Here is a 461,373-nt window from a genome sequence, read left to right as displayed (position 1 = left end):
ATTAGATTAGATATAATGAGCGGGCGAAGATATCAACTTAAACGAAGAGAATCAATATCACAAGGATATAGTGGATTAGAAATCGATGTATTTGATTTATATTCTAATAAGTCAAGACATATTAGTTCATTATCAGGAGGAGAAACGTTTCAAGCATCACTGGCTCTAGCATTGGGATTAAGTGAAGTCGTACAACAAGAATCTGGAGGGATAACGTTAGAATCAATGTTTATCGATGAAGGATTTGGCACACTTGATCAAGAAACTTTAGAAACATCTCTTGATACATTATTAAATTTAAAAACATCTGGACGGATGGTAGGAATTATCTCTCATGTGAGTGAGTTAAAACAACGAATCCCATTAATACTTGAAGTAAATACAAATCAGTATCAAAGTTACACAAAATTTAAATGGAAGTAACAAAAAACATTGGAATATTAATATTCCAATGTTTTTTGATTTATTTATTTGTTTTTAAAAGATCTCGAATTTCTGTAAGTAATACCGTATTTGTATCAATTTCTTCTTCTGGTTCTTCTTTTCTTATAATTGTATTGGCAATCTTAACAAAGATAAATAATGCAAAAGCAACGATAATAAAATCAATAATTGACTGAATGAAAAGACCATACTTAATGCCCCAAATCTGCCAATCTTTAGCAAAATCGACCGAACCGAACAGTTTACCAATCAATGGCATGATAATATAAGTTACTAAGGATGATACAATTTTATTAAAAGCTGCTCCCATAACTACAGCAATTGCTAAATCTAAAACATTTCCTTTAAATGCAAACTCTTTAAATTCTTTTAGCATAGTGATCTCCTATTTATTTAATTTTTATATAATATATTATACAAAACATAAATAAATTAGTAAATATTGAAATTAATGAAATTTGATTAAGATTAAAACGTTTGTTATTATATTAAAGTGGTTTACCGAAAAATTAATTAATTATTTTTATAATTAATTGTGTATTTTTCATTTTGAAAAATTTAATATTAAGATGAAGGGAGTTATATTAGTTATGAATTCTTCTTCTGAATCAAGTAAGAAAGGAAAGAAATTTTCGCCGGTATTTATTTATAGTGCGATTATCGTAGCGATTATTGTACTAATTGGGGCAATTGTACCGGAACAATTCGATTCAATTACTAGTTCAATAAGTGGATGGATTACTGATAAACTTGGTTGGTATTATTTAATACTTACAACTATTATTGTTTTCTTCTGTGTCTTTTTAATTTTCAGTCCAATTGGGAAATTAAAACTTGGCAAACCTGATGATAAACCAGAGTTTAATACGATTTCATGGTTTGCCATGCTATTTAGTGCAGGTATGGGTATTGGTTTAGTATTCTATGGTGCAGCAGAACCTATGTCACACTTCGCAGCACCACCAACTGCTAGTCCAAAAACGACAGAAGCCTTTACTGAATCACTTCGTTCTACTTTCTTCCACTGGGGATTTCATGCTTGGGCAGTTTATGGTGTCGTAGCTCTTGCCTTAGCATACGCTCAATTTAGAAAAGATGAACCAGGACTTGTTTCTAGAACATTACGCCCATTGCTTGGAGATAAAGTAGAAGGACCTATTGGTACGATTATTGATGTACTTTCAGTATTCGCTACAGTAGTAGGGGTAGCTGTATCATTAGGTATGGGTGCATTACAAATTAACGGTGGTTTAAATTACTTATTTGGTGTCCCAAATAATGTATGGGTTCAATCACTTATTATTGTTGTTGTTACAATTTTATTTATTATTAGTGCTTGGTCTGGTCTAAGTAAAGGAATTCAATATTTAAGTAATGCTAATATTGGTTTAGGTACAATATTAATGATTGTTGCTTTAATTGTTGGACCGACTGTATTAATTTTGAACATGTTTACAAGTTCAATTGGTAGTTTGTTCAATACATTCTTATTCAACAGTTTTGATACAGCAGCATTAAATTCTCAAAAAAGAGAATGGATGTCTTCTTGGACACTATATTATTGGGGCTGGTGGTTAAGCTGGAGCCCATTCGTAGGTGTATTTATTGCACGTGTGTCTAAAGGACGTTCAATTCGTGAATTTATTTCAGGTGTATTACTTGTTCCGGCTCTAGTAAGTTTCTTATGGTTCAGTGTGTTTGGCGTATTAGGTATTGAAATGGGTAAAAAACATTCTGAGCTATTCAAGATGTCAGCAGAAACGCAACTCTTTGGCGTATTTAATCATTTACCTTTAGGAATGATTTTATCACTTGTTGCACTTATATTAATCGGTTCATTCTTTATTACATCAGCCGATTCAGCAACATTTGTATTAGGTATGCAAACAACATATGGCTCATTAGAACCATCTAACGTGGTAAAAGTAACATGGGGTATTGCACAATCTCTTATTGCCTTCATCTTACTCTTAGCAGGTGGTGGAGATGGCGCAGAAGCATTAGGCGCACTACAAAGTGCTGCAATTATTAGTGCATTACCATTCTCCTTTGTGGTCATACTAATGATGATTAGTTTCTATAAAGATGCTAACCAAGAACGCAAATTCTTAGGATTAACATTACAGCCTAATAAACATAGACTAAAAGAATATATTGAATATCAACAAAAAGACTATGAATCTGATATATTAGAAAAACGTCAAAATCGACGTAATGCAGAGAAAGTAGAACAATAATTAAAAAAACGCCTAAGACAACTTATTTGTCTTAGGCGTTTTTTAATATGGTTAGATCGAAATATAAAGACTTTCAAAAGAAAATCCACATCCAATATATATTGATATTGGAGCCAAAAATTCAAAATGAATTTCTATTCTACTTTCCTTTTTATTCCATTTAGCTTATTGAAAAAAATTCTCATTTAATAAAAAATACTTATAGTTTAAATGTATGATGATAAGTATTTATTATATTAACTGATTATAAAACCAAAATTCAAATTACTCAAATTCTAGTGATATATAGTTGTTTTAAAAAACATATAATTATACAATTTAATTAAAGGAATATAATTATGAATGTTTAATATTCAAGGGGGATAATCAAATGGCTTCTAACATTAAAGAACAAGCAAAAAAATCATTTGAAGTTCGAGGTAAATCATATACATATTATGATTTAAAAAGTCTTGAAGAACAAGGTTTAACTAAAATTAGTAAGTTACCTTATTCTATTCGTGTTCTACTAGAATCAGTATTAAGACAAGAAGATGACTTTGTTATTACAGATGATCATATTAAAGCATTAGCCCATTTTGGTAAAGAAGGTAATGAAGGAGAAGTACCTTTCAAACCTTCTCGCGTAATCTTACAAGATTTTACAGGGGTGCCTGCGGTTGTCGACTTAGCTTCATTACGTAAAGCTATGAATGATGTAGGTGGAGATATTAATAAAATCAATCCAGAAGTACCAGTTGATTTAGTCATCGATCACTCTGTACAAGTAGATAGCTATGCAAACCCACGTGCGTTAGAACGCAATATGAAATTAGAATTTGAAAGAAACTATGAACGTTATCAATTTTTAAACTGGGCTACAAAAGCATTTAATAATTATAATGCTGTACCGCCTGCAACAGGTATCGTACACCAAGTTAACTTAGAATATTTAGCTAAGGTAGTTCATGTAAGAGACGTGGACGGTGAACAAACTGCTTTCCCAGATACACTTGTTGGTACAGATTCACATACTACTATGATAAATGGTATTGGTGTATTAGGCTGGGGTGTTGGTGGTATTGAAGCTGAAGCAGGTATGCTTGGTCAACCATCATATTTCCCAATTCCTGAAGTGATTGGAGTACGCTTAACTAATTCATTACCTCAAGGATCAACTGCCACTGACTTAGCATTACGAGTAACTCAAGAGCTACGTAAAAAAGGTGTAGTTGGTAAATTTATAGAATTCTTCGGTCCTGGTGTTACCGATTTACCATTAGCTGATCGAGCGACTATTGCTAACATGGCGCCTGAATATGGTGCAACATGTGGTTTCTTCCCCGTTGATGAAGAGTCACTTAAATATATGAAATTAACTGGCCGCTCTGAAGAGCATATTGAGTTAGTTAAAGCTTATTTACAACAAAACAATATGTTCTTTACATCAGATAAAGAAGATCCACAATATACAGATGTAATTCATTTAGATTTATCGACAGTTGAAGCTTCACTATCTGGTCCTAAACGTCCTCAAGATTTAATTTTCTTAAGTGATATGAAAAAAGAATTCGAAAAATCTGTAACAGCTCCTGCTGGAAACCAAGGTCATGGTTTGGATCAAAGCGAATTTGATAAATCAGCTAATATTCAATTTAACGATGGTTCTGAAACAACTATGAAAACAGGAGACATTGCAATTGCAGCGATTACTTCATGTACAAACACATCGAATCCTTACGTTATGTTAGGTGCTGGTTTAGTTGCGAAAAAAGCAGTTGAAAAAGGATTAAAAGTGCCTGAATATGTTAAAACATCATTAGCACCAGGTTCAAAAGTAGTGACAGGTTACTTACGTGATTCTGGATTACAAAAATATCTTGATGATTTAGGATTTAATCTAGTAGGTTATGGATGTACAACTTGTATTGGTAACTCTGGACCGCTATTGCCAGAAATTGAAAAAGCTATTGCTAAAGAAGATTTACTAGTTACTTCTGTATTATCTGGTAACCGTAACTTTGAAGGTCGAATCCATCCATTAGTAAAAGCGAACTATCTTGCTTCACCTCAATTAGTCGTTGCGTATGCTTTAGCTGGTACAGTTGATATTGATTTACAAAATGAACCACTTGGTAAAGGTAAAGATGGTCAAGATGTATACTTAAATGATATTTGGCCTTCAATTAAAGAAGTTGCTGATACAGTAGATAGTGTTGTAACACCTGAATTATTTAAAGAAGAATATAAAAATGTATACAACAACAATGAAATGTGGAATGAGATTGATGTTACTGACTCTCCATTATATGACTTCGATCCTAATTCAACATATATTCAAAATCCAACATTCTTCCAAGGTTTATCAAAAAAACCAGGTACCATTGAACCATTAAAAGATTTACGTGTAATGGGTAAATTTGGTGACTCAGTTACAACTGACCACATTTCTCCAGCAGGTGCTATTGGTAAAGATACACCAGCAGGTAAATACTTATTAAATCATGACGTAGCTATTCGTGATTTTAACTCATATGGTTCTCGTCGTGGTAACCATGAAGTTATGGTGCGTGGTACATTTGCGAATATTAGAATTAAAAACCAATTAGCACCAGGTACAGAAGGTGGCTTTACAACATATTGGCCAACTGATGAAATTATGCCAATTTATGATGCTGCAATGAAATATAAAGAAGATGGCACTGGCTTAGCAGTATTAGCAGGCAATGATTATGGTATGGGATCTTCACGTGACTGGGCTGCTAAAGGTACTAATTTATTAGGCGTTAAAACTGTAATAGCACAAAGTTATGAACGTATTCATCGTTCTAACTTAGTTATGATGGGTGTATTACCATTACAATTTAAAGATGGAGAATCAGCTGATTCACTTGGTCTAAATGGTAGAGAAGAAATCTCTGTAGATATTAACGAAGATGTACAACCACATGATATTATTAAAGTTCATGCAAAAAAAGAAAATGGAGAAGTGGTTGATTTTGATGTCATTGTTCGTTTTGATTCACAAGTTGAAATCGACTATTATCGTCACGGTGGCATTCTACAAATGGTATTAAGAAATAAACTTGCTCAATAATACAATTATTCGAAAAAGTATTTAAAAATTTGAATGTATTTTGAATCCTTAGATGGCAATCTCATCTAAGGATTTTTTCTTCATTCGTGTCATTGAGCTATTTCAGTAATAAAAGTAGTAAATGGGAATTCTATAGCAATCATCCTTTTTATGTTAATATTGAAAGTGAACTTAATTGGAAAGAGGTACATAAATATGATTTATAGTATGACTGAAATTGAAGCGAGATACCAAGAAACAGATAAAATGGGAGTAATTTATCATGGGAATTATGCTACATGGTTTGAAGTTGCTCGTACTGATTATATTCGTAAATTAGGTTTTAGTTATGCAGATATGGAAAAAGAAGGTATCATCTCACCCGTCGTGGATTTACAAGTTCAATATAAGAAATCCATTTTTTATCCTGAAAAAGTTAAAGTGAAAACATGGGTAGAACATTATTCAAGATTGCGTTCAACGTACTGTTATGAAGTATATAATGAAAAAGGGGAATTAGCTACCACAGGTTCCACTCAGCTATTATGTATTAAAGCAAGTGATTTCAGACCAATTCGTTTAGATCGTTATTTTCCAGAATGGCATCAAGTATATAGTGAAGTCGAAGCATTGAATAACGAAGGTAAGGAATTAGAAGTCACACAACGTAGCGATTTGAATATATAAATATAAGACCATAAATATCTGTAAATATTAGATATTTATGGTCTTTTTTTAATTAGTTGTAGAATAAACAATTTCGTCTTCATGGTCTACTTTTTCAACTAGAACTTCATGATCTTCAAAATACCATAAGTCATCTTCTGAAACTACAACAATTAAATCATTATAATTTTCGTGATAACCTATCTCAACATCATTGCTCAATTCCACACGAAATGCTGGGCTAAAACCTTGTTTAAGTTGAAATTCTCCACCATACCTCACATAAAATTGTAAGACTTTATTCTCTTCAGGTAAATCTAATTCATTTTTAAACCATTCAACTGCTTCATCAGTCAAGTTGATTTTCATTGTATGACCCATCCTTTATATTAATTATTATGATATTTATAATGTAAAAATTGTTTGAACTAAAACATATTGTTCTCATGATTAAACATGAACTGTTTATCATATTTAATTAATAGAACTAATAGTGCAAGAAACACCCATTTTACATCCATTTGATTTTTGGTTCTTCACCTTTAAAAATTCTAATAATATTAGAACGGTGTCTAAAAATTAAAATGATTGATACAAAAGCACTCATTCCAAATAATATGTAATCATGAATAATTAATGAACCTATCACACAGCTGATTGCCGCAATAATACTGGATAATGACACATACTTTGTTAAATATAAAATTCCAAAGAATATGACTGCTAAAATCAAAAGTAAGATTGGATTAACTCCTAACACAACTCCGGCACTTGTGGCTACAGCTTTACCTCCTTTAAATTTAAGATAAATAGGATAAACGTGACCAATTATTGCAAAAATACCGACAATTAATCCATGTGTGAAGAATGTACTAATTGGTCCCTGCGCATGCACTGAAAACCATAATGGGAAAAATACAGTAATGAATCCTTTAAATATATCTAAAAAAGTAACGATAAATCCAGCTGGTTTTCCTAAAACTCTAAAACTATTTGTGGCACCAGTATTACCGCTTCCAAATTCTCTAATATCTTTTTTAAAAAAAACTTTTCCTATAACATAACCATTTGGAATAGCTCCAATGAGATAGCTTAAAATCAACATGAGAACTATCATCATAATTTGTTTACACATCCCTTATATAATGTAGGTATATTTTATCACAAAGTATTCCTGACAACGATTAAAAATTGAAAAAACGTCTTATATATTAAGTTAAATGTTTATCTTATAAAACTCATACTTGCATTTTAATGCGTTTTATATAAGAATAACTATTGTAAAGTTAAAAAAACGAACGTACGTTTGTAGGAGGCGAACGCATTGGCAACAAAAATGACAAATCATTATTCAGATGATTCGATTCAAGTATTAGAAGGACTTGAGGCAGTTAGAAAACGTCCTGGGATGTATATTGGGTCGACTGATAAACGTGGATTACACCATTTAGTATATGAAATTGTCGATAACTCCGTCGATGAAGTTTTAAATGGTTATGGTAATGAAATTGATGTAACAATCAATAAAGATAATAGTATTTCAGTGGAAGATAATGGGAGAGGTATGCCAACTGGTATGCATGCGTCTGGTAAACCTACTGTAGAAGTTATTTTTACTGTATTACATGCTGGAGGTAAATTTGGACAAGGTGGATATAAAACTTCTGGAGGACTTCATGGTGTTGGTGCTTCCGTAGTTAATGCTTTAAGTGAATGGTTAGAAGTTGAAATTCATCGAGATGGACAAATTTATAAGCAATCTTTTAAGGATGGTGGTATTCCAACTTCTGGTTTAGTGAAAGCGGGAAAAACTAAGAAAACAGGTACAAAAGTCACATTTAAACCAGATTCAAGTATTTTTAAAGCAACAACGGCATTTAATTTTGATATATTAAGTGAGCGCTTACAAGAATCTGCATTCTTATTAAAAAACTTAAAAATTACATTGAAAGATCTACGTGATGGAAAAGAACGTGAAGATGTTTATCATTACGAAGAAGGTATTAAAGAATTTGTAAGTTATATCAATGAAGGTAAAGAAGTATTGCATGATGTTACGACGTTTACAGGTGCTGCAAATGGAATCGAAGTAGATGTTGCTTTTCAATATAATGATCAATATTCTGAAAGTATATTAAGTTTTGTTAATAATGTACGTACAAAAGACGGCGGAACTCATGAAGTAGGATTTAAAACAGCAATGACACGCGTATTTAATGACTATGCACGCCGTATCAATGAACTTAAAGATAAAGATAAAAACTTAGATGGTAATGATATTAGAGAAGGATTAACAGCAGTGATTTCTGTACGTATTCCAGAAGAATTACTGCAATTTGAGGGACAAACTAAATCTAAGCTTGGTACATCAGAAGCGCGTAGTGCAGTAGATTCTGTTGTTTCTGAAAAATTACCTTATTATTTAGAGGAAAAAGGACAATTATCTAAATCACTTGTGAAGAAAGCTATTAAAGCGCAACAGGCAAGAGAAGCGGCTCGTAAGGCACGGGAGGATGCACGTTCTGGTAAGAAAAACAAACGTAAAGATACATTATTATCAGGAAAGTTAACGCCTGCTCAAAGTAAGAATACTGAGAAAAATGAATTATATCTTGTCGAAGGTGATTCAGCAGGGGGATCAGCTAAACTTGGAAGAGATAGAAAATTCCAGGCTATTTTACCTTTACGAGGTAAAGTGATTAATACTGAAAAAGCAAAACTTGAAGATATTTTCAAAAATGAAGAAATTAATACAATTATTCATACAATTGGTGCTGGTGTTGGTAATGATTTTAAATTAGAAGATAGTAATTATAATAGAGTTATTATTATGACTGATGCTGATACAGATGGCGCCCATATTCAAGTGTTATTATTAACATTTTTCTTCAAATATATGAGACCTCTTGTTCAAGCAGGTCGTGTTTTTATTGCATTACCTCCGTTATACAAATTAGAAAAAGGTAAAGGGAAATCTAAAAAAGTAGAATATGCTTGGACAGATGATGAATTGGACAAACTTCAAAAACAATTAGGTAAAGGCTTTATTTTACAGCGCTATAAAGGTTTAGGTGAAATGAATCCTGAGCAATTGTGGGAAACTACAATGAATCCTGAGACAAGAACGTTGATTAGAGTCCAAATCGATGATGAAGTACGTTCTTCTAAACGTGTAACAACATTAATGGGAGATAAAGTTGCACCAAGACGTGAATGGATTGAAAATCATGTTGAATTTGGCATGCAAGAAGATCAAAGTATTTTAGATAATACAGAAGTTCAAATACTTGATACTGAAGAATATGATGAGGAGGAAGTCAATTGAGTGAGATAATTCAAGACCTATCACTTGAAGATGTTATTGGTGATCGCTTTGGAAGATATAGTAAATATATTATTCAAGAACGTGCGTTACCGGATGTGCGTGATGGTTTAAAACCTGTACAACGTAGAATTTTATTTGCTATGTATAGTAGTGGCAATACGTATGATAAAAATTTCCGTAAAAGTGCGAAAACAGTTGGGGATGTTATTGGTCAATATCATCCACATGGTGATTCTTCAGTTTATGATGCAATGGTACGTTTAAGCCAAGATTGGAAGTTGCGTCATGTATTAATCGAAATGCACGGTAATAATGGTAGTATTGATAATGATCCACCTGCTGCGATGCGTTATACAGAAGCGAAGTTAAGTCAACTTTCTGAGGAGTTGGTTCGTGACATTAATAAGGAAACAGTGTCCTTTATACCAAACTATGATGACACAACACTTGAACCTATGGTGTTACCGGCAAGATTTCCAAATTTACTAGTAAACGGTTCGACTGGTATTTCGGCAGGATATGCTACTGATATTCCTCCACATAATTTAGGTGAAGTAATTCAAGCAACATTAAAATATATTGATAATCCTAATATTTCAGTAAATCAATTAATGAAATATATCAAAGGTCCTGATTTTCCGACAGGCGGTATTATTCAAGGTATTGATGGTATTAAGAAAGCCTATGAAACAGGAAAAGGAAAAATTGTTGTTCGTTCAAAAGTAGATGAAGAAGCGTTAAGAAATGGACGTAAACAATTAATTGTGACAGAAATTCCTTATGAAGTGAATAAAAGTTCGCTTGTGAAACGTATTGATGAGCTTCGTGCTGATAAAAAAGTAGATGGTATTATTGAAGTACGTGATGAAACAGATCGTACAGGTTTAAGAATTGCTATTGAATTAAAAAAAGATGTTAATTCAGAGTCTATTAAAAACTATTTATATAAAAATTCTGATTTACAAATTACTTATAATTTCAATATGGTCGCTATTAGTGATGGACGTCCAAAATTAATGGGTCTACGTGAAATTATTGACAGCTATTTAAATCATCAAATTGAAGTTGTAGCTAATCGTACAAAATACGACTTAAATCATGCTGAAAAGCGCATGCATATTGTAGAAGGTCTTATGAAAGCTTTATCTATATTAGATGAAGTGATTGCGCTGATTCGTCATTCTAAAAATAAAAAAGATGCAAAAGATAATTTAGTAAAAGAATTTGACTTTACTGAAGCACAAGCAGAAGCCATTGTGATGCTTCAATTATATCGTTTAACTAATACTGATATTGTTGCACTTGAAGAAGAACATGAAGAATTACAAAAATTAATAGAAGCGTACCGAAATATTCTTGATAACCATGACGCATTATTAAATGTTATTAAAAAAGAACTTACAGAGATTCGAAAACGTTTTAAAACATCACGTTTATCTTCAATTGAAGCGGAAATATCAGAAATTAAAATTGATAAAGAAGTTATTGTACCAAGTGAAGAAGTGGTTTTAAGTGTGACTAGACATGGATATATAAAACGTACGTCTACACGTAGCTTTAATGCAAGTGGTGTGACAGAAGTAGGTTTAAAAGAGGGAGATAGTCTACTCAAATACCAAACTGTAAATACTCAAGATACAGCTTTAGTATTTACAAATAAAGGAAGATATCTCTTTATTCCAATTCATAAAATTGCAGATGTGCGATGGAAAGAGTTAGGTCAGCATGTATCGCAAATTGTGCCTTTAGAAGAAAACGAGAGAATTATAGATGTATTTAACGAAAAAACATTTGATGGTAAAGCATTTTATATTATTGCAACTCGTAATGGCATGATTAAAAAGAGTAATCAATCATTATTTAAAACCACGCGATTTAATAAGCCACTCATTGCAACAAAATTAAAAAATGAAGACGAAGTGGTAAATGTACTTCGCATAACTCAAGAACAAATGATTACTGTTATTACACATAAAGGCATGTCATTAACGTATTCTACAGAAGAACTTTCAGATACAGGATTAAGAGCGGCTGGTGTGAAATCTATCAATTTAAAAGATGAAGATTATGTTATTATGACTGATACTGTTGATCAGAATAATTCAATAATTATGGCTACCCAAAGAGGAGCAATAAAACGTATTGCTAAAGATATATTACAAGATGCCAAACGCGCACAAAGAGGTATTACACTTTTAAAAGAATTGAAAAAAAATCCTCATCGTATTGTAGCTGCATATGTTGTCAGAGATGAAACATACTATACACTTTATTCAGATAAACATGCTGAAACAGGTGAAATTTCTAATATTCATCTTTCTGAACAATATACAAATGGTTCATTTGTAGTTGATACAAATGAATTTGGAAATGTAAAATCAATGATAATAAATTAATATGATTTTAAAATTTTTGTTTTCAAGTAATTCATAAGATGATAAAATTAATTTAATATTTAACTATTTATAACTCACAAGAGATTTATATTGTTGATAAGTATATCAAAGTGATGACATGAAAAACATGTACATTTTGACCTTTAATACTACAATATAAATCTCTTGTAATGTATATCATAACAATAATTTTGATGAGAGGGATTTAATTGAGAGATTTTGATAGTTTAATACCTGATTGGTTTAAATCTGTTGTTCAAGTTGGAAATGATTTAATCTGGTCACAGTATTTAATAGGTTTACTATTGACAGTAGGTATCTTCTTTACTATTAGTTCTAAATTTGTTCAATTACGAATGTTACCTGAAATGTTTAGAGCATTAGTTGAAAAACCAGAAACTTTGAAAAATGGAGAGAAAGGTATTTCACCTTTTCAAGCATTTGCTATTAGTGCAGGTTCCCGTGTTGGAACAGGAAATATTGCTGGTGTAGCAACAGCAATTGTGTTAGGGGGTCCTGGGGCAGTTTTTTGGATGTGGATTATCGCATTTATCGGAGCTGCGAGTGCATTTATAGAAGCAACACTTGCACAAGTTTACAAAGTTCATGATAAAGAAGGTGGCTTCCGAGGAGGTCCAGCTTATTACATAACCAAAGGTTTAAATCAAAAATGGCTTGGTATCACATTTGCTGTGTTAATTACTGTTACATTTGCATTTGTATTTAACACTGTTCAATCGAATACTATTGCTGAATCTTTAAGAACACAATATCATATTAGTCCAGTCATTACTGGTATTATTTTGGCTGTCATTACAGCAATCATTATCTTCGGTGGTGTACGTAGTATTGCAACGTTGTCATCTTTAATTGTTCCAATAATGGCTATCGTTTATGTTGGTATAGTTTTATTTATCTTACTAATGAATTTTGATCAAATCATTCCAATGATTGGTACAATTATTAAAAGTGCGTTCGGAATGGAACAAGTCGCTGGTGGCGCGGTAGGTACAGCGATTTTACAAGGTATAAAACGTGGCTTATTCTCTAACGAAGCAGGTATGGGTTCAGCACCCAATGCGGCTGCTACTGCTGCTGTACCACATCCAGTAAAACAAGGATTACTTCAATCTTTAGGTGTCTTCTTCGATACAATGCTTGTTTGTACAGCAACAGCTATTATGATTTTACTTTACTCAGGCTTAAAATTTGGTGAAAAAGCGCCACAAGGTGTAGAAGTTACACAATCTGCATTGAATGAACATCTTGGTTCTCCAGGTGGTATCTTCTTAACTGTCGCGATTACGCTATTTGCATTTTCTTCTGTAGTTGGTAATTACTATTACGGACAATCTAATATAGAATTTCTATCTAAAAATAAAGCAATTTTATTTATTTTTAGATGCTTAGTTGTTGTATTAGTATTTATAGGCGCAGTTGTTAAAACTGAAACCGTATGGAGTACAGCGGACTTATTTATGGGATTAATGGCCATTGTAAACCTTGTTTCCATTATAGGTCTTTCAAATATTGCATTTGCTGTTATGAAAGATTATATTCAACAAAAACGTGCCGGTTTAAAACCGGTATTTAAACCAGAAAACCTTGAGATTAATTTATTTGGTATTGAATCTTGGGGACGCGAAGATAAAATATCTAAAAAACATTAATAATTTAAATCAACACTTCTTTTCTCCATCTCTTAGAGTAATGCGAGAAAGAAGTGTTTTTTAAAAGAATGACTTTTCAAATATAATGTTTAACTATATAATTTTAATAGTAAAAAAGGATGATAATGATGAGCAAATATCATATTTCAAAAATTTTAAATAATAACGTCATCATATGCATCAATAGTAATCAAGAAGTTATTTTAATCGGTAAAGGCATTGGTTTTAATAAAAAGCCTGGAATGGTCGTAGATGATAATGCTTCTATTGAGAAAGTGTATAAATTAGATCAAAAACAACAACAAGAATATTATAAATCTCTAGTTGAAATAGCTGATGAAGAGGTCTTACAGGCAATTATTGAATCAGTTAACTATATTACAAGTACAACTTATATGAAAGATGATAAACAACTAGTCATTGCCTTAACCGATCATATTACTTTTGCATATAAACGCTTAAAACAAAATCAAATAATTAGTAATCCCTTTGCAATGGAAACTAAACATTTATATAGTGAGGCATATGATATCGCCACACAAGTTATACAGCGATTAAATGAGAAATTAGACGTCACATTTCCTGATGATGAAATAGGTTTTATAGCATTGCATATTGCTTCAAATAAAGAAGATTTACCTATGAGTGAAATATCTTTAATTAATAAAATGATAAGTAAATGTGTATTAATTATCGAAAATGACATAGGGTATCCTGTAAATCCTCGAACTGTTCAATATCAACGATTTATTAGACATATTCAATTCCTAATTCGTCGTTTAAATAAAAAGGAATACGTTCATGCACAAGATGAGTTTATCAATATGGTCAAAACATATTACCCTAATTGTTATAGTACAGCATATAAGATTTCTAAAGTTATTCAAAAAGATCTAGATATTGATATAGATGATTCAGAAATTGTTTATTTAGCTTTGCATATTTATCATTTTCAATCTCAAAATAACACACAAAATTAATAAGCTACATGGTATGATATAATATAGATTATTTTATTTTAGATTAAAGGGTACGGTGAAAATGATATGTCAATGGACCACAAAAAGGTTGAAGGAAAGAAAGCTAATAAGCTAAGCTTTTCTGAAACACGCTTTATGAAGTTTTTGGGTGGTAAAGATTTATTATTTGCGCTAGTTTCATTAGTATTACTTGGTATTACTATATTCATCTTTGACAAAATTTCTTATGTTTTTCAGCCTTTTGTCATTATCTTTAATACTATTGCAGCGCCAATTATTTTATCGCTTATTTTGTATTATTTGTTAAATCCAGTAATTAATTTGATGGAACGTTATAATATTCCAAGATTATTAGCAATTATAATAGTCTTTTTAGTGATTATTGGAGGCGCAACATTAATTATCGATTTATTAATTCCTGTGATTGGTGATCAAATTAAACAACTTGCAAGTAACTTCCCAAAATATATTGAAAAATTTAATAGAGCTATTGATAAAGTGACACATATGTCTATTTTATCTTCATTTTATAATCAAATTCAGGAATGGCTTGATTCTACTTCTAAAAAGATTCCATCGTTAACGTCAGATTATTTTAGTGGATTTGGAACTAAAATTAGAACATTTGCAGAAGCTATTGTGAATGTCGGTGTTGTGATTGCAACTACACCATTTGTATTATTCTTTATGTTGAAAGATGGAACTAAATTTAGAGACTATACAACTAAAATTATGCCACCTAAATTTAGAAAAGACTATCATGATTTATTAGAAAAAATGAGTGTACAGGTCGGATCATATATTCAAGGCCAAATTATTGTATCATTTTGTATTGGTATTTTATTGTTTATTGGTTATTCGATTATTGGTTTGGATTATGGGTTAGTTCTAGCTTCAATTGCTGCAGTAACGAGTGTAGTCCCATACTTAGGACCAACAATTGCAATTTCTCCGGCAATTATTATTGCGATTATTACTTCACCGTTTATGCTATTAAAATTGATTATTGTGTGGACGTTAGTTCAATTTATTGAAGGTCATTTTATTTCTCCTAATATTATGGGGAAAACATTAAAAATTCATCCTCTAACAATTATCTTTATTTTATTAAGTGCGGGTAATTTGTTAGGTATTGTAGGAGTTATTTTAGGTATTCCTGGCTATGCTATTTTAAAAGTATTAGCTTCTCACATTTTCTTATTATTTAAACGTCGTTACAATGAATATTATGGTGACGATGCAGGTCAATATGAAATTAAAAAAGAAGAACATAAAAATTACACAGAAGCAGAATAAAGCACTATATTAAAAAGCCTGAGACATAATGAGTTGTCTTAGGCTTTTTAATATAGTACTAATCATCTTGCAAAAGTGGGACGATGAATTCTCTTCCACTCTCTTTTATCTAACAATTATGTTAGTTCAATAGTCTAAAGATATATAACTAGAATATGATATGATATATTTTATATTAATATAATGTAAAGGATAATAATGAATAATGACTGAAGAACATAAAAATAGATTAATATCTATATTAAAAGTGGTATTTGCTATCACACTTTTTATTGTAGTAGTTGCTACTTTATATCATGAATTGTCACATATTAACTTCAAACAAACATTAGAAGCATTTAGTAAAATCAATCGATGGTTTTTAATTGGTTTATTTATATGTGGTGGCGCATCAATGCTACTTTTAAGTTTATATGATGTCATTCTTGTTAAAACTTTAAAGTTGAGTATACCACTGAACAAAGTATTTCGTTTGAGTTATATTATTAATGCATTTAATGCTATTGTTGGATTTGGTGGATTTATAGGCGCAGGATTTAGAACATTTATTTATAAAAATTATACTTCTGATAGAAAAAGATTACTTCACGCTATTTCAATCATATTAGTTTCAATGTTAACTGGTTTAAGCTTCTTATCTATTTTAGTCGTACTTCATATTTTCGATGCTTCTCATATTCTTGATAAAGTACGTTTTGTAAAATGGGTATTGTACGTAGTCGCTTTATTTTTACCTATTTTTATAGTGTATACAGTCGTTAAACCGGTTACTGAACATAATAAATTGGTAGGGATATATTGCACGCTTGTTTCAAGTATTGAATGGATAGCTGCTGCTGTTGTACTTTACTTGTCGGCATGGATTATTGATATTCATGTAGCTTTTACAACATTACTTGGTATTTTTATTATTGCTGCACTCTCTGGACTGATTAGTTTTATTCCAGGTGGATTCGGGGCATTTGATTTAGTTGTTTTATTAGGACTAAAATCTTTAGATATTCCTGAAGAAAAAATATTGATTGCCTTACTGCTATATCGTTTTGCTTATTATTTTGTACCTATTATCATTGCTTTAATTCTATCTACGTTTGAATTTGGCAATTCTGCGCGTAAGTACTTTGAAGAATCTAAATATTTTGTACCCGCTAAAGATGTTACCTCATTCATACTGTCTTATCAAAAAGATATTATTTCAAAAATCCCAGCATTTGCTTTATCTATTCTTGCACTATTAACAAGTTTTATTTTCTTTATTAATAATGTGACGATTGTTTATGATGGATTATATGATGCTGATCATTTTATTTACTATCTCATGTTGTCTATTCATACAAGTGCATGTTTAATATTACTTGTTAATGTAAGGGGTATATATAAGCAAAGTAAGAGAGCAATTATTTATTCAATGATTTCACTTGTGTTAATATTTCTTGCAACGTTATATACGTATGCTTCTATCATGTTACTTACATGGCTCATCATTATTTTTATCTTACTTATTTTAGCTTATCGACGTGCGAAAGTATTTAAACGTCCATTTAGATTAAAAAACTTAATATTTACCTTAGTCATTAGTGTGATTGTTTTATATATTAATCATTTCATTATTTCTGAAACTTTATATGCTTTAGATTTATATCACTTGGAAATGGATACGTCATTATTAAAATACTATTTCTGGTTAACTGTGATAGTTGTTATATTATTAATTGTTGGTATTGCATGGTTATTTGGTCGTCGCTTTGAACGCCCACATCAATTACAAGAATATTCTCAATGTAAATCAATCATAGAAACATATGGAGGGAATTATTTAAGTCATTTGATATATAGCGGTGATAAAGATGTATTTATGTATGACAGTGAACAAGCTTTTCTTATGTATAGATATAAATCAAATGCGCTGGTCGTATTGGGAGATCCAATTGGAAATACGGCATCATTCCAATCATTGTTGGCTGATTTCTATAGTTATGCTGAAAAGTTAGGTTATGATGTCATTTTCTATCAAGTATCTGATCGTTTTATGCCGTTGTATCATAATTTTGGAAATCAATTTTTTAAATTAGGCGAAGAGGCTATTATTGATTTAACACAATTTACTACTTCTGGAAAAAAAAGACGTGGTTTTAGAGCAACACTGAATAAATTTAATGATTTAAATATTAAATTTGACATTATAGAACCACCATTTTCTAAAGCGTTTATAGAAGAGCTTAGAAAAGTAAGTGATAAGTGGCTCGATGGACGTACTGAAATGCATTTTTCTGTTGGGCAATTTACAGAACAGTATTTAGATAAAGCCCCAATTGGAATTATGAAAAATGAAGAAGGTAAGATTATTGCTTTTTGTACATTAATGCCGACATACTATAACGAAGCAATTTCAGTAGATTTAATTCGTTGGTTACCTGAATTAGATTTACCTCTAATGGATGGATTATATCTACATATGTTATTATGGGGTAAAGAAAAAGGGTATAAAGCTTTTAACATGGGTATGGCTACCTTATCAAATGTAGGTCAACTCGATTATTCTTATTTACGAGAACGTATTGCGGGACGTGTGTTTGAACATTTTAATGGTTTATATCGTTTTCAGGGGTTACGAAGATATAAAGAAAAATATAGTCCCCAGTGGGAACCGCGATTTTTGGTGTATAGAAAAGATAGTTCTCTCTGGTACAGTATGTTAAAAGTAATGCGAGTGATTAGACATAAATAAAAAAGATATCCGAAAACAATTTCGGATATCTTTTTTATTATGAGTTAGAACGAGGATCATAATTTGCGCGATTTCGCTGTTCTTGTGCGTAACGTTCAGGATTTTTTTTATAGAAATTTTGATGATATTCTTCTGCTTTATAAAAATTTGAAGCGGGAAGAACCTTAGTAGCAATGGCTTTATCAGAATGCATCGTTTGTTCTAAATCTTTGATATAGTTAATCGCAACTTTTCTTTGATCATCATTTGTATAAAAAATAGCTGTTTGATACTGTGACCCTCTATCTTGGAATTGACCCCCAGCATCTAATGGATCAATGACTGAAAAAAATATTTCTAATAATTTATGATAAGAAAATAAAGCAACATCATACTCTATTTTAACAGTTTCATAGTGTCCAGTAGTTCCGCTCTTTACTTGTTCATAGGTTGGATTTTTAACTGATCCTCCCATAAAACCTGATGTTACTGATTCAATACCTTCAAATTGATCAAACGGTTTTGTCATACACCAGAAACAGCCTCCTGCGAAGTATGCTGTATTAATATTCATTTACGCCATCCTTTCATAACACCTTTGTAATATTTATTGAAAACACTTGATTTTTTAAGATATTTTATATAACTTATTTATATATTATAGTATATCCGAATATTATTTTGAAGATTTTAGAGAGTGTAAGGTAGGTAAATATGACAGAAGAGAAGGATAATACAATATTAAGACGACAAACGGGGACAACGATACCTTCTAAACGACGCAAGAAGAAAAAACTTCGAAAATTACCTTTTGTAATACTGATTATTGTAGTTTTACTTATTGCAATGATTACGTATGTCGTTCATGGATATCAAAGTGGTATGAAATATGCACAAGAACATGCAAAAGATATTAAAATTCATAAATTTAATGGAGCCGTTAAAAATGACGGGAAAATCACAGTATTAATGCTCGGTGCTGACCAAGCTAATGGTGGAAAATCAAGAACTGACTCTATTATGGTTGTACAGTATGACTATATTAAGAAAAAAATGAAAATGATGTCAATTATGCGTGATATTTATGCGGAAATTCCTGGTTATGACAAATATAAAATTAATGCTGCATACTCACTTGGGGGACCAGAGTTGTTGAGACAAACACTAAATAAAAATTTAGGTATTAATCCTGAATACTATGCAGTCATTGATTTCACTGGCTTTGAAAAAATGATTGATGAATTAGAACCTAATGGTGTGCCAATTGATGTTGAAAAAGATATGTCAGAAAATATAGGGGTTTCATTAAAAAAAGGACACCATCGATTAAACGGTAAAGAATTATTAGGTTATGCGAGATTTAGACATGATCCAGAGGGAGACTTTGGACGTGTGAGACGTCAACAACAAGTTATGCAAACACTTAAGAAAGAATTGATTACCCCAAGTACAATCGTGAAATTACCTAAAGTAGCTGGTATATTGAGAGGATATATTAATACAGATATGCCAAACTCAGCTATTTTCCAAACAGGACTAAGTTTTGGAATACGAGGCGATAAAAATGTGGAAACACTAACTGTACCGTTAAAAAATTCTTATCAAAATATCAATACTAATAACGATGGTAGTGCATTAGATATTGATAAAGAGAAAAATAAAAAAGCAATAGAATCATTTTTAGACGAATAATAAATAAGCAGGCCAAAGTGGCCTGCTTATTTATTATCTATTTAACTACAATAATATTATTATGTAAACTTTGAAGATTATAATATTATTGATCTGATTTTCTTACGCCAGCTACACCGTAGTGATTTTTCTTCATTTCATCAATGACTACATGGATTGCTTCTCTATTTGCGCCTGTTGTTTTCTCTACTGCATTTGTAACCTCAGTGACTAAGTTTTTTAATTGCTCATCTGAGCGTCCTTCTAATAATTTTACATTTACAATCGGCATGATGTTTTCCTCCTTACATAATTATGTGCTTAGTATATCATTTTTAAAAAATGAACTTCAAGATATTTAAATAGAACATTTGTTCTTTTTAATGTTGTAAGAGAACAAGTATTCTTATATAATTGAATTATCTAAGGAGGGGGTTGATATGTATGATTATAATTTACTTGAAGATAGAGACATACTATGTGTAGATCAGAAAAGTTTTTATGCTAGTGTGTCTTGTATAGAAAAAGGATTAGATCCTTTAATGACAAAATTAGCAGTGGTAGCTGACACTAAGCGACAAGGATCTGTTGTTTTGGCAGCAACACCTAAATTAAAAGAACTTGGTATTAAAACGGGATCTAGATTATTTGAAATTCCACAACGTAATGATATTTATATTATTAATCCAAGTATGAGAAGATATCTAGAAGTATCATTAGAAATTTCTAAAATTGCTCTTAAATATGTTCCAGGGGAAGATTTACATCAGTATAGTATTGATGAATTTTTTATGGATGTAACAAATAGCTACCATCTTTTTAATACTACAGTATATTCTTTTGCTAAGTGTTTTCAAAAAGAAATTTTGGATAAGACGGGAATATACTGCACAATAGGTATTGGATCTAACTTGTTACTTAGTAAAGTAGCTATGGATATCGAAGCTAAACACACCAAAGAAGGTATTACTGAGTGGCGGTATCATGACATTCCCGATAAATTATGGTGTATTTCACCATTAAAATCATTTTGGGGAATCAATAAAAAAACAGAAATAAAGTTAAATAAAAAAGGAATTATTACAATAGGTGATTTAGCCCATTATCCTCATAGATATTTGAAGAAAGACTTTGGTATATTAGGCACTGATATGCATTTACATGCTAACGGTATAGATCAAAGTAAAATAAGAGAAAAAAGTAAAATTAATAATCCAACTATATGTAAAAGCCAAATTTTGATGAGAGACTATCAATTTAATGAAACAAAAATTGTGATGCAAGAGTTGATTGAAGATGTTGCTTGTAGATTAAGAGAAAGAAAGCAATTAGCACGTACTATACATTTTTCATTTGGATATACTCAAGGTGGAGGAATACATAAACAACACACTTTAACTGATGCTACAAATCTAGAACAAGATATATTTAAAGTCGTTAATGATTATGCGAATCAGTTGTGTGATAAACAGGCTTTGTATCGTACGTTAAGTGTTTCACTAACACAGTTCATTAATGAAGAAAATCGACAATTAAATTTATTTGTAGATGAATATAAAAGACAAAGAGATGAAAATTTAGCTAAAACGATTGATACGTTACAAAAGAAATATGGTAAAGGCATCGTTTCAAAAGCAATTTCTTATACTGAATCTGGAACAAAACATAATAGATTAGGATTAATGGCAGGTCATAAAATGTAAATAAACGGAAGTAGGTCAAAACTCATTTTGAATTTTGGCCCACTTCTATTTTTATGGAATATAAGTATCAAATTCATTTAAAGCAACAATACCTAATTCACGATCTTTTGGAGTTTTAAAGGTAACTTGTAAAGCACCTAAAATATCCTCACGAACTTCTAAAATTTTTAAGTTTCTTATAGAAATATTATGTAAACTAAGTATAGAAGTAACTTTATTAATCATACCCGCTTTATCTGGAATATCAATATATAAATCATACCCAACATTGACTACACCATGTTGCTTAAGAGGTAATTGATCTCTAAAAATTTTTGCATCTTCAAAGACATGTTCTTTCGCATTAGTAATAATAAATTTAGCTAGTGTAGGGGAGAGCAAATATTGTAATGTTTTAGCCGCTTGTGTATTACGTTCATCATCGTAAACTAAAATATAGTATGCATTTTCAAATAAGTGTTTTTTAGAATTAAGGACACCAGATTTATGGCTACCAGCCATTGGATGCCCACTAACAAGATGAATATTTGATTCTAATAAACGTTTTTCAAAATTTTGAATGATAAGTTTTGTACTGCCAGTATCCGTTACAATCAAATGTGATTTGGTTTCATAATTAGGTAATGAATTTAGATATATTGCTGTTTGATGAACTGGAGTAGCAAAGATAATAATATCCGCTTCCTTAACACCAAGAGCATAATCATTAATCTTTTTGTCAATTATACCAATAGACATTGCTTTATCTAATTGAGTTACATCAGTATCATAGGCAGAAATTATAAGATCAGATTGATAAAATTTTAAATTACTAGCTAAGCTTCCACCAATTAATCCTAAACCAACAAATAAAATATTTTTCATATGAGCCCTCCTTATTTCTAAATATTCAGAATATCTATATTTTAAATTAGTCATTCATTTTAAACAATACTATTCATTAGAGTTCACTATTTATCTAGGTTAAAATATATTTAAAGTATTAAAGGGGGAAGTTGAATGGAATCAAAGATATTAGAATTAATTCAAAACTTAACTAACATTAATAGTCCTTCGGGAAATGCTTATAATGCAATAAGTTATGTAAAACAAAAAGTAGAACATTTAGGATATTCAACTCAATTAACAAATAAAGGTGCATTAATTATCACAGTTGAGGGTGAAGATAATGAACGTCAACGTTGTATTACTGCTCATGTAGATACTTTAGGTGCAATGGTAAAAGAAATTAAAGAAGATGGTCGTTTAACAATCGATCTAATTGGTGGATTTAAATATAATGCGATTGAAGGAGAATATTGTCAGATTGAAACAGACTCTGGCGAAACGTACACAGGGACAATATGTTTACATGAAACAAGTGTTCATGTATATCGCGAAAATGAAAAAATACCAAGAGATATTGAACATATGGAAGTCCGTATAGACGAAAAAACGTCTTCTAAGAAAGAGACAGAAGATTTAGGAATAGAAGTAGGTAATTTTATTAGCTTTGATCCAAGAACAGAAATAACATCATCTGGATTTATTAAATCCCGACACTTAGACGATAAAGCAAGTGTAGCAATGATATTAGATTTATTAGAAAGAATAAAAAATGAACAAATTAAATTACCACATACTATTCAATTTTATATTTCTAATAATGAGGAAATAGGATATGGAGCGAATGCATCTATTTCTAATAAAACTGTAGAATTTATTGCTTTTGATATGGGAGCACTTGGAGAGGGACAATCTTCTGACGAATATACAGTATCTATTTGTGCTAAAGATGCGTCTGGACCTTATCATAAAGAATTAAAAACACATCTAGTAAACTTATGTAAATTTAATCATATTCCGTATAAAATAGATATTTATCCTTATTATACGTCAGATGCGTCTGCAGCATTAAAAGCAGGAGCAGATATTAAACATGGATTATTTGGAGCTGGTATTGAGTCCTCTCATGCACTGGAACGAACACATATTGATTCTATACATGCCGCTCAAAACTTATTATATGCCTATTGCTTGTCATCAATAAATTGAAATAAATATTGACAAGGAAGATTTATTTATGTATTATACTGAATTATAATAATATTTTAATAATTCTGAGAATTGAGTAGAAGATATGTGATGTAGCAAATAGAAAGCTAATGGATGATGTAAATTAGCACAGCATATGTTTGAATTGGACTTAGAAGATTAAATTTAATAACAGTAAAGTGAACATGTAATGTTAATTAAGGTGGCACCACGGTAACGCGTCCTTATCTATGGAACGTAATCGTGGTGTCTTTTTGGTATAAATATAGTAATTATTAGCTAGATAATCATAGAAAGTTAGTGGTTGATGAAAACTAACATCACTAATAATGAAATTGGGTTTATACTTATAAAAAATCAAATAAAAAATAAGTGAACTTTAAATATTTTGACAATTCTAAATATTTAGTTAATTAAGGTGGTACCGCGCGTCAGCGTCCTTTTAAATAAGGATGCTGATATTTTTTTGAGAAAGGATTAAAGCTTAATGAAACTATATTATGAAATACTTAGAGCAAATATTACACCCGAAGTTTTAGGAAAGTTAAAGAAAAATAAGATTATTTTAGAAAGTACCAGTCAAAAGCAGATTAAAGGTAGATATTCTATTGTAGCATTCGAAAGCTATGGTTCTGTTGTGTTAAATAATGACTTACTAAAGATAAAAACAAAAAAACAAAATGTTGAAATTACTGAAAAGTCTTATGAATATTTAAAAGATTATATCAATCAATTTAATATTCAGATTACAGATGAAAAATTAAAACATTTACCATTTGTATCTGGCTTTATTGGTACGTGTAGTTTTGACTTAGTAAGACATGAATTTCCAATTTTAAAACAGCAATCTATACAAGAAATTAAGGATAGCAATGATATTGAATTTCACATGATAGAAGATGTATATGTATTTGATCATTATAAAGATGAATTATATGTTATTGCTACAAATCAATTTTCAGAAGTAGAACAGAAAGATTTAGAAAAAAGAGTAAAAGATAGAATAAAGGAACTATCTCAAATTAAAGCTTATACAGATGATTATATTCGTCCTCCTACGCCTTCAAATATCATACCAAATGTATCAGATGATGAATTTATAAATACTATAAAGCAATTGAAAAAGCTTATAAAAGAAGGCGATATGTTTCAAGTTGTACCATCTAGAATATATAGCTACAATCATCATTTTAAAAATAATACATTGCAATTAAGTTATCAATTATACCAAAACTTAAAAAGACGTAATCCAAGTCCATATATGTACTATATTAATATGAATACACAAATTATTATAGGCAGTTCTCCAGAGAGTTTTGTAGCTGTACAAGATGGAACGGTTATTACGAATCCAATCGCTGGAACAATTAAAAGAGGTAAAACCATAAAAGAAGATAAACAAAATGCAGAGCAATTATTGAGTGATGAAAAGGAATTAAGCGAACATCGAATGCTTGTTGATTTAGGCAGAAATGATCTACATAGAGTCAGTAGAACCGGTAGTTCAAAAATTACAAAATTAATGGAAATTGAAAAATATGAGCATGTCATGCATATTGTAAGCGAAGTAAAAGGTGAGATTAAGCAAAAATTATCTCCTATGACAGTAATTGCTAATTTATTACCTACAGGAACTGTTTCAGGAGCTCCAAAACTTAGAGCAATTAGGCGTATATATGAGACATATCCATATAAACGTGGACTATATAGTGGGGGTGTAGGCTACATTAATTGTAATCAGAATTTAGATTTTGCTTTAGCAATAAGAACAATGTTAATTGATGATACTACCGTGAAAGTCGAAGCAGGGTGTGGGGTGGTTTATGATTCAGTACCAGAAAAAGAATTAGAAGAAACATTATTAAAAGCAAAAAGTTTATTGGAGGTAACACCATGATTTTAATCATTGATAATTATGATTCATTTACATATAACTTAGTTGATATAGTAAGTCAATTAGATGATGTCATTGTTAAATATCCGGACGATAAAGATGTGCTTAACTACGTTAACCAAAGTGATGGTCTCATCATATCTCCAGGACCTGGTCATCCTTTAGATAGTAACCATCTATTGAATATTATTGAAAGGTATAAATCTTTACCGATATTAGGCGTATGTTTAGGTGCACAAGCAATAACATGCTATTACGGTGGCCGTGTTATTCAAGGCGAAAAAGTCATGCACGGTAAAGTCGATATATTAACAGTTATTCAACATACTAAATTATATAACAACTTAGCAAATCAATTTAATATAATGCGTTACCATTCATTAATAAGTGATGAAATCTCTTTTCCATCACAATTAATAATTACTGGAAGGACAAAAGATTGCATTCAATCTTATGAGACAAAAAATGGATTACATTTTGGTATTCAATATCATCCCGAGTCGTTTGCAACAGACCAAGGACAACAAATAATTAAAAATTTTATCGATATCGTAAAGGAAAGAGGTAAATATGATGACCTTAACATTACTCAACCAAATTCAAAGTCATGCAACACTCTCACAACATGAAACTACTGAATTTATTCAATATCTCATCAATCCAGAATGTCATACTCAAGATAAAGTAAAGTTATTACAAGCTTTCACAAATAAGTCGATACAACAAAAAGAATTAACTTATATAGTGAAAAGTCTTATTCATACGATGTATTCAACTCAACCTGAATACAAAGGAAGTATATGCGTTTGTGGAACAGGAGGAGATAAATCAAATAGTTTCAATATTTCAACGACAGTATCATTTGTAGTAGCAAGCGCAGATGTTCCAGTCATTAAACATGGAAATAAAAGCATTACATCTAATTCTGGAAGTACCGATTTATTACAACAATTACACATTCCTACTACGAAAGTAGCAAATGTAGCCAAACAAGTATCTAAAACACATTTAGCATTTATCAGCGCTATGGAATCTTATCCAATTATGAAATACATTCAACCTATTAGAAAACGTATTCATGAACCAACTATTTTCAATATTGTCGGACCATTAATCAATCCTTTTAAATTAGATTATCAAGTAATGGGGGTCTACGATGCTTCCCAATTACCCATGATTATTAAAACTATGAAAGATTTAGGACGACGAAGAGGCATCGTACTTCATGGCGCGAATAGAATGGATGAAGCAACGTTATCTGGGGATAACGAAATATATGAATTACATGAAGATGGGGCTATTTCACATTATGTTTTAAATGCACGAGATTATGGCATAGCTCATGCAAATAATATAGAACTTCAAGGTGGCACACCTGAAGAAAATAAAAACATTACCATTGACATATTAAGTGGAAAAGATCATTCCCCTAAAAGAAATGTCGTAGTGCTGAATGCAGCATTAGCCTTATATATATCAAATAGAGTGGATAGTATTAAAAAGGGCGTTGATTTAGCAAAATATTTAATTGATAGTGGCAAAGCTTTAAAACAATGTCAGTTGATGAAAGGGGAATAAAATTGACAATATTAGATGAGATTGTACAGTATAAAAAACAGTTACTAAACGATGGGTATTATACAGATAAAATAAAACATATTAAAAAAGTTGATGTATCTTATAAGTCAGCTCTAGAAACCACTTTGAAAAGGGAATCAACATTGAGTATTATTGCAGAAATAAAATCTAAAAGTCCTTCTGTAAAAGCATTCAAGGACATTAACTTAGAGCATCAAATTGCTAAATATGAAAATCATGGAGCAAGTGCTATTTCAATTTTAACCGATGAAAAATATTTTGGAGGAAGTTTTGAACGTCTACAAACGTTAACACAACTCACACATTTACCAGTATTATGTAAGGATTTTATCATTGATCCGCTTCAAATTGATCTTGCTAAGAGAGCCGGAGCTTCTATTATTTTATTAATAGTAAATATTTTAACCAATGATACACTTCAGTCTTTATATCATTATGCAATATCTCAAAACTTAGAAGTCTTAGTTGAAGTTCATAACAAAGAAGAGTTAGAACGCGCTTATCAAATTAAACCTAAAATCATTGGTATAAATAATAGAGATTTAAAAACATTTATTACTAAAGTAGAACATACTAATGACATTTTGGAAATGAAAAAAGAAGGTTATTACTATATTTCTGAAAGTGGTATTACAACTTTAAATGATGTAAAAAAAATTGTAAGTAGTGGCATAGACGGATTACTTGTGGGAGGAGCTTTAATGAATAGTAATAATATATCATCGTTATTACCTTCATTAAAACTAAATAAAGAGAAATGAATATACTAAAATTTTGTGGTTTTAAAACAAAAAGTGATATTTTAAAAGCCAATTCCTTAGACATAGATATGATAGGTTTTATTCATTATCCAAAAAGTAAACGTCATTTAAATATAGAACAAATTAACTATTTAAATCAATTTGTAGCAAAGCACATTCATCGAGTTATAGTTGTTGTGAATCCTACATATAAAGAATTAAATACATTGTTGCAACAAACCAATGTGAACGGCATTCAATTTCATGGTAATGAAACAATTGAATTAATCCAAAAAGTTAAATTAAATTTTAAGAATATTAAGATAATTAAAGCGTTGCCGGCTACAGAAAACTTGAATAGAGATATGAATCAATATAAGCCATGGGTAGATTTATTTATTATTGATACCCCTTCAATTCAATTTGGTGGTACTGGTCAAACGTTTAATTGGAAAATATTAGAATCAGTAAGCCAAGACATTCCTTATCTTATTGCAGGAGGAATAAATATAAGTGCTATTCAACAGATTGAAAAGCTGGATTTATCACATAAAGGCTATGATATATCCAGTGGTATAGAGACAAATGAATGCAAGGATAAATTGAAAATGGAAACAATTATAAATTACGTTAAAGGGAGCTTAGAATATGAAACAGATACAAACGGAAGCAAATGAACTAGGTTTTTTTGGTGAGTATGGAGGACAATATGTACCGGAAACATTAATGCCAGCTATCATTGAATTAAAGAGAGCGTATAAAAAAGCAAAAAATGATCCTAAATTCCAACAAAAGATAGCATATTATTTAAAGGATTATGTTGGGAGAGAAACACCCTTAACTTATGCGAAATCATATACAGAAACATTAGGTGGGGCTAAAATTTATTTAAAAAGAGAAGATTTAAATCATACTGGTGCCCACAAAATCAATAATGCCATAGGTCAAGCATTGCTCGCTAAACGAATGGGCAAAAATAAACTTGTTGCAGAAACGGGAGCTGGACAACATGGAGTTGCAAGTGCCACAGTGGCTGCATTATTTGATATGGAACTGATTGTTTTTATGGGAAGAGAAGACATCAAAAGACAACAACTTAATGTATTTAGAATGGAATTATTAGGAGCTAAAGTTGAAGCTGTGGATGAAGGTCAAGGAACTTTATCTGACGCAGTTAATAAAGCGCTACAGTATTGGGTAAGTCACGTGGAAGATACACATTATTTATTAGGATCAGCTTTAGGGCCGGATCCTTTTCCAACGATGGTTAGAGATTTTCAGAGTGTAATTGGTCAAGAAATAAAATCACAAATATTAGAGAAAGAACATCGTTTGCCAGATGCAGTAGTTGCTTGTGTAGGAGGAGGTTCTAATGCAATAGGAACATTTTATCCTTTTATCGAAGATGATGTGAAATTATACGGTGTGGAGGCAGCTGGCAGAGGTAAGGATACTAATCAACATGCACTTGCGATAGGGAAAGGAAAGGCTGGTGTGCTTCATGGATCAAAAATGTATTTAATCCAAGATGAACATGGACAAATTGAATTGGCACATTCTATCTCAGCAGGATTAGATTATCCAGGTATTGGACCTGAACATTCATATTATCATGATATTGGAAGAGTAACCTATGAATGTGCTAGCGATGAAGAAGCAATGGAAGCACTTGTCCGCTTCACCAAAATAGAAGGTATTATCCCCGCTATAGAAAGTGCACATGCATTAAGTTATGTAGAAAAATTAGCACCTAAAATGAAACAAAACGATATATTAGTAGTGACAATATCTGGACGCGGAGATAAAGATATGGAAACGATTCAACAATATATACAACAGAGAAAAGAGGATAAAAATGAGTAAATTATTTATTCCTTACATCATGGGTAATAGACAATTTTTAGAAAATGTAAAATTACTTGATAAAAGTGGAGCAGATATTATAGAAATTGGTGTTCCATTTTCAGATCCTGTAGCTGATGGACCCATCATTATGAAAGCTGGTCATGAAGCACTTAAAGATCATATAACAATCGACTATATATTTGATGAGTTAGATAAACATCAAAATGAAATTAATTGTAAATGTGTTCTAATGACATACTATAATGTTATTTTAAGTTATGGAGAAAAAGCCTTTTTTAAAAAATGCGATGATATTGGTGTTTATGGAGTAATTATTCCAGATTTACCATTTGAATTAATAGAACAATTAAAACAACAATTAAATCATAATAGAGTAGTAAAAATAATTTCATTAATAGCAATGACGACAGATATAAATCGTATACAAAATATAGCAAAACATGCCGAAGGATTTATCTATACTGTAACGATGAATGCTACTACTGGAGAAGATGGAACGTTTCATCCAAAGCTTAAAGACCAGATAAAAATGATTAAATCTTTTACATCTCTCCCAGTTGTAGCAGGATTTGGAATAAGAACTACAGACCATATAAAAGATTTGGTAAAAGATGTAGATGGTGTTGTTATTGGAAGTGAAATCGTTCGAAGATTTCAAAATGATGACTTAAGTCAAACAGGAGAATACTTAAGGGAGATTAGACAAACTTTAGATAATGGTTAGCATAGTATAAAATAAAAATTATTTAGAGTATTCATAGCATGAAATACTTAAGAATTAGTAGCAATGTAGTATTAATTGATTTAAAATGAAATTAGATATGAATTTAAGAGCTGAAAAAGAATGATTTTCAGCTCTTATTATTTGGAGAAGATAGAAGAAGCCAAGAATTTAAGAGCATTTAGGTTAATTGGAAGTATATACAGGTTTATATTTTAGTTTTAACCTTATCTAGTGTATACTTATTGAGATTAGACCGATGCGTATTCACAACATATACATAAGCTAAAATTTTAAAATTAGTCAACTCAAATTAAATAAAGATTCTAAATTAGGAGTTATAGAGATAATGAAGTTTACAAATTTAACAGCTACAGAATTTGGCGATTTTACTGAAAAAATGCCATATAGCCATTTTACACAAATGACTGAAAATTATGAGTTAAAAGTTGCCGAGAAAACTGAAACTCATTTAGTAGGAATTAAAAATAAAGATAATGAAGTCATTGCTGCTTGTATGCTAACTGCTGTACCCGTTATGAAAATTTTTAAATATTTTTATTCAAATCGTGGTCCAGTCATTGATTATGAAAACAAAGAGCTCGTTCACTTTTTCTTTAACGAATTAAGTAAATATTTAAAACAGCAACGTTGTTTATACGTACGTATAGACCCTTATTTGCCTTATCAATATCGTAATCATGATGGTGATATTACAGGGAATGCTGGGAATGATTGGTTCTTTGATAAAATGAAGCAATTAGGATATCAACACGAAGGGTTTACAACAGGATTTGATCCAATATTACAAATTCGGTTCCATTCAGTTTTAAATTTAAAGGATAAAACTGCTAAAGATGTATTAAATGGAATGGATAGTTTACGAAAAAGAAATACTAAAAAAGTCAAAAAAAATGGTGTTAAAGTAAGATTTCTTACTAAAGAAGAATTACCTATTTTCAGATCATTTATGGAAGATACATCAGAGACTAAAGAATTTTCTGATAGAGAGGATAGTTTCTACTATAATCGATTTGATCATTTTAAAGATAGAGTATTAGTACCTCTCGCATATATAAAATTTGATGAATATCTTGAAGAACTTCATGCAGAACGTCAGACATTAAATAAAGACTTAAACAAAGCTCTAAAAGATATTGAAAAACGACCAGATAACAAAAAAGCACAAAATAAAAAAATAAATTTAGAACAGCAATTAAAAGCAAATGAGCAAAAAATTGATGAAGCAACACAACTTCAATTAGAACACGGTAACGAATTACCAATATCTGCTGGATTCTTCTTTATTAATCCATTTGAAGTTGTATATTATGCAGGTGGAACGTCAAATAAATATAGACACTTCGCTGGAAGTTATGCAGTTCAATGGACTATGATTAATTATGCAATTGATCATGACATTGACCGTTATAATTTTTATGGGATTAGTGGTCATTTTACAGATGATGCTGAAGATGCAGGTGTTGTGAAATTTAAAAAGGGATTTAATGCAGATGTAATTGAATATGTTGGTGATTTCGTTAAACCTATAAATAAACCAATGTATTCACTATATACAATACTTAAAAAAATTAAAAAAAGATTGAATTAAGAGGGGAATAGTGCGAATATGAAATTTACAGAGTTAACAGTTAAAGAATATGAAACCTTCGTACAAAATCCATCATTAGAGAGTCATTACTTCCAAGTTACTGAAAATATAAAAACTAGAGAAAATGACGGATTTGAAGTTGTGTTATTAGGTGTAAAAGATGAAAGTAATAAAGTGATTGCTGCAAGTCTTTTCTCAAAAATTCCAACTATGGGAAGTTATGTATACTATTCAAATCGTGGACCAGTGATGGATTATTCCGATTTAGGTCTTGTTGATTTTTACCTACGAGAATTAGAAAAATACCTACACCAACATCAATGTTTATATGTAAAACTTGATCCATATTGGATTTATCAAATTTATGATAAAGATATCAATTCGGTAGAAGGTCACGAAAAAAATGATGCTTTAGTTAATTTATTTAAATCACATGGTTACGAACATCATGGTTTCACTACGAAATATGATCGCTCTAGTCAAGTGAGATGGATGGGCGTAAATTATCTAAAAGGTGAAACACCTGCATCATTGAAAAAGCAGTTTGATAGTCAACGTAAAAGAAATATAAATAAAGCGATAAACTATGGAGTAAAAGTAAGATTTCTTAAAAGAGATGAACTAAATATTTTCTTAGACTTGTATCGTGAAACAGAAGCACGTACTGGTTTTGTATCAAAAACAGATGAATATTTTTATAATTTTATAGATACATACGGCGATAAAGCATTAGTGCCATTAGCATATATTGATTTAGATGACTATATTAAATCATTGCAAACCTCTTTAAATGATAAAGAAACGCGTCGTGATCAAATGATGTCTAAAGAAAATAAAAGTGACAAACAGCTGAAAAAAATTGCTGAATTAGATAAACAAATAGAACACGACCAAAAAGAACTCTTACATGCAAGTGAATTACGTCAAACTGATGGACAAATTTTAAACTTAGCTTCTGGAGTATACTTTGCAAATGCTTATGAAGTAAACTATTTCTCAGGTGGCTCATCAGAAAAATACAATAATTATATGGGACCATATATGATGCATTGGTTCATGATGAATTATTGCTTTGATCATGGATATGATCGATATAATTTTTATGGTTTATCTGGTGATTTTACTGAAAATAGTGAAGATTATGGTGTTTATCGCTTTAAAAGAGGGTTTAATGTGTATATCGAGGAGTTAATTGGGGATTTCTATAAACCAATTAATAAACCTAAATATTGGCTATTTAAAACATTGAATCGTATACGTAAGAAGATTAAAAAATAACAATTAGAATAAAAAGCATATTGGCAATCTTGCCAGTATGCTTTTTTATAATTAGTGATAGAGACTAATTATAAATAGTGTAGGTAAATTCTAAGTTGTAAATACAAGTTGCATCCTACAAATTAATAATAGCATATCAATTATTTTTATCAATGATACACCAAAAGAAATTTATTTTTAATATTTTATAATAAATGAAATTTATAGTGTTTTATAATTTGAATAATAAATACATAGTTATGATATCATTAAATAACTAATCTAATTGGAATCATTCCGCTTTAGATTGTTTTGAGAAATAATTAAGAATGATTGTATGAATCGTAATGCCAATATCCATGATTCAATACTTTAGATAATGATTACCGAACTGTAGAAAAAATAACTTTAAATAAATACTACTAAAATTAGAATGCATGAGCATATGTAAACGAGTTAAGGTATATATTAAAACTTTAAATATGTTAAAAAGCTTAAATTGAAGATATTCATATAAAAATACAGATTTCGACAATTTAGTTTACATAATATATATTATAGGAAGTTGTATATATAACGATCAGGGGACCTATTCTATTTTAATGACACTTCAATGATATATTTTAGTTATCATTCTTTGGTTAACATTGATCTATCTAAAATGATTGACTTAGTTATAATTTGTTATGATAAAAATCAACTACATTATATGTATTATATATAATGTAGAAAATACTAATATGAATTTAGTGTTCGATATTTGTGACATAATTTATTTTGATAATTAATATAGTAATGAATCAATTATTGAATGCTTAGCTAGTTTACATAATGCAAGATACTATATGAATTTGCAGATAAATAATTTATATCTTTTGTTCTACCTTATCAATTTAAAGATTATCGGTGATATTGGAACCATTATTTCTAATAACAATTATTTCAAAGAAAGACTTTAATATCATAAAAAGTGATCCATTCTTATAAGTTTGACTATCGTCTCGTCTATTAACACGATTTTACTAAATATACCTTTCCAGTATTATGAGCAACATACCCCTTTTAAAATCATCAAATAAGTCAATAAGGCTACTTATTTTAAGTCTAATATACATGTTAAAGAAATCACCAACAATATAAAAGGAATATGTAATATTTTAGGTAAAATAAGATAATAAAATGTAAATATTTAATTGATAATGATTATCATTTTCTATTATAATACTTTCTAGGAGGTTAGAAAATGCAAAAATCATTTAAATATATTCTATTAATTTTATCAGTTATTTTAATCTTATCAGCATGTGATAAGCAATCGGATTCAAATTCTTCATCTAGTAAAGATACCATTACAGTAAAAAATACATATGAATTTAAGGATAAGAATCATACACATAGTAGAGGCAAAAATAAAACAGAAACAGTTAAAGTACCAGTTAATCCGAAACGTGTAGCAGTACTAGATTATGGCGCGTTAGATATTATGCAGCAAATGGGACTTCAAGACAAAATAGTTTCTATTGCTAAAGGACAAGGTGCTTCATTTTTGCCTTCTTCCCTTTCGGAATTTAAAAACAGTAAATATACAAATCTAGGCAATCCAGGAAGACCTAATTATGATGAATTAGCTAAATCAAAACCTAATGTTATCTTTGCTTCATTTAGACAAGCACATACGAAAACAATAGATGAAATGAAAAAAGCGGCGCCTAATGCTAAGATTTTATTTGTTAGTCCCGATAATGATAATTATATTTCATCAATTAAAGAACATACGACATTGTTTGGTAAAATTTTCAAAAAAGAAGAAAAAGCAAAAGCACTTAATCATAAATTAAGTGAAGAAGTGAAAGAGGCTAAAAAAGTAATTAATAAAGATACCGTATTACTTTTAAATGTTGATGATAAAGGCATTAGTGCCTTCGGACCAACTGGTAGATTTGGAGGCTTCTTAAATAAAGATTTAGGAATTAACCACGCTGATCCTAAAATGAAAGCAAATTCAGCTGGTAATATAGTTACTAATGAGTATTTAAATAAAATTAATCCTGATAAATTGTTTGTAATTAATCGAACTAAAAATGCGGATGACAAAACGTTACCTTCTGCTTTGAATAATCAAGTGATAAAAGATATGAAAGCAATAAAAAATCACCAAGTCTATCAATTTGAAGCTAATGCTTGGTATTTTAGTGAAGGAGGCATTGAAACAACTATTCATCAATTAAACAAAATTGAAAAAGCCTTTAAAAAATAATCCTTTTATACACTATTAAAAATATAAATGGGAGTGGGATAACGAATTCAAAATGAATTCTATCCTACTCCCTTATATTTATCTTCTATCACGACGACGATACATGTACTCGTCGTTATCATATTTTTTCATCTCTTTTTCCAATTGCTTTTCTTTACGTTCTCGGCGCCATCCTCTTGTAAAATACCATAAAAGGAAACTAATCATTAAACTGATAATGGCAAGAAAAGCGGCATAGCCTAATAAAGGCTGGAACGTTATATTATAAAAATTAGGAATAAAGAAAGCTAATACTGCTAAAACAACGAAGGTAATTACTGCTGCTGAAAACCATTTTTTCAGTACCAATGTACAAAAGACAGTTAATACCATCATTGCTAGGATTGTGATCCAAAGATAATTTGGCATATCAAATATCGTCATAAAAAACGCCTCAACTTTTATATTTTATAATATGTAATATACAATACTTTTATAAATAATTATACCTTCTTAATTATTAAAATGACTCAGACTAAAGGCTTAAAACTGAGTTTACAAATAATATTATGTATAATATATATGAGAATAACTATTTAGGAGTGAATAAAATGAACACAGGCTTACCACTCAGAAAACATGTTCCAGATAATGAAAAATGGAATTTAGAAGATTTATTTACGAATGATGAAGCATTTTATAATACTTTAAATGATGTATTAGAGAAATCCGCTCAATTTAATCAAAAATATAAAAATAATTTATCAGAAACTAAAATTATTCTAGATGCACTTAAAGAATATGAAGACTTACTTATACAATTTGATCGATTAGGTAATTATGCTGAACTTAGATTAAGTGTTGATACTACAAATGAATTAGCGCAAACATTAAATGCCAAACTATCAACATCTTATGGTAAGATATCTAGTTTATTATCATTTGTTGAATCTGAAATAATGATACTCTCTGATGATAAATTAAAAGAGCTAAAAGAGCAGTTCAATAGTCCTCATTATCTAGAAAAATTAATAAAACGTAAACCTTATCAATTATCTTCAGAAGTTGAAGAAGTGCTTGCCAGTTTGTCGCCTACTTTTCAAAGTGCTTATGAACTCTATGGAACAACTAAAATGCTTGATATTGCGTTTGAATCGTTTGAACATAATCATGAAATGTATCCTTTAGATTATGCAACTTTTGAAAATGAGTATGAAGACAGTTCAGATCCAGAGTTTAGACGTAAAAGTTTCGAAGCTTTTAGTAATGCATTGCGTAAATATCAACACACAACAGCTGCAACATATAATCAACATGTACAACAAGAAAAAATTGAGGCTAATTTAAGAGGCTATGATTCTGTTATAGATTATTTACTACAAGAACAAGAAGTTACACGTGAAATGTATGATAGACAAATTGATGTCATCATGAGTGATTTAGCACCTGTGATGCAAAAATATGCTAAAATACTGCAAAGAATTCATAACTTAGATAAAATGCGATTTGAAGATTTAAAAATATCAGTTGATCCTAGTTATGAACCAGATATTTCAATAGAAGACTCAAAACAATATATTCACGGTGCTTTAGGTGTTTTAGGCGATGACTATATTAAAATGGTTGATAATGCTTATAATCATCAATGGATTGATTTTGCTCAAAATAAAGGTAAAGATACTGGTGCGTATTGTGCTAGCCCTTATTTTACGCATTCATATGTATTTATTTCATGGACAGGTAAAATGGCAGAAACTTTCGTATTAGCGCATGAATTGGGTCACGCTGGTCATTTTACATTGTCACAAAAACATCAACATTTATTAGATTCAGAAGCATCTATGTATTTTGTAGAAGCACCTTCTACAATGAATGAAATGCTGATGGCAAACTACTTATTTAGTAATAGTAATGATGCACGGTTTAAACGATGGGTGATTGGCTCAATTATATCTCGCACATATTATCATAATATGGTCACGCATTTACTGGAAGCAGCATATCAAAGAGAAGTATACAAAAAAGTTGATAACGGTGAATCTTTAACAGCACCCGTTCTTAATAAGTTAATGAGAAACGTTTATGAACAATTCTTTGGTGATGCGGTTGAACTTACTGATGGAATGGAATTAACGTGGATGAGACAACCACATTATTATATGGGATTATATTCATATACGTATTCAGCTGGATTAACTATTGGCACAGTGGTCTCTCAAAAAATTAAAAAAGAAGGACAAAAAGCAGTCGATGCATGGTTAGAAACGTTAAAAGCTGGAGGAAGTAAAAATCCAGTTGAACTTGCAAAAGTAGCAGGCGTTGATATAACAACAAATGCCCCACTTAAATCTACTATTGCGTATATTTCAGAATTAGTAGATGAAGTAGAAACACTTACAAATGAAATTGAACATAATTAATATATTATAAAGGAGTGAGACACGATTCAAAATGAATCGTGTCTCACTCCTTTACTTTGATTTTTTTAGTTTGAATAAAACTATCAACGATAAAGTAGTTTAACGATCATATTTATCAAAATGTTCACCAGTAAAGTAATAATAAATACTTTCTGCTATATTTCTTACATGATCCCCTACTCTTTCTAAGTTACGTGCAGCTAAATGCGCTTGACCAGCTACAAATGGATCATTATCAATTAGATAAGTTGTGTTAACAATATTCACGTATAAATCATCAATATCTTTATCACGTTCGATAATTTCTTTAATCAATGTTAAATCTTCACTTTTAACAGCAGTATTTAAGTCTTCTAACATTAATAATGCAAGTTTACCCATTGTTTTTAAACGTGTTAAGACATAATGATCTGTAATTTTTACTCTTAGTCGAATATGAGCGATATTTGCAGCATTATCCCCCATTCTTTCAAAATCAGTAGAAATTTTTAAAGCTGCCATCATCATTCTTAAATCAGTAGCAATTGGTTGTTGTTTCGTAATTAACATGATTACTTGTTCGTTAATGTCATAATCAAATTTGTTAATTTCTTTATCTTTTTCAATGACGTGTCTAGCAAAGTTTCTATCATCTTCACTTAATGATTCAATAGCATTGTTAACATTTGAATAAACACGAAGACCAAGACGACGAAGTTCTTTAATTAAATCGTCCAATTGGCCTTCATATTTTTGTCTAATAATTTTCATTAAGCATTAACCAAAACGACCAGAAATATAATCTTCTGTTTGTTTGTCTGAAGGATTAGAGAAGATTTTATCAGTATCGTCATATTCATTTACATAACCATTAAGGAAGAATGCTGTTTTATCAGAAACACGTGCAGCTTGTTGCATGTTGTGTGTAACCATAATGATAGAATAATTTTCTTTTAATTCTTGAACCAGTTCTTCAACTCTTAAAGTAGAGATAGGATCTAATGCTGATGTAGGTTCATCCATTAAAATAACATCTGGTTCAATTGCTAAACATCTAGCAATACAAACACGTTGTTGTTGTCCCCCAGATAATCCATACGCATTTGTATGTAATCTGTCTTTTAATTCATCCCAAATTGCAGCACCACGTAATGACTTTTCAACAATTTCATCAAGTAATTTTTTATCTTTAATACCATGGATTTTTGGACCATAAGTAATATTATCATAAATTGATTTAGGAAATGGATTTGGTTGTTGGAATACCATTCCTACATTCGTTCTTAATTTTTCTTTTGAATAGTTGTTATCAAAAATATTTTGTTCTCTGTATAAAATTTTACCAGCAGTTTTAACTGATGGTACTAATTCAACCATACGATTTAATGTTTTAATATACGTTGATTTACCACAACCAGAAGGACCGATAATAGCAGTGACATTATTTTCTAAGATATCTAAATTGATGTTTTGTAAAGCATGATTTTCACCATACCATAAATCTAAATTTTGAGTTGAATAAACTACTTTTCTTTCACTGTCAGGTTTAATATTTTTTTTATTTTCGCTATTAGTTGTTACAATTGTTGTCTTTTGAGACTGATTGTCGTTTGTTGGATGAGTGTGATTTGAGTGTTGATCAACAACATCATTTGTATGTTGTTCAATGTTCTTTTTCTTTTCATCTACGTTGATTTTTGCCATATATAAAACTCCTTTTATTTTAAGAGAGAAAGCAGAAATCTTTCTCTCTATCCCAAATAACTTTAATAATAAAATGCTTAATATTTTCTAGAAAATTTATTACGTAAGAAAATTGCTAAACCGTTCATTAATAATAAGATAACAAGTAATACGATAATACCTGCTGAAGCCACGTTTTGGAATTCAGCTTGTGGCATTTTAGCCCAAGTATAAATTTGAGTTGGTAAAGCAGTAAACATTGAGAATAAACCAGATGGTACTGCTAAGAAAATAGTTGGAATACCGATTAAGATTAATGGTGCTGTTTCACCTAATGCACGTGAAAGTGATAAAATAAATCCCGTTAAAATACCAGGTAAAGCAGCGGGTAAAACCACTTTTCTAATTGTTTGCCATTTATTTCCACCTAGACCATAAGATGCTTCTCTTACAGAATTAGGTACGGCACGAATCGCTTCCTGGCTTGAAACGATAATAATCGGTAAGATAAGTAATGACATTGTTAAAGCAGCAGCGATAACAGTATTTCCTAAAGATAATGATTCAATACCAGCGCCACGTACAAATAATGTTAATCCTAATAAACCAAATACAATTGAAGGCACACCAGCTAAGTTAGAAATACAAATTTTAACGAAACTTGTAAACATATTATCGCGTGCGTATTCTTCAAGATAAATTGCTGTACCAACACCTAAGATAATAGAGATTGGGATGATAGTAATCATTAACCATAATGTACCAGCTAATGCGCCTTTAATCCCAGCTTGTGATGGTGTTGAAGATGAGAAACTTGTAAAGAATTCAGGTGTTAAATGTCCTACACCTTTTACAAGTGTTTGAATCAGTAATGCGGCAAGAACGATTAAAGCAAATACAATACATGCAAAGAATAGCCATTTATTAAGACTATTTTTTTTATCGCGACTAGATAGGTTTTTTTCGACTTTACTTTTGTCAACTAAACCTTTAGTTCTTGGATCAGTCGTTGCTGTCATATTAATACTCCTCTCTATAACGCTTAGAAATCCAGTATGAAATTAAGTTCATAATTAATGTGAAAATGAATAATGTGAAGCCAACTGCATAAATACTATAGTAAATATCTGAACCGAATGTCGCATCACCTGTAGCAATTTCAACAATATAACCTGTCATTGTTTGAATAGAACTTGTTAATGTTAAAGATGATGTCGGTGAACTACCTGCAGCTAATGATACGATCATTGTTTCACCAATAGCACGAGAAATACCAAGTACAATTGAAGCAATTACACCAGAAGCGGCAGCTGGTAATACGACTTTAGTTGCAACTTCAAATTTAGTTGAACCTAAACCAAAAGCACCTTCACGCATTTTATTAGGTACAGAAGCCATTGCATCTTCACTCATACTTGTAATAATTGGAACAATCATTATTCCAACCACGATACCAGGACTGATAGAGTTAAAACTATCGAGTTGAGGTATAAATGTTCTTAATAAAGGTGTTACAAAAGTTAAAGCAAAGAAACCGAATACGATAGTTGGAATGCCAGCTAAGATTTCAAGAATAGGTTTAATAATACGTCTTGCTTTATCGCTTGCATATTCACTTAAGTAGATTGCAGCGCCTAATCCGATAGGAACAGCTACTAAAGTACCAATGAAAGTAATTTTTAAAGTACCAAGAATTAATGCCCAAATACCATATTTAGGGTCAGAACTTGTAGGATTCCAATCTTTAGTAAAAAGAAACTCAGTAATTGAAACACGTGTAAAGAATGTGATTGTTTCAGTGATTAATGTAAATAATATACCGATAGTTGTTAAAATAGAGATGGCAGCAATAATTCCTAAAATAATTGGCACGATTTTATCAGAAAATCCACCTTTTTTAGCGTTATTTTTAGCTATCATCTCTCTAACATTAGTGTTAGAAGCCATATATAACCCTCTCTTTTTATTTCTCCCAATAGATTTTAAAAAAAGAGCAGGAAATTATCAGGTAACGAATGAGTTCAAATTAATTTAAAACACTTTAACAATCACCCATGTATATATCCTGAACAACTCATGTAAATGAATGTTACATGAGTTGTTAATTCCCAGCCCTTTATATTAATAATGATTATTATTTGTCAGAATCTTTTTTGTATTTATCTAATTCTTTAATTTCATCTTTATAAACTTTGCTTGGTGAAGCAACGTATCCAGCATCTTCAGCTGATTTACCTTTGTCATCTAAAGTGAATTTCAAGAATTCTCTCATAACATCATTATCTTCTAATGATTTTTCTTTAACATATAAGAATAATGGTCTACTTAAAGGATAAGAACCATCTTGGATAGTCTTTTTAGTAGGTTCTACAGATTTACCATCGTCACCTTTAATTTTAACTTCTTTTAATTTATCTTTATTTTGTTTATAGAAGTTATAACCGAAGTAACCAATACTTTCTTTGTTTTTCTCAACTGATTGAACGATAACGTTAGTATCTCCATTTTTTTGAGCTTTGATATCTTGTTTATCCATAACTTCTTCTTCCCAGAAGTCATAAGTACCATGACTTGAGTTTGGAGAGAAAGCTTTGATTTCTTTGTTAGGCCAGCTAGAATCTACATCTTTCCAAGTTTTAGCTTCGCCACTGTAGATTTTTTTCAATTGATCTTTAGATAATTCTTTTACAAAGTCATTATCTTTATTAACAGCAACAGTTACACCATCTTGTGCAATTTTAAATTCTTTATATTTAATGTTTTTGTCTTCTAATTTTTGTTTTTCTTCATCTTTGATAGGTCTAGAAGCTTGTGAGAAGTCAGTTTCACCAGCGATGAATTTTTCAAAACCAGCACCAGTACCTGCTTGACCAGATGAAATAGTTGCGCTTGGATGATCTTTAGACCATTTTTCATTTAATTTTTCAACGATTGGAGCAACAGTAGATGAACCTTCACCTTTTGCAGAACCTTTAAGGTCTTTTCCATCTCCTGAACCACTGCCGCCACTATTTCCACCGCCACATGCGCCTAAAAGAACAGTAGCACCTAAAACAGTTGTACCAACTAATTGCCATTTCTTCATTAAAACATCCTCCTAATTATAGATAACCCAAAATGTTATATGTATTTCTTACAATGCTTATATTACATACCTTTTGTTAATATAAAATAGAGTAATTGTAAATATTTTGTTAATTTATAAAAAACTTATGTTTTATATAAATAAAATCCATAAAAAAACCACTGAAAGTGTGACCTTTCAATGGTTTTAAACTATCTATATAATATGGAAGAAACTCGATTTTCATGAACTCATTATTCTTGAATAAGACTTTTACCTTTTTTAGTTAATGTGATTTTTCCAGTTTCAATATTTATAATTTTTCTTTTATATAAATGACCAATTGCACGTTTAAATGAACCTTTACTCATGTTAAATACTTCTTTAATTGCTTCCGGACTTGATTTATCCCAAAATGGAAGTTCTCCATCATACTCTACTAACAAATCAAAGATAACTTGACCATCCTCATCTAAACGTTCATGTGCGAGGGGTAAGAATGAACCGTTCAATTCACCTTTTTCATTATGTCCGATAATACGTACTTCTACAGCTTCGCCTAATCTTGGCTCATGTTTACGTTCAGACTCATGTACAAACACTTTGTAACCATCCTCAGTTAATAAAAAAGTCCCGATACGTAATAAACGATATGGTCTTGCTTTTAATACTTGATTTTGCATATCATCATTAGATACAGGTGTAAACATTTTTTCCACAATTGTTTCACTAGCTAAACGTGCGAACATTTGATGATTTCTATCGATTCTTAATGTGACTAATACATAATCTCCTGATTGAGGCCATAACGATTTAACTTTAGGTAAATCTTCCCATGGAATAAGCACCTCTCTTGGTAAACCAACATCTACTCTTGCACCATCTCTATCTGTTTTTAATACTTTTGCAAAATCATATTTATCTTTTGTAATGTCAGGCATATTTTGAGTAGCAAATAATTCACCTGAACGGTTTGGATAAATGAAGAAACTGTATTCTTCTCCAATTTCGAATTCATCTTCCTCATTGATTTCTGACTGATTTAACTTCACTTGTTCACCATTTGGACCTTTTAATAAATAAGTAGAGCCTTCCAATCCAAGAACTTCTAGAAATTCAATTGAACCAACGATATCTTTGTCTAATGCCATAGTTGTCTCCTTTAAGCAGTTTATTTCTAAGTATTATAACATGAGTTTTATAAAGTATCATTGGCATAAATGATATAAGGTCGAATATAGGAACATTATATGATATAATTTTTTGCGTTAGATAAACGATGAATAAAGGAGTAAATGAATGTTACAAGTTACGGATGTAAGTTTACGTTTTGGTGATCGTAAACTATTTGAAGATGTAAATATTAAATTTACTGAAGGTAATTGTTATGGACTTATCGGTGCGAATGGTGCAGGTAAATCTACTTTCTTAAAAATCTTATCTGGAGAAATTGATTCACAAACGGGTCATGTTTCTCTTGGAAAAGATGAACGTTTAGCAGTATTAAAACAAGATCACTTTGCTTATGAAGATGAACGTGTATTAGATGTAGTTATAAAAGGACATGAACGTCTATTTGAAGTGATGAAAGAAAAAGACGAAATTTATATGAAACCTGACTTCAGTGATGAAGATGGCATTCGTGCAGCTGAATTAGAAGGTGAATTTGCTGAAATGAATGGATGGAATGCCGAAGCAGATGCAGCTTCCCTACTATCAGGACTTGGTATTACCCCAGATTTACATGATAAGCAAATGTCAGAGTTAGAAAATAATCAAAAAGTAAAAGTATTATTGGCACAAAGTTTATTTGGAGATCCAGATGTTTTATTACTCGATGAGCCTACCAATGGTCTTGATATTCCTGCCATTAGTTGGTTAGAAGATTTCTTAATTAACTTTGAAAATACTGTCATTGTAGTATCTCATGATCGTCATTTCTTAAATAATGTATGTACACATATTGCAGATTTAGATTTTGGTAAAATCAAAGTCTATGTTGGTAACTATGATTTTTGGTATCAATCAAGTCAACTTGCTCAAAAAATGGCTCAAGAACAAAACAAGAAAAAAGAAGAAAAAATCAAAGAATTACAAGACTTCATTGCTCGTTTCTCTGCGAATGCGTCAAAATCAAAACAAGCAACAAGTCGTAAGAAGCAATTAGAAAAAATTGAACTTGATGATATTCAACCATCTTCAAGACGTTATCCTTATGTGAAATTCACCCCAGAAAGAGAAATTGGTAATGATTTATTAGTAGTTGATGGTATCTCAAAAACAATTGAGGGTGAAAAAGTTTTAGATAATATTTCATTCACTATGAATCCAAATGATAAAGCTATTTTAATTGGCGATAGTGAAATTGCTAAAACTACCCTATTAAAAATACTTGCTGGTGAAATGGAACCAGATGAAGGTTCATTTAAATGGGGAGTGACAACTTCATTAAGCTATTTCCCTAAAGATAATTCTGATTTCTTCGAAGGCGTAGATATGAATTTAGTTGAATGGTTACGTCAATATGCTCCTGAAGATGAACAAACTGAAACATTTTTACGCGGTTTCTTAGGACGTATGCTATTTAGCGGTGAAGAAGTTAAGAAAAAAGCAAGTGTATTATCAGGTGGAGAGAAAGTACGTTGTATGTTAAGTAAAATGATGCTTTCAAGTGCCAATGTTTTACTACTTGATGAGCCAACGAACCATCTTGATTTAGAAAGCATTACAGCTGTTAACGATGGATTAGCTTCATTCAAAGGATCAATTATCTTTACTTCATATGACTTTGAATTTATTAACACAATCGCTAATCGCGTGATTGATTTAAACCAACCAGGTAGTTTATCTAAAGAATTGCCATATGAAGAATATCTAAAAGAAATTGGTGTGTTACAAAATTAAAATAATAGGATTTTAATAAAGCATCTTCTATTTTTAAAATTTAGAATATGCATAACACTGTCGCTAAATAACGAACTTTAGCGACAGTTTTTTTATAAAATACTATTATTTTCGAATTATTGTTATTATTTATACAAATTACTTATTATTACTATCTCTTTTCTTTAACAGTAATATTACTTCAATAATTTTCAGTTTATTTCAAAAAATCACAATAATCGGTTTACAGTTAAAAGGTGCTTATGTATAATTAAAAACATAGTAATTGAATAAGAAATTGATGAGGCGCATCAATCATTAGTATATATTAGAACACTGTCTGCCACGGCTAATATAGAAAGGGTGCGATGCCGAAACGAATTGCAACCGCAGTAAGCGTTCGTTGGACTTTGTGGTTAAGAGCTGAGAGTTTGTCATTATTATTTAATAATGGAGTGCATCACTTGTATATAAATTACGAGCAAGTTCGCACATTCCGAACTTGCTCTTTTTTATGACGTGTGCCCCTAAATTCTAGGAGGTAAAATCTTGAAACGACGTGTTTTGAAGTTCGGTGGTTCATCTGTCGCCGATTTTACAAAGATAAAAAATATTGCAGAAATGCTTAAACGCCGTGTAGATGACGGTGAACAACTTATTGTTGTCGTAAGTGCTATGGGCAAAACAACAGATCAATTAATGGAAAATGTTTCTCATCTTACAACAACTCCAAAAGATGAAGAACTTGCTCTATTATTAACAACTGGTGAACAACAAACAGTTTCTTATTTGTCGATGGTATTAAATGATATTGGCGTAAGTGCTAGAGCTATGACTGGATATCAAGCAGGTATCAAAACAGTAGGTCATCATTTAAAAAGTCGAATTGCAGAAATTAATCCTGAAACATTTAATAAGGAATTTAAAGACAAGGATGTTTTAGTTGTAGCAGGTTTCCAAGGAGTGAACGACGAATTAGAGTTAACTACACTTGGTCGTGGTGGTTCAGATACGACTGCTGTTGCATTAGCAGCTAGTAATCAAATCCCTTGTGAAATTTACACTGATGTTGATGGCGTTTATGCTACTGATCCAAGAATTTTGAGTGAGGCAAAACGTTTAGATTATGTGTCTTATGAAGAAATGATGGAAATGAGTGCTTTAGGTGCTGGTGTGTTAGAAACAAGAAGTGTAGAACTTGCTAAAAATTATGATATCCCCTTGTATTTAGGTAGAACGTTATCAAATGTGAAAGGAACATGGATTATGCCAAGAACAGAAATATTAGAAAAAAAAGCCGTAACTGGAGTTGCATTAGATACACATATGATGCATGTAACAATTAGTTACCCTCTTCCAGATAATCGCCTTCTAACTCAATTATTTACTGCTTTAGATGAAGGTTCAGTTAATGTGGATATGATTTCTCAAATCGTAAATGTTGAAGGTTTACAACTATCTTTTTCTATTAAAGATAGTGATGTACAACAAATTTCAAGTATCTTAGAGGAACTTTCTACAACATTTGATGCTTTAGATTATAAAATTAATGAAGCTTACGTCAAAATTTCGTTAATTGGTTCAGGAATGCGTGATATGTCTGGTGTAGCTTCAAAAGCATTTATTACGTTAATTAATTCTAATATTCCATTTTATCAAACAACAACTTCTGAAATTAGTATTTCTTATGTTATTGATGCAGAAAATGGAAATAAAGCGGTTGAAGTTCTATACGATGCTTTTGATATTTAAACTTAAGTTAAAATAAGTAATTCAAAATTCAATTAATATTTAAATGGAGTGATTCTTTTATGACAAGATTAGCAGTAGTTGGAGCAACAGGATTAGTCGGAACAAAAATGTTAGAAACAATTGATCGTAAACATATCCAATTTGATGAGTTGGTATTATTCTCATCAGCAAGATCAGCAGGTAAAGAAATTGAGTTTCAAGGGAAAACATATACAGTTCAAGAACTTACAGAAGAAGCAGCAAGTGAAAAATTTGATTACGTGCTAATGAGTGCAGGTGGCGGAACAAGTAAACAATTTGCCCCTATTTTCGAAAAAGCTGGAGCAATTGTTATTGATAATTCAAGTCAATGGCGTATGACAAACGATGTGGATTTAATTGTACCAGAAGTTAACCAACCAGAATTTAAACGTGGTATCATTGCTAATCCTAACTGCTCAACAATTCAGTCGGTCGTGCCACTTAAAGTTTTATACGATGCTTTTGGATTAAAACGTGTAGCTTATACAACATATCAAGCAGTTTCAGGTTCAGGGGTTAAAGGTAAGAGAGACTTAGCTGAAGGTGCGAATGGTAAAGCTCCAGAAGCTTATCCACATCCTATTTATAATAATGTTTTACCACATATTGATGTTTTCTTAGAAGATGGATATACAAAAGAAGAGCAAAAAATGATTGATGAAACACGAAAAATTTTAGGACAACCTGACTTACGTGTGACTGCAACATGTGCACGTGTACCTGTCCAAGATAGTCATAGCGTAGAAATTGATGTTACTCTTGATAAAGAAGCAACAGTTCAAGAAATTAAAGATTTATTTGAAAACGATAATCGTGTTGTTTTAGTAGATAATCCTGAAAATAATGAATATCCTTTAGCTATTAATTCAACAGGTAAAGATGAAGTATTTGTAGGTAGAATTCGTCGTGATGACTCACTTGATAATACTTTCCATGTTTGGTGTACTTCAGATAACCTACTTAAAGGTGCAGCTTTAAATGCAGTTCAAGTGTTAGAACAAGTCATTAAATTAAAAGGAGCTAGATAATATGGCACATATTTTTGAAGGTGTAGGTGTAGCGCTTGCTACTCCATTTACTAATAATGAAGTTGACTATAAAGCATTAGAACAACATGTTCAATTTTTACTTGATAATAATGTTAAAGCAATTATTGTAAACGGTACTACAGCAGAGAGCCCTACTTTAACAGAAGAAGAGAAAGAAACAGTACTTCAAGCAGTGATTAAACAAGTTAATCATCAAGTGGCTATTATCGCTGGAACTGGTACAAATAATACAGCTAAATCTATTCAAGCTTCATTACGTGCTAAAGAATTAGGTGTAGATGGTATTATGTTAATCACACCTTACTATAATAAAACAAATCAACGTGGCTTAATTAAACATTTTGAAACCATCGCGAATGAAGTTAAGTTACCTGTTGTTTTATATAATGTACCTTCAAGAACGAATATGACAATTGATCCTGAAACAGTCGAAACATTAAGTCATAATGATTACATTGTAGCTATTAAAGATGCTACCAATGACTTTAACTATTACGAAGAAGTGAAAAAACGTATTCATCAAGATGAATTTGCTCTTTACAGTGGTAATGATGATAATGTCGTAGAATTCTATAATCGCGGAGGTAATGGCGTAATTTCTGTCATTGCTAACGTTATTCCGAAAGAATTTCAAGCACTTTATGATGCTAAACAAAATGGGAAAGAAATTGAGAAAGACTTTGAACCGATAGGTCAATTGTTAGATGCACTTTCAGTTGATGTCAACCCTATTCCAATTAAAGCTCTAACAAGTCATTTAGGATTTGGAAATTATGAATTAAGATTACCTTTATTACCATTAGAGAAAGAAAAAGCAAATGTATTAGTGAATGCTTATAAAGCATTTAAAGCGGAGGAATAAAAATGAAAATTTTACTCATTGGATATGGCACAATGAATCAACGCGTTGCCAGATTAGCAGAAGAAAAAGGTCATGAGATTGTTGGTACAATTGAGCGAGAAGAACATCAACATTCACCATATAAAACTTATCATCATATTGCAGACGCACAAAATGAAGCCGATGTAGCGATCGACTTCTCTAATCCTAATCTATTATTACCTTTATTAGATGAAGAGTTTGAATTACCTTTAGTGATTGCTACTACTGGTGAAAAAGAAAAACTGATTCAAAAATTAGAACAATTAAGCGAACGTATGCCTGTTTTCTTCAGTGCAAATATGAGTTATGGCGTCCATGCATTAACTAAAATTCTAGAAGCAGCTGTTCCCCTTTTACAAGATTATGATATTGAGTTAACTGAAGCTCATCATAATAAAAAAGTGGATGCGCCAAGTGGCACACTCGTCAAACTTTATGATGTTATTAAAGAATTACGTGAAAATGTAACGCCTGTTTACGATCGACATGAGCGAACTGAAAAACGTGAAAAAGATGAAGTCGGTATTCATTCAGTTCGTGGCGGTACAATTGTAGGCGAACATGATGTTTTATTTGCTGGCACAGATGAAACAATTACCATTTCTCATAAAGCGCAATCTAAGGACATTTTTGCAAATGGCGCAATTACAGCTGCTGAAAAATTAAACACAAAATCAAATGGTTTCTATACATTTGACAACTTATAAAATAACTTAAGGAGACTCTAAACTATGGTACAACACTTATCTGCACAAGAAATTATTCAATATATTAGTGATGCTAAAAAATCAACACCATTAAAAGTATACGTAAATGGACAATTCAATGGCGTCACTTTTCCTAATACATTTAAAGTATTCGGATCTGATGATTCAAAAGTAATATTTTGTGAAGCGGATGATTGGAAAACATTTTATGAAACCAATCAATCACATATTACTGACTTAGAAATTGAAATGGACCGTCGTAATTCTGCTATTCCTTTAAAAGACTTAACTAATACAAATGCACGTATTGAACCAGGTTCATTCATTCGTGAACAAGCTATTATCGAAGACGGTGCCGTTGTGATGATGGGAGCAACAATCAATATTGGCGCTGTTGTAGGTGAAGGTACTATGATTGATATGAATGCAACATTAGGTGGTCGTGCGACAACAGGTAAAAATGTTCATGTAGGTGCCGGTGCAGTATTAGCGGGCGTTATTGAGCCACCTAGTGCTTCTCCAGTAGTAATCGAAGATAATGTATTAATTGGCGCAAACGCAGTTATTCTAGAAGGTGTAAGAGTTGGCGAAGGCGCTATTGTAGCTGCTGGTGCTATCGTGACTCAAGATGTTCCTGCTGGTGCGGTTGTAGCTGGTACACCTGCTAAAGTCATTAAACAAACATCTGAAGTTCAAGACTCTAAACGAGAAATCGTTGCAGCGTTAAGAAAATTAAATGATTAATGACAAACTTGAATAATTGAATGCTAAAGGCTGGGACAACATGTTCTCAGCCTTTACGATTAAATGAATACATAAGTTGAATAATAAATGAATAAAGGATTGATTAAGATGAGCGAATTAGAATTTGTCACACAACATAGAAGACATTTACATCAACATCCAGAATTAAGTCTTCATGAATTTGAGACAACTCAATATATTACTCGATTTTTAGATGAATTAAATGTATCTTACGAGCAACCTCTTGAAACGGGTGCTATTGCATATTTAGAAGGTAATAGTGACCATACAATTGCATTTCGGGCAGACATTGATGCCCTACCCATTTTTGAAGAAAATAATGTCGATTATCGTAGTCAAACAGATAATGTGATGCATGCTTGTGGTCACGATGGTCATACAACAGCATTGATGTTATTTGTTAAACGATGTAAGGCGATGGCTGATCAACATCAATTACCTCATAATGTCGTGTTTATCTTCCAACCAGCTGAAGAAACAGGCGGTGGCGCAAATCGCTTAATTAAAGCCGGTGCTTTTAATCAATATCCTATTGAAGCAGTATTTGGCATTCATGTAAATCCTTTCGCTGACGAAGGACAAGTCGTGATACGCGATGAAGAAATTACAGCAAGTGCCACTGAATATCGTTTTTTCTTAAAAGGATTATCTAGTCATGTAGCTGATAAAGAGCAAGGTCATTCATGTGGCGAAGCACTGATTCATGTTTTAAATCAAGTTGGTCAAATACAGCAATATCATTTAAATGGACTAAAACGTAATATTGTTCATATGGGCCACTTTAATGCAGGTGAAGCAATTAATACGGTTCCTAGTAATGGTTATTTAGAAGGAACTATTCGTACTTATGATGCCAGTGATTTAAATATCGTGAAAAATCAAATGAATAAAATTGCAAAAAGTGTGAAATTATTATTCAATGTTGATTGTGAAGTCAAATTTGAAGAAGGATATCCTGCTACAATGAATAGTCCTAAACTACGTCATATCGTTGAACAATCTATTCTATCTGCTAATTTAGAAGTTATTGAAAAGCCTCTGCCATTTTTATTCGGCGAAGACTTTAGTTTTTATGGCCAACAATTAGCACCGTCTTACTTTGCTTTTGTAGGAACTCGAAATGAAGATAAAGGCTTTATCACAGGCTTACATACATCGCATTTAAATTTTGACGAAAAAGTGCTTATTGATGTTGCCAATTACTATGAACAAATATTGAACCATTATGGAAAGGAGTAAATTAAATTGACAGCAGTTTGGTCAGTTGATTCAAAAATCTTTTTAAGAAATGCAACTAAAGTAAAGAATAATCAATCAATAATGGCAGTTGTAAAAAATAATGCTTATCATTATGGATTAGAGTTTGCAGTAAGAACATTTTTAGAAGCAGGTATCCATACATTTAGTACGACTTCCTTAAAAGAAGCAGTGAGAGTTCGTAAACTTGCACCTCATGCTACAATCTTTTTAATGAATGCAGTTTATGACTTTGATACAGTTCGAAATAATAATATTCAAATGACGCTTCCCTCTTTAGAATATTATTATCAGTACAAAAGTGAATTAAAAGATATTAATGTTCATTTAGAATTTGAAAATTTACTCCATCGTTCAGGTTTCAAAAATCTTGATGAAATTAAAGAAGTACTTCATCATCATGAAAATGATAATGGAAGTGAAATGAATATCGTTGGCCTATGGACGCATTTTGGATATGCAGATGAATTTGATGTTCCAGAATATGGGATTGAACGTGAAGCTTGGTTAAACGTCGTTAATACATTATTAAATGAAGGATACCAATTTGAACTTATCCATGCGCAAAATAGTGCGAGTTATTATCGTGAAGGACAACAACTTCTTCCCTATCATACACATGCACGTGTAGGTATCGCTTTATATGGTTCAAGACCATATAGCAAATTAGATGAACATGAGATTGAACAAGCCTTAACCGTAAAAGGAAATGTAATTCAAGTTCGTGAAGTAAATAAAGGTGATTATTGTGGTTATAGTTTTGCATTTGAAGCAACGCATGATCATACACATCTTGCAGTTGTTGATATTGGCTATGGTGATGGTATTTTAAAAAAACGTGCAACACACGAAGCATTAATTAATGGTAAACGTTACCCTATTCGAGCATTAATGATGAGTCATATGTTTGTTGAAGTCGATGATGATGTTCATGCACAAGATGAAGTGATACTATATAATAATGATATACGCATTGATGAATACACATTCAAAGGTGTTGGCGCTAATTCAGAACAACTTAGTGCGATGAATCACGATTCTCTTATAAAGGAGTTTAGATAAAATGTCAGTTAAATATAATGATTACGGTGAATTAACAATGGCGGGTACAAGTTTGAAAACACTAGCTCAAAGTTTTGGTACGCCTACCATTGTTTATGATGAAGATGAAATTCGCAATCAAATGCGTCGATTTCATAATGCTTTTCAAAAAAGTGGATTAAAATACAATATTTCATATGCTTCTAAAGCCTTTATTTGCATTCAAATGGTAAAGTTAGTTCAAGAAGAAAACTTACAATTAGATGTCGTATCTGAAGGCGAACTTTATACAGCATTAGAGGCTAAATTTGACCCTAGTCGCATCCACTTCCATGGCAATAATAAAACGAAACGTGAAATACAATATGCTTTAGAAAGTGGCGTTGGCTACTTTGTTATTGATTCTTTAGAAGAAATTGAATTAATCGATCGCTATGCAAGTGATAGAGTTAATGTTGTCATTCGTGTGAATCCTGGCGTAGAGGCGCATACCCATGAATTTATTCAAACTGGTCAAGAAGATAGTAAATTTGGTCTTTCAATTCGCCATGGTCTTGCAATTCAAGCAGTTGAAAAAGTCGAAGCATCAAAACATCTTCATTTAAAAGGAATACATTTCCATGTAGGATCACAAATTGAGGGTACTGAAGCTATGATTGAAACAGCTAAAATTGTTTTAAATTGGCTTAACGAGCATCATATCCAAGTTGAATTACTTAACTTAGGTGGCGGTTTTGGTATTAAATATGTCGAAGGTGATGTAAGCTTCCCTATTGAAGAAGGTATTGCTGAAATTACAGATGCGATTAAATCTGAATCAGAAAAATTAAACTATGACGTTCCTGAAATTGGTATTGAACCAGGACGTTCAATTGTTGGCGAAGCGGGTATTACGTTATATGAAGTTGGAACAATTAAAGACATTCCTGAAGTAAATAAATATGTTTCTATTGATGGTGGTATGAGTGATCATATTAGAACTGCTTTATATGGAGCCAAATATCAAGCATTACTTGTAAATCGTCATGAGAAGGCAGACGAAACGGTAACTATTGCCGGAAAATTATGTGAATCTGGAGATATTATTATCCGAGATGCTATGTTACCTTCTTCTGTAAAACGTGGAGATTATTTAGCCATTTTATCTACTGGCGCATACCATTACTCTATGGCATCTAATTATAATCAAATGCAAAAACCACCTGTTTTCTTCTTAAAAGATGGAAAAGCACGTGAAGTTATCAAACGTCAATCATTACGTCAATTAATAATTAATGATACAAAATAAAATAACGAGAAAGTTTATACTTACCCGTTCAAGTTGCACCATAATAAAGAAGCCAGTAAAAGAGTTTTTAAAAACTCTTTTACTGGCTATTTTTTCTGAGATTTATGTCCCAGCCTCATTTATATATAAAAAACACCCTACATCTTGGTAAGGTGTTACTAAAGTCAATTTTTGCAATCTATAAATTATAGTTTAACAACGTTTGCAGCTTGAGGACCGCGATCGCCTTCAACTACTTCAAACTCAACTGATTGACCTTCTTCTAATGATTTATAACCTTCTTGGTTAATTGCTGAGAAGTGTACGAATACGTCGTTTTCTCCTTCAACTTCGATGAAGCCAAAACCTTTTTCAGCGTTAAACCATTTAACTGTACCTTGTTTCATAATTGTGAAACCTCCAAGACTAAAATTCATTCAATATGCATTATTCGCATATTACAAAAAATACGTGTTATAAATATGTATAAATAACAAAATGCTATCAATCAATATTACAGATATTCTTTGCAATATGGAATAAAACTATTGCTTGATAACTATTATATGTTAGTTTGAACTAAATTGCAATACAATTATAGAAAATTCTCTTTTAATTAATTTTTGGTAGATTATAATAAACTTCTTTATTATTTAAAACAATAAAACTATAAAATATTTGTAAATCTTCATCACAATCTTCACAAAAATTTAAATCACAATTATTATAAAATGCATAAATATTATATTTCCCAATAACATAATTATTATAATATTTTTTACTTTTTTTAATAATTGATTGATAATCTTCTAACATTTCTTCATAGTTACTATAATGATGTTGTTCTACGATTTTTTCTGTCCAGTCGCTAAATAACCACCATCCCTCGTAGTCAGCACGAATCTTTGCAACTGTCCACATGACTAAGTCCCCTCTCAAATTAAAACTCTAATAAATATTGTAACTTTTTTTTAGACGAATTCAAGCTTAAAGACTTCGTTCTTTTAATTGAGATAAAGATGATATGTATATTAATTATTAGTTTTTTGTAGGAAAAATACGTATAATATAATGTAGAGGTGATAATGATGCAACATAAACATATACAAGTATTTGGAACTGTCCAAGGTGTAGGGTTCCGTCATCATACTGAATTAATTGCAAAAAAACTTGATATATTTGGTACTGTTCAAAATGTTGAGGATTATGTAGATATATATGCTCAAGGTGACGAGGAACAAATAAAATCATTTATTAATAAAGTGATTGCTGGTGCTTCTCCTGCATCTTCAGTTTCTGATTATAGTATTGAAGATTTAGACGTAACAAATAGATACTCAGAATTTAAAACGATTTATTAAATAAAGGAAGATGAATATTGAGATATAACCTTTCTCGGCTTCTGGGTGTTTTAGTAGGAATTCCAATAGCTATTATCTCATGGGTGACAAGTGTATTTGGATTTGATTTATCCTTTATACTTGATGCCCTAATAGGTATTGGAATGTTTTTTGTATCTTATTTTCCTACTCAAAGATTGACATCCAAAAAATATTTAAATGAAATTGGATTATCACGTAGAGACTATCGTTTTGTTAATCAACAACTCAATCAATCACATAATAAAATTCGTAATATTTTAAAATCATATATTAATATCAGATCTATTAAAGATTTTCGTCAAATTAATGATATATATAAAATTTCTAAGTCTATTCATTTTGCTGTTAAACAGAGACCTTCATCATTTTTTAAAGTAGAAAGTTTCTTTTATTCGCATATAGATAATGCACTAAATTTAATTGATGCATATACCCGTTTATCTAAAATGCCAAAAAAATCTGCTGAAGAAAAGCAAAAATTAGAGCAAACACGTATTACTTTAGATGAGGTAAAACGTACACTTATTGCAGATTTAAAAAGACTTAATGAAGATGATTATGAGCGTTTAGATATTGAAATGGAACTTAATCGGTTACAACACAAGCGATATAAAAAATAATAATTTAAATTTAAGATAAGAATGGAGAGAATTTTTAAATGAATCAAAAAGACCAATTTATTAACTCACATCCATTAGATGATTATATAGATCATCAAACGTATGATGTTTCAACTCAAAATGTTAAGCAAGACTTTGAACAACAATTTAACGAACAAGATTTAAAAAAAATTGATTCAATTAGTCAACAAATCAAACCACTAGATAGTGAAGGCTTATTATCTTTTGGGACACATCTACAGCAAAACATGTCTCAATTTTCACATCAAATGTTAGATGAAGTTCAATCGAAAGATGTGGGTCCTATTGGTGATACTTTAAATCAATTAATGTCTAAGTTAAGAGAAGTTAATCCTGATGACTTGAATCAAGACAATCAATCTAAACTTAAACGTTTATTTAGACGAACAAAAGCTTCAATAAATGAAGTATTCTCTAGAATGCAATCTGTAAGTTCACAAGTTGATAGAATCACCATTCAATTGGATAAGCATAAAGGAAATTTGACTAAAGACATTCAATTACTCGATCATCTTTATGAACAAAATAAAGTATATTTTGATGATGTTTCTCTATATATTGCTGCTGCACAGCGTAAAAAACAAGAAATAAATGCTAATGAATTACCTAAATTGCGTCAACATGCAGAACAATCTGGTAATCAAATGGATATTCAAAGTGTCGCTGATATGGAGCAATTTGTTGATCGATTAGATAAAAAAATTTATGACTTACAATTATCACGTCAAATTGCAATTCAAACAGCGCCGCAAATTCGTATGATTCAAAATGTGAATCAAGCATTAGCTGAAAAAATTCAAAGTTCTATTCTCACAAGTATTCCTTTATGGAAAAATCAGATGGCTATTGCCCTCACTTTAATGAGACAAAAAAATGCTGTAACAGCTCAGCGTGCAGTTACTGATACCACAAATGATTTACTTACACGAAATGCAGCCATGTTAAAGCAAAATGCAATTGAAACGGCTACTGAAAATGAACGTGGTATCGTAGATATTGAAACGCTTAAAGCGACTCAAAATGATATCATTGAAACGATTGAACAAACACTGCAAATTCAATATAATGGACGTCAAAAACGTCAACAAGCTGAAAGAGAATTATCACAACTCGAGAATGAATTAAAAGAACATTTACTTACTATGAAAAAAGAATAGATAAAATTAAAACACCGATTGCTCTCATTTAAAGAAGTAACCGGTGTTTAGTATATCTATTCCTTTTGATAAACAATATACGATTGATTTATAAACTTAGATACGATATACCCTATTATGATTGAAATGATAGCTATAGGTAACCATTCTAAAGAATATTGCTTAAGGGGTAAATGATTTATAACATTTAATTTTATTAAACCTAATGTATTTATTGTACTTACAATTGAAACAAGACTAACAATAATAATAGGTATTTGTTGCGCAATAGGTTTAGTTGGAATAAAACGCGCAAGTAAAATTAAAATAATCATAGTAATGGCTACAGGATAAATAATACTTAACACAGGAACAGACATGTTTATAACAGAATTTAATCCTAAATTAGCCAATATAAAACTGATAATTGTAAAACCTATAACATATACCTTATAACTAATTTTTGAAAATATACTATAAAAGTATTGACTCACAGATACAATAAGTCCACAAGCTGTAGTTAAACAAGCTAAAGCAACAATGATACCTAGTAAGTATTTTCCTAGAATACCAAAGCCGTTTGTAGCCATGGTAGTAAGTAAATAAGTTCCTATATTTTGATTTTTAGCCATTAGAGATGTAATCGTATTTTGACTTATTCCCATATGATTACCAATATAGCCTAAAGAAACATATATAAAAATTAATGCTAAAGCGGCAATAAATCCAGCTATAACTGTTTGTTTAAATATTTGATTGGTGTGTTTAACTCCTGTTGCTTTAATGGCATTAACCACAATCATTGAAAATGCAATTGCTGCAATTGCATCCATTGTTAAATACCCTTCAATAAAGCCGTGTGAAAAACTTTCTATATTTGAAGAATATATCTCTGGATTTCCATGAGATGAACTGTGTCCCTTATAATCTACAAATCCTTTAATAATCATGGCCAAAATTGTAATTAATAATAAAGGAGTTAATAAAGATCCAATTCGATCTACTATTTTACCAGGATTAATACATAAATATAAAACAACAATAAAATAAATAAGTGTAAAAATGAATAAAGACATATTACTATTTGAATGCGTAATGGGTGTAATAGTCATTTCAAAAGACGTAGATGCAGTACGTGGTATAGCAAATAGAGGTCCAATGGTTAAATAAATAATAATGAGAAAGATAACTGAAAATCTCGGTGACAGTTTATTAAAGGCACCAATATATCCTTGTTTATCAAGTGCCCCAACGACTACTCCAAGTAATGGTAAGCCTATTCCAGTCAAACAAAAAGCTAAAATTGCTGGCCAGAAATAGGCACCACTTTCTTGTCCTAAATTAGGAGGAAAAATTAGATTACCTGCGCCAAAAAACATAGCAAATAGCGTAAAGCCGATAATCCAAGTATGTTTATTCATAGAATTGCTCCTTTTTATGTATATGTTTGCAATATTTAACATTCTAGCACAAAAAGAATTGACAAGTCTATGTATGTCACAAAAATTTGAATATTATAAATCAATATACAGTTTAATTATTAGAAAGATTTTAATAATAATTTTTTTAGCAATGGTGATAAGTGACTCGGTAAATTTTCAACACCTTCTACAAATAATGCAAATTGTCCATAAATATTATGAATGGTTTCTTCAATATCTTCAGTAATAGGATCTTGGCTTAAAAAGACATTAAATACTTCGATTCCAAATTTACGCGCCATTTCCACAGCTTCATACGTATCTAAAATACCGTCTTGAGCATAGTTATACGCTGAAGGTTCCCCATCTGAAAAGATAATTAAGAAACGTTGTTGATGACTTCTTCTTAATAAACGTTCACTTGCAATTCGTATAGCTACGCCATCTCTATTATCATCTTGAGGATGTAATGACATAATGCGTGGTCCGCTTTTTTCCATGATTGAACGATCGTAATGAACGATTTCATCAATGATATTGGGTTGTTTTCGATCATCAGAGTCAAAAGCATCTTCATTAAAAGCAAGTATCTCATGTTTAACGTTGAGTGCTTTTAATGTTTCATGAAATAATACGACGCCTTTAATCGTTTCTTCCATTTTATCAAACATACTAGCAGATACATCAATCAGTAATGTAAAAGTCGCATCGAATGTTTTACTAAGGTCTTGTTTTTTATAAAACAATTTATATTGATCATCAATAAACCAATTGGTTAAATCACGTTGAAGACGACCTTTAGTCAAATTATGACGTTCGTCAACATGTTCTCTATCGATGGTTTTCTTTATAATCTGAATTAAATCTTTAGTTTCAAATTGTACTTCATTTTTAACTTGCTGGTAGCTTGAAATATACTCTGGCTCTATATCAGGTACTTTCCATTCTATTTCGACATTTTCATTAATACCACGTAAAGCAAATGATGGATTAGAACCTATAGAACCGCCTTCATCACGATCAAGTGAATGATTAGAGCCACGTCCTTTTTTTGTCATCATATCTGTCATATCATCAGTTGAATCACCTTCACGTGCAGTGTCGTTATCACTCATAACATCACTATTTTCACCTTCATGTAATTCCATTTCAAGATAAGCGCCACCTTCAGATTTACTATCTTGAGCGTTTGTTTCAGCTTCGGCTGATGTAGTGTCAGTTTCTTCGTTTGTATTATCTTGGCCATCAACATTACTTGCATCCATACGTTTAATATCCTCGTAAGACATTTCATGAATAGCTTCATATACTTTTCTAGGAAGATGATAATATTCATTTAACATGTCATGTGATAACATTTCATCGATTTGGAACATGACACGTTGTGCAAGATACATATTATCTTCAGATGATTCATTTTGGAAAAAATCAGGTAAATATTGAAACATGTGATTTAATATGTCATCTAATTGTGGATGTATCGTGGGTATATCAAAGAAGTTTTGACTTAAAAATGCGCGCTCTAAATATAAGAAAAGTAAATCTGTATATACCGTTTTTGTTTTATAGAATTTAATTTGTGATTCCGTATAAGATAATCGAGTTTTCACTCTTAAATCAATTTGTTTAGCAGTGCTAGGTCGCTCCTCTTTAATAAAATTAAAAACGCGCATATCTTCTAGCAATCTAAAGAGTTGATGATAAAATTTAGAATGGCTAAATTCATTATCATGAAGAACTTCATTTACGATAGCTTCGTCCATCATTTTATAACCATATGCAGCGAGCATGACATCTGTTTTTAACCCTGCACTTTCAATATCTTTTGGACGATGAGACCAAAACCAACTTGTAATTAAAGTATTATTAATAGGATCATAATAAGGGAACTTTTGAATTTTTACTTTAGTTTGTTCGTTTTTCAGTAGTAAGCGCGCTAAATCTTGTAACATCATGACTTGCTTAGCATCTAGCTGCTCATCATTAAATTTTATAAAACGATCACTCATAATAATCCCTCTCTAAAAGTTTAGTTCGATTGCATTTCTGATGGCTTGCTGTTCGCGTTCATCTTCAAGTTTATCGATAATTGTACGCTGAATTGCTCTCTCTATTGGCATAACTGTAATTAAGTCACTTAAGTCAATTAACGCACGAATACTAGCTGCTTCTTCTGAAATTTGTCCTTGTTTTGACATTGTACGTAAGTCTTCATTAAATTTAATGATTTTTTTAATTATATCATCATCTTGAAGCTGGCTTTGTTGTTTAATGACATCTTTAAGAATGTCTCCTCCAATGTAATCAACTTGTATAACAATAAAGCGGTTTTTTAATGCTTCATTCATTGGTAATGTACCAACATAGCCTTCATTTATCGCAGCAATTACATTGAAACCAGGGGCTGCTTTAATTACTTCTCCAGTAAATGGATTGGTTAACTGACGTCTATAGTCTAATACGCCATTTAAAATAGGTAATGTTTCAGGTTTAGCCATATTGATTTCATCAATATATAAGATATGACCTTCTCGCATGGCTTTTATAACTGGGCCGTCAATAAAAATAATTTCTTGTTGACCTTGTTCATTTGTTTTTATTGTTTTAAAACCTAATAAGCTCTCTGCGTCTAAATCAACAGAACAGTTAACTTGATGCATCGGCGTTTGGACTACTTCACTTAAAGTTTCAGCTAATCGTGTTTTACCAGAGCCTGTAGGGCCTTTTAATAAAATATTTTTATTTAAATTAAACAATGCTTGTGCATCATTGAATACAGATTGATCTGAATTGATATAATGATTATTTGGCATTTTAATATTCTCCTTTATAAGATGAAAAAATAGACCGAGAGCGTGTATAAATGTATAGATATTGGTACATCACTCTGAGTCTTAATTTAATCGTTATCTTTTAGAAATTGAATGTATTTAAACTTCTTTAAAATAATCTTTGTAATAACCACCTACTAGACCAGAGTTATCAATGATTTGATAATATTCTTCAGTTTCATTGATGACATCATATTGCTTTCCAATAGTAAGCATATCTGATACTGTGAATTTTTTTGCATCAGTATTAACTACCATCACTTGTTTAATTGGTGTGCGTGATTTCCAATCTTCATGTAACATTGCCATTTTAAATCCTCCAATAAAATGAATTATATTATTTTTTTTCTAAAGTATATATGAAAGAGATGCCGCTACCTTCAGTAATGCGTAACGATTGAGCATCGCCTTGATTTAATATTTGATAAGGAATACCAATTTCATCCAGTTCTTTTCGTGCATGTTCAAAGTCTTCAGTTGAATTTGTACTGAATTCAATTTGTTCCACAATTCCTTCTTCTTTTAATTCAACTTGTTCATTAGATTGATATAAATGAATTTCTCCACCAAGTCCACCATCTCCGATTTTAAATACCTGGACAGTTTGATCAGGAAATTCAGTAGATTCATATTCAGCATAATGCGTTAAATTAAATACATTTTTAAAGATAGAAGTTGTAACCAATAATTCGTTTACTTTAATAATTACTGGTCCCAACCCTTGAATTTGGTGAAGAGGATTAACAGCACTTTCAAAAGTAGGTGTGCCTAATCCAATACCAACATTCAGTTCATTAGAATAGATATCAAAAATTTGATGATTATCATCTTTAAAATTAAAGTGCTGATTACCGTTTAATTCAGTGATTGAACTAAATTGAATATTATTTTTTTCTAATATTTGTTGGTATTCTTCTAAACCAGCATTCGATGGTGTTCTTAATCCCACGCTTGATATATGTACATTTCTATAATTAGGATTAGGAACTTCTACAAAGTGAAGTCTTGTACCAGGATTTAATTCAGCATCACCAAAACGTAATGCCTGTCTTTTTGTTGCAACATTAAGACCTAAAATATTATGAAATAAATTCTGTGTTTTTGAGAGATCACTTGTTCCAATCGTAACACTTCTTAGTCCACTCATTCATCGACACTCCCATTTATATATCTTTTCTTAAACATTATAACGTATTTTATATATGAATAATATGTTGAACGCTTAAATAAGAGTATTGTTTTTTATTATAAAATATACGTAAATAAAAATATTATAAATGATTAAAGTTTGTATAATAAATAACATATATATAAGATAATATATATGTTATACCCCTCCCCTGCCTTGTTTTATAAAGATAGGGGGGTATATCATAGGTTATTTAATTGTCTAAAAACAAACTTGATAAATTATATAAAGTTCGTTTTTAACTTATTGTAGTTTTAATAATTATTATTTTTTAATAGATTCTTTTGTAATACTCTTAAGAATATTTGTTGTTTTTTGTCCAAATATAATACTTAATTTATCATTTTTATACATGTTAGCATCTGCTTTGGAAAAGTCATAAATGGATAATGAGGGATGCGCTTCTCTGCTATTTTTTATATTCTCATTATTAGGATACATTTACGTTATCTTCTTTTATTTCTATATTACATATTTATTTTTAACTAATGATAATATCGAAATATTCTAGCGTAATTTTTTTAATGCTAATATAACTAAAACTTAAAAAGAGTAGAATAAATTCATTATGAACTTATTCTACTCTTTATCAATTTATGATTAAGATTTCAATATATTTAGCGCTTTAATAAATGAAATTAAGATTCTAATAATAAGTCTTCTGGGCTCTCGATCAGCTCTTTAATTGTTTTTAAGAATCCAACTGCTTCTTTGCCATCAATAATTCTATGGTCATAGCTTAATGCAATGTACATCATTGGTCTGTTCTCGATTGTATCTTTATCAATAGCAATTGGACGAGTGATAATTGAATGCATACCTAAGATAGCAGCTTGATTACCATTAATAATTGGTGTACTCATCATAGAACCAAATACACCACCATTAGTGATTGTAAATGAACCATTTACCATATCATCTAATCCAAGTTTTTTATCACGTGCTTTTACTGCTAAATCTGCAATTGATTTTTCTAGTTCAGCAAAGTTTTTCTTATCACAATCTCTAACGAATGGTACTAATAATCCATCATCTGTTGAAACAGCAATACCAATATCATAGTATTGTTTAGTAATCATATCGTCTCCATCAATTTCAGCATTAACTTCTGGATATTTTTTGAGTGCTGCTACTGCTGCCTTAGTAAAGAATGACATAAATCCTAATTTAGTGCCGTCATGATCTTTAATAAATTGTTCTTTTTTACGTTTTCTTAATTCCATTACATTTGTCATATCAACTTCATTAAATGTTGTGAGCATTGCGGTATTATTAGATACTTCTAATAATTTTTTTGCAGCTGTTTTCTTTCTTCTAGACATTTTTTCACGAATCACTGGTTTATTAGGCGTATTAGCAGTTGATTTTTTAGATGTTTCTTGTTGTGAATTAGGTTGAGTATTTTGATTAGATTGACTTGTTTTTTGACGATTATCAACATCTTCTTTTCTTATCACATCGCTACCTTTTCCAGCTACTTCATTTAAATCAATACCATTTTTACGAGCATGACGACGTGCTGATGGCGTTGCATTCACTCTTTTATTATTGATTGATTCTGAGTCGTCATTTGAACTTGTATCGCTACCTTGTGCTTCAGTAGAAGTGCGTGGTGTTGAATGATTAGTTTCTGCAGAATCTGTTTTTATGTTTTCATTTTCAGAAGTTGAATCGTTATTTTGTGATTTGCTTGAACTACTTGTACTACCTTTACCTTCACCGACAATTGCAATAGCTTGGCCCACTTCTACAGTGTCGCCTTCAGATGCAAGTTGTTCTTGAAGTATACCATCTTCTTCAGATACAATTTCAACATTCACTTTGTCAGTTTCTAATTCAAGAATAGCGTCTCCTTTTTCAACATTATCCCCTATGTTTTTTAGCCACTCTGCAACTGTACCTTCTGTAATTGATTCTGCTAATTCTGGAACTTTTACCTCTGCCATTATATTTCCCCCTAGTTATTTTTGACACTATTTTCAATAATTTTATGTTGAACAAGTTTGTGAATTTCTCCATCACCTTCGGCAGGTGCTGCACGTTGTATTCTACCCTGATAACTTAAATTATATTGATGTCCAACAATAGATTTAAGATATGGGTAAACAAATAACCATGCGCCTTGGTTTTTAGGTTCTTCTTGAACCCAAGCAACAGATTCTAAATTTGGTAATTCTTCTAAAGCTTTTTTAATGTCTTCCTCTGGGAAAGGATATAATCTTTCCACAGCAATAAGTTGTATATTTTCATTAGGTTCTTTTGCTAATGTTTCTTTTAAATCAATAAACATTTTTCCAGAAGCTAAAATGACTTTTGTTACTTTAGCTTTTTGAGCATCTTCAACAATAATTGGTTTGAAACTGCCAGTTGTAAATTCACTAATTGGCTTAGCCACTGTTTTATTTCTTAACAAACTCTTAGGTGACATCACAATTAATGGTCTCATCGCTTCAGTATTTAAACTTTTAGCTTGTGCACGTAATAAATGGAAGTAGTTACTAGAACTTGATAGATTGACCACTGTACTATTATTTTCAGCCGCCAGTTGTAAGAATCTTTCTAAACGTGCTGATGAATGTTCAGGACCTTGACCTTCAAAAGCGTGTGGTAAGAATAAAGTTAGACCACTACGCTCGCCCCATTTGGCTCTGGCAGATGACATAAAATTATCAAAAATCATTTGTGCCATATTTGAAAAATCTCCATATTGGGCTTCCCAAATATTCATACTATTTTTATTTTCAACATTATATCCATATTCAAAGCCTACGACTGCAGCTTCTGATAATGGACTGTTATGCACTTCAAATGTTGCTTTTTGATTTGGTACATGGTGAAGCGGTGTATACGTATTGCCATTGTCTTCATCATGTAGTACAGCATGTCTGTGACTGAATGTGCCACGTTCACTATCTTGACCTGTCAAACGAATTGATATGCCATCTTGAACAATTGTTGCAAAAGCTAATTGTTCTGCTTGAGCCCAATCAACTAGGCCATTTTCATTTTCAAAAGGTTCTCTACGTTTTTCTAATACTTTATTTAATTTTCTAAATACCTGGAAATCTTCAGGATAGTTCAACATTGCATCATTAATTTCTTTCAAATGTTCAAAGCTAAACTCTTTTTTATCACTTTGTAAAGGTAACTGAAGCGATTCAGGTTTATTCATTACAGTACTATTCATTTTATCTGATTTATCAATTTTATCTTGAGCAGTACGCATTTCTTTTTGTACAGAATCAATGATTTCAGACATTTGTTCTTTCGTTAAAATACCTTCATCTACAAGTTTATTTCCATAAATCACTTCAACTGAATCATGCTGTCTAATATTGTGATATAACGTTGGATTTGTAATAGATGGTTCATCCATCTCGTTATGTCCATATCGACGATAACCTACTAAATCAATGACAAAGTCTTTATGGAATTCTTTTCTAAATTCCATAGCAATATCAATTGCTTCAATTGTCGCTTCTACATCATCTGCATTCACATGAAGAATAGGTACATCGTACCCCTTAGCGATATCTGATGAATACGTTGTAGAACGACCATCAATAGGTTCAGTTGTAAAACCAATTCGGTTATTTGTAATTATATGTAGTGCTCCGCCAGTTGAATAACCATTTAAATTACTTAAATTCATTGTTTCAAAATTGATACCTTGACCAGGATATGCAGCATCTCCATGAATAATAATTGGCATACCGTGATGGAAATCTGTAGTTGGTCCACCCGCATGATGTGTATCATCTTGAGCAGCACGTGTTTTTCCTATAACTACAGGTGCTACAATTTCTAGGTGACTTGGATTGTTTGCTAAAGAAATACATTGTTCAATACCATATGAAGAAGTAGTTTTAACGCCACCTAAGTGATATTTAACGTCTCCTGTCCAACCAGCAGTAAGTTTTAAACTGCCATCTTCAGGTAAGAATTTCATTGGATCCGTGTGCATAAATTCTGAGATCATCATTTCATAAGGTTTTTCTAATACATGTGTTAAAACATTGAGACGTCCCCTATGTGCCATTCCAATTTGAATATTCTGAATGTCCTCTTGAGCAGCACGCTTCAATGTATGTTGTAACATTGGCACTAATGTATCTACACCTTCAATTGAGAAACGTTTTGCTCCAACAAAATTCTTATGTAGATATTTTTCAAAACCTTCAACATGAGCAAGTGTTTTAAATAAGTTAATTTTTTCATCACTATTAATGGTAGCTTTATAAGGTGTTTCAATACGACGTTTTAACCAAGTACGTTCTTTATTATTGTTAATATGATTGTACTCAAACGCAATAGAGCCTTTATAACGCTTTTCCATACGCTTTAACGCTTCATAAGCATTATCGTATATATCACTAAAGTGATCTGATACGATACCAGATGAAATATTTTTTAATGTCTCTTTATTTAAATTAAAATCTTCAATTTCTAATTTTGGGATATGCGTTCTTTTAGGCGCATTTACAGGATAAATATCAGCCTTTAGATGACCATATTGTCTAATATTATCAATTAATCGCATGACACGTTTGATTGTGCTATCATCTGCTGAAGTACCACTCCCATCTGTGGTAAACTTAGCTTTAACTTGTGCTTCGCCATTTTTTATTGTACTAAAAAGCACTTGTAAATCATCTGAGACAGAAGTTGGGTCTTGAAGATAATCATCATATAAATCGAGCATAAGACCCAAATTTGCCCCAAAATTTACTGGAGCTTCTGTAACATCCCTTTTATCCTTTGCCATATTATACCCTCCACAAAATAGTTAAACCGCTTACAAAACCATCATAGCACTATTTTAACTATTGATAAAGACTATTGACTGAATATTATGTAAAAAGAAAAAATTCAATAAAGATAAACTTTTTTAATTTTATATTAATAAAAAAACACAGATGATAATCATCTGTGTTTTTATTTAAAATTGATTTTGAATGTTGTGAATTTATTAAGTTCACTATCTACAGAAATGTAACCTCCATATTGACTCACAATCTTTTCGGCAATTGAAAGCCCTAAGCCATTACCACCTTGGCTTCTTGCTCTAGATTTATCTACTCTATAGAAACGATCGAAAATAAATTCTTGATCTTCTTTTGGTATGCCTAAGCCATGATCGGTAATTTCAATACTTATTTGTTTATTACGCAATTGTGTTTTAATACATATATGCTTTCTCTCTTTATCATATTTCATAGCATTGTCTATAAAAATTAAGATTAATTGTTCAAATTGATGACGATTAATTTGTAAAACTAAAGGTTTTTGTTCTAATTCAATCTCAAATAGATAATCTGGATGCAATTGTTGAAGTGCCTTAATTCGTGATTGAATTTCTTCATTGATATCAACGTCCTCTTTTTCTAAGGATTGCATATTTACTTTATCTTTGGTTAATAATAATAATTCTTCTACTAGCTTTGTAATTCGATTCATTTCTTCTAGTGAAATATTTAAAGACTCTTCTAAAATAGCAGGATCTTTCTTACCCCAGCGTTTAATTAAATTTAAATGGCCTTGAATGATTTGAAGTGGTGTTCTTAACTCATGAGAAGCATCTTCAACAAATTGTCTTTGTTGATTAAAAGAGGCTTCAATTTGATACATCATTTCGTTGAAAGTTTCTATTAAATTGTCTGTTTCTTCATAACTTGTATCAAGTTCTAATTGATTTTGAAAACCATCGCGTCGTATTTGATTCATTTTATTAGACATTGTTACTAGCGGTTTTGTAATATTTTTAGAAATGAAATAGCTAATACATGCAGTAATCACTGTAGCAAGTAGACCAAAAACAACAGCAATAATATAAAGTGATTTTACTAAGTTGTTATAATGCTCAAGAGAATGAATGAGTACGCTATAACCTTTAAAGTTTGGACTATGAAGTGGTTCAGTAATAACTAAATACTCTTTTCCATTATTTCGCATTACTTGAATTCGATCGGTCTTTTGTAAATTATTATTAGGTATAAACTGAATCGTACTTTCATTAGATGATTTCATTATTCTTTGACCTGTATGATTGTAAATAATGACTTCTTCATAATTTTCTAATGAAGCACTTAAATCTAATATCGATATATTATTAATCGGACGCGTTTGAATTAAATTGACAATATCACTTAAACTATGTTCTGCTTCATCCACTTCTCCTTCTCTTAAAGTATCTTTTAAGAAGAATATAATAATAAGACAAAATAAAATAATTGTCGTAAACATAATCAATGTAGTGATAGTCATCCATTTATATTGTAATGTATGATTTTTCATTATCGAATCACGTATCCTACACCACGAACAGTTTCAATGACTTTTTCTTTATTGAAAGGTTTCAATTTATTTCTTAAATATCTGATGTATACATCAACCACATTCGTTTCTACTTCACTATTATATCCCCATACATGATTTAAAATTTGTTCACGTTGTAGTACGTGATTGCGATTCGTTGCTAATAGATACAATAAATCATATTCAGTTTTAGTAAAATCTAATTGCTTACCATCAACAGTTACTTTAAATGCATCAATATCTATTCTGATACCATTAATATCGATAATATCCTTATGAGGCTGACGACGTAATACAGCACGAATTCTTGCAAAAAGCTCCTCAATTTCAAAGGGCTTTACTATATAGTCATCTGCACCATAATCTAATCCAGTCACTTTATCGTAAGTATCACTTTTAGCAGTGATGATAATAATTGGTGTTGATTGCACTTGGCGTACACGTCTACAAATTTCTAGGCCATTTATATTTGGTAACATTAAATCTAAAATAATCAAATCAAAATCGTTATTTAATGCTTTTTCTAAACCAGGTTCCCCATCATATTCGATGTCCACCTTATAACCCTCATGTGTTAATTCTAATTCAAGAAATCTGGCTAAATTTTGTTCATCTTCGACGATTAAAATATTAGTCATTTTTTCAGACACCTCTTTTTTAATAAACGTATGACTTCTCATAACATAACCAATATTCTATCACAAAAATTATTTGTTAATAGAATGAATAAAATAAAAGTAAGATTTTAATTGACAATCGTTATCAATAAGTTATAATATTAATTGAAAATGATTATCAATTAAATCTAAGTTTCCCCCATAATTTAAAATACTTAGAATTATAATCATTTTCAAGCCATTCCCCCCTTAATTTATATGTCCGTAAATACTAATAAACGTTCGTTTTAAAACGAGACGTAAATAATAAATAAGTGCGCCAAATAAGGCGCACTTATTTATTATTTATAAGGTTGTAGGCTCATGTAATCCTTTTAATACTAAAGTTGAAAGAACGATACAGAAAGCACCTCCAATGATTCCTGCAATAATATCAGTTGGATAATGCACGCCTAAATAAACTCTTGAAATAGAAATGAGTAAAATAAGTGCCGCACATAGTCCAATAATGACGCCTTTTGTACTTCCTGATGCTCTACGCTGAGCAATATACATTGCACTTCCAAAAAATGAAGTCGAACCCATTGCATGTCCACTAGGAAAACTAAATCCAGAAATATCAATTAAACGTAGTAATGTTGGACGTTCACGATCAAAAATATTTTTTAGTAAGGGATTTAATATACTTGATAGTGACATTGTGATAACAAAAAATAAAGCTTCAATTTTGTAACGTTTAAGCATTAAATAAGCAACAAGCATTAATGACAAACAAACCATTGTCCATACTTCTCCAATTTTTGTTGCACCTAATAAAATAGATGTAGTAATAAAACTCTCCGATGCATAAATAAATTCATATACTTCATTATCAATCCATTTGCCTAAACGTGATTCATGGAAAAATGCAATGATGCCAAAAATTAATGTAAAAACAATGAGCAATGTAATGCGTTTCGTTCTATTCATCAATTGGTCCTCCTATATTAAAGCGCGTCGTTCAAGATTTTATTAAATAAGTCTTCTTTAGTATAACTTTCTTTATAAGATTCCATTTGATGAGTAATATCAGTACGGTGAGATTCAATTTGTTTTAATTGTTCGAGTAATTTGAATTGTGTAAGTTGATCTTCTGGAATCATTTTTCCATATCCTTTGGATTCAAAATATTTAGCATTGTCAATTTGATCCCCTCTAGATTGATCAAGCCCTAGTGGTATGAGCAACATTGGGATTCTTAAAGTCAAGAATTCATAGATAGCATTAGAACCTGCACGACTTACGACTGTGTCTGTAATAGATAATAAATGCGTTAATTCTTCTTTAACAAATTCATATTGAATATATCCTTTTTGTTTATAAGACTCATCTACTAATCCATGCCCTGTTAAATGAATGATTTGATAATCATGTAGTAAAGCTTCAAGATTTTCTCTAATAATATCATTTAATTTTTTACTACCTAGGCTACCACCCATAACAAGTAATACTTTTTTATCTGAATCAAACCCTGTTATTTCATAACCTTTTTGTTGATTACCTTCTTTTAAATCTTCTCTAATGGTTGCCCCTACAAAATCAGCTTTATCTTTAGGTAGATATTTAAGTGTATCTTCAAATGTTGTATATATTTTTTTTGAAAATTTTAAAGATATTTTGTTTGCTAAACCAGGAGTTAAATCTGATTCATGAATAATAGTAGGAATATTCAATGAACGTGCTGCTATAACAACAGGAACAGAAACAAATCCCCCCTTAGAAAATAATAAATCAGGCTTTTCTTTTTTTAGAACGCGACGGGCATCTAAGATACCTTTTAATACTTTAAAAACATCTTTTGCATTTTCAAATGATAAATAACGACGTAATTTACCACTTGAAATTGGGTAATATTTAATATTCGAAAGTTGTGATTCAATCATTTCTCGTTCAATTCCGTTTTTAGAACCAATATAAAAAACTTGATGTCCTTTTTCTAATGCAGTTGGAATTAAACTTAAGTTCACAGACACATGGCCTACTGTGCCGCCTCCGGTAAACGCAATTTTAGACATGATTATTAACCTCTATTCTTATATGTTTTTATAATATGCATAGAATGGTGCGCCTCTATCGAATGGATGATAGTCAATTTCTGTTTCTCCTACTTTTTGGAAACCAAATTTCTCGAATAAACCTTGAGCGGGTTTATTTAATGCAAAAGTATCTGTCAGAATCACATGGATATGATGTTCTTCTGCTAATTTAACTGCAAAATCAAATAATTGAGTTGCTGCACCTTTATAATCTTTAGAACCAGCTAATCTATGAATAACATAAGCGTTATTTCTATCAACTGGCCATTCTAAATCATCATACCACTCTGATTGTTGTTGGTCGACAACAATAAATCCATAAATAGTGTTATTTTCTTCTAAAACATATAACGTCTCTGTATCAATATCTTCCTTAAAATGTTCAGTAGCTGGGTATTTATCGTCCCACTGATTATTCCCAAATGATTTCATTAAATCTTTTGCTTCTGACACTAATGTTTCGATTTGATTAATATCTTCATGTTTACCTAGTCTAATCATATAATAGTTATTCCTTTCTATTTTATTAATTTTAATAATTTGTCTAAGACTGTGTCTTCTTTATTTGATTTTTCAACTAATAATTGAGTGAATTTTTCATTTGTTTTGGTGTCAAATTTTCCCGTTTCAGATAGTTGATTATCTGATTGGAATAGTTTAATAGCATTAGCTAATTGATTATCAAATTGGTTTGATTCATCTCCGTTATAATAACCTAAAGCATCTAAACCAATTTTTATCGATTTAACGTTTTTATTATTATCGCCAACAGAATATGTTTTATCAGACGGAATAACACTTAATGATTGATACTTAGGAGAATCAATTGTAACATCTGGTCTAATACCTTTTCCATGAATATAATGATCATCAGGTGTTAACCATTTCATTTGTGTATATTTTAATAATGACCCATCTTTAAGTTCTCGTGTGGTTTGAACGATTCCTTTACCAAATGTTTTTGAACCATACACTTTAGCTTTATGGTGATCTTTCATTGCCCCTGTAAAGACCTCTGACGCACTTGCGGAACCTTCATTTACTAAAATACTCACTTTCATATCTTTAACATCTTTTAAAGCATCATTTGAAGTTTTAATTGCTTCTTTATCATTGCCTTTTTCAAGTTGAACAACAGTTTGACCTTTATCAATAAAAATATTAGCCATTTTAACTGCTTCATCTAATAATCCCCCTGGATTATTACGCAAGTCTAAGATGATATTTCGAACACCAGCATCATGAGCTTTTATAATTGCAGATTTTAATTCACCCGCAGTATTTTGTTGGAATTTAGTAATCGTAAATACAGCTATGTTACCTTTTTTCTTATACTCCACACTTTTGACATGAATTTTACCACGTTTAATATTAATATCTTTTTCTTCAGAACCGCGTTTAATAGTTAACCTAACATTTGTGCCTTCTTTACCTCTTACCGCTTTAACAACTTGATCTAAAGGTTTACCTACTACAGACTTACCATTAACTTTTGTGACAACATCTTTAGGTTGAAGGCCAGCTTTTTCAGCAGGAGAATCTTTCATAGGACTTGTAATCATAATATCTTTATTTTTCTTTTGCATTTCTGCACCAATACCTACAAAATCTCCAGATACATCTTCATTAAAGCTCTTTGTTTCAGACTTTGTCATGTATTCAGAATATGGGTCTTTTAATTCTTTTACCATACCATTAATTGCAGCTTCAGAAAGTTTACTTGAGTTTTGTTTTTTGTAATAGTCTGTATCTAACGTTTTATATGCAAATTCTATTTTTTTCATTTCTTGACGCTCTTCTTTAGTTAAACCACTTAACTTATGACTGATTCCTATCGTTGCAAATACAGCTATAATTGTTGTAATGATAATAACACTTAATAAAATTAAGATAAACTGCCATATTTTCAAATGCATCTTTTTTTTAGGAGATGCATGTCTTTTTTTATCTGATTGTCCGTCATGGTGCTCCTCAGAATGATTATTCATAAAATCACTTCCTCTAATTACATCTTGTCTCTTATCATTTTATATAAAGACATACCTAGTATGTCTTTATTTTTAAGCAAACGCAAATTATAAGAAATTGTATTCTTAATTAGATAAAAATAAAAAGAGTGGCATATAAATCTAAAATTAAGATTTTATAACACCACTCCATATCATATTTAGACATAAAATGAATTTAAATTAGAATTTTAACCATTCTGTATATTCTTCATATAAATCATCAAATACGGACATAGGTAACGTAATGTCACTTTGCATTTCGATATAGTCTGATAATACGTTGAAGTCACTTTCATGTTTTGGAAACGATAAGTCATTGAAAATGTCTTCGGCTAATTCACCTTTATCATCTTTACGTCCTCTAGCCGTTAAGGCAAATTGATAAAATGAATGATCTTTCATTAGCTCATTGTCACATCGACAACTTTAGTTTCGCCTTTAATAACAGCTTTAACATCATCGAGTGAAATAGATTCTGTTTGATCAGAATTTGTAATAATAATAGGTGAAATAACTGATTTGGCATTATTTCTAATAAATTCTAAATCGAATTTGAGTAAAGGGTCGCCTACTTGTACTGTGTCACCACTGCTAACCAGTACATTAAATCCTTCTCCGTCTAACTGAACAGTATCTAATCCAATGTGTACTAAAATTTCAAGACCATTTTTAGTTTTTAAACCAATTGCATGTTTTGTTGGAAAAACATTATCAACTTTTCCAGCAACTGGGGAAACTACCTCACCTTCAGTAGGATTAATACCGAAACCTTCACCCATCATTTTTTGGGCAAATACAGGATCTGGTATATCTTCAATTTTGACATATTCACCTGTTAATGGTGCATATAGTTGAGTTTCCTTATTGACTTCTTTATCTTTACCAAATAATTTTTTAAACATTATTCATCGCTCCTATTTATTAAAATGTTGTATCAAATCGCCATATCCTAATTCTTCTAATTTTTCGTATGGAATAAATTGAATAGCTGCAGAATTAATACAATAACGCAATCCGCCACTTTCTTTTGGGCCATCATTGAATACGTGACCTAAATGACTGTTAGCATCTTCTGATCTAACTTCAGTTCGAATCATACCAAATGATTTATCTACGAGTTCAACAATTTCATCATCGTCTAATGCTTTTGAGAAACTTGGCCAACCACAATCAGATTCAAATTTCTCTTCAGAAGTAAATAAAGGCTTACCAGAAATTTTATCTACGTATATTCCTTTGTCAAAATGATTCCAATATTCATTTTGAAAAGGAGGTTCTGTACCATTTTCTTGAGTAACGAGATACTCCATATCATTTAATTCGCTTTTATCTTTTTTAATCATTTTGAGACCCCCAATGTGATTCTATAAATGCTTTTCTACCAGAACCGCGTTGATATTGCTCATAATGCATAGGATTTTTTTTATAATAGTCTTGATGGTAATCTTCCGCTGGATAAAAGTTTTTGTAAGGAAGAACTGGTGTGATGATTGGTTTTTTAAAAATACCTTCTTCATTTAGTTGTTGGATTTTTAATTCAGCAGCTTTTTTTTGTTGTTCATCGTGATAAAATATTGCTGGTTCATAGCTTTCGCCTCTATCAAAAAATTGCCCTTTATTATCTGTCGGGTCAAATAGTTTAAAGTAAACATCCAAAATATTTTCAAATGACGTAATATCTGGATTATAAGTAATTTGAACTGCTTCTCTATGACCAGTTTGATTTGAACATACTTGTTCATACGTTGGATTTTCTATATTTCCGCCACTATAACCTGATACGACATCTTCAATACCTGGGTAAGATGTAAAGGGTTTAACCATACACCAGAAACATCCTCCTGCTAAAGTTGCATATGCCATTATATTACCTCCTCTATCTTTCTTTAAATTTACGATATAATGATATGAAATTAAAGTAATTAACTCAGAGGTCAATAACTTAAGTCACCTATTATTATCTATTATCCTCTAACTACGACAAGACCGATAGCGCCTTGACCAGTGTGTGTAGAAATGACTGGTGTCGTTACATTAACATCATAATTTTGTTGTCTAAATGCTTCATTAAATTGATGTTTTACTTTTTCAACGAATTCAATCGTATTTGCATGTGCAATACCAATCGATTGAATAGTATGATTTTCAATGAATTTAGCAATTTCTTTTTTTAGATATTGAATACTAGAGTTTTGTGTACGAGAATTATGTACGATTTCTAAATATCCCTCTCTAAGTGTTCCTATCGGTTTTATTTTCATAATATTTCCGATTAAACCTTTTGTTTTACTGATGCGTCCACCTTTAATTAATTGATTGAGTTGGCCAATAACAACAAATAGTTTAATATTTTTCTGCAATTCTGAAATATGTTTAATAATTTCTGCACTTGAAAGATTAGTGTTTACAAGTTCTACTAAACGTTGAATTTGGTATGCTAATCCAAAAGAAATTGATTTTGAATCAATCACATTTACTTTTGCTTCAATCATATTGCTCGCTTGTAAAGCAGTCTGATATGTTCCACTTAATCCTGAAGACATATGAATGCTAAAGATTTCTACATCGTCATTGTCTTTATCAAGTTGTTCATATAATTCAATAAATTTACCAATTGATGGCTGACTCGTTTTAACGTCAGCGTCTTCTTCAATACGTTTAATGTACTCCTCGGATGAGATATCTACTTGATCTACAAATGATTCTTTATCAATGGTTAAATTTAATGGAACAACATGGATGTTATGTTGATTTAAATATTCAGCTGATAAATCTGAGGTAGAGTCTGTAACGATTACTTGTTTAGTCATAATTTCTCCTGTTAATTTATTTTATTTTCGTACTAAATGTAAAAAGGTATGTGGAATAGTATTTTTTCCATCAAGTTGACCCTCTTCAGAAGATACAACCGTCCAATCTTCAAATGTATAGGGAGGGAAAAATGTATCACCTTGATGTTTTCCATCTACTACAGTGATATACATATCGTCAACTTTATCAATCATTACTTCAAATAATGTTTGGCCACCGAAAATAAATACATGACCCTCTAAGTTGTAGATATCATCAATTGTGTGAATCACTTCAACGCCATCAGGTTTAAAATTGTTATCACGAGTTAAAACTACATTTTTTCTATTTGGTAATGGTTTGCCAATGGACTCAAATGTTTTTCTACCCATTACAAGTGTATGGCCAGTTGAGAGTTGTTTTACATGTTTTAAATCATTTGGAATATGCCATGGTAGAGCATTTTTATAACCAATGACACGTTGTTGATCATGTGCCACTAAAATTGATAAGGTCATTTATCATATCCCCTTTTAGTTTATTTTTAATTAAAGATAGATTATACAGCAATGGGCGCTTTAATTGCTGGATGAGATTGATAGTCTACCAGTTCTAAATCTTCATAATTAATATCAAAGATTGAGTGTTCAGAATTTATTTTTAATGTAGGAGGTGCAAAACCTTCTCTAGAAAGTTGAGTCTTAATTGCCTCTATGTGATTAGAATAAATATGTGCATCTCCAAAAGTATGAATGAATTCTCCAACTTCTAAGTTACATTCTTTAGCAATTAAATGCGTAAGTAATGCATAACTTGCAATATTAAAAGGCACACCTAGGAAAATATCTGCACTACGTTGATAAAGTTGACAACTTAATTTGCCATCTTGTACGTAGAACTGAAACATTGTATGACATGGTGGTAATGCCATAGTATCAATTTCAGTGGGATTCCATGCTGAAACTATGTGTCTTCTCGAATTAGGGTTTGTCTTAATTTGCTGAATAACTGTTTTAAGCTGATCGAAATGATTACCATATTGATCTACCCAATCACGCCATTGCTTTCCATAGACATTTCCTAAATCACCATATTTTTTAGCAAAAGTATCATCATTCAACACTTTCTCTTTAAATTTTTTCATTTCCTGTTGATACATTTTATTGAAATTTTCATCTTCTTGAGAACGATGTCCAAAATTTGTCATATCTGGCCCATGATAATCTTCAGATTGAATATATTTTTCAAAAGCCCATTCATTCCAAATATTGTTATTATATTTTAATAAATACTGAATATTAGTATCTCCTTTTATAAACCACAATAACTCAGTAGCAATAAGTTTGAAAGATATCTTTTTTGTAGTGAGTAAAGGGAATCCCTTCGTTAAATCGAAGCGGATTTGATGTCCAAATTTAGAAATGGTACCTGTATGTGTTCTATCATCACGTTGATTACCAATTTCTAAAATGTCATTACATAAATCGTGATACGCCGAATCAAAAGGATTGAGCATATGTACATCTCTCCTAAATTTTATATTAATTATCATTATACTAGAAAATAGAAAGATATTGAATGAATTATATTATTGAGTATATATTATTTCAAAACATTTTTATATTTAAAAATCTCCAACAATAAATTATCAAACTGAGATAATTTATTATTGGAGATGCATATTAAGATAGATTAAATTAATCTAATCATATTAACAATTTTCGTCGAAAGCATCTTTAATATCCATACAAATATCTTGAATATCTCTACCTTCAATATGTTCACGCGGAATAAAATGCTTTAATTCTGTACCTTTAAATAAAGCATACGAAGGGCTTGAAGGTACTTGTTGGATATAATCGCGCATTGTTTGCGTTGCTTCTTTATCTTGTCCAGCGAATACTGTGACTTTATGTGTTGGCTTTTTATCATTTTGATCAGCAACTGCTACAGCAGCAGGTCTCGCTAAACCAGCAGCACAACCACATGTAGAATTAATAACAACAAATGTTGTTTCGTCATCTTTAACATTGTTCATATAGTTTGATACATCTTCACTTGATTCTAAACTTGTAAAACCATTATCAGTTAATTCAGAACGCATTTGTTGTGCTAGTTCATGCATATATTGTTCATACGGATTCATATAAAAAACTCCTTTAATGTTTATTACGATTAGCAATTTGTTTCCATACGGAACCTAATGCTTCATCGCCATTTTCAATTCTAGAAATTGCCATTTTCACTTGAAGTTTTACTTCGTAAGCATTGTCGTTTGCATGCGCTCTTAGAGATGCTAGTTGCGCTTCGCCACCTTCTTCAAATAAAAACATTGCAGCTCTCCAACGAACAATTTTTTGTGGATCATCAAGTGCTTTTTCCATTTCTGGCAAAGCTTCTTTATAACCTAAATCACTGATACAGTCTCCAGCTGTACGTCGAATAGCTGGATGCTGATCATTTAATCCTTTATACAAATATGGCAATATTTCTTTACTTTCAATCATACCAAATAAAACAATCGCTTGACGTCTTAATGGTAACTTATTTTCATTTAGGGCTTGCTCTAAGAGTGGAATATCCTCAAGTGTTGGTGTTGGAAATTCTGTTAACATTCTGAGGCGTACTTTCCAGTCTGATTCATTCAAGTACTCCTCGTATGAAACATGTTGATAAAAATGAGATGTACTTTTCGTTTGTGTAGATAAAGCTTGAACGACTAATTGTTCCAATCGACTTTTTGGATATAATGCAATGATTTCTTCATAAACTTCTCCCATAACTAGAGAAAGTTCTCCATAACGTAAACCAAGCTCTTTCCATTTTCTAAGAAAAATAACATTATCATCATCTTCTTGTGCTTTAAGCATACTATTAACAAAGATATCAGGTAGTTGTTTACGTACTTCTTCATGAGCATTTGTTAATTTAATTTGATATGGGATATTTTTAAAAGTGAGTATCTCTGCTTTCACTTCTCCATAGTGTTCATCAAACTGAGATGATTGACTGATAGTTTCCTCTTTTTGAAGTGACGCAGTAATTTGAGGTAATACCTCTTCCCAATGTGCTTTCGGATACTTATCAATAGCTAAAAAGTCAATTACATGAAATATAGATTTAACATCTTTAATTTGTAATAAGTCATTAATAAAATCAGGTTGAGATGTTTTGACTTCTGTATATGTGTTCGACTGATTATCAGCACGCTTTTCACTTAAAACGATTTTCATTGTATTTGGGCTTGGTGTTGGTTCAATTTTTAATATTTCCACTACTGTTCCTCCTAAAATTAAAATGTGTCTTCAATTTTAGGTACAAGATCATCCCAATTGGCATATTCCTCTTTATCTACTGAAATAAAATCCATGACATAAAAAACTGACTTTACTCCTTCGATATCAAATAATCGATTAATAAAATCAGGTTGACCATCTTGAGCAGATGTATACGTATTTGATTGATTATCTTTACGTTTTTCACTTAAATTAATTTTAATCGTATTATAATTTGGTGTGTCTTCAATTGACTTTATATGCATAAAATCCCCTCCTATTGAAGTTCATTGCCTAATTGCTTAATTTGCTTACCTATTGAACATTCAGAAATACAAAAATGATGTGCTTGTGTTTTTCCTTCTGTTTTTCTAATGTGTGTTTTCAGTAAACATTTATCACAATAAGTATTCATTAATTCATCAATTTTTTCTATTGCATTTTGTTCGGAATGTGTAAGTATAACTTTCACTCCTTATACTTAATTTTATAAATATGGAGTTATTATAACTTATATGATGATCATTTTAAAATAATCGATTTTATTTTTTATTATTTATAATATGAATTGATTAATGAGTATTGAATTTGAATTACTTTTACTATAAAATATTAAAGTTGCTTAGCGGTTTCTAAACACCCGCATTATCAAAATTTAGGAGGATAAATGATGTATAATGAATTTTTTGGCATTGCTACTTTTTTTGTAACATTTATTGTAATGGTTTTAATGTATCATTGTTTTGGTAAACAAGGTCTTATCGCTTGGGTAGCTATCGGTACAATTATTGCTAATATCCAAGTCATCAAAACGGTTGATATTTTTGGTATCTCAGCAACTTTAGGTAATGTAATGTTTGCCTCTATCTACCTAGCTACAGATATTTTAAATGATATTTATGGACGAAAAGTTGCTAAACGTGCTGTATGGTTAGGCTTCTCATCAACTCTTGTTATGATAATTGTAATGCAAATGTCATTACATTTTATACCCGCACCAGAAGATATATCTCAAAAAGCATTATCTACGATTTTTGATTTAGTGCCGAGAATTGCTTTAGGTTCAATTATTGCTTATATTATAGGGCAACATGTAGATGTGTTCATCTTTTCAATGATAAAAAAAGTTTTCCAATCAGATAAAACATTTATTATTAGAGCTTATGGAAGTACGGTATTAAGTTCAATTATTGATACTGCATTATTTGTAACTATCGCATTTATCGGTACATTGCCTGCAAGTGTTGTATTTGAAATCTTTATTACTACGTATGTTTTAAAATTAGTCTCAACGATTTTCAATGTTCCATTTGGTTATATTGCGAAGTCTTTCTATCGAAAAGGAAAAATTCAAAAATTAGACGAAGGTTATTAAAACAATCATACATGCATATTGTTTAGGTTTACTAAGCAATATGCTATTTTTAAATAGACAAATAGTGTTTAATTAATGCTTAAACTAGAGGTGTTTTTAATGGCTAAAATATTTTTTGATGCTGCGACGAGTGGCAATCCGGGACGTAGTACGTGTGGGATAGTAATTAAAGAAAATGATATTAAATATACGTATACACATGATTTAGGAGAATTGGACAACCATAGTGCTGAATGGTCTGCATTCATTCATGCATTAGAACATGCTCGTGAATTAAATGTTTCAAATGCTTTATTGCATACAGATTCTAAATTGATAGAAGATAGCGTGAATCAAGGTTATGTAAAAAATGCGCGTTTCAAACCATTTTTTGAAAATATGGAGATTTTAGAAGCAAGTTTTGATTTGCTATTTGTAAAATGGGTTCCAAGAGATAAAAATAAAGAAGCAAATCAATTAGCACAACAAGCTCTATACAAATTAATTAAGAATAAATAATAAGGTGACATGAAAAAACTCTTCAAGTGTTTTAATCATTGAAGAGTTTTTTATTAATTTATGTGTGCTTTTCCCTTTTACTTTTAATTAATAATGAGAATCCAAACAAAGGGTGATTAACACATGTATTGAGTAAGACTTTTTTAAGTACAATGTCAGCAGTCGAATTTTTAATGTGTGTATAACTTTGATTAATATTTAAAGTTTGGTTATGGTCTTTTTCATATTTTAATATTGTTAAATTTGCTTTCTTAGATGATGGTAATGAACTATTTGGAGTTAGTAAAGCGTCATCAGAAATTTTTGCAATTAAAGTTCCTTCTATTAAAGGGTTATTTGAACTAATTGTAATATGTTCATTATTATCACTCATATCAAAACCTAAAAGAGTGTTATTTTTATCAAACAATTCTACCTTAGTGTTAGGAGTTATTGTAATTTCTATTGGCATAAGCGTGTCCACTTTATCAATTAAATCGGTTTAGTTAGTGGTGTCGTATCCGTTGCTCTTCTAGGATCAGAGACTGATGAGTTACCACTATCATTGTAACATTTCCTTCTGATATGAGTCTCATTGATACTATATATATAATACTTTTATCATTTGTTCTTGCACGATCTAAAGGTAAGTTATCTTTATCTCTTAATTCAACATTCGTAAGTAGATCAATTATATTTGATGAAGTTACAATTTCAATGGATTGTTTAGTATTTGCTAATCTAGAAATTTTACTTATAAATCAAAGTAGGTTTGATTAGTGATTCATTTGAAATAGAAGCGATATTATCTATATATTTAAAGACAGTAGTAATTGGAATAAACTTACCATTGTATTTGTTATGAACACCTTAATTTTGTCTTGTGTCAATATTAGATTAATCCATTACGAGTTTGTTCTGTTTGATGAATTAAAATATGTTGGTTCTCTAAGAAAACTTGTATTTCACTAATTTTTATATTATTAGGTTCGATTTGTTTCGTACTCTTCAATAATTCTGATATTTCATTAAGTATATTTTTATGTTGAGCGATTAAAGTAGATTTGTGATTTCGAGTAGTAATATTACTAGAAGTTTAATTAAACATTACATTAGATATTGGTTTATTATTGCTATCAACATGACTAGAGCTAGTATTAAAATTTTTATTCTTTTGTCACGAGAAATAGTATGTTTATTAGCATAAGTTGTATGAGTGCTTACTAATCAAAAGGTACAAATAGAAACGAGTGAGGGAAGAATTCTTAATTTATATTTACGAATGTTAAAACGTTGTGAATTTTAAGTTGATTCATTGGAGTAATGTCTTTCCCATTTCAATCTAATTTTCAAGACATAAATAAAAAAGAAAGCCATTCAAACATTACAAAAATCAATGTTTGAGTGGCTTTCAAGGTTTTAAAGCATAATTATCCTATTTATCATTTTCATCTTCTTTTTTTCTTCTAAATAATAATGATAGTCCGCCTAATAAAATAATCATTGAAGTTGGTAAAGAAATGTTATTATAAGATATTTTTCCTGTTTCAGGTAATGAATGTATTTTATGTGTAGCCATTGGTGTATCAGAACTGTGTTTTATTTTGCTATAGCTATTCGTATTTTTATTAATAACTATAGTATCAGAATAGTTATTTTTATCGTTTTTGAATAATGAAGTATTGTTATAATCTATATCTTTATCAATTTGTTTCGCTGGTGGCGTCGTATCAGTTGCTTTTACAGGTATTGATGTTGAACTATTAGGATGTTCGGCATCGTCCGTCGCTTTAGCTGTGACATTTCCTTCCGGAATAGGTTTGTTTGGTGTAATAGTGACATGACCAGAATCATCCGTTGTACCCGAGCCAATGATATTACCATCTTTATCTAATAGATCAACATGAGTATGTGGATCCGTTGTGACTTCAATTGGCGTTAAAGTATGAGCTTTGCCAGTTAAATCTGTATTCACTGTAGGCTTCGCCGGTGGCGTTGTATCTGTCGCTTTTTTAGGTTGAGACACCGAGCTATTAGGATGTTCGGCATCGTCCGTCGCTTTAGCTGTGACATTTCCTTCCGGAATAGGTTTGTTTGGTGTAATAGTGACATGACCAGAATCATCTGTTATACCCGAGCCAATAATATTACCATCTTTATCTAATAAATCAACATGAGTATGTGGATCCGTTGTGACTTCAATTGGCGTTAAAGTATGAGCCTTGCCAGTTAAATCAGTATTCACCGTAGGTGTTGTCGGCGAAGTGATGTCCGTCGCTCTTATAGGTGTTGATGTTGAACTATTAGGATGTTCAGCATCGTCCGTCGCTTTAGCTGTGATATTTCCTTCCGGAATAGGTTTGTTTGGTGTAATAGTGACATGACCAGAATCATCTGTTATACCCGAGCCAATAATATTACCATCTTTATCTAATAAATCAACATGAGTATGTGGATCCGTTGTAACTTCAATTGGCGTTAAAGTATGAGCCTTGCCAGTTAAATCAGTATTCACCGTAGGCTTCGCCGGTGGCGTTGTATCTGTCGCTTTTTTAGGTTGAGACACCGAGCTATTAGGATGTTCAGCATCGTCCGTCGCTTTAGCTGTGACATTTCCTTCCGGAATAGGCTTGTTTGGTGTAATAGTGACATGACCAGAATCATCTGTTGTACCTGAGCCAATGATATTACCATCTTTATCTAATAGATCAACATGAGTATGAGGATCCGTTGTGACTTCAATTGGCGTTAAAGTATGGGCTTTACCTGTTAAGTCAGTATTCACCGTAGGTGTTGTCGGCGAAGTGATGTCCGTCGCTCTTACAGGTGTTGATGTTGAACTATTAGGATGTTCAGCATCGTCCGTCGCTTTAGCTGTGACATTTCCTTCCGGAATAGGTTTGTTTGGTGTAATAGTGACATGACCAGAATCATCCGTTGTACCCGAGCCAATGATATTACCATCTTTATCTAATAGATCAACATGAGTATGAGGATCCGTTGTGACTTCAATTGGCGTTAAAGTATGGGCTTTACCTGTTAAGTCAGTTGTCACCGTTGGTGCCATAGGTGGCGTCGTATCAGTTGCTTTTACAGGATCCGATGTTGAACTGTTTGGATGTTCGGCGTTGTCTGTTGCTTTAGCTGTCACATTCCCTTCCGGAATATCTTGTGTCGGCGTAATAATAACGTGACCATTTGAAGCAGTAGTACCCGAACCAATGACACGTCCATTCTTATCTAATAAATCGACATGTGTATTCGGATCGGTAGAAACATCTACAGACGTTTTTGTAGTTGCTTTGCCAGTTAAATTTGTATTAATTCTTGGTTTCGCCGGTGGCGTTGTATCTGTCGCTTTTTTAGGTTGAGACACCGAGCTATTAGGATGTTCGGCATCGTCCGTTGCTTTAGCTGTGACATTTCCTTCTGGAATATCTTGCGTTGGTGTAATAGTGACATGCCCAGAATCATCCGTTGTCCCCGAGCCAATGACACGATTATCTTTATCTAAGATTTCAATACGTGTATGAGGCTCTGCCGTTACAGAGATAGGCGTTCTCGTTGTTGCTTTACCTGTTAAGTCAGTTGTCACCGTTGGTGCCATAGGTGGCGTCGTATCAGTTGCTTTTACAGGATCCGATGTTGAACTGTTTGGATGTTCGGCGTTGTCTGTTGCTTTAGCTGTCACATTCCCTTCCGGAATATCTTGTGTCGGCGTAATAATAACGTGACCATTTGAAGCAGTAGTACCTGAACCAATGATACGTCCATTCTTATCTAATAAATCGACATGTGTATTCGGATCAGTAGAAACATCTACAGACGTTTTTGTAGTTGCTTTGCCAGTTAAATTTGTATTAATTCTTGGTTTCGCCGGTAGCGTTGTATCTGTCGCTTTTTTAGGTTGAGACACCGAGCTATTAGGATGTTCAGCATCGTCCGTTGCTTTAGCTGTGACATTTCCTTCCGGAATAGGTTTGTTTGGTGTAATAGTGACATGACCAGAATCATCCGTTGTACCCGAGCCAATGATATTACCATCTTTATCTAATAGATCAACATGAGTATGTGGATCCGTTGTTACTTCAATTGGCGTTAAAGTATGGGCTTTACCTGTTAAGTCAGTTGTCACCGTTGGTGCCATAGGTGGCGTCGTATCAGTTGCTTTTACAGGATCCGATGTTGAACTGTTTGGATGTTCGGCGTTGTCTGTTGCTTTAGCTGTCACATTCCCTTCCGGAATATCTTGTGTCGGCGTAATAATAACGTGACCATTTGAAGCAGTAGTACCTGAACCAATGATACGTCCATTCTTATCTAATAAATCGACATGTGTATTCGGATCAGTAGAAACATCTACAGACGTTTTTGTAGTTGCTTTGCCAGTTAAGTTTGTATTAATTCTTGGTTTCGCCGGTGGCGTTGTATCTGTCGCTTTTTCAGGAGCAGATGTAGACACATTATTAGATGGATCGTATGCTTTAGCAATGATATTTCCTTCTAAAAGTGGTAGTGTCGGCGTAATAGTGACATGACCACTTGAATCTGTTGTTCCTCTACCAATCATTTTTCCTGTTTTATCAACTAATTCTACACGTGTATCCGGATCTGTTATAACTGTTATAGACGTTATTGTTGTCGCTTTACCAATTAAACTTGTATTAATAATTGGTACTGTTGGCGGAATAGTATCTGTTATAGGAACATGATCTGAATCAATTGAGTTAGGTATTTCAGCTCCATCTGTAGCTCTTGCAAATATTTTACCTAATGGTAATGGATATTTAGGGGTGATTATTGCATGACCTGTCATATCAGTAATTAATAAACCATAACTTTTACCATTTTCATCAATAATTTCAACTCGTGTCATAACGTCAGTTGAAACATCGATTGGTGTCTTTGTACCTGCTTTATTCACTAAGTTAGTATGAATCACCGGTTTAGAAGGTGGCGTTAAATCAGTAACATGTCTTGGATCAGAGGTTGCAGTATTATTCGGTTCGTTTGGATCAGAGGCTTTAGCAGTTATATTACCTTCAAATAAGATATTATCCGGTATGATATAAGCATGACCGTTAGAACCCGTTGTTCCTCGACCAATCACACTACCATGTTTATCGATTAATTCTACCACTGTGTTTGATGTGGATGTGATATCAATTCTTGGACGTGAAAATGCTTTGCCCGCAACATCAGTATTAATAATTGGTTTAATGACATGAATGAAGTTTGTTGCTTGTACTGGATTAGAAACTGAACTATTTGGGTGTTCAGCGTTATCAGTAGCTTTAGCCGTGACATTCCCTTCTGGAATTGGACGTGTTGGTGTAATTCGTACATGTCCCGTATTGTCTGTTGTTCCAGAACCAATCGTGTTATTGTTTTTATCAAGTAAGTCAACATGTGTATTCGGGTCAGTAGATACATCAATAACTGTTTGAGTACCACCTTTATGTGTCAATACAGTATTAATAACTGGTTTTGTTGGTGGTGTTGTATCTGTTGCTTTTTTAGGATCAGATGTTGATACTTTATCTTCCTCTTGAGGGTTATACGCTTTAGCCGTGACATTCCCCTCTGGGATTGGACGTGTTGGAGTGATATTAGCATGACCGTTAGAACTTGTTGTACCTTCACCAATTTTTTGATTGTTTTTATCAAAAATAGCTACTTTTGTATTTGGATCTGTGGATACATCGATAGCTGACGTTGTCGTCGCTTTACCTATTAAATTTGAATTGATTACTGGTTTAGACGGTGGACGGTTAACAATAGGTGTTAATGTAGCATCTTCAGGTAATTCCCTACCTGCAAGTACAGTGTAAGCTTCTTTAGATTGTGGTCCCTTAGTTCCAGTATTTGCATATGCCCAAGCATTTTCAATTTCTGAGTTTGTTACGCCATCGCGTAATTTAATTTCTAAATGCATATGATAGGCACGTCTGACAGCATTATAACGATTAGGTGCAATTTCAATTCCGATACCATAGTTTAGCCCAGCAAACTTTCCGCGTTGATCATTAATTGGGCGTAATAAGTCAGGATTATTTCTATTTGCATGGAAATATTCGTTGGCATCTGATGCCATACTGTTACCTGGACGAATACCAAAGCTTAAAAAGAAAGTTGTTTGACCAAAATCACGTTGATTACTATTTAACATATTAAATGGTTGAGCACTATTATCTGGATCAGCAATAAAACTACCTGGTGATTCACTTAATATACCAGGCATACCTTTTCGTTTTTCATAAGCAGTATAATAAATATTTCTGACTGTATCTGAAGCAAATAAACCATTATCTTGTAATTTCATAATTTGATATGGAAGACCTAGTACCAAACCAAGTCGTTGTTGCGACCCATCTGGAACCATATTTACGCCATCGTTGTTGAAGAATACATCATAGTACAAATATTTTGTATTTCCTTCTTGTACGATATGTCCTCTAAGAACAGTCTTTTTAGAGGTGATATCTTCTACCCCATTCACTTGTTGTCCTGTTCCAAGTGCTCTTCCATCTTTTAAGGAAGCATAGTTACGTTGATACACAATTGCGTTTGTTCCGCTATTCCATTGACTATTAATTACTGAAAAACGGAATTGTGATCCTGTTGCAATGTGTTCGCCATTACGTCGATCTCTTCGTCCTGAATGAGCTCTTGTAATAATATTAGCTAAACCATTTCGATTTTGTTCAATACGCTTGATTAGTTCTGCAAGTTGTTGCTGTGTAATGGTTGTAGATTGTGATACTGCATGACTTTCAACAACTAAATGATGTGCTTCTTCAATACGATAGTTTTTAGGCTCAAGTTGTTCAGCTTGAGGTAATAAGGTTTGAACTTCAGTTGTTAAACGATTTAGTTTTTCTAATGATTGTGCTTGTTCTGATGGTATGGCTTTTTCAAGTTTATTTGAAGAAGCTTGTGATGTAACAACGTCAGATAATGTATGCGGTTTCTTATCTGAAACGCTAGAATGATTAAGCTCATTGTTTAAAATTGTAACATCGACGTTTTTCTCAGTTTCTATTTTTTTGGGATGACCTGTAGTATTTTCATTTGCATCTGTATGATTATCTTGAGAGGATGCTCTTTTCTCAGTTTCTTTTTTATCATTAGTGTTTAGAGATGCGTCCTTTAAGACGGTCTCTTTATCTTTATTAATAATGTCAATTTCAATATTTTGTCTTTCTTCATTATTAGATTTAAGTTCTACATCGCTTTTTGATGTTGTATTAACGTTATTTTCAATTTTATAATCTGGCTGAGTATCTTCGGAATGGTTCGCATGGTTGATTGTAGCATTTGAAGATTGACTTGCATGTGCTTCATCTGTATGCGTGCCAAGAAATACTAGTGTAGCGATTAAAGTTGAAAATGTTCCGACTGCATATTTTCTAATACTGAACTTTTGCAATTTATCTCGATGGTTCATCGATATGCTTCTCTCCTCTTCTTAGTTGTATATTCTTAATGTTGATGCTGTGAGTAAGTAGTTAAATTGATGTTCAATATATCGCTCAATATCAATAAATTTGATAATTAAATTTACCATTCTTTATAAGTAATCTATTTGGATGATTTAAGCACAAAAAAATTACTCGATAAAAGTTCTATAACTCCTCTCGGGTAGTAATTTTTAATTATCGATATGAACATGAACAATCCCACACTTGTTCTGTTTAATTGTACCACGCTTTTAATTTTATGTGAATCAATTTTAAATTGAATATGATAATATTTTTATATAAATATAATTAAAATACGACTGGAACTTGTATTAAGTTACAGTCGTAAAAAGTCATCTTGGGTATATTAAAATTTTGAAGCAAGATATTTACCAGAGACATAAAGTTCGTGTTCATTACAAATTGAAAGAATATGATTCAATGAATGTGTATATTCCATTTCTTTATATAATGCAGTTGTATCGATAGGCACATCCGTATAGATTTCCGCTAATTGTTTGGATAAAATCAAATTTTCTTTATCAGTTGCAATTTTTTTCTGTTGACCAGGTGTAAGTGATTCGATATGGTCTAGTACGTTTTCAACGCTACCATAAGATTGTATTAATTTAATGGCGGTTTTTTCCCCAATACCTTTAACACCAGGATACCCATCTGCTGAATCTCCCATAAATGCTTTAATATCAATAAGTTGAAGTGGATGTAATGCATACTCTTCATTAAAACGATTAAGAGTATAATGATGATAAATATTAAAACCTTTTCTGATTAACCAGACTTCTACTTGTTCATTGATACATTGTAAAATATCTCTATCTCCAGTTACAATATGTACTTCATTATCTTTTGAATATATTTTAGCGAGTGTTCCTATGACATCGTCTGCCTCATAATTTGCAACACCGATATTCACAAAACCAAATTGTTCTGAAATGTCTTTTACGTAATCGAATTGAGGTATCAATTCTTCTGGTGGCGCAGGTCTATTTTGTTTATAAGAAGTATACATAGCATTTCTAAAGGTCGCTTGCCCCATATCCCAACATATCGCAACATGGCTTGGCTTAATATCCTTAATTGCCGTAAAGATATGTCTAACAAAACCTTGAATCCCATTGGTTGGCATACCTTTAGAATTATACATAAATTGATTGTGTAGACTTGTAGCATAAAAATGTCTAAATAAGAGTGCCATTCCATCTACAAGTAAGACACGTTGAGTCATATATTAATCCTTCTTTCTAATTTAAAAGTGGTTCCAATTGTTGATTTACTGTTTCTAATTGTTCAATGAGTGAATTATCGATACGTTTAGATAATAAGTCATTGATTTGCTCTAAAACATTATTATTTAACTGATTAAGTTCGATGTTCGCGTCGTGAGTTAAGTTAGATACATAATAATTTAATTGTTGTTTTAATACGTTTAGTGATGGTTGTAGCAGTTCTAGTGTATTTGTACAAATCATTTCTTGCAGTTCTCTTTGCGCATTTGCATTTAAAATTTTACGTTTAGACAACTGTTTAGGTAAAACTGAAAGCATCTCTTCTAAACTAATACGTAATAGTGCATCATCAGTAAACGGCGCTGTTATTTTAAAATGAGGTTGGATAAGTACATGAACTGAGTTTAATTTTTGAATTGTTGGTGCTATTTGTTGATCTAATTGAGAAGTAAAGTATGTTTTTATTCTTTCGACTAATAAAGTTTGTTCTAAATATAATCGTTGATGAACTTGATCTAAGTACATTTTCGTAGCACGTTTCTTTTCATCATTAAAATCATTATTTTGTGTCATTTGACTATTATATACTTTTTTAACCTCATCTAATAATTGAAGCTGTAATCGTTTATTTAAATGATAGATTTGTTCTTCAACCTCATTTTTAGTATGCTGCTCACTTGTATGAATAATTTGGTTAGTTAATGGTGTTTTATTTTTATAAGTTTCAAGTTGTTGTTGTCGTTCTAACATACGTGTTTGATTTGTTTTAAATTCATAGATGATTTGATTAAAGTTATCGCGCATTTGCTCGATTTGATGAATCATTTGCTTCTCTAAAATCGTTTTCGATTCAGTTTCGACAAAATGATTAATACTTTCTTTTAATTTAAGAATGCCTTCATCTTTAGTCTCCAATGCACGTTTACTTGATACACCGAATAATTCAGATGGCAGATTCACTTGAGATAGAGCATCTTTTACATACTGCTCCACTGCTATTAAATCTTCATTAGTTTCAGCTAAATCTATCGCATTAATAATCATTTTAAATATCTGTGCTTCATTTAATTGGTTAATATCTTTCATATGTTCAATAAATGCTTTGTCATTATCAGTAAATGAGTGATTAAAATAGCTCACATATAAAATTAGGTCTGAAGAAGTTAAGATGCGTTCAGTTTCATTTGTATGTCGTTGATTATTAGAATGTAACCCTAATGAATCAACGATAATTTTGTCTTTTAACCAATCCAGTGGAAGTTGTATATGAACAGTTTTAACAAATGTAGCGTATTCGTCTTCAGCACTCCATTGCTTAATTTCATTTTGTGAAATAGTATGTGTTATACCTTCTGTTAGCATATCTTGGTACATTGAAAAGTGCTTCTCTACTGATGTTATAAAAGCCAATTGATTTTTTTCTAATTGTTGTTTTAAAGACTCAATATTACTATTCATAAATTTTTCTAACGAGTTAAAAGAAACGTTTTGATATTCAAGTAATTGGTTTAATTCATTTAACAATTGCGTATTTGTTTTCAAAGTAATTTGACTATCATGACCATATGAGATTTCAGTCGTAGCTGCTGTTGTTGGATTAGGTGAGCTTACAAGATAATGATCTCCAAGTAAAGCATTAATCAAGCTACTTTTTCCTGCACTAAATGTACCAAAGACGCCTATTTTTACAATTTTATTATCTATGCGTTGCAATGTTGCTTTGATGTCTTGCTTAGTTTTATTGAATAAAGGAACAGGCTCAATGATAGCCAGAGCTTTCTGAATATCAAAGTGATGAGTTGTCGTATCCTTAGTTGATGTAATATCTTCGTCTAAATCATTTGTTGAAGATATGGTTGATTGATTAAGTTTATAATGTGTTTCTGTTCGATCAATTAATTTATCGAGTGAGTCATTTATATGAATATAATAATGTTTATAATTTTCAGTTGTTAATGACTGTTTTAAATTCTTGAACTCAAGATACTGTTCATATAAATGTGCATCATTATCTTCTATGTTAGATAATTCCGTTGCTTCAGTATGTTCAATAATGTCTTTAAATAATGAATCTGATTGTTTTTCGACAGCACGTGCAATTGCTTTTAAAACGTCATCACTAAATGTGAGCACATAGGTATTATTAATGCTTGTTTGTACTTGATATAAATTAGAAATTAAAGTAGGTTCAATTTCATAATGTTGATTTAAAATTCGTTGATTTACTTCAGAATGATGAATAAAGCGAGTTACAAAAGATAAATCTTCACGCATTGGTTGACGAATGTGTCGATTCACTTTTTCTTGTAAACGGTCTACAACAATTTGTAAACGTTTTGCTCTCTCTTCTTCCGTTTTCTTTTTTTTATTTAGAAGACCACTCACTTTGAAGTCTAAAGCCATGCTTTCAAGATAATAACGAATATCTTCTCGCATATCATGAGTCATAATATAAGCATTATCTAATATATTTTTCCGTTTTTCTTTTAAGTACGTTAATAATTGAGAAGAATGATTTAATAATTGTGCTTCTTCACTTATAGCTTGATTCTGTTGAAATTGTTTATAGGATTCTTCAAATTCGGATTCATTGATATTTAAAGCGTCAAGTATATTTTGCATATGCTCTTGAATATATGAAAGCTGAGTATGATGTATAAATTCAATGATACGTGTTACAAAATCTTCAATAGGTTCACGTAGTTTATCTTGTTCTACTAAAAACTCTGAGAATAAATGAAGTTGATTGTTTGGATGATCAAATTTACTAACATAAAATAGTTGAGCGACTTTAATATCCCAATCTTGTATAGATTGTTCTACTTTTTGTTTAAATGTATCAAAAGAAATTTCATTCTCATTATGCTTATCAATTTGATTGATAACAAAAATAATAGGTATGCCTACTTGATTCATGCGTTTCATAAATTGGAAATTGAGCGCAGACTGAACATGATTATAATCAACTATATATACAATCATATTGCTTGTATATAAAAATTGTTCAGTAGTGGATTGGTGTGTAGAAACATTTGAATCTACTCCTGGAGTGTCTTGTAATGTAAAACCAAGATTAAACTTATTTGAAGGAAACTTTATTTCAATAGATTCCACATCAATATTTAATCGGTTCATTATTTTTACATCATCATACGTTTTTAACTTAGCATATTTTTGATATTCTAAATTAGCAATAATTTCTTCTTCTTTTGAAACAGAAACTATAGCCGTATTACTCGTTGTTGGTACAGGTGAGCTAGGCAATATATCTTGTTCTAATAATAAATTGATTAATGTTGACTTACCAGCTGAAAAATGTCCAACAAATGATAAAGTATATTGATTTAAATATACTTTTTTAATCACTTGATTTATTGTATGTACTAATGCTTCGTTATTCGATTTTTCTATTTCTTTTTTTAATTTGTATAATACATCTAATTGTTCATTATTTTGCATAATGCTATCCCCTTTATTTCACTCACTCTAAAATATAAAAAAATTAAGGTTATAAAACTAAAAAGAATTATAACCTCACTTTTAGGGTGATAAAACTAAAATATCTTTAGCTATGTTTATTAAATTTTATCATAAGAAATAATAAAAACCTATATAGAATGAATTAGTTAAACCAAGCTGGTTTATCGCCATCAGTATTTGGTTTATTTACTCCAATATTTTGTCTAGAATAAAGTTCAGGTTGTTTCGCTATACGCACTGCTAAATTGGCTACACTTCTTCTAGAAACTTCTGTTCCTTTAAAGGTATCACCTTTTTGAGTAATTTCATAATCTGATTCATTTTTAAATGTTAACCAAGCAGGACGAATAATTGTATAATCTAAATCAGACGCTTCAATTAAATCAGCTGCTTTACGATATTTAGTTAATTTTTCACCAAATTGTTCTTTGTTAAATGTATTGAATTTATCTGGTAATTCGTCATAAATACCAGGAGCTGCCACAAATATTAAACGTTTAACATTCTTTTTGTTCATAGCATCTATAATGGCTTGTGCTTCTCTATCTAGTGATCCTGATAAACTTGCAAAAACAATATCTACTTGATCTAATGCTTTTTCTAAATCTTCAACATTTTTAGCATCACCTTCAAAGACAGTGATACGATTAGATGCGTAATCAGGAATACGGTGGGCATTTCTTAAAAATAAATCAACGTTAAAACTAGAATTCTCTAAGAAAATTTTAGTTGCTTCAATTGATACTTTTCCGTTAGCCCCTACAATTAAAACTGTTTGCATAACTTATTCTCCTTACTATACTGTTTAAATGTGCTGTGTTTTTAACACGCTTACTAATAACTTTACAATAGTCACTATTATAGTGCTAATAAATACATAAATTTTAAATAAATATTATCCAATTTATTAAGAAAAATTTACAAAATTAATTATTTTCAAATAAATCTTCAAGTCAAATTTATTTATCAATATTAGGCTTTTTTCCCCAGTATTGATAATACGTACATTCGATATAACCGTTAAAAAGTTTTCGACGTTTAGTTGCTTTACGATCTACTAAATACTCAAATTCTTTATTACTTGTAAGGATATATGTTGATAAATAAGGATGTTGTTTCATTAGTTTACCTACATATCGATACATTTCTTCAACTTCAGCTCTACCTCCAATACGCTCGCCGTAGGGCGGGTTACCAACTAACGCTACAGGTCCTTCTTGGTCGATAGTTAATGTATTAACATCCTTAACACTAAATTGAATAATATCACCTAGGCCTACTTCTTCAGCATTACGTTTAGCAATTTCAACCATTTCTGGATCGATATCAGACGCATACACTTGAATGTCTTTATCATAGTCAGCTTGTTGATCAGCTTCGTCACGCATGACGTCATAAATATTAGGAGGCATAATATTCCATTCCTCTGATACAAATTCTCTATTAAAACCTGGCGCAATATTTTGAGCAATTAAACATGCTTCAATAGCAATGGTTCCAGAACCACAAAATGGATCAATAAAGGGTGTATCACCCTTCCAATTTGCTAAACGTACTAAGCTAGCTGCTAATGTTTCTTTAATAGGTGCTTCACCTTGTGCAATACGATACCCTCTACGATTTAGTCCTGAACCTGACGTATCAATGGTAAGTAGGACATTATCTTTAAGAATAGCTACTTCAACAGGATATTTCGCACCACTTTCGTTTAACCATCCTTTTTCATTATAAGCTTTTTTAAGACGTTCAACGATAGCTTTTTTAGTAATGGCTTGACAGTCAGGAACGCTATGAAGTGTAGATTTTACACTACGACCTTGGACAGGAAATTGTCCTTCTTTATCGATAATTGTTTCCCAAGGTAATGCTTTTGTCTTTTCAAAAAGTTCATCGAATGTTTTAGCATTGAAGCGTCCTACTACTATTTTTAATCGGTCAGCTGTACGTAGCCATAAATTACATTTTACAATGGCATTAGCATCACCTTCAAAGAAAATGCGTCCATTTTCAACTTGAGTATTATAACCAAGTTCTTGTATTTCTTTAGCAACTACGGCTTCAAGACCCATTGGACACACGGCTAATAATTGATACATTATTTCATCTCCTTTGTCTCATATCATATTAGTATATTAACAAATATTAAAATAATTATGTATACAAAATAAAAAAAGCTCTCCATAAAAAGGGAGAGCTAAACTAGTCTGTGATATCTCTATAAGCCATGTTCTGTACCATTGTACTCATAACGTACACTAGTTGTACTGGTACTTTGGTGGTAATCATCTGTCTACAGATCTTTACTATGCGAGTAAAGATGTCTCGTTTATACGTTGAATTCCGCTAAACAAGTGCTCCTACCAAATTTGGATTGCTCACTCGAGGGGTTTACCGCGTTCCACCTTTTATATTTCTATAAAAGCTACGTCACTGTGGCACTTTCAAACTATTTTAACCATATCAATGAATGACTTAGGTTATTTCATTGCCGTCAAATTAATGCCTTGACTTATTGTTTCATCAAGCACGAACACTACAATCATCTCAGATTGTGTGAGCATGGACTTTCCTCTATATTTCTATAGCGATTACCCAAAATATCACTTTTGTGAGTATAACATAATTTTAAAATATTTAATAGAATTTTAAATAGATAAATAATTAGCTATCAAAATCAAACATAATAGCAATCAAACATGCTTCGTAACAAGCTTATATCTTTAAGATATCAATGTATTATTTGCCAAAAACAGCTTTTTCAAGATTAGAAATTCTTTTTAAAATGTCTACGTTGTTATTCGCTGATTTCGAATTGCTTGAAGCAAATGACTTATTATCAGAAGGACGTGAAGTTGCAACTCTGATTCTCAATTCTTCAACTTCTTTTTTAAGTTTATTATTTTCTTCAGATAGTCTGACTACTTCATTATTCATATCAGCCATTTTCTGATAATCAGTAATGATATCATCTAAAAAAGCATCAACTTCTTCACGACGATAACCGCGAGCCATCGTTTTTTCAAAGTCTTTTTCATAGATATCTTTTGCTGAAAGCTTTAAAGAAACATCTGCCATTAATTTCCACCTCATTCAAAACTTTGGTCTTGTTGCCATTGTAAATCGTTAATAAAGTCAGTAAGTTCATCAAATGTCACAATATCACAATTATAAGTCGTTTTTTCCATAAAATCAACTAACATCCTCTTAAAATATTTTGGACTTCCCTCTTGTTCATCATCATAAATTAATAACGTCATATCTGTATGATCTAATATAAATTGGTCTGTTTGTTTAAATTGAAAAGGTCCTTGATATTCAGAATGAAATACACTCTCTAGAAATTGTGCATTACTAGCAATAGATTCATACTTTGCTATATTGTGTTCATTCCATTTGGAGGTATGACCATAAAATGGTGTGATAATACCTAATTTTAACTCAGGATATGTGTCTTGTAATTTTAATACTACTTCAGCTGCCCATAATTCAATACCAATTTGTCCTTGAATGAGTACCCATTCTAGCCCTTCGTCAATATACTGTAATAATTTATGTTCTATAAATTGTTTAAGATAATCCACTTCTTTCATATCATCTTTAAATATATTTAACTCAAATGATTTATATCCAGTCACATATACTGTTTTCAATGTATTGATTCCTCTTTATCTTTTATATGTTTAAGCAAATTGGTAAGATCATAATTAGCAGATTTCAATTTTTCATTAAATAACTTCTTACTTGTTTTATTGTAGTGACACTCTACAGATAATTCCTTAATATGTTTAACTAAAATTTCTAATTTTTCCTTATTCATATAAGGAAATTGAATTAGTTCATCATGATAATGAGATAATTCTTCAGTTAAACCATCAATTTTTTTTACATAAGGAACAACATCTCGATGAAATTGCTTCTCTGACTGTGTCAATTTTATTTCATTATAGCTTGACGCCATGTACTGTAGTTCTTTAAGTATTTCATTAATTAATGTGTACATAACGAGGCCTCCTATATTCTTACAATTTATTACAATTATTTTATAGTATTGTTTAGATATAAATTTTACATTATTACAAATTTTTAAACATATTGTTTTCACTGTTAAAGCACGTTAAAATAGAATAGATAATTAATGAATATATTTAATTATGTGTAGTATAATATAAATATTATGCTCATTTCATTATTATCGTATTATAGTTTAATATTATTCTCTGAGAAATTGAAAGTGTAATATTAAATTTGTGTGGTGAGTATGATAAATTATCCAAATGGAAAACCATTCAAACTAAATCCTACTAAGGTTGGAAGTAATCAAAGTGATGCTTCTAGTAACATTAAATATGGTGGACGAGGTATGACTCTCGAAAAAGATATTGAACAATCTAACAATTACTATTTTAAGCATGGTGTGGCTGTTATACATAAGAAACCTACTCCTATTCAAATTGTAAATGTTCATTATCCTAAAAGAAGTAAAGCTGTAATTAATGAAGCATACTTTCGAACACCTTCTACAACTGATTATAATGGCGTTTATCGAGGCTATTACATTGATTTTGAAGCGAAAGAAACGAAAAATAAAACGTCTTTCCCTTTAAATAATATCCATGATCATCAAGTAGAACATATGAAAAGTTGTTTTCTACAAAAGGGACTCGTCTTTTTACTGATTAGATTTAAAATGCTTGATGAGGTATATCTATTACCTTTTTCGAAGTTTGAACCTTTTTGGGAAAGATATAAAAAGGAAATAAAAAAATCAATAACAGTTGAAGAAATCAAAAAAAATAGTTACTATATTCCTTATCAGTATCAACCTAGATTGAACTATCTCAAGGCTGTTGATAAGTTGATATTAGATGAAAGTGAGGACCGCGTATGACGGAAAATAAAGGATCTTCCCAACCAAATAAAGGTAAAAATGGGAAATCCAAATCAAAAAAGAATAAGAATGTAAAAAGAACGATTATTAAGATTATAGGCTTTTTATTCATTGCCTTTATCGTGTTACTTCTACTCGGTATACTTCTATTTGCATATTATGCTTGGAAAGCTCCAGCATTTAATGAGTCTAAATTACAAGATCCAAAGCCTGCTGAAATTTATGATAAGAACGGTGACTTGGTTAAGAAATTAGACAATGGTGCACGTAGAGAACATGTTGATTTGAAAGATGTTCCTAAAAATATGAAAAATGCCGTGTTAGCAACTGAGGATAATCGCTTCTATGAACATGGTGCTTTAGACTATAAACGTTTATTTGGTGCTATTGGTAAGAACGTAACTGGTGGTTTTGGTTCTCAAGGGGCATCTACTTTAACACAACAAGTGGTTAAGCGTTCATTCCTTTCAGAAAAGAAATCTATTGGACGTAAAGCGCAAGAAGCTTATCTATCTTACCGTTTAGAGCAAGAGTACAGTAAAGATGATATTTTCCAAATGTACTTAAATAAAATTTATTACTCAGACGGTGTATATGGCGTTAGGGCTGCAGCTAAATATTACTTTAATAAGAATTTAAATGAACTTAATTTAGCTGAAGAAGCCTATCTAGCTGGTTTACCACAAGTTCCTAACCTTTATAACATTTATGATAACCCAAAAGAAGCTGAAAACCGTAAAGAAACTGTTTTATACTTAATGCACTACCATCATAGAATCTCTGATAAACAGTGGAAAGAAGCTAAAGCTACTTCATTAGAAGATAATTTAGTAAAACGTACAACAAAAGAACGTCAAATATCTAATGATGATTCTAATAGTGAGTATGATTCTTACGTTAATTTTGTTAAAGCTGAATTAATAGGCAATAAACACTTTAAAAATAAAAACTATAGTGATTTAATGCAAAGTGGTATTAAGATTTATACAAATATGGATAAAAACGTTCAAAAAACGCTTCAAGATCGCATTGATAATGGTGATTACTATAAAAATGATGATCAACAAGTGGGTTCAACCATTCTTGATAGTAAAACAGGAGGCATTGTAGCCATTTCTGGTGGACGAAATTATAGAGATGTCGTTGATCGTAACGCTGCTACAGATACACACTTGACTGGTTCATCACTGAAACCATTCTTATCATACGGTCCAGCAATTGAAAATATGCAATGGGCTACAAACCACGCAATGCAAGATGAATCAAGTTATTCCATTGATGGTGGTACATTCCGTAACTATGATGGGCAAGGTCATGGTACAGTATCTGCATACGATGCATTAAGACAAAGTTTTAATATTCCTGCTTTAAAAGCTTGGCAACAAGTATCATCAAATGCAGGTAAAGATGCTCCAAAAGATTTTGCGTCTAAAGTTGGTTTAGATTATGACATTGATTTAGGGCCATCTGAAATTTTAGGTGGCGGTGCTTCTGAATTCTCACCTACTCAATTAGCATCAGCATTCGCATCAATAGCTAATGGTGGTACTTACAATAATGCACATTCAATTCGCAAAGTTGTAACATCTGATGATGAAACTATCGAATTTGATCATACAAGTCATAAAGCGATGGAAGATTATACTGCTTACATGCTTGCAGAAATGTTAACTGGTACATTTAAACCATATGGTTCTGCTTACGGTCATGGTGTTGCTGGCGTTAATATGGGTGCTAAAACAGGTACAAGTACTTATGGCACAGAAGTTAATAATCAATATAACTTACCTGACAATGCAGCTAAAGATATTTGGATGAATGGTTTCACACCTAAATATACAATGTCAATTTGGATGGGCTTCAGCCAAATTAAACCAGGCGGTGAAGATTCATTCTTAGGACATTCTGAACAAGAATATGCACAATATCTATATAAAGATGTGATGTCAGATATTACTTCAAGTAATGATGGTGACTTCAAAAAACCTGATTCAGTTACTGGTTCAAGTGCAAGTACACTATCTGTTAAAGATCATCCAGATAATAATACAACATCAGGAAGTAAATATGATAACAAGTCTACTAGTAGTTCAGATAGTAGCTCATCAAACGATTCAAGTAATTCTAGTAGTACAGAAAGTAGTTCAAGCAATTCTACTTCTACCAGTGATAACAACTCAAATACTACATCAACAACGAACGGTAATACTACAACGAATACTGGTAATACAACTGATAACTCAGCAAATAATTCAACTACGAACAACAGTGCTAACAATAGTACCACATCAACTCAACAAAATAATAATAATGATAATACAAATAACAATAGTAGTTTATCTAACATATTTAAAGCAAACACGATTTTTAATTTTAGAAAAGCGTCGTAATAGCTTTAAAAACGACATAGTCTTTTATAAGGCTATGTCGTTTTTTTAACTAAAAAAAGTCTAGAACAACTTTGCTCTAGACTATCTTTCATATTAATTATTATTTTGATTTTTTCTTCTAATTTGATATGAAGCGTTCATTTTAATAAGTTCATTTTTCAAAGTTTTCATTTGACTATACCCTATAAAGTGGTATTTTCTTTTTAACATATATTGATATCGTTCTAAAAAATTCATAGGAACAACTGGATATTGGTCTAACTGATTTAAATCAATAGACTCTTTTTCATTAATTTGTCTAAAAAACAAAAGAAGTAGTTCAAAATAATCATCGATATATTGTTTTGCTAAATCAGAATTTAGTTGTCTTTTCTTAGCATAGACATCAAGTTCATTTTCTAGCGATTCAAATTGTGATTTATTAATCATTTGATTAGACTTCCTTTTTCATTGCTTTCATGCGTTTTTGCCCTTCTCTACAATCCTCAAGTAATGGACAAATATCACATTTTGGTTTTCGAGCAATACAATGATAACGTCCAAAAAAGATAAGTTGATGATGACTTTTACTCCATCTTTCTTTTGGAATAATATCACACAAACGTTCTTCTACTTGTTTAACATTATCTTTCCACTTATTAATACCTAGACGCTTTGAAACACGTTCAACATGTGTGTCTACTGCTAAAGAAGGCTCATCAAAAGCTACACTCATGACAACGTTCGCTGTTTTTCGTCCGACTCCAGCTAAACTTTCTAAATCTTTATGTGTATGAGGAACTTGTCCATCGTACTGGTCGAGTAAAGATTGGCATAATTTTTTAATATTTTTTGCTTTATTACGATATAAACCTATGGATTTTATATCATTATGCAATTCTTCTATATCTACTTTTAAATAATCTTCAGGTGTTTTATATTTTTTAAAAAGTGAACGTGTTACTTTATTAACTAAATTATCTGTACATTGCGCAGATAATAATACAGCTATTGTTAATTCAAACGGATTATCATGTTTTAATTCACATTCTGCATCGGGAAACATATCTGCAATAACGTCAATCATTTCTAATGCTTTTTTCTTACTTACCATCTAGATTCTCTCCATTTAACCAGTCAAATTTAGGTATATGTTTTACAGTATGAGTTAATTTAGGTTTATTGAATTTTTCTCTCACTTTGTTAGATTCTTCTAAAGTTGTTACATTGTTTTTCTTCCAATTTAATAAAATACGATCAACATATTTAAAGCTTAATTTATCATGACTATATGCTTCATCTAATGCAGCACGTATTAAAGTGTAATCATGTTGGTCTATATCAATCCATTGGTTGAGCGTTTCGATTTCATATGGTGATAAGGGTCTCGAAAACAACTGTTCAATATATTGAAATAAATCCTTAAAGTTTTGTTGCGTTTGATGATGTGTAGTTTCATTTTTTTCTTGAGTTAAAATATCACTTAACTTTTCGTAAAAACGATTTAAATTCATATATTCAGTAAATTTTCCTTCCTCATCTTTACTTACATGCAGTGCAAGTAAATCACGCTGAATTAAATTTTGAATAATTGATGTTATTTCTCTCGGCACCATATTTGAACCTTTTTGCAAAAATTCTATTGAGGGTTGTTTATTAGAAACTTCAGCGGCATAAATCAACTTAATCAAAATGACTAAATCTTTTTCATTTAAACCTAATTCATTGTAATGATCGAAAAGTTCCCTTCTAACTACAACAGGACGAGTTTTAAGTTGATGTGTGTCCATGATACCCCTCTCTTTCTTATTGTAAAAAGTGGGAGTGAGACATGAATAACATCATTTAGTCTCACTCCCCAAGTATGATTTATAAAACGTGATATTTTTATGGATATAAACGATTTAATAAACGTGGGAATGGTGATGTTTCTCTCACGTGTTCAACGCCTGAAATCCATGCAACTGTACGTTCTAAACCTAAACCGAAACCACTGTGTGGCACACTACCATAACGACGTAAGTCTAAATAGTAGTTATAACTTTCTGTATCAAGTTGATGTTCATCGATACGTTGTTCTAATAATTCTAGATCATTGATACGTTCAGAACCACCAATAATTTCACCATAACCTTCTGGTGCAATTAAATCTGCACATAAAACTGTGTCTTCGTTGTCAGGGTTAGGCTGCATATAGAATGGTTTAATTTTAGTTGGATAGTTTGTAATAAATACTGGTAAATCATAATGATTAGCTATAGCTGTTTCATGAGGCGCACCAAAGTCTTCACCCCATTCAATGTCATCAAATCCTTCTTCTTTTAAGAATTTGATAGCATCATCATAAGAGATGCGTGGGAATGGCGCAGATACTTTTTCTAATTTGCTCGTATCTCTATCTAGCGCTTTTAATTCTAATTTACAATGTTCTAATACAGATTTTACGATATGTGATACATATTGTTCTTGAACTTGTAAACTTTCTTCGTGATTGGTAAATGCCATTTCAGGTTCAATCATCCAGAATTCAATTAAATGACGTCTTGTTTTAGATTTTTCCGCTCTAAATGTCGGTCCAAATGAGAAAACACGTCCGTGTGCCATAGCTGCAGCTTCCATATATAATTGACCACTTTGAGATAAAAATGCATCTTGATCAAAGTATTTAGTATGGAATAATTCACTAGTACCTTCTGGTGCACTTGCAGTTAAGATAGGCGGATCAATTTTAGTAAAGCCATTTTCATTAAAGAATTCATATGTTGCTCTAATAATTTCATTTCTAATTTTCATTACTGCATGTTGCTTTTTAGATCTTAACCATAAATGACGATGATCCATTAAGAATTCTGTACCATGATTTTTAGGTGTGATTGGATAATCATGAGCTTCATGAATAACTTCAATTGATTTTACTTGCATTTCATAGCCTAAATCAGATCGATTATCTTCTGTAATTGTACCTGTGACATATAATGATGATTCTTGTGTAATGTCTTTAGCAAGTTTAAATGTTTCTTCGTCAACTTCTGATTTAACGACAACACCTTGCATAAATCCACTACCATCACGTAATTGTAAAAATGCAATTTTACCGCTTGAACGTTTATTTGTTAACCAAGCGCCAATTGTGACTTCTTGATTAATGTATTGTTTTGCTTGTTTAATTGTTGTTTTCATAATCAAACTCCTACTTTATTTTCTTTTTATACAATACTTATTTATTTTATCAAAATAGAAAGTGAACTTCTAGCACCTGAATAGTGTTCTCATCATTTAAAATAATCTATTTTTTTCTATTTTTCAGTTTACTCGCCTGCATGCGGTGAAGTAATTTACTAAATTGTTGAATATTCCCTTTTTTTTGGGAATAAGATTCTAACGATTGTTCAAAAAAACGCTTATAGTTACTATTTGTTAAACGATCGTCAAAGGAAACAATGAGCCCCTTGTCATCTTCGTTACGAATCAATCTACCTAGACCTTGTCTAAAACGCGTTACAGCATCAGGTAAGACATAATCTTTAAATGTAGATTCAAATTCTGAATCCATTAACCAATGCTTTGTATTATATTTATTCATGAATGGTAATTTAGCAATCATCACACATTTAATACCATTAGATTGATAGTCAAATCCTTCAAAGAATGTTGATGTACCTAACAAAATAGCTTTATCAAAATGATTAAATTGTTGAACAATTTTATAGTTTTGATTTTGTTGTTGGGTCAAAATAACATAATCGTCAAATATCGGTAATTCATTTAATAGCTCTTGTACCATATGCATCATTCGATAACTTGTGAAAAGTACGAGACATTTAGATTGTGTTACAGTGACGTACTCTTGAATATAGTCTACAATAGATGCTACATAATCTTCTGTATTTTTAAAATCATAAGAAACAACATCGCTTGGAATGTAAATATTTGTTGATTTATGATTTTGAAGTGATGACTGTACTTCATAAGTATTAAATTCTACATCTTCTTTAAACCAGTTTTTAAATGCCTCAAACGAATGGTTGAATGTAAGTGTGCCTGAAATAAATGTTAATGATTTAAATTTATCGAGCACTTGCTTTGTTAAAATATCACGGACTTCATAATCTTTTACAATTAGACGTATGGTCGATTTTTGATTCAAATTTTTGATAGATATGAAGGCAGTATGATTTTGTTTTAAACTTAGTTCTATATGTCTGTAATTATCGTTAATGTAAAGTAATTGCTTACGTATAGATTTGATTGTTTTATGGTTAATACCATTAAAAAATTCTAAAGTTTTGTTGATTTTGTCTACAATTGCATGCAAATCTTTTAGAATACGTGTAGCATCAAAGTCGAATACATAATGATATCGATGTACATCATCATCATGTACGTCTGAGTGTTGAACAATATCAAAAATATGATTAAATAGGGTTTCATTTAGTTCGTGTAAATCAGAAATATTAGATTTTAGACCAAACACGTCAATAGGTGGAATATCTAATCGTTCTAAAATACGTTGTTGCTCTAAATGATCTACTAATTTAAGAAGCTTTTCATTTTCATTTTTCCCTATTAAACCTAACTGATATTTGATATCAGAATAGTTTAATTCATTGGTCACTTGATTAAGAGCATAATCAGGTAAACGATGTGCTTCATCAATGATACAATCATCAAATAACTGATAGATTGAATTCTCTTGATCTGAATGAATAAGATGCGCATGATTAGTAATACCAATTTGAATATTTTGAGCATTACGTTTTATATAATTATAGTAATGAATATCGTGCCTTACTGGAACATAAGTTTCTAATTTTTGGTCAAAATACATTTTCTGACCACCTTTTAAATTTAACTCTTGTATGTCTCCAGTATTTGTTTCTAATATCCATATAAGTAATTGCATTTTTAAAATATTCACTTCATAGTTAGCTGTATCATCTTTTAAAATTTGACTTATCAATCCTAGTGAAATATAGTCTGTTTTACTTTTGATAAGTGCAGCATTAATTTTGAAATCTAGCGCGCGATTAATACTAGGAATATCTTTTTGAAGTAATTGATGTTGAAGTAATTTCGTGTTTGTTGAAATCATTACATGTTTGCCTGTTTCAATGTTATACATCAATGCAGCTAATAAGTATGCTAGTGATTTACCACTTCCTAAAGGTGCTTCAATAAGTGCCTTATCATTATGCATTAACTGCTCTAAAATAATTTCTGACAAATAGAGTTGTTGTGGGCGATAAGTAAGTTCAAGTGCTGTTGTAACTTCTAGATATAAATCTTTTAATGAACCTTTAAATTCAATTTGTGGTACTTTTAAGTCTTGTTGTTTTTTATAGATAATCTGTTCAAATTGAGCATACTGATAATCTATATCATGATTATGATGTTGTCTGACCATTTCAAATAAAATGTTAAATAAATCATATTTTAAATGCTTACTTAAATAATATAATTGCTTTAAGGTATCTATAGGTAATGACTCAAACTTTTTAAAAGCTTTAATCATTAAATAGGCCGTTGTTGTTGCATCCTCATCTGCTCGATGTGCATTTGTCAGAGGTATATTATGAGCATTTGCTAATTCACTTAATTGGTAACTTTTTTCAGTAGGAAATGCAATTTTAAATAATTCCAGGGTATCAAGCACCTTTTTAGGTTTAAAATGAATATTACTTTTTTCAAATGCCTTTTTAATGAAATTTAAATCAAAGTCAACATTGTGGGCTACAAATATACAATCTTTGAGTTGTTCGTATATGTCATCAGCAATTTCATAAAAATACGGTGCTTGTTCTAGCATAGTTTCTTCGATAGAAGTCAAAGCTTGGATAAATGGTGGGATTTCCAAATCAGTACGAATCATTGAATGATAAGTTCCTGATATTTTATTATCACGTACAAATGTAATACCAATTTGTATAATTTCATCATGTTCAAGTTGGTTTCCGGTTGTTTCTAAATCTACTACCGCAAAACTTGTATATGCCATAACTATCTCTCCTAATTCTATCCGTATGCTTATATATCTATATCTGCGCTTATCAGTCGTCTCATCTGATTATCTTCATCTTTGACAATTAAAAAGCCATCATTATCAATATCAATAGCTTCACCTATAAATTGTTCTCCACTTTCAGTAAATGTTAACTTACGATGCCAAATATTAGATGTACGAATGTATTCATCTCTAATCGTTTCAAATGAAGAATTAAGAAATTGATGGTAACGCTTTTCAATTTCCTCAATTAAACGTTTTAAAAATTGATATCGATTGATTTCTTCTGAATTGTGCAAGCGAATGCTTGTAGCACGATGACGTATAATATCAGAAAAATCTTCTTCTTGATGGTTTAAATTAATACCAATACCACATATTATAGCCTCAACTGCATCAGCATTTGCTACCATTTCTGTTAAAAATCCACATACTTTTTTATCATTAATATAAATATCATTTGGCCATTTAATCTCTACTTTGTCTTTAGAAAATGCTTGGATAGCATCTCTAATTCCTAAAGCTATAAAAAGATTAAATTTTGGAATCATTGCAAATGAGACATTAGGTCTTAAAACAACAGACATCCATAACCCTTTTCCTTTTGAAGAAGACCAATTACGATTGAAACGACCACGACCTTTTGTTTGCTCATCACTTAAAATTAACATGGTGTATTGATTATCAACAAGGCTTTGTTTAGCAATAGTTTGAGTAGATTCAACACTATCATATACTTCAATTTTGGATACTAAATGATTAGACTCTAGTACTTTATTGATAATGCCTCTATACCAACGATTTGGCGATGCATTAAGCTTATGTCCTTTATGATTAATTGAGTCAATATCACATCCATCTGCTTTTAATTGATCAATTACTTTTTTTACAGCAGCTCTCGATATATTAAGCTGATTCGCAATGTATTGACCAGAAATATATTCTGATTGATGCTCATATAACATTTTAACGACATCTTGACTATATTTTGACATTTTCATTCACCCATTTCAAAATTTCTTCTTTGTTATTTTTGATTTTATCAGTAACTATCGCACATTCTATTTCTCTCAATACATTTTTTAACCAAGGGCCACCATTTTTATTAAAATGATCAAGTAAATCTTTTCCATTCACATCCATTTCTTTACGTTCATGTAATTGGAGGTGTTGAACGACTTGTTTAATAGAAAGAGAATTGATAATAAGTTCTGAAGCGGTAGGAATTTGATTATTTTGAAGTACAGAATAAATATTTAAAACCTTTAAGATATAATAGTCACTATAATCATAAACAAATAATTTTAAAGCATCTTTAGAAGTAATTTGAGGTAATGTTTCAATAATATCAATATATGTATGTATATCTGATTTTTCTTTATTACTAATTTTTAATTGCTTTAAAGAAGGAAGCGTATCATTTTTTATAAGTAAAATGGCTAACCATTGTTCAAATTCAAGAGGTTCATTGATGTAAACACATGTCATATCTAATTCATTAAAAAATGGAATATGATTAAAAAGTTTTAAAGATAATAAATTATGATAACTCTGTTTAACATTACTTCCTAAGATTAATTTTTTAAATTCTACAACAATTCGTTCGATTGATAAATATTCAATGTTCGAACAAGTTAATTGCATTGCTTCAAAGGTTTCAGTATGAATATCAAATGTAAGTTGTGACTGAAATCTAAGTCCACGAATAATTCTTAATGCATCTTCTTTAAATCGTTCACTTGGATTCCCTACTGTACGTATTAATTTTGATTGTATATCCTTTTGACCACCAAAGTAATCAAATATTTTATAATTTTTATCCATAGCAATAGCATTGATAGTGAAATCTCTACGTTGTACATCTTCATAGAGATTTCTCACAAAATGAACTTCACTTGGACGACGGTGATCTAAATAATCACCTTCTGATCTAAATGTCGTCACTTCGTAATTTTCATTGTTGAAAACAACATTGATTGTTCCATGCTCTTTTCCAATTGGAATAGTGTGTTCAAATATATCTTCAATTTCATCTGGCATCGCACTTGTAGTGATATCAATATCATGAATTGTACGATGCATAATGTAATCTCTGACTGCCCCGCCTACAAAATAAGCTTCGAAATGATGTGTTTCTATTTGATTAAGAATTGGCAGAGCTTTTTCAAATAATTCATTACCCATATTAATCCTCTTTTTTTAATTCAACATTTTTTTATAGTAATATTCATATTGATCGACGATAAGTTCAGAACTAAATCGTTGTTTAATATCTTTAAGCATATTACTTTGTAATCTTTGATAGAGTTCCTCATCTGTTAATAATTTTAGTGCATAATCACTTGCTTGTTCACTATCTCCTACATCTACAATATAACCTGTTTCACCATGTTTGATGACTTCTTTAATACCTCCAGCATTTGAACCTATAGGTACTACTCCCGTAGTCATTGCCTCTAATAGTGTAAGACCAAAACTTTCTTTTTCACTTAACAGTAAAACTAAATCAGCCATTTGATAAAATTTACTAACTTGATCTTGTTTACCTAAAAATAATACATCATCTTCGATATGTAATGATCTTGCTATTTTACGCATATCTAAAAGTTCTGGGCCATCACCTAATAAGATCAACTTACTTGGTATATGTTTATGGACTTTAGCGAAAGTTTCTAAAATAGTGTCAATACGTTTGACTTTTCTAAAGTTTGATACATGTATAAGAACTTTTTCCTCAGGCTTTATATCGTAAAGCTCTTTATATTGATTTTCATGTTGTGTAGGAAACTCTTTTTCTCGAACAAAATTATAAATAGGAATAATCTCTTTATCTGTTTCAATAATTGATTGTGTTTGTTTAGCTAATGACTGACTGACACTAGTCACGAGGTCACTTTGTTCAATGCCAAATTTAATAGCACCTTTAAGTGAATGGTCGTAGCCTAACACTGTGATATCAGTACCATGTAATGTTGTCATAATTTTTATATCTTTTCCAGCCATTTGACGTGCTAAAATACCACATACAGCATGTGGTACAGCATAATGCATATGCAAGATATCCAAATCATACTCTTTAATGACTTCAGATATTTTTGTGCTCAATGTAATATCATACGGTGGATATTGAAATACTGCATATTGATTTACTTCGACTTGATGGATAGTAATGTTAGGCAACGGCTTACGAATTCTAAAAGGAATATTTGACGTAATAAAGTGAACTTCATGTCCCCTTTCTGCCATTTTAATACCTAATTCAGTTGCTATGATACCTGAGCCACCCATTGACGGATAACATGTAATACCTATTTTCATAAAATAACCACCTTTCTATCCATTATTTACGTTCAAATCGGTTTTTATCTCTAGTATTAAATTTCTCCATTGTATCATTAAAACTTTCTGTCATATCAATACCAAGGGAATTAGCAATGCAAAGTAAAACAAATAAATTATCTCCTAATTCAGCTTTAACAGAGTTTTCTTCTTCCGTTGGTTTCTTTTGCTTTTCACCGTAATAATGATTGATTTCTCTTGCAAGTTCGCCCACTTCTTCTGTTAGACGGGCTAAATTAGCTAATGGAGAAAAATAACCCGCTTTAAATTGACTAATATAGTCATCTACTTCTTTTTGCATTTGATTTAAAGATTTCATCATCATTCTCCTTTTTTCCGTTTCTTACTAAGTATATCTCAAATTACTTGTTAATGCATTTTATCAATTTTATTCTATGGGGTATAAAAAAGAGCGAAACAGAATTCATTTTTGAATTCATATTTCGCTCGGTATAACTATTTGAAAATCTTAAATGTTATTATACAAGATTTAAACTTAAGTTAGTTTATAAAGGTATTTTAGTTATCATTTGCACGTGCCAGTAAAATAATTCTAACAAGTTCGGCTACAGCTGTAGCTGTTGCTGCTACATAAGTCATAGCTGCTGCTGATAATACCTTTCTCGCATGTTTATATTCTTTTTCATTCACAATATTAAGTGCAGTAATTTGTTTCATAGCTCTTGAGCTTGCATCAAATTCAACTGGTAATGTCACGATTGAGAATAAAACTGCTAATGACATTAACCCAGCACCAATCCATAATGCAGTTGAGCCAAAAGCGCTACCTAATGCTGTTAAAAAGATACCAGCCATAATAACGATGTAGCTTAATGAACTACCAATATTTGCTAACGGTACTAAAGCAGTTCTAAAACGTAAAAATGCATAACCTTGTTGGTGTTGAATAGCGTGTCCAACTTCGTGTGCCGCAATAGCTGTACCAGCTACTGAAGGACGGTCAAAGTTTGCAGGAGATAAACAAACTACTTTCTTATTTGGATCATAGTGGTCTGTTAAAAAGCCTTCGCCCTTAACTACATCTACATCATAAATTCCATTAGCATGAAGAATTTCTTCTGCTACTTCACGACCAGTTTTACCACTTGTTGATCTTACCTGTGAATATTTTTCATAATTTGATTTTACTTTGTGTTGAGCCCACATTGGAATGAGCATAATAATGACGATATATATAATATAAGACACTATAGACAATCAATTTCACTCTCCTTTAATCATATTCTACTGACTATCGATTTTTTTATCAAATAATTTAACCTTTATTAATTTATTAAAATTATAATAAAGCATAAGTGATATAATACTTAGCCATAGCGCGATAAAAGCAACTAAATTAACGTGTTGCTGTATAAAATCATAATAAGGATATTTCTTTAATATATAATCTACATAATCATTGTTAAATACCCATATCATAGAGATAAACAAACTGAGCATAGAGATGTTGAATCGTGGATAAAAATAGATACTTTCAAGTACCATAATTCCATGACTAATAATTAAAAATACATTCATAATAGTTATATCATCATTATTAATTATCATTATAAAATTCATAATGACAGCCCATAAACCATATTTAAATAAAGTTACAAATGCTAGTCCTTCAATAATACTATTTTGTTTATTTAAAATTATTAAACAAATTGATATACATAAAAATAGCGATGCAATAGGACTATCTGGTACAAAAATTAGATAATGCCATTGTGTCTTAAGTAATTGATCACCATACCATATAAAACCATAAATGGTACCTAAAACATTACATATAAGCAATATTACGAGTATGGAACGTTGATATAATGATAATTCCCATAGTTGTCTTAAAGTAGGCATAAGTTATAATTCCTTTAATTTTGATCTATGAGTGATGAGTTAATACACTCAAAATTTGTGATAATTGATAAAAGCGTTGTTGATCTTTCATTTGTAAACTTACATCGATATGATGTTCTAATTGTTCGATTAATGAATACTTTTTATTTAGATCAAGATTTAAGTGATATATATTATTAAGATATGCAAGATATTGATCAGAATATATTAATTGTTGAATTATGAGCTCATTTAATCGCCAATCTTGCTCATCGTTGTATTCAAAGTGAATGAATATATCAATACAAATATCTTTAGAAGCTATATAATTGAATATTTCATTTGTATTAATTAATGTTTGATCGTCTTTTGTTAATTTAATTGCAGAGAAATTGGAGTGTTTTAGGCCAATTTCAAGGGTTATATGACTTTTAATTTTCTTATTTACAAAATGACTACAATTTAATTTTAGCGGTGAAGCTTTTAAATAATTTAATAGCCACACACTAATTCTGGACTTAAAATGATAATGAAACAAAGCATATTCAATATAGCTTTGTTTCATTTTAACTAATGTGTCATTCAATTTTAACACCCACTCTAGTCATTCAATCTACTCAATTCTTCATTCCAAGTTTCATTAGTTGGATCAATGATTAATAACTCGTTAAGCAATACTTTAGCTTTATCTTTTTGGCCAATTTCAATTAAATAAAAATAATAATCGCTTAAGAATAAACTCTGAGATTTCAATGTCGGATAAGCCAATTCATAGAAATGTTGGGCTTCAGTATCTCTTTCTTCTTCCCCATATGCATGTGCTAAGTGCCACATAAAGACAGGGTCAAGATCTTCTTCATCTACATAAGATAGGAGTGAAATGATGGCTTCATAATCTTCTTCTTGGCGGAATAAATCACTTAAGATAAGTAAAGGTTCATGGTAAGCATTATCTACTTCAAGTGCTTTTTTAAGAAGTTCTACCCCCTCATTCGCATCTCCATGTTCAATTTCTAAACTACCGGTAGAAACCATGAGCTCTTTATAAAATTGATTAAGACGTAACCCTTCTTTACCTGTTTCAATCGCATCTGGATAATTTTTTTCATTTTCATATAAAGATTGTAAATAAAAGTAACCTTGAATAAAGTCTGGATCTTTAGAAAGAAGTGTAGTCATAATTTTTATAGCTTCTTGAGTTAGATCATTTTTTTCATATGCGATAGCTTTTTTGAAAAAGTCATCAGAGATCATTTCATCTTCACTAATCTCATCAAATAACTGTATAGCATCACTATAATTTCCACTTTGTAACGCACAATCAGCCATTCTTGAAAATAAATTAATTCCATTTATTTCATATTCGCCTGTATCTAAAACAACTTCATATTCTCGTGTAGCACGAAGGTATTGTCCATCAAAATAAAGTAATTCTGCTAAAGCAAAATGAATAATTGGGTCATTAGGTTCTAATTCACGCGCTTCAGTTAATTTATCAATAGCAACTTCAGTCATATTGATTTGTTGATATAAGTCGGCTTCTAACATTAATTTTTCAGGTGACAATTCAACTTGATTTAAATATTCTAATGCTTCGTCTGTCTGATTTTCAGACATAAGCCCTTCGATAAAATAAATTAATAGTTCACTTTCATCTGGATACTTATGATATAACGTTCTAAACACTTCAAGACCTTGAGGTGTTAATCCAAAGTGATATAATGTTTCTCCTAAAATAAATAAAGCATCATCATTATTGGAAGTTAATGCTTCATTTACACGTGTATCTAAATGATCTAATTTTTGAAGATTGATATCGTCTATTAATTTATAGATATCTTCCATAATATTTTATCCCTCATTTTCTAAAAGCTTTAATTTCGGCAAGAAACCAGGGAATGATACATTTACTGCATCAAACTGACGTATCGTTAATGGTGAATCACTTAAAATAGATGCGACTGCAAGCATCATGCCAATTCTGTGGTCAGTTAAGCTATCTACTATAGCATTTCTAGTTAATTTAGAGGGATGAATAATTAATCCATCCTCAGTAGCTTGTAATTTAAAACCTAGTAAATTAAGCATATCTGCAGTTGTATCAATACGATTAGTTTCTTTTACCTTTAATTCCTCTGCGTCCTTAATCATACTTGTACCAGAAGCTTGAGTGCATAACAAAGCAATAATTGGCAATTCATCAATTGCTTTAGGAATTAAATCTCCTTCAATTGTGATGGGTTTCAAGTTGTTCGTATACTGAACTCTAATCGACGCAGTTGGTTCTGAAGATTCTGTAACATTAAATAACTCAATGTTACCATTCATTTGTTCAACGATATCTATAATACCTGAACGTGTAGGATTGATGCCAACATTATGAATTGTAATATCACTTCCAGGAGAAATCAAAGCAGCTACAATAAAGAAAGCGGCCGAAGAAATATCTCCTGGTACTACAAAGTCTTTAGGTTGAATATTGCTTATAGCATAAGGAGATGTTGTAATCACTTTTTGATTTACTTGTATTGGAATTTGATAATGTTTAAACATCGTTTCAGTATGATTTCTACTTATGTCTAATTCTGTAATTTGTGATGCTTCTTTTGAAAATAGACTTGCAAACAAAATTGCACTTTTAACTTGAGCACTTGCGACTTCCATTTGATAATTGATGCCATTAATGGCTGAAGGCTTAATAATAAGTGGTGTATAGTTATTTTCAATACCGTTAATATTTGCATTCATTAATTTTAAAGGTCTTAAAACACGATTCATAGGTCGTTTTCCTATCGATGCATCTCCAGATAAAACACACTCTATGCCCAATCCACTTAAAAGACCAGCAAGTAAGCGCGTTGTTGTACCAGAATTTCCAGTATATAACGTTTGATGTGGTATATTGAAATGTTGATATCCTGGAGAATTAACAATAAGACGATGTTCTTCAATTTCAATCTCCACACCTAAGAGTTTAAAAATTTCAATCGTACGTAAACAATCTTCACCTAGAAGCGGTTGTTCAATAATTGATTTACCTTTAGCGAGTGACGATAGCATAATTGCTCTATGCGTCATAGATTTATCTCCGGGTACTTCTATCTCACCCTTTAATGGACCATGAATATCTATTATTTGACTTGTTGTCACAGTATTTCACCTACTCTACTAATAATTGTAGTTGTTTAAATGATTGCTTCAATATATTTTTTTCTACATGATATACATTAGGTTTGCCTAATTTCTCGAGTAGAACCATTTGAATACCTTCACCATTATTCTTTTTATCTGATAACATATATTGATACATTTCTTCAAAATCAATCTGCTGGATTAAATCCAGCGGATAATTTAATTGATTCATATAATTAATATAATGTTGAATATCAAATTGTGTGCCAAGAAGATGATTTGCCACAATAAATTGATAAATCATCCCAATCATAATGGCATGACCATGAGGTATTTTATACTTATATTCTACTGCATGTCCAAAGGTATGACCTAAATTTAAATATTTTCTAACATTACTTTCTTTTTCATCTTTTATAATAATGTTTAGTTTTGTTTTTATGCCCTTAAAAATAAATTGATCCATATCTTTAAGTGATTCAAGTGTTTTTCTATCTGAAAAGTGTTTTTCAATATCTTCTGTAGCAACTGTTCCAGTCAATAAAGCATGCTTATACACCTCAGCGTATCCACTTAAAATTTCATGATAAGGTAAAGTTTTTAAAAAATCCAAATCATATATGACTGCTTTAGGTCTATAAAATGCGCCTATAAGATTTTTACCATGGGAAGAATTTATTCCAACCTTACCTCCTACACTTGAGTCATGCGCTAATATTGTTGTAGGTACTTGTATAAAATCAACACCTCGTAATAAAGTAGAAGCTAAGAATCCTGTAAAATCTCCTGTGGCTCCACCACCTATAGCAACTAAACAAGTATTACGAGTAAGATTCATTCCTAGTAGTTGTTCCATGATAGCTTGATAATGATTAAACGTTTTCATTTTTTCGCCGGCAGGAACGATAACTTTTTGAATGTTTGAATTGTGACATATTGTTTCAAATTTATCTCTAAAATTAAAATCAACAAATTCATCTATAATTAAGAATACTTTATCGTAATCTTGAATATATTCGGATAAATATTTAAATGCATGATGTTCTACAATAATTGGATAATTATTACTGTGATATGTGGTTTGTAATTGCATGATATACCTCATTTCTAAAGGTTAATTAAAAAAGATGTTTAAAATTCTATATTTAACTTTCTACGTTCTTCAATTTGTTCTTTAAGTTGATCGATATGATTAGATTGGAATTCTTCTAAAAGAGCTTTAGCAACTTCAAAAGCAACGACATGCTCGCAAACAACACTTGCTGCTGGAACTGCACAACTATCTGAACGTTCTATAGTTGCTTTAAAATCTTCTTTAGTATTAATATCTACAGAATTTAAAGGTTTATATAAAGTTGGAATAGGTTTCATAACGCCATTTACAATGATAGGCATACCATTAGTCATTCCACCTTCAAAGCCACCTAAATGATTAGATCCTCTATAATAACCTCTTTCAGAATGATATAAAATTTCATCTTGAATTTCGCTTCCAGGTTTTTCAGCAGCTTTAAACCCTTCACCAAAGCTGACACCTTTGAAGGCATTAATACTTACAACACCTTGCGCAATACGTCCATCGAGTTTACGATCATAATGCACGTAGCTACCTACTGCAACTGGCATATTTTCAACCATAACTTGAACTACGCCACCTATAGAGTCGCCTTCCTTTTTAGCTTCATCAATTTTATCTCTCATTTTTTGAGCAATCGATTCATCAATCACACGTACATCATTTTTATCGATATTTTGTTTAAATGTTTCTGTATCGTATAACCCTTCATCTTTAATTCCACCAATTTCTACAACACGACTATACATATGAATGTCTAGTTGAGAAAGTAAAATTTTGGACACTGCTCCTACAGCTACGCGTGCAGCTGTTTCTCTTGCAGAAGAACGTTCAAGTACATTTCTCAAATCACGATGATTATATTTCATACCGCCAATTAAGTCTGCATGACCAGGTCTTGGCTTTGTAATTGTACGTTTCATATTTTCTCGTGCTTCGTCACTAATTGGTTCAATACCCATAATATTTCTCCAATGAGTAAAATCATCATTTTTAACTACAATTGTAATTGGACTACCTAAAGTAAAGCCATTTCTTACACCAGAAACAATTTCTACTGCATCTTTTTCAATTTGCATTCGACGTCCTCTACCGTAGCCACCTTGACGCTTAAACATTTCTTTATTTATCTCCTCAGCTCTCATTTCTAAGTTAGCTGGAACACCTTCAATAATTACTGTTAGTTGTGGACCATGGGATTCTCCTGAAGTTAAATATCTCATGAATAATAGCTCCTTTCCTTTACCACTTTAAATAGTATTATGTATTATTTGTTATCATATCATATTCAACGAAATTACATAACTAGTGTAGAATAATTGGTGTTTGAAAATTCAAATAATTTCATATAAAAAAGTACCTAAGACAACTGTTGTCTTAGGTACTTTCTAACATGTTGGCAGTCAATGGTTGAATGGAAAATAAATTCCAGTTTATTCCACTTTTAAAAAATTATTCTTCATAAAGACAATTTTCCCTAATAGCTTCGTAGCTATATATTTCATCATCATTAAACCATAAATTGATTTCTCTTTCAGCAGATTCTACAGAGTCTGATCCGTGAATAATATTTCTCCCTACTGTTAAACCATAATCGCCTCTTATAGTACCGGGATCGGCTTCAGTGGGATTTGTTTTTCCGATAATATGTCTAGATACCGCAACTGCGTCTTCTCCTTCAACAACCATGGCAAACACAGGTCCAGAAGTTAAAAATGAAACAAGTTTATGAAAAAACGGCTTCTCTGTATGTTCAGCATAATGTACGTTAACAGTATCTTTAGTTGGAATTATAAATTTACCGCCAACTATTTTTAAACCTTTTCTTTCAATTCTAGAAATAATTTCTCCTATTAAATTACGTTGTACTGCATCTGGCTTAATCATTAAAAAAGTGCGTTCCATTATACAAATCCCCCTAATTAAAAAAATTGATTTAATATGTATAAATACATTTAATAGAAAACAACCTACTACTACTAAATACTAACAGGTTGTTAAAGCGCTTTCAACTTTTTTCTATTTTTAAGTATTTCTAGATCGCATTCTTTTAATAAGCTTTCTAAATAAATTTTGAGCATTTGGTTCCTCTAATTGATCAATTAAGTCGAGTGCTTTATTTAAATAGTGATCGCTCACTTCTTGAGATTGTGTGATACTATTTGAATTCTTGATTTGATCAATAAGTGGGCCAAATTGATTTTTATTTGTCAGGTGTGATAACTCAGCAATTTGTTTTTTGAAAACTGGGTCTTTTTTCATCTCTAATAAAACTGGTAATGTAATATGGCCATTCATTAGATCACTACCCACAGGTTTACCTAATTTTTTCTCAGTACTTGTAAAATCTAAAATATCATCTACAATTTGAAAACTCATTCCAATATAATGACCAATCATTTTTAATTTTCGAATCGTCTCATTATCAGCTTGTGATGTTATTGCACCAACTTCCGTTGAAAGTTGAATAAGCAACGCCGTTTTTCTATTAATACGTCTCAAATAGTTCGTAATATTTTGATGACTATTAAATTGGTCTTGGAATTGGAAGAGCTCGCCTCTACAAACATCAACAATTGCGTTAGAAATAATAGTATGAACACGATGATCTTCAATTTTAGAAAGTTGTTTTAAACCTAAAGCTAGTAAGAAATTGCCAGTTAGGATAGCGGTAGTAACATCCCATTTTTTTTCAATCGTCAATTTACCACGACGTTTGTCACTTTTATCAATCACATCATCGTGCACAAGTGTTGCCATATGAATTAATTCTAAAGCTACTGCAACATGATACGTATCTTCAGTAATTTTTTTTGGTCCAAACTGACTACTAAGAAGAACAAATGCTGGACGCACTCGTTTGCCACCCGAAGATAATAAATGAAATGCTGCTTCTTGTAATACAGAATCATTACTTTTAATAGCATTTTTTAAACGCTTTTCAACATTTTTAATTTCACTATTCATACTTAACTTTGCCACATTAATCACCTTTTATTTAGTAGAACTTTCTATTTATAGCCAAGGTGCATTGCAGCAACGCCACCTGTAAAGCTACGAACTTTTACATGACTGAAACCAGCCTGTTCAAATAAACGCTTTAATTTAGTTTTATCTGGAAAATTGAATGTAGATTGTTGTAACCATTCATATTCTTCCTTAGATTTAGCAAACAACTTCCCGAAAATAGGCATCACAAATTTAAAGTAAAGTTTATAAATTTGTTTAAATACGGGTAATGTTGGTTGACTTGTTTCTAAACATACAATCATACCGCCTGGTTTCAATACGCGATTTAATTCTTTTAATGTTGCTAAATAATCAGGCACATTTCTTAAACCGAAACCAATGGTTACATAATCGAATGTGTTATCTTCAAATGGTAAATTCATAGCATCGCCGTGCACTAAGTGAATATTAGGCATTGATTTAGTTTTTTCTTTACCAACTTCAAGCATATTTTCACTGAAATCTAAACCTGTAACTTCTCCATTAGGTCCTACTGCTCTACTTAAAGCAATGGTCCAATCTGCTGTACCACAACATACATCAAGTGCTTTACTTCCAGGTAACACATTCATATCTTTCATTACATGTTTACGCCATATTTTATGTTGTTCGAAGCTTATTATATTGTTCAATCGATCATATTTTTTAGAAATATTTTGAAAAACCGTATGAACTTGTTCTTTTTTTGCATTATTTTCAGTCATTAATTATTACCTCTACTTTTCTCTTTATCGCTTTGCTTTATATGTTTAATAATTTGGTTGATTTCATCTTCATCATATTCACTTAAATAAGAGGGATAATATTGATGTACCCCATTAAATAATTTTTCAAATATTTCATATTGAGAGATCTCAATATCTGTAAAATGAGAAATAGTTATAAAAGGGAAAAGTGTTTCTATATCTAACACAGCCTTATATATATCATGACGCTCGAGTGAATGATGATGCAATGAAGTTTTAAGCTCATTAGATTTGATAATCGCTTCACTCATTAGTCTTTGATATGATACATCACCAATTTCAGATATTAAAGTATAAAAATGAGCACTTAATAAGTCACCAATTAGAATTGATTTCTTAGATAATTTATTTTTAGAAATATCATCTAGATGCTTCATTGAAGTATCAATAGTGAGGCAGGCAAGTTTAGCATTTTCTGGAATATTAAAATGATCTAAAACATCACTTAATCCTTTATTAATGTGAATTGCTTCATATTCATTAATTCCTTTAAGCCTTTGAGTAATTTGTCTATTTAATTTGCTTAATGTTCTTTCCATGTTCACACCTCACGTTAGTATCAATATACATATTAACATTATATTCATAAAAATAAAATATAGTGCTTATGACGAAAATAACTTCATAGTCGCTTCACAGTGAATTGTACAATTATAAATAAAATATATGTATTTAGAATTAAACAATATATAAAATAAAAAGCCCTTATAGGGCTTTTTTAAGTAAATTATTTTACAGCATCTTTTAATGCTTTACCAGCTTTGAATGCTGGAACTTTACTTGCAGGAATTTCGATTTCTTTACCTGTTTGAGGGTTACGTCCTTTACGTGCAGCACGTTCACGTACCTCGAAGTTTCCGAAACCAATTAATTGAACTTTTTCACCTTTAGAAAGTGAGTTTTGAATTGATTCGAAAACAGCATCTACTGCTGAACCAGCTTCTTTTTTAGTTAAATCAGCTTGTTCTGCAACCGCATTGATTAAGTCAGTTTTATTCATTATGAGTTCACCTCCGGATGAATGATAATGATAAATTTATATCATTATGGTATGACTTTAACACAATAATTCCCTTTACCGCAACGATTTATATACTTAAAACGTTGAATTGTCAGTATTTCGTGAATAATTTTATAAAATATTTGTGTTAAATAGCAAAATTACACTTTATTCAGCTTTTTTATCTCGCCCCATTAAATCTTTCACGCTATCTTTCACTGGTTTATCTTCAAATAATACTTTGTATAAAGCATTGGTTATTGGCATATCAACATTTTGAGACTTCGCTAAATGATATACTGAATTTGTTGTGTAAATTCCCTCAACAACCATATTCATTTCGTTAAGTGCTTCTTCAGTCGTTTTACCTTTTCCTAATTTATATCCCAAAGTATAATTTCTTGAATGAGTAGACGTACACGTTACAATTAAATCACCAATGCCACCAAGACCTAGAAAAGTCATAGGATCAGCCCCTAGCTTTTCACCTAGTCGACTAATCTCAGCTAAACCTCTTGTCATTAAAGCCGCTTTAGCATTATCACCATAACCCATTCCAGCAACAATACCACTTGCTACAGCAATAATGTTTTTAAGTGCACCACCTAGTTCTACTCCTATCAAATCATTATTAGTATATACTCTTAAGTAATCATTCATGAATAAATCTTGAATAAGTTTACTTATGTGTTCATCTTTTGACGAAGCTGCAACAGTTGTGGGTTGTTTAATTACAACTTCTTCAGCATGACTTGGTCCAGATAGTACCCCTACGCCATTTTTATGGTTCTTAGGTACTGAATCTTCAATCATTTCTGATACACGTTTAAATGTTTCATTTTCAATACCTTTTGCAACGTGAATAAACGTTTTTTTAGTTTTAATATGTTGATCAATTTCAGTCACAACATTCCTAATTGCTTTTGTAGGTAAAGCAATTAAAAATATATCTGAAAAATTAACTGCTTGTTCTAATTGACTTGTTGCTTTAATCGTTTCATTTAATGTTACGTCTTTCAAGTACCGTTTATTTTGATGAGATTGATTGATTTCATCTACAGTATTTTCATTTTTCCCCCACATTAAAACTGAATGGCCATTCTCTGCTAAAACATTTGCTAATGCAGTACCAAAACTTCCTGTACCAAAAACCGTAATCTTAGTCATCTTAATCTCTCCTCTTAGTTTCTTCTTCTAGGGATGATATGAATAGGTGTTCCTTCAAAACCAAATGCATCTCTAATTTGATTTTCGAGATAGCGTTTATAAGAAAAATGCATTAACTCAACATCATTTACAAATACAACAAATGTTGGTGGTTCAATAGCCACTTGAGTAGTATAGAAGACATTTAAACGTCTACCTTTATCTGTAGGTGTAGGATTCATTGAAATAGCATCTGTTACTACTTCGTTAAGTGTTGAGCTTTGAACACGTTTTTTGTGATTTTCACTTGCTTCTCTAATATAAGGGAAAAGTGTTTTTAATCGTAGTCGCTCTTTTGCCGATACGAAAGCGATAGGTGCATAATCTAAAAATTGAAATTGATTACGTACATCGTCAGCAAATTTTTTCATGGTATTAGTATCTTTTTCTACAGCATCCCATTTATTTACGACAATCACCATTGCTTTTCCTTCTTCATGAGCATATCCAGCAACACGCTTATCTTGTTCAATAATTCCTTCTTCGGCATCAATAACTAATAACACCACATTTGAACGCTCAATTGCTTTTAAAGCTCTTAATACAGAGTATTTCTCAGTTGATTCATATACTTTACCTTTTTTTCTCATACCTGCTGTATCTATTAACACATAATCTTGTCCATCATAGCTATACTCAGTATCTACAGCATCTCGAGTTGTACCTGCTACATTTGATACAATAACACGTTCTTCACCTAAAATGGCATTTACTAAACTAGATTTGCCCACATTTGGACGACCAATAATAGATAAACGAATAGTGTCATCATCATATGGATCACTATCTTCTTCTTTAAAATGTTTAACGACTTCATCTAATAAATCACCTAGACCTAAACCATGTGAACCAGAAATTGGATAAGGATCGCCAAAACCTAAAGAGTAAAAATCAAAAATATCACTTCTCATTTCAGGATTATCTACTTTGTTTACTGCTAAAACAACAGGTTTTTTTGATTTATAAAGTAATTGAGCTACCATTTCATCACTTTGAGTGAGACCTTCCCTTACATTTACCATAAAGATAATTATGTCTGCTTCATCAATAGCGATTTCTGCTTGAGCTCTTATTTGTGTTTGGAAAGGTGCATTTCCGATTTCGATGCCTCCAGTATCAATGATATTAAATTCATGTGTTAACCATTCGCCTGAAGAATAAATACGATCACGCGTAACACCTGGAGTATCTTCAACAATTGATACACGTTCACCTACTACTCTATTAAAAATTGTAGACTTACCCACATTAGGTCTACCTACAATTGCTACAATAGGTTTAGTCATAAGCTAACTTCCTCTCTTTCTAAAATCTCTATAATTTTATCATATGCAATGATGATTTAAAAACAAGTATATATTGTCATACGATAGATAGTGAGTAAAGATAAATAAAAAAGAGCAAGAAAGAATTCTATTTGAATATCTTTTCTTGCTCTCATCATTAAATTAAATAATAAAATATTTAATATTAGAATTTTAAGTTTTTAAATTTATCACCAAAAACGTCACCTAATGTTGGATTGTCTTCATCTGTTTCATTAGATAAATATGATTGAGTTGTAGCTTCGTCACTTTCAATCACATCTTCATTTGGTAATGTAGCTTTAATAGATAAAGAAATACGCTCATTTTCTTCATCAATACCTAAAATTTTAACGCTCACTTGTTGTCCTGGTTCTAACACTTCACTTGGTGTACCAATATGTTTATGAGCAATTTCTGAAATGTGTACAAGTCCTTGAACACCAGGAGCAATTTCCACAAAAGCACCAAAGTTAGCCAAGCGAATTACTTTACCTTCGATAACGTCGTTTTCGTGGAATTTACCTTTAATATTTTCGAATGGAGTTGGTAAAGTATCTTTAATAGATAAAGAAATACGCTCAGAATCTTTTTCAACAGATTTAACTTTAACGTCCACTTCTTGTCCAACGCTTACCACGTCTTCAGGAGATTGAACATGCTCATGTGATAATTCTGATACGTGAACTAATCCATCAACGCCACCAATATCTACAAAAGCACCAAAGTTAGTAAGACGAGCAACTTTCCCTTTGATAACGTCCCCTTCATTAAGTGAATCTAATAACGATGCTTTTTTAACGTCATTTTCAGCTTGTTCAACTGCTTTACGGCTTAAAATGACTCTATTATTTTCAGGATCTAATTCTTCTACTTTAAGACGAATTGTTTGTCCTTCAAATACAGAGAAATCTTCAATGAAATCAGTTGAAATGAGTGACGCAGGAACGAATCCTCTTTGGCCCACATCCACAACTAAGCCACCTTTAACTACTTCAGTAACTTTAGCTTCGATTACTTCGTCATTATCAAGCTTTTCTTGTAAATATTCATATGATTTTTCGGTTTCAAGTTGACGTTTTGATAAAATGTAAGCGCCTGATTCATTTTCTTCGTCAATTTCAATTTTGGTTACATATGCTTCAATTTCATCACCTTCTGAAATAATCTCACTTGGATTTTCAATGTGATGAGTTGAAAGTTGGCTAATTGGAATAATTCCATTATATTTAGCCCCATCAATATGAACTACTACTTGTTTATCTTCAACTTGTTGAACTTTTGCAGTGACTTTGTCACCTTCTTTAATATCATTAATCATTGATTCATTGAATTCTTCAGTCATCATGTTTGCCTCCTTATACACTACATAACTATAACATCTTATAAACACAAGGAATTGTCAAGAAATACCCCTTTAGTTTCATAAGTTTTTAAAAAATATATCATTTTTTAAAATTATTTAATATTGAGCAATAGAAAAATATATTTATTAATATCAATAAAAATCGAAACTTATGATTGAATATAAGATTAAGAAAATTTATTGTTTATATTTCCATAATTAATTATATATAACTAAAATAGCTATTTAAAATAATTCGCTTATATTTTAGTCATTTGACGAATTAAATTAAATAGCTATGTACAAAAATTACAGATTCTCTACTAATTTTAATATTTCTTCAGTTACTTCTTCTATAGTTTTACTCGTTGTATCCACTGTTATAGCATCTTCCGCTTTTCTTAAAGGTGAAATATCACGATTCATATCGTAATGATCTCTTTCTTCAATTTCTTTTTTTAATTGATTTAAAGTGGAAGAAATGCCACGTAATTCATTCTCTTTTTGTCTTCTTTCAGCTCTTTCATCTACAGAGGCAATCATATATACTTTTAACTCAGCATCTGGAAGAACGACGGTACCAATATCTCTACCGTCCATAACAATTCCTTTTTTTATTGCTAATTCTTTTTGTTTTTGTACGGCGTATGTGCGTACAGGTTCTTTTGATGCAACATATGAAACATGTTGCGTGACATCATTTTCTCTTAGATAGTCTGTCACATCCTCGTTATCTAAAATAATTCGTTGTCCTTTTGATGGATTGTAAGTTAATTCTAAAGAAGTATGATTAATTAAATTTTGAAAATCTTCAGGAGCATCTTGCTTTAAATATTTATACGTTATTGCACGATACATTGCACCAGTATCGACATAAATCATTGATAATTTACTAGCCACTTGTCTTGCAATTGTACTTTTTCCAGCAGCAGCAGGACCATCTAATGCAATATTAATTGGATTCATAACATTTTTCCTTTCTTGTTGTTTTATCTGTATTATTTTATCATAAATATATATTTTAAAAATAGGAGGAGTTTAATGAAAAAAATACTTGTTATTCATACAGGTGGAACAATTAGTATGTCTCAAAATCAACTCAATCAGGTCGTTACAAATGACATCAATCCTATTTCATTACATAAAAACATCATAGGTCAATATGCAAATGTATATGAAATAAGTCCCTTTAATGTCCCATCACCACATATCACACTTTCTCATGTAATAAAGTTAAAAGACATCATTATTAAGGAATTTTCTAAGAATCATTATGATGGATGTGTGATTACACATGGCACAGATACGTTAGAAGAAACAGCTTATTTGCTCGATTTAACAATCGATATAAGTCAACCTATTGTTATAACAGGTGCGATGCGTTCATCAAACGAGATTGGTTCAGATGGGCTATATAATTTTATTTCAGCAATTAGAGTTGCAACTTCATTAGAAGCTTCTGATAAAGGCGTGATGGTCGTATTTAATGACGAAATACATACTGCGAGAAATGTTACTAAAACACATACTTCGAATATCAATACCTTTCAGAGTCCTAATCAAGGCCCTTTAGGTATCTTAACTAAAGATCGTGTTCAATTCTATAATCGTCCATATCGACAAACAGTATTTCCAAGAATAGATGAGAGTTTAAATGTGCCATTAATAAAAGCGTATATGGGGATGACTAAGGATGTTTTAGAATTTTATGCTCAACAAAATGTTCAAGGTATAATTATTGAAGCGTTAGGCCAAGGTAACTTACCCCCAAGTTGTTTAAAAGGTATTGAATCGTGTGTCAAAAAAGATATTCCTATCGTACTTGTGTCTCGCTCATTTAATGGCATTGTAAGTCCAGTATATGATTATGAAGGTGGAGGTTTTCGATTAGCTGAAGAGGGACTTATTTTTTCTAACGGATTAAATGGCCCTAAAGCAAGATTAAAACTTTTAATTGGTTTAAGTAATCATATGAATCACAAGGAATTGAAAGAATACTTTGAAACTTAAAAAAGAGAGAAACAATGATGATGCACTCATTGTTTCTCTCTTTTAATTAAAATAAATGAAATTTAACTTTCTAGTGGAGTTTGTTTTTTTCTTAAAATACTTTGAGCGATAATGCCACCATGGTATTTACCGTTTTCAATGAAAATTGAATTATTATCATTACCAGCTGCTATAACACCAGCAATATAACAGTTTTCCACATTTGTTTCATACGTTTCTTTGTTATAAATTGGAGCTGTTCCAAATTCATTAGTATGAATATCTATACCAATAGATTGTAAAAACTCATAGTCTGGATGATAACCAATCATTGCAAAAACAAAGTCATTTGGTATTGTTACTGTTTCACCATTTTTTTCATAAGTTACTGAATGTTGAGTGATTTCAGTAACATTTGCATCAAATTCCATATCGATTTTTTCATGGTTAACTAAAGATTCAAAATTTGGTAAAATCCAAGGTTTAATTGCTGCTGAATATCGATCTCCACGATATAATACAGTCACATTTGCCCCAGCCTTTTCCAATTCCAAAGCTGCATCTACTGCAGAATTCTTACCTCCAATAACCACAACATCTTGATTGAAGTATGGATGTGCTTCTTTAAAGTAATGTTTAACCTTAGATAAATCCGCACCTTTAACATCTAAAGTATTATGTTGACCGTAATAACCAGTCGCAACTGTTAAAAATTTACATTCATACACGTCTTTAGTTGTTGTAATTGTAAATTTATTTCCAATTTTTTTAACTGTTAATACTTCCTCAAAAGGATGTACATTCAACTGATGAAATTTTACTACTTCTCTATAATAGACAAGTGCTTGGTTACGACGAGGTTTACTTTCCTCTACAATAAATGGCACATCGCCAATACTTAATTTATCGCTAGAAGAGAAAAAAGTTTGATGCGTAGGATAATGATAAATGGCATCTACAATATTACCTTTTTCAATTACTAGTGTTTCTATGCCTTTTTTCTTTTGCTCAATGGCTGCACTTAAACCACATGGGCCTCCACCAATAATAATACTTTCAATTGTTTGCATGTTTAATGGCCTCCTTTAATCACTAACATATTATATCAGTTTACTGATATATTTCTAAATAAAAATATTTACATTATTATTTACTTATCTTCAAATGAACATAAAAAAGATACACCATTTTAGGTGTATCTTTTTTAATACATTCAGATATTATTGAGGAATAACTAATTTTTGACCATTTACAATATTATTACTAGTTAAGCCATTAGCTCGTTTTAATTTATTTACATTTTCAACTGTACCTTCACCATAGTATTGAATTGCAATACGATATAAATTATCATTACCAGATACTACGTGAGTTTGTTGGCCAACACTATTACTTGATTGTGTGTTATTTTGAGTTGATTGAGAATTTGAGTTATTATCTGAACTTGATGAATTATTATATACATTTGATTTATTGTTATCATTTTCAGATGTTGCATTTTCAGTAGAATTTTTATCATTATTATCATTTGATGTACTGTTTTCTGTTGTAGCTACTTCATTTGACTCATCACTATCTTTTTTAGTGCTATTATCTGATTCACTTGATTTATCTTCTTTTGTTGCTGCTGTTTCATTTGATTGGTCTTTTTCATTTGTAGCATTGTCTTTGTCTTTATCTTTATCTTTGTTCTCAGTTTGTTCTGTTTTATTATCTGCAGTGTTATTATTCTTATCTTTATGGTCATTGTTAAGATACATGCCAATAAAAATAGCTAGAGCAGCTAAAATAAGTAATAAAGCTATGAGTGGAAGTAAAATTCCCATTAAACCACGTTTTTTCTTACCGTTATGTGCTTGGAAACCATCATTATCTTCGTATTCACGATGTTTATCATCATCATGATGATTTAGATTGTTATGTTCATTATGATGTTTATGTTTAGAAGCAGCAGCACCAGCAGCACCTGCTCCAGCTGCGCCAGCACCGACTGCAGCAGCTTTTTTGCCTTTATTTCCTTTTTTTCTGTGATGTTTATTATCTAGTTCATTATTATCTTCGTTGTCATGTTGAACACTTCTATTTTCATTATCTCTATAATTTTCCTCATCATGACGATTATTTTTACGTTTTTTATTACGTGATGCTTTTGCTCCAACAGCTCCAGTAGCAGCAGCTCCTCCAGCAATGGTTGCATCTTTTCCGATTTTGGAATGATGATCTTCATGTCTATCATTATCTTGATCAAAATCACGATGACGACGATGATCACTATTCATTCTATCATCACTATTATCATCATTTTCATAACTATCGTCCTCAAAACGATGATTAGAATTATTACGACGATCATCATCATTATGACGATCATTTAAATTAGAATGACGGTTGCGTTCATCATAATGCTCATCTATATTGGAACGTTGATTATTCTCATCATTCTCGTGATTATGATGAGAGTTACTTTCGTTATGTACTTTGTCAAATGTTTCCTCATCATAACGGTCATCTAATGAACCTTCTTCATAATCATTAACCTGATCGTTAAATTTTTTGTTACGACTAGAAGATTGGTTTCTTCTTCTTTGTCGTCTTTGTGCATTTCTTGGTGGAAACTGTTGATCAGTTTCATTGTTAAAATTGTCTATTTCATCGTTAGTTTCATTATTTACACGATCGAATTGATCGTTTGAATCTATCGATTGTCGATTTTTTTCAAAATCATCCTTAAAATTATCTCTAGACATAGTCAACATCCTTTCTTTTTCTTATTTTAATTGTCACATTATTTATACCCAAGTAATGCATAAATATGTATCATTTTTTAAATTTCTTATAAATCATTTTGTAATTTAATTATATCCTGTATAAAATATTTTAGTAAAGTAAAGTCACTAAACTCTAAATAAGTTTTTAATTTTTTCATTGAAAGTAAATTGTCTTTTAACTTTTTTTCTGTTGTAACACTCAATTTTACTTAAATCTGAATCATTGTCACAACATTCATTAGATTGATTAGGAGATTCTCCAAAAAATTCCAGTAAAAATTTTCTTCTACATTGATCTATACGAGTATAACCTATGATTCTTTGATAACCAGCTTGTTTACGTATATATGAGGTTTTAAAAATGTGTTTCAATTCTTTAAATGTATAATTTTGGTGTAATACTGTTAAAATTTCTTCTTTATTAGGTGGAAGGAATGCGCCTAACTCAAAAGTTTCGACATCTTCTGATACGATAGCATCATTAAAGAGTAACGTCTCTAGAATATAAGCATCGTCTGGTTGATATAGACTAATCGCTTGACTTTGTTTTCCATCTCTCCCAGCTCGTCCAATTTCTTGTAAATAATTTGAAGGACTAGATGATAAATGAAAATGAATAACAGTCCGAATGTCTTTTTTATTAACCCCCATTCCAAAAGCACTAGTAGCTACAATAACTGGAATAAAATTATTAATAAATTGATTTTGAACAGTTTGACGTTCTTGATAAGTTAAATCCCCATGATAAATACCAGTTAAATATCCATGTTGATAAATGAGTTTTGCGAGTTGTAAGCATATTTTCTTAGATGATACATAAATAATTGTGGGACCTGAAGATTCAATAAATTTCAATAACCATTCTATTTTTTCGTCGTCATCCTTGAAATTAAAATGTGATAACGAAATATTTTTACGATTCATAGTAGTTTGTATAGTGTTTAATTTAACTTTTAAAATATGTTCTAAATCACTTGTTAAATGTGGCGGTGCAGTAGCAGTTAATGCTAAAATAGTCGCTAATTTAAAATGATGAGTGATTTGACCAATAAGTGCGTAATGCGGTCTAAAATCATATCCCCATTCTGATAAGCAATGTGCTTCATCTAATACTACTAAACCAAATGGAATGTTTTTAATTAAATTGAAATGATGAGATTGAAGAATAAATTCAGGACTTAGAAATATAAAACGACTTTGATTTAATACATTGATATTTTCTTTTTTTTCTTGTTCATCCATACCTGAATGAATACACACAACCCTTCGTTCACCTTGAGATTTAAGTTGCATCACTTGGTCATCCATTAAAGAAATTAGCGGTGAAATAATAAGAGTAGGTTTTTGTTGCATATAAGTTGGAAATTGATAACACAGACTTTTCCCACTACCTGTTGGCAAAACACCAAGTGTATGATTGCCTTGTAATACACTTTCTATGACCTCTTTCTGACCTGGGTGAAAACTTTCATGTCCAAACCATTGTTTAAGATTGTTCTCTAACATTCATTTCACCTCTTTCTATCCCAACAATCATGAGTTTAATTTCAAAGTATGATAAATGATCAAACTCTTGTTTATATCGTTTTAATCTTTCTCCTTTATGCTCTGTATAGTATTGAGTAAATTGAAAAATATCTTTTTTTCCCACATAATTTTCGTAATTTTTCTCATAACCTTTAATAAATAATTCTAAAATATGATCTTCTATTGTATTAAGTTTAACATTCTGTGCAATTGCGATTTCATTTAAACTCAAACCTTGATGAAGATATTGTTGAGTAATAGATGTTTTATTTAATAATGATGAAAGAATAATACATTCAGACAATATAGGATAACGTTGTTTATTTTCAATTTCACTTCCTAAGGTGACTAAATTATTCAATTCTAATGTATATAATTTTGAAATAGAAATATTCTCAATCAAACTTACCTGTTGTCTTGTATACATAGGCTCATCATAACCATGCAAATAATAATGAAGGTAACACTTATTATTATTTAAACTGATTGCTTGAAATAAATCAGTCACTTCATTTTCAAAGTCTTTTATTAAATCATTTTCAATAATAGTTCCATAAACCTTTTTAACTTTATTTTGAATAATAACCTGTTGGTTCATTGGTACGAATTTAAGTTGATGATGGAGATATTGAGATATCGTCTGAATTAATAATTGAATACATTTAAAAGTATTATTAAGACTATCATAAGTGAATCGAGGATGCACCTTGATATTTAATTCTTTTATATCATTTTTATTTAAAAGTCGTTCAAATGTCTGATATTTTAATTTAGGTAAACTATGATATAATGATAAAAGTTGTTGAGAGCTCGCATCAAAAAACGTTTGATGTGACTTTTTTCCACTTAAAATATTATATATACTTTTATTAGTTTTATAATTGAATGAGTGATGTTTAACATAACTAATCATTTCTTGCATGAGTGAACTCCTCTTTTATAGAACTTTTATATCTAGAATATAATAAAATTATTTATTATGACTAGTGTAGCATTTTTATCAAAGGAGGCGAATAAAATGGCAAAGTACACAATCGTTGATATGGATACATGTATTGCTTGTGGTGCTTGTGGCGCTGCTGCACCAGATATTTACGATTATGATGACGAAGGTATTGCTTTCGTAATCCTTGACGATAATCAAGGTACTGCAGAAGTACCAGAAGAATTATATGAAGATATGGAAGATGCTCTTGAAGGCTGTCCAACTGATTCAATTAAAATTGAAGAAGAGCCTTTTGATGGAGATGCCTTAAAATTTGAATAAATCCGTAAATAAAATTGCATTACCATAATTATAATATAAAACCTCCGATGATTCCTACTAAGAAGTCATCGGAGGTTTTGATTTTATTTCAATACTTTTTTTAAACGGCGATATAGCAAGATAAAAATAATCGATATTACACATCCTTTAATAATATTAAAAGGAATAATACCAGATAAAATAATTACTTTTAAATTAGTAAATACATCACCAAGATTAAATATCATGCCATATAAAGGTAGTAAGACAAAATAATTTAAAATACTTAAAACGATAGTCATTGCAATAGTGCCGGCAACTAATCCTATAATTAGTGAACGACGAGATGAATATTGTTTACGATGACTAATAAAATAAGCTGTTAGTAAAAAACTAGCCCCTGCTAAAAAATTTGCCACAGGCCCAACAGGATCGCCAATATTAAATAAGAAATTTAATATATTTTTAATTAATGCTACAAGAAGACCAGATAAAGGACCAAAAATAAAAGTAGCTAATAAAGTCGGTACATCACTAAAATCTAATGTTAAGTATGGAGGCAAAAATGGTAATGGAAATTTCAAAAATGTTAATATGAATGCAATTGCACTCAACATACTTATGGTAATTAAACGTTTATTTTGTTGCATATTCAGTTTTCTCCTTCCATTCATCTTACTAAGAATTGGAGGATACTTTTACACAACAAAAAACCTCCACCTTCTCCCATCCAGACTATACTGTCGGCTTCAGATTTACACTGAATCAGCCACTTCCATTGAAGCGGGTCGCAGGCTCAAATTACTGCCGGTTGGGAATTACACCCTACCCCGAAGATGAATTATTGAATTTATCATTTAAAATTTATATTACATGAATAACTCCTTCATTGCAATATCTCTGTTTATTTATAAAAATGAGAGATATGGTTCATCAATTTCGTCGACTGATTTTAAATTAATATGAAATGAAATATGATATTAAAAAAACTATAGATATAAAAACGCTCTTCAAAGTTTTATCTTTAACTTTGAAGAGCGTAATCTCAAATAATTTGGATATTTAATCTTATTTTGTCGAAAGTTAATTATTTAGAATCTATAGAAGGTTTAGGTAATTTAATAATAAAGGTTGTGCCTTTATTCACTGTACTTTCTACAGAAATAATTCCGCCATGCTCTTGAATAATCATCTTACTAATAAATAATCCTAAACCAGTTCCTTGTTTACCTCTAGTTCTAGAAGCTTCTACTTTATAAAAACGATCAAATACATGATCAAGATGTTCGGGAGCAATGCCGCTACCTGTGTCTTTTATATTTAAAATTTGATACTGACTATCTTTATTAGCAGTAATCGTAATTGAATCTCCAGGATGTGTATAGCGTGTTGCATTATCAATTAAGTTTGTGAGTACTTGATCAATTCGATCAGCATCGTAATTCCATAAATCATCTTCATTAATATTTGGTAACAAGTCTATGTTTAGTTCTAAATCTTGTGCTTGTTGACGATATTTAAGTTGTATTTTACGTAATAATGGCATTATAGGCTGTATTTCTTTATTAATGGCTAATCCTTCCGCATCCATTCTTGCAACATTTAAAAGCTCGTTGACAAGGCGATTAAGTCGTTTTGTTTCATCTAATACAATTGATAGTGATTCTTTGATTTCGTTAGGTTCTGTTACAATGCCATCGACTATCGATTCAGTATAACCCTGTAATAACGAAATCGGTGTACGGAGTTCATGGGATACGTTTGCGATAAAATCTTTTTTCATTTGATCAAGATTATGTTCATTTGTCATATCTCTTATGATGATTACAATCCCGCTACGACCATCTTGTTGAATACGATCAATATAGCTCATTATAAACACATAATACTTAGAGTTTATTGTATATTCATTAAACTCTGTACCTTTTGAATGAAATGTGGCATTAATTTGATTTTTAATTTCTGAATAAATAGATTTATCAATTGTCGGTAGTATTTGGTCTGCCATTTTGTTAGATAAAATAATTTCACTTTTATCATTTAAACCCACTACACCTTCAATCATAGAATTAAATAAACGATCACGAATATTTTTTTGAGTAGATAAAGCTTCAATGTGTTCTTGAATTTTATAACTCATATTATTAAACGTATAAGAAAGTTCACCAATTTCATCTTTCGTATTTACTGTTGTTTTTTGAGAGTAATCTCCATTCGATACATTGATTGCCTGTGTACTTAATTTTCTAAGTGGCTTAGTGATACGATTAGATAAAAAGAACGCAAAAATCGTTGAAACAATTAAAAATACAATGGCAGTAATTAAAATAATAATGGTAATTGCATTATTAGTATCTTCAATTGTTTTTAAATCTTGATATATAAATACGCCACTAAACTTAGCATGTTTACGATTTTGAGATTGCATCGGATATCCTAAAAGAATATAAGAATGGGATGCTCCTTTTTCACTTATTGTGACGTTTTGTGTGGCAGATTTCCCTGTATCAAATACTTTATTAAAGTTGTCATTGTTTTGTATTTCTTTTAACATTCTTTTTTTAATCAGATTATATGATTTTTCTGCTGACATATTTTTATTAGACATAATAATAACGCCACCTGTACCATCAATCAATTCCTGACTATGTTGTATGGCAAGTGACTTGTTATCAGCTTTTTCAACAAGATGACTAATCCTTGAAGCATCTTCTCTTATAGCATTTTCTGTTTGTTGGGTGTAATAATATTGAATAAATGTAATTAATGCTGCACTTAATAAAATTAAAACTGTCGTTACTATAAATATTATAGTTAACCACAGTTTTATAACAACACTATTTAGTCGATTCATCATTTGTATTGACCTCAAATTTGTAACCGACACCCCAAACGGTCTGAATCATATGTGCTGCTTCTTCAGAAACTCGATTTAATTTTTCTCTTAATCGTTTAACATGTGTGTCTACAGTTCTTAGATCACCATAAAATTCATAATGCCAAACTTCTTTTAATAGTTGTTCACGATCAAATACTTTATTAGGTGTTTTTGCTAAGTATATTAATAGCTCATATTCTTTTGGAGTTAAATTCACTTGTTGTTGATCCGCTAATACACGATGTGCATCATTATCGATAATAAGATGATTAAACTCAATGACATCTCTTGCATGTGGTTCGCTTTGTTCTGGTTTAGATGTTTGAGTTCTACGTAGTAATGCTTTCACTCTTAATACGACTTCTCGGGGAGAGAAAGGCTTCACTATATAATCATCTGCACCTGATTCGAATCCTTCCACACGATTAGTTTCTTCGCCTTTAGCTGTAAGCATAATAATAGGCGTATCTTTATGCTCACGTAATTTTGATGACATTTCAATACCATCCATTTCAGGCAACATTAAATCTAAAAGAATGCACGCATAGTCATTTTCCATAGCAAGTTCATATGCTTCTCTACCATCACTTGCTTCATGGATAGTAAACGATTCTCTTTCTAAGTAAAGCTTTAATAATCTTCTGATTCTATCTTCATCGTCTACAATTAATATTTCATTCATCATTACAATATACCTCCTACACATGCTCTATACCATTTTAATTATAGCATATTCACTATATTAAAGCTTTCTATTCAATTGACTTTGTGAAAAAAATAGCAAAATATCTTTTTTGATGTAGAACCTATGATTTATTATTACAGTGAATAAATAAAAAAAGATACACATTGTAATTGTGAAAATACTTTGTATTGTTAAGTTATTTCGAATTAATTGCCATTTTCAGCCATATGTCTTAATATTTTCACCTCATGAGGTGTTAATACTCTACCTTCACCTGCATTTAAACCTTTTAAATTAAGATTTCCAAATTCGATTCGTATTAATTTATCGACTGTGTGATTAAAATGTTCGAACATACGTCTAACTTGTCTATTTCTACCTTCGCTAATAGTTATTTCAACCAGTGTCGTATTTTTTTCTTTATTTTGATTTTTTATTTTAACTTGAGCAGGTTGTGTAAAACCATCTTCTAATTCAATTCCTTGTTCTAATGCTTTAACTTCTTCTCTCATTAAATACCCTTTTAATTTTGCAACATATTTTTTCTGAATATGATATCTAGGATGAGTCATCAGGTTAGTAAATTCACCATCATTTGTAAGTAATAATAACCCTGAAGTATCATAGTCTAATCGTCCAACTGGATAAATTCTTGCTTCTAAATCTTTAAAATAATCTGTTACAACCGTTCTACCTCTATCATCTGAAACACTAGTAATCACTTGCGTTGGTTTATAGAACAGAATATAAATTTTATCTTCTTGCTCAATTTTAATTCCTTCAACTTCAACAGTGTCTGAAGATTTAACTTTCGTTCCAAGTTCCGTAACTACTTGACCATTGACTTTTACTTTACCTTCAGTGATTAAAGTTTCTGCCTTTCTTCGAGATGTATATCCACTGTTAGCAATTCGTTTTTGAAGTCTTTCTAAATCTTTATTCATTTTATTTCTCCTTTTGCTCTGTAAGTGTACTAAAGAAATTTTCAATCTCTTCGTTATCTTCTTCAGTAGATGGTAGTTCTTCTATTGATTTCATTCCAAAAACATTTAAAAATAAATCAGTAGTCATGAGTAAATGACTACGCGAATTCTCCATGTCTTTTGCTTCAATAAGTCCTCTAGCAATTAATGTTCTCACTGCACCATCAGAATTAATACCTCTTGTTACTTCGATATCACTTCTAGTTAATGGTTGATTATAAGCAATAATCGATAGTGTCTCCATAGCAGCTTGAGATAATTTCATGTTTGCTTTTTGATTCACTAATACTTCGATAAAAGGAGCACTCTCTTTTTTGGAGGTTAACATATAAATGGAACCATATCTTTGTATTTCAAGACCTTTTGAATGATACGTCGAAATTAATTGATCAAGTTCATCTAAATCCATTTTTAAAATATCTGCAAGCTGACGTGCTTCGAGTCCTTCATCGCCTACAGTAAATAATAATGACTCTATAATGCCAATGTTATCCAATAGAATAGTTCACTCCTCTAATGATATTGATGTCTTCAAAGTTATTTGACTGTTCTATATTAATAAGACCTGCTTTAGACATTTCTAATATTGCTAAGAAATGTGTAACAACTTTACTCACAGGTTCATTAAAGTTAAATAAACTAAAGAAGTTAAATGATGTTTGTTTCTCTAAATGTTTAGCAACCACTTCAGTAGCTTGTTGAATTGTAAAAATATCTTTTGAAATTTCAACTGCTTTTGGCGTATTTAATGCTACTCTATTTTTTACTCTTTGGTATGCAACAATCAGTTGAGTCAAATCAATCGTTTGATTTTTGTCCCAATGCGTTTCTTTTTCTAAGTGAGATAAATCAGCTGGTGATTTAGTATAATATAATTCTCGTTCTTTCTTTAATTCTGTTAATAGTAAAGAATATTCTTTATAATTTTGATATTCGATTAAACGACCTACAAGTTCCTCACGAGGATCTTCTTCTAAGTCATTTTCAGTTTCTTGTTGTGGCAATAATAATCTACTTTTTATCATTAATAACTCTGAAGCCATCACTAAATATTCACTTGCAATATTAATTTCAACTTCTTTCATTGCATGAACATATTGCATATATTGTTCAGTTAAAGCTTTCATTGGTATATCATAAATATCTATTTCATATTTATGAATTAAATGAAGAAGTAAATCTAATGGGCCATTAAAAGCATCTAATTTAACTTCGTACATAATTAACTTCCTTGTATTATAAAATCTAAATTGTGCATAATTCACTTAAATATTATAGCATGAATATATATTAGAATTAAATTAAGGATGAGTATTCATGAATAAAGCATTAAGTCACTTCTACTATCAATTTCATACACACCAACATTATTTTTTATGTCATGATATTTTAGAAGAATTATGGAAGTCAAAACCTAATTTTTCTAAGAAAGATGCTGTAGTTAGTTTAATACTATTTTCAACTGCAATGTATCACTATAGACGATGTAATAAGTTAGGTGCATTAAAAAGCTTTAAAAAAGCGTTATATACATTTAAGCATGCAAAAGATAAAGAGACACTTGGTTTAAAGGTCAATGAATTTACTTTATTGATTCAAAATCAAATAGAAAAAGTGAAACATGATCAGACATTTCAACCAATACAGTTGCCAATTAAATCTGCGGTAGAAAGGGAAATTATCAATTTATATCCTAATTATGAATATAAGACACAAATTAACAATGATGACATGATTGTTCATTGTCATCGTCTAAGAGATAGAAGCGATATCATTGCAGCTAGAAAAAAAGCACTTAAAAATAAAAGAAAGAAAAGTTAAATCATTCACTTTTCTTTCTTTTATTTTAAGCTCTAGGATGGAATTGATTATACATTTGTCGTATTTGAGATTTAGACACATGTGTATAAAGTTGCGTTGTTGAAATATCTGAATGACCAAGCATTTCTTGAACTGCTCTTAAATCTGCCCCATTTTCTAAAAGATGTGTAGCAAATGAATGTCTCAACGTATGAGGAGTTAAAGTTTTATTAATATTGGCCTTTGAACCATATTGTTTAATCATCTTCCATATCCCTTGTCTAGTTAAAGGTCTACCGTGCATATTTAAAAACAATACATTCGTAATAGTCTTTTTCAAAAGTTGAGGACGTATCTTTTCTAAATACGTATCTAGAAATTCAATCACAGTGTCTCCTAATGGTATAATTCGTTCTTTATTACCTTTACCAAATACTCTAACAAATCCCATAATAAGATTTATATCCTCAATATTAATTTGTATCAGTTCAGAAACACGCATGCCAGTCGCATATAATAATTCTAATATTGTACGATCACGATACCCATTTTTCTTATTTAAGTCCGGTGTTTCCAAAAGTTGAATGACTTCCTCAACTTCTAAAACATCGGGTAACTTCTTCTCATATTTCGGAGTCTCAATTAAGACAGTTGGATCTTTAGCGGCATATTTTTCTCTAAGTGCAAATTGATGAAAATTGCGAATTGTAGAGATAAAACGCGCCATTGATTTAGCAGAAGCACCTTGGTCTATTAAATATCCTAAGCATTCTTGTATAACTTGGCGATCAATAAAATCGATATGAGCAATTTTATGTTCTTTCATGTATTCTTCATATTTAGCTAAATCACGTCGATATGCGCCGATAGTATTTTCACTCAATCCCTTTTCAATTTGAATAAATTTTAAAAATTCTTCAATAATCGTATTCATATTACACCTCTGTTTATATAAAAAAGGTATGAAATAGAATTCAAAGTTGATTCTTAATTTCACACCTTCTATCGATTAATTATTACATATTACTTTTTTATCTTGAAAAGTTCTTCAAGCATTTGTATATAGAGTTGATACAACACTTTATTAAGTTTAACTTATTATTTACCTTTAGCTTGGCATTCTGAACATATACCGTGAAATGTTAAGCGGTGATCCAAAATTTTAAATTGATATTCTGATTCAACACGTTCTTCTACTTTTGGTAGTAAGTCTTCATGAATTTCATCTACCCTACCACATTCCATACAAACTAAGTGATGATGAAAATGTTTAGCACCTTCTTTTCTCAAATCAAATCGCGCTACGCCATCACCAAAATTAATTTTATCTACTACTTTTAATTCAGCAAGTAGTTCTAAAGTTCGATAAACAGTAGCTAAACCTATTTCAGGTGCTTTATCTTTTACTTTTAAATATACATCTTCAGCACTGAGATGATCTTTTTCATTCTCAATTAACACACGAACTGTTGCTTCGCGTTGAGGTGTTAATTTATAAGAAGATTGCTGTAATTGTTGTTTTACTCTATTTAGACGTTCTTCCACGGGAGCATCACTCCTCAATTAATTATAATCATTTTAAACTAAATTATTTCAATTAATAAATTACCAATAAATTTAGTAAAAATCAAGTAGTTATCACGTCTTATTTAGAATGATTATAATTTGATAATACATATTGTAAAGCAATTATTGTTTTCGCATCTTCAATTTCATGGTTTTCTAAAAGTGCATGGATATCGTCTAAGTGTATTTTATGCAATTCTACAAATTCGTCATCATCCAGATTTAATTCTCCTACACTTAAATGATCAGTAAAATAAATGGTTAGTTTCTCATTTGAAAATCCTGGAGAACCATACATATGAGTGATGAACGTTAGATGATTAGCTTTGTAGCCAGTTTCTTCTTCTAATTCGCGTTTCGCTGCTTCTTCTCTATCTTCATCTTCTTCTAGTTTACCTGCTGGAATTTCTAACAAGGGTTTTTCAATAGGTTTACGATATTGTTTAACCAATAATACTTCTTTTTCTGGAGTAATAGCGCAAATTGCCACAGCACCATTATGCTTGATAATTTCTCTCTTAGAAGTTTTTCCGTCTGGTAATTCCACATCGTGTAATTCTAGATCGATAATTTTACCATTATAAATGACTGTTCTATCAAAAGTTTTTTCATTAAAGTCCATTATATCCACGTCCCTTTTCATTAAGTTAATAAATTGATAAGATAAATGCGTTAACTAAAGTGTATCGGAAGGAGATTGTTCATGCAAAAAAATATATTAAAAAGTGGCATTGAAATTTCGGAACTAGGTTTAGGCTGTATGAGTTTAGGCACAGAATATCATCATGCAGAAGAAATTATTGAGTGTGCAATTGAAAATGGTATCACATATTTTGATACCGCAGATATTTATGATAGAGGGGTCAATGAAGACATTGTTGGAAAGTCTTTAAAGAAATATCAAAATAGAGATGATATTGTTATAGGAACAAAAGTAGGAAATAGACCACTTAATGATGGTAGTACTACTTGGGATCCTTCAAAAAAATATATTAAAGAAAGTGTTAAAAGTTCTTTAAAACGATTAGGCTTAGAACAGTTAGATCTTTATCAACTTCACGGAGGTACAATTGATGATCCCCTAGATGAGACGATTAGTGCATTCGATGAACTGAAAAAAGAAGGTGTAATCAAAGCTTATGGAATCTCTTCTATTAGACCTAACGTGATTGAGTATTATTTAAAACACAGTCAAATAGAAACGATTATGTCTCAATTTAATCTTATTGATAATCGTCCAGAACGTCTTTTAAATCATATTCATTCTCATGGCGTAAAAGTTTTAGCACGTGGTCCCGTGTTTAAAGGGTTACTTACTTCAAATAGTGTTAATGTACTTGATCAGAAATTCTCTGATGGTATTTTTGACTATAATTATCATGAATTAGGAGAAACGATTGCTTCTGTTAAGGAAGTTGAAAGTAATTTAAGTGCTTTATCATTCGAATATTTAAAATCCCATGATGCATTAGGTTCTATTATTGTTGGTGCAAGTTCTGTTTCACAATTAAAAGATAATATTGCTAATTTTAATAAAACAATAAGTTTGGATCAAATTAAATCTGCACGTCACCGTGTGAAAGATTTGGAATATACTCAGCATCTTGAGTAAGGAATCATTATTATAAATTTTTATAAACAATCGTTGATGTAAAGTACAAGTGATGAAGTATCTATGATGAATGCTTCATCACTTTTTTAGGTTAAATTATATTTTATTTTTAAACAATGAAGTAAAATATTTTTCAATTTTTCTAGGAGCTAATTGGTAAAGTTTTAATAGTGGATTCATCCATAGCGGCTTGTTAATTTCTACTTTACGAGTGATGATACCTTTAACGATGTCTTCTGCGAGTATTTTGGGATCTATCATTAGTGATGCATATTTATTAGCATACTTCAATGATGGATCTGCTTTTTTATGAAATGGTGTATTAATGGGACCTGGATTAACAGTCATTACATGAAAGTCTTGTTCCTCAATTCTTAGAGCATTTAATACGCCATTTAAAGCAGCTTTAGATGAGCCATAAAATGCAGCATTCGCTTGCGTTACAAATGCTGCCTGACTAGAAATAGCCACTATAGAAGCGTTCATTGTTAAATAGGGTTTAACAGTTTTAAATAATGTAATAAAACCAAGCACATTCACATGATAAGTTTCCATGATTTCTTCTAACGAATGAGATTGTATTGATTTAAAAAAGCCTAAACCTGCACTATAAATGATTCCGTCAATCGGATAACAAAGGGATTTAGAAATATTATCTATTTGTGAAGTATCTTGTAAATTACATTTAATCATTGAAACACGATGTTTGTACGGATTAAAATTAATATTTTCGAATTTCTCCGTACTACGAACAATGAGGGTAATATATGCGCCTTTTTTTAATAATTCTTTCGTTATTTCTAAACCTAAGCCACTAGTTCCTCCAGTTACGATGAAATGTTTACCTACAATCACGGATGACTCTCTCCTATCTAACAAGTATAGTTAATTTTTGATAATAATTATATTGAATATGTTACTATAGTTTTATCAATTAAGGGTAAGGATGGTGCTGTTTTATGAAGTTAGTATTTTATGGCGCTGGTAACATGGCACAAGCCATTTTTAAAGGAATTATTGATTCTAAAATATTAAATCATAACGATATTTATTTAACAAATAAATCAAATGAAAATACTTTAAAATCATTTGCGAAAGAATTAGGAGTAAAATATAGTTACGATGATGCATTTTTATTAAAAGATGCAGATTATGTTTTTCTAGGTACTAAGCCTCATGATTTTGAAACGGTCGCATCACGTATTAAATCACATATACAATCAGACCATCGTTTTATATCTATTATGGCTGGTTTATCGATAAATTATATCCGAGAAAAGTTAGAAACGAATAATCCCGTTGCTAGAATTATGCCCAATACAAATGCACAGGTAGGTCATTCAGTAACAGGTATTAGTTTTTCTGGTAATTTCGATCCTCATTCTAAAGATGAAGTAACAGAATTAATTAGTGCTTTTGGCTCAGTTATTGAAGTTGACGAAGAATATTTACATCAAGTGACGGCTATTACAGGAAGCGGACCAGCTTTTTTATATCATGTATTTGAACAATATGTTAAAGCAGGAACATCATTAGGTCTTGAAAAAAAACAAGTTGAAGAATCCATTAAGAATCTCATTATTGGAACAAGTAAGATGATTGAACGATCGGATTTAAGTATGGAACAACTTAGAAAAAATATTACCTCTAAAGGTGGCACAACACAAGCTGGATTAAATGAACTTGATCGACATGATATTGAGAGTATTTTTAAAGCCTGTCTAGATGCTGCAGTTCATAGAAGTATCGCCCTTTCTAAAAGTGAAGATGAGTAATAAATATTAAAAATAACTATAACGAAAATTAAGTCATACATATCGTTATAGCTATTTTTTAGTTTTTACGTAGCATTTAAAACGCTATTATTATTTAAAATTTGAATGTATCAAAGTCTTTAACAAACTCAAAATTTGGTGTATCTTTCATTTCTTTTAATGCACGGTTTATCTCTTCTATATCTTCTAAATTATATCGATTACTTAGATGGGTAATAAAACTTTTCTTCACATTAGACTGATGAATTAACCTAAATACATCGTCAATGTGACTATGATGATAGTTATTTGCTAAAATTTTGTCACCGTCAATATATGTTGCTTCATGAATCATAATATCCGCATTTTCTGCAAGTATATATTCGTTATCACATGGTTTCGTATCTCCAAAAATAGTAACAATAGGTCCTGGTTTGGCTGGACCTTTAAAGTCTTTAGAAAGATAAATTTGATTATTATATTCAAAAGTATCAAACATTTTTACTTCTTGATATTTAGGACCCGGTTCTAGTCCAATTGCCTTTAATGCAGTTACATCAATTGTACCTGGTGTTGTAGGAGCCTCAATTCGATAACCATATGAAGGTATACCATGATTTAATAACCTTGATGAAACTGTAAAGCCATTATGATGATATGTAAAATTATTATCAATTTCAATATATGTAATAGGATAGTTTAAATGAGATTCAGATAATTTCAAAGCGGTTTCAATAAATTGTTGCAAACCTGTTGGCCCTATTAACGTCAATGGCTTATCTTCTCCACCTTGGAATGAACGACTTGTTAATAATCCAGGTAATCCAAAAATGTGGTCGCCATGCATATGCGTGATAAAAATATGATCAACTTTGCCTAATTTTATCGAGTGATGCAAAATTTGATGTTGAGTCCCCTCTCCTACATCGAATAACCATATTGAATTTGAATAAGGTTCTAGGTTTAAAGCAATCGCTTGAGTATTACGATCTTTAGTAGGTAAACCCGCACTCGTTCCAAAAAATGTAACTTCCATGCATTTGCCTCCTCTTTCTTCAATATATTTTATCATACGTCTATAAGTTTGTTATCATATGAAATAAAATAAATGAATTTATCAGAATTTAGGGTATAATGTAACTTATAAAAAATAAATTGTATGTTATTTAGTTTAATGTTGTAAATATTATCAACAATTTTAGGCAAAAACATATCAAGAAAAACAGTTTTAATTTATAATGAATTAATCATAGCAATTAAAGAATTGAGGTTTTGAATTTGAACACACACACTAAACATATCCCTTGTTTAATTACTATATTTGGCGCAACTGGAGATTTGAGTCATAGAAAATTATTCCCTTCTTTATTCCACTTATATCAACAAGATAATTTAGATGAACATATTGCCATTATTGGCGTTGGTCGAAGAGATTATACTAACGACTTTTTCCGTGAACAAGTTAAACAATCTATTCAAACGCACGTCAAAGATACTGATCGACTCGACGAATTCATAGAACATGTTTTTTATTTTAAAAATGATGTCAATGAAGAAGAAAGTTATCATGAATTATTAGCATTCTCTAATGAACTTGATGATACATTTAAATTAGAAGGTAATCGCCTATTCTATTTAGCAATGGCACCTCAATTCTTTGGACCAATTTCTGATTATTTAAAAGCTTCTGGCTTAACTGAAACTAAAGGATTTAAACGCCTTGTAATTGAAAAACCATTTGGTAGTGATTTTAAATCTGCTGAAAAATTAAATAATCAATTACGACAATCATTTAAAGAAGAAGAAATATACAGAATTGATCACTATCTTGGTAAAGATATGGTGCAAAATATCGAAGTTCTACGATTCGCTAATGCGATGTTTGAACCTCTTTGGAATAATAAGTATATCTCTAATATACAAATCACTTCTTCAGAAATACTAGGTGTTGAAGATCGTGGAGGTTATTATGAATCGAGCGGTGCATTAAAAGATATGGTACAAAACCATATGTTACAAATGGTTGCATTACTAGCAATGGAAGCACCTATTAGTCTTAAAAGTGAAGATATTCGAGCTGAAAAGGTGAAAGTATTAAAATCTTTAAGACAATTAAAACCTGAAGAAGTCAATCAAAACTTTGTGCGTGGACAATATGGAGAAGGAACTATTAATGACCAACGTGTTATCGCTTATAGAGATGAAGATCGTGTTGCATCTGATTCCAATACACCAACCTTTGTTTCTGGAAGATTAACTATCGATAACTTCCGTTGGGCTGGTGTACCATTCTACATTCGTACTGGTAAGCGTATGAAGTCTAAATGTATACAAGTTGTTGTAGAATTTAAAGAAGTTCCTATGAATTTATATTATCAAACGGATCGATTACTAGATTCTAATTTATTAGTTATTAATATTCAACCTAATGAAGGTATTTCATTACACTTAAATGCTAAGAAAAGTATTCAAGGTATCGAAACAAAGCCTGTTCAACTGTCTTATGCTATGAGTGCACAAGATAAAATGAACACAGTAGATGCATATGAAAACTTATTATTCGATTGTCTTAAAGGTGATGCAACGAACTTTACACATTGGGAAGAACTTAAATCTACATGGAAATTTGTAGACGCTATTCAAGAACATTGGACTATGATTGATCCAAACTTCCCTAACTATAAATCAGGGACAAATGGCCCTATCGAAAGTGATTTATTATTAAGCAGAGACGGAAATCATTGGTGGGACGATATTCAATAAACAGATATACTAGACGTTTCATGTGATAAATGTATAAAGGATAAGACACATTATATTATTTTCACTCATTGAAAATAAGGTCTTGTCCTTTTTAAATTGAATATTGAAAGAGTCATTTAAAAATTTAATTTAATTTTATATTATTGATGTATATTTTTATAAAATAATGTAAAATATTAGTATTGATTGTAAATTTATTGGAGTGAAAGTTTTGGACGTTATCAAGCAGATACAACAGGCAATTGTATATATAGAAGATCATTTATTAGAGCCTTTTAATTTGCAAGATTTAAGTGATTACGTTGGTCTCTCTCCTTACCATCTTGATCAATCGTTTAAAATGATTGTTGGACAACCTCCTGAAAGTTATGCTCACTCTCGAAAAATGACTGAAGCTGCTAAAGAAATGATACAAAGTTCTTCGAGATTAGTTGATGTAGCAAAACGCTATAATTATTTAAGTTCAAATGACTTTGCAAATGATTTTAGTGATTTTCATGGAATATCTCCTATTCAAGCTTCTACTAAAAAAGAAGAACTAAAAATGAATGAACGCTTGTATATTAAATTAACAACTACAGAAAGAGCACCATACCCTTACAGACTAGAAACGACTAAAGACACACCTTTAGTTGGGTATGTAAAATATATTGAGGCTAATCAACTATCTAACCCTTACAAAGTTCCTGACTTTTTAGAAGATTTATATTTAGATGGTAAAATAAAAGAATTAAAACGATATAATAATATAAGTCCATATGAGTTATTTGTTATTACATGTCCTTTAGATGAAGGTGTAGAATTATTTGTGGGCGTACCTAGTGAACGTTATCCAGCTCACTTAGAAAGCCGATTGTTACCAGGGCGACACTATGCAAAATTTAATTTGCAAGGTCAAGTGGATTATACTGTTAATGAAGCTTGGTATTATATTGAATCCAGCTTACAACTTACTCTACCCTATGAAAAAAATAGCTTATATGTTGAAATTTATCCTTTTGATCTCTCATTCGAGGACCCGTTCACTAAAATACAATTATGGCTACCTATTAAACAAGAAACTTATGATATAGAATAAAAGAAGCGTTAGATGACTAAGTTATTAAACTTATGTCATCTAACGCTTTACTATTAAAGTTCGGCTACGAATGCTTCAAAAGGTTTCATATTAGTGATATCTAAATCATTTTTATAATTGTGTAGCTTAATTTGAGATGCTTCAACTTCAAATGGTAAATTTAATGATGCAACATGATCTGTTAAATTTCCTGCAACTAGAACTGTCTTATTATTAAGTTTACGTGTGTAAACAAAAATATTCTCATTCGCATCATCGATTAAATTAAATTCACCATAAGTATATATATCATCGGATTTTTTTAATTTAATTAGACGTTTATAAAAATTAAGAACGGAATCTGAATCTTCGGATTGTTGTGCTACATTTATTGTTTTATAGTTAGGGTTGACTGGGAACCATGGCGTACCTTCAGTAAAACCTCCATTTACTTCATTAGTCCACTGCATAGGTGTTCTAGAATTATCACGATTCTCCATTTTATATTTATCTAATAACTGATTAACATCTCCACCTTGAGATTTAACAATTTGATATTCTGTTTTTACAGCAACATCGTTAAATGTTTCAATACTTTCAAATGGATAGTTTGTCATACCAATTTCTTGACCTTGATAAATAAAAGGTGTGCCTTGTTGTAAGAAATATACCACTGCATGGCTAGTAGCAGATTCAAACCAATACTTTGTATCATCTCCCCAAGTAGAAACACGTCTAGGTTGATCATGATTTTCAATAAATAGTGCATTCCATCCTATACCCTCTAGTTGTTTTTGCCAACGGTTTAATACATTTTTATAAGATAAAACATCAAATTTAGAGTCTCCAGTACTCCATAAACCTAAATGTTCAAATTGGAAAATCATATTGAATTTACCTTCTTTTTCTCCAACCCACTCTTTTGCATTATCTGGATTTACGCCATTTGCTTCGCCAACAGTCATAATGTCATAATGGCTAAGTGATTTGTCCTTCATTTCTTGAAGCCAATCTTGAATGCCTGGTTGATTCATATCAACATCAAATGCTGGAGCGTATTGTTTTCCTTTTGGAACAGGTAAATCACCAGCTTCAAATGTTTTTTTGATATGTGTGATCGCATCGACTCTAAAGCCATCAATTCCTTTTTCGAACCACCAATTCATCATTTTAAAAACAGCTTCTCTAACGTCAGGATTACTCCAATTTAAATCAGGTTGCTTTTTACTAAATAAGTGGAAATAATACTGTTTTGTTGTGTCATCATATTCCCATGTTGAACCATTGAAAATACTTTCCCAATTATTAGGTTCAGAACCGTCAGATTTAGGATCTGCCCAAATATACCAATCTCGTTTAGGATTATCTTTACTAGAACGAGATTCTATAAACCATGGGTGTTCATCAGATGTATGGTTAACAACAAGGTCTAAAATTAATTTCATTCCACGCTTATGAGTCTCAGATAATAAATGATTAAAGTCTTCCATTGTTCCAAATTCTTCCATAATATCTTGATAATCACTAATATCATAACCATTATCATCGTTTGGAGATTTATACATTGGACTAAGCCAAATGACATCAATACCTAAATCTTTCAGATAGTCCAATTTTTCTACCATCCCTGGTAAATCACCAATACCATCATTATTGCTATCATTAAAACTTCTCGGATACACTTGATATGCTACGGCTTCTTTCCACCAATTTTTTTCCATTTATATCGCTCCTTTGAAAGTATTATGTAAATCAATTAACTTTGAAATAATTAATCATAATATTCGAGTTAAATATTTAATAGTCAATGTTAGTCTTCAATATATAATCTAAATTTTTCTGGATTTATATAAATATAAAATAATATGTAATAGCATTATATAGCGATAATCCAGTTATTTAGAAAACGTTTACACCTATATTTATCGTACTAATCGAGTCTCTAAATGTCAACTTGGGATATATCGATTAAATGTAAATTAAATAGCAAGGCTATATGTATTAAGACATCTATACAAAACTGTCATAATAAAAAAATCTGAGACACTTAATGATGTCCCAGATTTTTAATCCTACAATGATTATTCTTCAGTCCATTGAGTATGGAAAATACCATCTTTATCTTTACGTTCATACGTATGTGCACCAAAATAATCACGTTGAGCTTGAATTAAATTAGCAGGTAGATCTTCTGAACGGTAGCTATCATAATAGCTGATACTTGCTGAGAAACCAGGTGTTGGTACGCCATTTTTAACACCAGTAGCAACTACTTCTCTAAGTGCATCTTGATATTCAGTAACAATACCTTTGAAATAAGGGTCTAATAATAAGTTTTGAAGACCTGAATTATTGTCATATGCGTCTTTAATTTTTTGTAAGAATTGAGCACGAATAATACAACCTTCACGCCAAATCATTGCTAAATCACCTAATTTAAGGTTCCATTCATTTTCATTGCTCGCTTTACGCATTTGGGCGAAACCTTGAGCGTATGAACAAATTTTACTCATATATAACGCTTTACGGATTTTTTCTAAGAAGTCTTCTCTATTGCCATCAAAGTTTGATTTAGGGCCACTTAATACTTTCGATGCATTTACGCGTTCTTCTTTAATTGAAGAAATGAAACGTGCAAATACAGATTCAGTAATGATTGTTAATGGTATACCTAATTCTAATGCATTAATTGATGTCCATTTACCAGTTCCTTTTTGACCCGCAGTATCAAGAATTTTTTCTACAAGAGGTTCATTATTTTCATCTAATTTAGTGAAAATATCGCCTGTTATTTCAATTAAATAACTTTCTAATTCTCCAGCATTCCATTCTTTAAACGTTTTAGAAATTTCTTCATGAGACATACCTAATAATTCTTTCATCATTGCATAACTTTCAGCAATTAATTGCATATCAGCATATTCGATACCATTATGAACCATTTTTACATAATGTCCTGCACCATTTGGTCCAATATATTCTACACATGCAGCACCATCTTTTGCTTTAGCAGCAATGGCATCTAAAATATCACTTACTTTGTTGTAAGCTTCTTGTTGACCACCAGGCATTAAAGATGGACCAGTTAACGCTCCGATTTCACCACCAGAAACACCCATTCCAATAAAGTTGATACCACTTTCAGCAAGTGCTTTGTTACGACGAATTGTATCTTGATAGTTTGTATTACCGCCATCAATTAAAATGTCATCGTCATCTAATAAAGGCAATAAGCTATCAATTGTTGCATCTGTAGCAGGACCAGCTTTAACCATTAATAATATTTTACGTGGTTTTTCTAAAGAGTTTACAAAATCTTCTAAAGAATACGTTGGATGAATTTGTTTACCTTCTGATTCCTTAATCATTAAATCTGTTTTATCACTAGAACGGTTATAAACAGATACGCTATAACCACGTGATTCGATATTCCATGCTAGGTTTTTACCCATAACAGCTAAACCTACTACACCTATTTGTTGAGTCATATTACTTACCTCTCTTATTCAATAATTTCATTAGTATTGTATCACAAAAATATAAATGACTTCACTAAAGTAAAATATTATTTCGCTACTAATTCAACAATTTTAATCAATTGATTCGTAAGTTGATTTAAAGCAGCTACAGGAATACGTTCAGAAGTAGTATGAATATGTTCATATCCTACACCTAATATAACAGTTGGAATATGATACGTATTAATAATACTTCCATCTGAACCTCCGCCAGCAATAACAGTTTTACCTGAAAGGCCTAAAATTTTCGCACTTTTTATAGCATATTGAGTTACAGTCTCAGAATCGTTTCTTCTAAAACCAGGATAACTCTTAGAAATTTCAACGTTTGCTTTACCCCCTAATTCTTTTGCTGTCGTTTCGAAAGTCTCTTTCATATGGTTGACTTGATATTCTAAACTTTTATCATTATGCGAACGAGCTTCTCCCTCTAAAATGACTTTATCTGCAACAATATTTGTAGCAGAACCACCATAAAATTTACCAATATTCGCTGTGGTATCTTGATCAATCTGACCTAAATGCATTTTATTAATCGCCTTAGCTGCAATATGAATTGCACTTATACCTTGGTTGGGTTTACTAGCATGTGCTGTTTTCCCATAAATAGTTGTATTGATAATCATTTGAGTTGGAGCACCCACCACTGTTGTTCCAACCGCTTGGCTGGCATCGACAGCATAGCCGAACTCCGCATCTATCAAGTTTTGATCTAATTCTTTAGCACCTTTTAAACCTGCTTCTTCTCCTACAGTGATAATAAATTGAATTTGTCCATGAGGTAATTGTTGTTCGTTTATAGTTTGAATCATTTCTAACAAAGCAGCTATACCTGCTTTATCATCTGCTCCTAATACAGTTGTGCCATTTGAATATACATAGCCATCTTCTTTAAGGATCGGTTTAACGTTAATACCTGGAACAACCGTATCCATATGGCTAGTAAAATAGATTTTAGAAACATGTTCTTTTCCTTTACTACTTGGTAAGGTACAAATTAAATTATTTGCACCTAACCATTCTCTTTTAGACGCATTATCTTCTACAACTTTTAATCCTAAATCTATAAATTTCTTTTTTAGAATGGGTTGTATCGTTTCTTCATTCCCAGTTTCAGAATTAATTTGCACTAACTCTAAAAAAGTATTAAGTAAACGGCGACTATTAATCATTATGAAAACCCCTTTCTTATATAGATAATATTTTAACTGACTTTGACAATTAGAGTAAATAAATTGATTGCCATTTTTATCGAAATCATTTAAGGTTATTTTATATACTATAAGTTATTAATATAACGAATAATCAAATTATTTTAAAGGTTTCAAGGAGCGTTTACATTGAATAATAAAGTGCTAAAGATTATTATCATTATCATGTTAATTGCAGTTGTAGCTGCATTGTTACTTACAAGTCTTGTTCCTCTCATGCATTAAAAATTAATTAGATTAAAAACTATCGACAAAAATTCAAATTTGACGATAGTTTTTATTATTATTTCTTAAATTTATGTAAATAAAAAAGACAAACTTTTTGTATTTAAAGAAAGTTTGTCTTTTTACTTTGATTAGAAGTTAATCTTAGATGTTATATTTCACTATGTAATTTTAAAGAGCCGAATTGAGATTTAATATTTAAATATTCTTCTAATTCATTTAAAATTTGCATCATACTTGCTCTTGATTTTAAAGATTGATGTGATTCTGGCAATGGCAATTCGTCTAATTTTAAACGTATCTCATATAATGAATGTAGTCTTAATACAGTATAATCATTACTATTAACATTATCTCCAATTTCAGCCATTAAATGGGCAACAGTCTCTAACAAAGGATCATTAGCTGAAGTATTATGAATTAATGTTTGGATTCTACGTAGTATTTCTAGTTGTTCTTCTCTCATATCAAAATAGTGATAATATGAGTTTTCATTTCGCACAAAGTGATTTTTAACGTCTCTAAAAGCAATAGATTTAGCCTTACGAATATTGTTTTCTAATGTATCAAAAGAAATTGACAATTGTTTATTAATATTTAAACATGCTTCACTATATTGTGTAAATATTGTTTTAATTTCATTTTCAATTTCTTTCTTAAAATTACCTAATGTATTATCTAGACTAGGCATAATTAAATTCATTAAAAATGCTATTCCTAAGCCAATGATAAGAAGTAAAATTTCATTAATAATTAAATGAAGCCCAATAACTTTGGCATTAAATACGTGAAGTAAAATGACACAACTTGTCACTACACCTTCTTGAACATTCAACATCACTGTAAGTGGAATAAATAATAAAACAATTAATCCTAAAACGATTGCATTTTGACCAAGTAAATTAAAAATAAATGAACCAAAAAATAACATTAATAAACACGAAACGAATCGAGAACCAATTGCTTGTAGTGAGTGAACCTTAGTATGTTTAATACATAGAACAATGAGGATAGCACTTGAAGCATAGTTATCAAGCCCTATCCATTTAGCTAAAATAACACCTAAAGTAATTCCTACAGCTGTTTTAAGTGTTCTAAATCCAATTCTATAAGGATTTAAAGTTAGCATGTATTGTTCCTCTTATCTTTCTTCACAATACTTATCAAATAACTTTTGAAGTTGATTGATAACATCCATTACGTCATGACCTTCTATTTGATGGCGTTCTATCATTTCAGTAATCTTACCATCTTTCATCAGTGCAAATGAAGGACTTGAAGGTGCGTATCCTTCAAAATAGTCTCTTGCTTGCTGAGTTGCTTCTTTATCTTGACCAGCAAATACAGTAACCAATCTATTAGGTAACTTATCATAGTGAAGTGCGTGACTTGCTGCTGGACGCGCTATACCTCCTGCACATCCACAAACAGAATTTATCATTACGAGTGTAGTGCCATCTTGTTTAAATACTTTATCAACTTCATCTGAAGTAGTTAATTGTTCATAACCAGCAGATTCAATTTCATTTCTAGCTTGTTCTACAACACCATTCATATATAAATCAAAATTTAAATCCATTTAGAATCACCTTTCAGTCAATTATTATTTATTGTCATTTTACTAATTTACAACATATAGTTCAAATAGGTTGGTTGTAATATAACAAACTTTTAATAAATATTTGTTGTTTCAATTGAATAGCTTTCAATTCGATTTTTTACTTGCGACATAAATCGTCCAGTTTGAACACCATCTAAAATACGATGATCAATTGAAATACATAAATTAACCATATTTCTTATAGCTATCATATCGTCGATGACAACAGGTTTTTTAACAATTGATTCTACTTGTAAAATTGCTGCTTGAGGATGATTAATAATACCCATTGAAGATACAGAACCAAATGTACCAGTATTATTAACTGTAAAAGTACCACCAGTCATGTCTTCTTGAGCCAGTTGTTGATTTCGAGCTTTTTGTGCTAGTTGATTGATTTCTCTAGCAATACCTTTAATTGATTTTTCATCAGCATTTTTAATTACAGGAACATATAATTTGTCTTCATCAGCTACAGCTATTGAAATATTGATGTCTTTATGAATTATAATTTCATTACCATCCCAACTGCTGTTAAGTAATGGATTAGATTTCAAAGCTTCTGCTACAGCTTTTACAAAGAAAGCAAAGAAAGTTAAATTATATCCTTCTTGTTTTTTAAACACAGTCTTATAATGATTTCTAGTTTTCACAAGATTTGTAGCATCGACTTCTATCATCATCCAGCCATGTGGAATTTCAGTGGCACTGGTAACCATATTTTGGGCAATTGCTTTTCGCACGCCTTTAACTGATATTGTATAATCGTCTAATGGTTCATTTGATGAAGCGTTATTATTTCTTGAAGTTGTTTCGGAATGATTCGTTATCTGAGTGGTATATGTTTCTTTTGAATTTTGTTGGTTATTTTCTTGAATATAAGTTTCAATATCTTTTTTGGTTACTCTACCTTCAAATCCTGTGCCTGGGACTTGTGATAAATCAATATCGTTTTCTGAAGCTATCTTAAATACGACTGGAGAAAATCTTCCATTATTGATCGAATGCTTAGATGATTGATTTGTGTTAGAAGGCTTAGACTGGCTCTTTACAGAATTACTTTGTGTTTGACTGGGTGTTTCATTAGTTTCGTTAGTATCGTCTTGATTAGAATTTAAAGATGTATCATCGGGTTGAATTTTACAAATGGTTTGATTGATTTCAATCGTTTCACCTTCAGTAGCAATTAACTCTGTAATTGTACCAGAAATAGTTGAAGGAACTTCTGCTGTTACTTTATCTGTAACTACTTCACATAGTGGTTCATATTCATCCACATGATCCCCTTCAGAAACTAACCATTGTTCGATTGTACCTTCATGGACACTTTCTCCTAATTTTGGCATTTTAACATCCATTATGTTACCTCCCTAAAATTGTGCTAACTCACGCATTTTTTTTAATATCTTATCAGGATTCATCATTACTTCATTTTCTAAGTTAGGAGAAAATGGCATTGATGGAACATCAGGACCAGCTAACCGCATAATTGGTGCATCTAATTCAAATAAACAATGTTCGGCTATGATTGCTGAAACTTCAGACATAACACTACCTTCAAGGTTGTCTTCAGTTACAAGCAAAATCTTACCATTTCGTTTAGCGCGTTCAATAATCGTTGTTTTATCTAATGGATAAACTGTTCTTAAGTCAACTACTTCAACATTAATGCCATCTGCCTCTAAAATATCGGCTGCTTGAATACAATAGTTAACACATAAACCATAAGTGAAAACTGTAATATCATCACCTTCACGTTTAACATCAGCTTTACCCAAAGGGATAGTATAGTAAGAATCGGGTACTTCGTCTTTTAAAAATCGGTATGCTTTTTTATGTTCAAAAAATAATACTGGATCATTTGATTCAATTGAAGATAATAATAAACCTTTCGCATCATATGGAGTTGAAGGAATTACAATTGTTAATCCAGGTGTAGACGCAAAGATACTCTCAATACTTTGAGAATGATATAAACCACCATGTACGCCACCACCAAATGGTGCACGAACAGTTAAAGGACATTGCCAATCGTTATTAGAACGATATCGCATTTTAGCAGCTTCACTAATAATTTGATTAACTGCTGGTAAAATAAAATCTGCGAATTGAATTTCAGCTATAGGGCGTTTGCCAAGCATTGCTGCACCAATTGCAGTACCGATAATATTTGATTCTGCTAAAGGCGTATCAATTACACGCAGTTCTCCATATTTTTCTTGCAAACCACGTGTCGCACCGAATACACCACCTTTTCGTCCTACATCTTCTCCTAATATAAAAATATTATTATCTTTTTCCATAGCCAAGTCTTGTGCATTTTGAATGGCTTCTATATAACTCATTTTAGTCATTGAAAATATCTCCTTCCGGATCATACACATATTGATATGTTTCTTCTACATCTGGATATTGAGCATTTTCAGCATCTTTTGTAGCTTTATCTATAATAGATTTATGTGCATTATCTAATTCGTTTAACCAATCTTCATCAATAATGCCTAAATCGAGTAATTCATTTTTGAATTTAAGATTACAGTCAGATGTCTTGAAAGCATCTCTTTCTTCTTTAGAACGATATGTATCATCATCATCAGAAGAATGAGGAGTCATTCGAGTAGTAATAGCTTCAATCAACGTTGCTCCTTCGCCATTAAGTGCCCTTTCTCTTGCTTCTTTCATTGCTTTGTACATCGCAATTGGATCATTTCCATCTACAGTTTCTCCATGAATACCATAACCTATTGCTCTATCAGATAGATGCGTTGCTGCATATTGTAATGAATCAGGGACTGAAATTGCGTATTTATTATTAATAATTACACATACAAACGGTAATTTATGGACTCCAGCAAAATTCAATCCTTCATGAAAATCTCCTTGATTAGAACTACCTTCTCCTACAGTAGCAGTTGCTATATTAGATTGTTGATTCATTTTTAATGCTAATGCTGCGCCTACTGAGTGAGGGATTTGTGTTGCTACCGGAGAACTTTGAGATAAAATACCTTTTTCTCTATGACTAAAATGAGAAGGCATTTGTTTTCCTCCAGAATTAATGTCATCCTTTTTACCGAAAGAAGCTAACATTGTATCATAAGGTGAAATCCCCATATATGTAACGAAAGCTAAATCTCTATAATACGGAGATGAAATATCTCCTTCTTTCATTGCATACGCCATACCAATTTGAGTGGCTTCTTGTCCTTGACCACTTACTACAAAGGGTATTTTTCCAGCACGGTTAAGTAACCATAGGCGTTCATCTAGTTTTCGTCCTAGGTCCATCCATTTATATATTTCTCTCAAATCTTCATCTGTAAGTCCCACAGATTTGTAGTCAATCATTTTACTTCCTCCTTTAAACGTGGATCGCTCTGTTTTCAGCCTTTAGCCCAAGTTCCATCAATATTTCAGACAATGACGGATGTGCATGAGTCGTTAATCCTAATTCTAATGTTGATCCATTCATAAATTGTAATAAAGCAACTTCATTTATTAACTCTGTGACGTGTGGGCCTACCATACTTATTCCAATAATATCTCCATTATCTTTATTTAATATAATTTCACAAAAACCACGTTTATTTTTAGTTTCTTCAATAACTGCTTTTCCAATAGCATTAAAAGGAACTTTATAACTTGTTGCCTTAATATTTTGAGATTTAGCAGTTTCTATATTTAAACCGATAGATGCGACTTCTGGATAAGTATAAACACATTTGGGCATTAAATGATAATTCACTGGAAGCGGATGATCATTAAACATATGTTCAACTGCAGTGATTCCTTCTTTAGAAGCTACGTGAGCTAATTGTAATGTTCCGATACAATCACCTGCCGCATAAAGATGCTTATCACTCGTTTGTTGAAATTCATTTACTTTGATATACCCATGAGTATCTAATTGAATTTTAGTATTCTGAATACCAATATCACTTGTATTAGGTACACGACCTACTGCAACTAATATTTTATCAACTGTAATAGTAGTTTTTTCATTTATATTTATTTGAATGACATCATTTTTATGTATGATATTCTCTTCACTTAGTTGGCAATCCTCAAAAAATTCTACACCTCGTTCAATTAAACTATCTCTTAAAAATGTAGAAATGGATTTACTGTCAGAAGGTAATATACGTTTACCTGCTTCAATCACTTTAACATTTACATTTAAATCAGTTAGTAAGGAAGCAAATTCAAGGCCAATCACACCGCCCCCGACAATAGCAATACTGTCTGGAAGTGTATCAATTTGTAATATATCATCGCTCGATAAAATATTCTGATGATTAATTTCTAAAAATGGTAATGTTTGAGGACGTGACCCTGTAGCGATAAGTACAAATTGATTTGGAAGTAACTCTGAGCTGCCATCTTCGTATTCAACAGAAATTGTTCCGCTTTGTGGAGAAAATATAGAAGTTCCCATAATACGTCCTATACCATTATAAATATCAATATGATTTTTTTGCATTAAACTTTGAACGCCATTATGCATTTGATTAACAATATCCGTTTTTCGATTCATCATTTTTTCAAAATTAATATGTAAATCGTTTGTGTCTATACCAAATTCTGAAGATTGTCTAACAGTACGAGTCACTTCAGCAGATTTAAGTAGCGCTTTAGTAGGAATACACCCTTTATGTAAACATGTGCCACCTAATAAAGATTTCTCTACAATTGCTACCTTTTTTCCTAATTGAGAAGCACGAATCGCTGCTACGTATCCTGCTGTCCCACCACCTAAAACAACTAAGTCATATTGTTTTTCAGACATTTTGCTACTCCTTATTAATCAGATTTAAAGGTTAGAATTGAAAAGTGTGAATAAACAATTTGAATATAAAAAATAACATTATACTCAGTATGTTCTATTTCTTTTCGACATCCAACCTTAATTTAAATTATTCAATTATAAACTATTTATGATTTTGAGCAATCATTTCTCTAGCATTTTCTCTTGTTAATTCAGTTACACTTGCTCCAGAAATCATACGAGCAATTTCGTCAATTTTATCTTCTTTTTTTAACTCTTTCACTTGAGTTGTTGTACGATCATTCTTAGTCATTTTACTAATTAATAAGTGATGATCACTCATAGAAGCTACTTGCGGTAAGTGAGATATACAGATAACTTGAATATATTTTGCAATATCTCTCATTTTTTCAGCCATTTTTTGAGCTGCTTGACCAGAAACCCCCGAATCAACTTCATCAAACAAAATAGCAGTTTGACCTCTTGATTCAACGAATATACTTTTTAACGCTAGCATAATACGAGAAAGTTCTCCGCCAGAAGCTATTTTATTTAAACTTTTAAGTGGTTCTCCCTTATTAGGACTAATTAGAAACTCTACAAACTCAATTCCTTCTATTGTAGGAGTTTCTAAGGGCTGAAATGAAATTTCGAGGTTAGCATCTTTCATTTGTAAATTTTGAATTTCAGCCACGATATGATCCCGTAACGTTCGAGCTACAATTCGTCTTTCCTTCGATAATGACTGTCCATATTTTATTACTTTTTCATAAAGCAAGTCAATTTCTTCTTTTAATTGAGAAGTACTTTCTTCATAATTTTCAATCTTAGAAATTTCACTTTCTAATTTAGATTGATAAGTAATAAGTTCATCAATAGTTTTACCGTACTTACGTTTAAGATTATTCAGTAAGTTCATTCTAGATTCTAATTCATTAAGTAATTGTTCATCAAATTCAGTATTTGACATTTCATCGTATAGTTCGTGTTTAGCATCCTCTAAGGTATAGTAGAACTGATCAATATCTGCTTTAAGTTTTTTAAATCTACCTGGAATAATGTCATCAATAGTTTGTAAATGATTACTTAATTCATATAAACGGTCGGTGATAGCATGTTCATCTGTAAGTGTGACATGCGCATTGTTTAATGCTAAACTTAATTTTTCAGAATTTTGGATTCGTTTTATATCAGATTCTAATTGAGTAATTTCACCTTCTTTTAGAGAAGCTTCTTGCAATTCCTCAAATTGAAACTTCATTAAATCAAGACGTTGCAATAATGCTTGATCAGCAGACTGTAATTCTTCAAGTTCTTTTTTCTTTTCTTTATATTCATTAAATGTCGTTTCATATTGTTCTTTAACACGGCTATATTGATTTTCAGCATAATCATCTAATAATTTTAAATGATATTTTTGTTTTAATAACGTTTGCGTTTCATGTTGGCCGTGTATGTCTAAAAGTTCTTGCATCACTTTTCTTAGATCTTGAAGCGTAACAATTTGATTATTAATACGACAAATACTTTTTCCCGAACTAAAAATCTCTCTTTTTACTAATAGAAAGTCTTCATCAATATCAATATCTAACTCATTTAAAACTGAAATGGCCTCTTTACTATTATCAATATCAAAAATCCCTTCGATAATTGCTTTTTTCTCTCCATGTCTTACAAAATCAGAAGAGGCACGCATACCAATAAGTTGGCCTATTGCATCTATAATAATTGATTTACCAGATCCAGTTTCACCACTAAGCACAGTTAAACCATCAGAAAAATGAATTTCGAGTTCATCTATAATTGCAAATTGCTTTATTGATAAGGTTTGTAACATAGATTAATCGCATCCTTATAATAAATTGAAAATTCTTGTTTTAATTGTATGACTTGCTTCTTCATCTCTGCATATTAATAGACAGGTATCATCACCACAAATAGTTCCTAATACTTCATCCCAATCAATTTGATCTAAGATTGCTCCGATAGATTGAGCATTACCAGGAAGCGTTTTTAGTACGAGTAGGTTTCCTGTTCCTTCAATATTTACAAATGAATCCATTAAGTATCTACCTAATTTTTCTAAAGGATGGTACTTTCTATCGTTGGGGAGGCTGTATACATATTGTCCTGATGAAGCAGGTACTTTAATTAATTGCAATTCTTTAATGTCACGAGAGACAGTCGCTTGAGTAACATTTAGGTCGTATTCATTTAGACGTTTTACAAGTTCATCTTGTGTTTCAATTTGTTCACTTGAAATAATCTCTCTTATTTTTATATGTCTTACAGATTTTTTTGCCATTATGAACACTCCTAGTTTCGAATATTTATACAATGATTTTAACACAACGTTATTTTAACTACTACTAAAGTTATCCTTTAGAAAGGTTGATTTGAAGAAAGATATTATTATTTATGATACGTATTATCATATTTTCTATTTAAATTAAATTTAAATTTATATACATTTATGCATTATAAATCATTAAAAGTAGATTACTAAAACAAAAAACTCTTTAAAGATTATTGTTTTAGTAATCTTTAAAGAGAAAAACTCTAACTATTAATGGTCACGTGAATAAAATAAATCTACAATTTCTAGAAGCGGTTCAACATCATATTGTGATTTCAATTGATTAATTGCATCTATTGCAGCATCTTTATGATATTTTAGTTTTTCTTCAGCGCCTGATTTACCAAGTAAAGAAACATAAGTACTTTTATGGTTTTCTACATCGCTTCCCACTTTTTTACCCAATTTTTTCTCGTCACCATAAACATCTAATAAATCATCTTTTATTTGAAACATTAGGCCTAAGTGTTCACTGAAACAATCTAATGTATTTAAAGTTTCATCATTTACATTGGCAATATCCGCAGCACTTAAAATAGAAAATTTTAAAAGAGCTCCAGTTTTTGCCTTATGAATTTGCTCTAGAGTATGTAATTCTATTGGAGTATTCTCACTATCCATATCTAAGGTTTGGCCACCGACCATGCCGAGATTGCCACTATCATGTGCTAGTCTTGAAATAACTTTTACTTTTGTTTCAGCTTCTAAGTTTTTATCATTTGCAATTAGTTCAAATGCTTTTGTTAGTAAGGCATCTCCCGCTAAAATCGCTTTCCATTCTCCGTACACTTTATGATTTGTTAATTTTCCTCTTCTAAAATCATCATTGTCCATTGCAGGCAAATCATCATGTATAAGTGAATAAGTATGAATCATTTCTAATGCCAGTGCGGTTTGTAACCCTTTTTTATAATTTTCATTTAACACTTCTAAAGTGAGTAATACAAGCACTGGACGAATTCTTTTACCACCAGCATCAAGTGAATATTGCATACTTTCCTCTAGTTTAGTATTTAATGGAGACGATTTTATAATACCGTCAAGATTATTATTTATAATTTCAATCAATTCATTCATTGATTTCTTCAACATCATCTTCATCCTTTGTTTCTTCTTTGATTAATTGATTTACTTTATTTTCAGCATCTTTCAAAGTTTTGTCACAAGCAGATGATAATTTCATACCACGTTGATATAAATCAAGAGATTCTTCTAATGAAACAGTTTCATTATCTAACTTTTGAACTATACTTTCTAATTCTTTCATCATTTCTTCAAAACTTTGTTGTTCTTTACTCATCTTCACACCTTACTTTCTTAACTATAGCATCTATATTACCGTCTTTCATTGATAATGTGATTTCATCTTGTTCATTTAAATCGTGTGTGCTTGTAATGACTTTATTATCCTTATTAACAATTGAATATCCTCTTAACATTGTATTAGTTGGACTAAGTTGATTTAATTGCTCAATTTTATTTTTTAAATTAGCTTTATTATGATTAATTAAGTTATATGTTAAATTTATTAATCTATTTTCATTATTACGGCTCATTTTTTGATATTGTACAATTAAATCATTTAATCTTCTTAGATTAAAATGTTGACGCAATACAGTGATATTGTTTCTATTTTTTTCAATATTTAACGTTAAACGTTGTGTTAGTTTTTTCTCTAAATCGTCTCTTCGTTGAATCTGTTGATCATATAATAATGTAGGTTGCTTAAATTTATAATATGATGACAAATAATCTAATTGTTTATGTTGTTTTTCTACTAGTTGTTTAATACTTTTAGTAAGAGAAAATCGATACTGATGTATTTGTTGAATGAGTTCGTACTGATCTGGTGTAGCGATAACAGCAGCTTGAGTAGGTGTTGCTGCTCTCATATCTGCTACAAAATCACTAAGAGTAAAATCAGTTTCATGTCCTACAGCTGAGATAATTGGTGTATGACACTCATATATAGCTCGAACAACTTCTTCTTCATTGAAATTCCATAAATCTTCAATAGAGCCGCCTCCACGGCCTAAAATGATGGTATCTACTCCTAAAGTATCTGCATACTTAATTTTTTCAATAATGTCATTTTTAGCATTAATACCTTGCACTAATGTACTAATTGATATTTTTTCTACTAGAGGGTATCTACTATCTATGGTAGTGTGAATATCTCTGATTGCTGCTCCAGTATCAGCTGTAAGAATAGCAATTTTTTTAGGAAATCTAGGGATTGCTTTTTTATGATTTTGATTAAAAATTCCCTGCTTATTTAGTTTTTCTTTTAATTGCTCTAGCTTTTGGTATAAATTTCCTATACCATCAATTTCCATTTTATTAACATAAATTTGATAATTTCCTCTACGTTCATAAACTGAAACTCGAGCTTCTAATAAAACTTCGTCTCCTTCTTTAGGATCAAATGTTAGTTTAGAAGCATTTCCCTTAAACATCATAGCACTTATCACACTATTTTTATCTTTCACATTAAAATAAAGATGACCACTAGAATGTTTTTTAAAGTTTGAGAGTTCACCTTTTAAGAGGATAGATTGTAAGTGGGGATCTTGATCAAATTTATATTTAATATATTTAGTTAAAGTAGAGACACTTAAATATTCTGACATGATTCATCACTCAAATATGTTTATTTTATATTACTTAAGACACCGTTTATAAATTTATAATGACCTTCATCACTAAATTGTTTTGTTAGCTCTACTGCTTCATTAATGATGACTTTAGGGGGCGTATCACTATGAAGCAATTCAAAGGTAGCCATTCTTAAAATAATACGATCCGTTTTTAATAATCGTTGTATAGACCAGTCTTTTAATTTTGGTTCAATTGTTTGATCTAAAACTTGTTCATGATCTTTCACTCCTGTAACAAGCCAATGAATGAACTCAAAATCTAAGTCTGGATAATCGTCTTTTATAAAATTTATAGCTTCATTGATTGTTAAATCTGTATTTTTCATTTCTAGTTGAAACAATGTCTGAAATGCTTGTTTTCTTGATTCTTTACGACTCATAAGAAACTCCTTTGTATTATGGTAACTTTGATTTATTCAGCTGTAATGTGCATGATATGAATGTTAATTTCTTTGGGTTCGATAGCAGTCATTGTTTTAATGGAATTAAAAATAGAAGTCTGAATTTTACTTGCAACTTTAGCTATTTTTATTCCATGTTTAATAGAGCAATAAACATCAATATGAATACCATCATCTTTAGTATTAACTTTTAAATTTTTATTTAAATTTTTACGACTTATTTTTTCAATATTACTCTTTCTTAGTTCATAAAAATGCCCAGTCACTCCTTCAACTTCAGAAACAGCAATACTTGCTATTACTGAAATAACTTCTGGTACAATTTCTACTTTACCTAAATTAGCATGTGAATAATCTGCTACATTTACCATTGTTTTATCCTCCTATTCACTCTCAGCCATAATATTATACTTTTCTAAAAAGTTTGTATTATAATCTCCAGATTTAAAAATATCATTATTCATTAATTTAAGATGGAATGGAATTGTTGTATCTATTCCTAGAATTAAATATTCACTTAGTGCTCGAATCCCAGTCATTATTGCTTCATCTCTGGTAGGTTCATGCACAATCAATTTTGCTACCATTGAGTCATAATAAGGTGGAATCGTATAGTTTGTATAACATGCTGATTCGATTCTTACTCCGTATCCTCCTGGCGCAAGGTATTGTGTAATTTTACCTGGTGAAGGCATAAAATTTTTATAAGGATTTTCAGCATTAATTCTATATTCAATGGCATGGCCATTTATTGTAATATCATCTTGCTTATAAGGTAGCGGTTCTCCCATAGCAACTTTTAATTGCAATTTCACTAAGTCTACACCGGTTACCATTTCAGTAACTGGATGTTCTACTTGAATTCGTGTATTCATTTCCATAAAATAGAATTTATTTTCATTTAAATCATATATGAATTCTATAGTACCAGCATTTTCATAATTCACTGCTTTAGCTGCGCGAATAGCGGCTTTACCCATCTCTTTACGTTTTTCATCTGTAAGTATTGGCGAAGGTGACTCTTCTACTAATTTTTGCATACGTCTTTGAATTGTGCAGTCACGTTCGCCTAAATGAATTACATTACCGAATTGATCACCAATCACTTGAATTTCAATATGACGGAAATTTTCAATGAATTTTTCTAAGTATAATCCACCATTACCGAAAGCTGTTTGCGCTTCTTGTTGTGTCATACGGTAACCATTTTCTAAATCGTTCTCATTTCGTGCAACGCGAATTCCTTTACCTCCGCCACCAGCAGTAGCTTTAATAATAACTGGATATCCTATCTGTTTAGCCACTTTTTTAGCATCTTCAATCGAATCAATTAATCCATCACTTCCTGGTACTACAGGCACGTTAGCTGCTATCATTTCAGCTTTAGCTACATCTTTAATACCCATTTTTTGAATGGATTGATAACTTGGTCCAATAAATTTTAATTGGCAAGCTTCACAAAGTTCAGCGAAATCACCATTTTCGGCTAAAAAGCCATAACCTGGATGAATTGCATCACATCCTGTTGAAGTCGCTATAGATAGGATGTTTGGAATATTTAAATATGAATCTTTAGACTGAGTTGGACCGACACAATATGCTTCATCAGCGATTTGAGTATGTAATGCATCTTTATCTCCCTCAGAATATATAGCAACAGTTTGAATACCTAAATCATGACAAGCTCTAATAATTCTAACTGCAATCTCACCACGATTTGCGATTAATACTTTTTTCATTATTTCACCTTAAATAACGGCTGGCCATACTCTACCATTTGTCCGTCTTCCACTAAAATTTCAACGATTTCTCCTGTGACTTCTGCTTGAATTTCATTAAATAATTTCATGGCTTCTAAGATACATACAGTTGAATCATTAGTGACTTTATCCCCAACTTGTACATAAGCTTCCTCTTCAGGTGATGGAGATTTATAAAAAGTCCCTACCATCGGGGCATTAATTGTTTCGTAGTTTGACATTTCATTTTCTTGGTTTACTTCACTAGTTTGAGACATTTCATTTGCCATTGGTGTTTGTACAGATGGTTGAGATGCCATCACTGTTGGTTGTTGTGAATATTGAGGCGTAATAATTTCAGTTTCTTTTTGTTTTTTTAAATTAACTACGCTACCTTTATTATCTTCTATATTAATTTCAGTTAAACTTGATTCATCAAGAATTTGAATTAATTCTTTAATTTCTTTAAAGTTCATAATTTAATGACTCCTCGACTTAGTTTTCATCTACCCATCTATTTTACTTGAGTGTGAAAATCAATTCAAGCGTGTTCATTTAACTGAGATCTAACTTATGATTAAAAAAGTATATAAGTAATTATAATATAGTAAATTTATATTAAAACTTAGATACTAAAATATTGATTATTCTTTTTCATTATTTATATAAAAACAGGTTAATCCATAATTAAATATGCATTAACCTGTTTTAATTTAAATTTTTAAAATTATTAATTATGCTCTTGAAATGTAACTACCATCGCTTGTATTAATAACTAACACATCGCCTTCGTTAACGAATAATGGTACATTTAAAGTATAACCGGTTTCAACTGTAGCAGATTTTGTAGCACCAGTTGCAGTATCACCTTTAATACCTGGCTCTGTTTCAGTAACTTCAAGTTCAACAGTTTTTGGTAATTCAATACCAATCGTTTCACCTTCATATGACTGAATTTGAACTTCCATATTCGCTTTTAAATATTTTAATTCATCTTTTAAGTAATCGCCAGATAATTCTGTTTGATCAAATGTTTCATTATCCATGAAGACATGAGTATCTCCATCAGCATATAAATATTGCATACGACGATTTTCAATCATCGCTTGTTCTACTTTTTCACCAGCTCGGAAAGTTTTTTCTTGAATAGCGCCTGTTCTTAAATTACGTAATTTAGAACGAACAAAAGCAGAACCTTTACCTGGTTTTACGTGTTGGAAATCAATTACTTTCCAAATTCCATTATCTACTGAAATAGTTAAACCTGTTTTAAAATCATTAACCGAAATCATTCAGTTTCCTCCTCAATTATACGCTTACTATAAAATAATAAGGTCTTTTGTGCATTTAGTAAAGACTTCACACCCATTTTCAGTAATTAAAATGTCATCTTCTATACGCACTCCACCAAGACCATCTACATAAATACCTGGTTCAATAGTAACACAATTATTAACTTGAACTGTATCATTAGTATTTTTAGATAATACTGGACCTTCATGAATATCCAAACCAATACCATGACCTAAAGAATGACCAAATTCATTACCATAACCATGTGCTTTAATATAATCTCTAGATAATGCATCAACTTCCTTAGTTGTCATACCTGGCTTGATTTCTTCAATTGCCTTTATTTGAGATTGAAGCACGATATTATAGATTTCTTTCAATTTTTTATCAGGTTCACCAATCGCAAATGTTCTAGTAATATCTGAACAGTATCCTCTATAATATGCACCAAAGTCAAGAGTAATCATGTCACCTTTTTCGATTACTTTATCACTAGCAACTCCATGAGGCAAAGCCCCTCTATAACCAGAAGCAACGATTGTATCAAATGATGGACCATCAGCGCCTAGTTCTAACATTTTACTTTCAAGCAATGCTTTTAACTCTCTTTCAGTCATTCCAACTTTTGCAATATTTAAAATGTAGTTATAAGTATCATCCACGATCTTAGCCGCATATTTTATTTTAGCGATTTCTTCAGGTGATTTAATTTCTCTAATTTTTTCAATGGCATTGCCTATACTTACGTACTTCGTATCAATTTGGCTTAATTCTTGAAACGTATCATAGCTAACTAAATGACCTTCAAAACCTACTGTTTTATACTGCTTGTTTTTTATAATTTCTTTTATCTCATCAATAATCCCACTACGTCGATTTACAATTTCAAAGTGAGTGGCTTGATTTGTGGCTTGTTCAATATAACGGAAATCTGTAATCAACTTATTTTCATTATTAGAAATGATTAAAGCGCCACTTGTTCCAGTGAAATCAGAAATATAACGTCTATTATAGTCAGATAATATAACAAGAGCATCAAGATTTTCACTTTTTAATATATGACGAACTTTAGCTAATTTATCCATTTAACCCACTCCTTGTATAACGTTTGTACATTTTTATTATATACATTAAAATAATAACATACTTAAAATATTAAAGATATTTTGATTTAGGGAGATTTACATGAAAAGATTATTAACGATTTTAGGAGCTTCTTTGTTTTTGGTTGGCTGTGGCTCTCAAAATTTAGGACCTTTAGAAGATAAAACAACCAATTTAAGAGATGAGAATCATAATTTAAAATTAAAAATTCAACAACTAAATCAAGATATAAATAATCAAAAATCTCAGTTAGAAGCATTAAATAAAGATAAAAAGAATGTATCTAAAACTGTTGATAATAATAATGAAGCTAATTTTTTACAAGCTTCTTCAAATTATTATCAAGATATTGCTAAGATTATCGATAAATTTAATCAACTTGATTTAAATAAAACTAAAAAAGATGATAAAAATCAAAATCTTGAAAAGCTAAATTCATTATCAAATGATATAGATGATGCCTACAGCAAATATAAAAGTGATACAGATAAAAGTAATATATCAAATGATAATACTAACGAAGATAAAACTATTAAACAAATAAACAAAAATCTTCAATCTGCTTTTAAAGATATTAAAAATGGCTATGAATCTAACAATAAAAAGAAAATAAATCAAGGTAAGATGAAGTTATCACAAATTAATGTTTCTAGTAGTTCATAAAATAGGAGTTTTTTAGTTGAAAAATATTATATTTTATTTCGTTTTAATTATAGCAGCTATAGGTTTACTGCTAAATCTAAATATTTTTGTAATGTCGTTCATGAAAACAATTTTCACACTTATAATGATTGCTCTTATTATTTACTTTATCTATTATTTCTTCTTCCTTACAGAAGATCAGAGAAAATATCGAAGAGCAGTCCGAAAATATAAAAAAAGACAAAGAAAATAAAAACAAGGAGGTTCAAGAGTATTAGTACTCTTAAGCCTCCTTGTTTTATATCTATTTTTTATATAACCACTCTTCTGAACGATATTTTTCTTCAAGAACTTTTACTTCGGCTAATTGATTTTCAGTTAGAGATAGTGGTTTAAATTCGATATTTAAACCTTTTTTAAATCCTTCTTCAAATGCTTTTTCCATTTCTTCAATAGAGATGTGTCTATCTGATATATCATTTATTGCTACAGCTTTATCTACAAAAGCTTTTTTCATTTTTTCTTTCAAGCGATCATTCTTAAAAATAAACATATCAAATAATTCGTCTACATCTACATCTTGAAGTAGTGACCCATGTTGAAGAATAACACCCTTTTGACGTGTTTGTGCACTACCTGCAATTTTACGTCCTTCAACGACCAATTCATACCAACTTGGGGCATCAAAGCAAACGGCACTTCTTGGTTGTTTTAATTTTTCTCTCTCTTCTTTAGAACGTGGAATAGCAAAATAAGCATCAAATCCTAATAATTTAAAGCCTTCTAAAAGTCCTTCTGAAATGACACGGTAGGCTTCAGTAATTGTAGAAGGCATATTTGGATGAGATTCAAGTACGATAACACTATATGTTAATTCTTTGTCATGTAGAACGCCTCTACCACCAGTTTGACGGCGAACTAAACCAAATCCTTTTTCTTTCACTTTATCGATATCAATTTCTTTTTTTAATCTTTGAAAATAACCTACAGATAAGGTAGCAGGTTTCCAAGTATAAAATCTAACTACAGGATCAATTTCCCCTCTTGAAACAAAATTTAATAAGGCTTCATCCATTGCCATATTATAATAAGGATCATGGCTCCCAGTATTGATAAAATTCCATGTTTCAGTCATATAAAAACTCCAATCACAACTTAATTTATATAAATTCAACGTTAATGTTACTTTAGAATGTATTAGAAATATGAAACAATAAAAAATTTTTGATAAATTGAGCTAACACCTTTATAATTAATAATAACGGTTAATTAGGGAGGATGCAATATGAATGTATCTTTGATTATAGCATTAATAATTATAGTTTTAATAATCCTTTACATGGTTGGAAATTTCTTTCTTAATCGACGAGCTGTAACTGAACTAGATCAAAACGAATTTCATAAAGGTTTAAGAAAAGCTCAAGTCATTGATGTACGTGAAAAAGTTGATTATGATTATGGTCATATTAATGGTGCTCGCAATATTCCAATATCTATGTTTAGACAAAGATTTCAAGGTTTACGTAAAGATCAACCTGTATATCTTTGTGATGCAAATGGTATTGCCAGTTATCGTGCTGCTCGCATTTTGAAAAAAAATGGATATAAAGATTTATACATGCTTAAAGGCGGCTATAAAAAATGGACTGGTAAAATTAAAACTAAAAAATAATTATCAGAAATAAAACTCTCAAGAAATTTCTTGAGAGTTTTATTATTTCTGATAATTAAATCATTCATTAAATTATTTATAATATTAAAGTTTTTCTTGATGTAAATCTTCAAATTTAAGAATTGGTTTACGAGCTGCAGTTGTTTCATCCAATCTATCAATGATAGTTGTATGAGGTGCTTCTAATACTTTATCAGGATCACTTTCAACTTCATCTGCAATTTGAAGCATTGCATCAATGAAGTAGTCTAAAGTTTCTTTAGATTCAGTTTCGGTTGGTTCAATCATCATACCTTCTTCCACATTTAGCGGGAAGTAAATTGTTGGTGGATGTACGCCAAAGTCTAGTAAACGTTTTGCCATATCTAGAGTACGGACACCATATTCTTTTTGTTTAGATCCACTTAAGACAAATTCATGTTTACAATATTGTTCATAAGGGATTTCATAACGATCTTTTAATCGAGCTTTAATGTAGTTCGCATTTAAGACAGCTGCTTCAGACACTTCTTTTAATCCTTGTGCACCCATCGTTCTAATATACGTATAAGCTCTTAAATAAATACCAAAGTTACCATAAAATGGTTTTACTCGACCGATTGAATTTTCAATATCATTATCATATTTAAATGTATCACCGTCTTTAATCACCATTGGTTTTGGTAAATAACTTGCTAATTCTTTTTTTACGCCGACTGGACCTGAACCAGGGCCACCACCGCCATGAGGACCTGTGAATGTTTTATGCAAGTTTAGGTGCACAGCATCAAATCCCATATCTCCAGGACGAACTTTATCCATAATAGCATTTAAGTTTGCTCCATCGTAATAGAGTAACCCGCCTGCTTCATGAACAATTTCACGAATGTCCATAATATTTTTCTCAAAGATACCTAAAGTATTTGGGTTAGTTAACATAATAGCAGCGGTATTTTCATTAACGACACGCTTTAAGTCTTCGATATCAACTTCACCGCGTTCATTAGATTTAACAGTTACTGATTTAAATCCGGCAAATGAAGCTGATGCAGGGTTTGTACCATGTGCAGAGTCTGGAACAATAACTTCATTACGATGGCCCTCACCATTTTTTATATGATATGCTTTAAAAATCATTAAAGCTGTCCACTCACCATGAGCACCTGCTGCTGGTTGTAGAGTTACTTCATCCATACCTGTAATTTCTTTTAGTTCTTCTTGTAAACTATAAATAATTTCTAATGAACCTTGAATTTGTTCTTCCTCTTGTAGTGGATGAGATTCTGCAAATCCAGAAATACGAGCAACTTTTTCGTTGATTTTTGGATTATATTTCATAGTACAAGAACCTAAGGGATAAAATCCAGAATCTACCCCAAAGTTTTTATTCGAAAGTTCCGTGTAATGACGTACTAAATCTAATTCTGCCACCTCAGGAAACTCTGCTTTATTTTTACGAATAAATTTATCATCTAAAATACTCTCAACAGAGTCTGTTTTAATATCACTTTGTGGTAAAGAATATGCATATCTACCTTCTCTAGATCTTTCAAAAATTAATGGACTAGATTTACTTACTACCATTTAGCTCACCAGCTTTCTCAACAAATGTATCAATCTCTTCTTTCGTTCTTAATTCAGTAACGGCAATTAACATATGATTGTCAAAGTCTGATGAAGCTTCACCTAAGTCAAAGCCTCCGATGAAACCATGTTCTGCTAATTTTTTATTTACATCTTTGATAGGTTGATTAAACTTAACAACAAATTCATTAAAAGATGTACCATCTAGGACTTCAAAACCGTTGTTTTTAAATTGATTTTTAGCATAATTAGCATGTTCTAAGTTTTGAACCGCAATATCATAAATACCTTGTTTACCAAGAGCTGACATAGCAATTGAGGATGCTAAAGCATTCAATGCTTGATTTGAACAAATATTTGATGTGGCTTTATCACGACGAATATGTTGTTCACGAGCTTGTAAAGTAAGAACAAACCCTCTATTACCTTCATCATCTTGCGTTTGTCCTACTAATCTGCCAGGAACTTTACGCATTAACTTTTTAGTAGTAGCAAAGTAACCACAATGAGGACCGCCAAATTGAGTAGGAATACCAAATGGTTGTGTATCACCAACAACAATATCTGCTCCAAATTGGCCTGGAGGTGTTAAAACGCCTAATGCTAATGGGTTAGAATAAACAATGAATAACGCTTTTTTATTTTCAATATAAGAATGAATTTTTTCTAAATCTTCAATTGATCCATAGAAGTTAGGATATTGTACAGCAACTGCTGCAGTATCATCATCAATTGCTTGTTCTAATTTTTCTAGGTCAGTAATCGTTCCATTTAAATCAACTTCAACAATTTCAAATTCTTTTCTTACTTTAATATACGTTTTTAATACTTGTAGAGCCTGATAATGGAGACCTTTAGATACTACAATTTTGTTCTTTTTAGTATGATTAAAAGCTAATATACAAGCTTCGGCAAAGCTAGTTATGCCATCATACATAGACGAATTTGCGACATCCATTTGAGTAAGTTCACAAATTAATGTTTGGAATTCAAAAATTGCTTGTAGTTCACCTTGAGAAATTTCAGGTTGATAAGGTGTATAAGCAGTATAAAATTCAGAACGAGAAATCATAGCGTCTACTACTGCAGGTGTGTAATGATCATATACTCCTGCACCTAAAAAACTCACATGTGTTTCTTTAGTAATATTTTTATTTGCAATAGTATTCAATCTTCTTAAAAGTGAAGTTTCAGCTTCTGCACTATCTATATTCAAATCTCTATTAAGTAAAATATCTTTTGGAATATCTCCAAAGAGCTCGGTAATTGAATTTGCTCCAATTGTTTCTAACATTTCTTTTTTATCTTTATCAGTTAATGGTATATAACGATGACTCACATTGCACACCCCTTAGTTATTTTTCGATTTGATTTTTCTTAACAATTTTAGCTTTTAATTGTCTTTTACGAACTTGAACTAGTAATTCTTTACCTAACTCAAATTCATCACGATCAATAATAGCCATAGCAATTGATTTTCCTGAAGAAGGTGATTGAGTTCCTGAAGTAATTTCACCTATTTCTTTTCCGTCAAGATTCATTACTGTATAACCCGTTCTTGCAATGCCTTTATCTATAAGTTCTAAACCTACAGTACGTCGTTTTGACCCATTCTCTTTTTGATCTTTTAAAACAGATTTACCAATAAATTCATCTTCAATTAAAGGTTTAGCAGCAAAAGCAATTCCACCTTCATAAGGCGTAATTGATTCAGTGAGATCTTGTCCATGAAGAGGTAAACCAGCTTCTAATCTAAGTGTATCTCTTGCACCTAAACCACAAGGTACAACGCCTTTATCAATAAAACCATTCCAAATGTCAACTGTATCATTTGAATTACAATAAATTTCAAAACCATCTTCACCTGTATATCCAGATTGAGATAAGATAACATTTTTTCCAAAAATAGTTACATTTTGTTTGAATTCAAAAGGCTTCATTTCACTTACATCAATATCAACAAGTTCACTTACTAAAGTTCTTGCTTGAGGGCCTTGAACCGCTAATTGACCATACTGTTCAGACACATTTGTTACAGTAGCATTAAATTTAGATTGATGTTTTTGAATCCATTCGAAATCCTTATCAGTATTGGCTGCATTAACAATTAATAAGTATTTGTTATCAGCAATTTTATATGTTACTAAATCATCAATGATACCACCCTCATCATTACATAAAGCTGTATATTGAGCTTTAGTTTCAGATAATTTAGTAGTATCATTTGAAAGTAAATATTGAACAAATTTACTAGCATTTTCACCTTCTATTAAAATTTCTCCCATATGACTTACATCGAACATACCTACTTTGTATCTAACTGCGTTATGTTCTTCTTTAATACTAGTAAATTGAACAGGCATAGCCCACCCACCGAATTCAACTATTTTAGCACCACTATTTACATAAGTTTCATATAATGGTGTCTTTTTTAATTCGTTTGTCATTTAAAAACCCCCTATTTTTTTATAAAAAAAGCAGAGTAGCAGAAGCTACCCTGTCTAAATAACAAATCCAGGACTGCGTAACAGTATTATCCTTTTGCCTGAGAGTTTCGTAGTTTACTTGCACCTTCGGCGATAACATGACATAATTTCAAAACAACTATAGAATCAGTTCAAGTTATTCTCTCTAATACTGATCATTCGCATGGTATATGATTTAAAATTGTTTTATATACACATTCAATTGTTTTACTACTATCTACTTTTGTGGATGCGATTTCATTATATCTTGAAACTCTCGATAAATACAAGTCTTTTAATTGTTTTTCACTTTTGTTTTTCGCATTTGGTCTGTGTGGATCATTAGCAATTCTATTATAGATAATATCTATATCACAATCTAACCAAATAACTGTTTTATTTTTTAAAAGTGAGATAGAATTATCGTTTTCTATAATTCCTCCCCCGGTTGATATAATATCATATTTACCAATACAATCATTTAAATATTTATACTCTAACTTACGAAATCCTTTTTCACCAATTTCATTAAAAATATCTGGTATTGTTTTAAATTCTTTCATTTCTATATATGTATCTAAATCAATATATGAATAGTGTAATTTTGAAGCCAAATATTTGCCAATAGTACTTTTACCAGTACCCATAAAGCCTGTTAATATAAGTGGTAAATAAGAGTGAGTCATCCTAATCACCTCTCTTAAGTTTATCACTTATTATACTATCATAATATATTTGAATATTATGTATTGTTTTTAATTTTATACTATATTGAGCAGAATAAGTAGATATAATTATCAAATATATACTAAGAATAAATAATGTATAGCTACTTATATATCCTTTCATTTTATAAAAATAAGTTTTTTTCATAGTAGTCGTTTTTATCACCTATTTTTAGTTTTAATTTTATGATGTTAGAAGGTAAAATTTGAAATTCTGCATTGATGACGTTATTTAGTAAAACGATATTGCCATTCCCATTAATTTTGTAAAATAGTTTGTTGTTTTTAAATTCTATATAATCTTTAGACGATTCATTATCAATGATAATTGTATGTTTATCCTTAATTATAAGGGCATGATGCTTTTTCGAAATAATTTGAGTTATATTTGTCTGAAAAAAAGCATATTCTGTTTGATAACTATTATATGACTCGTATAAATAGGAATGAGTCAATTTAATTAATTGAGGAAAAAATGTTAACATCATTGTTGTTAAAAATAATGAAACTAACATTTCTATTAAAGTGAATGATTTTAATTTAATATTTAACGCATGATTCGATTTCAGTTTCTTTGTGAAGTCCACATATTTTGTTGGAATAAAGTTTAATATGATAATCACCTAAATTTATACCTTTTGAAAGGGTTTTTTTATCATAATGGTTGATACTACTCATTATGGTTTGCTTGATTTCAATAATTTGGTATTCTCTTTTTAATGTATGATTTAAACTGATTAGTAGTGGAATTAAAGTAAAAACTATAGTAGTGAATATATACAAGCTAAATAAACTATCGATGAGTAACACTGCTTTAAATTTTAAAATATCTAATTCTTCCTTTTTCAATATTAATAATCAACTTATATTGATGTTGATTGATTTTCAATATTAAAGAGCCAAACTGATTTATTCTTCCTTCTTTATTAAAAGTAATTTTCTCTAAATTTCTAACTTCAACTATTTTTCCATCTTCAATATTGTAGTTGTACCGCCCACCATGTGCTTCTATTACTTTTATAATTGAGGAATGTTTTGAAATTAACAATGTAATAGATTGATGATCACGCATCGCTTTAGATTTAAAATATTCTAATTGATTAACAAATTGTGTTGCTTTTAAATCGTCTGACAAAGAAATATTGTTAAATACATTTACCCTTAAAGTTGCATTAAGTAAGATTGTTAAAATCAAAATGATTAACAAGCTCTCTATAAAAGTGAATGCTTTAATATTCTTACTCTGCAACTGCTTCTCCATTTTTAATACTGATAGTTTCTCCAGACTTACAAGATGATTGCCCTTGTTTTATAAACCCTTCAGTTACTAAGTCCTCAATAGAATTAGGAACTCTATTATGTTTTAAAGTATAAGCTTCAATTTGACTATTGACCATTTTCACTTGTGCTTCACATCCTGTTGATTGAATATGTGACATTTGTTTAGCTATATTCGGAATAATAAGAATGAGTAAAACACTAATTATTAATAGTACAAGTAACATCTCAATTAAAGTAAAAGCTTTTAATTTATTTTTGAATTTTTTCATAAAAAACCTCCATTTTACTTTACTTAATATTTTGCATAAGTTGGAACATGGGTAACATAATCACTAGATACAAGCTGACTATAAAGGCTCCTAAGAATATAAATACGATAGGTTGGATAATTTTTGACTGTTTTAAAGCTGTTTGTTGGAGCCTTTGAATTAATATTTGACAATACATTTTCAACTCAATATCTAATTTATTATTTTTCTCACCTTGCTTAATAAACTGTATTAAATCATATTGATAACATGGTATTTTAATCAAAATATTGGGTAAATTAATGCCTCTATTTAGTTCATTTTGAATAACGATACCAATATAATTCAAAAATGAGTTGTTTTGTAGATGAATGTACATATCTACGACTTGTTGAATACTAATACCATTTTTATAAAATAAAGCTAAATCATTAGCAAGTTGATATGTTTTTATAGTCGAATAATAAAAACGTACAATTGGTATGTAAGAAATGAATGTAAGTTTTTTGGATATATCTAATTTATTAAGAAAGATAAATATAATGATGGATAAAGTTAGTAAAGTAAAAAAAACAAAAAGAAAAATTTGCGGTAAATGACTAATTAAATATGTAATAATAGTTTGTGATAAATTGAGTTTAACATCCATCATTGAATACAGATGTTCAAATTGAGGTAAAACTGTATAATTTAATATACTTAACATAGTTATAAATATTGCAATTAAAATGATGGGATATTGAATAGCTTTTAATATTCGTTGTTTAGCTTGAAGATTTGTTTTTAAATAATTCATTGCTTCCTCTAGTGCTTCATTTATATTCCCATATTTCTGCGCAAATTGAATTTGAGTGATAATAGATTTAGGATAGCCTATTAATTCTAATATTTGATCGCATTCTCCTCCTGTTTTTATTATTTTAACTATCTTATTTGCTATATCTTTATTTTTATAATTAAAATACAAATTTATAAAATTAAAACTTTCTAATAATGTAAATCCACTTTTAAGTAAGTTATTCAAATTATTTAGAAGTATAATTTGTTGGTTTTCATTAAGAACTTTAGAATGTTTGTTAAATATATTTTTCAACCACATCTTCACATATAAGACCTTCTTTCGATAGCGATAACAATTTTTCTTTTAAATTATTAAATGTCTTAGGAAGCGTATGGTTATGTTCAAAAAAATATTGAATTTGATTATTTGTAATAGACTCACAAACAAGCTTTCTTTGATTTGAAGTAGTTGTAACTAATCTTTGATTTGAAATAACATTTATTGCTTGTGAAATTTCTTGAACACTAATCCCCATCTCTAACAATCTGAGTATTGCGCCCTTACAATTGCTTGAATGCATAGTAGTTAACACTAAATGACCACTTAAACTTGCTTGAATAACACATTTTGCCACTTCAGCATCTCTAATTTCACCAATTAAAATAACATCTGGATCACATCTTAATATTGCTTTAAATGAACTAACATAATCTATACCGGCTTTATGATTTACTGACACTTGTGTTATGCCTTTTAATAATTGTTCAACAGGATTTTCAATTGTAATAACATTTAAATTTAATTCTTGAAAAGCATAGAGTACTAATTGATACATCAAAGTACTTTTACCTGAACCTGTTGGACCAGTAAGTAAAATGAGACCTTGCTTTTTATTCATTAGAGATTTAAAGTCATTAAAGTCCTTATACTCTCTTTTAGAAGTGAAATATTGAGGGATAAGTCTAATAACACAACTTTCTATTCCTAATGACAAAGGTAAAGTAGAAATTCTTAAATAAAATATTGATTTAGCATGATAAGTATATCTACCACTTTGAGCTATTTGATGTGTTGATACATCTAAATTTGCTTTAAATTTCATATAAATTAATAATTTTTCATAAATGTCATTACTAAACATTTCATATGTCTCTAATATATCATTCACTCTGAATTTAATATGTACTTTATCCTCTGAAGGAATAAAGTGTACGTCACTTGCATTTTTTGAAATTGCTTTATTAATTATTTCTTGAAATAATAATTTCAAAAAAACACCTCCTACATATATAAACGTAAGAGGTGTTTAAATTACTTTTTTATTGTCCATCTAAATATGGATTGAGTTGTTCGTCATCTACCGTAGTGTATTGACCATGACCTGGGAATAAAGGCAAATCTCCGTCTAATTCAAATAATTTATCCTTAATTGAGTCTACTAATGTTTCATAGTCTCCTCTATATAAGTCTGTTCTTCCAATACCGTTATTAAATAATGTATCTCCTACTACTGCAAAATCGTCAAAAACGTAAGTTAAACTTCCTGGCGAATGACCTGGTGTATGAAGAACATTGAATTTAAATTCATCGATTGTAAAATTACCTTCATCTAAAGCAATTGGTTGAGCTTTACTAGTAGTGAGTGGCATACCATATTGTTTAAATTTTGAAGAACCATTTTTTTCAGGATCAGTTAAGAAAGAAAATTCTTCTTTATGCATATAAACAGGTACATCATATTTGGATAATACATCGTCTAAAGCACCAATATGATCAAAATGAGCGTGTGTAAGTAGTATTGCTTTTAAAGGTTTATTGATTTGATTTAATTTCTTAAATATTTTATCAGATTCTCCAGCAGGATCAACTAATAATACACTGTTATCGCTTTCTACAAAATACGCGTTTGTATCAACTAATCCTAAAGATAAATTAGAAATTCTCATATTATTCACCTTGTTTATCTAAATGTTTTTGAACAGATTTTAATTTATCATTCATTTTACGAGACTTATCTCTTCTATCATCAATACGGATATTTGTACATACTCTATCTAATCCTTTATCAAATGGTAATTCGTGAATTGCTTGAACTACTTCAAATAAATCTTTAAGATCACCTTCGATAAGCGTATTCATAGGGGTTAATTGATAGTCAATTTTACCTTGCTTTTTAAATGCTTCTAGTTTCGTTTGGATTTCTGCAATATATTTACTAACACTAGGACCTTCTGTTCCGACTGGTATAACAACTACATCAATAATAGCCATTATTTAACACCATCCTTTTCAATTATATATGTTTTTATTAGTCCAGCAGCACCAGTGATACCAGCATCATTTCCAAGTTTTGCTTGGACAATTTCAGTATCTTTTTGAGCAGGAGTAAATGTTAAATTATGATATTCTGTTTTAATATTTTCAATTAATATTAATCCAGCTGTAGACATTCCTCCACCTAAAACAATATATTTAGGATTGCTTGTAGCACTAATTATACTACATAAATAAGCGATATGATTTGCGACCTTCTCTGTTATAAATATACAGAATTGATCTCCTGCTTTTGCTGCATCAAATACAGCTTTAGCAGTTACTTTATTCTCTTTTATAAGTGATAAAATAGATGATTTAAAAGTTAGTTTAGGATAATAAAAATTGACTAAATTAACCACTCCAGTAGCTGAAGCAACAGTTTCAATACATCCTGATTTGCCACAATTACAATTAAAACGTTGATCAAAATCAGTTCTAATATGACCTATTTCTGCACCTGAACCATTATGACCATGTACAATTTCACCATTTGAAATGATGCCTCCACCAAGACCAGTACCAAGTGTAATAGCAACTACATCATTTGCACCTTGACCAGCACCTTTATGCTTTTCACCCAGTGCAGCTACATTTGCATCATTATCCACATATACAGGACAATCTATAAATTCACTAAAAATCTCTCTCACATTTACATTTCCAGGCCAATGTAAATTAACAGCCCCATGTACGATTCCCGTTTCAAAATCAACAGGACCAGGAACTCCTATACCAACTCCGATAACATTTTGAAGATCAAAATGATAAGATTCAGTTGCTTCTTTAAAAGAATCAAAGACTTGCCTTAATAAAGTTCGACCTGTATGGTCTGAAGTATCGGTTTCAATAGACCATTTATGTAATCGTTCTAATTTTGTATCAAAGATACCAAGTTTACATGTTGTTCCACCTATATCAGCTGCTAAAATAATATTTTTCATTTATGCTCATTCCTTCTTTGATTAATTATTAAAATACATTTTAGATATTCTTCATTTGTTAAAAGATCATAATTGTAAAGAGAACGTATTTCTTGTTGCATCATTTCATACATATCTTCTTTATCTTTAAAATATATAATAAAACCATAACGTTTCAAAAGTTGCAAGACATCATAAAAATTGTTAATTTTTCGATTCATTACTATCTTTCAATTCTTTTTCTAAATTTTTATAGCTTTGGTTATTGGCATCAATTTTCAAAGCTTTTTTTATATATTTTAAAGATTTATCGTTATCATTTAATGCTCTATTAGCTATGGATAATTCATAGTTTAATAATGCAGAGTTAGGATGACTTCTTAGGCCTCTTTCCCAATCAGCCATTGCCTCTGCTTTAGAACTTTTAGTAGCAGTTATTAAACCTTTTAAGTAATATGTTTCATCATCATCGTATCCTTTATTGATTGTATGTTCAACAATTGATAAAGCATCATCATAATTATAGGATATCATTTCGTCTTTAATAAGTTTATCGTAAATATTTTCTTCTTTAATTGAAAATATTCTAATTTGTAATAAAACAAAAAGTACTAATAATAAAATTAAAAATAACCAAAATAAATTACGATTTTCATGAAAATAATAGCCTATTAATGTAATAAGGATACCACCTATGAAACCACCTAAATGAGCCATTAAATTAATATTCGACATAAATAGCGAGACAAAAATCAATATTAATACAACAACTAACAATTGTATTATCATTTTCTTATTAAAAGTCTTACTTAAGTACATCATCGTTAAAATAGCCCCTATAAGACCAAAAATGGCTCCACTTGCACCAACAGATATTGTACTTATATTAAAGGATAACGAAGCAAAGTTTCCAAATAATCCAGAAATTAAATAGATACCTAACATTTTATATGGACCAACGATCGTCTCTACAATTTTACCAAAAATGAATAAAGATAGCATATTCATTAAAATATGTTCAAAATTAAAATGTAAAAACATCGAGGTAATAAGACGGTACCACTCTCCGTGCACTACATTGAAGTGTACTAATCCCCCAACATCTAGTAGCTTAATATCTGAAAAATGATTTAGATAAATCTTCATATATAACCATACTAGGACATTTATAGCTATAAGTGTATAAGTCATTGGTGAAAATATCATCATATACTTATCAACAAGGTTCGTATTAAGTACACGCTTTTTATAATCTAACGATGATTTTTTATCTTTTTTATTAACGCGTTTTTTTAAAATAAAATTAGGCATTGTATTTTCTAAGTCTTTTTCATTAGTGATACTATGATAAATCAACTTAGTAGGATGCGTTTCATCGAAATTATCAATATTCATCGATGTTTCTAAAAAGTAGAAGAACTCAACTTTTTTAATTTTAAATCCTAACTTTTTTTGTAAATTCTCTTTATGATCATTTATTTTAGATTTGTCGAAGCGTATCTCTTGAGTTGAACTCACTTCTTTTCTAAATACAATAAGTTCTTCTTTTTTTTTATTGAATAACCAAATTTCATTTGTATTTTTATCTGTGTGTTCTAATTTATAGTTAAAATATTTGATCCAATAATAAATTGATTTCCAATATAGTTTATCAATATTCATTAATTCCTCCCAAATTTAGTGTTACATATAATTAAATTATCTACAGGTTGATCATGTTTTTCCACATCGAAATCTGATATTTGGAAGTCATATATAAGACTAATTGAGTTAATATCGTGTTGATTTAGAAATTTATCATAGTAACCTCCTCCGTACCCTATACGAAAACCATTTGTTTGAAAAGCTACTCCAGGTACAATAAGTAAATCCATGTCATTACTAATAGATGTATCTTCATTAACATAATTAATGCCTTTATCATCGGTAGCTATTGATGACAAATCTAATAGTTGTTTAAAGTTCATATTACGACTTCTGTAATCGGTATTGGGCACAAAAATTTGTTTTCCATTATCTAAAGCGAAATTAATAATATTGTATGTATTAATCTCGTGTGGCATAGACAAAAATATACCGATACGATGTGCATTTTTGAATTTTTCGTTTTCAATTAATTGTTTCATTAACCAAATATCAGCTTTATGCTTACTTTTTTTATCAAAGTCTTTCATTTGTGATAAGATATTTTTTCTAATTTGTTTTTTACCCATTCTTTCTCCCATCCTTTAATATATATTATAACGTTATTATATAGTGATGTCATTTGTGATAATTCAAATTATTTTAAGTTAAAAAATTATATTAATTTATATAAAATAAATATAGTTGTTGATTATATATTTAGGATTATTAATAGTTGAATGAGCTACTAAAGTAAAAAAGGTTGGAACAATTTTGTTCCAACCTTTTTACTTTTAATATTATTTAGTTTCACGATGTAGAGTTTGTTTGTTATCACGTGAACAATATTTTTTCATTTCAATACGTTCAGGATTGTTTCTTTTATTTTTAGTAGTAATGTAGTTTCTGTCACCACATTCAGTACAAGCTAATGTTACGTTTACGCGCATGATTATACCTCCTTACCTTTTCTAAATACGACTTTATTATCATACCACTTAGACGATTAATTGAAAAGTATTAATTTTTACTAGTGTTAAATAGAAAAGCATCTTATCAACGGTTATTCAAATTATTTTTCATTTTTAAAGTAGTAATTAATGATATCTCTTCCTAAATCTCCCCCATTTAACCATGGTGGTGGAACAGGTTGATTAGTATATACGATAGAAAAAGCTAATTTAGGATCTTTAACAGGCGCATAACCTATATATGTTGAGTTAACTCTAGGTTGTCCATTTTGATAAACTTCAGCAGTACCAGTTTTACCAGCTGATGGAACAACAGTTTTATGGAAGCTTGCATAGCCTGTACCATCTTTTTCATTGAAAGCCATCTTGAATCCTTGTTTTACTTCATCTATCTCATCTTGAGAATTATTGACTTTATTTAGTATATTACCTTTAATTTTATCTTTTACAGGTCCTACCTGATCACTATTTGTTGCGTCATGTATAGCTAAACCAATGTGTGGTTGTACTCTGTAACCATTATTTGCAATTGTAGATATATATTGTGAAAGTTGAATAGGTGTATAAGTATCATATTGACCTATTGATAAATCTAAATAATTGCCTGGATTATTAGTTAATGGTTCAATTTGACCAATTGTTTCATTTGGTAAATCGATACCTGTTTTAACACCTAATCCTACTTGATTTAGACCTTTTCTCAGTTTTTGACCAGCTTCTTCAATATTATTAGGTAAATTCATACCACTTGAGTAAGGATCACCAGCTAGTCTTAAAGCAGTTTTAAACATATATACGTTTGAAGAATGCATTAATGCTTCTTTGTCGTTAATTAGGACTTTGCCATTTTGGTTAAAGTAAGAACGTTTAGTTAGTCCGCCACTAAAGTGTAAAGGTTCATCAATCATTTCTTCACCGACTTTGATAGTATGATTTTGATAACCAGTTAATAAGGTTGCTCCTTTAACAGAAGAACCGACTGCAAATTGGCCAGTAAAATTACCTAAATCATAATCTAGCAGTTCACCCTTTTTATCAATTTGTCTTCCAGCCATTGCAAGAATATCACCATTTTTAGGATTTTGAACAACTACAAGAGCATTGTCCATGTTTGTTGCTCCTTGACTACGTAGTGTTTTTATTTCATTTTCTAATAGAGACTCAACTTTTTTCTGTAAATCAATATCAATGGTTAGTTGTAAATCATTTCCGCGTGACCCAGGGTTAATCACTTTAGAACTAATAACTTTACCAGATTTATCAGTAGTGTATTTCAACTGTTTCTTTTTACCACGTAGAATGTCTTCATATTGATATTCTAGATAAGCTTTCCCAACCCTGTCATTTCTAGAATATCCTTTTGCTAAATACTGTTCAGTTAATTCTTTAGGAATACCCTCAGAAGGTGTAGAGACACTACCAAATATACTTCTTAAAGTTTCACCATATGGATATTTTCGATCCCAATCCATTGAAGTATTGACACCAGGTAAATTATCCAATTGTTGAGAAACAGCAGCATATTCCTTTTCACTAACATCTTCATTTTTTATCATTTGCGGATCAAGTGTAGATCCAGCTGACATTTCTCTGTATATAGCTAATACTTGTAAATCATGCTTAGATAAACTATTTAATTGAGTTTTTGTAATTTTACTATGTAATTGTTTATCGTACTGTTCTTGACTTATGCTACCATTGTTAAGCATAGTTGTTTCTTTTTTCATTAATTTATTAACTTCTTTTGGATGATTTTGGATCCAAAAGTCTTGTTTATCTCGCTTTGTAATCTTATCAGTATTCATTGTAATGAGTTTAGCTAATTTTTTAGCGGTGTTTAACATATCTTGTTGACTGGTTTTTCTAGAACGAGTGTAGGTAATTGCTAATTTCGAAGCATTATCAACTAAAATTTTGCCATTTCTATCTAGTATTCTTCCTCGTGGTACGGATTCATTGACAGTAATATTCTCATCATTTTTCACTAATTGACTATAATGTGCACCTTGTGCAATTTGTAAATATCCTAGTCTTAGGACAATTAATACGAAAATCAAAACAATTGCACCAAATATAAAACTAATTCGTTTATTCATCGTATGTTTTATTTTTTCATCATTTGATTTTTCTTTTAATCTTTTAAGCAAGACAACCGACCTCAATTATTAATCATGTATACGTATAAATGATATATGAAATTGTATAATTTTTCTATATTTTTCATAAAAAAAAGTGATCTCCCAAAAAGAGACCACTAATAAATACTTTTTTTATTTATTATTTTGTAGCAGCATTGTATAACTCGTCTACTTTTTCCCAATTTACAACATTCCAGAAAGCACTGATATAATCAGGACGTTTATTTTGATATTTAAGGTAATAAGCATGTTCCCAAACATCTAAGCCTAAAATTGGAGTTTTTCCTTCAGTAATAGGGTTATCTTGATTTGGAGTAGTAACAATTTCTAATTTTCCATTATTTACTACTAACCAAGCCCAACCTGAACCAAAACGTGCTGCAGCTTTATCAGCGAATTCTTTTTTAAACTCATCTAAAGAACCCCATTGTTCTTTAATTTTATCAATTACAGTACCTTTTTCTTCAGAATTAGGAGTTAATAATTCCCAGAATAATGAGTGATTTAAATGACCTCCACCATTATTACGTACTGCTGTTTGAATATTTTCAGGTACACTATCTAAATTTGCAACAATTTCTTCAATTGATTTAGATTCTAAATCAGTACCTTCAACTGCAGAATTTAATTTTGTAACATAAGTGTTATGATGTTTGTCATGATGAATTTCCATTGTTTCTTTGTCGATATGTGGTTCTAATGCATCTGCTGCATATGGTAAATTTGGTAATTCAAAAGCCATAAATAATCATCCTCCTAAATTATCTTTACATAAATAATAACAAGCTATGTGATGTGCAACAAATCATTTGCTCTAAATATTATTCACATAGTTGTCACATTTCTTATTATACTCTTCTTATATCTCATTTTAGTAGTTTTTAAACATATATTTCAATATTAGTAGAAATTCAGACTTTTGACCTATAAAAAACTGAGACGCTTACTTACGTCTCAGAACATTTCTCATTTTAATTTATACCTTTATTATGGCAAGTTTCACATATACCATATACCTCTAATTTATGAGTATGAATATCTACATTAGGTAGGAATTGCTTAACTTGCTCAATTGGACAAAAATTTATTACTTTTGTATCCCCACAATTTTCACATATAAAATGATGATGATGATGATTAGTACAAGCGATTCTAAATTTCATTTCTCCATCTAATTCTGTACTTTCAACAATATTTAAATCTTTAAAAAGATGAAGATTACGATAAATAGTATCAAAAGATATACCTGGATAATCATTGTCTAATTGTTGTTGTATATATTTAGCATTAATATATTTATCTTCATTAACAAAGATATTAATCATATCTTCTCTTTTCTTAGTATATTTTAACCCATTGTCTTTTAAAATTTTAATAGCGTCATTTGTATTCATAATTTAATGCTCCTTTTTGGCAGTTCGTTTAGTTTTCTGTAGTAACATCGTTATTCCTAAAATTAGAACTAATAATACCACGATGACACCACCAGGAGATATATTAATATAAAATGCTAAGGTAAGCCCTAGAATAACAGAACATTCACCTATAATAATACTTAAGATAATCAACTGTTTAAATCCTTTAGTTAATCGCATTGCTATAGCCACAGGTAAAGTAATTAATGCACTCACGAGTAAAATTCCTACTACTCTCATTGATGCAGAAATAACCATAGCAACAATCGTTATAAATAAAAACTGAATCCATTTTGGAATATTAATAACCTTACTATATTCCTCATCAAAAGATAAAATAAATAATTCTTTGTATAATAAAAGAATGAATAATAATACGACGATTGAAATAATCGTAATTGTGATTAAGTCACTTAAATTTACAGCACTAATTGAACCGAATAATAACCCAACAATTTCTTGATTGAACCCATCAGCTAGAGAAATAAAAATTGCACTTAATGCAATTCCTGCACTCATTATAATTGGAATTGCAATTTCTTGATAGTTTGAATATGAAGTTCTTAATTTTTCTATAAGTAAAGCTCCAACTATTGCAAAGATTATACCAAACCACATAGGGTTTATAAATGCTAATGCTGGTGATAAGGTAATAATAAACATTCCAAACGAAATACCACCTAGTGTGACGTGACTTAAAGCATCAGCAATTAATGATAATCGCCTTACCACTATAAATGCACCAATTAAAGGTGCAATAAAACCAATCAATATCCCACTTAAAAGTGAATATCTCATAAAATCAAAATTTAACAATGCTTCAATCATGATATTCACCTCTTAATTCAATCCATATACTTATCATAATTAACTCCTATTTAAAATTATGCTTCACAGCATGAACGATTATGTTGATGATCAACAAATTTAATTGGATGACCATATATTTTTGAAATTTCAACTTCATCAAGAGACTTAAATTCTTCAGTAGAACCGTGGAAATGAAGATGTTTATTTAAGCAAGCGACTTTTGTAGCTGTGTCTACCACAACGCCTATATCATGAGTAACTAAAATAATCGTTATACCTTCTTCTTTTAAATGTTGCAAGGTGGCATAGAATTCATTCACATGTTTTGCATCAATCCCATTTGTCGGTTCGTCTAATACTAAGACGGATGGATTTGAAATTAAAGCGCGTGCAATTAGTACACGTTGTTGTTGTCCACCTGATAATTCTGCAATATTTTTATTCTTTAGATGATGAATGTTTAAACGATGTAAAACATTATCTACTTGTTGTTCATCACTTTTATTAAACCACTGAAAAATTCTTTTCGTTTTAGTTAAACCACTTAAAACAACTTCTTTCACACTAGCAGGAAATCCTGCAGTAAAAGCATTGGCTTTTTGAGATACATAACTAATTTTTAATGCAGATTGAGTATTTTTTTTATAATATTTCCCGTCAATGTATATTTCACCGTGTTGTAATGGTAACAAGCCAAGAATAACCTTTAAAAGAGTAGATTTACCGGCTCCATTAGGACCAACAATTGCAAGAAAGTCACCTTTATTAATTCGAATATTAATGTTTTCTAATACTTGTTTATTATCAAAATAATAATCAATATTTTTTAATTCAAAAACAGGTTGATTCATCTTTTCACCTCGCTAAATACTATACAATTATATATGTTTTTTGTAAATAGTAATGTTTACGAATTAAAACAAGAGTAAGATAGCCTCTTTGTAGATTATGCTATCTTACTCTTATTTTAATTATTGATTCAATATTTTTTCTTTTAATTTGGGGTCAAAAATTTGAGATTTTAACATTTCGATTTCAAAGCGATAAGGCGGCTTTTTATTTTTCTTATCTTCTCCTACATAAGGAGTTTCAAGGATTTTAGGAATGTCTTTAAAAGCTTCATGATGTACCACATTATTCAAGGCGTCAAAACCAATATATCCAAATCCAATATTTTCGTGTCGGTCTTTATGTGCACCTTGTTCATTTTTACTATCATTTACATGAACAACTTTAATACGGTCTATTCCAATGATTTTATCAAACTCATTCAAAACTCCATCAAAATCATTTTTGATATTATAACCAGCATCATGTGTATGACAGGTATCAAAGCAAATAGATAATCGATCGTTATGTGTCACACCATCAATAATGCGAGCAAGTTCTTCAAAACTACGTCCAATTTCTGTTCCTTTCCCAGCCATTGTTTCAAGTGCAATTCGTACATCATGATCATGTGTTAATACTTCATTTAATCCTTTAATAATCTGATTAATTCCTTTATCTGCACCGGCACCTACATGCGCACCTGGATGTAAGACAATATCTTTCGCTCCTATAGCTTGCGTGCGTTCAATCTCATTTTGAAGGAAATTCACACCTAGTTCGTAAACTTCAGGCTTCGTTGTATTTCCTATATTTATTATGTAAGGAGCGTGTACAACAATATTGGATAAACCATATTGTTCCATAACTTTATGACCTTTTTCAATATTTAAATCGTTTATATTTTTTCTTCTTGTATTTTGAGGTGCACCTGTATAAATCATAAATGTTGATTCACCAAATTGATGTGCTTCTTCGGCCGATCCTTCTAACATTTTTTTACCACTCATTGATACATGTGAGCCAATTAACATTTGTTTCACCTAACCTTTTTTATTGTTTTTTCGTTGTTGTCTACTACGTTGTTTACTGTATTGCTTTCTCTCTTGTCGTTTCATTCTTTCTACTTCTTGTTTAAATTTCTTTTTATAGCCTGGTTTAACTTTATTTTTAGATTTACTTCTTACTTTATGTTTTACTTGATTTGTTAAATGATCATCTTTACGTTCACGTTTATGACGTGTATTGTGCGCTTTGATTGGCTTAAGTTCTCCATTTTTAATATCAACATTATCAAAGTGATAGCCTTTATCTTCAATAAGAGAAATATTATGTTCTTCATCTGGGCTATATAACGTTATAGCCACGCCTTTATAATTTCCACGTCCTGTTCTACCAACTCTATGAGTAAAGAAATCAATATCATTAGGAACATCAAAATTTACTACATGACTAACGCCTTCAATATCAATTCCTCTTGAAGCTAAATCACTTGCAATAACATATTGGAAATCTAAATTCCGAATACGTTTCATTTGTTGTTTACGTTCTCTAGGTGTTAAACCGCCATGAATCATACCTACTTTAATGCCAGACTCATTAAGAGATTGAGCAAGTTCATTTGCATTTTCTCTACTGTTACAAAAAATAATACATAGATATGGATTTAGTATATCAATTAATTGTAAAGTTTTATCAACTTTTTCAGTTCCTTTAGTAGGAATCAAATAAAATTCAATATTTTTTTTATTTTGGGATTTGTTATCAACTACAACATATTCAGGGTGACTAAGATACTTATTTAAAAACGGTTCTAATGATTTTGGAATTGTTGCACTAAAAACTGCAATATTAGCATTTTCATCTAAACGAGCAGCAATATAATCCACATCTTCTATTAACCCTAAATCAATGAGTAAATCTGCTTCATCGATAATTAAATATGATGCCTTATGAATATGCAAATGTCCACTCTGAGCTAAATCATTGATTCGTGTTGGTGTACCAATCACTAATTGAGGTTGTTGATTTGTTCGTTGTTTATCTTTCTCTATGTCAGTACCACCAATAAATAAACTTACTTTAATATCTGATTGAAAACTAGCTAGATGACTAGCCACTTTATACAATTGTTGTGCTAATTCACGAGTTGGTGCAACAACAATACTTTGAGGTTCTTTAATGTCAGTATTAATTAAATCTATTAAAGGTAATAAAAAGGCGTGTGATTTGCCAGTACCGGTTTGTGATTGACCAATTAAATTAGTCCCTTTTTTTATACGTGGAATAATTCTATTTTGAATTTCAGTAGGTTTATTAAAATTTAAATCTTTAACTGCATCAATAAGATTTGGATTTAAATTAAATATTTCAAATGGATGATTAGCCATTCATCTGGCCTCCTTTGTATTGTTTTAAATATAATTAAATGGATCTGTATTTATTTCTGAAGCTTCTATATTAAACTGCTTACTATCATTATTAAATAACCATCGTCCTAGTAAGTCTTTAAGTCCTTCTTTCATAACGTACTCACTATAATGATTGATATCTAATAAATGAATGCCATTAGTTTTAGCATCAAGTGCATCATGATGTTTTATGTCTCCAGTAACGAAAACATCTGCTCCCTTTTTAAAAGCACTAGTTTCAAAACCGATACCAGCACCTCCGATAATAGCAACTGTTTTAATTAACGCTTCTGAAGGACCTGTATAACGAACGCTAGGAATATTTAAATGTGCTTTAGCATATTTAGCAAAATCTTCTAAATTTAATGGTTCATTTAGTTCACCTATTTTTCCAAGACCATAATTAGCAGATGTCGTCATCTTAATAAAATCGTATACAGGTGTTTCATAAGGATGGTAATTAATAATTGCATTTTTAGCAATACTTAATTGATCTTTACGAATCATAAATTCTACCTTCACTTCATTTACATGTTCAATTCGATTTAGTTCTCCAATATGAGGGCGAGCGTCTCCAACTGGTTTGAATTGACCTTTACCTTTGGACTCAAAGAAACAATATTCATAATTCCCTTCTTTTGCTAGACCAATATTATTTATATGATATTTAAATGATTCTAGATTTTCTTCCGGAATGTAAGTTTGTACTTTATAATAAAAAGATTCTTCTTCATTTAAAAATCTAATATTAGTTAAATTTAATTTTTTTGCTAGCATCTCATTGACACCATCAATGTGATTATCTAAATTGGTGTGTAAAGCAATAAGTTGAATATCATTTTGAATAAGCATGTGTATCAATTTACCGTATCCATCATTAACTAATGATTTAACACCTTTAAAAATTAAAGGGTGATGCGCAATAATTGTATTGTATCCTTTGCTAATTGCCTCTTCTATTACTTCCATTGTGCAATCTAATGCTGTCAAAATACCTGTTATTTCTTTAGTGTCATCTCCAATTAATAAACCCACATTATCCCAGCTTTCAGCAGTTTTAAGGGGAACATGTTGGTCAATAATTGACATTAGTTCTTTAATTTTCATTATAGAGCACCTCTCTTATCATTGATATCTCTTCTTCAATCTCTTCTAGTCTCTCATGATGTTGTATTGGATTCAATTGATTACGAATATACTCTAAAGCTGCTAACTCTCTTTCCCATTTTTTTATAAAAATATCGTTTTTATGATTTAAAAGAATAGGACCAAATTTAAGTGATTTCTTATTAAGAAGATTAAGATTTTCTTTCCATTCACTAACTACAATTTCATAGATATGCCCTTTTTCTTCTAAAATTTCTTCAGCAATAATATCATAATTAAGATGTTGAAGTGTCTTGCGTAAGGTTTCAGTTTGAATATTACTTTGCAAAATTAGACGTGGATGATGTGCAAGTTTATTTTTACCCTCATCTAATATTTTCGCTATCAAAGGTCCACCCATTCCACAAATTGTGACATTATCTATTTTATCTTTCTCAGTTAGAATACTAAGACCATCACCTAATCGAACATCGATATGTTGAGTAAGTTGATGCTGTGCTACATTCGTTTTAGCAGCTGTATAAGGTCCTTTTATTACTTCACCAGCAATAGCATCATCGCATAGATGATGTTGTAATGCATAAATAGGTAAATAAGCGTGATCAGAACCGATATCAGCTAATGAATTAGGTAATAAGTATTGGCTTACAACTTTTAATCTATGATTTAATGATATCATTGTTATCTCCTTTATTATAAAAAGAGGCTAGGACATAGTATTGTCTTAGCCTCAAATTTCTTTATACATAACATCTATCGTTAACTCAGATTTAGCATTAATCTTAGTCCATAAAATCTTTAAGACGCTTGCTACGACTTGGATGTCTTAATTTTCTAAGCGCTTTAGCTTCGATTTGACGAATACGTTCTCTTGTAACACCGAATACTTTACCTACCTCTTCTAATGTTCTAGTTCGTCCGTCATCAAGGCCAAATCTTAAACGTAAAACATTTTCTTCTCTATCAGTAAGTGTATCTAAAACGTCTTCTAATTGTTCTTTCAATAACTCATAAGCAGCATGGTCAGAAGGACTTTGTGCTTCTTGATCTTCAATAAAGTCTCCTAAGTGACTGTCATCTTCTTCACCTATTGGCGTTTCTAGGGATACTGGCTCTTGAGCTATTTTAAGTATTTCGCGAACTTTTTCAGGTGGTAAATCCATTTCTTCACCAATTTCTTCAGGAGCAGGATCACGACCTAAATCTTGTAATAATTGTCTTTGTACGCGAATAAGCTTATTAATTGTTTCAACCATATGCACAGGAATACGGATGGTGCGAGCTTGGTCAGCAATAGCACGTGTAATGGCTTGTCTAATCCACCATGTAGCATAAGTAGAAAATTTAAATCCTTTACTAAAATCGAACTTTTCTACTGCTTTGATAAGCCCCATATTTCCCTCTTGGATTAAGTCTAAGAAAAGCATACCACGACCAACATATCGTTTCGCAATACTTACAACTAATCGCAAGTTGGCTTCTGCAAGGCGAGATTTTGCTACTTCATCACCTTGTTCAATACGTTTAGCTAATTCAATTTCTTCTTGTGCGCTAAGAAGATTTACACGTCCAATTTCTTTTAAGTACATTCTTACAGGATCATTAATTTTAACACCTGGAGGCGCACTTAAGTCATTTGGATTTAATTTTTCATCTGTATCTGAACTATCTTTTTCATTTACTAAACTAATATCGTTATCATTTAGTTGGTCAAAGAAATCATCCATTTGGTCGGAATCCATGTCAAAATTTTGCAGCTTTTCAGCAATTTCTTCATGACTTAGATGACCTTCCTTTTTACCTTTTTCAATTAATTGTTTTTTAACATCTTCTAATGTTAAAGTCGGATCAATTGTTTGTTTTTTGATTTTAACTTGGTTATCAGACATGAAAAGGCCTCCCAATCGTATTTTCAACTTTCAATTAAGATATTTAATTATATAATAAATTATTATAATAAGAAAAGTATATTTTATAATAAACATGAAATATTATCATTCTATAGGTAATAAAATGATATCCTTATTTCATAAATATTTAACTTATTATTTCTCTACCCTTTAAAAAAGCATAATAACCATTATACAGTAATGGTTATTAAATATAAATACTATATTAAAAGTTTAATATTTGTTTATATTCCTTTAATTTAAATGTTCATCTACATGCGTTGCTTGTTTTTATTAACTATCATTTGTAAATAATACTTTTGAGATTCTACGTCACCAATTCTAAGTGCTTCTTTTAATTTATGATTAAGTTCTTCAATAGAATCTTCATATTTGTTTTCATTTAAAGTTGAGATATATTCTTCAATTTCTAAATCATAAGGTTCTCGATTTAATTCATAATCATCAAGCTGTATGATTGCTTCTCTAATATCTTTATCTTCAATGTATAATATTAAATCACTAATCGAATAGTAATCATTTTCAGAATAATAATCGGTTAGCACTTTAAAAATACTTTGGAAATATTTATTCGTAAAATCATTTGCTTCAAGTTGTCGATTATAATTTAGAAATACATCTTTATCCATCATAAAGTGTTTTAATAAAGCTCTTTGTGCTTTTTCACTTTTGTTTAAATGTGTAAAAACAATATTTAAATTTTGAGAATTTAAATTCGAGTTATCATTGGTATTTCCAATATAGTCTTCTTCATATGAGATAAATTCAGGTTGTTGATGTACATTGGACATAATAGTATTGGCATCAATATTGAAAATGTCAGCTACGTCATTCACAATTTTATTTTTTAATATTGAAGATCTGACAAATGAAAGATCTTCAGTAATCTCTTTAAAGTGACGCTCATAAGCTAGATCATTATTTTCAATTTCATCTCGATAGAATTGAACTTTGTAAATAATAAACGATTTCTTCTCATTATTTATAAATTCTATAAATTTTTCTTTACCGAATTTAACTATATATTCATCGGGATCCATGTTTTTTGGTAATTGTACTACAAATACATTCAATCCATGTTTAAGTAAATGTTCTCCAGTTTTTAAAATGGCCTCTTGACCAGCAAAGTCTCCATCAAACATTAAAGTTATATTAGAGGTTAATTTTTTTAACACTGTAATGTGATCTTCTGATAATGCTGTACCCATACTTGCTACTACTGTTTTTAATCCAGCGTAATCAGCTTTAATTACATCCATGAATCCTTCTAACAACATTACTTCATCATTTTTTCTAATTGACTTTCTTGCGCTATCAAGATTATAAAGTAATCGTCTCTTTTGAAAAATCGGTGTCTCAGGACTATTTAAATACTTAGGCTCTTGATTGTTATAAGTTCTACCAGAAAAACCGACAATTCTTCCTTGAGCGTTTTTTAAAGGAAACATAATGCGATCTCTAAAACGATCATAGTAACTAAAATTTTCTTCGTTACGTGATAACAAACCAGCTTCATAAGCTAGTTCTATGTCATATCCTTTTTGTTGTAAAAAGTCATGACAAAAGTGAGCGTTATTAGGGGCATACCCAATTCCACGAGATTTTATTAATTCTTCAGTGAAACCACGATTTACAAGATAATTTAAAGCTTCTTCACCTTCTACGGATTTCATTAATGCATACATATAATATTCATTAATTAATTCATGCATTTCAATCATTTTTAAGTCTTCAGATGCTATCTGCGTTGTAGATGGATTAGAATGACCAATATCTACTTTTATATTAACGCGTTCTCCAAGTTCTTGTACTGCTTCTACGAATGAAATGTCCTTAATGTCTTGAATAAATTGAAAAACATTTCCACCTTTTTTACAACCAAAGCAATGGCATATTTGTTTATCTTCAGAAACTGTAAACGAAGGTGTTTTTTCATCATGAAAAGGACACAAACCAATGTAATTGCGTCCTCTTTTTTCTAATTTCACATATTCACTTACTAAATCTAAAATATCTGTTTTTTCCTTTATTTCGTTGATTACAGACTGTTCTATACGCAATATATATCACCTATTAAATAGTAGTCATAGTATTATACACTTTTATAGAAGGTTTTTAAATATTTATGCTTTACTTTCAATGATTTGTATAACATCATTTGCTGTTTCTTCAATAGCCTTATCAGATACATCAATAACAGGACATCCTATTTTTTTGACAATTTTTTCAAAATATTGAATTTCTTCTTTAATTCTATCTTCAGTAGCATATCTAGCATGCTCACCTAATCCTAATTGTTTAAGTCGTTGTTTTCTTATTAAATTAAGTTTATCTTCACTAATCTTTAATGCTATACATTTATTTGGATTAATTTTAAACAATTCGTCTGGTGGCGTTACCTCTGGAACTAGAGGAATGTTCATTACTTTATAGCTTTTATGCGCTAAATACTGAGATAGAGGTGTCTTAGAAGTTCTTGAAATGCCAATTAAAACAATATCTGCCTTAGGTAATCCTTTCGCATCTTTGCCATCATCATATTTTACCGCAAATTCAATTGCATCTATTTTTTTGAAATAGGCATCGTCTAATTTATGAACTCTGCCTGGCTGATTATACGGCTCCTCATCGTGCGTTTGATTAAGTAGTGTCATTAGAGGACCCATTATATCAACAGCTTTTAAGGAGAAAGCGTCTACTTTTTTCTTCATATATGCTTTGATTTTTGGTTCTACTAACGTATATACAATAATTGCATTTTTATCTATAGCGACCTGTATAACTTCATCTATATCCTTAAAGGTTTCTATATAAGGATATCTCAAAAAACCATGTTTACAAGCTTTAGGATTAAATTGAGCGACGCAAGCACTAGCAACCAACTCAGCTGTATCTCCTATTGAATCAGATGCAATGATTATCTTTATATTTTCCATTGTTTATCACCTATTCTTTAAATAATGAAACAAATAATTTTGTTATTGTTGTTTTAGATATTCTACCTACAACTTTATATTTACTATTTTCTTTTTTTCTAACAACGGGAATTGAATCAATTTCCTTATCTATCATTTGACTTGCTGCATAGATGACGAGGTCTTCTTCTTCTAAATAAACAATATTAGGCATACGTGACATGATGACACTTATAGGCATAGTATGAATATCTTGCCCAATCATAGAGGCACGTAACAAATCTTTTCGCGAGCTCACACCAATCAATTCATCTTTTTGATTAGTAATAAATAATGTTCCTGTATCTTCTAAAAATATAGTACATATAGCATCATAAATTGTCATATCTTCTTTAACGATAACAGGTAGAGACATATGATCTTTTATTATATATTGACGTAAATGATCACTGACTAATTTATTCTTAGATTTACCTGAATAATAATAACCCACACGTGGTCTAGCTTCAATAAAACCAGACATAGTTAAAATAGCTAAATCAGGACGTAAAGTAGCACGAGTTAAATTAAGTTTATCTGCTATATGTTCACCTGTTATCGGGCCACCATCTTTAACTATTTCAATTATTTGTTCTTGTCTTTTACTTAATTCTATAGGTCTTCACCCCTTTTAATTTCATTTTTATTATACCTATTTATATATATACCTACAAATACATATAAATCCTTGCTATTCAATTTTCTATGAATTAAAATATGATTAAGCGAGTTAAGGTCGGTGGAAGCTTAACATTTCAAAAATTGGCTTATCAATATCATTACATAAAAGCGAGTGTCTACACTAATTTGGGTGGAACCGCGGGTTATTTTGTTAACACTATATATTTATATAGATGAATTATTAACTCGTCCCAAGATAATAATAAGTATTATTTTATATTTATTTATTGTCTTGGGACGTTTTTATTTTAAAAGGAGAGATAATATGGTTAAAGATATGGATACTATTGTATCACTAGCTAAGCATAGAGGATTTGTATTCCCAGGTAGTGATATTTACGGTGGTTTATCTAATACATGGGATTATGGTCCATTAGGTGTTGAATTAAAAAATAATATTAAAAAAGCATGGTGGCAAAAATTCATTACTCAATCACCATACAATGTTGGGATTGATGCTGCCATTTTAATGAATCCAAAAACTTGGGAAGCATCTGGTCATTTAGGTAATTTTAACGACCCAATGATTGATAATAAAGATAGTAAAATTCGCTATCGTGCAGATAAATTAATCGAAGACTATATGCAAAATGAAAAAGGTGACGAAAATTTCATTGCTGATGGCTTAAGTTTTGAGGAAATGAAACGTATTATCGATGATGAAGGCATTGTATGTCCTGTAAGTGGGACTGCTAATTGGACAGATATTCGTCAATTTAACTTAATGTTTAAAACATTCCAAGGTGTTACTGAGGACTCTACTAATGAACTATTTTTACGTCCAGAAACTGCTCAAGGTATTTTCGTAAATTATAAAAATGTTCAACGTTCAATGCGTAAAAAATTACCATTTGGTATTGGTCAAATCGGTAAATCATTCCGTAATGAAATCACGCCTGGTAACTTTATTTTTAGAACAAGAGAATTTGAACAAATGGAATTAGAATTCTTCTGTAAACCTGGTGAAGAAATTGAATGGCAAAATTACTGGAAAACATTTGCAAGTCAATGGTTAAAAGATTTAAACATCAATGAAGAAAATATGAGATTACGCGATCATGATGAAGAAGAATTATCTCACTATTCTAATGCGACTACAGATATTGAATATAAATTCCCATTTGGTTGGGGCGAATTATGGGGTATTGCAAGCCGTACTGATTTTGACTTGAAAAAGCACAGTGAACATTCTGGTGAAGATTTCAGATATCATGATCCAGAAACAAATGAGAAATATATTCCATATTGTATTGAACCTTCTTTAGGGGCAGATCGTGTTACATTAGCTTTCTTATGTGATGCTTATGATGAAGAAGGCGTTGAAGGTAGTAAAGATGCTCGTACAGTAATGCATTTCCACCCTGCTTTAGCGCCATATAAAGCTGCTGTTTTACCATTAAGTAAAAAATTATCTGAAGAAGCAATTAAAATCTTTGAACAATTAAGTTCTAAGTTTTCTATTGATTTTGATGAATCACAATCAATTGGTAAGCGTTATCGTCGTCAAGATGAGATCGGTACTCCTTACTGTATTACATTTGATTTTGATTCATTAGAAGATAATCAAGTTACAGTACGTGATAGAGATTCTATGGAACAAGTTCGTATGCCAATCTCAGAATTAGAAACATTCTTAGCTGAAAAAGTTAAGTTTTAATATAACAAGAACCCACTTATTACTTACTATGAGTAATAAGTGGGTTCTTTTAATTAATTTAAACATTTTATATTATTCTAATCGCTTAAGTTGATTAATTAATTTTTGACCTTTAAAGTACATGCCAGCATATTCTCTATACAGCATTATCATTAATTCTGACATTTCATCTAATAAAGCTTGGTTAATATTAAAATGATTCATTTTATCAATTGGCAACTTTTGTAAAATATCCAATAAATAAAATGTTTTATTGGATAGCTTTAAGGCATAAGGATCATTATTTAATACAGTTTCTGAGATGGTCCCATCATATTTAAAACTGTAAGCAATAAGCTTAGATTGATCAGTATCACCAGTAATTGCACAATAATCGAAAAATGCGCCAAAACCAAATTTATTCATACATTTCAATAATACGATAATCGACATTAATTGAGCAGAATTACCTTCTGAAATTTTATTGAGTACAAATTCTAATAACTTATAATGATATAAAGAAACTTCATTTGGTTCTAATGATCGATCTATTGCTTCGACGCATAAAGTCGCATAACTACTATCAAAAATATCTAATCGTAATTGATAATATTGGTTTATGACATCAATAGAACTGAGCGTTCCCATACCTTTCCATTTATTATAAATAAATAAGCCATACACAAAGAGTTGTGTATGAGCTTGCAAGCCGGTTTTAGATTTCTTAGCACGTCTTACCATAATAGGAATTTTAGCACCATGCTCGTTTAATATTGTAATAATTTTATCGGATTCACCATAATCTACTGATTTTATGATAATTCCTTTTTGTTTTTCTAACAATGCATCTCACCGGCTTTCCTATTAATTTAAACGTTAATCTTGATCTTCAACATATCCCATTTGACGAATAAAGTTTACTTTATTTCTCCAATCTTTCTGAACTTTCACCCATAATTCGAGGTAAACTTTTGATCCGAGAAGCATTTCAATATCACGTCGAGCTCTTTTACCGACTTCTTTAAGTTTTTTCCCACCCTTACCTATAACAATTCCTTTTTGAGAATCACGTTCAACAAAAATAGTTGCTTCAATTCTTACTCTTTCTTCACTTTCCTTAATCATTCTATCTACATTTACCCCTATTGCATGGGGGATTTCTTCACTTGTTAGATGTAAGATTTTTTCTCTAATAATTTCGCCTACTACAAATTGTTCTGGATGATCCGATATTTGATCATCAGGGTAATATTTTGGACCTTCAGGTAAATAATCTTTAAGTACATCGATAAAGTGATCCACATTCAATCCTTCAAGTGCCGAAATTGGCACAATTTCAGTAAAATCCATATAGGTTTTATATTTTTCAATCTTAGGCATAAGTGCATCTGGATGAACTAAATCAATTTTATTTAACACTAGAAATACTGGTGTTTTAACATTTTTTAGCATTTCCATTATATATTCGTCACCACGACCAATATCTTCATTTACATTTACCATAAACATAATAGCATCAATTTCTGATAGTGTATTTTTAGCTACACGCATCATATAATCTCCTAATTTATGCTTAGGTTTATGAATACCTGGTGTATCTAAGAAAATGATTTGAGCATCTTCTCTTGTCATTACTCCCTGAATTTTATTTCTTGTTGTTTGAGCTTTATCTGACATAATTGCAATTTTATGTCCAATGACTCTATTCATAAACGTGGATTTTCCCACATTCGGTCTCCCTATAATAGATACAAATCCTGATTTGTGTTCTGTCATTTATTCTAAATCCTTTCCCGAAAAGCCGTGAGGTAATAGTTCTGCTACAGTTGACTTAATCATCTCACCTTTATGATTTGTCATATACACAGGCATGTCGTCATCACAGAGTTCTTTTAATACTTGACGACATGTTCCACAAGGTGATGACGGATGTTCAGCGTCAACGGTAACTGTTATTGATTCAAAATCTCCTGGTCGATAGCCTTCTGAAATTGCAGCTACTAAACTAGATCGTTCTGCACAAATCGTTGCTGGATAAGCTGCATTTTCAACATTTGCTCCATAAAAATGGCGACCGTCTTTTGTTTTTAAATATGCACCTACTTTAAAATGACTATACGGTACATAAGCACGTTGTTGAGCTTTTCTAACTTCTTGAAAATAATGTGATTGATAACTCATTTTATTGTCCCCTTTAAAAAAAGATGTGAGGTATAAAAATCATTAAACCCATAATTAGTGCAAAGATTGAAACAACCATAACACTAAAGGCGGCAATATCTTTAGCTTGTTTAGCTAATTCGTGATAGTCAGAAGTAACTAAATCTACGACGCATTCTATAGCTGTATTCACAGCCTCAAGCGTAAGTACCAAAGTGATGCTTAACAAAATAAACAACCATTCTACAGTTGAAAGTCTTACGATAATTCCTAAAATGATAGCTATGAATGCGAATATTAAGTGTATTAGATAATTGTGATCTTTTTGAAGAAGTGTTTTTAAACCATCAAAAGTGTATTTAAATCGTTTTAAAAATTTAATCTCTAGTCAATCCATATGCGTTTAAAATTTCTTTTTGGCGTCCAAACATTTCTTTTTCATCTTCTTCATTCATATGATCATATCCTAATAAGTGTAAAAAACCATGTAAAGCTAAAAAACCAAGTTCTCTTTCAAATGAATGATTATAAGATTCAGCTTGTTCCTTAGCTACATCAGTACAAATAATAATATCTCCTAACACTCTAGGAATATCTAAACCAATAATATCTGGTTCATCTTCTTCAAGTGCAAAAGAAATAACATCAGTCACTCTATCTTTATCTCGATAATTTTTATTTATTTCTTGAATTTCATCTTTATTTACAAAAGTAACTGACAATTCAGCATCTTCATGAATGTTTTCTTTTTCTTTAGCAAAGTTAATTAAGTCTTCGATTTGATGATACCATTCATCTTTAACTAAGTTTGTATGATCATTGAAATCAATCGTAAACATTTAATTGTCTCCTTCATAACGTTCGATAATTTTACTTACTAATGGGTGTCGTACTACATCACTTTGATCTAGTTCCATTATATTTATTCCTTTAACACCACGAAGGTTCTTAATAGCTTCTTTTAATCCACTTTTAACACCTTTTGGTAAGTCAATTTGAGTTTGGTCTCCAGTTACAACCATTTTTGAACCAAATCCTAGACGAGTTAAAAACATTTTCATTTGTGCATGTGTTGTATTTTGAGCTTCATCTAAAATGACAAATGCATCATCTAGAGTTCTACCCCTCATATACGCTAAGGGAGCAATTTCAATTGTACCTCGTTCAATAAAACGTGCTGTTTGTTCTCTACCTAGGACAGTATTTAAACCATCATAAAGAGGTCTTAAATATGGATCAACTTTTTCTTTTAAATCTCCTGGTAAGAAACCTAATGATTCACCAGCTTCTACAGCTGGTCTTGTTAAAACAATTCTTTTTACTGTTCCTTTTCTTAATTGTTTTGCAGCATAAACAACTGCAAGGAAAGTTTTACCTGTTCCAGCAGGACCTATACCAAACACTAAATCATTACGTTTCATAGCATTAATATAAAGACGTTGCCCCATTGTTTTTGCACGAATTGTTTTACCAAAGGCATCTTTAGTAATCTCTTCATCATATAAATCCAATAGATATTGAATAGTGTCATTTTTAGCCATCTTTATGGCAGCCTCAACATCTTTTAATGTAATTGAATGTCCTAACTCAATTACCTTTAATAAATTTTTAAGAACTAATTCTGCTTTTTCAACATGCTCTAATACTTGACCTTTTACTGCAATTTCTTGCCCACGAGCATGTATGATAACATCAAATGCTTCTTCAATCGATTTTAAATGTTCATCATTATTACCAATTAAAGCTTGAGAATGGTTGATGTTATCTATTTGAATTATTCCTGGCATAAAAGCGCTCCTTTTCACATAAAACATATTCATTAATAATTAATCTTTCATATAAATTTTACTAAACAATGATAAAGTATACAAATTTAAATGTTTTGAATGAATAATTAACCTAAGATAATATAACATAATAAAAAGTACCAAGAACAATATGTGTTTTAGGCGCATCTTAACATATTAGGAGCATAAATAAAGAGACTTCCACGTAGAAAGTCTCTTGTAAAGGTCAGAATGAAACAATAAATGTTGTCTTATTCTTTTATTTATAACCCTTATAATTTTTTAGGTTTATTTAGTATTTCTTGCCAAATAATCCCATCAACTATCGGGTCATTGTCAAATTGAAACGTTTGATGTGTCATATTTTTTTCAATAGATTTACTATTGAGTAATTGATTCAGTTTATAACGTTTCGTTTTTTCAGATAAGTACTTATCATTAATAATTTCTTTAGCTTTCTTTTCAATTAAAGAAAGTTGTTTTTCTTTTTCTTTGTCAATTTCAGATCTCACATTAAATAATTCTTTTGATAGCGAGTCTTCTAACTGTTTTTTAATATCTTTTTCACTTTGAGATCTCTCTCGTGAAGTTGAATCACTATCTTTAGAAGGCACTTTTTCGGTATGAGATTGTTTAGTTTCAAACCGTTTTAATTCTCCACGAGGATGTTCAGTCTTAATTTCTTTTTTAAGATTTTTATCACTGTGAACCGTTTCTTTTTTAGAAGATGGTTTTGGTGATGATGTTTTTTTATTTTGTTCTTCTTCATCAAATTCTGATGCCATCTCATTAAAAGCTTCTTCTATCTGTTCAAAAATACCTTTTTTTCTTGGTGTGTTTTGCGTAGGTCTTTGTGTATTTTTGTGTGGAGGCGTTTGATTTTTTCGTTGTTCATGACTTTTATCTCTCATTGCACTAATACCAGTAACAATCACAGAAATAACGAATATAAGAATTCCAATATTCATTTAATCACCCCTCTATTTAATTTGGTGATTCATCGTCATTTTGTTCGGTACGTTTATTAATAGCGTTTCTCATACCTGTATCTGCTTCTACATTTTTTAAATTATAGTAATCTTTTACTCCAATATTACCTTTACGTAAAGCTTCAGCCATCGCTAGTGGTACTTCTGATTCAGCTTCTACTACCTTAGCACGCATTTCTTGAACACGTGCTTTCATTTCTTGTTCAGAGGCAACAGCCATAGCACGTCGTTCCTCAGCTTTAGCTTGAGCAATATTTTTATCTGCGAGTGCTTGTTCCGTTTGTAAATCAGCGCCGATATTTTTACCGATATCTACATCTGCAATATCAATTGATAAAATTTCGAATGCTGTTCCTGAATCCAATCCTTTACTTAATACTGTTTTAGAAATATTATCAGGATTTTCTAGTACTTGTGTATGATGTTCACTAGAACCAATTGTGGAAACAATACCTTCACCAACTCGTGCAATAATTGTTTCTTCTCCAGAACCACCTACAAGTCTAGAAATATTAGCTCTTACTGTAATTCTAGCTTTAGCTTTAACTTCGATACCGTTCATCGCAACACCGGCAATAAAGGGAGTTTCGATTACTTTGGGATTAACAGACATTTGAACAGCTTCTAAGACATCGCGTCCTGCTAAGTCTATTGCGGCACCTCTTTCAAAAGGTAAATTGATATCTGCACGTTGAGCTGCTATGTTGGCATCCACTACTCTATCTACATTACCACCAGCTAGATAATGAGATTCCAATTGATTTGTTGTTAAATTTAGTCCTGCTTTATGAGCTTTAATAAGAGGACCTATCACTTTACGAGGAGATACTCTACGAAGTCGCATTCCTACAAGTGTAGCAATACTAACTTTTACACCTGCAGCAATAGCGGAAATCCATAATCCGACTGGTACAAATGAAAATAATAATAATAAAGCAACTATTATAATAATCGCAATAATTATAATTCCAATATTTAACATTGACTTTACTCCTTTTATATTTTTATTTCTCTTACAACTACTCTACTACCTTCTACCTCTAAAATTTTTACTTTTTTATTTCTCAAGATAAATGTACCGTCAGAAACAGCATCAATTCTTTTGTCATCTAAAGTTATGATTCCAGCAGGTCTTAAATCAGTAGTAGTATACGCAGTTTTTCCCACTAAGTAAGAACGATCATCATGAGATCTATAACCAGCTTCTGTACTCGTTGAATCATTCAATATCACTTTATCAAAAAATGGTATTTTACGATTAAACACTTTCACCAAAATCACCCATTCTATAATAGAAAGTATTAAAGCGACAATAACATTAAAGAGCATAACTAAAATATTATCTCCTAACATAATCATACTAACAATAATAAGCACTATTCCTATAATTCCAATTACTGCTCCAACAATGAATAGTTCTATTATTACTAAGATGATACCTATGAAAAACAATAAAATTGAAATCAAATTGACATCGCCATTAATTAAAAACCCTAGAAATAGAATAAGTAACGCTAGAGAAGCTAAAATACCTAAAATATTTATCCTTTTAGAATAAAGTTGATATAAAAAACCTAAAAAGATAATACATGTAAGAATTAATAAAACAATAGGATTAACAATGATATTTGACATATCACCCAACCATGAATGATTCAATGAAGCAAAAGTATTCTCGATATGTATCAAATTTATACTTATCATTATCTCACCTCGCTCTCAATTAAATTATACATGAAATAAATACTATATTATAGTATTACAATGATATAAAAAAACTCTCAATTAGCTTAACTAATTGAGAGAATATATATATAATTAACATTCATGTTGAGGGAGTCAACAGAGCTATTAATTATTTGAATTTACGTTTACGTGCAGCTTCTGATTTTTTCTTACGTCTTACACTTGGTTTTTCGTAAAATTCACGTTTACGTACTTCTTGGATAGTACCACTTTTAGATACTGAACGTTTAAATCTACGTAATGCATCTTCTAGTGATTCGTTTTTACGTACTACTGTTTTAGACATCTGTATTTCCCTCCCTCCAAATATCAACGAAACTTAAAGTCAATAATTGCATAGAAATAATTAACTATGCTTTATTTAGTATAATATATGAAATAATTATGGTCAATTATAAATCTTTATAATTTCAAAAATTTATAATAATACGCCTTCTTCAGTTTTATTAGTAGCATGATTAACGATTCTAACTGCACTACCAATGTTAATTGGATAATCAGCTTTATTAATTTTAACTTTAACAATCTCACCGATTAAATCCTCACTACCCTCAAATTCAACTTTCATATAATTATCTGCGTAACCTACTAATGTATCTTTTGTTTCTCCTACTTCTTCTGGAATCACTTCTAAAACTTCATTTTCAAATTTTGATGCGTATTCTTTAGCAAGTTGGTCACTTAAAGCAATAAGTTTATGTACACGTTCATTTTTAATTGACTCATCAATTTGATCATCCATACGTGCAGCAGGTGTACCAATACGTTGTGAATACGGGAAAACATGTAACTCTGAGAATTTATGTTTAACTATAAAATCATATGTTTCTTGGAATTCTTCTGCAGTTTCTCCTGGGAAACCTACTATAACATCACTTGTAACCGCTAAATCAGGTAATGCATCATGTAACTTTGTTAGTCTTTCAGAAAAATGTTCCATAGTATATTTACGGCGCATACGTTTTAATACTGTATCTGAACCTGATTGTAATGGTACATGTAAATGTCTAACCACTTTATTAGAATTTTTTAGAACATCAATGACTTCATCAGTAAGTTGACTGGCTTCAATTGAAGAAATTCTAATTCTTTCTAAACCATCAATTTCCTCAAGATCTCTGAGTAATTGAGCTAAATTATAATTTTTTAAATCTTGACCGTATCCACCGGTATGAATACCAGTTAATACAATTTCTTTATATCCAGATTGAACTAATTGTGTTGCTTGTTCAACTACTTTTTCAGGATCTCTAGAGCGCATTAAACCACGTGCCCATGGAATAATACAAAACGTACAAAAGTTATTACAACCTTCTTGGATTTTTAGAGATGCACGAGTTCTATCCGTAAAATAAGGTACATCTAATTCTTCATATGTACGATTTTTCATAATATTTCCAACACCATTAATTGGTTGACGTTCTTCTCTAAATTGATCAATATAACTAAGTAATTTATGTCTGTCTTGAGTACCAACAACGACATCTACGCCTGGAATCTCCATAATTTCAGCAGAAGATGTTTGTGCATAACAACCTGTAACACATACTACTGCATCAGGATTACGACGTATTGCTCTTCTAATGACTTGTCTACTTTTTTTATCACCTGTATTAGTCACGGTGCAAGTATTAATGACATATACATCTGCATTAGTTTCAAAATCTACTCTTTCATAATTAGCATCTTTAAATAATTGCCATATTGCTTCAGTTTCATAATGGTTTACTTTACAACCTAAAGTATGAAACGCTACTGTTGCCATTTAATTCACCCCATCAATTCTTTCTCAAAACTTATAGCACTAAGTGCATATAGTGGCGCAGTTTCTGCTCTTAATATTCTAGGGCCTAAACCAATGTTTAAGCTTACCTCCCTAAAGAGATCAATTTCCTTATCGGAAAAACCACCTTCAGGTCCAAATATGATTAACACACGATCATTCGTTTGAAAGTTGTTTAAAATATTTTTAAATCGACTTTTTTCACCATGCTTGGCTTCGTCTTCATATGCTATTAACACATAGTCATAATTATTTATGGTATCATAAATTACTTTTAAATTCGACTGAAATTTAACATCTGGAATAACAAGTCTATAACTTTGTTCAGCAGCTTCTTTTACAATCTTTTGCCATCTATCTATTTTCTTTTGTACCTTGTTCTCTTGTAATTTAACTACAGATCGATCCATACCCACTGAAATAAAATGATTGGCACCCAATTCTGTACTTTTTTGAAGCAACCATTCATATTTATCAGCTTTTATTAAACCACTACAAATCGTTACATCAACTGGTAATTCAGTGTCAATATCTAATTGGTTTATTGGTAAAACTTCAATTTGATTAGAACTTATATGTGTAATTTCAGTAATAAATACTTTTTTATCATTAAAATTAATTATAATTTTGTTACCAATCGTATTTCTCATTACATTTTTGATATGATGTATATCTTCTTCATTGGTAATAAAAAAACGCTGATTCTCATCAGCGTTTTGATTGATAAAGTATCGTTGCAAATTATTCACTCACTTTCTGACCAACAATGCAAACCCATCCATTGTCATGATTGATTGATACAATATTAAATCCAACACGCTTCATATGTGACAGTATATCTTCATGTTTTTCTTCTATAATACCTGAAGTTATAAAATAACCATCTTCATTTAGTGTATTATAAGCATCTTCAATCATTTCATCAATAATATGAGCTAAAATATTTGCGATAACTACATCAAATTTTTCATTTTCTTCTTTTAATAAATTACCGGGAATTGCTTCAATAGCATTTTCGCAATGATTTTTTCTAAAATTCTCCTTAGCCACACCAACAGCCATTTCGTCTATATCTAAGGCTTTAATTCTTTTAACACCTAATAAGTGACTAGCGATACTTAATATACCAGAACCTGTACCTACATCAATAACTGAAGAATCTGGTGTTACATAAGTTTCAATCGCTTTTAGACACATACTTGTTGTTGGATGATCTCCAGTACCAAAAGCCATTCCGGGATCTAATTCTATACACAATTCATCTTCTGATTCTTTTGAATAATCTTCCCAACTTGGAACAATCGTAAATCTCTCAGAAGCTCTAAAAGGATGAAAATAGTTTTTCCATTCATTAGCCCAATCTACTTCAGCAATAGTCTTTGCTGAAAACTCAACTACTGAATCATCTATAAGGTCCAAATTTAATATTTCATTTTTTAATTTATTTTTAAATTGAGTGTTATATTTCAATTCGTTAAAGTATGCTTTTAATCTCACACCTTGTTCAGGATAATCTTCTTTTTTTAATTCGTAGATTTCACCAAATTTATCAGTAGGTTGATTAATTAAATCATTTGAATCTTCTATAACTACTCCATTTGAACCATAGTTTTCTAATATGTTAGTGACTAAAGGTTCAACTTCATGATTTACAGTGACTGCAAATTCTGTCCAGTTCATGATTATTCACCTCTAAAGAATTTACGAGCTTTGTCTTTAAAATTAGAAGGTTGTTCTTCCGGATTTTCACCACTGATTTCCGCAAATTCTCTCATTAATTCTTTTTGTCTATCAGTTAGTTTATTTGGTGTGACAACTTTTATATTAACAAATAAATCACCATGTCCATATCCATGAACATTTTTAACGCCTTTCTCTTTAAGACGGAATTGTTTACCAGTTTGAGTACCAGCAGGAATTGTAAGCATAACATTACTGTTTAGAGTTGGTACTTTGATTTCATCGCCAAGTGATGCTTGTGGGAAGCTAATGTTAAGTTCATAGAATAAATCATCGCCATCTCTTCTAAATTTATCAGAAGGTTTAACACGGAATACTACATAAAGATCACCATGAGGACCGCCATTTTCACCAGGTGCACCTTCACCAGCAAGACGGATTTGTTGTTCATTGTCTACACCTTCAGGTACAGTTACTTCTAATTTTACTGTTTTATTTTCAGTCCCTTTACCATGACAAGTTGGACATGGTTCTTCAAATTCTTGACCACTACCCTCACACTTAGGACAAGTTTGCTCAGTTCTTACGCGTCCTAAAATTGTATTTTGTTCAACAGATACATGTCCTGAACCATGACAATAGCTACATGTTTTTTTACTTGTGCCTGGTTTAGCACCATCACCATGACATGTATGACAGGTAACATCTTTTCGAATAGAAATTTCTTTTTTTGTACCAAAAACAGCTTCATCGAATTCTAAAGTCATAGTGTATTGTAAGTCGTCACCTTTTCTAGGTGCATTTGGATCTCTTTGACGTGAACCACCAAAGAATGAGCTAAATATATCTTCAAAGCCTCCACCGAAGCCACTGAAGTCTTGTCCACCAAATCCTTGACTACCAAATCCACCTTGGGCACCGCTATGTCCAAATTGATCATAATTTGCACGTTTATTGTCATCACTTAGAACTTCGTATGCTTCAGAAATTTCTTTAAACTTTTCATCGGCGCCTTCTTCTTTATTGATGTCCGGATGATATTTTTTTGATAATTTACGATATGCTTTTTTTATTTCATCTTTTGAAGCATCTTTACTTACGCCAAGAACTTCATAATAATCTCTTTTAGCCACAAGTATCTCTCCCTTTCTAAATTTTATAATTTAAACACATACTCAAGTATCTTAACTATAAAAGAAAAAGTCAAAGCCAATGTTCAATTGACTTTGACTTTTTGGCTTACATTTATAAATGTTTACATAGTAAACGTTATAAACGATTAGCTTTATTTTTTATCTTCGTCGTCTTTAACTTCTTTGAACTCAGCGTCTTCAACATTGCTATCATTTGATTGTTGTGAACTACCTTGTGCTTGTTGTTGAGCTTGTTGAGCTTGTTGATATACTTTAGCAGATAATTCTTGAATTACTTGTTCTAATTCTTCTTTTTTAGCTTTAATATCATCTAAATCTTGACCTTCTAATGCTGATTTAAGCGCATCTTTTTTGCTTTCAGCATTTGATTTGTCTTCTTCACTGATATTTTCACCTAAGTCTTTAATTGTTTTTTCAACTTGGAATACTAAGCTGTCTGCTTCGTTTCTTAAGTCTACTTCTTCACGACGTTGTTTATCTGCTTCAGCATTTTCTTCAGCATCTTTAACCATACGATCAATTTCTTCATCAGATAATGCAGAACTTGATTGAATAGTGATATTTTGTTCTTTATTTGTACCTAAGTCTTTTGCAGTAACGTTTACGATACCGTTTTTATCAATATCAAATGTTACTTCAATTTGAGGTACACCACGTGGAGCTGGTGGAATATCAGTTAATTGGAATCTACCTAATGTTTTATTATCTGAAGCCATTGGACGTTCACCTTGTAATACGTGAATGTCTACTGCTGGTTGATTGTCAGCTGCTGTTGAATATACTTGAGATTTTGATGTTGGAATTGTTGTATTACGTTCAATTAACGTATTCATACGACCACCCATAATTTCGATACCTAATGATAATGGAGTTACGTCTAATAATACAACGTCTTTAACATCACCAGTAATTACGCCACCTTGGATAGCAGCACCCATTGCAACAACTTCATCTGGGTTTACACCTTTATGAGGTTCTTTACCAATTTCTTTTTTAACTGCTTCTTGTACTGCAGGAATACGAGTTGAACCACCAACTAGGATAACTTCATCAATTTCAGAAGTAGATAAGCCAGCATCTTTAAGTGCTTGACGAGTTGGTTCCATTGTTCTTCTGATTAATGAATCAGCTAATTCTTCAAATTTAGAACGAGTTAAGTTGATTTCTAAGTGTAATGGACCATTTTCTCCAGCTGAAATGAATGGTAATGAGATTTGTGTTTGAGATACACCAGATAAATCTTTTTTAGCTTTTTCTGCAGCGTCTTTAAGACGTTGTAACGCCATTTTATCTTGTGATAAGTCAACACCATTTTCTTTTTTGAATTCTGATACTAAATAGTCGATGATTACTTGGTCAAAGTCGTCCCCTCCAAGTTTGTTATCCCCTGCAGTTGATAATACTTCGAATACACCATCGCCTAATTCAAGAATAGAAACGTCGAAAGTACCGCCGCCTAAGTCAAATACTAAAACTTTTTGATCTTGTTCAGTTTTATCTAAACCATAAGCTAATGCTGCAGCTGTTGGTTCGTTAATGATACGTTCTACTTCTAAACCAGCAATTTTACCAGCATCTTTAGTAGCTTGACGTTCAGCATCATTGAAATAAGCAGGTACAGTAATTACTGCTTTATCCACTTTATCTCCTAAATAACTTTCAGCAGTGTTTTTTAAATTTTGTAAAATCATTGCTGAAAGTTCTTGTGGTGTATATGATTTGCCGTCAATATCTACTTTATAATCTGTACCCATATGACGTTTAATTGATTGTACAGTATTTGGGTTTGTAATTGCTTGACGTTTAGCAACTTCACCTACTTGAGTTTCTCCATTTTTAAATGCCACAACTGATGGAGTTGTTCTAGCACCTTCAGGATTTTGAATTACTTTAGGTTCGTCTCCTTCTAATACAGATACGCAAGAATTTGTAGTACCTAAGTCAATACCTATTACTTTACTCATAATAAAATTCCTCCAATTTTAAAAATTTTTCAAATTTAAATCTTATTGATTAACTTTGACCATAGATGGTCTTAAAACTCTATCTTTTAATTTATACCCTTTTTGTAATTCTTGAGTGATTTCACCAGAATTGAAATCAGGATTGTCATCTTGAACAACAGCTTGATGGAAGTTTGGATCGAATTCTTGACCTTCAGATTCAATTTCTTCTAAGCCATTGTCTTTTAATGCTCTTAATAAGCTTTCATGAATCATTTGAACGCCTTTTTTGAGAGATTTAAATGATTCGTCATCACCCTCAATTTGAAGTGCACGTTCAATGTTATCGATAGTAGGTAAAATATCAGTAAGCACGGGTTGAGCTTGATATTTTTTATTTGTTTCATTTTCATTTCGAATTCGACGCTTATAATTTTCGAATTCAGCATATAATCTTAAATATTTTTCTTCATTTTCATTTGCTTTTAATTGTAATTGTTGAATTTCTTCGTCTTTAGATTGATCATTTTTATCTTCATTATCATGTTCAGATGTAGATTCATTATTTAATTCTTCTTCAGAAGGATTATTTTCTACATCATTTGAAGACGACGCTTCGTTTTTAACGTTTTCATTTTCTTCAGTATGTTCAGTGTTATTTTTCACTGATTCGTCTTTTTCTGTCATTTTATGCCCTCCAATATAATTACAATTAGATTCACCATATTTGATTAAGTAATTGAATCACATTTTGATAATGCATCGCAGTTGGTCCGATAACCGCAATTTGTCCTTTTAGTGCATCATCAAAATGGTACTGGCTCGTTATAATTGAAATATCACTTAACCCTTCATCTATTTCGTGGCCAATTTTAACATTAATTTCAGAAGTGGAAATATCTTCTAGTAACTCGATAATTTTTTCTGATTCTAGATATTGTAAAATTGGCTGAATAGAAGAAACATTGGTTTCGTTCAGTGCATCAATAAGTTTAACCTTTCCACCCATAAAAATGCTATTACTTTGTTTATGGAGATGAGAAGTTAGCATGATAGTTAATTCATTTATAAAGGATTGTTCCGCAATAGAATTTGTAAATTGTTTTAATTTCTTATTAAAATCAAATTGACTTTTATAATAATTATCAGTCAGAAAATTTGAAATCCTTGTTAACCTTTCATCGTCAAACTCCATTGATTCACTTAAATGTAAATGTTCTACATGTCCAGAATTATAGATGATGACCATTATAATTATAGACGAATTTGCACGAATCAAATGAACATTATTTATAATATCTGTTTTGTGATTAGGTCGAACAACCAACGTTGCATATTGAGATTTTATTGATAATTCATCAGCAAAATAACTAAGGGCTGAAGAAATATCATAATGATTCTCAATCAAAAGTTGATTTAAACGTTGAACTTTATTTTGTTTTTGATGAGATGTTTGTTTTAACAATTGATTGACGTATAATCTAAAACCTTGTTCAGAAGGTGCACGCCCTGAAGATGAATGTATTTTTTCTAAAAAATTCAACTCTTCCAAATACTTCATTTCATTTCTAATAGTAGCTGGGCTTACATTTAAGTTATGTCTATCAATTAAGGTTTTAGAACCTATCGGTTGTCCTAAATCAACATAATCTTCAACAATTGCATTTAAAATGCTTAATTGCCTATTTGTAATCATGTCTTCACCTCATTAGCACTCCTTTGTCTCAAGTGCTAATTATAATTTAACAAATTGGTCAAAGTAAGTCAACGTTAAAGCTCTTATTTTTCAAAAAAATTTATTAATTTAATAGAAATGCTTCAAAAACTTCATTTCCAATGATTTTTCCCCTATTGGTCAATGAAATATGGTTATCTCTTTCATAAAGTAAATTTTTCTTTTTCAGATTATTTATTGTCTCACCAAATACTTTATCCATTGAGGTACCAAATTTTGAAAGAAATTTAACTTTATCGACACCTTTATTCATTCTTAATCCTAAAAACATTTCTTCTTCCATTCTTTCTGATTGAGTAGGAAAATTGGAAGTTAAAATAGGACGTTGATGATTATTAATAGCATTGATGTAATGATTAACAGGATTGAGATTCGAATAGCGTTCCCCATTTACATATCCACTTGCTCCTGCTCCAAAACCATAATATTCTTCATTTAGCCAGTAAGTCTTATTATGCCTTGATTCATGATGAGACTTAGCGAAATTTGAGATTTCATATTGTTTAAATGAGGTTTCTCCTAAAACATTCATTAAATATTGGTACATTTCAGCTCCTAGATCTTCGTTTGGCAATTTTAATTTGCCTTTTCGATACATATTATAAAATTGAGTTTTAGGTTCTAAAATTAATCCATAACTTGAAATATGATCTATATCCATTTGTATTGCTCTATTAAGACTATCTGAAAAATCTTCTAATGTTTGAGTTGGTAAATGATACATTAGGTCTAAACTAATCGATTCAATATTTGCTTTTCTAGCATACTCTACAGCATTATATATATCTTGAGTTTTATGTGTTCTACCTAGAATTTTTAGTAATTCTGGTTTAAATGTTTGTACGCCCATAGAAATTCTATTTACACCATATGAGTGTAGTAATTTCACTTTATCTAAGGTTAATTCATCGGGATTTGCTTCAAATGTATATTCACCTTTAATTGAAAAAGTTGACTGTATTGCTTTTAAAAGTCTTTCAAGTTGCTTGAGATTTAAAGCTGTAGGCGTACCTCCTCCAACGTACATTGTTTCAAGATTTCTAATTTCACTTGTTTTCATTTCTTTAATTAATGCAGAAATATACTCATCTACTGGTTGTTTGTTAATAAAGTACTTATTAAAATCACAATATGTACAAATCCTAACGCAAAAAGGTATATGAATATATGCACTTTTTATTGACATCGTTACACCCTCATTTTTAAGTTTTTAAAACACAAACGAGGTTGGAACACATGATTCTGGGTTCCAGCCTCGCATTAATAACCTATTCATCATCCATTTTAAGAACAGCTAAGAAAGCATCTTGTGGTATGTCTACGTTACCAACAGCTTTCATTTTTGCTTTACCAGCTTTTTGTTTTTCAAGTAATTTACGTTTACGGCTGATATCTCCACCATAACACTTAGATAACACGTTTTTACCCATAGATTTAATATTAGTTCGGGCCACAATTTTTTGACCTATTGCAGCTTGAACTGGAACTTCGAATTGTTGTCTAGGAATAAGTGTTTTTAATTTTTCAACAAGAGCTTTACCTCGTTCATATGCAAAATCTCTGTGAACGATAAAACTAAGTGCATCTACTTTGTCACCATTTAATAAAATATCCATTTTAACTAAATTACTTTCTTTATTTTCAATAAATTCATAATCAAATGAAGCATAGCCTTTCGTATTAGATTTTAATTGGTCAAAGAAATCAAATACAACTTCTGATAATGGAATTTCATAAACGATATTCACACGGATATCATCTAAGTAATCCATATTTATAAATTGGCCACGTTTACGTTGACACAGTTCCATAACTGCTCCAACATAGTCATTTGGCACCATCATTGTCGCTTTTACATATGGTTCATAAATCGCTTTAATTCTATCACGTTCAGGCATTTGAGATGGATTATCAACTGTAACTTCTGAACCATCATTCATTTCACATTTATATATAACTGAAGGTGCAGTCGCAATTAATTCTATTCCAAATTCTCGTTCAATTCTCTCTTGAATAATTTCCATATGTAGCATACCTAAGAATCCTGTTCTAAATCCAAATCCCAGTGCTTGTGATGATTCTGGTTCAAATTCTAATGATGCATCATTTAATTGAAGTTTTTCAAGAGCTTCTCTTAAATCGTTATAATCTTTATTATCAATTGGGAACAATCCACAATAAACCATTGGATTCATCTTTTTATACCCTTTTAACGGAGCATCTGCTGGTCTATCTACATGAGTGATAGTATCCCCAACACGTGAATCGTCGACATTTTTAATACTTGCAATAATATATCCAACATCGCCTACTGTAAGTTCTTCAATTGGTAGTTGTTTAGGAGTATTAATCCCAACCTCAGTAACTTCAAACTCTTTTCCTGTTGCCATCATTTTGATACGATCTCCAGCTTTTACAACACCTTCCATTACTCGAATAGAAGAAATAACGCCTCGATAAGGATCGTACTCTGAATCAAAAATAAGAGCTTTAAGCGGTGCACTAGGATCTCCTTCTGGTGGAGGAACAACTTCAACAATTTTTTCTAAGATTTCATCGATACCAATATTTGATTTGGCACTTGCTAACACAACTTCATCTTTATCTAAGCCAATAACATCTTCTAATTCTTGTTTTACTCTTTCTGGTTCAGCAGCGGGTAGATCTATTTTATTTACTACCGGTAAGAGTTCTAAATCATTATCTAGTGCTAAGTAAACATTAGCAAGAGTTTGAGCCTCGATGCCTTGTGCAGCGTCAACTACTAAAATAGCGCCTTCACATGCAGCTAATGAACGAGAAACTTCATATGAGAAATCGACGTGCCCTGGAGTATCGATTAAATGAAACGTATAAGTCTGTCCATCTTTAGATTCATATTTTAATCTAACAGCATTTAATTTAATTGTAATACCGCGCTCTCTTTCAAGATCCATTGAATCAAGCAATTGATTTTGCATTTCTCTAGTTTCTACAGATTTAGTATTTTCTAAAATTCTATCTGCTAACGTTGATTTACCATGATCAATATGAGCAATTATAGAAAAGTTTCTTATATTATCTCTTCGGTTATAGCGTTCTTGCATATCCATAACTTATCATTCTCGCTTTCGTAAATTTACCCGTATATGTATACATCTTTGACATAATATCGTTTTTAATCATTATTTGCAAATTTAAGAGAAAAGAATCATCATGTGAAGATTCTTTATTTACTTTTAATTTTAAGGTTTTTCTTAAACTACATAACAATTATAAAGTGTTGTATAAAGGTTTCCAATAGTTAATATCGTTCTTTTTGTAAATAAATAGGTTTAATGTTAATAAATGATTGCACAAATATTCATGTTTTGATAAAATATTTCTTGTTGTAATCAAAATAAAATTTGATATGCTTAGATCACTTTTAGGAGGTGACAGTAATGCCAAATATTAAATCTGCTATTAAACGTGTAAGAACAACTGAAACTGCTGAAGCACGTAATATTTCACAAAAAAACGCTATGCGTACTGCAGTGAAAAATGCTAAATCAGCAATTGAAAATAATGCTGATAATAAAGCTGAATTAGTTAACTTCGCAATTAAATCAGTTGATAAAGCTGCACACAGTAACTTAATTCATTCAAATAAAGCTGACCGCATTAAATCTCAATTAATGTCTTCAAGCAAATAATCATTTAAAAAGTTCAAGCGATTAGCTTGAACTTTTTTTATTTATAAAGAAAGAATAAATAATTCTAAAATCAGTTGTTTATCCATATATGAGGATTTTAACTTATAATCAGTTTCTGCACATTGATCAATAATATTTAGCAAATGAGTTAATTGATAATGTTTTACTTGATTTAAAGCCAATTTAACTCGGTATGGGTGCACATTAATTGTTTTAGCAATTTGTTGTCCGCTATATCCTTTTCGACTTAAAATTTTACATTGATAATATAATCGATAATTACTTGTTATTAATGCCAATAGTTTAATAGGTTCTTCTTTCATTACTATTAAATCTTTAATAAGTTGAATGGCTTTATATTTTTCCCCTTTTTGTATATATTCAGTTAAAAGAAAAACATTTTGTTCTAAACTTCTATTAATAATCTCTTCAACATCTTTTTTATTTATAGTTGTTCGCTCTCCTAAGAATAAAATAATTTTTTCTAATTCTTGCGAAACTATATTAAAGTTAATACCAGTTAATTCTATAAATAAATCTAATGCATCCTGTTTAATATCTTTAAAATTTTCATGAAGTTTATTTTTTATCCAATTTTTAATCTCTTGTTCAGACATCTGTTCAACTTTAGCTAGCTTGCTTGTCTTTTTTAAAGTCTTAGTAATTTTCTTTCTTTCATCTAATTTATTTTGATACACTTCAAAAATGATAAAGTTTTCTCCATCATATTTTTCTAAAAATTCGTTTACTTGTTCGTTGTTCGGTTGGATATCTTTTGAAACTTTCTCACCTGTAAAAATAAAAGCATTTTTAACAACAATAGCTTTTTTCTCTGAAATAAAAGGCATTGTTAATGCTTCTTCTATAATCTGATTAAAACTTGTATCATAAAGATTATATTTAACATAGTTAAAATCGTCTTTTTTTTCATTTAAGTAACTTTCTACGATTTCATTACTTTTTTTCTCCACTAGTTCTGGCACTTCTCCGTATATAGCCATTATATTATTAGCCATGTAAACTTGCACCCTTTCAAAATTATACCATTAAGTTATTATAGCATTGTGTAATTATTATTCTCTATCATTAACTTCTATTAAAGGATGATATAAGTTGATTATCGAGATTTAAAGTAATTTCTCCATCAGTTTGAGTATTGTAGATATGAGAATTAATTTTCTCTAATTTATCTATCGTTTCGTTATTAGGCAAATGAAAAGTATTATTTTTTCCACTTGAAATCATACTAATTTTAGGTTGTATGATTTCTAAAAAATGTTTTGAACTACTTGTTTTACTGCCATGGTGTCCAACTTTTAGAACATCAATTAACGGTAAATGATATTTCTTTAATAATAAATTTTCATTTTCTTCAATTGCGTCGCCCATCAATAATAATTTGTAATTTTTGTACTCTATTAATGAAATTATACTTTGTGCATTTTTGTCTTCATTGGAATCAATAAAAGCATTTAAAAATGATATTTTAGCTTCTTTCAACTGAATATTATTAGTCTCTAAAACATCAATAACTTTTATATGATATATACTACAAAATGTATGTATAGTTTTAATTTGATCTACTGAATAACTTTTTATATATAAATATAAATTTTTAATTCTTATATTTTGTGCTAAATAAGGAAATTCGCCTATATGATCATTATGTGGATGAGTAAGAATTAAGTGATCAATTTTTGATATTCCTCTAGATTTTAAAGTAGGAATAATATGATATTTCGCAATATTATGATTATCTTTAATCTTCGTTTGAACTACTTTACCACCAGTATCTACCATCACAGTTTCATTATTTTTTGTTTGAAAAAGAAAACTATCACCTTGACCAACATTTAAAGCAGTAAACGTCGTCGCTAATGGTTGATTAGTTAATTTTATAAATATTATAAATAAGATAATTATAATTAAGAATGCTCTATAATTTTTATAACATATAAATATAGTTAGTAGAGTTAATAAAATGAAACAGTAGAGTAGACTTAAATTTGATTGATCAGCGATATTTATTTGGTAATTTCTAAATAAAATGAACGGTTGCATTATTCTATCGTGCAGTTCAAATAATTGATTTGCAACCATATTTATACATCGCAAGTCACTAAAGAAATGATAGAAAGTAAATAGAACAATAGAAAGTGGAAAAATAATGAAAGAATATAATGGGACAAATATTACATTAGAAATAAAACCAATCCATTGAAACTGATTAAAATGATAAATACTAATAATCATGGATGAAAATTGAGCGATAATTGTTATATAAATATAATTCTTTATAATTGATTGATTATTAAATAATGGCTTAGAAAATAGTATAAAAAAAGAAATAATGAAAGAAAATTGAAATCCAATGTCATAAGCAAAATTCATATTCCAAATTGTCATAAATAAAAAGACCAACGATAATACACTTATAGACGAAATTTTAAAAGTCTTAGGGATAATAAAAAAAGTAATAGCGGTTAAAACTGCTCTTAAAGCACTCGGTGCAAAATTTGTATAAAAAATAAATAGTATTAGTATCATAATAATAAAAACTCGTATAAATAATTTTGGAATATTAAACCTGACCAAACTATATTGAATGATAAAAATAATGGTAGCAACGTGTGATCCACTGACAGCAAGTAAATGATAAATACCTATCGCTTTAACTTTATCTAAGTAATCTGTATCAATTGCACTAGTATCTCCAGTAATTAAAGCTAAGACTCTCTCTGGATATTTTAACGAAGAATGGTATAACTTGTTTTGAATATAATTTAGGTGTTTATCTATAAAACTTATATGATTAACTTTAGTACAATGTTTATTATCTATTTGATCGATATAAACATAGACTTCATTATGAATACTATTTGTGATATTTCCATTAATTTTACATTCTCGATTTTTTAAATCTTTAGCTTTCAATTGTGGACTTTTAAAAGTAAAGTGATAATTATTATGTTTATATTGAAATTGTCCTTTAATAATTTGATTGAATTGTTTTATATCATTTTGAAACGTTACTTTTGAATTTATATTACTGTGGACTTTTAAATTTTGGAGTATAAAATGATTTGTTTTCAAAGTATGGTGTACTTGAAATAAAGCTAGAAAGAAAAAGGATAAAATTAATAAATAGTGGTATAAAGGAATACTCTTTCGATACACAATAATTAATATAATAGCAAATATTAAAATTGAAAATAATTTAAGATGAACCCATAATATACCACTTAAAAAAGAAAGTGCATATAAAACAACTAACATTCTTTAGTTAAAAATTCAGCTATTTTATTAGCAGAAAATGGTATTTTTTCATACTCAATACCTGCTTGATTTAATAATTTAATAGCATATTTATGATTATGATAATCTTTTGCATAGTATATTTTCTTAATACCTGCTTGAATAATAGACTTAGTACAGTTTAAACAAGGAAAATGTGTGACATATATCGTTGCATTATCTGATGATACACCTTGTTTTGCGCATTGTAATAATGCATTCATTTCTGCGTGAATGGTTCTAATACAATGACCATCTTCTATTAAACATCCTACATCAATACAGTGAACTTCTCCTGCTACTGAGCCATTATAACCTCCTGCAATTATTCTATTGTCCTTTACAATTGTTGCGCCTACTGATAGTCTTTGACATGTAGAACGTAATGCAAGCAAATGGCTTTGTGCCATAAAATATTCGTCCCATTTTATTCTATCCATAAAGTTCAACTCCTTAAAAAATATATATCTATTATAATTTATATTAAAAATTCTTCCAATTTAATTTATGTAGTAAAGTAATCTTTAAGTTTCTCGAAAGTTTTCCCTCCAATTCCTCTTACTTGTTTTAAGTCTTCAACCTTATTAAATTGTCCCTTTTCCTCTCTGTATTTAATAATCTCTTTCACTTTAGTTGGACCTATACCTGGAACATTAAGCAATTCTCTTTCATTTGCTGTGTTAAGATTGACTTTAATACTTTCAGAAGTATCTAAATTACTTTGATTAGTGAGTGTAGCATTTAGTTTCGTTTCATTTTTATTAGGTATATAAATCATTTTTTGATCAGTAAGTTTTTCAGATAAATTGATTTTTGTAATATCAGCATTTTCAGAAATTTTAGCTTTTTTTAGTACATCTTTAACTCTATCGTTCTTTTTCATTTTATAAACATCTGGTAATTTAACCGCTCCTTTGACATCTACATAAATAGTTGAATTTTCTTTAGAAGAAGTGGATAAATTATTATCATTTTTATTTTTATTATATTTTTCATTATTATTAAATTGGCTATTGTAAGCATTAGATGTTGTCATATATTCTGAAGGCTCATTATTTTTCATAAGCATGAGAATCACTATAAAAAGTAACACTACTGCAATTAAAATGATGATATGAGTCTTCCACTTAGTTAACAATTGAATTATTTCATTTCTATACTTAAACAAAAACTCATCTCCTTATATGTATAAACGTATAAGAAGATGAGTTTACTTTATTTTATTTATAAGCAACAAAAAACAATCTGTCACCTTTTTCATTATGATTATTGATGTCAAAGTCTACAAAAGTTTCAATACGATTAAATCCAGTTTGTTTTAACAATCGAATATAGAAATCCTTTTCAAATGTTCTTTGATAATGTGATTCATTAAAACGGTGATAATTACCATTATGCTGTTTTAAAAAGAAACTCATATCATGATAAACACTATAAGGTTCTTCACCCTTTATAGCTTCCCACGCTAAAAATATATCATCATTATCATCAATATAACATTGATTATTAAATGCTGTGTTCATTTTATATATCGTATGAATATCGAATATAAACATTCCTAAATCAGATAAATGATTAAATACACAATTAAACGTATTTACGATATCATCAATATCAGGTAAATAATTCAGGGAATCACAAAATATTGTTACAACATCATATGTTGTATTTAATGAAAAATCGGTCATGTCACCTTCTAACCAAGTAACTTGATTAGATTTATTTGCAGCAATAGATAACATGTCTGTACTTAAATCCATGCCCGTAACCGTGCCAATAGAAGGAAGTAATTGCGTTAAACTTCCAGTGCCACAACCAATATCAAGAATATTTATTGAATCATTAGAAGACATTGTTCTTGTATAATATTTTACAATATTAAACCATTCTTCATAAGGTTGATCTTGAGTAAGCTGATCATAAACTTTACTCATTTCGGTGTATTGCATCATTTTAATATGCTACCTGATTATATGATTCTATTGGAGCATCTTGATAAAGTTTCTCTATATTATAGTAATTGCGTTCATCTTTATGGAAAATATGAACTACTACGTCTGCTAAATCAATTAAGACCCATCTTGCACTTTGATAACCTTCCATACGCTTTACTTCAATATTATTTTCATGCACTTTTTCTTTTACTGCTCTAGCAATTGATTGAACTTGACGTTCATTGTTACCGTGACACACTACAAAATAATCAGTCATATCACTAATACCTTGCATATTAAGAGAAACAATATCTTCTGCTTTTTTATCTTCTGTCGCTGTGACAGCAATATTTAATAATTCTTCTGAATTCATTTAATCATCCTTTATCTTTTGATCACTATAATTATAATAATTTAAACATTCAATTGTAGAACCATAAACAGTAATATCTTTACTAATTAAAAATAACACTGTTCGCTTTGATATTTCATAAATTGTTTTATCTAAGCTACCTTGATTGTATGCCATATCTCTAATTTCTTCAACTCCTGGAGTTTTTCTACCAGGTTCTATATAGTCAGCAATAAATACCAATTTTTCAGTTTTTGTCATTTCTTTACGACCAGTAGTGTGATATTTAATGGCTAATAATGTTTCTTCATCTTCGATGCCATAATCAGCCTTCATTAATGCTGCACATACAGGTCCATGAAGAATTTCACTTCCATAACTTAACAAATTGCTATCTAAATCATGTTGGCGAACGACTTGATACATTTTTCCTAAATCATCATATTTACAATAATCATGTAAAATGCCTGCTAACTCTGCTTTACTTTTATCTCCATCATAGATTTCAGCAAGCTTAACTGCTGTGTCAGCTACTCTAAGAGAATGTTTAAAACGCTTTTCGGGCAATTTATTTTCGATAAGTTCTTTTGCTTCTTTAGTGTTCATAGAATCCTTCCTCTCTAATATATTTACTAACATTTCGAGGGACTAAAATATCAATTGTTTTTTTATCTTTTACACGTTGTCTAATCATTGATGAACTAATATCCATTCTTGGAATAGATATGGAAATCATATTTTCATCAACCTTTTGAATATTTTTTTCTCTATTTACTACTATAAAGATAATCATTTGCTTTAATTCATCTATTTTATACCATTTATCAAGTTGATCATATTGGTCTGATCCTATTACAAAATAAAACTTATCGTAAGGATTTTGGTCAATTAAAGCTTTTAATGTATCATACGTATAACTTTGACCTTTTCTTTCTAATTCTGCATAACAAATATTTCCGAAACCTAACTGCTCGATTACCATATTAATCATTTTGATGCGATAATGAGCATCTAAGTAATCGTTATGTTCTTTAAGTGGAGCCATATAACTTGGTAAAAAATAGAAAACATCCGGTTTAATTTTATGAAATACTTCATTAGCTACTAACATATGTGCAGTATGAATAGGATTGAATTGTCCGCCGTATAAAACAATTTTTTTCATAGAATTATGGTAATGAAATTTCCTTATTTTCTTGAGATTCTCTATAAATGATTATCATTGATCCAATGACTTGGACCACTTCACTATTAGTAGCTTGACTTAGCGTTTGGGCTAAATCGTTTTTATCATCAAAATTATTTTGAAGTATATGAATTTTAATTAATTCTCTATTTTCTAGTGTTTCATCTATTTGACTAATCATATTATCATTAATTCCAGCTTTACCTATTTGAAAAATTGGATCAATGTTATGCGCCAAACTTCTTAAATATCTTTTTTGTTTACCTGTTAGCATAGCATATTATTCTCCTTTTAATTGATTTAAAACTGCTAATTTCATTTCTTTAATTTCAGCATCTTTGCCAGTCCATATTTTAAAGCTCTCAGCACCTTGATATACAAACATATCTAGACCATTATAAATAGGGTTACCCTTCTCTTCAGCTTGTTGTAAAAATGATGTTTTATAGGGAATATAAATGATATCACTTACCAATGTATTCGGTGATAATTGATTGAGACGAATTACACTCTCTTTATTATTATCTAATCCTGCTGATGTTGTATTAATAATAATATCAAACTCATCAAGATATTGTTCAGCTTGTTGTAGGGTAATCGCATTAATATCTAATTTCCAATTATCAAAGCGACTCATTGTTCTATTCGCTATAGTTAATTTAGGCTGTACACATTGTGAAAGTGCAGTTGCAATACCTTTGCTTGCGCCCCCAGCTCCAAGAATTAAAATATATGCATTAGATAAGTCAGGATATACTTGTTTTAATCCTTTTACGTATCCAAGACCATCAGTATTATAACCAATCCATTTATTCCCCTCTATTTTCACAGTATTCACTGCACCTACAGCTTTAGCTTGTTCATCAATATCATCTAAGAATGGAATGATGCGTTCTTTATGAGGAATAGTAACATTAAATCCACTTAAATTTTTTTCAGTTATTATTTCTTTAATATTATCGAAATCTTGAACCGGTATATGCAATGCTTCATAAGTATCATTTAAACCTAAAACTTTAAAATTAGTATTATGCATCACTGGTGATAATGAATGTGAAATCGGATCTCCTATCACTGCAAATTTCATTATGAATCCTCCCTACATAATAGATTGTCTTAAAACAACATCAACACTTTTAGGAACTCGGACAATCACTTTTGCACCTGCTTCGATTGTAATAAAGCCCAATCCAGAAATCATAATGTCACGTTTTTCTTTCCCTGTTTCTAGACGTACAGCTTTCATATCACTTATATTAAATTTTTCTGGATTACTAGGTGGACTTAATAAATGTCCTATTTGCTTTCGCCATAAATCATTTGCCTTTTCAGTTTTAGTTCTATGAATATTTAAATCATTAGAAAAATAACATACAAGTGGTCGTTTCCCACCAGAAACATAATCTATCCTAGCTAATCCACCGAAGAATAAAGTTTGTCCCTCATTTAATTGAAATACACGTTGTTTAATTTCATTCTTAGGAATAATCACTTTTAATTCTTTTTCAGTAACATAATGGGTCATTTGATGCGCTTGTATAATGCCAGGTGTGTCATACATAAAAGTTTTCTCATCTAAAGGAATATCTATCATATCTAATGTTGTACCTGGAAATCTTGATGTTGTAACGACATCTTTTTCACCTACACTTTGCTCAATTAATTTATTGATTAAAGTTGATTTACCAACATTTGTAGTACCAACGATATAAACATCTTGATGATTTCTAAAACGGTTGATTGATTCTAAAAGTGCATCAATACCCCATCCTTTATGAGCTGATATTAATACCACCTCTTCAGCTTCTAATCCATACTTTCTAGCTGTTCTTTTTAACCATTCTTTTACACGACGTTGGTTAATTTGTCTTGGTAAAAGATCTAATTTATTCGCTGCCAAAATGATTTTCTTATTTCCTACAATTCGTTTTAAAGCATTAATAAACGATCCTTCAAAGTCAAAAACATCAACTACGTTAACGATAATCCCTTGTCTATCGGATAATCCATTTAATAAATTTAAAAAATCTTCACTATCCATTCCTACATCTTGTATTTCATTATAATTTTTTAATCTAAAACAACGTTGGCATATAACATCATCTCTAAATAAATTATGTTCTGGCACATACCCAGGTGCGTTTTTATCTTCAGATTGTAAAGGAGCGCCACAACCGATACATTTTAAAGTTTCATCCAATCAATTTTCCTCCCATGTAATATAACCTTTTCTTTTAAAATAGTTTAATAATCGACGTTCGATTATTCTATTTAGTCTAGTTAAAAATCCATCTGTCTTTTTGACAGGAACTACCATGATAGTATATAGACCGTTATTATTGCCACCAAGTACGTCTGTAAGCATTTGGTCACCTATAACGATTGTTTCTTCTGGTTTAATATTCATGTGTTGTATCGCTTTTTTAAAAGCTCTTCCCATAGGTTTTCTAGCTTTAAAGATAAAATCAACGTCTAAGTCTTTCGAAAAAACGGAAACACGTTTTTCATTATTATTTGATACTATTGTAATCGTTAAACCTAAATCATTTGCCTTTTTAAACCATTCTTGTATTTCTTTCGTTGGTGTTTTAACGTCCCAACCTACTAATGTATTATCTAAATCTGTAATAATACCTTTAAAACCAGAATTTGCTAATTTTTCAATATCAATTTGAAATACAGATTGTACATAATCATTAGGCATAAAATATGTTTTAATTAATCCCATTCATTTCACCTTTAAGTTATTTATTTTTTATATTTCATTAACCAACTGTTCAACAATTTTACTTGATGATTGAGCTGCTTTACCAAGAAACTCTTCAAACGACATCTCTGCTTCCCCATTTGCTAAATCAGAAACAGCACGAGTAACGATAAAAGGTAAATTAAATTGATAACAAGTTTGAGCAATAGCCGTTGCTTCCATTTCAACTGCCATAGCTTTTGAAAACTGACGTTTAATTTTTAATCGCTGTTCACTACTACCAATAAAACTATCGCCACTTACAATTTGACCAATTTTAGCGGTTAAATTTTGTTGTTTTACAACTTTTTCAGTTAATTGGAGTAATTGTTGGTTAGCTTCAAATTGAGCTGGCATTTGAGGTATTTGACCGATGTCGTATCCAAAGGCAGTTGCATCTGCATCATGGTACATCACATTATTACTAATTAAAATATCTCCAACTGATAAACTATCATCTAAAGCACCAGCAGAACCTGTATTTATAATCAATGTAGGTTTAAATTTTTCAATTAATAGTGTTGTCGAAATTGCAGCATTTACTTTTCCAATTCCACTTTGTGTTAAGACAACATCTTTATTATTTAGTTGCCCACGATAAAATTTTACATGTGCTACTTCAATCTCATTTAAATTCACTAATTTATGTTTTAAAATCGCTACTTCTTCTTCCATAGCTCCAATAATTCCAATCATATTTACACCTCAACTTTAATCTTAGCACATGTTATTCTAACATAATTTCTAGTTCATCACGACTAACTTTTTTCATTAAATCATCTTGAAAAATATTTAATAAAAAAACTGTCGATACAGTTAAACACTGTCGACAGTTAAATTTTAAATTACATATTTATTTATGGTTAACCTTTCCATAAAGTAGCTAAATCTTGTAGAGACAATACACCTGTTATAATTGTAACAATAACTGCTACAATGCCAAATACTAACATCCATATTGGATGTTTATAATCTCCAACAATTGATTTTTTTCTACTCGCTATCAATATTGCACCCAAAGTAATCGGTAAAATCCATCCATTTATTGCTCCTGCAATAATCAATAAACTAATTGGTTTTCCAATTAATAAGAAAATTATTGTTGAAATCACGATGAAGACAATGACAATCAAATTATTTTTATTAAATAATGATTTGTGTAATGTTTTTAAGAAAGTTGCACTTGTATATGCTGAACCAATCACTGATGACATTGCGGCTGCGAAAATAACAACTCCAAAAATATTTTTTCCTATTGGTCCAATAGCATGTTCAAATACTGATGCTGGCGGATTATCTGCATTTAAAGTGACACCTGTCACTACAACTCCAAGTACTGCTAAGAATAATAATGTTCTCATAATACCTGTAGTTAAGATACCTGCAATAGCTGAACGATTCACAAATGGTAAAAACTCTTTACCTTTCATTCCAGAATCAAGTATTCTATGTGCACCAGCAAATGTGATGTATCCACCTACTGTTCCTCCAACTAAAGTAATGATTGGTAAAATTAATTTAATAGGATGTTCTGGTGCAACTGTATGAACAAGTGCATCACCATAGGGAGGGTTAGATACAACCATGACATAAGCTACTACTAATATCATTATTACTCCTAAAATCATTGAAACAATATCCATAATTTTTTGACCACTTTTACTTACAAATATTAAAATTGCAAAAATGGCTGTAATAGCTGCTCCCCATTTAACATCAAGTCCAAACATTGCATTCAATCCTAAACCTGCACCAGCTATGTTCCCGATATTAAAAGCAAGTCCTCCAAAAGCAATCAATATTGAAATTAAAGTTCCTAATCCAGGTAACACTTTATTTGATACTTCTTGACCACGTAAACCTGTTACAACTAATACGCGCCAAATATTAATTTGAGCTCCAATATCAATTAATATAGATATTAAGATTGCAAAAGCGAAACTTGCATAAAATTCTGCCGTAAACACAGCAGTTTGAGTTAGAAATGCAGGACCGATCGCTGATGTAGCCATTAAAAATACAGATCCATAAAGTAAGCGTCTATGACTTTTTGTAAATTTAAAATTGTCTTTATCTTGTTTTTGATTTAAATTTTCTTTCATTAGAAAACCCCCTTATAAGGATTGAATATCAATGCCTTCTTTCGTTAATTTTTTTCTTATTTGTTCAACAAATTCTAGTGCATGTTTACCATCACCGTGAACACATATTGTATCTGTTTCCAAATCAATTTCTTTTCCATTGCGACTTATCACTTTGTTTTCAGTTACCATTTTCAAAACTTGTTTTAATGCTTCGTCAGAATCAGTAATGACTGCGTCTGGTTCTTTACGACTAACTAATTGACCATTATCTTCGTAACGTCTATCAGCAAATACTTCAGAAGCTGTTTTCAATCCGATTGCTTGAGCTTCAGATATTAATAATGAATTAGATAAACCTACAAGCACTATAGTAGAATCAAAATCGTATACTGCTTTTGCAATTGCTTTTGCAATTGCTTTATTTTTAGCACCCATATTATACAGTGCACCGTGTGGTTTAACATGATTTATTCGTGTTTGGTGTACTTTACAAAATCCTTCTAAAGCACCTAACTGATAAACTATTAGGTTATATACTTCGGTAGGACTAATATCCATCTTTCGACGACCAAACCCTTTTAAATCTGGAAGTCCGGGATGAGCGCCAATACTCACATGATTTTCTTTAGCTAATTTTACTGTTTGATTCATTACATTTTCATCACCCGCATGAAAACCACAGGCTATATTAGCAGATGTAATTAAAGGAATGATATCTTTATCACCTCCAAATGAATAGTTACCAAATGCTTCACCTAGATCACAGTTTAAATCAACTTTCATCATAATTTCACTCCTTTAACTATTTGATGTTTTTCAAGGAATTTAATATCAACTTCTTCTGCATTTCCTTTTGCATATGGTGGGTAACTTAATACTGCATATAGAAAATCAGCCGTAGTAGTGAAACCATCAATTACCATTTCATCAAGTGCCACTTTTAATTTGTTAATCGCAGAAGTTCTATTAGAGTCTTTTACGATAACTTTTGCAACTAGTGAATCATAGTAAGGAGATACTTGATAACCAGCATATAATAACGAATCTACTCTAATATTAAAACCTTGAGGTAAGTGTAGACGTTTAACTTTACCTGGAGTAGGTTGGAATTTCTTTTCTGGATTTTCAGCGTTGATACGTGCCTCTATTACATGACCATTGAATACAATATCTTCTTGACTAAACGGTAATTTATTATGTAATAACAAATATAATTGTGCTTGTAATAAATCTCTATCTGCACGCATTTCAGTAACAGTATGTTCTACTTGTATTCTTGCGTTCATTTCAATAAAGTAATGTGCATCTTCAGTAACTAAAAATTCAATAGTACCAGCACTACGATAATTAGAGGCTTTTGCAACTTTGACAGCATCATTACATATTTTTTCACGTCGTTCTTCAGATAATGCTGCACATGGTGCTTCTTCTATTAATTTTTGATTTTTTCTTTGGACTGAACAATCTCGTTCACCTAAATGAACATAATTTTCTTTTCCGTCACCAATCACTTGAACCTCTACGTGTTTTGCAACAGGAATAAATGCTTCCACATACACACGATCATCATTAAAATATTTTTGACCTTCACTTTTAGCTTCTTTTAATGATTTTTCAAGTTGATTTTCTTCTTTAACAATTCGAATACCTTTACCGCCACCACCGCTTGCGGCTTTTAATACTAAAGGATATCCTATGTCTTTTGCTAATTCTTTAATTTCTTCTACAGAATTTACTGCATCTGTTGAGCCAGGAATAACTGGCACTCCTGCTGAATGAACAGTTTGACGAGCAGTTATTTTATCACCCATCATTTCCATTGTTTTTTTGTTAGGGCCAATAAAATGAATATCATTTTCTTCAACTTTTTGGGCAAATGTTGTACTCTCCGATAGAAAGCCGTATCCAGGATGAATAGCATTAGAACCTGTGATTTCAGCTGCACCAATAATACGCTCTATATTTAAATAACTATCTAAAGGATTTGCTTCTCCAATGCAAACTGCTTGATCAGCCAAGCTTACATGAAGACTTTTTTCATCACCTTTAGCGTATACTGCAACAGTTTCTATTCCCATTTCTCGACACGCTCGAATGATACGTACCGCAATTTCTCCTCTATTCGCTACTAAACAACGATACATATTTCTGTCCCCCCTTTTACTTCACTTTAACTAGAACTTGATCGTATTCAACGTTTGTACCATGTTCAATAACAATGTCGGTAATCTCACCATCTATATCACTAGTCACTTCATTCATTACTTTCATTGCTTCAACATATCCGATAACATCACCAGATTTAATGTTATCACCTACTTGAATTATAGGATCCGTTAATTCCTTGCTATCTTGTAAGAAAAATGTGCCTACCATAGGAGAAGTAATTGTTTTTGCTGAATCATTTGAAGGGTTATTTTCTGAAATATTTTTATTTTGAGAATGTCCTTCAGATTGTATTACTGGAGTACTATTATTTTGATTGTTACTTTGTTCAGTAAAATCTAATTCGATTTCGTTTTTGTTATCTTTATATTTAAATTTTTTTACATCATTTGATTTTACAAGTTTAATGACTTCTTCTATTTTTTTAATATCCATAACTATCTCTCCTCTGTAATGATTGTAGTCAATTTCTTTGCTGTCGGTCTCATTTCGCTCATATTAAAGGTTGGTGACGTGTTAATTTCAGTTTTTAAATGATTAAAGTGATTTAGATATTGTTCCTGAGCCTTTGTAGCCTCTTCAATCGTTGACCACTTAAATCGAATTAAATCTCCCGGCTTAAATTGAGCAATTTTATTTAAATCCAGTTGAGTGACTGTAGCAATTTTCGTATAGCCACCTATAGTTTGTTTATCATTTAATAAGATAATAGGATTACCATCATTTGGGACTTGAATGCTTCCTAAAGCAACAGGTTCTGAAATAATATCTGCTCCAGTTTTAGGAGGAATACACTCACCATTAAGACGATATCCCATTCTGTCAGATTTTTCAGAAACTTTATACTCCATATTAACGAGTTTATTTATACTTTCCTTTGAAAATGCTTCGATTTGTGGGCCAGTAATAATATGTATTATATTATCTTCGGGAATAGCATTATAAACTGTTGTTTTGCCCAAGTTTTGTTTGAAAGATGGATTTTCTTTTAAGCATATCAAATCTCCTTTTGATAATGGTCTTCCTTTGTAACCGCCAATTTTACTTCTAGTATGTGTCGAGTAACTTTCTGCTATTGGTTGAATATCTAAAGGATGGCCAAAGAAAATATAACCACGGGCGCCTGCAGTCACTGCTCCAACTTTCAAAATATCGCCTTTACATGCATAAATCACAGTATTAATATCAACTGTCTCTTCATTTAATTTTGCGTTTACATGTGCTCCTGTCAAAATAAATGTATTATCTTTATTGAATTGAAGTGTTGGACCGATAATAGTGTATTCAAGGCTGGGTCCATTATTACCAATTAAAGACTTACCAATTAAATAACTATATAAATCCATAGCTCCAGCACTTGAAAAACCAAGGTGTTGAAAACCAAATCTTCCTTCATCTTGAACAGTTGTGAACATACCAGGTTGAATAATACTAATCGACATGATTTAACACCCACTTTTCTTTATTAAATCGATTTTCTGCTATTTCACTTTGGATGTCGTTAAATGTATTTTCATCAATAGAATAAAACTTGATATAATCCCCCGCTTGATATAAAGACATTTCATTGTCATTGATATCAAATACTTTTAATGGTGTTCTTCCAATAATTTGCCAACCACCTGGTGAATCAGAAGGATATAAACCAGTTTGATTATTTGCTATTCCTACTGACCCTGCGTCAATGTTGACTCTAGGTTCATCTCGACGTGGAGTATGTAAACGAGAATCTAATCCGCCTAAAAATGGAAAGCCAGGCATAAAACCTAACATGTAAACGAGATATTCATTTTGAGTATGGATTTCAATGACTTCATCAGTAGTTAGTTTGTTATGTTTAGCTACATATGATAAATCAGGTCCGACTTCTGAATTATATAATACTGGAATATGTATGATCGTTTTATCTGAAATATCTTTAGCATGTTCACCATTTAACTGCTTTAAATCTAATATATCTATTAATTGATTAAAATTAAGCTTTTTATTATCAAAGCTTATCATAATTGCCCTATATGACGGTATCACATCTTTGATACCATCTATTCTTTTAGCGTGTATATGTTTAGTAACGGATTCAACATCTCTGTAATTACTTTCAGATATTTCTTCTTTAAAATAAAATGCAATTGATTGTTCATTAATAATCTTTATTTCCAAAGATGATGGTCCTCCTTCAATTATAAATAACGTATTTCATTCTATATATTAGTAATATAAAATATCCACGTATTCATAGTAGTTTCATATGTATTTCAAATAGACAATAATAAAAGAAGGCGAGTAATGCATCGATGTAATCGCTTACCCCCTTTCAGTACAAGATATTTATATAATTTGTCTACATTGTTATTTAAGCATATATTTATATTTTTGTCATGTGAAAGTTCTAAAAATTAAATGAATGTACTTGCTTATATCTAATTAATAGTTAAATAATTATAAATATTTAACTATAAAAAAATCCAAAAATCAAAATGATTTTTGGATTTTTTGTTACTTAATATCAACGATTTTAACTTTCATTTCTCCACCATTTGGAAGTGGAACACGAACTTCATCATTTAAACTTTTACCAATAAGTGCTTTCGCCATTGGAGATTCATTCGAAATTTTTCCTTTAAACGCATCTGCTTCTGCAGATCCAACAATTTGATAGCTTTCTTCTTCATCGCCAGGTAATTCGACAAACGTAACAGTTTTACCAATTTGAATAACATTGTTATCACCGTTGTCTTCAATAATCAAAGCATATCTAAGCATGTGTTCAATACGTTGAATATCTTGCTCAATAAAACCTTGTTCATCTTTAGCAGCATCGTATTCTGAGTTCTCAGATAAGTCACCAAAAGATCTAGCAACTTTGATTTTTTCTACTACTTCAGGACGTTTAACTGTTTTAAGTTCTTCTAATTCTTGTTCTAATTTTTCATAACCTTCCTGTGTCATTGGATATTGTTTTTGATTTTCCATAAGTTCATCTTCCTTTTCAACAAGTTAATTTAATTCTGAAAAAATACATATTATTCGTTAATGCTTACCAACAAGCGTTTGTATTTTTGTTGTCATTATATCAATTGCTACCTTATTACTTCCACCTTCTGGAATAATAATATCAGCATATTTTTTTGTTGGTTCTATAAATTGATTATGCATAGGTCTGACAACATTTAAATATTGGTTAATAACTGATTCCATTGAGCGCCCTCGCTCTTTTGTATCACGTACAAGTCTTCTTAAAATACGTAAATCAGCATCAGTATCAACGTATATTTTAACATCCATCATATCACGTAATGTTTTATTTTCCAAAGCAAATATACCCTCTACGATAATAACATCTTTAGGTTCAAATGCAATTGTTTCATCACTTCTAGTATGATTTTTATAATCATATGTTGGAACTTCCACCGCTTGACCATTACGTAAATCCTTTAAATTACTAATCAGTAAATCATTATCAAATGCAAAAGGATGATCATAGTTAGTTTCAAGACGTTCTTCAAATGTTAAGTGCGATTGATCTTTATAATAATAATCTTGAGCAAGTAAAGCAACACTATGGCCTTCTAAGTTTTTCATTATTTCATTTGTAACAGTTGTCTTTCCTGATCCTGAACCGCCAGCGATTCCGATGATTGTTGTCTGTGTCATTAGCCAATTTCCTTTCTCATCATATTATTAGGATAAATAGGATGATCCACTTTAATTTGAACAATTTGAAGAGGATGACGTGCTGCATCAAGGTGGTTTCCTTCTTCATCATAAATGACATCAATAACCTGTTTAAATGATTCAATTTCAGGTCCAAAAAATTCAATTTCTTGGCCTGGTTTAAAGTGATTTCTTTGTTGTATTGTAGCAATATGAGTTGCTTCGTCATAATCTAAAACTAATCCACAAAAATCATATGGTGACTTTTTATTTTGTTGAACACCAAACATTTGCTCTTCATACCCAGGCGTTCCTTCAAAGAAAGCAGGTGCTGTATCTCGATTAGCACATTTGTCTAATTCAATTAACCACTCTGGTTTAATTTTAAAATTATCTGGATCTTCTGCATATGCATCAATAACCTTACGATAAACTGATACTACCGTAGCAATATAATGAATAGATTTCATTCGTCCTTCAATTTTTAAAGAATCTATACCAATATCCATCATTTGAGGAATAGACTCAATTAATTTTAAATCTTTTGGACTCATAGCAAAAGGCACAACGTCGCCATCTTGATAAAATAAATCTAATTCTCCCTCTTCATCAACAGCTAGTAAATCATAATCCCAACGACAACTTTGGCAACAACCACCTCTGTTAGAGTCTCGTGCTGTCATGTGATTACTTAAAGTACATCTACCTGAATAAGCAATGCACATTGCACCGTGAATAAAAGCTTCTATTTCGATATCAACATTGTCTTTCATCTCTTTCATTTCCATAGCGCCTGTTTCACGAGCTAATACTACTCGATCAAGTCCTTCTTCTTTCCAGTATTCCACAGCTTTGTAATTAGAAAGAGACTGTTGTGTTGAAAGATGAATTTCTAATTTAGGAGCTACTTTCTTACATGTTTCAATAATAAGTGGATCAGCTACAATAATTCCTGTTGCACCTGTAGCTTCTAATTGACGTAAATAATCTTCTAAACCGTCTATATTTTCATCATGAGCGATAATATTAGTCGTAACATAAATTTTTGCACCATAACGGTTTGCAAATTCAACGCCTTCTTTAATTTCTTCCATTGTAAAGTTATCAGCGTTAGAACGTAACCCGTATTCTTGTCCACCTAAAAATACTGCATCAGCACCATAGTGAACCGCAATCTTTAACTTCTCTAAGTTTCCAGCAGGCGCTAATAATTCAGGTTTTTTTATTTTTCTTTTAGCATTTACTTCCATTTCATTTAACGTCTTCATACTGGCGCCTCCCTTAATATACTGTTTGTTTATATAAGAACCCTTCATCAAACGGACGATGTTCAGGTTGAATTTCTTCTATTGGATCAATTAACATAAATTTTTCATCTTCATAAGCTTCTGGATCTTCATGATATAAGTCAATGGCTTCTCTATATTGTGCTGTAACAGTATTAATGTATGCTTCACTTTGTAAGATACCATCAATTTTAAATGAATCGATATTTGCTTCAAAGAATGGCTCTAATTCTTCAATTAAACAGATATCATTAGGAGACATAATATGAGTACCATTGTAATCTTCAAAAACAGGATATTTATTTTCTCTTTCTTCATCGTACAATAATAAATCTTGATCATTTTCACTACGTTGGATTTTCATTTGTCTATCTTGAAAAGTGTAATAATTACCCAATAACATACGTTTAGATTGGAACATACAAGTCATACCGTGAACCTGAACTTCAATTTCAACATTTGCATGTTTTTTGATATTTAAAATTTCATCTAGATTTAATTCACGTGCTAATACAGCTCTTTTAGCGCCTTTTCCACCCCAATAATTACATTGGAAATAATTCGTAACAATTGTTTCTGCATCCCAATTTAATGGTATCGGATTATCTTGTTTTTTAACATACATCACGACAGCAGGATCACCAAAAATTATTCTATCCACTCTTATTTCATGTAAAAATTCAATATAGTTTTCTAAGGCATTTAAATGATAATTATGAAAAATACCATTAACTGCCACATATACTTTTTTATCATGTTCGTGTGCTAAATTAACTGCTTTTCTAACATCTTCACGATTAAATTCTCCAGGTAATCGCAATCCAAATTTTTGTTCTCCAATCACAAATGCATCAGCACCGAGTTCTATCAATGTTTTCATATGATTTAAAGATTTTGGAGTGACAAGTAATTCAGTCATATTCATTCTCCTTTAATAGATATGGCTAAACCATCATCCATATTTAAAAAATTTGTTTTATAGTTCTTTTGTTTCATAAGCCAAGTATTATATTTTTGTACCTTTTTTACCATTTGCTTAACGTTTCTTGATCGTACAATATCTATATCAGATACAAATCCATGATACAAAACGTTATCAGTAATAACTAAGCCACCTTTTTTTAATAACGGTGTATAGTATTCAAAAAATTTTTGAGATTGCGCTTTAGCTGCATCGATAAATATCATATCATATAAATGATTGCTCACTTTATCGTACTGTGATAGCGCATCGCCCTCTATAAGGCGAATTTGATTTTCGTATTCAAATTTTTTAAAATTAAGTTTTGCTTGTTTTATCATATTCTCATTACGTTCAATAGTAGTAATAGAAATATCTGGTGAAACAGAAGCAAATTGCATCGAACTATATCCAATAGCAGTTCCAATTTCCAAAATATTTTTCGAATGATGAATTCTAATTAATTGTTTTATCATGTCTAAAGTTAATTTATCTACTATAGGAACAGCATGTTCTTCTGCATAAAATCTTAGCTCTTCAATATTATTATCTAACTGTTCATGAAGATTTAATAAATAGGATTGATTTGATTCCACTTCTATAACTTCCCTTTTAATATCAATAGGCATAAAAATAAATCAGTCAACTAATATTACATTATTTAAAATAAAATAATAAACCTACTTTATATTTTAATGTATAAATATAGTAACTGACTGTATATTTAAAAATTTATGCTTATAGTAATTTAACTTTAAATATTTTATCATAATTCTAAATTAAATTTAAGTCTGAAATATTAAAAATCTCTAACCAAAGTACATTGATTAGAGATTTATTATTAACAAAAGACTGTTTATTCTTCCATATTTGTATTTACAACTTCTTCAATCATATCCCATTCTTCATCTGTTTCGATAGGAACAAGTTTACCACCATCACCAGATTCATCTGGTTCATTAATCATTGGAATGAGCTCAATCATGTCATCATCATCAGATTGAGCACCTTCTTCAGCTAAAATAACATACTCTTTTTTAAATTCTGGATGATAAAATTCTAGCATTTTTCGATATAAAACTTCATTTCCATTTTCATCGAATAAAGTTAATAATTCTTCTTCATTACTAATATTTAATTCTGTATTATGATTGTGATTATGTTCAGTCATAATGATATTCTCCTTTATTGAATTGAATCTAAATAGCCTTGCAGTATGAAAACTGCTGCCATTTTATCAATTACTTTTTTTCTTTTTTGTCTTGAGACATCAGCTTCTAATAATGAGCGCTCAGCAGCCATGGTACTTAAACGTTCATCCCACATAATAATTTCAATATTTGGTAAAGCCTCTTGAAGCAATTCTTTGTATTTAAGAGATGCTTCTCCACGAAAACCAATAGAATTATTCATGTTTTTCGGTAATCCTATGACTACTGAACCAACATTATTGTCTTTTATGATTGAAACCAGTCTATCAATACCAAATTCTTCATTTTCTTCATTTATTCTTAGAGTGTCTAGTCCTTGAGCAGTCCAGCCCATCAAATCACTAATTGCGATACCTACAGTTCTACTACCTACATCTAATCCTAAAATTTTATGACTTAACATTTATTTATTATTCTCTTTTAAGTAGTTTGAAACGAGTTCTTCCATAATTACATCTCTATCAATATGTCGTATTTGATTACGTGCATCATTTTGACGTGGAATGTATGCAGGGTCTCCTGAAAGTAAATAACCAACAATTTGATTTACAGCATTGTAGCCTCGTTCTTCTAGAGTTTGATGTACGTTTTTTAAAACTGTTTGGACATTTTCTTTTGGAATTTCATCATAATCGAATTTCATAGTTTTATCAATATTTTCCATAGATGCGACACTCCTCTGACATGTATTAACTTACATATTAATTTTACACCAGTTGATTAAAAAGTTATAGGTTTTTAATATAATCTTTAATAAAGCGTAATGATTCTGAGATGTTTTCAGGTTGTGTGCCGCCACCTTGTGCCATATCTGGACGACCGCCACCTTTTCCTCCTACAATTGGAGCCATGTTTTTAATGATATCTCCGGCTTTAACCTGACTTGTAAGCTCTTTAGGTACAGCGGCAATTAACGAAACTTTTTCACCAACATGACTTGCTAAAATAATAATTGTATCTTGTTGTTTTGATTTAAAATCATCCATTGTTTGACGGATTTCTTTTGGATTAGATACTTCTACCTCTGTAGCTAATACTTTAAATCCATTAATCATTTCTACTTGATCCTCTATATTACCCATTTTAAGTGAAGTAATTTCCTTATTACGTTGCTCTAATTGCTTATTCAATTGTTTTTCATTTTCTTGAATTTGAACAACTTTATCATAAACTTGTTTATCTGATTTTACTTTAAGTTGTTCTTTGACAGAATTAAATTTATTCTGAATATCTTCAAAATATAAGAATGCAGCTTTACCGGTAAGTGCCTCAATACGTCTAACACCTGCGCCTGTACCTGATTCGCTTACAATTTTAAACAACCCTATTTCAGCAGTATTATCTACATGAATACCACCACATAATTCAATTGAAAATGGAGCCATATTGACTACTCTTACAATATCACCATATTTTTCACCAAATAGAGCCATAGCACCCATTTCTTTAGCTTCTTGAATAGGCATTTCTTGAATATGAACTGAAATTCCTTTCCAAATTTCTTCATTTACTCTTCTTTCAACTTGATCAATCTCTTCTTCTGTCATTGGACCAAAGTGAGAAAAGTCAAATCTTAATCGTTCACTTTCAACGAGTGAACCTGCTTGGTTAACATGTTCACCTAAAATCTCTTTTAATGCAGCATGTAGTAAGTGAGTGGCACTATGATTTTTTTGTATATCTTTACGTTCTTCTTTATTTACAGTTGCATCTACATGACTATTTACACTTACTTGTCCAAATTGAACTGTACCTTGATGTAAATTTTGTCCATTTGGTGCCTTTGTAACTTCTTGAACGGCTATTTCGAAATGATCATTTCCTACTGTTCCTTTATCTGCAACTTGTCCACCACTTACTGCATAAAATGGTGTTTCTTTTAAGATAAAGTAAACTGTTTCTCCAGCCTCAGCAGATGTAACAGTTTTACCATTATAAATTAAATCTGTTAAAATTGTTTGATATTCTGTTGTTTCATATCCAACAAATTGACTTTCAGTATTAATATTTTTTAAAACATCACTTTGAACTTGCATAGATTGTGAACTTTGTCTAGCTTCTCTCGCTCTAGTACGTTGTTGTTCCATTTCAGTTTCAAATGTTGCCATGTCGACTGTAATACCTTCTTGACTTGCTAGTTCTTCAGTTAACTCAATTGGGAATCCATACGTATCATATAATTTAAACGCATCTGAACCATTAATCTGATGTGTAGATTCTTTTGCTTGCGTAATGAGTTGATTTAATATAGATACACCCTCTTGAAGTGTTTCATGGAAACGTTCTTCTTCAGATTTAATAACACGTTTAATAAAATCCGATTTTTCTTTTACATTTGGATAATATGGCTCCATAATGTCAGCAACGATATCAACCAATTTATACATAAATGGCTCATTAATGCCAAGCGTTTGACTAAAACGTACAGCACGACGTAAGAGACGACGTAAAACATAACCGCGCCCTTCATTTGCAGGTAAAGCACCATCAGAGATTGCGAATGAGATTGTTCTGATATGATCGGCGATGACTTTAAATGCTACATCTTGTTCGTTATTTTCAAGATATTTTTTTCCTGATATATGCTCTACTTCTTCAATAATTGGCATAAATAAATCTGTTTCATAATTGGTACGAACATTTTGGGAAATAGACGTCATACGTTCTAATCCCATGCCGGTATCAATATTTTTATTTGGAAGTGGTGTATAAGTATGATCCTTATTATGGTTATATTCACTAAATACTAAGTTCCATACTTCTAAATATCTCTCATTTTCACCGCCAGGATACATTTCTTCTGCTGGATCATTTTGACCATATGCTTCACCACGATCATAGAAAATTTCGGTATTAGGTCCTGATGGTCCTTCTCCAATATCCCAGAAATTCCCTTCAATTCTAATAATACGACTTTCTTCTAAACCAATATCTTCATGCCATAAACGATAGGCTTCAACATCTTCTGGATGAATCGTTACATATAGCTTCTCTGGTTCCATCCCCATCCATTTGTCACTAGTTAAAAATTCCCAAGCAAATTCAATTGCTTCTTTTTTAAAATAGTCACCAATTGAGAAGTTTCCAAGCATTTCAAAGAAAGTATGATGACGCGCAGTAAAACCTACGTTTTCAATATCATTTGTTCTGATTGCTTTTTGAGAGTTCACTATTCTAGGCTTTTTAGGTGTTTCTCGTCCATCAAAGTATTTTTTTAAAGTTGCAACACCAGAGTTTATCCAAAGTAACGAATCATCGTCAATAGGCACAAGTGGTGCAGATGGTTCTACCATATGACCTTTTTCAACAAAGAAATCAATATATTTTTGACGTATATCACTTGCTTTAAGTTTTTTCATTTTTTCACTCCTAATATAATTAATACATTTATAAATAAAAAAACGTTCATCCAACAAAGGGACGAACGTTTTCGCGGTACCACCCTAGTTACAAGAAATAAATATTTTTCAAATATATTTAATTTCTCATCACTTAATTATCATATTAACGTTAACACAAAGTAGCGTTCAACAGATTAACTTGTACTTTTCACCAACCAGTACATCTCTACTTAAGTTAAAAAGTTTACTCATCTTTATGCGAATTCAAATTTATTTTAAGTATTTTTATTTAAATTGTCAATGTTCAACAAAGTCGTAAGGTGAAACATTTCCCATATTAATCATTGGATTAATTTGATAAATTGTTTCTTCACTTAAAGTAATGTGTTCATCTGCATTATTATCCTCTGTATCATCTATATTTATCGGTTCATCATTCTCTTCTACGTCTATATTAACCTGACTCATACCAAAATAATTTATAATTAGTGTTTTTAATTGTGTATGTCTTTCTTGACCTTGAGTATTTAAGGCAATGTCAAATGCTTTTGGATCTCCTAATAGTACTAAAGATTGTTTTGCACGTGTCAGACCTGTATATAAAATAGGTCTTTGCAACATTCTAAAATATTGTTTGACAATAGGCATAATAACAATTGGGAATTCTGATCCTTGTGATTTATGGATTGAGGTACAATAAGCATGTGTGAGTTCTAATAAATCTTGTCTAGTAAATGTAATTTCATTTCCTTCAAAATCGACAATCAGTACATCTTTATTAAGTGCATTTTCTTTAGCCCAAAATATACCTACTATGACGCCAATATCACCATTAAAAATATTGTCATTTGGTCGATTAACTAGTTGTAAAACTTTGTCTCCTTTTCTAAACTTTATATCGCCAAACTCTATTTCTCTTGTATCTTTTTCTTTAGGATTTAAAATATTTTGTAATACTTGATTAAGTCTTTTTATCCCTGCACTTCCTTTGTACATAGGTGCTAAAACTTGAATATCACTCATATCATATCCTTTATTTACAGCGCTAGATACTACTTTCTCCACTACGGTTGGAATTTGTTCTACATTGCAATGAATAAAACTTCTATCGTGATAACGTTTTGTAATATCTATTGACTCATGATGTTTCATGCGATGAGCTAAGTCAATAATACTAGAACCATCTTGTTGGCGATAAACTTCAGTTAAATTAACTCTTGGAAATGCTTTAGACTCAATTAAATCCTTAAATACTTGGCCAGGACCGACAGACGGCAATTGATCTTCATCGCCTACTAGAATAATTTGTGCATCTAATGGAACGGCACTTAAAAATTGATGGAACAACCAAGAATCAACCATTGACATTTCATCAATTATAATGAGCTTAGCTTTAATTTCATTTTCAAGAATATCTTCTGGTTGAGTATCTTGATTCCATCCTATTAATCGATGAATCGTCATTGCTTCTAATCCAGTTGATTCTTGTAAACGTTTTGATGCCCTTCCAGTTGGGGCGGCTAATACGATTGGATAATCATCTTCTTGATAATCGGAATACTTAAGAGATAGACCATGAATTTCAGCATACAATTCTACAATCCCTTTAATAACAGTTGTTTTACCTGTTCCTGGACCTCCAGTTAGTAACATTATTTTCGAATTCATCGCCGTTTCAAGTGCTTCTTGTTGTGATTTAGCATAATTAACATTATTTTGATCTTCTATTTCACCAATATGTATCTGTAAATCTGATTGCTCTATTATTTTAAAGTGATTTTTGTATGTGTTGATACGATACAAATTTTGAACACTTTTAAGTTCTGAATAGTATAAACTTGGAATCGCAACATGACTATTCTCTAAAATAATTTTCTTTTCTTCAAAAAGTGTTTGTAGCACATGTTTTAATTGTTCTTGTTCAATTGTTTCATCTAAATACTTATCTGAAAGCATATCTTCTGTAATTTCTAATACAGCATTTTCATCTAAATAAGTATGTCCCTGTTTTATACATTCTTCTTCAAGAGTATATAATAACCCAGCTTTTAAACGTTCTGAATCGTTATAAGCAATACCATTATTTCTAGCTAATGTATCAGCTTTTTGAAAACCAATACCTTTTACATCATAAACTAATTGGTATGGATTGTTTTCTAGAATTTTTAAAGTCTCTGATTGATAAAATTGATAAATCGCCATGGATAATTTTGGACCAAAACCTAAGTCATGTAAGCGAATCATTATTTTTTCTGACTCTTGATTTGCACTAATTTGTTCTGCAATCTGTTTTTGTTTCGATTTTGCTAAACTAGGAACGTTTTCGAGAACAGAAGGATCAGTTAAAATATCATTTATTGCATTTTCTCCTAATGTATTTACAATATTCTGAGCAGTCTTTTTACCAATACCTTTAAATAAATCACTAGATAAATAACTTATTATGGCATCTTTAGTTTGAGGCAGTTCTTTTTCAAATGTTTCAGCTTTAAGTTGTTTACCATAACGAGGATGTTGAACAATTTGTCCTTTAAACGTATAGACATCTCCTTCAACAATATTAGGAAAAAACCCTACAACTGTAGGCAGATTATCAAATAATTCATTAGTTTCAATGGAATCTACTTTTAAAACAGTATAAAAGTTATCTTTATTTTGAAATAGAATGGTATCAACTGTTCCTTTAACCATTGAGTAATCAAATAGTGTAGGGTTTGACATATTATTCCTCCTCATTTTTTAGAGATTTAAATGTTTGTTTAGCATGCTGACTTAATAAATGTTTAGGATCAATTTGAATTGCTTTATCAAAATACTGAATTGCTTCATCAGCATCCTCAGTTTCCATATACGTTGCCAGACCTAAATTATATAATGCATCTACGTGATTAGGATTAATAGATAAAACATAGTTTAATTGCTTAATGGCTTCTTGAAACATTTCTAAATGACATAAGGTTAAACCATATTGAAATTGAACTTCTGTGTCCAAAGTTTGATCTAATTCAGCAGCAGTCATAAAAAAGGGTAATGCTTCTCTTTGCGCATCTAGTTGGCTAAAAGACATACCAATCATATAATTAGTATCAATGGGATTCATATTATACTTTAAAGCTCGTTGATAAAGTTTTATTGCTTCTTGAAAACGAGATTGTTCATAATATAGATTAGCTAAATTATAGTAAACAGCACCATTTTTGTCATCTAATGTTATTGCTTTTTGGAAGAATCTTTCTGCTTTCTCAATCTCACCAACATCAGCTAAAATAATACCAGCATTAATATAATTTTCAATAATGTTAGGATTCTCTTCAATGTTATTAAATAATGCTTTAATGGCTTCTTCATAATTACCATTATTCATCCACTGATATATTGTTTCTTGTTCAATCATTTCCGTGTCTCCATTTCTAACATAAATTTGCAATTAAAAAGAAACCGCTAATTCTCATTTACAATGAGTTAACGGTTTACTAAAAATTAAACAACATAGCTAAGTTGACCTGTTGTTTTATATACATCGTCTATAGTAGCGCCACCTAAACAAACTTCTCCATTATAGAATACCACTGCTTGGCCTGGTGTAATAGCTCGAACAGGTTCGTCGAAAGTAACTCGAATAGATTGTTCATCTTCTTTTTGAACAAATACTTTAGTGTCTTTTTGACGATATCTAAATTTAGCAGTACATTCAAATCCATTTTCTAAATCAACTGGATTAACAAATGATGCGTCGGAAGCAATTAAATAATCACTATATAATGCATCATGATGGAAGCCTTGCTCGACATATAAAATATTATCTTCAAGATTTTTACCAACAACAAACCATGGATCTCCATCTCCACCAATACCTAGTCCATGACGTTGGCCAATAGTATAGTACATTAAACCACTGTGTATGCCCATTTTTTTACCATTGAGTGTTCTCATTTCACCAGATTGTGCCGGTAAATATTGAGAAAGGAATGATTTAAAATTACGTTCCCCAATAAAGCAAATACCTGTAGAATCTTTTTTCTTAGCTGTTGCTAAGTCTTGTTCTTCAGCGATTTTACGAACTTCTTTTTTTTCTATGTCTCCAATTGGAAACATGACTTTAGATAATTGTTCTTGAGATAATTGATTTAAAAAGTATGTTTGATCCTTATTATCATCTACCCCACGTAACATTTCTACGCGACCATCTTCATGTCGACGGATTCGTGCATAATGACCAGTAGCCACATAATCGGCTCCTAATTTTAATGCATGTTCTAAAAATGCTTTAAATTTAATTTCTTTATTACACATGACGTCTGGGTTAGGGGTACGACCTTTTTTATATTCATCTAAGAAATATGTGAATACTTTATCCCAATATTCTTTTTCAAAATTCACAGCATAATATGGTATACCAATTTGATTACATACAGCTATGACATCATTATAATCTTCTGTAGCTGTACATACACCATTTTCATCTGTGTCGTCCCAGTTTTTCATGAAGATACCAATGACATCATATCCTTGTTCCTTTAAAAGATATGCTGTGACTGAACTATCTACACCTCCAGACATACCAACTACAACACGTATATCTTTATTTGACAAGTTCTATTCCTCCTTAAATTTATGATATATTTTATGAATTTCAGCAACAATATATTTTATATCTTGTTCGGTTGTGAGTTCATTAAAACTAAATCTAACTGAATGTTTTGCACGATCTTCATCTTCATACATAGCAGCAAGTACATGTGACGGAGTTGTTGAACCAGCTGTACATGCAGAACCAGACGAAACATAAATATTTGCTAAATCCAATAAAGTTAACATTGTTTCTACATCTATAAATGGAAAATATAAATTAAGTATATGGCCAGTCGTTTCTACCATTGAACCATTGACTTCAAATGGAATTGCACGTTCTTGCAAACTTACTAAAAATAGTTCTTTTAATTGCATTAAATGAATATTATTTTGATCTCGATTTTTAGTAGCTATTTCTAGAGCTTTTGTCATTCCAACTATTTGTGGAACACTTTCCGTTCCAGCACGGCGTTTAGTTTCTTGTTCCCCGCCTAATTGAGAATACTCGATTGGTGTATTGTTTTTTACTAATAAAATACCTACACCTTTAGGTCCACCAAATTTATGAGCAGTAATACTCATGGTATCAATATTAAACTCACTAAATTTAATATCTAAATGGCTAATTGCTTGGACTGCATCCACATGTAATAGAGCATTTGAATTAGAAACAATGTTTTCGATATCGTAAATAGGTTCTACTGTGCCCACTTCATTATTGACAAACATAATAGATACTAAGATAGTATCATCTGTTAAGGCTTCTTCCAATTGATCCAAATCAACTTTACCTGTATCATCTACATCTAAATATGTGACTTCATATCCTTCTTTTTCTAGTTGCTCGAATACGTGTAATACAGAATGATGTTCAATTTTTGTAGTAATAATATGATTACCTAAATGCTCATTAGCATAGACTAAACCTTTAATAGCAGTATTATTTGATTCTGTAGCACCACTAGTAAAAATGACTTCGCTTGGTTTAGCACCTAGTAATTGAGCTACATTTCTTCTAGATTCATCTAAATAACGTCTAGCATCTCTACCTACTGTGTGAATAGAAGATGGATTGCCGTAGTGCGATTGATATATATCCATCATTGCTTCTATAACTTCTGGTTTGACTGGTGTAGTTGCAGCATAATCTGCATATACTTCCATTATTAAGTACACTCCTCACAATATTATCAATGTTCCTATAATAGCACCTCATTCTAAAATTTTCTACCTTCTTGTTTATGAATTAATATATTAACTATTTTTCTTTCAATAATTATTTTAAGTATGAGCAATTTAATAACTGTAATCGTTTTAAGTTGTTAAACTATTAGATAATAAAGATAAAAAGGAGAAATAGTCTATGTCTGATATAAAATTTTCTGCATTAAATTTAGTTCCTATACGAGAAGGTCAAACTGATAAAGATGCAATTAATGATATGGTGACTTTAGCTCAGAAATTAGATGAATTAGATTATGAGCGTTATTGGATTGCAGAACATCATAATGCACCTAATTTAGTAAGCTCAGCTACATCATTGTTAATACAACATACGCTTGAACATACTCATAATATTAAAGTTGGTTCAGGTGGCATCATGCTTCCAAACCATGCACCTTTAGTTGTTGCTGAGCAATTTGGTACCTTAGAAACCATTTATCCCAATCGTGTAGATTTAGGATTAGGTAGAGCACCTGGTACTGATATGATGACAGCAAGTGCATTGAGACGAGATCAACATAATGGTGTGTATGCTTTCCCTGAAGAAGTAGAACAATTACAAACTTATTTTGGTCCAGGAAATAAACAAGCTTATGTAAGGGCTTATCCTGCAGTAGATAAAAATGTACCGTTGTATATACTCGGATCATCAACTGACTCTGCACATTTAGCAGCTAGAAAAGGTCTACCCTATGTTTTTGCAGGTCATTTTGCACCACAGCAAATGAAAGAAGCAATTGAAATTTATCACGACTTATTTGAACCATCTGAAGCATTAGATAAACCATATATGATTGTATGTTTAAATGCTATAGTGACAGAAACTGATAAAGAAGCAGAATATTTAGCTAGTTCTTTAGCACAAGTATTCATTAGTATTGCTCGAGGAAGAATGCAACCAGTTCAACCACCAACTGATGATTTAAAAGGTCTTTTAACACCTAGAGAGTATGAAATGGCAAAACAAAGATTTGATGATTCTCTTATTGGTTCTGAAGAAACAGTGAAAGCTAAATTAGAAGCATTTTTAGAGGAATATGGTGATATTGATGAAATAATGGTCGTAAGCTATATTTATGACCAAGATAGACAATTTGAATCATATGAGCGTTTTAAACGAGTCATTCAAAAATTAAATAAATAATATTGATTAAAACCTGTTGAATATAAATAAATTGTCAACAGGTTTTAAATTTTTCATAAAAAAAGAGTGATGATCAAAATCACCACTCACAATTTTAATTATTTATTGTCTTTTTTGTCGTCTTTACTGTCATTATTTCCGCCAGTATATTCATTAATTTTATCTTTTACTTTATTTACTTGTTCGTTATCGCTATTTTTAAATTTCTCTGCTGCATCTTTTGCTTTATCCATGAATCCCATGTTGAAATTCTCCTTTCGAATTTAAGCATTTAATTTTTAATAAATAATTTTTACTTATATTAATCCAATACCACAGCAAAAAAGTTTTAAACATAATAAATTTAAATTTTTAAATGTAAAACATATAACCATCTAAATCGTTATCTGATTCTACAAAATCAGCTAAATATTTTAATGTTGTATTATCTAAAACTTCTCTAACAGCATCTCTCATTCGCAACCATAATTCTTTTTGTGCTGGTGGTTCAGAATCTATACTTTCTACAATAGTAATAGGTCCTTCTAATAAGCGAATAATATCGCCAGCTGAAATTTCTTCAGATGGGACTCTTAATTGATATCCACCCTTAGCGCCACGAATACTTCGAATTAATCCAGCATTTCTTAAAGGACCCACGAGTTGTTCTAAATATAAATCACTTAAATGATTTTCTTCAGCAATTGTTTTTAATGATACACACCCTTGCCCCTCTCTTTTTGCTAGGGAAATCATTAAAGTTAACCCATATCTCCCTTTCGTTGATATTTTCATAGTTTTACCTCACTTAATTCGAATAATATAGTCCCATTCTATCATTTTTTCAGTTAATATAGTAATAGAAAGGTGTGAAAAAATTGAATACAGAACCTTTAGCTTCAAGAATGAGGCCTACAAATATAAATGAAATTATTTCACAACAACATCTAGTTGGTCCAAGAGGCATTATAAGACGTATGGTAGAAACTAAAAAATTATCTTCTATGATTTTTTATGGACCTCCTGGAATTGGAAAAACTAGTATTGCTAAAGCCATTGCTGGCAGTACTGAATATAAATTTAGACAATTAAATGCAGTAACGAATACAAAAAAAGATATGCAAATGATAGTTGAAGAAGCTAAAATGTCAGGACAAGTCATTTTATTATTAGATGAGATTCACCGCTTAGATAAAGCAAAACAGGATTTTTTATTACCACATTTAGAAAATGGTAAAATCATTTTAATTGGTGCTACAACTTCTAACCCTTATCATGCAATTAATCCAGCGATTCGCTCACGTGTACAAATTTTTGAATTATATCCACTTGATGAAAAGGATGTATATCAAGCATTAACTAGAGCATTAAATGATGATCAAAATGGTTTAAAATCGTATCAACCCAAAATTGATGAAGATGCACTAAAATATTTCTCAACTCAAAGTCATGGTGATGTAAGAAGTGCTTTAAATGCTTTGGAATTAGCAGTATTAAGTGCTAAAGTATCCAATAATCAACGTCATGTTACTTTAGAAGATGCTAAAGATTGTTTACAAAAAGGTGCTTTTATCAGTGATAAAGATGGCGACATGTATTATGATGTCATGAGTGCATTTCAAAAGTCTATTCGTGGAAGTGACGTTAATGCTGCTTTACATTATTTAGCAAGATTAATTGAAGCAGGTGATCTTCCAACAATCGTACGACGTTTACTCGTTATTAGTTATGAAGACATTGGCTTAGCTTCTCCAAGTGCTGGTCAAAGAACACTAGCAGCTATTCAATCAGCTGAACGACTCGGATTGCCTGAAGCACGAATTCCTCTAAGTCAAGCAGTAATTGAATTATCACTATCTCCTAAGTCTAATTCAGCTATAAAAGCAATTGATAGTGCATTAAGTGACATCAGAAAAGGCAAAGTTGGACAAATACCTAATCACCTACGTGATGGTCACTATCAAGGAGCAAAAGACTTAGGCCGATCTATCGGTTATAAATATCCCCATGATTATGAGAATGGTTATATTAAACAACAATATTTACCTGACGCTTTAAAAAATAAAATATATTATGAACCAAAAACAACTTCTAAAAGTGAACAACAATTTAAAATAGTGTATGATAATTTAAATCATAAAAACTAATAAAACCTATGGAAAAGATGATAATACCTCTTTCATCTCTTCCATAGGTTTTTGTTAGTTATTACCTTTATCTTTAATTCTACGTACAGGAATGTCTTTTAAAATATCATTTACGACATAACTTGCACAAATTAAACCTACTGTGCTTGGTACAAATGCATTCGATGATGGAGGCATTTGACCTTTTCGATTTATTGCATTTGCATCTCCAACTGTTTTCTTAACATCTTCACGAATAACTATTGGACTTTCATCTGAGAAAACAACAGGAACGCCTTTTTTTATTCCAAGTTTTTTCAACTTGTTGCGAATAATTTTTGCCATTGGATCCATATATGTTTTTGAAATATCAGCAATTTTGAAACGTGTGGGATCTATTTTATTCGCAGCGCCCATACTTGAAATCAACTTGATTCCTCTATCTAAGCATTCTTTCATTAAATGAACTTTGTATATAATCGTGTCACTTGCATCGATAAAATAATCAATATCGTAATTATTAAAAATGTCTTCATATGTCTCTTCAGTATAAAACATGTGAAGAGATGTAACTTTACAATTTGGATTGATGAGTTTAATTCGTTCTTCCATTAATGTTACTTTACTTTGACCTATGGTAGTAGTTAATGCATGAATTTGACGGTTTACATTAGTGATATCTACGTCATCTTTATCAATAAGAATAATGTGACCAATGTTAGTTCTTGCTAAAGCTTCAGCAGCAAATGAACCAACTCCACCTACTCCTAAGACCGCTACTGTCTTGTTTTTTAGTAAATCTAGTCCTTCTTGTCCATAGGCTAATTCATTTCTAGAAAATTGATGTTTCATAATTAACTCCTTTACTTAGCAAATGTTAATACTATATTAACAGAAAAAAACAAAAAAAAATACGTAAGGCTAAAGCCTTACGTACCGATAGAGTCCGTAGTTGCCGTAGTTATAAAAAGCTTGATCATTCGGCCTGCTATATACAGGTGGGTGCCCTGTTTCTTGTTTTGCAAGTCCTCCAAATGAGGCGTGTGCGCTGCAAGAAAACCTATTGGGCTCCCTGATCAAAAAGTGTTAGGCCCAAATAAAAAGCAAACATACGAACAACACAGATGACTATCTTATAGACATATTTTATCATAAAGAGCTTATTAAATAAATCCTTAAATATTGTATGAGGATGTTTATTTTTAAAATATTTTTAAATATATAAGTTTACATAATATAATTATTGTTATTTAAAATTTAAGTTAGTGTATATAAAAATTGGAACAGAAACTCAATTCCCGTCCCAATTTAGCACTAAATTATTCTATTTTAAAAATGAAGATTAATGACGAATTCTTAATGATAATTCTTCTAATTGTTTATCTGATACTTCACTTGGTGCATCCGTTAATAAGCAAGTTGCAGAAGCAGTTTTAGGGAAAGCGATAGTATCACGTAAATTAGTTCTATTTGTGAGTAACATAACTAGTCTATCTAGACCTAAAGCGATGCCTCCATGTGGTGGTGCGCCGTATTTAAAGGCATCTAATAAGAAACCAAATTGCTCTCTAGCTTGTTCTTTAGTAAATCCTAAAACTTCAAACATTTTTTCTTGTAATTCTCCATCAGATATTCTGATTGATCCACCGCCTAATTCGTATCCATTTAATACAACGTCATAAGCATTTGCTTGAACTTTTTCAGGTTCAGAATCTAGTTTAGCAATATCTTCTTCTTTAGGTGATGTAAACGGATGATGCGCAGCAACATAACGTTTAGCATCTTCATCATATTCTAATAAAGGCCAATCTGTTACCCATAAGAAGTTTAATTTTGATTCATCAATTAATTTTAATTCTTTTGCAATTTTAATTCGAAGTGCACCTAAACTTTGTGCAACAACATTTGGCTTATCTGCAACAAACATTACTAAATCTCCAGGTTTAGCACCTGTTAATTCTTTTAATGTGTTAACATTCTCTTCTTCAAAGAATCTTGCTATCGGACCACTTAAGCCTTCATCTACAACTTTCACCCAAGCTAGACCCTTAGCACCATAGATATTTACAAATTCTGTTAATCCATCCATATCTTTACGTGTATAGTTATCTGCAGCACCTTCAGCAACGATTGCTTTAACTTCTCCGCCGTGTTCTACAGTATCTTTAAACACTTTGAAATCCATTTCTTTTCCTAATTGGGACACATCTTGCAATTCCATACCAAAACGTGTATCTGGTTTATCAGAACCATATCGTTTCATTGCTTCATCATATGTCATACGAGGGAATGGTGTTTGAATATCAATACCTTTTACATCTTTTACAACTTTAGAAAGCATTTCCTCGCCCATTTGAATAATATCTTCTTGATCAACAAAACTCATTTCGATATCTACTTGTGTGAATTCAGGTTGACGATCAGCACGTAAATCCTCATCACGGAAACATTTTACAATTTGATAGTATTTATCAAAACCACTAATCATCAATAATTGTTTAAATAACTGTGGTGATTGTGGTAAAGCGTAAAATTCGCCTTCATGTACACGAGATGGCACTAAATAGTCCCTCGCACCTTCTGGTGTAGATTTTGTTAATACGGGTGTTTCAATATCAAAGAAACCATTATTATCAAGGTATTGACGAATTGATCGAGTCGTTTGATGTCTCATTTTAAATGTTTGAGCTAATTCTGGTCGTCTTAAATCTAAATAGCGATATTTAAGACGAATATTTTCATCAACACTTTGATTTTCTTCATTAATTGAAAATGGAGGCGTCGCTGATTTATTAATTATACGAATATTAGATACTTGAACTTCTACTTGACCTGTTTTAATTTTTGGATTAACTGTTTCTGGGTCTCTTTTAGTTACTGAACCTTCAACTTCGACTACATATTCTGATCTTACAGTTTCAGCAATAGATAGAGCTTCTTTTGAAAAATCTGGATTAAATACAATTTGTACAATTCCCTCTCTATCACGTAAATCAACAAAAATAAGGCCACCTAAATCGCGTCGGTTATGAACCCAACCTTTTAGTGTTACTTTCTGACCTAATAATTCTTCAGTTACTAAACCACAATATGTTGTTCTTTTACCCATTATTTATTCTCCTTTTCTTTATTAAAGAAACTAACTACTTCATCTAATTGAATTGTTTTTGTTTCACCAGTAGACATTTCTTTAACATCAATTTTATTATTGTCTAGCTCTTGGTCACCTATTACAATCGTATATTTAGCATTTAAACGATCAGCTTGTTTCATTTGTCCCTTAATTTTTCGATTTAAGTAATCTTTATCAGCTTTCACGCCATGTTTTCTTAAATCATTTAAAAGTTTCACGCTATATTGTTCTGCTTTTTCACCCATCGTTACGACAAATAAATCGAAATCTTCATCCACATTCAATTCTATGTCTTCTTCTTCAAGTGCAAGAAGTAATCGTTCAATACTAAGGGCAAAACCTATTCCTGTTTGCTTAGGACCATCTAATAACTCAAGAAGTCCATTATAACGACCTCCACCACATAGTGTAGTAATAGCACCGTCATAATTCGGATTATCCATCATGAGTTCAAATGCCGTATGAGTATAATAATCAAGCCCACGCACTAAATTAGGATCTTCAACATAATTGATACCTAGTTGATCTAAATGATGTTTAACTGCTTCATAATATGCCTTTGATTCATCATTTAAGTAATCTGTAATTCTTGGAGCATGTTTAACTGCTTCTTTGTCTCTATCAACCTTACAATCTAAGATTCTCATTGGATTTGTATGCAAACGTGATTGACAATCATTACAAAATGTATCAATGACAGGTTCAAAATGCTTAATTAATGCTTCGTTATATTCTTTACGAGATGCTTGATCTCCTATACTATTAATCACTAGCTTTAAATGTTTTAAACCAAATGATTCATATATATGCATTACCATTGCTAATACTTCTGCATCAATACTTGGATTTTCTGCTCCTATTGCTTCTACACCAAATTGATTAAATTGTCGATAACGTCCTTTTTGTTTTCGTTCGTATCTAAACATTGGTCCGTTATAGTAGAGCTTAATAGGTTGATTAGGTTCACCTTGCATTTTATTTTCAATATATGATCGCACGACTGCTGCAGTTCCTTCAGGTCTTAATGTAATACTTCTATCGCCTTTGTCTTTAAACGTATACATCTCTTTTTGAACGACATCAGTAGAATCTCCTACACCTCTTGCAAATAAGTCAGTACTTTCAAATATTGGTGTACGTATCTCTTTATAATTGTATAATTTCATTAATTCATCTAATTTATTTTCAATATATCGCCATTTTGCAGACTCTTGAGGTAAAATATCTTGCGTTCCTCTAGGAATCTTAATCATACAATCACTCCTTCTAAATTGTTGTTAACTATTAAATTTCTTTAATAAAAAAGTCCCTTATATAGCTTCATGCTATATAAGGGACGATATGCCGTGTTGCCACCCTAATTGAGAATAAAAATATTCTCCACTCATCACGTGTAACGTACGCAAACCGGCTTTATTTTATCAAAGCACCTTTTCTTGTGTTCAAAGATACCAATGTACTAGTGTAATCTTTCAGCCTAGGATTACTTCTCTTCACAATCAATATGATTGTTCACTATTTCATTAGTCTTTTCAAGAATACAAACGGTATTATTTATAAAGTTCACTGATTATGATACCGATTTTAGGAAAAGTTTGCAAGTATTATGAAGCAAAATATTGTTTTAATCCATCTACAACCGCTTCTTCTACAACCTGTCTATGTAATTGATTTCTAATCATTTTTTCATCAGTAGGATTACTTATATAGCCCAATTCAAGTAACACAGCTGGTTTATTCGTTTGTCTTAAAACTTGATAATTTTGTTGACGAACACCACGATTAGAAAGTAATGACTTTTTTTGAATATTCGCATTTAATACTTCTGCTAATGTTTCTTGACTATTTTGATACCAATATACAGTAGCGCCATTAGCATTATGACTATCTAATGAATCATTATGAATACTTATAAATACATCACCTGTCGCTTTTCTATTATCTAAGCTTACATAACTATCATCTGTTCTCGTCAATTTAACATGCGCTCCTGCTTTTTCTAATGCACGTTTTAATTCAAGTGCTGTTTTCAAAGTATAGTTTTTTTCGAGAGATTTAAGAGCCGTGGAACTTGAGGCTCCCTGATCACTCCCTCCATGACCAGGATCAAGCACCACAGTTTTATTCTTAAAAGGATTTTCCTGTTTACTGACATCAGCTTTAATATTCAAACTCGTATGCCAACCAGCAACCCATCCTTTTTCATCTCCTTTAGCATTTTGGACTTCAATCCATTTTCCTGACGTCTTTAATTTTTTAAAACTATCTCCTTTTTCAACTTTATATATCACCGGATATCCTGCATTAGGTCCTGTTCTTATTTCAGCATCTTCTGTTATTGTTAGTCTATTACTATCTTGATCATTATGATTCATAAACAAAAATAATAATATTATAAAAAGAATAAATAATAACACTACTACTAACGTCAACATATTTTTTAGATCATGTTTGGTTAACCATGTATCTAATTTATTCATATTACTTTGCCATCCTGACTTTCATATATAATCGTTACGGGACCATCATTAATAATTTCTACGTCCATATCTGTCCCAAATTCACCAGTTTGAATATCAATATCATACTTTTGAAGTTCAGAGTTAAACTTATCGTATAATATTTTGGCATCTTCAGGTCGCATGGATTGTGAGAAACCTGGTCTATTACCTTTTTTAACTTCTGCATAAAGTGTAAATTGAGAAATAGATAAAATTGCACCATTAATTTGTTGAATATTTAAATTTAACTTCCCGTTTTCATCTTCAAACAAACGTGCGTTAACAATTTTCTTCGCTAATACTTCTATATCAGCTTCCGTCGAATTTTTCCCAACACCTACTAATAAACAATAACCTTTTTCAATTTGGTTATGAATAGATTTATTAGTGACAGATGCTCGTTTTACTCTTTGTACAACTATTTTCATATCTTAGCACCTCTTTTAATTCCATACTCTAGAAACTGTATAAATATCACTCAATTGTTTAAGTTTTTCAACTACACGAAATACATCATTTACATTTTTAACCATAACGCTAATTGTAATGATTGCATTCTTGTCAATATCAGATCGTGCATTCATTTTAATAATACTTCCTACGGTTGAATTTACGGCTTGAATCACTTCATTGAGTAACCCATTTCGATCATATGCATTGACTTCTAAATCTACTTGATAACGTTGTGTTGAATCTTTTGATTTAACCCATTCGACATTAATTAATCTCTCGTTTTCATTTTTAATATTTGGGCAATCTGATCTATGAACTTTAATACCATGTCCTTTAGTGATGTATCCAACAATATCATCACCAGGAATTGGATTACAACATTTAGATAATTTGATTAAAACATTCTCTAATCCTTCGACATAAACCCCACTATCAGTAATGATATCTTCTTTAATTGGTGACGTTTTAATGACTTCTTGTGCTTCATTTAATGCTTTTTGTTTATCTTGTATACGCTGTCTTTCCGTTAATTTATTCACTACTTGTAAAGCAGTAACACCACCAAAACCTACTGCAGCATATAAATCGTCATCATTGGCAAAATGATATTTTTCGTTAACGACTTCAATATTTTTTTCTGTTAGAATCTCATCAACTCGATAACCTTGTTCTTTAATTTCCGCTTCTACCATAAATTTACCTTTTTCTATATTAGAAGAACGATCTTGCTTTTTAAAGAAACTTTTTATCTTACTTTTTGCTCCAGATGATTTAACAATTTTCAACCAATCTCTACTTGGACCATATGAATGTTTACTTGTGCGAATTTCAATAATATCGCCTGTCTTAAGCATATAATCAATAGGCACAATTTTACCATTGACTTTTGCGCCAATCATTTTATTACCCACTTCGCTATGGATGGCATAAGCAAAATCAATAGGGACTGCGCCATAAGGTAATTCAATCACATCACTTGCAGGCGTAAACGCATATACTTTATCACTTTGTAAATCATATTTAAGTGATTCCATAAATTCTTGTGCATCTGAAGATGTATGGTCAGTTTCTGCAAGTTCTTTTAACCAGTTAAGTTTATTTTGGAAATCTTGTGTTTTAGAATTTATTGTTTTCCCTTCTTTATATGCCCAATGCGCTGCCACCCCATGCTCAGCAATTTCGTGCATTTCAAATGTTCGAATTTGAATCTCTAAAGGATCACCATTAGGTCCAACAACAGTAGTGTGTAATGATTGATACATATTTTGCTTTGGCATAGCGATATAATCTTTAAAACGACCTGGCATCGGTTTCCATAATGTATGAACCAAGCCTAAAATAGCATAACAATCATTAATTGAATTCACAATCACTCGTATAGCTAATAAATCAAATATTTGATCAAATTGTTTTTTTTGTTTTACCATCTTACGATAAATACTGTAAATATGTTTAGGGCGACCGCTTATTTCACCTTGGATATTCATTTTATTCATTTCAGTTTGAATTTTATCCATAGCATTTTGAATATATGCTTCACGTTCACTACGTTTTTTCTTCATTAAATTAACAATTCTAAAATACTGTACACTATCAATATAACGTAACGCAATATCTTCCAATTCCCATTTAATGGTATTAATACCTAGACGATGCGCTAAAGGTGCATAGATTTCTAATGTTTCTTTTGAAATACGAATTTGTTTTTCTCTAGCCATTGCTTTTAACGTTCTCATATTATGTAAGCGGTCAGCTAATTTAACTAATATGACACGAACATCCTTAGCTATCGCAATAAATAACTTTCTATGATTTTCAGCTTGTTGTTCCTCTTTAGAACGGTATTTAACTTTTTTTAACTTAGTTACACCATCTACAATTCGTGCAATTTCTTCATTAAACATATGCTTTACGTCTTCAAATGTATATGGTGTATCCTCTATCACATCATGTAAAAAGCCAGCTACAATTGTTGGTCCATCTAAGCGCATTTCTGTTAATATACCTGCTACTTGAATTGGATGCATGATATAAGGTAGCCCATTTTTTCGAAACTGTCCTTGATGTGCTTCATAAGCAATATGATAACTTTTTAAAACATATTGATAATCATCTGCTGATAAATAGGATTTAGCTTTATTTAGTACTTCATCAGCACTATATGGATACTCGTTATTCAATATATGACACCCCGACTTTTTAATATTTCAAATACTCTACCGATAACCGAATCATTGAAAATCAAGAAATTTCTTTTCATTACTTAATTAATCCGAGTACCACTCCTATTAATTAAAGATGCGTGAGTATTAATGTAATTTTAACAAAAGTATTAAAATCTCTAAAAGATTAACTTTGGTTTAAATAATAGTTATATAATACTACAAGTTTTTAAATAAATAAATGTGATTAGATTAATGATGATGCAACGATAATAAAAAAAGCGAGATAGTATTCAATCTGAATTCCTACACTCGCTTTAATATATATTAATCTAGTTACTAAATTAATGACTATTCATCGTAAGAAATTAAACTCATGACATCATAGTCTTTAATTTTTTCCATACCATTTAAATATTTTAATTCAATAATAAAAGCTATTCCAACAACAATACCACCTAATTCTTCTACTAATTTAATAGCCGCTTCGATTGTTCCACCTGTCGCTAATAAATCATCAGTGATTAAAACACGTTGTCCTGGTTTAATTGCATCTTTATGCATTGTTAAAACATTTGTCCCATATTCCAAGTCGTATTCATAGCGAATAACTTCACGTGGTAATTTTCCTTCTTTTCTTACAGGTGCAAATCCAATTCCCATTGAGTACGCAACTGGACAGCCAATAATAAATCCTCTTGCTTCAGGGCCTACTACAATATCAACGTTACGATCTTTTGCATACTTTACAATTTGATCAGTTGCATAACCGTATGCTTCACCATTGTCCATAATAGTTGTAATATCTTTGAAACTAACACCTGGTTTAGGCCAGTCTTGTACTTCAGATACGTATTGCTTTAAATCCATTTAAAAATTTCCTCCTATGCGTTACGCTTTTTGAGCTTTAATCCAATTCTTAAGATGTGAAAAGTCATCATAAAGCATTAATTTTTCAACTTCAATTCTTGACTGTCTCGATTTATAAACTTGACTCGACTCAATAGATTGTTTACTTGGATTATCATTTATTTTAATTATACCATTTTCTTCGTAAATAAAACTTAGGTCAAGAAATACTTTTAAAATAAACTTTAAAGTATTTGGCTTAATATTTAAGTATTGACATAATTGTAACCCTTCTTTTTCTAAGTTCATTTCTTTCTTAGTAAATAGTGCCCTATAACTTTGTTTAAATAGATGAGCACTCGGTAACCCCTCAAAATAAATTGAATGTTGATGGTGTAATACTAAATAGAGTTGTGAGTATTCTAAATGTTTTAGAGATTGTGTAACACTATCTAAATCAGTTGGTAAATCACGAAACACAATCGTATTATATGATGAATCAATTGTTTCACCGTAGTGGAAATAATTCTCACCTAACTTCTCTTTTTTAGAATGAATGACAAAAGCAACATTATTAGATGACGTATCAATATTAAGTTGTTTACGTTTACTTCTATAATCTAATATTTGCTCATTTTGAGTCGCTAAATCTTGTATAATCATTTGAGGTGTCTGATTGTTATTCCACTCATTTATTTGTAAATGTCCTATGATATTGACAGGTTGGCCTAATTCTATTTGTGTCATTAAATCACCATTTTTCCAAAATAAATGTTGTAATTTAGCTTGACCAGTTACTAATTTTAAATGATTTTTATCTTTTCCAATCGCTTTAACGTCATTAACTTCTGTATCATCCAATTCAAATAAAGGTTTTTCAAAATCAGTACCAAACGGTTTCAGTATTTTAATATCATGAATATTTGATACAGTAATTTCATCTTCTGAAAGTTTAGTCGTAATATATTTTGTTGGTTCTAAAGAAGTATGTTTAGAAAGCTGAACCATCCATTCATTTAATCCTTTTGATAATGCATCAATATTATCAATCTCCATCGTCATTCCAGCTGCCATATGATGACCACCAAATTTAGATATCAAGTCTTGATGTGCACTTAAAATTTCGAACATAGACACTTGTTCAATACTTCTAGCTGAACCTTTTGCATGATGTTGTTCTAAATCTATATTTAAAATAAGAGTGGGTAAAGCATAAGTTTCTACAATTTTTGAAGCCACAATACCTAATACTCCCTCATGCCATCCTTCTTTAGCTAAAAGTAAAAATTTGTCGCCATTTTCAACTTTTTCATTAGCCATCAATAGTGCTTCTTCTGTTATTTGAGCGACAATATCTTTACGTTCAATGTTAAAAGCTTCTACTTGTTCAGCTAAAAAATTCGCCTCTTCAGAATCTTCTGCCATCAGTAATTCCGCTGCTAATGACGCATCTTCTAATCTACCTACCGCATTTAAACGAGGTCCAATAATGAAACCAATTGTTTCTTCATCTATTTCATCATTAAATCCTGCTTGATTTAATAATGATTGAATTTGAAATGGACAGGATTGATTTAAATATTTAAGACCTTCTTGAACAATCGTTCTGTTTTCATCAGTCAGTGACACTAAATCTGCAATCGTCCCAATAGTTGCAAGCGCTATGAAATATTTTGGAGGATGATCTATTAAACATTGCGATAATTTGTATGCGACACCAGCTCCACATAAATATTTAAATGGATATTCAAATTCTGGATGCATAGGATGAATAATGGCATATGCTTTTGGTAATGTACGGCCTATTTCATGATGGTCTGTAACAATTACATCGACTCCCAATGCTTGTACCATTTCAATTTCTTCATGACCTTGTATTCCATTATCAACTGTAATAATAAGTGATACGCCTTCATCGTAAGCATTTTGAAAGGCATATTTATTTGGACCATAACCTTCGCTAAATCGATTAGGAATATACCAACCGACTTCAGCGCCCAATTTTTGCAGTGTTTGAACTAATATCGTTGTAGATGTTACGCCATCAGCATCATAATCTCCATACACTAATATTCTTTCATGTTTATCAATCGCTAAATTAATTCGATCAACAGCTTTTCGCATATCACTCATTAGCCATGAATCATGCTTTTTATTTGTACCATTAATTAATGTATTTATCTCATCATACTGTGTAATCGATTTACTTTCTAAAATCTTTCTTACAATAGGAGATAAATTAAATTCCTTAATAATCTCAGACGATATATCTTGTTTAGGTGCTTCATAAAGCCATTTATATTTAGATTGAATCATAAAGTTATCCTTCCTTTTTCCACAAGCAATTATACCTAAAAAAAGAATAAATAAAAAGAGGAAGAAACACTGAATTCAATTAGAATTCTTTTGTTTCTTCCACTAATTTTATATCATGTATTTAATTATACTAAGATTTTTTCATCATTTGATTTTTTCTCTTTATAAACTACAAGCTTACCGTTCTCAGATTTTTTCAACTGATGTTTCTTCATGATGCTCCATAGTGGAACTGCAATAAAGATAGAAGAGAATACACCAGATAATAATCCAATAAGTAATGCTAATGAGAAGTTAAACAGACTTGATGCACCAAAGATAAGTATGGCGATAACTACTACAACGACTGTAAGAACTGTATTAATAGAACGAGTCATTGTTTGTCTAATAGATCGGTTAACAATATCATCAATTTGATGAGGATCTGTTATTACTTTGATTTTATGAAGATTTTCTCTTACACGGTCGAAAGTAACAATTGTATCATTTATTGAATAACCTACAATCGTTAAGATTGCAGCGATAAACGTAATATCTACTTCAAGTCTTAATAAACTGAATAAAGCAACGATAATAAATACATCATGAAGTAATGCTAAGACAGCAGAAAGCCCCATTCTCCATTCGAATCTTAATGAAACATAGATAATAATCCCAATAGCTGCATAAATTAATGCTTTCATTGCATTTTTAGCTAACTCTTGACCAATCATTGGAGAAACTGTGTTCACTGTCGGTTTATGACCATATTGATCATTAATAACTTTATTAAGTTTCAAAGTTTCATCTTTAGATAAATCATTTTTAAATTGAACTGTTGCTTGTTTATTATCATTACCATTAATTTGAATTTGATCAGGTGTCAAACCAACATCTTTTATCGTACGTTCAACTTTCGTTTGAGATAACTTCGTATCAGAATCAAGATCTACTCTTGTACCAGCTGAGAAATCAATACCTAAGTTAAGTTTAAATATACTTAGAATAATTATACCAATTACTAAAATTAAAATACTTACTCCAATTAATGGTTTTGCTAATTTAACAAAATTCCATTTTTCAAAAGCTGTTTTTAAGTCATGAACATCTACACCTTCATTGATATCATGGCGATTATTTTTATTTACACCAAACATCCAATATTTCTTCTTAAAGTAATTAGAAGAAACTAAAAGTGATAATAGTCCTCTTGATAAAAAGACAGCTGTGATGAATATCATTAAAATACCTAATAATAACATCGTAGCAAATCCTTTAACTGAACTTTGACCAAAGAAGAATAACACTGCTGCTGCTATAACAGTTGTTAAGTTTGAATCAAAAATCGTTAAGAAAGAACTTTTATTTGCTTTAGAATAAGCCTGTTTAAGCGTTCGTCCTACTCTAAGTTCATCTTTAATCCGTTCATACATGATGATATTTGCATCTACAGCCATACCTACACCTAATACTAAGGCAGCTAAACCTGGTAATGTAAGTACACCTGAAATAAAGTTAAATGCTACTAATGTTAAATAAACATATACTGTTAAAGCAATCACTGCCACAATACCTGGTAATCTGTAAAAACCTACCATAAATAAATAGATAATTGCAACACCAATCATTGATGCAAAGATTGTTTTATCTAATGCATCTTGACCAAATTGTGCACCTACAGAATTAGAATAAACTTCTTTTAAATCAACTGGTAATGAACCTGCATTTAACAATTCTGCAATTTGCTTAGCACGTTCTACGCCTTGTTGACCCTGGAAGCCACCTGAAATTTCTACACTGTCTGAATTAATAGGTTGATCCACCGAAGCGGCTGAAACGTATTTCCGTTTATCTTCAGGTTTGTCCAACTCTTTATGATAGCTATCACCTTTTTTATAATCTAACCACACTACCATCATATTTTCTTGTTTTTTAGAAATTTCTTCTGTAACTTTTTTAAATTTCGCGCGGTCTTTTAATTTAAAAGTGACTGCAGGTTCGTTTGTACCTTGTTTAAATTCTTGTTTTGCAGAACCTTGTACAATATCCTTACCTGTTAATTTAACATGATCATTAGCATCACGTATAGTCAGATTTGCTTGTGAAGACAAAATTTTTCGAGCTTCATCAGGATTTTTTACCCCAGCGAGCTGTACCCTAATTCTATCAGGGTCTTCAACTTGAATATGAGGCTCAGATACACCTAATACATTAACACGATTTTCTAAAGTTTGAGCAGTAGATTGTAAAGCCTTATCATCGATTTTACCATCACCGCCAAGTGGTTTAACTTGATATAATACTTCGAAACCACCTTGTAAATCCAAACCTAGATTTACATTCTTAACTACATTCTTATATGTAAAGCCCATACCTACAAACAGTAGTGCTACAATGAGTATGAATGCAATTATTCTACTTGTTTTTTTCACATGAACACCTCATTATTTAATTATGTAATTAGAATAATCTTTTAATAAACCATGTGCAAGTGAATTAAAGATTACATCTATGTGACAAGACTTATCTATCTTAACATAACCTTTGTATTAGTGTAATCAAGATATGTAGTTAATAAAAAAACATTCCACGACAATTTGTTGTCTGGAATGTCTTGTTATTATAATTTATGATGGATCAACTTGTTTAATCGCAGGTTTTTCAAATGTCATTTCAGTACCATGACCATTTACTGTGATTACAACTGCTGTTTCATCCACAGCTTTAACAGTTCCTTTGATTCCACCAATAGTTGTAATTTTTTGACCTGCTTCGATACGACTAATCATTTCACGATGTTCTTTCGCACGTTTTTGTTGCGGTCTAATTAAAAAGAAATAAAATACTATAATTAAAATTATAGGCAAGATTAATGCTGAAACATTCATTATATTGTTCTCCTTATTAAAAGTTTTTAGGGTTCTCTACATTTAGCCCATATTGTTCGAAAAATTCTTCTTTAAAATCTAATAAACGATCTTCTCGAATGGCCTGTCTAATATCTTCCATTAATTTTAGCAGAAAATGTAAATTATGAATAGTAGTAAGACGGATACCAAACGTTTCCTCTGCTTTAATTAGATGTCTAATATATGCACGTGTATAATTCTTACAAGTATAGCAATCACAATTCGCATCTATAGGACTAAAATCATCTGCATATTTAGCATTTTTTATAACCAATCGTCCTTGAGATGTCATGCATGTTCCATTTCTAGCTATGCGTGTTGGCAACACACAATCAAACATATCCATACCGCGAATGCTACATTCTATTAATGCATCAGGTGATCCTACTCCCATTAAGTATCTTGGTTTGTCTTCTGGCATAAATTGAACCGTATGTTCAACCATATCGTACATCACTGGTTTTGGTTCACCTACAGATAAACCACCAATAGCATATCCAGGAAAATCCAATGATACAAGTTCTTTAGCACTTTGTTCTCTTAAGTCTTTGTACTCTCCACCTTGTATAATACCAAATAATGCTTGGTCCTCTGGACGTTGATGTGCTTCAAGACATCGTTTAGCCCATCTTGTTGTACGTTCAATTGAATCTTTTACGTATTTATATTCGGCAGGCATAGGCGGACACTCATCAAATGCCATCATAATATCTGAACCTAAGTCATTTTGAATTTGCATTGATTTTTCTGGACTTAAAAACAACTTAGAGCCATTTGTATGATGTCTAAATTCGACACCCTCTTCTGATATTTTTCTAAGATTACTCAAACTAAACACTTGGAAACCACCAGAATCTGTAAGAATAGGGCCATCCCAATTCATGAACTTATGTAAGCCCCCAGCTTGTTTGATAATATCATTTCCAGGTTGTAACCACAAATGATACGTATTTCCTAATATAATTCTAGCTTCAATTTGTCTTAACTCTTCTGGACTCATTGTTTTAACTGTTGCTTTCGTACCTACTGGCATAAACATGGGTGTTTCAAATGAGCCATGGGGTGTATGAACAATCCCTAAACGTGCACCTGATTGCTTACATGTTTTAATGTGCTCATAAGTTACTGCTGGCATAATCTGTACCTCTCATTCATTAAATTATTAACATTGCATCTCCAAAACTAAAGAATCTATATTTAAGTTTTACCGCTTCTTTATAAGCATTCAAAATGTATTCACGACTACTAAAAGCAGAGACTAACATCACTAATGTTGATTTGGGTAAATGAAAATTAGTAATTAACCCATCAATTGCTTTATATTCAAACCCTGGATAAATAAATATATCTGTCCAACCACTTGTAGCGACAAATTGTTCATGATCACGACGAATTGTTTCTAACGTTCTAGTAGACGTCGTACCTACAGAAATAATTCTATGCCCATTTTCTTTAGTTTTATTCAGCATATCTGCCGTTTCTTTAGTCATTTGATAGTACTCACTATGCATTTCATGATCATCAATATCCTCCACACTTACTGGTCTAAAGGTACCTAGGCCAACATGTAGTGTAATAAATGCAATATTGACACCTTTGTCTTTTATTTTCTGTAAAAGCTCATCTGTAAAATGTAACCCTGCAGTAGGCGCTGCAGCGGAACCATTTTCTTTAGCATACACAGTTTGATATCTATCCGGATCATCTAAACGTTCTTTAATATAAGGTGGTAAAGGCATTTCACCTAACTCATCTAAGCGTTCTTCTAAAATACCTTCATAATGTAAACGCATAATGCGCCCACCTTGTTCTAATTCTTTTATACATTCAGCAATGATTTTGCCGTTACCAAATGATAAAGTATTACCTACTTTAATACGTTTTGCTGGTTTTAATAATACTTCCCAGTCATTGTCCTCTATTCTAGTAAGCATTAACATTTCTACCTTTGCACCTGTTTCTTCTTTTAAACCGAATAAACGTGCTGGCATAACACGTGTATCATTTAATACTAATGTATCTCCAGGTTCAAAATAATCCATAATATCTGTAAAGTGTTTATGTGCAATATTTCCGGTCTTTCTACCTAGCACAAGTAATCTACTTTGATCTCTATTTTTTAAAGGTGTCTGAGCAATCAATGATTCAGGTAAATGATAATCAAACTCCTCAACGTTCATATTATTCCCTCATTCTTTAATTTTTTTGAAATGTTCATAGGCAAATGGTGTCGCTTTTCTACCTCTTGGTGTTCGTTCTATAAATCCTTTTTGTATTAAAAAGGGTTCATAGACATCTTCGATTGTAATACGTTCTTCTCCAATTGACACTGCTATCGTATCCAGTCCCACAGGACCTCCATTATATTGATTAATAATACAATTCATCATTTTATGATCAATGTAATCTAAGCCTTCATCATCCACTTGTAATAAGTTTAGAGCTTGCTTTGTTGTTTCGATATAAATTTGTTCATCTTCATTTACTTGTTGAAAATCTCTTACTCTTTTTAGTAGTCGATTTGCAACACGAGGTGTTCCTCTTGAACGCTTAGCAAGCTCAACTGCACTTTCATCATCAATTTTTGTACCTAATACTTCAGCAGTTCGAATAATGATTTCTTTTAAATCTGATTCCGAATAGTACTCTAATCTTAAATGAACACCAAATCGATCTCTTAAAGGGCCTGTTAGACTTCCAGCACGTGTTGTCGCGCCTACTAGAGTAAAAGGTGGTAAATCAATACGTATACTACGTGCTTCATCACCTTTACCGATAATAATATCTAAGAAAAAATCTTCCATAGCAGAGTATAAAACTTCTTCTACTACACTACTTAAGCGATGGATTTCATCAATAAATAAAACATCTCCAGGCTGTAAACCTGATAAAATTGCCGCTAAATCTCCGGGTCGCTCTAATGATGGACCAGATACAGTTCTTATATTGACTTCCATTTCATTAGCAATAATATTTGAAAGTGTTGTTTTACCTAATCCTGGAGGACCAAAAAGTAATACATGATCTAATGGCTCATCCCTTAGTTTAGCCGCTTTTATAAAAACTTCTAAATTATTCTTTATTGATGATTGCCCAATATATTGTTTTAATTTAGTTGGTCTGAGTGAGAATTCAAAAGAAGATTCTTCATTGTGTAATGATTGATCTACCATTCTATCATCCATATTTATCCCCCCAGTTATCGTTCATAATATTAAGATATAAGCGTTTTTAAACCAATCTTAACTGCTTCATCAACAGAGTGGATGGATGTTTTATTAAGCACTTTCTCAACTTTAGAAAGCTCTCTCTTAGAGTATCCTAAAGCTGCAAGCGCTAATAACGCTTCCTTAATTATATTGTCATTTTCTTCAACTTGTCCCTCAACCTGTAATAAGGTCTCACTAGTCTCTTCTGTAATCTTAACTTTACCTTTTAAATCTAATACAATTTGTCGTGCAGTCTTTTTACCTATACCAGGAAATTTAGTTAGATAAGTATCATTTTCATTTTCAATTGCACGTTTAACTTCGTTAGGTGTACTTGTTGCTAGAATAGCTAAAGCTGATTTAGGGCCTATACCTGTAACTTTTATTAAGCTTAAGAACATCTCTTTTTCTTCTTCGCTAATAAAACCATATAATAATTGTGCGTCTTCTCTTACAATCAGTGAAGTAAAGACTTTACATTCTTGATTTAAATATTTTTGAAATCGATATGAATTTGGAGTTTGAATTTCATAACCGATACCATTAGACGTTTCTACAACAATATGTGTTGGAAACAATTGAGATAAATGTCCTTTTATATAAGCGTACATAGATACCTTCCTTACATACTCATACTAATTAATTCAACTTTATAAACATGTTGAATATTTCTCAAAGTGCCCATGACCTTTTCTATTGATAATGATTGATCTTTTGCACTCAAAGAGAGTGTAATCGTTGCTTTTTCTTCCATTGGAACACTTTGATGAATAGTTAAAACGGATAACGCTAATTTTGAAATAGTTTGTAATACTTGAGCAAGCATTCCTACTATATCATTAACATAGAGAATTAAGGTGAATTCACGGTGTTCAAAAATCTTTTCATCTACAGGAAAAATAGTATCTCTATATTTATAAAAAGCACTTCTTGATAGATTAAACTGCTTAACTGCTTCATAAATGGACAGTGTGGCATCATTTTTTAAAGCGTCTTTAATTTTAAGCGTTTTAACCACTGATTCTGGTAAAACGTCTTCACGTATTAAATAAAACTTTTTATAATCTTTGCTGTCCACTAAAAAGCCCTCCTATTCGACGAATTCAAATTCTCCCCCAAGTATTCTAACAATATCACCATTACTACATCCACGTTCTCTTAATGCATCATCAATACCCATAGAGCGCATTTGACGTGCAAAACGTCTTACTGCTGGATCACTATTAAAGTCTGTCATTTTAAACATGCGTTCGATTGCATTACCGCTTACTACATAGGCACCATCATCATCTCTTGTAATCGTAAATTTATCTTGAGATGGTGTATGTTTATATAATACGCGATTAACACCTGCATCTTCGTCTTCTTCTACACTAAAATCAATATCTTTTACTTCTTCTAATTTATCAGCAATTGTATATAGTAATTGATCAATATTATCTCTTGTAATTGTAGAAACTGGAACAATAGTTACATCTTCATCAATTTCTTTTTTAAATAATTCTAGGTTATCGTTTGATTCCGGTATATCCATTTTATTTGCCACTATAATTTGAGGTCTATCTTCTAATCTTTGTTTATAATTTATCAGTTCATTATTGATGATTTGATAATCTTCAAGTGGATTTCTTCCTTCAGAACCACTCATATCTATCATATGAACAATAACTTTTGTTCTTTCAACATGACGTAAAAATTGATGACCTAAACCGACTCCTTCTGAAGCTCCTTCAATTAAACCTGGTAAATCCGCCATCACAAAACTTCTATGATCAGGTGTTGAAACCACACCTAAATTTGGTTTAATTGTTGTAAAATGATAAGCTCCAATTTTAGGTTTTGCCTTAGATACAATAGATAACAATGTTGATTTCCCTACACTTGGGAATCCAACGAGTCCCACATCAGCAAGTAGCTTTAATTCTAAGGTAACATCTAGTTCTTCTCCAGGTTCTCCATTTTCACTAAAGTCTGGAGCTGGATTGCGAGGGGTTGCAAAACGTGAATTTCCACGACCTCCACGACCTCCACGAGCAATAACTGCACGTTGACCTTCTTCAACTAAATCTGCTAAAACTTCTTCAGTTTCTACACTTTTAATAATGGTACCAGGAGGCACTTTTAAAACTAAGTCTTCCGCATTTTTACCATGCATATTACTACTTTGACCATTTTCACCTTTTTTAGCCTTAAAATGACGTTGAAATCTAAAGTCTAAAAGTGTTCTTAAACCTTCATCAACTTCAAAAATGACTGAAGCACCTTTACCTCCATCGCCACCAGCAGGGCCACCAAATGGTACATATTTTTCCCTACGATAAGCAGTAATACCATTACCTCCATCGCCTGCTTTTAGAGATATTTTTACTTGATCGACAAACATATATCTCACCTCTTTTTATATATTTTATTAATTCATCGCTAATATTATATCATTAACTCTAAAACGTTAGATTCTATTATAATCATTTTTAAACAAAAATAAAACACCAGAAGTCTTCACTTCTGGTGTTAATTAGACAAAAATTATTCAGCTACTGCATATACAGAAACTTGTTTTTTGTCGCGACCTTTACGTTCGAAACGAACAACGCCGTCGATTTTAGCGAATAATGTATCATCGCCACCACGACCTACATTTTCACCAGCATAAATTTTAGTACCGCGTTGACGATATAAAATTGAGCCACCTGTTACGAATTGACCGTCTGCACGTTTAGCACCTAAACGTTTTGATTCTGAGTCACGACCGTTTTTTGTAGAACTTACCCCTTTTTTAGATGCGAAGAATTGTAAGTTTAATTTTAACATCGGGATACACCTCACTTATAATTTAATCTTATATTTTCATTATATTCATCTTCAATCGTTTGTAAAGACACAAGCATTGCTTGAAGAATTAATTGTGCTTGCTCATTGTTAGTGTCTACTGATCTAATGTGAAAATGACCACCGTCATCATCATAATCAATATCCGGATTTTCAGAAGTTAAACTTAAAATAGCATTCACACTTCCAAAAAGAACAGCTGAAGCCCCTGCACAAACAATATCATAGCCATAATCACCATGATTAGCATGGCCATCCATGATGACGTCTGTTACTTTACCTTCATCATTAATTGAAATATCAACAGTAATCATAATTAAGCGTTGATTTTATCAATTGTTAATTTAGTATAAGGCTGACGATGACCTTTTTTACGTTTTGAATCTTTACGACGTTTGTAAGTGAAAACAGTAATTTTTTTACCGCGACCTTGTTTGTTCACAGTAGCAGTTACTGTAGCTCCTTCAACAGTTGGAGCACCAACTTTAACTGAATCTCCACCTACAAATAATACTTTATCAAATGTGAATGAATCACCTTCATTAACATCTAATTTTTCAACGAAGATCTCTTGACCTTCTTCTACTTTAATTTGTTTACCGCCTGTTTCGATAATAGCAAACATACCTTGCACCTCCTATAATTATAAGTCACGCCATATACAGGTGATAAAATATAACATTTTAACGCTTAAACCTGTATTTGAGCGGTTGTATGTAGCTATAAAACTACTCAACTATTGCATCTTACCATTACTTATATTCAATGTCAATCTATTATATTGGCTTTTTAAAGAATTTAAAGAATATAGGCATCAAAATAATTAATAAAATAATATTTAATATAAGTGTTGGGATAATACGTAGTAATATAAAGTTTAGTAAATCAAATTCTACATAGCTAATAACAGAATATATAATTGCTACAAATATTTCAAGAATCATTACACCAATGATACTGAACCAATATACCATAATATAGTCTCGGTAAAAAATCTTCAAGAACTTATTAAATATTGTTATTAAGAATATATAACCAAACAAATATAAACCATATACACTGCCAAAGTAGATATCAGTTATCATACCTAAAAAAATGCTTAGTAATAATGTGACCATAAATGGTCTATAAATTGATAAAAGTAATAAATACATTAGAGTTAAATGAGGAACTAAGATAAATGTTAGGTTGCCTATATGAAAAGGAATAACCAAACCAATAAGTGTATCAAGATAAAAAACGATGATACCGATCATTATATAAACGAACGCTTTCATTATCGAGTCTCTCTTTCATTGAAATCCGTGTTATTACTTTTTTTCGCTATGTATACATGTTGAATATCTGATAAATTTGCTCCAGTTTTCACCCTCACTTCTTTTGCTAAACCATATTCATCATTTTCTACCTTCGTCACTTCTCCTATGTATAAATCACTTGGCAATTGATCGGCTAATCCACTTGTTACTACTTTGTCACCTTTTGAAATTTTATCCTTATTATTGATATTACTAATAATTAATTCCTGAGTTTTATTATCATAGTGATCAATTAATCCAAAAACATTTTTAGAATGATGTTGAATATTGACTGATAGTTTTCCAGCTCTTGTATTCGTTGAAAGTAAATCAACTTGAGAAGAAAATTGATTCACTCTAGTTACTCTTCCAATTAAACCATCACTAGTAAACACTGCCATATTATTGCTTACACCAGCTTTTTTACCTTTATCAATAATCACAGTATTCATCCATTGATCTGGATTACGTGCTATGATGGCACCTGAAATTGCATCGTATTTTGAAGCATCAGTCATATCAAGTTCTTTTTTTAAGTTTTTATTTTCCGCTTCTAATGCTTCGTTTTTTGCTTTTAATTGATTAACTTCATTATGATTTGATTTGTTAGATTGAAAGAAGTTACCTATAGCTCCAGTCACAAAATTGACAGGGTAACTAATTACTCTCTGACCAAATGACACTGAGTCCCCCACATATTGCTCAGGAGGTGATTGAGTTTGTGAACGAATGGACAAACCAATCAATGCAATAAAAATAATTATTGCACAAAAAACAACAATTAACTTGTTATTTTTAAAAAAATTTAACACTCATAACACCTCTACTATTTATTTTAAATTATTATATTCTATTTTATATTACTCTAGGATTGAAATAAAGAATAATATTAAATATTATCTTCAAAGAAAAAAAGGAACAAGTTAGAATCTTCATTGAATTCTAGTACTTGCTCCTATCAAATGTCATCTTATTTAATTTTACGATTCTTTATTCGGCTTATCTTTTTTATCTTCTTCATAGAGCGTTTCGTCTTTTCTCCATTTAGAAAATAAATTTTGTGCTTTTGCTTGTTCATTTGCCTGTTTTTCTTTAGATTGTTCAGACATACATTACACCAACCTTCAAAAGATTATTGTATCTATTTTAGACATTAACGCATTTATTTATTTTTTTCAAATTATATTTTTTAATACTCATTCTGAGGTTTTAAAGTGATTGATTGTCCTAGGCGATTTAATTCCTGTTCCATTTCAATTTCCGTACTAAAGACTTTAATCGTATCACTTCCGAATTTATAGATGATAAATTCATTATCTCTTTGCCCTACAATGTAATTATCATTATATCCCATTCTAACTATACCTGAAACTTCCATAAATTCTTTTTTATCTATAAATTTAAACACATTTTTTGTTTGACTAGCAGGAATATTCTGAAGTAAATGATTTTCTTCTATAGTATAACTTTTTCCATTAGTAGGCACTGGTGTTGATGTTTGATTACTTGGCAAGAGCTCGAATTGGTTATTGGGAGGTTGATTCATAGGATTCCAGTCCTGTTCTCTTAAAAACGGGGCATATTTTAATGCAAAATAAACAATACTAAGGATTGCAATAACTGCTACTATATTTTTAAAAATACTAAAAACCATTCGCAATAAAATCCCTCCAATTTTAAATCTAAATTATTATAAATATAAAATAGATTTTATCCATCGGTCTAAAGAAGTAAATTAAGTAAATTCTTAAGACTGATTAACATTTTCTTAAAATATATTATAATAATTAATATCACTCGTAAAATAAATTTAGAGGAGTGTGAGAAATGAACATTCTTACAATTATTTTACTTATCTTGCTTGCAGTTATACTTTTTAAAGTAGGATTTGCACTTTTAAGATTTTTAATCTCTGCTGCTTTTATTATTCTCGGACTGTATTTAGCCTATCAAGGTGTTCTTTGGATTTTAGAAAATTTTAATGTGCTTTCAGCTTATATAAGATAATGAAAAAGCTAGTTACTTTTCAATGTAATTAATACAATCTACCCTTTATTAATTCGTTTATGATTGTATTGTATGAAAAGTTAACTAGCTTTATTTACGATTGCTTTGAGACAAGTATTCATAAATTTTATATATTGTTGCTAATAGTAACCCAAATATCGTTCCAGTTACTATATCACTAATGAGTAAAATATATAATTGAGTATGCGTATGGTTGACGAATACTCCAATAAAAGAAAAAATTGTAATACCAACAATCGATAATAACACGGTATTAAGCGTTTCTTTTAAACGAATTGTTTTTTGTTTAATATTCAATCTCATTATGTAAATAATAGGTATTAACACCCCTATGATTAAAATTAAAGTCATCATACACCTCTAAATATATAATTAAGGCTTATTATACTAAAATTTTAACAATGAGACTATAAATAATTTTTAATCTTTTATACGAAATACCCCTCCTCTACTAAACTAGTAAATTTTTGATCACCGATAATAATGTGGTCAAGTAATTCAATGCCAAGAATTTGTCCACATTCTTTAAGTCTAATGGTAGTAGCAATATCTTCTTTTGAAGGCGTCACATCTCCAGATGGATGATTATGAATCACAATTACTGCATTACATGAAGCTCTAATGGCAGCATTAAAGACTTCTCTTGGGTGTATCACTGAAGAGTTTAATGTTCCTATAAATATAGTTTCTTCTTTTATCACTATATTTTTAGTATTTAAAAATAAAGCAACTAAATGCTCTTGAGTTAAATCTTTCATTTTAGACATCATCATATCTGCGACATCTTTAGGAGATTTAATCTTTACTTTTTCAATTGAATTACGTTTATTTATTCTTTCTCCCAATTCGAAAGCGGCTTTTAGTGTCACTGCTTTATGCAATCCTATACCTTTTATTTTTAACAAATCATGTATTGAAAGTAATTTTAATTCTTTTAAATTATTTACTTTATTAATCATTTCATTTGCAATATCAATACTTGAAACCCCTTGTCGTCCAGTGTTAATTAAAATTGCTAATAATTCACTGTTAGACAAATTTTTTTCACCATATTGAATGAGTCTCTCTTTAGGAAGCTCACTTTTGGCCATATCTTTAATTTTCAAAAACATCACCTTTTCTTTATTAGTTACATAATATTGTTGGAAAAATTAATTAATAAAATATATGAGATTGAAATAAAAGGAATAAGTGGGATTTTACGTATCTTAAAACGAAACAAGATGATATAAAACATAAGACCAATTGCACAAGTTAATAATATTAGATGAAGTATAAATTCATAAGTATAAAATATAGAAAGTATACTAAGTAATAAAATATCACCGTACCCTATACTTTTAGAATTTAACAGAAAAAATGTATGTAATAGAAAGAAAATAAATATAAATGAAATCAAATGTAATGAAGAAATATAGATACCGACAAAGAAAAAAACGAGGATTAAGTTACTGTTGATTGTTAATGTTTGAATATCGGTTAGAGACATCGTTATCAACATTAAACAAGTTAATATAAAGAGAGAATAATTTATATGTATATCGATAAATATTAAATATGGGACAATAAGAAACGATAATATTTCACCTATAATATAGGAGCGTTTTAAAGGATTTGAACAGCATCTCGAGCGTCCTTTTAAGAATATGAAACTTAATAATGGTATAGTATCAAACCACTTTAATGATGTATGACAATAATCACATTGTGATCGTCGCTTGAAATATTGAAGATTCACTTTCTCTATACTTGAAAATTGATATAAAAAACTAAATATTACACTACACGTAAATGCTAATAATACTATTATACTGATCACCTCATATCATTCATTATAACTAAAATATGGTCTAAGTAAATGGAATAACGAGGATTAGATTAAATTCATTTCAATAAATAAATATATCTTCTTTAAAGCATTTTAAATTCAATAAAATGAATAAAACCTTTATTAAAAATAATCAGTCCACTCTTAATCTATCAATTATATAACTAATAAAAAAGCTATGAAGAAGTTTAATTTGTAACTTTCTTCATAGCTATATTTAGATATTTAACATACTATATATTATGAATTAAATTCAACTTTCGATTTTACTTCACTTATAAAATATAAACTGCCTGTAATCAATAAGCCCTCACCATCATAATGATTTATAAAATCTACATAATCATCAATATATTCGATGTTATCAGCATCTATACTCTCAAGTAATTCTTGTTTAGATAAGGCTTTATGAAAATCAAATTCAGTAAAATAAAATGTACCAGCTAAATTTTGTAATTTACTTAACATTTCGTTTACAGGTTTACCTTTAATGGCTGAAAATAAAACATCCATTTTCTCAAGATCATAATAATTTTTGATTGTTGAAACTAATGCTTCAACACTTTCATTATTATGTGCTCCGTCAATAATAATAAGAGGTTTTTCTTTAACTTGCTCAATACGTCCTGTCCAACAAACACTTTCAATAGCATCAATCATTTTATTAAAATCTAATTCAATAATATTTTCTTCGTTCAACTCTATTAAAGCTGTAATAGCTAATGAAGCATTTTCTTTTTGATGATCACCTATCATATCTAAGATGATTGTTTCTAACTCATAATCTTTATATCTATAAGTAAATTCATCATCTTCAGATACAATAATGATTTCTCTATCTAGTTCAATTGGCTTTGCATTCTGATTTTCCGCTAAATCTCTAATGTATTTTAAAGCTTCCTCATTTTTGACTGCATAGATGACGGGTACATTAGGTTTTATGATAGCACCTTTATCTTTTGCGATATCTAAATACGTACTTCCTAAAATATCAGTATGATCTAATCCTATACTTGTCAAAATTGAAAGAATAGGAGTAAACACATTAGTTGAATCATTTTTAATTCCTAGTCCCGCTTCTACAATAACAAAATCTACAGGATGTATCTCTCCAAAATATAAAAACATCATTGTTGTTATAATTTCAAATTCTGTTGCAGAACCGAGTTCGGTTTCTTGTTCTAACGCTTCACTTACTGGTTTAACTCGCTTTACTAATTCAACTATTTCGTCATTTGAGATCGGATAACCATTTAAACTAATTCGTTCATTAAACGTTTCAATAAAAGGAGAAGTAAATGTTCCAACTTCATATCCATTCTCAACTAATGCAGCTCTTAAATAAGCTACTGTAGAACCTTTACCATTTGTTCCACCCACATGAATACCGCGAATATTTAATTGAGGATTATTTAAGTGGTTAAGCATCCATTCCATTCTTTTAACACCAGGTTTAATACCAAACTTAGTGCGCTCATGTATCCAATATAAGCTATCTAGGTAATTCATTGACAATTCTCCTATGCTTTTAATTGTTCAATTCTGTTTTTAACACCATTATATTTTTCTTGATATTTTTGTTGTTTTTCGCGCTCTTCATTTATAATTTTTTCAGGTGCTTTATTAACAAAATTCTCATTTGATAATTTTTTATCAACACGGTCTAATTCTTTTTGAAGTTTGTCTAACTCTTTCTCTAAACGTTCAATTTCTTTATCCATATCAATAAGTCCTTCTAACGGTAAAATGACTTTACCAGCAACTACTACCGCTGTCATCGCTTTTTCAGGAATATCTACATTTGTATCGATGGTTAATTCACTTGGATTACAAAATCTATGAATATAATCCGCATTTTTTTCTAAGATTGTTTTAATTTCTTCATTTTTAGCTTGAATGAGAATAGGGATTGATTTAGAAAGTGGTGTGTTTACTTCTACGCGTGATTGTCTCACAGATTTAATAATTTCAACTAATTGTTCCATTGTCTGTTTACTTTCATCAAACACAAACTCTTCTTTAACTGTCGGCCATGCTGCTTTTACAATTGTTTCTCCTTCATGCGGTAAACTTTGCCAAATTTTTTCAGTTACAAATGGCATAAATGGATGTAGCATTCTCATTATTTGATCAAGTGTATAACTTAGAACAGAACGTGTTGTTTGTTTTTGAGCTTCATCTTCACCATTCATTGGTATTTTACTCATTTCAATATACCAATCACAGAATTCATCCCAAATAAAGTTATATAAAGCACGTCCAACTTCACCAAATTCATATTTTTCACTCAGATTAGTAACGGTCTCTATTGTTTCATTTAGTCGTGTTAAAATCCATTTATCCGCTAAAGATAAATTACCAGATAAATCAATGTCTTCCACTTTAAAGTCTTCTCCAATATTCATCAAGCTAAAGCGAGCACCATTCCAAATTTTATTAATAAAGTTCCATACAGATTCAACTTTTTCGGTAGAATAACGTAAGTCATTACCTGGAGAAGAACCAGTTGCTAAGAAGTAGCGTAAACTATCTGCTCCGTATTTTTCGATGACATCCATTGGATCTACACCATTACCAAGTGATTTACTCATTTTACGACCATCTTCAGCTCTTACTAAACCATGAAGAAGTACATCATTAAATGGTCGTTTACCAGTAAATTCTAATCCTTGGAAAATCATTCTTGCTACCCAGAAGAAGATAATATCATAACCGGTTACAAGAACATTCGTTGGATAGTAACGTTGATAATCTTTTGCTTCTTCATTAGGCCAACCTAAAGTTGAGAATGGCCATAACGCACTTGAGAACCATGTATCTAACACATCTTCATCTTGAGTCCAATTTTCGATATCAGCAGGTGCTTCTTCTCCAACATATACTTCACCTGTTTCATTATGATACCAAGCTGGAATTTGGTGACCCCACCATAATTGTCTAGAAATAGTCCAATCTCTAATTTCTTCCATCCAACGATTAAATGTATTTTCAAAACGTGGTGGATAAAAATCAATTCGATTATCTGTTTTTTGATTATCTAGTGCTTGTTGCGCAAGTGGTTTCATTTTTACAAACCATTGTGTAGATAAATAAGGTTCTACTACTGCACCAGAACGTTCTGAATGACCTACAGAATGCATATGTTCTTCAATTTTAATCACTAAATCTTGAGCTTTTAAATCTTCTACTAATTTTTTACGACATTCGAAACGGTCTAAACCAGCATACTGAGATGCATTGTCATTCATTTTTCCATTTTCATCCATTACGATAATGTTTTCTAAATGATGTCTCTGACCAATTTCAAAGTCATTAGGATCATGTGCAGGTGTAACTTTCATAGCTCCACTACCAAATTCAATATCAACATACTCATCTGCTAAAATTGGTAATTCTCTACCTATAATTGGTAAAATCACTTTTTTTCCTATGACATCTTTATAACGTTCATCATTTGGATTAACGACTATAGCAGTATCCCCTAACATTGTTTCAGGACGAGTTGTGGCAATTTCAATATATCCATTACCATCAGCATAAGGATATTTAAAATGATAAAAATGACCTTGCACATCTTCATGAATCACTTCTATATCTGACAATGCTGTACGTGCGACTGGATCCCAATTTATAATTCGCTCTCCACGATAAATAATTCCTTTATTATATAAATCAACAAATACTTTTCTAACCGCTTTACTTAAGCCGTCATCAAGAGTAAAACGTTCTCTACTATAATCAAGACCTAAGCCTAATTTAGCCCATTGTTTACGAATAAAAGATGCATATTCTTCTTTCCAAGACCAAGCATGTTCTAAAAATTTTTCACGTCCTATATCATGACGAGAAATACCTTGTTCTTTTAATTTAGCATCTACTTTAGCTTGTGTTGCAATACCCGCATGATCCATACCAGGTAAATAAAGCGTATCGTATCCTTGCATACGTTTCATTCGAGTAATAATATCTTGTAATGTTGTATCCCAAGCATGTCCTAAATGTAATTTACCAGTCACATTCGGCGGCGGAATAACAATTGTATATGCTTCTCTAGATTCATCTTCTAGAGGTTTAAAGTATTCATTTTTTACCCATTCTTCATAACGCCCCGCTTCAACTTCACGAGGATTATACTTTGATTCCATTTTCATTGAAATAACCTCCTAAAATAAAAAAGCATCCTTCCTAATATATAGGACGGATGCTCCGTGGTACCACCTAAATTCAAGACGATACCTCCATATCTTCTTGCACTTATTTATGATTAACGCTCATACACGCTTCTATCTACTATTATATGTGTATTCAATAAAAGAACTTGTGGGCTACCTTCAGTTTGATCATTATACATATTTACACCGTCCATATGCTCTCTTTGATAAGTATCAAACGTACTCTTCCCAAAAAATATATTTAATTACTAATTAATAGTATAATAGAAAACAATGATAAGTCAATCTTTTGGAGGAATATTTATGAACGCATGTGCCTTTGGAACTACAGACCCTATTTATTTAGATTATCATAATAAAGTATGGGGACAACCAGATTTTAATAGTCTTTCACTTTTCAAATTACTTGCACTTGAATCTCAACATGCTGGTTTATCTTGGTTAACTATATTAAAAAAGAAAGAGGCTTATGAAAAAGCATTTCATCAATTTGATCCTATAAAAATTTCTAAAATGACAGAGAAAGATATTAATGCTTTAATGACCTTTCCAAATATCGTACATAATAGAAAGAAATTAGAAGCCATAGTATCTCAAGCTAAGGGTTATTTACAAATTGAAAAAGAATATGGTAGCTTCAGTAAGTTTTTATGGTCATATGTTGATGGACATCCTATTGACTTGCACTATAAAACTCCCTCAGAACGTATTACAGTTGATGAAAGAGCAAAACAACTTTCAAAAGATTTAAAAGCTTATGGTTTTAAATTTTTAGGACCTGTGACTGTATTCTCGTTTATGGAAGCGGCTGGTCTATATGATGCTCACTTAGAAGGATGTCCTTCAAAACCTAATCATTAAATATTAAAAGGAGTAGAACAGATTATTTTGAATTCGTAGTTCTACTCCTTATGATTGATTATCACTTTTTTTTCGTTTTAAAAAGTAATTAATTATTGGTGCTACTAAAAATAATATAAAAAATATCCTAAAGATATGAAAACTTGATATCTTAGCAACATCTGCACCAGTAGCTATGGCAACTAGTACAATTTGACTCATACCTCCAGGAGCTCCACCTAAAAATAATTCGTTTAATGAATTATGAGTAAACAAATGAACAATAAAGACCATCAAAAATGATCCTAAAATTAAACTTATATTTTGATACATAATTGCTATAGCAATGCGACCTTTTAAATCACCTAATAAATGTGCAATTTGTAAACCAATTCTAATCATATAAATCACTTGTGCAAAAGCAAGAATATAATTATCTAAAGTAAAAGTCAGATGAGTTGATAAATTCCAAACAATTAAAACGACAATTGGAGCGAGTAATTGTTTTGTTGGAAAATTTATTTTTGACATTAAGAAATAAACAAAAGCTATAGCAATCATAATTAAAGCAATTTGGGGCACATTTAAAGCTCTTGTTAATGGTGTAGCTTTATGAATCATCTCTTCACTTGATGATGAATTGCTAAATAAAAAAGAAATAAGTGGTACAAGTACGACTACAAAAATAACTCTAGAAGTTTGGGTTAAACTTACTACTAAGATATTCGCTTTTTTATCTTCTTCAGTCATAATTAACATTTGACTTAAAGCGCCAGGTATTACACTCAAGATAGCAGTTTCAGTATTAACTCTTGCAATTTTTTTGAAAAAATAAGCAATCAATAATGATAACGTGATGAGTAAAACAGTCACCGTCACAATGGTTAACCACTCATTTTTGATATCATTAATGACTTGTGACGTAAACGTAGATCCTATTTGTACTCCAAGTAATATTAAGCCAATCTGACTAATCCAAAAAGGCCATTTAATATTTAGTTTTAGTACTTTAACCACAATAATTGAGGCTATAATGGGCCCAAACATAAAGGGTAAAAGCATATGAGATAATTTTAATATTAAACTCATGATCATCGCTATTATTAATAATATAATATTATTTAGCCAAATTCGCCTCAAAAATCATCACTTCTTTCTAGATTAAAAGCATTTAAATTAAAAAAAGTGGAACGATGATATTATCTCATCTTTGTTCCACTTTTATTATATTAACTTTTAAATATTAAACAATTCTACTTAATGTATTATCAAAAGCATGAATCGTTTTTTCAATATCTTCTTTGGTATGTGCGGTAGATAAGAATGTTCCTTCAAACTGAGAAGGTGGTAAAAATATGCCTTCTTTAGCCATTTCTCTATACATATTACTAAATAACTCTAAATCACTTTGATTCGCTTCTTCAAAGTTGGTTACAGGTCCTTTATTTAAGAAATAACCAATCATAGAACCAGCTCTATTTACTGTAATAGGAACATTGTGTTTAGCAAATACCTCTTTAAGTCCTTTTTCTAATATATCGCCTAATTCTTGGAAATACTCATATGATTCAGGCGTTAATTGACTTAGTGTTTCATAACCACTTGTCATTGCTAAAGGATTACCAGATAGAGTTCCCGCTTGATAAATATTACCTACTGGAGCAATTTTATCCATAATTTCTTTTTTGCCTCCAAAAGCACCTACAGGTAAGCCACCGCCAATCACTTTTCCTAGGCATGTGATATCTGGTGTCACACCAAAATAACCTTGAGCACAGTTATACCCTACACGGAAACCTGTCATGACTTCATCAAAGATAAGTAAAGAACCATATTCTTTAGTGACTTCCCTTAATCCTTCTAAGAAACCTTTTTTAGGGGGTACAACACCCATATTTCCTGCAACTGGTTCTACTATCACACCAGCAATATCATCTCCATAATTTTCAAATGCTACTTTAATCGCATCTAAATCATTATAAGGTACTGTAATTGTGTTTTTAGCTGTGCCTTCAGGTACTCCTGGTGAATCTGGAAGACCTAAAGTTGCTACACCTGAACCTGCTTTGATAAGCAATGAATCGCTATGTCCGTGATAGCATCCTTCAAACTTAACAATTTTATTTCTACCAGTGTAACCTCTAGCCAGTCTTAATGCCGCTAAAGTAGCTTCAGTACCTGAAGAAACCATTCTTACTTTTTCAATTGAAGGCACTCTTTCAATAACAAGTTCAGCTAATTTATTTTCTTCTAGTGTTGAAGCACCAAAACTAGTGCCTTTATCTACAGCATCATGTAATTTACTAATGACTTGTTTATTTTTATGACCTAAAATTAATGGTCCCCAACTTAATACATAATCAATGTATTCATTGCCATCTATATCATAAATCTTCGAACCTTCACCATGATCCATAAAAATTGCTGGTGTATCTACTGATTTAAATGCTCTTACAGGGCTATTGACACCACCAGGCATAAGTGTTTCAGCAATGCGCATTGCTTCTTGTGATTTTTCATAAGTCATTAACTTGTTCCTCCTTAACCATTATTTATCTAAGTAACGACAAATATCTTTCGCGAAATAAGTAATAATCATATCTGCGCCCGCACGTTTCATTGATACCATTTGTTCCATAACCACACGTTCTTCATCTATCCAACCATTTTGAGATGCTGCTTTAGTCATAGCATATTCACCACTAACATTATAAGCAATAACAGGAATATTAGTGTTATTTTTTACATCTCTAACAATATCTAAATAACTTAAAGCTGGTTTGACAATCATCATGTCTGCGCCTTCTTTTAAGTCACTTTCTAATTCTCTTAGTGCTTCTAAACGATTAGCTGGATCCATTTGATACGTTTTTCTATCTCCAAATGAAGGAGCTGAATCTGCAGCATCTCTAAATGGTCCAAAGAAACTAGAAGCATATTTAATGCCATAGCTCATAATTGGAATATTATAATAACCAGCTTCATCTAAACCTTGTCGAATTTCGGTAACAAAACCATCCATCATATTACTTGGAGCAATAATGTCAGCGCCAGCTTCGACTTGAGAAATTGCTGTTTTAACTAATAATGGTAAAGATTTGTCATTATCAACATCATGCGTATGATCATCAATGATACCGCAATGACCATGATCCGTATATTCACATAAACAAGTATCAGCAACGATTAATAAATCTTTATGAAGTTTTTTTGCTTTACGTGTTGCCTCTTGAACAATGCCATTATGATCGTATGCACCAGAACCCACATCATCTTTTTCATTAGGTACGCCAAAGAACATAATCGCTCTAATACCTAAATCATATGCTTCATTAATTTCATCATCTAATAGATTTAAACTTATTTGATATACACCAGGTAACGATTTAATTTCGCTTCTAACATTATCTTTTTCTACTACAAAAATTGGATAAATTAAATCTTCTTTTCTAACATGATTTTCTCTTACTAAACTTCTCATTGTAGCTGAAGAGCGTAATCTTCTATGTCTATCGAATTTCATTATTTATTCCTACTTTCTAAAAATGTGTTTATTAATGCTTCAGAAGTTTGTTTATCTGCAATATAAGGTTCATAACCATAGGCTCTAATGCTATTTGCAGTTTGTTGACCTATAGCATAGTAATTTTTAAAATGCTTAGGAAATGCCTCACTAAAATAATAACGCACTGCAGATGAACTTGAAAATGTTAATGCTTCAACTTGATTATGTTGAATTAGATTGATAACTTCAATAATATTCTCTCTATCCGCTATAGGTGTATACAAGTCAATTTTCACAACATTATTATGTTCAGCGAGAGTTTGTTGTAATTTTGGTCTTGCCTGTGCACTGCTCGGAATTAAAATAGAAGATTTTTCTAGATTTAATCCTTCTAATAAACCTTCTTGAGAATAATCGTTAGGTATAAAATCTATATTTATACCTAATTGTTTACATAACTGCGCAGTTTTAGCGCCTACTACTGCAATATGTTTTACATTCACGTACTCTAAATATTTATAAAATAAATGTACGGCATTTTTTGAAGAAAAAATAAGCCAGTCATAATTATCATGCAAGAGTTGAGTATCAAATTCAAGTGATTGAATTTTAATAAATGGCTTATGAATGACTTCTACCATATCACTCTGTACTTTACTCGTTTGCGTCATAACTATCACTGGTTTCATCTAACTGTAACACCTCTACTAAGATTTAGTATTAATGTGATGCTTCTTCGTTTAATTTTCTTATAATTTCATACGCACCTTGTTCTTTAAGTATCTCACTTACTCTGTTCCCTAATTTTACAGGGTCAGTTCCTACTTCAGTATGTTCATAACGTTCCTTACCATCTGGTGTCATGATTAAGCCTGTAAACTCAATTTCATTGTTATTGTTATAATTCGCATATCCACCAATTGGAACTTGACAACTTCCATCCATTGCAGCTAAAAATGTTCGTTCGGCCGTTACACAATTTGCAACTTCATTATTGTGAACTTTTTGAAGTAACTCGAGAAGTTCAATATCGTTACTACGGCACTCAATGCCAAGAGCACCTTGACCGATTGCAGGTAGTAATGTGTCTTTATCTAAATAAGTTGTTACTACGTCATCAGACCAACCCATACGTTTGAGTCCTGCTGCTGCTAAAATAATCGCATCATAATCTTCTGTTTCTAATTTATTTAAACGTGTATCAATATTACCACGAATCCATTTAATTTTTAGATGAGGATATTTAGATAATATTTGTGCACCTCTTCTTAATGAACTTGTACCAACTATACTATTCTTAGGAAGTTCTTCTAATGGTACGTGATTTTTGGCAATATAGGCATCAAATGGTATTTCTCTATCAGGAATACAACCTAATGTTAAACCTTCTGGAATAATACTAGGAACATCTTTTAATGAGTGTATTGCCATATCGATATCGTTGTTAAATAGTTCATTTTGAATCTCTTTAACAAATAGGCCTTTTCCTCCAACTTTAGATAGTTGTTGATTCACAATTCGATCTCCCTTTGTGACAATCTCTTTAATTTCGATTTCTAAAGATGGATCAATGGCTTTTAATTTATCAATGAATTGTTTACTTTGTGTTAAAGCAAGTTTACTTCTACGTGAACCCACAACTAATTTACGCATAAACAAGGCCTCCTACATAAGTTTTCTTTTAATTAAAATGAGTAGTGAAGAATAAATTCACCATACATAGGCAAAATATCATAATATTAAAATAAATTAAATTAATTGAGATGATTTTCTTTTTTAAATACATAACGATATATACTGTATAAAGAAGCGTAATAATGACAGACAACATAACCTTCGGATCTTTAAATATTGCTATACCAACCGCATAGATTCCCCATTGAGCAATTAAAATTACACTCAATATTAATATTACTAAACCGCCCAAAGTTGAAAAAAATATAATTTTTTCAAGAGTTGCTACACTGCCAATTCTAAAATATTTCTGATTAAAGTTTTTTTCTTTAAGGTTTTTATATTGAATGATATATAGCAATGCATTTACAAATGCAAGTGCAAAAAAAGCATAACTCAATACTGCAAGCCCTACATGTACAAGTAATAATTCATTTATAACTTGTACTTTTTGTATACTGTTTGTATAGTGTTCAGGTCTAAATGTATTCATCGTTAATAAGATAAATCCAATTACATTCAAAAAAAACACAGAAAAACTTAGAACTTTAATAATATTTAAAACTAAAGAAATAGAAATAATCATCCATGACAAGAAGAAAAAAACATCAAATATGGAATTAAACAATACATCACTATGCGAAGTAATATACATAGACAAAGAGATTGTTTGTAAAAACCAAACAATCCCTAAGGCATAAATTCCAAGTACTCTAATCTTATGACTCTTCCGAACAAAGTCTATAAAATAACAAAGAATGCTAATTAAATATACAATTAATATAATTTCATGAAATCTAATAAATAGCGTTTCTTGCATATTATCACCATTTTAATATGCTTATTCAAAACTAAAGATATGTCGTACTGAAAGTTCCTTTTCTTTTTTACGTTCTTTCACTGCTTTATAAGGATCTTCGGCTTCAATATCAAATATATTTTGAAATAGCTCTAATTTTTCATTACTTTTTTTATCGTTACTCAATTCCTTAGCCTGTTTAATTGGATCTTTCAACATTTGATTAATAATACTTTTAGTATGTTTAGAAATGACTGTTCGTTCTCGTTCAGATAGATTCGGTAATTTTCTATCGATACTATCCATTGTTTCAGCTTGAATAGTCATTGCTTTTTCACGTAAAGCTCTTATTACAGGAACTACACCCAACATATTTACCCAATCATTATGTGCTTTAATTTCAGCAGGAATTTCATTAGAAATAGCTTCAGCCGCCATTTGTCGTTCTTTTAAATTAGCATCAACTAAACCTTTTAAATCATCTACATCATAATTAAATACGTCATCACTTAAATTATGACATGGTTCAATATCTCGTGGTACTGCAATGTCTAATAATAATAATTTAGATTTTCTATATGATAGTGCCTGATTAATCATACTTTTAGTAATAATATAATCTGGTGAACTAGTAGAACTAATAACAATATCAGTTGAAGTTAATAAACTAGGTAAAGATTCTAGCTTATCATAACTAACTTGATGTTTTTCAGCTAAAATTCTAGCTTTACTTTCTGTTCGATTTACAATTGTAATATGATTAATGCCTGAGCCGAGTAAATTTAATAACGACAATTCACTCATTTCGCCTGCACCAATAATAACAGCATGTTTATTTTTTAATTTACCTAATACTTTTTTTGATAATTCCACAGCAGCATATGAAACACTTACAGCATTATCTGCGATATCTGTTTCATTATGTGCTTTTTTAGCAAAAGTAATTGCTTGTTTAAATAGATGATTAAAGATAGTTCCAGTTGTTTTTAAATCTTGCGCTAAGAAAAATGCATCACGCATTTGGCCTAAAATTTGTGTTTCTCCTAACACAATTGAATCTAAACCTGAAGTTACACGCAATAGATGTTCTACTGCTTCGTCCCCCACTTTAACTTCAGACATTGCTTTAATATCATCTACTTCAAATCCAAATGAACGAGCTAAAAATCGTTGAATATAATATCGTCCTGTATGAATTTGATCCACTACAGCATATACTTCTGTACGATTACATGTCGATAATATTACATTTTCTAAAATTGCTTTAGTTTCGAATAAATCTTCATTGGCTAATCGTAAGGCATCATCTCTAAAAGCAACTTGCTCTCTTAAAGCTACATCAGCAGTACGATGATTTATGCTAATAGCAATAAAATGCATTTATAACGCCCTCCATATACTAACAATATCGTTAGTATAACACATTTTAGAATGAATTTAAGTTTGATGCTCAAATAAATTAGAAACATTCTAATGTGAAGTCAAAATTTCGTCACTTAATTACAAGATATTTCTTTTAATTTATATAATTAGCAATAATATCCCAAATGTATTGCTGTTTAGAATTTTGAATAGAAGAGTAACTTATAATTGTATCGTTTGGATCTAAATCTAATTTTTGTTTTATATTTTTTATATGTTTTTGAACTTTACCTTTCGCAATTTTATCTTCCTTAGTACAAATGACTAGTGTTGGCAGATCGAAATGTTTTAAATAATTATACATTAATACATCATCTTCGGTAGGATTATGTCGTAAATCTACAAGTTGAATGACTAAACCTAGATTTTCTCGTTTAGTTAAATACTCTTCTATCATTTTCCCAAATTTTTCACGCTGTGATTTACTTACTTTTGCATATCCATATCCAGGAACATCAACAAAAATAAGTTGTTCATCAATATTATAGAAGTTTAGAGTTTGCGTTTTTCCAGGCTGTTGTGAAGTACGAGCCATATTTTTTCTACCAATCATACTATTAATAAAAGAGGACTTACCCACATTAGAACGTCCACTTAAAGCGATTTCAGTTAAATTGGTTTCAGGATATTGTTCTTCTTTCACTGCACTAATCATTAATTCTATATTATTTGGGTTAATATTCATATTCAAACACCTCTTCATTATTATAGCTGCTTTATTATAATATAAATGTTTAAAAATCTAAAATTTTAAAAAAATGATATGTATAAAAATAAGGAAGCAGTTTCGAACTCAAATGAATTCTATCACCACTTCCTTATTATATGGTTGATAATTAAGCTGAAGTTTTAGTACCGTTCAATAAATTACCTTCTGAATCATACATTTCAGGCTCGATTTCCTCATTAATTGTTTGAGCAGTTACTACAACTTTAGCAACATCACTTGTTGAAGGTACATCATACATAATATCAATTAAAGATTCTTCTATAATTGATCGTAATCCACGTGCTCCAGTTTTTCGTTCAATTGCTTTTTCACTGACTGCTGCCAAAGCTTCTTCAGTAAATTCTAATTCAACGTTATCAAGAGCTAACATTTTTGTATATTGCTTAACTAACGCGTTTTTAGGTTGCGTTAAAATATTTTTAAGCGCTTCAACATCTAATGTTTCTAAATTAGCAACTATTGGTACACGTCCAATAAATTCTGGAATTAAACCATATGCTTGTAAATCTTCAGGACGAATTTGTGCTAATAAAGCTTCTTCATCATACTTATCTGCTTCATTGCTAGCAAAACCGATAACTTTTTCACCTAAACGGCGTTTAATGACTTCATCAATACCATCAAACGCACCACCTAATATAAATAGAATATTAGTTGTGTCAATTTGAATCAATTCTTGGTTAGGATGTTTACGACCACCTTGAGGTGGTACACTTGCTGTTGTACCTTCTAAGATTTTAAGTAATGCTTGTTGTACACCTTCACCAGAAACATCACGCGTAATTGATGTATTTTCAGATTTTCTAGCAATTTTATCAATTTCATCTACATAAATAATTCCTTTTTCTGCTTTATCAATGTCAAAATCAGCAGCTTGAATCAAACGTAATAAAATATTTTCAACATCATCACCAACATAACCTGCTTCAGTTAAACTTGTTGCATCTGCAATAGCAAATGGTACATTCAATGTTTTAGCAAGTGTTTGTGCAAGTAAAGTTTTACCGCTACCCGTTGGTCCAATTAAGGCGATATTACTTTTTTGTAACTCAACATCATCTTCATTTGGACCCAATTGTTGAATACGTTTGTAATGATTGTAAACTGCCACTGCTAAAGATTTTTTAGCTTTTTCTTGGCCAATAACATATTCATTTAAATGGTCCATAATTTCTTTAGGCGTCGGTAATTCAGTAAATTCTTCTGAAGTAGCTTGAGCTAATTCTTCTTCAACAATTTCAGAACATAGTTCGATACATTCATTACAAATGTATACACCACTACCTGCTACTAATTTTTTAACTTGATCTTGGTCCTTACCACAGAAAGAACATTTTAAATTTTCTTCATCTTCATTAAATTTAAACATTCATTTACACCTCTATCCTTAAACGACTATACTAGATAGCATTCTACAATGCAAATTGATAGTTAACAACTAAAATGCTTAAAACATATAGTAGCAGATACATATAATGATGCACCTGCTACTTATTTTTAAACTTTATATCAATTTAAAAGTTTATTATTTGTCTTCTTTTTTATCTTCTTTAGCTGAATCAACATATTTAGCATTGTCTCTTAATAAGTCAATTACTTTTTGAATACGTACATCATTTTTAATGATATCAGTATTACCAAGAGTTTGTTTAATATCTTCTACTGAGATATTAAATTGACTGCTCATTTTTTCTAATTCTTTATCAATATCTTCATCTGTGACTTTGATATTTTCTTCATCTGCAATTGCTGATAATGTTAAGTTTGTTTTAACACGTTGCTCTGCATCATCTTTCATTTGTTCTCTTAATTGAGATTCATCTTGACCAGAAATTTGGAAGTAAGTTTGTAAGTCTAAACCTTGTTGTTGGATTCTTTGACCAAATTCTTGAACCATACGATCTAATTCAGTGTCAATCATAGCTTGTGGAATATCAATTGTTGTATTTTCAGTTGCTTTATTAATTGCTTCTTCTTTTTCCACATTTTCAGCATCTTGTGCTTTTTGTTCTGATAAACGTTTGCGTAAGTTTTCTTTATACTCATCTACTGAATTAGCATCTGAATCTAATTCATTTGCAATTTCATCAGTTAATTCGGGTACTTCTTTGTATTTAATTTCATTTACTTTAGTTTTGAATGTAGCTTCTTTACCAGCTAATTCTTCAGCGTGATATTCTTCTGGGAATGTTACAACAACGTCTTTTTCTTCTCCAGTTTTAACGCCTACTAATTGATCTTCAAATCCTGGAATAAATGAACCTGAACCGATTTCTAAATCATAACCATCAGCTTGGCCACCTTCAAATTGTTCGCCATCTACATAACCATCAAAGTCAATATTTACAGTGTCTCCTTCTTCAACTGCACCATCTTCTTTAACAACCATATCAGCTAAATGACCTAAACTATGATCAATTTCATCTTGTAAATCTTGATCAGTTAATTCAGAATCTTGTTTTTCAATTTCAAGACCTTTATAATCTCCTAATTTAACTTCAGGTTCAACAGTCACTGTTGCTTCAAATTCGAAATCTTTACCTTTTTCAATTTGAGTTACATTAATTTCAGGTTGAGCGACTGGATTGATTTTAGTTTCTTCAATGGCTTCACCATAAGCTTCAGGTAAAAGAATATCTACTGCATCTTGATATAATGCTTCAACGCCAAAACGTTGTTCGAAAATTGGACGAGGCACTTTACCTTTACGGAAACCAGGCACGTTAATTTGTTTAACCACTTTTTTAAATGCTTGATCTAATGCTTTATTTACTTTTTCTGCTGGAACAGTAACTTTTAATAAACCTTCGTTACCTTCTTTTTTTTCCCAAGTTGCTGTCATGTATAAATACCTCCATGCTTACATTTTTAATTTTTTCAACTTCCCTATTATATCATAGGTCCAATATGGACACAAACAATGTTTTATAGGGGATTTTAAATAGTAATTCAACTTTACAGAATCATTTAAGTAAACTAAAATGATTTGCTCACATTTAATTATCTAACTGATAAATTAATGTTAATAATTCTTGATTTGCTTCACTTACTTCTATACCAATCATTGACTTAAAATAAACATCATAAGCTATTATCCAATCTTCTTCATTAAAAAGTGAAAATATATCAAGTGGATATAGTTTTATTGAATGATTATTCATCACATACTGAGCTTCATTTTGTATATTCAAAGCTCCATTTTCTAATCTATCGAGAACTTTGGGAATAACAGTAGTTTTCATATCTGTGTGTTCTAAACCTTTTAATGTTGTAGGGAGGATGTTGACTTCATAACCATACTTCTCAATTTTTATTTCACTATCATAATTTGAAAAACGTAAATACTCAAGCATGAGACTTTTTAAATTATAAGATTCTACTTGATTAGATAATAAAAAAGCAACCGTCTTTCTGAATTCATAATGTCCGTTATCAATGAGTTTAATCATTAATTTAGTTTGACGATTTAAATCTAAACTAGTAAATTCTGATAATAATTGACTAGAAAGTTTCTTGTCTTCATCTAATTTAGATTGGGCATATTCTTTTAATGGAAAGAGTGCCATTCTAGTTTTATGTTCTTTCACTTCGTTAATGATTTGATTAATGACTTCAATTGCTTCATAATTCTGATTTAAACCTATTAATGCTTTAATATAGAAAATAATTAGTTCGTCGTAATGAGGTATACCTTTTTTTAAGAAAATAATTGCTTCTTCTCTTAATTCTAAATATAACCCTAATTCATTTAACATGTCACATTTAATCAAAGATAATTGATTATCTAACTCGAATGAGGCTTCATATATATCAAACAATTGATACATTTCTTTATATTTATTTTGTTGTTGTGCATTTAAAATATTATGATATAATTTTTGCTTTGATTGAGGAAAAGGGATAATATCAGACATATTGAGCCCCCTTTATTTTAAATCTTTTAAAATTAACGCACTCCATGATTCAAAATGATTTAAATCATTTATTTCATCTTGTGATACCCAATTAATTTTTAAAGTGTCAGTTTCTCTAACTTCTACATCACTAGATTTCACCTTAATTTTGAAAACAACACCTATATGAACTTTACCTACTGCATTAGTATCATCATTAATAAAACCAATATATTCCATATTTTGAGATCTATCTTCAGATAATCCTACTTCTTCATTAAGTTCTCTTTGTGCATTCACTCTTAAAACTTCATTAATTGAATCGGCACCAACAACATTATTCATATGTCCACCAACACCCACTGAAGACTGTCCGTGTAAGCGTTCTTCTCCGCCACCACTTAAACGTTGATATACTAAGATTTCATCATTTTCATTTTCTAAAAGACAATATGAAATAAGTTGTTTATAAGATGGATCTTCTTCCATATCTCCACGTCTTTTTACTTCATAGTTTTTAAACGTATTAAATATTTCTTCACCTTGAACATCGTTTTTCGATAAGAATCCATTAAATGCATTTTTTTCATTATCAAATAATAATTCTCTTGATACGACGATGATTTGTTCATCAAATTTAGACATAGTTAACTCCTTGAAATTAATATTCTTTTTTAATAGTTTAACAAACCAATGATTTAAATCACAATGATATTTAACTGGTTCGTTTACTTATCATAATTCTATTAAAGAATATTTGATGAATAAAAGTAAATAAAAAAGCCAATAAGGTTTTATAGTTACCTTATTGGCTTTTAAATATTAATTATTTTAAAGCATCTTTAGCTTTTGATACTAATTCACCGAAAGCTTTATCGTCTGAAATAGCAATTTCAGAAAGCATTTTACGGTTAATGTTAATGTCAGCCTTTTTCAAGCCGTTCATTAAACGAGAATAGCTGATGTCATGTTGACGTGCAGCTGCATTAATACGTGTAATCCATAATTTACGGAAATCACGTTTACGTTGACGACGGTCACGGAATGCGTATTGACCTGATTTCATCACTTGTTGTTTTGCTACTTTATATAATGTATGTTTTGAACCGAAGTAACCTTTAGCTAATTTAATCGTTTTTTTACGACGTGCTCTTGTTACTGTTCCACCTTTAACTCGTGGCATGTTAAATTCCTCCTTAAATATATCGCTTTATCATCGTTCGAAAGTAATATTAATTATTTTTTGTAAGCTAATAATTGTTTTACGCGTTTCATATCGCTTTTAGATACTAGTTTAGCTTTACGTAATTTACGTTTTTGTTTAGTATTTTTATTTGCAAATAAGTGAGATGTGAAAGCTCTAGAACGTTTTAATTGACCTGAACCAGTTCTTTTAACACGTTTAGCTGCTCCACGGTGAGTTTTCATTTTTGGCATGATTCATTTCCTCCTAATAAAAGTAAATTATTTTTCGTTTATAGGCGCTAACATAATAAACATTTGGCGCCCTTCCATTTTAGGTTTTTGTTCAACAGTGGCAATATCTTTACATTCGTCTGCAAATTTTTCTAAAACACGTTGACCAATTTCTTTGTGTGTAATTGCACGACCTCTGAAACGAATAGAAACTTTACATTTGTCACCTTTAGTTAAGAATTTACGTCCATTTTTCAACTTAGTTTGGAAATCGTGTTCCTCAATAGTTGGACTTAAACGAATTTCTTTAACATTGATAACTTTTTGTTTTTTCTTCATTTCTTTTTCTTTTTTCTGTTGTTCGAATTTATATTTACCATAATCCATAATTCTTGCAACAGGTGGTTTAGCATTTGGTGCAACAACTACTAAATCTAATTCAACTCTTTCAGCCATCTCAAGAGCTTCTCTTTTAGATTTAACACCAATTTGGTCACCATTTTGGCCAATTAAACGTAATTCTTTTGCGCGAATTTTTTCGTTAACTTGCGTTTGATCTTTTGCTATGGTTGACACCTCCCAAAATTTTACGAAATTTTCCCAAGCAAAAAGAGCGGACAATATTTGCCCGCTCTTCACTCATACACAATAATTGTGTGACATGATTAACCTGCCAACAGCTTTTTGCGTCGCTACAGGTGAGAAACGGGTGTTTCTACTTGGTTCGTTTCGTAATCAACGATACTAATCATATCAAGTTTTATTAAGCATGTCAATTGTTTTTTAAAATTAGTGATGTTTTACTTCATTCATTGAGACATCTTGGCTTAAATCAACTTCTTCAAGAGGTATTTTTTTAGTTTTATATCTTAATTTATGATAAATAAAGAATACTAAAAATACTGGAATACCCATATACGTAATAATAAATCGATTAAGATCAAAGTGCCCTGTTTTAATGAAATCTACATCTTGTCCAACAATCACAATCACACACAATATACCTGCAAATATTGGACCGAATGGGAACCATTTCGCTTTATATTTCAATTCTGATTTACGATGATGCTGAACATTAAATGCTCGTCTAAAGCGATAATGACTTACTGCAATACCTACCCAAGCAATAAACCCTGTCATACCACTGGCAGCTACAATATATTCATAAGCATTTCCGCTTAATTTTTGTACTAAGAAAATAACGACTACAAGTACACCAGTAGCAATCAATGATAAATATGGCACGCCATGTTTATTCGTTTTACCAAATGAAGCGAAAGCTAATTTATCTTTACTCATTGAATATAACATACGTGTTGATGCATACATCCCTGAATTACCAGCTGATAATACTGAGGTTAAAATAACTGCATTCATAAATGAAGCAGCGAATGCTAACCCTGCATTTTTAAAGACAAGCGTAAATGGAGATGTTGCAACATCGTTATCTCCACCCATTAATGCATTACTATTGTAAGGAATTAACATACCAATAACAAAGATGGCTAAAATGTAAAATAATAATATTCTCCAGAAAACTTGTTTAATTGCTTTTGGAACAGCACGTTCTGGATTCTCAGATTCTCCAGCAGTAATGCCTATTAATTCAGTACCTTGGAAGGAGAAACCAGCAACTAAGAATACACCTAGAATTGAAAGTAAACTACCGCCAAGATTTCCACCTAGGATTGGCCCATCACCTTTAGTAAATGTCTCAAATCCTACAAAATGTCCACCCATAATTCCTAATATAGTTAAAATACCAATAATTATAAAAATAATTACTGTAATCACTTTTATAAGTGCAAACCAATATTCACTTTCACCATATACTCTGACAGATAAAGAGTTTAATGCGAAAATAATAACTATAAAGATACAACTCCATACCCATGCTGGTATCCCTGCCATAGGTGTCCAATACTGAATGACTTGCGCTGCAATAGTTACATCTGCCGCTACAGTAATTACCCAGTTAAACCAATAGTTCCAGCCTAATGCGAATCCTAATGATGGATCTACAAATCGTGTTGCATAGGTACTAAATGAACCCGAAACAGGTAAATACGTAGCCATTTCTCCTAAAGAAGTCATTAAAAAGAATACCATAGCTCCAATAATTGCATATGCAATAAGCGCACCTAATGCACCGGCATCGTGAATAGCACCACCTGAGGTCATAAATAGGCCTGTACCAATACAGCCTCCCATTGCAATCATGGAGATGTGACGATCTTTTAACCCTCTCTTCATACCACTATCTTGATTTTCAACTTTACTCATATAAGCTCCCTTTCTTAATGTAGAGGTTAGCTAAGTATTTATTTGTTATGTGAAGATAATTAACATATTTAATTTTTATAAATGATATGTAAATCAAATTACAAATTAAAAAATAGGTACATACCGTTAAGATATGCACCCATTACTTAATCTATATCGGTAGCACATCACAAACTGTGACAGTACAGTTTCTATTCGATAACTGTCCCAACAAATCATAAGTATGGTTATCATTTGTTTCGGCATCTTTACCTTTCATACTTTCAACATACGTTCCATATCAACTTCTGAAGTATTACTTTTTAAAGATGCAACCTCTAACTCATTTTTATTTAACTACTTTGTAATATACATTAAGAATATTATTTTATCAAGACTATCTACGTTTTTTTAGACGAATTTCATCTACTAAGTTCCAGATAAATTCATCTCTTTCTATTGTTTCTTGATCTTGTGAGCCATACTTACGAACATTTACTTCGTTGTTTTCAACTTCTTTATCTCCTACTACAATTTGATAAGGAATTTTTTGCATTTGTGCCTCTCGAATTTTATAGCCCATTTTTTCGTTACGATCATCAATTTCTACACGAACACCTTGAGATTTTAATTCATCTTGTAAATTTCTCGCATAGTCATAATGTAAATCTACATTTACTGGAATAATCTCAACTTGTTTTGGAGCTAACCATGTTGGGAAAGCACCTTTAGTTTCTTCAGTTAAGAAAGCTACAAAACGTTCCATAGTTGAAACTACGCCACGATGAATAACAACAGGACGGTGATTTTCACCATCACTACCAATATAAGAAAGGTCAAATCGTTCAGGTAGTAAGAAATCAAGTTGTGCAGTTGAAAGGGTTTCTTCTTTACCCATTGCAGTTTTAACTTGAACATCTAATTTAGGGCCATAGAATGCTGCTTCTCCAATGGCTTCAACATATGGTAAGCCCATTTCATCTACTGCTTCTTTAAGCATAGACTCAGCTTTATTCCACATGTCATCATCGTCCATATATTTTTCTTTATCTTCAGGATCTCTGTAACTTAATCTGAAAGTGTAATCTTCAAAACCAAAGTCTTCATAGACATCTTGTATCATATGAACAACGCGTTTGAATTCATCTTTAATTTGGTCAGGACGCACAAAGATATGAGAATCATTTAAAGTCATACCTCTTACACGTTGTAAGCCTGATACTGCACCACTTGCTTCATATCTATGCATAGTACCTAATTCAGCAATACGAATTGGTAATTCACGATAAGAATGTGGTTTATTATTATAAACCATCATATGATGTGGACAGTTCATTGGACGTAATACCATTTCTTCAGTTTCATCTAATTTCATTGGTGGGAACATATCATCTCTATAGTGATCCCAATGACCTGAAGTTTTATAAAGTTCAACATTAGCTAAAACTGGAGTATATACATGATCATATCCCATGCTTACTTCCTTATCTACAATATAACGTTCAATTTCACGGCGAATTGTTGCACCATTTGGTAACCATAGTGGAAGACCAGCACCAACAAGTTGATTATTTGTAAATAATTCTAAATCTTTACCAATACGACGATGATCACGTTCACGACGTTCCTCTAACATTTCTAAATGTGCTTTTAAATCTTTTTTATCAAAGAAAGCAGTACCATATATACGTTGTAACATTTTATTGTCACTATCTCCACGCCAATATGCACCTGCAGTAGAAAGCAGTTTAAATTCTTTAATTTTTGAAGTTGATGGTACATGAACACCACGGCATAAATCTGTGAATTCACCTTGACTGTATAATGTTACATTCTCATCTTCAGGAATTGCATCAATTAATTCTAATTTATATGGATCATCTTTAAAGAAATCTTTTGCTTCTTCACGAGAAACCACTTTACGTTCAATTTTATAATTTTCGTTAACAATTTGTTTCATTGTTTTTTCGATCTTTTCAAAGTCATCTGATGATACTTTTTCATCCATATCAAAGTCGTAGTAAAAACCACCTTCAATCACTGGGCCAACGCCGAATTTAACATCTCCATAAATTCGTTTTAATGCTTGAGCCATTAAATGAGCAGTTGAATGACGTAATACCTCTAGAGCTTCATCACTACCAGGTGTAACAATTTCAATTGCCCCATCTTCTTCAAGTGGACGAGTTAAATCAACGAGTTGATTATTAAATTTTCCTGCTACTGCTTTTTTTCGAAGTCCAGGACTAATTGATTGTGCAATGTCTTCTGTAGTAGTTCCTTTGTCAAATGATTTTGAATTGCCATCTGGAAACTTAATATTAATTTGTTCCATATCGAAACCCTCCATAAATTTTATTCTATGATCGCTGAAGAAAATAAAAAAACTCCTCCCTATAAAAGGGACGAGTTCGTCGCGGTACCACCCTAGTTATCTAGATGTATTCTAGATATCTCTTCATAAGATAACGGTCTTGAGCCGGATACTGATTACCAGCATCTAAATATGAAGGAGTAATAATTTAATATATCAACCAAATTCTCATCAATTGTTGGCTTGCTGTATGATAGAGATTAAATTACCATATCTTCATTTATTTCAACGATTTAGATTTATCTTTATTATACATCACACATTGTAAATTTCAATTATTTCGTAAATTTTTCCCATCTAAATAAAATTCATTTGCTAAACTTTTGATACGTTCGATAATTCGAGCAGCTTTCGTTATTTCTGCCCCTTTGTTTGAAATAGATAAATGATGTTCTAATTCTTCCAAATTTAGATTTGAACTAAAGAATGTTGGTAATTCATGAACCATACGATAATGTAATAAGGGACCTATTACCTCATCCCTTACCCAAGTTGTGACATCCTCAGCTCCGATATCATCTAACATTAATATATTTGCTTCTCGTATACGCTCTAACTTTTCATTATAACTTCCATCTTTAAAACCACCTTTGAGTATACGAATGTATTCAGGTAAATATACTATTGTAGATGGCACATGTTTTGACTTAAGCTGATTTGCGATCGCTCCTAAAATAAAAGATTTACCTGTTCCAAATGGGCCATGTATATAAAGACCCTTAACGCGTTCACCGTTAACTAACTTTTTACAAATATCGTTAACTTCCATCGCTATTTCAAGTCGACTTCTATCGTTGGTATAGATATCTTTAACTTTTGCATTCAACGTATCACGTTGTATGTGATGGGCAGTAATGAGTTGTGAACTTAAACGTTCTTCATCGTATTTAATTTTGCAAGGACATAATCGATAACGAACTTTAATACGCTCATTTTCTATATATAATTCTGGAATATGACCTTTAACAAAGTTTGGACAATGTGCATAATCGTGACCATCGTAGTGTTTTTGTTGATCTTTATATTCTTGAAGTACATTTAAATCTTTATCAATCATTTCATTAGTAAGTTCTGACTGGTGTTGATTTAAAAATTGCTTAACATCAGAATCATTAATGACTTGATTTTTTATTTTAGCAATTCTTTTGTTTAAATTATCTTGATTTTTTATAAGTTTACTAAATGGTTTCATCTAATCCTCCCAATCTTGTTCTAATTGAGCACGAAACGCTTCTCTATCTTTTTCAAATTGCGCATCATTATTGTTTGGTTTTTCATCTTGTTGATTTTTATTTTTTAACCACTTTGGTGTTTTTTCTATCGATGCAACGTCACGTTGTTTATACTGACGTTTTGTTTTTTTAGTTATACTATCATTGATTTGTTGATTTGTTTTCAGCGCATAATCGTATGCTTGTTGTGCAGTTTTAATACCTAACTTTTTCCAATTTGAAGCGATTTCAAATATATAGGATTTAGGAAGTTTCATTTCATTCTTAAGCATTACAAATTGTAATAAAATATTAATTACACCAAATGACAATTTTTCACGCTCTATTAACTCTTCTACCATTCTTTTTTGTTGTAAAGTTGGTTCTGATTCTGACCAAGACGCTAACATATCGATAGGACTTGTGTCTTCTAATAACTTAAACCAACTATCACTTTCCTTTATATCATCAGTAGTCTCATTTGGACTCTGTGATTGTTCTAAATGATTAGAAGGATTAGCTTTAGTTTGTAACTTAGGAAGCTGTTGTTGATGCTCAATTAAGTAATGAGACCTTGCTTGTTTTCTCATCTCTTCAAATGATAACGTTTGATTTTGTGTGATAGAGTTAAGAATGATTCGTTTCATAGAAGTAGGCGTTAACCCATATAAAGTAGCCAATTGTAAAATTAATTGTTTTGCCTCTTTAGTGATAATTTCTCCACTTATAAAATGATGTTGTAACATATCTCTCAACATATCAAAGTCAAATGATTCATTATCTAAATCTATAGTAGCTGAATGATTTTCCTTTTGAATTGTTGAAGCATCAATAGATATATTTTTATGTGGAACCTTGAATACATCAGTAAATTTGCGCGTTACTTGTTGAAATGCGTTTAAATCTGGTTCATTTTTTTCAAAATACGCTTTTAAATCTTTATATCTTCGATTATCAACTTCATTGTATAGGTATATAGATAACATTGGATCATTAAAAAATTGGTATGCAGTTGGAGGTTGAATCAATTCATATATAAACATAGACTGATTACTATCATGTTTTACAAATGTTTTAATTAACCCAATGCCTTCAAGTAAATCCATATATTCACGGAATTCTAATAAATTTATTTTAAGCTCATTCATAATAGTGTAATGTGTGAGAATAGTATCTTCAACTTCATCGATAAATTGGTTCATGAAATGATATACACCAATAGCTTTAAAGCCAATTAACGGTATGTACAATCGATTTAATATCTCTAATTGTTGATGATTAAAGAAAAAATGTCGATATACTTTAAATCCATCGTGTGGACTTAAACCATACTCATAAGATTTAAAACTCATTTATGAATCACTCCGTTTGTTATCATCCAAAATACCTTGCATCGATGCTAGTAATTGATCCACATCTTTAAACTCTTTATATACTGACGCAAATCGTACATAAGAGACTTGATCTACATGCATGAGCAAATTCATTACATGTTCACCTATATCTCTAGATGAAATTTCTGTATGACCTTTATCGCGTAATTGCCACTCTACTTTATTAGTAATGTCTTCCAATTGTTGATATCTAACTGGTCTTTTTTCACAAGATCTTACAAGGCCATTTAATATTTTTTCTCTTAAAAATTGTTCACGTGTTCCATCTTTTTTGACCACAATAAGTGGACTCACTTCAATATGTTCAAATGTTGTAAATCTTGTCCCACAATTCTCACATTCACGTCTTCTACGTATTGCGTTAGCTTCATCAGCATGTCTTGAATCTACCACACGTGAATGTGTGGCACTACATTTTGGGCATTTCATATCTGTCACCCTCTTGAATAGATTATGCTCCATTATACTATAAAAACGATTTATGACAAAAGAACTCATATGTATTAATAATAAATTGATACAACTTAGCTGTCTAAACCTATATAGAATATAAAAAGAAAGTGAAATAGAATTCAATATAAATTCTTTTTTCACTTTCCTATATATGACTCATTAAAAAATTATTTAATGTTTTTATAATGTTTTAATCTATAAAATCAAGGACATTAGATTAGGCTATCAACTCTAAAATTAACAATCTTTTATTTATTAAAAGCTTAAACTGCAGTCACAGTAGACTTTTCTACTAGTTGTTCACCAATCATTTCAGCTACTTCTACTACTCTATTAGAATAACCCCATTCATTATCATACCAAGCAATCACTTTCACCTTATGTTCATCCATTACAATTGTATTCTCAGCATCGATAATAGCTGAATGTGGATTTGTATTAAAATCGACAGACACTAAAGGTGCATGTTCTACTTCTAAAACACCATCTAAATCTGAATGACGAAATGCATTATTAATTTCGTCAACAGTTACCGGTTTTTCTAAATCTACAACCAAATCAACTAAAGAAACATTTTTTGTAGGCACACGTAAAGCTAACCCATGAAGTTTACCTTCTAATTCTGGTAAAACTTCTTTCAATGCTTTTGCTGCTCCAGTAGAAGTTGGAATAATACTTTCATTACATGAACGTGCTCTACGTAAATCTTTATGAGGATTATCAATATTTTTTTGATCATTAGTAATTGCATGAACAGTAGTCATTAATCCATTGACAATACCAAATTGATCATTTAAAACTTTAGCAACTGGTCCTATACAATTTGTCGTACATGAAGCATTACTGAAAATGTCATACTTTTCAACATCTAATTTGTCATCATTTACCCCTTTAACAATCATTTGAACTTCTCCACCTTTAGATGGACCAGTTAGTAATACTTTTTTAGCTCCAGCACGAATATGTCCAACTGCTTTATCACCATGATTAAATTTTCCAGTTGCTTCAATTACGATATCTATATTTAAATCTTTCCATGGTAAATTTTCAGGATTTCTATCTGACACTAACTTAATGTCATGGTTGTCAACACGTATACCATCATCAATTGGTTCTACTTTTTTATCATAACGTCCATGCGTTGTATCATAGTTAATTAGATGTGCAATTGTTTCAGGTGGATAGCTTGCATTAATCGCAACCACATTAAAATTTTCATTATGTAATGCAATTCTTAAAACCATTCTTCCTATTCTACCCATTCCATTAATTGCAATATTTGTTGACATTTAAAGCACCCCTTGTTTTATATGTTATACTTTATAAAATTAGTATAACATAATAGATTTCGATTGAAAGCGTTTACCGAAAATAATGTAATATTTTTTACTTTTACATTTTAAGTTTATATAACTAATATATTTTATTGTATAAATAAAAAGAGTTTAAGACTTAAAATAAAGCCCTAAACTCTTTTTTATATTATTCATGAATGTATCCTTTTTCAATCAATAGTTGTTTAAGAATGGTTTCTAATTCAGATTTACTTCCTAAGTTATCTATAACATGATCAGCCATTCTGCTTTTTTTATCAATTGATATTTGACTATGAACTCTCGCTTTTGCTTGATCCAAGTCTAAATTGTTACGTTTCATTAAACGTTCAATTTGTACACTTTCTGATGTGTAGACGAGCCAAACTTCATCCACAGTATCTTGTAAATCATTCTCAAACAGAAGCGGAATATCCATAATCACATCATATCCCTGTTGTACATAGTGTTGCTTTTCTTGTTCCATAATCGTTCTTACAATAGGATGAATAATTTCATTAAGTTCTAATCGTTTTTCTGGATGATTAAATACTAATTCTCCAATGTATTCTCGATTCATTTCTCCGTCACTTGTGATTGCTTCATCGCCAAACGTTTCTTTTATTCGTTCCAAAGCAGTTGATCCTTTCTCTACTGCTTTTCTTGAAGCTATATCTGCATCGACAATTTTAAATCCATATTCTGATAATAATTTAGAAACTGTTGACTTTCCGGTAGCTATTCCACCTGTTAATCCAATTACTTTAGGCATTTATATCACCGCTCACTTTATTTATTTCTGACAATATGGGCAAAAATGACTGTTTCTAGATGCTATAACCTTTTGTTCAATATCATGGCCACATACTTTACATGTCTTTTGTTTGTATACATTTAAATGTAATTGCATTTGTCCAGTTTTTCCGTCTGCATGACGATAATCTGAAATACTGGTTCCACCATTATCAATACCCTCTTTTAAAACTTCTTGTACATAATAAAAGAGCATTTGTCTTTCTTGATGAGACGTATCTTTTACTTTTCTAGCAGGATGGATACCTGCTCTAAATAACGCTTCACAAGCATAGATATTTCCACATCCTGCTACGATTTTATGATCCAATAACATCTGTTTAATAGGTTTATTGGCTACTTTTTTTTGAGATAAATAGTGATTAAAATGTTGTAACGCTTCTTCGTCAAAAGGCTCAGGCGCTATTTCTAAAAATGAAGGATAATCTTCAAATGAATTTAAATTTCTAATCTCACCAAATCGACGTATATCTGAAAACACTAATTTTTTTCCATTATTTAAATGAAAAATCACGTGCCAATGTTTACGATAGTTGGGAATTGCTATCTCAGATAGGTGATTGACAATGAAAAATCCACCAGCCATACCTAAATGACTAAGTAACACACGTTTACGATTATGCTTTTCAATATGAAAAACAATATATTTACTTCTTCGTTCGACTTTAATTATCTTATAGCCTTCGCAATTCAAACGAAAACCATCTAAATTCATTCCTTTGATAATCGTTTCTTTATTCTGACTTTTACCTTCAATTACTTTTTTAGAAAATGAAATACTTTTAATTGTAGTATTTACAATAAAAGGTTCTATTCCCCTTTTAACATGTTCAACTTCTGGTAATTCTGGCATTATTCATTCCTCTTTCTATTTCGCATCATACCAAGTAGGACCATAATTAGAGTCTACTTTTAATGGAACATCTAGGTCTAATGCATGCTCCATGATATCTTCAACAAATAAACTAAATTCTTCAACTTCAGACTTAGGCACTTCAAATATTAATTCATCGTGTACTTGTAAAAGTAATTTAGCTTTGTAAGACGTATGTTGAACTTGCTTATCAAATTCCACCATAGCAAGTTTAATAATATCTGCTGCACTTCCTTGAATTGGAGTGTTCATTGCTGTTCGCTCCGCAAAACCTCTTAAATTAAAATTACGACTAGTAATGTCAGGAATATAACGTCTACGATGCAATAATGTTTCAACGTAGCCATTTGCTTTAGCATCCTTTACAATGTCACTCATATATTGCTTAACTCCAGGGAAACTTGCTAAATAATCATCAATAAATATTTTTGCCTCTTTACGAGTTATATTTAAGCTTTGACTTAAGCCATAATCACTAATACCATAAACGATTCCAAAATTTACAGCTTTGGCTTGTCTACGCATTAAATCAGTGACTTCCTCCGCTTCAACACCGAATACTTTTCGTGCTGTAGCAGTATGAATATCCTGTCCATGAATAAATGCTTCTTTTAAACTGTCATCTTGTGTAATATGTGCTAAGACACGTAATTCAATTTGAGAATAATCAGCAGATAAAATAACACTGTCTTCAGATGAAGGTTTAAATGCTTTACGTATTTTACGCCCTTCTTCAAGTCGAATCGGTATATTTTGTAAATTAGGATCAACTGAAGATAATCGTCCAGTTTGTGCTAATGTTTGATTAAAACGAGTGTGTATACGCTTATCATTACTAATGACTTTTTGTAAACCTTCCACATAAGTAGATTGTAATTTAGCTAATTGACGATATTCTAAAATATCATTAATGATAGGATGTTCATTCTGTAACTGTTCTAGGACATCGACCGCTGTAGAATAACCTGTTTTTGTTTTTTTAATGACAGGTAGTTTTAATGTTTCAAATAAAACAACACCGAGTTGTTTAGGCGAATTAATGTTAAATTCTTCACCTGCTGCATCATGAATACGCTGAACTAACAATTCTAACTTCTCTTGTAATTCTTGTTGCATGCGTTGTAAATCATTTATATCTGTATAAATACCAATTTCTTCCATTTTACTTAAAATACGTGCTAGCGGAAGTTCTAAATCTTTTAGTAAATTCATTTGTTGATGTGATTCTAGTTCTTTTTCCATTAACGGTTTAACAGCATCAATAGATTTAGTAATAGATGCAATATGCGTATTTAAAATTTCAGCATTAGGAACTTGTCGCTTTTTACCTTTCCCATAAATAGAGACATCTTCTTTAACATACGTTTGATGATAATTTGTTACAACCGAATAGACATCATCAATCGTTCGTGATGGATCAATAATGTAGCTTGCTAACATCGCATCAAAAACGATATTTTGAATGGTAATATTTAATCTGTGTGCTATAACAAATGTTTTCTTTGCGTCATAAACTACCTTTTTAGAATTTTCATTTTCCAACCATTTAATAAGTTCTGGATAATCTTTAATATTATCTGCATCAACTACGATATAACGTTCTTTATCATAAAATCCAAACTTTAAAATATCATCTTTTAAATAATTAGAACCATCTATTTCGAAATGAATCACTGCTTCATCAAGATGATTAAAATCAACATATTCAAATGTAGGCAAAATATCAAAAGAAACTTGTTTTTGTTCTTGCTCAAATTCAGATGCTTCATTATCTATATCTGCTAATAATTGTTTAAATTCTAATTTCTTGAAAAGTTCAATTTTTTCATGATTATCCTTGATATCACTTAATTTCGTATCACTTAAAGTGACTTCTATTGGACTATGTCGATTAATTGTAGCAAGCTCTTTACTCATTAATGCATCTTCATGACTAAGTTCGAGCTTTTCTTTTAATTTTTTACCAGATACTTTATCAATATTCTCATAGACACCTTCTACAGAATCAAATTGATTTAAAAGTTTAATTGCTGTTTTTTCTCCTACTCCAGCTACACCGGGTATATTGTCTGAACTATCTCCCATTAAACCTTTCATATCAATAATTTGTATTGGTTTTAAACCATTATATTTTTCTGCTATAAATTCTGGAGTATAGTGATCAACGTCTGTGACCCCTTTTTTAGTATAATAAATAGTCACATTTTGAGTTGCTAACTGTGTTAAGTCTCTATCTCCAGTTACAATAATAGTTTCAAAATCATTTTGATCTGCTTCTTTACTTAATGTACCAATAATGTCATCTGCTTCGTAGTTTTCTAATTCATAATGTTTAATATGATAAGCATCTAACAATTGTCGAATATAGGGGAATTGTTCGCTTAATTCGGGTGGTGTTTTTTGACGTCCACCTTTGTATTCACTATATTTAGAATGTCTAAAAGTAGTCTTACCTGCGTCAAAGGCTACTAAGAAATGTGTAGGTTGTTCTTCTCTGATAATTTTTTCGAGTAATTTGGCAAACCCAAGAATCGCATTTGTATGAATACCTGCTTTATTAGATAAAAGTGGCAATGCGTAAAAAGCTCTAAAACTTAAACTATTGCCATCTATCAATACTAATTTATTCAAATTTTAAACCTCCAGAATGAGTTTAATTATATTTTAGCATAAACCTTTGGTCATAACGACTGAACGATATTTTACGAATGTCAAAAAATAAAATCCTACAAGTTTAGGTCCCTTTAAAATCCTAAAAACATAAAAAAGTATTTTAAAGTGTGGATGACCTAAACTTGTAGGACAAAATAGTTATTCGATTTTATCTATAAATGAGACTCTAAATAGCGATCCTTTATTCAGTTCACTTTCGACCATAATGGTACCGTGAAGTGCTTCTACAATATGTTTTGTAATCGATAATCCTAAACCTGTTCCACCAGAGTCACGACTTCTTGCTTTATCTACTCTATAAAATCTCTCAAAAATATGCTTTTGATCTTTTTTGTCTATCCCAATGCCATAATCTTGGATTTCTAGATTAACTTTTATATCTTCTCTGTAAACTCTAACAATAACTTTATTATTTTCATATGAATAGTTAATGGCATTTGAAAGTAAATTCGTGATAACTTGAGACAATTTTCCTTCATGCGCTTCAATAATAACATCATTTTCTATTTCAGATTTAATAGCGATATTTTTATACTTAGCTTGAGTTTGTAGATTATGGATTGTATTATGTGCTAAATCTGAAAGATTAACATAAGTAGTCTCAATCTCAGTTTGTTGTTCAATATGAGATAAATCCAATAAATCCATGACAAGTGATTCTATACGATTTGATTCTTTTAAAATAATATTTAAAAACATATCAAGAGATTGTTCATCATTCTTTGCACCTTCAATTAAGGTTTCTGCAAATCCTTTAATTGAAGTGATTGGAGTTTTAAGTTCATGTGAAACATTTGCAACAAACTCACGTCTCAAATTCTCTAATTTTTTTAGATTAGTGATATCATGTAATACTACAACCATACCTTGAAGTTTCTTTTTTGATTTACTTAAAATGGGAATACAAGAAACATCAAAATATTTTTGATGAACATCATTAATGTATAACTCAATTTGTTCATGCAACGGTTTTTCAGTTTTAAAGCTTTCAATAATAAGATGTTGAATTTCTTTATCTAAATGTACAGTATAATCTTTATTTTCGACTTTACTATCTGGTTTGAACACCTCGTAATAAGCATGGTTTGCAATAACAATTTCACCTTGTTTATCTATCATTAATACCGAACTAGGAATATTTTCTAATGTTGTTTTAAGGCGATTAGATTGCATTTTTTGTTTATTATTTAATTTTTGCAATCGTCTTGCTAAATCATTGGTAGTAACAAATAATGCTTTTGTTTCTTTCACATTACTTTCAGGTACTCTAACATGATAATATCCATCTGCAATTAAAGATGTCGCATAAGTAACTTCGTTGATTGGTCGTATATAGGTGCGATTAATGCTTCTTACAGCTAAATAAATAGCAAATAACACAATGATTCCAATTAATGATAAGTACTTCCACATATTTTTTTGTAAATCTAAAATTTCAGTATTAATACCACTTATGTATATTGTTTGATTACTTACAGTATTTTTAAATGTGTAATCCACCTTATCCTTATTTTTATGATATATAATATTCGAAGGATTAGCTGCATTATCAATAGTATGATTAATTTGATGTTGATTGCCAGTTTGATATAACACATGTCCATTTTCAGAAATTTTAACAACCAAATTTTGATTTTGTGCTATACGCTGAATGTCTGCTTGTTTATTTCGCTTATTTAAATTTACGATATTTTCTGATAAATGATTTAATTCTCTAGTTTGAGTATCTGATAATATCTGATAAATCGTATGATGAAGAATTGCACCTAAGCCTATAAAACTAATAATTGTGATTGTACATAGTAGAAGTAATAATCTATGATGAAATTTAATCATTAAGCTTTAGGTCTTTCTAATTTATAACCCAATCCACGAACTGTTTTTATCAACTTAGGTTGTTTAGGATTTTCTTCTAATTTATCTCTTAAATGACTAATATGAACATCTACAATTCTTGAATCTCCTGCAAACTCGTAATTCCACACTGAATTTAACATATGTTCTCTAGTAATTACGCGTCCTTGACGTTCAATAAGATAAAGTAATAACTCAAATTCTTTAGGAGTAAGTTCAAGCAAGGTATCATCTCTATAGACTTCAAAGAATTCAGGACGAATTCTAATATTATCAATTACAATATCTTCATCCTCCACGTCATCTTTTACGACTTCATTAGCAATTTGAGAGCGTCTTAAAATAGCTTTTACTCTTGCTACAACTTCTCTTGGAGAGAAAGGTTTAGTCATGTAATCATCAGCACCTAATTCTAAGCCTAAAACACGATCAAACTCATCATCTTTAGCCGTTAACATTAAAATAGGTACAAGATTTTTATCAGATCGAATCGTTTTACATACTTCTATTCCATCTTTTTTAGGTAACATGACATCTAATACAATCAGTTCAGGTTTAACCTCTTTAACTTTTTTGAGTGCTTCTTCACCATCATACGCTACATCTACAATATAACCTGCTGTTTCTAAGTTATATTTTAGTAACGTTACTATTGATTGCTCGTCATCAACCACTAATACTTTTTGTGACATGATTTGCCTCCCTAAATAGAATTAACAATTTCAATTTTATTATAACTGAAATTTAAATAAAAATAACATACAACATATTGAATTTACATAAACTTAACATTTACTTATTATTTTCAATTTGTTAAGAATATTTTTCGTTAATCTTGTTTTGATATTTATTAATAATGAACAAAAACAGTCTAAGACATCAAAATCCATCTTAGACTGTTTTATCAAAATAAATATTATTTTAAGTTTTTAATCAATTCATCGGCAAATTCTGAAGTTGATACTTCAGTAGCTCTGTCCATTAAGCGAGCAAAATCATATGTCACAATTTTAGAAGCAATTGTAGCTTCAATAGCATCAGTAATTTTATCAGCCGCTTCTTGCCATCCTAAATGTTCTAACATTAATACAGAACTTAATAATTCAGATGATGGATTCACTTTATTTAAGTTAGCATACTTTGGTGCTGTACCATGTGTTGCTTCAAAAATAGCATGCCCTGTCTCATAGTTAATATTAGCACCAGGAGCAATACCGATTCCTCCTACTTGTGCAGCAAGTGCATCTGAGATATAGTCGCCATTTAAGTTCATTGTAGCTACTACATCATGTTCTGCTGGACGTGTTAAAATTTGTTGTAAGAAAATATCTGCTATTGAATCTTTAATAATAATTTTACCGTCTTTTTCAGCTTGTTGTTGTGCGTCATTTGCAGCATCTTTACCATCTTTTTCAGCAATGTCATCATATTGTTGCCAAGTAAATACTTTATCAGAAAATTCGTTATGAGCTAAATCATAACCCCATTGTTTAAATGATCCTTCTGTAAACTTCATAATATTACCTTTGTGAACTAATGTTACTGATTTACGGTTATTATCAATTGCATATTGAATAGCTGATCTTACTAAACGTTCGGTTCCTTCTTTAGAAACTGGTTTAATACCAATACCAGAAGTTTCGGGAAAACGAATATTTGTAGCACCCATTTCATTTTGTAAGAAGTCAATAACTTTTTTAACTTCTTCTGTTCCTTCTTTAAATTCAATTCCAGCATAAATATCCTCAGTATTTTCACGGAAGATAACCATATCAACATCTTGAGGACGTTTTACTGGTGAAGGTACACCTTTAAACCAACGTACTGGACGAAGACAAGTAAACAAATCCAATTCTTGTCTTAATGCTACATTTAAAGAACGAATGCCTCCGCCAATTGGTGTAGTTAATGGCCCTTTAATTGCGATTAAGTATTCTTTGATGGTATCTAAAGTTTCTTGTGGTAACCATTCACCAGTTTCATCGTACGCTTTTTGACCAGCTAATACCTCTTTCCACTCAATACGCTTTTCACCGTTATATGCTTTTTCAACCGCCGCATCAACAACACGACTAGCTGCTTTCCAAATATCAGGACCGATACCATCCCCAATAATAAATGGAATAATTGGTTCATTAGGTACATTTAATAATTCATCATTTGCTCTAGTAATTTTTTCAGCTGCCATTATAAAAGCCTCCATAAATTAAATTTTGAAATATTTTATCTTTCTTCTACTGCTACATATTTACGATTTGTTTCTCCAACATATTTTGCACGCGGACGAATAATTCGATTATCACGATATTGTTCTAAAATATGCGCGGTCCATCCTGCAGTACGACTTACAGCAAAGATAGGTGTAAAAATATCGTGTGGAATTTCCATGCTATGATAAACAGTTGCACTAAAGAAGTCTACATTTGGAATTAAACCTTTTTCATCATGCATACGCTTTTCAATTGCAAGAGAAATTTCATATAATTCGTTATGTCCAGTTTCAGAAGTTATTTTTCGACTCATTTCTTTTAAGTACTTGGCACGTGGATCTCCCTCTTTATATACACGATGACCGAATCCCATGATTTTTTCTTTGTTAGCGAGTTTCTTATCTAAATAATTATCTACTTCATCAAGTGATTTAACTTCTGATAGCATTTTCATAACTTGTTCATTTGCTCCACCATGTAAAGGGCCTTTTAATGAACCAATTGCTGCTACAATACCTGAATACATATCAGATAAAGATGATACTGCGCATCTTGCTGTAAATGCTGAAGCATTAAGTTCATGATCAGCATGTAATATTAAAGCTTTATTAAAAGCTTCAACTTCAGTATCAGATGGCAATTCCCCTTTTAACATATACAAGAAGTTTGCTGCATAGCTTAAATCAGAATTGGGCTTAACAGGTTCCTTTCCTTCTCGCACGCGTGAAAACGCTGTAACTAATGATGCAATCTTTGCTTGGATACGAATAGCTCGATTTTTTCGACTTTCATCTGTTTCCTCTTCAGCATCTGGATCAAAGTGTGCAATATAAGAAACAGAGGTACGTAATGCAGTCATTGGATGTACATCATCCGTAGCATATTCTTCAAAATGCTTATATACCCTTGGATTTAATGTCATATATTGTTTAAGTTTCTCTTTTAATTCTTCAAGTTCTTCTTGTGTTGGTAATCTATAATTCCATAATAAGAACATGATTTCTTCAAATTGAGCATTTTCAGCTAAATCATCAATATCATATCCTGAATAAGTTAATTGACTGTCAATAATTGAACTAATTTTAGTTTCTGCTGCGATAACCCCTTCTAAACCTTTTTGTAATTCTGCCATAAGTAATTCCCCTTTTCTTTTACATAATGTAATGGCTTTCATAAAATAGTATATCTAAAATTATAAGTTTTGTGAATAATTATATATGTGGTTTAAATTTTCATTAGTAAATTATTTATATATTAATTTTAATTATAATGATAGTAAAAATTGTTATAAAGCTATTTATGAATAGTAAGACAAGGTTGACTTATGTGAAAATAATGAATATTTTAATTATTTATCAACAATGATTATTTTTTATTAACTCAATGTTAATAAAATTTTTAGAAAAAATTTAGAAAAATAATTGTCGAATTTAATATATAAGTGCATAATTAATATTAATTAAATGTAAGGGAGTTGTCTTATGGCAGAAGAAAAATTACAAAGAGGATTAAGTAATCGTCATGTACAATTGATTGCTCTTGGTGGCGCTATCGGAACTGGATTATTCTTAGGTGCAGGTCAAACTATAGCTATGACTGGACCTTCTATTCTATTAACCTATATCATTATTGGATTCATGCTATTTATGTTTATGAGAGGTCTTGGAGAAATCATCATTCAAAATACTCGTTTTAAATCATTTGCTGATGTAACAAACGAGTATATTGGACCGTTTGCAGGATTCGTTACTGGATGGACATATTGGTTATGCTGGATTATAACGGGAATGGCAGAAGTAACTGCAGTTGCTAAATATGTTAGTTTCTGGTTTCCAACTATACCAAACTGGATTACTGCTCTGTTTTGCGTATTAATATTAATGGTTTTTAACTTATTAAGTGCAAAATTATTTGGAGAATTAGAATTCTGGTTTGCTATTATTAAAATTATAACTATTATAGCTTTAATCGTCATTGGTGCAATAATGATTTTATTTGCTTATAAAACTCAATTTGGACATGCAAGTTTAACTAATCTTTATAAACATGGTATTTTTACCAATGGAACCTCTGGTTTCTTTATGTCATTCCAAATGGCTTTATTCTCATTTGTTGGTATTGAAATGATTGGGGTAACCGCTGGTGAAACTAAAGATCCAGAAAAAACAATACCTAAAGCTATAGATGCAGTACCAATTAGAATTTTAATTTTCTATGTAGGTGCTTTAGCAGTCATTATGTCTATTATTCCTTGGGACAAAGTGGATCCAAATGAGAGCCCATTTGTTAGATTGTTCTCATTAATTGGTATTCCGTTTGCAGCTGGATTAATTAACTTTGTAGTTTTAACTGCTGCTGCTTCATCTTGTAATAGTGGTATCTTCTCAAATAGTCGTATGTTATTTGGATTATCTGAACAAAAACAAGCGCCTTCTATATTTAAAAGTACTAACAAACAAGGTGTACCACATATCGCAATTATAGTATCATCTGCGTTATTATTGGTGACAGCATTATTAAACTATATTTTTCCAAATGCAACGCTAGTATTTACATATGTTACAACAATTTCAACAGTATTATTTATTATCGTGTGGGCTTTAATTATTTGGGCTTATATTAATTATCATAGAAAAAATCCTGAATTACATAAAAAAGCAAAATTCAAACTTCCTGGTGGAAAATATATGGCCTATATTATTTTAGCATTCTTCATATTTGTGTTTTGTTTACTATTTGTAAATGCAACAACAAGAAACGCTATTTTCTTAACACCCATTTGGTTTATTATTTTAGGTATTATGTATTTAAGATATAAAAAAGTAGCAAATTAACATTAAAATATCAATATAAAAAATGACTGGAACAATTGATAATGTTCCAGTCATTTTTATGTTAATGCAGTCGATGTCTGAATTGAAATACTCTTGTAATAAGCATTTTTAAACACTACTATCCCCAACATAGAGATTTTCTTAATGAAAATCTACGTTCAACGCAAGGTGGGACGACGAATACGGCTCTATTCCACTTTTTTAATATGTTTAAATAATATAAAAAAGAGCGAGAATTTTATCCACTAATGTGGTTATTCTCGCTCTTCTAGCATTTTAATTAAACATACTTATACAGTTGTTTAATTAAAGGACATTCGCATACCCTTCAAAAATTCTACCTTGATTTGCATCAACAGTAATTAATAAGTCATTTTTCAATTCTTTAGTTGCATTTTCAACACCAATAATAGTTGGGATACCTTGTTCAAGTCCAACGATTGCACTTGGTGATGTTATACCGTTTTCTTCAGTAATTAAACCTGCAGCTTTTTCAACATATGGAACATAACTTTCGTCTACTGAATTAGTCACAATAATTGATTCACTTAGGTCTTTTCCTTCTAAATCACTAGCAGTTTTAGAAATCACTGTTTTACCAGTTGTTGATCCACGACCAACACCTTGACCTTTAGCAATTTCATCACCTACTAAATGTAATTTCATCATATTAGTCGTACCTTTTTCACCAGTTGGAACGCCAGCAGTAATGATAATTAAATCACCATTACCAACTTTTTCAGTAGCAACAGCTGTTGCTACTGCATTATTTAATAAATCATCTGTTGTTTTACGTCCTTTTTTAACAACTGGATATGCACCCCATACTAGTGCTAATTGTCTTGCAGTATGTTCACTAGGTGTTACTGCAATAATATCTGAATGTGGACGATATTTAGAAATTGTAATCGCTGTTGAACCACTTTCAGTTGCAGCTACAATTGCTTTAACATTTAAGTTTAGAGCAGTATGTGCTACAGATACACCAATCGCATTTACTAATGATGTTTCTACTAATTTAGTACGATCAGATAATAATTTTTTGTAATCTTGAGCAGCTTCAGCTGAAATTGCGATATTTCTCATTGTTTTAACTGCTTCTTCAGGATATTGTCCTGCAGCTGTTTCACCAGATAACATAACTGCATCTGTACCATCATAGATTGCATTAGCAACGTCACTTGCTTCAGCTCTTGTTGCACGTGGATTACGTTGCATTGAATCAAGCATTTGAGTTGCAGTAATGACAGGTTTTCCTAATTTATTACATTTTCTAATTAAATCTTTTTGAACGATTGGCACAGATTCAGGTGGAATTTCAACACCCATGTCACCACGCGCAACCATTAAACCATCAGATACTTCTAAAATCTCTTCGATATTGTCAATACCTTCTTGGTTTTCAATTTTAGGGAAGATCGTAATATTATCATTATTTTCTTGTTCTAAAATTTCGCGAATATCTAATACATCACTAGGACGACGTACAAAGCTTGCTGCAATGTAATCAATATCTTCTTTAATACCAAATTTAATATCTGCAGCATCTTTATCAGTGATACCAGGTAAGTTTACTTTAACACCAGGTAAGTTTACACCTTTTTTATTTTTTAATTCACCAGTATTTAAGATATCACATTTAACTTCGCCTTTATCTTTATCAATATCTTTAACTTGTAATTCTACTAAACCATCATCTAATAAAATGTATGATCCAATTTGAACATCATTAATTAAATCTTCATATGTGACTGAGAATTTTTCAGGTGTACCTTCAACTTGAGACATACTCACAATAACTTCTTTACCTTTTTCAAGTACAATCAAGCCGTCTTTCATATCATGTGTACGAATTTCAGGTCCTTTAGTATCTAATAAAATACCAATAGTTTTACCTAATTTTTTAGATACTTTACGAATTGAATCAATACGTGCTTTATGTTCTTCATGACTACCATGAGAGAAATTTAAACGTGCAACGTTCATTCCAGCATTCATTAATTTTTCTAACATTTCCTCAGACTCTGAAGCAGGTCCTATAGTACATACAATTTTAGTCTTTCTCATTATAAAAGCCTCCTAAATTATATAGATAATTCTTTTGCTAAGTCATAAATACGAGTGTTGAATTTATGGCTTTCATTATTGAAAATTTCATCAAATGGTGTTGCTGTAAGTTGGTTATTTTGTAAACCTACACCGAATCCTGTTTGACCTTGCATTAACAATTCTACAGCATAACCGCCTAATCTTGAAGCAAGTACTCGATCTACACCAGATGGACTACCACCACGTTGGATGTGACCAAGAACAGATACACGTGCATCAACATTGATATATTTAGTTAATTGTTCTGCACATTCATGGCCACTCATACAACCTTCTGCTACCATAACGATAGAATGTTTTTTTCCACGTTTAATACCACTTTCAATTTTTTCAGCAACATCTTTAATATCTGTGTGCTCTTCTGGGACTAAGATTGTTTCAGCACCTACTGACAATCCAGCCCACAGTGCTAAATCACCACAATCACGTCCCATTACTTCTACAACAAAAGTTCTCGCATGACTTGAAGCAGTATCTCTGATTTTATCGACACAGTCAATAATCGTATTTAATGCTGTATCGAAACCAATAGTGAAATCAGTACCATTAATATCATTATCAATTGTTCCAGGGATACCAATTGTTTTTATATCGGTTGTTTCTTCGCTAATACGTTGAGCACCTCTATAACTGCCATCTCCACCGACTACTACAAGTCCTTCAATACCATGCTTGTGTAAGTTCTCAATCCCTTTTTGTCTTACACTCTCATCTTTAAACTGAGGACATCTAGCAGAATATAGAAAAGTTCCTCCTCGTTGAATCGTATCTCCAACACTTCCTAATTCAAGTTTGTGGATATTATCATCAAGTAAACCTTGATAACCCTGATAAACACCAAAAACTTCGATATTATTATAAATTGCTTTTCGTACGACTGCTCTAACAGCAGCATTCATGCCTGGTGAATCTCCACCACTTGTTAATACCGCAATTCTCTTCATAGCGACATACCCTTTCCTAACTATAATAATCTTCATGTATAAATTACCATAATTTTATTATCTATTCCATTAATATTGATAGATTATATATATGTAAACGTTTTAAATTTTTAATTTAATTTATATAAAAAAAATGACTAGAAATTTTAATTAAAATTTCTAGTCATTCTGTGTTAATTAATAAAGGTACCAATATTTCTAAATTTATTAAATCGATGATTCGCTAAAGCTTGTCCATCTAATTTATTTAATTCATTAAGCTGATGAATAAAAGATTGTTTAATTTGTTTTGCTTGAAAAACGACGTCTCTGTGAGCGCCGCCTTGTGGTTCATTAATAACTTCATCTACCACGTTTAGTTCCAGTAAATCTTTTGCAGTAATTTTCATCGTTTCAGCAGCCATTTTTGCTAAAGAGCTATCTTTCCAAAGTAATGCTGCCGCCCCTTCTGGAGAAATAACAGAATAAGTACTATTTTCAAGCATTAATAATTTATTAGTTATACCAATACCAAGCGCACCACCGCTTCCACCTTCACCGATGACAACACCAATCACAGGTACTTTAAGAGAAGCCATCTCAATTAAATTTTTCGCAATTGATTCACTTTGCCCTCGTTCTTCAGCTGCTTTTCCCGGATATGCACCTTTTGTATCAATAAACGTAAAAATAGGACGATTAAATTTTTCAGCTTGTTTCATTAAGCGTAAAGCTTTACGGTAACCTTCAGGATGAGCCATTCCAAAATTACGATAAATATTATCTTTAGTATCTTTCCCTCGTTGCTGACCTATGATAGTTACCGGTTGATTGTTGAGATATCCTATTCCACCAATCATCGCAGGATCATCTCTAAAATTACGATCTCCATGTAATTCAATGAATGAATCAAAGATATATGGAATATAATCAAGTGTTGTAGGTCTTTCTTGAAGTCTTGCAATTTGTACTCGATCCCAAGGTTTTAAATTGGTGTATATTTTTTTTCTTTCTCTTTCCAAAGAGGCTTCTAACAAATCAATTTCATCTTGTAAGTCGACGTCATTTTTTTCTTGAGATTCCTTCAATGAATTAATCTTTTCTTTAATCTCATATAAAGATTTCTCGAAATCAAGCATTCGTCTTCACCTCTTGATGTAGTTTTAAAATTTCAGAAAGTGTTGCTTTCATGTCTTTTCTATGCACAACTTTATCTAATTGACCATGTTCTAATAAAAACTCAGCAGTTTGAAAATCTTCCGGCAATTTTTCGTTAATTGTTTGTTCTATAACTCTACGTCCAGCAAAACCGATTAAAGCCTTAGGTTCGCTTAGGTTAATATCACCCACAGAAGCAAAACTAGCTGATACACCACCAGTAGTAGGATGTGTTAAATAAGAAACATATAATAATCCAGCATCAGAATGTCGTTTTAATGATACACTTGTTTTTCCCATTTGCATTAATGAAATAATACCTTCTTGCATTCTGGCACCACCACTTGCAGAAAATAATACAAATGGTAACCGATGTTCAGTACAATAATCAACGATTCTACAGATTTTTTCCCCTACGACTGAACCCATACTTCCCATTCTAAATCGTGAGTCCATAACTGCAATGCCATATTTCACGCTATCTAATTCTGCTGTACCAGTTACGATGGCTTCATTTAAACCCGTTTTCTTTTGATCTTTTTCCACCTTTTCTTGATAACCAGGAAAATCTAAAGGATTAGAAGATGTCATTTCTTTATCGAATTCTTTGAACGAATTTTCATCTGAAATAGCTTCTATTCTTTTGTATGCAGGAAGTGCGATATGATGATCACAATTAAAGCATACATTTAAATTTTCAGTTAGTTCTTTTGTATACATTATTTTTTTACAATTAGGACATTTAGTCATGATACCCGCTGGTACGTCATTTTGTTTAGAATCCGGTACCGTTAAATATTTCTTTTTTTTACTACTTCTATTAAAAAAATCTTTAAACATGCGTAAACCTCCGCATAACTCACTCAATAATTTCGTTATTTTAAATAGTTACTTTTAAATTCGCTTACTTTATTTTAAATCTGTTAACTTCATTGTTTTATCATATACGTCATGGAAATCTACTTCAATACATGCAACACCTAATTCCATAGCAGATTGTGTTAAATCTTGTGTCGCTGATGGTGTCACTCTTTAATCGAAAGGAGTAGATTCAATATCTAAAACAACTCTAAAAACACCTAGATAAGCTAATATCTTATTAATTTGATTTCGAAAATAAGGTCGTCTCGTTCCTACTACTTTAGCACTACTTCCTTGATTCTTCATAGCTTTCTTTACACGATTCTACTGCCTCTATAGAGTATGCTAAACTTAGCTCTTCTATATTGGTTACTTTAACATAAGGTGTAGTTTTTAATTTACCTTGATTCTCTTTATGCATTTGTAATGCATCGTCTCTTAAAGACATTTAATCAATCTCTAATTGATTTATAATTAAATTACTTTTGAAAAGAAGGATTTTTGTAACAATTAAGTTCAATTTTAAAAACCATTTTTATATGCTACATGTTATTAAATCAAGAGATAAAAAAATCAATAAAATTATTAATTTTTCTTTATAACCATCAATTAACTATATCATAATTTTTTTGCATATAAAAGTTATATAATTCTGATGTCACTTGGCTTGAACATCTTTATAAACCTTTCGACTTGTTCCATTTCTTTTTGTAAAAATCCTAAAGATTGAGTTTGTTGTTGCATTTCATTAAATAAAACTACTTCTAAATCGTTATGTGTCGTTTGATCTATTAAAAATGATTTAATATCTTCTAATTGATTGACGTTTCTAACCATTATTTGTTTGGCTTGAGATAATTTGTTATTTTCAAAGTCGTTAATTGTATCCATACTTTGAATGATAATTTGTCTCTTTTGATTTCGTTCTTCAAATTTGCCATGAACGACTAGAATATCATTTTGTTGTTGACTCATTGTCTCATATTGTTTGTACTTATCTGGAAACAAAACACCATCAATAGTGGTTCTACCATCATCTAGAACCAAGAAAGCCATATGTTGTCCAGTTTTTGTTCTTATTTGCTTAAATTGATTAACCTGAACAAGTATAGGTTGATAATCTAAGCTATTCTTAATCGTAAATATACCTAAATATTGTTTGATATAAAATAATTTTTCAACTGGATGGTTAGAAATATAAAATCCTAAGTATTCTTTTTCATAAGCACTAATTATTTGATCACTGAATTCCTCTTTATCTTCATAGGCTTGCTTCGGTGTTAACATATTAAATAAAAATTCATCTTGTTCAACATTCGAAACTTGATCAATAACTTCATCAATTGTAGATAATAGTGTTGATCTAGTTTTACCAAATGAATCAAATGCGCCCACACATATTAATGCTTCTAATAATTTTCTAGTTTTAATTTTCTTAGGAATTCTTCTGGTGAAATCAAAAAAGTCTTTATACAATCCATTTTCAGATCGTTCGTCTACTATAGATTTGACGCTTTGATATCCCACACCTTTTATTGCACCCAACGATAAATAAATATTTTTTTCTGTCGCTTTGTAAAACCAGTGACTTTTATTAATATCTGGAGGTAAAATATTTAAACTTTGAGTTTTAGCTTCTTCTATTATTATTGCCGTTTTGGTTTCATTACCTATAACATTACTGAGAATATTCGCGTAGAAATAATTAGGATAATGCACTTTTAAATAAGCCATGATATATGCAATTTTAGAATAACTCACTGCATGAGCTCTAGGAAAACCATAATCCGCAAACTTTAATATTAGTTCGAAAATACGTTCACTAATTGATGCATCATAATTATTACTTACAGCCCCTTCAATAAAGTGTTGACGTTCACTTTCTAGAATAGCTCTATTTTTTTTACTCATTGCACGTCTCAATATATCTGCTTGACCATAACTAAAATTAGCGAATTGACTAGCAATTTGCATGATTTGTTCTTGATAAATAATGACGCCATATGTCTTCTTTAAAATAGGCTCTAAATCAGGATGTAAGTATTTAATGTCACTTTGACGATGTCTTCTTGATATGTATGTAGGAATTTCTTGCATTGGACCAGGTCTATACAATGATGTTACAGCAACGATGTCTTCAAAGTGTTCAGGCTGTAATTCCATCAATACTCTTCTAACACCTTCTGATTCTAATTGAAATATACCTGTAGTGTTTCCTAGAGATAATAATTTAAATACTTTTTGATCATTAAAAGGGATTTGTTCTATATCGATATCAATATTTAAATCTTTTTTTACTTGAGTGATAATTTGATGAATAATTGATAAATTTCTAAGACCAAGAAAGTCAATTTTTAATAAACCTAATCGTTCTGCTTCAGTCATTGTCCATTGAGTCAATATACCTGTATCTCCCATTGTTAAAGGAGCAAAATCATACAATGGTTTATCATTAATAATTATTCCAGCAGCATGGGTAGATGTATGACGTGGTAAGCCCTCTAGTTTTTTACTAATTTCAAACCATTTTTCATGACGATAACTTTTATGAACAAATGCTTTAAATTTTTCATTTTGATAGGCTTCTTCTAGTGTAATACCTAATTGATGTGGGATTAAATTCGATATTTCATTTAACGTTTTTTCGTCAAAACCAATAATACGGCCTACATCTCTCGCTACAGCTCTTGCTAATAGGTGACCAAAAGTGACGATACCTGATACGTGATATTGACCATACTTTTCTTGTACGTACTGAATCACTTTTTCTCTTCTTGTATCCTCAAAATCGATATCAATGTCTGGCATAGTGACACGTTCTGGATTTAAAAAGCGCTCGAATAATAAATCAAATTTAATTGGATCAATAGTTGTGATACCTAATAAGTAACTGACTAAAGATCCTGCAGATGAACCACGTCCAGGTCCAACCATCACGTCATGCGTTTTAGCAAAATGTATTAAATCGCTCACTATCAAAAAATAATCTTCGAATCCCATATTCGTTATTATTGAATATTCATGATGTAATCGGTCAATATATCGCTGATCTTTATCTAATTTAAATTCTTTAAGACTATATTTTAACTTTTCTAAAAGATAGGATTTAGTACTTTGTTGATTAGGGGTTTTAAAGTTAGGCAATAGATTTTGATGATATTGAATTTCTGCGTTACACTCATCAGCTAAAGCCTTTGTATTAGCTATTATTTTTTCAGACAATTGAAATGCTTTAATATTTTCACTAGTTGGAAAATATTCATGAGCATCCTTAATATCATTTACTAAATCCAATTTTGTATTGTTTTTTATTGCTTTTAATGCAGGTATTGTATCTGCATCTTCAGGATTTAAATATCTTGCATTATTAAGAAAGACAATTTTATCGTCTGAAAAATCTAATTGACTTGTGTGATTTATGAATACTGACTCATTATTCTTTAGTGTTTGAATTAACGATTGATGAGACGCATGAGCATCTTTAAAAACAATAGCAAGATGATAACTATATTTTTGTAGCCATTTTAGGGGTATCGTAGTCTTTTGTTTCATATTTATTGCAGAAGAAAGTTGATACAGAGCATGGAGACCTTCATTATTCTTTGCGAATAATACTGTTTCAATTGTGCTAATTTCATCAGAAACCATTACAGTCATTCCAAATATTGGCTTAATTCCCTCTTTAACACATGCGTCATAAAACTTAGGGAAGCCATATAATACGTTCGTATCAGTAATTGCAAGTGCTTGATATCTATTTTCTTTTGCCTTTGATACAACATCGTTAATTTTTAAACTTGAATATAATAAATCATATGTTGAATGAATATTCAAATGTACAAACATATATGACTTCCTTTCGTAATTTATAGTTTTTGGCGTAAGGCTTCACCTAAAGTCTCAAATTGTTCCCAATTTTCAACAGAGACTCCAGATGCATTTGGATGTCCTCCACCGCCAAATTGATTAGCTATATCATTAATAGTAATTCCTTTAGAACGTAATCGACATCTAATTTGATCACCTTCATCAACACCAAACATCCATATTTTTAGACCTTTGATATCCGCTACGGTATTAACAAACTGAGATGCTTCGTTAGGTGCAATTTGAAATTGGTTTAGGACGTCTTTAGTAATCTTTATTTGGCAATATTGATGATCTTCACTTAATTGGAAATTTTGTAAAATATATCCTTGGAATGGCATAAGTTTTGGATCTTTCTCACCCAATTGATTTAATATCTCATTATGATTAAATGGAAATTCTAGCAAACGACTAGCAACCTTCATAGTATGTGGTGTGGTATTACTAAATAAAAAACGACCTGTGTCTCCGACAATTCCTAAATATAGAACACGTGCGACAGATTCATCGATAATATTAATATCATTAAAATGTGTAATAAAATCAAAAATGATTTCGCTTGTTGAACTTGCATTAGTATCTACATAATTTATTCTGCCATATTGATCAGTAGCAGGATGGTGATCAATTTTAATTAAATCTTTGCCTTGATTAAATCTTTGATCATCGATACGAGGTGCATTTGCTGTGTCACAAACAATCACTAGAGCGTTTTGATACATATCATCTCTAACTCTGTCTAAATCCCCTATAAATGCTAAAGAAGATTCTGGTTGCCCAACTGCATAAATAGACTTTTCTGGAAATTTACGTTGCAAATAATATTTTAAGCCTAACTGCGAACCATATGCATCTGGATCAGGACGAACGTGTCTATGAATAATAACAGTTTCATATTTATCAATTTCATTCATTATTTTATTAAAAATTTCTACCATTTCTTTTCTCCTTTAATTTCAAAAACTATTTTAAACACCTTCAAACATTTGACATATAACCATTGCATTTGCAACTTTCTCATTTTTACAAGTCATAGTGACCTCTAATTTAGCAAAATTTCTTCCTACATCTAACATGTTATACTTTACATCAAGCGTACTTTCAATTGCGACATTTTTAATATAAATGATATTCAAGCTTTCAATCATAACATCTACTTTTTTATACTTACGCAATTCATGTTTAATTGTTTCTTCAATAATTGCGACACATATTGCTTTACTCAACGTACCATATTGGTTGGTTAAAACTGGTGAAATTTTAACTGAAGTCTCATTATGATTTATTGAGATATGTTTGGCAATTTGATCGATAATGGTTTCTCCAATTTGAGGTTGTCTTCCAATTAATTGCATTGCTTTTAACACATCATTTCGTGTAATAACACCTATTGCTTTTTTATTTCTTGTTGTGACAGGTAAAATTTCAATTCCATCCCAAATCATTATATGAGCACAACTCGCTACTGTAGTTGTTAATTCAACATTGATAGGTCGTCTTGTCATGACTTTATTAATCTTATCATCTTCGTTCATATGAATAATTTCTTTACTCGTTACAATTCCCACAAGTTTCCAATCTTTATTTACTACTGGAAAACGAGAATGTCCTGTGACTTTTGCACGAGAAATATAGTCTTCTAAACCCATTTCATCAAACACTACCGTCATATCATTGATAGGTTTTACGATATCTTCAACAATAAGTATCTCTTTTCTTATCATTTGATTATACATGGCTCTATTAATGATATTAGCTACTAAAAATGTATCATAATTTGAAGAAATAATAGGTAACTCTTGTTTATTTGCATAATCAATAATATTTTGAGCTGTACTAAATCCACCGGTAATAAGTATACCGCTTCCTCTTTTTAATGCTTCCATCTGAACTTCAGGACGGTTACCTACAATCAATAACGTTTGATTTCCAATATACTTTACTACATCTTTTAGTTCCATAGCTCCAATTGCAAATTTACTAACAGTTTTATTTAAACCATTTTTCCCACTTATGATGTCACCTTCAATAATATTCACAATTTCTTGAAAAGTAAGATGTTCAATTTGTTCGCGACTCTTTTTATCTATCCGAACTGTACCCACTCTATCGATGGTGGTTACAAAGCCAAGTTGACTAGCATCTTTAATTGCTCTATAAGCAGTCCCTTCAGAAACATTCATTACTTTGGCTATTTTTCTAACTGAAATTTTTTGTCCTATATTTAATGATTCTATATAAGATACAATTTGTTCATGTTTAGTCATTTTCAACCCTCTTCATTTTTAGACAATGTCTAATATATTATAACTTTTTTATTTATAAAAATCGATTTGAATGTGACAAAAGTATCAAAAACTAACATATCGGTATCATTTTGTTTTTAATGTATAAAAATGAAGTTAATTTAAATAATAAAAATATAAATTTGATGGAAATATTAAATCACTAATTATATAATTAAATATAAGGAGGGATGACCTATGTATAAAAACATATTACTAGGTGTAGATACTCAATTAAAAAATGACAAAGCATTGAAAGAAATTTCAAAATTAGCTGGCCCAGGTACCGTTGTTACAATCATGAATGCGATTGGTGAACAAGACATCCAAGCCTCTATTAAAGGAGGGACTCACATCGAAAAATTGACACATCGTCGTGATCAAGGACTTGAACACACACGTCATACTTTAGATGATTATGGTATTAATTATGATCAAATTATCGTTCGTGGAAATCCAAAAGATGAATTGGTGAAACATGCAAATAGTGGTAAATATGACATTGTCGTATTAAGTAACCGTAAAGCTGAACAACAAAAGAAATTTGTTTTAGGTAGTGTTAGTCATAAAGTTGCTAAACGTGCTACTATCCCTGTTTTAATAGTTAAATAATTTTAATCTTATAAAAAAAGACGGTAAATGCTATATTTACCGTCTTTTCTATATATCATTAAAATGTCACTTCATCACCAGGTTGTAAAATTTGTACTTCTCCTTGAGATACTGCTTCTTTAAATTTCTGTGGATCTTGTTCAATTAATGGGAATGTATTGTAATGAATAGGCACTGAAATTTTAGGTTTAATGAATTCATTTATTGCATAACTTGCATCTTCAATACCCATAGTAAAATTATCACCAATAGGAATAAAACATACATCTACTGGATGACGTTCAGCAATTAATTTCATATCGCTAAATAAACCAGTATCTCCTGCATGGTAAATTGTTTTACCTTCTGCTTCAATGATAACGCCCATTGGCATACCCAAATAAACAGGTATTCCATCTTCATTAGTATAACTTGAACTGTGGAAGGATTGAACAAATTTTACTGTACCGAAATCAAATTGATATTTACCGCCAATATTCATACCATGTGCGTGTTCAATTCCATGATACGTTGTTAAATAGCCTTGTACTTCTGCAGAACCAATCACTGTAGCATGATTGCGATTAGCTAATTCAACTACATCACCAAAATGATCACCATGTCCATGCGTTAAAATAATATAATCCACATCTAATGTCTGCTCATCTAAATCACTTTTATCATTACCAGAAATAAATGGATCAACAATTACTTTTTTGTCATTACTTTCAAAATAAATCGTTGACTGTCCATGAAATGAAAGTTTCATATATAGAACCTCCTATATTTTAATATTATTATTATACCCTGATAATTATATTTATAACTTGAAACACTTTGAATTCATTTCTATTTAGACGTAAAATTAAATTGATTAAACTATAGGAGGATACGTATTATGATTAAAACAGACGAAATTATTGCAACATTAAAAGATAAAAATGCTGATGCAGCATGGATTACTACTCCACTTAATATATTCTACTTCACAGGTTATAGAAGTGAACCTCATGAAAGATTGTTTGCGTTACTTATAACTTCAAATGGTGAATGCACATTATATTGTCCTAAAATGGAAGTTGAAGAAGTTAAGCATTCACCTTTTAATGGAAATATTGTTGGCTATTTAGATACTGAGAGTCCTTTCGATTTAGCACCCCATACATTTGATAAATTATTAATTGAAAGTGAGCATCTCACTGTTAAACGTCAACGAGAACTTACGAATAACTTTAACGTTAAAGCGTATGAAGATATCGATTTAACTATTAAAAAGCTAAGAAATATTAAAGATGAAAATGAAGTTGAAAATATAAAAAAAGCTGCTGAACTTGCAGATAAATGTATAGATATTGGTGTTTCATTTTTATCTGAAGGCGTAACTGAAAGAGAAGTTGTAAATCATATTGAAAATGAAATTAAAAAATATGGCGTTAGTGAAATGAGTTTCGATACAATGGTACTATTTGGTGATCATGCTGCATCTCCACATGGTGTACCTGGAGATCGAACATTAGTTAAGAATGAATATGTATTATTTGATTTAGGTGTAGTCTATAATCAATATTGTAGTGATATGACAAGAACTGTAAAATTTGGTGAACCAAGTAAAGAAGCAAGAACGATTTATGATATTGTCTTAAAAGCTGAACAAAGTGCTATTGAAGCAATTAAACCAGGTGTCCCTTTACAAAATATTGATAAAATTGCTAGAGACATTATTTCAGAAGCGGGTTACGGTGATTTCTTCCCTCATCGATTAGGACATGGACTCGGTTTAGAAGAACATGAATATCAAGATGTATCAAGTACAAATACAAATTTACTTGAAGCAGGTATGGTGATTACAATTGAACCTGGCATTTATGTACCTGATGTCGCTGGCGTCAGAATTGAAGATGATATTTTAGTCACTGATACTGGATTTGAAATACTTACACATTATAATAAGTAATTTAAAATTAAATCTCTCTTTTATATCAAAAAAGCGGAATAGGCACTCATAAAGAATGCTATTCCGCTTTTTATTGAATTAATTTAGATTATTCTTTTAATGCATCTTCAATAGATGTATAAGTTAAATCAAAAGCTTCTGCAACACCTTTATTAGTTACATAACCTTTATACGTATTTAAACCTAATGACAGAGGTTGATTTGCTTTAAATGCCTCTTTATAACCTTTATTAGCAAGTAACTGTGCATAAGGTAAAGTAGCATTATTAAGAGCAATAGTAGACGTACGTGGAACTGCACCAGGCATATTCGCTACTGCATAATGTACAACACCATGTTTAACATAAGTTGGATCATCATGTGTCGTGATTTTATCAGTAGTTTCAAAGATCCCACCTTGGTCAATAGCAATGTCGACTACTACTGAACCGTCTTTCATTTGTTTAATCATATCTTCAGTAACTAAACTTGGTGCTTTCGCTCCAGGAATTAATACTGCACCAATAACTAAGTCACTTTCTTTAACTGCATTTTCAATATTAAGTGGATTAGACATTATTGTATTAACACGACCGTCAAACAAATCTTCTAATTCCGCTAAACGTTTAGGATTTACATCTAAAATAGTTACATCTGCACCTAATCCTAAAGCAATTTTAGCAGCATTTGTACCTGCTTGACCGCCACCAATAATAGTAACTTTGCCTTTTGGTACACCTGGCACGCCACCAAGTAAAATACCCATTCCACCGTTAATTTTTTGTAAGAATTCTGCACCAATTTGAGCTGACATACGTCCTGCAACTTCACTCATTGGTGTTAATAAAGGTAAAGAACGATCTGGTAATTGAACTGTTTCGTAGGCAATACTTACTACTTTATTATCAACTAATGCTTGAGTAAGTTTTTCTTCATTAGCAAGATGTAAGTATGTGAATAAGATAAGACCTTCTCTGAAATATTTATATTCTTCTTCTAATGGTTCTTTTACTTTAATCACCATGTCTACATCCCAAGTTGTTTTTGCATCATTAACTATTTCTGCACCAGCCTGTTTATAATCTTCGTCTTCAAAATATGAACCAGAACCTGCGTTTGTTTCAACAAGTACTGTATGTCCTTGTTCAACTAATGCATGTATACCACTTGGTGATAAACCTACTCTATTCTCATTATTTTTTATTTCTTTTGGAATACCGATTTTCATTCCATCCACCTCCACTTCTTATGGTAACGCTAAAGTAATGAAAGCGCAATCACCAAAGATACACAATGTCCACATAATTGTTGAATTATAAATATTAAATATTCAGAAATTTATGTTAAAATTGAATTAAGAAAAGTTAAGGGGGACTTAAGATGTTAACTTATAAAAACATTTTAATCGCAGTTGATGGTTCACATGAAGCAGAATGGGCTTTCAACAAAGCTGTAGACGTTGCTAAACGTAATGATGCTCAATTAACTATTGTTAATATTATCGATTCAAGAACTTACTCTTCTTATGAAGTGTACGATGCTCAATTCACGGAAAAATCTAAAGGTTTTTCTGATGAACTTTTAAAAGGCTATAAGGAAGTTGCTTCACGTGCAGGTGTTACAAATGTAGAAACTCGTTTAGAATTTGGATCACCTAAAGCGATTATACCTAAAAAGTTAGCAAATGAATTAGGTGTCGATTTAATAATGTGTGGTACTTCAGGATTAAATGCAGTAGAACGATTTATCGTTGGTTCTGTTTCAGAAGCAATCGTTCGTCATGCACCATGTGATGTACTTGTCGTGCGTACTGAAGAAATTCCAGAAGATTTCCAACCTGAAGTTGCAACTCCTGAATTTAGAAAACAATTTTCTTAATAAAGTAATGTATGTAAATAAAGAGGTCTGAGACAATTCCTTATGTCTCAGACCTCTTTAATATGTTAGAGATACAACATTAGAGTGGGACAACAAATTCAACATGACTTTTGTTCTATTCCCCTGTTATATTCTAAAAAACGATGAGATAAGTTTAATCTCATCGTTTTTTTAATATATCTTATAATTCACCGAATTTTACTGTGTCTCTTGCAATCATGACTTCTTCATTAGTTGGAACAACAATTACTTTAACTGGAGAGTGTGGGTAATTTATGAAAGCTTCTTCACCGTGAGTAGATTCATTTTTCTTAGGATCCCAATAAACACCCATAAACTCTAAGCCTTCTAAAATTTTAGCACGTATTGGTGATGAATTTTCACCGACACCTGCTGTGAAGACAATAACATCAACGCCATGCATTCTAGCAGCATAAGAACCAATGTATTTGTGAATTCTAGAAGCAAAAATATCTAAAGCAAGTTCAGCTCGTTCATCGCCATTGGCAGCTTCACCTAATAAATCACGTAAATCACTTGAAGTACCAGAGATACCTAATAATCCAGATTCTTTGTTTAAAACTGTTAAAACTTCATCAGCAGTTTTACCTGTTTTTTCCATAATAAATGGAATTAAAGCTGGATCAATATCTCCTGAACGTGTACCCATTGTTACACCTGCTAATGGAGTGAAGCCCATTGATGTATCGATAGATTTCCCACCATCAATTGCAGCAATTGACGCACCATTACCAATATGACAAGAAATAATACGTAATTCTTCAATAGGTTTTTCTAAAATATCAGCCGCACGACGTGATACATATTTATGGCTTGTACCATGGAAACCGTATTTACGAATACCAAAATCTTCGTAATAGTTATATGGTAAACTATACAAATAAGAACTTTCTGGCATAGTTTGATGGAATGAAGTATCAAAAACTACAACATGTGGAATATTAGGTAATAACTTTCTAAAGGCACGAACTCCCATTAAGTTTGCAGGATTATGTAATGGCGCTAATTCACTTAATGACTCAATTTTTTCTTCTACTTCATCAGTGACTAAAGCAGATTTAGGGAATAATTCTCCACCATGAACAACACGATGCCCTGTACCAGCAATATCATTAATATCATTAATAATACCATGTTTTTTGAAGCTATCTAACATGATATTAATTGCCTCTTCATGATCTTTAATATCTTTAACTCTTTTTACTTTTTCACCATTTACTTCAATAGTAAATATTGAATCTTTAATACCAATACGCTCAATTAAGCCCTTTGTAACTAATTCTTCTTCAGGCATTCTGATAAGTTGGAACTTTAAAGAAGAACTTCCCGCATTAATCGCTAAAACTAATTTAGACATGATTCATTGTCCTCCAATTTATATATTAAATATCCATATCTATTTAACCACTAATACAGAAGTAATTCAAGAATATCACAGTTTATTTTTGTGAATGATTTGCGTCCATCCACTCATTTAATTCGTTAATAAAACCATGGAATTGATTAGGATTTTTAAAATCCGGAATATTAGCTAATAACACTTCTACAGGCTTAGTTTCATTTGCTTTTTTCTTTTGTAGTATTAAAATTGATTTACGTGCATTTTCATTTTTAAACAATGTTTTAGGAAGGTTTAAAAATGCTTGCATTTCAGTTTCTGTAGTAATAAAATTTTGTAACTGTTTCACATGTTCATCTTCAAAAATATTACTAGGTACTACTAAAAAAGCATAGCCACTTTGTTTTAAAGCATAGACGGCTTGTTCGATGAGTAAAAAGTGTGAATAACTATGGCCTTCTTCAAATCCAAGTTTCATTTCTTTACTACGTTCATCTAAAGGATAATATCCAATAGGAAAATCTCCAACAACCACATCAGCTTCCTCCAATGGTAATGGCATAATCGCATCTTGAGGATACACATCAAACGGTATTTCTAAAAAATTCGCTAGATGCACACTAACTCTCGATAAAACAGGATCTACTTCAATTAAGTGATGCATAACTTCGCTATCTTTTAATACTTCATTCACTGTAGCGCTTAAATGACCAGCTCCACTTGCAATATCAACAATCTGTAATTCTTTATTATTTTCTATAAATTTTTGTACTAAAAAACCTAAAATTAAGCCAATAGAATCTGGTGTAATTTGATGATTTGCCTGAATATTTTCTTCTTGTAATAAGCTTAAGTAAGCAAATTGAAATGCTTTTCGACGATCTTGAAGCGTTGCTTGTTCTAATAGAGTACGTTGATTACGATATACATCTTCCATTGCTAAACCTAAATTTTCTATAAAGCTTTGACCATTTTCTTCATTTAACGACTTAGCTTTATCATCTAAAGTTCGGAATAATCTTTCCATAATAGTTTGTTCTTCTGCCATATTCAATTCCTTTCCAATAAAAAAATGTCCATAATGCAAATGTCTTAAAACGAAATCATTCATTTTAAAATACATATGGACAATATTAGTATTATATCTTTAATTTAATCATTTAATAGTGACTTAAATATTACGATAAGCTTCTAAAGCAGCCTCGAAATTTGGAAAATCAGTACCTTCTTGAACTAACTCTTTATAAACTACATGATTGTTTTCATCTAATACGAAAACAGAACGCGCTAATAATCTCATTTCTTTCATAACAACACCATAATGCTCACCAAATGATAAATCTTTATGGTCACTTAACGTAATTACATTTTCTAGACCATTTGATGCACACCATCTTTTTTGAGCGAAAGGTAAATCCGCTGAAATTGTAAGTACTACACCATTTTCTTGAGAAGCTTCTTCATTAAATTTGCGAGTTTGTTGATCACATACGCCAGTATCAATAGAAGGAACAACACTAATCAATTTCTTTTGCCCTTTAAAATTATCTAAAGTAACTTCATTTAAACTATTATCCAAAACTTTAAAATTAGGAGCCACATCTCCTTTTGAAACCTCAGTTCCTTCTAAATGTATAGGGTTATTTTTAAAAGTAATTTCTGTCATATTATATGACCTCCCATTAGTTATTTAAATTATAGTTTAATGATACGATAGTATTTAAACTTATTTCAATCATTTAAAACACTAACTACTATTTTAATTTGAAATGATTTGCATGATATAATCAAAGGTATTTTTTAAAATGAGTAAAATGGTAACTATTATAAATAAAATTTTGACATATCCTACACCTTTTTTGATTGCAAAATGTGCACCAGTATACGACCCAATCACCATACTGACTGCCATAATTAATCCATATGCTATATTTACTTGACCAAGAATAATAAATAATGTTAATGCACCAACGTTTGAAGCAAAGTTTAATACTTTTGCATTACCAGCTGCACTTAAAAAATCAAATCCAAACATTAATAATACAAATAACATAAATGATCCAGTACCTCCGCCTAAGAATCCGTCATAAAATCCAATTAAAAGCAGAAGTGATATAAAGGCAATCGCTTTACTAATAGTAAATTTAGAGAACGTTCTGACATTACCCCATTCTTTCTTAAAAATGGTGTAAATTAAAACAAGTGTCAATATGACTATAACGAGTGGTTTCAAAACATCTGATGGCAAGAAAGTAGCTAAACTTGCTCCACCAACTGCAAATATAAATACAAACGGAAATAGTCTAAATACTATTTTTTTATCAACATTTCCAGATTTTAAAAATTTGATTGCACTCGTTAATGAGCCAAACGCACTTGCTAATTTGTTTGTACCTAATGCTAATGATGGCGGCATTCCTATAGCTAAGAGTGCAGGAATTGATATTAAGCCACCGCCACCTACAACAGCATCTATAAATGCTGCCAAGAAACCAAAACTAATAATAATGAAAATAATATGAAAACTTAGTTCTATAACGCCCACCCCTTATTAAATTACTTTAATACTTTCATATTAAAATAATTCATCAATGAGTGCATCAGTACTTTTATCTTTTTCAGTTTTATAATCTTTATTAATCTCTATTGTTTCTACATTGTCTGCTGCTTCTTGAACAAGATTATCAAAGTTAAACACACTTTCATATTTAACAACTTTATCAAAATCTGGTTCAGTTACAGGGTTTTTAGGCGTAAAAATCGTACAGCAATCCTCATAAGGCTGTATTGAAACTTCAAATGTTCCTATTTCTTTTGCTTTTTTTATAATGTCTTCTTTATCTAAAGAAATAAGTGGTCTTAAAATAGGAGTAGATGTAACATCATTGATTGCGTACATGCTCTTTAATGTTTGACTAGCTACTTGACCTAAATTTTCACCATTTACGATAGCGTTCGCTCCAATACGTTCTAAAATAATATCTGTCACTCGTAACATCATGCGTCTAGTAGAAGTCATGGTATATCGTGGATGCACAGACTTATTGATTTGTTTTTGAAGTGCTGTGAAAGGAACAATATGTAATTTAATGGGTCCTACACGTTCAGATAGTATGCGTGTCAATTCAATCACTTTGTCTTTCGCTTTTTCACTTGTAAATGGTGGACTGTGAAAATGAATAGCTTCTATTTTTACGCCACGTTTCATCATTTCCATACCAGCTACTGGTGAATCAATCCCACCTGATAACTGAAGAAGTGTTTTACCACCTGTACCTGTAGGTAATCCGCCAGCACCATCGATAACTTTAGTATAGATATATACGCCTTCTTTACGTACTTCCACTTTAATATTATGTGTCGGACGTTTAACATCTACTTTTAAATGATCAACTGATTTTAAAATGACACCACCTAGTTCTCTTTGTAGTTGATACGTATCTAATGAAAATGATTTATCTACACGTTTTACATCAATTTTAAAAGTATCTCCATTTGCAAAGTCTTTAGCTAACGAAACACAAAGTTGTTTTATATCTTCAAGATTTTGTGTTGTTTTAAATACTGGACTAATAGATTTTATGCCAAATATCTTTGTTAAACGATTCATGACTTCATTTACATTTGCTTCCTCAAAAAGCGAGATAAACATGCGATCTCTCTCACATTTAACTCGTGTACCTTCTAATGAACGTAATGACTGAATCACATTTTCTTTTAATACATTTGTGAATCTTTTTCTATTTGTTCCTTTTAACGTAAGTTCTCCATATCTTACCAAAATATGATCATATTTCATTTATTTCAACAACTCCTTTATTTGAGCATAGATTAATTTAAATTTATCTTTAAATTGTTCGATATCTTTTTCTGTTGTAGTTTCACCCATGGATAAGCGAACGCTTCCCTCTATTCTGTTGTCCTCGATGTCCATTGCTAACAAAACTTCATTTAATTTTTCTCTTTTAGACGAACATGCACTTGTAGTCGACACCATAATATCCAATTTTGAGAACGCATTAACAAGTACTTCTCCTTTTACTCCTGGAAAAGCAATATTTAAAATATGCGGAGCACTATTTTCTGGAGAATTAATATACACTCCTTTATATTGACTTAAACTTTCTCTAATTACTTTATTATAACGTGATAGACGATGATTAAGCTCATTTAAATTTTGAATTGCAATTTCCATTGCTTTCACAAGTGAAACATTCATTGCTAAATTTACAGTGCCACTTCTAATTCCATATTCCTGGCCACCGCCAAATACTGTCGGTTCAATTTTTTCCTTATTATCGATAACTAATATGCCTTGACCTTTTAAACCATTAAATTTATGACCACTAAAACTTACACTATTTACATTCTCTAATTGCATTGGAATTTTCCCTAAAGCCTGTACGCCATCTACGTGAAAATGTGCCTTAGGATATTGTTTTAATAATGATCCAATTTCTTTTATCGGTTGTATTTGTCCCATAACATTATTGACATACATACATGTAACTAAGCCCACATTATCCGTCATTAATTGTTCTAAATGATTAATATCTATTTGACCATTTGGAGTCACATTCACATATTTCAATATAAATCCTTGTGTTTCTAAATAACGCATCACTTCTAATACTGATGGATGTTCTAATACTGAGGTAATGATTACATTCGCAAACTGTTTTTTTCTTAATGCAATACCTTTGAGTGCAATATTATTAGACTCAGTGGCACCACTTGTGAAAATGACATCAGTATTATTATTGAGGTTTAACATCTCTTTTACACGCGACTTAGCCTGTAATAATATTTTTTCTGATTGTAAGCCCATTTGATGAGGACTATTAGCATTATAATAAGCTTTCTCACTTACTTTTAGAAATGAAGCTAAAACCGCTGGGTTTGGTTTTGTTGTGGCAGCATTATCTAAATAAATCATATATATAGAACACTCACTTTCATCAATAACATATCTAAAACATATTTTAGATTTCTCGACTTAAAAATAGACACTCAAGCATTATACTATTTTTTAAAAAAAATAAAAGAGAATAACCTAGAAATATGTGGATGTCTAGGTCATTCTCTAATTATAAAAATGTATTATCCTTTAATTACTTCATTTTCAATATGTTTTTTTATACCAGGTTCTACGCTTTCAAGTGCTTGCTCTGATACTTCAATTGAGCGCTTATAACGGTTATTTTTAAATAAACGTTCTGCTTCGTTTAAACTTTTATCTACACTATGATGATCTTTACGATATCTGTTTCCATATTGAATTAATCGTTCTGCATAGACTGCATTGACTAATATATCATTCGCTTCATCTTCAAAAGTATTCATTTGAATTACAATTTTTGAAACTTTATCTTTAAGTTGTTTAACATGAAGCGGACGTTCGTTAAATTGTTCGCTGACCGCTCTTACTTCATGGTCGATTTCATTTTTCATAATAACAAATCGCTCTGGAACACTTGTTAGGTTTGAAGCAAGAAGTCGACGATAAATCTCTTCTTTTTTCGATTGAATTTTTAATAGATTATCTTCAGCCTCAGCTTCATCTTCTCTAAGTTGAATCAGATGATTTTGTAATTTTTCTTGTTCTTCATTAATCACTTTTACATGTTCATCTAAGTATTCTAAATTATCTTTTACTTCACTGTATCTCACAGCAGATTTAGACATTTCTTTTAGAATATCATCATATACTACAACTAGATTTTGAATTTCATTTTCATGTTGTCTAATACTATGAACATCACTTTCATTAATGAAATAGTTTTCTCGTATATAGTCGATTTCTGTTCTAAGCGTATAGTTCATTTCTCTCGCTTTGAATAATTCATTTGTAATATCTTCTTTTGTTTCTTCAACTTCATTTTTAGCTTTTACTTCATGCTCAATTAAATCATACATTTCATCAAGCTTATCATTAATTTGTTGCAATTTATCATTAGCTTCCTGTAATTCAAGACGACTAATCATAGGTTCTACAAAATTTAATTCAGTTTTTAAGCTTTGTAATGTACCATCAATTTTTACATGATCCAAGTCATAACCATTTACTTTTAAATCTCTACAACCATATTTTAAATCTTGGAATTGTCCTGGTAACTCTTTTTGAGTTTCTCTAATTAAATCAGGAATTTCATCCATGTATCTTTTTGTTTCATTAATAGATTCATTTAATCCATTAATATGATTATGAGCTTGTACATAGTTACCTTCTTCTTTCAGCATGTCATACTGATCAAGTTCTGGTTCAAAAGCCTCAATACGTTTTTCAAGAGGAGCTGCCGCTTCTCCAAATTGATGTCTATTTGCTAAAACATCTCTTTTCATTTCACGATAATCTATTTTACATTTTTCATAGATTGCTTCGTTATCTTTATGTAGAGAAAGAATTTCATTTACTTCATCTACTTGTGACTGATAACCAGCTTCATATCTATCCATTAATTCATGAGCGTCATCAATTTCAGTTTGAGCTCCTGCAAATTGGAATTTATCAAGTTGAAGCTCAGCGTCATGAATTTTTTCTTCTACTGGTGCTAAATAGTTATTAGTGTGATCTAATGTATCTTGTTTTAACGCGTCGTATTTTGTTCTCGTTTCACCTTTAAGGTTTAAAGCTGATAACTTTTCTAAATTATCTTCAAAAGGTAACTGTTGAACTTTTAATTTACGTTCTTCTGCTTGCTCAACCATTTTACGTTTGTTAGAACGTAAATAAAACATAATACCGACAGCAATCAATATAATAATAATAATTGCTAATATAATGTATAAAACCATCTCATTCTCCTCCTATATTATCATTATTATAACGTATCTTATCCCGTCATTAAAATAAAATTCAAAGAATTGATTGAAAAAATTTTTACATTTATACTAATAATCAAAATATTACATAGAGAGGTTTTTATATGACGACAACTAAAGAAACAAATTACAACTTATTAGGTAAACAACTTGCAAGTCTTATTGAAGATGAAACAAATCTAATTGCAATTTTAAGTAATACTTCAGCTTTACTCAATGACAACTTAGATCAAATCAATTGGGTAGGATTTTATTTAATTGAAAATAATGAACTTATTTTAGGTCCTTTCCAAGGGCATCCTGCTTGCGTGCATATCTCTATAGGAAAAGGTGTATGTGGAACTGCTGTTGCAAATAACCAAACACAACTTGTCGATGATGTAAATACATTTCCTGGTCACATCGCTTGCGATGCTAATAGTAAATCTGAAATTGTCGTTCCAATTCATGTTGATAATGAAATAATCGGCGTGTTAGATATAGATGCGCCTATTACACAACGATTTAGTAAAGGCGATCAACAAGGACTTGAAGAGATAGTTTCTATCTTAGAACACCAATTATCAAAATAATAAATTTAAATGATTCCTTGACACTTTAAAAAATAATGGTACAATGAATTTTGTGTGAATTAACGAAAATAGCAGTTGTATATTATTAAGCTCTATGTTGTTCCCGATGTGGACGTGTCATGTAACTGTAGCTATAAGGTGAAGACACATAAAACAATATATCTTAATGAGCATACAACACTCTTTTTTGTTTATTCATTCCAACAAAAAAGAAAAAGGAGGAGTCTTATTATGGCTCGTTTCAGAGGTTCTAACTGGAAAAAATCTCGTCGTTTAGGTATCTCATTAAGTGGTACTGGTAAAGAATTAGAAAAACGTCCTTACGCACCAGGACAACATGGTCCAAACCAACGTAAAAAATTATCAGAATATGGTTTACAATTACGTGAAAAACAAAAATTACGTTATTTATATGGAATGACTGAAAGACAATTCCGTAACACATTTGATATTGCTGGTAAACAGCACGGTGTACACGGTGAAAACTTCATGATTTTATTAGCTAGCCGTTTAGATGCAGTAGTTTACTCATTAGGTTTAGCACGTACACGTCGTCAAGCTCGTCAATTAGTTGGCCATGGTCACATTGAAGTTGATGGTAAACGTGTTGACATCCCATCATACACTTTAAAACCTGGTCAAGTTATCTCAGTTCGTGAAAAATCACAAAACTTAGATATCATTAAAGAATCTGTTGAAATCAACAATTTCGTACCAGAATATTTAGATTTCGATGCTGACAGCTTAAAAGGTACTTTCGTTCGCTTACCAGAACGTAGTGAATTACCAGCTGAAATTAATGAACAATTAATCGTTGAGTACTACTCAAGATAAGTTGATTAATATTCTACCACCCTTTCCATTTTGGTCAGGGTGGTTTTTTATTTATAATTTAAATATATCATCTGGTATATCTGAGATAATTCCATCTACTCCTAAATGAATCAATTTTTTCACATCTTTCATGTTATTTACTGTATAAGGTATTACTTTAAGATGATGTTCATGAGCACGCTTGATAAATTTTTTATTTATTAATTTATAGTTAGGATTTATAAATTGTGCAAAAGAAGCTATATTTTCAAAATCAGGTTGTTTGTACCAGTATTGCTTTTTACTTATTAAAACACCTAGTGCATATTTCTTTGTGTATTCAGACATTCTTTTAACACTTTCCACATCAAATGACTGAATAATGACTCTATGAGAGGGAATTTGAAATTTATCGAGTTCCTCAAGTAACGCTTTTTCAATGCCAGGATACTGTTCTGGTTTTTTTATTTCAATAAGTAATGTTTTAGAGTAATTTTTAAATAATGAAAGTACTTCGCTAAAAGTAGAAATACGAGTATTTTTAAAAGTTTCACCATGTCTGATTCCAAAATCAAATTGTTTTAATTCTTCTAAAGTAAAATCTTTTACTTTACCCTTTTGATTCGATGTGCGGTCAATGGAATCGTCATGAATGACTACTAATTGTTTATCTTTTGTAAAATGTACATCAATTTCTAACATATCAATATGTTGCATAAGGGCTGCTTTAAAACCTTCTACCGTATTTTCAGGATATTTCTGCGATAATCCACGGTGTGCAACGATTTGAAATGATGTATTAGGCTTTTGTATTTTCATTTTTAAATACCATCCTTTAAATTAATTATATGTTCAACTACACTTAAATTACCATAATGATATAGGAGGTCAATAATAATGGTTAAACACGATTTTGTAGTTCATACGTCATGGCGTGGAGGTCGTGAAGAAATCGGTAAAGTTAATGGCGATGTAATTTCTGAGCAAATTTCTATTCCCTCTTCACTTGGTGGTAATGGAACTGGGACAAATCCCGATGAAATGTTAGTTGCAGCAGCCTCATCATGTTATATTATCTCTTTAGCTGCTACACTTGAAAGAGCTAAATTTACTAATATTCATTTAGAAATTAAGTCAATTGGAAGCGCAGTGTTTGAAAATGGAAAATTTAAAATGGAAAAAATCACTCATTATCCAACAATATCTCTTACAGAAGAAGAAAAAACGCATCTTAATAAACGACTTCCTAAACTATTAGATATTGCTGATCATCATTGTATGATATCTAACTCAATTCGAAACAACGTTAAAATAGAAATTCAAGCAACCATTCAAGATTAGAACTAAAAGCGGTCGATTTAACTGCCGCTTTTTATTTTAGACTTTTAAATTTTCAGAATATTTGGTAAAATTAAAAAATCTTATATCAGGAGGAAGATTTACGATGTATTATTATGAACCCTTATTATTAACACCTGGACCAACCCCTGTACCTGATGAAATCACACATGCACTTAATTTATCAATGGTAGGCCATCGTTCTTCAGATTTTGAAGCTATCGCAGAAGAAGCATTTAATCATTTAAAACCTATTTTTGGAACTAAAAATAAAGTAATGATTCTTACTTCAAGTGGTACTAGCGTCTTAGAAGCTAGTATGTTAAATATAGTCAATCCCGAGGATCATTTTGTAGTCATTGTATCAGGTGCATTTGGCAATCGTTTTAAACAAATTGCTGAAACATATTATAAGAATGTACATGTTTATGATGTTGAATGGGGAAAAGCGGTCGACATTGAAGCATTTGAAACATATTTACATTCACTTAAACATGATATTACTGCTGTATTCACCCAATTTTGCGAGACTTCTACTGCTGTACTTCACCCTATACACAAATTAGGAAAAGTGATTAAAGCATTCAATCAAGACATTTACTTCGTTGTCGATGGCGTAAGTTGTATTGGTGCCATTGATGTCGATTTAGAAAGAGACAATATTGATGTACTCGTGTCAGGTAGCCAGAAAGCTTTAATGTTACCGCCTGGCCTATCTTTTGTTGCTTATAATCATCGTGCACAAGAGCGATTTAAAGCAGTTAAAACACCACGTTTTTATTTAAATTTAAATAAGTACTTTGATTCTATTGAACAAAATTCTACTCCATTCACACCAAATGTTGGATTATTTAGAGCGGTTAACGCTTATGCTGCACTTATTAAAAAAGAAGGATTTAACAATACCATTCACAGACATTACTTGATTAGAGATGGTTTAAGAGAAAGTTTAAAAGCATTAGATTTAAATTTATTAGTTACTAAAGACTCATATGCCTCTCCTACTGTTACTTCTTTTATCCCTCACGATAAAGACGAATTAACATATATTAAATCAACACTAAAATCAAGATTTAATATTACTATTGCTGGTGGTCAAGGCAAACTAAAAGGAACCATTTTGAGAATTGGTCACATGGGAAAAGTGTCACCTTTTGATATTTTATCTGTTGTTTCAGCTTTAGAAATCATTCTTACAGATTATCGTAAAGTCAATTATATTGGCAAAGCTACGCTAAAATTTACGGAGGTAATTCAACATGACGCATAATATTTTAGTTTCAGATCCAATTTCAGAAAAAGGTTTACAAAGTTTAATCCATCATCCTGATTTTAATATTGATTTTAAGTCTGGTTTAACTGAAAAAGAACTTGTCGATATTATTCCTAACTATCAAGGGTTAATCGTACGTAGTCAAACTCAAGTCACAGAATCTATTATTAACCATGCTTCAAACTTAAAAGTTATTGCAAGAGCCGGTGTAGGTGTGGATAATATTGATATAAAATCAGCAACTCTAAACGGTATACTCGTTGTAAATGCTCCCGATGGAAATACGATTTCTGCTACTGAGCACTCAGTTGCTATGATTCTAGCAATGGCACGAAATATACCGCAAGCTTACACATCACTAAAGAATAAAGAATGTAATCGTAAAGCATTTAAAGGAGTTGAATTATATCAAAAAGTATTAGGCGTCATTGGAGCAGGACGTATTGGTTTAGGTGTAGCAAAAAGATTAAAAAGTTTTGGTATGACTGTTTTAGCTTATGACCCTTTTTTGACTAAAGAAAAAGCAGAGCAACTTGGAATTGAACTAGCAACAATTGATGAAATTGCTCAACGTTCAGATTTTGTTACCGTTCACACACCATTAACACCTAAAACAAAAGGTATTATCGATGCTCATTTCTTTAATCAAGCTAAACCAACGTTACAAATTATTAATGTAGCTAGAGGCGGAATTATTAATGAAAACGACTTGCTTAATGCCTTAAATCAACATCAAATTGCTAGAGCAGCATTAGACGTATTTGAAAATGAACCTCCTCTAGATTCACCGCTGCTCGATCATAAAAATATTATTGTAACTCCTCATTTAGGTGCATCTACGATTGAAGCACAAGAAAAAGTAGCTGTATCAGTTGCTGAAGAAATCATTGATATTTTAGAAAATGGTAATGTTACAAACGCAGTCAATGCACCTAAGTTAAACTTAAATCATATTGATGAGAAAACACAACAATGGCTTCGTATTAGCCAGCTTTCAGGTGAATTGGCAATTCAATTATTAGATGATGCGCCTAGAGAGATTAAAGTGACTTTTAACGGAGAACATGCTAAAAAAGAAGCTGATTTAATTACTCGCTCAATCGTCACGTCAATTTTAAAACAAAATTTAGGTGAACGCGTGAACTTAATTAATGCTATTGCATTATTAAACGAACAAGGTATCACTCATCATATTGAAAATCGTGCTTCACAGGGGACATTCAGCAATTATATTCAAATTAATTTGATAAGTGAACATGAAGAGGTGAAAATTGGTGCAACTGTAATAGACGGATTTGGTGCACGTATTGTAAGAATTAATGATTATTCAGTAGATTTTAAACCTAATGCTTATCAATTTATTTCTTATCATAAAGACTTACCAGGAATGGTAGGTTTAACAGGTCAACTACTCGGTAAACATGATATCAATATTGCTTCAATGTCTTTAGGAAGAAGTTCTGAAGGTGGACAAGCAATGATGATTCTGTCAGTAGATCAACCTATTACTCAACAAGTTATTAAAGAATTATATGAGATTGGTGATTTTGATAAAATCTACGGTACAACTTTATCAATATAATAAATAAGAAAGGAACGACGATAATATTCGGCGTTCCCTTCTTTTTATTATTTATTAAGTAGAATATGTCTAATGTCACAAATATGATTAACAATATAGTCAGCACCATGTTGCTCTAGCTCTTCTTTTGCTCCTTCCCCACTTAAACCAGTTAAAGTACCTATAAATGTTGCCCCAATCTTTTTAGCACATAATAAATCCGCTAATGAATCACCAACAATAAATACATCATCCTCATTAACAATATGTGTTTGATTTTGAATATAGTGCAAATAATCTCTCTCATTGTTTCCATAAAGAGTTGCAATATAACTAAATGGATTAGGTTTACCTAGTGGCCCTTCTTTTGGAAATACTGACTCAGCTTTCAATACTTCACTCGCTGTAACAATATGCTTTTCATTAAAAAAAGTTTTAAGACCAAAGGATTCAAATGGAACAATGGTTTCTGTTCTTGGTCTACCAGTTGCAATGGCAATGTTAAAACCTGCTTGTTTTATATCATTTAATAAAGTTTTAATTTCTTCCACAGGACGTAAGATCATTTCTTCATAAATAAAACCAGATTTAGGAATAGACAAAGGAGTAAGTTTTTCTACTTTTTCATATAAAGTTGTTCCTAAATACCATTCTTGATATACTGCTCTAGCTAAATTCCAAAGTGGACTTTTTAAATTAAATAATTTAGCATTTTCAATATTTAATTGATCTTTTGCATAACCTTCTAATTCAAGATAAATATTCTCTTTACCACTTTGACTATTTTGAATAAATTTTAACGGTACTGCATAATTAACTTTAAATTGATCATTATAAGATTGTAATTCACGTAGAGTCTCAACTGAAAACGTTTCAACATGAGTCACTTGTCTAATTGTTTCTGAATCCAACTGTTTCAAGAGATGGATAAAGTGAATACTAAATACAACAAATAGCATATCCCAGTTAGAATTAAGGCCTAAAGATTTTAATTGATTTAAAATTTGATCATTTAAAAATACTCGTGTTCTTATATCTTCAATTAATTCATCATTCATATAATTAAAATTTTGAGCGCTATCTAAACCTAAAAAGTCATCACTCTTTAATAGTTCTTCTACTGTTAAGGCAGATACATCAAAGCAACGTTCTTCACTTAAAAACACACCATCTACATCAAATAAAATTGATTTCATCGACATCTCTCCATTTTTTGACTATTCTGATACTTATAATCATAACGAACATTTATATAAAGTCAATGTAATAAAAATAAGAGCCAATGCTTAAAATCTAGCATTAGCTCTTTTATATAAACAATATTTATCAATAGGACTATAGTGTAACAAATGATTTGGACATATATTGTCGCTTTTATTGTTTCTATTGAATTATTTCAACTGTTTTTCAATTTCATCTGCTACCTGTTGAACATGTGTACCAATAATTACTTGTGTTGAATGGTGGCCATTTTTCGTCACCCCAACAGCTCCAGCATTTCTAATTTTTTGTTCATCAATAATTGTATTATCTTTTAGTTCTAAGCGAAGTCGTGTAGCACAGTTTGTTAAACTATCAATATTAGATTTTCCACCTAAACCTTCTAATATTTGTGTAGCTGGTTGATGATATTTTCCACTTTTTGATTTATCTGTAGTCGTCGTTTCTTCTACTACTGGATCAGCTAGTAAGTTATCACCACGTCCTATTGTATTTAAATTCAATACTTTAATCATAATTCTAAAAATAATATAATATAAAATAAAGAATACAATACCTTGAACTAATAGCATTAAAGGGTGATTAGCGACTGGATTAATTAGCGATAAAACATAATCAATTAATCCTGCACTAAATGAGAATCCCGCAGTCCAATGAAATAGAGATGCAATAAGTAATGAAAGTCCTGTTAATAAGGCATGTATGATAAAAAGTACAGGTGCAACAAACATAAATGCAAATTCAATTGGCTCTGTAACGCCTACTACAAATGCTGAAATAGCACTTGCTAAAAACCATCCCCATACTTGCTTTTGTTGCTTTGTCTCAGCACTGTGATACATTGCAAGTGCTGCTGCTGGTATACCAAACATCATAATTGGGAAGAAACCTGCTTGATAACGTCCTGTTATACCTTTTACTGCATCTACACCTGTTTGGAATTTACCAATATCATTAATTCCTGCTGTATCGAACCAAAATACTGCATTCAATGCATGATGTAAACCAGTAGGAATAAGTAATCGATTAAAGACACCATATAAAAATGCCCCGAATGAACCAAAACCTACTAACCATTCTCCAAATGCAACAATGCCTGAAAAGACCATAGGCCAAATAAATAATAGTATAACTGCTAATATGGTACTAAAAAATACAGTCATAATAGGTACTAATCGTTTACCACTAAAAAATGACAAGGCTATAGGTAATTCAACTTCACTAAATTTATTAAAAGAATATGCTGCAATTAACCCGATAATAATACCAAGAAATACATTAGAATTATCCATTTTTGTAAAGCCTAAGTTAACTGCTTTTTCTTTTATATTAAATAACGTAGCCACATTTTCTGGATTTAATACTTTCGTTACCATAGCATATCCTAACGCACCTGCCAAAGCAACCGCCCCATCGTTCTTTTTAGCCATACCAATAGCTACACCGATAGCAAAAATTAATCCTAATTGTCCTAAAATAGCTGTTCCTACAATTGAAAAGAACATGGCTACTGTGGGAAGAACATGAAGTGCGTTTAGTAAGTTACCTATCCCGGTTATGATTGCTCCTGCTGGTAAAACAGCTACAGGGAGCATTAACGATCTTCCGAGATTTTGAAAGAATTTAAACATCTTTTATTCTCCTTTATTTATTAAAAATTATATTTTTTATGTATTTAGTCCAATATATAATCTACCATATTTGTAAGCGGTTACGCTATATGTTTATTTTATATAAATAGACAATGTGATGACAATATAAAAAAGATACGCTTTAACCAATAAAGATTAAAACGTATATATATATTTAATAAGATATTATAAGTGATTTTTATTATTGATTGAGATAATTAACTGGTATTTTACTTCAAATCCATTTTTTTATTAAATAATCTTTCCACATTGACTAAATAAAAATGATTAAAGTCAAAATAACAAGAACAATACATTAGATAATATATGGTACTAACGGAAAATAGATTTCTTAAAAACTTGTTATTTTCACTCATTGTACTTCTATCATCCATTCATCAATTATTTATGAAAAAAGAAGATTCTCTATTTAGAAAATCTTCTGATGAATAACGCTATCAATATCTATTAAAGACGTTCTTGAATAAGATGAAGTTCATGTTGTAACTGTGTTGTACGTCTTTCTATTTCTTTAGTTAGAAAATCAATTTTTTCGTTACGCTTTAAATCTTTAGGTATGTCAGACTGATAAATAGGTTTACCAAATTTAATCATCGCTTGACCAGTGACTAAACCATGTAACTTCGTTGGTCCAACATAAGCAGCTGGTAAGATTGGTGCTTTACCTAGCATAGCAATCGTTGCAGCTCCACGTTTTAAAGGCGCGCCTTCAACTGAAGTTCTATGACCTGTTGGGAAGATACCTACTGTTTTATGATCTTTCAATAATTTAACAGGTTGCTTTAACGTACTAGGTCCCGGATTTTCTCGATCTACTGGAAAAGCATTTAAAGATCTTAAAAATTTGCCACCCCATTTATTACTAAATAATTCTTTTTTAGCCATATAATGAATTTCATTTGGAATTAAAGCTAATCCTAATAAAATCACTTCATTATAACTTTCATGGGTACAAGTCACAACATATTTACTATCTTTAGGAATGTTCTCTTTACCTACAATATGTAATGAACGTGCCATTTTTACGATTATTAATTCTAAAAATTTACTAATAAATTTATACATTTTGTCACCTACTTCTAAGTTTCTACACTTAGTCGATTTTATCATTAACTTATCACGTGAACAAGATTTTAAAAGATACATCTTAAGTCTGATAGCTATTTACTAGAAATATTTAAATATTTTCTTCATAATTGAGATAATGGTTAAAATAAATACGGAGGTTTCATATGACAGAATATAATCAATATTTTCAATCCAGTGATTATCAACATTCACGTCCACCTAAACCGAAATTTCCATGGTTTAGAATTATTATTATTGCTCTAATCGCTGGTATCATAGGAGCATTAATTGTTTTAGGAGTTAATCGACTTATGAATGGAGATGATTCAAATAGTGGTGGATCTCAAGTCCAACAAGCTACAAATGATAAAGGTGGCAATGTGTTAGACGGTAAAAGTGATAAATATAAATCGGTTAATGCCATGATCAAAGATGTCTCTCCTGCTATTGTAGGTGTCATCAACATGCAAAAGGCAACAAGTTTTGACGATTTATTACAAGGTAAATCAACTAAAGCACAAGAAGCTGGTATCGGTTCTGGTGTTATTTATCAAATTAACAACAATTCTTCTTATATCGTCACTAATAATCATGTTATTGATGGTGCATCACAAATTAAAGTACAATTACATAATGGTAAACAAGTAGAAGCAAAGCTTGTAGGTACAGATGCAGTTTCAGATATTGCAGTTTTAAAAATTGATTCTCAAAAAGGAATTAAAGCAATGAAATTCGCAAATTCTTCTAAAGTTCAAACTGGCGATAGTGTTTTCGCAATGGGTAACCCACTTGGCTTAGAATTTGCTAACTCAGTAACATCAGGTATTATTTCTGCAAATGAACGTACAATTGAATCTAATACCACTTCTGGTGGAACTAAAGTGAATGTGCTACAAACAGATGCAGCAATTAATCCTGGTAACTCTGGTGGTGCATTAGTAGATGTTAATGGTAATTTAGTAGGTATTAATTCAATGAAAATTGCTGCTGACCAAGTTGAAGGTATTGGTTTTGCAATCCCAAGTAATGAAGTTAGAGTTACAATTGAACAACTCGTTAAACATGGTAAAGTAGAACGTCCTTCAATTGGAATAGGGTTACTTAACTTAAGTGATATTCCAGATTCTTATAAAAAAGAATTAAAAACTGATCGTGATACTGGTGTGTATATTGCAAAAGTTAGCCACTCTAGTGAATTAAAAGTTGGCGATATCATTACTAAAGTAGATAGTAAAAAAGTAGATGATGATACCGATCTAAGAACGTACTTATATCAAAATAAAAAGCCAGGTGAAACCGTGAAGTTGACTGTTATACGTGATGGTAAAACTAAAGACGTATCAGTCACTCTTAAAAATCAAAAATCAATATCTTCGCAATCATATAATTCTGAAGATAATAATAGTCAATTTATTCGATAATAAATAACGAGGTTAATCCAAAATAATGGATTAACCTCGTTTTCAATATATTCTTCTCAGATAAGATTATTTATAATTTACCATGAAGTATTTTTTCTTACCACGGCGAATAATTGTAAATTCATTATCAAATTTATCTTCATCAGTTAAGTTGTAATCAACAGACTGTTCTCTTTCACCATTAATATAAATTGCTCCATTGTTTACATCTTCTCTTGCTTGTCGTTTTGAGGAAGCAATTCCAGATTCAATTAAAACATCAATAATGTTAGTTGTTGCTTTAGAAACTTCAACTTGAGGTACTTCTTTAAACCCTGCTTTGATATCTTTAATTGATAAAGATTTTAAATCACCTTTAAATAATGCTTCTGAAATTCTAATTGCATCATCAAGTGCTTCTTTACCATGAATAAATTCTGTTACATTTTCAGCAAGTGCTTTTTGAGCTTCTCGTAAATGTGGTGCTTCATCTCTAGATTGTTCAAGGCGATTAATATCTTCTTTACTTAAGAATGTAAAGTATTTTAAGAATTTAATAACATCTTCATCCGATTGATTAATCCAGAATTGATAAAATTCATACGGTGTTGTTTTTTCAGCATCTAACCAAACAGCTCCAGATTCTGATTTCCCAAACTTTTTACCATCAGACTTTGTCACTAATGGAATAGTTAAACCATAAGCTTCTGTTTGACCATACATACGTCGCATTAACTCAATACCACTTGTAATATTACCCCATTGATCAGAACCACCAACTTGAATTTTACAATTAAGTTCACGATTTAAGTGGCCAAAGTCAATTGCTTGTAAAATAGTATAGGTAAATTCTGTATATGAAATTCCATTTTCTAATCGTGATTGAATTGAATCTTTACCTAGCATATAATTGACACCTACATGTTTACCATAATCACGTAGGAAACTTATTAGTGAAATTTGACTTAACCAGTCTCTATTATTAACGAGTACGGCTCCTTTATCTGTGCCAAATTCAAATAGTTTATGCATTTGAGCGCTTAAGCCTTCAACATTTTTTGCTACTTGATCTTCAGTTTGTAATACACGTTCTTCAGATTTACCAGATGGGTCTCCAATCATACCAGTGCCTCCACCAATAAGTACTATTGGACGATGACCATGTTCTTGGAATCGACGTAATGTCATAAATGGTAAAAGATGACCAATATGTAAACTATCAGCAGTTGGATCTGCACCACAATACAACGTTACTTGTTCTTTATTTAATAAATCTTCAATACCTTGTTCATCAGTTTGTTGATAAATTAAACCTCTCCATTGTAATTCTTCTAGTAATGCATTTGACATAGTTATATCCTCCTATAAAATTTATTTTTATTAAATAAAAAAGCACCCTCACAACAATGTAAGGGCGCTTATGCACGTTACCACCATACTTAACAATTCAAATAGAATTGTTTACTCTATTAATGATACGCTCATTAATAAACGTTGAATAAATAAGTATGAGGTGTATTCATATATAAACACATGTTAGTTCACAGCATCCACTAACTCTCTGTTAAGTTAATTTATATATTACTTCTCCTCTTATTCAATACATATTGAATTGATAATAATTATAAAAAAACCTCTTTTAAAAGTCAAATATGCTAGATATGATATACTGTATTTAATTTGAGGAGGACTACCATGAAATTATTATTTAAAGATGCTCAATTTAAAACGTTTGAAAAAAATTATAAGTTTATAAAACATATTATGGTAGGTCTTTTGAGTATTATAGTTTTAGGTTCTATACTTATTGTTCTTGGTACTGCTACTTATTTTCATCATCTTACTCAAGAAGCTTCAAATATAAGTGATACTGAATTGAAACACCGCGTACTACACTTTTCAGGTGATGAGATTTTGAATCACGATAAAAATATTTTAACTGAGTATGATCATTCTCAAAACTCTCTCATCGTAGGTCCAAAACATGTAAATTCAAACGTAATTAAAGCATTAATATCTTCTGAAGACACATTATTTTTTAAACATGATGGAATTTTACCAAAAGCGTTAATAAGAGCAATGATACAAGATGTTTTAAGTTTAAATTCTCGTTCTGGCGGAAGTACAATTACACAACAATTAATAAAGAATCAAGTCTTAACAAATGAAAAAACATATAGTCGTAAGGCAAATGAAATTATATTAGCGATGCGTCTTGAAAAAATATTATCTAAAAATGAAATTATTTATACATATTTAAATATTGTACCGTTTGGACGCGATTATAATGGTGCAAATATAAGTGGAATTGCGTCTGCTTCCTATAGTTTATTTAACGTTCCCCCCTCCAAGTTAAATGTTGCACAATCTGCTTATCTTGTTGGCTTATTGCAAAGCCCTTATACGTATACACCGTATGAAGATAATGGTGATTTGAAGTCTTATAACGAAGTTAAAATTAGTATTGACCGTCAGTATTATGTATTAAAACGAATGCTAGTGGAAGGGGTAATCAGTAAAAAGACATATCAACAGGCAAAACAATATACTATTTATGATCATTTATTAACTAAGCCTCAATGAATCAATCAATATCTTATATCGCACATATATTAATTTAAATGATTTATGAGTATTGAATTTAAGAACCTTTTAAAATAAATATATGATAGTAATAACACAAAATATCGATATATGATTTAAATTACCTGAAATTCGTTTTTTACTTGGTTTTGCCGCTAAATCGCTTGTTTTTTCACATGCAGTTTTACCAACAAAATGATGAAATTTGTTGGTAAAACAAAAAAACGTCTGAGACAGTAAATGTCTCAAACGCTTTTTCTTTAATCTAAATTAGAATAATCCTACTGCATGACCTTCATCAGTGACATCCATGTTTAATGCCGCTGGTTTTTTAGGTAATCCCGGCATTGTCATAATTGCCCCTGTTAATGCAACAATAAATCCAGCGCCTGTTTTAGCTTCTAATTCTCTGATAGTTATATCAAAATCAGTTGGTGCACCTAAAGCGGTTGCATCATCACTAAATGAGTATTGTGTTTTAGCCATACAGATTGGATATTTGCCCCATCCATTGTCGGTAAATTCTTTTAATTGTTTTTTTGCTTTTTTACTGAACGTTACTGAAGAACCACCATAGATTTCTTTTACAATTGTTTCAATTTTTTCTTCTAATGATTGATCTAAATCATACAAGAATTTAAATTCTTGTGGTTGATCGATGACTTCAAGAACTTGATTAGCAAGATCAACGCCACCTTTACCGCCTTTTTCCCATACTTCTGTTAAGGCAATTCGTACATTATTTTCTTTAGCCCAAGCTTTAACTGCCTCAGTTTCGTCTTCAGTATCATGTACAAACGCATTTAAAGCAACCACAGGTTCTACTCCAAATTTTCTAATATTATTAACATGACGCTCTAAATTAACAATACCAGCTTTAACTGCTTCAACATTTTCTTCTTTTAGATTATCTTTACCAACGCCTCCATGCATTTTTAATGCACGAACAGTAGCTACTAGGACAACTGCAGAAGGTTCAAAGCCCGCTTCACGTGCTTTGATGTCTATAAATTTTTCAGCGCCTAAATCTGAACCAAATCCTGCTTCTGTAACAACAATATCTGCTAAATCACGTGCAGTTTCAGTTGCTAAAATCGAGTTACAACCATGAGCTATATTAGCAAATGGTCCACCATGTACAAGTGCTGGTGTTCCTTCAATAGTTTGTACTAAATTAGGTTTAATTGCATCTTTAAGTATCATTGCAAGAGCGCCTTCAACTTTTAAGTCTGCAACAGTAATTGGTTTACGCTCACGAGTATAACCAACTGTAATACGACTGATTTTTTCTTTTAAATCATTAATATTACGAGCTAAACATAAAATCGCCATTATTTCAGATGCTACAGTGATATTGAAACCATCTTCACGTGGAACACCGTTAGTTGGTCCACCTAACCCAACAATGACATTACGTAATGCACGATCATTCATATCAAGTACACGTTTCCATTCAACACGACGTACATCAATTGCTAAATCATTACCTTGATGAATGTGATTGTCTATAAATGCTGATAATGCATTATTCGCTGTTGTAATTGCATGGAAATCGCCGTTAAAGTGTAAATTAATATCTTCCATAGGTAAAACCTGCGCATATCCCCCACCAGTGGCGCCACCTTTAATTCCGAAAGTTGGCCCTAAAGCAGGTTCACGTAAAGCAACCATTACATTTTTATTTAACTCATTAAAAGCATCAGCTAAGCCTACTGTTACAGTTGATTTACCTTCACCAGCTGGTGTAGGGCTCATTGCAGTTACTAAGACAACTTTACCTTTTTCTTCTTTTGATTGAACTTGATTAATATCAATTTTAGCTTTGTAGTGTCCATATTGCTCTAAAGCATGTTCAGGTATTCCTGCTTTTTTTGCAATGTCTCCAATTGGTTTTAATTCTGATTGATTAGCAATATCTAAATCTGATAAATGTGCCAAATTATTTCAACCCCTTGTTTAAAATAAATTTTATGTAATAAGATATTTAGAAATAACTACCAAATCATCTTACTACTTTATAATAACTAACAAACAAATATATGTCGAATACTTGATAGCGTTTACAAAAATATTTAATTTCCTTAAAAATAAATTTAGTAATATTAAAAGGTTTACATAATTATATTATAGTAACTTATATATTAAAAAAGGATAAAATTATTCATTTTATCCTTTTTTCTACATTACTTTATTTAGTAGTATTTCGATATTCAATTCTATGTGGCAAAACTACATTAGGTTCTGCAATGTCTTCTTCATTCATAAATTTAGTAAGAAGACGCATACCTACTGCTCCGATGTCATACAATGGTTGAATGACACTAGATAGTTTAGGTCTAACCATTTCTACCAAACGCGTATTATTAAAACTAACGATTTGTAGTTCTTCTGGAACTTTTATTCCAGCATCAAGAGCACTATGCAAAATACCAATTGCTTGTTCATCACTAATAGATAATATAGCATCAGGTAAATTATTTTTTAATTTTTCAAAAACATTCACTCCGTCTTTATAGCTTTCTGAACCTGATAATTCTATAGTGTTATTTAACTTTAATTGATGTTTGTTTAAAGCATCTTTCAAACCACTTAGTACATCTTCTTGAGCCTTTTTAGAATAATCTCCACTTACAAGTACAAAATCTTTTGCGCCTGTTTTAATAAGTTGTTCTGTAACTTCTCTGGCAGCTTTAGCAAAATCGATATTAACAGATGCGATATTGTCATCTTTACCATTTGTGCCAGATACTACAACTGGAACTGAAGAATGATTAATTAAATCTTTGATTTCATCAGAAATTGTACCACCTAAAAAGATAATGCCATCTACTTGTTTACTTAACAAATTATTAAAAATTTCTTTTTCTTTTTCTGAATCATTATCTGAATTAGAAATGATAGAGTGATACTTATACATTGTTGCAATATCTTCAATACCTCTAGCAAGTTGAGAATAATAAATATTAGAGATATCTGGTATAATAACGCCTACTGTAGTTGTACGTTTACTAGCTAGTCCTCTTGCAACAGCATTTGGTCTATAATTTAATCTTTGAATAACATCATTTACTTTTTTACGTGTTTCTGGTTTTACGTTTTGATTGCCATTAACTACTCGTGATACAGTTGCCATAGATACACGAGCTTCTCTAGCTACATCATATATAGTTACCGTCATAATTTCCTCCTTGTAAGCGTTTCATTTATTATTATAACGTGTTTTCATTTCATTTTCAAAGTTTATCATAAATTGGTTATGTGTCAAATATATAAGACTTATATTCACAATTGTGTCAAATTTTAGTTAATAGATTTAATAAAATCAAAATAAAACTATTCGTTTTAACTAAAAAAGAACAATATAGAAGTTAAATATAAAACTTTCTATATTGCCCTATATTTTAGTAAAATGAATAGCTAGTAAATTAAAGTATGATGTTTTATTTAAGTTGTTTAGAATTGTACATGTCAGCTAATGGCTTTAATTCATTATAAAATTTATCAAATTCATTTAAATCCATTTGTTGACCACTATCACTTAAAGCTACTGATGGATCTGGATGTACTTCTGCCATTACTCCGTCTGCACCCACAGCAAGTGCTGCTTTTGCAGTCGGTAACATAATATCCTTACGTCCTGTACTATGCGTAACATCTACCATTACTGGTAAGTGAGTACCTTGTTTTAAGATAGGTACGGCAGAAATATCAAGTGTATTACGAGTAGCTTTTTCATAAGTACGAATACCACGTTCACATAGAATAATATTTTTATTACCTTGAGAAGCAATGTATTCAGCTGCAAATGTAAATTCTTCAATAGTAGCTGATAAACCACGTTTTAATAAGATTGGCTTATTTGTACGTCCAGCTTCTTTAAGTAATTCAAAATTTTGCATATTTCTTGCACCAATTTGGAAGACATCTAAGTATTCATCAGCAATTTCGAAATCAGCTGGATTTACAATTTCACTAACAACATTAAGATTGAATTTATCTTTAATATTTTTCAATATTTTAAGCCCTTCAATTCCTAATCCTTGGAAATCGTATGGTGATGTTCTTGGTTTAAATGCTCCGCCTCTAATGAATTTCTCACCTTTAGCTTGTAAATCACGAGCTACTGTATCAACTTGTTCTTGAGATTCAACAGAACATGGACCAAACACAAATGATTTATTTCCATCACCAATAACTCCACCGTTATCAAATTTTACAATTGTATCTTCTGGTTTTAATTTTCTTGAAACATATAAGTGTTTTTCATTTTCTGATTTTTGTAAATCAGTAGACGCTTTAAAGATTTCTTTAAACAATTGTTTAATTACATTATCATTAAATGGTCCATTATTACGATCCATTAATTCATTAATCATTTCTTTTTCTCGTTGAGGGTCATAAACTTTAGTACCTTGTTTAATTTTTTCTTCTCCTATTTTTTGAGCTAATTCCCCTCTTTTTGATAATAAGTCTAAAATTTGATTATTAATTGAAATTATCTCTTCCCTGTATTGTTCTAACTTTGTAGACATTCATACTCACCTCAATAAATTTTACTATACTGAATTATATTACTTTAAAGCGGTAAAATAATTGTATTTAGATAGTATTCTAACAATTACATTAAAAATGTTCAACTATAAATCGAATAAATTTTCTAATATTTCTGAATTATTAAAATTAATATAATTAATAATACTATATAAAGAATTAAAAGAGCAATGTAAAATATTACACTGCTCTTTAAAAAATATTAATCATTAAATGTACGTTTTTCTATTTTACTATTTGCTTTTTCAGCTCTTTGTTGTTGCTTTGGCGTTTTGTTTTTATTTTTATTTTTTTGATTCTGATTTTTACGTTTTTGATTATGTTTTTTATTTTTTTGATTTGAATTTGATTGAGATGGTTGATGTTGGTGAGTAATAACTCCTTTTTCAAATTTAGCATCATGGTGAGTTTGTTTATTTTTTGTTATTTCTTCATCTTTATTAAATGACTTATGATTTTTAGTTATCAAATTAGGCACTTTATCATATTTAGAAGATGTTATTGGTGCCTCCTCAAATAATTTTTGAGTATTACTTGCTACATCTTTATTATCTTTTAACTTAGCTTGCTTAGTTCTAGCTGCCGATGCAATTTTAGAAGCTTGTGATTCATTTTCGCTGTTTTGAGTTTGATGACTTCTTGCTGGATTAGATAATTGATTTATTTCTGATTCATTTTGAACTGCACGACGTTGTGCTGCAAGTGCATCTGTTTCTTCTTGTTTTTCATCTTTAGCGATTGTTTCTTTTTTGGCTTCTTGTATTTCTTGCGCTTGTGGTGATTCGTCTGCTAAGTTACTTGATGTTTCTGATTGAATTGCTCGGCGTTGTGCTGCAAGTGCATCTGTTTCTTCTTGTTTTTCATCTTTAGTGATTGCTTCTTTTTTGGCTTCTTGTATTTCTTGCGCTTGTGGTGATTCGTCTGCCAAATTGCTTGATGTTTCTGATTGAATTGCTCGACGTTGTGCTGCAAGTGCATCTGTTTCTTCTTGTTTTTCATCTTTAGCAATTGCTTCTTTTTTGGCTTCTTGTATTTCTTGCGCTTGTGGTGATTCGTCTGCTAAGTTACTTGATGTTTCTGATTGAATTGCTCGGCGTTGTGCTGCAAGTGCATCTGTTTCTTCTTGTTTTTCATCTTTAGTGATTGCTTCTTTTTTGGCTTCTTGTATTTCTTGCGCTTGTGGTGATTCGTCTGCCAAATTGCTTGATGTTTCTGATTGAATTGCTCGACGTTGTGCTGCAAGTGCATCTGTTTCTTCTTGTTTTTCATCTTTAGCAATTGCTTCTTTTTTAGCTTCTTGTATTTCTTGCGCTTGTGGCGATTCGTCTGCTAAGTTATTTGACAACTCATCTTTAATAGCATTTTGTTGTGCTACAATTTCTTCCGCACTATTATGTTCATTATTAATATAATTATTTTCTTTTACTGTAGTTTCAGCTTTAGCTTCTTGTATTTCTTTTGCTAATGGTGATTCATCTGCTAAATGATTTGATGTTTCTGATTGAATTGCTCGACGTTGTGCTGCAAGCTCATCGGAAGAAATACCTGTATTTTTTCTATTTTTTAAGTCTTCAATTTTATGTCTTACATTATCAATTGTTTCTTCTGTTTGTTGTTTAATACTATAATAATTATCTTTAACTTCTTGTTCTTTTGCTTTTAAATCATCAATTTTTTGGTTTGCTTTATTTTTAGTTAAAAGTCCAATAGTTGAGCCAATGATTGCACCGGTAATAAAGCTAACAATAAAACGTTTACGAGACTTAAATCTTGGATCATTATAATAAGTTTTATAATCAATCTCTTGATTAGTATCACTAGCAGCTTGATTTGAGAATTTTGGATGATTATAACTCTCATAGTCATCACGATTATAATGTGGTGTATTAACAAAGTTGTTTTGATCTAGTTGATTTACTCCATGACCGTGTAAGTCATTACTTGAGTTATTTGTTTCAAATGCATCTCTATCGTAATGTTTTGTCGCATTTGTGTGCGCATCACCATTAGGTTGATTTACACCACGACCATGTAAGTCATTACCTGAGTTATTTGTTTCAAATGCATCTCTATCGTAATGTTTTGTTGCACTACTTTGCGCTACGTCTTCTTGTTGATTCGCACCTCTACCATGTAAATCATTACCAGTGTTGTTCGTTTCAAATGCATCTCTATCGTAATGTTTTGTCGCATTACTTTGCGCTACGTCCTCTTGTTGATTCGCACCTCTACCATGTAAATCATTACCAGTGTTGTTCGTTTCAAATGCATCTCTATCGTAATGTTTTGTCGCATTTGTGTACACATCACCATTAGGTTGATTTACGCCATGACCATGTAAGTCATTACCTGAGTTATTTGTTTCAAATGCATCTCTATCGTAATGTTTTGTTGCACTACTTTGCGCTACGTCTTCTTGTTGATTCGCACCTCTACCATGTAAATCATTACCAGTGTTGTTCGTTTCAAATGCATCTCTATCGTAATGTTTTGTCGCATTACTTTGCGCTACGTCCTCTTGTTGATTCGCACCTCTACCATGTAAATCATTACCAGTGTTGTTCGTTTCAAATGCATCTCTATCGTAGTGTTTTGTCGCACTACTTTGCGCTACGTCTTCTTGTTGATTCGCACCTCTACCATGTAAATCATTGCTAGTGTTGTTCGTTTCAAATGAGTCACGATTATATTTCTTACTCATATTTATTCCTCCTATAAGAAATGCACTTAAACAAGTAAAAACCTCATTTAAGTGCATTTGATTGAATCATATTAAAAGTTTTTCTCAACGTTTGTAGTGTAATTTTGATTTGCATCATTAGCTACAGAGTTAGCTCTGTAGTTTGCACTTCCTCTACGATAGTGTCTATTTTGCCATTTGTCAGCAATTTCCATTGCAACATTTGACCATTGAACTACTTGAGAAATTTTATCTTCATTTTGAGAAATATTATGTGTGATTGAGTTAGTTACACGATCAACTGAGCTATTTAAAGTTTGAACTGAGTCGCCAATACCTTTAACACCATCAACAACAGAGTTTAAACGTTCAACTTTACCTTGAATGTCTTCAGTTAAGCGATTAGCTTTATGAAGTAAATCAGTAGTTTCACGAGTAATACCTTGAACTTGACCTTCAACACCATCAAGTGTTTTAGCCACATGATCTAAATTTTTCTTAACTGAAATTAAAACTACGACAATTCCAATACATAAAATTAAGAATGCGATTGCAGCAATAATTCCAGCAATTGGTAAAATCCAATGCATAAAAAACGCCTCCTAAATATTCTTTTAAAATAAAAGTCATTAATTATAAATACCCATAATAATTATATATAAACATATTAGAATTCTTTTGACATACCAATTTTTTCTTCATAAGCACGTTGAATTTTTTGAATATCTCCGGCACCCATAAATAGAATAACAGCATTATCAAATTTTTCTAATACATCAATACTATTTTCATCGATTAACGCAGATCCGTCAATACGATTTATTAAATCTTGGATAGTTAATTCTCCAGTATTTTCACGTATTGAACCAAAAATTTCACATAAAAATACGTGGTCTGCTTTACTTAATGCATCAGCAAATTCATCTAAGAAAGCTTGAGTTCTTGAAAACGTATGAGGTTGGAATACTGCAACGACATCTTTATTTGGATATTTTTTTCGTGCTGTTTCAATTGTAGCACTAATTTCTCTTGGATGGTGAGCATAATCGTCTACTAATACTTGTTTTGAAACAAAAGTTTCATTAAAGCGACGTTTTACACCACCAAATGTTTCTAAAGCTTCTTTAATATTATTAACATCCATTTTTTCAAGATAACTAATTGTAATGACTGCTAAGGCATTTTGAATATTATGATTACCATATTGTGGTGTTAAAAATTGATCATAGTATTCTCCATTAATATACACATCAAACTGAGTACCATTTTCAGTTATTTGTATATTATCTGCATATACATCATCGTTTTTACTAAGACCATAATAATAAATAGGTACATCTGCTTTTAAATTTCTTAAATGTTCATCATCTCCCCAAGCAATAATAGCTTTTTTTACATTATTTGCCATTTCTTGGAAAGCACTAGCAACATCGTCGATATTTTTAAAATAATCAGGATGGTCATAATCAATATTTGTCATAATTGCATAATCTGGGTGATAGCTTAAAAAGTGACGTCTATATTCACACGCTTCAAATGCAAAATAATCACTACCTGGTAAACCCATTCCTGTACCATCACCAATTAAGAATGATGTTTTCTTGTCTCCATTCATAACGTGAGATAATAAACCAGTTGTAGACGTTTTACCATGAGCACCTGTAACTGCTACCGATGTATATTGATTAATGACTTGACCAAGAAAATCATGATATCTAATCACATCCAACTTTAATTCATGTGCTCTAACAATTTCTTCATGTGTATCAGGAAATGCATTACCTTGAATAACTACCATTCCTTCATGTATATTATCTACACTAAATGGTAAAATTTTAATCCCTTTATTTTTAAGTGCTCCTTCTGTAAATACATATTTTTCAATATCTGAACCTTGAACTTCATGTCCTAAATCGTGCATAATTTGTGCTAATGAACTCATTCCTGCACCTTTAATTCCGACAAAATGATAATGCGTCATATCCATAAAACTCCTTTAAAATTAATCTTTCTTTAAATCTGCCTCAGTAATAAATACATCTCTTGGTTTAGAGCCGTTTGCTCCAGATATATAATCTAGTTGTTCTAATTGATCGACGATTCTTGCTGCACGATTATAACCAATTTGGAAATGTCGTTGGATTAATGAAGTAGATATATGTCCTTCTTTGACCATAAAACTACAAACATCATCAAATAATTCATCTCGTGCTTGAGTTTGAGTCTTTTTCAACAATTCTTTTTCTTCAAATAAATATTCTGGTTCTCTTTGTGCTTTGATGAAATCAACGACATCATCAATTTCTTCATCAGATACAAATGTACCTTGTACACGTATAGGTTTATTCATACCACTACCTAAATATAGCATATCACCGTACCCTAATAGTCTTTCAGCGCCTCCACTATCAATAATAGTTCTAGAGTCCACGCTTGAAGACACCATAAATGCAATACGGGTTGGTATATTAGCTTTAATAAGTCCAGTAATAACATTAACTGAAGGTCTTTGTGTCGCTACTAACATATGAATTCCACAAGCTCTCGCTTTTTGAGCAATTCTAGCAATAGATTGTTCTACTTCTTGTGGAGCCATCATCATTAAATCTGCTAATTCATCAATAACAATGACTATCTTAGGCATACGTTGTTCGTAAGACGCTTTTTTATTGAAAGCAGTAATATTGCGTACGTGATATTTTGCAAACAGTTTATAACGTCTTTCCATCTCTTCAACAGCCCACTTTAAACTTTGAGTAGCTGCTTTAACATCTGTAATAACTGGTGAAACAAGATGTGGTAAGTCATTATATGGCGCTAATTCAACCATTTTTGGATCAATCAATAATAATCTCAACTCTTCTGGATGATTTTTATATAATAATGACATTAATATACTGTTAATACATACAGATTTACCTGAACCTGTCGCTCCAGCTATTAAAGCATGAGGCGTTTTAGCAATATCCATTAATAATGGCTCATTATTAATCCGATTACCCATAGCTACTGTTAATTTAGATTCAGTATCTTTAAACTTAGGTGATTCTAAGATTGATTTTAAACTTACTTTTGAAGAATTTTGATTTGGTACTTCAATACCTACCAAACTTGTACCTGGAATAGGTGCTTCAATTCTTATATCTTTAGCGGCCAGTGCCATCTTTAAATCATCTTGCAAAGCAGTAATTCTCGAAACTTTCACACCTTTTTCAACAGCTAACTCAAATCGTGTTACACTTGGACCTACAGTCACATTTTGAACTTCTGCAGGAACATTAAAGTAATAAAACGCATCATTTAATTCTTGTTTTTTCTCTTCAATCCATGAGTTATCAATTTGATGAATTTCCGGATCTTCTAATAATTCAAGACTTGGTAATTTAATATTAGGACCTTTTCTAATCGCAGCTTTACTTTCGTGTTGCTCGTTTTCATCTTGATCTTCATTCTGAGTATTTAATGTCATAGATATGGCTTGTGTATTTTCATTTTGTACATTTGAAAGTTCACTCGTTTCATCTTCTTGATTATCTTGAAGTGATTGTTCATTAATATTCTTTTTAATATGCTCTTCATGATTATTAGTCGCTTTTACTGATGGACTTGAACTTGGTGTACTAACTGATTTATTTTCCAATTTTGTCTCTGGTTTTAATTCTGGAACGCTAACTTTATTAGTTTTTTTGAATTTTTTAGCATCCATCAAACGTTTTTTGTCAGATGGCGTCATTACAACGTTAAAAGGTTTACTACCCGGAATGATTGAGGATTTAATAGATGATGAAACATCCTCATTTTCAACGATTTGTTTGTTATCATCTTCTAATTTTTCATCTTCAGTGTTAGATGATGAGTCATGAACTGAATCATTGTTATGTTCAATTTGTTCAGAAGCATACTCAGTATCTGTCTCAATTGCATTATCAATTGAATGGTCAATGTCATCATCGTTATGATTTGATTGTTTAGTTACCTCTTCATTCGAAGAAGCGTTCATCTCATGATACTTTGCTTCCTCTACTTCTTCTTTTGAAGTATAATTATCGTCTTGCAATTCATTAACTTTACTTAAATGAGCATCTTCATTTTTATTAAGATGATGCTGTTTGTCTTTAGTTGAATGTATAGGTGATACGTTAAGATTATCGTCTGACAATGGCTCATCATTATGTTCGTCTGTAGATGTCGTATCATTAACTTCTCGTACTTCTACATCTTTATCATTAACAGTTTGAATATTTGGGACAGATTTCAAATCAATTTCTTCATATTGATACTGCTCATCATCGTCATCATAATTAGATGTATTTGAATCAGTTTGAGTCCCTTCATCAATCACATGATTATTCATCGTATTCTCATTTGAGTCTTCCATTTTATCAGTACTATCTTCTGTATATGTCGTTCTCTCTTCATCATTATTTTCTTCATGATCTAGAGAACTCTCTCCAGTGTACTGCTTAGCTTGATTTGCATACATTTCATCAATGACTTTTTGGATTTCGTTATCATTATCCGCTGATTGTTGACGCTTATTCTGTAAAGCTTCTTTAAACTTACGTTTTTGTTGTGCTTTTTTTTCTCTTTCACGTCTAATTTCTTCTACTATTTGTGACGCATAAATATTCTCAATATTCACCGTATTATCTTTTTGAGAAAAATTAGGAACGTTACTTTTTGAAGATGTAGTTTCATAAATATTAGAATTTTGATCATTAATAATTGAAACATCAGTATCTTCATATTTAGTTTGACTCAACGGTTCATTTTTAGACTTGCTTATATTTGTTTTTACATCATTATCAGATACTCGTTGTGCTGTTTGATCTTGTTTTGAATTATGTTTCTCGTCATTATGATTATCGTTATTCTCATTCTCTTTTAGTGGAGGGATAACACCGTTTTCAATTGGTCGGCGTTTTTTTGTACCAAATACTGCAGACGGTACTTCTGAAGTTCTAAAACTTGAATGGTGATATGTAGAATTCGATGTCGTTTTATAGTTTGCTTTAAAACGCTCCGATTGTAATTTCACATGAGAATGATTATTTGTATGCTTATGATATTGAGAAGTCGTTTTTCTATTATTTTTCTCATTTAATTGTGTACTATTCAACGACTTATTACGTTTATTAGAAGGTCTTTCTTTAATTGAAGGCACTCCAGTATCATCATGATTTGTATACTGTCTTCTTCTGCGTCTTCGAGTATCTGTTGCACTGTCATAAGTTTGAGGATAGTCATTATTATTATCTATTTCATCATAACTGTAAGCGCCATAACCAAATTCTTTATCAACTTTAGGTGATTTCTGCGACATATATTCATCTTCATCAACTTCTCTGTAAACCGCTTCATCATATGTTTCAGCATCTTGCCCTAAATCAATAGGAAAACGAAATTTTCCACGCGGACGATCATAGATATCATCATTTTCAGGAAGTAAGGTATGCTCACCATTCTTTTGTGTTTCTGAGTTATGTCGACGTTTATTTTTTCGTCTTAGTAATTCTTCATCAGAATGTTTATCATTGCCAAATAATTCATCAAACCAACTCATACTTCCACATCCTTCCTAGTTTTTTTAATCAAAAAATGCATTGCCTACTTTATAATCATCAGACAATACCATGATTCCTTTTTCTTGAGGTGCATTAGGCAAGTTCAATTCTCTCATTGAACAAATCATACCACTTGATGCAACACCACGTAATTCAGCATCTTTAATTACCATTCCACTTGGCATAACTGCACCGACTTTAGCTACGACAACTTTTTGACCTGCTTCTACATTTGGCGCACCGCACACGATTTGTAGTTTTTCACTACCAACATCAACTTTCAAAATACTTAATTTATCTGCATCAGGATGCTTTTCTTTAGTTTCTACATAGCCTACAACAAATTTAGGTGATAAATCCGCTTCAAGTTGATAATCAAAACCTGCATTTGTAATTGATTGTTGTATAGCTTCTACAAGCGTTTCATTTAATTTAATATGACCCTTACTATTAACTGAATATACTTTTGAAAAATCGAAAATATTAAATCCAACAATTTGATTTTCATGTTTAATAGCAACCACATTATTTTTTATTTCATATTCAAAAGGCCCATCTGTTGGTTCAATTTGTAAAAATGCAACGTCCCCTACGCCTTCTTTATTATAAAATAAATTCATTTAAATTCTCCTTTTTACGTATTATTAGTTATTTTTTATTAAATTTTTTACGATTCGCTTCTAAACGTTGAATAACGTTTGGATCTCTTTTTTGTTTATTATTTTTTCCTAAAATAAAAATCGGCTCTAAATGTTCTTTTTTATAACCAAATGAAAGTGACGTTATAGGTACAAGTCCCTTAGTAAAAAATTCCATCGTCAAGTGTGCCATAACATCATAGCCTGTTTTATTGCGTATATCAGCAATAATTAATACATCTTGATGAGGAACAGCGACTAACATTTCACCTTCACATTGAGCTTCAATGTCATTTAAAAACTTTGTATTTAAAATACGACTCGCATCATATCCGTCATTTGAATTGATAAAATAAAAAATATTTCCTTTTACTTCATCTGTTTTATATTTATTCTCAAGTTTACGTATATTAAACAACGACATTTCTTTAATTTGTTGTGAAGTTAAACCTAGTGTTTTTAACATACTTTCATCAATTAATCGGTACGATTTTCCTAAATCAAGTGCATAATAAATATTAGTTTCTGCAGTATGTTCTTCAATAACAAATTGATGACCTTCTTTAGTTTTTTTATCAAAACTAGTTGATCTTATTACAGGCATAACTTGAATATCTTTCATTTTAGATAGACCATTATCATCCATTTGTGCAATTGCCTCTTCAACATAATAGATAATTTCATCAATGATTTTCTCTTTTTGTTCTTCATACTTCGCTACAACTGCATTAAGTTTGATAGTTACGCCTTTAAAATTATCTCGTCTATATATACGTAATGTTTCTTCTTCACGATCAAACTTAAAATCAACGTCTAAATGTTTTAAACGTTGTTTTAATGTATCTCTCATTTGAAAGACGTTCATATTAAAACACTCCTATTTTCGCACCTTACAATATTTTACAATAAAAAGAGCTCCAGTTACAGAAAAATTAGGCTATTCTTTCATATAAATAAGAAGTTTAAGTCCTAATTACTCATTTACACATATTGACTTAAAAATGAATCTATTTGTTCGATTGATTTTCGTTCTTTTCCAATATAACTTCCCATTAATTCACCATTTTTATATACGAGAAAACTTGGAATACCCATGATATCATTTTCAATTGCTAAATCTATAAATTTATCTCGATCTACTGATACAAATTTAAAATTAGAGTATTTTTTTTCTAATTTCGGTAAATCTGGTTCAATCACTTTACAATCTGGACACCATCCAGCTGTAAATTCAAATACCGTTTGTTCATTTTTTAATTCTTCAAATTGTTTTTCAGTTTCTAATGTAATCATATTATTTCTCCTCACTTTGAAATTGTAATGTTAAAATGTTTTCATTTGTTAAGTGACTCACAGCTTGTTTTAATAATTCACGCGCGGCATAATAGTCTCTAATATCAAATACCGCATCTGTACTATGAATATATCTTGCACATACGCCTATAACTGCTGTAGGTACACCTTTATTTGCTTTATGGATTTCTCCCCCATCTGTACCACCTGGTGAAATATAGTATTGTGAACGAATATCAAATGTATCAACTAACTCCAGTAGATAGTCTCTGAAACGTGGAGAGAGAATCATTGTACCATCTTTAATTCGAATTAATGTTCCTTCACCTAATTGACCAGATAATTGCTGTTTACCTTTAATATCATTTGCAGGAGAACAATCTACAACGAATGCTATGTCTGGCTGTATTAATTCAGTTGATGCTTTTGCACCTCTTAATCCAACTTCTTCTTGAACATTTGCACCCACATATAAATCTACATCTAATTCTACATCTTTGAGTAATTCTAATATTTCAATTGCTAAGACACAACCGTAACGATTATCCCATGCCTTAGCACTATATCGATGTTCAGATAATTGAGTGAATGGTGTAAAAGGAACAATTGTGTCCCCTATTTCTATTCCACGTGATCGAACTTCTTTATCACTTTCTGCTCCTATATCTAACATTAAATCTTTAATCTCAGGAACCGCTTCATTACCTGTTCTAAAATGTTTTGGTATATTCGAAACTACACCTACAATTTTTTCACCTTTTCTATTTTTAACCTGCAGTCGTTGTCCTTGCCATATATCATTAGATACGCCGCCTAAATTAGTAAACTGTAACATGCCATTTTGAGTGATGTTCGTAATCATAAAGCCAATTTCGTCCATATGAGCCGCTATCATCACACGCTTTGCATTTTGTTTTTTTGATTTTTTTACACCAAAAATACTTCCCATATGAGTTGTTATCACTTCATCTACAAATGGTGTCATTTCTTGTTTCATGTAGTCACGTACTTCTTCTTCAAAGCCTGGTGCTCCATGTAATTCTGTTAATGTTTTTATACGAAATAAAGTTTTATCGTTTTCCATTACATAAACACGCTCCTTAAATGTATTATATCATTTTGATTATGGTAAACTAATAATAAGAACTATTAATAGAAAGGTTAGATTCGATAATTATGACTTGTCAGACTATAAAATATATCTCCATTCCCATCGTAATAACTATAGGAGCATCTACGGCTTTTATACTCTATCGTACATTGAAAAACAAAAAAGTAAAAAATCCGGATAGAATATTAGAGGAAGTAAAATCATATTTTATGGATATTAAAGGTTCTTACATTCTTCATGAACCTTTACAAAATAAAGAGCAATATTTAAATCGTCTTGTTTATCAAGGTGGTATTACTCAAAATAAAAACAACCGTGATATAGAGTATACTTTCTATGCTGATGCACACACAGGTGAAATACTTACTATTGAAGAAAATTAATATTACTTTTTTGATATTTAAAAAACATTTTAATACTTTTTTTACTTCATATTCATATTTTAAATTATATTTGTTTGATGTTTTTATTAATTTTTTATCATTTTCGAACTTAACAGTAAAGTAACGATTACTATGATAATACAAAAATCAATAATCCTTTTAGATGAAATATGGACTAAATTTTTTCTTTTTCTCTTATATATTGCATGGATGTTTATCATATGTACTTATATTTATCATAAAGAGCAATAAATGATAAAACAACACACGAGCGTAAGAATGTATTTGCTTCTTACGCTCGTGTGTTGGATTTAATATATTATTTATTAATTTTTATGAAATTTGGCTTCCATTCTATAAATACGGGAACCTTTATCAGAAAATTTTTTCTCATATTCAGTTAATATATTATCTTCATCATCTTCATCATGAAGATTTAAATTTAACTTTGTAAAATACATTCCATATTGTGACATGCTTTCAAGACTATAAGCAAATAAACCTCTATTATCTGTTTTAAAGTGTATTTCTCCATCTTCTTTAAGAATTTGTTCATATAGAGCTAAAAAAGTGCGATACGTTAAACGACGTTTTGCATGTCTTTTTTTTGGCCAAGGATCCGAGAAATTTAAATAAATTCTAGATACTTCATTCTCTTTAAAGTACTCATTTAGTTCAATTGCATCATTGCAAATCATTTTTAAATTTGTGAGTCCTTTATCCTTTACTTTATCAAGCACTTTATACATAACGCTTTTTTCACGCTCTAAAGAAACAAAATTAATTTCAGGATGTTGCTCTGCAAGTGTAGTTATAAATTGCCCCATTCCTGAACCGATTTCAATATAGATTGGCTGTTTCTTATCAAACCAATCACTCATTTTGCCAGCATGCGAACCATCCATGTCTACTAGGTCAGGATGTTCTTTCAAATAATCTTCTGCCCATGGTTTATAACGGACTCTCATGTATTAAATCTCCTTAAATAAATAAATTACTATTCATTACCTCATTTAAAAATTTGAGCCATGTGTTCATATCTTTAAATCTTTTTTGTTCTTCATACCATTGAATCATGCCGATTGATTGAATCACAGTATACCATTTCATACGTTTATTTAAGTCCATACTTTCTTTAACACCATAAGTATTGAACCAGTTAGACCATTGTTGTTTTGGAACGTAGTTGTATAGCAGCATACCAATATCGATGGCTGGATCAGCAATCATTGCACCTTCCCAATCTACTAAAAATAACTCATCACGATCAGAAAGTAACCAGTTATTATGATTAACATCACCATGAACTACTGTAAAGAAACGTGAATCTAAATTAGGAATATGATCTTCCAAGTAAGTTAATGCTTTTCGAATAATATGATGGGTTAATACGTCTCTAGATAAAGAAGCATTAATTTTCTTTAACATAATATTTGGGGTAATAGGCTCCATTTCCATACGTTTTAACATATTAAGTAGTGGTTTTGAACCATGTATTTTTTTGAGAAGTTCAGCAACTCTTCTTTGAGACATTTCAGATGGTGTAAGTTCTCTACCATTTTTCCAATGTTGTGCTGTTACCACTTCGCCTGTTTCAATACGTTTTGTCCAAACTAACTTAGGCACAATACCTTCTGCAGATAAAGCTGCAATAAATGGATTTGAGTTACGCTTAAGAAATAATTTTTGTCCATCTTGTTCAGCCATATACGCTTCTCCAGATGCTCCACCTGCAGAATCAAGCGTCCACCCTAATTGATAAAACTGCTCCAACTCGTTCACCTCACTTTCAACTAGAAAATGGCTCGAGAAATATAGTTTTTCAAGAGCCATATATCTAATTTAATCATCGCTTTTTATCTAACGATTATATTTCTAACTTTGTTTTTGTTATATTGATAAAATTATTATTTAAATGTCTTCAAATCATTTAAATTTTTTACGTTATCTCTTTAATCACTCAATGATGATTTTATAATTTTTAGCTTAATTTTTCAACTGAAAATGAGAAACAAAATGATACATTTTACTAGTATGAAAAAGCTAAAATCCCGAATTCTTTATAAATATTATAACATATCATATACATCATCGTTGAAGAAATTTAAAGTTAATTGATACTTTTTGATTCAATATACTTTTCGAATCCTTCTTGTAATTTTTTAGTAATTGGACCTACTTTACCATCATTTACAATTTCGCCATCAATCTTAACGACAGGTGTTACTTCAGCAGAAGTACTAGACACAATGACTTCATCTGCATTTTTTAAGAAATCAACTGTAAATGTTTCTTCATTAAATGGTATGTTGTCATCTTCAGCAACCCATTTAATTACTTTTCGAGTAATACCATTTAAAATGTAATTATTAACGGGATGTGTATAGATTTCGCCATCTTTAATCGCATACACATTACTTGACGCACCTTCAGTAACAGTTTCATCTCTATGTTGAATGGCTTCTGTTGCATTATATTTAACTGCATATTCTTTAGCAAGAACATTTCCTAATAAATTTAAACTTTTAATGTCACAACGTAACCATCTAATATCTTCAACTGTTACAGCATTAATGCCATTTTCAAAGTCGTCGTATGGACGATCATAACTTTTAGCAAATGCCATAATAGCAGGTTTAACTTCTGGAGTTGGGAAAGAATGGTTTCTTGGTGCTACACCTCTTGTCGCTTGAATATAAATTCCACCATTTTGAATGTCATTGATTTTTAAAAGTTGTCTTACAATATCTGTTAGCTCCTCGACAGTATAGCCTAAATCGATTTGAATTTCACTCGCACTTCTAAGGAACCTTTCAAAGTGTTCAGTTACTGTAAATAATTTACCGTTGTATGCACGAATATATTCATATATACCATCTCCAAATACATAACCTCGGTCTTCATAAGAAACTTTTGCGTCTTCTTGATTTAAAAATTCTCCGTTAATAAATACTTTTGTCATTATTTATCCCTCCACACATAGTGAATAAATTGCTTCTAAATAGATACTTGTTGCGTTGAATAATTGTTTTTTAGTAATATATTCATTCTTTTGATGCATTAAATCCTCTGAATCTTCAAACATAGCTCCAAATGCAACACCTTTGTCTAAATTACGTGCATAAGTGCCTCCACCAATTGTATAAGGTTCTGTCATATCACCTGTTTGATTTCTATAAGCAGTGACAAGTTTTTGTACAAATGGATCATTTTTATCTACGAAATGAGGTTGTTGAACTTTACCTAATTCTATTTCAAACCCTTGAGATTTGATTTCATTTTTAAAACGTTCTAAAGCAGTTTCAAATTCGAAGCCTTTAGGATAACGTAAATTGATACCAAATTTGCCACCTTTTTCTTTATCATACGTAATGATACCTACGTTTGTTGTCACGTCTCCCATAACATCAGTATGGAACTTCATACCCATTTTTTCACCAAAATGAGATTCATGTAAATAACGATTACTAAATTCAGCGAATTCTTTTGCAGCTTGATTAAGATTCAAAGTTGATAGGAAGTCAATAAGATATAAACCAGCATTCACACCAAGTGAAGGATCCATACCATGGACGGCTTTCCCTTCAACAGTTAATATCAATTCACCATTATCTACAACCGCTTCACCTTCTAGTTGACGTTGGTCTAGATAATGTTCGAAATGTTGAACTACGTCTGTCATATTTTTTTCAACCAAAATATGTGCTTTAGCATGATCAGGAACCATGTTATAGCGTTGACCAGATTCAAATGAAAGAAGTTTTGCTTCTGAATGATCAGTATGATGTGAGCTTACATTTTGGACTAAATCAAATGTTGTAATTCCTTTTTCACCATGAATAGCAGGGAATTCAGCATCTGGTGCAAAACCTAAAGCAGGCATTTCTTCTGTTTTGAAATATCTTTCTGTACATTTCCAGTCAGATTCTTCATCTGTACCAATAATAATATGAATACGTTTTTTCCAATCTACATTCATTTCATTTAAAATTTTAACTGCATAGTAAGCTGCGATAGTTGGACCTTTATCATCAAGTGTACCTCTTGCCACAATAGCATCATCTGTTACAACAGGTTTAAATGGATCAGAATCCCAACCGTCTCCAGCAGGAACGACATCTACATGACATAAAATTCCCAATACATCTTCACCTTGACCTGCTTCAATTCTTCCAGCAATATGATCAACATCATGGGTAGAAAAACCATCTCTTTGAGCGATTTTATACATATAATCAAGAGCTTCACGAGGTCCAGGACCAACTGGTGCTTCCTCTGAAGCTTGACTATCATCTCTCACACTCTTGATTGAAAGTAATCCATTTAAATCTTCAATAATTTGACTTTCATATTCTTGTACTTTTTCTTTCCACATTAGAGATCAACTTCCTTTTCAATAGATATACCTATTATTTTACATAAATCTAGTATTAAATGACAACAAAATGTCAGAAAATTTCATAGTACATATAAAAAAAGAAGTGAGAAAAAATTTTCTCACTTCTTTAAAATTTAAGTTTAATATCTATCGTCTAAGGCATTATGATTGTTTTTCAAATCTTCTTCAGTGACTACTCTTAAATTATTATTAACAGTTGCACCACCTTCATCATCAAATTTACCTTCTGCTAATTCATGTGTATCATTTTTTTTAGTATTCACATTAGTGAATTTAGATTTTTCATCTTGTAATAAAGATTTAGGATCATTTTTTAAACGATTTGCATAACCTTGTGGGTCATTCTTTACGTTTTGAATTGTTTCATTTGCTTTTGAGCTAATATCATTAACTAGCCCTTTCGCATTTTGTTTATAGCCTTCTGGATTTTCTTTATATTTATTATACTCAGCTTTTAATTTATTTCTGCTACTTTCACGTGATAATGCTACTGCAGCCGCTGCAGCACCAATTCCTGCCACAATTCTTAATAAACCTGCACTTTTAGCCATCATATTACCCCTTTTCTCTTTTATTACTATAAAAGTTTTAATTCTTCTGAAGTTAGTAAACGATACTCTCCAGATTTTAAGTTTTCATCTAACGTCAAATTAGAAATTTTAAGACGTTTTAATTCTAATACCTCATTATCAATTGAATGAAACATTCTTTTCACTTGATGATACTTTCCTTCATAAATAGTAACTAAAGATAATTTATGATCTAGTTTTTCAAGTTGTGCTGGTTTTACTTTGCCATCTGATAGTTCAATTCCATTTTTAAAAGCAATAATATCTTCGTTTTTAATAGGATATTTAGAGGTTACTTTATACGTTTTAGACACATGTTTAGATGGACTCATTAAATTATGGTTAAATTGTCCATCATTAGTAATAAGTAATAAACCTTCAGTATCTTTATCTAATCTGCCTACTGGAAATATATCAAGATGGCGGTAATCATCAATAAGATCTATCACTGTTTGATTTATATCATCATAAGTAGCAGAAACATATCCTTTGGGTTTATTTAACATAATATAAACATGATTAATATACTCTATTATTTTGCCATCTACAGTAATTTCATCTTGCTCAGGATTCACTTGGGATTTAGGCGATTTTTCCACTTTATCATTAACTTTGACACTATTTTTCTTTAAAAGCTGCTTTACCTCGGTACGCGTGCCAACTCCCATATTCGATAAAAATTTATCTAACCTCATCTTAAGAATCCAACTTTACGTCTAATCTTTGTTGGTAATTCACCAAGAAATTGATCAGCTAATCGATTTTTAATTGTGATACCGCCATACACTAATGCACCGATAATAACCCCAACAAATAATATAATCATTGCTCCAAATTTACGTTCTACAGGGACAAAATGACCTAAAATTAAGTAAACAATTTCTACACTAATCATCATGATTAAACTATAAATAAAAATTTTCGCTACTTGCACAAATGTTTCTGTAAATTCATATTTCGCATATATTTTTAAAATAAAGAAATTTGCTGTAATCGCAAAACTCAATGCAATAGCAGTACTTAAAATTGCTCCTGCAGTATGGAAAGTCATAATCAATGGAATATTAAGTGCTAACTTTAATACAACGGATCCTAAAATGACAAATACTGTCAATTTTTGTTTGTCTATGCCTTGTAACATCGAAGCAGTAACACTGAGTAAAGAAATTAATATTGCTACAGGAGCATAGATAAATAACATTTTGTTTCCATCTGGATTATATTGATAGAAAACTGTATATAAAGGTGCAGACAAGGCCATTATTCCTAAGCTTGCTGGAACTGTAATATACATTAAAACACCGATTGATGTTTTAATTTGACGATGCATTTCAGTTAAACGGCCTTCTGCATATGTTTTAGTAATAAATGGAATTAAACTTACCGCAAAACCTGCTGCAAGTGATGTTGGAATCATTACAATTTTATTGGTTGTAAAGTTTAATATCGTAAAGAAATAATCTTTATTTGCATGGAACCCTGCTGCATCTAATGCATTGTTATGTGTAAATTGATCAACAAGGTTAAATAATGGGAAGTTTAAACTAACAATTACAAACGGAATACTGTATGCAATAATTTCTTTATACATTCTTCCATAAGAAATGTCTAATCCTGTACGATCAGACTCTACCATTTTTTGAATGTGAGGTTTACGCTTTTTCCAGTAATACCAAAGAGTAAATAAACCTGCAATTGCTCCCACAGCCGCTGCGAATGTAGCTACACCATTGGCTTGTAAATAAGTACCATGAAAAACATTTAAAACTAAATAACTACCTATTAATATAAATATAATTCTGGCTAATTGTTCAGTAACTTCAGATACAGCAGTTGGACCCATCGATTGATAACCTTGGAATACCCCTCTCCATGTTGCTAATAGTGGGATAAAAACAACTACCATACTGATGATACGAATAATCCAAGTAATCTCTGGTACTGTCCATCCACCTTTTCCTTCTTTTTGACCTAAAGTAATACCTGCAATATCAGGGGCTAAATAAAACAATATTAAAAATCCTATAATACCTGATATCGACATTACGATAAAACTCGATTTATAGAGTTTTTGTCCTACTCTATATGCTCCTATTGCATTATACTTTGCTACAAATTTTGAAGCTGCTAAAGGCACTCCAGCTGTAGCGACAGCAATAGCAATATTATAAGGAACATAAGCATAGTTAAACGGCGCTAACTTTTCCTCCGCATTTGCACCCATAATCGCATAAAAAGGAATTACAAATAAAACACCTAGAATTTTAGTAATTAAAATACTAAATGTTATTAAAAAGGTTCCGCGCACCATTTCCTTATTTTCACTCATATTCAATCTTCCTATCTTTAATTTAATCAAACTATGTCGTTATACATCTGTCTAAACTAAGGACTTGCATTACTATAAAATATATCACAAAATACTTATTGTTTCTCGTTTCTTTTTAAGTTTTTTAATCAATTATTCTCACTATTATTAACTAAAAATATTGTAAGTTTTTTTATTTATGTATTTAATACACTTTTCAAAGCAAACTTCTCCTTCAGTTCGCAAAATAATAAGTATTTATGTAGAATATAAATGTATGATAACGGAGGTTAATATATGTATCAAACAATAATCATTGGCGGTGGACCAAGCGGGTTAATGGCAGCAGTTGCTGCGAGTGAAAATAGTAGTAAGGTTCTATTAATTGAAAAGAAAAACGGTCTTGGAAGAAAATTAAAAATTTCTGGTGGTGGTAGATGTAATGTGACTAATCGTCTACCTTACGAAGAAATCATCAAAAATATACCTGGAAATGGTAAATTTTTATATAGTCCATTTTCAAAATTTGATAACGAATCCATAATAGAATTTTTTGAAAGTCGTGGTATAAAATTAAAAGAAGAAGATCATGGAAGAATGTTTCCAGTTTCAAACAAATCACAAGATATTGTTGATACGTTAGTTAATACAATTAAGAATAACAACGTTGAAATTAAAGAAGAAACTGTTGTTAATGACATTTCTAAAAATGATCAATCTTTTATAGTAAAAACACAAGATGGCGAATTTGAATCAAAAACAGTTATTATTGCGACTGGTGGAACAAGCGTTCCCCAAACTGGATCTACAGGTGATGGCTACAGATTTGCTGAAAATTTAGGTCACACTATTACTGAATTATTCCCTACTGAAGTCCCTATTACATCTAGTGAATCTTTTATTAAAAATAAAACACTTAAAGGCTTAAGTTTAAAAGATGTAGAATTATCAGTTTTAAAGAAAAATGGTAAAAAACGTATTAGTCATCAAATGGATATGATTTTTACACACTTTGGTGTAAGTGGACCAGCTGCATTACGTTGTAGCCAATTCGTTTATAAAGAACAAAAAAATCAGAAAAAACAAGACATTCAATTACAGTTAGATGTATTTCCAGAGATTTCTTTACAAGATTTAGAAAATAAAATAAAGAAAATCTTAAGCGAAGAACCAGACAAATATATAAAAAATGCACTACGTGGTTTAATAGAAGAAAGATATTTATTGTTTATGCTAGAACAGGCTAATATTAATGAAAATACAACATTTCATCATCTTTCAAATCAACAGTTGACTCACCTCGCAGAACATTTCAAACAATTCATTTTCACTGTTAATGGTACCCTTTCGATTGAAAGAGCCTTTGTTACTGGTGGTGGCGTTTCTCTTAAAGAAATATGGCCTAAAACAATGATGTCAAAAATTCAACCTGGCTTATTTTTATGTGGAGAAGTATTAGACATTCATGGTTATACAGGTGGCTACAATATTACAAGTGCTTTAGTTACTGGACACGTTGCTGGAAGCGAAGCTGGCTCATATGAAGATTAAAAAACACCTTTCAACAATGCTCTAAAAAGAGTATGTTGAAAGGTGTTTAATTCTATTTAATTATTCACTTTTTTTGAACTTTCTTTTTGTTCTTAGTAATAAGACTAAACCACTTACAAATATTAAAGTTTGAATTGGTAATCTTTCATTTTCTACTTTACCAGTATTCGGTAATTTAGATAAAGTATTGTTAGATGTTATATCTCTAATTAAAACAGTAGATTTGTTACTAAAAATGCTGTTATTAAAACTAAACGTCGATATTGGTTTGATGTTTCTAATTTCTTCAATTGTTTTTATAACAATTTGTCCAATGTCCACTGCACTATCAGAATTATTAATGGCCTCTAAAGCTCGTTTCATTATATTATCTATTTTTTGTTTTGCTAGTCGTTTTTCATTATTAGTTAAATAAGACATTGCATCAATTAAAGCTTTTTGTTTTCTTGCTACATCTTCTATAGCTTTTCTCGCATTAATTTTTGTTTCAGTACTTGGAGTCAATTTACGAATTTGATCAATATAATTTTTTTCTAATATTGAAACATCACTGTTTGTTGTAGATGCATTAATACTATCTTTCGCCATTTTTAGTAATTCATCTACTTTTTGCTGGGCTTCTCGTTTTTCTTCAATCGTTGCATTTTTATTTTGATCAATAAGTTCTTTTTGTTTTTGAGCAATTTCTAGTAAGTGTTTTATTGCATTGACTTTAACATTCCCTACAATATTCAAATGATTAATTGACTCTATTCCATTATTTTTCGAAGTATCTACCATTTGATTAGTTGTATTTTGATCAATTTGGTGTTTTATTTCCTCGACTAATCGTTCAACTTTTTTCTTAAAGAATTGTTTTTCTTCATCAGTAAGGGTTACATTTTTATCGATTTCTGCTTTCTTTATTGTTGCGACTGCATCGATTGCTTGTTTTGCTTCATCTTTTTTCACAACCGTTGGTTGGACGTGGTTGATTGACTCTATACCTTGACTTTTTGCGTCATCTACGCCTTGATTAGTTGTTGTTTGATCAATTTGATGTTTCGCTTCTGTGACTGCTTCATCCACTTTTGCCTTCGCCTCAGATTTTTCCTCATCTGTTGCATTTGGGGTTTTGTCGATTTCTGCTTTCTTCGCTATTGCGGCTGCATCAATTACTTGTTTTGCTTCATCTTTTTTCACAACCGTTGGTTGCACTTGGTTGATTAACTCTATACCTTGACCTTTCGCATCATCTACACCTTGATTGTTTGTCACTTGATCAATTGATGATTTTGCTTCCGTTACCGCTGCATCCACTTTCGCTTTTGCTGCCGCTTTTTCTTCATCTGTCGCATTTGGAGTTTTGTCGATTTCTGCTTTCTTCGCTATTGCGGCTGCATCAATTACTTGTTTTGCTCCATCTTTCTTCACAACCGTTGGTTGGACGTGGTTAATTAAATCTGTGCCATGTGTTTTCGCTTCATCTACACCTTGATTGTTTGTAGCTTGATCAATTGATGATTTTGCTTCCGTTACCGCTACATCCACTTTCGCTTTTGCTGCCGCTTTTTCTTCATCTGTCGCGTTTGGGGTTTGATCAATTTCTGCTTTCTTCGCTGTTGCGGCTGCATCAATTACTTGTTTTGCTTCATCTTTCTTCACAACCGTTGGTTGGACGTGGTTAATTAAATCTGTGCCATGTGTTTTCGCTTCATCTACACCTTGATTGTTTGTAGCTTGATCAATTGATGATTTTGCTTCCGTTACCGCTGCATCCACTTTCGCTTTTGCTGCCGCTTTTTCCTCATCTGTTGTATTTGGGGTTTTGTCGATTTCTGCTTTCTTCGCTATTGCAGCTGCATCGATTGCTTGTTTTGCTTCATCTTTCTTCACAACCGTTGGTTGGACGTGGTTGATTGACTCTATGCCTTGACCTTTTGCGTCATCTACGCCTTGATTAGTTGTTGTTTGATCAATTTGATGTTTCGCTTCTGTGACTGCTTCATCCACTTTTGCCTTCGCCTCAGATTTTTCCTCATCTGTTGCATTTGGGGTTTTGTCGATTTCTGCTTTCTTCGCTATTGCGGCTGCATCAATTACTTGTTTTGCTTCATCTTTTTTCACAACCGTTGGTTGCACTTGGTTGATTAACTCTATACCTTGACCTTTCGCATCATCTACACCTTGATTGTTTGTCGCTTGATCGATTTGATGTTTCGCTTCTGTAACTGTTTCATCCACTTTTGCTTTTGCTGCCGCTTTTTCTTCATCTGTCGCATTTGGAGTTTGATCAATTTCTGCTTTCTTCGTTGTTGCAGTTGCATCAATTGCTCGTTTTGCTTCTTCTTTCTTCACAACCGTTGGTTGCACTTGGTTGATTGACTCTGTGCCGTGTGTTTTTGCGTCATCTACACTTTGATTATTTGTCACTTGATCGATTTGATGTTTCGCTTCTGTAACTGCTTCATCCACTTTCGCTTTTGCTGCCGCTTTTTCCTCATCTGTCGCATTTGGGGTTTGATCGATTTCTGCTTTCTTTATTGTTGCGACTGCATCGATTGCTTGTTTTGCTTCATCTTTTTTCACAACCGTTGGTTGGACGTGGTTGATTGACTCTATGCCTTGACCTTTTGCGTCATCTACGCTTTGATTAGTTGTTGTTTGATCAATTTGATGTTTCGCTTCTGTGACTGCTTCATCCACTTTTGCCTTCGCCTCAGATTTTTCCTCATCTGTTGCATTTGGGATTTTGTCGATTTCTGCTTTCTTCGCTATTGCGGCTGCATCGATTGCTTGTTTTGCTTCATCTTTCTTCACAACCGTTGGTTGGACGTGGTTGATTGACTCTATGCCTTGACCTTTTGCGTCATCTACGCCTTGATTAGTTGTTGTTTGATCAATTTGATGTTTCGCTTCTGTGACTGCTTCATCCACTTTTGCCTTCGCCTCAGATTTTTCCTCATCTGTTGCATTTGGGGTTTTGTCGATTTCTACTTTCTTCGCTATTGCGGCTGCATCAATTACTTGTTTTGCTTCATCTTTTTTCACAACCGTTGGTTGCACTTGGTTGATTAACTCTATACCTTGACCTTTCGCATCATCTACACCTTGATTGTTTGTCACTTGATCAATTGATGATTTTGCTTCCGTTACCGCTGCATCCACTTTCGCTTTTGCTGCCGCTTTTTCTTCATCTGTCGCATTTGGAGTTTTGTCGATTTCTGCTTTCTTCGCTATTGCGGCTGCATCAATTACTTGTTTTGCTTCATCTTTCTTCACAACCGTTGGTTGGACGTGGTTAATTAAATCTGTGCCATGTGTTTTCGCTTCATCTACACCTTGATTGTTTGTCGCTTGATCAATTGATGATTTTGCTTCCGTTACCGCTACATCCACTTTCGCTTTTGCTGCCGCTTTTTCTTCATCTGTCGCGTTTGGGGTTTGATCAATTTCTGCTTTCTTCGCTGTTGCGGCTGCATCGATTGCTTGTTTTGCTTTATCTTTCTTTACAACCGTTGGTTGGACTTGATTAATTGAATCTGTGCCGTGTGTTTTTGCGTCATCTACACCTTGATTGTTTGTCGCTTGATCGATTTGATGTTTCGCTTCTGTGACTGCTTCATCCACTTTTGCCTTCGCCTCAGATTTTTCCTCATCTGTTGCATTTGGGGTTTTGTCGATTTCTGCTTTCTTCGCTATTGCGGCTGCATCAATTGCTTGTTTTGCTTCATCTTTTTTCACAACCGTTGGTTGGACGTAGTTGATTGACTCTATGCCTTGACCTTTTGCGTCATCTACACCTTGATTGTTTGTCGCTTGATCAATTGATGATTTTGCTTCTGTAACTGCTTCATCCACTTTTGCCTTCGCCTCAGATTTTTCCTCATCTGTCGCGTTTGGAGTTTTGTCGATTTCTGCTTTCTTCGCTATTGCAGCTGCATCAATTGCTCGTTTTGCTTCATCTTTCTTCACAACCGTTGGTTGCACTTGATTAATTGAATCTGTGCCGTGTGTTTTCGCTTCATCTACACCTTGATTGTTTGTCGCTTGATCGATTTGATGTTTCGCTTCTGTAACTGCTTCATCCACTTTTGCTTTTGCTGCCGCTTTTTCCTCGTCTGTCGCATTTGGAATTTGATCAATTTCTGCTTTCTTCGCTGTTGCGGCTGCATCGATTGCTTGTTTCGCTTCATCTTTCTTCACAACCGTTGGTTGCACTTGATTAATTGAATCTGTGCCGTGTGTTTTCGCTTCATCTACACCTTGATTGTTTGTCACTTGATCAATTGATGATTTTGCTTCCGTTACCGCTACATCCACTTTCGCTTTTGCTGCCGCTTTTTCTTCATCTGTCGCATTTGGGGTTTGATCAATTTCTGCTTTCTTCGCTGTTGCGGCTGCATCGATTGCTTGTTTTGCTTCATCTTTCTTTACAACCGTTGGTTGCACTTGTTTAATTGAATCTGTGCCGTGTGTTTTTGCCTCATCTACACCTTGATTGTTTGTCGCTTGATCAACTTGATGTTTCGCTTCTGTAACTGCTTCATCCACTTTCGCTTTTGCTGCCGCTTTTTCTTCATCTGTCGCATTTGGGGTTTGATCAATTTCTGCCTTCTTCGCTATTGCGGCTGCATCAATTGCTCGTTTTGCTTCATCTTTTTTCACAACCGTTGGTTGCACTTGGTTAATTAAATCTGTGCCATGTGTTTTCGCTTCATCTACACCTTGATTAGTTGTCGCTTGATTGATTTGGTGTTTTGCTTCATTTACTGCTGCGTCCACTTTCGCTTTTGCTGCTGATTTTTCTTCATCTGTCGCATTTGGGGTTTGATCAATTTCTGCCTTCTTCGCTATTGCGGCTGCATCAATTGCTCGTTTTGCTTCATCTTTCTTCACAACCGTTGGTTGGACGTGATTGATTAAATCTATACCATGACCTTTCGCGTCATCTACACCTTGATTGTTTGTCGCTTGATCAACTTGATGTTTCGCTTCTGTAACTGCTTCATCCACTTTCGCTTTTGCTGCCGCTTTTTCTTCATCTGTCGCATTTGGGGTTTGATCAATTTCTGCCTTCTTCGCTATTACGGCTGCATCAATTGCTTGTTTTGCTTCATCTTTTTTCACAACCGTTGGTTGGACGTGGTTGATTGACTCTATGCCTTGACCTTTTGCGTCATCTACGCCTTGATTAGTTGTTGTTTGATCAATTTGATGTTTCGCTTCTGTAACTGCTTTATCCACTTTCGCTTTTGCTGCTGCTTTTTCTTCATCTGTCGCATTTGGAGTTTGATCAATTTCTGCTTTCTTCGTTGTTGCGGCTGCATCGATTGCTTGTTTTGCTTCATCTTTCTTTACAACCGTTGGTTGCACTTGTTTAATTGAATCTGTGCCGTGTGTTTTTGCCTCATCTACACCTTGATTGTTTGTCGCTTGATCAACTTGATGTTTCGCTTCTGTAACTGCTTTATCCACTTTTGCCTTCGCCTCAAATTTTTCCTCATCTGTCGCGTTTGGGGTTTGATCAATTTCTGCTTTCTTCACTGTTGCGGCTGCATCGATTGCTTGTTTTGCTTCATCTTTCTTCACAACCGTTGGTTGGACGTGATTGATTAAATCTATACCATGACCTTTCGCGTCATCTACACCTTGATTGTTTGTCGCTTGATCAACTTGATGTTTCGCTTCTGTAACTGCTTCATCCACTTTCGCTTTTGCTGCCGCTTTTTCTTCATCTGTCGCATTTGGGGTTTGATCAATTTCTGCCTTCTTCGCTATTGCGGCTGCATCAATTGCTCGTTTTGCCTCATCTTTCTTCACAACCGTTGGTTGGACGTGATTGATTAAATCTATACCATGACCTTTCGCGTCATCTACACCTTGATTGTTTGTCGCTTGATCAACTTGATGTTTCGCTTCTGTAACTGCTTCATCCACTTTCGCTTTTGCTGCCGCTTTTTCTTCATCTGTCGCATTTGGAGTTTGATCAATTTCTGCTTTCTTCACTGTTGCGGCTGCATCGATTGCTTGTTTTGCTTCATCTTTCTTCACAACCGTTGGTTGGACTTGATTAATTGAATCTGTGCCGTGTGTTTTCGCGTCATCTACACCTTGATTGTTTGTCGCTTGATCAATTGATGATTTTGCTTCCGTTACCGCTACATCTACTTTCGCTTTTGCTGCCGCTTTTTCCTCATCTGTCGCATTTGGGGTTTGATCGATTTCTGCTTTCTTCGCTGTTGCGGCTGCATCGATTGCTTGTTTCGCTTCATCTTTCTTCACAACCGTTGGTTGAACGTGGTTGATTGACTCTGTGCCGTGTGTTTTTGCGTCATCTACATTTTGATTGTTTGTCGCTTGATCGATTTGATGTTTCGCTTCTGTGACTGCTTCATCCACTTTCGCTTTTGCTGCCGCTTTTTCTTCATCTGTCGCATTTGGAGTTTGATCAATTTCTGCTTTCTTCACTGTTGCGGCTGCATCGATTGCTTGTTTTGCTTCATCTTTCTTCACAACCGTTGGTTGGACTTGATTAATTGAATCTGTGCCATGTGTTTTCGCTTCATCTACACCTTGATTAGTTGTCGCTTGATTGATTTGGTGTTTTGCTTCATTTACTGCTGCGTCCACTCTTGCTTTCGCTGCCGCTTTTTCTTCATCTGTCGCGTTTGGGGTTTGATCAATTTCTGCTTTTTTACTATCTACTACTCTCATTAATTCTTGAATAGCATCATTTTTAACAGTAGGACCAAACGTTAAACCTGAAATAGTTGTAACTCCTGATTCTTTGTTCCTATTAATTTCATTTATATCATGTGAAGCATCAATAGCAGCCTTGCTAAATTCAAGCGGATTATTTACTTGTTCAATAACTGCTTCTTTTTCTTCATTAGTGGCATCACTATTATTATTAAATTCTTCTCTTTTTGCTTTAGCTAACTGGTCTAAAGTTAATTTTGCACGTTCCTTATCTAAACTCAATGTTAAATCATTAATGGTTACTTGATTTTTACGTTCACTTATTGGCGTATCATCTGTTTCAGATAAAATATGTTTTGCCTGATTTAATACATTTTGCATTGATGTCCAGGCTTCTGGTGTATAGTTATCTTGATTTAAGCCATTTAAATACGTTTCTATTTCAGTAACTTTAGCCTGTAAATCATTTTTAAACATTTTAACAGTGAGCGTTTGTCTATCAGTTTGGTAATTTCCTTCACGCATACTAGATTCGTTTTTAATAAATTCATTTCGAACGCCATAACGCATGAAATGATCATCGCCCGGTGAACCTAAATCACGGGAATCACTCATTCTATTCATGTTAACGCCTTCTGTAACATAGTTTAAAGTACCTTGTATATCAGTTTGTAAAGGTGTCGATGCAGGAAGTGAAATTTGATAGGATACATCCATATGTCCACCAGCATCTATTCTACCGATATCTAAAGTTAATTCTCTTGTATCAGAGTTAAATGAGCCTCTGGCATGTTGTGCTGAAATGTATTTTGCACCTTCAGGAAGAATCACTTTATATTTTGTTTTATTTGAACGAGAGTGACCTCTATTTTGTATCGAAAAGTTTATCGTTTCACGCACACTATCAGCTGTTGCCGAAGGTGATGTGACAACGTAATCTGTTTTTGGCGTCGTAGCAGTTAAGTATGCTCCACTATTTACAGTAACATCTGCAACCAATCCTCCACCATAGTTATTCGGTCCTTTTAATAATCTATGGTGGTTAGGATGTTCATGAGTACGATTGTCTGTAGATTCAAATCTAAATCTTAATTTTGAAATTGTTTCTGGAACATTAAATACTCCTACAAAGTTACCAAATGTCATTGAAGAAGTACTTGGACGTCCTTTATATAACAAAGTATTAGGTTGATTCGCATCATAAATATATACTCTAGCTCCGTTCATACCACCTGTATTCCCCATTGAACCACTAATATAGTGAAGTTGAATGACTGATCCAGGAGTAACATCTACATCTTGATATATAGACCCTACTTTACTATCTGGAGCACCATATAACCCACTCTCTGTGTAAGCAGACAGTACGGCAGCTACTTTGTTTCTCGTCTTATCAAAAGTGTAATAGTTATAAAGAGATAAACCCTTAGGACCCCATACTAATGGAATTTCTGTTTGACTACTGTTATTAACATGCCAACCTGTCACTTTACTCGCTGGGTTTCTTTCAGATTCAGTGGCATTAGTCGGTATAACTGCACCATTCGATGTATCAGTAAATGAACCATTTATAATTTGACCAGAATTTGTTTCATTAATGGCCATCGGATCATTATTTGGCGTAGCAGTAACATCTACTGAACGTCTACTTCTTTTATGTGGTTTATTTTGAATATCTGAATTAGTCACTAATTCATTAGTAGTTGTTGTATCAGTAGCTCTAACTTCAGAGGATACTCCATTTTGTTTATTCACGTTCTCTTGTGTTTTATTATTTGATGTCAATGTAGAATCAGCATTAGTATGTTCTTCTGAGGAATGATTCTCTTTATTCACTTCCACAGAAGGATTCGATATTTCTGGTTTTGAATTTTCTGCTGAAAGATTATTTTGAGCATCTACTTCTTTATTTGCTCTAATTGAGTTTGTATCTTCAGCTTGATTATGATTAGACATATTCGATAACGGAGTGTTTCGTTCTATAGTTGACGGTTGTCCTTCACTATTAGTCTTATCATTATTAGCAGTTCTGACATTTTCAGAAGTAGTATGTGAAATATTATTTTCTTCATCATGAGTTGCTGCATGACCTGGATGGGATAAGAAAGTCAATGTCGCAATCACAGTAGAAAATGTCCCTACACTAAACTTACGAATACTAAATTTCTGTTTTTTAAAAAGATTCATTATGTTCCTCCTGATGTGTTTTCTTGATGTGTTAGTAATAATGAATATTGTATGTAAATTGTAACTTTAATAGTCTTCAACCATAAACAATACCATTTGTATTCTATAATAACATTTATTGATAAAAATGACTACAATTTAATTTGTTTTTTAAAATATTTTTATTCATATATTTTTTATATAGTTACTCTTTGTATGTATATAACATCTTAATAATATAAAAATAGGAGAAGCTTTTTGCTTCTCCTATTATTTATAAGTATTATTCTTGTTCTTTTCTTCTTGTAGTTAAGAATAATACTAAACCACTTATAAAAATAATTTCAGTTAGTGGTAAACGATATCCTTCTGTCATACCAGTGTTAGGAAGTATATGTTTACGATTTAAAATATGATTTGAATTATCAGTAATATTTATAGTTGGATTACCAACATCGTATGAGTAACCAGTACTTTCATCTGGTTTAACTACTACTTTAAGGATTTCTTCAATTGCTTTGTCCAAAGTATTATCAACATCACTATTAGTAATATCCTTTTCAAAGATGCGTTTTGCTTCCTCTACAATTGTATCTATTTTTCGTTTAGCTTCTGCTTTTTTATTTTCAGATACATTACGTATTGAGTCAATTTTTGCTTTTTGCTCTGCCGCTTTTTTCATTAATTCTTCTAATGCTTTTGCTTTTTTAACTGCATGAACCTGTATCTCTTTAGCATCTTTTGTAAATTTAGCAGTTACATCGTCAACTTGTTGATTCGTAGTAGATTTTTGAATTTCTTCTTTTGCTTTATTGATAACATTATCAACTGCTTTTTTTGCTATGTCTTTTTCTTCTTTTGTTGCAGTAGAATGTTGATCAATTTCTGCTTTTTTATCTTTACCTACTTGTTCAATTTTATCTTTAGCCGTTGATTTTTTAGTGATATCTGAATCACTATTTTTAATTAAACCAGTAAATTTAACTGTTACTTTATCAACATCACCATTTGTTGTTTGATTATCAATTTCTTTTTTAGCATTAGAAACTATTTCATCGATTTTTTGTTTTGCTTTATCCTTCTCTTCTTTCGTTGCATTATCATTTTTATCAATTTCTGCTTTTTTAGCTGCTGCTACTTCATCAATTATTTTTTTATTACTATCTTTTTTCACAACATCAACTTGAATAGCTTTAATTGTATCAGAATGTTTAGTTGTCACATCATCAACTTGACTATTTGTTTCTGCATTATCAATCTCTGATTTAGCTTTAGATACTTCCTCATCAACTTTATTTTTAGCTGTATCTTTTTCTTCTTTTGTAGCATTTAGTGTTTGATCAGCCTGTTCTTTTTTAGTTTTTGCAACGTTGTCAATAGTTTGTTTAGCTGCTGTTTTCTTTACTGTTTCTGGTTGAATATTTGTAATTTCATTTATACCAGTTGTTTTATTTGTATCTACACCACTGTTATCTGTGGCTTGATCAATGGCTTGTTTTGCTTTATTTGCTGCTTCGTCCACTTTGGTTTTTGCTGCATCTTTTTCTTCTTTTGTGGCATCAATATTCTTATCGATTTCTGCTTTTTTACTCGTTACAGTATCATCAATGGCTTGTCTTGCTTGTGCCTTTTTAACTACTTCTACTTGTACAGCGTTAATTGCATTCGTACCATTTGTAGTTTCAGTATCTACATCATTGTTTGTTATAGCACGCTCAATATTTTGTTTCGCTTTATTTGCTTCTTCATCAACTTTATTTTTAGCTACATCTTTTTCTTCTTTTGTAGCATCAGGAGTTTGATCAATTAATGCTTTTTTCGCAACTACTACGTCATCAATGGATTTATTAGCTATAGGTTTTTTAGCAATTTCAACTTGAATACCATTGATTGTATCGGTACCATTTGTATTTGCTGTATCTACTTCGCCATTTGTGTTCGCATGGTCAATATTACCTTTCGCTTCTGTCACTGCAACATCAACTTTATCTTTTGCTACATCTTTTTCTTCTTTAGTCGCACCAGGCGTTTGATCAATTGTTGCTTTTTTCGCTGTTGCTGCATCATCAATGGCTTGTCTTGCTTGTGCTTTTTTAACTACATCTACTGTTACTGCATTTATAGTTGATACACCATTATTGTTTGCTGTATCTACTTCGCCATTTGTAGTTGCACGATCTATATTACCTTTTGCTTCTGTGACTGCTTGATCTACCTTTTGTTTCGCTGCATCTTTTTCTTCTTGTGTAGCATCTGGTGTTTGATCAATTGTCGCTTTCTTTGCTGTTGCTGCATCATCAATAGCTTGACGTGCCTGTGCTTTCTTAACTACATCTACTGTTACTGCATTTATAGTTGATACACCATTTGTATTCGCTGTATCTACATCATTATTTGTTGTGGCACGATCTATATCACCTTTTGCTTCTGTCACTGCTTGATCTACTGTTTGTTTTGCTGCGTCTTTTTCTTCTTGTGTAGCATCTGGCGTTTGATCAATTGTCGCTTTCTTTGCTGTTGCTGCATCATCAATGGCTTGTCTTGCTTGTGCTTTCTTAACTACATCTACTGTTACTGCGTTAATATTATTTACACCATTTGTATTCGCTGTATCTACTTCGCCATTTGTGTTCACATGATCAATATTACCTTTTGCTTCTGTCACTGCTTGATCTACTTTTTGTTTTGCTGCGTCTTTTTCTTCTTGTGTCGCATCTGGTGTTTGATCAATTGTCGCTTTCTTCGCTGTTGCTGCATCATCAATGGCTTGTTTTGCTTGTACTTTTTTAAGCACATCTACTGTTACTGCGTTAATAGTTGATACACCATTTGTATTCGCTGTATCTACATCATTATTTGATGTGGCACGATCTATATTACCTTTCGCTTCTGTCACTGCTGCATCTACTTTTTGTTTTGCTGCGTCTTTTTCTTCTTGTGTCGCATCTGATGTTTGATCAATTGTCGCTTTCTTTGCTGTTGCTGCATCATCAATAGCTTGTCTTGCTTGTGATTTTTTAAGCACATCTACTGTTACTGCGTTAATATTATTTACACCATTTGTATTCGCTGTATCTACATCATTATTTGTTGTGGCACGATCTATATTACCTTTTGCTTCTGTTACTGCTGCATCTACTTTTTGTTTTGCTGCATCTTTTTCTTCTTGTGTAGCATCTGGTGTTTGATCAATTGTCGCTTTCTTCGCTGTCGCTGCATCATCAATGGCTTGTCTTGCTTGTGATTTTTTAACTACTTCTACTGTTACTGCATTAATAGTTGATACGCCATTTGTACTAGCAGTATCTACATTACTATTTGTAACTGCTGTACTAATATTTGCTTTAGCTTCTGTTACTGCTTGATCTACTTTTTGTTTTGCTGCGTCTTTTTCTTCTTGTGTGGCATCTGGCGTTTGATCAATTGTCGCTTTCTTCGCTGTTGCTGCATCATCAATGGCTTGTCTTGCTTGTGATTTTTTAAGCACATCTACTGTTACTGCGTTAATATTATTTACACCATTTGTATTCGCTGTATCTACATCATTATTTGTTGTGGCACGATCTATATTACCTTTTGCTTCTGTTACTGCTTGATCTACTTTTTGTTTTGCTGCGTCTTTTTCTTCTTGTGTCGCATCTGGTGTTTGATCAATTGTCGCTTTCTTTGCTGTCGCTGCATCATCAATGGCTTGTCTTGCTTGTGATTTTTTAACTACTTCTACTGTTATTGCATTAATATTATTTACACCATTTGTACTAGCAGTATCTACATTACTATTTGTAACTGCTGTACTAATATTTGCTTTAGCTTCTGTGACTGCTGCATCTACTTTTTGTTTCGCTGCATCTTTTTCTTCTTGCGTCGCATCTGGTGTTTGATCAATTGTCGCTTTCTTCGCTGTCGCTGCATCATCAATGGCTTGTCTTGCTTGTGATTTTTTCGCTACTTCAACTTGAATGGCATTAATTGTATCCACACCATTATTACTTGCAGTATCTACTTCACCATTCGTATTAGCACTATTAATATTTGCTTTAGCATCGTTCACTGCTACATCCACTTTTGCTTTTGCTACATCTATCTCTTCTTGCGTCGCATCTGGTGTTTGCTGTAATGATTCTTTTTTAGTAGTTGCAGTACCATCGATTGTTTGTCTTGCATCGTTTTTCTTAATAACTATAGCAACTACCTCATTAATATTTGTAGTACCTTGTGTTACAGCATCATCGACTTGACTATTTGAAGTAACTTGATCAATTTGTTCTTTAGCAGCTCTAAGTGCATCATCAACCATACCTTTTGCTGCATCTTTTTCTTCTTGTGTGGCATCTGGTGTTTGGTCAATTGTCGCCTTTTTAGTTGAAGCTACATGTTCTAATGTTTGTCTAGCTGTCGGTTTTTTCACTACTGCAACTTGAACAGCATTAATTTCTGTTTCAGCTAAGTTTTTCGCATCATCTACTTCACCATTTGTTGGTACACGGTCAATAGTAGACTTTCCTTTTTGAGCAGCAGCTTCTGCTTGAGTTCTAGCTTCTGCTTTTTCTTCATCTGTCGCATCTTGAACTTGATCAATTTCGCCCTCTTTAGTCATTAAAATGCCATCGATTTCTAATTTAGTATAAGACTTTTTAATTGGTACTAATTCTACACCATTGATATTTCTAAGTCCATTATTCATTGCATCATCAGCTTTTGTTGTATTATTAGCATTTACAATAATACCCTTTGCTGCATCGAAGAAGTCTTTAATTTTTTTTCTATTGTTAACTCTTTCTTCAACTGTAAATTCTGCATTATTTTTGATAATAGCGTATTTTTCTACTACAACTTTATCCATAGCTAGTATATCTGCTTGTTTCGCTAAATTTAATGTTGTGGCATTAATTTCTGCTTGGTCTTTTCTTTCATCTAATGGTGTATCATCTGTTTCAGCAAGTATAGCTTTTGCATGAGTTAATACTTCTTTCATTTCTGCCCATACTTCTGGAGTATAATCTGCTTCATTCAATTGTTCTAATTTATTAACTTTAGCTTGTAGATCATTTTTAAACATTTTAACGGTAATAGATTGAACTTCACCTGTACCATTACCTTCATGACGTGGTGTAGTTTCTTTTACAAACTCATTGACACCACCAAATTGTCTATATCCTTCAAAATTATTATTACCTATATCACCACGGAAGTCTCTTTTATTCATATATAAACCTTCCGTATTATATGTAAATGTTGAATTAAACTCTTTTCTAAGCGGGCGAGTTGCATCAAGTCTAACTGTATATGAGAAATGTCTTATTTCTTCAGGTCTAATGTATCCAAGACTCAAAGATAATACTCTTGTAGCACTATCATAGCTTCCATTGGCATTAAATACTGAAACATAGTCGGCACCTTCAGGTAAAGTTACTTTATAAACCGCATTTTGAGCACGCGAATGTCCTTTATTTTCTAAATCTACATTGACAGTAGATTCCACTGTTGTTTCATGATCTGTAGTTACAACTTCTTTATAATCATTTGTTGTATTTACTGTTTTTAAATATGACCCACTATTAAGTGAAACGTCAGCTACTACACCACCGCCAAAGTTATTTGCACCTTTTAATAAACGGTGACCATTATATGTATCATGACTTCGACCGTCTGCGGATTCAAACATAATACGTAATTTAGTTACATCATCTGGTACATTGAATACACCTGTAAATTTACCAAACGCAAAATTATGCGTAGATGGCGCACCTTTATATAATAAGTCAGTTGGATTATTAGCATCATAAATATAAACTTTAACTCCATTTAAACCATTTGTATTACCCATACTTTGACCAATAAAGTTAAGTTGTACCTCAGAACCAGGTGTAACGTCAATATCTTGATAGATTGGTCCTACTTGAGGAACACGTTGATTAGCATTACTGTTATCCGTAGATTTAGATAACACAGCCCCAATTTTATGAGTTGTTAAATTAAAAGTTTGACCATTATATGTGGACAATGCTTTAGGTCCCCATACTAATGGTATTTCTGTTTGTGCTGAGTCTTTAACATGCCATCCAGTAACTGTAGTTGCAGAGTTCATTGCTGCTTCAGTTTCATTCGTTGGGATACTTGCACCATTAGATGTATCTTCAAAATCACCATTTATAATGCCGCTCGTATTTTGTTCGTTAAGCGCCATTGGATCTCCTTCACTTTCATTACTATTTGACGCTCTATCTTCACCTATACTTCTATCTGTACCAGATGGTTGATTGTTAACAACAGTTAAAGGTTTAGATTGTGTTGTCTCATGTTTTTCTTCTTGTTTAGATGGTTGAGTCGTATGATCATTAATTGATGCTGTAGTTTCACTAGAATTTGCAGCCACAAGATTATTGGCTTGATTTGTAGTGCTGTCGTTTAATGTTGTTGTAACACTCGCATTAGAATTTGGTGTACCCTCTGTTTGATTGGCTCCAACAGTTTGCTTATCAGCTACATTAGGTTGATGTACATCTTCTGCAGCTTGTGCATGACCTGAATGTGTAATAAACGCTAATGTTGCAATTACTGTTGAAAATGTTCCTACTGTAAACTTACGTATACTAAATTTTTGTTTCTTGAATATATTCATTAAATATCCTCCTTAGTGTTTTTTCATGTTGTTCATAATTTAATGAGTTTATTCAAAGTTATTTTTCTCTCTTTCACTTTATTCTTTGTAATTTTACCACTAATATTAGTTGTAAACCAGTCTTTTTTATATTTATATTTATTTTAAAAAATTAAATAGTTGTAAATATAAAAAGGCAAAAGAAAAAAGGCAGCAAAATTTAATTTCACCGCCTTTTTAGTATTCTTATTAATTATATACTGTCTATTTCTATACCTTCATCGCCCCAAGCTTGCATACCACCTTCAACATTAACCGCATGAATACCTTCATCTTCAAGGTAGTTCGCTACTTTTTCACTACGAACTCCTGCAGCACAAACGATATAGTACGTTTCATTTTTATTAAATTGATTTAAGTTATCAGCAATTTGATCCATTGGAATAGTTTTAGCACCAGGAATTGTCCCCATTGCAGTTTCTTCATCTGTTCGCACATCGATAATATTTACTGGATTAGATCCTAGTATTTTCTCTTTTAATTGATCTACTGTAATTGTTTCCATTTTAAAACTCCTCTTCCATTATTTTGCAACGATATTCACTAATTTTTGAGGTACAGCGATAACTTTTTTAATCTCTTTACCTTCTATAGATAGTTTAACATTTTCATTTTGTAATGCTAACTCTTGCATATCTTCTTTAGATAAGTCTTTAGGAATATTGATTTTCGCTCTTACTTTACCATTAACTTGCACTACAATTTCAATCTCATCATCTACAAGTAATGATTCATTATACGTAGGCCAAGGTTGATACGTAATAGTTTCTTGATTGCCTAAACGTTGCCATAACTCTTCACTAATGTGAGGGGCAATTGGTGCTAACATTTTAACAAATCCTTCTACATAAGGTTTGTAAATGTAATTCGCTTTATAACAATCATTGATAAATACCATTAATTGACTAATTGCCGTATTAAAGTTAAGAGTATCAAAGTCTTCAGTCACTTTTTTAACCGTTTGATTATAAACTTTATCTAATGAATTATCGTTATTTTCAACAATTTTATTAGATAATGACCCATCTTCATTAATGAATAATCTCCATACACGATCTAAGAAACGTCTAGAGCCATCTAATCCATTTTCACTCCATGCTATAGCTGCATCTAATGGTCCCATAAACATTTCATATAGGCGTAATGTATCTGCGCCATGTGATGCTACGATATCATCAGGATTAACAACGTTACCCTTAGATTTACTCATTTTTTCGTTGCCTTCACCGAGAATCATACCTTGGTTGAATAATTTTTGGAATGGTTCTTTCGTAGGAACTACACCTAAATCATATAATACTTTATGCCAGAATCTTGAATACAGTAAGTGAAGGACAGCATGTTCTACTCCACCAATATATAAGTCTACCGGCAACCAATGTTTTAATTTCTCTGGATCTGCTAACATATTCTCATTATGTGGATCAATATATCGTAAATAATACCAACAACTACCAGCCCATTGTGGCATAGTATTTGTTTCGCGACGACCTTTCATGCCTGTTTTTTCATCAACAACATTTACAAAGTCATCAATATTGGCTAATGGTGATTCACCCGTACCAGATGGTTTGATTTGGTCAGTTTCAGGAAGTAATAATGGAAGTTCTTCTTCAGGCACAGTTGTCATCGTACCATCTTCCCAATGAATCACTGGAATTGGTTCTCCCCAATAACGTTGTCTACTAAATAACCAGTCACGTAATTTGTAATTCACTTTTTTCTCGCCAGCACCTTTGGCTTCGAGTAAAGTAATTGCTTTAGAAATTGCTTCTTTATTATCTAGCCCATCTAGTTCGCCAGAATTGATATGTGCTCCTTCTCCAGTATATGCTTCTTCTTGAACATTTCCGCCCTCGATGACTTCAATGATAGGTAAATCAAATTTCTTAGCAAATTCATGGTCGCGCTCATCATGTCCTGGTACTGCCATAACTGCACCCGTACCATAAGTCGATAATACATAATCAGCAATCCAAATTGGAAGTTTCTTACCTGATAATGGGTTAATAGCATACGCCCCAGTAAACACACCTGATTTATCTTTTGCTAAATCAGTACGCTCTAAGTCTGATTTTTTTGATGCTTCTTCTTGATACTGTTTAACCACTTCTTTTTTGTCATCAGTAGTCATTTCATTCACTAACGCATGTTCAGGACTAAGTACTAAGAATGTTGTACCGTAGATAGTATCTGGACGTGTTGTAAACACATCAATAGTGTCATTAGTATTTTCAACATTAAATGACACACGTGCACCTTCAGAACGACCAATCCAGTTTCTTTGCATATCTTTAATTGATTCAGGCCAATCTAATTCATCTAAATCTTCTAATAAACGATCGGCATATTCTGTAATTTTTAATACCCATTGTTTCATCGGACGTCTATATACAGGATGACCTCCACGTTCTGATACACCATCTACAACCTCTTCATTTGATAACACTGTACCAAGTGCTGGACACCAGTTTACTGCAACCTCATCTACATATGCGAGTCCTTTATTATAAAGCTGAATAAAAATCCATTGCGTCCATTTATAATATTCAGGATCTGTAGTATTAACTTCTCGATCCCAGTCATAACTAAAACCTAGTTCTTGAATTTGACGTTTAAATGTTTGAACATTCTTTTTAGTAAATTCTCTAGGATCATTTCCTGTATCTAACGCGTACTGCTCAGCGGGTAATCCAAAGGCATCCCACCCCATTGGATGTAATACATTATATCCTTGCATACGTTTATAACGAGAAATAATATCCGTTGCAGTATATCCTTCTGGATGTCCTACGTGTAATCCCGCACCAGATGGATATGGAAACATATCTAATGCATAGAATTTTTTTTGGCCTAAATTATCGCTTGCTTTGAATGTTTTATTCTCAGCCCAATAATTTTGCCATTTCTGTTCAATCTCTTTGTGATTATAACCCAAAGTATTTTCCTCCTAATAAAAATAAAACACCTCAAACTATTACTTTTGACAGGGACGACTTTCTTTAGCCGCGGTACCACCCTCATTCACATTTTACATGTGCACTTTATAATAGTAAGAGATGTTTTAAATTCGATTAATTAACGGTAAGTTCACTTAATTCTTAACGCTAGTTTGCACCACCACTAGCTCTCTTTAGAAAAGTATTTAAGTTACTACTCCAATACAGTTTAATATTATGAGATTCGTAACCTAATTGCAAGTGGTTCAGCATATTTTATATGTTTAATTTCAAGTTGTCTTTCAACGATTTTCATGTTGTGAATGTTTTGGTAGACCCTTATCAAAAATAGATAAGAAAAACATTCCAATTAATAAAAGAATGATCATTCCTATGAACATTGCACTCATATTGAATGTATCTACCAATATACCCCCGATTAGAGGACCAAATGCTTTCCCTACAGTTGATGCAGAATTTACTACACCCTGATATTGACCTTGCTTACCTTGCGGTGCTAAATAATTGGCAATCGTTGGTACTGCAGGCCATACAAACATTTCACCAAAAGTAAGAATAATCATTCCTATTAAGAAAACAGTAAATTGTTCTGCAAAACTTGTAACAAAGAATGACAACATAAAAATTAAAATACCAACAAACATTTGATATTTTAAGTTTCCTTTTAACAAACGAATGACTGGTCTAATTAATGGTTGTGCAACTAAAATCATAATTCCATTTACTGTCCATAATACACTATATTGAGACATTGAAATATTAATTTGTTGCGTAAATGAAGCTATTGTTGTTTCCCATTGAATGTATCCAATCCAACAAATACTAAACATGGCACATAATAGTATTAAAGCTATAAAACGTTTTTTATTTTCTTTACTTTGGATATCTAGACTATCTGGTGATTTCACTTTAGCATGGTATTCTAAATTAAATTGCGTAAAGGCTACAATTCCAAATAATACGTACATGATTAAATTAGCTAAGAAGATAAAATTAAAGCTAAATTCAGCAACGAATCCTCCCATTGCAGCTCCGGTAGCAACACCTATGTTTTGAGCTAAGTAAATAGCATTAAAAGTTGTTCTGCCACCATTAGGCCAAACGGCACCAGCCATTGCATAGATTGCTGGAACAATCATTCCCCCACCAAAACCAAGTAGCACTAACCAAACTGCATACCACGGCCATCCATGAAAGAAATTAAGTAATGTTGTACTAAGCAAACAAGTAATAGTACCTATCATGATTGTTCTATAACCACCTAACTTATCGAACAACGTTCCACCTAGTAAGTTACCAACTACCATTCCAAAAGAATTAATCATTAGAACAATCCCAGAAACTGTCAAGCTTTTTCCTAATTCTTCTTTCATATAAATCGTATTTAAAGGCCATAAAAAGCTAGAGCCAGTTATATTTAATGCCATTCCTATAACTAGCCACCATACTGATCTAGGTATATTCATAATTTTTAAGTCCTCTCTTTATATTTTTATCGAACTATAATAAACACTATAACATTAAAATATGTTAAAATCTTTACTTAGAACTAAGTTAGATAGAAAGGATAATGTGTTATGGGTAAGTATTTCCCGTATGCCTTTGAAAATAAACGATATCATACATGGAATTACCATTTAAAAAATAAATTCGGACAGAAAATTTTTAAAGTTGCTCTAGATGGCGGATTTGACTGTCCAAATAGAGATGGTACTGTCGCACATGGCGGTTGTACATTTTGTTCAGCAGCTGGTAGTGGTGACTTTGCAGGAAATAGAGCCGATCCAATTGAAGTACAATTCCAACAAATTAAAGAACGAATGCATGAAAAATGGAGTGAAGGTAAATATATTGCTTACTTCCAAGCATTTACTAATACCCATGCACCTGTAGAAGTTTTAAAAGAAAAATATGAACCTGTGTTAAAAGAAGAAGGAGTTATTGGTTTATCTATCGCTACACGTCCAGATTGTCTGCCAGATGATGTGGTTGAATACTTAGCTGAACTAAATCAACGTACTTATTTATGGGTGGAACTTGGTCTTCAAACAGTTCATCAAAAGACCTCTGATTTAATTAATCGTGCTCACGATATGCAAACGTATTACGAAGGTGTAGCTAAATTGCGTAAACATAATATTAACGTATGTACACACATCATTAATGGCTTACCAAGTGAAGATTATCATATGATGATGGAAACAGCACGAGAAGTGGCACAAATGGATGTTCAAGGTATTAAAATCCATTTATTACATTTACTTAAAGGTACACCAATGGTTAAACAATACGAAAAAGGTATGCTTGAATTTATGACGCAAGAAGATTATACAAACTTAGTGTGTGATCAACTTGAAATCCTTCCGCCAGACATGATTATTCATCGTATTACTGGAGATGGACCGATTGATTTAATGGTAGGACCAATGTGGAGTGTTAACAAGTGGGAAGTTCTCAATGAAATAGATGATGAATTAGCACGTCGTGAATCTTATCAAGGTAAGTTTTACACATCTAATACTAAGGTGAATTCATGAAATTAGAACGCATTCTTCCTTTTGCTAAAACACTTATTAAGCAACATATTCAAGAAGATAGTATTGTTATTGATGCTACCTGTGGTAACGGCCATGATACCCTATTTTTAGCTGAACAGGTTCCAAATGGCAAAGTGTTTGGTTTCGATATACAAAAAGAAGCTATTGAACATACAAAAGAAAAAATAGCACCTTTTAAACATGTTACATTGATACATGATGGACATGAAAATATCTTAAATGATATACCAAGTGATATCATCGGAAACGTGGATGCAGCTATTTTCAATTTGGGATATCTGCCTAAAGGTGATAAATCCATTGTTACTAAACCTGAAACCACTATTCAAGCTATTGAAAGTATTTTTAAACTATTAAGTACAGAAGGTATTATTGTACTAGTGATTTATCATGGACATGAGGAAGGACAAATCGAAAGAGATGAATTATTAAAATATCTCGAAAACTTTGATCAAAGTAAAGCACACATATTAAAATATCAATTTATCAATCAAGTTAATCATGCACCTTTTATATGTGCGATTGAAAAACGTTAAATTTTAAAACCCATAAATTAAAACATCAAATCGTAGTTTTAATTTACGGGTTTTTTTATATTAAACGCTCATCAATGAATTCAAACTATTTTCTAAAGATTCATATTTTCTTTTAATAATAGTAGTAATAAAATCTAATAATTCATTTCTATATTTATTTTTTTCTTCATTAAAATGGATAATAACCGTACGTTCGTCGTCAATTGGACGCTCTTTGTAAACCCAATCAGATTGAACTAAATTATTATACGTTCTTGTTCGTTTATATGACTTGATATTAACGTATTGATCCATCTCTTTTAATGTCATAGGCCCCTTTTCCCATAACGTTAATAAAATAAGTACTTCTTCTTTATTTAAATGATACTTCTCATAAATAATTCTAAATATAGAATCTATATCCTTCAATAATTTCTCTAATTTCAATACCATAGATACCGTTTCTTTTTTTTGTAATTTCATCATTCATTCCCCTTGATCTCTCATATTATGTATAATAACTATAATTCAATTTATTATTAAGTTTATACGATTTGGTATTTTTTAATAATATATCAACTATATTTTTTAAATCAATATTTATATTATAATTCTAATACTAAATTCATACAATTTATAAAAAGTAATTGATAGTTATAATTCTACTTATATTGTAATTTTAGCTCATTTATAATATTATAACCATAATTTTGATATAGAATAGGCTCGTAGATATCTGTCTTCTACGAGCTATTCTTTATAGATTTTTAAAGATTATCTTATACTTCCTCAATATCTTCTTCTTGTACAATAAACCCCATTGTATTTACGCTATTATTCAAGAAAGTTAATATATATCTCATGACTTGATCTCGTTCAGGTTCATTGTGAATCTCATGATAAAACCCTTTCCACGCTTTAAAATAAAATTCATCTGCAAGAAATTGTTGTTTTAAAATATCTATTGAAGATGTTTCTAAAATTTTATCTTCGGTACCATACATTAATAAAGTGGGTAACGGTTTGATATCTTTAATATGTTGTGATGTGTCTTTCATCGTTTCATTAATAATGTTAAACCATTTGTAAGATACTTTCTTTAACATCAATCCGTCATGATTTGTCTCATTAATCACTTCTGAATTACGAGTTAAATCTTCATAATCTATTCCTAATTTAAATTGTGTACCTTTTGAGCTCTTTCCAATATTAGATATAAACATATTTTTTCGTGTTTTATAATTTTTCTTAAATTCAAGCATTGGAGAGAGTAGTAATATGCCCTCAATAGGTAGTTCAGTCTTTTCAAGTAAATTGAGAATAATTAAACCACCTAATCCAACACCCATAACAAATGTTGGTAATTTATATTCGTTTGCAATTTTTATCCATTCAACTAACTGTTCATGGTAAATTTCAAAACGTTGTAGTTGACCTCTGTTAGCTCGTGAAGTTTGACCTTGTCCAGGTAAATCACCCATAATTACGTGATAACCATTACGTCTCAACATCGTAATCACATACGCATATCTACCAGTATGTTCTAACATATTATGTACTATGATGATTACGCCTTTAGCGTCATGTTCTGTTTCCCACTTCCACATATTTTTGAATCCTCTCTAATTGAATGTTTATCAAATGTATTATATCAAATTATACCTTTAATTGTTGTTAAACAGTATATAGATTCTCTTAATTTATGACTAATGAATTTAAACGTATTTCACCTCCTAAATGTAAACGCTTTCTTAAACGATGTATTCATGCTAAACTTGTTATAGAGATAGATACGAGTGGGATGGAGGAATAGATATGTCTTTATTCAGAGATTTTTTCATAACATTATCAAATATTACATATTTAAATGAAATGGCTAAAAAAATCGGACCTACCATGGGGGCTAATAGAGTTGTTGCGGGTAATACTATAGAACAACTCATTGATACAATTGAACGTTTAAACGCTAAACATATTGATGTTACTGTAGATAATCTTGGAGAATTTGTTAATACTAAAGCAGCAGCGACTCAAGCTAAAAATGAAATTCTTGAGATAATGGAAGCTATTAATAAATATCAAGTGAGTGCACATATGTCGGTGAAAGTGAGTTCATTAGGCGGTGAATTTGATACTGAGTTAGCCTATCAAAATTTAAGAGACATTTTATTAAAGGCTAATACCTATGATAATATGCATATTAATATTGATATGGAAAAATATAACAGCTTATCACAAACATTACAGATTTTAGACAGGTTAAAAGGAGAATTTAGAAATGTCGGTACAGTTATTCAAGGATACCTTTATGATGCAGAGAAATTAATTGATAAGTACCCAGAATTACGATTAAGACTGGTCAAAGGCGCTTATAAAGAAAAGGATACGATTGCTTATCAAAGTAAAAAAGATATAGATAAAAATTATATAAATATTATTGAAAAACGTTTACTTAATGCCAAAAACTTTACGTCAATTGCAACACATGATGATAAAATCATTAACCATGTTAAACAATTTGTCAAAGATCATCATATTGAAAAAAGCACTTTTGAATTTCAAATGTTGTATGGTTTTCGTAATGAATTAGCAGAAGAGATTGCTAGACAAGGATATCACTTTACCGTTTATGTTCCATATGGCAATGACTGGTTTGCTTATTTCATGCGTCGCCTGGCTGAGAGACCTCAAAATCTTTCTCTTGCCTATCAAGAATTTATTTCAACAGAAGCACTAAAAAAAATTGGCTTAGTTAGTGGACTAGCTTTAGGAACACTTACATTAGTATCTAGTATTGTGAAATTACTAAAACGTTGAAATACAGAGCGTCTCGATAATCCTTAAAATTATCGAGACGCTCTACATTAATTAAAACTGTTTAAGTAAGTTTGCCATTTCAATTGCACTTACTGCCGCTTCTGCACCTTTATTACCTGCTTTCGTACCCGCTCTTTCAACTGCTTGTTCAATACTTTCAGTTGTTAAAACACCGAAAATAACTGGTGTATTCGTAACATCATTTGCTTTTGATACGCCTTTAGCAACTTCATTACAAACATAGTCATAATGAGATGTTGCACCTCTAATGACACAGCCTAAAGTAATCACTGCATCATAATCATTTTTTTGCGCTAATTTTTTAGCAACAAGTGGAATTTCAAATGCACCTGGTACATACGCAACATCAATGTTATCTTCATCTACACCATGTCTTACTAATGTATCTTTCGCTCCATCTAATAAACGATTGGTAATAAAATCATTAAATCTACTCACTACTATTGCAACTTTTAAATTTGTACCGACTAATTTACCTTCAAAATTCATTCTAAATTCCTCCTAAATAAGATGTCCCATTTTCAATTTTTTTGTTTCCATATAATGATGATTATGTTCCGTTTCTGGCACAATAATTTCTGTACGATCTGCAACTTTTATACCATAATCTTTCAAGCCTTCAAATTTCTTAGGATTATTACTTAATAAATTAACTTGTTGAACATTAAAATATTTAAGAATTTGAGCAGCTATATGATAATCTCTTAAGTCTTCATCAAAACCTAATGCTAAGTTTGCAGTAACCGTATCATGTCCTTGCTCAATTAATTCATAAGCTTTTAGTTTATTCATTAAACCAATGCCTCTACCCTCTTGTGGTAAATAAATAATTAATCCACCATGATCATTTATATATTTCATTGATGCTTCTAATTGAGCGCCACAATCACATCGTTGACTGTGGAAAATATCACCTGTTAAACAAGCAGAATGTAGTCTTACATTTTCAGTTGTACGTGGTTCTCCTTTGCCAAGTACAACAATATCTTCATGTGTATATTGAGATTGAAAACCATACATTTTAAAATCACCAATATCCGTTGGCATTTTTACAGTTGCTTTAAGTTCAATACCTTCGCTTTCTTGTTTGCGACGATAATTAATTAAACTTTCAATTGTAATCATTTTTAATTGATGACGCTCTTTAAATTGTTGTAATTCATTACCTTTTGCCATCGTACCATCGTCATTCATTATCTCACATATAACTCCAGCAGGTGCAGCACCAGTTAATTTAGCTAAATCTACAGCAGCCTCCGTATGTCCTGGTCTAACTAATACACCTTTTTCTTTAGACACTAAAGGAAATAAATGTCCTGGTTTATGGAAACTTTCTGGTTTAGAATCAGGATTAATTAACGCTTTCGCTGTTGCTGTACGATCAAATGCACTAATTCCTGTAGTAGTAGAGATATGATCGATACTTACAGTGAAATTTGTACCGTATTCATCTGTATTACCATCAACCATAGTTTTAAGATTTAGACGTTCAGCAATCTGTGAACTTATAGGAGCACAAATTAATCCACGCGCTTCTTTGGCCATATAATTAATGGTATCATCTTTCATCCATTGAGTGACTGCAATTAAGTCACCTTCATTTTCACGATCTTCATCATCTACTACAATAATACTATCGCCATTTCTTAATGCTTCTAACGCTTCTTCAATGCTATCGAATTTCATTTAAGCCCCTCCTAAAAACCATATGCTTTTAATTTATCAACTGATAAATCAGATTTATTTTTACCAACTATACTTTCAACATATTTAAATAATACATCTGTTTCAAGATGAACTTCATCGCCCATTTTTTTATTAGAAAGAATCGTTGAACGTCTTGTTTCAGGAATAAGATGGATATCAAAACTATGTTGATGCAAGTCAAAAATTGTTAAACTTACGCCATCAACAGTAATAGAACCTTGCTTAACCATTTGTTTGATGACCGAGTCCGATGCCTTAATAGATACAATGCGTGAATTAGGCGTTTCTCTGATATTTATAATTGTTCCTTTTGCATCTACATGACCTAATACAAAATGTCCTCCGAAACGTCCACTACCTGACATTGCACGTTCAAGATTGACTTCATCATTTTCTTTAATATTAGCTAAATAGGTTTTATTTTCAGTACCTTTAATCACTTGGACAGAAAATTGATTTTGTTTAAAATCAATGACTGTTAAACACGCACCATTTACGCTTATAGAATCACCAATATGCATATCTTCTATAATTTTTTGACATGAAATATCTAATGTCCTTACGGATTGTTGAGTGCGAATACGCTTTACAGTACCTATTTCTTCAACGATACCTGTAAACATTTATCTTCACTTCTTTCGCAATGTCATTTTAATATTTTGTTGAATAGACTCGGTAGAAATCACTTCAAATTGTGGCGCATTAGCTAAATCAATGACATTATCAGTTTGATAAAATTGATTTTTTCCAATACCGCCTATTATTTTCGGGGCATAATAAATAATAAGATGGTCTAAATAATTAGATTGGAGAAATTCTGAAGTTATATGAGGCCCAGCTTCTACTAATAATCTGCCAACACCTCTTTGATATATATCAGATAAAATAGATTTTAAATTACATGTTTCTAAATATATTATTTTTATATGATGACTTGGACTTTTTAGTTCATGATTTTCAGTATAAATCCAAATTTCACTTAATTGATCGTGAAATATCTGTTTTGAATAATCAATTTGACCTCGCTTAGATAGTATGATTCTTATTGGATGTTTACCATCTTGAATACGTGTTGTATATTGTGGATTATCCGCTTCAAGCGTTCCATTACCAGTTAATACGGCATCATGAGTATGTCTTAAACGATATACATCTTGTTTTACAGCTTTATTCGTAATCCATTGACTTTGTCCACTATCAGTCGCTTGTTTCCCATCTAACGAAGTCGAGACTTTTACTGTAATTTCAGGGATTTTATGTTGTTTTGCTTTGAAGAAATCTTCATACAAAGCAAAAGCTTCTTCTGAATATTGATATTCAACTTCAATACCTGCCTTTTCAAGAATGATATCTCCCTCAGAAGATAACGTCGTATCTTTTACAGCATAAATCACTTTACTAAGCCCATGTTCAATAATTTTATTCACACAAGGTGGTGTTGACCCATAATGTGTACAGGGTTCAAGAGAAATATAAATGGTGCCGCCTTTTGCTTTATCTTGTGCCATATCTAAAGCCTGAACTTCCGCATGTTTCTCTCCTTGCTTTAAATGTGCACCTAGTCCCACAATACGCCCATCCTTCACAACAACTGAGCCAACAGGAGGATTAACTCCAGTTTGTCCCTTCACCATTTGTGCTAATTGAATTGCATATTTCATAAATTCACTCAATTTATCACCTCTAAAAAAACCCCATACCTGTTTCACAGGCATAGGGCATGTATATACTTAAATAAGCGTACTACAATTTTTATATTGTGCATGCTTATACATCATTCAGTAATGATGTGATTGATTCTTTCTCCCATCCAGACTTTTACTGTCGGCTCTAGAGTCTCACTAGATCAGCCACTTAATAAATTAAGATTAAGTGGGTCGCAGGCTTAATTACTGCCGGTTGGGAATTACACCCTGCCCCGAAAGAATACGTATGAAATTGTGATTAAATTTGAGTCATCGTAGTTTAGTACTACATATATCATCTTACATTTATTTTTGGAAAATTACAAATAAAGAATTTCAATTTGATTTTTAAATTTAACTCTTAAAGAGATATTTATTCATTATTGTGTAAAGCATTATACTGTATGATCAAATTCTTTTCGAATTTCATATAAATAATCCACTGCACTTACCGCTTGATTAACAATCATTTTTACTCCATTCCGCAATTTATTTACTCCATTAGTGATTTGTCCAATAGCAATCATATTATTTAAAGTACCATATCTTGGACTAATCACCTGATTTGTTTCTGGGATAATTTGTATTCCACCCATAGGATGGGCTTGAACAATTTGTCGATTTTGAAGATTTAAGATAAATTGATCATCTTCATCTAAATCTTTTAAATGTGTTTTAGAACCTGTTGCATTAATAATAATATGATGTGGATACCATTGTTCATCATTTTTAAATTTTAAATTAAATAGTCCATTTTTATGTACCACATTTTCTAAATCCTTTCTAATCACTAATGAACCATCTTTTATTAATTGCTTGATGAGTTTTGCAGTTCTTGGAGGCATAGGGTTTGAGTTAAGTTGAATAATTTTAGTGAAACGTTTATCGAATTCAATTTGATCTTGACGACTAAAACTATTCCAAATCCAATTTAAATTTTCTTTGACATTCTCTATTAATGTTTGGAATATACCTATCTCATCTGGATGTTCTAAATCATAATTTAAATCTTTAATCGTATCTCCTGTTCGGCGGTGAACCAATTTCTGTAAATCAATACCATTTAAATCACACTCTTCTTTAAATAAATCGAATGCTTTCTCTAATGGCACATTTCCAAAGTACTTATCTTTAATATCATTAAATTTAGATTTTGTTAAACATTGAAACTCAATTTTTTTCATGTTTCCTCTTACGCTAGGCAATTGAGCAGAACGACTCGTCATTGTGATAGGTAGTTTAGGATGATGAAACGCTACATAACGCACTACATCTAAACTAGCTAATCCTGTTCCAATAATAGCAATATCATCAGATTCTTGTACATCATCTAAAGTATTATATGTAGGGTAAGGAGTTTGAATATAACCTTTTATACCTTTTAAATGATAAGGATCGTGATATGATAAAGTACCTATAGTTAAAAATATGTAATCATATACTTGACAATGCTTCATATCTTTAGACGTACAGACATAATATTTCAATGTGGTTTCATCTATATTTGAATTAATGAAGACTTCTTGTACTGGTTGTTTAATGACTGTAAGGTTATCATATAATGTCTCATAATTTGATAAGTATGATTTCATATAATGGCCAAAAACAAATCTTGGTAAATACTTTGGATTTTTAAACGTAAAATCAGATTGTGTTTGATACCATTTCCAAAACTCTTCATCATCATCTAAATTTAAACTCATCTTTTTAGTGGGTAAGTTAATTAATAATTGACTACTATCATTTTGAAAAGGAACACCCTGTCCCATATTAAATTCATTATCGTAGACATCGACTTTTAATTGCTTAAAGTCTTTATGTTTAACGAGTTGTCTAAGTACACTTACACCTGCTGTACCCATGCCTATAATTGCTACTCGCATATTTAACATCATCCTTTTATATATTTGTATTATGTTGAATATTATCATATTATACCAATACGATTCTCGACTTCAAAATGTTTCACTATTAACACGATGATCCATTTCAAAACATAAATAATCATGTGTAACTATGTTAAAATTTAGATATTGAGGTGACTAAACAATGAAATTTTTATTAAAAACATTAATTGTTTTTATCATTGGATTTACTTGGGCTTCAAGAAAAAACAAAGCTGAATAAATAAAAAAACCAACATCATCTAATTAAAGATAATGTTGGTTTTTATTTTGATTATTGATGTTTTTGATCATCTTTATAAACATATAGCTTGAAGTATTTACCTTCTGTTTTCATTTCTTTATAGAAATCAGCAATAATTTCCGCATTACTTTCAGCCCATTTAATATCAGTCGCATATTGATGTTCACCAGGATTCATAGGATTCCATCTCATGCTATATAATGTATTTTGATCATCGTGAGATAGGAAGTGTTTATGAATAAAGTCTGCGCCACCTTTAATTGCTTTCTCTGGTGTATCCCAACCATGTTTTTTCGCATATTCAGCACCTGTTTTGATTGGATCTTCATCTAAAGCTCCAACGCCATAAAAATTATAATATTTTTTACCATCAATATTTACACCATTCGCAAGTTCACTTTTTACTGAACCTGTTTCTAATAATGCATGAGAAATTAAATAGACTTCATTAACATGTTTTTCTTTTGCAGCATTTACAAAAGCATCAGTATGTTTCAATAATGTAGGTCGATCGAACAACATACGTTTGATACGATTTTTATCAATCCCTTGATATTTAGATAAATCTAAAAATTGATATTTTTGTTTATCATCATCGATAAATTTACTACTATCCATTGCACCTTTAATTTCACTTGCTGATGCATCTCTCCATGCATTATTGTTTTTATTCGATACTTGTTGACTTGTATAGTTATCTATTTGTTTTGCAGCAGCTTTATCAAGCGTGACGTTCACATGTTGAACTTTCTCTACTTCATTTACTTTTTTGAAAAATATCTGATCAGAAATCATTGAGAAAAAAATGAAGCCAGCTGCTACTAAAATAATAAGTAACCCTATTAGGCCTATAATAGAACCTTTTCTGTGCTTTGTCATATTCACACCTCTTAGGTTAATGTTGTAATTTCATTTATAGAAAAGTCATCTATGATAATAAATTCTAACATTTTTAATTCTCATAAACAATTTTATAATTATAATGTTACATATTCATAAAATAAAAGTAACAAAATTGAAATTTAATAAAAAATAAAAAGTAATGAAATACTCAACATTTCATTACTCAATGATTTTTATCTATTAAATAAATATAGTTATTTGTAGTAAGGTTAACATATTTAATTATTCGTTATTTCTTTTATAATCCATCATAATAAAACTGACAGCTTGCGATCTATTCTTATAATAATATTGATTTAAATCAATTGTCCCTTCAATATCACCATCACGATACATCATTTCATTTGTAAAATTATTTATCATTACAAATTCAGAACGATCTCTAATGACGTCTAAATCATCATGTCTTGCAAAAAAGTGCTCAAGATTTAAATGTGCGTAATCCAACTTCATACCTCCTATATTTTATTGTACAAATGTCGAATATTAATCTTACAAACTTGTTAAAGCCATATATCATCCAATCCAACGATTCTATGTTTACTATTTAACACCTATTTATTAAATTAAGCAAATGAAAATTCACGATACCTCATGTAGAATTTATACATCCGGAAATATTGTTTATGTACATAACTAAGGAGAAAGAATAACTATTTTAGATTTTAGTTCATTACACATAAAATATCATAAAATGATTCATCATTTGTTAAGACAATACCGTATCACTTATAATTATGATGAATTTTATCAATTATTATTAATAAAATTGTGGGAAATCTCCAAAATTTATAACCCATCTTCCTCTGTATCTTTATCCTCTTTTATTTATCAGCGATTAAAGTTTTATCTTATTGATCTTTTTAGAAAGGAGCAATTGAAGATTGACTGCTTAGATATTGCAGCGTTAAATCCTTCTTTAACTTATACATTGAAAGATGAATCTTTTTTTAATGATTTCAAATATATTTTAAATTCAAATGAATATCAATGGCTGATATATTATCTTCGTGGATACAAACAATATGAAATCGCTAAAAAGATGAATGTCTCAGACACTACAATTAAAAAATATAAATCTTCTGCCCGTATCAAACTTCAGCAATATTATTTAGAAGGTGATTGGCATGTTACCTCATAATACTTTCGATTTGTTATACATTCAAACTTTAGAAGGTTCCACAATTCAGACTAAATGTTGTTTTAAAACATATGATATGATTCTACCCTTTCATATTAAAAAGATTGTCATATACTATCTAGAACAATTTAATAAATCATATACACAACAACTTAAATTAGCTAAACGCTTATTATCTATCAATAAACTAGTTCCTATTTACATTTCTAAAGACGTCATTTTATTTCCAATCAAACATCAACGCGCACCCATACAAATATATTTTAATGCTCAACGTATTATTGGATTAACGTCTTCTCAAAATAAAACCATTATTACCTTTGATAATTCAGCTCAATGCGTAGTGGATGAGCCTTACATTTTAGTTTATAAAAAATGGCAAGAAAGTATTCTATTAGCCTATTTAATTAATAAGACGACTTCTTTTCATTAAATTTATATTCAAGTAATCTTTTAGTAAACAAAGCAGTCACAAATCTTATGAGATACAAACTGACAATCAAACTAATAATGGCAAAAACTAAGATTAATACAAGATAGATTAGACTTAATTCTGCTTTAGGATTTATAAACTGATTGACTACTGCTAAACTTGCGATAAATCCAGCTAAAAACCATCCTAGCAATAGAATGTATGTGAGAACAAATAATATAATTAATAAGAAAAAATATCCATTTGAAAAATGTTTATTTCGAAAAATATAAACCTGTAAAAATTGATTAGCAAAACGAGTAGGTTTCATAAATTTCTGTTCTGCATTATTAAATGAAGCATTATTTTGTTCAAAAGTATGTTCTAATAATTGCTTTTCTTTTCTATTTAAAAACCACAATTGTTTTCTTACTTTTTCTCTAAAAGCAGTTTCTTCCATAACTTAATTCCTTTCTATTTAATTATATTTATAAATTTTAACTGAACACCGATTTTAAAACAAACTCAATAAAAAAGAAAGATACAACTCAAGATACTTTATTACTCTTTCTCTTTGATATTCATATAACACTAAAACCGAGTCTAAGACATGTTTGTAGTCTTAGACTCGGTTGATCATAATTAGATATAGTGATTTTATAATATTGATAATCCAGAACTTTTAATATCTTTTGCAAATCCTTGAACTGTATCCACTGGCAATTCATTAATATCGCGTCCAAGATTATTGTTAACTTTCTTGACAACATCTGCTGGACAAGTGATAATATCGGCGCCAATTTCATTAGCTTGGATAACATTGAACACTTCACGGCAACTTGCCCATAATAATTTAACACCATTTTTACTATGTGCGACTTTTACAGATTCTTTCATTAAAGGAAGTGGATCTACACCCGTATCAGCAATACGTCCCGCAAAGACAGAGATATATGTAGGTACACCTTCAGTCACTGCTTCTGTAATAGCTTTAACTTGTTCAATTGTATAAACAGCAGTTACATTTAAACGAACATGATCAGCTGATAACTTTTTAATTAATTCGATTGTAGACTCACCTTTTGAGTTCACAATTGGAATTTTAACAAACACATTGTCTCCATATTGCTTTAAAATTTCTGCTTCTTTCTCCATTGTGTCTAAATCATCTGAGAATACTTCAAATGATATAGAAGCATCAGGAATTTCACGTACTGCTTCTTCTGCAAAAGCTTTATAATCTGTTACACCTGCTTTTGCCATTAAGCTAGGATTTGTTGTAAAACCATCTACTTCTTTATTTTTGTATGCAGCTTTCATTTGTTCGATATCTGCACCATCAGCAAATACGTCTACATTTAATTGAGTCATAAAATCTTCCCTTCTCATTTATATTACGAATATAGCTTGCTTTATGAAAAGACACCATATGTATGATTATTTTTTTATGTACAGGATGTTTTACTATTTCGTTATGTTATTTATATCATGCTTTTTTTGTGTATGCGAATGTTTTGCTTTTAATTTTCTGAAAATTAAAACCATATGATAAAGGTACTATTAAAAATGAAATTAAATATGGTAATATTATTTAATGGTATAAATCGGAGGTATATTATGTCTAAATCAAAAAAATATTTTTATATATCAGTTATTCTTTTAATTATTAGCTTTTATTTTAATACATTTAATCCTTTATTAAGCATTCAATTTAAATCAATAAAAAATTTATTAATTGCATGTAGTATTGTAAATGTTGTCATCCTTATGGCTTCAATTATATTTTCTGATAAAGCAATTAAACATTTAAATTATAAAAATAAAGATTGGATTAAGACCGCTTCTAACATATTACCTTATCTCATATTGGTAGTAATTTTGTTCCATATTTTTGCTTCTATTACAACGTTTGGCATTTTTTCATAATCAAATACGCATAAAATAATATATAAAGGTGAGTATGTTATGCAATATATAACCGTGTTTATAGGTGGTATGTTGGGCGCTTTATTAAGATTTTTGTTTTCCTTTATGAATCAAAGTAACACCTTTCCAATTGGCACATTGATAGCTAACCTGTCAGGTGCTTTTCTTATGGGTTATCTATCTGTAGTAATGATTAAATTATTTAAAGATCATCCTAAAATTAAAAAAGGTATTACAACTGGTTTTTTAGGCGCTTTAACAACATTTTCAACATTTCAATTTGAGTTAGTCACATTACTTTACAGCCATCATATTATCTTAGCTTTGGTTTATGCATTTATAAGTTATTGCTTTGGTGTTATCTTGTGCTGGATAGGTATGACATTAGGAGGTCTTACATCTTGATACAAGCTCTTTTAATTATGATTGGCGGTGGTTTAGGCGCTGTCGTTAGAGCATGGCTAACTGATGTCACTAAATCCAAATGGTCTACTTCAATACCTATTGCTACTTTAATCGTCAACTGGATTGGAAGTTTTCTCATTGGTTTAACAACTGGCCTCTCTATTCACTTAAACTGGATACATATGTTTTTTATTACTGGATTTTTAGGAGGTTTAACGACATTTTCAACCATGTCTTATGAGCTTGCGCAATGTCTAACACCGTCTTTTAAACTTTTTAAATTTATGATGTATTCTCTATTGCAATTTGTTATAGGATTTATTGCTTGTTGGATTGGTTTTATAATATAACAAAAGAGTGAACTGTGTAGTAAATTAACCTACAAGTTCACTCTTTTTTAATTAAATTTATTGACCTTCAAATGTATCTGGATCAGGTCCTATACGTTGATCTTTATTTAAATCATCAATTCGTTTCATTTGCTCTGCTGATAATTCAAAATCAAATACATCTATATTTTCTTCAATTCTGCTTGATGTAACTGATTTGGGAATAACGACGACGTTATGTTGCATATTCCATTTAATAATAACTTGTGCTGCTGATTTATTAACTTCTTTACCAATTTCATTTAACGTTTCATCGTTTAAAATTTGAGCATTCATAAATGGTGACCAAGATTCCATATAAATATTTTGAGCTTCTAAATATTTTCTAAGTTTTTCTTGAGTAAAGTATGGATGAAATTCTACTTGGTTAATGACTGGTTTAATTGACACTTGTGCTAATAATGCTTCAAAATGATCTGGATTAAAATTACTAACTCCAATGTTTTTAACTTTATTATCTTTATATAAATCTTCCATACCTTTCCATGTATCAATCATTATGGCTTCATTTGTCCCTGGCCAATGTACTAAGTATAAATCTAAATAATCTAACCCAAGTTTTTGGATACTAGTTTCGTAGGCTTGAGCCACATTTTTACGTCCGAAATCTTCGAAAAATAATTTTGATGTTACGAAAATATCTTCTCTATTTAAACCTGTTGATTCTAATCCTTCTTTGATACCTTGGCCTACTTGTTCTTCATTTCCATATACTTTAGCAGTATCTATGCTACGATACCCAGATTCAATAGCATGTTTAACTGCTTCTTTACAAGTATCGTCATTTTCTACTCGAAATGTTCCAAGTCCTAACATTGGCATTTGATTTCCATTATAGAATTCAATATAGTCCATCTTACTTCCTCCTTTAAAAATAACTATTCTGTATATACCCTAAAAGTATATTTATGAACATCGCTTATAATAAAAAAGTACCATCAAAATTTAAAATTTTGATGGTAGCCTCTCTTAGTTAAATGATTCAATTTTATCCATAATATTTTGTAATTCATCGACATTATATTGAATACGTCCATGGAATACAAATTTGTTAAAGAATTCGTCAAGTTGTTCAGGACCAACTAAAACCTTAACACTTGAACTTTGTGCATAGTTTGAAATCGTTACGTCTTTATCATGTTTAGGATTAAAATATAAAATTGATGTTGGCGTATATTTAAGTCCTAATTCTGTTTGTAAATCTGTAGCCAACTTCTCAATTGCAGAAAGTTGATCAGAATAATTAATAAATGATAGTTTCGAATGATTATCTTCATGTTGATCAAGAACTAACGTTTGAGGCGCTTGTGTATTTAAATCAAGTGTATCAAATACTTGCTTCAGCATTGGTAATTCTTGAAATTGTGCGCCACTAATTCCATTATAAACATGACCTTTTAATAATTGTGAATCAATGATATATAAACCAGTTCTAGTAAGCACAAGATGGCTAATACGTTGAATATTATTAAACTCATTACTTGGTAAAAAAATATTAGCCATTATATGCATATCTTCACGTCTAATACGTTTTTCTTTAACTAAACGGTCTCTAATACCAATGAGTCTCATATCAGTCACGTATTCACTTTTATTTTTAGAAAATAATTTCAAAGCATCAATTTCACGTTCTTTTCCATTAACTGTAGCTTCAAATTCTTCTTTTTGTTTCGTTACTTGTTTTTTATTTTCAATACGTTCTTTTTCAAGTGCTTCCTCATGTGAAGATTTGAGTTGTTGCTCCTTGAGATTGTACTCTTCATTCGCTTTGTGTTTCATATTATTTTTACTTTTCAAAGCAACTAAAAATAGAATAAAACATATAATCGCTATGATTATCGCTGCAATTAAACCAATCTCAACCGGTCCAAATGAATTCATTAGATAACGCTCCTTTTAAACTGTCAATATCTATCTATTATAATAGAAATAGACGATAATTTCGAGGTTTAACCTAATTAACTGCTATATATCCTATGTTATTTTTGAACGGCATCTTTTAGGACATTCACTTTATCTAATTTTTCCCATGGTAACAATACATCAGTACGACCAAAATGTCCGTATGCAGCTGTTTGTTTGTAAATAGGATGTTTTAAGTCAAGCATTTTAATGATACCTGCTGGTCTTAAATCAAAATGTTTTCTTACCGCTTCAACTAATTGTCCTTCAGAAACTTTACCTGTTTTAAATGTATCAATAGCAATAGATACAGGTTCTGCTACACCAATTGCATAAGCTAATTGCACTTCACATTGCTCAGCTAATCCAGCTGCTACAATATTTTTTGCAACATATCTCGCTGCATATGCCGCAGAGCGATCTACTTTTGTAGGATCTTTACCACTGAAACAGCCACCTCCATGACGAGCATAACCACCATATGTATCTACAATAATTTTTCTTCCAGTTAAACCAGCATCTCCTTGAGGACCCCCAATAACAAATCGACCAGTTGGATTAATAAAGAATTTAGTTTCATCATCAATTAAACCTTCAGGCACAGTCGGATAAATGACATGCTCTTTAATATCTTTTTGGATTTGTTCTAATTCAATGTCTTCAGCATGTTGAGAAGATACCACAATCGTGTCAATACGTTTAGGTTTATCATTTTCATCGTATTCTACTGTTACTTGAACTTTACCATCTGGACGTAAATAACCTAAGGTACCGTCTTTACGCACATCTGATAAGCGTTTCGCTAGTTGATGTGATAAAAAGATTGGAAGCGGCATATATGTTTCGGTTTCATTTGTTGCATAACCAAACATTAATCCTTGGTCTCCGGCACCTGTTGCTTCAATTTCTTCTTCAGATATATCATTGCGATACTCAAGTGCTTTATCTACACCTTGGGCAATATCAGGTGATTGTTCATCAATAGCTGTTAAAACAGCCATTGTTTGATAATCGTAACCATATTTAGCTCTTGTATAACCAATATTTTTGATTGTTTCTCGTACTACTTTAGGAATATCTACATATGTAGACGTTGAAATTTCACCAGAAATTAAAGCCATACCTGTTGTTACTGTTGTTTCACAAGCGACACGTGCATTAGGATCATCTTTTAAAATTTCATCTAAAATCGCATCAGATACTTGATCGGCGATTTTATCTGGATGCCCTTCTGTCACTGACTCTGATGTAAATAAACGTTTATTATAAGTCATGATTTGCTCCTTTTTTTAACTATATTTACGAAAATTCTCTTTTGACAATGAGCTTAAAATAAAAGAGCCTTCTCAACTACCTAGATAGAGAGAAGGCTCTTAAACGTCCATTCGCTCTTATCGTTCAGACAAATATTGCGTCTGCAAACGGTTTGGCACCTTTCTTTTAAAAAAAGAGGTTGCTGGGTTTCATTGGGTCCATGTCCCTCCACCACTCAGGATAAGAGAATCCGTTAAGACCTATACTACATAAATACTTTAAAATTGTCAATTTTGATTTTTAAATGTTCTTTTATTTACAATGGAATAATTAAATTATTATGTTATACTTTTTAATGTAAGGGCTTACACATATAAATGGATAGATATTTGGAGGGATGTTGTATGTCAATAGATACATACAGTGAAACACCTAAAATCAAACACTTATTAGAGAAGGAAACGACTTTATTTCAACTTTCTACTACTCAGCTTTATTACAAGATTTTAAATAATAATGAAGGTGAACTTACTGAACTTGGCGCAATTAATATGAGTACAGGTAAATATACTGGTCGTTCACCAAAAGATAAATTTATCGTTAACGAACCTTCATATCGAGACAATATTGATTGGGGAGACATTAATCAACCTATAGATGAAGACGTGTTTTTAAAATTATACAACAAAGTATTAGATTATTTAGATCAAAAAGATGAATTATACGTTTTTAACGGTTATGCCGGAAGTGATAAAGACTCACAATTAAAATTAAAAATTATCAATGAGCTTGCATGGCATAATTTATTTGCACAAAACATGTTTATCCGACCTGAATCTATTGAGGAAGCAAGTCATATTAAGCCAAATTTCACTATCGTTTCTGCCCCTCATTTTAAAGCCAATCCAGATGTTGACGGTACTCATTCTGAAACATTTATTATTGTTTCATTTAAATATAAAGTGATTTTAATTGGTGGTACTGAATACGCTGGAGAAATGAAAAAAGGTATCTTTTCAGTGATGAACTACTTATTACCTATGCAAGATATTATGAGTATGCATTGTTCTGCCAATGTTGGAGAAAAAGGTGATGTTGCTCTATTCTTTGGATTATCTGGTACAGGAAAAACAACATTATCAGCGACGCCAACTCGCAAATTAATTGGCGATGATGAACATGGCTGGAATAAAAATGGTATTTTTAACATTGAAGGTGGTTGCTATGCAAAAGCTATCCACTTATCTAAAGAAAAAGAACCTCAAATTTATAATGCCATTCAATATGGTACTATTCTTGAAAATACAATTGTTAATGAACGTGGCCATGTTGATTTTGATGATAATACGAACACAGAAAACACACGTGCTGCTTATCCAATTCATCATATCGATAATATCGTATTACCTTCTAAAGCTGCACACCCTAATACAATTATCTTCTTAACTGCAGATGCATTTGGTGTACTTCCACCTATTTCTAAATTATCTAAATCTCAGGCAATGTATCATTTCTTAAGTGGTTTTACGTCAAAATTAGCTGGCACAGAACGTGGCGTGACAGAACCTGAACCATCATTTTCAACATGCTTTGGCGCTCCATTTTTACCTTTGCATCCTACTAAATATGCGAATTTACTTGGTAAGTTAATTGATGACCATGATGTTGATGTATATCTAGTAAATACAGGATGGACTGGTGGAAAATATGGTGTTGGACGTCGTATCAGCTTATATTATACACGTTATATGGTAGATCAAGCTATTTCTGGCAAGCTAAAACAAGCTACATTTACTAAAGATGAAATATTTGGTTTAAGTATACCAACTGAAATGGAAGATGTGCCTAAGACTATTTTAAATCCAATCCATGCTTGGAATGATCCTGAGGCTTATCGTCATCAAGCTAATGACTTAAAACAACGTTTTGAAGAAAACTTCAAAACATTTGGAGATGAAGTAAAAGATATTGCTAAAGATGGTGGATTTAGTCATTAATAATATATCTAAACAAAAGACTTACATGATAACTGTTATAGTCATCTTTGTAAGTCTTGTTCTATATTATTCATCCATTGATGTATATAATCTAAAACTTCTTTCAATGCTTTCGGTCTTGGGACATGGCCTTCGTCAAGTTGATAAAATGTATCATGTTTGACCCCTTTACGTTCTAGTTGTTCTTGAAGAAAATACGCTTGATGTATACCCACTTGCCAATCTTTACCACCATGTACAATTAAAATAGGTGGACTGTTTTGATTCAACGTACGTATCGCATTTCTTTGTTCATATGCCTCTTTATCTTTTTTCGGATGACCTACCATACGTCTTAGCATTCCCCTTAAATCCACACGTTCTTCATACATTAAATGAACATCTGAAACGCCACCCCAAATAATATAACTATCAACTGGATCATCCTGAAATGATAATAAACCTTGAATTCCACCTCTTGAAAATCCAATCATATGGACGAAAGCTTGGGGATACTTATTTTTTAATAATCGAATAAGTACTGTTACATCATGTAAATCAGCATTACAAAATTCATCTTTTCCTTCACTACCATTACTTCCTCTATAATAGGGACCTATAACTAATGTATACGGATCAGAAAATTGCATGAGTCTTGAAGCTCTTACTCTACCAACTTGCCCTTTTCCACCACGTAAATACACTACAATTCGTTTAACATTATGATACGTTGGGATCATCTGTAACGCTTTTACATTTAATTCGTCTACTGTATAAGTTATTTCCTCAAATCGATGAGTGTTGGATTCAACAGGCATTGTTCTAATATTTGTAATACCCAAGATCTTTCACCCTTTCTAAACATTTTAAAATTGCTTCATCTTTAATTAAATAACTTTTTTGGTGCTCAGGAATCTCATTAACTAGATGAAATAATATAGGACCTTCTGTTTCCAAATAATCATGTTTATGTTCAATTGATTTCACTTTAATCACGTACACATCTTTTTTAAAAAGTGACTTATCAAAGGTATGAACTTGATATTGCGCGATATAATATAAGGCTTCTACCTTTCCACCTGTTTCTTCATAAAGTTCTCTAGCAATCGCTTGTTGACTAGTTTCATTAATTTCAACTTTACCTCCAGGGAACTCGATACCTCTTTTAGAGTGTTTAGTGAATAATAATTGATTTTGAAATATCGGAATAGCTAAAACGTGGTTTCCATTCGGTATATCGTTATCAGTTTTATATTGCATCGTGACTCGTCTATCATCTTGATCGATAAACTCCATATCACTCATCCCCCTCTTAAATATGATAAAATTATTTAATAATCAAATGTCTATAGGAGGTTTATTTATGCTTAAAAAATTATTTCTAAGCATCATTCGTATTTATCAGCGTTTCATCTCCCCTATGACACCACCAACATGTCGATTCTATCCTACTTGTTCTGAATATACTAAAGAAGCTATAGAAGTATATGGCGCATTTAAAGGTGGCTATATGGGAGTAAAACGTATTTTAAAATGCCATCCATTTCATGAAGGTGGATTTGATCCCGTACCTTTAAAAAAAGACAAACATACACATCATCATTCATAAACAGATAATGCATTTATATTAACTTTAGGGGGATTGAAATATATCAATCCTTCTTTTAATTTGCCTATGCCTTGTGTAAAGTCTGTTTCAAAATAATATCCATCTGGAGTAATATCTCCTGGATAAGACCCTTCTTTTGCTAATAAAGCAGTAAAATATCGACTAAGTCCATATTCATACATCCCACCAACGATCACTTTAATATCTTTCTCTTTTAATAAGTGAATGAGTTCTAGCGCTCTATCTATTCCTCCCAGTCTAAATGGTTTAACCACAACCGCAGTTATAGGATATTGATGAATAATTTTCAAAATTGATTGTACATCCGTTGCTTTTTCATCAATAGCAATAGCAGGATAATGCGTAACATCTATATAGCTTAAATCATTTAAATCTTTAAATGGTTCTTCAACGTATAGAAGATTGTGTTGATCAATCTCTTTTAATAATTGAAATTGTGACATATCCAGTGATTCATTTGCATCGAGTGCAAGACTAAATTCAAATGGAAGTTCATTGCGTAGCTTTTTTATATCGTTAATGAGATGAGAACTCCATTTTAATTTAATACGTGCTGGCTTTGTGTCTTTAAGTGTTTGTAATTGTGAAGAAGATAAACCACTTACTGTTGCCCCATATTCAACGTTAAAGCACGGTTGTGAATAAAACATCTGATAAACCGCCATCACAACAGTACATCTAGTAGCTGGATAACTATCTAATACATCAAGATAAGGTAACCAGTCACTAAATGTATTGAATGATTGATTTAAAATCTTTTTTGACCATTGTTGTATTCGTATTTTTACTGTCTCAATTGTTTCAGTATCATACCAATCCGTTTCAAATGCATTACATTCACCAAAATAATTTTTCCCTTCATCAGAAATAAATCGTACTATGAGTGCTTTACGATGTGTCATTTCGACTTTAGGCGTCGTAATCGGAGAATGAAACGGCGCGGTATAGTAATAAAATTGTATATCAATGATTTTCATTTAATGATCCTCAGTTCCAACTTTATTACGTTGTAATTTTCCAGTAGAAGTATAAGGTAATGCATTGACGTGTTGATATATCTTAGGAACTTTATATTTTGCTAAATGTTCTTGTAAAAAATTTATAAGATCATTAACCTCAATTGTTTCACTTGCGACATAGTAAAGCGCTGGAATCTGACCCCAAGTCTCATCTTCTTTAGGTACACATACTGCATCTATAATTCCATTGAATGTTTTAGCTACTGTTTCAATTTCATAAGGATAGATATTTTCTCCACCACTAATAATAAGGTCTTTACGTCGATCATAAACCATTACAAAACCATCACTGTCTATTTCTGCAATATCTCCTGTTTTAAAGAAACCATCTTCAAATGTGTTATCCAAATCTTTAGGATACAAATATCCGTTCATTACATTGTCGCCTTTGATAAGTAATTCACCATGTCCCTCTTCATTAGGTTGTTTAATACATACTTCAACATTATCACTTGGTTTACCTACTGTATCATATCGTTTAGCTAACATATCTGGCGAAGCGGTTAGGAACTGCGAACATGTTTCTGTCATTCCAAAAGAATTATAAATAGGTAATTGATAACTCAATGCCTGTTGTATGAGCGTGGATGATAATTTAGCACCCCCAAGTAATATTTTTTCAATTGAGTATGGTTTATTTAAACCAGCATCCATTAGCCACTTTAACGTTTGTGGCACAAGTGACACATGTGTAGGATATTCGTTTTTAATAATAGTCAACATATCTTCAGTATTATATTTATTTAATAAACGTACAGTAAATCCTTCAATCACAGCACGTAAAATCACGCTAAGTCCTGAAATATGATAAATTGGAAGAACCGATAACCATGTCGTTTGTTGATCAAATCCTAGACTTTCTTTACAACCTAATGCACTTGCATAGTGATTTTTAAATGTTTGAGGTACTGCTTTTTGGGGTCCTGTCGTCCCTGATGTAAACATAATAGATGCAATACGATGAATATCAAATTGTTTATGATTAGGCGTATCAGGATAATCATTGAGTTGATTAAATGAGAGAACTTGATGTGAAGATAAATCGAACTCTTTTGTAGTTAAAATAAGTTGAACATTCACTGAGTTCATTTGATTGGTCATTTCAGTTGTTGTTAATCGTGTATTGATCATTGCAATTTCAATTTGCGCTAACCAACATGCGTGCACTAAAATAACAGAATCAATATCGTTTCCAATATATAGTCCTACCCTACTTTCATTTAAAGATAATAATTTCTTTGAAAGCTGATACGCTGCAGAATATAATTGATTATATGTTAATGTATACTGACCATCTGTAACCGCGATTTTGTTTTTGTTTTTTATACTTTGCTCTTTTAACCAAAATTCCAAAATTCATTCCTCCAATAGTTATACACTCTATATTATAACGATTTTTAAATGACTTAACAGGACTCATGTTTGAATTTATTTTGTGATTGTTTTATTTTTAAAAAGATATTATCCATTTTAAGATAAATATAGTTGAATACTTGATATATCATATCTATAAAAAACTCAGAATGGAAAATAACCATTCTGAGCTACTGTACGGAGAGTAAGGGATTCGAACCCTTGAGACGCGATAAAGCGCCTACACACTTTCCAGGCGTGCTCCTTCAGCCAGACTCGGACAACTCTCCTCTATTCAATTAAATAAAAAAACAGAAGCGATGTTTCACTTCTGTTTATATGACTCCTACGGGACTCGAACCCGTGTTACCGCCGTGAAAGGGCGGTGTCTTAACCGCTTGACCAAGGAGCCATGGCTCCGCAGGTAGGATTCGAACCTACGACCGATCGGTTAACAGCCGATAGCTCTACCACTGAGCTACTGCGGAATAATTAAATTATGGAGCGGGTGATGGGAATCGAACCCACAACATCAGCTTGGAAGGCTGAGGTTTTGCCATTAAACTACACCCGCTTAATAACGATTATGGGGCGGTTGATGGGAATCGAACCCACGAGTGTCGGAACCACAATCCGATGCGTTAACCACTTCGCCACAACCGCCAAAGTGTAAATGGTTCAGGACAGAGTCGAACTGCCGACACATGGAGCTTCAATCCATTGCTCTACCAACTGAGCTACTGAACCTTAATCATAAGTCAAAAGTAATGGCGGTCTCGACGGGAATCGAACCCGCGATCTCCTGCGTGACAGGCAGGCGTGTTAACCGCTACACTACGAGACCTATAAAATTATGTATTGCGGGAGGCGGATTTGAACCACCGACCTTCGGGTTATGAGCCCGACGAGCTACCGAACTGCTCCATCCCGCGCCAATATTATTAGCACTTCAAATGAGTACTTAATTAATATATCATTTAAGTCACTGTAATGTCAACACTTTTTTTAAATAATTTTTACAATACGTTAATTATAAATTTAAATAATTATGAGATAATTATTTTTTAATTAGTGCTTTTTTCAATACTTTATTAGTATATATATTAAAACCTATATAGTCAATAAAAATTATAAATTAATTTGTGTAAAAAAACGCTACACTTAAAAAATTTTATTTTATGGGGATAATTTGGGTATAAAATCTCATAATTATTATTACTCTTTATATTACTATTTGATACTTTCCCGCTCTAACATTATTGTGTCATATATTTTTGCATTTTTTCTTGTAATTCACTGAAAGAAACAAAGCCTTCTTCTTCTAGGAAGTGCCCTCCTTCTTCAACAATTCGAATTGATCCTCCTAAAGCTTGTAATAACTTTTCAGTTTCTTTATAAGATACATGTTCATCATCTTTTGAAGCGAGACCGTGAAAGTGTTTCACCTTTTTCTTAACTTCATCATAATCAATGGTAATATGATCTAAATTAACAGATTCATCGATGTCTTGAGCATCTTCTTTAAATCCAGCAATACTAAAAAAGCCTTCTATTGGACGTTTTAAATCTAATTGTTCAATAAATTTCAAAGCAGCGATTGAACCATAGCCATGTGTTACAACATACGTATCGGGATGATTGATTTTAATTTGTTGTTTCATAGCCTTTAGCCACATATCTAATTTTTTGTTATCCGCTTTATCTAAATTAAACAATTGTACATTATATCCTTCGAGTGCTAAGTTATGTTTTAACCATTGATACCAATGATTTTGTGCATTTCCTATTTGTGAATGAACAATAATTACATCTGTCATTTTTTATTCCCCTTTTCTTCTTAATAATGACTATTTATTTTAAAATAAAGCACTTTAAAGAGACAAATGTAACCTCTAAAAAGTGCCTATTTACTATGCTTTATTTATAACTCGTCTATTAATTCTTCAACAGCATTTTTGCCTTGTTGAATACAATCAGGTAAACCTACCGCTTCAAAAGGTGCACCGGTAATGCGTAACCCGTTATATTGACGTTTTACATGATTTTGTATATTTCGAATTTGAGTCATATGACCGATATGATACTGTGGCATACTTTTTGGTAATCGATTCACTATGGTAAAATCTGGATCACCTTTAAACGTCATCATTTTACTTAAATCTCGACGTGCGATATTTACAATTTCTTCATCAGTATGGTCATCTACAACCGTATCGCCCGGTTTTCCTACATACGCACGTAATAATACTTTACCTTTTGGTGTGGTAAATGGCCACTTTTTAGTCGTCCAAGTACATGCAGTAATATCTGTATGACTGGTTCTTGCAATGACAAATCCAGTACCATTATAGCTATTTTCGATATTTTTCTCATCAAATGCAAATACAACCGTTGCAACTGTAGTAGAATCCATAGTATTAAAGTATTTAAATGCTGAATCATGATTAAACCATTTCATAAACGTTTGATGCGGTGTCGTAACAAGTAAACCATCAAACGTCTTTCGACTATTATGTGTAACAATCTCATAATTATCATTATGAATATGAATATCTTCTACTGGTGTATTATATTTGATGTGTACACCTTTTTGTTCAACATTTTTAGCTAGTGCTTCAATAAATGAACTTAGCCCATGTCTAAATTGTTTGAATTGTCCTTTAGGAGCACCTGGATAAAGCTGACGTTTTCTTGTACGTTCGCGTTTTTCATCTTTCATTCCTTTAATTAAACTACCATATGATTCTTCTTTATACTTGAAATTAGGAAATGTACTCATCAAACTTAATTGATCAATATCTGTTCCATAAATTCCTCCCATAAGGGGCTCAATCAAATTTTCCAGCATTTCGTTTCCTAAACGTTTTCTGAAGAATTCACCAACCGAAATATCATTTTCTATTTTAATAGGCGGAATAACTAAATCTAATCCTGCTCTTAATTTTCCTAAAGGGGAAATTAAACGTGTTTTTAAGAAAGGTTTAATATCTGTTGGAATTCCCATAATTGATCCGCCTGGAATAGGATACAATTGGTTCTTAGCAAAAATATAGGATTGTCCTGTTTGATTCGTAATTAAATCATCTTCAAGACCTATATCTTTTGCTAAATCTGTCATGATCGTTTTTCGACCTAAGTAGGATTCTGGACCAAGTTCAATAGTATAACCATCGCGTCGATAAGTTTGAATTTTACCTCCAGGTCTTGAAGTTGCTTCAAAAATAGTTACATCTATGTCTTCATTGTAATGTTTAAAATAATATGCACTGGCTAGACCTGTAATGCCAGCACCTATAATTGCAACTTTTTTACTCACAACATGTCCCTTCCTTTTTAAAAAACTGTTTTAATTTCGTCGACAATCGCACCTATAAATAACGGATTTGTATTAGGCATTTCTGGTCGATAGTAATTAGCACCAATGTCATCGCAAACAACTTTACACTCATAATCATTATCGTAAAGTACTTCAAGATGTTCACAAACAAATCCAACTGGTGTATAAATAAAGTTTTTATAATGATGTTCATTGTATAATTCCCTTGTTAAATCTTGTACATCAGGTCCTAACCAAGGCGTACCTGTATTACCCTCTGACTGCCAACCTTGCGCTACATGTTTAATATTTGTAGAAGCTTCTAAACGATCCATAGTATCTTTAATTTCATTAGGATAAGGATCATTATTACGTTCTATTAATCCTTTAGGTAAACTGTGCGCAGACACGATTAAAATTGTTTCATCATGTTCTTCTTCTGGAATTTCAGCTAATGTTTCATTTACTTTATTTGTCCAGTATTCAATAAATTTAGATTGTTGATAATAACGTTCAACATGATGTAGTTGTATACCATATTTATCCGCTTCTTCTTTAGCACGTTTATTATATGAACCTACTGAAAAACTTGAATAATGGGGAGCTAATACGACTGTAACAGCCTCTGTAATACCATCATTATGCATTTTTTCAACTGCTTCTTCAATATAAGGAGAAATATGTTTCAATCCTAAATATAATTTAAATTCTACATCATCATATGTTTTATTAAGTGCATCTGTAAGTGCTTTAGCTTGACGATCTGTCGTGCCTGCAAGTGGAGAAAGCCCACCTATAAATTCATAACGATTTTTTAAATCTTGAAGTTCTTCTTCTGTTGGTCTTTTACCATGTCGTATATCTGTGTAATATGGTTCAATATCACTTTCTTTATATGGCGTACCATATGCCATTACTAATAAACCTACTGTTTTAGTCATTCTTAAAACCTTCCCTTTTAAAAATAAATTTTTATGATTCTAATTTTATTTTTGCGTATAGTCATGAACCAGTTGTGTTACTTTTTTAAGTGTATCTGGTTGAACTTCTGGGAAAACGCCATGACCTAAGTTAAATATATGTTTACCTCTTTGCATTCCTTCATCAAGTATTGCTTTAACTCTTTTTTCTAATACATCCCATGGTGCTAGTAGTAATGAAGGATCTAAATTACCTTGTAATGTTTTATTTACACCTAATTGATCCGCTTTCAAAATAGATGTACGCCAGTCTAAACCTAAAACATCAATTGGCAAATCATTCCATTCATTAATGAGATGACTAGCCCCTACACCAAATAATATAACAGGAATATTATGATGTTCTTTAATTCCACGGACTAAACGATCCATAGATGGTTTTATATAATATCGATAATCCTGTACATTAAGTGCGCCTACCCATGAATCAAAAATTTGAATCAATTCTGCACCTGCTTCAACTTGAGCTGTTACATATTTAATTGAAACGTCTACAAGATGATTCATTAAAGCAAACCAAGTCTCTTCATCGCCATACATCATTGCCTTAGTAAATGTGTAGTTTTTAGAAGGTCCACCTTCAATCATATAAGATGCTAATGTAAAGGGAGCACCCGTAAATCCAATTAAAGGTACATTTAACTTTTCTTCAGTTAGAATTTTAATTGTTTCTAACACATAAGGCACATCTCTTTTAGGATCAATTTGAGTTAATTTTTCCACATCTTTCATAGATTTAATGGGATTGTGGATTACAGGACCTATACCAGATTGAATTTCAACATCTACTCCGATAGGTTTAAGTGGTGTCATAATATCTTTATATAACACAGCTGCATCAGTATTGTAATTATCAACAGGTAGATGTGTTACATATGCACAAAGTTCTGGTTGATGTGTAATATCAAAAAGTGAATACTTTTCTTTTAATTTGCGATATTCTGGTTGTGATCTGCCAGCTTGGCGCATAAACCACACAGGTGTGTGTGAGGTTGATTCCCCTTTAATTGTTTGTAAAATTGTATTATTTTTTTTATGCACCATTTTATCCTCCTAAATTAAAATCATTCTTATTCATAATATCACAACATAAAAGATTTCGCGTTTCTTAAATATTAAATGTCATAAAAATGACAAAGCACGTCTATCTATTCTTTAATTTTAAATTTGTAATTATAAGTGAATTGATTTAAATAAATTATTCACAATTTATTTTCTTATTTAAATTATTTATAATAGCTAGTCTTATCATTTAATCGTATAATATACATAAATAAAGGAGGTATGGCTTATGAAAATATATACAACTTATGGAACTTATGACTATTTAAATCAAATTCGTTTAAATCATCCTGAAAATCATCTGTTTATTTATTCAACTAATGATTCTTCAGTCATTATTGAAGAATCCGAAGATAAATCTATACTTAAACACCCTACTACTTATGAAGTTGTTAATGAAATCAATGAGCTTAATCATCAACATTTCTATTCAGCTATCTTCATTCCAAGTTCAGAAGATCATGTCAATCAACTAGAAAAACGTCTTTCGAATTTGAATTTAGATTTCAGTCAATTTGCTGGTTTTAAAAGCTATCGTTTCTTACGACCTGAAGAAGGTACTACTTATAAAATTTACTTTGGCTTCGCTAATCGTCAAACATACGAAGATTTTAAATCATCTGATATGTTTAATGATTATTTTTCTAAAGAAGCATTAAGACATTATTTTGGCTCAAGCAGTCAACATTCAAGTTATTTTGAAAGATATTTATATCCTATTAATGATTAACATAAAAAGAGGAAGCTTAAGTATGTGTTTAATACATCTTAAGTTCCCTCTTTTTTTAATCTCTTAATAAAGTTTCCTGATATTGCAATTTTTTAATCGTACTTCTAATCGTTAACCATCCTACAATAAAGAATACAATTGCAAAAAAGAAGTATTTTATATAAAAGATGATAAAAATGATTGCGAAAATAATACCTATCATAATCATAAGGCGATATAAGAATTTTTCATATCCTTTGATCACTTCACTATCTGATACAGGCCAAACCTGAGGCCATAGTCCATACGCTTGCTGCGTATAAAACTGAGACATTTGCAATAAAATAATATACATAAATAAACTACCAATAATAATAGAAACAAGTGGATGAGACAGCCAAATCATAAGTACAAGTGCAATGACAACAAGTCGAAGAATAATACTTAATGCATCTTTTCCTCTTACAAAACTTCTCACAAATAAATAAAGATACATATTGTGCGAATTAAAACGACGTCCTTTGGGTGTGGGTAAAAGAAAATCTAAATATTTGCGTCTTGCTGCATTTTTTTTTAAATGCTTAACATCTGTAAACATATTTACAAATTTATAATAATTTGTATGATGTCTTTCTTCTACTGAAATCAACTGTTCCCATGGAAATAACGTAAGACTCTTAAATTTAGGTATAAGGTACGCCATGCCAAAGAAAATTATTGTTAATAAAATGGCAAAATATAATTGTTTCCCTAAAATTAGATAATACGTTATAAAATTAAGTGAAAATATTAAGACATTTAATATCCATTGAGACAATCTCGCACGATACCATTGCCATTTTAAGCGTAGTCCTAAAATAGGATGAATAAGCGCTAATACACTCATCACGATATAAGATACAACTAATTGTTGATTAAGCTTATAAAACAATGGAAATAATACAATTAATAACACTATTTGTAATATTATACGGTTAAAATAACTATATCTTAGGCCTAATTTTATATAATCTTCCATATTCTTCTCAAAAGGAAGCAAAAATAACTTGTCAGCATCTTTTAAAAATGTTCGAAATGGAAAGATTGAAGTTAAAGCAATTACAATACTTGCTAAGAATGCATAATCTATATTTTTAGGAATATGTTGTAACCATTGACCATAACCTAATATGAAGGCTCCTAATAAAATAACTAAGAATACAGTAAAGTGACCATTAAAAATAAATTTATTATAATAATGTTTTTCTTTTTTTATTGCGTCATAACGTTGTTTAAATAATGCTATGGCTTCATTATTCATGTCGTTTGACCACCTTGCGTAACATGGATATAAATATCATCAAGAGTTTGATCTTTAAGACCCGTTTGTTCTCGTAGTTCCTCTAAATTTCCAAAAGCAACCACTTTTCCTTTATCTAAAATAATGAATCGATCACAATATCTTTCAGCAGTTGCAAGAATATGGGTACTCATTAGTACTGTACGCCCTTCATTTTTCTTTTCAACCATCAAATCAAGCATGGATTGTATACCTAATGGATCCAAACCAAGAAATGGTTCATCAATAATATAAAGTTCAGGATCGACAATAAATGCGCATATAATCATTACTTTTTGTTTCATTCCTTTTGAAAAATGGCTAGGAAAAACATTAAGTTCATTTTCAAGTCTAAATGTTTTTAGTAGAGGACGTGCACGTTTCATTGCTTCTTCCTTACTTATTTGATAAGCCATAGCAGTCATGGCTATATGTTCTTCTAATGTTAATTCTTCATAAATGACTGGTGATTCAGGAATATATGATAGTTTACGACGGTAGATTTCGATATCATCATTAATATTGGTATCTGAAATAGAAAGTGTTCCTTCCATTGGCGTTAATAATCCAAGCATGTGCTTAATGGTCGTACTTTTTCCAGCGCCATTGAGACCAATTAATCCTACTATTTCACCTTTTTTTAATTCAAAATTTATATTTTCAATAACAGGACGTTTACCATATCCTCCTGTTAAATGTTCAACTTTAACTGTCATAAGGCACCTCCATGAGTTATATTGTACCAAAATCATTATATAACTACTAAGGTTTGCTATAACTCATTAGCGAATTTTTAAAATAACAATGTTATAATAATGAGTAAAAATAGGTTAAAGGAGTGCATTTAATTATGTCAGAAACTGTTTTTGGTAAAATTCTTACTGGTGAAATTCCAAGCTATAAGGTTTATGAGAACGATTATGTTTATGCATTTTTAGATATTTCTCAAGTTACTAAAGGACACACACTTTTAATTCCGAAGAAAGCTTCTCCTAATATTTTTGAAACTGATGAAGAAACAATGAAACACATTGGAGCTACTATTCCAAAAGTAGCAAATGCCATTAAAAAAGCATTTCAACCTGATGGATTAAACATTATTCAAAATAATGGTGAATATGCTGATCAGTCAGTATTTCATTTGCATTTCCATTTCCTACCTCGATATAAAAATGATATCGATGGTTTTGGTTATCAATGGGAAACTCATGAAAATGAAATTAGCGATGAACAGAAAAAAGATATTGCTGAACAAATTAAAGCTCAATTTGAATAATTCTGCATATTGAATATCATTTATGGGTAATATAAAATGAAATCAATATGTCAATGTAATAATTATAGTAAGTAGCTTAAGTCAATCGTTACTTACTTCATAAAATGATATGATTTATTCTATAATCGACATAATAGTGAGGAGAATAAAAAATGAAAGTTACACGTGTATTATTTGGTATCGGTGTGGGACTTGCTTCTGGTATTGCTGTATCATGGATGAATCGTGATCAACAAAGATATAATGCTAATGCCTCTGGACAAAAAGTTCCTACTGGTGCTCGCTCAGAATTAGAACGAGAAATCGAAACAATTAAACGTAGTTTCTATAATATTATTGATTATAGTAAGCAAGTGAAAAATGACGGTGTACAACAAGGTAGCGACATTGCTAACGAATTTAAGACTTTAATCGGAGATTTTAAATCTGATATCAATCCTAATATTGAAAAATTAAAATCTCATATTGAAAATCTTCAAAATCGTGGCGAAGAAATTAGTAATACATTTTCAGAAGATAAGAATAATAACAAATAGAACTCTAACATTGAGCTCAATTTGGCTATGAAGAAATTTATATTAATAGATTTCTTTATGGCTTTTTTTATAAATATACAATCTAATATAAAAACATTGCTCTATATTACAATAGCTATTAAAAATTGTCTTGACGATAACTCAAGTTAGTTAGATAATACCTATCGTATATTAAACGACCTATTTTCGAGGTGGAGTTATGTTTTTATGTAAACGTCATATAGATATCCATGCGCGATTTGGTGTTCCAAGAATTGCGTTTTTAAGTATTGTAACAACTATTATTGCGTTTTTAGTTAGTTATGAGATTATGTATTATTTTGTAAAAACGCCTTTATCAGATAAATACTTTTTACTTCTAATATTATTTATCATTCTTATGTACCCTATTCACAAAACAATACATTTATTCTTCTTTTTACCTTATATTCATGCGTTTAGATGGCACAAGTTAAATAAGAAAAAATGGCTTCCTTATTTTAATACGTATGTGAATACGCCTGTCCGCAAGTTTTATTTTTGCATTAATCTTATTTTGCCATTTTTAATAATTACAAGCATTTTAATTTTCCTAACTTATCATTTTCCAAGTTATGGACATTATTTTATGTTCTTATTTGCCTTAAATCTTGGTTTATCAGTTATGGATTTTTTATATTTAAAAATTATTCTTTTTTCAAAAGAAGGACAATTTGTTGAAGAACACCAAACAGGCATTAATTTACTGACAAAAGTGCCATTCCATTCAAAGTTCTAATATATAAAGAAGGGTAATTATAAACGTATTCACTCAAAATTAAAATACAGTCTACTGGTTATTTTGAATATATTAAAAAGTCTATGATATTGAATGATATCGTAGACTTTTTTTAAATTATTTTTCATCTAATACTTTAGTTGTAAATCACCTTTTATTAATTGGTGGAATAATTATATTATGTTATAGTAACTTTGTTAACATACAAAAAGGAGCTATCAACTATGAAAATTATGAATAAACTCATTGTCCCTGTTACAGCAGGTGTTTTATTACTTGGAGGATGTAGTTCTGATTCTACAGATTCTAAAGATAATACATTAATTTCTTCAAAAGCTGGTAATGTAACCGTTAAAGATGTTATGGATAAAATTGGTAAAGATCAAATTGCTAGCACATCATTTAGTATTGAGTTAAATAAAATATTAGCTGATAAATATAAAGACAAAGTAGATACTAAGCGTATCGATGATGATATTAAAAAAGAAGAAAAACAATATGGTGGTAAAGATCAATTTGAAAGTATGCTAAAACAACAGGGTATGACCCTTGATGATTACAAAGAACAGAAAAGACTATCTGCTTACCAAAAACAATTACTTAATGATAAAGTTAAAGTGTCTGACAAAGAAATAAAAGATGATACTAAGAAAGCATCACACATTTTAATTAAAGTTAAATCTGATAGTGATAAAGAAGGTTTATCAGATAAAAAAGCAAAAGCAAAAGCTGAAAAAATTCAAAAAGAAGTTGAAAAAAATCCAAATAAATTTGATGACATTGCCAAAAAAGAATCAATGGATTCTGCTTCAGCTAAAAAAGGCGGGTCATTAGGTTATGTTATTAAAGGACAAATGGTCGATAAATTTGATAAAGCTTTATTTAAACTAAAAGAAGGTCAAATTTCTGACATTGTTAAAACAGAATACGGCTATCACATTATCAAAGCTGATAAAGAAGATGACTTTAATAAACAAAAATCTCAATTAAAAACAAAAATTATTGAACAAAAAGTTCAAAAAAATCCAAAACTATTGACAAATGCTTATAAAGACTTATTGAAAGAATACAACGTAGATTATAAAGATAGCGATATTAAAAAATCTGTAGAAGATACTATACTTAATCCAGAAAAATTAAAAGAACAACAAAGTAGTAGTGCTTCATCAGGATTATCTTCATAATTTTCATAAATCAAAAAGGTCGGAACAATATGTTCCGACCTTTTTTCGTCTATTAATATTAATCTAATTTCTCTGGATTATAAAATTGACGGTTATCCATACCAAAGATTCTTTCAGTAAATTGTCCTTTTTCAGTTTTCTTAAATGCTTTATCGAACATATTCATTTTTGCATCAATATTGTCAATAAAGAATAAAATTTCTGCTTCTTTTAGATGTGGCAATTTAGGAGAACCAAACTCCATTTTTCCATGGTGTGCTAAAATCATATGTCGCAATAACATGACTTCTTCACTATCAATACCAAGTTCTTTTGCCCCCTCAGCAACTTCATCACTTGCTATTGAAATATGTCCAAGCAAATTACCTTCTACCGTATACGTTGTTGCAACTGGTCCACTTAATTCTCTTACTTTACCAATATCGTGTAAAATAATCGCGCTATATAACAAACTTCTATTTAATAATGGGTAGATATCACACAATGATTTTGCAATTTTTAACATCGTTAATACATGATAGCTTAATCCTCCTGCAAAGTTATGATGATGAGAACTTGCTGCAGGATAAGTAAAGAATTTATCTTGATATTTTTTTAATAAATGACGTGTAATACGTTGTAAATGTGCATTTTCAATTTCTAAGATAAAATGTGATAACTCATCTTGAATTTCGTTAGGTGAAAGTGGCGCACCATCTACAAAGTCTTGAGTTTTCACTCCATCTTCTGCTGTTGCTAATCGAAATTGATTGACTTTCATTTGTTTACGGCCACGATAGTTAATAACATCCCCTTTTACCCATACAATTATTTCTGGTTTAAGGATTTTCATATCATCTTTTGTGACAGTCCATAGTTTAGCTTCAATATCTCCACTTTTATCTTGAAGATATAATGTCATATAGTCTTTACCTTGTGCTGTTACACCTTGTGTCGCTCTGTGGATTAAGAAAAAATTCTCCACCGAATCACCAGGATTTAATTTTTCTACGTTTCTCATCGTTTCCCGCCTTCCTCTTTTTTATTTAATATCAGCATTTCTCGAGAAGGAATCGTAGTATCTTTTGTACAAGTAAAGTACAATACTTGATGTTCTTGAGATAATTCTCTTAAATAGTTTAACATCATTGATTTTCTTTGTTTATCAAAATGTACGAATGCATCATCAATGATAATTGGGAATGGATAATATGGTTTCAACACCTTAATTAAACTAAGTCTCAATGAAATATATAGCAACTCTTTCGTTGATTGACTTAATTCAAGTGGATGATACATTTGTCCATTTCGATGTTTAACTTTAATTGAATCATTTTCATAAGTAATTAGATTATATTTACCATCAGTTAATGTTTTGAAAATATTAATGGCTTCATTTATCACATATGGTAGTCGTTTATCTTTAATTTGTTTAATGTGCTCATTAATTAGTGTCTCAAGATAACTTAAGCTCGCCCAATCTTTAGCAATATCATTCATTCTATTTTTTAAATTATAATATTGATGACGCAATTGAGATAGTGTTTTATCTGTTTCCATTTGATTAATACGTGCAGAAAGTTCACTCACTTCAGTTTGTTTCTCCAAATATTTATCATTATAATCATCAACTTGTTGAGCTAACATTTGATCTTCTTCTTCTAATTGAGCAGTTGTTTTTTCACTTAAAACAGAACTATCTTCATAAGAGAATTCGTGATTACTCAAATAAGTAGATAAATCATTGAATCGTGATAGTTGTTGTTGATAACGTTGATAAGCTTCGTAATGTTGATAATACTGCTCTTCATTTTGAACTTCAATATATTTAAACAACTCGTTTATAGTCGTTTTATTTTCATCCAAACGACTTTCTAACTGTTTTAATTCTTTACTTAATAGGGTTAATTGATTTTGCAATTGAGATTTCTTTTCTTTTTTACTTTCATACTGAGAAATCCAACCTTTCAAATCATTAAATAATGAAATTTTATTAAACTCGTCGAAACTATCTTTAGTAACATCTTGAGCATGCTCATAGAAGTTAATTAAATTTTGATTTAACTCTATGTTCTCTAATAATAATTTATTAAGTTGTTTATCATTAACTTTAAGTTGATTCATTGTTTTCAAACTATCTACTAAACGTTCATCTGACATTTTATCAGATACTTTAATGTCTTGTTTGATTTCAGAAATATCCTGTGCTAATGCATCAATTGAAGACTGAATATCTGATAAAATCGAATGTTGATGATTAAGTTTATTAGAAAGTACTGATTTAGTATTATTAGCATTATTCCAACGTTCACGCAATTGGTACTGATCATCTAGATTAAAATCTAAATCGTATTTATCTTCGAGTGCTTTAAGTTGTTGTTCTAAATCACTAATTTCCTCACTAATTGTTTCACTATAATCAATATCTTTATTTTTACTAAAGAATAAACCTACTAAAAATATCACAGTGAGAATTGCAAAAATAATACTAAAAGTGATACTAGTTGTAATAAATGCAAAAATAGTCAAACCAGCACTCATCAAAGCCAAAATGATAAAGCTGATTTTCAACCATTGATATTGCTTTTGTTTTCTTTCTTTTTCTGATTCAAAGGAAGCTTTTAATTTTGAGTATAAACTTTCTTTTTCATGTAATTCTATTTTTTGCTGATTATATTCTTTTTTCTTTTCAAGTGCTGTTTCAGAAACTAGTTCACTTTCTAATAACTTAATTTCCTTTTCAATTTCCTTTTTTTCAATATTATGCTCACCAATCATACGTTCAACTTGTTGCTTTTGATTTAATTGGTGATTATGATTTTTAATTTTTTCACTTATATAATCTTTCATTGTTTCAGAAGTATCCGCTTCATGATAAACTTCATTCCAACCGATATCATCTTTTAATGTTTGCTGAGAACGTTCGAAAGTTTCTATTTCCTTTTTTAAAGCCTTAGCTTTTAATTCAGATTGCTTGATATCACTCTCTTGTTGATAAAGATGATACATATCACTCACAGTTCTATCATCAGGCATCTGAATTAAATTAAATTCATTTTCTAGTTGTCTTATCTTCTCATCCCTTAATCCTATATCTCGATCAAGTGATTGTTTATATTTTAATGCAGTTTCATATCGTTCAATACCTTGCTCTGGGAATTTCAACGGTTCGATATTTAAATGATGCTCAAGCGATTTCCATTCTTGCGCATGAGCATGAAGTCCTAACTGCTTTTGCTTATTTTCATGCATTTTTGATAATTGCTTAAGATTTTCTTTTAAATGAGAAAGATGGCGTTCTGATTTATCTTTTTCATCTATAAGACGTTGATATTCGTCTAATTTGGTTTCTTCATCTCTTATTTGTGCTTCTAATTGTTTTAGTTCTTCAATTTGTTGATTTAGAATTGGGTTCTTTCCAGCTTTTTTATAAAGCGTAGTTTTTTTCTGATTAACAATTTGCCCCATAGATGTAAATTCAGAAGATCCTAAAGCACCAGCTTCTAATAAATAGCTTTGTAATTGTTGTTCATCTAAATTTCGATGTATATCTTGTAAACCAAGTACATTAAATGAAAATATTCCTTGATATGTCTTTTTTGAAATATAGTTTAATTTCTTCTTAAGCCATGCTTCATCTCTTATCAATCCATTTTCTAAATAAACTTTTACGTCACCTTGAGCACTACCTTTTACACGCTCAACTTCAATTTCTGATTTGTCATCTAAAATAAGCGTTAGCTTGCCCCCATACTGATTTCCCAATCTAGGTTCTAAACGCGGTTCTTTTTCTTTCTTTGTGGGAAAACCAAATAAAATTGAATGAATAAATGATTGTATGGTTGATTTACCTGCTTCATTTTCCCCATAAATTTCGGTAAAAGTCTGATTTAATTCAATCTTACGTTGTACGAATTGACCATAACCGTATATTTCAAGTGATTTAATAATCAATTTCTTCACCTCTCATATCTGCTTTCAATATTTTCTCAGCTCGATGAATGAGTTTTGCCTTATTGAAAGTGGTGTAGTCTTCTAAATATTTTGAAGCTCTTGGATTTAAATATAAATCTGTCATTGCCTCTTCAAACACTTTGTCATCGTTTATGAGTTCATTAGAAAATTCATTTATAAGAGGTGTTTCTTCATTCTGTATATAATTAAGAATCATATCTTCAATGACAATAAAATCATGTTCATTTTCTTCATATTCACTAATCATTTCTCTTATTTGAAGAATATCTTGTGTTGATAAAATTTTGTCATTATCTATATTAATCGTCAATCTATAAAATGCTTTACCTTGTTCACGAACTTGTTTCTTAAACTTTTGAATTTCCTCATAGATACCTTGTTTTGAAATTTTATCAGTCTTAATTGTAGCTTCTTCAAAACGTATAAACTGAGTTGGGATAAAAGTTGTTTCAAGATGTAGATGATCCCCTTCTACAAGCAAACAACCTTTAGTTCCTAATTCACCAAAGTGACGACCTTGAATGTTACCTGAATAGTGAATAGGCGGCATATCACTTAGTTCTTGACGTTGATGAATGTGACCGAGTGCCCAATAATGATACAGTTTATGATTAAGATCTTCTAACATAAATTCAGTATAACGCTGTTTTATGTTAGATTTACTATAAGTTCCATGAAGCATTCCTATATGTATACCATTACTTCCTTGACTAGATGGATATTCATCAATTTTATTTTCATAACTTGTATTGTTTTGATAACTAAAACCATGAATATAAATTTGTTCTCCAGCTTTGGTAATCGCTTGATAGGTTTCAACACGATTTGAAAATACTGATACATTATTAGGCCAATTATCTGTAATTCTAGTTGTTAAAGGATCATGATTCCCATGACATATGTATACAAATATTTGTTCTTTTTCTAGACGTTTAAATTGCTCTTTTAAAAAAATTTCAGCACGTAATGTGCGATTTTCACTATCAAATAAATCTCCTACAATCAACATAAAATCAACATCTTCTTTTAATGCTACATCTACAATTTTTTTAAAGCTCTCATAGGCACTTTTTTGTACATCTTTGAAAATACTTGTCGATAATTGTTGTTTAGATTTAAAAGGGCTATCAAGATGCAAATCTGCACAGTGAATAAATTTAACCATTAATTTAAGCTCCTTAATTGTTTGATAAGGTATCTTTATGTATTACTATATTTTACCATATCTTATGAATATGGGTCGATGAACTTTGACATAAAAAAACTACGCGATTTTATGAAAAAATCGCGTAGTGTCCATTACTTAAATTATTAATTAGTCAACGTAAATTTCGTCTAAAGGTTTTACAATAATTTGATTAATTTCTTGGAAAACTTGACTCATTTTTTGTTCTGCTTGCATTAATTGTGAAATATTTTCATCTTTTTCAATAGCTTGAGCTTGTTCTTGAGCTTTAGCTAATTCTTCTTCAGGAATTTCTTGACCTTGCATTTGTTTTTGTTGGAAATTCATTTGAGTTTCACGGAACTCATCGAATAATTTTTTAGATTCTTCATTTTCTTTAACTTTAGCAAAAGCATCTTTAATAGCTTTGTATTCATCACTATCTCTTAATGCTTGTTCTAGTTGATTTGCATAATCATATAAATTTACTGCCATTTTAAATTGCACTCCTTCGTGTAATAATGATATTTTGACAACTCTTTAATACCATAACATATTATGATTAGTTATACAAAAATTGCGATTAAACCTTGGAAAAGACCAATCATACCACCTAAAATAAATCCTAATAAGGTAATTAATTTTAATTCTTTATTAGCAATTTCAATAATCAACTTTTCAATGTAATCTAAATCAAATGTATTGATTTGATCTTCTACTAGTTTACGTAGATTAATTTTTTGCATTATCGTTGAGAGATGTTTGGATGCTTGACTAATAATAAGTTGTGTAACTTTATCTGATAACGTTGTCTCTAAATATTGCATTAATCTTGGTGATAGTTGATTAAGTGGTTTATCTATTTTTTCATTTAAATTTAAATATGAAGTAATAAGTAATGTAACTGAGTCTGATAGTTTTGAAAATTGAGCCTCATCAATGATTTTCTTAAGTGATTGTCGTTTCAGCGTCTCATATTCATTATCAATCACTTGGTTTACAATACGTTTTGCTTTAGGATGATTGGTTAAACGAATCAATTCATGTTGGATTCTATCTGCAATACTTTCTTTTGTCATAAACATTTGTAGTAATCCAACGATTTTACCTTTTTCATTAAAAAATGTATCGAGCATGTCATAAATATCACGAGCGCCTTTATCAGATGACAGATAAACACGAGCTCTTTCGCATAATAAATCTCCTAATGGCTCGACTTTCTTATCAATCATTCGCTTAGTTTCTTTTGGTAGTAACTTAATCACTTCTTCATTTCGATGTTCATTATAAAAAGCTAATAGCTTTTGTGAAATTGTATCTTCTAATTTCTCATTGACTAAGTAATCTATTTTAACATCAAACTTCTCAGCAAAGTAACGAATTGTAGCTTGATCACTTTTTAATTTCGCTATTTGCTCCTTAACTAATTCATTAATTGTTTCTTTAGTTTTCGTTTCATTTAGTTTGTTGTGAATCAAAGTTTCTGTAATGAGATGTTCTTCAATCACTTGCCCTATCTTTGTAGCTATTTCATCTCTTCTTTTAGGTATTAAACCAGGTGTAAATGGAATTCGCATATTAAATATATAATGAGCTTTATAGGGATGAAACAACATTCTAATAGCTATAACATTCGTGACACCACCAATGATTGCTCCTATTACTATCATAAAGATGACTACTAATACTGCTTGCATTTAAATAACTCCTTAATTTTTATATAAGCAATAGCAAAATTATACCATGACAAATGTAAACTGCATAACTTAATAGTTCAACGTACATTTATATTTACAAATTTTTGAAATAAAAAAATAATGAATTCATCGCAAAATTACAGTGAATTCATTATTAATTGAAAATAGTGATTCAGTTGAAGGTCAACTCTTCTATCACTATATCTTATTTATATTAAAATTAAACGTGCATTAATTCTTCTTTAGCATTTCTATTAAAGTAAGTTTCTGCTTCTCTTAATTTAGATGTTCCAAAAATAGGTTGTTTTTCAGGATTAAGCACTCTGTAGATATTACTTACTTTATTACTTTGTAAAATAAATCCATTACGCGTTTCCATTGTATTCCAATAAATATCACTTGTTGTAGAATGATTAGGATATGCACAATGGTTTCTTGAAATTGTTTGTACAATTTCTAATGGATCGCAACCAAATGTGTTATTTAAAACATCTGAATCTCTAAATAAAGCACAAATTGATACACAAGTTGTCCAATTTGGTAATACACGTTCTTTTTCGATTTGAACAAGTGTTTTTTTAGAAAGACCTATTGTTTGTGCCATAGTATCTTGTGTGTATCCTGCTTCAATACGCACCATTTTAAATTTTGTTTGAATTAAATCTGTAAAACTCTGTCTATCCATTACTCTTCTCTACCTTTCTAATAGGAGTTATTTTATCCGGACGCAAGAAATTGCAATAATACACATTTCTTGAAACACAAATTACATCTTAATATATTTTCAATAAAATGAAAAGAGAAATTTTTGTTTTTACGTATAATTTTATAAATGGCAAAATTATCAAAATAATTAAACTAATAAAACAAGTCATTTGTCTATCATTATCATATTTTAAAATTACCGTTTTTATTTTTAATAGATCTATTCAATTTATATTAATTTATTTTCAATAGCATATATAGCAGCTTGTGTTCGATCTGAAACTTGTAATTTATTAAATATATGACTGACATGTGTTTTAACTGTTTTCTCAGATACAAATAAACTTTTTGCAATGTCTTTATTTGTCTTACCTTTCACCATCTCTTTTAATACTTCCATCTCTCTTTTAGATAATTTATTATTAAAGTGTGGTTTTTCATGCATTGCATCAATTACATTTTTAGCTTTTGGATGTATTATTTTCTCATTATTTAATACTTTAGTAATAGTAGCAATCAGCTTTTGTGGTTCAACATCTTTAATTTCATAACCATCAGCACCTTCATTAATGGCAGACATAACATATTCATCATCCACATAACTTGTAAGCACTAACACTTTTATGTATGGGTAATATTTTTTTATATAATGCGTCACTTCGATACCATTCATTTTAGGCATAACTAAATCTAATAATACTAAATCAGGCATATTATTCTCATTTAAATATTTAATAAATGCGTCACCATCAGAAAAACTTGCTTGTATATCTAAACCCTCAACTGTTGAAATTAGAAATTCTAGTCCTTGTCTAACAATGTGATGATCATCGATTAAAACGATACTTGCCAAATTTATCACCTACTTTAAATTGGAATATTAAGATAAATAGTTGTCCCCATTTGTTTATCTGATTGTATGTTAAATTCTCCGTCTAAACTATGAATACGTTGCTTGATATTTTTTAGACCATGCGTCGTTTGATTTAAGTCATCACTCACATTAAATCCTTTTCCATCATCATAAATTTTAATATATAATTGATGTTCATTTTGTTGCATGTTAATAGATACTTGATTCGTTTGTGCATGTTTCTTCGTATTATTTAAAGCTTCTTGAAGCATTCGGTACACATTTTCTTCAACTAAATTGGATAATTTAATCAATCCTCTTACTTCGATGTTTAATTTTAAATCTAACATATTCGCATAATGTTGAATCGCATTCACTAACCCATGTTCTAAACCAATTGGCTTAAGTTGCCAAATTAACGCACGCATTTCATTTACTGCGTTTTGACTTGTATCTTCAATCATCTTAAATGCTTTTTTAGCTGTTTTATCCTCTGTGATATCATGTGCAGCATGAGCTGTTAGTTTTAATGAAAAAAGCATTTGGTTAACTGAATCATGTAAATCACGCGCTAGTCGATTTCGTTCACTTATTCGTGCTGCTTCTTTTTCTTGGTCTGTTAAGTATATACGTTTAATTGCAGAACCTATTTGTAAAGCTACTGATTCTAGTAACTCTAAATCGTCTTGACTATATACTACAGTATGAGGTGTCGCGACATTTAATAATCCATACTGTTCATCTCCTGATCTAAGTGGTACTGTCGCATGATGCGTAATAAGATAATCATCTTTTTCACTTTCTTGATTAGCTAAATTGATTCTTGAACAATTTATAATATTAGATGCTTTTGTTAAATTTTTATGATGATAAGCATTGACACACCAACACGTACCATTATTTAAATACTTACAATTATTATTTTTTAATGAATGAGGTAAATCAGTGCTAGCTACAAGTTCTTGTTCACCTTTTTTATTGATTAAAAAAATCCAACCTGTTGTAAAACTGCTACCATTGATTAAATAATCTAATACTTTATTCATCATATTATATAATTCAGTTTCTTCATTAAGATATTCTGCAATTTCTTTTAATAATGCTAAACGTGTCGGTTTTTCCATATTTTCGCCCCATTTTGTTATTTTGCGTTTATTATTATATCGTTTATTTTTAAAATTTAAAAATAGACTGATGAAAACAATTATAATTATCATTGTAAATTATGATATGATTAAACAGAATATAATAGGAGGATATTATGAAATTCAATGTACCTGAAACTTTCAATAATTATACGTTACGTGAAATTTTTCAAAAGTTAAAACTACCAAAAAAAGACTTACACCAATTAAATATGTCTAAAGATATCACGATTAATCAACAACCTAGTAAATTGACAGATAAAGTTGTCACAAATGATGTTGTTTATATTCCTATCCCTGAAGAAAAAAGTAATTATTTACCAAGTTATCGTTACGCACAGATTGCATATGAAGATAACGATTTAGCTATTGTAATGAAACCTAAAGGGGTTAAAACTCATCCAAATGATTTAAAAGAAAGCAATACACTAATGAACCATGTTATCTATACTATGGATAGCGACTACGTTGAACCGATTCATCGTCTAGACCAAGAAACTGTGGGATTATTAATTGTTGCTAAAAATCCTTTAATGAAAAAAATACTAGATAGAATGCTTGAAGAGAATCAAATTACACGTATTTATCGTGCCAATGTAAAAGCATTACTACCTCTAAAACCACAAACAATTGATATGCCAATCGGTAAAGATAAATTTCATCCCAATAAGCGTCGTATTTCTAATACCGGACAACGAGCTATCACTCATATCTTAACATCAAAAATGATTAAAGAAGGCATTTGTCAATTGGAAATAAAATTAGATACAGGACGTACCCATCAAATACGTGTACATTTAGCAGAAATTGGTCATCCTGTCATAGGTGATCCATTATATGGAGATGCTACCTTACGTCAATTAGAATTGAATAGTTATAAGATTGAATTCACTCACCCACTTACTCAAGAATTGATTTCTGTAAGTTTAGATGATGAATAAATTTTTAAAATGCTCCTTTTAGATAACGCAGATCAAAGCATTATCTTTAAAAGGAGCATTTCAATTGATAATGTTATTTTAATGAGGATCGACCATATCTTCTGGTTTAATCCATTCCTCGAATTGTTCTTCTGTAACGTAGCCAGAATTAATTGCTGATTCTTTAAGTGTTAAACCTTCATTATGAGCTTTTTTAGCTATTTGAGCTGCTTTTTCATATCCAATATGAGGATTTAGTGCAGTTACAAGCATTAATGATTGATTTAAATAATGATTGATATTTTCTTCAATTGGTTCAATACCTATAGCACAATTTTTGTTAAATGTTTCCATTCCATCAGCTAATAAGTAAATAGATTGCAATGTATTATGAAGAATCACAGGTTTAAATACATTAAGTTCAAAATTACCTTGAGAACTCGCTATACCTACTGTCGTATCATTTCCTATCACTTGTACTGCAACCATTGTTAGCATTTCACATTGTGTTGGATTAACTTTACCTGGCATAATTGATGAACCTGGTTCATTTTCTGGAATTGAGATTTCCGCAAGTCCGGCTCTAGGTCCTGAAGCAAGCCATCTTATATCATTTGCTATTTTCATTAAGTCTGCTGCCAATGCTTTTAGTGTTCCATGAAGTTGCACCACTTCATCATGTGAGGTTAAAGCATGAAATTTATTTTCAGATGAAACAAATGCATAGCCTGTATGTTCTGAGATATATTTAGCTACTTTATCTCCAAATTCTGGATGTGCATTAATTCCTGTTCCAACTGCTGTTCCACCAATAGCTAAATTTAAAATATGTTGTTTAGATTCAGCTAATAATTGTTCACATTTATCTAGCATATAACGCCATCCACTAATTTCTTGTCCTAATCGAATTGGAGTAGCATCTTGTAAGTGAGTTCTACCAATTTTAATAATTGATTGATATTGGTTTTCTTTTTCTTTAAATGTGTCTCGTAAATGTTTTAAAGCAGGTTCTAATTTCGTTTCAATTTCATGGTATAAAGCAACATGCATAGCTGTAGGGAATGTATCATTCGAACTTTGAGATTTATTAACATCATCATTGGGATGAATCGATTCATCGCTATTATGTTCTTTTAAGTACTCATTAGCTACATAACTTACGACTTCATTCACATTCATATTACTTTGAGTACCGCTTCCCGTTTGCCATACAACTAAAGGAAAATGACCATCAAGTTCTCCTTTTAAAATTAAATCACAAGCATAAATGATAGCATCTTTCTTAGTATCACTTAATTTTCCTAATTCATGATTAGCAAGCGCGGCACCTCTTTTTAACTGAGCAAAACCATAAATCACCTCAATAGGCATATGTTCTTTACCTACTGGAAAGTTACGCTTACTTCTTTCAGTTTGTGCGCCCCAATATTTATCAGATGGTACTTCAATTTCACCAAACGTATCATGTTCAATTCTTACAGACATTCAATAATCCCCCTTATTTATGATTTAGTAATAGTATATCATTAATAAAATTAATGTAGCAATTCGAATATAAAGCGGTTTCATTTATAAAAAATAAAACACATGAAGTTGTATTACTTCACGTGTTTAAGAATAAATCTTATTCATATTTATATTTTACTGCTTTTACAACTGAAATAGCACTTATTATATACAAAATAGCGCTTATGACAAGCGTAACAGGACTTATCTTTACTAACATACCTAAAACCCCACCTAAACTTCGATAAAAATCATTAAGTGTATATGCCAAGATTCCTGTTACAATTAATATACATATAACACTAATCATAATTCCTTTTTGATTACTCTTAATGAATGGATGAGCAGTTGCATTATCTATTAAATCCTTTGATAAATTCAATTGTAATTGAATCACTTTAAATAACACTGGTAGATAGAGTGCTCCTAGAGCAATGGGAAAACCTTTAATAGAAATTAAACTAACAATGATTGTAATAATTGTTAAAGGTAGCCAATACTTATGTAACATATTTTTATCTCCTTCATTTTCATTAAAATATATTGTATCATAAGTTGTATTTCATAAAAAAAGCATTTTAATTAATCTATCGAAACAATTAATTAAAATGCTAAAATATATTAATTTAAATCTGAACGCGCTTCTGAATCATGTGTTTGATTATATTTATCTTCATCATTTTCTTCAGAAATCTGTTCCATTTCTTTTCCTAATGCTTCTAAATCATCCATATTTTGAACCATTGCATTTTCGTCTTCATGATAATTACGTTTACTATCTTTACTCATAAAAATAACCTCACAATAAAATTAAATATTATGCAAATCTCGCTGTGAAGTATTCTTTAACGTCTTCTGGTAATCCATCAGCAGCAGCTCTGTCTAAAACAACTGTTACCATACGATGTACTTTTAAATCAGCAGGTAAAAAGTTTGATTTACCATTTTCTTCATATAATCGTTTGATAACTTCACTTTTTTCAGCACCAGTTACAACTAAGATAATTTCGCGTGCCTTCATCAAACCTTGACGAATATTAACATCTAAATGTCCAGAGTTATCAATTGAAACAACTTGTAAAGTAAGTTTTCCTTTATTTTCTTTTGTTTTAATTCTATCATTGATTAATGATTCAGCATCATCATCAAGACTAATAGAATATACTTGCTCAGAAGGTACACCTAAAGCTTCATAGAACGAATGATTATCGTCATAGTCAAGAATATTAATTTGACTAAAATCTACAGCGTTACGATCAACTGATTTTTTTAATTCATCTAATACAGGTGCAGAATCCTTGTTTAAATGGAAACCAGCAATGGTAGTTGGGTTATTGTTAAATTGTTTTCTAATAATATCTCCAGCATAGTCTGCTGCATGTTGTTTATCTTCGAATACTTTAAAATTCATTGCCATAATAATTACACTCCTCTAAATGTAAAGTTCAACTAAAATAATTCATTTATTTACTAAATTACCCTATTTAAGGGGATATCAAACTATTTTAAAATTTTTATAATAATTCATTAATAAATATAACATTTTTTATTCTATTATAGTAATTAATTTTAAATTCTACTTTAATCCTGGGAAGTTTTGTTGTCGTAATGCTTCATAAATCAATAAAGCAGCAGTATTAGATAAATTTAAAGAACGAATATGATCACTCATAGGAATTCTTAAAGCAGTATCTGCATACTTCTCTTTTACCCAATCTGGTAAACCTGTAGTTTCTCTACCAAAGATAAAATAATTTTCTACTTCAGTATTTGAAAAATCAAAATCACTATAAGTTTGTTTACCAAATTTAGTAAGTAAATAATATTTACCATTTGTCACTTCGAAAAATGATTCAATGTTTTCATGATAAGTGATATTAACATGTTCCCAATAATCTAATCCAGCTCGTTTTAGCATCTTGTCATCTGTACTAAAGCCTAATGGTTTAATTAAATGCAAGTGTGTATTGGTACCTGCGCATGTACGTGCAATATTCCCAGTGTTTGCAGGTATTTCTGGTTGGAATAACACAATATGGTTTGTCATTTTTATTTCCTCATTTCTAGTCCTTTTCTCATTTCAACTTGAACTTCTTCAATCTCATTATCAAAATGCTCATAAATAAATGTTCTTGCATCATCGCCTAGTATTTGGCCAATAGCCCAATATGCTGTTCCTCTTATCATGGGTCTTGGATCATTCAATGCCACTTCCTTTAATTCAGGAATAGCCGTTTCTTCACCAAAATGTGCAAGTGCAATAATTGCATTCCGCTGTATAGGTTTCTTACCTCTCCATGCTCCTGCCAAATGACCATAAGTATTTTTAAATTCTTTATTACTCATTTGTAACAATGGAACTAAACGTGGCTTTAATATTTCTGGTTCTAAAATAATATCTTCGTGAGTTGTATTAATGCCTCTATTTTTCGGACAAACTTGTTGACAAGTATCACAACCATAAAGACGATTACCAATTTTATATCGATACTCATCTTTTAAATATCCTTTAGTTTGAGTTAAAAAGCTGATACATTTTTGAGAATTCAGTTGACCATTCCCTACTAAAGCACCCGTTGGACATCTATCTACACAAATTGTACAATCTCCACAACTGTCTAATATAGGATCATCCGGTTCAAAAGGAATACTAACTAACATTTCTCCTAAATATGTCCAAGTTCCTAGTTTTGGATTAATAACAAATCCATTTCTACCAACGAATCCTAATCCTGCTCTTTCAGCTACAGCGCGATCTGAAAGTACTCCAGTGTCAACCATGCTTTTTATTTCGACATCAGGAACCTTAGATTGAATAAATTCACTTAATTTGTCTAATCTTTTTTTCATAATTGAATGATAATCTTGACCCCAAGAGGCTCTCGCAAACATTCCTCTTCTATCGCCTTTTACACTTTTTGGCGCTCCCTTTAGCTTATTTGGATAACCAACAGCAATAGCTATAATAGAACGCGCTGTGGGTAAAGATAATTTAGGTTCTGTTCGTAACGCAATATCTGATTCTTCAAAACCTGATGCATAACCTTTTTCATGATAATCTACTAACTTTTGTTTCAGTTCATCGAAAGGATCAGCAGTAGTAAAACCAATACTATCTATACCAATGGAATACGCATAGTCAATGATTTCCTGTTTAAGTTGATGGTTCATCAACACTCTTGCCTCCTATAAAAAAGTCCATAGAACATTTTAACATAATCTTAATTTTTTATGATATTAAATATTTTTATAAATAAAAAAGAATCTGAGATATACTTTAAAGTATCTCAGATTCTTTAACTTTGAGAATGTTATAAAGAAAGTCTATATTTATAATTCAGAATAAATTCTATCTTCTTTTCTTAATTAACTTTTATTACTTTTTAGATATAAAACCTTATAAATGTTTTATCAGTCTTCATATACAACATGCTATAATACTTTCGCCAAAAAGTTTTTAGTTCTTTCATGTTTGGGATGATTAAATAATTGATCAGGTGTTTCACTTTCAACGACATATCCATCTGCCATAAATATTACTTTATCACCAACATCTTTAGCAAAACCCATTTCATGAGTTACAACCACCATTGTCATACCCTCTTTAGCTAAATCTTTCATAACTTTAAGTACTTCATAAACAACTTCAGGATCAAGTGCTGATGTTGGCTCATCAAATAATATGACATCAGGATGCATAGCTAAAGCTCTTGCTATTGCTACCCTTTGTTTTTGTCCGCCAGAGAGTTGAGAAGGATATGCGTTAGCTTTCTCTTCAAGTCCTACTTTTTTTAGAAGTGCTTTACCTTCAATTTCTAGTTTTTTTAAATCAACTTTTTTTAACAACTTAGGTGCTAAAATGACATTTTCTAATACTGTTTTGTGAGGAAATAAATTGAAATTTTGAAATACCATTCCCATTTTTTGACGTAATTCACTTAAATTTATATTTTTATGTGTTAATTCTTTTCCTTCAAAAATCACTTTTCCATTTGATGGTGTTTCTAATAAATTCATACATCTTAATAATGTACTTTTACCACTTCCTGATGGTCCTATAATTGCTACAACTTCTCCTTTATTAATTTCTAAATTTATATCTTTGAGTACTTCATTTTTATTAAATGATTTATTTAAATTTTGAACTTTAATCACTGGCTTTCATTCTCCCTTCGATTAAACTCATACCTCTAGATAATGTAAATGTTAAAACAAAGTACATTATCGCAGCGATAATTAACGGTGTAAAAGGATCAAATGAAATACCTTGTACAACCTGAGCGTTAAACATAATTTCTCCTACTCCTATAGTAGAAACAATAGATGATTCTTTAATTAGTGTTACAAATTCATTACCTAACGCTGGTAAAATATTTTTAATTGCTTGGGGTAAAATGATATATCTCATTGTTTTAGAATAATTTAATCCTAAACATTGCGCTGCCTCTGTTTGCCCTTTATCAACAGCATTAATTCCAGCTCTAAATATTTCTGCAATATAAGCAGAAGAATTAATAACTAGTGCGATAGTACCACATACTAATGCTGAAACGTCTAAACCTAGAACAGCTGTCGTTCCAAAGAAAACTAAAAATACTTGAACTAACATCGGTGTTCCTCTTAAAAATTCTATGTAAATAGAGGCAATCCATGAAAGCAATTTAAACTTACTCAATTTAGCTAAAGCAATTAAAGCTCCTAATACTGCTCCTAATACTACACCAATCATTGATATTAAAATTGTATTTTTAAGTCCTTTGATAAAAAATGCACCATACTTATCAAAAAAGCTACTATCGTCTTGCATATCTTTAGAAGCTTTGTCCATGTATTTGCTAATTAAATGTTGGTCATTGACTTCCTTAATAGATTTATTGACATTCGCTAAAAGAATAGGTGAATTTTTTGGCACAGCTATGACATTATCTTTCTTTTCTTCATTAAAATTCACATTAGCTATCATTAAGCTGTTATTTTGTTTTACATATGCTTCAGCAACAGGTTTTTCTATTACCAACCCTTCTACCTTATTACTTTTAACTGCAAGAATAGCATCTGGTAGACGATTTAATGAACTAATGTCTGCATTCTCTATTTCTTGTTGCGCAATTTTTTCTTGTTCAGTCCCTTTTTGTGCTGCAACTTTTTTATTAGAAAAGTCTTTTAATGTATGAAATTTATTTTTATCGCTTTTTCTAATAAGCATTACATTGCCCGTTTTAGTATAAGAATCTGAGAAATCAACTTCTTTCTTTCTTTCTGGTGTTGAAGTCATACCAGAAATAATAACATCAATTTTTCCCGTTTTTAATGCACCGAGTAAACTATCAAATTGCATATTCACAATTTTTAATTTTAAGTGATTATCTTTAGCAATTTTTTTAGCTAAATCGATATCTATACCTGCGTATTCACTCTTACCTTTTACAGTCTTTTCAAATTCAAATGGTGCATAATCAGCTGATAATCCTACTCTTAATTCCCCACTTTCCTTAATTTTTTCCCATTTTGCATCTTGATCAGCGTGAGCCATAGGTTCTATATTTATAAAGGTCAAACTAATTAAGATTGCTATGATCATTGTTTTAAAAATATATTTCATATAGCAACCTCCTATAACTTTTTAATTATTATACACAATAAAGTATTAATATGCAATAAAAAAATTCGAATAAAAAAAGCATCTACATTACTATAGATGCTTAAATACCTTTAAAATAATATTATTGGTGAGTGATTTCAAATCTATAAATATTATCATTATATGATGGTATAAACTTTTTGCATAATTCATGAATAATAAAAGCACTAATGAATGGAACAATAAAATAACCTAATGCTAATAGAAGAATATTAAATGTTGAATCACCCGGCATTCTATTAAACGCATTAATTGGACCAACTAATCCTGTATAACCAAATCCAGCTGATAATGGTGTTCCTTTTATTCCAATGAAGTATGTTAACAAACCGGAAATAATACCATTAATGGTTAATGGTATTGCAATGATTAAATGTTTTAAATAAACAGGAATCATCATCTTCGCAGCGCCAATAAACAAAACTAAATTGACACCAACTGAATTGACACGTAAAGAACCAAAGAAAAAAGTAACGCATGCAGCCACAATTCCCATGTTAGCAGCACCACTACCTAACCCATTTAAACTAATAGCTGTAGCAATAGCAACTAGAGAAATTGGCGTAACCATTAGTAGTGAAAATGTCACACTTATTAAGATAGACATAATTAAAGGATTAAATTCAGTAAATGAATTAATCACATGTCCTAAACTTTTTGTGATAATTTGTATATATGGCAAAGTCGTTAATCCAATTAATCCGCTGACTACTGGAATAAATACAGGTAAAATAATCATTTCTAAAGAACCAAATTTTCCTTGTAATAATAAATATAAAGCACATGCGATAATAATAACTAAAATTACGTTTATAATATCGCCAATTCCTTTTAATGCAATACCTTTGGCATTCATTTGTATAGCTCCAGAGCCCAACATTGCTGATATACCTATCATACTAGCACCCGCACCACTAAATTTGAATTGATGTGCTGCCAATATTCCAATAATAAATGCCATAAATGATTGAATAATTGTCACTAATTGAAAAACAAGCTCTAATATTGGATGTTGATCTTTAAATAATTTTAGTAGTTCTCCTAAAAGTGCATTTGGAAGTAATGCAATAACTACTCCTGCACCAACTGCATTAAGAATATTACTAAAAAAATATTTTAAGTTTATTCTAGTTCTACTCATAATAGCCTCCATTTTTAAATATTAGCTATATAATATTATATTATCTCATTTTATACAATATAAAATAAGTAGTTAAAAAAATATCAAATAAAAAAGGATTAAGTAGAGTGTTCTACTTAATCCTTTTAAATCCATTACATACCGGCGGTCGGGGTCGAACCGACACTCCAATAAAGGAACGGGATTTTGAGTCCCGCGCGTCTGCCAATTCCGCCACGCCGGCTTAATATATATAAATAAAAAACTTCCCTATGGAAGCAATTATGGAGCGGAAGATAGGACTTGCACCTATATCTTGTTCCGGGAAGGAACATATTCTAAAAATTGAAATACTCCCGCATTATATCAAATTATGGAGCGGAAGATAGGACTTGCACCTATACCTTGTTCCGGGAAGGAACATATTCTAAAAGTTGAAATACTCCCGCATTGTATCAAATTATGGAGCGGAAGATAGGACTTACACCTATATCTCATTCCGGGAAGGAATGTGTTCTAAAATTGAACTACTCCCGCATAGCACATGGAGGCGGCAACCGGATTTGAACCGGTGATAAAGGTTTTGCAGACCTCTGCCTTACCACTTGGCTATGCCGCCAAAAAAACTGGGCTAGCTGGATTCGAACCAGCGCGTGACGGAGTCAAAGTCCGTTGCCTTACCGCTTGGCTATAGCCCATTAATAATAAAGGGCGGTTGATGGGAATCGAACCCACGAGTGTCGGAACCACAATCCGATGCGTTAACCACTTCGCCACAACCGCCATGGCAGGGACAGTAGGAATCGAACCCACATCAAAGGTTTTGGAGACCTCTATTCTACCGTTGAACTATGTCCCTATTTATGATGGTGGAGGGGGGCAGATTCGAACTGCCGAACCCGAAGGAGCGGATTTACAGTCCGCCGCGTTTAGCCACTTCGCTACCCCTCCGTTAAGATGGTGCCGGCCAGAGGACTTGAACCCCCAACCTACTGATTACAAGTCAGTTGCTCTACCAATTGAGCTAGGCCGGCAAGAAATGGTTCAGGACAGAGTCGAACTGCCGACACATGGAGCTTCAATCCATTGCTCTACCAACTGAGCTACTGAACCATATATATTAAAATGATTAAATGGCGGTCTCGACGGGAATCGAACCCGCGATCTCCTGCGTGACAGGCAGGCGTGTTAACCGCTACACTACGAGACCAAAATAAATTGCGGGAGGCGGATTTGAACCACCGACCTTCGGGTTATGAGCCCGACGAGCTACCGAACTGCTCCATCCCGCGATAATAAAAATGGCGGAGGAAGAGGGATTCGAACCCCCGCGGCCCGTTAAGGCCCTGTCGGTTTTCAAGACCGATCCCTTCAGCCGGACTTGGGTATTCCTCCACATTTTATAGGTAAATTGCTATTAAATTATTAGATGGCGGTCTCGACGGGAATCGAACCCGCGATCTCCTGCGTGACAGGCAGGCGTGTTAACCGCTACACTACGAGACCAAATACGGAGGAAGAGGGATTCGAACCCCCGCGAGCCGTTAAGCTCCTGTCGGTTTTCAAGACCGATCCCTTCAGCCGGACTTGGGTATTCCTCCAAAATTATATGGACCTTGCAGGACTCGAACCTGCGACCGAACGGTTATGAGCCGTTAGCTCTAACCAACTGAGCTAAAGGTCCAAATTTTAATTCTACAACTAATAATTAGTGGCGGTGGAGGGGATCGAACCCCCGACCTCACGGGTATGAACCGTACGCTCTAGCCAGCTGAGCTACACCGCCGTTATATAGTTTGTAAATGATTTAAATGGTGGAGACTAGCGGGATCGAACCGCTGACCTCCTGCGTGCAAAGCAGGCGCTCTCCCAGCTGAGCTAAGCCCCCATAATAAATTTTAAATTTCCTATCGGGAAGACAGGATTCGAACCTGCGACCCCTTGGTCCCAAACCAAGTGCTCTACCAAGCTGAGCTACTTCCCGTAAGAGAACGCGCCCGATAGGAGTCGAACCCATAACCTTTTGATCCGTAGTCAAACGCTCTATCCAATTGAGCTACGGGCGCAAAATAATAATGCCGAGGACCGGAATCGAACCGGTACGGTGATCTCTCACCGCAGGATTTTAAGTCCTGTGCGTCTGCCAGTTCCGCCACCCCGGCAAAATAATGGAGCGGAAGACGGGATTCGAACCCGCGACCCCCACCTTGGCAAGGTGGTGTTCTACCACTGAACTACTTCCGCATATGCGGGTGAAGGGAGTCGAACCCCCACGCCGTAAGGCGCTAGATCCTAAGTCTAGTGCGTCTGCCAATTCCGCCACACCCGCGTATACATGTGAGCCATAGAGGATTCGAACCTCTGACCCTCTGATTAAAAGTCAGATGCTCTACCAACTGAGCTAATGGCTCTTAGATGGTGCCGGCCAGAGGACTTGAACCCCCAACCTACTGATTACAAGTCAGTTGCTCTACCAATTGAGCTAGGCCGGCTATTAAATTGAATGGTGGAGAATGACGGGATCGAACCGCCGACCCTCTGCTTGTAAGGCAGATGCTCTCCCAGCTGAGCTAATTCTCCAATATATATGCCTGGCAACGTCCTACTCTAGCGGAACGTCAGTCCAACTACCATCGGCGCTAAGGAGCTTAACTTCTGTGTTCGGCATGGGAACAGGTGTGACCTCCTTGCCATTGTCACCAGACAAATGAATGATTATACATTCAAAACTAGATAGTAAGTAAAGATTTGCGTCGCAAAACTTGAAAAAATTGATTAAGTCTTCGATCGATTAGTATTCGTCAGCTCCACGTGTCACCACGCTTCCACCTCGAACCTATTAACCTCATCATCTCTGAGGGATCTTATAACCGAAGTTGGGAAATCTCATCTTGAGGGGGGCTTCATGCTTAGATGCTTTCAGCACTTATCCCGTCCATACATAGCTACCCAGCTATGCCGTTGGCACGACAACTGGTACACCAGAGGTATGTCCATCCCGGTCCTCTCGTACTAAGGACAGCTCCTCTCAAATTTCCTACGCCCACGACGGATAGGGACCGAACTGTCTCACGACGTTCTGAACCCAGCTCGCGTACCGCTTTAATGGGCGAACAGCCCAACCCTTGGGACCGACTACAGCCCCAGGATGCGATGAGCCGACATCGAGGTGCCAAACCTCCCCGTCGATGTGAACTCTTGGGGGAGATAAGCCTGTTATCCCCGGGGTAGCTTTTATCCGTTGAGCGATGGCCCTTCCATGCGGAACCACCGGATCACTAAGTCCGTCTTTCGACCCTGCTCGACTTGTAGGTCTCGCAGTCAAGCTCCCTTATGCCTTTACACTCTATGAATGATTTCCAACCATTCTGAGGGAACCTTTGAGCGCCTCCGTTACCTTTTAGGAGGCGACCGCCCCAGTCAAACTGCCCGCCTGACACTGTCTCCCACCACGATAAGTGGTGCGGGTTAGAAAGCCAACACAGCTAGGGTAGTATCCCACCAACGCCTCCACGTAAGCTAGCGCTCACGTTTCAAAGGCTCCTACCTATCCTGTACAAGCTGTGCCGAATTTCAATATCAGGCTACAGTAAAGCTCCACGGGGTCTTTCCGTCCTGTCGCGGGTAACCTGCATCTTCACAGGTACTATGATTTCACCGAGTCTCTCGTTGAGACAGTGCCCAAATCGTTACGCCTTTCGTGCGGGTCGGAACTTACCCGACAAGGAATTTCGCTACCTTAGGACCGTTATAGTTACGGCCGCCGTTTACTGGGGCTTCGATTCGTAGCTTCGCAGAAGCTAACCACTCCTCTTAACCTTCCAGCACCGGGCAGGCGTCAGCCCCTATACATCACCTTACGGTTTAGCAGAGACCTGTGTTTTTGATAAACAGTCGCTTGGGCCTATTCACTGCGGCTCTTCTGGGCTTGCACCCTAAAGAGCACCCCTTCTCCCGAAGTTACGGGGTCATTTTGCCGAGTTCCTTAACGAGAGTTCGCTCGCTCACCTTAGAATTCTCATCTTGACTACCTGTGTCGGTTTGCGGTACGGGCACCTAATCTCTATCTAGAGGCTTTTCTCGGCAGTGTGAAATCAACGACTCGAGGAAACAATTTCCTCTCCCCATCACAGCTCAATCTTAAGAGTGCCGGATTTGCCTAACACTCAATCTCACTGCTTAGACGTACAATCCAATCGTACGCTTCGCCTATCCTACTGCGTCCCCCCATCGATTAAAACGATTATAGGTGGTACAGGAATATCAACCTGTTATCCATCGCCTACGCCTGTCGGCCTCAGCTTAGGACCCGACTAACCCAGAGCGGACGAGCCTTCCTCTGGAAACCTTAGTCAATCGGTGGACGGGATTCTCACCCGTCTTTCGCTACTCACACCGGCATTCTCACTTCTAAGCGCTCCACATGTCCTTGCGATCATGCTTCAACGCCCTTAGAACGCTCTCCTACCATTGTCCAAAGGACAATCCACAGCTTCGGTAATATGTTTAGCCCCGGTACATTTTCGGCGCAGTGTCACTCGACTAGTGAGCTATTACGCACTCTTTAAATGATGGCTGCTTCTAAGCCAACATCCTAGTTGTCTGGGCAACGCCACATCCTTTTCCACTTAACATATATTTTGGGACCTTAGCTGGTGGTCTGGGCTGTTTCCCTTTCGAACACGGACCTTATCACCCATGTTCTGACTCCCAAGTTAAATTAATTGGCATTCGGAGTTTGTCTGAATTCGGTAACCCGAGAGGGGCCCCTCGTCCAAACAGTGCTCTACCTCCAATAATCATCACTTGAGGCTAGCCCTAAAGCTATTTCGGAGAGAACCAGCTATCTCCAAGTTCGATTGGAATTTCTCCGCTACCCACAGTTCATCCGCTCACTTTTCAACGTAAGTCGGTTCGGTCCTCCATTCAGTGTTACCTGAACTTCAACCTGACCATGGGTAGATCACCTGGTTTCGGGTCTACGACCAAATACTATACGCCCTATTCAGACTCGCTTTCGCTACGGCTCCACATTTTCTGCTTAACCTTGCATCAGATCGTAACTCGCCGGTTCATTCTACAAAAGGCACGCCATCACCCATTAACGGGCTCTGACTACTTGTAAGCACACGGTTTCAAGTTCTCTTTCACTCCCCTTCCGGGGTACTTTTCACCTTTCCCTCACGGTACTGGTTCACTATCGGTCACTAGAGAGTATTTAGCCTTAGGAGATGGTCCTCCCAGATTCCGACGGAATTTCACGTGCTCCGTCGTACTCAGGATCCACTCAAGAGAGAATATATTTTCAACTACAGGATTATTACCTTCTTTGATTCAACTTTCCAGATGATTCGTTTAATATATTCCTTTGTAACTCCGTATAGAGTGTCCTACAACCCCAATAAGCAAGCTTATTGGTTTGGGCTCTTCCCGTTTCGCTCGCCGCTACTCAGGGAATCGAATTTTCTTTCTCTTCCTCCGGGTACTAAGATGTTTCAGTTCTCCGGGTCTGCCTTCTGACAAGCTATGAATTCACTTGTCGATAACACAACATAACTTGTGCTGGGTTCCCCCATTCGGAAATCTCTGGATCAACGCTTACTTACAGCTACCCAAAGCATATCGTCGTTAGTAACGTCCTTCATCGGCTTCTAGTGCCAAGGCATCCACCGTGCGCCCTTAATAACTTAATCTAATATAGTTATTAATCTGTGAGTGTTCTTTCGAACACTAGCGATTATTTTTTATGAATTCAAGCTTTTTTAAAACTCTATTCACTCGGTTTTGCTTGGTAAAATCTATTTACTTACTTATCTAGTTTTCAATGTACAAATTTAATGGTGGAGACTAGCGGGATCGAACCGCTGACCTCCTGCGTGCAAAGCAGGCGCTCTCCCAGCTGAGCTAAGCCCCCAAATTATTAATACTTAATGGTGGGCCTGAGTGGACTCGAACCACCGACCTCACGCTTATCAGGCGTGCGCTCTAACCAGCTGAGCTACAGGCCCATTAAATATTTAAATGTTTAAAATAAACATTCAAAACTGAATACAATATGTCACGTTATTCCATATCATCTCTACGAGATGTTCCGAATATATCCTTAGAAAGGAGGTGATCCAGCCGCACCTTCCGATACGGCTACCTTGTTACGACTTCACCCCAATCATTTGTCCCACCTTCGACGGCTAGCTCCAAATGGTTACTCCACCGGCTTCGGGTGTTACAAACTCTCGTGGTGTGACGGGCGGTGTGTACAAGACCCGGGAACGTATTCACCGTAGCATGCTGATCTACGATTACTAGCGATTCCAGCTTCATGTAGTCGAGTTGCAGACTACAATCCGAACTGAGAACAACTTTATGGGATTTGCTTGACCTCGCGGTTTCGCTGCCCTTTGTATTGTCCATTGTAGCACGTGTGTAGCCCAAATCATAAGGGGCATGATGATTTGACGTCATCCCCACCTTCCTCCGGTTTGTCACCGGCAGTCAACTTAGAGTGCCCAACTTAATGATGGCAACTAAGCTTAAGGGTTGCGCTCGTTGCGGGACTTAACCCAACATCTCACGACACGAGCTGACGACAACCATGCACCACCTGTCACTTTGTCCCCCGAAGGGGAAACTTCTATCTCTAGAAGGGTCAAAGGATGTCAAGATTTGGTAAGGTTCTTCGCGTTGCTTCGAATTAAACCACATGCTCCACCGCTTGTGCGGGTCCCCGTCAATTCCTTTGAGTTTCAACCTTGCGGTCGTACTCCCCAGGCGGAGTGCTTAATGCGTTAGCTGCAGCACTAAGGGGCGGAAACCCCCTAACACTTAGCACTCATCGTTTACGGCGTGGACTACCAGGGTATCTAATCCTGTTTGATCCCCACGCTTTCGCACATCAGCGTCAGTTACAGACCAGAAAGTCGCCTTCGCCACTGGTGTTCCTCCATATCTCTGCGCATTTCACCGCTACACATGGAATTCCACTTTCCTCTTCTGCACTCAAGTTTTCCAGTTTCCAATGACCCTCCACGGTTGAGCCGTGGGCTTTCACATCAGACTTAAAAAACCGCCTACGCGCGCTTTACGCCCAATAATTCCGGATAACGCTTGCCACCTACGTATTACCGCGGCTGCTGGCACGTAGTTAGCCGTGGCTTTCTGATTAGGTACCGTCAAGACGTGCACAGTTACTTACACGTTTGTTCTTCCCTAATAACAGAGTTTTACGATCCGAAGACCTTCATCACTCACGCGGCGTTGCTCCGTCAGGCTTTCGCCCATTGCGGAAGATTCCCTACTGCTGCCTCCCGTAGGAGTCTGGACCGTGTCTCAGTTCCAGTGTGGCCGATCACCCTCTCAGGTCGGCTACGTATCGTTGCCTTGGTAAGCCGTTACCTTACCAACTAGCTAATACGGCGCAGGTCCATCTATAAGTGATAGCAAAGCCATCTTTCACTATCGAACCATGCGGTTCGAAATATTATCCGGTATTAGCTCCGGTTTCCCGAAGTTATCCCAGTCTTATAGGTAGGTTACCTACGTGTTACTCACCCGTCCGCCGCTAACGTCAAAGGAGCAAGCTCCTCGTCTGTTCGCTCGACTTGCATGTATTAGGCACGCCGCCAGCGTTCATCCTGAGCCAGGATCAAACTCTCCATAAAAATTTATGATGTTTGATTAGCTCATAATACTAAATAGTGTTTGTAACATTTAAGTTACTTTATTGGAATTAACGTTGACATATTGTCATTCAGTTTTCAATGTTCGTTTTAACAATTACATTTATTAATTGTATCAAATACTAATTATTTTTGTCAAGAACTTTTTTAATTTTTCTTTTCTTGAAGTTAATTAATATTTCAACAAATAATATCTTATAATAAATTGTTTTTATAATCAATAGTCAAAATTACACTTTCTTAACATTGTTTTAAACTAATTTACTTTGCGTTTTCAAACAATATCTTTTGTTTTTGACGACTTTTATATAATAGCAAGTTTATTATTGAACGTCAATGAATTTTATAATATAAAATCGTTTAATATTTCACACTAAATGTATTCATTATCTTTAATGAGTATTTTTTATACTAAAACTCTATGGTATTTTTTATTTAATATTTATCTTTTAAATTCTTTGATTACTTATAAACAAAAAAAGCAATGACATTAAAGTCATTGCCTAACTTTATTCTTTATTTTTACATTCTTCACACAATCCATAAATTTCCATTCGATGATGTGTTACGTCAAAGTTTGTAACGTGTTGAGCTAATTGTTCAATTTCATCTAATTGAGGATAGTGGAAATCTACTATTTTACCGCATCGTTCACAAATAACATGATAATGATTATGAGTATTAAAGTCGAACCTACTTGATGCATCTCCATAAGTCAATTCTTTTACAATACCTATC

Annotated in this window: 421 protein-coding genes, 37 tRNA genes, 3 rRNA genes, 2 other RNA genes, 3 pseudogenes, 6 riboswitches and 4 other annotated features (2 of these 476 only partly in view); of the genes and pseudogenes, 87 read left to right on the top strand and 379 right to left on the bottom strand. The window is 31.2% G+C overall.

Going from position 1 to position 461,373, the window contains the following annotated elements; all coding sequences use genetic code 11:
- A protein-coding gene (gene sbcC / locus MHI13_RS06845; protein ID WP_054105479.1) for an exonuclease subunit SbcC crosses the window boundary here: on the top strand, positions 1-423 show its end. The gene continues 2,613 nt to the left of window position 1, outside the view; only the last 423 of its 3,036 coding nucleotides appear in the window; the start codon falls outside the window, past its left edge; the stop codon is at positions 421-423.
- Positions 424-463: 40 nt separating this feature from the next.
- On the opposite strand, the gene mscL is transcribed toward sbcC, so the two are convergent.
- Entirely contained in the window at positions 464-820 is a 357-nt protein-coding gene (gene mscL, locus MHI13_RS06840; protein WP_017174669.1) for a large conductance mechanosensitive channel protein MscL, read from the bottom strand.
- A gap of 214 nt (positions 821-1,034) precedes the next feature.
- Here mscL and MHI13_RS06835 point away from each other — a divergent pair, with 214 nt between their 5' ends.
- The 3 genes from MHI13_RS06835 to menI all read left to right on the top strand — a co-directional run bounded on the left by MHI13_RS06835 (position 1,035) and on the right by menI (position 6,423).
- Positions 1,035-2,681, top strand: coding sequence for a glycine betaine uptake BCCT transporter (locus tag MHI13_RS06835; RefSeq protein WP_054105480.1), 1,647 nt, complete (start codon positions 1,035-1,037; stop codon positions 2,679-2,681).
- A 370-nt stretch (positions 2,682-3,051) separates the two neighbouring features.
- The gene (gene acnA, locus MHI13_RS06830; protein WP_054105481.1) at positions 3,052-5,757 is read left to right on the top strand and encodes an aconitate hydratase AcnA; all 2,706 of its coding nucleotides are present in this window, start codon (positions 3,052-3,054) and stop codon (positions 5,755-5,757) included.
- A 195-nt stretch (positions 5,758-5,952) separates the two neighbouring features.
- Complete coding sequence (gene menI / locus MHI13_RS06825) at positions 5,953-6,423, top strand: 1,4-dihydroxy-2-naphthoyl-CoA hydrolase MenI (protein WP_017174672.1); 471 nt, start codon at positions 5,953-5,955, stop codon at positions 6,421-6,423.
- A gap of 48 nt (positions 6,424-6,471) precedes the next feature.
- Here menI and MHI13_RS06820 read toward each other — a convergent pair whose 3' ends face one another.
- Both MHI13_RS06820 and plsY read right to left on the bottom strand, forming a co-directional pair.
- Positions 6,472-6,771, bottom strand: a complete 300-nt coding sequence (locus MHI13_RS06820; protein WP_054105482.1) for a HesB/YadR/YfhF family protein — start codon at positions 6,769-6,771, stop codon at positions 6,472-6,474.
- Between the two features lie 142 nt (positions 6,772-6,913).
- On the bottom strand, positions 6,914-7,522 hold the full coding sequence (gene plsY, locus MHI13_RS06815; RefSeq protein ID WP_019835482.1) for a glycerol-3-phosphate 1-O-acyltransferase PlsY: 609 nt from the start codon (positions 7,520-7,522) through the stop codon (positions 6,914-6,916).
- A gap of 216 nt (positions 7,523-7,738) precedes the next feature.
- On the opposite strand from plsY, the gene parE reads away from it, so the two are divergent.
- The 6 genes from parE (at position 7,739) to mprF (ending at position 18,797) form a co-directional block, all read left to right on the top strand.
- On the top strand, positions 7,739-9,727 hold the full coding sequence (gene parE, locus MHI13_RS06810) for a DNA topoisomerase IV subunit B (protein WP_037541070.1): 1,989 nt from the start codon (positions 7,739-7,741) through the stop codon (positions 9,725-9,727).
- Positions 9,724-12,123, top strand: a complete 2,400-nt coding sequence (parC, locus tag MHI13_RS06805; protein WP_019835481.1) for a DNA topoisomerase IV subunit A — start codon at positions 9,724-9,726, stop codon at positions 12,121-12,123. The genes parE and parC overlap by 4 nt, the downstream gene beginning before the upstream one ends.
- 209 nt (positions 12,124-12,332) lie before the next feature.
- Entirely contained in the window at positions 12,333-13,793 is a 1,461-nt protein-coding gene (locus MHI13_RS06800) for an alanine/glycine:cation symporter family protein (protein ID WP_017174677.1), read from the top strand.
- Between the two features lie 128 nt (positions 13,794-13,921).
- Positions 13,922-14,773 (top strand): glucose PTS transporter transcription antiterminator GlcT, encoded by an 852-nt coding sequence (gene glcT, locus MHI13_RS06795; RefSeq protein ID WP_048762426.1) that lies wholly within the window; start codon positions 13,922-13,924, stop codon positions 14,771-14,773.
- Between the two features lie 66 nt (positions 14,774-14,839).
- Entirely contained in the window at positions 14,840-16,069 is a 1,230-nt protein-coding gene (locus MHI13_RS06790; RefSeq protein ID WP_054105483.1) for an AI-2E family transporter, read from the top strand.
- 205 nt (positions 16,070-16,274) lie between these two features.
- Positions 16,275-18,797: a bifunctional lysylphosphatidylglycerol flippase/synthetase MprF gene (gene mprF / locus MHI13_RS06785; RefSeq protein WP_054105484.1), complete on the top strand. Its 2,523-nt coding sequence runs from the start codon at positions 16,275-16,277 to the stop codon at positions 18,795-18,797.
- 37 nt (positions 18,798-18,834) lie between these two features.
- Here mprF and msrA (MHI13_RS06780) read toward each other — a convergent pair whose 3' ends face one another.
- Positions 18,835-19,350: a peptide-methionine (S)-S-oxide reductase MsrA gene (msrA, locus tag MHI13_RS06780; RefSeq protein WP_070519236.1), complete on the bottom strand. Its 516-nt coding sequence runs from the start codon at positions 19,348-19,350 to the stop codon at positions 18,835-18,837.
- 140 nt (positions 19,351-19,490) lie between these two features.
- On the opposite strand from msrA (MHI13_RS06780), the gene MHI13_RS06775 reads away from it, so the two are divergent.
- Entirely contained in the window at positions 19,491-20,468 is a 978-nt protein-coding gene (locus tag MHI13_RS06775; protein WP_017174681.1) for an LCP family protein, read from the top strand.
- Between the two features lie 85 nt (positions 20,469-20,553).
- Here MHI13_RS06775 and MHI13_RS06770 read toward each other — a convergent pair whose 3' ends face one another.
- A complete protein-coding gene (locus MHI13_RS06770) occupies positions 20,554-20,739 on the bottom strand; it encodes a 2-hydroxymuconate tautomerase (protein ID WP_017174682.1) in 186 nt (61 codons plus the stop codon).
- A 148-nt stretch (positions 20,740-20,887) separates the two neighbouring features.
- Between MHI13_RS06770 and MHI13_RS06765 the strand changes: the two genes are divergently transcribed.
- Positions 20,888-22,150: a Y-family DNA polymerase gene (locus MHI13_RS06765; RefSeq protein WP_017174683.1), complete on the top strand. Its 1,263-nt coding sequence runs from the start codon at positions 20,888-20,890 to the stop codon at positions 22,148-22,150.
- A gap of 51 nt (positions 22,151-22,201) precedes the next feature.
- Here MHI13_RS06765 and MHI13_RS06760 read toward each other — a convergent pair whose 3' ends face one another.
- Complete coding sequence (locus MHI13_RS06760; protein WP_340761035.1) at positions 22,202-23,014, bottom strand: prephenate dehydrogenase; 813 nt, start codon at positions 23,012-23,014, stop codon at positions 22,202-22,204.
- Between the two features lie 135 nt (positions 23,015-23,149).
- Here MHI13_RS06760 and MHI13_RS06755 point away from each other — a divergent pair, with 135 nt between their 5' ends.
- From MHI13_RS06755 to MHI13_RS06705, 11 genes are all read left to right on the top strand, one after another.
- Positions 23,150-24,184 carry a M42 family metallopeptidase gene (locus MHI13_RS06755; protein ID WP_054105486.1) on the top strand — a complete coding sequence of 345 codons (1,035 nt, stop codon included), beginning with the start codon at positions 23,150-23,152 and terminating at the stop codon, positions 24,182-24,184.
- Positions 24,185-24,671: 487 nt separating this feature from the next.
- Positions 24,672-26,081 (top strand): anthranilate synthase component I, encoded by a 1,410-nt coding sequence (locus MHI13_RS06750; RefSeq protein ID WP_017174686.1) that lies wholly within the window; start codon positions 24,672-24,674, stop codon positions 26,079-26,081.
- The gene (locus MHI13_RS06745; RefSeq protein WP_017174687.1) at positions 26,078-26,707 is read left to right on the top strand and encodes an anthranilate synthase component II; all 630 of its coding nucleotides are present in this window, start codon (positions 26,078-26,080) and stop codon (positions 26,705-26,707) included. Before MHI13_RS06750 ends, MHI13_RS06745 begins: the two co-directional genes overlap by 4 nt.
- On the top strand, positions 26,652-27,656 hold the full coding sequence (trpD, locus tag MHI13_RS06740; protein WP_176719191.1) for an anthranilate phosphoribosyltransferase: 1,005 nt from the start codon (positions 26,652-26,654) through the stop codon (positions 27,654-27,656). The genes MHI13_RS06745 and trpD overlap by 56 nt, the downstream gene beginning before the upstream one ends.
- 2 nt (positions 27,657-27,658) lie before the next feature.
- A complete protein-coding gene (gene trpC, locus MHI13_RS06735; RefSeq protein ID WP_017174689.1) occupies positions 27,659-28,438 on the top strand; it encodes an indole-3-glycerol phosphate synthase TrpC in 780 nt (259 codons plus the stop codon).
- On the top strand, positions 28,435-29,094 hold the full coding sequence (locus MHI13_RS06730; protein ID WP_048681664.1) for a phosphoribosylanthranilate isomerase: 660 nt from the start codon (positions 28,435-28,437) through the stop codon (positions 29,092-29,094). Before trpC ends, MHI13_RS06730 begins: the two co-directional genes overlap by 4 nt.
- Entirely contained in the window at positions 29,066-30,280 is a 1,215-nt protein-coding gene (gene trpB, locus MHI13_RS06725) for a tryptophan synthase subunit beta (RefSeq protein ID WP_070548577.1), read from the top strand. Before MHI13_RS06730 ends, trpB begins: the two co-directional genes overlap by 29 nt.
- A complete protein-coding gene (gene trpA / locus MHI13_RS06720) occupies positions 30,273-31,007 on the top strand; it encodes a tryptophan synthase subunit alpha (protein ID WP_017174692.1) in 735 nt (244 codons plus the stop codon). The genes trpB and trpA overlap by 8 nt, the downstream gene beginning before the upstream one ends.
- 346 nt (positions 31,008-31,353) lie before the next feature.
- Positions 31,354-32,616, top strand: a complete 1,263-nt coding sequence (locus tag MHI13_RS06715; RefSeq protein ID WP_070548575.1) for an aminoacyltransferase — start codon at positions 31,354-31,356, stop codon at positions 32,614-32,616.
- 18 nt (positions 32,617-32,634) lie between these two features.
- On the top strand, positions 32,635-33,894 hold the full coding sequence (locus MHI13_RS06710; protein ID WP_017174694.1) for an aminoacyltransferase: 1,260 nt from the start codon (positions 32,635-32,637) through the stop codon (positions 33,892-33,894).
- A gap of 1,222 nt (positions 33,895-35,116) precedes the next feature.
- On the top strand, positions 35,117-36,130 hold the full coding sequence (locus MHI13_RS06705) for a siderophore ABC transporter substrate-binding protein (protein WP_017174695.1): 1,014 nt from the start codon (positions 35,117-35,119) through the stop codon (positions 36,128-36,130).
- A 78-nt stretch (positions 36,131-36,208) separates the two neighbouring features.
- On the opposite strand, the gene MHI13_RS06700 is transcribed toward MHI13_RS06705, so the two are convergent.
- Positions 36,209-36,553 carry a membrane protein gene (locus MHI13_RS06700; protein WP_017174696.1) on the bottom strand — a complete coding sequence of 115 codons (345 nt, stop codon included), beginning with the start codon at positions 36,551-36,553 and terminating at the stop codon, positions 36,209-36,211.
- 167 nt (positions 36,554-36,720) lie between these two features.
- Here MHI13_RS06700 and pepF point away from each other — a divergent pair, with 167 nt between their 5' ends.
- Entirely contained in the window at positions 36,721-38,529 is a 1,809-nt protein-coding gene (gene pepF, locus MHI13_RS06695; RefSeq protein WP_017174697.1) for an oligoendopeptidase F, read from the top strand.
- 99 nt (positions 38,530-38,628) lie between these two features.
- Here the strand turns inward: pepF and phoU are convergent, their stop codons facing one another.
- From phoU to cvfB, 6 genes are all read right to left on the bottom strand, one after another.
- Complete coding sequence (gene phoU, locus MHI13_RS06690; RefSeq protein WP_017174698.1) at positions 38,629-39,279, bottom strand: phosphate signaling complex protein PhoU; 651 nt, start codon at positions 39,277-39,279, stop codon at positions 38,629-38,631.
- A gap of 6 nt (positions 39,280-39,285) precedes the next feature.
- On the bottom strand, positions 39,286-40,212 hold the full coding sequence (gene pstB, locus MHI13_RS06685; protein WP_017174699.1) for a phosphate ABC transporter ATP-binding protein PstB: 927 nt from the start codon (positions 40,210-40,212) through the stop codon (positions 39,286-39,288).
- Between the two features lie 77 nt (positions 40,213-40,289).
- Complete coding sequence (gene pstA, locus MHI13_RS06680) at positions 40,290-41,210, bottom strand: phosphate ABC transporter permease PstA (RefSeq protein ID WP_017174700.1); 921 nt, start codon at positions 41,208-41,210, stop codon at positions 40,290-40,292.
- Position 41,211: 1 nt separating this feature from the next.
- Positions 41,212-42,138 carry a phosphate ABC transporter permease subunit PstC gene (gene pstC / locus MHI13_RS06675; RefSeq protein WP_017174701.1) on the bottom strand — a complete coding sequence of 309 codons (927 nt, stop codon included), beginning with the start codon at positions 42,136-42,138 and terminating at the stop codon, positions 41,212-41,214.
- A gap of 187 nt (positions 42,139-42,325) precedes the next feature.
- On the bottom strand, positions 42,326-43,276 hold the full coding sequence (locus MHI13_RS06670; protein ID WP_017174702.1) for a PstS family phosphate ABC transporter substrate-binding protein: 951 nt from the start codon (positions 43,274-43,276) through the stop codon (positions 42,326-42,328).
- 233 nt (positions 43,277-43,509) lie between these two features.
- Complete coding sequence (gene cvfB / locus MHI13_RS06665) at positions 43,510-44,406, bottom strand: RNA-binding virulence regulatory protein CvfB (protein WP_017174703.1); 897 nt, start codon at positions 44,404-44,406, stop codon at positions 43,510-43,512.
- A gap of 148 nt (positions 44,407-44,554) precedes the next feature.
- Between cvfB and MHI13_RS06660 the strand changes: the two genes are divergently transcribed.
- The 9 genes from MHI13_RS06660 (at position 44,555) to lysA (ending at position 54,901) form a co-directional block, all read left to right on the top strand.
- Entirely contained in the window at positions 44,555-46,159 is a 1,605-nt protein-coding gene (locus tag MHI13_RS06660; protein WP_017174704.1) for an ABC-F family ATP-binding cassette domain-containing protein, read from the top strand.
- Positions 46,160-46,431: 272 nt separating this feature from the next.
- Positions 46,432-46,607, top strand: a riboswitch (Lysine riboswitch).
- A 77-nt stretch (positions 46,608-46,684) separates the two neighbouring features.
- Positions 46,685-47,890 (top strand): aspartate kinase, encoded by a 1,206-nt coding sequence (locus MHI13_RS06655; RefSeq protein WP_170999967.1) that lies wholly within the window; start codon positions 46,685-46,687, stop codon positions 47,888-47,890.
- Between the two features lie 59 nt (positions 47,891-47,949).
- Positions 47,950-48,939: an aspartate-semialdehyde dehydrogenase gene (locus MHI13_RS06650; protein WP_017174705.1), complete on the top strand. Its 990-nt coding sequence runs from the start codon at positions 47,950-47,952 to the stop codon at positions 48,937-48,939.
- Between the two features lies 1 nt (position 48,940).
- Entirely contained in the window at positions 48,941-49,822 is an 882-nt protein-coding gene (dapA, locus tag MHI13_RS06645; RefSeq protein ID WP_002455353.1) for a 4-hydroxy-tetrahydrodipicolinate synthase, read from the top strand.
- Between the two features lie 2 nt (positions 49,823-49,824).
- Entirely contained in the window at positions 49,825-50,550 is a 726-nt protein-coding gene (dapB, locus tag MHI13_RS06640; RefSeq protein WP_049415947.1) for a 4-hydroxy-tetrahydrodipicolinate reductase, read from the top strand.
- A gap of 24 nt (positions 50,551-50,574) precedes the next feature.
- Complete coding sequence (gene dapD / locus MHI13_RS06635; protein WP_049415950.1) at positions 50,575-51,294, top strand: 2,3,4,5-tetrahydropyridine-2,6-dicarboxylate N-acetyltransferase; 720 nt, start codon at positions 50,575-50,577, stop codon at positions 51,292-51,294.
- Between the two features lie 108 nt (positions 51,295-51,402).
- Positions 51,403-52,554: an amidohydrolase gene (locus MHI13_RS06630; protein WP_049415952.1), complete on the top strand. Its 1,152-nt coding sequence runs from the start codon at positions 51,403-51,405 to the stop codon at positions 52,552-52,554.
- A 6-nt stretch (positions 52,555-52,560) separates the two neighbouring features.
- Complete coding sequence (locus MHI13_RS06625; RefSeq protein WP_017174710.1) at positions 52,561-53,634, top strand: alanine racemase; 1,074 nt, start codon at positions 52,561-52,563, stop codon at positions 53,632-53,634.
- 1 nt (position 53,635) lies between these two features.
- Positions 53,636-54,901 (top strand): diaminopimelate decarboxylase, encoded by a 1,266-nt coding sequence (gene lysA / locus MHI13_RS06620; protein ID WP_145422969.1) that lies wholly within the window; start codon positions 53,636-53,638, stop codon positions 54,899-54,901.
- 185 nt (positions 54,902-55,086) lie between these two features.
- Here lysA and cspA read toward each other — a convergent pair whose 3' ends face one another.
- Together cspA and msaA are read right to left on the bottom strand one after the other, a co-directional pair.
- On the bottom strand, positions 55,087-55,287 hold the full coding sequence (cspA, locus tag MHI13_RS06615) for a cold shock protein CspA (protein ID WP_001831260.1): 201 nt from the start codon (positions 55,285-55,287) through the stop codon (positions 55,087-55,089).
- A gap of 205 nt (positions 55,288-55,492) precedes the next feature.
- Entirely contained in the window at positions 55,493-55,801 is a 309-nt protein-coding gene (msaA, locus tag MHI13_RS06610) for a regulatory protein MsaA (protein ID WP_017176340.1), read from the bottom strand.
- 167 nt (positions 55,802-55,968) lie between these two features.
- Between msaA and MHI13_RS06605 the strand changes: the two genes are divergently transcribed.
- Genes MHI13_RS06605 through MHI13_RS06595 form a run of 3 tightly spaced genes read left to right on the top strand, consistent with a single transcriptional unit; the run spans position 55,969 to position 58,060 of the window.
- Complete coding sequence (locus MHI13_RS06605; RefSeq protein WP_070548569.1) at positions 55,969-56,241, top strand: acylphosphatase; 273 nt, start codon at positions 55,969-55,971, stop codon at positions 56,239-56,241.
- 17 nt (positions 56,242-56,258) lie between these two features.
- A complete protein-coding gene (locus MHI13_RS06600; RefSeq protein WP_070548567.1) occupies positions 56,259-56,882 on the top strand; it encodes a 5-bromo-4-chloroindolyl phosphate hydrolysis family protein in 624 nt (207 codons plus the stop codon).
- A gap of 38 nt (positions 56,883-56,920) precedes the next feature.
- On the top strand, positions 56,921-58,060 hold the full coding sequence (locus tag MHI13_RS06595) for a toxic anion resistance protein (protein ID WP_070548565.1): 1,140 nt from the start codon (positions 56,921-56,923) through the stop codon (positions 58,058-58,060).
- 56 nt (positions 58,061-58,116) lie between these two features.
- Here MHI13_RS06595 and brnQ3 read toward each other — a convergent pair whose 3' ends face one another.
- The 25 genes from brnQ3 to MHI13_RS06470 form a co-directional block, all read right to left on the bottom strand.
- Complete coding sequence (gene brnQ3, locus MHI13_RS06590) at positions 58,117-59,460, bottom strand: branched-chain amino acid-like transporter carrier protein BrnQ3 (protein WP_070548563.1); 1,344 nt, start codon at positions 59,458-59,460, stop codon at positions 58,117-58,119.
- 119 nt (positions 59,461-59,579) lie between these two features.
- On the bottom strand, positions 59,580-61,469 hold the full coding sequence (locus MHI13_RS06585; RefSeq protein WP_070548561.1) for a vWA domain-containing protein: 1,890 nt from the start codon (positions 61,467-61,469) through the stop codon (positions 59,580-59,582).
- 12 nt (positions 61,470-61,481) lie between these two features.
- Positions 61,482-62,273, bottom strand: a complete 792-nt coding sequence (locus MHI13_RS06580; RefSeq protein WP_017176334.1) for an ATP-binding protein — start codon at positions 62,271-62,273, stop codon at positions 61,482-61,484.
- A gap of 117 nt (positions 62,274-62,390) precedes the next feature.
- A complete protein-coding gene (locus tag MHI13_RS06575) occupies positions 62,391-62,594 on the bottom strand; it encodes a DUF6501 family protein (protein ID WP_025987180.1) in 204 nt (67 codons plus the stop codon).
- Positions 62,595-62,628: 34 nt separating this feature from the next.
- Entirely contained in the window at positions 62,629-63,438 is an 810-nt protein-coding gene (locus tag MHI13_RS06570) for a lactoylglutathione lyase (protein WP_017176332.1), read from the bottom strand.
- A 306-nt stretch (positions 63,439-63,744) separates the two neighbouring features.
- Positions 63,745-63,921: a hypothetical protein gene (locus MHI13_RS06565; RefSeq protein WP_170076340.1), complete on the bottom strand. Its 177-nt coding sequence runs from the start codon at positions 63,919-63,921 to the stop codon at positions 63,745-63,747.
- Positions 63,922-64,118: 197 nt separating this feature from the next.
- Positions 64,119-65,426, bottom strand: coding sequence for a 2-oxoglutarate dehydrogenase complex dihydrolipoyllysine-residue succinyltransferase (gene odhB / locus MHI13_RS06560; RefSeq protein ID WP_070548559.1), 1,308 nt, complete (start codon positions 65,424-65,426; stop codon positions 64,119-64,121).
- A gap of 11 nt (positions 65,427-65,437) precedes the next feature.
- Positions 65,438-68,245, bottom strand: a complete 2,808-nt coding sequence (locus MHI13_RS06555; RefSeq protein ID WP_017176329.1) for a 2-oxoglutarate dehydrogenase E1 component — start codon at positions 68,243-68,245, stop codon at positions 65,438-65,440.
- Positions 68,246-68,415: 170 nt separating this feature from the next.
- Entirely contained in the window at positions 68,416-69,723 is a 1,308-nt protein-coding gene (locus MHI13_RS06550; RefSeq protein ID WP_434176096.1) for a HAMP domain-containing sensor histidine kinase, read from the bottom strand.
- A gap of 50 nt (positions 69,724-69,773) precedes the next feature.
- Positions 69,774-70,433, bottom strand: coding sequence for a response regulator transcription factor (locus MHI13_RS06545; RefSeq protein ID WP_019835254.1), 660 nt, complete (start codon positions 70,431-70,433; stop codon positions 69,774-69,776).
- A gap of 324 nt (positions 70,434-70,757) precedes the next feature.
- A complete protein-coding gene (locus MHI13_RS06540) occupies positions 70,758-71,381 on the bottom strand; it encodes a phosphatase PAP2 family protein (protein WP_070548555.1) in 624 nt (207 codons plus the stop codon).
- Between the two features lie 17 nt (positions 71,382-71,398).
- Complete coding sequence (locus MHI13_RS06535; RefSeq protein WP_017176325.1) at positions 71,399-72,466, bottom strand: undecaprenyldiphospho-muramoylpentapeptide beta-N-acetylglucosaminyltransferase; 1,068 nt, start codon at positions 72,464-72,466, stop codon at positions 71,399-71,401.
- Positions 72,467-72,484: 18 nt separating this feature from the next.
- Complete coding sequence (locus MHI13_RS06530; protein WP_019835253.1) at positions 72,485-72,988, bottom strand: GNAT family N-acetyltransferase; 504 nt, start codon at positions 72,986-72,988, stop codon at positions 72,485-72,487.
- Positions 72,989-73,005: 17 nt separating this feature from the next.
- Entirely contained in the window at positions 73,006-74,475 is a 1,470-nt protein-coding gene (locus MHI13_RS06525; RefSeq protein ID WP_070548553.1) for a S41 family peptidase, read from the bottom strand.
- Between the two features lie 201 nt (positions 74,476-74,676).
- Positions 74,677-74,898, bottom strand: coding sequence for a YozE family protein (locus MHI13_RS06520; RefSeq protein WP_017176322.1), 222 nt, complete (start codon positions 74,896-74,898; stop codon positions 74,677-74,679).
- Positions 74,898-75,398 (bottom strand): PTS sugar transporter subunit IIA, encoded by a 501-nt coding sequence (locus MHI13_RS06515; protein WP_002449797.1) that lies wholly within the window; start codon positions 75,396-75,398, stop codon positions 74,898-74,900. The genes MHI13_RS06520 and MHI13_RS06515 overlap by 1 nt, the downstream gene beginning before the upstream one ends.
- A 12-nt stretch (positions 75,399-75,410) precedes the next feature.
- Positions 75,411-75,839: a peptide-methionine (R)-S-oxide reductase MsrB gene (gene msrB / locus MHI13_RS06510; RefSeq protein WP_002449905.1), complete on the bottom strand. Its 429-nt coding sequence runs from the start codon at positions 75,837-75,839 to the stop codon at positions 75,411-75,413.
- Positions 75,832-76,359, bottom strand: coding sequence for a peptide-methionine (S)-S-oxide reductase MsrA (gene msrA / locus MHI13_RS06505; protein WP_017176321.1), 528 nt, complete (start codon positions 76,357-76,359; stop codon positions 75,832-75,834). Before msrA (MHI13_RS06505) ends, msrB begins: the two co-directional genes overlap by 8 nt.
- 101 nt (positions 76,360-76,460) lie before the next feature.
- The gene (locus MHI13_RS06500) at positions 76,461-77,306 is read right to left on the bottom strand and encodes a DegV family protein (protein ID WP_049382036.1); all 846 of its coding nucleotides are present in this window, start codon (positions 77,304-77,306) and stop codon (positions 76,461-76,463) included.
- 21 nt (positions 77,307-77,327) lie between these two features.
- Complete coding sequence (locus tag MHI13_RS06495) at positions 77,328-77,804, bottom strand: dihydrofolate reductase (RefSeq protein WP_048679885.1); 477 nt, start codon at positions 77,802-77,804, stop codon at positions 77,328-77,330.
- 41 nt (positions 77,805-77,845) lie between these two features.
- Entirely contained in the window at positions 77,846-78,802 is a 957-nt protein-coding gene (locus MHI13_RS06490) for a thymidylate synthase (RefSeq protein ID WP_017176318.1), read from the bottom strand.
- A 195-nt stretch (positions 78,803-78,997) separates the two neighbouring features.
- Positions 78,998-79,432: a bacilliredoxin BrxA gene (gene brxA / locus MHI13_RS06485; protein ID WP_017176317.1), complete on the bottom strand. Its 435-nt coding sequence runs from the start codon at positions 79,430-79,432 to the stop codon at positions 78,998-79,000.
- A gap of 13 nt (positions 79,433-79,445) precedes the next feature.
- Positions 79,446-80,561: a conserved virulence factor C family protein gene (locus MHI13_RS06480; RefSeq protein ID WP_070548551.1), complete on the bottom strand. Its 1,116-nt coding sequence runs from the start codon at positions 80,559-80,561 to the stop codon at positions 79,446-79,448.
- Between the two features lie 17 nt (positions 80,562-80,578).
- Positions 80,579-80,827 (bottom strand): NifU N-terminal domain-containing protein, encoded by a 249-nt coding sequence (locus MHI13_RS06475; RefSeq protein WP_002449746.1) that lies wholly within the window; start codon positions 80,825-80,827, stop codon positions 80,579-80,581.
- Positions 80,828-80,838: 11 nt separating this feature from the next.
- Positions 80,839-81,033, bottom strand: coding sequence for a zinc-finger domain-containing protein (locus MHI13_RS06470; protein ID WP_002449911.1), 195 nt, complete (start codon positions 81,031-81,033; stop codon positions 80,839-80,841).
- 198 nt (positions 81,034-81,231) lie between these two features.
- Here MHI13_RS06470 and MHI13_RS06465 point away from each other — a divergent pair, with 198 nt between their 5' ends.
- Both MHI13_RS06465 and MHI13_RS06460 read left to right on the top strand, forming a co-directional pair.
- Complete coding sequence (locus MHI13_RS06465) at positions 81,232-81,936, top strand: queuosine precursor transporter (protein WP_070548549.1); 705 nt, start codon at positions 81,232-81,234, stop codon at positions 81,934-81,936.
- A gap of 99 nt (positions 81,937-82,035) precedes the next feature.
- The gene (locus tag MHI13_RS06460) at positions 82,036-82,434 is read left to right on the top strand and encodes a ribonuclease HI family protein (RefSeq protein ID WP_054105574.1); all 399 of its coding nucleotides are present in this window, start codon (positions 82,036-82,038) and stop codon (positions 82,432-82,434) included.
- A 58-nt stretch (positions 82,435-82,492) separates the two neighbouring features.
- Here MHI13_RS06460 and MHI13_RS06455 read toward each other — a convergent pair whose 3' ends face one another.
- From MHI13_RS06455 to MHI13_RS06410, 10 genes are all read right to left on the bottom strand, one after another.
- Complete coding sequence (locus tag MHI13_RS06455) at positions 82,493-82,885, bottom strand: hypothetical protein (protein ID WP_070548547.1); 393 nt, start codon at positions 82,883-82,885, stop codon at positions 82,493-82,495.
- Positions 82,886-83,848: 963 nt separating this feature from the next.
- Entirely contained in the window at positions 83,849-89,860 is a 6,012-nt protein-coding gene (locus MHI13_RS06450; RefSeq protein ID WP_340761034.1) for a YSIRK-type signal peptide-containing protein, read from the bottom strand.
- 380 nt (positions 89,861-90,240) lie between these two features.
- Positions 90,241-91,119 carry a 5'-3' exonuclease gene (locus MHI13_RS06445; protein WP_070547800.1) on the bottom strand — a complete coding sequence of 293 codons (879 nt, stop codon included), beginning with the start codon at positions 91,117-91,119 and terminating at the stop codon, positions 90,241-90,243.
- Between the two features lie 16 nt (positions 91,120-91,135).
- Positions 91,136-94,579, bottom strand: a complete 3,444-nt coding sequence (locus MHI13_RS06440; RefSeq protein ID WP_070547798.1) for a dynamin family protein — start codon at positions 94,577-94,579, stop codon at positions 91,136-91,138.
- A 163-nt stretch (positions 94,580-94,742) separates the two neighbouring features.
- Positions 94,743-95,381 (bottom strand): SDR family oxidoreductase, encoded by a 639-nt coding sequence (locus MHI13_RS06435; protein WP_002455331.1) that lies wholly within the window; start codon positions 95,379-95,381, stop codon positions 94,743-94,745.
- 178 nt (positions 95,382-95,559) lie between these two features.
- Entirely contained in the window at positions 95,560-96,696 is a 1,137-nt protein-coding gene (locus MHI13_RS06430) for a THUMP domain-containing class I SAM-dependent RNA methyltransferase (protein WP_017176312.1), read from the bottom strand.
- Between the two features lie 117 nt (positions 96,697-96,813).
- Positions 96,814-97,200, bottom strand: an RNA gene (gene rnpB, locus MHI13_RS06425) — RNase P RNA component class B.
- Positions 97,201-97,336: 136 nt separating this feature from the next.
- A complete protein-coding gene (gene gpsB, locus MHI13_RS06420) occupies positions 97,337-97,675 on the bottom strand; it encodes a cell division regulator GpsB (RefSeq protein ID WP_002449866.1) in 339 nt (112 codons plus the stop codon).
- Between the two features lie 11 nt (positions 97,676-97,686).
- A complete protein-coding gene (locus MHI13_RS06415; RefSeq protein ID WP_017176310.1) occupies positions 97,687-98,250 on the bottom strand; it encodes a DUF1273 domain-containing protein in 564 nt (187 codons plus the stop codon).
- Positions 98,247-98,600, bottom strand: coding sequence for a DUF1798 family protein (locus MHI13_RS06410; protein WP_017176309.1), 354 nt, complete (start codon positions 98,598-98,600; stop codon positions 98,247-98,249). Before MHI13_RS06410 ends, MHI13_RS06415 begins: the two co-directional genes overlap by 4 nt.
- A gap of 261 nt (positions 98,601-98,861) precedes the next feature.
- Between MHI13_RS06410 and recU the strand changes: the two genes are divergently transcribed.
- Both recU and MHI13_RS06400 read left to right on the top strand, forming a co-directional pair.
- Entirely contained in the window at positions 98,862-99,488 is a 627-nt protein-coding gene (recU, locus tag MHI13_RS06405; RefSeq protein ID WP_048762475.1) for a Holliday junction resolvase RecU, read from the top strand.
- The gene (locus tag MHI13_RS06400) at positions 99,485-101,878 is read left to right on the top strand and encodes a transglycosylase domain-containing protein (RefSeq protein ID WP_070547796.1); all 2,394 of its coding nucleotides are present in this window, start codon (positions 99,485-99,487) and stop codon (positions 101,876-101,878) included. The genes recU and MHI13_RS06400 overlap by 4 nt, the downstream gene beginning before the upstream one ends.
- A gap of 93 nt (positions 101,879-101,971) precedes the next feature.
- Here the strand turns inward: MHI13_RS06400 and MHI13_RS06395 are convergent, their stop codons facing one another.
- The 25 genes from MHI13_RS06395 to cmk form a co-directional block, all read right to left on the bottom strand.
- A complete protein-coding gene (locus MHI13_RS06395; RefSeq protein WP_340761033.1) occupies positions 101,972-102,307 on the bottom strand; it encodes a YpoC family protein in 336 nt (111 codons plus the stop codon).
- A 4-nt stretch (positions 102,308-102,311) separates the two neighbouring features.
- Positions 102,312-102,971, bottom strand: a complete 660-nt coding sequence (nth, locus tag MHI13_RS06390; protein WP_070547793.1) for an endonuclease III — start codon at positions 102,969-102,971, stop codon at positions 102,312-102,314.
- On the bottom strand, positions 102,961-103,647 hold the full coding sequence (locus tag MHI13_RS06385) for a DnaD domain-containing protein (RefSeq protein WP_145423113.1): 687 nt from the start codon (positions 103,645-103,647) through the stop codon (positions 102,961-102,963). Before MHI13_RS06385 ends, nth begins: the two co-directional genes overlap by 11 nt.
- Positions 103,648-103,744: 97 nt before the next feature.
- Positions 103,745-105,037 carry an asparagine--tRNA ligase gene (gene asnS / locus MHI13_RS06380; protein ID WP_048682152.1) on the bottom strand — a complete coding sequence of 431 codons (1,293 nt, stop codon included), beginning with the start codon at positions 105,035-105,037 and terminating at the stop codon, positions 103,745-103,747.
- A gap of 106 nt (positions 105,038-105,143) precedes the next feature.
- The gene (locus MHI13_RS06375) at positions 105,144-107,852 is read right to left on the bottom strand and encodes a helicase C-terminal domain-containing protein (protein WP_070547790.1); all 2,709 of its coding nucleotides are present in this window, start codon (positions 107,850-107,852) and stop codon (positions 105,144-105,146) included.
- A gap of 29 nt (positions 107,853-107,881) precedes the next feature.
- The gene (locus MHI13_RS06370; RefSeq protein WP_070547788.1) at positions 107,882-108,853 is read right to left on the bottom strand and encodes a biotin--[acetyl-CoA-carboxylase] ligase; all 972 of its coding nucleotides are present in this window, start codon (positions 108,851-108,853) and stop codon (positions 107,882-107,884) included.
- Positions 108,840-110,042 (bottom strand): CCA tRNA nucleotidyltransferase, encoded by a 1,203-nt coding sequence (locus tag MHI13_RS06365; RefSeq protein WP_070547786.1) that lies wholly within the window; start codon positions 110,040-110,042, stop codon positions 108,840-108,842. The genes MHI13_RS06370 and MHI13_RS06365 overlap by 14 nt, the downstream gene beginning before the upstream one ends.
- Before the next feature lie 15 nt (positions 110,043-110,057).
- Positions 110,058-111,176, bottom strand: a complete 1,119-nt coding sequence (gene bshA / locus MHI13_RS06360) for an N-acetyl-alpha-D-glucosaminyl L-malate synthase BshA (RefSeq protein WP_070547784.1) — start codon at positions 111,174-111,176, stop codon at positions 110,058-110,060.
- Between the two features lie 22 nt (positions 111,177-111,198).
- Positions 111,199-111,516: a nucleotide pyrophosphohydrolase gene (locus MHI13_RS06355; RefSeq protein ID WP_017176301.1), complete on the bottom strand. Its 318-nt coding sequence runs from the start codon at positions 111,514-111,516 to the stop codon at positions 111,199-111,201.
- 200 nt (positions 111,517-111,716) lie between these two features.
- Positions 111,717-112,415 carry a zinc metallopeptidase gene (locus MHI13_RS06350; protein WP_017176300.1) on the bottom strand — a complete coding sequence of 233 codons (699 nt, stop codon included), beginning with the start codon at positions 112,413-112,415 and terminating at the stop codon, positions 111,717-111,719.
- A 27-nt stretch (positions 112,416-112,442) separates the two neighbouring features.
- Entirely contained in the window at positions 112,443-113,060 is a 618-nt protein-coding gene (locus tag MHI13_RS06345; RefSeq protein ID WP_070547782.1) for a DUF1405 domain-containing protein, read from the bottom strand.
- A 25-nt stretch (positions 113,061-113,085) separates the two neighbouring features.
- Positions 113,086-113,625: a YpiB family protein gene (locus tag MHI13_RS06340; RefSeq protein ID WP_017176298.1), complete on the bottom strand. Its 540-nt coding sequence runs from the start codon at positions 113,623-113,625 to the stop codon at positions 113,086-113,088.
- Between the two features lie 14 nt (positions 113,626-113,639).
- A complete protein-coding gene (locus MHI13_RS06335; RefSeq protein ID WP_070468445.1) occupies positions 113,640-114,884 on the bottom strand; it encodes a tetratricopeptide repeat protein in 1,245 nt (414 codons plus the stop codon).
- Between the two features lie 6 nt (positions 114,885-114,890).
- Complete coding sequence (gene aroA / locus MHI13_RS06330) at positions 114,891-116,189, bottom strand: 3-phosphoshikimate 1-carboxyvinyltransferase (RefSeq protein WP_037541035.1); 1,299 nt, start codon at positions 116,187-116,189, stop codon at positions 114,891-114,893.
- A 10-nt stretch (positions 116,190-116,199) separates the two neighbouring features.
- On the bottom strand, positions 116,200-117,264 hold the full coding sequence (gene aroB / locus MHI13_RS06325; RefSeq protein WP_037541037.1) for a 3-dehydroquinate synthase: 1,065 nt from the start codon (positions 117,262-117,264) through the stop codon (positions 116,200-116,202).
- A 38-nt stretch (positions 117,265-117,302) separates the two neighbouring features.
- Positions 117,303-118,469, bottom strand: a complete 1,167-nt coding sequence (aroC, locus tag MHI13_RS06320) for a chorismate synthase (protein WP_017176294.1) — start codon at positions 118,467-118,469, stop codon at positions 117,303-117,305.
- A gap of 229 nt (positions 118,470-118,698) precedes the next feature.
- Positions 118,699-119,151, bottom strand: coding sequence for a nucleoside-diphosphate kinase (gene ndk, locus MHI13_RS06315; protein ID WP_070547778.1), 453 nt, complete (start codon positions 119,149-119,151; stop codon positions 118,699-118,701).
- 120 nt (positions 119,152-119,271) lie between these two features.
- The gene (locus MHI13_RS06310; protein WP_017176292.1) at positions 119,272-120,228 is read right to left on the bottom strand and encodes a polyprenyl synthetase family protein; all 957 of its coding nucleotides are present in this window, start codon (positions 120,226-120,228) and stop codon (positions 119,272-119,274) included.
- Positions 120,229-120,257: 29 nt separating this feature from the next.
- A complete protein-coding gene (locus MHI13_RS06305) occupies positions 120,258-120,959 on the bottom strand; it encodes a demethylmenaquinone methyltransferase (RefSeq protein WP_070547776.1) in 702 nt (233 codons plus the stop codon).
- Positions 120,959-121,540 (bottom strand): heptaprenyl pyrophosphate synthase subunit A, encoded by a 582-nt coding sequence (locus tag MHI13_RS06300; protein WP_017176290.1) that lies wholly within the window; start codon positions 121,538-121,540, stop codon positions 120,959-120,961. The genes MHI13_RS06305 and MHI13_RS06300 overlap by 1 nt, the downstream gene beginning before the upstream one ends.
- 188 nt (positions 121,541-121,728) lie before the next feature.
- Positions 121,729-122,001: an HU family DNA-binding protein gene (locus tag MHI13_RS06295; RefSeq protein ID WP_002449794.1), complete on the bottom strand. Its 273-nt coding sequence runs from the start codon at positions 121,999-122,001 to the stop codon at positions 121,729-121,731.
- A gap of 168 nt (positions 122,002-122,169) precedes the next feature.
- Positions 122,170-123,168 (bottom strand): NAD(P)H-dependent glycerol-3-phosphate dehydrogenase, encoded by a 999-nt coding sequence (locus MHI13_RS06290; protein WP_070547774.1) that lies wholly within the window; start codon positions 123,166-123,168, stop codon positions 122,170-122,172.
- 14 nt (positions 123,169-123,182) lie between these two features.
- The gene (der, locus tag MHI13_RS06285; RefSeq protein WP_070547772.1) at positions 123,183-124,493 is read right to left on the bottom strand and encodes a ribosome biogenesis GTPase Der; all 1,311 of its coding nucleotides are present in this window, start codon (positions 124,491-124,493) and stop codon (positions 123,183-123,185) included.
- 184 nt (positions 124,494-124,677) lie between these two features.
- Complete coding sequence (gene rpsA / locus MHI13_RS06280; RefSeq protein ID WP_017176287.1) at positions 124,678-125,856, bottom strand: 30S ribosomal protein S1; 1,179 nt, start codon at positions 125,854-125,856, stop codon at positions 124,678-124,680.
- A gap of 309 nt (positions 125,857-126,165) precedes the next feature.
- On the bottom strand, positions 126,166-126,822 hold the full coding sequence (cmk, locus tag MHI13_RS06275; RefSeq protein WP_017176286.1) for a (d)CMP kinase: 657 nt from the start codon (positions 126,820-126,822) through the stop codon (positions 126,166-126,168).
- Between the two features lie 75 nt (positions 126,823-126,897).
- Here cmk and MHI13_RS06270 point away from each other — a divergent pair, with 75 nt between their 5' ends.
- Positions 126,898-127,866, top strand: a complete 969-nt coding sequence (locus MHI13_RS06270) for an asparaginase (RefSeq protein WP_017176285.1) — start codon at positions 126,898-126,900, stop codon at positions 127,864-127,866.
- 62 nt (positions 127,867-127,928) lie between these two features.
- On the opposite strand, the gene ypdA is transcribed toward MHI13_RS06270, so the two are convergent.
- The 4 genes from ypdA to MHI13_RS06250 form a co-directional block, all read right to left on the bottom strand.
- Positions 127,929-128,915 carry a bacillithiol disulfide reductase YpdA gene (ypdA, locus tag MHI13_RS06265; protein ID WP_037541041.1) on the bottom strand — a complete coding sequence of 329 codons (987 nt, stop codon included), beginning with the start codon at positions 128,913-128,915 and terminating at the stop codon, positions 127,929-127,931.
- A 150-nt stretch (positions 128,916-129,065) separates the two neighbouring features.
- Positions 129,066-130,592: an elastin-binding protein EbpS gene (gene ebpS / locus MHI13_RS06260; RefSeq protein ID WP_037541042.1), complete on the bottom strand. Its 1,527-nt coding sequence runs from the start codon at positions 130,590-130,592 to the stop codon at positions 129,066-129,068.
- A 147-nt stretch (positions 130,593-130,739) separates the two neighbouring features.
- Positions 130,740-132,119, bottom strand: a complete 1,380-nt coding sequence (locus MHI13_RS06255; protein ID WP_017176282.1) for a RecQ family ATP-dependent DNA helicase — start codon at positions 132,117-132,119, stop codon at positions 130,740-130,742.
- Positions 132,100-133,062: a helix-turn-helix domain-containing protein gene (locus MHI13_RS06250; RefSeq protein WP_049415582.1), complete on the bottom strand. Its 963-nt coding sequence runs from the start codon at positions 133,060-133,062 to the stop codon at positions 132,100-132,102. The genes MHI13_RS06255 and MHI13_RS06250 overlap by 20 nt, the downstream gene beginning before the upstream one ends.
- 96 nt (positions 133,063-133,158) lie before the next feature.
- On the opposite strand from MHI13_RS06250, the gene MHI13_RS06245 reads away from it, so the two are divergent.
- On the top strand, positions 133,159-133,407 hold the full coding sequence (locus MHI13_RS06245) for a ferredoxin (protein WP_002449743.1): 249 nt from the start codon (positions 133,159-133,161) through the stop codon (positions 133,405-133,407).
- Positions 133,408-133,490: 83 nt separating this feature from the next.
- Here MHI13_RS06245 and MHI13_RS06240 read toward each other — a convergent pair whose 3' ends face one another.
- The 6 genes from MHI13_RS06240 to MHI13_RS06215 form a co-directional block, all read right to left on the bottom strand.
- Positions 133,491-134,036 carry an ECF transporter S component gene (locus MHI13_RS06240; RefSeq protein WP_145423115.1) on the bottom strand — a complete coding sequence of 182 codons (546 nt, stop codon included), beginning with the start codon at positions 134,034-134,036 and terminating at the stop codon, positions 133,491-133,493.
- Between the two features lie 64 nt (positions 134,037-134,100).
- Positions 134,101-134,228: riboswitch (FMN riboswitch) on the bottom strand.
- Between the two features lie 245 nt (positions 134,229-134,473).
- Positions 134,474-136,240: an ATP-binding protein gene (locus MHI13_RS06235; protein WP_025987179.1), complete on the bottom strand. Its 1,767-nt coding sequence runs from the start codon at positions 136,238-136,240 to the stop codon at positions 134,474-134,476.
- Complete coding sequence (locus MHI13_RS06230; protein WP_048681466.1) at positions 136,224-136,949, bottom strand: response regulator; 726 nt, start codon at positions 136,947-136,949, stop codon at positions 136,224-136,226. The genes MHI13_RS06235 and MHI13_RS06230 overlap by 17 nt, the downstream gene beginning before the upstream one ends.
- 206 nt (positions 136,950-137,155) lie before the next feature.
- Entirely contained in the window at positions 137,156-137,893 is a 738-nt protein-coding gene (locus tag MHI13_RS06225) for a pseudouridine synthase (RefSeq protein WP_017176278.1), read from the bottom strand.
- Position 137,894: 1 nt separating this feature from the next.
- Positions 137,895-138,428: an SMC-Scp complex subunit ScpB gene (gene scpB, locus MHI13_RS06220; RefSeq protein WP_049415573.1), complete on the bottom strand. Its 534-nt coding sequence runs from the start codon at positions 138,426-138,428 to the stop codon at positions 137,895-137,897.
- On the bottom strand, positions 138,421-139,152 hold the full coding sequence (locus tag MHI13_RS06215) for a segregation and condensation protein A (RefSeq protein ID WP_070547770.1): 732 nt from the start codon (positions 139,150-139,152) through the stop codon (positions 138,421-138,423). Before MHI13_RS06215 ends, scpB begins: the two co-directional genes overlap by 8 nt.
- 97 nt (positions 139,153-139,249) lie before the next feature.
- On the opposite strand from MHI13_RS06215, the gene MHI13_RS06210 reads away from it, so the two are divergent.
- Positions 139,250-139,753 (top strand): DUF309 domain-containing protein, encoded by a 504-nt coding sequence (locus MHI13_RS06210; RefSeq protein WP_070547769.1) that lies wholly within the window; start codon positions 139,250-139,252, stop codon positions 139,751-139,753.
- 25 nt (positions 139,754-139,778) lie between these two features.
- Here MHI13_RS06210 and xerD read toward each other — a convergent pair whose 3' ends face one another.
- The 3 genes from xerD to MHI13_RS06195 all read right to left on the bottom strand — a co-directional run bounded on the left by xerD (position 139,779) and on the right by MHI13_RS06195 (position 141,920).
- Positions 139,779-140,666, bottom strand: a complete 888-nt coding sequence (xerD, locus tag MHI13_RS06205) for a site-specific tyrosine recombinase XerD (protein ID WP_017176274.1) — start codon at positions 140,664-140,666, stop codon at positions 139,779-139,781.
- 164 nt (positions 140,667-140,830) lie between these two features.
- Positions 140,831-141,277 carry a ferric iron uptake transcriptional regulator gene (gene fur, locus MHI13_RS06200; RefSeq protein ID WP_017176273.1) on the bottom strand — a complete coding sequence of 149 codons (447 nt, stop codon included), beginning with the start codon at positions 141,275-141,277 and terminating at the stop codon, positions 140,831-140,833.
- A 100-nt stretch (positions 141,278-141,377) separates the two neighbouring features.
- A complete protein-coding gene (locus MHI13_RS06195; RefSeq protein WP_061544207.1) occupies positions 141,378-141,920 on the bottom strand; it encodes an NUDIX domain-containing protein in 543 nt (180 codons plus the stop codon).
- A gap of 81 nt (positions 141,921-142,001) precedes the next feature.
- On the opposite strand from MHI13_RS06195, the gene MHI13_RS06190 reads away from it, so the two are divergent.
- Positions 142,002-142,910, top strand: coding sequence for an aldo/keto reductase (locus tag MHI13_RS06190; protein ID WP_070547767.1), 909 nt, complete (start codon positions 142,002-142,004; stop codon positions 142,908-142,910).
- 96 nt (positions 142,911-143,006) lie between these two features.
- Here the strand turns inward: MHI13_RS06190 and MHI13_RS06185 are convergent, their stop codons facing one another.
- Positions 143,007-143,762, bottom strand: coding sequence for an SDR family NAD(P)-dependent oxidoreductase (locus tag MHI13_RS06185; protein WP_049415592.1), 756 nt, complete (start codon positions 143,760-143,762; stop codon positions 143,007-143,009).
- A 107-nt stretch (positions 143,763-143,869) separates the two neighbouring features.
- On the opposite strand from MHI13_RS06185, the gene proC reads away from it, so the two are divergent.
- The gene (gene proC, locus MHI13_RS06180) at positions 143,870-144,685 is read left to right on the top strand and encodes a pyrroline-5-carboxylate reductase (RefSeq protein WP_017176269.1); all 816 of its coding nucleotides are present in this window, start codon (positions 143,870-143,872) and stop codon (positions 144,683-144,685) included.
- Between the two features lie 94 nt (positions 144,686-144,779).
- Here the strand turns inward: proC and rnz are convergent, their stop codons facing one another.
- On the bottom strand, positions 144,780-145,700 hold the full coding sequence (rnz, locus tag MHI13_RS06175) for a ribonuclease Z (protein ID WP_049415561.1): 921 nt from the start codon (positions 145,698-145,700) through the stop codon (positions 144,780-144,782).
- Between the two features lie 242 nt (positions 145,701-145,942).
- On the opposite strand from rnz, the gene zwf reads away from it, so the two are divergent.
- Entirely contained in the window at positions 145,943-147,427 is a 1,485-nt protein-coding gene (gene zwf, locus MHI13_RS06170; RefSeq protein WP_017176267.1) for a glucose-6-phosphate dehydrogenase, read from the top strand.
- A 211-nt stretch (positions 147,428-147,638) separates the two neighbouring features.
- Positions 147,639-148,505, top strand: a complete 867-nt coding sequence (locus MHI13_RS06165; RefSeq protein WP_002449782.1) for an AraC family transcriptional regulator — start codon at positions 147,639-147,641, stop codon at positions 148,503-148,505.
- Between the two features lie 53 nt (positions 148,506-148,558).
- Here MHI13_RS06165 and MHI13_RS06160 read toward each other — a convergent pair whose 3' ends face one another.
- The 3 genes from MHI13_RS06160 to MHI13_RS06150 all read right to left on the bottom strand — a co-directional run bounded on the left by MHI13_RS06160 (position 148,559) and on the right by MHI13_RS06150 (position 153,174).
- Positions 148,559-150,205 (bottom strand): glycoside hydrolase family 13 protein, encoded by a 1,647-nt coding sequence (locus tag MHI13_RS06160; protein ID WP_070547765.1) that lies wholly within the window; start codon positions 150,203-150,205, stop codon positions 148,559-148,561.
- A gap of 360 nt (positions 150,206-150,565) precedes the next feature.
- Positions 150,566-151,972 (bottom strand): NADP-dependent phosphogluconate dehydrogenase, encoded by a 1,407-nt coding sequence (gene gndA, locus MHI13_RS06155; RefSeq protein WP_017176264.1) that lies wholly within the window; start codon positions 151,970-151,972, stop codon positions 150,566-150,568.
- A 77-nt stretch (positions 151,973-152,049) separates the two neighbouring features.
- Positions 152,050-153,174: a M20/M25/M40 family metallo-hydrolase gene (locus MHI13_RS06150; RefSeq protein WP_017176263.1), complete on the bottom strand. Its 1,125-nt coding sequence runs from the start codon at positions 153,172-153,174 to the stop codon at positions 152,050-152,052.
- Between the two features lie 168 nt (positions 153,175-153,342).
- On the opposite strand from MHI13_RS06150, the gene prli42 reads away from it, so the two are divergent.
- Positions 153,343-153,438, top strand: coding sequence for a stressosome-associated protein Prli42 (gene prli42 / locus MHI13_RS06145; protein ID WP_017176262.1), 96 nt, complete (start codon positions 153,343-153,345; stop codon positions 153,436-153,438).
- A gap of 151 nt (positions 153,439-153,589) precedes the next feature.
- Here the strand turns inward: prli42 and MHI13_RS06140 are convergent, their stop codons facing one another.
- The 17 genes from MHI13_RS06140 to MHI13_RS06060 all read right to left on the bottom strand — a co-directional run bounded on the left by MHI13_RS06140 (position 153,590) and on the right by MHI13_RS06060 (position 169,334).
- On the bottom strand, positions 153,590-154,567 hold the full coding sequence (locus MHI13_RS06140; RefSeq protein WP_017176261.1) for an aromatic acid exporter family protein: 978 nt from the start codon (positions 154,565-154,567) through the stop codon (positions 153,590-153,592).
- Positions 154,568-154,579: 12 nt separating this feature from the next.
- Complete coding sequence (gene brxB / locus MHI13_RS06135; RefSeq protein WP_017176260.1) at positions 154,580-155,017, bottom strand: bacilliredoxin BrxB; 438 nt, start codon at positions 155,015-155,017, stop codon at positions 154,580-154,582.
- A gap of 92 nt (positions 155,018-155,109) precedes the next feature.
- Entirely contained in the window at positions 155,110-156,396 is a 1,287-nt protein-coding gene (locus tag MHI13_RS06130; RefSeq protein ID WP_017176259.1) for a dihydrolipoamide acetyltransferase family protein, read from the bottom strand.
- Between the two features lie 12 nt (positions 156,397-156,408).
- On the bottom strand, positions 156,409-157,392 hold the full coding sequence (locus MHI13_RS06125) for an alpha-ketoacid dehydrogenase subunit beta (protein ID WP_049434813.1): 984 nt from the start codon (positions 157,390-157,392) through the stop codon (positions 156,409-156,411).
- Positions 157,385-158,386, bottom strand: a complete 1,002-nt coding sequence (locus MHI13_RS06120) for a thiamine pyrophosphate-dependent dehydrogenase E1 component subunit alpha (RefSeq protein ID WP_017176258.1) — start codon at positions 158,384-158,386, stop codon at positions 157,385-157,387. The genes MHI13_RS06125 and MHI13_RS06120 overlap by 8 nt, the downstream gene beginning before the upstream one ends.
- Positions 158,387-158,399: 13 nt before the next feature.
- Positions 158,400-159,824 (bottom strand): dihydrolipoyl dehydrogenase, encoded by a 1,425-nt coding sequence (lpdA, locus tag MHI13_RS06115; protein ID WP_048787742.1) that lies wholly within the window; start codon positions 159,822-159,824, stop codon positions 158,400-158,402.
- 142 nt (positions 159,825-159,966) lie between these two features.
- Positions 159,967-161,640, bottom strand: coding sequence for a DNA repair protein RecN (recN, locus tag MHI13_RS06110; RefSeq protein ID WP_049434811.1), 1,674 nt, complete (start codon positions 161,638-161,640; stop codon positions 159,967-159,969).
- A gap of 15 nt (positions 161,641-161,655) precedes the next feature.
- Entirely contained in the window at positions 161,656-162,108 is a 453-nt protein-coding gene (gene ahrC, locus MHI13_RS06105; RefSeq protein ID WP_002449839.1) for a transcriptional regulator AhrC/ArgR, read from the bottom strand.
- Positions 162,109-162,369: 261 nt separating this feature from the next.
- Positions 162,370-163,251 (bottom strand): polyprenyl synthetase family protein, encoded by an 882-nt coding sequence (locus tag MHI13_RS06100; protein WP_019835216.1) that lies wholly within the window; start codon positions 163,249-163,251, stop codon positions 162,370-162,372.
- Entirely contained in the window at positions 163,229-163,459 is a 231-nt protein-coding gene (locus tag MHI13_RS06095) for an exodeoxyribonuclease VII small subunit (protein ID WP_017176254.1), read from the bottom strand. Before MHI13_RS06095 ends, MHI13_RS06100 begins: the two co-directional genes overlap by 23 nt.
- Entirely contained in the window at positions 163,452-164,789 is a 1,338-nt protein-coding gene (gene xseA, locus MHI13_RS06090) for an exodeoxyribonuclease VII large subunit (protein WP_145423117.1), read from the bottom strand. Before xseA ends, MHI13_RS06095 begins: the two co-directional genes overlap by 8 nt.
- Positions 164,790-164,809: 20 nt before the next feature.
- On the bottom strand, positions 164,810-165,196 hold the full coding sequence (gene nusB / locus MHI13_RS06085) for a transcription antitermination factor NusB (protein WP_017176252.1): 387 nt from the start codon (positions 165,194-165,196) through the stop codon (positions 164,810-164,812).
- Between the two features lie 32 nt (positions 165,197-165,228).
- Complete coding sequence (locus MHI13_RS06080) at positions 165,229-165,588, bottom strand: Asp23/Gls24 family envelope stress response protein (RefSeq protein WP_017176251.1); 360 nt, start codon at positions 165,586-165,588, stop codon at positions 165,229-165,231.
- 12 nt (positions 165,589-165,600) lie between these two features.
- Positions 165,601-166,956 (bottom strand): acetyl-CoA carboxylase biotin carboxylase subunit, encoded by a 1,356-nt coding sequence (gene accC, locus MHI13_RS06075; protein ID WP_017176250.1) that lies wholly within the window; start codon positions 166,954-166,956, stop codon positions 165,601-165,603.
- Positions 166,956-167,432, bottom strand: coding sequence for an acetyl-CoA carboxylase biotin carboxyl carrier protein (gene accB / locus MHI13_RS06070; protein WP_019835214.1), 477 nt, complete (start codon positions 167,430-167,432; stop codon positions 166,956-166,958). The genes accC and accB overlap by 1 nt, the downstream gene beginning before the upstream one ends.
- A gap of 258 nt (positions 167,433-167,690) precedes the next feature.
- Positions 167,691-168,248, bottom strand: a complete 558-nt coding sequence (gene efp / locus MHI13_RS06065) for an elongation factor P (protein WP_002449752.1) — start codon at positions 168,246-168,248, stop codon at positions 167,691-167,693.
- Between the two features lie 27 nt (positions 168,249-168,275).
- Complete coding sequence (locus MHI13_RS06060) at positions 168,276-169,334, bottom strand: M24 family metallopeptidase (protein WP_049382014.1); 1,059 nt, start codon at positions 169,332-169,334, stop codon at positions 168,276-168,278.
- 100 nt (positions 169,335-169,434) lie between these two features.
- Here MHI13_RS06060 and MHI13_RS06055 point away from each other — a divergent pair, with 100 nt between their 5' ends.
- Positions 169,435-170,016 (top strand): hypothetical protein, encoded by a 582-nt coding sequence (locus MHI13_RS06055; RefSeq protein WP_017176248.1) that lies wholly within the window; start codon positions 169,435-169,437, stop codon positions 170,014-170,016.
- A 16-nt stretch (positions 170,017-170,032) separates the two neighbouring features.
- Entirely contained in the window at positions 170,033-170,248 is a 216-nt protein-coding gene (locus MHI13_RS06050; protein WP_017176247.1) for an SA1362 family protein, read from the top strand.
- A gap of 51 nt (positions 170,249-170,299) precedes the next feature.
- Here the strand turns inward: MHI13_RS06050 and MHI13_RS06045 are convergent, their stop codons facing one another.
- On the bottom strand, positions 170,300-171,130 hold the full coding sequence (locus MHI13_RS06045; RefSeq protein ID WP_145423119.1) for a lipoate--protein ligase family protein: 831 nt from the start codon (positions 171,128-171,130) through the stop codon (positions 170,300-170,302).
- 150 nt (positions 171,131-171,280) lie between these two features.
- Here MHI13_RS06045 and MHI13_RS06040 point away from each other — a divergent pair, with 150 nt between their 5' ends.
- Positions 171,281-171,667, top strand: a complete 387-nt coding sequence (locus MHI13_RS06040; protein ID WP_002449897.1) for a rhodanese-like domain-containing protein — start codon at positions 171,281-171,283, stop codon at positions 171,665-171,667.
- 84 nt (positions 171,668-171,751) lie between these two features.
- Here MHI13_RS06040 and gcvPB read toward each other — a convergent pair whose 3' ends face one another.
- The 29 genes from gcvPB to MHI13_RS05895 all read right to left on the bottom strand — a co-directional run bounded on the left by gcvPB (position 171,752) and on the right by MHI13_RS05895 (position 198,749).
- Entirely contained in the window at positions 171,752-173,230 is a 1,479-nt protein-coding gene (gene gcvPB, locus MHI13_RS06035) for an aminomethyl-transferring glycine dehydrogenase subunit GcvPB (RefSeq protein ID WP_017176245.1), read from the bottom strand.
- The gene (gene gcvPA / locus MHI13_RS06030; protein ID WP_019835697.1) at positions 173,217-174,569 is read right to left on the bottom strand and encodes an aminomethyl-transferring glycine dehydrogenase subunit GcvPA; all 1,353 of its coding nucleotides are present in this window, start codon (positions 174,567-174,569) and stop codon (positions 173,217-173,219) included. The genes gcvPB and gcvPA overlap by 14 nt, the downstream gene beginning before the upstream one ends.
- Positions 174,570-174,585: 16 nt before the next feature.
- Positions 174,586-175,677 (bottom strand): glycine cleavage system aminomethyltransferase GcvT, encoded by a 1,092-nt coding sequence (gene gcvT / locus MHI13_RS06025; protein ID WP_049415539.1) that lies wholly within the window; start codon positions 175,675-175,677, stop codon positions 174,586-174,588.
- Positions 175,678-175,753: 76 nt separating this feature from the next.
- A riboswitch (glycine riboswitch) is annotated at positions 175,754-175,875 on the bottom strand.
- Positions 175,872-176,381: a shikimate kinase gene (locus MHI13_RS06020; RefSeq protein ID WP_049382011.1), complete on the bottom strand. Its 510-nt coding sequence runs from the start codon at positions 176,379-176,381 to the stop codon at positions 175,872-175,874. (Overlaps the previous riboswitch by 4 nt.)
- A 164-nt stretch (positions 176,382-176,545) precedes the next feature.
- Entirely contained in the window at positions 176,546-176,935 is a 390-nt protein-coding gene (locus tag MHI13_RS06015) for a competence type IV pilus minor pilin ComGF (protein ID WP_316616232.1), read from the bottom strand.
- Positions 176,936-177,234: 299 nt separating this feature from the next.
- Positions 177,235-177,669, bottom strand: coding sequence for a competence type IV pilus minor pilin ComGD (comGD, locus tag MHI13_RS06010; protein ID WP_049382010.1), 435 nt, complete (start codon positions 177,667-177,669; stop codon positions 177,235-177,237).
- Complete coding sequence (comGC, locus tag MHI13_RS06005; RefSeq protein ID WP_017176238.1) at positions 177,659-177,970, bottom strand: competence type IV pilus major pilin ComGC; 312 nt, start codon at positions 177,968-177,970, stop codon at positions 177,659-177,661. Before comGC ends, comGD begins: the two co-directional genes overlap by 11 nt.
- 19 nt (positions 177,971-177,989) lie before the next feature.
- Positions 177,990-179,048 (bottom strand): competence type IV pilus assembly protein ComGB, encoded by a 1,059-nt coding sequence (gene comGB, locus MHI13_RS06000; protein WP_048681721.1) that lies wholly within the window; start codon positions 179,046-179,048, stop codon positions 177,990-177,992.
- Entirely contained in the window at positions 179,026-180,000 is a 975-nt protein-coding gene (gene comGA, locus MHI13_RS05995) for a competence type IV pilus ATPase ComGA (protein ID WP_049415532.1), read from the bottom strand. The genes comGB and comGA overlap by 23 nt, the downstream gene beginning before the upstream one ends.
- Before the next feature lie 49 nt (positions 180,001-180,049).
- Entirely contained in the window at positions 180,050-180,676 is a 627-nt protein-coding gene (locus tag MHI13_RS05990; protein WP_017176235.1) for an MBL fold metallo-hydrolase, read from the bottom strand.
- Between the two features lies 1 nt (position 180,677).
- Positions 180,678-181,001, bottom strand: coding sequence for an MTH1187 family thiamine-binding protein (locus tag MHI13_RS05985; RefSeq protein ID WP_017176234.1), 324 nt, complete (start codon positions 180,999-181,001; stop codon positions 180,678-180,680).
- Positions 181,001-181,987, bottom strand: a complete 987-nt coding sequence (locus tag MHI13_RS05980) for an ROK family glucokinase (RefSeq protein WP_002449785.1) — start codon at positions 181,985-181,987, stop codon at positions 181,001-181,003. Before MHI13_RS05980 ends, MHI13_RS05985 begins: the two co-directional genes overlap by 1 nt.
- A complete protein-coding gene (locus tag MHI13_RS05975) occupies positions 181,984-182,187 on the bottom strand; it encodes a YqgQ family protein (RefSeq protein WP_017176233.1) in 204 nt (67 codons plus the stop codon). The genes MHI13_RS05980 and MHI13_RS05975 overlap by 4 nt, the downstream gene beginning before the upstream one ends.
- Complete coding sequence (locus tag MHI13_RS05970) at positions 182,171-183,628, bottom strand: rhomboid family protein (RefSeq protein WP_017176232.1); 1,458 nt, start codon at positions 183,626-183,628, stop codon at positions 182,171-182,173. Before MHI13_RS05970 ends, MHI13_RS05975 begins: the two co-directional genes overlap by 17 nt.
- Entirely contained in the window at positions 183,628-184,179 is a 552-nt protein-coding gene (locus MHI13_RS05965; RefSeq protein ID WP_017176231.1) for a 5-formyltetrahydrofolate cyclo-ligase, read from the bottom strand. Before MHI13_RS05965 ends, MHI13_RS05970 begins: the two co-directional genes overlap by 1 nt.
- 210 nt (positions 184,180-184,389) lie before the next feature.
- Complete coding sequence (gene rpmG, locus MHI13_RS05960) at positions 184,390-184,539, bottom strand: 50S ribosomal protein L33 (protein ID WP_002449881.1); 150 nt, start codon at positions 184,537-184,539, stop codon at positions 184,390-184,392.
- 122 nt (positions 184,540-184,661) lie between these two features.
- Positions 184,662-186,707, bottom strand: a complete 2,046-nt coding sequence (locus tag MHI13_RS05955; protein ID WP_070548465.1) for a peptidoglycan D,D-transpeptidase FtsI family protein — start codon at positions 186,705-186,707, stop codon at positions 184,662-184,664.
- Between the two features lie 130 nt (positions 186,708-186,837).
- Entirely contained in the window at positions 186,838-187,440 is a 603-nt protein-coding gene (locus MHI13_RS05950) for a superoxide dismutase (RefSeq protein WP_017176229.1), read from the bottom strand.
- A gap of 229 nt (positions 187,441-187,669) precedes the next feature.
- Positions 187,670-188,092 carry a Fur family transcriptional regulator gene (locus MHI13_RS05945; RefSeq protein WP_070548467.1) on the bottom strand — a complete coding sequence of 141 codons (423 nt, stop codon included), beginning with the start codon at positions 188,090-188,092 and terminating at the stop codon, positions 187,670-187,672.
- A gap of 3 nt (positions 188,093-188,095) precedes the next feature.
- Entirely contained in the window at positions 188,096-188,941 is an 846-nt protein-coding gene (locus MHI13_RS05940) for a metal ABC transporter permease (protein ID WP_049336102.1), read from the bottom strand.
- Positions 188,942-188,997: 56 nt separating this feature from the next.
- Positions 188,998-189,774, bottom strand: coding sequence for a metal ABC transporter ATP-binding protein (locus tag MHI13_RS05935; protein WP_017176227.1), 777 nt, complete (start codon positions 189,772-189,774; stop codon positions 188,998-189,000).
- Positions 189,775-189,894: 120 nt separating this feature from the next.
- On the bottom strand, positions 189,895-190,785 hold the full coding sequence (locus MHI13_RS05930) for a deoxyribonuclease IV (RefSeq protein ID WP_048761604.1): 891 nt from the start codon (positions 190,783-190,785) through the stop codon (positions 189,895-189,897).
- 9 nt (positions 190,786-190,794) lie between these two features.
- Positions 190,795-192,141 carry a DEAD/DEAH box helicase gene (locus tag MHI13_RS05925; protein ID WP_017176225.1) on the bottom strand — a complete coding sequence of 449 codons (1,347 nt, stop codon included), beginning with the start codon at positions 192,139-192,141 and terminating at the stop codon, positions 190,795-190,797.
- Between the two features lie 24 nt (positions 192,142-192,165).
- Positions 192,166-193,269 (bottom strand): Nif3-like dinuclear metal center hexameric protein, encoded by a 1,104-nt coding sequence (locus MHI13_RS05920; protein WP_048761601.1) that lies wholly within the window; start codon positions 193,267-193,269, stop codon positions 192,166-192,168.
- Positions 193,259-193,948 carry a tRNA (adenine(22)-N(1))-methyltransferase gene (locus tag MHI13_RS05915; RefSeq protein ID WP_048761598.1) on the bottom strand — a complete coding sequence of 230 codons (690 nt, stop codon included), beginning with the start codon at positions 193,946-193,948 and terminating at the stop codon, positions 193,259-193,261. Before MHI13_RS05915 ends, MHI13_RS05920 begins: the two co-directional genes overlap by 11 nt.
- A gap of 103 nt (positions 193,949-194,051) precedes the next feature.
- Positions 194,052-195,158, bottom strand: coding sequence for an RNA polymerase sigma factor RpoD (gene rpoD / locus MHI13_RS05910; protein WP_002449793.1), 1,107 nt, complete (start codon positions 195,156-195,158; stop codon positions 194,052-194,054).
- A gap of 272 nt (positions 195,159-195,430) precedes the next feature.
- The gene (dnaG, locus tag MHI13_RS05905; RefSeq protein ID WP_017176222.1) at positions 195,431-197,239 is read right to left on the bottom strand and encodes a DNA primase; all 1,809 of its coding nucleotides are present in this window, start codon (positions 197,237-197,239) and stop codon (positions 195,431-195,433) included.
- A gap of 63 nt (positions 197,240-197,302) precedes the next feature.
- Positions 197,303-198,115, bottom strand: a complete 813-nt coding sequence (locus tag MHI13_RS05900; protein WP_070548469.1) for a pyruvate, water dikinase regulatory protein — start codon at positions 198,113-198,115, stop codon at positions 197,303-197,305.
- Positions 198,116-198,125: 10 nt separating this feature from the next.
- Positions 198,126-198,749: a helix-turn-helix transcriptional regulator gene (locus MHI13_RS05895; RefSeq protein ID WP_072291429.1), complete on the bottom strand. Its 624-nt coding sequence runs from the start codon at positions 198,747-198,749 to the stop codon at positions 198,126-198,128.
- Between the two features lie 330 nt (positions 198,750-199,079).
- On the opposite strand from MHI13_RS05895, the gene MHI13_RS05890 reads away from it, so the two are divergent.
- Positions 199,080-200,471: a glycine--tRNA ligase gene (locus tag MHI13_RS05890; protein WP_048761594.1), complete on the top strand. Its 1,392-nt coding sequence runs from the start codon at positions 199,080-199,082 to the stop codon at positions 200,469-200,471.
- 72 nt (positions 200,472-200,543) lie between these two features.
- Here MHI13_RS05890 and recO read toward each other — a convergent pair whose 3' ends face one another.
- The 19 genes from recO to lepA form a co-directional block, all read right to left on the bottom strand.
- Complete coding sequence (gene recO / locus MHI13_RS05885; protein ID WP_017176218.1) at positions 200,544-201,293, bottom strand: DNA repair protein RecO; 750 nt, start codon at positions 201,291-201,293, stop codon at positions 200,544-200,546.
- 33 nt (positions 201,294-201,326) lie between these two features.
- Entirely contained in the window at positions 201,327-202,226 is a 900-nt protein-coding gene (gene era, locus MHI13_RS05880; protein ID WP_002449851.1) for a GTPase Era, read from the bottom strand.
- Positions 202,227-202,631, bottom strand: coding sequence for a cytidine deaminase (cdd, locus tag MHI13_RS05875; RefSeq protein ID WP_002455278.1), 405 nt, complete (start codon positions 202,629-202,631; stop codon positions 202,227-202,229).
- A 13-nt stretch (positions 202,632-202,644) separates the two neighbouring features.
- Positions 202,645-202,992, bottom strand: a complete 348-nt coding sequence (locus tag MHI13_RS05870; protein ID WP_029376821.1) for a diacylglycerol kinase family protein — start codon at positions 202,990-202,992, stop codon at positions 202,645-202,647.
- On the bottom strand, positions 202,988-203,449 hold the full coding sequence (gene ybeY, locus MHI13_RS05865) for an rRNA maturation RNase YbeY (RefSeq protein WP_048761591.1): 462 nt from the start codon (positions 203,447-203,449) through the stop codon (positions 202,988-202,990). Before ybeY ends, MHI13_RS05870 begins: the two co-directional genes overlap by 5 nt.
- Complete coding sequence (locus MHI13_RS05860) at positions 203,450-204,397, bottom strand: PhoH family protein (protein ID WP_002449734.1); 948 nt, start codon at positions 204,395-204,397, stop codon at positions 203,450-203,452. It lies immediately after the preceding gene.
- Between the two features lie 272 nt (positions 204,398-204,669).
- Complete coding sequence (locus MHI13_RS05855) at positions 204,670-205,365, bottom strand: hypothetical protein (RefSeq protein ID WP_070548471.1); 696 nt, start codon at positions 205,363-205,365, stop codon at positions 204,670-204,672.
- 16 nt (positions 205,366-205,381) lie between these two features.
- Positions 205,382-206,368, bottom strand: coding sequence for a flotillin-like protein FloA (gene floA / locus MHI13_RS05850; RefSeq protein ID WP_017176214.1), 987 nt, complete (start codon positions 206,366-206,368; stop codon positions 205,382-205,384).
- A 14-nt stretch (positions 206,369-206,382) separates the two neighbouring features.
- Positions 206,383-207,090 (bottom strand): NfeD family protein, encoded by a 708-nt coding sequence (locus MHI13_RS05845; protein ID WP_017176213.1) that lies wholly within the window; start codon positions 207,088-207,090, stop codon positions 206,383-206,385.
- Positions 207,091-207,241: 151 nt separating this feature from the next.
- Positions 207,242-207,418, bottom strand: a complete 177-nt coding sequence (rpsU, locus tag MHI13_RS05840) for a 30S ribosomal protein S21 (RefSeq protein ID WP_002449867.1) — start codon at positions 207,416-207,418, stop codon at positions 207,242-207,244.
- Between the two features lie 132 nt (positions 207,419-207,550).
- Positions 207,551-208,897 (bottom strand): tRNA (N(6)-L-threonylcarbamoyladenosine(37)-C(2))-methylthiotransferase MtaB, encoded by a 1,347-nt coding sequence (mtaB, locus tag MHI13_RS05835; RefSeq protein WP_017176212.1) that lies wholly within the window; start codon positions 208,895-208,897, stop codon positions 207,551-207,553.
- A 5-nt stretch (positions 208,898-208,902) separates the two neighbouring features.
- Positions 208,903-209,655, bottom strand: coding sequence for a 16S rRNA (uracil(1498)-N(3))-methyltransferase (locus MHI13_RS05830; protein ID WP_048681515.1), 753 nt, complete (start codon positions 209,653-209,655; stop codon positions 208,903-208,905).
- Position 209,656: 1 nt separating this feature from the next.
- A complete protein-coding gene (gene prmA, locus MHI13_RS05825; protein WP_017176210.1) occupies positions 209,657-210,595 on the bottom strand; it encodes a 50S ribosomal protein L11 methyltransferase in 939 nt (312 codons plus the stop codon).
- A 2-nt stretch (positions 210,596-210,597) separates the two neighbouring features.
- Entirely contained in the window at positions 210,598-211,728 is a 1,131-nt protein-coding gene (gene dnaJ / locus MHI13_RS05820; RefSeq protein ID WP_017176209.1) for a molecular chaperone DnaJ, read from the bottom strand.
- 152 nt (positions 211,729-211,880) lie between these two features.
- A complete protein-coding gene (gene dnaK, locus MHI13_RS05815; protein WP_017176208.1) occupies positions 211,881-213,713 on the bottom strand; it encodes a molecular chaperone DnaK in 1,833 nt (610 codons plus the stop codon).
- Between the two features lie 42 nt (positions 213,714-213,755).
- Positions 213,756-214,379 (bottom strand): nucleotide exchange factor GrpE, encoded by a 624-nt coding sequence (gene grpE / locus MHI13_RS05810; RefSeq protein WP_019834861.1) that lies wholly within the window; start codon positions 214,377-214,379, stop codon positions 213,756-213,758.
- 31 nt (positions 214,380-214,410) lie between these two features.
- Positions 214,411-215,388: a heat-inducible transcriptional repressor HrcA gene (gene hrcA, locus MHI13_RS05805; protein ID WP_048761586.1), complete on the bottom strand. Its 978-nt coding sequence runs from the start codon at positions 215,386-215,388 to the stop codon at positions 214,411-214,413.
- Positions 215,389-215,491: 103 nt separating this feature from the next.
- Positions 215,492-216,613, bottom strand: coding sequence for a radical SAM family heme chaperone HemW (hemW, locus tag MHI13_RS05800; RefSeq protein ID WP_048681919.1), 1,122 nt, complete (start codon positions 216,611-216,613; stop codon positions 215,492-215,494).
- Between the two features lie 82 nt (positions 216,614-216,695).
- A complete protein-coding gene (gene lepA / locus MHI13_RS05795) occupies positions 216,696-218,519 on the bottom strand; it encodes a translation elongation factor 4 (RefSeq protein ID WP_017176204.1) in 1,824 nt (607 codons plus the stop codon).
- Between the two features lie 330 nt (positions 218,520-218,849).
- Between lepA and rpsT the strand changes: the two genes are divergently transcribed.
- Positions 218,850-219,101, top strand: a complete 252-nt coding sequence (gene rpsT / locus MHI13_RS05790; RefSeq protein ID WP_017176203.1) for a 30S ribosomal protein S20 — start codon at positions 218,850-218,852, stop codon at positions 219,099-219,101.
- Between the two features lie 41 nt (positions 219,102-219,142).
- Here rpsT and holA read toward each other — a convergent pair whose 3' ends face one another.
- The 32 genes from holA to MHI13_RS05630 all read right to left on the bottom strand — a co-directional run bounded on the left by holA (position 219,143) and on the right by MHI13_RS05630 (position 249,052).
- Complete coding sequence (holA, locus tag MHI13_RS05785) at positions 219,143-220,117, bottom strand: DNA polymerase III subunit delta (protein WP_017176202.1); 975 nt, start codon at positions 220,115-220,117, stop codon at positions 219,143-219,145.
- Positions 220,118-220,187: 70 nt separating this feature from the next.
- Complete coding sequence (locus MHI13_RS05780; RefSeq protein ID WP_340761032.1) at positions 220,188-222,035, bottom strand: DNA internalization-related competence protein ComEC/Rec2; 1,848 nt, start codon at positions 222,033-222,035, stop codon at positions 220,188-220,190.
- Between the two features lie 335 nt (positions 222,036-222,370).
- Entirely contained in the window at positions 222,371-222,835 is a 465-nt protein-coding gene (locus MHI13_RS05775) for a ComE operon protein 2 (RefSeq protein ID WP_017176200.1), read from the bottom strand.
- A 65-nt stretch (positions 222,836-222,900) separates the two neighbouring features.
- Positions 222,901-223,563 (bottom strand): helix-hairpin-helix domain-containing protein, encoded by a 663-nt coding sequence (locus tag MHI13_RS05770; RefSeq protein WP_048761580.1) that lies wholly within the window; start codon positions 223,561-223,563, stop codon positions 222,901-222,903.
- 52 nt (positions 223,564-223,615) lie between these two features.
- Positions 223,616-224,347 carry a class I SAM-dependent DNA methyltransferase gene (locus tag MHI13_RS05765; RefSeq protein WP_017176198.1) on the bottom strand — a complete coding sequence of 244 codons (732 nt, stop codon included), beginning with the start codon at positions 224,345-224,347 and terminating at the stop codon, positions 223,616-223,618.
- Between the two features lies 1 nt (position 224,348).
- Positions 224,349-224,702: a ribosome silencing factor gene (gene rsfS / locus MHI13_RS05760; RefSeq protein ID WP_002449779.1), complete on the bottom strand. Its 354-nt coding sequence runs from the start codon at positions 224,700-224,702 to the stop codon at positions 224,349-224,351.
- Complete coding sequence (yqeK, locus tag MHI13_RS05755; RefSeq protein ID WP_048761576.1) at positions 224,703-225,287, bottom strand: bis(5'-nucleosyl)-tetraphosphatase (symmetrical) YqeK; 585 nt, start codon at positions 225,285-225,287, stop codon at positions 224,703-224,705.
- Positions 225,277-225,846 carry a nicotinate-nucleotide adenylyltransferase gene (locus MHI13_RS05750; RefSeq protein ID WP_002449696.1) on the bottom strand — a complete coding sequence of 190 codons (570 nt, stop codon included), beginning with the start codon at positions 225,844-225,846 and terminating at the stop codon, positions 225,277-225,279. The genes yqeK and MHI13_RS05750 overlap by 11 nt, the downstream gene beginning before the upstream one ends.
- Positions 225,847-225,850: 4 nt before the next feature.
- The gene (yhbY, locus tag MHI13_RS05745; protein ID WP_017176196.1) at positions 225,851-226,141 is read right to left on the bottom strand and encodes a ribosome assembly RNA-binding protein YhbY; all 291 of its coding nucleotides are present in this window, start codon (positions 226,139-226,141) and stop codon (positions 225,851-225,853) included.
- Between the two features lie 6 nt (positions 226,142-226,147).
- Positions 226,148-226,954 (bottom strand): shikimate dehydrogenase, encoded by an 807-nt coding sequence (aroE, locus tag MHI13_RS05740; RefSeq protein WP_019834855.1) that lies wholly within the window; start codon positions 226,952-226,954, stop codon positions 226,148-226,150.
- Between the two features lie 12 nt (positions 226,955-226,966).
- Entirely contained in the window at positions 226,967-228,067 is a 1,101-nt protein-coding gene (yqeH, locus tag MHI13_RS05735) for a ribosome biogenesis GTPase YqeH (RefSeq protein WP_037541052.1), read from the bottom strand.
- Entirely contained in the window at positions 228,068-228,595 is a 528-nt protein-coding gene (locus MHI13_RS05730; protein WP_048761571.1) for a YqeG family HAD IIIA-type phosphatase, read from the bottom strand.
- 27 nt (positions 228,596-228,622) lie between these two features.
- The gene (locus tag MHI13_RS05725) at positions 228,623-229,309 is read right to left on the bottom strand and encodes a 5'-methylthioadenosine/adenosylhomocysteine nucleosidase (RefSeq protein WP_017176192.1); all 687 of its coding nucleotides are present in this window, start codon (positions 229,307-229,309) and stop codon (positions 228,623-228,625) included.
- A gap of 167 nt (positions 229,310-229,476) precedes the next feature.
- A complete protein-coding gene (locus tag MHI13_RS05720; RefSeq protein ID WP_017176191.1) occupies positions 229,477-230,715 on the bottom strand; it encodes an NRAMP family divalent metal transporter in 1,239 nt (412 codons plus the stop codon).
- 12 nt (positions 230,716-230,727) lie between these two features.
- Complete coding sequence (gene pxpA / locus MHI13_RS05715) at positions 230,728-231,480, bottom strand: 5-oxoprolinase subunit PxpA (RefSeq protein ID WP_048761614.1); 753 nt, start codon at positions 231,478-231,480, stop codon at positions 230,728-230,730.
- Complete coding sequence (locus tag MHI13_RS05710) at positions 231,480-232,841, bottom strand: acetyl-CoA carboxylase biotin carboxylase subunit (RefSeq protein ID WP_017176189.1); 1,362 nt, start codon at positions 232,839-232,841, stop codon at positions 231,480-231,482. Before MHI13_RS05710 ends, pxpA begins: the two co-directional genes overlap by 1 nt.
- Before the next feature lie 16 nt (positions 232,842-232,857).
- Entirely contained in the window at positions 232,858-233,298 is a 441-nt protein-coding gene (locus MHI13_RS05705; protein WP_019834850.1) for an acetyl-CoA carboxylase biotin carboxyl carrier protein, read from the bottom strand.
- Positions 233,299-233,300: 2 nt separating this feature from the next.
- Positions 233,301-234,305, bottom strand: a complete 1,005-nt coding sequence (locus MHI13_RS05700) for a 5-oxoprolinase subunit C family protein (protein WP_019834849.1) — start codon at positions 234,303-234,305, stop codon at positions 233,301-233,303.
- Positions 234,295-235,023 (bottom strand): 5-oxoprolinase subunit PxpB, encoded by a 729-nt coding sequence (pxpB, locus tag MHI13_RS05695; protein ID WP_048761568.1) that lies wholly within the window; start codon positions 235,021-235,023, stop codon positions 234,295-234,297. Before pxpB ends, MHI13_RS05700 begins: the two co-directional genes overlap by 11 nt.
- Positions 235,024-235,359: 336 nt before the next feature.
- Positions 235,360-235,836, bottom strand: coding sequence for a transcription elongation factor GreA (greA, locus tag MHI13_RS05690; RefSeq protein ID WP_017176185.1), 477 nt, complete (start codon positions 235,834-235,836; stop codon positions 235,360-235,362).
- A 57-nt stretch (positions 235,837-235,893) separates the two neighbouring features.
- Entirely contained in the window at positions 235,894-236,517 is a 624-nt protein-coding gene (udk, locus tag MHI13_RS05685; RefSeq protein WP_017176184.1) for a uridine kinase, read from the bottom strand.
- Positions 236,517-237,785 (bottom strand): peptidase U32 family protein, encoded by a 1,269-nt coding sequence (locus MHI13_RS05680; protein ID WP_019834847.1) that lies wholly within the window; start codon positions 237,783-237,785, stop codon positions 236,517-236,519. The genes udk and MHI13_RS05680 overlap by 1 nt, the downstream gene beginning before the upstream one ends.
- Before the next feature lie 13 nt (positions 237,786-237,798).
- The gene (locus tag MHI13_RS05675; RefSeq protein WP_017176182.1) at positions 237,799-238,722 is read right to left on the bottom strand and encodes a peptidase U32 family protein; all 924 of its coding nucleotides are present in this window, start codon (positions 238,720-238,722) and stop codon (positions 237,799-237,801) included.
- A 2-nt stretch (positions 238,723-238,724) separates the two neighbouring features.
- Positions 238,725-239,360, bottom strand: coding sequence for an O-methyltransferase (locus MHI13_RS05670; protein WP_017176181.1), 636 nt, complete (start codon positions 239,358-239,360; stop codon positions 238,725-238,727).
- Between the two features lie 260 nt (positions 239,361-239,620).
- A complete protein-coding gene (locus MHI13_RS05665) occupies positions 239,621-239,935 on the bottom strand; it encodes a DUF1292 domain-containing protein (RefSeq protein ID WP_017176180.1) in 315 nt (104 codons plus the stop codon).
- A 14-nt stretch (positions 239,936-239,949) separates the two neighbouring features.
- Positions 239,950-240,378 carry a Holliday junction resolvase RuvX gene (gene ruvX, locus MHI13_RS05660; protein ID WP_017176179.1) on the bottom strand — a complete coding sequence of 143 codons (429 nt, stop codon included), beginning with the start codon at positions 240,376-240,378 and terminating at the stop codon, positions 239,950-239,952.
- On the bottom strand, positions 240,379-240,639 hold the full coding sequence (locus MHI13_RS05655; protein WP_002448947.1) for an IreB family regulatory phosphoprotein: 261 nt from the start codon (positions 240,637-240,639) through the stop codon (positions 240,379-240,381).
- A gap of 64 nt (positions 240,640-240,703) precedes the next feature.
- Positions 240,704-243,334: an alanine--tRNA ligase gene (alaS, locus tag MHI13_RS05650; protein WP_019835422.1), complete on the bottom strand. Its 2,631-nt coding sequence runs from the start codon at positions 243,332-243,334 to the stop codon at positions 240,704-240,706.
- 279 nt (positions 243,335-243,613) lie between these two features.
- Complete coding sequence (recD2, locus tag MHI13_RS05645; RefSeq protein WP_048761564.1) at positions 243,614-246,037, bottom strand: SF1B family DNA helicase RecD2; 2,424 nt, start codon at positions 246,035-246,037, stop codon at positions 243,614-243,616.
- A 1-nt stretch (position 246,038) separates the two neighbouring features.
- Complete coding sequence (locus tag MHI13_RS05640) at positions 246,039-246,710, bottom strand: tetratricopeptide repeat protein (protein WP_017176176.1); 672 nt, start codon at positions 246,708-246,710, stop codon at positions 246,039-246,041.
- An 86-nt stretch (positions 246,711-246,796) separates the two neighbouring features.
- The gene (gene mnmA / locus MHI13_RS05635) at positions 246,797-247,909 is read right to left on the bottom strand and encodes a tRNA 2-thiouridine(34) synthase MnmA (RefSeq protein WP_017176175.1); all 1,113 of its coding nucleotides are present in this window, start codon (positions 247,907-247,909) and stop codon (positions 246,797-246,799) included.
- 3 nt (positions 247,910-247,912) lie between these two features.
- Positions 247,913-249,052 (bottom strand): cysteine desulfurase family protein, encoded by a 1,140-nt coding sequence (locus MHI13_RS05630; protein ID WP_017176174.1) that lies wholly within the window; start codon positions 249,050-249,052, stop codon positions 247,913-247,915.
- A gap of 199 nt (positions 249,053-249,251) precedes the next feature.
- On the opposite strand from MHI13_RS05630, the gene MHI13_RS05625 reads away from it, so the two are divergent.
- Positions 249,252-250,256 (top strand): LLM class flavin-dependent oxidoreductase, encoded by a 1,005-nt coding sequence (locus tag MHI13_RS05625; protein ID WP_019835424.1) that lies wholly within the window; start codon positions 249,252-249,254, stop codon positions 250,254-250,256.
- A 98-nt stretch (positions 250,257-250,354) separates the two neighbouring features.
- Here MHI13_RS05625 and MHI13_RS05620 read toward each other — a convergent pair whose 3' ends face one another.
- A complete protein-coding gene (locus tag MHI13_RS05620) occupies positions 250,355-250,498 on the bottom strand; it encodes an SAS049 family protein (RefSeq protein WP_017176172.1) in 144 nt (47 codons plus the stop codon).
- A gap of 109 nt (positions 250,499-250,607) precedes the next feature.
- A complete protein-coding gene (cymR, locus tag MHI13_RS05615) occupies positions 250,608-251,030 on the bottom strand; it encodes a cysteine metabolism transcriptional regulator CymR (protein WP_002448977.1) in 423 nt (140 codons plus the stop codon).
- Positions 251,031-251,113: 83 nt separating this feature from the next.
- Between cymR and MHI13_RS05610 the strand changes: the two genes are divergently transcribed.
- On the top strand, positions 251,114-252,382 hold the full coding sequence (locus MHI13_RS05610) for a replication-associated recombination protein A (RefSeq protein WP_048761561.1): 1,269 nt from the start codon (positions 251,114-251,116) through the stop codon (positions 252,380-252,382).
- Positions 252,383-252,436: 54 nt separating this feature from the next.
- Here MHI13_RS05610 and MHI13_RS05605 read toward each other — a convergent pair whose 3' ends face one another.
- The 24 genes from MHI13_RS05605 to MHI13_RS05490 all read right to left on the bottom strand — a co-directional run bounded on the left by MHI13_RS05605 (position 252,437) and on the right by MHI13_RS05490 (position 275,659).
- Entirely contained in the window at positions 252,437-253,213 is a 777-nt protein-coding gene (locus MHI13_RS05605; RefSeq protein WP_048761559.1) for a tRNA threonylcarbamoyladenosine dehydratase, read from the bottom strand.
- 87 nt (positions 253,214-253,300) lie between these two features.
- A non-coding RNA gene (gene ssrS, locus MHI13_RS05600) (6S RNA) lies at positions 253,301-253,491 on the bottom strand.
- A 212-nt stretch (positions 253,492-253,703) separates the two neighbouring features.
- A complete protein-coding gene (gene aspS, locus MHI13_RS05595; RefSeq protein ID WP_017176170.1) occupies positions 253,704-255,470 on the bottom strand; it encodes an aspartate--tRNA ligase in 1,767 nt (588 codons plus the stop codon).
- Complete coding sequence (gene hisS, locus MHI13_RS05590; protein ID WP_019835425.1) at positions 255,470-256,747, bottom strand: histidine--tRNA ligase; 1,278 nt, start codon at positions 256,745-256,747, stop codon at positions 255,470-255,472. The genes aspS and hisS overlap by 1 nt, the downstream gene beginning before the upstream one ends.
- A 351-nt stretch (positions 256,748-257,098) precedes the next feature.
- Positions 257,099-257,974 (bottom strand): N-acetylmuramoyl-L-alanine amidase, encoded by an 876-nt coding sequence (locus MHI13_RS05585; protein WP_017176168.1) that lies wholly within the window; start codon positions 257,972-257,974, stop codon positions 257,099-257,101.
- Positions 257,971-258,423 carry a D-aminoacyl-tRNA deacylase gene (gene dtd, locus MHI13_RS05580; protein WP_019835426.1) on the bottom strand — a complete coding sequence of 151 codons (453 nt, stop codon included), beginning with the start codon at positions 258,421-258,423 and terminating at the stop codon, positions 257,971-257,973. Before dtd ends, MHI13_RS05585 begins: the two co-directional genes overlap by 4 nt.
- A 15-nt stretch (positions 258,424-258,438) precedes the next feature.
- On the bottom strand, positions 258,439-260,628 hold the full coding sequence (locus MHI13_RS05575) for a RelA/SpoT family protein (protein ID WP_049379568.1): 2,190 nt from the start codon (positions 260,626-260,628) through the stop codon (positions 258,439-258,441).
- Positions 260,629-260,961: 333 nt separating this feature from the next.
- A complete protein-coding gene (locus MHI13_RS05570; protein ID WP_019835427.1) occupies positions 260,962-261,480 on the bottom strand; it encodes an adenine phosphoribosyltransferase in 519 nt (172 codons plus the stop codon).
- A gap of 21 nt (positions 261,481-261,501) precedes the next feature.
- Positions 261,502-263,775, bottom strand: coding sequence for a single-stranded-DNA-specific exonuclease RecJ (recJ, locus tag MHI13_RS05565; protein WP_049434666.1), 2,274 nt, complete (start codon positions 263,773-263,775; stop codon positions 261,502-261,504).
- Positions 263,776-263,900: 125 nt separating this feature from the next.
- Positions 263,901-266,186 (bottom strand): protein translocase subunit SecDF, encoded by a 2,286-nt coding sequence (gene secDF, locus MHI13_RS05560; RefSeq protein WP_017176163.1) that lies wholly within the window; start codon positions 266,184-266,186, stop codon positions 263,901-263,903.
- Between the two features lie 195 nt (positions 266,187-266,381).
- Positions 266,382-266,642 (bottom strand): preprotein translocase subunit YajC, encoded by a 261-nt coding sequence (yajC, locus tag MHI13_RS05555; RefSeq protein WP_002448938.1) that lies wholly within the window; start codon positions 266,640-266,642, stop codon positions 266,382-266,384.
- Between the two features lie 16 nt (positions 266,643-266,658).
- Positions 266,659-267,798, bottom strand: a complete 1,140-nt coding sequence (gene tgt / locus MHI13_RS05550; protein WP_017176162.1) for a tRNA guanosine(34) transglycosylase Tgt — start codon at positions 267,796-267,798, stop codon at positions 266,659-266,661.
- 19 nt (positions 267,799-267,817) lie between these two features.
- Positions 267,818-268,843, bottom strand: a complete 1,026-nt coding sequence (gene queA, locus MHI13_RS05545; RefSeq protein WP_017176161.1) for a tRNA preQ1(34) S-adenosylmethionine ribosyltransferase-isomerase QueA — start codon at positions 268,841-268,843, stop codon at positions 267,818-267,820.
- A 9-nt stretch (positions 268,844-268,852) separates the two neighbouring features.
- Positions 268,853-269,848, bottom strand: coding sequence for a Holliday junction branch migration DNA helicase RuvB (gene ruvB / locus MHI13_RS05540; protein WP_017176160.1), 996 nt, complete (start codon positions 269,846-269,848; stop codon positions 268,853-268,855).
- A 29-nt stretch (positions 269,849-269,877) separates the two neighbouring features.
- Complete coding sequence (ruvA, locus tag MHI13_RS05535; protein ID WP_017176159.1) at positions 269,878-270,483, bottom strand: Holliday junction branch migration protein RuvA; 606 nt, start codon at positions 270,481-270,483, stop codon at positions 269,878-269,880.
- A gap of 11 nt (positions 270,484-270,494) precedes the next feature.
- Complete coding sequence (locus MHI13_RS05530) at positions 270,495-270,950, bottom strand: ACT domain-containing protein (RefSeq protein WP_017176158.1); 456 nt, start codon at positions 270,948-270,950, stop codon at positions 270,495-270,497.
- Positions 270,951-270,962: 12 nt separating this feature from the next.
- Positions 270,963-272,255 carry a GTPase ObgE gene (gene obgE, locus MHI13_RS05525; RefSeq protein WP_019835431.1) on the bottom strand — a complete coding sequence of 431 codons (1,293 nt, stop codon included), beginning with the start codon at positions 272,253-272,255 and terminating at the stop codon, positions 270,963-270,965.
- A 143-nt stretch (positions 272,256-272,398) separates the two neighbouring features.
- Complete coding sequence (gene rpmA / locus MHI13_RS05520; protein ID WP_002449010.1) at positions 272,399-272,683, bottom strand: 50S ribosomal protein L27; 285 nt, start codon at positions 272,681-272,683, stop codon at positions 272,399-272,401.
- Positions 272,684-272,694: 11 nt separating this feature from the next.
- On the bottom strand, positions 272,695-273,015 hold the full coding sequence (locus MHI13_RS05515) for a ribosomal-processing cysteine protease Prp (RefSeq protein ID WP_017176156.1): 321 nt from the start codon (positions 273,013-273,015) through the stop codon (positions 272,695-272,697).
- Between the two features lie 2 nt (positions 273,016-273,017).
- A complete protein-coding gene (gene rplU, locus MHI13_RS05510; RefSeq protein ID WP_002448968.1) occupies positions 273,018-273,326 on the bottom strand; it encodes a 50S ribosomal protein L21 in 309 nt (102 codons plus the stop codon).
- Between the two features lie 13 nt (positions 273,327-273,339).
- Positions 273,340-273,423 (bottom strand) — a sequence feature (ribosomal protein L21 leader region).
- Between the two features lie 54 nt (positions 273,424-273,477).
- A complete protein-coding gene (gene mreD, locus MHI13_RS05505; protein ID WP_017176155.1) occupies positions 273,478-273,978 on the bottom strand; it encodes a rod shape-determining protein MreD in 501 nt (166 codons plus the stop codon).
- Entirely contained in the window at positions 273,978-274,811 is an 834-nt protein-coding gene (gene mreC / locus MHI13_RS05500; protein WP_017176154.1) for a rod shape-determining protein MreC, read from the bottom strand. Before mreC ends, mreD begins: the two co-directional genes overlap by 1 nt.
- A 168-nt stretch (positions 274,812-274,979) precedes the next feature.
- Positions 274,980-275,108, bottom strand: coding sequence for a hypothetical protein (locus MHI13_RS05495; protein ID WP_017176153.1), 129 nt, complete (start codon positions 275,106-275,108; stop codon positions 274,980-274,982).
- Positions 275,109-275,188: 80 nt separating this feature from the next.
- Entirely contained in the window at positions 275,189-275,659 is a 471-nt protein-coding gene (locus MHI13_RS05490) for a DUF4930 family protein (RefSeq protein ID WP_017176152.1), read from the bottom strand.
- Between the two features lie 167 nt (positions 275,660-275,826).
- Here MHI13_RS05490 and MHI13_RS05485 point away from each other — a divergent pair, with 167 nt between their 5' ends.
- The gene (locus tag MHI13_RS05485) at positions 275,827-276,006 is read left to right on the top strand and encodes a hypothetical protein (protein WP_002455241.1); all 180 of its coding nucleotides are present in this window, start codon (positions 275,827-275,829) and stop codon (positions 276,004-276,006) included.
- Positions 276,007-276,096: 90 nt separating this feature from the next.
- Here MHI13_RS05485 and MHI13_RS05480 read toward each other — a convergent pair whose 3' ends face one another.
- The 5 genes from MHI13_RS05480 to MHI13_RS05460 form a co-directional block, all read right to left on the bottom strand.
- Entirely contained in the window at positions 276,097-276,330 is a 234-nt protein-coding gene (locus tag MHI13_RS05480; protein WP_231911334.1) for a hypothetical protein, read from the bottom strand.
- A gap of 125 nt (positions 276,331-276,455) precedes the next feature.
- Positions 276,456-277,133 (bottom strand): RadC family protein, encoded by a 678-nt coding sequence (gene radC / locus MHI13_RS05475; protein WP_145423123.1) that lies wholly within the window; start codon positions 277,131-277,133, stop codon positions 276,456-276,458.
- Positions 277,134-277,156: 23 nt separating this feature from the next.
- Positions 277,157-277,846, bottom strand: coding sequence for a prepilin peptidase (locus tag MHI13_RS05470; protein ID WP_002487997.1), 690 nt, complete (start codon positions 277,844-277,846; stop codon positions 277,157-277,159).
- Positions 277,847-278,095: 249 nt separating this feature from the next.
- Entirely contained in the window at positions 278,096-279,364 is a 1,269-nt protein-coding gene (locus MHI13_RS05465; RefSeq protein ID WP_017176149.1) for a bifunctional folylpolyglutamate synthase/dihydrofolate synthase, read from the bottom strand.
- 11 nt (positions 279,365-279,375) lie between these two features.
- Positions 279,376-282,006: a valine--tRNA ligase gene (locus tag MHI13_RS05460; protein ID WP_002449015.1), complete on the bottom strand. Its 2,631-nt coding sequence runs from the start codon at positions 282,004-282,006 to the stop codon at positions 279,376-279,378.
- 39 nt (positions 282,007-282,045) lie between these two features.
- Positions 282,046-282,272: a binding site (T-box leader), on the bottom strand.
- A 58-nt stretch (positions 282,273-282,330) separates the two neighbouring features.
- Between MHI13_RS05460 and MHI13_RS05455 the strand changes: the two genes are divergently transcribed.
- Entirely contained in the window at positions 282,331-282,888 is a 558-nt protein-coding gene (locus tag MHI13_RS05455; protein WP_002448956.1) for a DNA-3-methyladenine glycosylase I, read from the top strand.
- A 48-nt stretch (positions 282,889-282,936) separates the two neighbouring features.
- Here MHI13_RS05455 and MHI13_RS05450 read toward each other — a convergent pair whose 3' ends face one another.
- From MHI13_RS05450 to MHI13_RS05315, 28 genes are all read right to left on the bottom strand, one after another.
- Positions 282,937-284,007 carry an AbrB family transcriptional regulator gene (locus tag MHI13_RS05450; protein ID WP_070519275.1) on the bottom strand — a complete coding sequence of 357 codons (1,071 nt, stop codon included), beginning with the start codon at positions 284,005-284,007 and terminating at the stop codon, positions 282,937-282,939.
- Positions 284,008-284,110: 103 nt separating this feature from the next.
- Positions 284,111-285,394 carry a glutamate-1-semialdehyde 2,1-aminomutase gene (gene hemL, locus MHI13_RS05445; protein ID WP_070548492.1) on the bottom strand — a complete coding sequence of 428 codons (1,284 nt, stop codon included), beginning with the start codon at positions 285,392-285,394 and terminating at the stop codon, positions 284,111-284,113.
- Positions 285,395-285,415: 21 nt separating this feature from the next.
- Positions 285,416-286,390 carry a porphobilinogen synthase gene (gene hemB / locus MHI13_RS05440; RefSeq protein WP_054105790.1) on the bottom strand — a complete coding sequence of 325 codons (975 nt, stop codon included), beginning with the start codon at positions 286,388-286,390 and terminating at the stop codon, positions 285,416-285,418.
- Complete coding sequence (locus MHI13_RS05435; RefSeq protein ID WP_002448958.1) at positions 286,390-287,061, bottom strand: uroporphyrinogen-III synthase; 672 nt, start codon at positions 287,059-287,061, stop codon at positions 286,390-286,392. The genes hemB and MHI13_RS05435 overlap by 1 nt, the downstream gene beginning before the upstream one ends.
- A 31-nt stretch (positions 287,062-287,092) precedes the next feature.
- Positions 287,093-288,025: a hydroxymethylbilane synthase gene (gene hemC / locus MHI13_RS05430; protein ID WP_017176145.1), complete on the bottom strand. Its 933-nt coding sequence runs from the start codon at positions 288,023-288,025 to the stop codon at positions 287,093-287,095.
- Between the two features lie 28 nt (positions 288,026-288,053).
- Complete coding sequence (gene ccsA / locus MHI13_RS05425) at positions 288,054-288,866, bottom strand: cytochrome c biogenesis protein CcsA (protein WP_002448932.1); 813 nt, start codon at positions 288,864-288,866, stop codon at positions 288,054-288,056.
- 21 nt (positions 288,867-288,887) lie between these two features.
- Positions 288,888-290,225, bottom strand: coding sequence for a glutamyl-tRNA reductase (gene hemA / locus MHI13_RS05420; protein WP_002488006.1), 1,338 nt, complete (start codon positions 290,223-290,225; stop codon positions 288,888-288,890).
- Positions 290,226-290,361: 136 nt separating this feature from the next.
- On the bottom strand, positions 290,362-290,952 hold the full coding sequence (gene yihA / locus MHI13_RS05415) for a ribosome biogenesis GTP-binding protein YihA/YsxC (RefSeq protein ID WP_002448982.1): 591 nt from the start codon (positions 290,950-290,952) through the stop codon (positions 290,362-290,364).
- A 151-nt stretch (positions 290,953-291,103) separates the two neighbouring features.
- Positions 291,104-292,366, bottom strand: a complete 1,263-nt coding sequence (clpX, locus tag MHI13_RS05410) for an ATP-dependent Clp protease ATP-binding subunit ClpX (RefSeq protein ID WP_002448985.1) — start codon at positions 292,364-292,366, stop codon at positions 291,104-291,106.
- Positions 292,367-292,522: 156 nt separating this feature from the next.
- Positions 292,523-293,839, bottom strand: coding sequence for a trigger factor (tig, locus tag MHI13_RS05405; RefSeq protein WP_048761550.1), 1,317 nt, complete (start codon positions 293,837-293,839; stop codon positions 292,523-292,525).
- Positions 293,840-293,993: 154 nt separating this feature from the next.
- Positions 293,994-294,911 (bottom strand): hypothetical protein, encoded by a 918-nt coding sequence (locus MHI13_RS05400; protein WP_017176143.1) that lies wholly within the window; start codon positions 294,909-294,911, stop codon positions 293,994-293,996.
- A gap of 12 nt (positions 294,912-294,923) precedes the next feature.
- Positions 294,924-295,535 carry an NUDIX domain-containing protein gene (locus MHI13_RS05395; RefSeq protein ID WP_017176142.1) on the bottom strand — a complete coding sequence of 204 codons (612 nt, stop codon included), beginning with the start codon at positions 295,533-295,535 and terminating at the stop codon, positions 294,924-294,926.
- A 181-nt stretch (positions 295,536-295,716) separates the two neighbouring features.
- Positions 295,717-296,073: a 50S ribosomal protein L20 gene (gene rplT / locus MHI13_RS05390; RefSeq protein WP_002448983.1), complete on the bottom strand. Its 357-nt coding sequence runs from the start codon at positions 296,071-296,073 to the stop codon at positions 295,717-295,719.
- Between the two features lie 53 nt (positions 296,074-296,126).
- On the bottom strand, positions 296,127-296,327 hold the full coding sequence (gene rpmI / locus MHI13_RS05385; RefSeq protein WP_002448990.1) for a 50S ribosomal protein L35: 201 nt from the start codon (positions 296,325-296,327) through the stop codon (positions 296,127-296,129).
- Positions 296,328-296,354: 27 nt separating this feature from the next.
- Positions 296,355-296,882: a translation initiation factor IF-3 gene (infC, locus tag MHI13_RS05380; protein WP_029376817.1), complete on the bottom strand. Its 528-nt coding sequence runs from the start codon at positions 296,880-296,882 to the stop codon at positions 296,355-296,357.
- 23 nt (positions 296,883-296,905) lie between these two features.
- Positions 296,906-297,033, bottom strand: a sequence feature (ribosomal protein L20 leader region).
- A gap of 62 nt (positions 297,034-297,095) precedes the next feature.
- Positions 297,096-298,589: an amino acid permease gene (locus MHI13_RS05375; RefSeq protein ID WP_002448996.1), complete on the bottom strand. Its 1,494-nt coding sequence runs from the start codon at positions 298,587-298,589 to the stop codon at positions 297,096-297,098.
- A gap of 152 nt (positions 298,590-298,741) precedes the next feature.
- Positions 298,742-298,917, bottom strand: a riboswitch (Lysine riboswitch).
- Between the two features lie 48 nt (positions 298,918-298,965).
- A complete protein-coding gene (gene thrS / locus MHI13_RS05370; protein ID WP_037541057.1) occupies positions 298,966-300,903 on the bottom strand; it encodes a threonine--tRNA ligase in 1,938 nt (645 codons plus the stop codon).
- Between the two features lie 310 nt (positions 300,904-301,213).
- Complete coding sequence (gene dnaI, locus MHI13_RS05365; RefSeq protein WP_054105792.1) at positions 301,214-302,134, bottom strand: primosomal protein DnaI; 921 nt, start codon at positions 302,132-302,134, stop codon at positions 301,214-301,216.
- Positions 302,135-303,505, bottom strand: coding sequence for a replication initiation and membrane attachment family protein (locus MHI13_RS05360; RefSeq protein WP_017176138.1), 1,371 nt, complete (start codon positions 303,503-303,505; stop codon positions 302,135-302,137).
- Complete coding sequence (gene nrdR, locus MHI13_RS05355) at positions 303,506-303,976, bottom strand: transcriptional regulator NrdR (RefSeq protein WP_017176137.1); 471 nt, start codon at positions 303,974-303,976, stop codon at positions 303,506-303,508.
- A gap of 287 nt (positions 303,977-304,263) precedes the next feature.
- On the bottom strand, positions 304,264-305,289 hold the full coding sequence (gene gap, locus MHI13_RS05350) for a type I glyceraldehyde-3-phosphate dehydrogenase (protein WP_054105793.1): 1,026 nt from the start codon (positions 305,287-305,289) through the stop codon (positions 304,264-304,266).
- A 193-nt stretch (positions 305,290-305,482) separates the two neighbouring features.
- On the bottom strand, positions 305,483-306,085 hold the full coding sequence (gene coaE / locus MHI13_RS05345) for a dephospho-CoA kinase (protein WP_017176135.1): 603 nt from the start codon (positions 306,083-306,085) through the stop codon (positions 305,483-305,485).
- 21 nt (positions 306,086-306,106) lie between these two features.
- Positions 306,107-306,979 (bottom strand): bifunctional DNA-formamidopyrimidine glycosylase/DNA-(apurinic or apyrimidinic site) lyase, encoded by an 873-nt coding sequence (mutM, locus tag MHI13_RS05340; protein ID WP_017176134.1) that lies wholly within the window; start codon positions 306,977-306,979, stop codon positions 306,107-306,109.
- Between the two features lie 15 nt (positions 306,980-306,994).
- A complete protein-coding gene (gene polA / locus MHI13_RS05335; RefSeq protein WP_049419697.1) occupies positions 306,995-309,631 on the bottom strand; it encodes a DNA polymerase I in 2,637 nt (878 codons plus the stop codon).
- Between the two features lie 180 nt (positions 309,632-309,811).
- Complete coding sequence (pnpS, locus tag MHI13_RS05330; protein WP_048681004.1) at positions 309,812-311,509, bottom strand: two-component system histidine kinase PnpS; 1,698 nt, start codon at positions 311,507-311,509, stop codon at positions 309,812-309,814.
- Entirely contained in the window at positions 311,509-312,219 is a 711-nt protein-coding gene (locus tag MHI13_RS05325) for a response regulator transcription factor (RefSeq protein WP_017176131.1), read from the bottom strand. The genes pnpS and MHI13_RS05325 overlap by 1 nt, the downstream gene beginning before the upstream one ends.
- 224 nt (positions 312,220-312,443) lie before the next feature.
- Positions 312,444-313,715, bottom strand: a complete 1,272-nt coding sequence (gene icd, locus MHI13_RS05320; protein ID WP_017176130.1) for an NADP-dependent isocitrate dehydrogenase — start codon at positions 313,713-313,715, stop codon at positions 312,444-312,446.
- 35 nt (positions 313,716-313,750) lie between these two features.
- Positions 313,751-314,869, bottom strand: coding sequence for a citrate synthase (locus MHI13_RS05315; RefSeq protein ID WP_017176129.1), 1,119 nt, complete (start codon positions 314,867-314,869; stop codon positions 313,751-313,753).
- A 349-nt stretch (positions 314,870-315,218) separates the two neighbouring features.
- On the opposite strand from MHI13_RS05315, the gene MHI13_RS05310 reads away from it, so the two are divergent.
- Entirely contained in the window at positions 315,219-316,571 is a 1,353-nt protein-coding gene (locus MHI13_RS05310; protein WP_017176128.1) for an amino acid permease, read from the top strand.
- A 306-nt stretch (positions 316,572-316,877) separates the two neighbouring features.
- Here MHI13_RS05310 and pyk read toward each other — a convergent pair whose 3' ends face one another.
- The 8 genes and pseudogenes from pyk to MHI13_RS05270 form a co-directional block, all read right to left on the bottom strand.
- The gene (pyk, locus tag MHI13_RS05305) at positions 316,878-318,638 is read right to left on the bottom strand and encodes a pyruvate kinase (protein ID WP_017176127.1); all 1,761 of its coding nucleotides are present in this window, start codon (positions 318,636-318,638) and stop codon (positions 316,878-316,880) included.
- Positions 318,639-318,655: 17 nt separating this feature from the next.
- Complete coding sequence (pfkA, locus tag MHI13_RS05300; protein WP_054105795.1) at positions 318,656-319,624, bottom strand: 6-phosphofructokinase; 969 nt, start codon at positions 319,622-319,624, stop codon at positions 318,656-318,658.
- A 173-nt stretch (positions 319,625-319,797) separates the two neighbouring features.
- Entirely contained in the window at positions 319,798-320,742 is a 945-nt protein-coding gene (locus MHI13_RS05295) for an acetyl-CoA carboxylase carboxyltransferase subunit alpha (RefSeq protein WP_017176125.1), read from the bottom strand.
- Entirely contained in the window at positions 320,735-321,601 is an 867-nt protein-coding gene (gene accD, locus MHI13_RS05290) for an acetyl-CoA carboxylase, carboxyltransferase subunit beta (RefSeq protein WP_017176124.1), read from the bottom strand. The genes MHI13_RS05295 and accD overlap by 8 nt, the downstream gene beginning before the upstream one ends.
- Positions 321,602-321,911: 310 nt before the next feature.
- Positions 321,912-322,070, bottom strand: a pseudogene (locus tag MHI13_RS05285) (NAD-dependent malic enzyme); the annotation flags it as partial.
- Between the two features lie 194 nt (positions 322,071-322,264).
- On the bottom strand, positions 322,265-325,468 hold the full coding sequence (locus MHI13_RS05280; RefSeq protein WP_054105796.1) for a DNA polymerase III subunit alpha: 3,204 nt from the start codon (positions 325,466-325,468) through the stop codon (positions 322,265-322,267).
- Between the two features lie 20 nt (positions 325,469-325,488).
- Positions 325,489-326,427 (bottom strand): DHH family phosphoesterase, encoded by a 939-nt coding sequence (locus tag MHI13_RS05275; protein WP_048761533.1) that lies wholly within the window; start codon positions 326,425-326,427, stop codon positions 325,489-325,491.
- Between the two features lie 30 nt (positions 326,428-326,457).
- On the bottom strand, positions 326,458-327,756 hold the full coding sequence (locus MHI13_RS05270) for a DRTGG domain-containing protein (protein WP_054105797.1): 1,299 nt from the start codon (positions 327,754-327,756) through the stop codon (positions 326,458-326,460).
- 216 nt (positions 327,757-327,972) lie between these two features.
- Between MHI13_RS05270 and MHI13_RS05265 the strand changes: the two genes are divergently transcribed.
- Positions 327,973-328,386: a universal stress protein gene (locus tag MHI13_RS05265; protein WP_048679566.1), complete on the top strand. Its 414-nt coding sequence runs from the start codon at positions 327,973-327,975 to the stop codon at positions 328,384-328,386.
- A 58-nt stretch (positions 328,387-328,444) separates the two neighbouring features.
- Here MHI13_RS05265 and MHI13_RS05260 read toward each other — a convergent pair whose 3' ends face one another.
- On the bottom strand, positions 328,445-329,134 hold the full coding sequence (locus MHI13_RS05260) for a metal-dependent hydrolase (RefSeq protein WP_054105798.1): 690 nt from the start codon (positions 329,132-329,134) through the stop codon (positions 328,445-328,447).
- Positions 329,135-329,263: 129 nt separating this feature from the next.
- Between MHI13_RS05260 and MHI13_RS05255 the strand changes: the two genes are divergently transcribed.
- Positions 329,264-330,319: a M24 family metallopeptidase gene (locus MHI13_RS05255; RefSeq protein WP_049415022.1), complete on the top strand. Its 1,056-nt coding sequence runs from the start codon at positions 329,264-329,266 to the stop codon at positions 330,317-330,319.
- A gap of 88 nt (positions 330,320-330,407) precedes the next feature.
- Here the strand turns inward: MHI13_RS05255 and ald are convergent, their stop codons facing one another.
- Entirely contained in the window at positions 330,408-331,526 is a 1,119-nt protein-coding gene (gene ald, locus MHI13_RS05250; RefSeq protein ID WP_049379582.1) for an alanine dehydrogenase, read from the bottom strand.
- A 152-nt stretch (positions 331,527-331,678) separates the two neighbouring features.
- Here ald and MHI13_RS05245 point away from each other — a divergent pair, with 152 nt between their 5' ends.
- Positions 331,679-332,176 (top strand): universal stress protein, encoded by a 498-nt coding sequence (locus MHI13_RS05245; RefSeq protein ID WP_048761525.1) that lies wholly within the window; start codon positions 331,679-331,681, stop codon positions 332,174-332,176.
- Between the two features lie 181 nt (positions 332,177-332,357).
- On the opposite strand, the gene MHI13_RS05240 is transcribed toward MHI13_RS05245, so the two are convergent.
- The 7 genes from MHI13_RS05240 to ezrA form a co-directional block, all read right to left on the bottom strand.
- The gene (locus MHI13_RS05240; protein WP_019835453.1) at positions 332,358-333,554 is read right to left on the bottom strand and encodes an acetate kinase; all 1,197 of its coding nucleotides are present in this window, start codon (positions 333,552-333,554) and stop codon (positions 332,358-332,360) included.
- 82 nt (positions 333,555-333,636) lie between these two features.
- Entirely contained in the window at positions 333,637-334,584 is a 948-nt protein-coding gene (locus MHI13_RS05235; protein WP_019835454.1) for a class I SAM-dependent methyltransferase, read from the bottom strand.
- A 123-nt stretch (positions 334,585-334,707) separates the two neighbouring features.
- Complete coding sequence (gene tpx, locus MHI13_RS05230; protein WP_002448307.1) at positions 334,708-335,202, bottom strand: thiol peroxidase; 495 nt, start codon at positions 335,200-335,202, stop codon at positions 334,708-334,710.
- Positions 335,203-335,295: 93 nt separating this feature from the next.
- Positions 335,296-336,081, bottom strand: a complete 786-nt coding sequence (locus MHI13_RS05225; RefSeq protein WP_080979090.1) for a sulfite exporter TauE/SafE family protein — start codon at positions 336,079-336,081, stop codon at positions 335,296-335,298.
- Positions 336,082-336,111: 30 nt separating this feature from the next.
- A complete protein-coding gene (thiI, locus tag MHI13_RS05220; RefSeq protein WP_049413796.1) occupies positions 336,112-337,335 on the bottom strand; it encodes a tRNA uracil 4-sulfurtransferase ThiI in 1,224 nt (407 codons plus the stop codon).
- Positions 337,336-338,472: a cysteine desulfurase family protein gene (locus MHI13_RS05215; protein WP_054105799.1), complete on the bottom strand. Its 1,137-nt coding sequence runs from the start codon at positions 338,470-338,472 to the stop codon at positions 337,336-337,338.
- A gap of 164 nt (positions 338,473-338,636) precedes the next feature.
- Complete coding sequence (gene ezrA, locus MHI13_RS05210; RefSeq protein WP_054105800.1) at positions 338,637-340,331, bottom strand: septation ring formation regulator EzrA; 1,695 nt, start codon at positions 340,329-340,331, stop codon at positions 338,637-338,639.
- A gap of 131 nt (positions 340,332-340,462) precedes the next feature.
- On the opposite strand from ezrA, the gene MHI13_RS05205 reads away from it, so the two are divergent.
- Together MHI13_RS05205 and rpsD are read left to right on the top strand one after the other, a co-directional pair.
- Entirely contained in the window at positions 340,463-340,930 is a 468-nt protein-coding gene (locus tag MHI13_RS05205) for a GAF domain-containing protein (protein ID WP_019835459.1), read from the top strand.
- Positions 340,931-341,161: 231 nt separating this feature from the next.
- Positions 341,162-341,764: a 30S ribosomal protein S4 gene (gene rpsD, locus MHI13_RS05200; RefSeq protein ID WP_017176109.1), complete on the top strand. Its 603-nt coding sequence runs from the start codon at positions 341,162-341,164 to the stop codon at positions 341,762-341,764.
- 51 nt (positions 341,765-341,815) lie between these two features.
- On the opposite strand, the gene MHI13_RS05195 is transcribed toward rpsD, so the two are convergent.
- The gene (locus MHI13_RS05195; RefSeq protein WP_017176108.1) at positions 341,816-342,562 is read right to left on the bottom strand and encodes a glycerophosphodiester phosphodiesterase; all 747 of its coding nucleotides are present in this window, start codon (positions 342,560-342,562) and stop codon (positions 341,816-341,818) included.
- A gap of 78 nt (positions 342,563-342,640) precedes the next feature.
- Between MHI13_RS05195 and MHI13_RS05190 the strand changes: the two genes are divergently transcribed.
- From MHI13_RS05190 to serA, 3 genes are all read left to right on the top strand, one after another.
- Complete coding sequence (locus tag MHI13_RS05190; RefSeq protein WP_017176107.1) at positions 342,641-343,084, top strand: OsmC family protein; 444 nt, start codon at positions 342,641-342,643, stop codon at positions 343,082-343,084.
- Positions 343,085-343,187: 103 nt separating this feature from the next.
- On the top strand, positions 343,188-344,351 hold the full coding sequence (locus tag MHI13_RS05185; RefSeq protein ID WP_340761031.1) for a pyridoxal-phosphate-dependent aminotransferase family protein: 1,164 nt from the start codon (positions 343,188-343,190) through the stop codon (positions 344,349-344,351).
- Positions 344,341-345,936: a phosphoglycerate dehydrogenase gene (serA, locus tag MHI13_RS05180; protein ID WP_340761030.1), complete on the top strand. Its 1,596-nt coding sequence runs from the start codon at positions 344,341-344,343 to the stop codon at positions 345,934-345,936. The genes MHI13_RS05185 and serA overlap by 11 nt, the downstream gene beginning before the upstream one ends.
- A gap of 47 nt (positions 345,937-345,983) precedes the next feature.
- Here serA and MHI13_RS05175 read toward each other — a convergent pair whose 3' ends face one another.
- From MHI13_RS05175 to MHI13_RS05165, 3 genes are all read right to left on the bottom strand, one after another.
- Complete coding sequence (locus MHI13_RS05175) at positions 345,984-347,111, bottom strand: HAD family hydrolase (RefSeq protein ID WP_054105802.1); 1,128 nt, start codon at positions 347,109-347,111, stop codon at positions 345,984-345,986.
- Between the two features lie 195 nt (positions 347,112-347,306).
- Positions 347,307-348,767: an N-acetylglucosamine-specific PTS transporter subunit IIBC gene (gene nagE / locus MHI13_RS05170; protein ID WP_070548496.1), complete on the bottom strand. Its 1,461-nt coding sequence runs from the start codon at positions 348,765-348,767 to the stop codon at positions 347,307-347,309.
- A gap of 468 nt (positions 348,768-349,235) precedes the next feature.
- The gene (locus tag MHI13_RS05165) at positions 349,236-349,853 is read right to left on the bottom strand and encodes a lysophospholipid acyltransferase family protein (RefSeq protein ID WP_049379588.1); all 618 of its coding nucleotides are present in this window, start codon (positions 349,851-349,853) and stop codon (positions 349,236-349,238) included.
- A gap of 167 nt (positions 349,854-350,020) precedes the next feature.
- Between MHI13_RS05165 and MHI13_RS05160 the strand changes: the two genes are divergently transcribed.
- Complete coding sequence (locus MHI13_RS05160; protein ID WP_070519268.1) at positions 350,021-351,277, top strand: S1C family serine protease; 1,257 nt, start codon at positions 350,021-350,023, stop codon at positions 351,275-351,277.
- A gap of 66 nt (positions 351,278-351,343) precedes the next feature.
- On the opposite strand, the gene tyrS is transcribed toward MHI13_RS05160, so the two are convergent.
- Entirely contained in the window at positions 351,344-352,606 is a 1,263-nt protein-coding gene (gene tyrS, locus MHI13_RS05155; RefSeq protein ID WP_002487995.1) for a tyrosine--tRNA ligase, read from the bottom strand.
- A 345-nt stretch (positions 352,607-352,951) separates the two neighbouring features.
- Between tyrS and MHI13_RS05150 the strand changes: the two genes are divergently transcribed.
- A complete protein-coding gene (locus MHI13_RS05150) occupies positions 352,952-353,839 on the top strand; it encodes a transglycosylase domain-containing protein (RefSeq protein WP_019835461.1) in 888 nt (295 codons plus the stop codon).
- 270 nt (positions 353,840-354,109) lie between these two features.
- On the opposite strand, the gene MHI13_RS05145 is transcribed toward MHI13_RS05150, so the two are convergent.
- The 11 genes from MHI13_RS05145 to MHI13_RS05095 all read right to left on the bottom strand — a co-directional run bounded on the left by MHI13_RS05145 (position 354,110) and on the right by MHI13_RS05095 (position 369,649).
- Positions 354,110-355,777, bottom strand: coding sequence for a formate--tetrahydrofolate ligase (locus MHI13_RS05145; protein ID WP_019835462.1), 1,668 nt, complete (start codon positions 355,775-355,777; stop codon positions 354,110-354,112).
- Positions 355,778-356,027: 250 nt separating this feature from the next.
- Positions 356,028-357,017, bottom strand: a complete 990-nt coding sequence (gene ccpA, locus MHI13_RS05140; RefSeq protein WP_017176097.1) for a catabolite control protein A — start codon at positions 357,015-357,017, stop codon at positions 356,028-356,030.
- Between the two features lie 262 nt (positions 357,018-357,279).
- Positions 357,280-358,371 carry a bifunctional 3-deoxy-7-phosphoheptulonate synthase/chorismate mutase gene (locus MHI13_RS05135; RefSeq protein ID WP_054105809.1) on the bottom strand — a complete coding sequence of 364 codons (1,092 nt, stop codon included), beginning with the start codon at positions 358,369-358,371 and terminating at the stop codon, positions 357,280-357,282.
- A 221-nt stretch (positions 358,372-358,592) separates the two neighbouring features.
- Entirely contained in the window at positions 358,593-361,091 is a 2,499-nt protein-coding gene (locus MHI13_RS05130; protein WP_340761029.1) for a hypothetical protein, read from the bottom strand.
- Positions 361,092-361,162: 71 nt separating this feature from the next.
- The gene (locus MHI13_RS05125) at positions 361,163-361,660 is read right to left on the bottom strand and encodes a DUF948 domain-containing protein (protein WP_002449680.1); all 498 of its coding nucleotides are present in this window, start codon (positions 361,658-361,660) and stop codon (positions 361,163-361,165) included.
- A gap of 77 nt (positions 361,661-361,737) precedes the next feature.
- The gene (murC, locus tag MHI13_RS05120) at positions 361,738-363,051 is read right to left on the bottom strand and encodes a UDP-N-acetylmuramate--L-alanine ligase (protein ID WP_054105811.1); all 1,314 of its coding nucleotides are present in this window, start codon (positions 363,049-363,051) and stop codon (positions 361,738-361,740) included.
- Positions 363,052-363,072: 21 nt separating this feature from the next.
- Positions 363,073-366,633: a DNA translocase FtsK gene (locus MHI13_RS05115; protein WP_054105812.1), complete on the bottom strand. Its 3,561-nt coding sequence runs from the start codon at positions 366,631-366,633 to the stop codon at positions 363,073-363,075.
- 24 nt (positions 366,634-366,657) lie between these two features.
- Complete coding sequence (gene ytpR, locus MHI13_RS05110) at positions 366,658-367,254, bottom strand: YtpR family tRNA-binding protein (RefSeq protein ID WP_017176343.1); 597 nt, start codon at positions 367,252-367,254, stop codon at positions 366,658-366,660.
- Positions 367,255-367,282: 28 nt separating this feature from the next.
- Positions 367,283-368,137, bottom strand: coding sequence for a DUF1444 domain-containing protein (locus tag MHI13_RS05105; protein ID WP_017176344.1), 855 nt, complete (start codon positions 368,135-368,137; stop codon positions 367,283-367,285).
- A gap of 116 nt (positions 368,138-368,253) precedes the next feature.
- Complete coding sequence (locus MHI13_RS05100) at positions 368,254-368,565, bottom strand: thioredoxin family protein (protein ID WP_002449688.1); 312 nt, start codon at positions 368,563-368,565, stop codon at positions 368,254-368,256.
- A 1-nt stretch (position 368,566) separates the two neighbouring features.
- Entirely contained in the window at positions 368,567-369,649 is a 1,083-nt protein-coding gene (locus MHI13_RS05095) for a M42 family metallopeptidase (protein ID WP_017176345.1), read from the bottom strand.
- A gap of 92 nt (positions 369,650-369,741) precedes the next feature.
- Here MHI13_RS05095 and MHI13_RS05090 point away from each other — a divergent pair, with 92 nt between their 5' ends.
- Entirely contained in the window at positions 369,742-370,059 is a 318-nt protein-coding gene (locus MHI13_RS05090; RefSeq protein WP_037541145.1) for a PepSY domain-containing protein, read from the top strand.
- A 326-nt stretch (positions 370,060-370,385) separates the two neighbouring features.
- On the opposite strand, the gene trmB is transcribed toward MHI13_RS05090, so the two are convergent.
- The 7 genes from trmB to MHI13_RS05055 form a co-directional block, all read right to left on the bottom strand.
- Complete coding sequence (trmB, locus tag MHI13_RS05085; RefSeq protein WP_002449690.1) at positions 370,386-371,027, bottom strand: tRNA (guanosine(46)-N7)-methyltransferase TrmB; 642 nt, start codon at positions 371,025-371,027, stop codon at positions 370,386-370,388.
- Between the two features lie 13 nt (positions 371,028-371,040).
- A complete protein-coding gene (locus MHI13_RS05080; protein ID WP_002488010.1) occupies positions 371,041-371,832 on the bottom strand; it encodes a phosphotransferase family protein in 792 nt (263 codons plus the stop codon).
- A gap of 337 nt (positions 371,833-372,169) precedes the next feature.
- On the bottom strand, positions 372,170-373,021 hold the full coding sequence (gene dat / locus MHI13_RS05075) for a D-amino-acid transaminase (protein ID WP_002488018.1): 852 nt from the start codon (positions 373,019-373,021) through the stop codon (positions 372,170-372,172).
- A gap of 3 nt (positions 373,022-373,024) precedes the next feature.
- Entirely contained in the window at positions 373,025-374,434 is a 1,410-nt protein-coding gene (pepV, locus tag MHI13_RS05070) for a dipeptidase PepV (RefSeq protein ID WP_054105813.1), read from the bottom strand.
- Between the two features lie 143 nt (positions 374,435-374,577).
- A complete protein-coding gene (locus MHI13_RS05065) occupies positions 374,578-375,009 on the bottom strand; it encodes a YtxH domain-containing protein (RefSeq protein ID WP_054105814.1) in 432 nt (143 codons plus the stop codon).
- 26 nt (positions 375,010-375,035) lie between these two features.
- Entirely contained in the window at positions 375,036-375,722 is a 687-nt protein-coding gene (locus MHI13_RS05060; protein WP_017176347.1) for a pseudouridine synthase, read from the bottom strand.
- Positions 375,719-377,356, bottom strand: a complete 1,638-nt coding sequence (locus MHI13_RS05055) for a putative polysaccharide biosynthesis protein (protein WP_054105815.1) — start codon at positions 377,354-377,356, stop codon at positions 375,719-375,721. The genes MHI13_RS05060 and MHI13_RS05055 overlap by 4 nt, the downstream gene beginning before the upstream one ends.
- A 276-nt stretch (positions 377,357-377,632) precedes the next feature.
- On the opposite strand from MHI13_RS05055, the gene MHI13_RS05050 reads away from it, so the two are divergent.
- A complete protein-coding gene (locus MHI13_RS05050) occupies positions 377,633-378,886 on the top strand; it encodes a BaiN/RdsA family NAD(P)/FAD-dependent oxidoreductase (RefSeq protein ID WP_054105816.1) in 1,254 nt (417 codons plus the stop codon).
- 60 nt (positions 378,887-378,946) lie between these two features.
- Here MHI13_RS05050 and MHI13_RS05045 read toward each other — a convergent pair whose 3' ends face one another.
- The 7 genes and pseudogenes from MHI13_RS05045 to MHI13_RS05025 form a co-directional block, all read right to left on the bottom strand.
- Entirely contained in the window at positions 378,947-387,523 is an 8,577-nt protein-coding gene (locus MHI13_RS05045; RefSeq protein ID WP_445684212.1) for a SasC/FmtB family protein, read from the bottom strand.
- Positions 387,524-387,666: 143 nt separating this feature from the next.
- Positions 387,667-387,754: pseudogene (locus tag MHI13_RS23460) on the bottom strand (YSIRK-type signal peptide-containing protein); the annotation flags it as partial.
- A 262-nt stretch (positions 387,755-388,016) separates the two neighbouring features.
- Positions 388,017-394,109 (bottom strand): SasC/FmtB family protein, encoded by a 6,093-nt coding sequence (locus tag MHI13_RS05040; RefSeq protein WP_438827617.1) that lies wholly within the window; start codon positions 394,107-394,109, stop codon positions 388,017-388,019.
- Positions 394,110-394,270: 161 nt separating this feature from the next.
- A pseudogene (locus MHI13_RS23455) lies at positions 394,271-394,355 on the bottom strand (YSIRK-type signal peptide-containing protein); the annotation flags it as partial.
- A 232-nt stretch (positions 394,356-394,587) separates the two neighbouring features.
- Positions 394,588-394,899 (bottom strand): rhodanese-like domain-containing protein, encoded by a 312-nt coding sequence (locus MHI13_RS05035; RefSeq protein WP_145423148.1) that lies wholly within the window; start codon positions 394,897-394,899, stop codon positions 394,588-394,590.
- Positions 394,900-394,917: 18 nt separating this feature from the next.
- Entirely contained in the window at positions 394,918-397,332 is a 2,415-nt protein-coding gene (gene leuS / locus MHI13_RS05030; RefSeq protein WP_145423150.1) for a leucine--tRNA ligase, read from the bottom strand.
- 47 nt (positions 397,333-397,379) lie between these two features.
- Positions 397,380-397,570: a binding site (T-box leader), on the bottom strand.
- A 65-nt stretch (positions 397,571-397,635) separates the two neighbouring features.
- The gene (locus tag MHI13_RS05025) at positions 397,636-398,820 is read right to left on the bottom strand and encodes an MDR family MFS transporter (RefSeq protein ID WP_025987199.1); all 1,185 of its coding nucleotides are present in this window, start codon (positions 398,818-398,820) and stop codon (positions 397,636-397,638) included.
- 111 nt (positions 398,821-398,931) lie between these two features.
- Between MHI13_RS05025 and MHI13_RS05020 the strand changes: the two genes are divergently transcribed.
- Both MHI13_RS05020 and MHI13_RS05015 read left to right on the top strand, forming a co-directional pair.
- On the top strand, positions 398,932-399,891 hold the full coding sequence (locus MHI13_RS05020) for a TIGR01212 family radical SAM protein (protein WP_070436469.1): 960 nt from the start codon (positions 398,932-398,934) through the stop codon (positions 399,889-399,891).
- Positions 399,888-400,448: a class I SAM-dependent methyltransferase gene (locus tag MHI13_RS05015; protein WP_048680716.1), complete on the top strand. Its 561-nt coding sequence runs from the start codon at positions 399,888-399,890 to the stop codon at positions 400,446-400,448. Before MHI13_RS05020 ends, MHI13_RS05015 begins: the two co-directional genes overlap by 4 nt.
- A gap of 60 nt (positions 400,449-400,508) precedes the next feature.
- Here the strand turns inward: MHI13_RS05015 and MHI13_RS05010 are convergent, their stop codons facing one another.
- A complete protein-coding gene (locus tag MHI13_RS05010) occupies positions 400,509-400,910 on the bottom strand; it encodes a transcriptional regulator, SarA/Rot family (protein ID WP_002449620.1) in 402 nt (133 codons plus the stop codon).
- Between the two features lie 296 nt (positions 400,911-401,206).
- Positions 401,207-402,034: an alpha/beta fold hydrolase gene (locus tag MHI13_RS05005; protein ID WP_017176356.1), complete on the bottom strand. Its 828-nt coding sequence runs from the start codon at positions 402,032-402,034 to the stop codon at positions 401,207-401,209.
- 208 nt (positions 402,035-402,242) lie between these two features.
- Here MHI13_RS05005 and MHI13_RS05000 point away from each other — a divergent pair, with 208 nt between their 5' ends.
- On the top strand, positions 402,243-403,244 hold the full coding sequence (locus MHI13_RS05000; protein ID WP_048761780.1) for a proline dehydrogenase family protein: 1,002 nt from the start codon (positions 402,243-402,245) through the stop codon (positions 403,242-403,244).
- A 51-nt stretch (positions 403,245-403,295) separates the two neighbouring features.
- Here MHI13_RS05000 and ribH read toward each other — a convergent pair whose 3' ends face one another.
- From ribH to MHI13_RS04965, 7 genes are all read right to left on the bottom strand, one after another.
- A complete protein-coding gene (gene ribH / locus MHI13_RS04995) occupies positions 403,296-403,754 on the bottom strand; it encodes a 6,7-dimethyl-8-ribityllumazine synthase (RefSeq protein ID WP_002455177.1) in 459 nt (152 codons plus the stop codon).
- A 12-nt stretch (positions 403,755-403,766) separates the two neighbouring features.
- Positions 403,767-404,951: a bifunctional 3,4-dihydroxy-2-butanone-4-phosphate synthase/GTP cyclohydrolase II gene (locus MHI13_RS04990; protein WP_054105679.1), complete on the bottom strand. Its 1,185-nt coding sequence runs from the start codon at positions 404,949-404,951 to the stop codon at positions 403,767-403,769.
- Between the two features lie 11 nt (positions 404,952-404,962).
- Positions 404,963-405,595, bottom strand: a complete 633-nt coding sequence (ribE, locus tag MHI13_RS04985; RefSeq protein ID WP_017176359.1) for a riboflavin synthase — start codon at positions 405,593-405,595, stop codon at positions 404,963-404,965.
- A gap of 6 nt (positions 405,596-405,601) precedes the next feature.
- On the bottom strand, positions 405,602-406,645 hold the full coding sequence (gene ribD, locus MHI13_RS04980) for a bifunctional diaminohydroxyphosphoribosylaminopyrimidine deaminase/5-amino-6-(5-phosphoribosylamino)uracil reductase RibD (RefSeq protein WP_017176360.1): 1,044 nt from the start codon (positions 406,643-406,645) through the stop codon (positions 405,602-405,604).
- 121 nt (positions 406,646-406,766) lie between these two features.
- A riboswitch (FMN riboswitch) is annotated at positions 406,767-406,902 on the bottom strand.
- A 150-nt stretch (positions 406,903-407,052) separates the two neighbouring features.
- A complete protein-coding gene (locus tag MHI13_RS04975; protein WP_049382125.1) occupies positions 407,053-408,540 on the bottom strand; it encodes an FAD/NAD(P)-binding protein in 1,488 nt (495 codons plus the stop codon).
- Positions 408,541-408,835: 295 nt separating this feature from the next.
- On the bottom strand, positions 408,836-409,684 hold the full coding sequence (locus tag MHI13_RS04970; protein WP_037541107.1) for an N-acetylglucosaminidase: 849 nt from the start codon (positions 409,682-409,684) through the stop codon (positions 408,836-408,838).
- Positions 409,685-409,930: 246 nt separating this feature from the next.
- Positions 409,931-410,155, bottom strand: a complete 225-nt coding sequence (locus tag MHI13_RS04965) for a hypothetical protein (protein ID WP_002449634.1) — start codon at positions 410,153-410,155, stop codon at positions 409,931-409,933.
- Positions 410,156-410,402: 247 nt separating this feature from the next.
- On the opposite strand from MHI13_RS04965, the gene MHI13_RS04960 reads away from it, so the two are divergent.
- Positions 410,403-410,849, top strand: coding sequence for a sigma-70 family RNA polymerase sigma factor (locus MHI13_RS04960; protein ID WP_070653866.1), 447 nt, complete (start codon positions 410,403-410,405; stop codon positions 410,847-410,849).
- Positions 410,836-411,282, top strand: coding sequence for a competence protein ComK (locus MHI13_RS04955; RefSeq protein ID WP_017176364.1), 447 nt, complete (start codon positions 410,836-410,838; stop codon positions 411,280-411,282). Before MHI13_RS04960 ends, MHI13_RS04955 begins: the two co-directional genes overlap by 14 nt.
- On the opposite strand, the gene MHI13_RS04950 is transcribed toward MHI13_RS04955, so the two are convergent.
- Together MHI13_RS04950 and MHI13_RS04945 are read right to left on the bottom strand one after the other, a co-directional pair.
- The gene (locus MHI13_RS04950; protein WP_019835280.1) at positions 411,257-411,721 is read right to left on the bottom strand and encodes a membrane protein; all 465 of its coding nucleotides are present in this window, start codon (positions 411,719-411,721) and stop codon (positions 411,257-411,259) included. The genes MHI13_RS04955 and MHI13_RS04950 overlap by 26 nt on opposite strands.
- Positions 411,722-411,918: 197 nt before the next feature.
- Positions 411,919-412,632, bottom strand: coding sequence for a transaldolase (locus MHI13_RS04945; protein ID WP_017176366.1), 714 nt, complete (start codon positions 412,630-412,632; stop codon positions 411,919-411,921).
- Between the two features lie 246 nt (positions 412,633-412,878).
- Between MHI13_RS04945 and MHI13_RS04940 the strand changes: the two genes are divergently transcribed.
- Genes MHI13_RS04940 through MHI13_RS04930 form a run of 3 tightly spaced genes read left to right on the top strand, consistent with a single transcriptional unit; the run spans position 412,879 to position 413,942 of the window.
- Complete coding sequence (locus MHI13_RS04940) at positions 412,879-413,187, top strand: hypothetical protein (RefSeq protein WP_017176367.1); 309 nt, start codon at positions 412,879-412,881, stop codon at positions 413,185-413,187.
- Between the two features lie 39 nt (positions 413,188-413,226).
- Entirely contained in the window at positions 413,227-413,592 is a 366-nt protein-coding gene (gene crcB, locus MHI13_RS04935; RefSeq protein WP_017176368.1) for a fluoride efflux transporter CrcB, read from the top strand.
- Positions 413,589-413,942, top strand: a complete 354-nt coding sequence (locus tag MHI13_RS04930; protein WP_017176369.1) for a fluoride efflux transporter FluC — start codon at positions 413,589-413,591, stop codon at positions 413,940-413,942. Before crcB ends, MHI13_RS04930 begins: the two co-directional genes overlap by 4 nt.
- A 57-nt stretch (positions 413,943-413,999) precedes the next feature.
- Here MHI13_RS04930 and MHI13_RS04925 read toward each other — a convergent pair whose 3' ends face one another.
- From MHI13_RS04925 to metK, 3 genes are all read right to left on the bottom strand, one after another.
- Entirely contained in the window at positions 414,000-414,836 is an 837-nt protein-coding gene (locus MHI13_RS04925) for an aldo/keto reductase (protein ID WP_017176370.1), read from the bottom strand.
- Positions 414,837-414,950: 114 nt separating this feature from the next.
- On the bottom strand, positions 414,951-415,862 hold the full coding sequence (locus MHI13_RS04920) for an NERD domain-containing protein (protein ID WP_049415173.1): 912 nt from the start codon (positions 415,860-415,862) through the stop codon (positions 414,951-414,953).
- Positions 415,863-415,960: 98 nt separating this feature from the next.
- Positions 415,961-417,157, bottom strand: a complete 1,197-nt coding sequence (metK, locus tag MHI13_RS04915) for a methionine adenosyltransferase (RefSeq protein ID WP_017176372.1) — start codon at positions 417,155-417,157, stop codon at positions 415,961-415,963.
- Between the two features lie 114 nt (positions 417,158-417,271).
- A riboswitch (SAM riboswitch) is annotated at positions 417,272-417,384 on the bottom strand.
- A 157-nt stretch (positions 417,385-417,541) separates the two neighbouring features.
- On the opposite strand from metK, the gene pckA reads away from it, so the two are divergent.
- Positions 417,542-419,134 carry a phosphoenolpyruvate carboxykinase (ATP) gene (pckA, locus tag MHI13_RS04910; RefSeq protein ID WP_145423152.1) on the top strand — a complete coding sequence of 531 codons (1,593 nt, stop codon included), beginning with the start codon at positions 417,542-417,544 and terminating at the stop codon, positions 419,132-419,134.
- A gap of 41 nt (positions 419,135-419,175) precedes the next feature.
- Here the strand turns inward: pckA and MHI13_RS04905 are convergent, their stop codons facing one another.
- Both MHI13_RS04905 and ytkD read right to left on the bottom strand, forming a co-directional pair.
- The gene (locus tag MHI13_RS04905) at positions 419,176-419,955 is read right to left on the bottom strand and encodes an alpha/beta hydrolase family protein (protein ID WP_019835281.1); all 780 of its coding nucleotides are present in this window, start codon (positions 419,953-419,955) and stop codon (positions 419,176-419,178) included.
- A complete protein-coding gene (ytkD, locus tag MHI13_RS04900; protein ID WP_017176375.1) occupies positions 419,936-420,409 on the bottom strand; it encodes an RNA deprotection pyrophosphohydrolase in 474 nt (157 codons plus the stop codon). The genes MHI13_RS04905 and ytkD overlap by 20 nt, the downstream gene beginning before the upstream one ends.
- Before the next feature lie 67 nt (positions 420,410-420,476).
- On the opposite strand from ytkD, the gene yidD reads away from it, so the two are divergent.
- Positions 420,477-420,722: a membrane protein insertion efficiency factor YidD gene (gene yidD, locus MHI13_RS04895; RefSeq protein WP_019835282.1), complete on the top strand. Its 246-nt coding sequence runs from the start codon at positions 420,477-420,479 to the stop codon at positions 420,720-420,722.
- Here the strand turns inward: yidD and menC are convergent.
- The 14 genes from menC to hemE form a co-directional block, all read right to left on the bottom strand.
- Positions 420,713-421,720, bottom strand: a complete 1,008-nt coding sequence (gene menC, locus MHI13_RS04890; RefSeq protein WP_017176377.1) for an o-succinylbenzoate synthase — start codon at positions 421,718-421,720, stop codon at positions 420,713-420,715. The two genes, yidD and menC, sit on opposite strands and share 10 nt — an antisense overlap.
- A complete protein-coding gene (menE, locus tag MHI13_RS04885; protein WP_054105676.1) occupies positions 421,721-423,115 on the bottom strand; it encodes an o-succinylbenzoate--CoA ligase in 1,395 nt (464 codons plus the stop codon).
- 199 nt (positions 423,116-423,314) lie between these two features.
- Positions 423,315-423,405, bottom strand: a tRNA-Ser gene (locus MHI13_RS04880).
- Positions 423,406-423,455: 50 nt separating this feature from the next.
- Positions 423,456-423,527, bottom strand: a tRNA-Glu gene (locus MHI13_RS04875).
- A 1-nt stretch (position 423,528) separates the two neighbouring features.
- Positions 423,529-423,603, bottom strand: a tRNA-Asn gene (locus tag MHI13_RS04870).
- Positions 423,604-423,615: 12 nt separating this feature from the next.
- Positions 423,616-423,689 (bottom strand) — tRNA-Gly (locus MHI13_RS04865).
- 13 nt (positions 423,690-423,702) lie between these two features.
- Positions 423,703-423,778: transfer RNA gene (locus MHI13_RS04860), tRNA-His, on the bottom strand.
- 11 nt (positions 423,779-423,789) lie between these two features.
- Positions 423,790-423,862, bottom strand: a tRNA-Phe gene (locus MHI13_RS04855).
- 21 nt (positions 423,863-423,883) lie between these two features.
- Positions 423,884-423,959: transfer RNA gene (locus MHI13_RS04850), tRNA-Asp, on the bottom strand.
- A 14-nt stretch (positions 423,960-423,973) separates the two neighbouring features.
- A tRNA-Met gene (locus MHI13_RS04845) sits at positions 423,974-424,047 on the bottom strand.
- Positions 424,048-424,371: 324 nt separating this feature from the next.
- The gene (locus MHI13_RS04840) at positions 424,372-424,932 is read right to left on the bottom strand and encodes an RBBP9/YdeN family alpha/beta hydrolase (RefSeq protein WP_019835695.1); all 561 of its coding nucleotides are present in this window, start codon (positions 424,930-424,932) and stop codon (positions 424,372-424,374) included.
- 104 nt (positions 424,933-425,036) lie between these two features.
- Positions 425,037-426,431 carry a protoporphyrinogen oxidase gene (gene hemY, locus MHI13_RS04835; RefSeq protein WP_145423158.1) on the bottom strand — a complete coding sequence of 465 codons (1,395 nt, stop codon included), beginning with the start codon at positions 426,429-426,431 and terminating at the stop codon, positions 425,037-425,039.
- Between the two features lie 17 nt (positions 426,432-426,448).
- The gene (hemH, locus tag MHI13_RS04830; protein WP_019835694.1) at positions 426,449-427,372 is read right to left on the bottom strand and encodes a ferrochelatase; all 924 of its coding nucleotides are present in this window, start codon (positions 427,370-427,372) and stop codon (positions 426,449-426,451) included.
- A gap of 45 nt (positions 427,373-427,417) precedes the next feature.
- A complete protein-coding gene (hemE, locus tag MHI13_RS04825) occupies positions 427,418-428,455 on the bottom strand; it encodes a uroporphyrinogen decarboxylase (protein WP_017176382.1) in 1,038 nt (345 codons plus the stop codon).
- Positions 428,456-428,702: 247 nt separating this feature from the next.
- On the opposite strand from hemE, the gene MHI13_RS04820 reads away from it, so the two are divergent.
- Complete coding sequence (locus MHI13_RS04820) at positions 428,703-429,203, top strand: antibiotic biosynthesis monooxygenase (protein ID WP_017176383.1); 501 nt, start codon at positions 428,703-428,705, stop codon at positions 429,201-429,203.
- A gap of 55 nt (positions 429,204-429,258) precedes the next feature.
- Here the strand turns inward: MHI13_RS04820 and ecsB are convergent, their stop codons facing one another.
- Positions 429,259-430,482, bottom strand: a complete 1,224-nt coding sequence (gene ecsB, locus MHI13_RS04815; RefSeq protein WP_145423156.1) for an ABC transporter permease EcsB — start codon at positions 430,480-430,482, stop codon at positions 429,259-429,261.
- Positions 430,479-431,216: an ABC transporter ATP-binding protein EcsA gene (ecsA, locus tag MHI13_RS04810; RefSeq protein ID WP_048761762.1), complete on the bottom strand. Its 738-nt coding sequence runs from the start codon at positions 431,214-431,216 to the stop codon at positions 430,479-430,481. The genes ecsB and ecsA overlap by 4 nt, the downstream gene beginning before the upstream one ends.
- Positions 431,217-431,350: 134 nt before the next feature.
- Here ecsA and MHI13_RS04805 point away from each other — a divergent pair, with 134 nt between their 5' ends.
- The 4 genes from MHI13_RS04805 to prsA all read left to right on the top strand — a co-directional run bounded on the left by MHI13_RS04805 (position 431,351) and on the right by prsA (position 434,253).
- The gene (locus MHI13_RS04805) at positions 431,351-431,776 is read left to right on the top strand and encodes an HIT family protein (RefSeq protein ID WP_145423154.1); all 426 of its coding nucleotides are present in this window, start codon (positions 431,351-431,353) and stop codon (positions 431,774-431,776) included.
- Between the two features lie 152 nt (positions 431,777-431,928).
- A complete protein-coding gene (locus tag MHI13_RS04800; protein WP_002449632.1) occupies positions 431,929-432,312 on the top strand; it encodes a YtxH domain-containing protein in 384 nt (127 codons plus the stop codon).
- Between the two features lie 199 nt (positions 432,313-432,511).
- Positions 432,512-433,069, top strand: coding sequence for a DUF3267 domain-containing protein (locus tag MHI13_RS04795; protein ID WP_017176387.1), 558 nt, complete (start codon positions 432,512-432,514; stop codon positions 433,067-433,069).
- Positions 433,070-433,293: 224 nt separating this feature from the next.
- A complete protein-coding gene (gene prsA, locus MHI13_RS04790) occupies positions 433,294-434,253 on the top strand; it encodes a peptidylprolyl isomerase PrsA (protein ID WP_017176388.1) in 960 nt (319 codons plus the stop codon).
- 58 nt (positions 434,254-434,311) lie between these two features.
- On the opposite strand, the gene yhaM is transcribed toward prsA, so the two are convergent.
- From yhaM to MHI13_RS04750, 8 genes are all read right to left on the bottom strand, one after another.
- Positions 434,312-435,253, bottom strand: coding sequence for a 3'-5' exoribonuclease YhaM (yhaM, locus tag MHI13_RS04785; RefSeq protein WP_145416798.1), 942 nt, complete (start codon positions 435,251-435,253; stop codon positions 434,312-434,314).
- Positions 435,250-438,186: an AAA family ATPase gene (locus tag MHI13_RS04780; protein ID WP_145422708.1), complete on the bottom strand. Its 2,937-nt coding sequence runs from the start codon at positions 438,184-438,186 to the stop codon at positions 435,250-435,252. Before MHI13_RS04780 ends, yhaM begins: the two co-directional genes overlap by 4 nt.
- The gene (locus tag MHI13_RS04775; RefSeq protein ID WP_017176391.1) at positions 438,176-439,372 is read right to left on the bottom strand and encodes a DNA repair exonuclease; all 1,197 of its coding nucleotides are present in this window, start codon (positions 439,370-439,372) and stop codon (positions 438,176-438,178) included. The genes MHI13_RS04780 and MHI13_RS04775 overlap by 11 nt, the downstream gene beginning before the upstream one ends.
- A 150-nt stretch (positions 439,373-439,522) precedes the next feature.
- Positions 439,523-439,867 carry a YlbF/YmcA family competence regulator gene (locus MHI13_RS04770; protein ID WP_017176392.1) on the bottom strand — a complete coding sequence of 115 codons (345 nt, stop codon included), beginning with the start codon at positions 439,865-439,867 and terminating at the stop codon, positions 439,523-439,525.
- 71 nt (positions 439,868-439,938) lie between these two features.
- On the bottom strand, positions 439,939-441,069 hold the full coding sequence (locus tag MHI13_RS04765; RefSeq protein WP_017176393.1) for a DUF445 domain-containing protein: 1,131 nt from the start codon (positions 441,067-441,069) through the stop codon (positions 439,939-439,941).
- A gap of 220 nt (positions 441,070-441,289) precedes the next feature.
- Complete coding sequence (gene xdrA, locus MHI13_RS04760) at positions 441,290-441,754, bottom strand: XRE family transcriptional regulator XdrA (RefSeq protein ID WP_002449642.1); 465 nt, start codon at positions 441,752-441,754, stop codon at positions 441,290-441,292.
- A 249-nt stretch (positions 441,755-442,003) separates the two neighbouring features.
- A complete protein-coding gene (locus MHI13_RS04755; RefSeq protein ID WP_017176394.1) occupies positions 442,004-442,627 on the bottom strand; it encodes a response regulator in 624 nt (207 codons plus the stop codon).
- A gap of 14 nt (positions 442,628-442,641) precedes the next feature.
- Entirely contained in the window at positions 442,642-443,751 is a 1,110-nt protein-coding gene (locus tag MHI13_RS04750; protein ID WP_017176395.1) for a GAF domain-containing sensor histidine kinase, read from the bottom strand.
- Between the two features lie 137 nt (positions 443,752-443,888).
- On the opposite strand from MHI13_RS04750, the gene MHI13_RS04745 reads away from it, so the two are divergent.
- The gene (locus tag MHI13_RS04745; RefSeq protein WP_019835689.1) at positions 443,889-444,713 is read left to right on the top strand and encodes an RluA family pseudouridine synthase; all 825 of its coding nucleotides are present in this window, start codon (positions 443,889-443,891) and stop codon (positions 444,711-444,713) included.
- A 78-nt stretch (positions 444,714-444,791) separates the two neighbouring features.
- Here MHI13_RS04745 and fumC read toward each other — a convergent pair whose 3' ends face one another.
- From fumC to MHI13_RS04700, 9 genes are all read right to left on the bottom strand, one after another.
- Entirely contained in the window at positions 444,792-446,177 is a 1,386-nt protein-coding gene (gene fumC / locus MHI13_RS04740) for a class II fumarate hydratase (protein ID WP_017176397.1), read from the bottom strand.
- Between the two features lie 139 nt (positions 446,178-446,316).
- A complete protein-coding gene (locus MHI13_RS04735) occupies positions 446,317-446,709 on the bottom strand; it encodes a hypothetical protein (RefSeq protein ID WP_017176398.1) in 393 nt (130 codons plus the stop codon).
- Positions 446,710-446,819: 110 nt separating this feature from the next.
- Positions 446,820-446,993 carry an SAS053 family DNA gyrase inhibitor gene (locus MHI13_RS04730; protein WP_249339582.1) on the bottom strand — a complete coding sequence of 58 codons (174 nt, stop codon included), beginning with the start codon at positions 446,991-446,993 and terminating at the stop codon, positions 446,820-446,822.
- Positions 446,994-447,015: 22 nt separating this feature from the next.
- Positions 447,016-447,615: a 6-phosphogluconolactonase gene (locus MHI13_RS04725; RefSeq protein WP_017176400.1), complete on the bottom strand. Its 600-nt coding sequence runs from the start codon at positions 447,613-447,615 to the stop codon at positions 447,016-447,018.
- A 159-nt stretch (positions 447,616-447,774) separates the two neighbouring features.
- A complete protein-coding gene (trmL, locus tag MHI13_RS04720; RefSeq protein WP_017176401.1) occupies positions 447,775-448,245 on the bottom strand; it encodes a tRNA (uridine(34)/cytosine(34)/5-carboxymethylaminomethyluridine(34)-2'-O)-methyltransferase TrmL in 471 nt (156 codons plus the stop codon).
- 2 nt (positions 448,246-448,247) lie between these two features.
- Positions 448,248-449,369 carry a tRNA epoxyqueuosine(34) reductase QueG gene (gene queG, locus MHI13_RS04715; protein WP_019835688.1) on the bottom strand — a complete coding sequence of 374 codons (1,122 nt, stop codon included), beginning with the start codon at positions 449,367-449,369 and terminating at the stop codon, positions 448,248-448,250.
- A 261-nt stretch (positions 449,370-449,630) separates the two neighbouring features.
- Entirely contained in the window at positions 449,631-450,353 is a 723-nt protein-coding gene (locus MHI13_RS04710; protein ID WP_019835687.1) for an amino acid ABC transporter ATP-binding protein, read from the bottom strand.
- Positions 450,346-451,800, bottom strand: coding sequence for an ABC transporter substrate-binding protein/permease (locus tag MHI13_RS04705; RefSeq protein ID WP_017176404.1), 1,455 nt, complete (start codon positions 451,798-451,800; stop codon positions 450,346-450,348). Before MHI13_RS04705 ends, MHI13_RS04710 begins: the two co-directional genes overlap by 8 nt.
- 121 nt (positions 451,801-451,921) lie before the next feature.
- Positions 451,922-452,938 carry a PTS transporter subunit IIC gene (locus MHI13_RS04700; protein ID WP_353961513.1) on the bottom strand — a complete coding sequence of 339 codons (1,017 nt, stop codon included), beginning with the start codon at positions 452,936-452,938 and terminating at the stop codon, positions 451,922-451,924.
- On the opposite strand from MHI13_RS04700, the gene MHI13_RS23450 reads away from it, so the two are divergent.
- Positions 452,907-453,005: a hypothetical protein gene (locus MHI13_RS23450; protein ID WP_353626971.1), complete on the top strand. Its 99-nt coding sequence runs from the start codon at positions 452,907-452,909 to the stop codon at positions 453,003-453,005. The genes MHI13_RS04700 and MHI13_RS23450 overlap by 32 nt on opposite strands.
- Before the next feature lie 114 nt (positions 453,006-453,119).
- Here MHI13_RS23450 and MHI13_RS04695 read toward each other — a convergent pair.
- From MHI13_RS04695 to perR, 33 genes are all read right to left on the bottom strand, one after another.
- Positions 453,120-453,203 (bottom strand) — tRNA-Leu (locus tag MHI13_RS04695).
- A gap of 41 nt (positions 453,204-453,244) precedes the next feature.
- A tRNA-Gly gene (locus MHI13_RS04690) sits at positions 453,245-453,319 on the bottom strand.
- Positions 453,320-453,333: 14 nt separating this feature from the next.
- Positions 453,334-453,408 (bottom strand) — tRNA-Gly (locus MHI13_RS04685).
- A 14-nt stretch (positions 453,409-453,422) separates the two neighbouring features.
- A tRNA-Gly gene (locus MHI13_RS04680) sits at positions 453,423-453,496 on the bottom strand.
- Positions 453,497-453,504: 8 nt separating this feature from the next.
- Positions 453,505-453,578, bottom strand: a tRNA-Cys gene (locus tag MHI13_RS04675).
- 7 nt (positions 453,579-453,585) lie between these two features.
- Positions 453,586-453,657, bottom strand: a tRNA-Gln gene (locus MHI13_RS04670).
- Between the two features lie 12 nt (positions 453,658-453,669).
- Positions 453,670-453,742: transfer RNA gene (locus MHI13_RS04665), tRNA-His, on the bottom strand.
- Positions 453,743-453,744: 2 nt separating this feature from the next.
- Positions 453,745-453,818 (bottom strand) — tRNA-Trp (locus MHI13_RS04660).
- 8 nt (positions 453,819-453,826) lie between these two features.
- A tRNA-Tyr gene (locus tag MHI13_RS04655) sits at positions 453,827-453,910 on the bottom strand.
- Positions 453,911-453,917: 7 nt separating this feature from the next.
- Positions 453,918-453,993, bottom strand: a tRNA-Thr gene (locus MHI13_RS04650).
- A 6-nt stretch (positions 453,994-453,999) separates the two neighbouring features.
- Positions 454,000-454,072, bottom strand: a tRNA-Phe gene (locus tag MHI13_RS04645).
- Positions 454,073-454,093: 21 nt separating this feature from the next.
- Positions 454,094-454,169, bottom strand: a tRNA-Asp gene (locus MHI13_RS04640).
- 8 nt (positions 454,170-454,177) lie between these two features.
- Positions 454,178-454,251 (bottom strand) — tRNA-Met (locus MHI13_RS04635).
- A 10-nt stretch (positions 454,252-454,261) separates the two neighbouring features.
- Positions 454,262-454,354 (bottom strand) — tRNA-Ser (locus tag MHI13_RS04630).
- 35 nt (positions 454,355-454,389) lie between these two features.
- Positions 454,390-454,465: transfer RNA gene (locus tag MHI13_RS04625), tRNA-Asp, on the bottom strand.
- A gap of 5 nt (positions 454,466-454,470) precedes the next feature.
- Positions 454,471-454,560 (bottom strand) — tRNA-Ser (locus MHI13_RS04620).
- A gap of 9 nt (positions 454,561-454,569) precedes the next feature.
- Positions 454,570-454,643 (bottom strand) — tRNA-Ile (locus MHI13_RS04615).
- 28 nt (positions 454,644-454,671) lie between these two features.
- Positions 454,672-454,745: transfer RNA gene (locus MHI13_RS04610), tRNA-Met, on the bottom strand.
- Between the two features lie 26 nt (positions 454,746-454,771).
- Positions 454,772-454,847: transfer RNA gene (locus MHI13_RS04605), tRNA-Ala, on the bottom strand.
- A gap of 22 nt (positions 454,848-454,869) precedes the next feature.
- Positions 454,870-454,943: transfer RNA gene (locus MHI13_RS04600), tRNA-Pro, on the bottom strand.
- Positions 454,944-454,951: 8 nt separating this feature from the next.
- Positions 454,952-455,025: transfer RNA gene (locus MHI13_RS04595), tRNA-Arg, on the bottom strand.
- 10 nt (positions 455,026-455,035) lie between these two features.
- A tRNA-Leu gene (locus MHI13_RS04590) sits at positions 455,036-455,121 on the bottom strand.
- A gap of 7 nt (positions 455,122-455,128) precedes the next feature.
- Positions 455,129-455,203, bottom strand: a tRNA-Gly gene (locus MHI13_RS04585).
- A gap of 3 nt (positions 455,204-455,206) precedes the next feature.
- Positions 455,207-455,288, bottom strand: a tRNA-Leu gene (locus tag MHI13_RS04580).
- A 9-nt stretch (positions 455,289-455,297) separates the two neighbouring features.
- Positions 455,298-455,370 (bottom strand) — tRNA-Lys (locus tag MHI13_RS04575).
- Positions 455,371-455,375: 5 nt separating this feature from the next.
- Positions 455,376-455,451 (bottom strand) — tRNA-Thr (locus MHI13_RS04570).
- A gap of 12 nt (positions 455,452-455,463) precedes the next feature.
- Positions 455,464-455,539: transfer RNA gene (locus MHI13_RS04565), tRNA-Val, on the bottom strand.
- A 9-nt stretch (positions 455,540-455,548) separates the two neighbouring features.
- Positions 455,549-455,663, bottom strand: a 5S ribosomal RNA gene (gene rrf, locus MHI13_RS04560).
- 67 nt (positions 455,664-455,730) lie between these two features.
- Positions 455,731-458,652: ribosomal RNA gene (locus MHI13_RS04555) — 23S ribosomal RNA — on the bottom strand.
- A gap of 145 nt (positions 458,653-458,797) precedes the next feature.
- Positions 458,798-458,873, bottom strand: a tRNA-Ala gene (locus MHI13_RS04550).
- Positions 458,874-458,890: 17 nt separating this feature from the next.
- Positions 458,891-458,967, bottom strand: a tRNA-Ile gene (locus tag MHI13_RS04545).
- A gap of 99 nt (positions 458,968-459,066) precedes the next feature.
- Positions 459,067-460,617 (bottom strand): 16S ribosomal RNA (locus MHI13_RS04540).
- The 16S, 23S and 5S rRNA genes sit together here with 29 tRNA genes alongside, the layout of an rRNA operon.
- A gap of 527 nt (positions 460,618-461,144) precedes the next feature.
- Positions 461,145-461,373: the 3' portion of a peroxide-responsive transcriptional repressor PerR gene (gene perR / locus MHI13_RS04535; RefSeq protein WP_017175209.1), read on the bottom strand. The gene runs 221 nt beyond the window's last position; only the last 229 of its 450 coding nucleotides appear in the window; its start codon lies off the right edge, out of view — the gene reads right to left on this strand; the stop codon is at positions 461,145-461,147.

The sequence above is a fragment of the Staphylococcus sp. FSL K6-0223 genome (assembly GCF_038008285.1).
The sequence above is the reverse complement of the archived record's forward strand: the minus strand, read 5'-3'. Positions and strand labels throughout refer to the sequence as shown.

Excerpts from the sequence above, each read along its gene's own strand:
- mscL (WP_017174669.1), bottom strand. The coding sequence starts at position 820 with ATGCTAAAAGAATTTAAAGAGTTTGCATTTAAAGGAAATGTTTTAGAT.
- MHI13_RS06835 (WP_054105480.1), top strand. The coding sequence starts at position 1,035 with ATGAATTCTTCTTCTGAATCAAGTAAGAAAGGAAAGAAATTTTCGCCG.
- acnA (WP_054105481.1), top strand. The coding sequence starts at position 3,052 with ATGGCTTCTAACATTAAAGAACAAGCAAAAAAATCATTTGAAGTTCGA.
- menI (WP_017174672.1), top strand. The coding sequence starts at position 5,953 with ATGATTTATAGTATGACTGAAATTGAAGCGAGATACCAAGAAACAGAT.
- MHI13_RS06820 (WP_054105482.1), bottom strand. The coding sequence starts at position 6,771 with ATGAAAATCAACTTGACTGATGAAGCAGTTGAATGGTTTAAAAATGAA.
- plsY (WP_019835482.1), bottom strand. The coding sequence starts at position 7,522 with ATGATGATAGTTCTCATGTTGATTTTAAGCTATCTCATTGGAGCTATT.
- parE (WP_037541070.1), top strand. The coding sequence starts at position 7,739 with ATGACAAATCATTATTCAGATGATTCGATTCAAGTATTAGAAGGACTT.
- glcT (WP_048762426.1), top strand. The coding sequence starts at position 13,922 with ATGAGCAAATATCATATTTCAAAAATTTTAAATAATAACGTCATCATA.
- MHI13_RS06790 (WP_054105483.1), top strand. The coding sequence starts at position 14,840 with ATGTCAATGGACCACAAAAAGGTTGAAGGAAAGAAAGCTAATAAGCTA.
- mprF (WP_054105484.1), top strand. The coding sequence starts at position 16,275 with ATGACTGAAGAACATAAAAATAGATTAATATCTATATTAAAAGTGGTA.
- msrA (WP_070519236.1), bottom strand. The coding sequence starts at position 19,350 with ATGAATATTAATACAGCATACTTCGCAGGAGGCTGTTTCTGGTGTATG.
- MHI13_RS06775 (WP_017174681.1), top strand. The coding sequence starts at position 19,491 with ATGACAGAAGAGAAGGATAATACAATATTAAGACGACAAACGGGGACA.
- MHI13_RS06770 (WP_017174682.1), bottom strand. The coding sequence starts at position 20,739 with ATGCCGATTGTAAATGTAAAATTATTAGAAGGACGCTCAGATGAGCAA.
- MHI13_RS06765 (WP_017174683.1), top strand. The coding sequence starts at position 20,888 with ATGTATGATTATAATTTACTTGAAGATAGAGACATACTATGTGTAGAT.
- MHI13_RS06760 (WP_340761035.1), bottom strand. The coding sequence starts at position 23,014 with ATGAAAAATATTTTATTTGTTGGTTTAGGATTAATTGGTGGAAGCTTA.
- MHI13_RS06755 (WP_054105486.1), top strand. The coding sequence starts at position 23,150 with ATGGAATCAAAGATATTAGAATTAATTCAAAACTTAACTAACATTAAT.
- MHI13_RS06750 (WP_017174686.1), top strand. The coding sequence starts at position 24,672 with ATGAAACTATATTATGAAATACTTAGAGCAAATATTACACCCGAAGTT.
- MHI13_RS06745 (WP_017174687.1), top strand. The coding sequence starts at position 26,078 with ATGATTTTAATCATTGATAATTATGATTCATTTACATATAACTTAGTT.
- trpD (WP_176719191.1), top strand. The coding sequence starts at position 26,652 with ATGACCTTAACATTACTCAACCAAATTCAAAGTCATGCAACACTCTCA.
- MHI13_RS06730 (WP_048681664.1), top strand. The coding sequence starts at position 28,435 with ATGAATATACTAAAATTTTGTGGTTTTAAAACAAAAAGTGATATTTTA.
- trpB (WP_070548577.1), top strand. The coding sequence starts at position 29,066 with ATGAAACAGATACAAACGGAAGCAAATGAACTAGGTTTTTTTGGTGAG.
- trpA (WP_017174692.1), top strand. The coding sequence starts at position 30,273 with ATGAGTAAATTATTTATTCCTTACATCATGGGTAATAGACAATTTTTA.
- MHI13_RS06715 (WP_070548575.1), top strand. The coding sequence starts at position 31,354 with ATGAAGTTTACAAATTTAACAGCTACAGAATTTGGCGATTTTACTGAA.
- MHI13_RS06710 (WP_017174694.1), top strand. The coding sequence starts at position 32,635 with ATGAAATTTACAGAGTTAACAGTTAAAGAATATGAAACCTTCGTACAA.
- MHI13_RS06705 (WP_017174695.1), top strand. The coding sequence starts at position 35,117 with ATGCAAAAATCATTTAAATATATTCTATTAATTTTATCAGTTATTTTA.
- MHI13_RS06700 (WP_017174696.1), bottom strand. The coding sequence starts at position 36,553 with ATGACGATATTTGATATGCCAAATTATCTTTGGATCACAATCCTAGCA.
- pepF (WP_017174697.1), top strand. The coding sequence starts at position 36,721 with ATGAACACAGGCTTACCACTCAGAAAACATGTTCCAGATAATGAAAAA.
- phoU (WP_017174698.1), bottom strand. The coding sequence starts at position 39,279 with ATGAAAATTATTAGACAAAAATATGAAGGCCAATTGGACGATTTAATT.
- pstB (WP_017174699.1), bottom strand. The coding sequence starts at position 40,212 with ATGGCAAAAATCAACGTAGATGAAAAGAAAAAGAACATTGAACAACAT.
- pstA (WP_017174700.1), bottom strand. The coding sequence starts at position 41,210 with ATGACAGCAACGACTGATCCAAGAACTAAAGGTTTAGTTGACAAAAGT.
- pstC (WP_017174701.1), bottom strand. The coding sequence starts at position 42,138 with ATGGCTTCTAACACTAATGTTAGAGAGATGATAGCTAAAAATAACGCT.
- MHI13_RS06670 (WP_017174702.1), bottom strand. The coding sequence starts at position 43,276 with ATGAAGAAATGGCAATTAGTTGGTACAACTGTTTTAGGTGCTACTGTT.
- cvfB (WP_017174703.1), bottom strand. The coding sequence starts at position 44,406 with ATGGCATTAGACAAAGATATCGTTGGTTCAATTGAATTTCTAGAAGTT.
- MHI13_RS06660 (WP_017174704.1), top strand. The coding sequence starts at position 44,555 with ATGTTACAAGTTACGGATGTAAGTTTACGTTTTGGTGATCGTAAACTA.
- MHI13_RS06650 (WP_017174705.1), top strand. The coding sequence starts at position 47,950 with ATGACAAGATTAGCAGTAGTTGGAGCAACAGGATTAGTCGGAACAAAA.
- dapA (WP_002455353.1), top strand. The coding sequence starts at position 48,941 with ATGGCACATATTTTTGAAGGTGTAGGTGTAGCGCTTGCTACTCCATTT.
- dapB (WP_049415947.1), top strand. The coding sequence starts at position 49,825 with ATGAAAATTTTACTCATTGGATATGGCACAATGAATCAACGCGTTGCC.
- dapD (WP_049415950.1), top strand. The coding sequence starts at position 50,575 with ATGGTACAACACTTATCTGCACAAGAAATTATTCAATATATTAGTGAT.
- MHI13_RS06630 (WP_049415952.1), top strand. The coding sequence starts at position 51,403 with ATGAGCGAATTAGAATTTGTCACACAACATAGAAGACATTTACATCAA.
- lysA (WP_145422969.1), top strand. The coding sequence starts at position 53,636 with ATGTCAGTTAAATATAATGATTACGGTGAATTAACAATGGCGGGTACA.
- cspA (WP_001831260.1), bottom strand. The coding sequence starts at position 55,287 with ATGAAACAAGGTACAGTTAAATGGTTTAACGCTGAAAAAGGTTTTGGC.
- msaA (WP_017176340.1), bottom strand. The coding sequence starts at position 55,801 with ATGTGGACAGTTGCAAAGATTCGTGCTGACTACGAGGGATGGTGGTTA.
- MHI13_RS06605 (WP_070548569.1), top strand. The coding sequence starts at position 55,969 with ATGCAACATAAACATATACAAGTATTTGGAACTGTCCAAGGTGTAGGG.
- MHI13_RS06595 (WP_070548565.1), top strand. The coding sequence starts at position 56,921 with ATGAATCAAAAAGACCAATTTATTAACTCACATCCATTAGATGATTAT.
- brnQ3 (WP_070548563.1), bottom strand. The coding sequence starts at position 59,460 with ATGAATAAACATACTTGGATTATCGGCTTTACGCTATTTGCTATGTTT.
- MHI13_RS06585 (WP_070548561.1), bottom strand. The coding sequence starts at position 61,469 with ATGAGTGATCGTTTTATAAAATTTAATGATGAGCAGCTAGATGCTAAG.
- MHI13_RS06580 (WP_017176334.1), bottom strand. The coding sequence starts at position 62,273 with ATGCCAAATAATCATTATATCAATTCAGATCAATCTGTATTCAATGAT.
- MHI13_RS06575 (WP_025987180.1), bottom strand. The coding sequence starts at position 62,594 with ATGTTACATGAAGATTGGAAATCACGCACACCAATTAAACAAGTGATG.
- MHI13_RS06570 (WP_017176332.1), bottom strand. The coding sequence starts at position 63,438 with ATGAGTGGACTAAGAAGTGTTACGATTGGAACAAGTGATCTCTCAAAA.
- MHI13_RS06565 (WP_170076340.1), bottom strand. The coding sequence starts at position 63,921 with ATGTATCCTAATAATGAGAATATAAAAAATAGCAGAGAAGCGCATCCC.
- odhB (WP_070548559.1), bottom strand. The coding sequence starts at position 65,426 with ATGGCAGAGGTAAAAGTTCCAGAATTAGCAGAATCAATTACAGAAGGT.
- MHI13_RS06555 (WP_017176329.1), bottom strand. The coding sequence starts at position 68,245 with ATGGCAAAGGATAAAAGGGATGTTACAGAAGCTCCAGTAAATTTTGGG.
- MHI13_RS06550 (WP_434176096.1), bottom strand. The coding sequence starts at position 69,723 with ATGTTTACGACAATTATTTTATTTTGTCTTATTATTATATTCTTCTTA.
- MHI13_RS06545 (WP_019835254.1), bottom strand. The coding sequence starts at position 70,433 with ATGACTAATATTTTAATCGTCGAAGATGAACAAAATTTAGCCAGATTT.
- MHI13_RS06540 (WP_070548555.1), bottom strand. The coding sequence starts at position 71,381 with ATGAATAGAACGAAACGCATTACATTGCTCATTGTTTTTACATTAATT.
- MHI13_RS06535 (WP_017176325.1), bottom strand. The coding sequence starts at position 72,466 with ATGTCTAAAATTGCGTTTACCGGAGGCGGCACAGTAGGCCATGTGTCT.
- MHI13_RS06530 (WP_019835253.1), bottom strand. The coding sequence starts at position 72,988 with ATGATTAGACTAGGTAAACATGAAGATATTAATCAAATCGAAACATTA.
- MHI13_RS06525 (WP_070548553.1), bottom strand. The coding sequence starts at position 74,475 with ATGAATAATCATTCTGAGGAGCACCATGACGGACAATCAGATAAAAAA.
- MHI13_RS06520 (WP_017176322.1), bottom strand. The coding sequence starts at position 74,898 with ATGAAAGATCATTCATTTTATCAATTTGCCTTAACGGCTAGAGGACGT.
- MHI13_RS06515 (WP_002449797.1), bottom strand. The coding sequence starts at position 75,398 with ATGTTTAAAAAATTATTTGGTAAAGATAAAGAAGTCAATAAGGAAACT.
- msrB (WP_002449905.1), bottom strand. The coding sequence starts at position 75,839 with ATGATTAAAAAAGATAAAAGCGAATTAAATGATATGGAGTATCTCGTT.
- msrA (WP_017176321.1), bottom strand. The coding sequence starts at position 76,359 with ATGGCATATGCAACTTTAGCAGGAGGATGTTTCTGGTGTATGGTTAAA.
- MHI13_RS06500 (WP_049382036.1), bottom strand. The coding sequence starts at position 77,306 with ATGACTAAACAAGTAATCGTTACAGACTCTACCTCAGATTTATCAGCT.
- MHI13_RS06495 (WP_048679885.1), bottom strand. The coding sequence starts at position 77,804 with ATGACCTTATCAATTTTAGTGGCACATGATCAACAACGTGTCATTGGT.
- MHI13_RS06490 (WP_017176318.1), bottom strand. The coding sequence starts at position 78,802 with ATGCTCAATCCTTTTGATTCGGCGTATCACGATTTATGTAATGACATT.
- brxA (WP_017176317.1), bottom strand. The coding sequence starts at position 79,432 with ATGAATCCGTATGAACAATATATGCATGAACTAGCACAACAAATGCGT.
- MHI13_RS06475 (WP_002449746.1), bottom strand. The coding sequence starts at position 80,827 with ATGCATATAAAGTCAATTGAAGACACACCAAATTATAATACGATTAAA.
- MHI13_RS06465 (WP_070548549.1), top strand. The coding sequence starts at position 81,232 with ATGTATAATGAATTTTTTGGCATTGCTACTTTTTTTGTAACATTTATT.
- MHI13_RS06460 (WP_054105574.1), top strand. The coding sequence starts at position 82,036 with ATGGCTAAAATATTTTTTGATGCTGCGACGAGTGGCAATCCGGGACGT.
- MHI13_RS06455 (WP_070548547.1), bottom strand. The coding sequence starts at position 82,885 with ATGCCAATAGAAATTACAATAACTCCTAACACTAAGGTAGAATTGTTT.
- MHI13_RS06450 (WP_340761034.1), bottom strand. The coding sequence starts at position 89,860 with ATGAACCATCGAGATAAATTGCAAAAGTTCAGTATTAGAAAATATGCA.
- MHI13_RS06445 (WP_070547800.1), bottom strand. The coding sequence starts at position 91,119 with ATGACTCAACGTGTCTTACTTGTAGATGGAATGGCACTCTTATTTAGA.
- MHI13_RS06440 (WP_070547798.1), bottom strand. The coding sequence starts at position 94,579 with ATGCAAAATAATGAACAATTAGATGTATTATACAAATTAAAAAAAGAA.
- MHI13_RS06435 (WP_002455331.1), bottom strand. The coding sequence starts at position 95,381 with ATGCAAACAGTTTTAATTGTAGGGGCTAACGGAAAAGTATCAATTGAA.
- MHI13_RS06430 (WP_017176312.1), bottom strand. The coding sequence starts at position 96,696 with ATGTATCAATTATTAGCCGTGTGTCCAATGGGTCTTGAAGCCGTAGTT.
- gpsB (WP_002449866.1), bottom strand. The coding sequence starts at position 97,675 with ATGGCAGATGTTTCTTTAAAGCTTTCAGCAAAAGATATCTATGAAAAA.
- MHI13_RS06410 (WP_017176309.1), bottom strand. The coding sequence starts at position 98,600 with ATGTACACATTAATTAATGAAATACTTAAAGAACTACAGTACATGGCG.
- MHI13_RS06400 (WP_070547796.1), top strand. The coding sequence starts at position 99,485 with ATGACGGAAAATAAAGGATCTTCCCAACCAAATAAAGGTAAAAATGGG.
- MHI13_RS06395 (WP_340761033.1), bottom strand. The coding sequence starts at position 102,307 with ATGATTAATAAATCACAATTTGAATCGCTAGAAAATGAACTTGATGTC.
- nth (WP_070547793.1), bottom strand. The coding sequence starts at position 102,971 with ATGGTAAGTAAGAAAAAAGCATTAGAAATGATTGACGTTATTGCAGAT.
- MHI13_RS06385 (WP_145423113.1), bottom strand. The coding sequence starts at position 103,647 with ATGGACACACATCAACTTAAAACTCGTCCTGTTGTAGTTAGAAGGGAA.
- asnS (WP_048682152.1), bottom strand. The coding sequence starts at position 105,037 with ATGAAAACAACAATTAAACAAGCAAAACAATACATTAATCAAGAAGTC.
- MHI13_RS06375 (WP_070547790.1), bottom strand. The coding sequence starts at position 107,852 with ATGGCATATACAAGTTTTGCGGTAGTAGATTTAGAAACAACCGGAAAC.
- MHI13_RS06370 (WP_070547788.1), bottom strand. The coding sequence starts at position 108,853 with ATGTCAAAATATAGTCAAGATGTCGTTAAAATGTTATATGAGCATCAA.
- MHI13_RS06365 (WP_070547786.1), bottom strand. The coding sequence starts at position 110,042 with ATGGGTAATGAATTATTTGAAAAAGCTCTGCCAATTCTTAATCAAATA.
- bshA (WP_070547784.1), bottom strand. The coding sequence starts at position 111,176 with ATGAAAATAGGTATTACATGTTATCCGTCAATGGGTGGCTCAGGTATC.
- MHI13_RS06355 (WP_017176301.1), bottom strand. The coding sequence starts at position 111,516 with ATGAAATCTTTAAATCAAATGCAAAAAGAAGTAGATGACTATATTAGT.
- MHI13_RS06345 (WP_070547782.1), bottom strand. The coding sequence starts at position 113,060 with ATGCCTACTTTAAGACAACTATGGGAATTATCATTATATCAACGTTCC.
- MHI13_RS06335 (WP_070468445.1), bottom strand. The coding sequence starts at position 114,884 with ATGGAAGATATCTATAAATTAATAGACGATATCAATCTTCAAAAATTA.
- aroB (WP_037541037.1), bottom strand. The coding sequence starts at position 117,264 with ATGCAATTACAAACCACATATCACAGTAATAATTATCCAATTATTGTA.
- aroC (WP_017176294.1), bottom strand. The coding sequence starts at position 118,469 with ATGAGATATTTAACTTCAGGAGAATCCCATGGTCCACAACTAACAGTA.
- ndk (WP_070547778.1), bottom strand. The coding sequence starts at position 119,151 with ATGGAACGCACTTTTTTAATGATTAAGCCAGATGCAGTACAACGTAAT.
- MHI13_RS06305 (WP_070547776.1), bottom strand. The coding sequence starts at position 120,959 with ATGACTGAAAATAATGCAAAAAAAGAACAAGTTCATACGGTTTTTCAA.
- MHI13_RS06300 (WP_017176290.1), bottom strand. The coding sequence starts at position 121,540 with ATGGAAAGAACATTAAGCAAATTAAATAGACAAATTACTCAAAGGCTT.
- MHI13_RS06295 (WP_002449794.1), bottom strand. The coding sequence starts at position 122,001 with ATGAATAAAACTGACTTAATCAATGCGGTTGCAGAACAAGCTGATTTA.
- MHI13_RS06290 (WP_070547774.1), bottom strand. The coding sequence starts at position 123,168 with ATGACTAAGATTACGGTTTTTGGTACAGGAAGTTTTGGTACTGCATTA.
- der (WP_070547772.1), bottom strand. The coding sequence starts at position 124,493 with ATGACTAAACCTATTGTAGCAATTGTAGGTAGACCTAATGTGGGTAAG.
- rpsA (WP_017176287.1), bottom strand. The coding sequence starts at position 125,856 with ATGACTGAAGAATTCAATGAATCAATGATTAATGATATTAAAGAAGGT.
- cmk (WP_017176286.1), bottom strand. The coding sequence starts at position 126,822 with ATGAATCCAATTAATATTGCATTAGATGGTCCTGCTGCTGCTGGAAAA.
- MHI13_RS06270 (WP_017176285.1), top strand. The coding sequence starts at position 126,898 with ATGAAAAAAATACTTGTTATTCATACAGGTGGAACAATTAGTATGTCT.
- ypdA (WP_037541041.1), bottom strand. The coding sequence starts at position 128,915 with ATGCAAACAATTGAAAGTATTATTATTGGTGGAGGCCCATGTGGTTTA.
- ebpS (WP_037541042.1), bottom strand. The coding sequence starts at position 130,592 with ATGTCTAGAGATAATTTTAAGGATGATTTTGAAAAAAATCGACAATCG.
- MHI13_RS06255 (WP_017176282.1), bottom strand. The coding sequence starts at position 132,119 with ATGTTAGAGAACAATCTTAAACAATGGTTTGGACATGAAAGTTTTCAC.
- MHI13_RS06250 (WP_049415582.1), bottom strand. The coding sequence starts at position 133,062 with ATGCAAGAAATGATTAGTTATGTTAAACATCACTCATTCAATTATAAA.
- MHI13_RS06245 (WP_002449743.1), top strand. The coding sequence starts at position 133,159 with ATGGCAAAGTACACAATCGTTGATATGGATACATGTATTGCTTGTGGT.
- MHI13_RS06240 (WP_145423115.1), bottom strand. The coding sequence starts at position 134,036 with ATGCAACAAAATAAACGTTTAATTACCATAAGTATGTTGAGTGCAATT.
- MHI13_RS06235 (WP_025987179.1), bottom strand. The coding sequence starts at position 136,240 with ATGAATCGACTAAATAGTGTTGTTATAAAACTGTGGTTAACTATAATA.
- MHI13_RS06230 (WP_048681466.1), bottom strand. The coding sequence starts at position 136,949 with ATGATGAATGAAATATTAATTGTAGACGATGAAGATAGAATCAGAAGA.
- MHI13_RS06225 (WP_017176278.1), bottom strand. The coding sequence starts at position 137,893 with ATGAATAAAGATTTAGAAAGACTTCAAAAACGAATTGCTAACAGTGGA.
- MHI13_RS06215 (WP_070547770.1), bottom strand. The coding sequence starts at position 139,152 with ATGTACGAAGTTAAATTAGATGCTTTTAATGGCCCATTAGATTTACTT.
- MHI13_RS06210 (WP_070547769.1), top strand. The coding sequence starts at position 139,250 with ATGAATAAAGCATTAAGTCACTTCTACTATCAATTTCATACACACCAA.
- xerD (WP_017176274.1), bottom strand. The coding sequence starts at position 140,666 with ATGAATACGATTATTGAAGAATTTTTAAAATTTATTCAAATTGAAAAG.
- MHI13_RS06195 (WP_061544207.1), bottom strand. The coding sequence starts at position 141,920 with ATGGACTTTAATGAAAAAACTTTTGATAGAACAGTCATTTATAATGGT.
- MHI13_RS06190 (WP_070547767.1), top strand. The coding sequence starts at position 142,002 with ATGCAAAAAAATATATTAAAAAGTGGCATTGAAATTTCGGAACTAGGT.
- proC (WP_017176269.1), top strand. The coding sequence starts at position 143,870 with ATGAAGTTAGTATTTTATGGCGCTGGTAACATGGCACAAGCCATTTTT.
- rnz (WP_049415561.1), bottom strand. The coding sequence starts at position 145,700 with ATGGAAGTTACATTTTTTGGAACGAGTGCGGGTTTACCTACTAAAGAT.
- MHI13_RS06160 (WP_070547765.1), bottom strand. The coding sequence starts at position 150,205 with ATGGAAAAAAATTGGTGGAAAGAAGCCGTAGCATATCAAGTGTATCCG.
- gndA (WP_017176264.1), bottom strand. The coding sequence starts at position 151,972 with ATGACTCAACAAATAGGTGTAGTAGGTTTAGCTGTTATGGGTAAAAAC.
- MHI13_RS06150 (WP_017176263.1), bottom strand. The coding sequence starts at position 153,174 with ATGATTAATAGTCGCCGTTTACTTAATACTTTTTTAGAGTTAGTGCAA.
- MHI13_RS06140 (WP_017176261.1), bottom strand. The coding sequence starts at position 154,567 with ATGCTAACTTTAAATCCTTATAGAATTGGATTTAGAACACTTAAAACA.
- brxB (WP_017176260.1), bottom strand. The coding sequence starts at position 155,017 with ATGGATTTAAATTTTGATTTATATATGAATGGTGTTGTAGAACAAGCT.
- MHI13_RS06130 (WP_017176259.1), bottom strand. The coding sequence starts at position 156,396 with ATGGATGTTAAAATGCCAAAATTAGGAGAAAGTGTCCATGAAGGTACA.
- MHI13_RS06125 (WP_049434813.1), bottom strand. The coding sequence starts at position 157,392 with ATGACTAAAATGAGTTATATAGAAGCCATTCAAAATGCACAAGACTTG.
- MHI13_RS06120 (WP_017176258.1), bottom strand. The coding sequence starts at position 158,386 with ATGATTGACTACAAATCTGTGGGACTTACAGATGAAGATTTGAGAGAA.
- lpdA (WP_048787742.1), bottom strand. The coding sequence starts at position 159,824 with ATGTCTGAAAAACAATATGACTTAGTTGTTTTAGGTGGTGGGACAGCA.
- recN (WP_049434811.1), bottom strand. The coding sequence starts at position 161,640 with ATGTTACAAACCTTATCAATAAAGCAATTTGCAATTATAGATGAACTC.
- ahrC (WP_002449839.1), bottom strand. The coding sequence starts at position 162,108 with ATGGCAAAAAAATCTGTAAGACATATAAAAATAAGAGAGATTATTTCA.
- MHI13_RS06100 (WP_019835216.1), bottom strand. The coding sequence starts at position 163,251 with ATGTTGAAGAAATCAATGAATGAATTGATTGAAATTATAAATAATAAT.
- MHI13_RS06095 (WP_017176254.1), bottom strand. The coding sequence starts at position 163,459 with ATGAGTAAAGAACAACAAAGTTTTGAAGAAATGATGAAAGAATTAGAA.
- xseA (WP_145423117.1), bottom strand. The coding sequence starts at position 164,789 with ATGTCAGAATATTTAAGTGTCTCTACTTTAACTAAATATATTAAATAT.
- nusB (WP_017176252.1), bottom strand. The coding sequence starts at position 165,196 with ATGAGTCGTAAAGAATCAAGAAAACAAGCATTTCAGACATTGTTTCAA.
- MHI13_RS06080 (WP_017176251.1), bottom strand. The coding sequence starts at position 165,588 with ATGGTAAATGTAGCAGATTATTCACATGCTAATTTAGGTAAAGTAGAA.
- accC (WP_017176250.1), bottom strand. The coding sequence starts at position 166,956 with ATGAAAAAAGTATTAATCGCAAATCGTGGTGAGATTGCAGTTAGAATT.
- accB (WP_019835214.1), bottom strand. The coding sequence starts at position 167,432 with ATGAACTTTAAAGAAATTAAAGAATTAATTCAAATTCTTGATGAATCA.
- efp (WP_002449752.1), bottom strand. The coding sequence starts at position 168,248 with ATGATTTCGGTTAATGATTTTAAAACAGGTTTAACTATTTCAGTAGAT.
- MHI13_RS06060 (WP_049382014.1), bottom strand. The coding sequence starts at position 169,334 with ATGGATAAATTAGCTAAAGTTCGTCATATATTAAAAAGTGAAAATCTT.
- MHI13_RS06055 (WP_017176248.1), top strand. The coding sequence starts at position 169,435 with ATGAAAAGATTATTAACGATTTTAGGAGCTTCTTTGTTTTTGGTTGGC.
- MHI13_RS06045 (WP_145423119.1), bottom strand. The coding sequence starts at position 171,130 with ATGACTGAAACATGGAATTTTATCAATACTGGGAGCCATGATCCTTAT.
- MHI13_RS06040 (WP_002449897.1), top strand. The coding sequence starts at position 171,281 with ATGAATGTATCTTTGATTATAGCATTAATAATTATAGTTTTAATAATC.
- gcvPB (WP_017176245.1), bottom strand. The coding sequence starts at position 173,230 with ATGGTAGTAAGTAAATCTAGTCCATTAATTTTTGAAAGATCTAGAGAA.
- gcvT (WP_049415539.1), bottom strand. The coding sequence starts at position 175,677 with ATGACAAACGAATTAAAAAAGACACCATTATATGAAACTTATGTAAAT.
- MHI13_RS06020 (WP_049382011.1), bottom strand. The coding sequence starts at position 176,381 with ATGACTCACTCTTATTTACCACTTATATTAACAGGCTTTATGGGTACT.
- MHI13_RS06015 (WP_316616232.1), bottom strand. The coding sequence starts at position 176,935 with ATGTTAGTTTCATTATTTTTAACAACAATGATGTTAACATTTTTTCCT.
- comGC (WP_017176238.1), bottom strand. The coding sequence starts at position 177,970 with ATGAAAAAATTCAAAAATAAATTAAAAGCTTTTACTTTAATTGAGATG.
- comGB (WP_048681721.1), bottom strand. The coding sequence starts at position 179,048 with ATGTGGTTGAAAAATATATTTAACAAACATTCTAAAGTTCTTAATGAA.
- MHI13_RS05990 (WP_017176235.1), bottom strand. The coding sequence starts at position 180,676 with ATGAGAATTTCTAATTTATCTTTAGGATTAGTTGATACAAACGCGTAT.
- MHI13_RS05985 (WP_017176234.1), bottom strand. The coding sequence starts at position 181,001 with ATGGCTATTATTGATGTAGTTGTTATACCAGTCGGAACAGAAGGTCCT.
- MHI13_RS05980 (WP_002449785.1), bottom strand. The coding sequence starts at position 181,987 with ATGAAAAATATTATTTTAGCAGCTGATATAGGTGGAACAACATGTAAA.
- MHI13_RS05975 (WP_017176233.1), bottom strand. The coding sequence starts at position 182,187 with ATGAATCGAAAAATTAACAATTTTTATGATGTCTTGCAACTTTTGAAA.
- MHI13_RS05970 (WP_017176232.1), bottom strand. The coding sequence starts at position 183,628 with ATGAATATTGATAAACTATATTGGAAATCAATTTATTATTGGATCAAA.
- MHI13_RS05965 (WP_017176231.1), bottom strand. The coding sequence starts at position 184,179 with ATGGGTAAAAAACAAATTAGAAAAAATATCTTATCACAAATGAAAGAC.
- rpmG (WP_002449881.1), bottom strand. The coding sequence starts at position 184,539 with ATGCGCGTAAACGTAACATTAGCTTGTACTGAATGTGGTGACAGAAAC.
- MHI13_RS05950 (WP_017176229.1), bottom strand. The coding sequence starts at position 187,440 with ATGGCTTTTGAATTACCAAATTTACCATATGCAGCAGATGCATTAGAA.
- MHI13_RS05945 (WP_070548467.1), bottom strand. The coding sequence starts at position 188,092 with ATGAATACAAATGACGCTATTAAAATTTTAAAAGACAATGGGTTAAAA.
- MHI13_RS05940 (WP_049336102.1), bottom strand. The coding sequence starts at position 188,941 with ATGATTGAAGCATTGTTAAATTTTGATTTTATGAGATATTCACTTTTA.
- MHI13_RS05935 (WP_017176227.1), bottom strand. The coding sequence starts at position 189,774 with ATGAATCAACCTGTTTTTGAATTAAAAAATATTGATTATTATTTTGAT.
- MHI13_RS05930 (WP_048761604.1), bottom strand. The coding sequence starts at position 190,785 with ATGTTAATTGGCTCACATGTATCAATGAGTGGTAAAAAAATGTTAGAA.
- MHI13_RS05925 (WP_017176225.1), bottom strand. The coding sequence starts at position 192,141 with ATGGCTAATCATCCATTTGAAATATTTAATTTAAATCCAAATCTTATT.
- MHI13_RS05920 (WP_048761601.1), bottom strand. The coding sequence starts at position 193,269 with ATGAAAATTAAAGAACTAATGTCAATTATTGACCAACATGTTCCCCTT.
- MHI13_RS05915 (WP_048761598.1), bottom strand. The coding sequence starts at position 193,948 with ATGATATCATTAAATCATAGATTAAAAGTTGTAAGCCAATACTTATTA.
- rpoD (WP_002449793.1), bottom strand. The coding sequence starts at position 195,158 with ATGTCTGATAACCAAGTTAAAATCAAAAAACAAACAATTGATCCGACT.
- MHI13_RS05900 (WP_070548469.1), bottom strand. The coding sequence starts at position 198,115 with ATGGAAAATATAAAGATAATCATTGCATCTGATTCAATAGGAGATACA.
- MHI13_RS05890 (WP_048761594.1), top strand. The coding sequence starts at position 199,080 with ATGGTTAAAGATATGGATACTATTGTATCACTAGCTAAGCATAGAGGA.
- era (WP_002449851.1), bottom strand. The coding sequence starts at position 202,226 with ATGACAGAACACAAATCAGGATTTGTATCTATTATAGGGAGACCGAAT.
- cdd (WP_002455278.1), bottom strand. The coding sequence starts at position 202,631 with ATGAGTTATCAATCACATTATTTTCAAGAAGTTAGAAAAGCTCAACAA.
- ybeY (WP_048761591.1), bottom strand. The coding sequence starts at position 203,449 with ATGTTTACGATTGATTTCAATGATCATACAAACTTAGTTAAAGATGAA.
- MHI13_RS05860 (WP_002449734.1), bottom strand. The coding sequence starts at position 204,397 with ATGCCAGGAATAATTCAAATAGATAACATCAACCATTCTCAAGCTTTA.
- MHI13_RS05855 (WP_070548471.1), bottom strand. The coding sequence starts at position 205,365 with ATGAATATTGGAATTCTTATATTCGTTATTTCTGTGATTGTTACTGGT.
- floA (WP_017176214.1), bottom strand. The coding sequence starts at position 206,368 with ATGTTAAATATTGGAATTATAATTATTGCGATTATTATAATAGTTGCT.
- MHI13_RS05845 (WP_017176213.1), bottom strand. The coding sequence starts at position 207,090 with ATGATAAGTATAAATTTGATACATATCGAGAATACTTTTGCTTCATTG.
- rpsU (WP_002449867.1), bottom strand. The coding sequence starts at position 207,418 with ATGTCTAAAACAGTAGTACGTAAAAACGAATCACTAGAAGATGCATTA.
- mtaB (WP_017176212.1), bottom strand. The coding sequence starts at position 208,897 with ATGGCAACAGTAGCGTTTCATACTTTAGGTTGTAAAGTAAACCATTAT.
- prmA (WP_017176210.1), bottom strand. The coding sequence starts at position 210,595 with ATGAACTGGACAGAATTTGCAGTCACTGTAAATCATGAAGTTGAACCT.
- dnaK (WP_017176208.1), bottom strand. The coding sequence starts at position 213,713 with ATGAGTAAAGTAATAGGTATTGACTTAGGTACTACAAATTCTTGCGTA.
- grpE (WP_019834861.1), bottom strand. The coding sequence starts at position 214,379 with ATGACAGAAAAAGACGAATCAGTGAAAAATAACACTGAACATACTGAA.
- hrcA (WP_048761586.1), bottom strand. The coding sequence starts at position 215,388 with ATGATTACAAATAGGCAATTAAGCATTTTAAATGCAATTGTTGAAGAT.
- hemW (WP_048681919.1), bottom strand. The coding sequence starts at position 216,613 with ATGTCAATAAAAAGTGCATATATTCATATACCTTTTTGCGTTAGGATT.
- lepA (WP_017176204.1), bottom strand. The coding sequence starts at position 218,519 with ATGGATATGCAAGAACGCTATAACCGAAGAGATAATATAAGAAACTTT.
- rpsT (WP_017176203.1), top strand. The coding sequence starts at position 218,850 with ATGCCAAATATTAAATCTGCTATTAAACGTGTAAGAACAACTGAAACT.
- holA (WP_017176202.1), bottom strand. The coding sequence starts at position 220,117 with ATGGCTAATAATATAATGGCTATATACGGAGAAGTGCCAGAACTAGTG.
- MHI13_RS05775 (WP_017176200.1), bottom strand. The coding sequence starts at position 222,835 with ATGGATAGAATAAAATGGGACGAATATTTTATGGCACAAAGCCATTTG.
- MHI13_RS05765 (WP_017176198.1), bottom strand. The coding sequence starts at position 224,347 with ATGATGCAATACACCGAAATGAGTAAAGTTTATGATCAGCTTACTCAA.
- rsfS (WP_002449779.1), bottom strand. The coding sequence starts at position 224,702 with ATGAATTCAGAAGAATTATTAAATATTGCTGTCACAGCGACAGAAGAT.
- yqeK (WP_048761576.1), bottom strand. The coding sequence starts at position 225,287 with ATGAACACTAAAGAAGCAAAAGAACTTATCGAAAATAAATTGCCCGAA.
- MHI13_RS05750 (WP_002449696.1), bottom strand. The coding sequence starts at position 225,846 with ATGAAAAAAATTGTTTTATACGGCGGACAATTCAATCCTATTCATACT.
- yhbY (WP_017176196.1), bottom strand. The coding sequence starts at position 226,141 with ATGCTAACAGGTAAACAAAAAAGATATTTAAGAAGTTTGGCGCATAAC.
- aroE (WP_019834855.1), bottom strand. The coding sequence starts at position 226,954 with ATGAAATTTGCAGTGATAGGAGATCCGATTTCACATTCATTATCACCA.
- MHI13_RS05730 (WP_048761571.1), bottom strand. The coding sequence starts at position 228,595 with ATGGGATTAATTAAAACATATTTTATGCCTAATGATTATGTACAATCT.
- MHI13_RS05725 (WP_017176192.1), bottom strand. The coding sequence starts at position 229,309 with ATGATTGGAATTATTGGAGCTATGGAAGAAGAAGTAGCGATTTTAAAA.
- MHI13_RS05720 (WP_017176191.1), bottom strand. The coding sequence starts at position 230,715 with ATGAAAGAAAATTTAAATCAAAAACAAGATAAAGACAATTTTAAATTT.
- pxpA (WP_048761614.1), bottom strand. The coding sequence starts at position 231,480 with ATGAAAGTTGATTTAAACTGTGATCTAGGTGAAGCATTTGGTAACTAT.
- MHI13_RS05710 (WP_017176189.1), bottom strand. The coding sequence starts at position 232,841 with ATGTATCGTTGTTTAGTAGCGAATAGAGGAGAAATTGCGGTACGTATC.
- MHI13_RS05705 (WP_019834850.1), bottom strand. The coding sequence starts at position 233,298 with ATGGATATTAAAAAAATAGAAGAAGTCATTAAACTTGTAAAATCAAAT.
- MHI13_RS05700 (WP_019834849.1), bottom strand. The coding sequence starts at position 234,305 with ATGTCGATTAGTATTATTCAACCTGGTATGTTCACAACTGTTCAAGAT.
- greA (WP_017176185.1), bottom strand. The coding sequence starts at position 235,836 with ATGGAAAATCAAAAACAATATCCAATGACACAGGAAGGTTATGAAAAA.
- udk (WP_017176184.1), bottom strand. The coding sequence starts at position 236,517 with ATGACACAGACAACAATCATCGGAATCGCTGGCGGTTCAGGATCAGGA.
- MHI13_RS05680 (WP_019834847.1), bottom strand. The coding sequence starts at position 237,785 with ATGAAGACGTTAAATGAAATGGAAGTAAATGCTAAAAGAAAAATAAAA.
- MHI13_RS05675 (WP_017176182.1), bottom strand. The coding sequence starts at position 238,722 with ATGACTGAATTACTTGTCACTCCAAAATCTTTAAATCATATGAAAACA.
- MHI13_RS05665 (WP_017176180.1), bottom strand. The coding sequence starts at position 239,935 with ATGACTGAACATAATCACAATCATAATACAGAATTAAATATTAGTAAT.
- ruvX (WP_017176179.1), bottom strand. The coding sequence starts at position 240,378 with ATGTTAAGTCATAAAATTTTAGGATTAGATGTAGGTAGTAGAACTGTA.
- MHI13_RS05655 (WP_002448947.1), bottom strand. The coding sequence starts at position 240,639 with ATGGAAAATATTGATAAAACTATGAAATTCGATTATGATGAAATTCCA.
- alaS (WP_019835422.1), bottom strand. The coding sequence starts at position 243,334 with ATGAAAAAACTTAAAGCAAGTGATATACGTCAAAAATATATTGATTTC.
- recD2 (WP_048761564.1), bottom strand. The coding sequence starts at position 246,037 with ATGTCAAACCCTACACTATTTGATTACTCAATGGTTAAAGGAACAGTT.
- MHI13_RS05640 (WP_017176176.1), bottom strand. The coding sequence starts at position 246,710 with ATGATTGAACAAGAAACAATATATCAGTGGATGAATAATGGTAATTAT.
- MHI13_RS05630 (WP_017176174.1), bottom strand. The coding sequence starts at position 249,052 with ATGGAAGTATATGCAGATTATGCTGCAACTACACCAGTCAAACCAGAA.
- MHI13_RS05625 (WP_019835424.1), top strand. The coding sequence starts at position 249,252 with ATGTCTGATATAAAATTTTCTGCATTAAATTTAGTTCCTATACGAGAA.
- MHI13_RS05620 (WP_017176172.1), bottom strand. The coding sequence starts at position 250,498 with ATGGGATTCATGGATAAAGCAAAAGATGCAGCAGAGAAATTTAAAAAT.
- cymR (WP_002448977.1), bottom strand. The coding sequence starts at position 251,030 with ATGAAAATATCAACGAAAGGGAGATATGGGTTAACTTTAATGATTTCC.
- MHI13_RS05605 (WP_048761559.1), bottom strand. The coding sequence starts at position 253,213 with ATGAAACATCAATTTTCTAGAAATGAATTAGCCTATGGACAAGAAGGA.
- aspS (WP_017176170.1), bottom strand. The coding sequence starts at position 255,470 with ATGGGTAAAAGAACAACATATTGTGGTTTAGTAACTGAAGAATTATTA.
- hisS (WP_019835425.1), bottom strand. The coding sequence starts at position 256,747 with ATGATTAAGATTCCTAGAGGAACGCAAGATATTTTACCTCAAGAGTCT.
- MHI13_RS05585 (WP_017176168.1), bottom strand. The coding sequence starts at position 257,974 with ATGAATAAATTAGATACATGGTTAACCAAACATGATCTAAAAAATATG.
- dtd (WP_019835426.1), bottom strand. The coding sequence starts at position 258,423 with ATGAAAATAGTTGTACAAAGAGTAAAACGAGCATCTGTCACTAATAAA.
- MHI13_RS05570 (WP_019835427.1), bottom strand. The coding sequence starts at position 261,480 with ATGGATTTAAAGCAATACGTATCTGAAGTACAAGACTGGCCTAAACCA.
- recJ (WP_049434666.1), bottom strand. The coding sequence starts at position 263,775 with ATGATTCAATCTAAATATAAATGGCTTTATGAAGCACCTAAACAAGAT.
- yajC (WP_002448938.1), bottom strand. The coding sequence starts at position 266,642 with ATGAATGTTTCAGCATTAATCTTGCCTATAATTTTAATTATAGTATTT.
- tgt (WP_017176162.1), bottom strand. The coding sequence starts at position 267,798 with ATGCCAGCAGTAACTTATGAGCACATTAAAACATGTAAGCAATCAGGT.
- queA (WP_017176161.1), bottom strand. The coding sequence starts at position 268,843 with ATGAACGTTGAGGAGTTTGATTATCATTTACCTGAATCATTGATTGCT.
- ruvB (WP_017176160.1), bottom strand. The coding sequence starts at position 269,848 with ATGGATGATAGAATGGTAGATCAATCATTACACAATGAAGAATCTTCT.
- ruvA (WP_017176159.1), bottom strand. The coding sequence starts at position 270,483 with ATGTACGCTTATATAAAAGGACATTTATCTCAATTGTTTCCAACACAT.
- obgE (WP_019835431.1), bottom strand. The coding sequence starts at position 272,255 with ATGTTTGTCGATCAAGTAAAAATATCTCTAAAAGCAGGCGATGGAGGT.
- rpmA (WP_002449010.1), bottom strand. The coding sequence starts at position 272,683 with ATGTTAAAATTAAACTTACAATTCTTCGCATCTAAAAAAGGGGTAAGT.
- MHI13_RS05515 (WP_017176156.1), bottom strand. The coding sequence starts at position 273,015 with ATGATTACTGTTGATATTTCAATTAATGATGAAGGTAAAGTAACAGAC.
- rplU (WP_002448968.1), bottom strand. The coding sequence starts at position 273,326 with ATGTTTGCTATTATCGAAACAGGCGGTAAACAAATTAAAGTAGAAGAA.
- mreD (WP_017176155.1), bottom strand. The coding sequence starts at position 273,978 with ATGAAAGCGTTCGTTTATATAATGATCGGTATCATCGTTTTTTATCTT.
- MHI13_RS05495 (WP_017176153.1), bottom strand. The coding sequence starts at position 275,108 with ATGTCTGAACAATCTAAAGAAAAACAGGCAAATGAACAAGCAAAAGCA.
- MHI13_RS05485 (WP_002455241.1), top strand. The coding sequence starts at position 275,827 with ATGAACATTCTTACAATTATTTTACTTATCTTGCTTGCAGTTATACTT.
- MHI13_RS05480 (WP_231911334.1), bottom strand. The coding sequence starts at position 276,330 with ATGAGATTGAATATTAAACAAAAAACAATTCGTTTAAAAGAAACGCTT.
- MHI13_RS05465 (WP_017176149.1), bottom strand. The coding sequence starts at position 279,364 with ATGAATTACCTAGATAGCTTATATTGGATACATGAGCGCACTAAGTTT.
- MHI13_RS05460 (WP_002449015.1), bottom strand. The coding sequence starts at position 282,006 with ATGAAAATGGAATCAAAGTATAATCCTCGTGAAGTTGAAGCGGGGCGT.
- MHI13_RS05455 (WP_002448956.1), top strand. The coding sequence starts at position 282,331 with ATGAACGCATGTGCCTTTGGAACTACAGACCCTATTTATTTAGATTAT.
- hemL (WP_070548492.1), bottom strand. The coding sequence starts at position 285,394 with ATGACTTATGAAAAATCACAAGAAGCAATGCGCATTGCTGAAACACTT.
- hemB (WP_054105790.1), bottom strand. The coding sequence starts at position 286,390 with ATGAAATTCGATAGACATAGAAGATTACGCTCTTCAGCTACAATGAGA.
- MHI13_RS05435 (WP_002448958.1), bottom strand. The coding sequence starts at position 287,061 with ATGAAACCAGTGATAGTTATGACGCAAACGAGTAAAGTACAGAGTGAT.
- hemC (WP_017176145.1), bottom strand. The coding sequence starts at position 288,025 with ATGCGTAAATTAGTTGTGGGTTCACGTAGAAGTAAACTTGCTTTAACA.
- ccsA (WP_002448932.1), bottom strand. The coding sequence starts at position 288,866 with ATGCAAGAAACGCTATTTATTAGATTTCATGAAATTATATTAATTGTA.
- hemA (WP_002488006.1), bottom strand. The coding sequence starts at position 290,225 with ATGCATTTTATTGCTATTAGCATAAATCATCGTACTGCTGATGTAGCT.
- yihA (WP_002448982.1), bottom strand. The coding sequence starts at position 290,952 with ATGAATATTAACCCAAATAATATAGAATTAATGATTAGTGCAGTGAAA.
- clpX (WP_002448985.1), bottom strand. The coding sequence starts at position 292,366 with ATGTTTAAATTTAATGAAGATGAAGAAAATTTAAAATGTTCTTTCTGT.
- tig (WP_048761550.1), bottom strand. The coding sequence starts at position 293,839 with ATGACAGCAACTTGGGAAAAAAAAGAAGGTAACGAAGGTTTATTAAAA.
- MHI13_RS05400 (WP_017176143.1), bottom strand. The coding sequence starts at position 294,911 with ATGTCTGATATTATCCCTTTTCCTCAATCAAAGCAAAAATTATATCAT.
- MHI13_RS05395 (WP_017176142.1), bottom strand. The coding sequence starts at position 295,535 with ATGTCTAAATTTGATGAACAAATCATCGTCGTATCAAGAGAATTATTA.
- rplT (WP_002448983.1), bottom strand. The coding sequence starts at position 296,073 with ATGCCACGAGTTAAAGGTGGAACAGTAACAAGAGCACGTCGTAAAAAA.
- rpmI (WP_002448990.1), bottom strand. The coding sequence starts at position 296,327 with ATGCCAAAAATGAAAACTCACCGTGGAGCAGCTAAACGTGTTAAAAGA.
- MHI13_RS05375 (WP_002448996.1), bottom strand. The coding sequence starts at position 298,589 with ATGAGTAAAGTTGAAAATCAAGATAGTGGTATGAAGAGAGGGTTAAAA.
- thrS (WP_037541057.1), bottom strand. The coding sequence starts at position 300,903 with ATGGAACAAATTAATATTAAGTTTCCAGATGGCAATTCAAAATCATTT.
- dnaI (WP_054105792.1), bottom strand. The coding sequence starts at position 302,134 with ATGAAACCATTTAGTAAACTTATAAAAAATCAAGATAATTTAAACAAA.
- MHI13_RS05360 (WP_017176138.1), bottom strand. The coding sequence starts at position 303,505 with ATGAGTTTTAAATCTTATGAGTATGGTTTAAGTCCACACGATGGATTT.
- nrdR (WP_017176137.1), bottom strand. The coding sequence starts at position 303,976 with ATGAAATGCCCAAAATGTAGTGCCACACATTCACGTGTGGTAGATTCA.
- gap (WP_054105793.1), bottom strand. The coding sequence starts at position 305,289 with ATGTCAACAAATATTGCAATTAATGGAATGGGTAGAATAGGAAGAATG.
- coaE (WP_017176135.1), bottom strand. The coding sequence starts at position 306,085 with ATGCCTAAAGTAATTGGATTAACAGGTGGAATAGCTACCGGAAAGTCA.
- mutM (WP_017176134.1), bottom strand. The coding sequence starts at position 306,979 with ATGCCAGAATTACCAGAAGTTGAACATGTTAAAAGGGGAATAGAACCT.
- pnpS (WP_048681004.1), bottom strand. The coding sequence starts at position 311,509 with ATGATTAAATTTCATCATAGATTATTACTTCTACTATGTACAATCACA.
- MHI13_RS05325 (WP_017176131.1), bottom strand. The coding sequence starts at position 312,219 with ATGTCACAAAAAGTATTAGTGGTTGATGACGAGCAATCAATAGTAACG.
- icd (WP_017176130.1), bottom strand. The coding sequence starts at position 313,715 with ATGGCAGCTGAAAAAATTACTAGAGCAAATGATGAATTATTAAATGTA.
- MHI13_RS05315 (WP_017176129.1), bottom strand. The coding sequence starts at position 314,869 with ATGGCAGAATTACAAAAAGGTTTAGAAGGGGTTATCGCAGCAGAAACT.
- MHI13_RS05310 (WP_017176128.1), top strand. The coding sequence starts at position 315,219 with ATGGCAGAAGAAAAATTACAAAGAGGATTAAGTAATCGTCATGTACAA.
- pyk (WP_017176127.1), bottom strand. The coding sequence starts at position 318,638 with ATGAGAAAGACTAAAATTGTATGTACTATAGGACCTGCTTCAGAGTCT.
- pfkA (WP_054105795.1), bottom strand. The coding sequence starts at position 319,624 with ATGAAGAGAATTGCGGTATTAACAAGTGGTGGAGATTCACCAGGCATG.
- MHI13_RS05295 (WP_017176125.1), bottom strand. The coding sequence starts at position 320,742 with ATGCTTGATTTCGAGAAATCTTTATATGAGATTAAAGAAAAGATTAAT.
- accD (WP_017176124.1), bottom strand. The coding sequence starts at position 321,601 with ATGTTTAAAGATTTTTTTAATAGAAGTAGTAAAAAAAAGAAATATTTA.
- MHI13_RS05280 (WP_054105796.1), bottom strand. The coding sequence starts at position 325,468 with ATGTTTGTACATTTGAATATTCATTCAACATATGATTTATTATATTCA.
- MHI13_RS05275 (WP_048761533.1), bottom strand. The coding sequence starts at position 326,427 with ATGGTAGAAATTTTTAATAAAATAATGAATGAAATTGATAAATATGAA.
- MHI13_RS05270 (WP_054105797.1), bottom strand. The coding sequence starts at position 327,756 with ATGACTAAACATGAACAAATTGTATCTTATATAGAATCATTAAATATA.
- MHI13_RS05265 (WP_048679566.1), top strand. The coding sequence starts at position 327,973 with ATGTATAAAAACATATTACTAGGTGTAGATACTCAATTAAAAAATGAC.
- MHI13_RS05260 (WP_054105798.1), bottom strand. The coding sequence starts at position 329,134 with ATGAAACTTTCATTTCATGGACAGTCAACGATTTATTTTGAAAGTAAT.
- MHI13_RS05255 (WP_049415022.1), top strand. The coding sequence starts at position 329,264 with ATGATTAAAACAGACGAAATTATTGCAACATTAAAAGATAAAAATGCT.
- ald (WP_049379582.1), bottom strand. The coding sequence starts at position 331,526 with ATGAAAATCGGTATTCCAAAAGAAATAAAAAATAATGAGAATAGAGTA.
- MHI13_RS05245 (WP_048761525.1), top strand. The coding sequence starts at position 331,679 with ATGTTAACTTATAAAAACATTTTAATCGCAGTTGATGGTTCACATGAA.
- MHI13_RS05240 (WP_019835453.1), bottom strand. The coding sequence starts at position 333,554 with ATGTCTAAATTAGTTTTAGCGATTAATGCGGGAAGTTCTTCTTTAAAG.
- MHI13_RS05235 (WP_019835454.1), bottom strand. The coding sequence starts at position 334,584 with ATGGCAGAAGAACAAACTATTATGGAAAGATTATTCCGAACTTTAGAT.
- tpx (WP_002448307.1), bottom strand. The coding sequence starts at position 335,202 with ATGACAGAAATTACTTTTAAAAATAACCCTATACATTTAGAAGGAACT.
- thiI (WP_049413796.1), bottom strand. The coding sequence starts at position 337,335 with ATGAAATATGATCATATTTTGGTAAGATATGGAGAACTTACGTTAAAA.
- MHI13_RS05215 (WP_054105799.1), bottom strand. The coding sequence starts at position 338,472 with ATGATTTATTTAGATAATGCTGCCACAACAAAACCAAACCCAGCGGTT.
- ezrA (WP_054105800.1), bottom strand. The coding sequence starts at position 340,331 with ATGGTTTTATACATTATATTAGCAATTATTATTATTATATTGATTGCT.
- MHI13_RS05205 (WP_019835459.1), top strand. The coding sequence starts at position 340,463 with ATGACGACAACTAAAGAAACAAATTACAACTTATTAGGTAAACAACTT.
- rpsD (WP_017176109.1), top strand. The coding sequence starts at position 341,162 with ATGGCTCGTTTCAGAGGTTCTAACTGGAAAAAATCTCGTCGTTTAGGT.
- MHI13_RS05195 (WP_017176108.1), bottom strand. The coding sequence starts at position 342,562 with ATGAAAATACAAAAGCCTAATACATCATTTCAAATCGTTGCACACCGT.
- MHI13_RS05190 (WP_017176107.1), top strand. The coding sequence starts at position 342,641 with ATGGTTAAACACGATTTTGTAGTTCATACGTCATGGCGTGGAGGTCGT.
- MHI13_RS05185 (WP_340761031.1), top strand. The coding sequence starts at position 343,188 with ATGTATTATTATGAACCCTTATTATTAACACCTGGACCAACCCCTGTA.
- serA (WP_340761030.1), top strand. The coding sequence starts at position 344,341 with ATGACGCATAATATTTTAGTTTCAGATCCAATTTCAGAAAAAGGTTTA.
- MHI13_RS05175 (WP_054105802.1), bottom strand. The coding sequence starts at position 347,111 with ATGAAATCAATTTTATTTGATGTAGATGGTGTGTTTTTAAGTGAAGAA.
- nagE (WP_070548496.1), bottom strand. The coding sequence starts at position 348,767 with ATGTTTAAATTCTTTCAAAATCTCGGAAGATCGTTAATGCTCCCTGTA.
- MHI13_RS05165 (WP_049379588.1), bottom strand. The coding sequence starts at position 349,853 with ATGTATAAATTTATTAGTAAATTTTTAGAATTAATAATCGTAAAAATG.
- MHI13_RS05160 (WP_070519268.1), top strand. The coding sequence starts at position 350,021 with ATGACAGAATATAATCAATATTTTCAATCCAGTGATTATCAACATTCA.
- tyrS (WP_002487995.1), bottom strand. The coding sequence starts at position 352,606 with ATGTCAAATGCATTACTAGAAGAATTACAATGGAGAGGTTTAATTTAT.
- MHI13_RS05150 (WP_019835461.1), top strand. The coding sequence starts at position 352,952 with ATGAAATTATTATTTAAAGATGCTCAATTTAAAACGTTTGAAAAAAAT.
- ccpA (WP_017176097.1), bottom strand. The coding sequence starts at position 357,017 with ATGACGGTAACTATATATGATGTAGCTAGAGAAGCTCGTGTATCTATG.
- MHI13_RS05135 (WP_054105809.1), bottom strand. The coding sequence starts at position 358,371 with ATGTCTACAAAGTTAGAACAATACAGGGAAGAGATAATTTCAATTAAT.
- MHI13_RS05130 (WP_340761029.1), bottom strand. The coding sequence starts at position 361,091 with ATGAGTAAGAAATATAATCGTGACTCATTTGAAACGAACAACACTAGC.
- MHI13_RS05125 (WP_002449680.1), bottom strand. The coding sequence starts at position 361,660 with ATGCATTGGATTTTACCAATTGCTGGAATTATTGCTGCAATCGCATTC.
- murC (WP_054105811.1), bottom strand. The coding sequence starts at position 363,051 with ATGACGCATTATCATTTTGTCGGAATTAAAGGTGCAGGAATGAGTTCA.
- MHI13_RS05115 (WP_054105812.1), bottom strand. The coding sequence starts at position 366,633 with ATGAGTTGGTTTGATGAATTATTTGGCAATGATAAACATTCTGATGAA.
- ytpR (WP_017176343.1), bottom strand. The coding sequence starts at position 367,254 with ATGAATTTATTTTATAATAAAGAAGGCGTAGGGGACGTTGCATTTTTA.
- MHI13_RS05105 (WP_017176344.1), bottom strand. The coding sequence starts at position 368,137 with ATGAACGTCTTTCAAATGAGAGATACATTAAAACAACGTTTAAAACAT.
- MHI13_RS05100 (WP_002449688.1), bottom strand. The coding sequence starts at position 368,565 with ATGATTACATTAGAAACTGAAAAACAATTTGAAGAATTAAAAAATGAA.
- MHI13_RS05095 (WP_017176345.1), bottom strand. The coding sequence starts at position 369,649 with ATGGAAAACGATAAAACTTTATTTCGTATAAAAACATTAACAGAATTA.
- MHI13_RS05090 (WP_037541145.1), top strand. The coding sequence starts at position 369,742 with ATGACTTGTCAGACTATAAAATATATCTCCATTCCCATCGTAATAACT.
- trmB (WP_002449690.1), bottom strand. The coding sequence starts at position 371,027 with ATGAGAGTCCGTTATAAACCATGGGCAGAAGATTATTTGAAAGAACAT.
- dat (WP_002488018.1), bottom strand. The coding sequence starts at position 373,021 with ATGACAAAAGTATTTATTAACGGAGAATTTTTAAATCAAGAAGACGCA.
- pepV (WP_054105813.1), bottom strand. The coding sequence starts at position 374,434 with ATGTGGAAAGAAAAAGTACAAGAATATGAAAGTCAAATTATTGAAGAT.
- MHI13_RS05065 (WP_054105814.1), bottom strand. The coding sequence starts at position 375,009 with ATGGCTAAAAGTGCAGGTTTATTAAGAATTGTGGCAGGAATTGGTGCT.
- MHI13_RS05060 (WP_017176347.1), bottom strand. The coding sequence starts at position 375,722 with ATGAGGTTAGATAAATTTTTATCGAATATGGGAGTTGGCACGCGTACC.
- MHI13_RS05055 (WP_054105815.1), bottom strand. The coding sequence starts at position 377,356 with ATGAGTGAAAATAAGGAAATGGTGCGCGGAACCTTTTTAATAACATTT.
- MHI13_RS05050 (WP_054105816.1), top strand. The coding sequence starts at position 377,633 with ATGTATCAAACAATAATCATTGGCGGTGGACCAAGCGGGTTAATGGCA.
- MHI13_RS05045 (WP_445684212.1), bottom strand. The coding sequence starts at position 387,523 with ATGTCTAATCATAATCAAGCTGAAGATACAAACTCAATTAGAGCAAAT.
- MHI13_RS05035 (WP_145423148.1), bottom strand. The coding sequence starts at position 394,899 with ATGGAAACAATTACAGTAGATCAATTAAAAGAGAAAATACTAGGATCT.
- MHI13_RS05025 (WP_025987199.1), bottom strand. The coding sequence starts at position 398,820 with ATGAATATACCTAGATCAGTATGGTGGCTAGTTATAGGAATGGCATTA.
- MHI13_RS05020 (WP_070436469.1), top strand. The coding sequence starts at position 398,932 with ATGGGTAAGTATTTCCCGTATGCCTTTGAAAATAAACGATATCATACA.
- MHI13_RS05015 (WP_048680716.1), top strand. The coding sequence starts at position 399,888 with ATGAAATTAGAACGCATTCTTCCTTTTGCTAAAACACTTATTAAGCAA.
- MHI13_RS05010 (WP_002449620.1), bottom strand. The coding sequence starts at position 400,910 with ATGAAATTACAAAAAAAAGAAACGGTATCTATGGTATTGAAATTAGAG.
- MHI13_RS05005 (WP_017176356.1), bottom strand. The coding sequence starts at position 402,034 with ATGTGGAAGTGGGAAACAGAACATGACGCTAAAGGCGTAATCATCATA.
- MHI13_RS05000 (WP_048761780.1), top strand. The coding sequence starts at position 402,243 with ATGTCTTTATTCAGAGATTTTTTCATAACATTATCAAATATTACATAT.
- ribH (WP_002455177.1), bottom strand. The coding sequence starts at position 403,754 with ATGAATTTTGAAGGTAAATTAGTCGGTACAAATTTAAAAGTTGCAATA.
- MHI13_RS04990 (WP_054105679.1), bottom strand. The coding sequence starts at position 404,951 with ATGAAATTCGATAGCATTGAAGAAGCGTTAGAAGCATTAAGAAATGGC.
- ribE (WP_017176359.1), bottom strand. The coding sequence starts at position 405,595 with ATGTTTACAGGTATCGTTGAAGAAATAGGTACTGTAAAGCGTATTCGC.
- MHI13_RS04975 (WP_049382125.1), bottom strand. The coding sequence starts at position 408,540 with ATGCGAGTAGCAATTATAGGCATGGGTACAGCAGGTGTAAGTGTACTT.
- MHI13_RS04970 (WP_037541107.1), bottom strand. The coding sequence starts at position 409,684 with ATGACAAAGCACAGAAAAGGTTCTATTATAGGCCTAATAGGGTTACTT.
- MHI13_RS04960 (WP_070653866.1), top strand. The coding sequence starts at position 410,403 with ATGATTCATCATTTGTTAAGACAATACCGTATCACTTATAATTATGAT.
- MHI13_RS04955 (WP_017176364.1), top strand. The coding sequence starts at position 410,836 with ATGTTACCTCATAATACTTTCGATTTGTTATACATTCAAACTTTAGAA.
- MHI13_RS04950 (WP_019835280.1), bottom strand. The coding sequence starts at position 411,721 with ATGGAAGAAACTGCTTTTAGAGAAAAAGTAAGAAAACAATTGTGGTTT.
- MHI13_RS04945 (WP_017176366.1), bottom strand. The coding sequence starts at position 412,632 with ATGACTCAATTAAATGTAGACGTATTTGCTGATGGTGCAGATATCGAA.
- MHI13_RS04940 (WP_017176367.1), top strand. The coding sequence starts at position 412,879 with ATGTCTAAATCAAAAAAATATTTTTATATATCAGTTATTCTTTTAATT.
- crcB (WP_017176368.1), top strand. The coding sequence starts at position 413,227 with ATGCAATATATAACCGTGTTTATAGGTGGTATGTTGGGCGCTTTATTA.
- MHI13_RS04925 (WP_017176370.1), bottom strand. The coding sequence starts at position 414,836 with ATGGACTATATTGAATTCTATAATGGAAATCAAATGCCAATGTTAGGA.
- MHI13_RS04920 (WP_049415173.1), bottom strand. The coding sequence starts at position 415,862 with ATGAATTCATTTGGACCGGTTGAGATTGGTTTAATTGCAGCGATAATC.
- metK (WP_017176372.1), bottom strand. The coding sequence starts at position 417,157 with ATGACTTATAATAAACGTTTATTTACATCAGAGTCAGTGACAGAAGGG.
- pckA (WP_145423152.1), top strand. The coding sequence starts at position 417,542 with ATGTCAATAGATACATACAGTGAAACACCTAAAATCAAACACTTATTA.
- ytkD (WP_017176375.1), bottom strand. The coding sequence starts at position 420,409 with ATGGAGTTTATCGATCAAGATGATAGACGAGTCACGATGCAATATAAA.
- yidD (WP_019835282.1), top strand. The coding sequence starts at position 420,477 with ATGCTTAAAAAATTATTTCTAAGCATCATTCGTATTTATCAGCGTTTC.
- menC (WP_017176377.1), bottom strand. The coding sequence starts at position 421,720 with ATGAAAATCATTGATATACAATTTTATTACTATACCGCGCCGTTTCAT.
- MHI13_RS04840 (WP_019835695.1), bottom strand. The coding sequence starts at position 424,932 with ATGACAGATGTAATTATTGTTCATTCACAAATAGGAAATGCACAAAAT.
- hemH (WP_019835694.1), bottom strand. The coding sequence starts at position 427,372 with ATGACTAAAACAGTAGGTTTATTAGTAATGGCATATGGTACGCCATAT.
- hemE (WP_017176382.1), bottom strand. The coding sequence starts at position 428,455 with ATGGTGCATAAAAAAAATAATACAATTTTACAAACAATTAAAGGGGAA.
- MHI13_RS04820 (WP_017176383.1), top strand. The coding sequence starts at position 428,703 with ATGAAAATATATACAACTTATGGAACTTATGACTATTTAAATCAAATT.
- ecsB (WP_145423156.1), bottom strand. The coding sequence starts at position 430,482 with ATGAATAATGAAGCCATAGCATTATTTAAACAACGTTATGACGCAATA.
- ecsA (WP_048761762.1), bottom strand. The coding sequence starts at position 431,216 with ATGACAGTTAAAGTTGAACATTTAACAGGAGGATATGGTAAACGTCCT.
- MHI13_RS04805 (WP_145423154.1), top strand. The coding sequence starts at position 431,351 with ATGTCAGAAACTGTTTTTGGTAAAATTCTTACTGGTGAAATTCCAAGC.
- MHI13_RS04800 (WP_002449632.1), top strand. The coding sequence starts at position 431,929 with ATGAAAGTTACACGTGTATTATTTGGTATCGGTGTGGGACTTGCTTCT.
- MHI13_RS04795 (WP_017176387.1), top strand. The coding sequence starts at position 432,512 with ATGTTTTTATGTAAACGTCATATAGATATCCATGCGCGATTTGGTGTT.
- prsA (WP_017176388.1), top strand. The coding sequence starts at position 433,294 with ATGAAAATTATGAATAAACTCATTGTCCCTGTTACAGCAGGTGTTTTA.
- yhaM (WP_145416798.1), bottom strand. The coding sequence starts at position 435,253 with ATGAGAAACGTAGAAAAATTAAATCCTGGTGATTCGGTGGAGAATTTT.
- MHI13_RS04775 (WP_017176391.1), bottom strand. The coding sequence starts at position 439,372 with ATGGTTAAATTTATTCACTGTGCAGATTTGCATCTTGATAGCCCTTTT.
- MHI13_RS04770 (WP_017176392.1), bottom strand. The coding sequence starts at position 439,867 with ATGGCAGTAAATTTATATGATTATGCAAATCAACTAGAACAAGCATTA.
- MHI13_RS04765 (WP_017176393.1), bottom strand. The coding sequence starts at position 441,069 with ATGCAAGCAGTATTAGTAGTCATCTTTATGATAGTAATAGGAGCAATC.
- xdrA (WP_002449642.1), bottom strand. The coding sequence starts at position 441,754 with ATGGATAGACAGAGTTTTACAGATTTAATTCAAACAAAATTTAAAATG.
- MHI13_RS04750 (WP_017176395.1), bottom strand. The coding sequence starts at position 443,751 with ATGGAAAAACCGACACGTTTAGCATTATTAAAAGAAATTGCAGAATAT.
- MHI13_RS04745 (WP_019835689.1), top strand. The coding sequence starts at position 443,889 with ATGAAATTCAATGTACCTGAAACTTTCAATAATTATACGTTACGTGAA.
- fumC (WP_017176397.1), bottom strand. The coding sequence starts at position 446,177 with ATGTCTGTAAGAATTGAACATGATACGTTTGGTGAAATTGAAGTACCA.
- MHI13_RS04735 (WP_017176398.1), bottom strand. The coding sequence starts at position 446,709 with ATGTTACATAAGTATTGGCTACCTTTAACAATTATTACAATCATTGTT.
- MHI13_RS04725 (WP_017176400.1), bottom strand. The coding sequence starts at position 447,615 with ATGGCAATGAATTTTAAAGTATTCGAAGATAAACAACATGCAGCAGAC.
- trmL (WP_017176401.1), bottom strand. The coding sequence starts at position 448,245 with ATGACAAACCATATTGTGTTATTCCAACCAGAAATACCTGCAAACACT.
- queG (WP_019835688.1), bottom strand. The coding sequence starts at position 449,369 with ATGAACCATCAACTTAAACAGGAAATCATTGACTATGCGTATTCCATT.
- MHI13_RS04705 (WP_017176404.1), bottom strand. The coding sequence starts at position 451,800 with ATGAAATATATTTTTAAAACAATGATCATAGCAATCTTAATTAGTTTG.